Below are 461,373 nucleotides of genomic sequence, written 5' to 3' on the forward strand. Positions count from 1 at the left end.
TTTGTGAAAACACATATATCAGCTGCTACTTTAATAGCTTTTTTTGCAATTTCCTCTGCTGACATATTTCCTTCCATTAATACTTTTCCTGCTGCTAGAGCATAGTTTCCACCAGAACCTATTCCTATCACATCACCTTCTGGTTCAAGAACGTCCCCAGTTCCAGAAATTATATAACTATTATTCTTATCACCTACAGCCATTAGTGCCTCTAATCTTCTTAAATATTTATCTGTTCGCCAATCTTTTGCCAGCTCGACAGCTGCTCTAGATAAATTACCAGCATGTTTTTCTAATTTTCCTTCTAGTCTTTCAAATAGAGTTAATGCATCAGCAGTTGATCCTGCAAATCCTGCAACCACATCTCTTTTTTCAATTTTTCTAACTTTAGATGCTGTGCTTTTGACAACTGTATTTCCCATACTAACTTGTCCGTCACCAGCAACTACAACTTCATTATTTTTTCTAACCAGTACAATTGTTGTCATATCTAATAAATGGTAACTATTTTTGATACTTCAAGTCTTTACACTAATATTGATATAGTTGGATTAAGTATGTATACCATTTAAAATATATGGATAGAAAAGGAAAAGTATCTCGAAAAACAAAAGAAACTAGTATCAATGTTGAATTAAACATTGATGGCAAAGGTAAATACCAGATTGATACTGGAATAGGTTTTTTAGATCATATGCTTGAACAATTATCAAAGCATTCATTAATAGATTTAAAAGTTAAAGCAAAAGGTGATACTCATATTGATCTTCACCACACTACAGAAGATACAGGGATTGCAATTGGCGAAGCTTTAAAAAAAGCTTCAAAGAAATTTGTAGGTATTAAAAGATATGCACACAGAGTTATTCCTATGGATGAAACATTAACTAGAGTTGCAATAGATGTTTCAAACAGGCCTTATTTAATTTGGAAGGTAAAATTAAAAGTTGAGAAACTTGGTGAGATGGACACTGAATTGTTTAAAGAGTGGTTCCAGGCATTTTCACAAGCCGCAGGTATTACAATGCATGTTGAAAATATCTATGGTGATAATAGTCATCATATTATTGAGTCCTGTTATAAAGCTTTAGCAAGATCACTAAGAGAGGCATTAGAGATGGATCCTAGAAGTAAAAAAAGCATTCCATCCACTAAAGGCTCATTATAAGTTTAATGAACGTCACAATTGTTGATTATAATTCGGGCAATATAAGCTCCGTTATAAATTCCTTTAAGGAAGTTGCTAAAGATAAAGTAAATATCGAAGTAACTTCAAATTTAAACAAGATTAAATCTTCTGATAAATTAGTTTTACCAGGGCAAGGTTCGTTTAAAAGTTGTATTGATGCACTTAATAATATTAATGGTTTGGTAGATGTATTAAACGAATTTGCAATAAATAATAAAAAACCACTTCTAGGAATTTGTGTTGGTTTACAAATGTTTGCAGATATTGGCTATGAAGAAACTGAAACTAAGGGTCTTGGTTGGATATCAGGCAAAGTATCAAAAATAGACAACCAAAACGGAAAATACAAACTTCCTCATATTGGTTGGAACCAAATTAACATTGTTAAAGACAGTAAAATTTTTAAAGATATAGAAAATAATTCTCACATGTATTTTGTTCACAGTTATGAATTCGTTCCAGAAGATAAAAATATAATTTCAGCAACAACAGATTATTCTTCAAATGTCGTTTGTTCAGTTGAAAAAGAAAATATTTTTGGAACACAATTTCATCCAGAGAAGAGTGATAAATTAGGTCTTAAAATTATTGATAATTTTTTAAGTTTATAATTTGAAACAAAACGTGAATTTTGTTATCATATATAAATGAAATTAACCTTAAAAACTTTAGTTTTACTTACATCGATCGTATTTACTTTTAATTTTGCTAATGCAGATAGTTGGTCTACTAATTCTTTAGGTATAACATCAGGCACACTTGGTGGACAATCTTTTTCATCGTCAACTAACTCACTTGGAATTACGTCAGGATCGATTGGAAGTGAAACATTTTCTTATTCAACTAATTCTTTAGGTATTACAACTGGGAGCGTAGGTGGACAATCTTTTTCATCGTCAACTAACTCACTTGGAATTACGTCAGGATCGATTGTAAGTGAAACATTTTCTTATTCAACTAATTCTTTAGGTATTACAACTGGGAGCGTAGGTGGACAATCTTTTTCTTGCTCAACAAATTCACTAGGAATAACTACTTGTTATTAAAATATTAATTAAACTTTAGATATTTAGTTAATCAAACAATTAAAAGATGAAAATATTTCCAGCCATAGATATCAAAGATAAAAAATGTGTGAGACTAGTTAAAGGAAATTTCGACAACAAAACTGAATATGAAATGTCTCCAATTGAACAGGCTAGAAAATATAAAGATCATGGTTTTAAAAACCTGCATATAGTTGATTTAGATGGGGCATTAACTGGTGAGACAGTTAATTTAGATATTATTAAAGAAATAGTTATTAAATTTGATCTTAAAATTGAGATTGGTGGAGGTATAAGAAATTTTGAGAGTATTCACAAATATACTGATGCTGGTGTTGAAAAAGTAATTTTAGGAAGCGCAGCCATAAAAGATAAAAATTTTTTAAAAGAAGCATGTGAAAAATTTTCAAATAAAATTGCTTTAGGATTAGATGCTAAAGATGGTTATTTGTCAGTCTCTGGTTGGAAAGAAAATTCAAATCAATTAACTTTAGATTACTTAAAAGAAGTGAATGATTATGGGGCAAGTAGATTGATTTATACTGATATTAATAGAGATGGTATGAAGCAAAGTCCTAATTTTGAGGAAACAGTTAGGGTTGCCAATACATCTAGTTGTCCAGTGATCATATCAGGTGGAGTTTCATCAATACAAGATATTAAAAAAGCTAAGGAATTAAATAATAAAAATATTGAGGGCATTATAGTTGGAAAAGCTATTTATGATGGCGATATAAAATTGGATGAATTAGCTAAGGAAGTAAATGCTTAAAAATAGAATAATACCTTGTTTAGACGTTAAAAATGGCCGTGTTGTAAAAGGAATTAACTTTGTTGATCTACAAGATGCAGGAGATCCAGTCGAACAAGCAAAAATTTATTCAGACGGTGGAGCAGATGAAATTTGTTTTTTAGATATTACTGCTTCAAATGAAAATAGAGATACTATTTATGATGTTGTAGAGAAAACGTCGAAGAAATGTTTTGTTCCTCTGACAGTTGGAGGCGGTATTAGAAGTATTGAGGATATCAATAAACTACTGAACTGTGGTGCAGACAAAGTTTCTATTAATACGGCAGCAGTTCAAAATCCAGAAGTAGTTGTAGAAAGTTCTAAAAAATTTGGTTCACAATGTATTGTGGTTGCTATTGATGCCAAAAAAAATGCTGACAAATGGGAAATTTTTACACATGGTGGAAGAAATAATACTGGAATTGATGCAATAGAATTTGCATCAAAAATGGAAAGTAGTGGAGCAGGTGAGCTGTTAGTCACATCAATGGATAGAGATGGCACCCAGGTAGGTTATGATATTGAACTTATGTCTAAAATTTCATCTAAAGTAAATATTCCCGTCATTGCATCAGGTGGAGTGGGGAACTTAGATCATTTAGTTGATGGAATTAAATTAGGAAATGCTAGTGCAGTCTTAGCAGCATCGATATTTCATTATGGCAAACACTCTGTAAAAGAGGCAAAGGAATATCTGGATTCAAAAGGAATACCTGTTAGAATTTGATATGCTTAATACATTAGAAAATTTAATTAAACTTGCAAGAGATAGAAAAACTAATCCAGTTGAAGGTTCTTATACAAACAAATTACTTACAGATAAATCTCTAAGTAAAGCTAAGGTCCTAGAAGAAATTGATGAATTAATTGAAGCTATAGAAGAAAATACAAACAAAATACACGAGGCAGCTGACGTGTTTTACCATTTGTTAATGTATTTAGAGGCGAATGATGTGAAAATTGAAGAGGTAATGGAAGAATTAGAGAAAAGAAAAAAATGAGTTACGATGATAATAATATTTTTGCTAAAATTTTACGTGGAGAGATACCTTGCAATAAAATTTACGAAGATGATTACGTTTTGTCATTTCATGATATCAATCCACAAAAGAAAGTTCATGCACTGGTAATTCCTAAGGGCAAATATATAGATCTTGATGATTTTAGTATGAATGCATCTTCAGAAGAGATGGTTGGTCTTTTGAAAGGTATTAATACAGTTGCAAAAAAGCTAGGTATTTCAACAGAAGTAGGCCAAGGTTATAGGGCGCTAGCCAATATTAGTGAGCATGGTGGTCAAGAAGTCCCTCATTTGCATTTTCATTTATTTGGTGGTGAACGTGTTGGAAAAATGGTCGAGTGATAGAAGAAGTTAAAAGAAATTATCTAGAAATAAACTCACTTAATGATCTAAAGGAGGGCAAACAACCTTCACAAGATTATATTGTTAACTTAATTGAACCGAGTGATTTTCAGTTAAATAAATTTTTTTATAAAAATATTGGAAAAAAACACAAGTGGGTTGATAGATTAATATGGACAGAAGAACAGTGGATCAAATATGTTTCCAATAAAAATGTTAAAACATTTATATTAAAAAATAAAAATGATTTAGCTGGTTTTTTTGAATTAATTATTCATTACGAAAAGAAAGAGGTGGAAATAGCATATTTTGGAATATTAGAAGAATATCAAAATAAAAAATTAGGATCGTTTTTGTTATCAGATGCTATTAAAAAATCATTTCAACAAAATGTAGACAGAGTTTGGCTTCATACATGTTCTTTAGATCACAAAAATGCACTTTATAATTATTTAGCTAGAGGAATGAAAATATTTAAATCAGAAATTGTTAGAATCTAATTTTGAAGTGGAGTTTTAAATATTTCTTCATCAACAATTTTATTTGATTTAACTGAATAAAGAAGTGTAACAGCAATATTTTGATAAATATCCTTAGTTTGCCAGCCAATTAAATTATGATTATTAATATCAAAAAAAATCTCTATTGATTGGTTATTTTCTTTTATTGTAAATTTGACCAGAGAATTATTAATAATTTCCTCATTTAATTCGGATATTTTTTTTAATAAGAAATTTTTATCTAAAATAAAATTCAATGGTGTTTTATCCAATGGATACCTATAGTAGCTTGAAGTAGATTTTATAACTAAAGATTTTCCATTTGAAACTATAACTTTGTTTTTTTGATCATATGCACAAAACATTTTTTTTGGATATTGAATTGTACAGTTTCCAAACTCAATTTTTCCATTTATATTTTGTTCAAAATCAAAATTTAAATTTAAAGTATCTTTTAATTTATTAATTATTTGATCTTTGTTATTTGCATTTACTTCACTAGATAAACTAATGAGACAAAATAAAAGCAGGACTCTCAACATTAAAGAACGTCTCTTTTACCTACATGATTTGCTTTACTGACAATTCCATCGGCTTCCATCATGTCAATTATTCGTGCAGCTCTGTTGTAACCAATTTGAAGTTTTCTCTGTAAAAATGAGGTAGAAGCTTTTCCTTCAGATCTAATTATTTCAACGGCTTGTTGATATAATTCATCCTTATCTCCTTGATCTGTATTTGATCCTAACTCTTTCTCGTCAGCAAAATTTAAGATTTCATCAATATAGTCTGGTTCAGCTTGTGATCTTAAAAAATTGTTTATTTTCTCTATTTCATTATCTGAGACAAATGGAGCATGAATCCTTATTATTCGGTTAGCAGATGACATATAAAGCATGTCTCCCTTTCCTAATAACTGTTCTGCCCCTTGTTCGCCCAGAATTGTTCTGCTATCTATTTTTGAAGTCACTTGAAAAGATATTCTTGTTGGAAAATTAGCTTTAATTGTACCTGTTATTACATCAACACTAGGTCTTTGCGTAGCCATAATAATATGAATACCAGCTGCTCTAGCCATTTGAGATAGTTTTTGAATATAGTTCTCTATCTCTTTACCTGCTACTAACATTAAATCTGACATTTCATCTACCACTACAACTATGTAGGGCATCGGAAGTTTATGTTTGGCATTGTAACCGTCAATATTTCTAACTCCCTCTTTTGTCATTAATCTGTATCTACTCTCCATTTCTTTTACTACCCAACCAAGAACAGATGCAGCTTTTTTAGCTTCAGTTATTACAGGGCAAAGCAAGTGTGGTATGCCTTCATATGTTGAAAGCTCAAGCATTTTAGGATCGATTAATATAAATTTACATTTTTCTGGTGTGTGACGATAAAGAAGTGATAAAATAATTGTATTAATGCAAACAGATTTTCCTGAACCTGTAGTACCAGCAATGAGTAAATGAGGCATAGTAGACAGATCTCCTACAATAGGTTTCCCAGAAATATTTTTTCCAAGAGCTATTGGTAATTTTGTTTCTCTATTTTTAAAATCCGCATTATTTATAATTTCACTAAGATAGACGTTTTCTCTTAAATCATTTGGTAGTTCAATTCCTACAGTATTGCTACCTGGTATAGTTGAAATTCTAGCAGATTCAGAACTAGTGTTTCTTGCTATATCATCTGATAAATTTATAATTTTAGAAACTTTTACTCCAGCAGCTGGCTCAAATTCATTGAGTGTTACAACTGGACCATGACTTACTTTTTTAATTTCTCCCTTAACCCCGAAGTCCAATAGAATTTTTTCTAAAAATTTAGGGTCATTTGTCTCATTTTTATTTGAGTTTTCTCTCTCTTTCTTAGTTGGAGCTTTTAATAATTCAATTTTTGGTAATTGAAATTTATTTTTAGAAATTGGTTTGTTTTCTGCTTTAATAAATGGCAAGTCTTCTTGTATTAAGTTTTTGATTTCCTCTTGAGGAATATATTCACTTATGATTTCACTTTTGTCTGTATAAGATTTATTTTCTTTACCATTAAAAAATTTAATAATTTTTATTAATAAATTATAAAATTTAATAGGGTGAAAATTTACACTTAATAAAAATAAAGTAATTACCAGTATAACTAGAACATAGTAAATTAATGTTTCATTTATGAGAATTATTGAATTTAAAAAAGTTTGTCCAAAATATTCTCCAACAAAACCACCGTTACCATTTATATAAAGTGTAAAAGCATCAGAATAAAAATGATTTAAAAATAAAGTCCCAAATATAATATATAAAATTGTTATAAAAGTATTTTCAATTATTAAAAAAAATTCTTTTACTCGAAATATATTCATACCAGTAATTATGTATGTGAAAGAAATTAGATAAGCAACGAAACCGAAAGATTGAAAAAATAGATCAGAAATAAAACTTCCTTGAAAACCTAATAAATTTTTAATTTTAGTATCTTTAGGAAAAATAAAGTTAGGATCCTCAGGTGAATATGAAAAAAGTGCAATAAATAAGAGAATACCAGCAGAGAAAATTATGATTCCAGATATTTCTGCTAAGCGCTTTAAAGTAAAATTAATTAATAAATTAGCTGTTTTTTTAATGTTCATTTATACAAATCAATTATACCACTTTGTATCATCTAATTTTTGTTGTTAAAATTAAAAATAATATGAGAGTTTGTGTAGTAGGAAGTGGTTTAACAAGTTTAACTTTAGCAAAAGCTTTAGTTAATCAGAGTATTCATGTTGATGTTTTAATAAATAAAAAAAAACAAGTTGTTGATAGTTCTAGAACAATTGGAATGACAAAAAACAATTTAGAATATTTTAATAAAAATATAATTAATATAGAAGGAATCGGTTGGAAATTGAATAAGATAGAAATTTTAACTGAAAACTTAGAACAAGAAAAATTAATAAACTTTAAAAATAATAAAAGCCATTTTTTTTCTATTATAAAAAATTATTTACTCTATGAAAAACTAAGCAAAAGTTTATCAAAAAATAAAAATTTTAGAAAATTTTCATCAAATAATTATTTAAGTTTATCAAAAAAATATGATCTTATAATTAACACTGATAATTCAAATTTGATTTCAAAAAAATTTTTTCAAAAGAAAACTTTAAAAAATTACTTTAGTTATGCTTATACGAGCATAATTACACACAAAAAAATTGATAATCATACAGCTTCCCAGATTTTCACACAATATGGACCATTAGCTTTTTTGCCAATATCAAATAACCAAACTTCAATAGTTTTTTCGATAAATAATAAGAAGCTCTTTAATAATGAGGAATTATTCAAACTTATAAAAAAATATAATCTTAAGTATGAAATAAAAAAAATTGAAAAATTTAGTTCTTTTAGTTTAAAATCTATTAATTTAAGAAATTATTATCATGGTAATTTCTTAGCATTTGGAGATTTATTGCACAAAATTCATCCATTAGCTGGGCAAGGCTTTAATATGACTGTTAGAGATTTAAGAGTTTTAATTGATATTATCGTCTCGAAAATTGAATTAGGTTTACCAATCGACCAATCCATATGCAAAGAATTTGAAAAAAAAGTAAAAGCTAAAAATATGATTTTTTCAAAAGGTATAGATTTTGTTCATGAGTTTTTTAAAATAGAGAGTAAATTTAAGAGCAGTATACTCAGTAAGTCGATAAAGATTATATCAAATAAACCATCTTTAAATAAATTATTTGCTGAAATTGCCGATCATGGAATAATTTATTAATTATTGAACCGTATTATTTTCGTATACATCGAAGCTATAAGTTTTAAGAATTTCTGCAATTTTATTTTTTCTTAAATCTAAATTTCTAGCCTCTAATAAAATCTGTTTTTCTTCAAGTGTGAAAGGAGATGCCATTGATAGAGCATTTATAGTTTCATCAAGATTTTGTTTTTCTAAAGCTTTCCAATTTATAATGAAGCCCTTTTTCTCAAACAAAGATTTTAAATCTTTAAAAATTAATTCAAGGTCAGAAAACTTTAACTCTGCTTTCTCATTTATCAAATCTTCAGAAAATTCCTCATAATTCACTTCAAGTATTCTGTATTTTTTTTCAGTTTTTATCTCTGTTACATTTTTAAATCTTGATATTCCCTTAATGTCTATTAAGTATCGTCCATCTGTTGTTTCTTGAAAGGATATTATTTTACCGACACACCCAACATCAAATAATTCTGGATTATTTTCTTTATTAAACGTTGTTTTTGGTTGGATTATGCCTATTAGTTTATCTAATTTCATACTGTCATTGATCATTTCAATATATCTAGGCTCAAAGATGTTTAATGGTACGGTTGTTCTTGGAAAAATTATGAAATTACTCAAAGGAAAAACAGATATTTTTGTTGGCAGATTATTCATTTTATAATTTTTACAAAATATATATTAATCTTCTATATTAAATTTTAAATGATTATTTGGATAGCTTCATACCCCAAAAGTGGAAATACATGGCTCAGAGCTTTATTAAGCACTTATTTTTTTTCAAAGGATGGTACTTTTCATGATAGTTTATTAAAAAATATAGATCAATTTCCTACTTTTAAATATTTTAAAAACTTTAATCACAATAAAAAAATACCAGGTGATACCTGCAAGTATTGGATTAAAGCTCAAGAAATTATAAATGCCCAGCAAAATCTAAAATTTTTTAAAACCCATAATGTTTTTGGCAAGTTAAATAATTTTGATTTTACAAATAATCAAAACTCTATTGGTTGCATATATGTTGTTAGGGACCCTAGAAATGTAATTACATCACTTAAAAATCATTATCAATTAAATGACGATCAAGCTTTTAATTGGATCACAAACGAAAAAAATTATATTTATAATATTAATGATTTCGAAAATTCAGGATATGGTGATTTTCAATTTATAAGTTCTTGGAATACAAATTATAAATCTTGGACTATTCAAAAAAAAATACCAGTTAAATTAATTAAGTACGAAGAATTATTAAATTCGACTTATGCTGTTTTTTTAGAAGTAATAAATTTTATAAACGTAATAACTAAAAATAATCAAAAATTAGATAAGAATAAAATTAAAAAAACTCTTAAATCCACTTCATTTGATGCTTTAAAAAAAAGTGAAAAAAAATATGGATTTACTGAGGCTGTGCCAGATAAAACTAGTAAAAATAAAAAAATAACTTTTTTTAATCTAGGTCCTAAAAATGACTGGAAAAAAATTTTAGACACATCTATTGCAAATAAAATAAGTAATACTTTTGCAAAAAATTTAAAAGAATTAAATTATAAATAATAGATGGAAAAATTATAGTGATAATTTTTTAGATATATATTTTAAATTACAAAAGAGATAAATAATTATCAATATTAATTTACTTTTTTAAATGGATGGAAATTACTATTAGTTATTTCAAATTTTTTCCAAATTTTATTAAGAGTAATTTTCGTTGTATGATGAATACAAAACATATTACATGACACGATATTATAAAAAACATTATTAGAATTTTTTAAAAAATTTTTTGGATTAAAGAGAGGTGGTAAATGCCAAAACATCACATATCCATAGCTTTTTATTTTTTCTATCAAATTTTTTGAAGAACTAATGTCGTCATTTTCAATGTAAAGAAATGGATTATATTTTTCTATAGTTTTTTGAGCTCCTAGAATTATATTTAACTCTTCACCTTGCGCATCACATTTAATGAGTTTAATTAAATTTTCAGTATTATTTAAATTATAAAATATTTGATCTATAGTTTTTACTGAAACTTTCTCAGAATTATTAGATTTTTTTTTTGAAATTCTTGCATCACCATAATTATTTTTTTTGTTTTCATCAAATATATTTATATAACTCTCACTTTCTTCTGATGAAAGTGCTGTTTTAAAAATCTCAACATTCTTAATATTATTTTCTTTAATATTTTTTGATAATAAATTGAAATTTTGAGTTTGTGGCTCAAATGAATATACGATTCCACCATTATTTATATATTTTGCTAAAGGAATTGTGTGTGTGCCAATATTAGATCCAACTTCAATTATGCTTTCATTTTTTTTTAGAAATCCTTTGATTAATTCAACTTCACTTTCAGACCACTCACCATATTGAGATAAACTTTTTCCAATATACTCATCATCTTTATAATAAGATATTATACCGTGTTTAAATTTTCTTCGAATTATTTTATTCATGTTTTATTTTAGATATAAATTAATTTATAATAACTTGCATTTATAAAAACCGATAACTATAATATTGCTAAATAAGCGGGCATAGCTCAGTGGTAGAGCGTCTCGTTGCCAACGAGAAGGTCGAGGGTTCGACCCCCTTTGCCCGCTCCAAATTTTTATGAGTGATGATCTTTTAACTAAAAAATGTTTGCCTTGTGAAGGAGGTGCACTTCCTTTTGATATATCTGAAATTCATAAATATCAAAAAAAAGTTGACGGTTGGGACATTACAGAAGATAAAAATAAAATATTCTTCCTATTTAAAAAATTTAAATTTGAAAATTTTAAAAAAAGTCAAAATTTTGTTAATGAAGTTGGTAACATTTCTGAGGAAGAGGGTCATCATCCAGATATAAGCTTTGGTTGGGGTTATGCAGAAATTAAAATTACCACACATGCTATCAAAGGTCTTTCAGAAAATGATTTTATTTTAGCGGCTAAGATAGATAAAATTACTAATGTTTGAAATGTCTTGTTTTAGAAAAGACTAAAATGGTATCTGTTTCGTTTGCAAATTTAATGATTTCTTTATCTCTAATTGATCCAGAAGGTTGAATTACAGCTTGAACTCCTGATTGAACTAATTTTTCAATTCCATCCACAAATGGAAAGAAAGCGTCTGATGCTGCAACCAAATTATTTCCAAATAAATTAAACTTTTTCATTTTATTAATTGCTATCTCACAGCTATCTAATCTACTCGGTTGACCTGATCCAATACCAACAATCGACTCATCTTTAGCAAGAACGATTGCGTTTGATTTGACATATCTACAAACATTGAATGCAAAAATTAGATTTCTAAGCATCTTACGGCTTGGTTTTCTTTTAGATACAACTTTAAAATCTTTATTTTTGAATATTTTTAAGTCTTCAGATTGAACCAATATTGCTTCATTTGATGAATTGAATTTTGTAATTTCGCTAAGTGAATAATTTGTTGCATCAATTACACGTAAATTTTTTTTAGTTTTAAGTATTTTTAGGGCATCAATATCAAAACCATTAGCAATAATTACTTCTAAAAAAAGTTTATTTAGCTCAACTGCAAGATTTTTCTTTATTTTAAAATTACAAGAGACAATTCCCCCAAAAGCGCTTATAGGATCACATGCTAATGCAGATTTATAGCTATCTATAGGATTTGAATTTATTGATACACCACAAGGGTTTGCATGTTTTACAATTACAGTGCCTTTATTTTTTGGTAAAGATTTTGAAATCGTCAAGGCAGCAAATATATCGTTATAATTGTTATAACTTAGTTGTTTTCCTTGGATCTGTTTTAAATTAGTTTTTAAATTTTTTGAATAATACCCACTAAATTGATGTGGATTTTCTCCATACCTAAGTTTTTCAATTAAATTTACAGAAAAAACTTTTTTATCTGGCAAGTGTATATTAGCCTTTTTATTAAAATAACTTGAAATTATGGAATCATAGTAAGCAGTTTCTGTAAAAGCTGTTCTTGATAGTTTTTCTCTGAAATTTAATGATGTAGCCCCATTATTTTTATTCATCTCATCTATTAATTCTTGATATTGATCTGCAGAAGTAATCACTGTTACATCATTATAATTTTTAGCAGCAGACCTAACCATTGTGGGACCCCCCACATCTATATTTTCAATTATTTTTTTATGATTATTAGTAGTTTCTAAAGTTTTTTCAAAGGGATAAAAATTTACAATTACTAGATCAATATTTTCAAAATTATTTTTTTTTAAGTCATTTAAATGTGTTTTATTATTTCTTTTATTAAGGATTCCTGCGTGTATTTTTGGATGTAAGGTTTTAACTCTTCCCTCCAAAATTTCAGGAGAATCTGTAAAATCAGATACTTCTAAACAATTAAATTTTAATTTTTTTATTTGTTTATATGTTCCACCAGAACTAATAATTTTAACGTGATATTTTTTTAAAATTTCTAAAATTGGTTTTAAATTATTTTTATCTGATACAGAAATAAGAGCTGTCTTTATTTTTTTCATTATATTTTACTTATTTCCCATCTAATTATTTGTTCACTTTCATTATTCATGCCTGAAATAAATATATTTTGGTTTTCTTGATATGAATTTTTATTACTGAAATATAAACCATTATCAATGTTTATATCATAGTTATCACAACTAAATTGCCAACCTTCATCTTCTAATTGTATTAATATAAACTTATTATTTTGTGTTTTCATAACTTTTGAGTCGGGATGAAGATGAAATCTAATGTCAAATTTAATTTGCTTATCAGGATCTTTTCTTATTATTTTATCATGACCAATAAATTTAAATTGTTCGGGATAGAATTCTATTTCTCTATGATGATCTAATTTAAACTTTTTGAAGTAACCATTATGACTAGCTGAAATTTTCCAATAATTTTTTTCAAAAACTATATTTTTATTTCCAATTTTTAAATCTTTTTGTATCAAAAAATTATCACCAGCTTTAATAAAATCACATGAAGAATAATCTTCAATTGAGAGTGTACTTTGTAAAGCAGTACTTTTGGAAAGTTTATTTAGTCTGTTTTTTGTATCAGGATAATATCCAGAATTTGAAATTAATTTTTTATCATTAGAAAAAATTTCAAAAGACAAGGCACCTGCCTGATAATTTTTAGTATATACTTTTTCAGGATTTGATCCAATGTCAGCTGCTAGAATAAACTTTTTATTTTGTAATATTGTATATCCAGCTAACTCATTAATTTGATTTTTAAAAGTATATCCAAATCGTTTTAAATATTGGTCAAATTCATTATGATTAGATGAATAATTTCCATTAAAAAAAATATCTTGTTTTATGTTTTGCCATATAAAAGCATAATTGGATCCTAAATAATATATAGTTTCATCAACATATTCCGGAATTGGATTTTGCGATTCTTTGAACCACTCTCTAATAATGATTAGATATTTAAGATAAAAAACTAAATTTTGAATATTTCTTGATTTGGGAAAACCTTGTTTATCAAGAGAGTTTTTGATTAAATTTTTTAATATATTTAAACCACTATCTAAATAATTTTTCTCATCTTTATAAGATAAACCTGTTAAAATTATTGCAGCACAGCCAATCAGTTTTTCTTCTGTTTCATCTAAATTTTTGATCTCATTTAATAAATGGTTAGTTTGTTTTTGAAGCATATGATTAAAATACAATCTATATTCTTCATTACTATCTTCATAAGTTAACTGATGATTGGAAAGCCAAGCAATAATTCTTTTTGCAGTAATATTGAATTCCCAAATATTTTCATTAAATTTTTCATTTTTCTTAATCCAATTAAGAATAATTGATTGCGTGGTTTCTTTAGATGATTTTAAATCCAAACTAAAAAACCAAAAAAAATTGTTTAGTTTTTTAAAGTCTTTAGAAGAAATATTGTTTGTCCAGATAGTTTCAGTTACAAAATCTTCAATTTTATATTTTTTTTTCTGATACTTTATAATTGAAGATAAAAGATGAGGACTTGGTTTATATTCAAAATTGTTATCAAAAGTTTTTGAAATTCGTTTTTCATAAAAATTTGAATTTTTGTATAATTTTTTAAATGAATATTTTAACTTAAAAAATATTCCATTAGAAAAATTTAAGGAATTTTGAGATTGCATTAACTTATTTTGTTTTTAATAAATTAATATTCTTCTTAATATCTCCATCATTGCTTTTAAAAACCGTTGTACCAGATACAAGAATATTAGCACCAGCTTCAATTGCTATTTTACAATTATCAAAATTTATCCCACCGTCTATTTCAATATCAAAGTTAAGTTTTCCTATTTCTCTAATTTTTTTTAATTGTTTAATTTTTTCTAAAACTTCTGGTATGAATTTTTGTCCACCAAATCCAGGATTTACACTCATTATTAAAACTAAATCAATTTTATCTAAAAGATTTTTTATTAAATCTATACTTGTTTCAGGATTTAGAGAAACTCCTACCTTTTTCTTTAGATCTTTTATTTTATTTATTGAATCTTCTAAATTATCAGTTGCTTCTGGATGTACAGTAATTATATCTGCGCCCGCATCTGCATAAGCTTCTATATATTTATGCACTGGAGAAATCATTAAATGAACATCGAATTTTAACGAACAATGTTTTCTGAGGGCTTTAATTACTGGAGGACCTATTGTTAAGTTTGGAACAAAGTGTCCATCCATAACATCTACATGAATCATATCAGCTCCACCTTCCTCAAGCCTTTTTATTTCCGTACCTAATTGGCTAAAATCAGCTGATAGGATTGAAGGTGATATTTGTATATTTTTCATTGATATCTAGACTTACTAGTATCAATTTTTAAAATTTAATTGAATTAAAAAATTGATAAATCTGCCTAGAAATCTCACTTTCAAGAGGGAAGGATAACATTCCCATAACCGAATATCCCAAGATCCAAGGCATCAAATAAAATCTAATCATGAAAAAGAACCAAGCTACGTAAAGTGGTACTAATGGTTGTATAATAAATGATGGTGTGACAAGTTTAAAAATTTTTAATAAGGGATTAGTAAATTTTACAAAAGCTTTCATAAAGAAAAAATTTGAGTCTTCTCTTTGAAAGATATTCATTGCTACTCTCCCAACTAAAGTCCACATTATAATTCCAAGGATATAGTCAATTATATAAACTAAAGGATGAAAGTTAGCTGACATTAAGGGATTTATATTTGATCTTAAAAATAAATAAAAGGGGCGAAATTAATCGCCCCTTAAAAAGATTATTTATTTTTGGCCGCCGATTACAGATGCACCCGCAGGTACCCTAGAATCATCAACCATTTTTTGTGTTGCAGCGCTTGGTGCTGAAGTCATTAAACTTACAACAACCATAGCCACTAAGCTAACAGTAGATCCGAAGATACCAAATGTTAACTGAGTAATTCCTAAGAATCCGCTTCCACCACTTCTTACCCAAACTAGATATGCGAAACCAGAAACTAGTCCTAAGACCATACCAGCTATAGCACCTTCTTTATTAGCTCTCTTCCACCATACACCAAGTACTAGTGGCCAGAACAATCCAGACATCGCAAAGTCAAAAGCCCAGATTACTGAACCTAAGATACCTTGGATCTCCATTGCTGCAATAGTTGCTCCTGCAAAACCAATTACTACAAGTAATACCCTTGCAACAACAAGTCTTTTAGCAGTCTCAGCTTTAGGGTCTACCATTTTGTAGTAAACGTCATGCGAGATTGCATTTGCGATTGCAAGAATCAAACCATCTGCAGTTGACATCGCAGCTGCCAAACCTCCAGCAGCAACTAGACCTGAGATTACATATGGTAATCCAGCAATTTCTGGTGTTGCTAATACTACGGCTTTACCACCCATGAAGAACTCGTTTAATTCAACAGTTCCATTTCCGTTAAAGTCGCTTACAAACATCAGATTTGCTTGGTTCCAGTTTTGATACCAATCGATTGCTTGAACTTCTGCGATTGATTTACCAATAATGCCTGTTGGCAAGTTTGGATCAATCAAAGCAAGTTTAGATAGTGTCGCTAACATTGGTGCAGAAGAATATAGTAGGAAGATGAAGAATACTGACCAACCTACTGATTTTCTAGCTGCTTTTACACTTGGAGTAGTAAAGAACCTCATCATTACGTGTGGTAATGAAGCTGTTCCCATCATCATTGCTAATGCTAATGAGATGAAAGCCCAAGGTGTTGCATTTACTTCAGAGTGAGCTTTAGTAATACCAGCTAACCCTTTAGGTACTGTAGCTAAATCAGCAGCAGAGTTTTTAACAAACCCATACTGTTGCTCTAACTCACCAATTCTAGCAACTTCATCAGCTAACATGAAGTGTGGGAAGAAACCCGCGCCAATGTTGTTGCTGATCCAGAATACTGGAAGTAGGTAAGCTATAATTAGCACAATGTATTGCGCAACCTGTGTCCAAGTTACCCCTCTCATACCACCAAGCATTGAACATAGTAAAATACTTACTAGTCCAACATATACTGCGTATTGGAATGGGATATCTAAAGCAACAGCTGCAATAGTACCTGTAGCGTTAATTTGTGCAGTCACATATGTGAATGATGCAACAGTTAAAACGATAACCGCCATCAATCTTGCAGTATTACCACCGTATCTAGTACCCACGAAATCTGGAACTGTGTAACAACCAAATTTTCTTAAGTATGGTGCTAATAAAGTTGCAACCAACACATAACCACCTGTCCAACCTACAAGCAAAGCCATATATCCATAACCTTTGAAGTAAATACCACCTGCCATTGCAACGAATGAAGCACCAGACATCCAGTCGGCTGCAGTTGCCATTCCGTTGAACACAGTTGGAACCGTTCTTCCAGCTACGTAATAGTTACTTGCTTGGGCTGTTCGAGATAGCCAACCAATTGCTGCGTAGATGAAAATGGTAAAACCTACAAAGCAAATACCTATTGCTTTTGCAGACATACCCATCTGCTCACCAATCGCCATTAAGATTATGAAACCTATAAATCCACCTGTGTAGATTCCATAAACTTTAGGCAAGTTATCTATAAAATTACCCTTAATCATTAGTCGTCTCCTTTTTCACTGAAGCCGAACTCTTCATCAATTTTTTCTTGTCTACCTGCAAACCAGAAAATAAGGATTACAAATATCGCAAGAGAACCTTGACATGTGAACCAATAAGTTAATGGATACCCAAAAGGTCCAGTAACCGAGTTCATTTCAGCTCCAAAAAGGAATATACCCATTGAGAATACAGCCCAGATTGCTAATGTAACAAATAGCAAACCTCTGGTCTTTTCCCAGTGTTGAGCGTTTTTCGCCATGTATACCTCTCTTTTTTAGTTATAACTGATAAAACCATAACCATTATGAAAGAGAATAAAAGTGTAAAATTAGCCGTATTAGGTTAATTTTTTCATTTATTTTCAATAAAATTAACTTTTTATGAGTAAAAAAAAATTAAGTTGGAAAGATTTATCTTTAAGTGATTTCAAAGTTTATTTTTTTTCCTTGTTTAAAGCTTTTATTCCTAAAACAAAAATTAAAACTTTAGATGAGTTAGAAGAGTTTATTCAAACAAAATCTGCATGGGTATCTCAAGTTACACTTTATAGTTATTTAAAAACTAGAATGGGGACAAGATATGTTCTTCATTTTGATAATGATGAATTTATGAAATCTGTAAATGAAGCCAAATGGAACATTTATTCTGTTGCTCTTCAAGATTTAACTTTCTTTACTTTTTCATATTTAAAAGTTCATTCTAGTTTTAATGAACTAGACAAAGCTAAAGAAATTTTTTTAAAAATTTTAGATGATGAGACAACAAATAACATGCCCTTAAATATTATTGAAGACGCGAAAAAAGAATTTGATGAAAGACTAATTAAAATTGATTGGGAGAAGTATCACAATGATCGTCCTTTCAATCCAAGTGCTTTAGCAATGTATAAATGGGCACCAATAGCAGATGAATTAAAAACTCTTGATCGAAAAATAGTTTTAAATTCTGTTATTTTAAAATGGGATGTTATTAAAAAAGAATTTAAAGACAGAATACAGTTTTAAATATTTTTTCTGTTTTCAACTAAACTATCTACAACACTAGGATCGGCTAATGTAGTTGTATCTCCCAATTGACCATGTTCATTAGCAGCAATTTTTCTTAAAATTCTTCTCATTATTTTTCCAGACCTTGTTTTTGGAAGTCCCGGAGTAAAATGAATTAAGTCAGGTGTAGCAAGTGGACCAATTTGTTTTCTAACCCATAGCTTTAGATCTCTTTCGAGTTCACCAGTTTCTCTTTCACCAGCATTTAATGTTACATAACAATATAGTCCATTACCTTTAATATCATGTGGGTAACCTACAACTGCCGCTTCTGCTACCTTTGGATGAGCTACAAATGCACTTTCAATTTCAGCAGTACCCAAGTTGTGTCCTGATACAATAATTACATCATCTACCCGACCTGTAATCCAATAATATCCATCCTTGTCTCTTCGACATCCGTCACCCGTAAAATATTTGCCCTCAAACTGAGAAAAATAAGTATCAATAAATCTTTGATGATCCCCATATACTGTTCTCATTTGTCCAGGCCATGATTGCGCTATACAAAGTCTTCCTTCTCCAGGTCCTTTTATCTCTTTGCCTGATTTATCAACCAACATAGGCTTAATTCCATAAAATGGTTTTGTAGCAGAGCCAGGTTTTAAAGGAATAGCACCTGTTTGAGGGGCAATTAATATCCCTCCTGTTTCTGTCTGCCACCATGTATCTACAATTGGGCACTTAGAATTTCCTACTGTTTTGTAATACCACATCCAAGCTTCTGGATTTATTGGTTCACCAACAGTTCCAAGTAACTTTAAAGATTTTCTAGATGTTTTTTTTACAGGCTTATCACCTTCTCTCATTAGAGCTCTGATTGCAGTGGGTGCAGTATAAAAAGTATTTACTTTGTATTTATCTACTATTTGCCACCATCTAGAACTATCAGGATAGTTTGGTATTCCCTCAAACATTATAGTTGTTGCACCGTTCGAAAGAGGACCATAGATAATATAACTGTGACCTGTTACCCAACCAATATCAGCAGTACACCAATAAATATCTTTTGGTTTGTAATTAAAAATATATTGATGAGTCATTGATGCATACACCATGTATCCACCTGTTGTATGTAAAACTCCCTTTGGTTTTCCAGTTGAACCAGATGTGTATAAAATAAATAAAGGATCTTCTGCGTTCATTTCCTCTGGCTCACACTGAGAAGGAACATCTTTAATTAAATCATGATACCAAACATCTCTATCATAATTCCAACTAATTGAATTTCCTGTACGTTTAACAACGATACATTTTTTTACATTAGGACAGCTCTCTAATGCTTCATCAGTTGTTTCTTTTAATGGAATAGTTTTTCCACCTCTAACACCTTCATCTGCTGTAATTATATATTCAGACTCACAGTCATTCACTCTTCCAGAAATCGAGTCTGCTGAAAAACCTCCAAAAATAATTGAGTGGACTGCACCAATTCTAACACACGCTAACATTAAAATAGCAAGCTCTGGTATCATTGTAAGATAAATTGTAACTCTATCTCCCTTTTTAATACCTAATTTTTTTAAACCATTTGCAGCTTTAGAAACTTTTTGATGAAGCTGTTTGTAACTAATTTTTTGACTATCTTTTGGATCATCACCAACCCATATTATTGCTGTTTTATCTTTTTTATCTTTTAGATGTCTATCGATACAGTTTGCAGATGCATTTAGTGTTCCATCTTCAAACCATTTAATTTTTACTTCTTTAGAACTGTATTTAACATCTTTAATTTTTTTATAAGGTTTAATCCAAGTAATTCTTTTTCCTTCTTTTTTCCAAAATTCATCGTTATTTTTTATAGATTGAGAATATTTTTGCTCGTATTTACTTTTGTTGGCCAAACTACTTTTGATCCACTCAGGTTTAGTTTTTATAATTAATTCAGGAGCAGGATTTTCACTTTGTTTTAAAATTTTTTTTGATTTTTTTCTTTTAACTTTAGTTTTTTTCTTAACTGCAGTTTTCTTTCTTACTTTAGTTTTTTTTTTAGATTTAGCTTTTTTCTTTTTTTTTGGCATGGATTATTTTTTTTTAAATTTTACTCATGTTATTTATAATTTTCCAGCTTTTATCATCAATTGGCATTACTGAAAGTCTACTTTGTTTAATAAGCGCTAAATCGCTTAAATCCTTATTTTTTTTGATATTTTCAAGGGTCACTGGTTTAGAGAACTTACTTTTAAATTGGACTGTTACTGCAACAAATCTTCCAGTCTTATCAGTTTTATCTAAATAGTGTTCTTTAATTACTTTTACTATCCCAACCACTTCTTTACCAATATTAGAGTGATAAAAAAAACATAGATCACCCTTCCTCATACTTTTTAGATTGTTTGCTGCTTGATAATTTCTAACACCATCCCAAGGTGCACCTTTTTTGCCAGCCTTAATTTGTTGCTCAATGGACCAAACATCTGGTTCAGATTTTAATAACCAATAATTCATTATAATTGTACTCCCGCACCTTTTAAAAATGCAGCTTTTTCATCTAAAGGCCATCTAGGTTTTGCTGGGTAATCTAAAGTATTAAATTCATTTAATTTATATTTTTCTAAACCTACCATTGCAATCATTGCAGCATTATCCCCACAAAGTTCTATTGGTGGAAATATACTTTTATAATTGTTAGCCTCACATAAATTAATTAACATAGATCTAATTTTTTTGTTAGCAGCAACACCACCAGCAACTACAAAAACTTTTTCTTTTGATTTATTTTCTTTTTCAAATTCTTCAAATGCTATCTTTGTTTTTTTATTAAGAATTTCTTCAACAGTTTTCTGAAAAGAGGCTGCTAAGTCAAATTTTTCTTGATCTGTTTTTATAGTTTTTGAAATTTTTAAAATTGCAGTTTTTAATCCTGCAAAAGATAAATTACATCCACCTTTATTAAAAATTGGTTTAGGCAAATCATATTTTTCAGGATCTCCTTTTTTTGCCAAAACTTCGATTTGTGGTCCACCAGGAAATTCAATTCCTAAAAGTTTAGCTGTTTTATCAAATGCTTCACCTAATGCGTCATCAATAGTTGTTCCTAATCTTTTATATTTTCCAAGACCTTGAACACTTAAATATTGTGAGTGACCTCCTGAAATTAATAATAATAGATAGGGATAATTTAAATGAGAATTTATCTTAGGACTTAACGCATGACCCTCAAGATGGTTAACTGCTATAAAAGGTTTATTAATTGCGCTTGCAAAAGCTTTTCCAAAACTTAAACCAACTGACAAACAAACAATTAAACCTGGTCCAGCAGTTGAAGCAACAGCATCAATTTCTTCAATTTTTTTTCCGCTATCTGAAATTGCTTTTTCAACAATCCAATCTATTTTTTCTATATGTGATCTTGCGGCTAGTTCGGGAACTACTCCCCCAAATTCTTTGTGAACATCAACCTGACCAGAAACAATATTGGATAAAACTGTTGGAATTCCTTTGTCATTTTCAGTTATTATAGATGCTGCAGTTTCATCACAGCTAGTTTCTATTCCAAGAATTAAGGGTTTTTTACTCATTCAAATAGTTTTTAATAATTGTACAATCTCAATACAAGTAAGAAATAAATTTTTAATGAATAGAAAAATTATAATAGGCTCAAGAGGAAGTAAATTGGCTTTGCTTTATGCGAAAAAAGCTAAAGATAAAATTATTGAAGCTTTAGACTTGCCAGATGATCGGATTGTCATTCAAACAATAACTACAAAAGGTGATCAAATTCAGGATCGAAGATTGTCAGAGGTCGGTGGTAAGGGTTTATTTTCTAGTACGATAGAAAAAGAACTGAAAGAAAAAAAAATTGATATAGCCGTCCATGCATTAAAAGATATGCCAGCAATTGAAACTATTGGACTTAGAACAAATTCATTTTTAGAAAGGACAGATCCAAGAGAAATTTTAATAACAACTGACAAAAAAAATATTAAGGAATTACAACAAAATGCAATAGTAGGAACCTCATCTTATAGAAGGGAATTTCAAATTAAAAAAATAAGATCTGATGTTAACTGTAAATTAATAAGAGGAAATGTAGATACTAGAATCAAAAAACTAAAGGAAGGTATTTATGATGCAATAGTTTTATCTTATGCAGGTATGAAATATTTAAATTTAGATAATGAAATTTCTGAAATTTTTTCGACAGATCAAATTATTCCAAGTGCAGGCCAAGGTATTATTGCTTTACAGTGTAGAGACGACGATGATGAAATTATAAAAGTTTTGGAAAAAATAAATCACAAAGATACTTATATGAGAGCTCACACAGAGAGAAACATTTTAAAGGTATTGGAAGGTGACTGCGAAACCGCAATAGGTGCTCATTCAATTATAGAAGGGGATAAAATTACAGTTGAAGCTGAACTATTCTCATTAGATGGTTCTCAAATATTTTATGAAAAAAAATCTGGTAATATTGATATGTTTAAAGAAATTGGAACAGAAGTTGGTAACACTTTAAAAATTAAATCAAATAATTCATATAAAAAGTAAAATGCATATTTTGTTAACTAGACCTATAGAAGACTGTTCAGAAATGATAGTTAAGTTTCAATCTTTAGATCATAAAGTATCTCACCTACCATTAATAAATGTTCAAAAAGTTCAACATGAAGAAATTAACTCTGGTGATTATGGTGGTTTAATTTTTACAAGTTCTAATGCTGTAAAAAATTTAAATTTAGAAAATTTAAATAAAAAATTAATTTGTTTTTGTGTTGGTAGTGCTACAGAAAAAAAAGCTAGAAGTTTAGGCTTTCAAAATACAATTGCTGCAGAAGGGAATGTTTCAAATCTTAAAGAATTAATTCTACAAAATTATGAACTAAAAGAAACTCCACTTCTTTATATAAGTGGCGAGATCATAACAACTGATTTAGATCAACAACTATTAAAAGAAGGGTATGCAGTTAAACGTATTATTAATTATAAAGTAAATCATACTGAAAAATTTGATGAAAATTTTGTTAATGAATTAAAGCGGAATATACCAGATATTGTTTATGTTTATTCTCAAAACAGTGCCTCTAGTTTCTTGAATTTTATAAAAATCTATCAAACAGAAAACTTTTGGATGAATACAAACTTGATGTGTATAGGTGAAAAAACCTCGTCAATATTGAATGAAATCAAATGGAAAAAGATATTTCTTTTTAATCCTGGAGAAGAAGAGTTTTTGTTATATAAAATTTAGGTATGGAATTAATAAATAATTTTTCTGAAATATTTTTATCTGTTTGGAATAAAGGAATACTTGGTGTTGATATTTTTCAAATTTTAATTGGAATAGGTATATTCTTACTTTTTTTAGTCTTTAGAGGATTAATTAGTAAATTAATTATAAAAAAATTAGAAATTATCTCAAAAAGAACAACAAACAAATTAGATGATACTTTTGTTCAGTCATTAATTGGTCCAGCTAGATTTTTACCAATTGTATTAGGTTTCTTTATCGCGAGTTACTACATGACCTTTTCAACAGAGGGTAGAGAAGTAGTTGATACAATTAATAGAACGTTAATTACGATACTAATTTTTTGGGTCATTCATCAAATTATAGAACCCATTTCATATATTTTAAGTGGACTAGATAAACTTTTAACAAGAGAGCTTATTGGATGGATAATTAAATCGCTTAAGATTTTAATATTTATTTTAGGATTAGCTGCGGTACTAGAATTATGGGGGATTAAGATAGGACCAATTATTGCTGGTCTTGGTTTGTTTGGGGTTGCTGTTGCGCTTGGAGCACAAGATTTATTTAAAAATTTAATTTCAGGAATTTTAGTATTAGTTGAAAAAAGATTTAAAATTGGAGATTGGATTGCAGTTGATGGGATCATTGAAGGTACAGTTGAAAAAATTGGTTTTAGATCAACAACTATAAGAAAGTTTGACAAATCTTTAGCGATTATTCCTAATTTTCAATTTGCAGAAAATGCTGTAGTTAATGTTAGCGAAACATCTAATTGGAGAATTAGATGGATAATTACATTGCAGTACGACTCTACGATTGATCAATTAAAAAAAATAAGAGAGGAAATTGAAAGTTATATAAACAACAGTGAAGACTTTAATCAATCAACTGGGGTTGCGGTTAGAATTGAGAAGTTTTCTGATAGTTCAATAGATTTATTGGTAAGATGTTTTACGAATTCAAATAGTTGGAGTAATTCACTAGAAGTTAAAGAGAGATTAGCAATTGAAATTAAGCAGATTGTAGAAAAAAATAAGGCCTCTTTTGCTTTCCCAAGTCAGTCAATTTATGTTGAGAAAAAATGATAGCAATTTTTTATTTAGTTTTACAGATTTTAAAATTGTATTCTTATGTTGTAATAGCAAATGTAGTTATAAGCTGGTTGATAGCATTTAATGTTTTAAATACTCAAAATAGATTTGTTTATTCAATTTTAGAGCTTACTTATAAATTAACTGAGCCAATACTTAATAAAATTAGACGTTTTTTACCCAATTTAGGATCACTAGATATTTCACCAATCATTCTTCTTCTATTGATTTGGTTTATTGAAATGTGTATGAAGCTCTACATTGCACCAATAATTTTTTAGAAAGTAAAATGATTTTAATTGACGGAAAAAAAGCTGCAGCTGAATTAAGAGAAGAATTAAAACAAGAAGTATCAGGACTTAAATCTAAATACAATAAAGTCCCAGGTTTAACTGTGATATTAATTGGAGATCTTACTCCAAGCCAAATTTATGTTCGTAATAAAGAAAAATCAGCAAATGAAGTAGGGTTAAAATCGGAAGTAATTAAATATCCAGATAGTGTTGAAGAAAAAACTGTTTTAGAAAAAATTGAAGAATTAAATAAAGATGAAACAGTATCAGGAATTTTAGTTCAATTGCCGTTACCAAAACATATAGATAAGCAAAAAGTAATTGAGGCCATCGATCCTTCCAAAGATGTAGATGGTTTTCATCCAATGAATGTTGGTAATCTTTCATCAGGTTATGAAAGTTCAGTTCCCTGTACGCCTCTAGGCTGTTATTTGTTAATTAAAAAAATTGAACCAAATTTAAGTGGAAAAAAAGCAGTAGTAGTTGGTAGATCAAATTTAAATGGAAAACCAATGACTCAACTACTCTTGAAAGAAAATTGTACTGTAACAATTACCCATTCAAAAACTAAAGATCTAAAAGCTGAATGTTTAGAAGCTGATATAATTGTTGCAGCAGTTGGAATACCCGAACTTGTAAAAGGAGATTGGGTTAAAAAAGATGCAATAGTAATTGATGTTGGTATCAATAAAACTGATAAAGGTATTGTTGGAGATGTTGATTTTGAAGATGTTTCAAAAAATGCAAAAGCTTTAACCCCAGTTCCAGGCGGTGTGGGACCAATGACTATCGCTTGTTTATTAAAAAACACAATTGAGTGTTTTAAAAGATCACAAAAATAAAGACTTTTTATATAAGTTTAATTGTCTCAAGGATATTTAAACTGATTTAATTACTGTTGTATTTGATAAGCTCGTTTTGATGAAAAAACCCAAATACGAATACAGGATTGCAATTATAATGATTTTATTAACTGCAGTTCCAATTGGAGCCACTCAATTGGGTTGGTATTTATATAACAAACAAGTTGGTTTTGATTTTGGAATGATTGCTGGAGTTTTTTCTGTTATCTTAGCTGGATATTTGATGTATGAAAAAGGTTGGAGAGATGAGGATGAGGATTAATTAATGGAAAAAATTATTTTTTTTGCTTTAGCAGTTCCAATTCTAGGATTTGTTTTTTACCTAGGTGGTTCTGCAATCATGAAGGGTTTTAAGGCTAAAGTTGATAATCGACCCAATAAACCTGAGGAAACAGAAACAGGCTCTGAAACAGTAAATAGACTCTCAAATAGTAACGATTTAAGCTCTGAAATTTCTAAATTAAATGAGTTGTACAAAAATGGAGCTCTTACCCAAGAAGAGTTTGAGAAAGCTAAAAGTAAATTACTGAATAATTAAATTTAGACATGTTTAAGATAATTCCCAATAAAAAAAATATTGGGGCAGAAATTACTGGTAACGTTAAAAAAATTTCTAAAAAAGATTTTAAATTTTTTTTTAAAGCACTCGAACTTTATGGTATGATTTTTTTTAGAAGACAAAAACTAAATTCTTCACATTATATAGCGTTTGCTAAACATTTTGGTAAATTAGCAAAATATCCAAGACTAAAAGGATTAAGTAAGAAATATAAACAAATTACTGTCGTTCAAAGAAAAGCAACAGATAAAGGACCTAGTTTTGGAGAACAGTTTCACACAGACTCAATTTACACAAAAAAACCACCTAGATTTACAATGCTTTATTCTAAACTAGTTCCTAAAAAGGGTAGAGCAAATACTGAATTTTCCTCTCAATACTTAGCTTATGATTATTTGCCTAAATCAATAAAAAATAAATTATTAAAAGTGAAGGGAAGGTACTCTTCTGAAGGACCAATTTCAGTTACTACAAGAGAAAGAGTAAAAGAGAAGGGTAGAAAGATTGATGAATTAAAATCTATTCATAAAATTATAAAAAAAATAAACTCTAAAAATACGATTTATTGCAGTCCCGGACATCTTGTAGGATTTTCTCCAAATTTAAAAAATTCTGAAAAAGTTAAAAAACAATTATTTAAGCACCAAGTTAAAAAAAAATTTCAATACTCATTAGAATGGGAAAAAGATCAGTTAGCTATTTGGGACAATAGATCCATGCTCCACCAAGCTACCCCTTTTAAAGGCAATAGAATTATGCATAGAATAACTATATTGTAGTTATAATAATTCGTTTAAGGATTTTACCTCACCAATATTAAATGTAATTGCATCTTCTCTTTTAAATCCATAATTTTCTGCATTATCTTTAAATCGAATTGGTGGTTCCATAATTGGCTCTAAAGATAAAACAAAAGTCCCCCAATGCATTCCTAATACTTTTTTGCTTTTAAGATCTTTTGCTACATTTAAAGCTTCTTCTGGAGTTGTGTGATAAATGGTTTTATCGAACATTGGTTTAAAATTATAGGCTCCAATGTTGATCATAGTAAGATCAATTGGACCATATTTTTCCCCTAATTCTTTATAAATATTTCCATAACCAGTATCGCATGCAAATAAAATTTTCCTATTTTTATATTCAATTAAAAAATTTCCCCACAAAGTTTTGTTTGTGTCTGTTAGGCTCCTTTTTGACCAATGAACTGCCGGTAGCAAGGTTACTTTTAAATCACTATTAATATTTTTATGATCATACCAATCCATTTCATTTACATCTTTGTAATTCTTAAAATATTTTCCAAGGTTAAGTGGAACCAACACTTTTGCATCCTTGTATGGAAAATTTCTGATAGTTGACATATCTTGATGATCATAATGATTGTGAGTTAATAAAAATAAATCTGTTTTTGGAATTTCGTTTAGATCTAAAGCAGGTTTAGTAAATCTTTTTGGTCCAAATATTAACGGACCTGCATTTTTTGAAAAAACAGGATCAGTAATAATTGTTGTATTACCTAATTTAATTAAATAAGTAGCGTGCCCAATCCAGGCAATGTAATCACCATCTTTGTATTTTTCTAAATCAGATTTAACTTTTTCTTTTTCGACAACATGTTCATTTGAAAAATTAAGACTAATTTTTTTTCTTAGTTTACTGAAAGTTCTATAAGAAAATTTACCCGACCTAGATATCACAACAGGCGAACCTTTAGGATTTCGAAAAGTTCCATCTGATAAATGGTGATAAGGTTTCTCTTTCATTACATTAATTATTTTTTTCCATTAGCCACAAATCATCTCCAGCTAAAAAGTAAATTTTCCCATCAATAGGGTGAACTTGTATGTCTCTAATTCTCCCAATTTTATCCTTAAAAATAATTTCCTCTTGGATTTCAGATGTGTTTGAAAATATTAATTTTCTTAAAGATTTATCTTTAAGAGAAGTAATTAATGCATGACCATTCCATTCTTCAAACTCTTTACCTTTATAAATTTTAATGGCACTTGCAGCGATTGATGGAACCCAATATCGAATGGCTTTTGTAAATCCTGGTTTCCATTTTGGACCAATTTTAGTACCTGAGTAATTTGTTCCTCCCCATCCTAAAATTTTCCAACCATAATTTTCTCCTTTTTTGGCCTCTCCGAACCAATCACCACCTCTTGCTCCATGATTGCTCATATAAATTTTTCCATCAAATTCTGAAAAAGTTAAACCCTGAGGATTTCTAACTCCTATCTGGTATATCTCTGGAAGCCAATCTGGCTTACCTTCAAACTTAGGGTTATCTTTTGGAATACTTCCATCTAAATTAACTCTAATAATACTGCCCGGATGTTGAGTTGGATCTTGAGCAATCATATTCAAGCCTCTTTCACCTGCAGAAGCAAATAAGTAATTTTCCTTGATAGCAAGTCTCGATCCAAAATGATATCCAGACTCAATTGGTGGATTTGCTTGAAATATATTCTTAAAATTTAAATAATTCTTATTTAAATCTGCTTTTGCAATTGAGGTACTTGTTTTCCAGTCTCCTCTATTTTCTGAATATGAAATCCATAATTTTTTATCTTTATGAATAATATCTAAAAGACCACCTTGACCGTGAACAAAATAGTTTAAATTATGTTCAACTTCAGAAATATTTTTTGAAACAATGTTTATTATTTTAATTTTGCCACCTTTTTCTGTAACAATTAATTCTTCACTATTAATGAAACTTGAACCCCATGGTTCACTAAAAGACCCTAATTTTTCAAAATTATAATTTTTAGAATTTGCTGTTGTAGAAATTAAAATAAAAAAAAATATAAAAATAAATTTTTTCACTTTATGAAAGTTTAGATCTACCACCATCTACAGCTATAACTTGACCAGTGATCCAAGAACTATCTTCTGTAAGTAAAAATTTAGCAAGTGATGCTGAATCTTTTCCTTCCCCTAATCTTTTTAATGGATGAGCTTTTGCAATACCTTCTGCTAAAGCAGCATTTTTTAACATTGGTTCAGCAATTTTAGATTTTGTTAAACTTGGTGCCACACAATTTACTCTTATGTTTGGAGCAAATTCTGCAGCTAAAGAAACAGTCAGACCTTCAACAGCTGCCTTTGCTGACGCTATAATTGCATGATTGGTGAAACCTCTTTGTGCGGCAACAGTTGAAAACATTACAATTGAACCTTTATTTTTTTTTAAAGTTTCTTGATATCCCTTGATAGCTTCAACAGCAGAATAAAGATTAAGTTTCATACATTTTTGAAAATCTCGTTCATTAATCATTCTAAGTGGCTTTAAGTCTATGGATCCTACACAGTAGGCAAATCCTTTTATTTCAGAAATATCTGATTTAACTTTTTCTATAAATCCATCCTCCAAAACATCCGCAACAGTATGTGAGCACCCAAGCTTTTCTACAATTGGAGCAAGTTCAATTTCATTTCTTGCAACTAAATGAATATCATTTCCTGAATTTTTTAATTGTTCTGCTAAACTAGATCCAATCGAGCCAGTTGCACCAAAAATAAGATATTTTTCTGACATAAAAATTTTTATTAGTTATATTTAAATATGAAGTTATTTTTTATACTTGGCAATCAATTATTTCCAACAAAATACATTGACCGCTTCAAAAAAGACCATTTATTTTTTATGGCCGAAGACAAGGGTTTATGCACCTATGAAAAGCATCATAAACAGAAAATTTTATTATTTTTATCATCAATGCGATCTTATGCTGATGAGTTGAAGAAAAATAAATTTAAATTAGACCATGTCAAAATTGAAGACAAAGAGTTTCATGATGATTATTTAAAAAAGTTAAAAAAAATTATTACTCAAAAAAAAATAAAAGAAATTTCTAGTTTCGAGGTAGAGGATAAATTTTTTGAAAAAAAAATTTCTCAATTTTTAAAAAAAGAAAAAATTAATTGGAATGTAATTCAAACACCAATGTTTTTAAATTCTAGAGAAGATTTTAAAAATTATCTATCAAAATCAAAAAAACCTTTTATGGCAACTTTCTACAAGGATGTTAGAAAAAAATCTGGAATATTGATGGGGTCAGATGGTAATCCAATCGGAGGTAAATGGAGTTTTGATGAAGATAACAGAAATAAATTACCAAAAGATATATTAATTCCTAAATTTCCAAAAATTAATGAAACTAGTCACACAAAAAAATTGAAGCCTATTATTGAGAAGGAATTTAAAAACCATCCAGGGAGTACAGAGAATTTTTGGTTTGCTACTGAATATGACGATGTAGTTAAACTTTTAAACTTTTTTATAAAAGAAAAATCTAATCTATTTGGTGATTATGAGGATGCTGTTGATCAAAAAGATAATATTCTTTTTCATAGCGCTTTAAGTCCTTATATCAATTTAGGCATAATAACACCTGAACTTGTAATCCAAAAAATTTTAGATTTTCATAAAAAAAATAAAATTAGAATAAATTCCTTAGAGGGTTATGTGCGTCAGGTAATTGGATGGAGAGAATTTATGCGTGGAATTTACCAGTCCTACTCGCATGAAATGGAAACAGGAAATTTTTTTAAACAGAATAGAAAAATGAAAAGTTCATGGTATGAGGGTACTACTGGTCTTCCACCATTAGATTATGCGATTAAAAATGCAGTCAATAATGGCTGGTCACATCACATTGAAAGATTAATGATCTTATCCAATATTATGAACCTCTGTGAGATAAAGCCTACAATTGTTTATAAGTGGTTTATGGAGATGTTTGTAGACTCATCAGATTGGGTAATGGTTCCGAATGTTTATGGAATGGGATTGTTTAGTGATGGAGGGATTTTTGCGACTAAACCATATATTTGCGGATCTGCATATTTTATGAAAATGATGGACTTTAAGAAAGGTGATTGGTGCAACACCATGGATGGTCTTTATTGGAGATTCATAGATCGGAACAGAAAATTCTTTTTAAAAAATCCAAGACTATCAATGATGGTTAGAATTTTTGATAAAATGAAAGATGAGAGAAAAAAAATGATTTTATCAGAGGCTGATAAATTTATTAAACAAAATACAAACTAAACTTTATGTATATTGCCATTACTGGTTTAAAGCCAAAAAATTTTTTTTCAAAATTAAGATTTTGGTTGTTAGCAATCCCATCTTTTAGGGCAGCACAAAAAGCTGAAGGAAACATATTTTGTGAAACGAAGCCATTTAACGGATACCAGCATACTTTAACAGCTTGGAAAGATAGAAAGCTGATGGTTAAATATTTAAATGGAACTGAGCACTCAAAAGCAATGAGAAATTTTAGATCAATTGCAACAGGTTCTACATATGGTTATGAAAGCGATCATATTCCAAATTGGGATGAAGCTTTAGATCTTTGGAATAAAAATTTTAAAGAATATTAAATTGAAAAAACAAAACTTACCCTCAAAAATATGTCCTGTATGTAAAAGACCATTTACGTGGCGAAAAAAATGGAAACTTAATTGGGATAGAGTAAAATATTGTTCCAAGAAGTGTTCTAAGCTAAGTTAATCATAGTGAATATAATTGTACTACAACATATTAAAATAGAAGATCCAGGCTACATTAAAGATTTAATGCTATCAGATGGATTTAATTTAACCACAATAGAGTTAGACGAAGGTGAAAAAATACCAGAGGATCTTAGTAATTTTGATGGAATGTTTTGTATGGGAGGACCGATGGATACCTACATGGAAAAAGAATATCCATGGTTAATTGAAGAAAAGAAAAAAATTAAAGAATTTGTTGTAGATTTAAAAAAACCTTATTTAGGTTTTTGTTTGGGTTGCCAATTATTAGGAGAGGTAGTGGGTGGTAAAGTTGTGAAATCAAATCCTCCAGAAATTGGTATTATGGATATTGATTTTTCGAAAGAAAAAGAAAACGATAATTTGTTTTCACAATTTCCTAATAAAATAAAAAGTTTACAATGGCATTCTTATGAGGTCCAAGGAATTGAAAAAAACAATGATATAACTTTATTGGCTTCTTCACCGATTACTAAATATCAAATATTTAAATATCAAAACCACGCTTACGGAATTCAATTTCATATAGAAATAAAAGATACAACAGTCAATGAATGGGGATGTGTACCTGAATACAAGAAAGCTTTAGAGGATCAGCTTGGGAGTGATGCTTTAAAAAAGTTTGATCAATCAGCAAAAGATAATATGAATGACATGAACAATTATTCTACAATGCTTTACAATAATTTTAAAAAACTTTTATGATTTGCATAAAGACTGAAATACCTAATGAGTTAAACGATATAGATGATGAACTTAAAGCAATCTACCACAGCAAAGATACAGTTTGTTTTTACATTTTTAAAACAAGAGAGTTAAGAAATGAATTTTTAGAAAAAACAAAGGGTATGAATAAAAGTGAGCGTGAAGAGATATATAAAAATTATGAATAATAAAATTTTTGAATGGGCAGGGGTTATTACAGCAATATTATATTCTTTATTTGTGGCTTTAAATATAGGAATAGAATTTTTTGGATTTTGTTTGTTGCTTTTGTCAGCTATTTTAATTGGAATTTGGGCTTACAGGGGCGGCCACAAAGGAATTCTTTTACTTCAATTCTTCTATGCGACTGCTGGAATTATAGGTATGATTCGATGGTTTTAGCTCAAGGTTGAAACAATTTTAGGAATATAATTTTTAAAATTAAAAAAACCTTTATTACAATATTGCCAAGCTAACTGATCAAGGCTCCTGTATAAAAAACTCACATTTATATCATTCGAGTTTAAGTAGTCTAAATTTTCACCAACTGTTGGATACAAACCATAACAATTTTCAATGTTTGTCACTTCACTTATATCAATTAACTGAAAATCAATAGATTGATTTTTTAATCTTTGTCCTTGGTCTTCTATTAACTGAGATTTAAATTTCACTAATTTTTCACTGAGTTTAATAGATCTATTTTCATTTTTGTTAGAAACTAAGTAAATTTTCTTAAAGTTTTTTTCTTTAAAGTCAGTGATTTCAAATGAGAGATTATTATCAAAAATTAAAAGATTTTTTTCTTCAATATTTTGTGGGTTAGTAAAATCTTGTTTTATTATTTGATAAGATTTTTCTGAAATTTTCGGAGGAGCATTTTCATTCAATTTTATGTTTTGGAATCTATTGTTAGTGAATTTTTTAATATTCCATTCACTAGCAAGATAGTGTTTGCCTTGAGTTTGAACACCTGCAACCCATCGCCATCCTAGAGTATTTGATGCAGCGTCTCCATCATAAAGATGTTTCATGAAAAATTCAGCACCTAATTGCCAAGGTAATTCTAAAGTAAAAATCCAAATACTAGCAAACCACATTCTTGTGTGATTATGCAAATAATTGTTTTCTTTTAGATCGTTAACCCACTCATTGAAGCATTCAATATCTGTTTTTCCCTCAATTGCTGAGAGATAATTTTTATTATTTTGAAGTTCTTTTTTTATTTGATTTAATTCAATAAGATAATCTGCCCAAACATTTGGTCTTAGCTCTAGCCAACCTTTCCAATAAGTTCTCCATAAAACTTCTTGAATAAATTTTTCATTTTTTGAAAAAGAAAATTTGCTTAGAGTTTTCTGGATGACTTCTTTTTCGTTTATAATTCCGTGTGTTATGTATGGAGATAAGCATGATATATTAGATCTTTTTTCAGGACCAAAATCAAAATTTCTTAATTTAGAATAATCTGCAAGACCGTTATCGATAAAATTATTTAATTGATTTAAGGCCTTAGCCCTTGAAGCTTCAAACATCATTTTAAATTATTTTGATTTTTTTTTCTTGAGACCCAATTTATCACTATGTCTCAATCTTAAGACAACAATTGCTCCAGCAATTAATAAAATCGCGACCGCTTCATAAACAAGTGCAGTAGGATCCATTTCTTTTCCTTGTAAAATAATAAATCGTGCAAGAGCAGTAATCGCAATAAGCAGTGGAAGGGTAATACTAATTGATTGTTGGTTCCAAAAAACTCTAACCATCGCCAGGACCTCTAGATAAAGAAACATTAATAGTAGATCAGCTAATGTTACAGATTGATTTAAGAACATATTTTTCATCTCAATTCCAACTGCAATAACTGTGCTGATTAAGATAATAACCATCAAAGCTAGTTGTAAGTTTTTTGCTATCTTGTCCATTATTTATCTTTACTAAATGGAAGCCATTTTTCAAAAACTGATTTTGACGGCCCATCATAAGGAATTGAATAAGAACTTGGGTTAGGACTAGTTAATACTTCAATACCTTTTGAAAAAACAAATATAAATACTATCACAAAAACAATTACCATAATCTTAAATGGGTCAAAATTTTTAGTTTCAAATACACTGCTAGATCTTTCCTCTGCTTTATGAAATTGTTTAAAAGTCATATACACAGCAAAAATTAATCCTACATGCGCCACATAAAGACCTGCCCAACCAAATGCAAATGTTGTGTATGAGAATACATATAAACTGAAAACCGTAGTCCAAATAAAACTTAGAACTAAAAGAATTTGTAATCTTACAGTTTTTGGAAGAGCTCGAAGGTCGTTTTTACTGTCGTCAAATAAAATATTTGCAGCATCTTTCATCCAATTTTTTAATGAATCCATAATTTCACGATACAGTTTTAAGAAGTTTTAACAAATGTTAAATTGACCTAAATTTAATTAAGAACGTAGTTTTTTCTTATGAAAATTAATAAATCTTTCAACATTAGATTTATTAAATGTTTTGTTTTCTTCAAAGGAAACTTTTTTCATAGAGTAGGCAGAACTATTTGTTATTCGAGACTCGATTATTACATTTCCTTTATAAAGTTTAAGTTTTACTGAGCCATTAACTTTGTTTCTTTTAAGGTCTACAATTTTTTGAAGTTTAAATCTTTCTTTTGAATACCAATAACCATTATAGATAAGTTCAGCATATCTTGGCATAATCTGATCTTTTTTATGCATTGTTTCTTTATCTAAAGTTACGGATTCGATTGCTCTATGTGCATGAATTAATAAAGTTCCACCTGGTGTTTCGTATACCCCTCGAGATTTTATTCCAATAAATCTATTTTCAACTAAATCAACTCTTCCTATTCCATTTTTTCCAGCAACATTGTTCAGCTTTTCTAATAGTTTAGAAGGAGACATTTTTTTTCCATTAATTGCAAAGGGATCTCCATTTTTAAAATTGATGGTAATAAATGAAGGCTTGTTTGGAGCTCTTTCAGGAGAAACTGTTCTTTGGTAAATAAATTCTGGCGCAGAATTTTTTGGATTTTCTAACACTTTCCCTTCAGTTGATGTATGAAATAAATTATCATCTACTGAAAAAGGTGGAGCGCCTTTTTTATCTTTTGGTATTGGTATCCCATGTTTTTTCGCATAGTTAATTAAATCAGTTCTTGATTTTAATTTCCAAATTCTCCATGGAGCAATAATTTTTATTTTTGGTCCAAAGTAATGATAGCCTAATTCAAATCTTACTTGGTCATTTCCTTTTCCTGTAGCACCATGTGAAACTGCATTAGCTTTAAATTTTTTAGCAACTCTTATTTGGTCTTTGGCAATCAATGGTCTAGCAATAGAAGTCCCCAAAAGATACACGCCTTCATAAATTGCATGTCCTCTAATCATTGGATAAACGTAATCTTTTACAAAAACATCTTTTAAATCTTGGATAATAATATTTTTGACACCAAATTTTTTCGCATTCTTAAAAATTTTTTTTCTATCAATTTCTTGACCAACATCAGCAGTGTAACAAATTACTTGAGCGTTATAATTTTCTTGAAGCCATTTTAAAATTATGGATGTATCTAAACCGCCTGAGTAGGCAAGTACAATTTTATTTTTTGATTTCATTTAATTATGTGCAAGCTTTTTTTGATGCATTGTACGCTTTGGTAAATCCAAGCAAAGAATAATGATCAATTGTTTGGGATCCATTTTGATTGTATCCAGTAATCATTATTCTTGATCCCTTCTTCATTCTACTAATCATTTTTACTTCAATTTTGTTATCAGCAATCCATGCAAATCCTTGTTGCATTATATCAAACTTAAATTTGTTCTTTCCAGATGCTGCAATAACAGAATTCTTGTTATTAAATTCATATCCAGGAGTAACACTTACTTCATTTGAAATATTTTCTTCTGGTCTAAAAGTTACAAATAATTTTGCATCTCTTTTGTTTGATTTTGGTGCTTGAAGTACAGGTACTGATTGAGCAAAACATACTTTGCCATCAGGTTCATATGCCACCATTGCCTCCCAATCTTTGTAATTACCAATTTTTTTTACTTCCTGTGCAAATAGATGATTTGAACTTAAGATAAGTATAGTTGATAAAATTAATATTTTTTTAATTAAGGACATGGGTTTGGATAAATTGTTTGAACTTGATTGATTTCTTCAATGACATCATTAGATAAATTTACATTTACACTTTCTATATCTGATTTCAACTGCTCCATTGTAGTTGCACCTATAATTACACTTGTCATAAATTCTTGAATTTCACAGAATTTAATAGACATTTGAGTCATATTTAAATTGTGTTTCTCACAGATTTTAAAATAAAGTTCTACTGCAGCCTCTGTGTTAGGTTTTCTATATCTTGTCCAAAAATCAAAGTCTCTTTCCATTCTTGATCCTTTAGGAAAATTTTTATTTCTGTACTTTCCCGTTAAGTATCCACTTGCTAGCGGTGAATATGCAAGGCATCCAATTTTTTCTCTAATAGAAACCTCGGCTAATCCCACTTCATAAGATCTATTTAGTAAGCTGTATGGATTTTGAATAGACATCATTCTTGGTAAATTTTTATCTTTTGATAGCTGTAAATAATTTAACGCTCCCCAAGGAGTTTCGTTTGAAAGACCAACGTATCTTATTTTCCCAGCTTTAATATATTTATCTAATTCCCCAAGAACATCTTCAAATTTATTCCATTCATTTTCTTTATGAACATAACCAAGTCTTCCAAAATTATTTACATTTCTTTCTGGCCAATGCAGTTGATATAAATCAATATAATCTGTTTTAAGTCTTTTGAGACTATTGTTCAAAGCCGACTCTAAGTTTGGACCTGTAAAACTATTTTCTCCATTTCTTAAATAATCTCTTGCTGGACCAGCAACTTTTGTAGCTAAAATAACTTCTTTTCTTTTTTTTGTTTTTTCAAACCAATTACCAATTATTTCTTCAGTGTCTCCATAAGTTTCTTTACGAGGAGGAACTGCATACAATTCAGCTGTGTCCCAAAAATTTACTCCATTGCTTAAAGCAAAGTCCATTTGTTCAAATGCTTCATCTGGAGTATTTTGTTCTCCCCAAGTCATTGTACCGAGACAAATTGTACTTACATCAAGATCGGTATTTCCCAATTTTTTGTAATTCATTAATGTTTTATGTTAACTTTTTATTAATCTTTTAAGGTGTCTTGAATAATTATTAAAAGACTATTATATGTAGCATATTATGGAATTTGATAAAAACGGAATATTAAACAGAGCAAAAGCAGCGCAACAAACTGCAGCTGTAATGGATGAAGGCTTAAGAGCCTACATGTTAAAAGTTTACAACTATATGGCAACAGGTGTGTTGTTAACAGGGATCATTGCATTAATAACATTTAAGATGTCAGTCGTGACTGATCAATCAGGAGCAATTGTTGGATTAACACAAATGGGGAATGCAATTTATTTGTCAGGACTTAAATGGTTAGTAATGTTGGCTCCTTTAGGTATCGTTTTTTACATGAGTTTTGGAATTAATAAGATGAGTGCTTCAAAAGCTCAAACAACATTTTGGGTGTTTGCAGCTTTAATGGGACTTTCATTGTCTTCAATCTTATTAGTTTATACTGGCTTAAGTGTTACTAGAGTGTTCTTCATAACTTCAGCAACTTTTGGAGCGATGAGTATTTATGGTTATACAACTAAAAGAGATTTAACTAAGTTTGGATCATTTTTAATGATGGGATTGATTGGTATAATTATTGCATCAATCGTTAATATTTTCCTAAAGTCTTCAATGATGTACTTTGTAATTTCAATTTTAGGTGTTTTAATTTTCGTAGGTTTAACTGCTTATGATACTCAAAAAATTAAAAACATGTATGTTGCAAGTGACTCTGGTGAAATCGTTGGAAAAAAAGCAGTAATGGGTGCTTTAACATTATACTTAGACTTTATTAATCTATTTATAATGTTGTTAAGACTTTTTGGTCAAAGACGATAATTTATTTTTGAAGTTTCTTCCAATTAGTATTTTTAAGTAAAGACTTAAGTTCGTAAGAATTTTTTAAAATCTTACCGCTTGTATCTGTGATTAAATATTTTAAATTTTTATTTTTTGGCTTAAAATTTTTACAGATTTTGTATAGTGCATTTTCTGCTGCATTCCTAAATACACTAAAGCTAACTTGTTTGCTTGAAATGTTGAGACCATAATCTTTCCAAGAACCTTCAGAAACCATCTTAGCATAGAGATCTAAAATTATTTTAAGCTCATCTTTTTCAAAAAATTGTTTTTCCTCTATTTTGTTATGTGGATTGTTTACAACTAATCTTAAGTTATTACGCATCAATTTTATGTTTATTTATTAAAGGTACCTGAAATCCAGTAAACACTATTGTTATTGGAAGCATTCCCCATACTTTAAAATTGACCCAAAATTCTTCAGTTTGTGTTCTCCAAACAAATTCATTTAATAATGCAAGACCAAAGAAAAAAAACATCCATCTTCGATTTAAAATTTCCCATCCGATATCTGACAAAGGTATTGATTTACCCATAACTTTTTTAAGCACTGGTTCTTTCGTAAAGTATTTTCCAAAATATAAAGCCAAAGCAAACATGATATTTATTATTGTTGGTTTTACATAAATAAATATTGGATCATTAAAGTAGATAGTGAGACCTCCAAAAAAAGTTATTAAAATTCCACTTAACAAAGGCATCGGTGGTATTTTTTTTTCAAAAAACCAAACAACAGCTAATGCAATAATAGTTGCAACTATTAAGGGAGGAATTGCTACTGATAAATTTTTCCCACTATTGTAATAATAGAAAAAAAATATTGCTAGAGGTCCAAAATCAGTAACAAATTTTAAAAAAGATTTATTCACTTAAAAGATATTAACATATTTGCCACATCACAAAACATTAATATTTTTTACATTGATTTTTATTTTTAAATACCCATACTAACTATCATGGCAATCCAAAAAGCTAAATTTTCAATTGGAGATATTGTTAAACACAAGCACTTCGAATTTAGAGGTGTTATTTATGATGTAGATTTCGAGTTTAACAATTCTGAGGAATGGTATCAGTCTATTCCAAAAAATGTTAGACCAAGAAAAGATCAGCCTTTTTATCATTTACTTGCTGAAAATGATGAAATTACTTACGAAGCCTATGTTTCAGAACAAAATCTTCTGATGGACGATTCAGACGAGCCTATTAAACATCCATTAATTGAGGAAATTTTTTCAGGTAAAAAAGGCTCAAGTTATTTCAAGCTTTCTAATTAGCTATCATTATTCAAACACATTTATTTCCAATCTAGGCCACACTAATTCTATAAAAATTATTCATATTCTGATCAAGAGTGTTAAAAGTTAATCTTTCTTTATTATCTCCCCCTCTTCATTCTTGATCAGATAATTTTTCTCAATAGTATTTTTAAAATAAATCCTTAAATTACAGATATGTTTAAACTTCTAGAGCCAAATAAAATTTTTCAAATTACTTCGAAGGCACCAAAATATGTTTTATTTTTATTTGTTGTCGTCTTATCTGTTGGATTAGTTGAAGCACTCATATTGTCTCCAGAAGATTACAAGCAGAGTGATGCTGTTAGAATTATGTATGTTCATGTTCCTGCTGCATGGATTTCTCTTGGAATTTTTTCTTCGATAACTGTTTTGTCAATTTCAGGATTTATTTTTAAAAACAAAAATTTTTTTTTAATATCCAAAAGTTTAGCACCTTCAGGTTTTGTTTTTAACATAATTGCTTTGGTAACAGGTTCTATTTGGGGGAAACCTACTTGGGGTACATGGTGGGCCTGGGATGCGAGAATTACTTCGATGTTAATTTTAGCTCTATTTTATGCTCTATACTTAATCTCTTGGAGAATTTATGAAAATGAAGAAAAAGTTTTTAAAATTTCAACTTTTATCACTATTCTTGGAATTATTAATGTGCCAATAATTAAGTACTCGGTTGATTGGTGGAATACACTTCATCAACCTGCCTCAATAAATATCTTGTCTAAAAGCTCAATTCATTCATCAATGCTTTATCCATTATTGATAATGACTGCGGCATTTGCTCTATTTTCGTTGTTAATTTTCTTAATGAAATATAATACAGAACTGATAAAAATTAAAAACAAAGGTTTAGATAGACTATGATTAACGACTTATTATTTATGAATGGATATGCAGTATACGTGTTATCTGCATTTGGTTTTACTTTATTAAGTTTCCTAAGTTTATATTTAGTAACAAAAGTTCAATTTATTAGAGAACAAAATAAATTTGTTGCTAAATTTGGATCACTTAACACTGAACAAGCTAATTCTGCAAAATCACAAAGAATAAATAAAGAAATTTTAGCTGACGCAACAAACAACTAATTTTTGATCGATGTATGGTCGAAAAGTTAAGTTAAGATTTCTATTTGTTTCGACTATTTTATTAATTTTAATATTAACTGTTTTTTTGGTTCTAAAATCTTTAGAAGAAAACGTAGTTTATTTTCAATCTCCTTCAGAGATTAAGTCATTAACTGAGCTGACAAATAATAAAATCAGAGTAGGTGGAATGGTTAAAAAAAATTCTATTAGTATGAATTCTAATGAAGTGAATTTTATTATTACAGATTTTAAAAATGAGATTAATGTTACTTATTCAGGCGCTGTCCCAAATTTATTTGAAGAAGGAAAGGGAGTTGTAGCCGAAGGTGTTTTGAAGGACAGAAATTTCTTTTCAGCAACAAAGATTTTAGCGAAGCATGATGAAAATTATATGCCACCAGAGGTTAAAGCTGCATTGGAGGAAAATTAATTGATTTATAGCGTTGTTGGATATTACGCACTAATTTTAGGATTAATTAGTGGTTCAATTTTGATTTATTTTTCTGTTCAAAATTTTAGAAATTCAGAAATTTTGGATACTAAAATATTATCATTATCATTTTTACAATTATTTTTTGTTGTTATTAGTTTTTTTGGTTTAGTTTTATCTTTTGTAGTTTCAGATTTTAGTAATGAAACTGTATTTAATAATTCTCATACTACTAAACCTTTATTTTACAAAATTACGGGAACATGGGGAAATCATGAAGGTAGTTTGTTATTGTGGTTGTTGGTTTTAACATTATTTATTTTTATTTTTTTATTAAGAACAAATAATCAATCAATAAAATACAAAACTCTAACAACAATATTTCAGCAGATTATAATTATTGGTTTTTTTGTTTTTTTACTAAAAACTTCTAATCCATTTAATTACTTTTTCCCAATTCCTGAAGAAGGTTTAGGTTTAAATCCAATATTGCAAGATCCAGCATTAGCAATTCATCCACCTATTTTATATTTAGGCTATGTTGGTTCATCAATAATATTTTCTTCCGCATTAGCAGCCACAACTTTAAAAATGGTTTCGGGAAGCTGGGCAACTCATATAAAAAAATGGACTTTAGCTTCATGGATATTTTTGACTTTAGGAATTTTATTAGGTTCTATTTGGGCATATTATGAACTTGGTTGGGGAGGATTTTGGTTTTGGGATCCAGTTGAAAATGTATCTCTTATGCCTTGGTTGGCATTAACCACATTGTTACATTGTATATTGGTTTTAGAGAAAAAATCGATTTTAACTTCTTGGGTTATAATTTTATCTATCGCTACATTTACACTTAGTATGTGTGGAACTTTCTTAGTTAGATCAGGTATCCTTAATTCAGTTCATACTTTTGCAAACGACCCTGAAAGAGGTCTATTTATATTAATATTTTTGTTTGTTTTAATTTTTATTTCTTTATTTATTTTTTTCTTTTTTCATAAAGAGGATCAAAAGAATTCAATAAATCTTTTTTGGGTAAGTAAAGAAAGTGCAATTATATTGAATAATTGGTTCATGATGTATTTCTTATCTGTGGTTTTAATTGGTACAGTTTATCCAATTTTTTTAGATGTAATCTCTTCAGAAAAAATATCAGTCGGTCCACCGTTTTATCATAAACTAATTATCCCTTTCTTAATTCCATTTTTAATCGCTATGGCGATTGGACCTCAATTGAAATGGATTAAATCTAACTTAGAGAGTAAAAAAATTTTTATATTTTTATTATTTGTATCGATTTTAATATCTTATTTGATAGTTAAGAATTTTGATAAAAATTTACTTGTAAACACTATTTTAATCTCAAGTGCATTTTATTTGTTTTTTATTACTGTGAGGGATTTTTTTACAAAAAAATATAAAAACATTTCTCAAACTATTGCTCACTTTGGATTTAGTTTATTAATTTTAAGTATTTTATTTAATAATTTACTTTCTAGCGAAGTAATTACCAATCTTAAAATTGGTCAGAGTTATGAAAACTCAAAAATTAAAATTACACTTGAAGATGTAAACCAGAGAAGTGAAAAAAATTACAACTCAGTAGTAGCAAATTTTAAAATAATTTCTTCAGATGGAAAAATTAATAAAATGACTCCAGAGTTAAGAATTTACAATCAGCCAAATATAGTAACTAGCGAAGCTGATATCAAAACTACTCTGATGAAAGATAAATTTATTGTCATAAACTTAGTGCAAAATCAGGAATATTTTAATGTTAGATATCAAGACAAACCTTTTATGCTTTGGATATGGGTATCAGTATTATTATTAAGTATTGGTGGAATATTAAGTTTTTTAAAAAAGAGAATATGAAAAATAAATTAATACCTTCAATAGTAATAATAAGTTTTATAATTATTTTTTTAATATTTTATAAAGGTTTGCAAAATACAAATATTTATACTCCCAAGTCAGAAATAAAAAAAGATATTCCAAGTTTTTCTAGTATTAAATTTGATAGCAAAGAAAATGTAAATTCGTCAGAAATATTTAATTCAAATAAATTTTATTTATTAAACATATGGGCCTCGTGGTGTGTACCCTGTAGACAAGAACATTCTTATTTAATGAAATTAAGTGAAAACAATAAAGTAACTTTAATTGGACTAAATTATAAAGATAATTTTAATAATGCTCAAAATTTTCTAATAAAATTAGGAAATCCATACGAAACAATTTTATTAGATGAAGATGGTACAATTTCAATAGAGTGGGGGGCATATGGTGTACCAGAAACTTTTTTGATCCATAAAAATAAAATAGTTGCAAAATACATTGGACCATTAAATGAAAAATTAATTAACGAAATTAACTCGATAATAAAATGAAAATTTTAAAAATTGCTTTAATTATTTTATTATTAATTCCAAAAATATCATTTGCTAGTGATCAGATTGAAAGAAATAAGATTACGAAAAATTTAAGGTGTTTAATTTGTCAGGGTCAATCTGTGTATGATTCTGATTCAGATTTTGCAAATAGCATGAAAATTTTAGTTGATAAAAAACTTGAGGAAGGATTATCTGAAAACCAAATTTATGATTTTTTTAAAGAAAAATACGGAGAATGGATTTTGTATGATCCTGGTTTAAATAAAAATACTTATATTCTTTGGTTATTGCCAATATTGATATTTTTACTTGGAGGTGCAATAATCCTCAAAAAACTAAAATTTAAAAATTAATCCAAAATGCATTTAAAAAAAATTCTGATTTTACTTATATTTCTAGCGTTTCCGATTTCATCAAATGCAGAGGAAATTAAACAGAGAGATTTAAATACTGAGTTTAACGTTTATACTGGGATGTTTGATTTTAGTGACGATGGAAAAAAATCAGAATTAATTGGCTTTCAGCATCAAAATGAAAACTTAAATAGAGATACTTTTCTTGGAAATTTATCACCTATTACTGGTGCTCTTATAACTGCAGATAGTGCGGCTTATGTTTATACAGGAGTAGAAGCACAATATAAAATAGGTTCTTTAAATTTTAATCCAAGTTTTACTCCAGGATTATATCACGAAGGTGATGGAAAAGACTTAGGTCACGTTTTAGAATTTAAATCTGAGTTACAAATTTCTTTAGATATGTCTGAGAGCAGTCAATTTGGTTTTTCATATAATCATATATCTAATGCAAGTATAGGAGATAAAAATCCTGGGGCAAATAGTTATATGTTTAATTTCTTTAAAAGCTTCTAATACACTTTTATGAATTTAAATGATTGCTATAATTTTGATGACTTTAGAAAATTAGCCAAGAAAAAATTACCAGCACCAATATTTCATTATATTGATGGAGGTGCTGATGATGAAATAACTTTAAACAGAAATACAGACTCATTTAACGACTGTGATTTAGTTCCTAATATTTTAAACAGTGTTGGAGAGCCAGATTTATCTACAACAGTTTTTGGTAGAAAAATTGATATGCCTCTATTTTTGTCTCCTACAGCGATGCAAAGTTTGTATGACCCAGAAGGTGATAAAGCTTCTGCTAGAGCAGCAGAAAAATTTAATACAATTTATAGTATGTCAACAATGGCATCATTCTCTATAGAAGAAGTTGCGAATGTTTCTAGCGGTCCAAAACTATTTCAACTTTATATCCATAAGGATAAATCAATTACTGATGATTTAATTGATAGATGTAGCAGAGCAAATTTTGACGGTATGTGCATTACTGTTGATACATTAGTTGCAGGAAATAGAGAAAGAGATCATAGAACTGGTTTTACTACTCCACCTAAATTTACATTAGATAGTTTATTAAGTTTTGCCATGAGACCTGGTTGGGTTTTTAAATATTTTACTAATAAAAAATTTGAGTTAGCAAATATTAAAAACAAAACCGACAAAGGAACAAACATAGCTAAATCAGTAATGGATTATATTAATGAGCAATATGATCCAGCGATGAATTGGAAAGATGCAGAATACTGTATTAAAAAATGGAATAAACCAATGGCACTAAAAGGTGTGATGTCTGTTGAAGATGCAAAGAGAGCAATTGATATAGGCTGTACAGCGATAATGATATCTAATCATGGGGGAAGACAATTGGATGGATCTAGGTCACCCTTTGATCAAGTTAAAGCAATTTCAGATGCAGTAGGTGATAAGTTAGAAATTATTCTAGATGGTGGAGTAAGAAGAGGAACGCATGTTTTAAAAGCTCTTGCAGCCGGCGCAACAGCTTGTAGTTTTGGAAAAGCATTTCTTTTTAGTTTGGGCGCTGGAGGACAACAAGGTGTTGAAAGATTACTAGAGAACATGCAAAAAGAAATTAGAAGAAATATGATTTTGATGGGCTGTAAATCTGTAAAAGATCTTGATCAATCAAAAATAATCTACAGAAATTAAGATAAATTAAGGAAATTCAAATTTTATCTTAATAGACAATTAACTTAATTTATGTATATTTTCCAACTTTATTATGAAACTAGCAGCGTCACTTGATAGACTTGGAACAGAAAGTGCTTTTTCAGTTTTAGCAGAAGCTAAAAAATTAGAAGCGCAAGGAAACCCAATGATACATCTTGGGTTGGGTCAGCCAGATTTTAAAACACCCAAACATGTAGTTGAAGCTGCAAAGAAAGCTTTAGATGATGGTCACCATGGCTATGTTCTTTCAAATGGAATTTTAGAGTGCAGACAAGCGGTTACTAGATGGATCAAGAAAAGATATAACGCTGAAGTAGATCCAGAAAGAATTATCATAATGCCAGGTGGTAAACCTACAATGCATTATGCTATACAGTGTTTTGGGGAGCCAGGAGCAGAAATTATTCATCCTACACCAGCTTTTCCTATTTATGAGTCTATGATTAATTATACAGGTTCTACTGCTGTACCTTATGATTTAACAGAAGATAAAGATTTAAAATTTAGTGCGGATAAAATTCTATCTTTAATAACTGAAAAAACTAGATTGTTAATTTTAATTAATCCTAATAATCCAACTGGAAGTTTTGTTGAGAAATCTGAAATTGATAAATTAGCAGAGGGTTTAAAAAAACATCCTCATGTAACTATTTTGAGTGATGAAATTTACAGTAGACAAGTATTTGATAATAAAGAAATGCCAACATTCTTTAACTATCCTGAGTTAAGAGAAAGACTAATTGTTTTAGAAGGCTGGAGTAAAGCTTACTCAATGACAGGTTGGAGATTAGGTTGGAGTTTTTGGCCTGAAAATTTAATTGAACATATTAATAAATTACTAATCAATAGTGTTTCTTGTGTTAATGCTGCGGCTCAATTTGCAGGAATAGCAGCGCTTGATGGACCAGACGATTCAATTGATTTGATGATGGAAAAATTTACACAAAGAAGAAAATTAATTCATGAAGGACTGAATAGTCTACCCGGAATAGAATGCAGTTTGCCAGGAGGAGCATTTTATGCATTTCCAAAAGTTATAGGGACTGGAATGGATGGTTCAGAGTTTTGTAAAAGAGCCATGCATGAAGCGGGTGTTGCTATTGTCCCAGGCACGGCATTTGGAAAAACATGCAAAGATTACGTAAGATTTAGCTTTGCTGCATCTCAGGATAACATTTCTAACGCATTGGAAAATATCAAAAAAATGCTAGGTTAAGCTATGTCTGAAATAGCTTTACCAAAAATTGATAGGTCTATTGTATCTAATAAATCTCAAATAGTAAAAAAACTATCAAGTCTAACTAATCCAGAAAATGTTTTAAGCGAAGCTGATGAATTAAGACCTTATGAAACTGATGCGCTTTCAGTTTATACCCAAACGCCTTTAGCTGTGGTCTTGCCTGAAAACACTAAAGAAGTTAGTGAAATTCTTAAATATTGTAATGAAGAAAATATCAAAGTAGTTCCAAGAGGAGCTGGAACAGGTTTATCCGGTGGGGCATTACCTTTGCAAGACGCTATCCTTTTAGGTTTAGGAAAATTTAATAAAATTTTAGAAATTGATTATGAGAATAAATGTGTGATCACTCAACCTGGTGTTACTAACTTAGGAATTACTCATGCTGTGGAACATAAGGGTTTTTATTATGCTCCAGATCCATCTAGCCAATTAGCTTGTTCAATCGGTGGTAATGTGGCTGAAAATTCAGGAGGTGTTCATTCTTTAAAATATGGAACCACTACAAACAATATTTTAGGTGTAGAAATGGTAATGATGGATGGAACTATTTGTAAAATTGGAGGAAAATCTTTTGATCAAGAAGGGTATGATCTAATGGGATTAATTTGTGGTTCAGAAGGATTATTAGGAGTTGTTACCGAAGTAACTGTCAAGATTCTAAAAAAACCAGAAGTTGTTAAGGCAGCTTTAATTGGTTTTCCATCTATTAAAGAAGGAGGAGATGCAGCGTCTGAAATAATTTCAAGCGGAATAGTTCCAGCTGGAATGGAAATAATGGACAAAGCCCTTATAGAAGCAACAGATAATTTTAGTAAAGCTGGTTACCCAAGAGATGCAGAATTATTATTAATTGTTGAACTTGATGGAACAGAGTCTGAAGTAAACGAGTTGATCAAAAAAGTTGAGATAATCTGTAAAAAAAATAATTGTTCAAGTTTAAAACTAAGCAAAAATGAAAAAGAAAGGTTATCTTTCTGGGCTGGGAGAAAAGCTGCTTTTCCAGCATGTGGAGCAATGGCTCCAGATTATTACTGTATGGATGGCTCAATACCTAGAGGCAAACTCGCAGAAGCTTTACTTGAAATAAAAAAACTTTCAGAAAAATATAATTTACCAGTGGCAAATTGTTTCCATGCAGGTGATGGGAATTTACATCCATTAATTATGTTTGATGGGAATGATAAAGAACAGTTAAGAAAAACTGAAGAGTTTGGATCAGAAATATTAAAAACTTGCGTAAGACTTGGGGGGGTAATCACAGGAGAGCATGGAGTTGGTATCGAAAAAAGAGAACTTATGTGTGAGATGTTCAACGATAATGATATTCAACAACAGTTAGATATTAAAAAATCATTAGATGAGAAAAACTTACTAAATCCTGGAAAAGTATATCCTATTCTTAGAAAGTGCGCGGAGGAAGGAAGGGTTCATGTCCATAAAAGCAAAGATAAATTCCCAGATCTTCCAAGATTCTAATAACATCTATTATCCAAAAAACGAAAGTGAAGTTTCAGAATTAATTAGAGAACTTTATAAAAATGATTCTCCAACAGAAATAATAGGAAATAACTCTAAAAGTTTTATAGGAAATAAAGCTCAATCAGCAAACACAATGTCGCTTGCGAAATTAACAGGCATAATAGATTACAGACCTGAGGAATTGTATATTAAAGTAAAGGCTTGTACGCCAGTAGAAGAAGTTGAAAAAATACTTGATGAAAATAATCAGGAATTAGCTTTTGAGCCTATTGATTTTGGTTATATAAAAAATGGTGTATCTAACAAAGGAACTATAGCAGGATATTTATCCTGTAATTATGCAGGCTCAAGAAGGTTTAAAGTTGGAAGTGTTAGAGATCATGTGTTGGGTTTTAAAGGAGTAAATGGCAAAGGGGATATTATTAAATCAGGTGGCACAGTAGTTAAAAATGTTACTGGTTATGATTTGTCAAAACTCATAGCAGGATCCTTTGGTACCTTAGTAGCTTTAACAGAAATCACTTTAAAGGTTTTACCAAAAAAAGATTCATCAAATACAATCGCAATTTATATTGATAAATCTGAGGAAATTTTTGATTTATTTATTAAATTATCAAGTTCCAGCAGTGAAATATCAGGAGCAGTGTATGTTCCTAATAAATCAAAGGATGATGATTTCTTAAAGAAAAAAAATTCTGTACTAAAATTTAACGATTTAAAATCTAATACTTCTTTTCTAGCTTTTAGAGTAGAGGGAGATAAAATTTCAATAAAGGAAAAAATTAAAAATTTAAGCAAAGAACTTGAACTTGATAAATTTGAAACTTCCACTTTAGATGTTTATCAGTCAGAACCATTTTGGCAAAAAATTAATAATTTAGAAATTTTTGAAAATACAAAAAATAATTTAATCAGAATGGTTATTCCTCCAGCAAAAGGATCAAATTTATTAAAATTTTTAGATAATAAATATAAATATTTTGTGGATTGGTGTGGATCATTATTTTGGATAGAAGTTGATGAACAAAAAGAAGAAAAAATAAAAGAGCTAAAAAAAATAGCTCTGGAGTCAGGTGGTTATTTAACTGTAATAAAAACTTCTGCAGATTACGATTATGGAGAATCAATTTTTACAGTCGATGATATACGTTTGATGATTTCAGAAAAAATTAAGAAAAGTTTTGATCCAAAAAGAATTTTAAACCCTGGAAAAATGTATAGAGGCATTTAATGCAGACAAAATTTACTGAACAGCAACTTAAAAACTCTGATAATTTTGCTACAGAAAAAGTATTTAAAAAGTGTGTTCACTGTGGAATGTGCAATGCTACTTGTCCCACACATCAGCTGTTAGGTGATGAATTGGATGGACCAAGAGGTAGAATTTATCTTATAAAAGACATGTTGGAAAACAATAGAAAACCAACCGAAAAAGTTGTTAAGCACATTGATCGTTGTCTTTCATGTTATAGCTGTATGACTACTTGTCCTGCAGGCGTAAATTACATGCACATCATAGATCACGGAAAAAAATATATTGAAAAAAATTATGAAAGATCTTTTTTTGATAAACTAATTAGATATTTTTTATCAATCACTTTACCAAATGTTAAAGTATTTAGACTTTCAAGTTTTTTTGTTAAATTGGCAATGCCATTCAAATTCTTGATGCCTACAAAGATTAAAGACATGATTGAATTAATGCCAACAACTTTTCCAAAAAAAACTTTACCTATTAAAGAGATTTATAAAGTTTCAGACAAAAAAAGAATAGCAAGAGTTGCTTTATTAACTGGATGTGTACAAAAAGAAATTTCACCTCAAATAAACGAAGCAACAATCAGATTATTAAATAGACATGGGGTTGAAGTTGTGGTTCCCAAAAAAATTCGTTGCTGTGGATCTTTAAATCATCATCTAGGAAAAGAAGATGATGCTCACCAAGATTTTAAAAATAATATAAATACTTGGTATGAAGAGCATCAAAAGGGAAATTTAGATGCAATTTTATCTAATACATCGGGTTGTGGTACTACCATGAAGGATTATGGTTTTATTTTTAGAGATGACAAAGAGTTAAGTAAAAAAGCCAAAGTCATATCAGATCTTACAAGAGATATTTCAGAATACATTTTTGAAAGTTTAAAGCTAAATATAAAATCTAAAGCAAAGAAATATAAAGTTGCTTATCACTCTGCATGTTCAATGCAGCATGGTCAAAAAGTTCATTCACAACCAATTTCATTACTTGAAAAAACTAACAATGAAATAATGGAAATTCCACAAGGACATATTTGTTGTGGATCAGCTGGAACTTATAATATTTTACAATCAAAAATTGCAAAACAACTATTAAAAAATAAGGTAAATAACATTGAAAGTTTAGATCCTGATTTTATTTCAACAGGAAATATTGGTTGTATTACCCAAATTTCTCATGGTACTAAAGTCCCAATTTTACATACAATTGAAGTTTTAGATTGGTACACAGGCGGTCCCAAACCTGAAATTTTAAAATAGGGGTTTTATGAAAAAAATTTTAATTACAAGAAGACTAATCCGAGAGAGTGAAGATAAAGCATCAAAATTATTTGAAGCTAAATTTAATTCAAATGATGAACTTTATTCACAATCAAAAATTATTGAAATGAGCGAAGGATGCGATGGAATTTTATCATCTTTAACTGAAAAATTAGATGCTGATACAATAAATAAGCTTCCAGATAGTATTAAAATAATTTCAAATTTTGCAGTTGGTTTTGGAAACATTGATTTAGATGCTGCTAAAAAAAGAGGTATTGCCGTAACTAATACTCCAGAAGTTTTATCAGATGCTACAGCTGAGATAGGAATATTGCTCATATTAGGAGCTTGTCGAAGAGCGTCTGAGGGAATTGAGTCTGCTCGTGAGGGTGGATGGAAATGGTCCGCAGATTATTTAATTGGAAAACAGTTAACAGGAACAAGATTAGGAATTTTAGGTATGGGTCGTATCGGTCAAAAAATTGCAAATATTGCTAAATCTTTAGGTATGATTATTCATTATCATAATCGTTCAAAATTAAGTGAAGATAAAGAGCAGGGTGCAATTTATCATGACAGCATAAAAAGTCTTTTTTCAGTGTCAGATGTTTTATCTATCTGTTGTCCAGCTACAAAAGAAACAGAAAATTTAATAAATAAAGAGACAGTAGAGTATTTCCCTAAAGGTGCTGTAATAACAAATGTTGCTCGAGGCGATATAGTTGATGATGAAGCTTTGATTGATGCATTGAATAGAAGAAAAATTTATGCAGCAGGATTAGATGTTTATAAAAATGAACCAAATTTAAATTCTGGTTATTTAAAAATCCCGAGTGTTTTTGTTTTGCCTCATTTAGGAAGCGCTACAAAAGATACTAGAATTGCAATGGGAAATTTAGCGATAGATAATATAGAAGAATTTTTTAGAACTGGTAATTGCGTTAATAAAGTTAACTAAATTTTAATGAATAAACCTGTTCTAGCTAAATCAAAAGCTATTATAATTTTTTTAGTTTTTGCTTTAGGATATTTTATTTCTACTCTCTTAAGAGCAATAACTGCAACAATTTCACCTGAATTAGTAAATGAATTTAATCTTTCTGCAGGAGAGCTTGGATTATTAGGTGGCGGATATTTTCTAGGATTTGCAAGTGTACAAATCCCTTTAGGCTATATGCTAGACATGAGAGGTCCAAGAAAAATTGTTTCATACTTTTTATCATTAACCATTGTTGGTTTATTAATATTTGCTCTCGCTCAGAATTTTTTAACTCTTTTAGTATCTAGAATAATTATAGGAGTTGGTGTTGGAGCTTGTTTAATGGGGCCTTTGACAGCTTATCGGATTTGGTATCAAGATGAAACCCAACAACGTGCAAACTCATGGATGTTAATGGTCGGTGCAATTGGTATGTTGTCATCAAGTTTACCAGTTCAATTTTTCTTACCTATAATTGGTTGGAGAAATATATTTTTGCTTTTAGCTTTCATAACTTTGGTTTGTATAATTTTGATAATTATTTTTATCCCTCAGTGGACTTCAAAAGGTAATCAGAAAAACGATGATGCAAAATTGAGTATTGTTTGGCAAAATCAATTCTTCAGAAGTGTTATTCCAATGGGCTTTTTTAGCACTGGAGGATTATTTGCTATCCAAACACTATGGGCTGGTCCTTGGATGATAAAAGTATCTGGGTATACACCAGAAGAAAGTGCAAAAGGGTTATTTTTAATTTATTTTTTTATGTTGCTATCATTTTTGATATGGGGCTATTTTGTTCCGAAATTTTCAAAGAACGTTAATGATGCAATCAGATTGTTGAAATATGGTTCACCATTAAGTTTATTGGTATTGGGTGTAATTATTTATCTAGGTCCAAATACAGATTCAATTCATTGGGCATTATTCATAGTTTCAGCTGTATTTTTGTCCTTAATTCAGCCAGCTGTTGGAATGGCTTTTTCTGTTTCTAATGCAGGTAAAGCTCTAACTTCTTATAATCTATTGATATTTATAGGTGCCTTCTTTCTGCAATGGATAATTGGGCTTATTATAGATTTAGGATTAAGTTTAAACTACTCTGAAATTGTTTCATTTCAATTGGCAATGTCTTTTGTACTAGTTACGTCTTTAACTTCTTATTTATATTTTTTATTAAAAAATAATTAATTTAGATGTTTATAAATTGTAGTTCTAGATACACCCAATTTTCTTGATGCTGCAGAAATGTTATTAGTCTCACTAAAAGTTGATCTAATTAAGATACATTTTTCTCTTTTAATTTTTGTATGCTCACAATTTTTACAAGCGTAAGTTTTGTTTTGTTTGCTAGTTTCTATAAATTTACTTTCTTTAAAATTTTGACTTTTGACCACAAAAACAGATGAACCTAAATGATCTGTTATCTTTAGAGTTTTATTATTTAAGATATCTGATGCAATTGATGAAAATGAAGTTGTAAAAATTTTATTAAAATTTTCATTTTTCAAGTCAACTAGTCCGTTAAGCATAATTTTTGCATTGTTGTTTGCACCCACAATTAATCCATCCCCATTTATTGCTAGCATCCCAACACTAGTTGTAGTTAGATATTCTTGTCTTGGGTGAAAAGAAATAATTAATTCGTTTTCAAATTTTTTAATAAACAATTTGGTTTCGATACTTCTAGTTGCAAGTCTTACTAAAGCTAGCGTATGTTGTTCTCTGGACATTGAGTCTGTTGAAGCATCAATAATACCAATAATTTTACCGTCATAATTTATGATTGGACTTGCAAAGCACGAAATATTTTCATGAGCAGTAAAAAAGTGTTCTTTACCTGAAACTATAGTTGGTTTTTTTAGTTCAACAGATAAGCCAAGACCGTTTGTTCCACAAATTTTTTCTGCCCAAATTGAACCTGGTATTACTGTTTTACCAACGTCAGTTTGCAAACAAGATTTGTCATAAATTGTATCCAAGACTAATCCTTTCTCATCTGAGTAAGCCACCATAAAATTTGTTCCTGCTATTTGGGAATATAAAAGTTCTAGTTCAGGAATAATTATTCTTCTGATAGTTTCATTTCGCTCTTTTATCTCTTTTAATTCGATTGATGAAATTACACTTTGTTTAGGATCATTAAACGGATCAAGGCCTTCACTGATACATCTCAACCAACTTTCATTAATATCTTTTCCCATCTCATAAGAGCTCATATTCCTTTTGTGTAGGATATTTTTAAGTTCGCTGTTTGAGTGACTTAAGTTTGACATTTTAAAAGTTTATTTGTTTTTCTAGATACAACAACCAACCACAGGTTGTAATTGTTAACTTTTTGTACATATAAAGATGCCGTTGACTCCATTCTATATCAGAATTTTAATAGTGTTACTTAAATATTAAAGGAGAGATAATAATGAAAGCACAGGTTTTGCATAAATATGACCCTGAAATGAAAGAAAAGGTCTGGGTCACAGGGGAGGAGATGCCAGATCCTAAAATTGAAAAGGCGTCAGACGTTATAGTTAAAATTGGTGCTGCAGGAGTTTGCAGAACTGATTTACATATTATTGAAGGAGTATGGAAACATATTCAAGATCCAGATGGAAAATTATTACCATGTGTAATGGGACATGAAAATGCTGGTTGGGTAGAAGATGTAGGTTCAGACGTTACTGAATTTAAAAAGGGTGATCCTGTAATATTACACCCACTTATTTCTGGAACAGGAGGAACTTGTTTAGATTGCAGAAGAGGTAATGATATGCATGCTGAAGCAGGTGCATTTCCTGGATTAAGTATTAAAGAAGGTGGCTACGCTGAACTATTAAAAACTAGCGTTAGAAATCTAATTAAACTTCCAAAAGTATTAGCGCCTAAAGATGTTGCACCTTTTTCAGATGCAGGTCTTACAGCTTATAGAGTAGTAAAAAAAGCAACAAGACATTTGCTACCTGGTCAGAGCTGTACAATTATTGGTGCAGGAGGTTTAGGTCACATCGCTATTCAATGTTTAAAAGCTATGTGTGCAGCAGATATTATTATTGTTGAAAAATCTGAAGCAGCATTGAAACATGCAATGGAACTTGGTGGTGACCACGGAGTTTTAATTGATGGAAACGAAATTGAAAAAGTTCAAGAACTAACAAAAGGAAAAGGTTCTGAAGCTGTAATTGATTTCGTAGGTGAAAAAGGATCTACTGCCATGGGAATTCAAATGACTTCTAATGGTGGTTTTTACTACATAGTTGGATATGGAGAAGAAATTAAATCACTTGCAGTTGATTTAATTATTTCTGAGAAAACAATTGTAGGTAATTTAGTGGGAACGTGGTCTGAATTATATGAATTAATGGAGTTAGCTGACAGAGGTAAAGTTAAGCTCTCTATGCAGGAGTATAGTTTAGACGATGCTAATAAAGCGCTTCATGATCTTAACGATGGTAAGGTTAAGGGACGAGCTGTTTTAGTTCCATAAAAAAAAAAAGAGAGGTGATAATGAAAATAATAAAAACCTGCTTAACGGCTGTAATATCAAGTATGATGATATTTAGCCCTATGGCATATGCTGATAAGTGGAGTGATCAATTCCCACATATCAAAGCAACAGGAGATATTCCAGGTGATTGTTCTTATGAGGAAATGTCTAAGAAAAATTACAAAGGAAAAACTCTTAAAATAAATACTCACGCAATTCCAGTAATGGGAGAGCCAACAGCTCTTCATGCTGAACAGTTTGAAAAATTAACTGGAGCTAAAGTTGAAGTTACTCATACACCAGCAGGTGATTTGTATTCTAAAGCAATGGTTCCTTTTCAAGCTGGACAAGCACCTTACGATATTGTGTTTGGATTTTCTAACTTTATAAATGACTGGAAAAGATATTTAGCACCAGTTCCTAAGAAGTATATGAACTCAACAGAGATGAAAGACGTAACCAAATCTCATATGGGTGTATCATCTTGGGATGGAACTATGTACCAGTATCCAGTTGATGGTGACAGACACTATCTAAAATATAGAAAAGACGTCATTGACAATCCTGAAATGCAAAAAAAATATAAAGCAGAAACAGGAAAAGATCTAAAAGTTCCAACAACTTGGAAAGAATATGCTGAGATGGCAAAATTCTTTAATGGTTGGGACTGGGATGGAGATGGTGAGTTAGAATATGGTTCAGCTGAAGTTATGAAAAAAGACGACTTAATGTTTGCAGCTTTTTTCAGCAGATCAGTTGCATATGCTAAAAATCCAAGAACTCCAGGTGGTTTCTTTTTTGATTTAGAAACTATGAAACCAAACATTAATAATCCAGGTTTCGTTGAAGCTTTAACTGATTGGGTTGAGGCTACTAAATATGTTCCTCCAGGGGGAACTAACTTTGGTCTAGGTGACGAAATCGGATCATTTGGTGGTGGACAAACTTTATTTAGTTTTTCATGGGATGATGCATTTATTGCAGCGATGCAAGATGACAGCCCTATTAAAAACAAAGTAGGTGCAGCTCCTCTTCCAGGTGCCAACAAAGTTTGGAACAGAGTTTCAAATAGCTGGGAAAACCAATACAACCAAGCTCCTTATATTGTTTGGGGTTGGGCAGTTGGTGTTGCTAAGAAAAGTAAAGTAAAAGATATGGCGTTTGATTATCTTTGCTTTTTCTCAAACGGAGCAAACCACCAAGCTGACTTAGCAATTGGTAGATTTGGTGTTAACCCTTTCAAAAACTCTGACTTCGACCCTAATATTTACATTAATAGTATGGGTTGGGATCCAGAGATCGCTAACAGTTACACTCAAACACTTTTAGATATGGAGAAAAGTCAAAATAGAGTTTTCCCTCTAAGAGTTCCAGGTGTATTTGAGTTTACAAGTGCTGTTGCTACAGGAACTTCTAAAGCTTTAGCAGGACAATTGTCTCCTCAAGAAGCATTAGACGAAGTTGCTAAAGAGTGGGAAGCAATTGTAAGCAGAGTAGGTAAAAAAGCAGTAAGAGATGCCTACGCTGTTGGTGTTAAAATGGAAGATAACCAACTATAATAATACTTAATTTATGTGGCCGTTTATTAAAATGGCCACATATAAAAAACATAATATAATCCAATTTTACAAATGAACTTTAAGCATAAATATTTCTTTCTGTTTCCAGGTCTATTTGTGTTGATTGGAATTTTAATCTTTCCAATTATTTTTGTTGTTAGATTAAGTTTATCTGGATGGAATAGTTATAATCCAGGTTTAGATTTTATAGGTATAGAAAACTATATCCGTCTATTTACAGACGACCCAAGATTTTGGGAATCTTTTTTTAGATTAAGTTTTTTATCTGTTACAACAGTAATTCTCCAGTATGTAATTGGATTTGCTCTTGCACATATGGTTTGGAAAGACATCAAATTTAAAAGATTTTTTAGAGTATTATTTTTAGTTCCAATGATGACAACTCCAGTAATTATGACTGTTATTTGGAGAACTTTTTTTCATGAGTCTTTAGGACCTGTTAATGATATTTTATCTAATTTTGGTTTATCTCCGAAATGGTTAACAGACCCAGCTTTAGCTAAATTTACAGTAATTATAGTTGAGGTTTGGCAGTGGACACCGTTTATGTTTCTACTTTTATTAGCAGGTTTATTGTCATTACCTAAAGAACCATTTTTAGCTGCTGCAATTGATGGAGCTAGTCCAGTTAGAAAGTTTATTTATGTAACTTTTCCGCTAATGGCACCTATATCAATTGGGGCAATAATTATAAGATTAATTGAGGCATCTAAAATTATGGATACGGTATATGTCCTAACATCAGGAGGTCCAGGTACCTCAACAGAAACATCAAGTTTTTATATTTTTATTAAGGGATTGAGAGAGTTTCAAATGGGATACGCAGCTTCGATGTCTTTTACTTACTTAATTATTATGATCATAAGTTTAACAATTATTGCAAAGGTTTTAACTAAATTACTTTTAAAAGAATAAATTATGAGCAAGCTTTATACATTTTTAAAATATTTTTTTATTGTCTTTTGGGCAGTTTTTGTTGTTGCTCCTTTTCTTTGGGCCTTAACTACATCGTTTAAAGATTTTCAATCTGTAAATGGTGGAGTTACGTATATACCATGGGTAGATTTTGAACCTAATTTAGAGGGTTGGAAAGTTTTGATAAAATCTCCAGCTAAAGGTGGAGTTGATATAGTAGAACCTTATTTCAATAGTTTATTTGTAACCTGTACTGCAAGTTTAATTAGTATAATTCTTGGCACATTGTCAGCTTATGCTTTATCCAGATACACCTTTAAAGCAGGTTTTGTAAAAAATAATGACATTACATTTTTCTTTATTTCTCAAAGAATTATGCCGCCAATTGTTTTGTCAATTCCATTTTTCTTATTTCTAAGTTCAATTAATTTATTAGATAGCCTCGTAGGATTGATTGTAGTTTATATTGTTTTACTGATGCCTATTGCAGTTTGGATTATGGTTGATTTCTTTAATAAAGTTCCAAGAGAGATTGATGAAACAGCTTTGATTGATGGATGTAATCCTTATCAAGCTTTCTTAAAAGTGGTGCTACCAAACTCAATACCAGGATTAATTGTTGCTGGTATGTTTTGTATTATTTTTGGATGGATAGACTTTTTCTTTGCATTCATTTTAACTTTTACAGAAGTACAGTTATTACCAGTAAAAATTGTTGCTTTGAACTCATCTGTTACTCCATGGTGGAGCTTATCAGCATCTGCCCTGGTTTCAGTTGCACCATTAATTATAGTAGCCTTCATAGTTGAGAGATATCTATCTAAAGGAAACTTATCAGGAGCAATTAAATAATGAATTTAATTGCTAACAACTTAACCTATAAACCAAGTGAAGAATATCACTTAAATGAAGTGTCCTTTAATTTTAAAGAGGGGAATTTATACACAATTCTTGGAAGAACTTTGTCAGGTAAAACAACTTTACTAAAAACTATAGCTGGTCTTTTAACTCCAGATAGCGGTGCTATTGAATTTGATGGTAAGGATTTTTTAAAGGTTCCAGTTTGGCAAAGAAATGTAGCTATGGTGTATCAACAATTTATTAATTACCCTCATTTAAATGTATTTGAAAATATTGCTTTTCCTCTGAGACAAAGAAAAATCGATAATGAAGAAATCAAAAATAAAGTAATGGAGTCTTTAAAATCAGTTGGGTTAGTTGGCTATGAAAACAGAAAAATACAGGAGTTGTCTGGTGGTCAGCAACAACGTGTCTCTCTAGCAAGATCATTAGTTAAAAATGCTAAAATATTATTGCTAGACGAACCTCTAGTTAATTTAGATTACAAATTGAGAGAACAGCTTAGAGAGGAATTTAAGAGTTTGTTTTCAAAGGGTTTAGCTGATGAAACTATTTTAATTTATTCTACTACAGACCCAAGAGAGACCATGGAACTAAATGGAGAAGTAATTGTTCTAGATGAGGGGAAAGTGCTGCAAGTAGGTCCAGCAAAAGAAATATTTGAGAACCCAAGTTCTTTAAAAGTTGCTGAAATTTCTAACGACCCACCTATGAATATTATTGAAGCAGAAATATCTAATGAGCAAATAAGATTTGAAGGTATTGAAATTAAAGCGCCTAATCATTTATCAAAGTTAACAGATAGCGGATTAAAGATTGGTTTAAGATCTTCAGACATTGAACTTAATGAAAATGGTCATGAATTTGAAGTTGAGCTTGCTGAAATTAGTGGTTCTGAAACTTTACTCCATTTAAAAAGAGGAACTATAAAAATTATTATTTCTATAGAAGAGGTTTTGAATTTTAAAATTCATGACAAGATTAAAATAGATTTTAAAATAGATAGAGCTTATGCCTTTGCTGCTGATGGTAAATTAGCATCCTCACCATTTGGAGGAAACAATGGCTAAAATTGATTTAAGTAATATCTCACATTCTTACAATCCAAATGATCCAAATCCAGTTTATGCATTAAATCCATTTTCGATGACTTGGGAGAACGGAAATAGATATGCAATCTTAGGTCCTTCTGGATGTGGAAAAACAACGATGTTAAATATTGTTTCTGGATTGGTAAGACCATCAGCTGGGAAAATATTATTTGATGATAAGAATGTTACAGATTTAAAAACAGAAGAAAGAAATATTGCTCAAGTTTTTCAGTTTCCAGTAATTTATAACACCATGACAGTTTTTGAAAATCTTGCTTTTCCATTAAAGTGCAGAGATTTTTCAAAAGCCAAAATAGATGAAAGAGTCAACTCTGTTGCAGAAACTTTAAATTTAAAATCTTTTTTAAACTCTCCTGCGCGAAAATTAACAGCAGATCAAAAACAATTAATATCTTTAGGAAGAGGTTTGGTACGAGAAGATGTTGCTGCAGTTTTAATGGATGAGCCTTTAACTGTTATTGATCCTGATCTAAAATTTAGATTAAGAAGAAACCTAAAAGAAATAAACGAACAATACAAAACAACGTTAGTTTATGTAACACATGATCAAAACGAAGCCATGACATTTGCAGATAATATAATTGTGATGAGCGAAGGAGAAGTTGTACAAACAGGTTCGCCCAAAGAATTATTTGAAAGACCTAATACAACTTTTGTTGGTTACTTTATTGGTTCACCTGCTATGAATTTATTTGATAGTGAAGCAACTTCAGAAAATACTGTTAAAATAAATAATACAATAATTAAAACGAATACAAATTTGTCTAATTTAAAAAATAAAAATATAAAATTAGGAATTAGATCTGAGTTTATTAAAATTGCAAAAAATCAAAGTGAAAATCTTGTTGATGTGAATGTTCAAAAGGTTGAAGATTTTGGTAATTACAAATTGATTACTGCGAGAATGGATAATTTTGAAATTAAATCTAAAGTTAATAGAGAAACCGAAATTTCAGGTGAAAAAATTAAACTTCATATTCCAGCTGAAAAGTGCTGTATTTACGAAAATAATAAATTAATTTAAGTTTTAAATTCTACCTATAATTGTAAAAAAACCCTATCTAACCCATTCTAGGTCACTTTTTAGAAAGACTCTAATGTGAAAATATGTTTTAGTGCTCGCCAAGTTAATTAACTAGAGGAGAATAAATGATTAAGAATAAGAAATCTTTGAAGAGTTCTAAAACTCCTTCAAGAAGAAAGTTCTTCAAAGCAGCGGCAGCAACTGGTGCAGCAACAGCAGCAGCAGTGGCTATGCCAAACATTGCTTTAGGTGACGGTCACGTTACTTTAAAAATGCAAGCTGCTTGGCCATCAGGTGCTAACATATTTTTCGAAATGGCTTCAGACTATGCGAAAATGGTTAGTGACATGTCAGGTGGTAAATTAAAAATTGATGTGCAACCAGTTGGAGCAGTTGTAAAAACTTCTGAAATTGGTCAAGCAGTTAGTTCTGGAGTAGTAGATATGGGTCACTGGGTGACAGCATACTGGTACGGAAAAAACCCTGCTGCATCTCTTTTTGGAACAGGTCCCTCATACGGAATGTCGTCTCAAGAAGTTATGGGATGGATGGAGTATGGTGGAGGAAGAGCATTATATGAAGAAGCTGTAAAAAGTGTAGGATTTAATTACACAGGTTTCTTCCATATGCCAATGCCTGCACAGCCTTTTGGTTGGTTCAAAAAGAACGTAACTAAAGTATCTGATGTTAAAGGTATGAAGTATAGAACTGTTGGTCTAGCGACTAACGTTTTAACTGCTATGGGAATGGTTGTAAGACAGTTACCAGGTGGTGAAATCCAACCAGCAATGAAAACTGGTTTGATTGATGCTGCTGAGTTTAACAACCCAACATCAGACTCACAGTTTGGAATGCAAGACGTCTCTAAACACTATCACTTAGGAAGTTTCCACCAATCTCAGGAAATGTTTGAAATTCCTATGAACACTAAGAGACTAAACAGCCTTTCACCTGAACATCAAGCTATCTTGAGAAATGCTGCTTATGCTGCAAACTCAGATAACTACTTTAAAGCATTGGTTAGATATTCAACTGACCTTGCTAAGTTGATGAATGAGCATAAGGTTAATGTTTACCAAACGTCTGATGCTATCCTAGCAGAACAATTAAAAGGTTGGGATAAAGTTGTAGGAGAGTTTTCTGCTAAAGATGCTTTCTTCAAAAAAGTAGTAGACTCACAAAAAGCATACGCTAAGAGAACTATGAAGTATCTGTTGATGAATCAACCGAACTACAAATTAGCTTATGAAAATGAGTTTGGTCCAATCGAAAAAGTTAAAATCTAATTAACTTTAAAATAAATTTAAAAGGGGGTTGAAAAACCCCCTTTTTTTTACACGTATTTTAATATATTTCTTTGATATGAAGCCATTTATACAATTTGCAGATACTCTCAGCACATCAATGGGGAAAGCTTTTTCTTGGTGCATAGTAGTTTTAATGGGAGGAACTGTTTATGAAGTAGTTATGGCCTATGTTTTTAATTCACCTACACTTTGGAACTTTGATTTTAGTATGCAGATGTATGGTGCAATTTTAATGATGTCAGGAGCATATTGTTTAGCAACAGAATCACATGTTAGAGGTGACGTTATTTACAGATTATTTAGTCAAAAAACTCAGGCTTGGATTGATTTAGTTTTATACTTTATTTTCTTTTTTCCAGGTGTGATCGCGTTAGCTTTTTATGGATATGAATATGCTGCGCTTGCTTGGAAAATAAAAGAGACTAGTTGGAGTAGTCCAGCTCAAATCCAAATTTATATGGTTAAATCGATGATACCAGCTGCAGGTGTTTTATTAATTATTCAAGGCATCAGTGAAGTATTTAGATCTATTATATGTATTCAAACAGGACAATGGCCAGCACGAATGGTCGTTGCTGAAGAAACAGAACAAGTTTTAATGAGAACAGCTCAAGAAGAGGACAAAAAAAATGTTATTTAGTTTAACAAATCCAGAAATTGCAATTTTAATGATGGGTATGTTTTTGTTTGCAGTTCTTTTAGGTTTCCCGATTGCTTTCACTTTAATGGCTATGGGAATAGGCTTTGGATATTTTGCTTATTACGATGCAACAATGATGGAGCACATTTTTGATAATCGTATATTCCAATTGTTTGTTCAAAATACTTATACTGTTATGGACAACAACGTTCTTACGGCTGTGCCTTTATTTTTATTCATGGGATATCTAGTTGAAAGAGCAGGGATCGTAGCTAAACTATTTTTTGCAATTAGATTGGCCGCACATAGACTTCCAGCTTCAATGGCGGTGGCTGCATTAATTACGTGTACATTATTTTCGACAGCTACAGGAATTATTGGTGCTGTTGTAACTTTGATGGGACTGTTAGCATGGCCTGCAATGGTTAAAGCAGGTTATGATAAAAAATTTGCGTCAGGAATTATTTGCGCTGGTGGATGTTTAGGAATTTTAATTCCACCGAGTATCATGCTTATTGTTTATTCAGTAATAGCCCAACTATCACCATTAAGACTTTTTGCAGCAGCAATATTTCCAGGTCTACTTTTAGCAGGTCTTTACATTGCATATGCAGTATTTAGAGCATGGTTAAATCCATCTATTGCACCTAGACCTCCAAAAGAAGATATTCCACCAACTGGTGAAATTTTAAAAGAAGTTTTGGTTTCTTTCGTTCCACTGTTTGGTTTAATTATGCTTGTATTAGGTACTATTTTGGCAGGTATTGCAACTCCAGCAGAAGCAGCTGCAGCAGGAGCTTTTGGGGCAATACTTTTATCTTGGTTTTATAAAACACTTAAATGGCAAAACTTTAAAGAGTCTGTTTTTTTAACAGCTAAAACAACTGCAATGATCATGTGGCTGTTTATTGGTTCCTGGACTTTTTCATCGGTGTTTTCTTATTTGGGAGGACACGAGGTTTTTGAACACTTCTTTACTTCTATAAATATTACGACTTGGCAGTTTTTAATTATCACTCAAATAATTATTTTTCTTCTAGGATGGCCTTTAGAATGGACTGAAATTTTAATTATTTTTGTTCCAATATTTTTACCCTTGTTAGAAGTATTTGGTGTTAATCCATATTTCTTTGCAATGTTAATTGCTTTAAATTTACAAACATCGTTTTTAACCCCACCCATGGCTATGTCGGCTTATTATTTAAAAGGAGTTCAAAAATCTAATGTTGAACTTATGGATATATTCAGAGGAATAATGCCATTTTTAGCAATTGTAATATTTGCGATGTTTTTAATGTATATGTTCCCAGGAATAGCGCTTTGGTTACCGGAAACTTTATTTGCACAATAAAAGAAAATGACAGATGTTTTTTCATTAAAAGTTGAAGAACTTGCTGTAAAAATTAAAGAAGCACAAATTACATCAGTAGAGTTATGTAAAATTTATATAGACAGAGTAAATAAATTTGAAAAAGACGTAAAAGCATGGGCGCATTTAGATAAAAAACTTTTATTAGAAAAGGCATCAGAGGCTGATGAACATAGGAAATCAGGCAAACCACTCGGTCCACTTCATGGAATACCTGTTGCGGTAAAAGATATTGTTGGAACTGTCGATATGCCTACAGAATGTGGGACATCAATAAGAAAAGGGAAATCATATTCTCAGAATGCTGAAATAGTTGATCTATTAATATCTGCTGGAGCAATTATAATGGGCAAAACAGCAACATCGGAATTGGCATTTTTAGGTCCTTCAAAAACTACAAATCCTCATGATTATTCCAGAACCCCAGGTGGATCATCTAGTGGATCTGCAGCAGCAGTAGCTTCTTTTATGGCTCCGCTTGCAATTGGATCTCAAACAGGAGGTTCAGTTATAAGACCTGCATCTTATTGTGGAGTTGTTGGTTATAAGCCTAGTTATGGTTTGATTAGTAGAAATGGTGTTCTAAAAACCTCTGAAAAATTAGATCACATTGGTGTTTTTGGAAGATCGGTAGAAGATGTTGCTCTTCTTGCTAAAATTTTAATCAAAAAAGATAATTATGATACAGCAACAGTTCATTACTCTAGTGATGAAATGTTAGCAGAAACAAAAAAAGGACCTTTGTTTGATCCTAAATTTATTTTTTACAAAACTGATCATTGGAAGCTTCTTGGAAAAAAATCAAGAGAAGCATTTGATTACTTTATAAAATCATTCAAAAATAATATCGAAGTTTTTGATACTCCTTCGTACTTTAAAGATATTCATAAATACCATCAAATAATTCATGAGACAGATTTAGCTAATAATTTTTCACTCTATTATAAAAAGTATAAGAAAAAATTATCCAAGTATATGCAAGATGCAATTTCAAAAGGTAACAAACATTCTGCAAAAGAATATGCAGAAGCTATAGATTTTATGAAAAGAAGTTATGAATCTTATAAGGAAGTTTTTGAGGATTATCATGGAGTTTTATCCCCATCTAGCCCTGGAGTAGCACTGAAAGGTTTAAAAAGCACAGGAACGGCAGAATTTAATAAAGTATGGTCTTATTTAGGTACACCTTGTATATCATTACCTATACTTCAAGGTGAAAACAATTTACCTTTAGGTGTACAATTAATTGGCGCAAAATATGATGATCAAAGATTTTTAGGTGTTGCTAATTGGTTAGAAAAGGAATGTAATAATTAAATGCAAAAATTTACAACATTTTTAGGTTCTCTTCTCGCAATTGCTTTTTTAGTAGGACTTGCAACAACGTTGACTAGATCATCGATGATTGGATTTTTTGATGTTCTTCCTGTTTATATTTTAATGGGTGGAGCAATTTTTATGATGGTTTACGAAGCGTTTTTCGATAAAAAATAATTTTTCTTAATATACAATTGTCTAGTCAAAATAAAAATTTATTAGCTTTATCTCTTTTATTTATTCAACCAATATTTATGGCATCTAATTTAATTGTTGCTAGAGGTGGTGTTGAGTTTGTGCCCCCAATTTCATTAGCTTTTTGGAGGTGGACGTTTGTATTTTTACTTCTTTTACCTTTCACATATTCATCATTAAAAAAAAATTTCAAAGTTATTAAAAATGAATATTCAAAATTATTTTTTCTAGGAGCAATGGGATGTGGAGTTTGTGGGGCTTTTCCTTTTTTAGCAGGTAAAACAACGACTGTTACAAATATGGGAATTATTTATACCTCATCTCCTATTTTTATAATTATAATTTCTGCAATATTTTTTAAAGAGAAAATTAATTTATTAAAAATTATTGGTTTGATTTCGTGTTTAGTTGGAGTTTTAGCAATTATTATTAAAGGAGATTTAAATTTACTTTTAAATTTAAATTTCACCATTGGAGATTTATGGATGTTAGCAGCTGCGATTGGCTGGGCCTTATATTCGATTTATTTATTTTACTGGAAATCTCAATTATCGATTTTTACTAGATTTTCTATGATATCGTTTTTTGGTGCAGTAAGTTTATTTCCATTTTATTTGGCGGAAGAAATTTATTTTGAACAAACTATATTTAATTCTGATTTTTTATTGTGGACTATATTTGCAGCCGTTTCACCAGGAATTATAGCATTTACTTTATATACTAAAGCTCAAGAAAGCTTAGGAGCTTCACTTACTGGCTTTACCTTATATGTATTTACTATCTATGCAGCAATTTACGGATTTATATTGTTTGATGAAAATTTAGAAACATTTCATTATATTGGTACTGCACTTGTTTTTGTTGGAGTTTACTTAGCAAAGAAAAATTATGATACCAAAACCTAGGAAATTAATTTTGCAAATTATATTTTGGATCTCAGTTATATATTTTATTTTACTAGCTTATCTTTTTATATTTCAAAGAAATCTAATGTATCATCCCCAGGAAAATAATTATTCAGGAGATAAAATAGAAGTAGAAATAGAAAAAGTTCAAATTCAAACAGCAGATAACATTAGCCTTTTAGGATGGTTTCATGAAAAAGATTTGAAAAAATTTAAGACTGTTGTTTATTTTCATGGAAATGCAGGAAGCCTAGAAAATAGAATTCATAAATTAAATCATTTTAAAAATATGGATGTAAATTTTTTAATAATCGCTTGGCGTGGATTTAGTGGAAATTTAGGAAAACCATCTGAAAATGCTTTATATGAGGATGGAAAAAGTGCAATTAACTGGCTTAAAAATAAAGGTTTGAGTGACAGTGATTTAATCATTTATGGAGAGTCACTTGGCACAGGAATTGCAACTGAAGTTTCTCAAAATAAAAGATATGCTGGTTTAATTTTAGAAACACCTTTCACTTCAATGATTGCTGCAGCTAAGAATTTTTATCCATACATTCCTGTCTCTCTAATATTGAAAGATAAATATAAAAATGATGAAAAAATAAAAAATATTAATATTCCAGTTTTAGTTATGCATGGCGAAAAAGATCAAATTGTTCCTTTTTCAATGGGAAAGAAGATGTTTGATTTAGCAAATGATCCAAAGTCCTCTTATTTTACCAAACATGACGATCATATGATGGAATTTGATAATAATATGGTTTTCCAACTAGGTTCATTTATAAAAAGTTTAAATTAAGCCACAATCAAAACAATTTTATTCCAAAAATTCTAATTAATTTCTAATCATGAAGAAATTATTCATTTATATTTTTTTGACTTTTCTTATTTCAGGAACTTCTTTTTCTAAAGAAAATTTGTCTTCAATTGAAAATTTATTTTTTATTGATCAAATGAACTCGCATGATGAAAATTTTGCTTTGTATTTTAAACCAAGAGAAAAGGCTATATTAGCAAAAGGGGAAGTAAGTAATTACATCAATGATTACCCTAAAGATCTTTATATTTATGATTATAAAACAGAAGTATCATCACCATTGATTTCTTATGAATGGTTTCCAAGAAAAGCAAAAAATTTTTTAAAGGAATATAATTTTCCAGTTTTTCCAGATGATTTTGCTTATTATCTATTAAAGGATAACAAAACATTGGTAATGATTAGTGCTGTTAAAAGTTTAAAAGTAAATTTCAAATACGATATTGTTGAAAAGAAATTAGATTTATATCCAACTAATGGAAAGTTTGATTTCATTATTTCCTCTATTGCAAAGGACTGCGGACACTACAAATTTAAGGATAATTACAGATGTAGTTTCTATAAACCTTTAATATCTAGTAATTTAATTAAGTAATTTGTGTAAACGCATCAGCAAATTTTTCAGCTTCAAAAATTTGCAGATCATCTTCCTTTTCACCTAAACCAAGTGCAATAATTGGTATTTTATACTTTTTGGCTACAGCCAGAAGTATTCCTCCCTTAGCTGTTCCATCTAATTTTGTCATCACTAAGCCTGTAATTGGGATAATTTTATTAAATTCTTCAACTTGATTTAAAACGTTTTGACCTGAAGTTGCATCTAAAACTAAAATCACATCATGAGGTGCACTTTCATCTATTTTTTTTGTAACGTTTGCTATTTTTTTATATTCTTCCATTAGGTTTTTTTTATTTTGCAGTCTTCCAGCAGTATCAATTAAAACTTGATTAAAATTGTTTGATATAGAAGTTTCTATTGCCTTATAAGCTACAGATGCAGGATCAGATCCTTGTGAAGATTTTGTAATTTCAACATTAATTTTTTTTGCCCAATTTTCTAATTGCTCTATAGCAGCAGCTCTAAATGTATCTGATGCTGCCAACATAACTTTATTACCATTTTCTTTTAATATTTTACTAATTTTCCCAATAGTTGTTGTTTTACCAACGCCGTTAACTCCAGAAACTAAAATGGCATTAAGTTTTTCTTTATTTTTAAAAAATTCATTATTTTCTAGAGGTTTCATAATTGAGATAATGTAGTCTTTAAGAATATTATTTATCTCAGCAGTTAAATCTTTGTTTGGATCTATTTTTGTTTTTGAGATTATTTCTCTAATTTCTGAGGCAGAAGCTACCCCAACATCTGATTGAATTAAATAATCTTCAATTCTGTCTAAAGTTTTGTCATCAATTTCTTTTTTGACAACTATATCTCTTAGGCCCGATGTAAAAGCTGAAGCACTTTTTTTAAATCCTGATTTAAATTTTTCGAAAATTCCCATTAAATTTCTATATCGATTTCTTTTATATCAGAAACAGGACCTTTCATGTGGATACTATTGTTTTCATCTATAGATATCGTCAATCTTCCAGTAGAAAATTCGATGTTAACTTTATCGCTAGCAAGTCCTGCCTGCTTAGCAGCAAAGGCAGTAGCACAAGCTGCAGTTCCACATGCTTTTGTCAAACCAGCTCCTCTTTCCCAAACTTTTACCTTTATTAACTCTTTGTTTACTATTGTGGCTATTGTGACATTACATTTTTCTGGAAACAGTTTGTGGTTTTCTATTTCTGGGCCAACTTTTTCTATTTTGAATTGTTCGTTGTCTTCCACAAAAAAAATTATATGAGGATTTCCCACATTGACGGCCGTTCCTCCAAAAAATTCATTATTATTTGAATCAACAATTTTAATATTTAAGTTTTTAGTTTCTAATTCTTGAGATAATGGAATTTCATTCCATTTAGTTCTGCCCAAACCAATTTCAGTAGATACTAATTTTTCTCCTAAAATATGAGATTTTAAATGGCCAGATAAAGTTGTTAATATAATCGTGTCTTTATTTTTTTCTTTTCCTAATAGCTCAGCCACACACCTTGTGCCATTTCCACATGCACCAGAAATCCCACCGTCAGAGTTAAAAAATTCTATTGAAGCATCGTAATCTTGGTCTTTATTAATTAATATAAGTTGGTCGCATCCTATAAAGTTTCTGTCACAAATTTTAATTATTTGGTCTTTGGTAAGATTTGTAACTTTTTCTCTATTATCAATAATTACAAAATCATTGCCTAAACCGTCCATTTTAAATGCTTTAATATTCATAATTAGATATTTAACTTATTTATTGACTTTTTGAACCTCTATTATAGGTTGTTGCCGTTTCCGCAAAAACATTAACTTTGCGGTGTCTTTGGAAACAAAGAGATCGACACTAGTCAGCGAGAGTTCGCCCACTAGTGCGTTACTGCTATGCGTAACAAAAAAATATATGTTTGAAAATTTAACAAATAAATTTGAAGAAATTTTTTCTTCTTTAAAAAAAGCACCCTCTCTGAATGAAGCTCAGGTAGATGAGGGTTTGAGAAGTATTAGACAAGCATTACTTGAGGCAGATGTTTCTTTAGATGTTGCAAAAGAATTTGTTGAAAACGTAAAACCTAAAGCTTTAGGACAAGAAATTATAAGATCAACTTCTCCTGGAGATATGGTTGTAAAAATTGTCTACGATGAGCTAGTAAATTTACTAGGTTCTAGCAATGCAGACATAAATTTAAATGCTGTACCACCAGTTCCTATGATGATGGTTGGTTTGCAGGGTTCGGGTAAGACAACTTCTACTGCAAAATTAGCTAAATATTTAGAAGATAATAAAAAGAAAAAAGTGATGATGGTCAGTTTGGACATCTATAGGCCAGCAGCACAAGAACAGCTTAGATCTTTAGGTGAACAGAATAATATTTTGACACTTCCAATTATTGAAGGTCAACAACCAACTGATATTTGCCAAAGAGCCATGAGTGCAGCAAATCTAAATGGAGCAGATATAATTTTGTTTGATACAGCTGGGAGAACTCAAATTGATTTACAAATGATGAGCGAGATCAAACAAATTGAGAGCATTATTAATCCAGCAGAAACTTTTCTTGTAGCGGACTCTCTTACAGGTCAAGTTGCTGCTTCAGTTGCAAAAGAGTTCAAAAACACAGTTAACTTATCTGGAATAATATTAACTAGAGCTGACGGTGATGCCAGAGGTGGAGCTGCCGTGAGTATGAAATATGTATCAAATGTTCCAATAAAATTTTTGGGTATAGGTGAAAAAATAGAAAATTTTGAGGTATTTCATCCAGATAGAATAGCAAATAGAATTTTAGGAATGGGAGACATTGTTTCTCTTGTAGAAAAAGCTGCTCAAGATTTAGGCGAAGAGAACATTAAAAAAGCTGAGGAAAATTTAAAAAAGGGTCAATTTTCTATGGAAGATTACCTTTCTCAATTAAGACAAATGAAAAAAATGGGAGGCATTGAGGGGATCATGTCTTTTATGCCAGGAGTATCTAAAATTAAATCTCAAATGGATTCAGCAGGGATTGACGAAAGTATTATAACAAAAAACGAAGCTATCATTTTATCAATGACAAAAAAAGAGAGAGAAAATCCAAAAGTAATTGATGGTTCAAGAAAAAAAAGAATTGCTAATGGCTCTGGCACAGATCCAGCCACTATCAATAAATTGCTTAAGCAATTTAAAATGATGTCTGAAATGATGAAAAAGATGTCAAAAGGAAATCTGAAAGGTATGTCTGATCAAGGGATACCACCAGAGCTATTTAATAAACTAAAATAATAAAATAAGGAGAACAAATGTTAAAACTTAGATTATCAAGGGGAGGCTCTAAAAAGAGACCAGTTTACAAAGTTGTTGTAGCTGACAGTCGTTTCCCAAGAGATGGAAGATTTATAGAAAAAGTTGGTTTTTTTAACCCACTACTTCCTAAAGATAAAAAAGAAAGAGTAGGTCTTGAAGCTGAAAGAATTAAATATTGGCTAGGTCAAGGTGCTAAACCAACAACAAGAGTTGCAAGAATTTTAGGTGAAAATGATTTAATCCCTATGCCAGCAGCTGGAAATAATCCAAATAAAGCTGTCCCTAAGAAAGAAAGAAATAAAAAAGAGGAAGATGGTGCAGAAGCTCCTAAAGCTCCAGCAGCAGAAGCAGCTCCAGCAGCAGAAGCTCCTAAAGAAGAAGCTCCTAAAGCAGAAGCAGCTCCAGCAGCAGAAGCAGCTCCAGCAGCAGAAGCTCCTAAAGAAGAAGCTCCTAAAGCAGAAGCAGCTCCAGCAGCAGAAGCTCCAGCTGAGGAAAAAAAATAAACTAAGGATAATCTATGTGGCAAGCTCAAGTGTTTACACTTTATCCAGATATTTTTCCTGGTCCTTTGTCTAAAGGTCTATATGGAAAAGCAATGTCTAAAAATATTTGGAATTTAAAAGTAGTAAACATTAGAGATGCTGCTGATGATAAACACAAAACTGTAGATGATACTCCTTATGGAGGTGGTTCAGGTATGTTGATGAAAGCTGATGTATTAGCAAAATCATTAGATCAAAATAAAAATGAGGGAGAAAAAATATTATATTTATCTCCAAGAGGAAAAAAATTTGATCAAAATTATGCCAAAGAACTATCAAAGGAAAAATCGGTTTCGATAATTTGTGGACACTTCGAAGGAGTTGATGAAAGAGTGTTAAGCACGAGAAATATAGAAGAAGTTAGTATTGGAGACTTTATTTTATCAGGAGGAGAGTCAGCAGCATTTGTGGTGATTGATAGTATTTTGAGACTTTTACCCGGTGTTCTGGGGAATGAGAATTCTACGGTAAACGAAAGTTTTGAAAATGGATTATTAGAGTATCCTCAGTTCACAAAACCTCAAATTTGGGAGGAAAAAGCGGTTCCTGAAGTACTTTTGTCAGGAGATCACAGTAAAATTAAACACTGGCGTTTATCTCAATCTGAGGCTATAACACGCGTCCGAAGACCAGATTTATGGGAAAAATATAAGAAGAATTAATTTGATAAATATAACTATGAAAACAATTGAAGAGATAAATCAACATAACGTTAAAAAAATACTTTCAGAAAAAAAGATACCTGAATTCTACCCTGGAGATGTAGTTAAAGTAGGTGTTAGAATTACAGAAGGAAAAAAAGAGAGAATTCAATATTTTGAAGGCGTTTGTATTGCAAAAAAAAGCAGAGATTTAAACTCGTCTTTCACAGTTAGAAAAATTTCTTTTGGTGAAGGTGTTGAAAGAACATTTCCACTTTATGGAACTTTAATTGACTCAATTAAAGTTATTAGATCAGGAAAAGTAAGAAGAGCAAAATTATACTATCTAAGAGATAGAACAGGTAAATCAGCAAGGATTGCAGAAAAAATCAGAAAAAAAATTGGTATTGATGTTGATGCAAAACCTGAAACAGTTACTGAAGAAAATGTAGCACCACCAACAGAAGCTCCAAAGGAAGAGGCTCCTAAAGTAGAAGCAGCATCAGCTGCAGAAGCTCCAAAAGAAGAAGCCCCTAAGACAGAGGAAGCTACTGCCGAACAATCAACAGAAAGTACTTCAGAAAAAAAATAATTTTTTTTTCAATGTCCACTACTCTTTACGATAAAATTTGGAATGATCATTTAGTAGATCAGCAAGAAGATGGAACAGCTTTATTGTTTGTCGATAGACACTTAATTCATGAAGTTACTAGTCCACAAGCTTTTGAAGGTTTAAGAAATTCAAATAGAAAAGTTCGTCATCCTAATTTAACTTTAGCTGTTGCTGATCATAATGTTCCAACGACAGATAGAACTAAAGGGATATCAGATCAGGAATCAAAAATACAAGTTGATACATTAGAATCAAATTGTAAGGAATTTGGTGTACAGCTTTTTGGTATGGATGATAAACGACAAGGAATTGTTCATATTATTGGACCAGAACAAGGTTTTACTCAACCAGGAACAGTTATTGTGTGTGGAGATAGTCATACCGCAACTCATGGTGCTTTTGGTTCGCTAGCTTTTGGTATTGGAACATCTGAAGTTGAACATGTTTTAGCGACGCAAACACTCGTTCAAAAGAAAGCAAAAAATTTTAGAATTAATGTTAATGGAACACTTCCATTAGGAGTAACATCCAAAGATGTAATTCTTCAAATCATTGGAAAGATTGGTACTGCAGGTGGTACGGGTTGTGTAGTTGAATATGCTGGAGATTTAATAAGATCTTTGAGCGTTGAACAGAGAATGACCATTTGCAATATGACCATTGAGGGTGGTGCAAGAGCTGGATTAATTGCTCCAGATGAAAAAATATTTGAATATTTAAAAGGTAAACCCATGTCTCCAAAAGGAGAAAATTGGGAAAAGGCATTGGAATATTGGAACAGTTTGAAAACAGATGCTGATGCAAGTTTTGACAAAGAAATAAATCTTAATGCAAATGAGATTTTACCAATGATTACTTGGGGGACTTCACCTCAAGATGTAATTACAATCGATGGAAAAGTACCAAATCCTCAAAATGAAAAAGATGAGGATAAAAAGAATTCAATTGAAAGAGCATTAAAATATATGGGACTAACACCTGATATGGCAGCAACTGATATCAAGATAGATAAAGTTTTTATTGGAAGCTGTACAAATGGAAGAATTGAAGATTTAAGAGAAGCTGCCAAAATTTTAAAGGACAAAAAAATATCATCTCATGTAAATGCCATTGTAGTTCCAGGGTCAGGATTGGTTAAAGAACAAGCTGAGCAAGAAGGTTTAGATAAAATATTTGTAAATTCAGGATTTGAATGGAGAGAGCCAGGTTGTTCTATGTGTTTAGCAATGAATGCAGATAAATTAAAACCAGAGGAAAGATGTGCATCTACTTCAAACAGAAACTTTGAAGGAAGACAGGGAAGAGGCGGCAGAACGCATCTAGTAAGCCCTGGGATGGCAGCTGCAGCTGCAATCTCTGGTAATTTAGATGATGTAAGAAAGTATCAAAATTAAATGCAAAAATTTAATACATTAAAAAGTATTCCAGCTTATTTACCAATCGTAAATATCGATACAGATATGATTATTCCTAAGCAATTTTTAAAAACAATAAAAAGAACTGGACTTGGAAAAAATTTGTTTTTTGAAATGAGATATGACGATAATGGAAAAGAAATTAATGATTTTGTATTAAATCAGGAACCATTTAATAACTCAAAAATTTTAATTGCAGGAAACAATTTTGGATGTGGTTCATCAAGAGAGCATGCTCCATGGGCATTGTTAGATTTTGGAATTACTTGTGTGATTAGTTCAAGTTATGCTGATATTTTTTATAGTAATTGTTTTAAAAATGGAATTTTACCAATAATTCTCGAAGAAGAAAAAATAAAAGAACTTTCTGAATACGCAAATAGAAAAGAGGAAATTTCTGTAGACTTAAATGATCAAAAAATTATTTATGGAAACAATGAAATTAAATTTGAAATAGATCCATTTAAGAAAAAATGTTTGCTAGAAGGATTAGATGACATTGCTCTTTCTTTAAAAAAATCTGACAAAATTGAAAATTTTGAAAATCAATTAAAAGATAAAAAACCTTGGATTTTTAATGATTAAAGTTAAAAAAAGAAAAATTCTATTATTACCAGGAGATGGTATTGGACCTGAAGTAATTGGAGAAGTTAAAAAAATAATTAACTGGTTCAATGATAAAAAATCCTTAGACTTTGAAATAGATGAAGATCTTGCTGGTGGATGTTCTTACGATAAACACGGTACACCAATAACAGATGAAGTTTTTTATAAAGCTTTAGAGAGTGAAGTTGTTATGCTTGGTGCAGTGGGAGGACCCAAGTGGGATAATATTGAGTTTTCAAAAAAACCTGAGAGAGCTTTATTAAAATTAAGAAAAGAATTAAAATTATTTGCAAATTTGAGACCTGCAATATGTTTTGAACAATTAGTTAGCGCATCAACACTTAAACCAGAGGTGGTTTCTGGTTTAGATATAATGATTGTAAGAGAATTAACAGGTGGAATTTATTTTGGTGAACCAAGAGGTATTAAACCAATAGAAAATGGTGAAAGAAAAGGAATAAACACTCATACTTATACTACTAGTGAAATTACTAGAGTTGCAAGAGTTGCTTTTGATCTTGCTAAAAAAAGATCAAACAAAGTTACCTCTTGTGAGAAATCTAATGTAATGGAAGCTGGACAACTATGGAAAGAAGAAGTTCAGGAACTTCATGAAAAAGAATACAAAGATGTTGAGCTAAGCCATATGCTTGCAGATAACTGTGCAATGCAATTACTTAGAAATCCAAAACAATTTGACGTAATTGTTACTGATAATTTATTTGGTGATATGCTTTCAGATCAAGCTTCAATGTTAACAGGATCTTTAGGATTATTACCTTCTGCATCTTTAGGTGCAAAAAATAAAGATGGTGAAATGAGAGCAATGTATGAACCCATACATGGTTCAGCTCCTGATATTGCAGGAAAAGGGCTAGCAAATCCAATAGCAACAGTATTAAGTTTTGCAATGGCTTTAAGATATTCTTTAGATCTTGATAATGAAGCTGATGCTTTAGAAAATGCAGTACAAGCTGTGTTAAATGATGGTCTAAGAACGAAAGATATCCTTTCGGAGGGCATGAAAGAAGTATCTACTTCACAAATGGGCGATGCGATAATTTCAAAATTGCAATAAATCTCTAAGTATTCTAAGCTTTTTAAATGCCAAGTTATTCTGCACCTGTCAAAGATATGATGTTTCTCTATGAAAAATTAAGAGATAACAAAAATTATAATGATCTTGAAAGATATAATGAAGTTAGCTCAGATTTGGTTAAAGATATTTTAGAAGAAGCAGCTAAAATCAATCAAAATTTAATTTTACCACTTGCTAAAGCAGGCGATGAAAATCCAGCAATTTTAGAAAATGGTGTAGTTAGAACACCACCAGGATACAAAGAAGCTTATCAGAAATATATTGAGGATGGATGGACTTCATTGTCATGTGATCCAAAATATGGTGGTCAAGGAATGCCAAAAACAGTAAGTGCTTTTTTTGACGAAATGCTGTCCTCTGCGAGTTTATCTTTTAAACTTTATAGTGAATTAAGTATTGGAGCATACAATTGTATTAATCATCACGCTACTGATGAAATAAAAGATAAATATTTACCTAAAATTGTAGAAGGTAAATGGAGTGGCACGATGTGCTTAACAGAACCTGTTTGTGGTACCGATTTAGGTTTACTTAAAACAAAAGCAGTTAGTCAATCTGATGGAACTTATAAAATAACTGGCCAAAAAATTTTTATCACATCAGGTGATCATGACTTAACAGAAAATATTGTCCATTTAGTCTTAGCAAGATCTACCGACTCTCCTCCTGGAACAAAAGGAATAAGTTTATTTTTAGTACCCAAGTTTTTAGTAAATCAAGATGGATCGGTTGGACAAAGAAATGGTATTTCAACAGGATCTATTGAAACAAAAATGGGAATTAAAGGTTCGGCAACTTGTGTTTTAAACTTTGATGATGCAACAGGATACATGATTGGTCCTAAGGACAAAGGTTTAAATGCAATGTTTACCATGATGAATCTTGAGAGAATTGTAGTTGGTATTCAGGGATTGGGTATTTCAGAAATTGCTTACCAAAATTCACTTGCTTATGCAAAAGAGAGAAAACAAGGAAAAACTAATAATTCTAAATCTACAAATGGTGCAGATTTTATTATTGACCATGCAGACATAAGAAGAACTTTATTAAACATGAAATCAATAATTGAGGGAGAAAGAGCTTTATGCTTTTGGCTGTCTCAACAAACTGAAGTTAGTCTTCATCATCCAGATGAAAAAATTAAACAGGAAGCTTCTGATTATGTTTCTTTGATGACACCTGTAGTTAAATCTTTATTTACCGATTTAGCCATGGAGATTACGAGCGATGCTATGCAGATTCATGGAGGGTACGGTTACACTAAAGACCAAGGTATTGAACAGTTATATAGAGATAATAGAATAACACCGATATATGAAGGAACCAATTCAGTTCAAGCCGCTGATTTAGTATTTAGAAAATTAATAAACAGAAATGGCGATGTAATTTCTAAATATTTAGAAATGATAAAATCTGAATGTGAAAACAAACATGAAAAGGTAAAATCTTTTACAAAAGATCTTACATATTATCTTGATATTTTGTCAAAGTTCACTGGTTGGATTGTAGATAAAAGTAAAATCGAAAAAGATGATGTGTCTGCAGCTGCAAATGACTATTTAAAAACACTTGGTTATGTTTCAATTGCTTTTTCATGGATAAAAATCTTAGAAATTAGTTTTAAAGATTATGAAGAAAATAAAGAGTTTTATTCAGACAAAATTAATACAGCTACATTCTACTTTGAAAAAGTGCTACCAAGAGCAGAATATCATTATAAATCTGCAGTTTCAGGTAGCTCAAATATAATGAAATTTAAATTTAATTAATAATGAATCATTACGACATTAATCTGGATAGAAATAATGCAAATTATGTTCCATTAACACCACTAACATTTTTACAAAGAGCCAAAGATGTTTATCCTGATTATGAGGCTATAGTTTATGAGGATAGAAGCTATACTTGGAATGAAGTTTATAAAAGAGCAGTAAAATTTGCCAGTGCACTTTCTAAAATTGGTATTCAAAAAGGAGATACAGTATCTTTTTTAGCTTTTAATACTCCTGAAATTTTTGAGGCACACTACTCAGTTCCAATGACAGGAGCTGTTTTAAACACAATTAATATAAGATTAGATGCTAATACAATTAATTATATTTTAAATCACAGTGATGCGAAGGTATTGGTTGTAGATAGACAATTACATTTAGAAGTAAAAAAAGCTTTAAAAAATTTAAATAAAAAAATCACTGTTATAGATATTAATGACAAACATGCTGATCAATCAAAATTGGAAAAAATTGGAGATTTAGAATACGAAAGTTTTTTAAATACTGGAGATGAGAATTTTGATTGGAAAATGCCTGATGATGAATGGCAGGCAATATCTTTAAGTTATACTTCAGGTACAACTGGCGATCCCAAAGGTGTTGTTTACCATCATAGAGGTGCGTACTTAATGTCCACGGGAAGTACTGTTGCCTGGAATATGCCTAATCGTTTAAACTTTTTAACAGTTGTACCTATGTTTCATTGTAATGGCTGGTGCTATCCATGGACAGTTCCAATGTTAAATGGAAGAACAATTTGCTTAAGAAATATTGATGTTAAGAAAATTTTTGAGCTTATTGATAAATATGACATTACTCATTTTGGAGGAGCACCAATAGTTTTAAATATGATAACTGGAGCTCCCGAAAGTGATAGAAAAAAATTAAAGCATAAAGTTTATGTCTTAACTGCTGGAGCACCTCCCCCAAGTATTATTTTTAAAAAAATGAAATCTCTTGGATTTGAAGTTATGCATGTTTACGGTCTTACAGAAACATATGGTCATGTTACACAATGTGCGTGGAATGATGGATGGAATGATTTAGATGAAGATAAACAAAATGAGATTAAAGCAAGACAAGGAGTAAGGTATCCTAATACAGAAGGAGTAACAGTTTTAGATCCAGAAACGATGAAAGAAGTTCCTAAAGATGGAAAAACTATCGGAGAGATCATGATTAGAGGAAACGTAGTAATGAAAGGTTACTTTAAAGACAAAGAAGCTACCGATAAAGCAATGAAAGATGGATGGTTTCATAGTGGCGACTTGGCAGTTATGTTTCCTGATGGATATGTAAAAATTCAAGATAGATCTAAGGATATTATTATCTCAGGGGGAGAAAATATTTCATCAATAGAAATTGAAAATACCTTATCTAAACATCCTTCAGTTTCAATAGCAGCAGTAGTTGCTAAACCAGATGAAAAATGGGGAGAAGTACCTTGTGCTTTCATCGAGATGGTTCAAGATAAGCCTGTTACTGAAAAAGAATTAATTGATTTTTGTAAAGAATCTTTGGCTGGATTTAAAGTTCCCAAAAAGGTCGTTTTTTGCGAACTACCTAAGACATCAACTGGAAAAATACAGAAGTTTGAACTGAGAAAAAAAGTTTAGGAATCTAATTGATATTTGAAATCGAAAATAAAAGTATTTTTGCTTCAGACAATGGCAAAGGTATAGATAAAAACAGAGATACCATTGTTTTTCTTCATGGAAGTGGCTTATCCCATATTGTTTGGTCATTAAGTGAGCAATTTTTTTCAAATAATAATTTCAATGTATTATCTATTGATTTACCAGGACATGGAAATTCTGAGGGGCCATGTTTAAAAACTATTGAGGAAATAGCAGAATGGTTGGAACTTGTATTTGATGCCTTAGATCTTCAAAATTTAATTTTAGTTGGTCATTCACAAGGATGTTTAGAAATACTTGAGTATTCCCATAGATACAAAGATAGACTAAAAAAAATAGTCTTTGTAGGTGGATCTAACAAAATGCCTGTTCATCCTGATTTGATTGAACTTGCGGAAAATGGAGATTCTGATGCAGTAAAGTTAATGATGAAGTGGGGATATGAAGGATCAAAAAAATTTATAGGTGGAAATCCAGTTGAAAGAATTATTCAATCTCCAAAAGATATTAGTGAAATACTTGCTGTAGATCTTATAGCTTGTAATAATTACAAAAATGGCTCAACCGCAGCTGGGTCAATTGAGGTTCCATCAATGTTTGTTTTTGGTTCTCTAGATAAAATGGTTAATTTAGAGTCTGGAAAAAAATTCTCTCAATTGATTAAAAATTCAACTATTCATGTAATCGAAGGATGTGGGCATATGATTATGATTGAAAAAGCATTTGAAATGCGGGACAAGGTTTTAGAATTTTTAAATAAATGAAAAATTATTCAATAGCAAAATCTAGAAGACTTAGAAGTACACCATATACTTCAAGAATAGAAAAACAAGGTGTAACAGCTTATACAATCTATAATCATATGTTGCTACCTGCAGCGTTTGGATCTGTAGAAGATTCCTATCATCACTTAAAAGAGCATGTTCAAATTTGGGATGTCGCAGCAGAGAGGCAAGTTGAAATTTCAGGAAAAGACTCAGCTAAATTAGTTCAATTAATGACTTGTAGAGACTTATCTAAATCTAAAGATGGTAGATGTTATTATTGTCCTATTATAGATGACCAGGGTGGATTAATTAATGATCCTGTTGTGCTGAGATTAAGTCAGGAGAAATGGTGGATATCTATTGCAGACTCTGATGTAATTTTATTTGCAAAAGGATTAGCAATTGGAAATAAATTTGATGTTAAAATCTTTGAACCAAATGTAGACATTATGGCTGTTCAAGGTCCAAAATCATTTAAGTTAATGGAAAAAGTATTTGGAGAAAAAATAACTAAATTGAAATTTTTTGGATTTGATTATTTTAATTTTGAAGGAGTTGACCATTTAATTGCACAATCAGGTTGGTCTAAGCAAGGTGGTTATGAAATTTATGTTCAAAACACTGAGTCTGGTCAAAAGTTATATGATCATTTATTTGAAGCTGGTAAAGAATTTAATGTTAAGCCTGGATGCCCTAATTTAATAGAGAGAATTGAAAGTGCTCTATTATCATTTGGAAACGATATGGATAACAATGATAACCCGTTTGAGTGTGGTTTTGATAAGTATGTTAACTTAGATAGTGATGCAAAGTTTTTGGGTAAGGAAAAATTAATAAAAATAAAAGAAGAAGGAATTACTAAAAAATTGATGGGTATAAAAATTGATATTAATGAAATAAGTGTAACAGATTCTCTAGATTTGACAGATGAAAACAACAACCTAATTGGAGAATTAAGATCTGCTTGCTATTCACCTCACTTCAAAAAAGTAATTGGTATAGCTATGATGCAAAAAGGATACTGGAATCTTGAGCAAAATGTAAAAGTTGTTGTAAATGGACATAATTGCGCTGGAAAAGTTTGCGATTTACCTTTCATTTAGTATAACAACCCCATCATGAATATAGCTATAGTCGGAGCCACGGGCAATGTTGGAAGAAAAGTACTAGAAGTGCTTGAGAGGAAAAATTTGCCTATTTCAGAAATTTTTTTAGTTGCATCTGTAAGAAGCGCTGGTTCAAAAATTAATTTTAAAGGTAAAGACATAGAAGTTGAAAATTTAGATACTTTTGATTTTTCAAAAGCAAAAATTACTTTTTTTGCAGCAGGTGGAAAAATTTCAGAAGCTTATGCCTCAAAAGCAGCAATTCACAGTATTGTAATAGATAATTCTAGTTTTTACAGAATGGACCCTGATGTTCCTTTAATTGTACCTCAAGTAAATGCGGATGACTTAAAAAATATAAAAAAAAATATTATTGCTAATCCTAATTGCTCAACTGCACAATTAGTCTTACCATTAAAACCAATCCATGATTTATTTAAAATAAAAAGAGTAGTTGTAGCTACATATCAATCAGTATCTGGTGGTGGTAAAGCACCAATGGATGAATTAGTAGAACAGACTAAGCTAGCACTAGAAAACAAAGCAATTGAATCAAAAAATTTTACAAAACAAATTTCATTTAATTTAATTCCGCATATCGATGTATTTGCTGATGATGGATACACAAAAGAGGAATTAAAAATGACCAATGAGACTAAAAAAATTCTAGATCAAAATATTGAATTATCAGCAACATGTGTAAGAGTACCAGTTTTAGTTTCTCATTCTGAAGCTGTAAATTTAGAATTAGAAAAAGAATTTACAATTGATCAAATTAAAGAATGTCTTGAAAAAATGGAAGGCTGTAAAGTTATTGATGAGAGACAAGATGGTGGATATTCAACACCACTTGAAGCCGCTGGAAAAGATGAGACATTCATTTCAAGAATTAGAGAAGATAAGACTAAAAAGAATTGCTTAAATATGTGGATTGTCTCAGACAATTTACTTAGAGGTGCAGCCTTAAATGCAGTTGAAATTGCTGGAACATTAATAGAAAATAATTTTTATGGAAAGTAAAAGACCTCTTTCTCCTCATATACAAATTTATAGATGGCACATATCATCATTAGTATCTATTTCTCATAGAATTACTGGAATAATAAATATCTTAGCTATAACTTTAGTTTGTGTCTGGGTTTCTTGGCTAATTTTAGGAGAACCCAAATACAATTTGATAAACTTTTTTTTTAACTCGTTTTTTGGAAAATTTGTTGCAATAGGTTTAGCATGGTCTTTTAGTTTTCAAATACTTAGTGAAATCAGACATTTAATAATGGATATGGGTTATGGCTATGAATTGAAAACTACTCGTATAACAGGTTTGATGGTGATCTTTGGTTCATTGATTTTAACTTTTTTATTTTACTTAATTGGAAAAAACTTTTTTTAATATGAATTTAGCTACAAAAAAATGGATGTTTTTAAAATTATCATCAATAATTTTAGTCCCTTTAATGTTTTGGTTTATAATTAATTTCATATCAGTTTATGATGGAGATTATTCTGAAGTAGTTAGTTTTTTTTCAAACAAAACAAATAAGTTTTTATTTAGTATATTTTTAATTTTTGCTTATTTTTTTTCTGCCTTAAGTATTAGTGAGGTTTTTGAGGACTATATTTCTGATGAAAAAACCAAATATGTCGCAAACAGACTTCTCTATATTTCTGCTATAATAATTCCATTATTAACAATAATAATTTTACTTAATCTAAAATAATGAGTGCTTATAATATTATAGATCATGAATATGATGTAGTTGTCTTAGGAGCTGGTGGATCTGGCTTGAGAGCTGCTGTTGGATTAAGTGAAGCTGGATTGAAAACAGCCTGTATTTCAAAAGTATTTCCAACTAGAAGTCACACATCTGCTGCACAAGGAGGTATCTCAGCTGCACTTGGAAACATGGGTGAAGATGACTGGAGATGGCACATGTATGATACGGTCAAAGGTGCAGATTGGTTAGGAGATCAAGACAGTATTGAGTATTTATGTAAAGAAGCCCCAAAAGCAGTTTTAGAATTAGAAAAATACGGAGTTCCATTTAGTAGAACTGAAGAGGGAAAAATTTATCAAAGACCTTTTGGAGGAATGACAAAAAATTATGGAAATGGAATTGTACAAAGAACATGTGCTGCTGCAGATAGAACTGGTCATGCAATTCTTCATACGCTTTATGGACAAGCCTTAAAACATAACACTGAGTTTTTTATAGAGTATTTTGCACTAGATCTTTTAATGAAAGATGGAGCATGCAAAGGGTTAATTGCATGGAATTTAAATGATGGAACAATCCATAGATTTAGAGCACACACTGTAATTATAGCCACAGGTGGATATGGGAAAGTTTATTATTCAGCTACATCTGCGCACACTTGTACTGGAGATGGAAATGCAATGGTATTAAGAGCTGGATTGCCTCTTCAGGACATGGAGTTTGTTCAATTTCATCCAACAGGAATTTATGGTCATGGCACGTTAATAACAGAAGGTGCTAGAGGTGAGGGTGGTTATCTAACTAACTCTAAGGGCGAAAGATTTATGGAAAGATATGCTCCAAATGCAAAAGATTTAGCATCAAGAGATGTTGTTAGTAGATCAATGTCTATTGAAATAAATGAAGGAAGGGGAGTTGGAAAAGATCAAGATCATGTTCATTTAAACTTAAGTCATTTAGATAAAGATATTATTGAAAGTAGACTTCCAGGAATTACTGATGCTGCAAGATTATTTGCAAATGTAGATGTAACTAAAGAGCCTATACCCGTTGTACCAACAGTTCATTATAATATGGGAGGAATTCCAACAAATTATAAAGCAGAAGTTTTAACTGTTAATGGTTCAGAAAAAACTGTTCCAGGTCTGATGGCTATAGGAGAAGCAGCATGCGTTTCTGTTCATGGCGCAAATAGACTTGGTTCTAATTCACTAATTGACTTAGTAGTATTTGGAAGAGCAGCAGCAAAGAGAGCTGCAGAATTAGTCAAACCTGGAACTCCTCATGAAGAGTTACCTGAGTCTGAGACACAAAAATGTTTAGATAGATTTGATAAGTTAAGAAATGCAGATGGAAATAATAGTACTGCAGAACTTAGACTTTCAATGCAAAAAACAATGCAATCTAAATGTGCAGTATTTAGAACAGAAAAGAATCTAAAAGAAGGAGTTGATGATATTAGAAAAGCTTATGATGGAATGGACTCTATTTCTGTTAAAGATAGATCTTTAGTATTTAATACTGATTTAGTTGAAACTTTAGAATTTGATAATTTAATTAGACAAGCAGTAACGACAGTAGAATCTGCATACCACAGAAAAGAAAGCAGAGGAGCGCATGCAAGAGATGATTATCCAAAAAGAAATGACGAAAAATTTATGCAACACACTCTTGCTTGGTGTGATGGAAAAAATACAAAAATTAGTTACAGACCAGTTCACAAGTCAACTTTGACTAATGATGTTCAATATTTCCCACCACAAGAACGGGTATATTAATGGTGCAATTGAATTTACCAAAAAATTCTGAAGTCAAAAAAGGTAAATATTTTAAAGACAAAACAGGTTCTAAAAATCTTAGAAAAGTAAATGTTTATAGATGGGACCCTTCTACAGAAGAAAATCCAAGAATTGATACTTATGAAGTTGATATGGATAATTGTCCTTCAAAAGTTTTAGATATTTTAAATAAAATTAAAAACGAAATTGACCCAACATTAGCTTATAGAAGATCTTGTGCTCATGGAGTTTGTGGTTCTTGTGCTATGAACATGGGGGGCAAAAATGGTTTAGCGTGCACAACTCCACATTCGGAAATTGATGGAGATATAGACATATATCCGCTACCGCACTTGAAAGTTAAAAGAGATTTAATTGGTGATTTAGATGGTTTGTATAAACAGTATCAATCTATTGAACCTTGGTTAAAAAATAATTCAAAAAAAGAAACAACAGAAATTTATCAATCTCAAGAAGATAGAGCAAAACTTGATGGTGCTTATGAATGTATTATGTGTGCATGTTGTTCAACATCTTGTCCAAGTTATTGGTGGAATGGAGATAAATACTTAGGTCCAGCAGTCCTTCTACAAGCTTACAGGTGGATCGTTGATAGTAGAGATGAAGAAAGAAAAGCAAGATTAAAAAAAGTTGCTGATGAATTAAAACTTTACAGATGTCATACTATTTTAAATTGTACAAATGCTTGTCCTAAAGGCCTAAATCCAGCAAAAGCAATTGCAGAAATTAAAAAAATGTTAGCTACGGCTAATGTTTAAATAGACTATTAAGTTTTTTTGATTTAAAAGACCGTATTCATGAAATTAATAGAGCACTTCGTTAATGGAAAAATAATTCCAGGTTCATCTGATAGAAAAGGAAAAGTATTTAATCCTGCAACAGGAGAACAAGAGTCTGAGGTAAGGCTTGCAAGTAAATCTGATTTAGATCAAGCTGTAGAAGCAGCCAAAAAAGCATTTGAAACTTGGTCTGCAAAACCTCCTTTACAAAGAGCAAGGATAATATTTAAATTTAAAGAATTAATAGAAAAAAACTCTGATGAGTTAACAAAGCTAATAGTATCAGAACATGGAAAAGTTTTTGAGGATGCTAGAGGATCTTTAACAAGAGGGCTTGAGGTAGTTGAGTTTGCTTGTGGAATTCCTCATTTGTTAAAAGGCGAATATTCAGAAAACGTAGGAACAAATGTTGATAGTTGGTCAATTAGACAACCTTTGGGGGTAGTAGCTGGAATTACTCCATTTAATTTTCCAGCAATGGTACCAATGTGGATGTTTCCAATAGCAATTGCTTGTGGAAATACATTTATATTAAAACCTTCAGAAAAAGATCCTTCATGTCCACTTAGATTAGCAGAGTTACTTAGTGAAGCTGGATTGCCTGAGGGAGTATTTAACGTAGTTAATGGCGACAAAGAAGCTGTTGATGCAATTTTAGAAAATAAAGATATTAAAGCTGTAAGCTTTGTTGGATCCACTCCAATTGCAAAATATATCTACGAAAATTCAGCTAAAAATGAAAAAAGAGTACAAGCACTTGGAGGTGCAAAAAATCACTTAGTAGTCATGCCAGATTGTGATTTGGATGGTGCAGTAAATGGATTGATGGGTGCAGCTTACGGATCTGCAGGTGAGAGATGTATGGCTCAATCTGTTGCTGTTGCTGTTGGAGATATTGGTGATGAACTAGTTTCAAGACTTTCAAAAAAAGCAGAGGCCTTAAAAGTAGGACCTGGTATGGATAAAACTTCAGAGATGGGACCTCTGGTTACAAAAGAGCATTTAGAAAAAGTAAAAAGTTATGTTGATTTAGGAGTTGAAGAAGGTGCTAAATTAGTTGTCGATGGAAGAAACTTAAAACTTCAAGGTTATGAAAACGGATTTTATATAGGTGGTTGTTTATTTGATCACGTTAATAAAGACATGAGAATTTATAAAGAAGAAATTTTTGGTCCAGTTCTATCTGTAGTTAGAGTTAAAACTTTTGAAGAGGCTGCAAAACTAATCAATGATCATGAATACGGAAACGGAGTAAGTATTTATACTAGAGATGGTGATGCAGGCAGAACATTTGCTAGTAAAATTCAAGTAGGAATGGTTGGTATCAATGTTCCAATTCCAGTTCCTATGGCTTTTCATAGTTTTGGTGGTTGGAAACGATCATTATTTGGAGATAGTGGCATGCATGGCATGGAAGGAATAAAATTCTATACTAAACTTAAAACTGTAACATCACGATGGCCTTCAGGTGTGCGTACAAACGCAGAATTTGTAATGCCAACAATGAAATAAGAGGAAATAAATGAAAAAAATATCTTTAATTGGCGCAGGCCAAATAGGTGGAACACTAGCACATTTAATTGGAATAAAGGAGCTTGTTGATGAAGTTGTTTTATTTGACGTTGCAAGTGGAATAGCTAAAGGTAAGGCTTTAGATATAGCTCAATCATCATCAGTTGATGGATTTAATGTAAAATTATCAGGTACAGACGATTATAAAGATATTAAAGATTCTGATGTTATCATAATTACAGCAGGAGTTCCTAGAAAGCCAGGAATGAGTAGAGATGACCTTCTTGGTATAAATTTAAAAATTATTAAACAGGTAGCTCAAGGGGTAAAAGAAAACGCACCGAACGCCTTCGTAATTTGTATCACCAACCCTTTAGATGTGATGGTTATGGCGTTTCAAAAGTTTTCAGGTTTGCCTGCAAATAAAGTTGTCGGCATGGCAGGAATTTTAGATAGCTCAAGATTTAAACTGTTTTTATCATTAGAGTTTGGTGTGCCTGTAAGAGAGATTGAAGCAATGGTTATGGGTGGTCATGGAGATACTATGGTTCCAATGCCAAGATTTACAAAAGTATCTGGCAAACCTTTATTGGATCTTGTGAAAGAGGGAAAGATTTCTCAAGAGAGAGTTGAAGAAATTAATCAAAGAACTAGAGACGGTGGAGCAGAAATCGTCAAGTATTTAGAAAAAGGTTCTGCTTTTTATGCACCTGCAGCATCGGGAGTTCAAATGGCTGAATCATATTTAAAAGATGAAAAAAAATTATTACCTTGCGCAGTGCAGTTAAATGGTGAGTACGGAGTAGAAAATGTTTATGCTGGAGTACCAGTTGTAATTGGTAAAGACGGAGTTGAGAAAATTGAAGTAGTGGATTTAGATGAAAAAGAAAATAAAGAGTTTATGCACTCTATTGATGCTGTAAAAGCTCTTTGGGAAGCTGCTTCTAAAATAGATCCAGATCTTTCAAAATAAAAATGAACATTCACGAGCATCAAGCAAAAGAAATTTTAAAGAAATATGGAGCAATAGTTCCAGCAGGATTTTTTTCAACAAGTGTTGATGACTTGATTGAAAAAGCAAAAAATTTAAAAACTGAAAAGTATGTTTTAAAGGCTCAAATTCATGCTGGTGGTAGAGGTAAAGCTGGAGGAGTTAAAATTCTTAATACACTTGAGGAATTAAAAAATTCAGCAAATGAGTTGCTTGGAAAAACACTTGTAACTCATCAAACTGGACCAGAAGGAAGAGAAGTTAAGCGATTATATGTTGAAGAATCCTCTAATATAGAAAAAGAATTCTATTTATCATGTTTAGTTGATAGAGTGAGCTCAAAGATTGCATTTATTTCAAGTGATCAAGGTGGAATGGATATTGAAGAAGTAGCAAGCTCAAATCCAGAAAAAATTATTACAACTAAAGTTGATATAGCTGAAGAAATATCAGATGCAGATTGTGAGTCAGTGATTAAAATTTTTGATTTAAACATTGATGCAAAAGATCAAGCAATTTTACTAATCAAATCGATTTATAAAATGTTTATTAGTACAGATGCTAATATGGTTGAGGTAAATCCTTTAATTTTAACAAAAGAGGGAAAGATTGTTTGTTTAGATGCGAAAGTTAATTTCGACTCTAATGCATTATTTAGACACCCTGAAATTCTAGAATTAAGAGATCTAAATGAAGAAGATCCAACTGAGATTGAAGCTAGTAAACATGATTTAGCTTATATTAAGTTAGATGGAAGTATTGGATGTATGGTTAATGGTGCAGGTCTAGCAATGGCAACTATGGATATCATCAAATTATATGGTAAAGAGCCAGCTAATTTCTTAGATGTAGGAGGTGGAGCCTCAAAAGAAAAAGTTTCTGCAGCGTTTAAAATTATTCTTTCAGATAAAAATGTGAAGGGAATTTTGATAAATATTTTTGGGGGAATAATGAGATGTGATGTGCTTGCACAAGGAGTAGTGGACGCTGCAAAAGAAATTAATATTAGTGTACCTTTGGTAGTTCGACTTGCAGGGACAAATTTTAAAGAGGGAAAAGAAATTTTAGATAATTCAGGTTTAAAATTAATTTCAGCAGAGAACTTAGATGATGCTGCTAAGAAAATTGTTGAGGCTATTAAATAAATGTCAGTTTTAGTTAACAAAGAAACTAAAGTAATTTGTCAGGGTTTTACAGGTGCACATGGAACTTTCCATTCAGAGCAAGCAATAAAATATGGAACAAATTTAGTAGGAGGTGTTACTCCTAAAAAGGGAGGTCAAAAGCATTTAGACAGACCTGTATTTAATTCTGTAGCTGAAGCTAAAGATGCAGTCGGGGCAGATGCAACTATGATTTATGTGCCTGCAAAATTTGCTGCCGCAGCAATTATTGAAGCTATCGATGCATCTGTTGAATTAATTGTTTGCATTACTGAAGGTATCCCAATTCAAGATATGCTTAAGGTAAGAAAAAAATTAGATGGATCTAATAGCAGACTCATAGGCCCAAATTGTCCAGGAATTATAACTCCTGATGAATGTAAAATTGGAATTATGCCTGGTAATATTCATAAAAGAGGTTCAGTTGGAATTGTATCTAGATCTGGAACTTTAACCTACGAAGCAGTTGCTCAAACAACTAAAAATGGATTAGGGCAATCAACATGCATTGGAATTGGAGGAGATCCAATAAATGGTACAAATTTTATAGATTGTTTAGATCTGTTTTTAAATGACGAAGAGACACAATCAATTTTAATGATTGGAGAGATAGGAGGTTCTGCAGAAGAGGAAGCAGCAGAGTTTTTGAAAAACCATAAGATTAAAAAACCAACAGTTGGATTTATAGCTGGAATTACTGCGCCACCAGGGAGAAGAATGGGGCATGCAGGTGCAATTATTTCTGGAGGTAAAGGTGGTGCAGAAGATAAAATAAAAAAAATGGAAGAATGTGGAATTACAGTCGCAAAATCACCATCAATAATTGGTAAAACTTTATTTGATAAACTGTCTAATTGAAAAATATTTTTTAGAGGGATATATTAAATAAAAAAGATGTCATCATCAAAAAATCTCGATTTCGAAAAAAATTCATTTTTACATAAATCAAATAGTGCATTTATTGAACAAATGTACTTAAAATTCATCAACAAAGATAAAGATCTCCCTGAAAGTTGGTTAAATTACTTTGAAGGAATTGGTGATGAAATAAAAGTTATTGCAAATGAAATAAATGGACCATCATGGGGACCAGAAAAAACAAAAATAAATATTGATGAGCTTCAAAAGAAAATAGATGAAAATGAAATTACTAATTTAAATAATGAAAAAATAGATACTTCAGAAAAATTTAATTTTCAATTACTTGCAGATTCTAACAAAGATTCAATAAGTGCTGTTGCCTTAATCAGAGCCTACAGATTAAGGGGGCATTTGTTAGCTGATCTTGATCCTTTGGGAATGAGAAAATCTGAATATTTAGATGAACTTCATCCAGAGTTTTATGGTTTTAAGAAAGAAAACTATGAAAGAAAAATTTTCTTAAACGGGGTGATAAATAAAAAGTATGCCAATATTAAAGAAATTTTAAAATTTATGAAAAAAACCTATTGTGGAAAAATAGGTTATGAGTTTATGCACATTTCTAATCCTGACGAAAGAAAATGGTTTAGAGATAGAATTGAGCAAGATGATAAAGCTCTTCAGTTTACTAAAAATGGTAAGGAAGCAATTCTAAATAAATTAGTTCAAGCAGAAGGTTTTGAAAAATTTTTAGCAACTAAGTATGTTGGTACAAAAAGATTTGGATTAGATGGAGGAGAAAGTTTAATTCCTGCACTTGAGCAAATAATTAAAATTGGTGGTCAACAACAAATTAAAGAGGTTAAAATTGGAATGTCTCATAGAGGCAGATTAAATGTTTTGGCTAACGTTTTACAAAAATCTTATAAAAGAATATTTAATGAATTTGCTGGTGAATATAGTGACGACTCTGAGGATAGTGCTGGAGATGTAAAATATCATCTTGGTGCATCCTCTGACAGACAATTTGATGGAAATTCTGTTCATGTTAGTTTGACAGATAATCCATCTCACCTTGAAGCAGTAAATCCTGTCGTTTTAGGACAAACTAGAGCAAAACAATTTTTTCATAAAGATAAAGACAGAAACAAAGTTATCCCAATACTAATTCATGGTGATGCGGCATTTGCTGGACAGGGTGTGGTAGCAGAATGTTTTGCCATGTCAGGACTACCTGGACATAACACTGGTGGAACTATTCATATAATTGTAAATAATCAAATTGGTTTTACAACGAGTCCCCGATTTGCAAGATCATCACCTTATCCTTCTGATGTTGCTAAAATGGTTGAGGCTCCAATTTTGCATGTTAATGGAGACGACCCAGAAGCAGTTGTTTATGCGACTAGAATAGCAACAGAATTCAGATTAAAGTTTAATAGAGATGTTGTAGTTGATTTAATTTGTTACAGAAGGTTTGGTCATAATGAGGGAGATGAGCCATCGTTTACTCAGCCTTTGATGTATCAAAAAATCAAATCTCATCCAAGTGTATATAAAATTTATGGTAATAAACTTGTTAATGAAAAATCAATTACTCAAGAATTATTAAACCAAAATGTTAAATCGTTTAAAGATTTATTAGATGATCAATATAAAAGCGCAAAAGACTACAATCCTAAAATAGAATGGTTTGAGGGTACATGGTCAAGATATAAACCCGAGAAAGGAAAAGATAAAAGGGGAATATCAGGTTTTGATGAGGAGAAATTAAAAATAATTTCAAAAAAAATAAATACAGTACCACCAGAAAAAAATATTCATAAAACTATTAGTAAAATATTAAATGTGAGAAGAGACTCCATTGAAAAAGGAGTGCGAATTGATTGGTCTTCAGCAGAAGCTCTTGCGTTTGGATCTTTGTTAGTTGAAGGATATCCAGTTCGTTTAGTTGGACAAGACTCTGGTAGAGGAACTTTTAGTCAAAGACATTCTGTACTAAGAAATCAAATTGATAATTCGAGATATATTCCACTAAATAATATTGTCAAAGGTCAAAAACAATTTGAAGTAGTAGATAGTTTTTTATCTGAACTTGCTGTTTTAGGTTTCGAATATGGTTACAGTTTAGTTGAGCCAAACACTCTAACAATTTGGGAAGCTCAATTTGGAGATTTTGCAAATGGAGCTCAAGTTGTGATTGATCAGTTTATAGCTTCAGGTGAGAGAAAATGGAATAGAGCATCAGGCCTTGTAATGTTGTTACCTCATGGATACGAAGGTCAAGGTCCTGAACATTCATCTGCTAGATTAGAAAGATTTTTACAGTTATGTTCAAATGACAATATGCAAGTTATGAATTGTACAACTCCAGCCAATTATTATCATGCATTAAGACGTCAAATGCATAGAGATTTTAGAAAACCACTAATTATAATGACTCCAAAATCATTACTCAGAAATAAATACTGTGTTTCTAACTTAGAGGATTTTAACAAACAAAATACTTTCCATAGAGTTTTGTGGGATCATGCGATCGATCCAAAATCAAATGGTTTTATTAAACTTAAAGAAAGTTCTGAGATTAAAAAAGTTATTTTGTGCTCAGGCAAAGTTTACTTTGACTTACTTGACGCTAGAGAAAAATTAAAAAGAGATGATGTAATTATGTTTAGAATAGAACAACTTTATCCTTTCCCAGCAAAAGCTTTAGTAAACGAACTTAAACCTTATGCCAAAAATGCTAAATTCTTTTGGTGCCAAGAAGAGCCAAAGAATATGGGAGCATGGTTTTCAGTGAGAGATTATATTCAATGGACATTAGATACTTTAAAGGCTAAATATAATGAAATTTCTTATATAGGAAGAAGCCCTGATGCAACTCCAGCAACTGGATATGCAAAGAGGCATAATTCTCAGCAACAAGAAATAATTAATAAGGTGTTTGATTAAATTATAATGAGTGAAAAAATAGTAGTTCCAGTACTTGGTGAGAGTATTACAGAAGCAACGGTTGCAAAATGGTTAAAAAAAACTGGAGATGCAGTTGAAGCTGATGAACCAATTGTAGAACTTGAAACTGACAAAGTTAATTTAGAAGTCCCATCACCAATAACTGGTGTTTTAACAGAAATTAATTCACAAGATGGCTCTACAGTGGAAGTTGGAGCTTTATTAGGTTCTGTTTCAGAAAATGGTTCAGCAAAAGTGACACCAACTGAAAAGAAAGAGAAACCTAAAAAAGTCGAAGAAACTACTCCTCCTGAAAATAATGTAATAAAATTAGATACAAATAAAAAAGAACCAGAAATTTTTGAAGATAAAAAAACAGAAATTCAAAAACCTAAACCCTTAGTTTTGACAGAGGAAGTAGCAACAAACCCAGAACCAGTAAGAGAGAATAGAAATGATACTTTGTCTCCTGCGGTCAGAAAAATTGTTACTGAAAATAATATTGATATTGGTTCTGTTCAAGGTTCAGGAAAAAATGGTCAGGTTTTAAAAGGAGATTTAATTGGTTTAATGGGAGCAAATCCAAAACCATCAGAGAGAAAAATTCAATATGGTCAAGAAGAACGAATTAAAATGACCAGATTAAGACAGACAATTGCTAAGAGATTAAAACAAGCTCAAGAAAACGCTGCATTACTTACAACTTTTAATGAAGTTGACATGACAAATATCATGGAAATGAGAAAAGAAAATCAACAAGACTTTCAAAGTAGATATGGAATTAAATTAGGCTTCATGTCATTCTTTGTTAAAGCATGTGTGGTGGCCTTGAAACATTTCCCTGCTGTTAATGCTGAAATTGATGGCGATGAAATTATATATAAAAACTATTATAATATTAGTTTTGCTGTAGGTACGGATAAAGGTTTAGTTGTCCCAGTTTTAAGAAATGCAGATGAGCTTTCATTTGCAGATATTGAAAAAAATATCAAAGATATTTCTGAAAAGGCTAGAGATGGAAAACTAACAATTGAAGATCTACAAGGAGGAACATTTACCATCAGTAATGGTGGAGTGTATGGTTCAATGTTATCAACTCCAATTCTAAACTTACCCCAATCTGGTGTTCTAGGCATGCACAACATTGTAGAGCGACCAGTGGTAGTAGAAGGTGAAATAAAAATAAGACCTATCATGTATTTAGCTCTTTCTTATGATCACAGAATTATTGATGGTAAAGAATCTGTTTCTTTCTTAAAAATGATTAAAGAAAATCTAGAAGATCCTAGAAGATTATTTTTGGATATTTAAATGTCAGAAAAATTTCAAGCTGTAGTTATTGGAGGAGGGCCTGGTGGTTATGTTTGTGCAATTAGGCTTGCACAATTAGGTTTAAAAACAGCATGTATAGAGTCTAGGGGTTCATTAGGAGGAACTTGCTTAAATGTTGGCTGCATACCCTCAAAAAGCTTATTAAATCTTTCTGAAGAATTTCATAAAGTAAAAAATTTATCCAATAAGGGTATCGAGATAGGTGAGGTGAAACTTAATCTTGAAAAGATGATGAAAAGCAAAGATAAAGCTGTAACAATATTGACCAAAGGTGTTGAATTTCTTTTAAAAAAAAACAAAGTTACTTATTTTAAAGGTCACGGAAGTTTTAAATCAAAAAACCAAATCTCAATTAAAGATGACAAGAATAATGAGACAATCATTGAGTCAGAAAAAACAGTAATAGCAACCGGATCTGTGCCAGTTTCATTACCTGGAATTGATATTGATGAAAAAGTAATTGTTTCCTCTACAGGGGCCTTAAAATTAGAAAAAGTACCAAATAAAATGGTCGTGGTTGGAGGTGGCTACATTGGTTTAGAGATGGGTTCAGTTTGGTCAAGATTAGGTTCAGAAGTTCAGGTCGTAGAATTCTTAGATCATATTACACCTGGAATGGATAAAGAAATTTCATCTGAGTTTATGAAAATTTTAAAAAAACAAGGCATTAAATTTAATATGCAAAACAAAGTTGAAACAATTCAGAAAAATAACAACGGAGCAGTTGTTTCAACAGTAGATAAAGATGGCAATAAAAACAATTTTGAATGTGATGTGGTGTTAATTTCTGTTGGTAGAAAGCCAAATACGGATGGACTAAATTTAGATGCAGTAGGAATTGATTTAGATGAAAGAAAAAGAATAAAAACTGACAAAACTTTTAAAACAAATGTCGAAAATATTTTTGCTATTGGCGATGTAATAGTAGGGCCAATGCTTGCTCATAAAGCTGAAGATGAAGGAATAGCAGTTGCAGAAAATATTGCAGGACAATCTGGACATGTTAATTATGATACAATACCTGGTGTTGTGTATACTACTCCAGAAGTTGCATCTATAGGAAAAACAGAAGAACAATTAAAAGAACTTAATCAAAAGTATAAAGTTGGTAAATTTTCATTTATGGCAAATTCTAGAGCTAAAGCTATTGATGATGCTGAGGGATTTGTAAAAATATTAGCAGATGAGCAAACAGACAAAGTATTAGGGGCTCATATTATAGGCCCTCATGCAGGAGAGTTAATTGCTGAAATAGGTGTAGCTATGGAATTTGGTGCAAGTTCAGAAGATATAGCAAGAACATGTCATGCACACCCAACATTTTCAGAAGCAGTTAAAGAAGCTGCATTATCAGTAGAAAAAAGAGCAATACATTCGTGAAAAAAATATTTATAATATTTTTATTCATAATAATAATTTTTTTAATCACTGCTAGCTATCTAAACGGAACAAAATACTACGACCGTATATTTAAAGTAACAGATTCTTTTTTTCCTCAGATGATCTCTTCAACATTAAGAATGATTACGAACAATAAAATAAATTCAAAAAGAATAAAAAATGATTACAATAAGCTTTTTCTTCCTGATACTCAGTATGCAGAGATAAATTTCACCAAAATCCCTTTAGATTTCGTAAAAAAATCAGAAATAGGTTTTAAGAAAAAATCTTTTTATATAGATTTTTTTGAAGAATATTTAATAATAATGCCAAAAAATGGCACATTTTATTATAAATCCCTTAATTCCTTGTTAGATGAGGATAAAAATTTTAATAAAATAAAATCAAACATCAATGAAACTAATCCGCTTGAGCTGCTTGATTTATTTATAGATGGAAATTCAATTTATATTTCTTATGTCAAAGAAGTTAATGATTGTAAGCATTTATATTTAGCAAAGTCAAAAATAGATTTAAACCAATTAATTTTTAATGATATTTTTAGTATTACTGATGAGTGTATGGCTTATATTCAAGCAGGAAGAATACAAAAAATTGAAAAAGAAAACACTTCACATATTTTACTATCAACTTCTTCCTATAGCAAAAATGCACCAAGCCAAAGTGACAACAAACCTCAGAGTAATAACTCTTTATATGGAAAAATTATTTCTATAGACGATGCAAACAAAACTTACAAAATTTATTCTAAAGGTCATGGAAATATACTTGGTTTATTGTCTCTAGAAAATATTATCCTAGCTACTGAAAATGGCCCATATGGTGGAGATGAAATTAATTTAATTGAGGAAAATGGAAACTTTGGATGGGACATTGCTTCTTATGGAAAAAAATATTCTAGAGGAGTTACTGACTATGAAGTTTATCAAGATGAGGGAGAATATAAAGATCATAGTGAATATGGTTTTAATCAACCAATTTTCAGTTTTATTCCATCAATAGGGATTTCAGAAATTGTAAAAATTGATAACAATTTTGACAAAGATTGGAAAAACAACTTTTTGATAGCAACATTATACCACAAACATCTTTTAAGGATAAAGCTAAATAATAAATATTCTAAATTATATTATTATGAAGAAATATATATTGGAGAAAGAATAAGGGATTTAAAGTATGATATAAAATCATCTACAATTATTATGGCACTTGAAGACTCAGGTAGCATTGGGCTGTTAACGAATTTAAATAAAAAAGAGTAAATAGTAATTTTAATGAAAACAAGTTCAAAGTGTGTCTAGAAATATTATGTATCAATGCAAATAGAGCGGTATTAAAAACACCGATACTCTCTTATTTTTTTTTCATATTATAAAAATATGAAATTTCCGATTCTTTTACCTAATATTTTTGATCATCCATTTACTTATGAAAGTAGTATTGGTCTTAAATTAGGAGACTACGTGGAAGTTCCTTTTGGCAAATCAAAAATTACAGGTGTAGTTTGGGATGAATTTGAAAAAAATAGCAACAAAACATTCAAAATAAAAAAAGTTTTGAGGAAGTTAGATGTGACTCCTCTAAAAAAAAATACTATTAAATTTTTAAATTGGTTTTCAGAGTACAATATTATTCCAAAAGGAATGGCTCTAAAGCTTATTTTATTAAGTAGTCATGCAATAGAAAATAAGGAGCTAAGTTCTTATAATAATTTTAAAAGTGAAATTAAAAATACATCCATAAAATTAACCAAAGATCAAATTAAAGCATATGAAGAAATGGTAAGCACTAACCAAAATTTTAGAGTGCACGTATTACAAGGGACAACAGGATCAGGCAAAACTCTTGTATATTTTGAAGCTTTAAAAAACCTTATAAAACAAGGATATCAGGGTTTAATTTTGTTACCTGAAATAGGTTTAACAGGTCAATTTGAAAAAAAATTTAATGAATATTTTGGTTTTAACGCAGCAGTGTGGCACTCAGGAGTTTCAAAAAAAAAGAAAGAATTAATTTGGAGCGGAATATCAAATGGAGAAGTTAAAACAATTATAGGAGCAAGATCGTCATTATTTTTACCTTTTAAAAATCTAGGTATGATAATTGTAGATGAGGAGCACGATCAATCATTCAAACAAGATGAGGGTGTAACTTATAATGCACGAGATATGGCAATCTCTAGAGCTTCATTTGAAAATATACCAGTTAATTTAGTTACAGCCGTTCCATCAATTGAAACTTTTGAAAATATTCAAAAAGGAAAATATTCCTTATCAAGACTAACAGAGAGATACAAAAATGCTTCATTACCAAATTATGAAATTATAGATCTTAATAAAACCAAACTTGAAAAACAATCGTGGTTATCAGATAAAATAATCGAAAAAGTAAATTTTCACCTTAAGAGAAAAGATCAGGTTTTATTTTTTTTAAATAGAAGAGGTTTTTCACCTCACGCTCTGTGCAAAAATTGTTTAACTAGTTATTCTTGTCCAAATTGTACTATCAACCTTGTTTATCACAAAAACAAAAATAATTTATTATGTCACTATTGCGGTTTTAAAACAGATTTAAAAAGGGATTGCTCAAAAGAAGGTCAATGTAATTTTGTCTTTAGTGGACCTGGTGTAGAGAGGATATCTGAAGAAGTTAAAAAAAAATTTCCAAATAAAGAAGTTGAAATTTTTTCAAGCGATACAATGAATAAAAAAGACTCATCAAATAAATTAGAAAGAATTATAAATAATCAAACTGAGATATTAGTTGGTACACAATTAATTTCTAAAGGATTTCACTTTCCAAGTTTAAATTGTATTGTTGTTGTTGATATTGATTTATCAGCTAACGGAAATGATTTAAGAGGAGCTGAAAAAAATTTGCAGTTATATCATCAGTTATCAGGAAGAGCTGGAAGAACAGGAAAACCTGCAACAGTATATTTTCAAACCTATAATAATAATAAAAATATGATTTTAGAAATTACAAATAAAAATCCTGATATATTTTTAAAAAGAGAACTAGAAATTAGAAAAAAAAATAAACTTCCACCTTATCAAAGATTTATTTCTCTGATTATGACTGGTGAAAATCAAAAAAAATTAGAAAAAGAGGCTTATGACTTTAAAAATTATTTAGAAAATAAAATTGAGGGAAATATATTGGGTCCAGTTGAGGCTCCTATATTTAGACTAAAAAGAAATTTTAGGGTCAGATTTTTAATTAGAGGTTCAAAATCTATGAAACTACAAAATGCTATTGCAAAATCAGTTCCAAAATACAAATTTTCTAAAGGAATAAAACTTTCAGTTGATGTTGATCCAATTAACTTCAATTAGGTCCAAAAAAGAGGACTTTTTCGTCAATCAGTCACTTGAAGACATAAAGGTCATATGCTAATTAGAGCGTGATTTTTAAATAATCTTCAACATTTTAGAGGTATCAAGTTGAGCAAAGACACAGGATTTTCAATTACTTCAGCAGAAAGGTATTCACTTGCGCTTTATGAATTATCTACTGAAAGCAATGTTACATCCCAAATAGAAGAACAGTCACTCTCAGTTCTAAAATTGTTAGAACAAAGCCAAGATTTTTCAAATTTAATAAAAGATCCAACTACAAGCCAAGATGATTTATTAAAAGTAGTTAATACAATCTCAGAAAATTATAAATTTGATCAATTGTTAAAAAATTTTTTAAGTTTTTTAATTCAAAAGAGAAGGTTCTTTTTTGTAGAAAGAATTCTTAAAAGTTTCATCGAGATCTGTTCAGAAAAAAGGGGAGAACTAAAAGCCGAATTAAGATCTGCTAAACAATTATCTAATGAAGAAATTAAACAAATTACGGAAGAATTAACTAAAAACTTTAGTTCAAAAATAAAATTAAACTACAAACATGATGAAAGTTTAATAGGAGGTTTAGTAGTACAGGTAGGGAGTACTATGGTTGATACCTCAATTAAAAGTAAATTACAACAAATCGAAAATAGAATGATAGAGGCATAAATGGAAATAAATCCTTCAGAAGTTACAAAAATATTAAAAGAACAAATAAAAAATTTTGGAGATAAAGCAGAAGTTACTGAGGTAGGTCAAGTTTTATCAGTTGGTGATGGTATCGCTAGAATTTACGGTCTTGACAATGTTCAGGCTGGAGAGATGGTTGAATTTTCTGATGGCTCTAAAGGTATGGCCCTAAACTTAGAGAGCGAAAACGTTGGTGTTGTAATTTTTGGTGATGACAGAAATGTTAAAGAAGGTGATGTTGTAAAAAGAACTGGAAAAATTGTTGATACGCCAGTTGGAAAAGAGTTACTAGGTAGAGTAGTCGATGGTTTGGGAAATCCAATTGATGGCAAGGGTGCATTAGATAAAAGTGTACAAAAGAGCAGAGTAGAGGTTAAGGCTCCTGGAATTATCCCTAGACAATCAGTTAATGAACCAATGCAAACTGGTTTAAAATCAATTGATAGTTTGGTTCCAATCGGAAGAGGACAAAGGGAATTAATTATTGGTGATAGACAAACAGGAAAAACTGCTGTTGCAGTTGATGCAATCATAAACCAAAAAAAGATTAATGAATCAGGCGACGAAAAACAAAAATTATATTGTATTTATGTTGCTGTAGGTCAGAAAAGATCAACTGTTAGACAAATTCAAAAAACTTTAGAGGAAGCTGGTGCAATGGAATACACAACAATTGTTGCTGCAACAGCATCAGACTCAGCACCGCTTCAGTTTTTAGCTCCATATACTGGTTGTGCTATGGGTGAATATTTCAGAGATAATGGAATGCACGCGTTGATTATTTACGATGATTTATCAAAACAAGCAGTTGCTTACAGACAAATGTCACTTTTACTTAGAAGACCTCCAGGACGTGAGGCTTATCCAGGTGATGTATTCTATTTACATAGTAGATTATTAGAAAGAGCTGCAAAATTGAGTGATGAACATGGAGGTGGATCTTTAACAGCACTTCCAATTATTGAAACTCAAGGTGGAGACGTATCTGCATTTATTCCAACAAATGTAATTTCAATTACGGATGGTCAGATTTTCTTAGAAACTGAATTATTCAACCAAGGAATTAGACCTGCAATTAACGTTGGTTTATCAGTTTCAAGGGTAGGTTCATCTGCACAAACTAAAGCGATGAAAAAAGTTTCAGGATCTATGAAACTTGAGCTTGCTCAATATAGAGAAATGGCAGCATTTGCTCAATTTGGTTCAGATTTAGATGCTTCTACTCAACAGTTATTGAATAGAGGATCAAAATTAACTGAGCTTTTAAAACAAAAGCAATATTCTCCAATGACAGTTGCTGAACAAGTAATTTCGGTTTTCTGTGGTGTTAAAGGATATCTTGATGATATCGATTTAAAAGATGTTGCAGGTTTTGAAAGTAAAATCATTGAGAAATGTAAATCAGAAAAACCTGAGATTATTGAGTCGATACAAAGTTCAGGAAAACTTGAAGAGGATAAAGAAAAGTTATTAGTTGAACTGATTACTCAATTAAAGGAAACTCTTAAATCTTAATTTGATATGGCAAGTTTAGACGACCTAAAAAAAAGAATAGCTAGTGTAAAATCTACACAAAAGATTACTAAGGCTATGAAAATGGTTGCAGCTGCAAAATTAAGAAAAGCACAAGAAAGTGCTGAAAAAGGACGACCTTATTCAGAAAAAATGAACAATGTAATTTTAAACCTTTCTAGTGGAATTTCAGATAAAGAAAATGCACCAAAGTTATTAGCTGGTACAGGACAAGACAAAGTTCATCTTTGTGTTGTTATGACATCAGATAGAGGTCTATGTGGTGGGTTTAATTCCAACATAATTAAGAAAGCAAAAAGTTACTTTTCTAAAATTTTAGATGAGAATAAAGAGCTTAAAATTATCACTGTAGGTTCAAAAGGCAATGACCAGCTTAAGAGAATTTATGGTGATAAAATAATTGAAAATATTTCATTTAAAGAGTCGAAAAATGCAAATTATTTTGATGCAGATAAGGTAGGAAAAATTATTATTGAAAAATTTGAAGCAGGTGAATTTGATGTTTGTACAATTTTTTACAATAAATTTAAAAATGTAATTACACAAATCCCACAGGCTCAACAAATAATTCCTTTAAATGATGAGGGAAGTGAAAATAGTTCAGATGAAAGTTACGAATTTGAACCAGATGAAGATGAAATTTTAAGCAATTTGTTGCCAAAAAATATTTCAACACAAATATTTAAGGCAATGTTAGAGAATTCAGCTAGCGAACAAGGATCCAGAATGAGTGCAATGGATAATGCAACCCGAAACGCAGGTGAAATGGTTGACAAACTTACTATCGAGTATAATAGAAGTCGTCAGGCAGCAATTACTAAAGAACTAATAGAAATCATATCAGGAGCAGAAAGTTTATAATTATGAGCAAAGGAATAATCACACAAGTTATTGGAGCGGTAGTAGACGTAAAATTTGAAGGAGAATTACCGGAAATTTTAACAGCATTAGAATGTAAAAATGGTGACAATAGATTGGTTTTAGAGGTTGCTCAGCACTTAGGAGAAACTACTGTAAGAACTATTGCAATGGATGCTACTGAAGGACTAAAAAGAGGAGATGAAGTTGTAAATACGAATGCTCCTATCCAGGTACCTGTTGGACCAGAAACACTAGGTAGAATTATTAATGTAATTGGTGAGCCAATTGACGAAAGAGGTGAGGTTAAAACTAAAGAAAGCTGGCCTATTCACAGAGCTGCTCCTGAATTTAATGATCAATCGACTGAAACTGAAATATTAGTTACTGGTATTAAAGTTATCGACTTATTAGCACCATATGCCAAAGGAGGAAAAATTGGACTATTTGGAGGTGCTGGTGTTGGTAAGACAGTTTTAATTATGGAATTGATTAACAACGTTGCAAAAGCACATGGTGGATTTTCAGTTTTTGCTGGAGTTGGAGAAAGAACTAGAGAAGGAAATGATCTTTACCATGAGATGATGGAATCTGGAGTAATCAAGCAAGATGGCCCTGGTTCTAAAGCTGCATTGGTTTATGGACAAATGAACGAACCCCCAGGAGCAAGAGCAAGAGTTGCTTTAACCGGATTAACAGTTGCAGAATATTTTAGAGATCAAGAAGGACAAGACGTTTTATTCTTTGTTGATAATATTTTTAGATTTACTCAAGCTGGTTCAGAGGTATCTGCTTTATTAGGTAGAATTCCTTCAGCTGTAGGATATCAGCCTACATTAGCTACTGATATGGGTAATCTTCAAGAAAGAATTACAACAACAAACAAAGGATCAATTACTTCAGTGCAAGCGATTTATGTTCCAGCTGATGACTTAACTGATCCAGCGCCTGCAACATCATTTGCTCACTTGGATGCTACTACTGTACTTTCAAGACAAATAGCTGAAATTGGTATTTATCCTGCAGTAGACCCATTAGATTCTACTTCAAGAATTTTAGATCCAAGAATAGTTGGTGATGAGCACTATAGAGTTGCGAGAGATGTACAAAGAATTTTACAATCTTATAAATCACTTCAGGATATTATTGCTATCCTTGGTATGGATGAATTATCTGAGGAAGATAAATTAGTTGTAGCAAGAGCTAGAAAGATTCAAAGATTTTTATCTCAACCATTCTTTGTTGCGGAAGTATTTACAGGTTCACCAGGAAAATTAGTTGATCTTGAATCTACAATCAAAGGATTTGATGCAATCTGTAAGGGTGAATATGATCACTTGCCAGAAGCAGCTTTTTACATGGTTGGTACAATTGAAGAAGCTATTGAAAAAGCTCAAAAAATGGAAAAAGAAGCTGCAGCTTAATGAGTGAAGAATTTAAAATTGAGATAGTAAATCCTGAAAAATCTTTTTTGGTCAAAGAAGATGTATCGGAAGTAGTAGTACCTGCTTTTGAGGGAGAAATGGGGATATTAAAAGATCACATTTCAATTATCTCATTTTTAAAACCAGGTATTATCAAAGTAAGTTCAAAATCTGGTGATGAAAATTATTATGTTGAGGATGGTATAGTAGAGTTTAAAAATAATAATTTATCTATTCTAACAAGCTCAATTTATAATTTGTCTGATATGGATAAATCTGTTCAACAGGATTTACTGAAAAAAGCTGAGGAAGAGGCAGGAAAGTCAGATATTAATGATCAAGCTAAATATTTAGTAGATCAAAAAATTGAAGTTTTAAAAACTCTTAATTAAGAATTTTTTTTACTTTATCTTTAACTTCTTTGTACACGTGTAGTTTAAAATCAACCACTAAGTCTGTGATTTTGTCTAGCTCTACCCATTTCCACTCTAAAAACTCAGGGTGTTTAGTTTTGATATTTATTTCACTATCTGACCCAACAAATCTCATTAAAAACCATTTTTGTTTTTGACCTTTGTACTTTCCTTTCCAAATCAAACCAAGCAATCTATCTGGAAGTTCATAAGTTATGGTTCCATCTAATTCTTTTATTAATTCAACATTTTTAATACTGGTCTCTTCCTCAAGTTCTCTGTAAGCAGCTTTTAAAAAATCCTCACCTTCATCTACACCGCCTTGCGGCATTTGCCAAAAATTTTTGGGGTTATCTATTCTTTTGGCAACAAACACTTTGTTCTCTTTATTTAACACAACAATTCCTACTCCACTTCTTAGTGGAAGATTATGTAAATCTTTTTTCATCTTATCCGTTGAGTAACTTAATTGCATAATTTAGTTGATTATCAGTGTCAGTTCTTATTTTAAAATTATCACCTTCTTCATTCACTTCAATGTCTGGACGTACACCAACCTCAGATATAGATTTTCCAGATGGAAGATAATATTTTGCAACAGTTAAACGTATTGCGCCTCTATTTTTAAGAGGAATAATAGATTGAACTGAACCTTTACCATAACTGTTTTCACCTACAACAATTGCTCTTTTGTGGTCTTTTAAAGCTCCTGCAACAATTTCTGATGCTGAAGCTGATCCATAATTTATCAGTACTAATAATGTTTTTCCGTCAGTTATGTCTCCTTTTTTTGCAAACCATTTTCTATTATCAGATTTTTTTCTACTTTTAGTGGAGACAATTTCACCATTTTCTAAAAAGAAATCAGATATTCTTATTGCTTGGTTTAGTAGTCCACCTGGATTATTTCTTAAATCCAAAATAAATGAATTAAGATTTTTATTTTTTTTTAATTTCTTTATTTGTTTTTCTATTTGATCACTACTGTTTTCATTAAATGAAGTTAATCTAATATAGCCAATATTTTCTTCTAATAACTCTGACTTAACTGATTGAATTTCAATTATCTCTCTAGTGATATTAAATGTTAGTGCTTTTTTTTCTCCTCTTCGTCTAACTGTTAATTCTATACTTGAACCTACTGGGCCTCGCATTAAATCAACAGCTTCACTTAGAGATTTCCCTTGAACTTGGGTATCATTAATTTTCACAATGTAATCACCAGCTTTTAATCCAGCTTTTGATGCTGGTGTGTCATCAATAGGTGAAATAACTTTAACAACTCCTGCTTCCATACTTACCTCAATTCCAAGGCCGCCAAATTCACCGCTAGTTTCAGTTTGCATTTCCTCCAGAATTTCAGGAGACATATAAGAGGAATAAGGGTCTAAAGATTGAAGTAAGCCATTGATAGCAGAGTCCATGCTTTCAGATTGATTGATCTCATCAATATATTCTCTATTTATTTTTTCTAAAACCTCACCAAATAAATCTATCTTTTTGTAAATATCTACTTCAGAAGAGTTTGCTGAACTCAAATAAAAAAATGATAAAAAAATAATTGAGTAATATTTAATTATTTTCATATCATTACTTTTTCTTTAGGAATAAATTCTGACCAGATTTTTTCTAATTCATAAAATTTTCTTTTCTCTGGATGAAAAATATGAACGATTAGATCTATACCGTCTACCAATTTCCATTCACCACTTTCTTTGCCCTCAATTTTAGAATCTTTAATTCCATTATCTTTAAGCTTTTCTAACACTTGTTCAGATAAAGACTGTATATGTCTAGATGATGTACCGCTTGCTATTATCATATAATCTGCCATCGAACTTTTATCTTTTAGATCAATAGTTACTATGTCTTCAGCTTTGTTAAGATCTAATGTGGTGATTACAATTTCTTTGAGATCTGAAATTTTATCCATTAATTAAATTTAGACTATCAAATTTTTCTTAATTGAGAAGATGAAATGTTGACTTTATTAAACTCTATGAATTTAAGGGTGGTATTACTGAGAGCCCTAAATGTCTTTGATTTTAATGAGTTTTTTTTATAGCCATGTCTATCGAAAACTAAAATATTACACTTTTGTGAAATAGATTTTGATTTATACCATTTGTGAAAATTTATTAAGTTATCTGCTCCCATTAAAAAATAGATTTCAATATTTTTATTTTTTTTCAAATGATTAATTAAATCGATTGTTTTATTTGAATTAATTTTATTTTCGTAAAATCTCACTTTTATAAATGAATTTTTACCAATAATTTTTTTGCAGAATTTTATTCTTTCAGTAACTGAGGTTTTGCTCTGGTTTTTAAAAGGATTTTTTTTTGTGATTGCCCAAATAATGTTTTTAAGCTCAAATCTTTTTTTTGCTTCTTTTGAAATTGCTAGATGACCTTTGTGAGCAGGATCAAATGATCCTCCTAAAATTCCTATTTTTGTCTTATTTAATTTCAAATTAATTTCTTATTTTACCGTTACTTGTAATTTGATATTTATATGAAACAAGTTGATTAAGTCCTACAGGCCCTCTTGGTGGAAGTACATTGGTAGAAATTCCAACTTCTCCTCCGAACCCAAATTCACCTCCATCTGCAAATTGAGTTGAGGTGTTATGCATAGCAATAGAGCTTTTGACTTCTTTTAGAAATTGACTAGCTGTTTTTTTGTTTTTTGTAATTATTGAGTCTGTATGCATTGTTCCATACTTATTAATATGACTTATAGCTTCATTGAGATTGTTTACTATTTTAACAGAAACTGCTGAGCTTAAATATTCTGTAGACCAATCTTTTTCAGTAGCTTTAAAAATTTTACCTTTATAAAATTTAGCCAAAGTCTTTTCTCCATAAATTTTACAACCATTTTTTTCTAAATTGCCCAGGATTGTATTGCTAAATTTTTTAACAATATTTTTATGTAGAATAATAGTTTCGGTCGCCCCACATATGCTGGTGTTTCTTAATTTTGCGTTAGTAACAACTCTATTTGCCATCTTTAATTCAGCGTCTTTGTCGACATATGTATGACAAATACCCTCAAGATGACCAATTATAGGAACCTTAGAAAGTTCTTGAACTTTTCTTACAAGATTTTTTCCACCACGTGGGATTATAACATCAATATATTCTTTCATTTTGGAAAGCATTACATCAACCATCTTTCTGTTTTTAGAGTCTATAAATTGTATAAAGTTTTCATCTACTTTATTTTTTTTGAGTGCTTTTCTAAAAAGTTTTGATAAAATTCTATTTGAATTGATTGCCTCAGAACCTCCTCTTAAGATTACTGCATTACCTGATTTGAAACATAAACCCGCAACATCTGATGTAACATTTGGCCTACTTTCATAAATTACACCAATAACTCCTATTGGAATTGATACTCTACTAATATTTAATCCATTAGGTCTTTTCCACTTTTCTAGAACATGATTAATGGGATCTTTAAATCTAATAATACTAATAATAGAATTTCTGATGTCGTTTATTTTTTTCTCATTTAAATGAAGTCTATTAATTAAATTTTCTTTTAACCCTATTTTTTTTGCATAATTAATATCTTTAGTATTTTCTCTAATTATTAAACCTTTGTTTTCGTCAAGCATTTTAGCATAGGAGGCTAAAACACTATTTTTAACTTTTGTGTCTATTTTATATTGACTTGCTTTTCTTGCTCTTTTACCGATTAAATTCATATAATTATTCATTTATACTTCTACCATATCATCTTTATGAATAACTTCAGATTTTGCAACATACCCTAGTAATTTTTGAATTTCATTCGAATGGTGTCCCATTATTTTTTTTACTTCATCAGAAGAAAAAGAACTTAAACCCCTAGCACATTCATTATTTTTTTTATCTAAAACTTTTATATGATCACCTTTGTTAAATCTTCCTGATACATTTTTAATACCTGCGGCTAGTAAACTTTTTCCAAGCTTTAACGCTTTTTTGGCTCCGTCATCAATTACAATATTTCCTTTAGGTGCAATTGAGCTAATTATCCATTTTTTTCTAGCATGAAGTTTAGAGACCTTTGGGCTGAACCATGTACAATTATTTTTTTCAATAATTTTTGAAATAGGATTTGAATACAGTCCGTTTGCAATAATCATACTGCTGCCAGCTAATTGACAAATTTTAGCAGCTTCAATTTTTGTTTGCATTCCTCCACTTCCATATTCATTAATTCCTTTGATATTAATTTCTTTTAAGTCTTTGTTTATATCATTTACTATTTTTATAAGTTTAGCATCTTTATTTACTTTTGGATTTTTTGTAAAAAGGCCATCTACATCTGAAAGTAAAATTAATGTATCGGCGTTTGTAATTTGAGCTACTCTAGATGCCAATCTATCATTATCTCCATATTTTATTTCAGTTGTTGCAATTGTATCATTCTCATTAACAACTGGGATAAATCCAAGTTCGAATAAATTTTCGAATGTTCTTTTGGCATTTAAGGATCTTCTTCGTTCCTCCGTATCTTCTAGAGTTAACAAAATTTGTGAAATATTTAATTTGAATTTTGAGAAGGTCTGAGAGAATAAGTTCATTAGTTCAATTTGGCCAATAGAGGCAATTGCTTGACTTTTATCTAACTTAATATTTTTTTTGTTAAAATTCATTTTTTTACATCCAAGAGCGATAGCACCTGAACTAACAATGACTATTTTTTGATTTTTATCTTTTAGTTTTTTGATGTCCCTCGCAAAGCTTGAAAGCCATTTTTTTCTAATTTTTTTATTTTCATCAACTAATAAAGATGAACCAATTTTAATAACAATAATTTTCGAGTTTTTAAGATACATAAGCTAATAATTTTGCCTTAATTTTTGAAACCGACTCTTTATTTAAAGTTGTCATCGTCATTATCTCACAATTTTTATCCTTAGAGAAATCATCAATTACGTCTTTAGCTGTGTCTTCATCAATTAAATCTATTTTGTTAAACACAATTAATTCTCTCTTTTCAAGCATTTTAGAACTGTAATTTTTAAGTTCATTTTTAACCTGATCATAAGATTCCTTAAGATCAAGATTAGTTATATCAATTAAATGTAATAAAGATTTGCATCTTTCTATATGTTTTAAAAACTGTATCCCAAGTCCAACACCTTCATGGGCACCTTCTACTAATCCTGGTATATCAGCTATTGTGATTTCTTTATCATCATAGCTAGCTACACCTAAGTTAGGATTAAGTGTTGTAAATTTATAATTAGCAATTTTAGGATTTGCGTTTGTAAGTGCTGCCAACAAACTTGATTTTCCTGCGTTAGGTAGTCCGATAATTCCGATATCAGCTATTGTTTTAAGTTGTAACCAAATTGTAAACTCTTCTCCCAAAGTTCCTTTCGTAAATTTTCTTGGAGCTCTGTTTGTAGAACTTTTAAATCTAGTATTTCCCAAACCACCTTTGCCACCATTAGCTGCAATGTACTCTTCTCCTTTTTTGTTAAAATCAAATAATAGAGTTTTGTTATCTTCTTCAAATACCTGGGTTCCAAGAGGAACTTTTAAAACCAAATCATCACCACTTTTACCTGTTCGATTTTGACCAGAACCATTCTCTCCACGCTGAGCTTTATGATGTTGTTGATATCTGTAATCAATTAAAGTGTTTAAGTTTTCTTCTGATTTTAAAATGATCGAGCCACCTCTGCCTCCATCGCCTCCATCAGGTCCTCCAAACTCAACATACTTTTCTCTTCTAAAACTTGGTGAACCGTCACCGCCGTTTCCAGCCTTAATATAAATTTTAACTTGATCGAGAAATTTCATAATACAACATTTTCTTGGTTGTACTATTAATTGGGTTTTACTGAAACGTAAGTTCTATCTAATTTAGATTTTTTGAATACAACTTTACCTTTGATAACAGAAAAAATTGAATGATCTTTTCCCATTCCAACATTTTCGCCAGGAAAAATTTTTGTTCCTCTTTGTCTAACAATTATATTTCCAGGTATTACAGTTTCTCCACCGTATTTTTTAACACCAAGTCTTCGACCAGCACTATCTCGTCCGTTTCTCGATGATCCACCTGCTTTTTTTGTTGCCATATTTTACCTAATAACTATTTACTTGCAGCTTCCTTAACTTCTTCTTTTTTGGGAGCTGGTTTAATTTTTTCAGCTTCAGATAATACTTTACCATCTTTTGAAAAAATTTTGTTAATTCTTATCAAAGAAAATTGTTGTCTGTGTCCATTTTTTCTTCTTGAATTTTGTCTTCTTCTTTTTTTGAAAACTAGAATTGTTCTATTTTTACTATTTTTAATTAAATCTGCCTCTACCTTAGCACCTTCAATAGTAGGAGTTCCAACCTCAATATTTTTATCATCTCCATATGCTAGGATTTCATTAAATTCTATCTTAGTTTCAGGCTTTGAATCTGGTAATTTTTCAATTTTTAATATTTCACCAGATTTAACTTTGTACTGTTTACCACCTGTTTTTATTACTGCGTATGACATAGTATGAATATTAAATTTAAGTAACCGCAATATAGTTACCGGAAGCCTATAGTCAAGCTGAATTAGTTAGAAATTATCCTTTAAATCCCTTAATTTTGAAAAAGATTTTAGGTCATTAGCTCTTAAAAAAATATTGCAATCAATTTCATCTTGTAAGGTTGACGGAATAGTAGGCAAATTATTATTTCTTTGTTGTTTTATAAATTCTATTTTCTTTAACAAAGAAGAGTTTTCAGAATCATGTTCCAAGCAGAATTTTGAATTATTTAAAGTATATTCATGGCCACAATAGATTTTTGTTTCTTTAGGTAAAGATTTTAATTTACTTAAAGAGTTATACATTTGTTCATATGTGCCCTCAAAAATTCTACCACATCCAAGTGAGAAGAGAGTATCTCCGGTGAATAGCAAGTTTTCTTCAAAAAAATAAAAACAAATATGTCCTGTTGTGTGTCCAGGGATATGAATAATTTTAGCTTTAAAATTTCCGCTATTCCAAATTTCGTTATCATTTAACAAGATATCAATCTCTGGTATCCTTTTTGCATCTCCATTAAATCCTAAAACAACAGATCCAAATTTTTTTTTTAATTCAGTATTACCCCCAACATGATCGTAATGATGATGAGTATTTAAGATATATTTTAATTTAATATTTTTATCTTTTAAGTAATTGATTATTGGTTTAGCTTCACTTGGATCAACAACACATGCTTCCTGTTTGTCATTATCAATAATTAAATAACTATAATTATCTTGTAGGCAGGGTATAATTTCAACTTTCATTTATTTTTCTATTAAAAATATTCCAAGATCAGCAAATAAATTTTTAGTTCCTAAATTACTATTTGTTATATTTGAAGTGTTGTTATTATTTAAAGCTAAAGTTTTTATCATTTTAATTTCTTTAAATTTTATAAAATTTACAAAATCTTTAAGTGTGCACATATGTAAATTAGGTGTACTGTGCCATTGTTCTGGCAAAGATTTTGTTATTGGCATTGTGCCCTTAAATAATAGATGCAATCTAACTTGCCAATTACCAAAATTTGGTATCGTTACAATTGCTTTTTTTCCAACTCTTAAAAGTTCATCTAAAACAATTTCAGGGCTTAAAAATGCTTGGAGTGTTTGACTCAACACTACATAGTCAAACGATTTATCGGGAAACTGTTTTAAGTCTTTCTCTGCGTTACCTTCTATTACAGTTAATCCTTTTGCAATACATTCTTGTACTTTTTCCTTAGAAATTTCTAGTCCTCTTACATTTATATTTTTATGTTCTTTTAAAAATTGCACCAAAGTTCCATCTGCACAACCTACATCTAAAACTTTTTTATTATCCTCAATTAAATCTGATATTACTTTAAATTCATTTTTCATTTTTTAATTCTATATAAGATTTGTCTAAGAAATTATTCAGAGCATTTAAAAAATCGGGTACATCTAATAAAAAAGAGTCGTGACCTTTATCAGATACAATTTCTACAAAACCAACATCTGCTCCAATAGAATTCAAAGCTATAACAATATCTTTATTTTCTTGGGTTGGATAAAGCCAATCAGAAGTAAAAGAAATTACAAAAAATTTAGCTTTTGTTTTTTTAAATGCATCAGACAAATTCCCATTAAATTGTTTAACTAAATCAAAATAATCCATAGCTCTAGTTATGTAGAGGTAGCTGTTTGCATCAAATCTATCTACAAATACAGATCCTTGGTATCTCAAATAACTCTCAATTTGAAAATCTGCATCAAATCCAAATTTCAAATCTTCTCTTTCTTGCAATTTTCTCCCAAACTTTTCCTGCAAACCTTTTTTTGAGAGATAAGTTATATGAGCTGCCATTCTTGCAACAGCAAGCCCTTTACCTGGGTTGGTGTTATTAGCTTCATAATTTCCATCTTTCCAATCGCTGTCAGCAGTGATTGCTTGTCTTCCTAGTTCATTAAAAGCAATATTTTGTGCTGAATGACTTGAGGTTGTAGCAATGGGTATAACAGTTTTAGCTTTATCAGGAAAGTTGGTGATAAATTGAAGAACTTGCATACCCCCCATGGAACCTCCGGTAATTGCAAATAGTTTATCAATTCCAAAGTGTTCAAGTAAATTATATTGTGCATTCACCATGTCATTAATTGTAATAACTGGAAAATCAGTTCCAAAAGTTTTCTGTGTTTCAGAATCTTTATGGCTTGGTCCATAAGATCCCATACATCCACCAATTACATTTGAACAAATAACAAAATATTTATTGGTATCTATTGCTTTGTCTGGACCTACAGCAAAACTCCACCAACCGTCTTTTTTAGTAACAGGATTTAAACCAGTTACAAATTGATCTCCAGTTAGTGCATGAAATACTAATATAGCATTGTCTTTATTTTCATTTAAAGATCCATAAGTTTCGAATGCAATTGGAAAATTGTTTATAGTTTTACCGCAATCTAATTTAAGAGGTTTTTTTATAATTAGTGTCTTAATATTTTTTTCTGTATTCATTTTAAAGCCTTTAGATGAATTGTGAGAAAAAAAACTATTTTAGCGGTTTTTTTTAAGCGCTCGCAATTCAGTTAAATCAGCGCATAAATTTTGTACAAGAACTTGTAATTTATGTCAATTTTTTAAAATAAGATCATATTCTCTATAAATATTTGTTTTTTTATCTATAAAGAGCTCATAAAAATAAAAAAAATGAGTACACCTAAATTTAAAAAATTTAACATAGAAGCTTATAAGCCTGGCAAATCTAAAATTAACAAAATTAAAAAGGTCATTAAATTGTCAGCTAATGAGTCTGCTTTAGGGATGAGCCCATTAGCAAAAAAAGCAATATCTCAAAAAAATTTAGTATTAGATAAATATCCAGATGGAAAGTCTACCAATCTTAAAATGGCAATATCTAAAGCGTATAAATGCAATTTCGATAAAATAATATGTGGAGCAGGTTCTGACGAGGTAATTCAAATGTTATGTCAATTATATCTACATCCAAAGGATGAAGTGATTGTTCCTCAATATAGTTTTTTAATGTACAGAATTTATGCAAAAATTGTTGGTGCAAAAGTTGTATTTGCAAAAGAAAATAATTTTAAAGTTTCAATTGAAGAAATATTGAAAAAAGTATCTAAGAAAACCAAAATAGTTTTTATTGCAAATCCAAACAATCCAACAGGAACATATTTAACTAAAAAAGAGACATTAGAACTTAGAAGAAAATTGAATAAAAATATTTTATTAGTAATTGATGATGCGTACTCAGAATATATGAAAAATGATGATTACAGCTCTGGTTTAGAATTATTTAAAAAAAAAGACAATGTATTTATATTGAGAACATTTTCTAAAATGTTTGGGTTGGCCTCATTAAGAATTGGCTGGGGATATGGATCGAAACAAATAATTAGAGCGTTAAATGTTATTAAACCACCTTTTAATGTAAATGGTTTGGCTCAAGTTGCGGCCGCAGAGTCTTTGAAGGATAAGCAATTCATTCAAAAATCTATTAGACATAACTTAAACTATGCAAATAGACTAAAAAAATTTCTCGAAAAATATAATATTTTTTCAAACGCTGTATCAGCAAATTTTTTACTATTAAATTTTGATGAATGTAAATATTCAGCAAATTTTCTTTACCAAAAATTAAAAAATAAAGGAATTATATTAAGATCTACTGAAGATGGTTATCATATTAAAAACAAATTGAGATTAACTATTGGCTCATCTAGAGAAAATTTAATATTTATGAATACAGTGAGAAAGATTTTTAATTAAATGAAAAATATTTTAATCATAGGGTGTGGTTTGCTTGGATCTTCAGTTTTAAGATCTATACACAAAAATAAATTAGCAGATAAGATATATATTTATGAAAAGTCAAAAAAGAATATATCAAGAATTAAAAATCTTAAATTACCTGGAAAAGTAGTTAGTTCATTAAAAGAAGCTGTAACAAAATCTAATTTTATTATTTTTTGTACGCCTATGAGTGAATACAAAAATATAATTATGAAAATAAATAATTATATTTCTCCTAACACATTAATTACTGATGTTGGTTCTTCAAAAATTGAATCATCAAAAATAATAAAAAAATTTTTAAAAGAAGGAATTGCATGGACTTCCAGTCATCCAATTGCTGGTTCTGAAGTAAGTGGGCCACAGCACGGAAAGAGCAACATGTTCGAGGGTAGATGGTGTATTTTAATTAAAGAAAAAAATACAATTAAAAAAAATTTAAATTTTCTGAAAAAATTTTGGGAGAAGATTGGATCAAAAGTAACAATCATGTCACCAGAAAAACATGACAAAATTTTTTCAATAACTAGTCATTTACCTCACTTAATTGCATATAATTTAGTTAAGTCAGCTCAAGATTTTGAGAAAAAACAAAGCTATGATTTAATCAAATATAGTGCAGGAGGACTAAGAGATTTTTCAAGAATAGCAGCTTCTAATGAGATTATGTGGCGAGATATTTTTTTCAACAACAATAAAAATATTTCAAATGCTATTGATTTATTTATTAAAAATTTGAAATCATTTAAATCTGATATTAATTCAAAAAATAATAAATCTATTATTAACAAGCTTACTGAAACTAAAAAAGTCAGATCAAAAATAATCAAACTCAAACAAGATATTAATAAGCCAGATTTTGGAAGAAGCTAAATTTTAATTTTAGCTATTTTTTTAACTTTAAGTTTTGCTGTATTTTCAATTCTTCTAATTGTCTTAATTATAGGCATGATCAATACTTTATTTTCAGGTCCATATGCATGTATTAATTGCTTGGAATTTAAGCACATTGCGACATGCCCTTTCCAAAAAATGATATCTCCCTTTTGATAATTTCTTTTTATGTTTCCTTTTAAATATTTAATTTGATCTTTGGTATCTCGAGGTAAAAACTTATTATTATAATAGTAAAATATTTGTAATAGGGCTGAGCAATCTATTCCCCCATAACTTTTTCCACCCCAGATATATTTTATGTTCAAAAATTGTTTAAAGATTTTAATAAAGTTGTTTTCTTTATAATTTATTTTTTTTATATCTTTTTTTTTAATCCATTTATTTTTATCAATTCTAGCAAAATTTTTATTAGTTTCTTTAACTGACAACTTTGATCCAAAAGACAGAAAAGTATTAGTTTTTAAATTTGGTTTTTTATAGATGTTTGCTTTTAAACTACTTACCTTATAATTAGCTTTAAATTCTTTTGAATAATTTTTATTTTGAATGTACCCAGTATAATTATCAAAACTAGATTTTATTTTTATCCAATTTTTAGTTTTAGATAAAATTTTAAATTTTTCTCCATACAATATTTGTGAAGTTACTTCTGAAAATTTAGAGGATTTCTTATAAATATTAGAAAAACTACCTGTAAAATAAAATTTATTTTGCACCAATTTTAATTTTATTTTTTATCATCCATAGGCATATTAGTGAAGGAATAACCATAATAGTTGTTAAGACAAAAAATGTTCCCCAATCTCCGTTTAACCAATCTACTAAAGCTCCTGATGATGATGCTAAAGTTGTTCTTCCAGCAGTTCCTATTGATGCAAGTAATGCGTATTGTGTTGCTGTATATGTTCGATCAACCAGTAAAGATATAAATGCTACAAATGCAACAGTTGCAAAAGCTGCAGTAATATCGTCAGCAATAACTGCTATTGCAAATAATAGTTCAGATTTACCAGTCCATGCTAAGACAGCAAATAACAGATTTGTAACCGCCATTAAACCTCCTGCAAAGAACATAGTTTTTATAGTTCCAGCCCTCATGGCCATTACGCCACCAATTAAAGTAAATACGACAGTTGTGATCCAACCCAATCCTTTTGAATAGATTGCAATTTGTCCTTTTGAAAAGCCTATTTCTTTATAAAATACAATCGACATTCTACCCATGAATGCTTCTCCAATTTTAAACAAAAAGACAAACCCTAAAATTCCTGTAGCTATGGCAAAACCATTTTTTTTAAAGAAGCTAATAATGGGCCCACCAATTGTTCCAGTTATATAAGCAACAAAAGTTGTGATAATATTGTTAGATCCTAGTTTACCTTTAATTAAATTATCAGTTTCCTTTTGCTTTGATTGTCTGTCAGTTTCTACTGGCTCATGAACAAACATCAGAGCAATATTCATTAAAATAATTAAAATACCTAATATTAAAAAAGTTGCTTGCCAGTAATCTTGGATACCAATATTTTCAAAAAACTCTGCAGTAAATAAAGCAACTACACCACCTAATTTATAACCTGTCCACCAACCAACTACAGCCATTGCAGCACCTGCTGCCATTGATTTTCCTTCATTTTCATTAATTTGTTCAATTCTTAATGCATCTACCGTTATGTCTTGAGTTGCTGATGCTATAGCGATGATCAATCCAACTGTAATTATCAACGCTAAATTTTCTGTAGGATTTATAATACTCCAAACTAGTAAACTTAATAGAATTACTAATTGCATTAAAACAATCCATCCTCTTCGGTGACCTAATTTTTTAGTTAGGAAAGGAATTTGAATTCTATCTATAATTGGTGCCCAAAGATAATTGAAAGCATAAACTCCAAAAATAAGTCCTGCCCATCCAATAGTAGATCTACTTAATCCTTCTTCCTTTAACCAAAGACTTAAACTACTAGCAATCAAAACCCATGGAAATCCACTGATTGCACCAAGTAATAAAATCCTTAGCATTCGGATATCTTTATAAACTGAGATGGATTCTAACCAGGATGTTTTTTTTATTTCAGACATAATTAATTTTTCCAAAATGATGGTAAAAATAATACTAATATTGCAAATAGCTCAAGTCTACCCAAAATCATACCAACTGTTAAAATCCATTTAGAAAGATCTGGTAATGAAGAAAAATCTCCATTGGGGCCAATTATTGGACCAAGACCAGGTCCAACATTTGAAATAGATGTAGCGGCACCCGAGATAGCTGTAATAAAATCTAAACCAGTTAATGATAACAATGCAGTAAGAATAAAAAATATTACGATATAAAAATAAATAAATGAAATAATTGAAGCTATAAACTTTTCATCAACTGCACTTTGATCATACTTAATTACAAATACTCCTTTAGGATAAATTATTTTTTTTAACTGGTTTAGAATAAATAGATAAAGAATTTGAATTCTAAATATTTTTACACCACAAGCTGTAGACCCAGCACATCCACCTATAAACATTAACGCAAGAAATAAGGTTATAGGAAAACTACCCCATCTATCAAATTCTGCATTCACATAACCAGTACCACTCAGGATTGATATAGTATTAAAAAATATTGATCTCAAACTAAAGTTTTCTTGATTAGAAAATAATAAGTAAATAGATAAAATTATAACAGTGAATATTATAATTTTTAAAAAAGTTTTGATTTGAATATCATTTAAAAAAATTTTTTTGTTTCCACTTATAAATTTAATGTAAGCAATAAAAGGAATGCTACCCAATATAATAAAAAACATTGATGAAACTTCAATTGGTAAACTATTAAAGTAACCAATAGATTCGTTGTAGTTAGAAAAGCCTCCAGTAGCGATTGTAGTCATTGAATGAGTTAAGCTGTCAAATTTACTCATACCAAATATCCAATAAGTGATTGCACAAAGGCCTGTTAATCCTGAATAAATATAAATTAATCTAAGTGCTATTTCTTTTGACTTAGGGAGTATTTTTTCTGAAGAGTCATTACTTGAAATTTTAAATAATTGCATACCTCCAACATTCATTATAGGCATTAAAGTAATCGCCATTACAATTATTCCAATTCCACCTAGCCATTGTAAAATAGCTCTCCATAAAAGAAGACCTTTTGGTGCGTTCTCTAAATCTGAGATTATTGTAGATCCAGTTGTAGTAATTCCTGACATACTTTCAAAAAAAGAGTCTGTAATTGAAAGCTCAATACTAGAGAATACAAAAGGTAAAGATCCAAATACTGCAATACTAATCCAAGATAGTGCAGTTAATAAGAAAGCTTGTTGTAGATTAAGTTTTTTATCGTGATCTAAATTTGATAAAAAAAATAAAGTTCCAAATATTACGGTTACAATAGATGAGCCAAAGAAAGATGAGTCTATCTCTGAGTAAAAGAATTGTACTATAATTGGGATGAACATTGATACACCCAATATTATTTGCAGAATTCCAAGCGTAAAAAAAACAGTTTTGTAATTAGACATTTTGAAAGAACAATATTTTATGGTAAATAAATTTCAACTCTATAAGAATTAATATAATCACTAGTTTAAGGTTAAAAAGAGCAATTCATGATTAAAAAAGATGTCCTAGAAAAGACAAGTGCCTGGCCTTTTGTTGAAGCTAAAAAAATGCTTCGTGAAAGAAAAGTTTTTATTGAAAAAAAAGGTAAGATTACCCTCCAAACTGGATATGGTCCAAGTGGATTACCTCATATAGGAACTTTCGGAGAAGTTGCACGAACTTCAATGATGGTTAATGCACTTAATCAACTCACAGATTTACCAACAGAAATTATTACATTTTCAGATGACATGGATGGCTTAAGAAAAGTTCCAGATAATGTTCCCAACCAAGAATTGTTGCAACAAAACCTTCACAAACCTTTAACGCAAGTACCTGATCCTTTTCAAAAATTTAATAGTTTTGGAGAACATAATAATGAAATGCTGAAGGATTTTTTAAACAGTTTTAATTTTAAATATAATTTTAAAAGTTCCACATCTTTGTACAAGGCAGGATTTTTTAATCCTACTTTGAAAATCATTTTAGAAAATTATGAAGGAATAATGAATATTATTTTACCAACACTTGGGAAAGAAAGACAAAAAACATACAGTCCTTTTTTACCAGTATGTCCTGATACTGGTCATGTTTTGGAGATACCTGTAATAGAAATTGATCAGTCTAATTCTAAAATAATATTCGATAATAAAGGTAAAAAATTAGAGAGTAGTATTTTAGATGGTAATTGTAAATTACAGTGGAAAGTAGATTGGGCAATGAGATGGTTTGCTTTAGACATTGATTTTGAAATGTATGGCAAGGATTTGATTGAAAGTGCAATTTTATCTACAAAAATCATTAATTTATTGGGTAAAAAGAATCCATCAGGATTTGCATATGAACTTTTTCTAGATGAAAAGGGCGAGAAAATTTCAAAATCTAAAGGTAATGGAATAACTATTGATCAATGGTTGAAGTATGCTTCACCAGAAAGTTTATCTCTATATATGTATCAAAATCCAAAAAGAGCTAAAAAACTTTATAAAGAAATAGTTCCAAAAGCAGTAGATGAATATTTGGATAATATTGAAAAATCTAAAAAGCAGACTGAGCAGCAATTAGTAATGAATCCAGTGTGGCATGTCCACAATGGGAGTATTCCAAAAGAAGATATGATTATGAGTTTTTCAATGTTATTGAACTTAGTAGAAACAAGTAATGCAGATAGTAAAGATTTGTTATGGAAATTTGTAAAAAAATATAAACCAAATATTCAAGAAACTAACTTTCCAATTTTTGATGGATTAGTAGGATACGCAATTAAATATTTTAATGATGTAATTAAGTCTCAAAAAAAATACAAAACACCTTCTGAAGATGAAAAAAAAGCTCTTGAGGCTTTAATTTCAACTTTAGAAAAATGCAATGATCAGATGCCACCAGAGGAAATCCAAACTTTGATTTATTCTACTGGAAAAGAAAATGGTTATGCTGAAAATTTAAGAGATTGGTTTAAACTTATTTATGAGGTGGTTTTTGGTGATGAAAATGGACCAAGAATGGGATTTTTTATAAGTTTTTTTGGTGTTAATGAAACAAAAGACCTTATAATGAGCAAACTCAAATAATGTATTCAAATTTAAGATCTTTAATTTTTAAATTAGATCCAGAAAAAGCCCATACTCTAGCAATTCAATCTTTAAAATTTAATTTAGTATCAAATGTATTTGATGAAAATAAAAATGATCCAATTTTCAAAACACAAATATTTGGTAAAGATTTAAGCAATCCAATAGGAATAGCAGCTGGTTTTGACAAAAATGCAGAAGTTTACAATCCTTTGTTTAAATTGGGATTTGGTTTTGTTGAAGTTGGAACTGTTACTCCTTTAAAACAATATGGTAATGAAAAGCCAAGAGTATTTAGATTAGTTGAAGATCAAGCGTTAATTAATAGATTGGGATTCAATAATCAAGGATCTGAAACTATTTTAAATAGAATAAAATCAAATAAAAAAATTGGAATACTTGGAGTAAATGTTGGACCAAATAAAGACTCTGATAATCGATTGAATGATTATTTAATTGGATTAGAAAAATTTTATGAAGTTGCTGATTATATTACAATAAATATTTCTTCACCTAATACTGAAAATTTAAGAAACTTTCATGATGAAAATAAATTAAATGAATTATTAAAATCAATTAAAGATAAGAAAAATGAATTGAAAACTAATATTCCAATCGTAGTTAAAATTTCTCCAGACATTGATTTAAAGCAAATAGAATTAATATCAGAGATTCTTTTAGAAAATGATATATCTGCAATAATTATTTCAAATACATCAGAAAGTACCAGAGATGATTTAAAAAATATTCAACGACACCAAAAAGGAGGCTTGTCAGGAAAACCAATAGAACAAAAATCAAATTTACTTATTAATCAATTCTTTAAACTGCTAAATGGTAGAATTAAAATAATTGGGGTGGGAGGTATTGACTCTGGAAAGTCTGCACATGATAAATTTTTGTCAGGGGCAGATTATATTCAGTTATATACCGGAATGGTATTTCAAGGACCCAATATTGCTGCAAACATTAAAAAAGAGCTAAAAGAATTACTTCTTAGAGATGGAGTGAAAAATATTTCAGAAATCGTTGGAAATAAAACTCTTTCTTAATTTTAATAAACTTGACGCCCTTAATATCTCCCCTTATATAGGCACTGAAATTATGTCAAAAAAATGCGAACTAACTGGTAAAATTCCTATGAAAGGTCATAATGTTAGTCATGCTAACAATAAGACTAAAAGAAGATTTTTACCTAATTTAAAAAAAGTAAAATTTACAAGTGAGCTTGCTGGAAGAAGTTTGAAACTAACTGTTAGTAATTCAGGAGTAAGATCAGTTGATAAAAAAGGAAGTTTTGACGAGTTTTTAAAAACTGTAAAAAATAAAAATATTTCACCAAGATTAAAAAAACTTAAAAAAGTTATTTTATTAAAATCGCCATATAAAAAAAAGCCAGTAGCTAAATCTGCTTAATGAATAAATTTTTTATCAGCCTATCTTTAATGATGGGTGTGGTTGTTTTATCCTCAAACTATCTTGTTCAATTTCCAATAAATTATTATGGATTAAATGAAATTCTTACTTATGGAGCTTTTAGTTATCCTGTAGCTTTTTTGATAACTGATTTAGCAAATAGATCTTATGGAAAAATAATTGCTAGAAAAATAGTTTATTTTGGTTTTTTTATAGGAATTATTTTTACTCTATTTTTCTCAACAAACTTCGAAGATTTAATTTCTATAAGAATTGCAGTTGGATCTGGAGTTGCTTTCCTTACAGCCCAATTGCTAGATATTCAAATATTTGATCGTTTAAGAAAAAAACAGTGGTTTGTTGCACCTCTAACTTCATCATTAATTGGTTCAACTATTGATACTTTTTTATTTTTCTCAATATCATTTTATGGAACTGGAGTTCCTTGGGTAACTTTATCTCTAGGTGATTTAGGTGTTAAAATACTAGTAGCATTAATAATGTTAATACCATTTAGAATGTTATTAAAAATATTTAAACCAATTAAAGTCTAATATAAAAATTTATAAGATAAAATTTTATAAGCTAATTTAGCAACAAGAAAATTGTAAGAGTTGAATCCTTTAATTGGAGATAGTTCATTAATGTCAGCTCCAACTATATTTGAATTTTTTGCAGCAATTCTAATTATCTCTAAAGTTTCATCCCATAACAATCCGCCTGGTTCGGGTGTTCCAGTAGCAGGCATAATACTTGAATCTAATCCGTCTACATCAAACGTTAAGTAAACAGTTTTATTTTTTATTAATTTTTTAAATTTATTTAAATTCCATTTTTTTTTATCTTTTGCCCAGAAGATATCTATTCTATTTGAATTTTTTTTCAAAAATGGAATTTCACTTTCTGATATATTTCTAATTCCAAAAGAAATTAAAGATACATTTTTATAATCTAAACATCTTCTTATTGCCGATGCATGTGAAAATTTTTCACCATTATAACTTTCACGCAAATCTGCATGTGCATCAAAATGTAAAAGACAAATATTTTTATATCTTTTTGTAAAAGGAACAATACATCCTGGTGTAATTGAATGTTCACCACCAAAAGTCATTGGAAATAGTTTTTTATCTAAAATTTCCCCATTGATTTTAGAAATTTTATTTAATGCTACTTTGATATTTTTATCAATTTTGAATGGTTTTAATGTCTTGATACCTATTTTTTTGTAAGGTTCACAATTTAGTTCCTCATCATATAGTTCAACTTGGTGAGAAGCTTTGATAATTTCTTTCGGTCCATTTTTTGTTCCACCGCCATAACTAACTGTTTTTTCAAGTCCAAATGGAACGACTACCACTTTTTCTTTGAAGTTGAATGTATTATCAATTCCCAAGAAACCATGTTTGTTTGATAAATATTTCAATTTTAAATAAATATTTTTGAGAAGTTTTTTCGTTCTCTATTTTTCCACTCACCTTTATGGTAAGCATCGCTAGCTATTAATGGCAATACACTTGTTGCTTCAGCAAATACCATTTGTTCTTTAGTGATATCTACTTTACCCCAAGAACTTGCTTCTTTTAAAGTAGAACTACTACATGCACCATCTCTACTATCAGCAACTGTAATTTGTACAGCATACTTATGCATATCTACATTTTTACCAAGAAGCTCAGCACAAATAACAGTGTCTTGAATAAAATTTTTAGGAACTCCTCCACCAATCATAAATAAACCAGAACCTTTTGATTTGATTTTAATTTCCGTTAGTTCTCTGAACTCTCTAACAGAGTCTATAGTCATATGTTTTTTAGGATTTTTTTCTTGATGCATTACAAGACCAAAACCTGCGCTTGAGTCTGTGAAAGCTGGACAAAAAATTGGAACATTATTATCGTAAGCTGTTTCAATTAAAGAATCTTTCTTTTTTGAATTTTTTTTTAAATATTTTCCCATTTCTAAAATAAACTCTCTGGAAGTATAACTTCTTGGTTCTAAAGTATCTGCTATTTCACAAATAATTTTATCACACATTTGAAGTTCTTCTTCGTCGATATATGTGTCGTAAATTCTATCAATATAGTTGTCTCTTAATTCAGTATCATCTTGAAATTGAGATCCTTGATAATGTTTAAATCCAAGAGCTTCAAAAAAATCCATATCTACAATTGATGCCCCTGTTGCTACAATTGCATCAACCATATTGTATTTAACAAGATCTTTATAAATATTCATACATCCTGCAGCAGATGTTGATCCTGCTAAAGTAAGAAAAATTGTACACTCCTTATCTTTAAGCATTTCGTTGTAAATGTTCGCAGCATTTGCAGTTTCTCTAGATACAAATGACATTTTCTCCATTGAAGAAATAATTGTTCTAGAGTCAAATGAAGTAATATCTATATGTTCGACAGGATTTTTTAAAAAATCTCTTTTACTATTATGTCCTGGATTTTTTTGGTCTGACATTAAGCAACCATATGAGCGCTGTTAACGTCTTTTTCATACATTGACATTATTGGTTTATCTTCAACTTCATAAATTTCATCTGAATAGTAACCATTGAATTGTGTTCTAAAAGTTAATCCATATGCTCCAAGTTGACCAAGCTCTATGTAATCATTTTCCTTAATATTATTTGGTAATAAAAAAGGTCCTTTCATATAATCCATGCTATCACAAGTAGGACCAAAGAAATCAAAAGCAGTCAATTTTTTTGAAATTATTTTATTAGAATTTTCTTTAATCATCTTAGATGGATAAATTATGTTAGGTGTCCCTGCATCAAATAGAGTTCCATATGTTCCATCGTTTATATAAAGTTTTTGTTTTTTTCTTAAATTTACTTTAACAATTGTTGAACCACTTTCTGCAACTAATGCTCTTCCTGGTTCACAAATTATCTCCGGCAACTTCTCTAATTTTAAATTAGACAAACTTTTTTTAATTTCATTGAAGTATTCATCTAATGATTGCGGAATTAAATCTGGATAAATTGTTGGAAATCCTCCACCAACATTTATTGTATCAGGGATTATTTTTGTTTTTTTAATTAGATTTCCAATCTCATTTATGCCTTTAGCATATGAAATTGGATGCATACACTGCGATCCAACATGGAAACTTAATCCAATTTTTTTTGCATATTGTTTTACTAATCTTAGTAATCCTACAGCTTCAGATGTTAGTGCTCCAAATTTTTTAGATAAATCAATTTCAGCATGCTCATTTGAAACAGCAACTCTTACAAATAATTCTAAATCTTTTGCATTATTTGTACTTTCAATAATTTTGATTAATTCTTCTTTTGTGTCTAATGAGAAAGTTTTTACACCATAATTAAAATAGGCCTCTTTGATACTTTCTCTACTTTTTACAGTATGCATATAAGAACATTTTGCATTTTGAGTAAGTTTTCTTATAGCTTTAATTTCTTCAATTGAGGCAACATCAAATTGGTTTACACCTGTATTTAAAATTGTTTGAATAACTTCGGGATGTGGGTTTGTTTTAACTGCATATAAAATTTTTCCAGGGAACTTATCTAAGAAAAATTTAACCGAAGATTCTATGGATTTCTTCCTAATACAATAAACAGGCTTTTCAGGTTTCAGTTGATTTATAAGTTCTTCAACTGACTTAAATTTTTGCATTTCATATGCCTCCAAAAAAAATTTAATAAAAAAAAGTTTTTAATAAAACTTTAATAATTTGAGCCATATAATGTAAACACAGGCAATGTAAAGCAAATAATTCAAGGCTGATTTGCGCAATTTTCATATATTGTAATATTAGATTTTGACCCCATATAAGGCTGATGAAAAACGAAGCCAAATTACAAAATCTAAGCGATTTCGAAAATAAGTCGCTTTTAATAGTAGATGATGACAATCCTTTTAGAGAAAGATTGGCAAGAGCTATGGAAAAAAAAGGTTTTGAAGTTTTTCAAGCTGAGAGTGTACAAAAGGGAGTTGAATCCGTTAAAAGTAAAAAACCAGGTTTCGCAGTTGTAGACTTAAGACTTGGAGACGGTAATGGCCTTGAGGTCGTTAAGGAAATTCAATCTTCTAATAATGATAGTAGAATTATAATGCTCACGGGTTATGGAAATATTCCCACAGCAGTTGCAGCTATTAAAGAAGGTGCAATTGATTACTTGGCAAAACCAGCAGATGCAGAAGATGTAGAAAAAGCATTGTTGGCAGATCCAGCTAAAAAGGCAGCACCACCAGAAAATCCAATGTCAGCTGATAGAGTTAAATGGGAACATATTCATAGAGTATTTGAGTTATGTAATAGGAATGTTTCCGAAACAGCTCGAAGGTTGAAGATGCATAGAAGAACCCTTCAAAGAATTCTATCTAAAAGATCTCCTAGATAATATTTCTAATTTTAATTATTTGTTTAGTAATTAAAGCTAAAATAATAATTTTGAATAGTTCCGCTAATAAAAACGGCTCTGCACCTAGTGAAAATATTGGTTTATCCCAACCAATAAGAGTACCCAGCCATATTAAACCCAAGATAAAGATTGTAGATGTTGCAATAACTAATTTAGTTAGAATAATTATAAAACTATCTTTTGTATTAATTTTTGAGGCTAAATAACAAGCAGTTAAAAAACCAATTAAATAGCCCATCGTTGGGCCAGTAAAATAGACTATACCAATTCCTTTTTCTGGAGAGTTTGAAAATACAGGTAATCCCGCAATCCCCTCTAATAAATATAAACCTACAGAAGCTAAACCAATTTTATAACCTAAGCTTACACCTAAGAATAACACAACAAATGTCTGCATTGTCATTGGAACTGGATAAAATGGAATTTTAATTTTTGCAGAAATAGTTAAAGCAATTGAACCCAGAATCACAGCTAACAAAGATTTTATGATTTTTGTTTGTGTTAAGTTTTTTGTAAGTTCCATAGTAAAATAATACTCAAAATATAAAAAATAATCTAGCTATATTAGCCTGAAGATTTAATTTTATTTTTTTATATACAGAAATTGTTAGCAATGTAATATTTGTTAATCTTCATGAATAAAATACAAAAAACAGATCATTTTTATTTAATTGATGGCTCTGGTTATATTTTTAGAGCTTATTATGCTTTACCACCATTGACTAGAAAAAGTGATGGACTACCCACAGGTGCTGTAAGTGGATTTTGTAGCATGTTGTTTAAATTATTAGAGGATTCAAAATCTGATCAAAATTTACAAAAACCAACACATTTTGCAGTAATTTTCGACTCAGCTAGAAAGACCTTTAGAAATGAAATTTATAGTGATTATAAAGCTAATCGATCAGAAGCACCAGATGATCTAGCACCTCAGTTTGAGTATATTAGAAAATCAGTTTTAGCGTTTAATTTACCTTCTGTGGATTTACCAAATTATGAAGCTGACGATCTAATAGCCACATATGTTGATCAAATACTCAAAAAAGGGGCTAAAGTTACAATCGTTTCATCAGATAAAGACTTAATGCAACTTTATAAAAAAGGTGTTCGAATTTTTGACCCTATGAAAAATAAATTTATCACAGAGGACGATGTAATTAAAAAGTTTGGTGTTGATGCTTCAAAAGTTATAGATGTTCAATCTTTAGCAGGCGATAGTAGTGACAACGTACCTGGTGTTCCAGGAATAGGAGTTAAAACAGCTGCAGAATTAATTAATAAATATGGTACTCTAGAAAAATTATTAGACTCTGCCCATGAAATTAAACAGAACAAAAGAAGAGAAACTTTAATAGAGAATAAAGATAAAGCTTTAATTAGTAAAAAACTTGTAACTCTAGATAATAAGTCTCCAGTAAATAAAAACTTAACAGAATTTAAACTCAAAGAGGTTGATAAAGATAAACTTTATAAATTTTTAAGAGAAATGGAATTTAATAGATTGTTAAGTTCTGCAATTTCAGCTTATGGGGAACCAAAGTTATCTGGATCTGAAAATAATTTAAAATCTAGTGAAAAACAAAAACCAATAAGCAATAAAGATTATCATCTAATTACAGATATTAATGAAATTGATGAGTGGATAGAAGAAGCTGAGGAAGCAGGGGAAGTTACTGTCGATACAGAGACAAGTTCGTTGGACCCCCATCAGGCTGATTTAGTTGGAATTTCACTTTGTTCAAAAATTGGAAAAGCTTGTTACATCCCAGTTGGTCATAAATCTAAGGATTGTTTAAATAAAGATAGCGTTATCAATAAATTAAAAAATTTATTAGAGGACCCAAGTGTTAAAAAAATTGGTCAAAATATTAAATTTGATTTTATAGTTTTCTACAAACTTGGCATTTCACTTTCGTCAATGGAAGATACTATGCTTATGTCTTATGTATTAGATGCTGGAAAGAACAGACATAACATGGACACCCTTTCGGATATCCATCTTGGACATAAAACAATTTCATTTAAAGAAATTGTTGGTACTGGCAAAAAAGAAATAAATTTTAGTGAGGTAGAATTAGAAACAGCAAAAAATTACGCAGCAGAAGATGCAGACGTTACCTTCAGGTTATATAAAAAATTTGTCAAAAGTTTAAAATCTGAAAAATTATTTAATATCTATGAGATTTTTGAAAAACCACTAATTAAAATACTCGCATTTATGGAAATCGAAGGTGTTGAAGTAGATAGTAAATTTTTAAATTCTCTTTCCTCTAAATTTGATAAGAAAATTAAAAAAATTGAAAAAGAAGTTTTCAAGATTTCAAATAAAGAATTTAACATTGCTTCACCAAAACAATTAGGAGAAATTATTTATAATGATCTTAAGATTGCAGGGACAAAAAAAACAAAAAAAGGAAGTTTTGCAACAAGCGCAAGTGTTTTAGAAGATTTAGCCTTCAAAGGTCATGAATTTCCAAAATTAGTATTAGATTGGAGACAGGTTTCAAAATTAAAAAATACTTACTCCGATGCTTTGCCAGAGCATATTAATCCAAATACAAAAAGGGTTCATACATCTTTTTTATTGGCAGCAACAACAACAGGCAGATTGGCCTCAAGTGATCCAAATCTGCAAAATATTCCAATTAAATCTGAAGATGGAAAAGATATAAGAAAAGCGTTTAAGGCTAAAAAAGATCATTTATTGATATCAGCAGACTATAATCAAATTGAGATGAGAATTTTAGCAGATCTTGCAGATGTTAAAGAACTTAAAAAAGCTTTTAAAAATAACGAGGATATTCACTCATTAACAGCTAGCCAAATATTTAATGTCGATATTAAAAAAGTGAATCAAGACCACAGAAGGAAAGCTAAGGCAATAAATTTTGGAATAATTTACGGAATTTCTCAGTATGGTTTAGCCAAACAAATAAATGTTTCTAATTATGAAGCAGAAGAATTTCTTAATGCTTATTTTGCTAAATTTCCTGAAATTAAAGTTTATATGGATAGCACAATTAAGTTTTGCAGAAAAAGTGGCTATGTAAACAATATATTTGGAAGAAGATCTCATTTTAACGGAATAAATGATAAAAATTTTAACGTTAGAAATTTTCAAGAGAGAGCGGCAATTAATGCTCCAATTCAAGGGTCAGCATCTGAAGTTATGAGATTAGCAATGATTAGACTAGACAAAAAATTAAATGAAGAAAAAAATTTGAAATCAAAAATACTTCTTCAAATACATGACGAGCTTATTTTTGAAGTCCCAAAAAAAGAGGAAAAGGCAATGGTCAAGTTAATACAGAATGAGATGACCAGTGTTACTCAAAGTGATTATCATTCCTTTTCTACCCCATTAACAGTTGATGTAAATGTTGGTGATAATTGGGGAATGCTTCACTAATTATATTCAATTGCCTAATTTAGAACAATTTAATATTTTTATATAAAAATTAAAATGCAAACACAAACTATAGCCTTAATTGATGATGATAGAAATATACTGACTAGTCTTAGTATTGCTCTAGAAAAAGAGGGTTTCAAAGTTCAAACATATATTGATGGAGAGAGTGCATTAATCGGTCTTACTAGAATGCCACCTGACTTAGCAGTTATTGATATTAAAATGCCTAAAATGGATGGAGAAGAATTGCTTAAAAAATTAAGAAAAAAAACCTCTCTTCCGGTAATATTTTTAACATCCAAAGATGATGAAATTGATGAGTTGCTAGGATTAAAATTAGGTGCAGATGATTTTGTAAAAAAATCCGGTGGATTTTCAATTAAAGTTTTGATTGAAAGAATAAGAGTTCAATTAAGAAAAAAAGACTCAAATAATTCATTAGAAGAAAATAAAAGCTTAATATCACATGGAAGATTAAAACTTGATCCATCTCAGCTTGAGTGCGAGTGGAATGGCAAACAGTTACCAGATAAATTGACAACTACTGAGTTTTTGATTGTTAAAGAATTGGCAAAAAGACCTGGAATAATTAAAGAAAGAGCTCAACTAATGGATATTGCTTACAGAGAAGATACAGATATTGAAGATAGAACTATTGATAGTCACGTCAAAAGAATAAGAAAAAAATTCAAAAAAGTAGATCCTGATTTTTCAGCTATTGAAACTAGATATGGTAGTGGATATAGATGGAATGTTAGCTGATGTTTAGTAAATACTTAAAGACACTTTCTATTCTTAAAAAATTTCTATTTATAAACTTTGTAATATTTACAATTATTGGTTTATTTACACTTATTTATCTTACTAATATTGAGCCAAGTTTATTAAAAAAAAAATCTGAAGATCATATTAATATTATTAATAACACAACTGATAATATTAAAAGATTGAATATAAAATTTCAGGAAAATGATATTAGAAAATTTTTATTTTCTACAAGATTTATTTTTCAAAATTTAGACAGAGTCATTTTCTTTGACAATAAATTAGAATTAATTGGTGATACTGATACTTTAGATCTTGATCCAAGATCTTTTTCAACACGATTAGATAAAATTGAATTTGAAAGTTTGAGTGAAGAAGTCAATGAGAATGAAAACAAAGAAAATAATTCTTCTCAAAATAATGAAACAAAGGCTTCATTTAAAGATTTATTAGAAAGGTATAATAATTCAGATAACTATGGAAATTATTATACTTTTACAGAAGATAATTTAAATCAATTTAAAGTTACAACTGTTAAAAATGTAAAAAGCGATGAAAGTAATTTAGGTTTTATAGTTATCTCAGAGAACGCCAATGAGATTAAGACAGCTATAGACGAGAGAAGAGCATTTGTAATTAGAACAGCTATATCAGTTGGTTTTGTAATTTTAATTTTTTCTTTTGTACTTAGCAGATATTTTATTAAACCAATTCAAAACCTAGTTGGATATACAATCAAAGTAAAAGAAAAAAACCCTGGCAAAACAGGAATTGAAAATTTGAAGAATAGAAATGACGAATTGGGATTATTATCTAATTCAATGGAGGATATGACTAATGAATTGCAAAAACGAATTTCTCATGCAGAAAATTTCTCAACAGATTTAGTTCATGAAATAAGAAATCCACTAGCATCTTTAAAAAGTGCATCGGAAATTTTAAAAGATACAAAAGATATAAATCAAAGAACTAAGCTTTTAGATATTCTTACTCATGATGTACAAAGAATTGAAAGATTAATTACAGATTATTCACAAATGTTAAAAGATGAAGTTGCTCTTAGTAAAGAGCAAATGAAAAAATTAGATATACAACCAATTATACAATCTGTTGTTGATGATTATAACAACATTTATAAATTCAAGAAAAATATAAGTATAAACTATCAAAATGATGGAAAGTCAGAGTATCTAATTAATGGAATAGAAAATAGGATTGAACAAATCGTTGCCAATTTATTAGATAATTCTATTTCATTTAGTGAAGATGGTAGTGAGGTAATTGTGAATGTTTCAAATGGATTAGAAAAAAAAGTTATAGTTAAAATTTTAGATGAAGGACAAGGATTTAAAGAGAAAGATACCTCAAAAATTTTTAATCGTTTTTACAGTAATAGACCAGAAAATTTTGGTGAGCATTCAGGATTAGGTTTAAATATTGTAAAAAATTTAGTCGAACTTCATGATGGAAAAATTGAAGCATCCAATAGGCTAGATAAGCAAGGAGCATTGATAGAAATACAATTTCCTAGTTTATAATCTTTAGTTGATAAAATAGAACTTAACTGTATAAAGCTCGCTATGGATGATTTTAAAGTAAAAGATATTTCCCAAGCTGAATTTGGAAGAAAAGAAATTTCTATCGCAGAAAGTGAAATGCCAGGTTTAATGGCATTAAGAGAAGAGTATTCAAAAGAAAAACCATTAAAAGGTGCTAGAATTATTGGATGTCTTCATATGACTATCCAAACAGCAGTGCTAATTGAGACATTAGTGGATCTTGGAGCGGAAGTAAGATGGTCATCTTGTAATATATTTTCTACACAAGACCATGCAGCAGCAGCAATAGCAAAAGCTGGAATTCCTGTTTATGCATGGAAAGGTGAAACAGAAGAAGAGTATTTATGGTGTATTAAACAAACAATAGTTGGAAAACCCGATTGGAAACCTAACATGTTATTAGATGATGGGGGAGATTTAACTGCCATCATGCATAATGAATACAAAGATTTAATGAAGGATATAAAAGGTGTTTCTGAGGAGACCACAACTGGAATTAAAGCATTAAATAAAATGGAGAAAGATAATTCTCTATTAGTTCCTGCAATAAACGTTAATGACTCAGTAACGAAATCTAAATTTGATAACTTATATGGATGTAGAGAAAGTTTAGTTGACGGTATCAGAAGAGCTACTGATGTTATGATGTCGGGTAAAATTGCAATAGTTGCTGGTTTTGGTGACGTTGGAAAAGGAAGTGCCGCATCGTTAAGACAAAGTGGTGCTAGAGTTCTTGTTACTGAAGCAGATCCTATCTGTGCACTTCAGGCAGCAATGGAAGGTTATGAAGTAGTTTTAATGGAAGAAGCTATTAGTAGAGCAGACATAGTTGTTACAGCAACTGGAAATAAAGATATAGTTACAGCTGATCATATGAGAGACATGAAAGATAGAGCAATCTTATGCAATATTGGACATTTTGATAATGAAATTCAAGTTGAGGCATTGAAAAATTATAAATGGACAGAAGTTAAGCCCCAAGTACACGAAATTGAATTACCAAGTGGAAAAAGAATTATTCTTTTAGCTGAGGGAAGATTAGTTAATTTAGGTTGCGCAACTGGACACCCAAGTTTCGTAATGAGCGCATCTTTTACCAATCAAGTAATTGCTCAAATAGAACTTTGGCATAATCATAAAAATTATGAAAACAAAGTTTATGTTTTACCGAAGCACTTAGATGAAAAAGTAGCAACATTACATTTGAAAAAAGTTGGGGCTAAATTAACAAAATTATCAAAAGAACAAGCAGATTACATAAGTGTTGGAACAGAAGGCCCATTCAAACCAGATGCCTATCGCTATTAAAAATAGCAAGATCGATATAAGTTCAGAAGAAACAACAAAAGTTTTAGCAGAAAGTTTTAAGAATTTTTTGCAAGGTGGAGAAATAATATTTTTATATGGTGAAATGGGTGTGGGCAAAACTACATTTATAAAATATTTGATTAATGAATTTCAAAAAAGTTCAGATTTTCCAATTACAGAAGTTTCAAGTCCAACATTTAATTTATTAAATGAATATCAAGTAGGTCCAAAGAAGATAAAACATTACGATTTATTTAGGATTAAAAATAAAAGAGATACCAATGATCTAAACATATTTGAAAAAGATAATAATTTAATTACTTTTGTTGAATGGCCAGAGTTAGTTAAAGATATTCATGAAAAAGTTATTGTATTAAGATTTAACTATGAAAATGAGCTAAATAATAGAAGTGTTGAAATCACAGGCATTAATTAAGAATAGACTAGAATGAAAATTTCAAAAGATTTGCAAAAAATTAAAGGAGATGCATCATTTAGAACTTTTTATAGAAGTAAAAAAAATAACTCTATAGTTGTTTATGCAAAAAAGGAAAAAAAGAAAAATTTATTAATTTATGATGCGGTCAACAAAATTTTAATAAAAAATAAAATTTCCGCACCAAATCTGATTAGCCATAATTATAAAAAAAACTTCATTGAAATTCAGGATTTCGGAAATGTCTCATTTTTTAAAATTTTAAAAAATAAAAAGAAAAATAAGTATTCATTTTTTAAAAATATTATTCATATATTGAATAAATTACAAAGTATAAAAACTAAAAAGATAAAAAATTTTTTAAATCAAAATTACAAACTTGAATTATATAAAAATAAAATTTTATATAATGAAGCAAAACTTTTTAGTGACTGGTATGTTGAAAAAAAATTAAATAGAAATAAATCTTTATTCAAAAAAAAATTTAAAAACGAGATAAATAAATTATTATCTAAACTTAATAATAAAAACATTACTTTTGTACATAGGGATTTTCATGTTTCAAATTTAATGTATTTTAAAAATCAAATTGGCTTAATTGACAATCAAGACGCTCTTATTGGAAATAAAGCTTATGATTTAGCATCATTGATAGATGATGTTAGATTAAAAACTAATAACAAATTAAAAAAAAAGATTTTTGATTATTACATAAAAACCAATAAAAAAATTAATTTAATTAAATTTAAACAAGACTTTGAAATACTATCAGTTCTAAGAAATTTAAAAATCATTGGAATTTTCACAAGGCTTGCTTATAGAGATAATAAAAAAAAATATATTCAATTAATCCCTTATGCATGGGAAATGATAGATTACAGATTAAAACAGAATAAGATTTTTAAGGATTTAAAACTATTATTAAAAAATATTTTTCCAGAATTTATTAATTAAATTATGAAAATAAATACAGCTTTAATATTATGTGCAGGATATGGAAAAAGATTAAACCCAATAACATTAGATACACCCAAACCATTATTAGAGTTAAATAATGTAACAATGTTAGAAAAATGTATCCAATTGATTAAAAGTTTGGGTATCAAGAAAATTTTAATAAATTCATTTTATTTAAAAGATCATTTTCCAAAATTTTTTAAAGATAAAAATTTTGATATTGATATTGAAATTATAGAAGATGGAAAAGAAATTCTAGATACTGGGGGTGGTATTTTAAATTTAATTAAGTATTCTAATGAAGATGATTTTATAGTTTTTAATCCTGATACTGTTTGGACAAAAGAGTATTTTAATGAAATTAATAAGATGGAAGAATTCTATTTTAGTGAAAAATTAAAAAATATTCTTTTATTAGTAAACAAAAATTTAAGTTTTGATAAAAATTTAAAGGGTGATTTCAATTTAGAAAATAATCTTATAACTAAGGAATTATATAAAAATTATATCTACATCGGCTGTCAGATATTAAGTAAAGAATTGTTTAAAAATGAAACTAATGAAAAGTTTTCAATTTCTAAAATTTGGAACAAATTGATTGATACCAAAGATTTACATGGATATGAAAGCAAACAAAATTTTTATCATTTAACTAATTTGGAAATCTTCAAAAAATTAAAAGATCTTTAGCTCTGTCAGAGTCTAAATATTTAGCGCTTAAAACTTTTTTATCTCCATTTACTTCAATAAGTAGAGGATTACCTGTCGGTATTTCTAATTTTGAAATTACATCATTATCCAAATTAAATAGGTACTTACAAAGAGCTCTAATTGAATTTCCATGTGCAGATATTAAAATATTTTTATCATTTATGATTTCAATTTTCTTTTTGTAAAAATCTATTACTCTCTCATAAGTGTCTTTTAGAGACTCTGTACTAGGTATTTTATCTTTAGGAATATTTTTATAAATTTCTATATTAGATGGATGATATGGATTTTGTTTGTCTAGAGGATCAGGTCTTAAATCCCAAGACCTTCTAAACTGATGTACCTTATCTTCCCCTAATTTTACTTTCATTTCGTCTTTGTTGAGACCAGTAAGTGCACCATAATGTCTTTCGTTTAATTCCCATGCCTCACTAGGAACTTTATTGTCTTTTAATTCTCCTTGAATTATTTTTAATGTATTTTTGGCTCTTAATTGAACAGATGAGAAATAAAGATCTATTTTTAGGTTGTTTTTATTAATTAATTCACCTGCTTTTTTTGCTTCAGATTTACCATTTTCTGTCAAATCAACATCTACCCATCCTGTAAATTTTTTTTCTAAATTCCAAATACTTTGACCGTGTCTAACTAAAACTAAATAACTCATCTTCCACCTTTTAAATTAATTTGATAAATAAAACTACAAGATTAATGAAATATTTTTTTCAAAAATATAAATATTTTTTTTTATTATTTAATTTTATTTTACTTTCTGCTTGCTCATCAATTCCATCTAATACCGCAGATGGTTGCTCAATATTTAATGAAAGATATCTGTGGTATAAGCATGCTAAAAAAGCAGAAGCAAAGTGGGGTACACCTGTGTATTTACAATTAGCTATTATAAAGATGGAATCTAGCTTTGATAGGTTGGCAAAACCTCCAAGACAAAAAATATTCAAAGTTATCCCTTACAAAAGACCTTCTAGTTCTTTTGGATACTCTCAAGCGGTGAAAGGTACTTGGAAACAATACAAAGAAGAAACCGGAAATAAATTTGCAACAAGAACAAGATTTAAAGATAGTGTAGATTTTATTGGTTGGTATACAAACAAAACTGAGAAAATTTTAAAAGTTTCAAAAAAAGATGCTTTTAGACAATATGTTGCATACCATGAGGGGTGGGGGAATTATAAAAATTATAAAAAAAATAATAAGGTTATTAACTTAGCTAAAAAAGTTGAGAAACAGTCAAATATTTATAAAAAACAATTATCAGATTGTAAAAATAAATTAACTACAAGTAAGTATATTATTTTTTAATTTAATTGTTTTTTCAGTTCTATATCTACGGCATCAATCCGCTTAGTATTTTTTGCTAATGCTAAATACATTGTAGGGGTTACATATAGAGTAAAGAATGTTGATATAATCATTCCACCTAAAATAGTTGCACCAACTGCTAATCTTGATCCTTCTCCAGCACCAGGACCTATATTTCCGATAACCAAAGGTATCATAGCAATCATAGTACTTAGTGATGTCATTATAATAGGTCTAATTCTTAGCTTACAGGCTTTCAACACTGCCTCTTGAATTTTAACACCTGTCGTTCTTATTTGATTGGTATAATCGACTATTAAAATACTATTCTTCGTAGAAATACCAATAAGAATGATTAAGGCAATTTGTGAGAATATATTTACTGAACTATTTAAAAATAAAATAAATACTAAACCACCAAATACAGCTAAAGGAACTGTCAAAATAATTATGAAAGGGTGTACAAAAGAGTTAAATGTTGCTGCCATTACCAAATAAGCAGTCAACAAAGCTAAAGCAAAAATTAAATAAATTTCGTTTGTAGTTTCTTTCAATTCTTCTGATTTTCCTTTCCAAGTAATTTGGTTTTGAGGCGCAACTTTTATCATTACATCTTCTAAATATTTAACAGCTTCAGTTAGTGTGTAATTTTCTGATAGTGCAGCTGAAATTGTAACAGCTCTTTGTCGATTATATCTTGGTAGTGCCTCTGCAGTTCCTTTTTCCTCAAATTCAACAAGACTAGCTATTGAAACTAATTTTCCAGTTGTTTCAGATCTTACAAATATTTTTGATAATCCGTCTTGATCACGTCTATCAGCTAAATATTGTTGTAAGATTATTGGATATTCTCTTCCTTCTTTACTAAATGAAGTAACTCTTTTTCCTCCATAAAGTGTTTCAAGAGTTCTACCTATATTTTCTGTAGATACACCTAGGTCATTAGCTCGATTTTTGTTTGTGATTAATTTAACTTCAGGTTTGTTTTTTGTGTAATCACTTTCAATTCTGAACATATTTCTATTTTTTCTTAATTCTCTTAGAACACTATTTTGAATATCTTCTAATTCTTCATAGCTTGTTCCATAAATAACCATCTGTACTGGTTTGTTGTAGTTTGAAACTCTTATTCCTTGCGGAGATATTGGAAATGCAAAAGTTTCTGGAACCGAAACCACTTGTCCAATAGCTTCTCTTAATACAGTTTGACTATTTTTTTCTCTATTTTTCCATTCATCAAGTAAAGCAATTATTATAAAAGTGTTATAAGATGTTGCGGATCTTCCAAATCCAGGAACTCTCATGATTAGTCTTTCATACGGGCTATTTTCTGCTTGCAATAATCTTAATATTCTTCCTTCAATTATCTGAGCTTTTTCTTGAGTATATTCAAAGGAACTACCTTCATCTGTCGAACCTATTATTAAATAAGAACCTCTATCCTCCATAGGTAGCAATTCTTTTTTTGAAAAATTAAAAAGATAAGCAGATGCTGCAACGATAAAAATTATAAATATCGAAATAGTTTTTTGTCTATTTATCCAGTACTTGAGTGAATCAATATAAAATCCAATAAAAGATTTAAATTTATTATTAAATTTTTTAACTAAGAAATTAACTTTTTCTTTTTTATTTAAAAACTTACTTCCAAGCATTGGAGATAGAGTTAATGCAACAAAGGATGATACTACAATTGAAAATGATAGCGCTATGGCTGTCTCTTTAAACAAAGTTCCAGATATTCCTTTAATAAATATAAGGGGCAAGAACACTGCAATTAAAATTAAAGTAGTTGCAATAATAGCAAAAGTAATTTGCTTAGAACCTTTATAAGCAGCAACTAGTGGTGTTTCACCATTTTCTATTCTAGTATAAATAGCATCTGTCATAATTACAGAATCATCAGTAATTATTCCTATTGCTAAAATAAAACTTAATAATACAAAAATATTTATTGAGAGATCAAAAATGTATAATCCAAGAAATGAACCAATTAAACTAACAGGAAGAGCTACAGCTGGTACAATTACCGCCTTAAGATTTCCAAGAAAAAGATAAATAATTAAAACTACTAAAACAAAAGCAATAATTAAACTTTTATAAACTTCTTCGATTGCAGCACCAATATATGTTGCCCTATTAAATGCTATCTCCAAACTTAGTCCATCCGGAAGTGATTTATTCAGTTCTTTTATTTTGGCTTTAATTTGGTTTGATAACTCTACTGTTGAAGCACCGCTTTTAGCGTATATGCCAATTCCTACAGTTTTTAGGTTGAGTGCATTTTTACTTTGTGCTTTGAATAAAGTTTTCTCTGAAACAGGTCCAAATTCTATATTTGCAACATCAGAAAGTATTACTACTTTGTCTTTATTTTTTCTTAGAGGAAGTTCCTTTATAGTATCTATGTTTGAATAAGACTTATCTATATTTAAAGTTAAATCTTTATTATTTGCCTCTAATGTACCAGCAGGAATATTAAGATTTTCATTTCTTAAAGCTCTTTCAACCTCTTGAATTGTAAGGTTATTGGCTGCTAATTTGATAGGATCTATCCAAACTCTTACACTAAGCTCTCTTAGTCCACCAACTAAGATCCTTCCAACATTTGGAACACTTGAAAAAGCATCTATCAGATATCTTTCGGCATAATCTCCAAGATCAAGATCATCCCATGTAGGAGATGTCAGTGCTACCCACATTGTAGTTGTGAAACCTGCTGCTTGTTTTAGAATTTGGGGTGGATTAGCCTCGCTAGGCAAATTATCAACAACACGAGCAACTCTCTCTCTAATATCATTCGCTGCATCATCTAAATCAATATCTGTATTAAATTGTATGTTAATTCTACTTCGTCCATTCAAAGAACTAGAGTCGATATTTTTAATACCTTCTGCACCCCCTATTACATCTTCAAGTTTTTGAGTTATTTCTTCATCAACAATTTCTGCTGACGCTGATTTATAATCTGTTTGAACTTGAACTACTGGAGGCTGTATTCCATCTGGAAGTTCTCGAACTGGTAGCTCCGCAAAAACAAATATTCCAAAAATAATTAGAATTAAAGACATTACCCAAGCAACAACAGGTCGTTTAATACTAACTTCGGTTATATACATTTAATTATTTTTTTTCTTTTTCAGATTTTTTAAAAATATTTTTTAACCAATCAAATTTACCTTTTTTTTCTTCAGCTTTTTTGGATCCCTTTTTTTTACCCCAACCAGAATTTCCTTGTTTTTTCTTTGCACCTTTTTCTATAGGTCTAATCGTTAAATTTGGTCTAACTTTTTTTGTACCCTCAGCAACAATTTTATCTCCTTTATTTAATCCATCTAAAATTTCTACAAATCCTAAATACCTATCACCTACAGTAACATTTGTTTTTATTACTTTATTTTTCTCATCCACTTTATAAATAAATATATTTTCACCTTCGACTATTGTGCTTGTGTCAGGTGCACTTAAACCATCTCTTACATTGTATTTAATTGAAATTTCTAAAAATGAACCTGGTAAAATTTCTCCAGATTTATTATCCATTTTTATTCTTGTAGCTAATGATCTGGTGTCTTGACTTATTCTGCTTGCGAAGGAGTCAACTTCACCTTTATAAATTTTATTTTTATATCCAGAAAACTTTATATCAACAGGTAAACCAACTTTTATAAATGGAACAAAAATTTCTGGTATATCAACATCGCAATACAGTGAGCTAGTATCTTCTAAATTAATTAATAAAGAGGATTTTGATACTTCTAAATCTTCAGAAAATTCTCTTTTTCCAATAACCCCATCAAATTGAGCAATAATTTTCCTATTCTTAAGATTAGCAACAACATCGCCTTTTTTAACTTTTTTATTAAAATCTATCGGCTTTAATATCTCATACTTTTCAACCTTAAATGATTGAGTTTTAACTGGTGCTGCTGTTCCGTATGTACTTATAACATTTTCAAAAGTTCTCTCTTGAGTTGTGGTCACTATTATTCCAGGAGGAGGTCTTTTACTAAATTTTTTCTTAAAATGATTTCCAATCATTGTTCTGCCAATAATCACTATGGCAATAATTAAAAAGAAGATGACAATTATACTCGTGATTTTAGTTGATGTTTTCATAATTTAAATTTTCCCATATTCTGACCAAGATCCGTCATAAATGGTTGGGTGATATTTAGTATTAACTAAAGAATATGCAAGCGCTAAAACACAAGCAGTAACACCAGATCCACAAGAAAAGACTAGTTTCTCCTCAAAATTTTTTGATATTTCTTGAAATAATTTATTTAATTCCTCTTTATTTTTAAAAGTCTTATTTTCATTTATTACCTCTACAAAAGGTAAACAAACTGAATTTGGAATAGAACCACTTCTTACATTTTTTCTTGGATCTGGAGCTTTACCTTCAAATCTTTCTCTACTTCGCGCATCTACTACTTTGAATTCTTTTTTAGAAATATTTTGATCAATTAAGACTTTATTTTTTACAAGTTTAGATAATTCATTACCCTCATAGTTAGATTTATTTAAATTTGCTGAAATATTTGAGGTCTTTTTATTTTCACTTTTCCATTTTTTAAAACCACCATCAAGAACATTAACCAATTTTGGATCATGACCAAAATAAATAAAATTGTACCAACCTCTGCATGAACTTATGACATTTGAATTATCATAAATTACAATTTGATCATCATTTGAAATTCCTAAGTCTGAAATTATTTTATTCCAAGCCACTAAGCTTGGAAGCATATGAGGAAGGTCTGTGTCTTGTTTTGAATTTTTATCTAAATCAAAAAAAATAGCATTTGGGATATGCTCTTTATTAAATTCATCTTGAGCATTTCTATTTTCAGCAGGCATATGCCAAGAACAATCAATTATCTTCACTTTATCGAGATTTTTCTCTAGCCAATCTGTATCAACCAATGACATGCTATCTTTTTTCTAGATACTTTTGGTGATACTCTTCTGCTGTACAATAGTTTTTAGTTAACGAAATTTTTGTTACTACTTTGCCAGATAGTTTAATATTTTCTTTTTCTACCATCTTTTGTGCAATAGTTTTTTGATCATCGTTTGTATAAAAAATTTCACTTCTATACTGAGTTCCAAAGTCAGGACCTTGAGAATTTAACGTAGTGGGGTCATGAAATTTAAAAAAATGTTCAAGAATATTTTCGTAAGAAATTATATTTGGATCAAATTCTAACTTAACTACTTCAGCATGATTGGTTGTACCAGAACAAACTTCTTTATAATTTGTTTTGTCAGAGTTACCTCCACAATATCCTACTTCTGTCTTTGCAACACCATCAAGTTTGCTGAACTTTATTTCTGGTCCCCAAAAACATCCTAAACCTAAAATTGCTATTTCCATTGATAAATACCTTAATTAATCTAAGTTAATCACATGTTGTCAAAAAATCAATTGGGCTTTTTTTATATGTTTATATCTGTATGCGCTTTCTCGCTAATGGATTTAATTGTTAAATGGTCTGATGATTATCCAGTCGGGCAAGTTTTGTTTTTTAGAGGCTTTTGTGGAATAATCCCAATTTTATTCCTTATCCCTAAAGATCGGTATTTTGATTTCTATAAAACAACGCGACCTGTGCTTCATTTTAAAAGATGCTTAGCGGGACTTATAGCTTTAGTTTCTATATTTGTTGCACTTAGAAATTTACCTTTGGCAACTGTTGTAAGTATTTCCTTTGCCGCACCAATTTTTATTACAATTTTTTCAATTTTTTTATTAAATGAAAAAGTTGGTTTATATAGATGGATGGCAGTGTTAGTTGGATTTTTAGGAATAATATTCATTACTGAACCGGGATTTAGTTCTTTAAATGTGTATTATATTTACCCAATTATTTTTTGTTTAGGTCTTTCCTATGTAGCAATTGCTATAAGAAAATTATCATCAACCGAACCTGCCTGGTTGATCAGTTTTTTCTTTTCATTCTCGATAATGCTTCTAAGTTTTTTATCGTTTTATCAAGGATGGATCTTGCCAAGTTTACTTGATTTATTTTTGCTATCAATGGTTGGTATATTAGGTGGTCTTGCAAACTTATGGCTATCACAATCTTATAAATTTTCAGAAGTTAGTTTGGTTTCTCCTTTAAAATATCTTGGACTAGTTTTCGCAATAATATTTGGATATTTTATTTGGAATGAAATACCAACTTCTAAAACTTTGTTAGGTGCTTTATTAGTTATTGTTTCATCTATAATTATATTTAGGAGAGAAATGTATTTGAAAAAAAAACTATCTGTTTCACGTCATGAGTAAAACCCCATCATATTGGAATAAAGCAAAAAAGTATTTATCAAAAAAAGATAAAACAATGTCTTTTTTGATTAAAAAATATAAGTCACCATCAGAAACTGTTCTTACATCAAGGCGAGATGTTTTCTTTTCTCTTTGTAAAAGTATAATTGGTCAACAAATTAGTGTAGCTGCTGCTAACTCAGTTTTTTTAAAGTTTAAAAAAAAGTGTAAAAACAAAATTAATGCAAAAACAGTGAATAAATTATCAAGCTCTCAATTAAAGAGCTGTGGATTAAGCAGACAAAAAGTTAAGGGTATAAAAAGTTTAGCAGAACAAGTATTAAATAAAACATTTAATCCTAAAGTTATTGCAGGTATGTCTGATGAAGAAGCAATTATTTATTTATCTAAACTAAGACAAATAGGAAGATGGTCAGCTGAAATGATTTTATTATTTACTTATAATCGTCCAGATATATGGCCTGTACAAGATATAGGACTTCTAAGAGCTATTTCAAAAAATTATAATAAAAAATATCTTCCACCAGAAAGTTATGTAAACTTATTGCAAAAAAGATTTTCCCCATATTGCTCTGTAGCCACATGGTATCTTTGGAGAAGTATAGATCCTGAGCCTATTCAATACTAAAAGCCTCAACTATCTGTAAGTTTCTTTCGGTAGTATCTTTTGCGAGCGCCCAACCTTCTTGATATTCTTTAGAGTCATGACACTCCATAGCTTTTTCATAACTAGGGAATTCCCAAATTACTGTTCTTGGGTAAGTTTCTCCCTCTAAAGTATTAAACTTTCCTCCTCTTACTAATGGTATACCCCCATAACTTTTGATTATATCTGTAACTTTAGCTCCATATTTTTTAATATTTTCTTGGCTATATATCTTTTTATACAAAGCAATCCAGTAAACCTTCATCATTTCTCCTTTTTAAATTTTTTTACTTATGATACTAAACTTCATGGCCGACAAACTCATAATCTCTTTTGATGAATATATAAAAATTGTTGAGAAACTGGCAATACAAATTCACAAGGAATACAAACCTACTGTTTTAATTGGCATTATGAGAGGTGCTGCACCAATACTTGATATCTTATCGAGGATTTTAAAATTGCCAATAGCCTATATAGTTATTCAAAGTTATTCAGGCGAAGGAATGGAAGATAAGCAAGGTGAACTTATGTTTGCAAGAGAAATAAGCTCATTAGCAAATAACGAGGATTTTAGTAAAGTTTTATTGATAGATGATCTTTCTGATACTGGTTTAACTTTAAATAAAAGTATTGAGTGGTTAAAAAATTATCCTCAAACAAAAGAATTTATAAAAGAAGTTAAAACTGCTTGTCTTTGGAAAAAAAAATCATCAACTTTCGAACCAGATTTCTGTCCTGTAAGACTAGATTCTGACCCTTGGATTGTTCAGCCAACTGAACATTATGAAGAATTATCTATTGAAGAATTAATTAAAAAAAATTAGTTAACAGGGCTAGTTTACTAGCCCTGTTAAAATCTTATTTAACTTACAGCAAAACTTACAACACTAAGTATTGCAACTACCCATATTGCTGGAGAAGTGCTTGAAAACTTTCCAGTAAATATTTTAATTAATGCGTAAGAAACAAATGCTAGGGCAATTCCATTACTAATACTGTATGTTAACGGCATTGCTATCATTGCAAGTATTGCAGGAGCAGACTCAGAAATATCGTTCCACTCAATATCTGTAATATTTCTCACAAAAAGAACAGACACAAAAAGTAGAGCTGCACCATCAATTTGTTTAGGTAAACTAGTTGCTAAAGGAGCAAAAAAGATACATGCTAAAAACAAAATACCTATTACAAGAGATGTCATTCCTGTTTTACCACCTGCTTTTACACCAGCACCAGACTCAACATAACTTGTTACAGTAGTAGTTCCCATCATTGCACCTGCAACTGTTCCAACACTGTCTGATAACATTGCTTTATTGATATCTTGAACTTTTCCATCTTTACCAACTTTACCCGCAACGTTTGCAACAGAAGTTAAAGTTCCAGCCGTATCAAAAAAATCGATAAACAATAAAGTAAAGATTACTGTAGACATACTAGCAGTCATTGCGGCAGACAGATCAAACTCAAAAAGATATGTCATTGGAGGAGGTGAGCTAGCTAAACCATTAAATTTAGCAAGGCCAGCAGCCCAAGCAATGATACTAAATACCAATATCCCTATGATGATGTTACCTTTTACATTCATTTTTTCTAAAACAATTATTGCTATAAATGTTGCACATCCTAAAAGAACTAATGGATCTCCAAGATTACCTAATTTAACTAAGGTAACAGGATCATCTACAACTACTTCCATAATTTGTAATCCGATAATCGCTAAAAATAATCCTATACCTGCACCAATTCCTAATTTTAAACTTTTTGGAATTGAGTTAATTAGCCATGCTCTTATTGGTGTTAAAGATATTATTAAGAATAATACACCTGCTACCAATACAGCACCAAGTGCTTCTTGAGGCGTATATCCCATTCCCGCACATACACCAAATGCAACGAATGCGTTAATACCCATTCCGGGTGCAAGTCCTATTGGCCAAGTCTTTCCATAAAAAGCCATAATAAAACATGCTAAAGCTGTGGCTAAAATCGTAGCTGTGTATACCGCGCCGAAATCAAAGAAACCTTTTTCGGGTCCGGCGAATTCTCCCGATAAGATAAATGGATTTAAAAACATAATATAAGCCATCGTTAAGAACGTTGTGGTTCCTGCTATGACTTCAGTTTTAAAATCTGTTTTGTGTTTTTTATAATTAAAATAATTATCAAGCATTTGTCCTCCTAATGTCTGATAATTATTTGATTCTGCTGAATAATACTTTGAATAAGTCCATTTTATTCACAAAATTCAACCCATAAGTTTATATTTATGCCATAATTGTAATGATAGTGTGATTAATATGAAAAATTTGAAAATTTTATTCACTATATTTTTTATCTTTTTATTTGTTTCTGGTTGTCAAACAGTTAAGCAAAAAACAGACGCAGCTATTCAAAAAGAAAATAAAAAGTTGAGTGAATTTATTGGTCAATCAGCAAGTAAATTACAAATGGAACTTGGAAAACCTGATGAAGATTTTGAAAATGAAAAAGGTAATTTTATTTTTATTTATAATACCAAGAAGTATGGCTTTCCATGTGAGAGAAGATTTGAGATTAATCCAGATAAGTTAGTAATTGGATTTGCTTCCAACGGATGTTTTTAAATTTTACCTGCGAGGATAAATCCTCGCAAGTAAGGGTAAACTTATTTAATTTCTATAAGTTTTTTCTTTTTGTGCTCTGGTATAATTCTTTCACAAGATATTGTTAAAAGACCATCTTTAAGTTCAGCACCATTAACTTTTACATCATCAGCAATAGTGAATGATCTTGCAAATTGTCTTTGAGAAATACCTTTGTGAATTATTTCTCCATTAACATCATTGTTCTCAGATTTATCAACTTGTTTTGTTCTTACCGTTAATAAATTATCTTCAAACTCAACCTCAACATCATTTTTATTAAAACCAGCCAATGCAACTTCAATTGCATAATTATCCTTACCAGTTTTTCTAATGTTGTATGGAGGGTAGTTTGATTGCATTGTCAAACTTCCATTACCCAACATGTTTTCAAATTGATCAAACATATCGTCAAAACCAATTGAAAAAGGTCTTAGTGAGTTAAATATAGATAGATCCTTACTTGTCATAATATTCTCCTTTTTTAAGCAAGTTTATTTTATGCAAGCCCCATAAGGCGACTTACATTGTATATCTAGGTATGATTAATAAGATTTCAATACCTGAAAAATTAAATTTTTTTTGAAATTTTTAATGCAAATGCATAGTCGAGTGCAATTTCTTCTATTGCTCCATCTCTACCAGATTTACCTCCATGACCTGCATTCATTTCTGTTTTAAGAAGTAATAAATTATTATCAGTTTTATAGTCTCTAAGTTTAGCTGTAAATTTTGCAGGTTCATCAAACAAAACCCTGTTATCACTTAAACTAGTTGTTATTAGCATATGAGGATAATCCATTTTTTTTATATTATTATATGGAGCATATGAAAATATATAATCAAAGTGCTCTTTGTTTTCTTTAGCATTACCAAATTCATCAAATTCACCAACTGTGAGAGGTAAAGAATGATCAAGATTTGTAGTTAATGAATCAACAAAAGGAACAGCCATAATTATACCTAAAAATAATTCAGGCGCTTGATTAACAACAGCTCCCATTAATAAACCACCAGCAGATCCACCCATTCCAATTATTTTTCCTTTTGAGGTGTAGTTGTTTTCTATCAAATATTTTGCAGCATAAATATAATCTTCAAACGTATTTTTTTTATTAGTTAACTTTCCTTCTTTCCACCATTTCATTCCTTTTTCCATTCCACCTCTAATGTGTGCAGTAGCCCAAATAATATTTCTATTTATTAAGCTCAGTCTTGTTGAGGAAAAACTTGGACTCATCGAACTACCATACGATCCGTATCCGTATAGTAACAAATTTGCTGTTCCATCTATTTTTGTATTTTTATGTCTTGTAATCGTAAGTGGAACCATTCTTCCATCATGGGACTTAAACTCTATTCTTTCGACTATATAATCATCTGCATTATGACCTGATGGTATTTCTTGCTCTTTTACACGTATTTTAGATTTAGTTTTTAAATTGTATTTGTAAACTCTTGAAGGTGTTTTGGGTGAGGAATATGAAACATAAACCTCATCTGTGTCTCTATTTCTTTGAGTTAATGAAACACCAGGAACACATACTTTTTCGTCAGAAAAAATTAGTTCTTCTTCATTATTTGTTGAAGTATCAATAACAAACAACTTGTCCAAAGCATCTGATGTTTCGGATCTAATTATCCAGTTATTTAAAAATGAAAGTCCACCAATTAACACTTCTTTTTTTGCAGGAATAAATGTCTCCCAATTCTGATTTTCTAAAGTTTCTGAAATATCTATTTTAAAATCCTCTGCATCTTTATTTGTATGATTATAAAATTTTCCATTCCATGAATTTACAGAGTAAAGAATTCCTTTTTCGCGTTTAATTATTAATTTTGGATTTGGTTTTGCTTCATTTACATTAAAGTAATATTGCTCTGAAGTATTGTGATCTGAAGTGTTTATAAAATAATATTTTTCATCAGAACTTAATCCAATACTAACAGTGAAAGCCTCACTCTTTTCCTCAAAGATAAGTTCATCTTCACTTTCAAAATCTCCAATTTTATGTCTATAAATTTTTCTAGCTCTATGATTTTCATCTAACTTTGAATAAAAAAGATACTTATCATCCAAGCTGAAAATTATACTTCCTGATGTTTCTTTAATTTCTTTTGAAATTATTTTATTATTTTCAATATTTCTTACATAAATTGTATAATACTCGGAACCTTTAGTATCTAGTGAGTATCCAAGATATTGATCATTGTTACTAACCTCTAAATCTCCAACACCAAAATATTCAACATTTAATTTTTCTTTTTCTTTATCTCCATTCCAAATTTCTTCAATTTCTGATGAACCAATTTTTTTTCTTAATTTTATAGAGTAATTTCCTTTGGCAGTAGTCTTTGTCCAATATTCATATGAATGATCTTTAAAAGGTAAGCTTTCATCATCTAATTTTATTCTACCTTTAATTTCATCAAATAATATTTTTTGAGCATTTTTCGTATTTTTTAGATGGTACTCAGTATATTTATTTTCATCTTCTAAATATTTTTTTACTTCTGGAAGAAGCTTAGTCTTGTCTTGCAGGACTTCTAAAATATTTTCTTGATGTATCCAGCTATAATTATCTTCCCACTCTACATTGTGACAAGATTTTAGCTCTGGTTTTTTTTTTATATATGGTACTTTCATTTTTAACAGCAAATATATGAATTTTATAATTTATACATTATTAATTTTAGTTGGTTTATATTTTTTATTAAGATTTTTTACTCAAGTTGCGTCAAAAAAAATATCCAAAGGTTTAAGAGCATTCTTATTCATAGTTTTAATCATCTTTGCAGTATTGTTTGCAATAGGAGGTAAATTTTTACTTACTTTGCCATTTACCTTAGCGAGCCTTGCTCTCTTAAAATTGAAAGGTATGTCTATTTTTCAATTAATTTCGTTGTACAGATTAATTCAAACTTTAAGAAATTCGGGGAGATTTTCATTTAATAACACTGCATCAAATTTAAATACAATGTCTACTGAAGAAGCCTATCGTATACTTAATTTAAATCCTTCTAAAAATTTAACTAAAGAAGATGTAAATAAAGCTTACATTAAAATACAAAAAAAAATTCATCCAGATATTTCACCCGAAACTTCTAGGCTATCTACTTTAGTAAATGAGGCTAAAGAAATTGTTCTTAATGATATCAGTTAACTTTTTAATTTATTTATTGTTTCAATTACTTTTTCCACAGAAATAAGGTTTGGATCTGCATTTGTACCATGTGTTATTTCTTCAATGTTATATCCATCAGGCACTAATCTGAAATGGTTTTTACTATAATCAGTATAAGCTTTTGGAGCATCTAATAAAAAAACAATACTTTTTTTACCTGATTGAGAAATTATATGAGAGCCAAAAGAGTCATTTCCTACATACATGTCAGATATACATAAGTAAGGCAAAACATCATAAATTTTTTTATCACTTAATGTCATAAAGTTATTATTTTCTAAATTTGAAATGATTTCATTTTCAATTTCTTTCTCATTTGGACCACATAAAATTAGAAAAAAAAATTTTCCTGTTTTATTTAAATTGTTAACTAAATTAGAAAAGTTTAAAGAACCCCATCTAGTTGTTGGTCCTGACGATCCTACCCCAAGGACTATTTTAAAATAATCATTTTTTATTTCAGCTTTAATTTTATCTAATCTTTCTTTTTTTATGTAAAAATTTGTTTCTGTTGGACTATTTTCAATATTAAGTGTTTTTTCAGTAAATAATTTTGCAGTTTCTATTAAATGTAAATTTTTTTTTCTATAAAATTTATATGAGAAAACATGTTTTATACCTGCAATTTTTGCAGCAAGATATATTCTTAAACTTGGATAATAAATTAACAAATTATCAAAATTAAATTTTTTTAAAACTTTACTAAGTTTAAATATATCAAAAAACTTCTTGTTAAATTTATCCAAGTAAAATACTTTTTCTATCAAAGGATCGTCAGCCAAAGCATCTTTTAAATTTTTATTAAGTGTAATAATTGTTACAGGACCATACTTTTTTGCTACTTGATGGCAGTATGCGAGATGTATTAAGTTTGCACCTAACCCAGAATAGCTCAAATATATTCCTGTTTTCATAGAGACTTGTACATTTTTCTAATTAATTTTTTTTCGACAATATTAAATTTAAAATTAAATTTTTTTTTTAACATCAAAGAGTTTTTGCTATTACCAATTAATAATTTATTTTCTTTTTTTCTGAAATATTTTTTATTTATTGAAAAATATTTTTTATAATCGAGTTTATTTAAATTATAGGCTGTTTTTAAGATCTCTATACCTGATAATTTTTTTCCCGCAGAAATAATAAAGTCCTTACTTTTAAGATTTGATATTTTTAAAATTACCCTAACGACCTCTGTTATCCACGAGTAATCTCTAAATGTATTAATATTTCCAACTTCTACTCTTTTTTTATTTTTCGCAGCTAGGCAAATTTTTTTGATAAAAAAATCATTTGGTCTTATAGGTGATTCAATCTGCATAAATACTAAATTGAATAAGTTTAACTTATATTTCCTATATTTTTTTATTAATTTGAATACTTCTTTCTGAGTTTGAATATAGGGATTTTTGCTTGTTGAGTATTTACAATCAAGATTTATCAACCCTTTTTTTGGTGAAAATATATATCCAGAGTTTGCTTTTAAGAATTTTGTATCTGACTTTTCTTTTTTTAAAATTTCTAAGAAATTTTTAGTCCCAACATAATGAGATGAAAAAGTTGCTTTTTTTAATTTGATACTTTTTGGAATGGAGCTTTGTCCACTGAAATAAAAAATCTTTTTTGGATTATATTTATTTAGGATTTTATATATTTCTTTTTTATTACCTGGATTAAGTTTTTCAAAACTTAATTTTTTTTTTATATTTAAATATTTATAATTAGAAAATTTGTTATTTAGATTCCTTGAGGTAACAATTATTTTTTCATTATTCTTTAAAAGTTCTGCAGATAGATACGCTCCTAGTACGCCAGATCCAATAATTAAGTTTACTCTTTTATTCATTTTTTTTTTGAATTATTATATTCTTTTAAAAAATATATGAGTTTATTAAAAGGTATTTATGCTGCATCAATGTCTGTGTTAAATGATGATTTGACATTAAATATTGATAAAACAATTGAGCATTCTGAAATGGTAATAGAAAATGGTTGCCATGGAGCTGCAATTTTTGGAAGTACTGGACAAGCTCAGCTAATACCAGTTGCTGAAAAAATTAAACTTTTAAATAAAATATCAACTAATAAATATAAAGATCATTTTATTATCGGCACAGGGTTAAATTCTTTAGGAGAAACAATAAACTTAATGAGAGTTGCAACCTCGTTAAATCTAGAAAAATTCCTAATTATGCCACCTGCATTCTATAAATACAGTGATGAAGATGTTTTTAACTTTTACTCTAAAATTATAGAGTCAATTCCAAATGCTAAAATTGTATTATATAATTTTGAAAAACTATGTGGATATAAATTCAGTGTAGAATGTGTTGAAAAATTAGTCAAAAATTTTCCAGAACAAATAGTTGGTGTAAAAGATAGCTCATATAACCTTTTTGAAAATTTAAAATTAGATAATTTTTCTGTTATGCCGGGTTCTGAATCTAAATTATTGAAGGGACTTGAATTAGGTTGTTCAGGAATAATTACAGCAACATGCAATGCAACATCTAAACTTGCCAGAAAAGTATATGATGACTTTAAAGATGGAAGAGAGCAAGAAGTTAATACCCAATTATGTGATGTAAGAGGGACATTTGAAAAATATAACCTAATTTCTGGCTTACACACTTTTTATAAGAATAAAGATAGTTTTTATGAAAATTTACTACCACCTTTAAGAATTCTTAATAAAGAAGAAGAGGTGGATCTTTTAAATAATTTAGAAAAATTTAGTTTTTCACTAAAATCATCAATGGTAGCATAAAATGCAGTTAGCAAGGTTCTTAAATAGTGTTTTTAAGAAAGATGGATTTATATTGATCGATGCAAATTCTAAAAGTTATATTATTGGAAATCCAGAGAAGGAAAATCCCATAAAAATTAAAATATTAAATAAACAACTTCATTATAAGCTTTTATTTCATCCTGACCTTTACTTTGGGGAAGCTTATACCGATGGAGATATAGTTATTGAGAATGGAAGTCTTACAGATTTTTTAGATTTATCTTTGATGAATTTTGGAAGAGGAGAATTAAATTTTTTTAGTTACTTAATTAACAGATTGAGGGGTTCATATAGATATCTAACAAATTTCAATTTTATCAAAAAATCCAAAATGAATGTTTCACATCATTATGATATTAAAGATGATCTTTATGATTTATTTTTAGACCCTAAAAGACAATATTCATGTGCTTATTTTAAAAATGAAAATGATACTTTAGAGGATGCCCAAAATAATAAAATTCAACACATAATTAAGAAATTAAATATAAAACCAAACCAAAAAGTTCTTGATATTGGATGTGGATGGGGATCTTTAGCAGTTGATATAGCAAAATCAGCTAATTGTGAAGTCACTGGAATCACATTATCAGAAAATCAATTAAAATATTGCAAACAAAAAGCTAAAGAACTTAATTTAGAAAATCAATTAAGATTTAGGTTAATGGATTATAGGGAACTCGATGAAAAATTTGATAGGATTGTAAGTGTTGGAATGTTTGAACACGTCGGAAGAAAATTTTATAAAAAATTTTTCTCACAAGTTGAAAAACTTCTTAAAGACGATGGAGTTTCGCTAATTCATACGATTGGATCAGTCAATCCTCCAAGAGACCCTCATCCATGGATAACAAAATATATATTTCCAGGTGGTTATACTCCAAGTTTGAGTGAAGTAACCACTCCAATTGAAAAAGCTGGCTTAATTGTGGCTGATATTGAGGTATTAAGGATGCATTATTCTCATACGTTAAGGCATTGGAAGGAAAATTGTATAAATAATAAAGATAAAATTATTAACATGTTTGATGAGCGTTTTTTTAGAATGTGGGAATTTTATTTAGCGGGTTGCGAAATGGCTTTTAAATGGGGAGACCAAGTTGTATATCAGTTTCAGCTAACCAAAAACTATACCTCTACACCCGTTACAAGAGACTATATTTATCAATAATTTATTGATAAAAAATAAATTCCTTTAAATGAAAAAAATAAAAAAAAAACAAAATAAATCTATTAAAAAAAGTAAAAAAAAATCTCAGTTAAAATCAAAAAGATCTAAAAAAATTTCTAAAGTAAAACAAATAAAACCTAAAATTAATAAAAAAAATAAAGTTAAAGCTAAAAAAAAAAATATTTCAAAAGTAAAAGAAAAAACAAAAAAAAAAATTCTAAACAAATCTAAAGAAAAAGGTTTTCTTTTAAAAATAATTAATTTTCAAAATTCACTAAAACCTGAATTTAAATTCAGAATAAATTTCAATATAGAAAAATATATTCAGGCATTTTTTGATAAAATATCTGAAACAATCAGTAATTATAAAACTCTTAAAAAAGATGAGCAGCGAAGAATAAAACTTGAAAAACAAGAGCAAGAAAGACAGGAAAAACTAGCCTTACAACAAGAGAAGCAGAAAGAACAAGAATTAAAATTAAAGCTTAATGAACAAGTATTAAAGGAAGAAATTAGATTAGAGAAACAAAGAACAAAAGAAATTAAATTATTTCTAAGAAAAGAGCAGGCATTATTAAGAATTGAACAAGCTGAAAAGCAAAAGAAATTTTTACAACAACTAAAATTAGAAAAGCAGATCGAAAAATTTAGAGTAAGAGAAGTTAAAGAATTAGAAAAATTAGAAAAAATATCATTAAAGGAAAAGAGAGAAGATTATGCAGGACTTCAACAGAGAATTGAAAAGTTAAAAGAAAAATATCGAATTATCAGAGATCAAAAAATAAGAGAGAGAGTAGAGGCTTTAGGTGTTAAAATTCAAGGTGATGAAGATAGAGAAACATTATTAAGAAAAGAAAAAGAATATACTTTAGCAAGGCAAAAAATTGAGTTTGCTCTTGAAAGTTTTTATAGAAGCGCCAGCAGTTTAGTTTTTCAATTAAATAAAAGACACATCACAAGACATATGTCTATTTTTCGATGTATTGATAGAAGATTTGAAACAGGTGAAATATTTGTTAAGTGGGATGAAGCTCCTGATGAGGAGTGGTTGTTATTAATTTATATTAAAAATAATTCTCCTGACGAAGGTATAGTCATTGAAGATAAAACCAATCCTGAGAAAAATATCTCTCATGAATTTAAAAATAATGAAATATTTAAAGCTTCTGACACTATGGTTGACTCTTTAACTCAATTAATTGCAAGAAAAAGATCAAAAAATAACAATTAATTATTTCATTTAATTTAAGTATTATTGGTTATGTTTTATGGAATAATTACAATGGTAATTCTATATGTGCTGCTAAGTTATATACTTGCTTGGATCAGATTCTTTAATAGTCAGGACGAGAGGTTAGGACAATCAACTTGGAGATGGAGCTACGATTATGAAGTTGATGGAGAAAGAGACATATCAGATTTGGATGACAAAAATTTTGTAAGATTAAGAAGAAAAAGAAATAAAATTATTACTCTAATGTATTCTGTAGTTTTAATTATGTTTATCCTCTCAATGTCTTTATTGAGTCAAATTTTGATATTTTTTCTTAATTAATTTTTTAATTGTTTTTTATTTTTTAAATACAAAAAATACGCAACTATTTCATATCCATATTTAAAAATTGTAAAGATGATAGGAAGTTTGAAAAAACTATATAAAAATTTATATTTTGGTATTCTCTTCCATACATAAAGAAAAGCTTCTGCACCTTCAATTACTTGATCGTTTTCTTTAATGTGCAATCTTCTTAAAAGTTCTTTGTCATTTTTGGAAGTTTCGTTTTCTGCTTCTTTGTTATTCGTAATATCTATCCAATCAATATCTTCAATATTTTCTTTTTTATACATATTGATTTCTGATCTGCAAATTTTGCAAGAATTATTAAAATAAACTTTCATAGAAAATTATATTAACTTTAAAATTAAGCATGTAAATACGCCAAATGAATAGTTGAAAATTAATAATAAAGCACTATCTAAACTTGGTGAGTAATTTTTTCGACAAATCTGATTTAACAAGAAAAGATGCTGATGTAATAGTGTCTGATACATTAAATAATTGTGATGATGGTGAGCTATATTTGGAGGATACTAAATCCGAATCTATTTTATTAGATGATAATAAAATTAAAAGCTCAAGCTATAGTTCAGATTTAGGTTTTGGATTTAGAGCAATTACAGGGGAGTTTGTTGCATATTCTCATTCTAATGAAATATCAAAAGATTCATTAAAAAAATCCTCCGAAAATTTAAAATCTACACTGAAGTCTATGAAAGGTACTTATAATCAAGATATTTCAAGATCTAATAAAAAATTTTATAAGGATATAAATCCTATAGAGCAAAAAACATTAAATTCGAAATTAGAAGTATTAAATAAAGTAAATGAGTATCTAAGAAAAAAAGATCAATCTGTAAAACAAGTTACTACAAGTTTTGCAGGTGAACAAAAATCTATTGAGATTATTAGATCAGGTGGTGAGGTATTAACTGATGTACGACCATTAATTAGATTTAATGTATCTGTGATGTTAGAAAAAAATGGGAGAAAAGAAACTGGCGTTTATGGAATAGGTGGAAGACAATCTTATGATGAATATCTAAAAAATGACAATTGGAAAACTGTATGTGAGGAAGCATTTAGAATTGCTTCAGTAAATTTAGAAAGTAAACCTGCTCCAGCAGGAGAAATGAAAGTTGTTTTAGGGCCTGGATGGCCAGCGATTTTAATACATGAAGCCATTGGACATGGTTTAGAGGGAGACTTTAATAGAAAAAAAACCTCTGCATTTCATGATCTTATGGGCCAAAAAGTTGCTAGTGAGGGAGTTACGATTGTTGATGATGGAACAATTGATAATAGAAGAGGCAGCTTAACTATTGATGACGAAGGTACACCAACAGAAAAAACAGTATTGATTGAAAATGGGATATTAAAGAATTTTATGCAAGATAGATTAAATGCTAGATTGATGAACACCAAATCCACTGGCTCAGGAAGAAGAGAAAATTATAGACACGTTGTTTTACCAAGAATGAGAAATACAATGATGTTGAGTGGAAACCAAACACAAGAAGAAATGATTAAATCAGTAGACAAAGGAATTTTTGCAGTAAGTTTTGGAGGAGGACAGGTTGATATTACATCTGGAAAATTTGTATTTAATTGTACCGAGGCATACGAAATCAATAATGGTCAGATTGGTTCACCGATAAAGGGGGCGACATTAATTGGAGATGGTCCTTCAATTTTAAAAGAAGTTTCTATGGTTGGAAACGATATGATGTTAGACCCTGGTATAGGAACTTGTGGTAAAGCTGGACAAGGTGTTCCTGTTGGAGTTGCCCAACCCTCAATCTTAATTGACAAAATGACAGTTGGTGGGACAAAACTTTAAATTATGGTTAAGGATCAAGAATATTTAAGATCAAAAGCATCATATTGCTTAGATTTAGCTAAAAAGTTAGGTGCAACTGGATCAAGCGTAACAGTAGGTCATTCAATTTCTGAAACTGTAAATTTTAGAAATAATACTTTAGACGAGTCTAATAGATCTGATGGATTAGCATTAAGCATTGAGACTTATTTGGGAAAAAAAAGGTCATCAATTTCTTCGTCAAACTTACTAGATGATAATATTAAAACATTAATAGAAAAATGTTTTGAAACAACCAAAAATACTCCTGAAGATGAATTTAATTCTTTACCAGATAAAGATCTTTTAGCTAAGGAAATTAAAAATTTAAATTTATATGATGAAACACACTTTGATAATGAAAAAAAAATTGAATATTTGAAAGAGCTTGAGAGCGTTGCATCTTCAGAGGAAAAAATCATAAATACAGAATCTAGTTTTACTGAAAATAAATCTAACTTTATTCTAGCAAATAGTGATGGATTTTGTGAAGGATACAAATCATCTTCATTTAGTGCATCTTGTGTTACTGTTGCCAAAGATGAAAATAGTATGGAAAGAGACTATGAATTTACAAGTAAACGTCATTTATCAGACATTAAGGGCGCAAAAGAACTTGGTCAAAAAGCTTCTGAACAAACCATAAAAAAATTAAGCCCAAATAAAATTGGAAGTGAAAAAATAAGCATTATATTTGACAAAAGGATAGCTAAAGGAATGCTAGGAGCTTTTGCTGGAGCCATATCATCATCTGCGATTTCTAGAGGAACATCTTTTCTTAAAGATAAAATTAATGAACAAATATTTACAGAAACAATAAACGTTATTGATAAACCAGATATAAATAAAGGTGCTGGATCTCAAATTTTTGATTCTGAGGGAGTAAAATCAGATACTTTAAATCTTGTACAAAACGGCATCTTAAAAAATTACCTAGTCGATACGTACAATGGAAAAAAACTTAACTTAAAATCAAATGGAAGATCTGGTGGTACAACAAATTTATATTTTGACAATGGGAACATTAGTTTCGAAGATTTATTAAAAAGTAACTCAAAACACATTTATGTAACAGAAACAATTGGCCATGGAAGTAATTTGGTTACAGGAGATTATTCAGTAGGTGCAACAGGTTTCTTAATTAAAAATGGCGAATTTAAATTTCCAGTAAATGAGATAACAATTGCAGGAAATTTTAAAGATATGTTCAAAAATATAACTTTAGCTAGTGATTTAGATTTTGAATATTCTATCAACTCACCAACTATGATGATAGAGGGAATGACAGTTGCAGGTAAATGAGTACTTACTGTGTAATTGGATCAGGAATATCTGGTGCTACAATTTCAAATCTATTAAATAAAAAATACTCTGTAGACCTCTATGACAAAGCAAGAGGTCCTGGTGGGAGATCGTCATTTAAAAGGTTAGATAAAAAAATAGGCTTTGATCATGGTGTTCAATATATTTCCCCTAAGACTACTGAGTTTAAAAAATTCACAACAAAACTTATAGCAAAAAAAATATTAAAAAATTGGAAGGGCCAGCATATTTTTCAAAATAAAAAGATAAAAGAAAATAAAAACCATCAAAAAATAATTGGCAGGCAAGGTAATAACGATATTAGTAAGTATTTATTAAAAAAAATTAATTGTAATTTTCAAAAAGAATTAAAAAAAATTGATTACAATAAAAACAAATGGAAACTTACCTTTGCTGATGGTGACAATAAATTTTATGATAATCTTATTTTAACTTGCCCACATCCTCAATTACTTAAATTAGCAAAAAAATATATTAATCGTTCGTTTATTAAAAAAAAATTAAAAATGGACGCTAATATTACTGTCATGATAAAAATGAAAAAAACAAAAAAAAATATAAGTAGTTTTTTGTTTGATGATCAAATTTTAGGTTGGGCTGCTAGAGAAAACAGTAAGTTAAGATTTAAAAGTATTTATGAATTTTGGACACTTCAAAGTACGTCAATGTGGGCAAATAAAAAAATTTTGAAAAATAAAGAAAATAAAGATTTGAATTCAAAAATATTAATTAATAAATTTTTTGATCTTACTGGTATCAAAAAAAGCAACATCCTTTTTTCTTTAAATCATGGATGGATGTATTCATCAAATTCAAAACCTTTAAAAATTAAAAGTTATTGGAACTCAAAAATTAATTTAGGAGTTTGTGCTGATTGGTTTGTTGGACCTAGATTAGAAGCAGGATGGATAAGTGCTAATGATCTTTTTAAGAAAATAAGCAGATAAAATTACTCAATATTTTTAATCCTATACTCCCAACTTCCCATTCTCTCATAGGTAACTTTAACTATCACTGAAGTTTTTTTATCAAGCCATATATTAAAATTTAATCTTTTATCTTCTGGAAGTGTCATATCTTTAGAAGTAAGTTTAAAATGATCAGTATCAAATTCTTTTCCATTGATAGTGATTTTTTCCTTACCGATAAATGTAACTAGTTGTTCCTTTATACTTCCAGAAATTGGACTAATTTGACTTTCTGCCTGTAACAATTTGTGGCTCCACCAATTTCCAATTGTATTTTTCAAAGAAGCTTCACCTGAAAAAGAAGATCCTTGAATATCAAATTTATTAGTTTGATTATTTAATATTAAATTTACAAATTTTTTTTTTTTATTCTGACGTGTTTTAGATTCAAAGGAAATTAAATTATCTCCTAAATATTTTTCTTCTCCAAAACCTTCTACTTCAAAAATAGTTGCTCCAAGTAGTTTTACAGTAAATTTATATTTATTATTTACAGTTGTTTCATTGTCTTTCCTAGAAAAAGAATAATTATTATATCCTATAACTTCATTATTTCTTAAGATTTCAAGTTCAATTTTTTTGAAGTTATTATAATGACCAACATGTGCGTTTGAGTTAAAAGTAAATAAAAAAAGTATAATAATAGTGTAAAATTTTTTCATGATAATAATATAAATAAAAATTAAACTAAAAGTATCAATATTTAATGTTTCTATCTATAAAAAATATTCCAAAAGTAAATTGGAGCTCAAACAAAAGTTTGAACTTCAAACCAAAATTTTCAACATCATTTTTTTTAATTTTTGGTTTAACAATTTTTGGTTTGGGAGAGGGTTTGTTAATTTTATCAACAACCGGAAACTCACCCTGGTCAGTATTAGCTGAAGGAATTTCACTCAATTCTAGTTTATCCATTGGCGCAGCAACTTTTTTTGTAAGTGTAGGAGTACTTTTTTTATGGATTTTTTTAAAACAAAAACCAGGTCTTGGAACAATATTTAATATCATCGTGATTGCTGCCATGATTGATTTTACTCTAAATTATTTTCAACCACCTTCATCTCTTTTTGCAAAATACTTATTAGCAGTTCTTTCAGTAATTTTAGTAGGATTTGGTAGTGGTATTTATTTAGTCGCCAATCTTGGCCCAGGTCCACGAGATGGTTTAATGACAGGATTAACAAAAACAACAAATTTACCTATAGCCTTGGTAAGAGCTTTTTTAGAAATTACTGTTGTAATTATTGGTTGGTATTTAGGTGGGACCGTTGGAGTGGGCACACTTATATTTGCTTTTGGAATTGGCCCTTGTGTAGCTTTAGGATTATTTTTAGTTGGAAAAATATTTGACTAAGCAGCTGCGCTAGTTTTCTCACTTCTTTTTCTTTCATGAGGATCAAGAATTGCTTTTCTCAATCTACAAGACTCAGGTGTAATCTCTAATGCTTCATCACTGTTAAGCATACTTAATTGTTCAGCTATTGACATTTTTCTAACAGGAGTAAGAACGACGTTTTCGTCTGTTCCTTGTGTTCTCATATTTGTTAACTTTTTACCTTTCATGACATTTATTATCATGTCACCTGGTTTTGGCGACAATCCAACAATCATACCTGGATAAACAGGATCATTATGAGTAACAAACATTTCTCCTCTCGCTTGAAGGTTAAAGATTGCAAAAGCTACTGCTTTTCCTTGTTCCATTGCAATTAATGCACCATTTCTTCTACCTTCCATTTCACCTTCAAAAGGACCGTAGTCATGGAAAATTCTATTAATTACACCTTCCCCTTTAGTAAGCGTTAGAAATCTACTTGTGTATCCCATCAAACCTCTCGTAGGTGCATGAAATATCAATCTTTTCTTATTTGTACCGGTATCTTTTAGTTCAATTAATTTACCTTTTCTTCTATTCATCGAGTCGATTACTTTTGAAGAGTATTCTTCATCTAAATCCATAGTAATTTCTTCAATTGGTTCAAGTTTGTTTCCTTGATTATCAGTTTTATATAAAACTTTTGGTGGACTTACTGTCATTTCAAAACCTTCTCTTCTCATTTGAGTAAGAAGTATTTCCAACATTAATTCACCTCGTCCACTTACAACGAATGAATCTTTTCCATCATTTTCTGAAAAAGTAATTCCTACATTGTTTTGTGCTTCTTGAACTAATCTTTCTCTAATTTGAGTACTTGTAAGTTTTTTACCTTCTGTGCCTGCTAATGGAGAAGTATTAACAGTTATTGTGATCGACATTGTTGGAGGATCAATTGGAGTCGCTGGTATAGGATCATTAACTTCCAAATTACAGATTGTATCAGCAACATTTGCCTTTTCTAATCCTGCTACAACAACAATATCTCCTGCTTCTCCAACATCAATTGGAACTTTTTTAGTTCCTTCGTATCTAAAAATCTTTGTTAATTTTCCTTCATCAACTTTTTCACCATTTAAATTAATAGCTTTGATTGGTTGGTTTGCTTTTGCTGTCCCTTGTGTAATTCTACCTACTAGACTTCTACCTAAAAAACTGTCTGAATAAAGCAATGTTGATAACATAGCAAAAGGTTTGGTTTTATCTAATTCAGCTGGCTTAACGTGGTCCACTATTAAGTCTAATAAAGGATTTAAATTTTTTCTTGGTCCATCCACCTCATGATCTGCCCATCCAGATCTTCCACTCGCATATAAAACAGGAAAATCTAATTGTTCTTCATTTGCATCTAAACTTACAAATAAATCAAAAGTTTCATCTAAGACCTCATTAGCTCTTTGATCTGCTTTATCCAATTTATTAATAACTACAATTGGTTTTAAACCTTGTTTTAATGCTTTCGATAAAACAAATTTTGTTTGAGGCATAACTCCTTCTGCAGAGTCAATCAATAAAAGAGCTCCATCAGCCATGCTCAAAACTCTTTCAACTTCTGCTGCAAAATCTCTATGGCCAGGTGTATCAATAATATTTATTCTTGAATCATTCCAGTTAATAGATGCAGGTTTTGCAAGAATTGTAATTCCTCTTTCTTTTTCCAGTTCCCCAGAGTCCATTAATCTTTCATCAACAACTTCATTTTCTCTAAATGATCCACTTTGTTTCATTAAATTATCAATCAAAGTAGTTTTGCCATGGTCTACATGGGCTATGATTGTGATGTTTCTTATATTGTTGCTCATAAATTGTGGCTCTTATACATATTTAATTTGATATTAAAACTTAAAAAAACTCATGACTGGCTTGATTAATTTAAATAACTTATGATTTATTAGGCTTTTTTTGTTTATCTTTTTTAAGTTTCCTTTTTTCTTTAAAACTTAATTTCGGTTTCTTTTTTACACTCGAATCCTTAAATGACTTTCCGCTGTATCTTTTTGACATAAATTAACTTTACATAAAAAAAAGGCCATCATGTGATGGCCTTTTAAATTTTAGTTTTAGAGTAGAGGGATTACATTCCCATTCCACCCATTCCACCCATTCCACCCATACCACCAGGCATACCACCAGGCATTCCACCACCAGCAGCATCTTTTTCCTCAGGTTTATCAGCAATCATCGCTTCTGTAGTTACTAATAATCCAGATATTGAAGCAGCATCTTGTAGAGCAGTTCTTACAACTTTAACAGGATCTATAATTCCCTTAGCGAACATATCGCAATATTCTTCGCTTTGTGCATCATATCCATGTGTTTTTTTATTTTGCTCTAACAATTTACCAACAACTACTGAACCATCTACACCAGCATTTTTAGTAATTTGTCTGATTGGAGCTTCAAGTGCTTTTCTAACAAGCTCTACTCCAGCTTTTTGATCATCACCCTTTGCTTTAACCTTATTAAGGTCTTGAGCAGCGTAAAGTAATGCACAACCACCGCCAGTTACAATACCTTCTTCAACTGCGGCTCTTGTTGCGTTCAAAGCATCTTCAACTCTATCTTTTCTTTCTTTAACTTCAACTTCAGTTGCACCACCAACTTTGATTACAGCAACTCCGCCAGCTAGTTTTGCAAGTCTTTCTTGAAGTTTCTCTCTGTCATAGTCAGAAGTTGTTTCATCAATTTGTTGTTTAATTGAAGCACATCTTCCTTCGATGTCAGATTTTTTACCACTTCCATTAACAATGGTACTGTTATCTTTATCTACTTTAACTTTCTTACATGAACCTAGGTCATCAAGTTTAACATTCTCAAGTTTAATTCCTAAATCTTCAGAAATAACCTGACCTCCAGTTAAGATAGCAATATCTTCAAGCATTGCTTTTCTTCTATCACCAAAACCAGGAGCTTTTACCGCAACTACTTTTAGACCACCTCTTAACTTGTTTACTACTAAAGTTGCTAAAGCTTCTCCTTCAACATCTTCAGAAATAATCATTAATGGTCTACCTGCTTGAACAACAGCTTCTAATAGAGGAACCATTGGTTGTAGGTTTGTTAATTTTTTTTCATGTAAAAGAATGAAAGGATTATCTAATTCAGTAGTCATTTTATCACTGTTAGTAATAAAGTATGGTGATAAATAACCTCTGTCGAATTGCATACCTTCAACAACGTCTAGTTCAGTTTCAATTCCTTTATTTTCTTCAACTGTGATAACACCTTCGTTTCCAACTTTTTGCATTGCTTTTGCAATCATAGTTCCAATTTCTTTATCACCATTTGCAGAAATAGTTCCAACTTGTGCAATTTCATCACTGTCTTTTACTTTTTTAGCTGATGCTACTAAGTTTTCTTTTACAACTTCAACCGCTGCATCAATTCCTCTTTTAACATCCATAGGATTCATGCCAGCAGTTACGTATTTTACACCTTCTCTAACAATTGCTTGTGCAAGAATAGTTGCAGTTGTTGTACCATCACCAGCTTCATCATTTGTTTTGCTAGCAACTTCTTTAACCATCTGCGCACCCATGTTTTCAAACTTATCTTCAAGATCTATTTCTTTAGCAACAGAAACACCATCTTTAGTAATTCTTGGTGCACCATAAGATTTATCCATTACTACGTTTCTTCCTTTAGGACCCAAAGTTACTTTAACAGTATCAGCTAAGATATTTACTCCTCTAATCATAGCTGCTCTTGCTTCAGCATCAAATTTAACAACTTTTGCCATTTTGTTTTCTCCTTTAAATTAAATTACTTACTTGAAATACCCATAATGTCAGACTCTTTCATTATGCTATATTCTTTGCCATCTATTTTGACTTCAGTTCCTGACCATTTGCCAAATAAAACTTTATCTCCAACTTTAACATCCATTGGAATTATTTTTCCATCCTCTGTTTTAGCTCCACCACCAACAGCAACAACTTTTCCTTCTTGAGGTTTTTCTTGAGCTGTATCTGGGATAATTATTCCACCAGCAGTTTTTTCACTGCTGTCTAAAACTTCGATTAATACTCTGTCATGTAACGGTTTAAACTTCATAAATCTCCTTTATAATTCTATATAAATATGAGCCTCATATAGATATTTCATAGCCTATTTCAAGATAAGAGAATCTTTTCAGAGTAATTATGCTAGGAAAATCTAAATATTATGGTTTATAGGTAAAATAATGACTAAAAATTTAGACTTAGATGGCCTTCAGTCAATTGCTGATAATTATGACCTTTTTTACATAGATTTGTGGGGAGTCATTCATAATGGTGTCAAATTACATAACTCAGCAATAGCAACTTTAAATGAACTTAAGAAAAAAAATAAAAGTTTTGTTCTATTAACCAATGCTCCAAGACCAAATACTACAGTAAATAAATTTTTAGAAAAAATGGGCATGAGCGAAGATTTGACAAAACATGTTTATACCTCGGGTGAAGCAGCTTTAAATTTTTTAAAAACATCTTTCAAATCTAAGAATTTTTTTCATATAGGTCCCCCTAGAGATTTTGATTTATTCAATGAATTTAAAAATAATAAATCAACCGAACTAAATGAAAGTGAATATTTACTTTGTACAGGTTTGTTCGATGACCATGAGGATGATTTAAGTTATTATAAAAACTTACTTGAAAATCACATAACAAAAAAAATGATTTGTACCAACCCTGATTTAATTGTTGATCGAGGAAATATTAGAGAATTATGTGCAGGTTCAGTTGCTATGGTTTATGAAAAAATGGGTGGAGAAGTAATTTATTTTGGCAAACCTCATGCTGAGGTTTATAATCAGTCTATAGACAATATTGGTAAGAAAGTTTTGGCAATTGGTGATAATTTAAATACAGATATAAAGGGTGCTAACTTATTAAATTACCATTCCTTGTTGGTTTGTAATGGAATTCATAAAGAAGAAATACAGAACAAAGGAGTTACTGAAGTATCAAAAGAGTATGAAGCTATCATTAATTTTACTCAAACTGAATTAAAATGGTAAAGTTATATAAAAATTTCAATATTAATAATCACCATAAAAATTCAATTATATTAATTGGAAATTTTGATGGTCTTCATTTAGGACATCAAAAATTATTTAAATTAGCTCTATCATATAAAAAAAAATATAATTCAAAAATTGGTGTGATTAATTTTGATCCAATGCCCAAGATGTATTTTAATAATTCATTGAAGAATTTTAAAATTTCGTCTGTAAATCAAAAATTAGAATTACTTAAAGAATTAAAAGTAGATTTTATAATTACAAAAAAATTTGATAAAAATTTTTCCAAAATAAAATCAATTAAATTTATAAAAGAAATTTTATATAAAAAACTTAATTGTAAGTTTATATTTGTAAGTAATAATTTTAGATTTGGAAATAAAAGAGAAGGTGATGTTAAATTACTTACACAAAATGAAAAAAATTATAATTATAAAGTTATTAAACCAAAGCCACTTTTAAAAAGTAAAAAAATAGTATCTTCAACGATAATAAGAAACTTACTGGAAAAAGGTGATTTAAATAGAGCTAATAAATTTTTAGGAAGAGAGTGGACCATTGACGGAATAGTTCAAAAGGGAAGACAAGTTGGAAAAAAAATTGGTTTTCCAACATGTAACATAGATATTAAGGATTATGTCTTAGCACAGCCAGGAGTTTATGCTGTAAGAGTATTAAGAAAAAAAAATCAGAAAAAATTGAGTGGTATAGCAAATCTTGGCTACAGACCCACATTTAATCAAAAAAAAATCTTACTTGAGGTACATTTGTTTAATTTTTCTGGAAATCTTTATAATAAGCTTTTATCAGTGCAGTTTTTAAAGTTTATTAGAAAAGAAAAAAAATTTAAGAATGTTGATCGACTCAGAAAACAAATTAAATCTGATTTAAATATTGCAAAAAAAACTAAATGAGCAAATCTGATATAAATCTACCTAAAACAGCTTTCTCAATGAAGGCGAACCTACCAACTAGAGAACCAGAAATTCTAAATTATTGGCAAAAAATAAACCTTTATGATGAATTAAGAAAGTCAAGCAAAGGTAAAGAAAAATTTGTCTTACATGATGGCCCTCCATATGCAAACGGTAATATTCATATGGGAACAGCATTAAATAAAATTTTAAAAGACATAATTGTAAAATTTCATCAAATGGATGGAAAAGACTCAATTTATGTACCTGGATGGGATTGTCATGGTTTACCAATAGAATGGAAAATAGAAGAGCAATATAAAAAAAATAAAAAAAATAAAAATGACGTTCCTATAGTTGAGTTTAGAAAAGAGTGTAGATCTTTTGCTGAAAAATGGATTGAAGTTCACAAAGGTCAATTTAAAAGATTAGGCGTAGTCGGTGATTGGGAAAATTATTATTCTACAATGAGTTTTGATGCAGAGGCTCAAATAGTAAGAGAGTTAGGAAAATTTCTTAAAGAAGGAAGTTTATACAGAGGATATAAGCCAGTTTTATGGTCAACTGTTGAAAAAACTGCTCTTGCTGATGCGGAAGTAGAATACCAAGACCACAAGTCAGATACTATATATGCATCCTTTTCAGTTAAGTCGTCTAAAATTAAAGAATTAGAAAAAAGTGAAATTATAATTTGGACAACTACACCATGGACAATTCCTGCTAATAAAGCATTAGCTTATAACGAGGCATTAGAATATGTTTTATTGCAAGTTAATGATGAGGGAGATTTTCAAAACAGAAAAATAGTTGTTTCACAAGCTTTACTTGAGTCAGTCATAAAAGAATGTGGAATTAAAAATTATAAAGAAATTAAAAAGTTTAAGGGAAAAGAGCTTAAAGATACTATTTGCAACCATCCCTTTTTAAATTTAGGTTATGAAACTGAAATTCCAATGTTAGAAGCAAGATTTGTGACGACAGAGCAGGGGACAGGAATAGTTCATTGTGCGCCAAGTCATGGACCTGATGATTTTAATTTATGTTTGAATAATGGAATTAAAGCAATAGAGACGGTCGATGGTGATGGGAAATATACAAATAATGTAAAATTATTTGAAGGTATTCATATTTTTAAAGCTAATCCAATAGTAATTGAAAAACTTAAAGAGCAAAAAAATTTATTATCAAATGGTGAATTAGTTCATTCTTATCCTCATTCTTGGAGATCGAAAGCACCATTAGTTCATAGAGCAACACCTCAGTGGTTTATTTCTATGGAAAGTCACAAATTAAGAGACAAAGCTCTTAAGGCTATTGATGATACAACATTTTATCCAAGCAAGGGAAAAGAAAGATTAAAATCTATGATTGAAACAAGACCTGATTGGTGTGTTTCTAGACAAAGGGTATGGGGAGTCCCTCTCCCTATTTTTGTTAATAAAAAAACAAAAGAAATTTTAGTTGATGATGAGGTTAATGAAAATATTGCAACAATTTATGAAAAAGAGGGATCTGACTGCTGGTTTTCAGATGATCCGCAAAGATTTTTAGGTGATAAGTACAATGCCCAAGATTATGATAAATTAAGCGACATTGTTGAGGTTTGGTTTGATAGTGGCTCAACTCATTCATTTGTATTAGAGAAAAGAAGTGATCTTAAATGGCCAGCATCAATGTATTTAGAAGGTTCAGATCAGCATAGAGGTTGGTTTCATTCGTCATTATTAGAATCATGTGGAACTAGAGGTAGAGCTCCTTTTGACTCCATTTTATCCCACGGTTTTGTTGTAGATGGAAAAGGTTTAAAAATGTCTAAATCATTAGGAAATGTGATTGCTCCAGAGGATATTTTAAAAAAATATGGAGCGGATATTTTAAGAATTTGGGTAGCCTCATCTAATTATTCAGAAGATTTAAGAATAGATTATTCAATCTTAGATCAACACGCAGACTCTTATAGGAAGATTAGAAATACATTTAGATATTTATTAGGAAATCTTAATGATAATTTTGAGATAATTGATCTTGAAAAAATAGAATTAAATAAATTACCTGATTTAGAGCAATTCATGCTACACAAGTTGTATTCTTTAAACAACAATTTCAAAAAATATTTTGAGAATTATGATTTTCATAATTTGTATAAGGAATTATTAAATTTTTGTACTGTAGATTTGTCAGCTTTTTATTTTGATATTAGAAAGGACACTTTATACTGTGACTCTTTAGATGACCCTAAGCGAAAATCAACTATTTTATTGTTGAATATAATTTTAAACTCTCTGCTTAGATGGTTTGCTCCAATTTTGTCTTTTACAACTGAGGAAATTTATCAATTATTATTTAAAAACCAGAAAAGTATTCATTTAGAAAACTTTTTAAATTTTCCAAATAACTTTCATAATGAAAAATTAAATCAGAAATGGATTGAGTTAATTAAAATTAGAAATTTATGCAATGTAAGTATAGAAGAAAAAAGAGCAGCCAAAGTCATAGGATCGAGTTTAGAAGCTGAAATTAAAATTCATTTAGATCAAAATTTAGAAAATATCACCAAGGATATAGATTTTTCGGAGCTTTGTATTACTTCTAAAGCTGAAGTCATCCATGAAAATAACATTGACACAAATGTTCTTACTGAAAAAGCAAAAGGAAAAAAATGCTCGATGTGTTGGAAAATAAACGAAAAAGGATGTGCTAGATCTAACTGTCCTCAAAACATCTAATGTCTTTAAATAAAGTTTTTAAAAATTATTATTTAGAAACGATTTTAATTTTAATTATTTTTTTTTTAGACAGAATATCAAAACTATTTGTAATTCATCAGGATAAACTTAATTTTAATTCTGAAATATACTCATCAAAATTTTTGAACATTCATCTAATTTGGAACGAAGGAATAGCTTTTGGACTATTTTCATTTAATGAAGATTATTTATATAATTTTCTCACCTTTTTAATATTTATAGTAATTATTTTTATCATTTTTATAATAAGGAAAAGTGATCCTTTAAGAAAATATTCTCTATTATTAGTGCTAGGTGGCGCTTTAGGAAACTTTTTTGATAGGCTAATTTATAAAGCAGTTCCTGATTTTATTGATTTTCATGTAGGAAATTTTCATTGGTTTATTTTTAATGTTGCAGATATTTTTATAACCTTTGGTATATTTTTTATGATAGTAATTGAATTAACAGGAAAAAATAAAATTAATGAAACAACTTAAAATTTTTATTCTTTCAAACTTGTTTTTATTTTTGTTGTCTTGTGGGACAGTTAAAGAGGGTTTTTCTAATCAAAAAAAAAATAACTCAGATGAATTTTTAGTTGAAAAAAAAACTCCTTTAGTAATGCCACCAAACTATAATGAGTTACCAGAACCAAAAGTAAATCAACAGGAGATTAAAGAGGAAAAAAATTCAATTAAATCTTTATTACTTCAAGGAGATGACACTTTAAATGATAATGAAATAGATGATAAAGATAAAAAACTTGAGGAATCATTATTAGAAAAAATTAAAAAAAATTAATGTTAACCTCAGGTATAAATTTTATTAATTTTAAAAAAAAAGTAAAAAATAAAAATATTAAAAAATACTTAATAGATTTAATAAATAAAAATAGTCCAATAATTCAATCTTTATCTAAAAATTATAAAGATAAATTTGACAAAAGTTTTTTAAGCAAAATAAAGAAAAAAAAAAATTATAGATTGCTAGGTATGGGTGGATCTACTCTTGGTTCACAAGCTATTTACCAATTTTTTGGAAATATAGTTAAAAATAATTTTGAATTCATAGATAATTTACAGTCAAAAAAAAATTTTAATAAAAAAAAATATACTAATTTAATAATTTCAAAATCAGGCAACACTATTGAGACCATAGTGAATGCCAATATTTTAATCAAAAAAAAAGATGCAAATTATTTTATTACTGAAAATAAAAAAAATTACCTACATCTGTTGGCCAAACAGTTAAAAGCAGATGTTATTGAGCACAATAATTTTATAGGAGGAAGATATTCTGTTCTATCTGAAGTTGGAATGCTACCAGCTGAATTGATGGGATTTAAACCTAAAAATTTCAGACAATTCAATTCACTTATAAAAAACAAGAAGTTTACTAATAATTTAATTAATAATGTTGCTAGCACAATCTATTTTATAAAAAAAAGAAAATTTAATTCTGTGATTATTAATTATGATGAAAGATCTGAGAATTTATTTAAATGGTATCAGCAATTGATCTCAGAAAGTTTGGGGAAAAATAACAAAGGTTTGTTGCCGATAGTTTCTAATATGCCAAAAGATAATCATAGTGTAATGCAATTATATTTAGATGGATTTAAAAATAACTTTTATACTTTTTTTATAGTCAGGGAAAAAAGTTCAGAAAAAATAAATAATAAAAATATTCTTAAATCACATAATTTTTTAAAAAATAAAAAAATTTCAGACATTATGTATGCACAAAAAAAAGCTACTGAGACTGTTTTTAAGAACAAAAATCTACCATTTAGATCCTTTGAAATAATAGAGAGAAATGAAAAAACATTGGGTGAACTTTTCTGTTTTTTTATTTTAGAAACTATTTTATTAGGGAGATCTTTGAAGGTTGATCCATTTGACCAACCTGCTGTAGAGTTAATTAAAACAGAGACAAAAAAAAATTTAATTTAAAAATTAAAAAAAATTATTTTTGATATTCCGTATATTTTCTCTTCAATTATTTTAATTTTATCTGAAAAATTTTCTTTTTCTTTTTTATGTCTATGTAATATTAAAACTCCATTATTTTTTAAAATATTTGAGGCTTTAATTTTTAACAATGTTTTTTCTATGTTTTTATCTTTGTATGGTGGATCAAGGAAAATTATATCAAAAATTTTATTAAAATTTTCAAATATCTCTTCATTGTAAATATTTTTTTCAATTATTTCAAAATTGTTTATTGGTTTTAAACTAAATAAGTTTTTTTTTAGTATAGGTAAAACATTTTTATAATTTTCAACAAAATATACTTTTTCAACGTTTCTTGATAAACATTCTATTCCGAAAGAACCAACACCTGAAAATAAATCTAATATTACAGATCCTTCAATTTTAATTTTAAACTTGTTTGAATGATTAATTATATTGAATATGGATTCTTTTGTTAAATCTTTTAGAGGCCTGGTGTAAATATCTTTAGGTTCTAAAATTTTTTTCCCTTTGAAATTACCAGAGATTATTCTCATTTATTAATAACTTTATAAGCTATATCTTTTCTATAAAAACCAGCTTTCCAATTTAGTTTCTCAAGATTTTTATGAATTTTTTCTCTGGCATCATTAAAACTGCTTGATATTGAGACAAAGTTTAAAACCCTTCCTCCTATTGCTAAAATTTTTTTATCTTTTTTTCTAGTTCCCGCATGAAATAAAAAATTTTTTTCATCTAAAACCACAGAATTGAAATTTTGAATTTCAACATTTTTTTCATATTTATCTGGATAACCATTAGAGCATAGCACAACACATAAACTTTTTACATCATACCATTCGAGTTTAAAATCATTTAGTTTTTCGTTTATAACCGATTCAATAACTTCATATAGATCTGTTTTTAAAATTGGGAGGATTGTTTGGCATTCTGGATCTCCCATTCTAACGTTGTATTCTATTAAATAAGGTTCATTATCAACTATCATTAAGCCTGCATAAAGAAAACCTTTATATTTAATGTTGTCAGCAGAAAGACCTTTTAAAGTTGGTTTAATTATTTTATCTATTATTTTTTTTTCTAGTTCACTGTTAATTAATCTTGATGGATAATAAGCACCCATCCCACCTGTATTTTTACCTTTGTCGCCTTCATTTACTCTTTTATGGTCTTGTGCTGTTCCAAAATTTTTTATTGTACTACCATCGCTGATTACAAAATAACTCATTTCTTCTCCTCTAAGAAATTCTTCTATCAATAAATTTTTTGCATCTCCAAATTTTCCATTAAAAATTTCTTCTACTGCTTTAAAAGATTGTTGAATGTTTTCACAAATATATACACCTTTCCCAGCGGCTAAATTATCTGCTTTGATTACAATAGGGTGCTTAGCATTTTTTATAAAATCAATCGATTCTTGTGAATTAGTAAAAACACCAAAATTTGCTGTAGGTATTTTATATTTTTTACAGAGGTTTTTAGTAAATATTTTTGACCCTTCTAGTTGCGAAGCCTTTTTGTTTGGACCAAAAACTTTAATATTAAAATTTTCCAAGTAATCAACTATTCCGTTTACCAATGGATCCTCAGGTCCAACCACCACAAGTTCAATTTTATTTTCTATTAAAAAATCTCGAATATTTTCAAAATTATGGATATCAATATTTATATTTTCAGCAATTTCCTCTGTTCCTGCATTTCCTGGAATACAATATATTTTTTTTATTTTTTTTGATTTAGAAATTGAATAAGTAATAGCATGCTCTCTCCCTCCACTACCTAGAATTGCAATTTTCATATTATTATTTATATATCTTATTAATGAAAAATAAATTAGCTAAATTAAAATATTCACCTAATAACTTTAGTATAATTGAACATGGAGATCATGTTATTTGTGCAATTTCTGGAAAAAAAATATTATTAGAAAATTTAAATTATTGGAATGTTGATGAACAGGAGCCATATTTTTCTTATGTTGAGGCGTCTATTAAAAGAGAGCAAAATAAATCTTAATTTCTAATTTTTCCATCTATCGTGTGTCCAAATCCACTGATCAATATTTTTTAAAATCATTTTTTCCAAAATCTGATTTATAAATTTAGTAATCTCAAAAGAAGATTTATTTTTGGCGATTTTAATTGGTTTAGATACATACATTTTAAAATAAAATTTATTTTTTCTCTCTATATAAATAGGCACTAAATCACATTCATATTTTTTTATGAATTGAGCTGGTATCGTTGTTGATGTAGCTAAATGATTGAAAAATGTGACTTTTTCCCCCTCTCTTACTCTTTGATCGACCATGAGAGCAATTGAAGTGCCTTCTTTTATCAATTTAACCAATTCTCTAGTTCCTGAACGACCCTTTTTAATTTGTTTTTTGCAAATGTCTCTTACCCTAATTTTTTCCATTACTTTATTTAGATAAGGATTATTTAGAGGTCTGTAAATCGCGGCACAATTGATGCCTTCTTTTTCAATCTGCATTGCCATTAATTCGAAGTTATTAAAATGTCCTGAAATAAAAATTACTTTTTTTTTATTTTTTTTGATCTGATCTAAATATTCTTTTCCTTCTATTAATATGTATTTTGATAATTTATCGTTTTTGAAATTTTTTAAATGAACATATTCAGCAAAAATTCTACCATAGTTACCTAAAACATTTGATGCTATTTTTTCAAAATCTCCTTTGATATGTGCTTTCTCTAAGTTTTTAATTATTGATGATTTTGATCTAAATATTGGACCTAAATTTTTACCTATAAAAAAACCAAGATTAGATGAATTTTTAAATCCAATCAATCTGAATATAAAAAATAAAAAGGTAATAAATACAAATTGCACTAAATGGTAAAATCGTTTCATTTGATATCAAATAATTTTTTTTTTAACTTATTTATTTTATTTACCTTCAGATTTATTTTCAAAAATTTTATTTTTTCTCTTTGCTTTAAATTTAATCTTAAATAGTCTTTTTCTGTAGTGATAATTTCAAGTTTATGTTCTAAAGCTATTTTTTTTAGAAAATCTATCTCCTCATCACTAAAATTATGATGATCAGCATAAATAAATTTTCTTTGTAATTTAAATTTATATTTTAACAATGTATTTTCAAATTCTTTTGGATTGCCAATTCCACAAAACATTAGATAATTCTTCTTTTTATCTAAAGTGTTTATATTTTGTGGAATATATTCTCCTTCTAGCACTTCTATATTTTCATTGAAGGTTTTTATTTTTTGAAAGATTTTTTTTGTAGATTCAGTTGATCCATTTAGAAAAATCATATCATAATTTTTTATTTCTTTTATACTTTCTCTCAAAGGTCCAGCTGGTAAAACAAAACCATTTCCAATAAATTCAGAGGAGTTAAAGCATGCAATTTTTAAGTCATATGCAATATTTTTTTGCTGTAGTCCATCATCAAGTATTGCAAAATCATATTTCTTTTTTTCTGCATGCATTAATGAATTAATTCTATTATTTTTGGCGATAACATCACCATTCTTTTTTAACAAATTTATTTCATCTTTCTGGTTAATATAATTTTTCTTTATGAACACAGTTTCATATTTTTTTTTTAAAATTTCATTTATTAAAATTGATAATGATGTTTTTCCAGTTCCACCAATAAAAATATTACCCACACAAATTGTTTTAATTGTAAATTTTTTTTTATGTGAAAATTTTTTAAAAAAATTTATTGTATGTGTGATTAAAGTTAAAGGTAAAAAAATGTATGCTAATAAATTTTTATTATTCCAAAAATCAGGTTTTTTTAAATTCATTAAAAATATGTTTGTCTAATACTTTTATAGTTTTTTTTAAAATTTTTTCCCCAATATTTTTAATTTTAAATCCTGATTGAACATTTTTAGTAAAAGTTATTTCCTTAGAAAGTTGTACATTAGTATTAATTTTTTTAGAAATTTTGTTAGATTTTAGTAATTTATAAATATCCGTAAAATTACTTACAAACGGTCCGTGTAATATTTTTGCCCCATATCTTGCAGCTTCTAGAGGATTTTGCCCACCTCTATTAATTATTGAACCACCCAAAAATACAGAGCCACCTAATTTATGAAACTTTTTTGTCTCTCCAAATGTATCAACAATATAAATATCAGTATTTTTTAAATTTTTTGGTCTTAAACTATGTAAATTCACTTTAAGTTTTAGTCTTCTCAATTCAGATGCTATTTCTTTTGCCCTATGTATATGCCTTGGAATTACAATTGTAATTAAATCATTATATTTACGTTTTAGTATTATATGGGTTTTTGCACAAAATATTTCTTCAGAATCGTGTGTACTTGAAGCAATCCAAAATTTTTTATTTTTTAGCTCAATATTTAATTTTCTATCAAGATTTTGTTTAGCATCATCATATTCAGCAAATTTAATATTCCCTATTTCAGAATAATTTTTAAGGCCTAGTTTTTTTAGGTATGATTTTGTCTCTTTATTCTGAGGGTAAGCTATTTTGATGTTTTCCAAAATTGATTTAGTAAAATTCTTAAATTTTAACCATCTATTAAATGTTTTTTTTGTTATTCGCGCATTGAATAATATTAAAGGTATATTTTTGTACTTAAGGTTTTGATACATGCATGGCCAAATTTCAGATTCAACAAATATAGCAATATTTGGTTTCCAATAATTTAAAAAAGAATTTACAAAAATAAAATGATCTATTGGATAAAATTGATGAATGGTTTTTTTAAATTGAAACTTTTTTAAAACTTTTGATGAGCTAAGTGTACTAGAAGTAACTAATATTTGATTAACAGTATTATTTTTTTCATAATTTTTAATCAATGGAACTATACTTAGTATTTCTCCTACACTACATGCATGAAACCAAACCAGTAATCCATTTCGTCTCTTCTCTGATGGGATTGAGAACTTTTCAACAAACCTTTTCTTATCTTCTTTATTTTTAAATATTCTTAAAATGATAACAATTGGAGATATCAACATAATTATTGACAAAATTACTTGATATAAAAAAAACATACTTATTTTTGAATTTGTTTCTCATAAAAGTTTCTATACAATTTGGAATTGGTCATTAAATCTTCATGTTTTCCACTATCTACAACTTTACCAGAGTCTATTACATAAATTTTATTTGAATTTAAAATAGTTGATAGTCTATGAGCAATAACTATCGTGGTCTTATTTTTTGTAAGTATTTTAAGAGCTTCTTGAATTTTAGTTTCTGTCTCACTATCCAGAGAGGATGTTGCTTCGTCAAGTAATATTATCGAGCTTTTTTTCATCATTGCTCTTGCAATAGCAATTCTTTGTTTTTCTCCACCAGAAAGTCTAATGCCATTTTCTCCAATTATTGTTTCATATTTATTTGGCAGTTTATCAATAAACTCAGCACAATTTGATAGTTCAGCTACTTTATGAATTTCATCATCTGAAGCATCTTCATTAGAATATTTTATATTGTTTAAAATTGTGTCATCAAAAAGGGTGGTTTCTTGGCTTACTAAAGAGATATTTTCTCTTAGAGATTTTAGTGTTGTTTTGTAGATAGATTGACCATCTATTTTTATGTCACCTTCATCAGAATCATAAAACCTAGGAATAAGATTTAAGATAGTTGATTTTCCTGATCCACTGTGACCAACTAAGGAAGTCATTTTTCCACCTTCAAAAAATAAATTTACAGATTCTAATACTTTTTTTTCTTTTTTCTCATAAGCAAAATTTAAATTTTCAAATATTATTTCAGAATTTTTTTGAACTAAAGGTTTGGCATTTCCATGATCAATTATTTTGTTTTTGTTATCAATAATTGGAATAATTCTAGTTGCAGCAGAAACACCTTGCTTAATTGTCATATTTAAAGTTGAGAGAGCTCTAACTGGCTGATAAGCTAACATCATTGCTGCTAAAAAAGAAAAAAAATTATTTATATCAAGACTTCCGTTTGATATTAGAATCCCAGAATAAAATATAAGCACCGCAATCATTACCCCAGTTAAAGTCTCCATTATTGGAGAAATTCTTACAAAAACTGTCTGAATTTTTTTATTTTTTTCTTTTAAATCGTCTAGATATTTTTCTGCTTTTAAATTTTCATAATCTTCTTTTTGGAAGATTTTAATCAGTTTGTGGTTTTTAAATAATTCAACTAAAAATGTTGTTAAATGACCCGATTTTTCCTGAGCTTCAGTAACTACTTTGCTTATCCTTTTACCCAAGGTTTTTGCTGACAAGCTTGCAAGAGGAATCATAATTATTGAAATCATTGCTAGTTTCCAGTTTTGTGTAAACATTACTATTAGGAGCCCAATTAGTGTTAATGAATCTTTAAATAAAGTTAATATAGCATTACTAAGTAGATTAGTTATATGAGTGACATCATATGTCAGGTTAGAAATAAATTTTCCAGAATGTTTTTTATCTATAATTTGCGTATCGGTTAAAATTAAAGATTTAACCATATCAAATTGCAAATTCTTTTTAATATTTTCACCAACACTAATCATTGTTGCTTTTGCAAAATAAAGTGAAAGACCTTTAGTGGTAAAAGCAACTATGATCATAATTGGTATAAAAAAAATTAATGATTGATCTTGTTCTATAAAAATTTTTTCAATTGCTGGATCTAATAGCCAGGCAATTGCAGAAGTACTCCCGGCAACCAAAACTGAAAAAAATACTGATAAAAATATTTTATTCAAAAATTTTCTAGAATAATCTCTATATAATCTTTTATATATTTCAGAATTTTTCATTAAAATGATTTTGCAATTAAAATATTTAAAAAAATTATCAATCCAAATAAGTTATTGCTTTTAAACACTGATAGGCAACTCGAGGGATCTGTAAAATTAAAATTTTTCATTTGATAGAAAAGTAGGTGCATCAAAGGAATTGTACCTAAGACATAATAGCTTAAATTTAAATTCATATAATATCCACCACTGGCAAATAGAATGATTAAAAAAGAATAACATACGAATAAAAATTTTTTTGCGTTTCCTTTAAACTTGATTGCAGTTGATTTTAATCCAATTATTTCATCATCTTGAATATCTTGGAAACCATAAACCGTGTCATATCCTAATGTCCAAAATATGGCTCCAAAATAAAATAGTATTGGTACTATTTCTAAATCCCCTTTAATCGCAGTCCATCCAAGAATTAATCCATAATTAAATGTAATTCCCAAAAAAAGTTGAGGCCAATATGTATATCTTTTCATCAAAGGATATGTAAATGCGAGCGGCATTGATCCTAAAGCTAAAATAATAGTAAAAAAATTAAAATTAATTAAAACCAAGAAAGCCAATGAACACAAAATTAAAGCATAAAATAATCCTAGTTTTATTGAAATTTTTCCAGAGGCGATTGGTCGATTTTTTGTTCTAAAAACCTTTGCATCAAACTCTTTATCCAGTATATCATTTACAATACAGCCTGCCGATCTCATTAAAACTGAACCTAAAAAAAATAAAATTAGATAAAAAAAATACTTATTTAAACCAATTGAAAAATCATAAGCTAAAGTCAAGCCCCAAGCACAAGGCCAAAACAAAAGCATGTAACCAATCGGTTTTGTCAATCTTGTTAATTCAATAAAAAGTTTAATTTGGTTCATAATAATTTACTTGTAAATAACAAAGGGTAGTTTCATAATCAAATTGATTCGTATGAATATAGATTACACAGTAACAGCTTTAATGTTTCCAGCTATTCCATTGCTAATGAGTGTGTATAGCAACAGATTTCATTCTCTTAGTATCTTAATTCGTCAACTTCATGATGAGCATGTTTATGAAAAGCATATTCCACCTGAATGGAAGAAGCAGTTTATTAACTTGAGTGGCAGGATAACTCTTCTTAGATGGACAATTTTATTTGCCTCATTTGGGTTCCTATTTAATATGCTTACTGTTTTTGCACTTTATTTAGATGAAGTATTTGCAGCGAGAGTAATTTTTGGCTCATGCTGTTTATCTATGATTATATCAATAATTTTTTTCATTAGAGAAATTCAAATTTCAACAAATGCTCTAAAACTCCATATGTCTGATATGGATGTAGATGTAAATTAGGGAAGTATTACTGCTGGTCCAGTAAGAACTCTAGACTCTAAATCTTTGTGTGCTTGTGCAATATCTTTAAGAGAATATTTTTTTGAAATTTTTACTTTTACTTTTCCACTTGAAGCCATTTCAAAAACTTTATTTGCAGCTTCATCAAGCTCTTCTCTTGTTGTAGTGTACTGCATAATACTTGGTCTTGTTAAATAAAGTCCTTTTGGTTGAATTGATTTTGCAACATTAACAGGATCTAAAGGACCTGACGCATTTCCAAAAGAAACCAACATTCCTCTTAATTTTAAACATTCAATTGAACCATCAAAAGTATTTTTTCCAACTCCATCATAAACAACAGACAAACCTTTTCCTTCTGTAATCTCTTTTACTTTTTCGGCAAAATTATCTTTGTTATAATTAATTACATGGTCATAACCATTTTGTTTTGCATTTTCTATTTTTTCATCTGATCCGACAGTACCAATTACATTGCATCCTAAACTTTTAGCCCATTGTCCAAATATTTGACCAACACCACCTGCTGCTGCATGGAATAAAATATCTTCTCCAGATTTTACAGGATAAGTTTTATGTAAAAGATAAAATGTAGTTATTCCTTTTGTCATTAATGTTGCTGCTGTTTCTAAATCAACACTGTCAGGAACTTTTACCAAGTTTTTAGTTGGATAGTTTCTATGAGTTGAGTAAGCACCAAGAGGAGCTGCACAGTATGCAACTTTATCTCCAACTTTAAAATCTTTTACATCTGAGCCAACTTTAGTTATCTCTCCAGCTCCCTCTAAGCCAATTGGAGATGGAAGAGTTAATGGATAAAGTCCTGATCGATGATAAGTATCAATATAATTTAAACCAATAGCATGGTTTTTAATCGTCACCTCATCAGCTTTTGGTTCTTCAAGCTTAAGATCTTTGTATTCTAAAACTTCTGGCCTACCTGCTTTTGATATTATTACTGAATTCATAATTTATTTTACAAATGTACCATTATGATAATCTTGTACTGCTTGCAAGATTTCTGCTTTAGTGTTCATTACAAAAGGGCCGCCTCTTGCAATTTCCTCATTTATCGGTTTTCCAGATATTACAAGAAATTTAGCATCTGTTTTTGCTTTCACTTTAAGCTCTTCACCATTTGTTAATAATATTAAAGTACTATCTTTAACATTATCATGTTTTTCACTACCAATTTCGATTTCACCATCAATTAAGTAAATAAATGTATTGTGAGTTGATGGGATATTAAAATCAAACTCTTTATCTTTCTTTAATTCTACATCAAAGTAAACTGGCTCTACATTATGACCTTTTACAGGTCCTTCAGCGTTTTCAAATTTACCAGCTATAACTTTAACTTGTTTTTCATCATCTTTATGAACGCTCATTTTATCTGCATCTATATAAATGTATTCAGGCTTACTCATTTTTAATTTAGAAGGCATGTTAACCCATAATTGAAAGCCATGAAGTCTTCCTTCTTTCATTGCTGGCATTTCTGAATGAATAATTCCACTTCCTGTTTTCATCCACTGAACATCACCTGCAGTCATTCTTCCTTCACCACCAGTGCTATCTTTGTGTTCAAAATCTCCAGCCAACATATAAGTAACAGTTTCAATTCCACGATGTGGGTGAGGTGGAAAACCCGCAATATAATCTTCACTGTTTTCAGATCCGAATTCATCTAGCATTAAGAAAGGATCAAAGTAATTTGGTTCAACACCAATACTTCTTTTTAATTTTACTCCTGCACCATCCGATGCCGGAATAGGATCTATAATTTTACTTACTTCTATTTTTGACATTTATTTTGATAATTTCCTTTCTAAACTAAACTCTTTTGTGTCATTTATCACCAAAAATAAAAATCCACCAGCTAATGCTATATTTTTCATAAATGATACAAATTGCATTTGATTACTAAAATCTGTGTGAAAAATAATTGCAGTTGCTATACAAAATATACTTAAGAGAGCAGCAGAAATTTTTACTTTATATCCAATCATTATTAATATTGGAGCACCTATCTCAAGAATTATTGCTGGAATTAAAAAAATACCCGGCATTCCCAAAGATTCGATCCAACCAATGGTTCCCTCATAATTTCCAATTTTATTAATTCCACTTAACAAGAACACTAAAGAGATAAATATTCTCCCAACCAAATCTAAAATATTTGTCATGATCTATTTGTTGTGTGAACCATCACAAAATGGTTGATTGTTAGTTTGTTTGCAATGACAGAAATAAATAGTTTTATTTTCTTCGGCCACAAATTTAACTGGTTTAAATTCTGTTCCTCTATGTGACATATCACAGAATGGTTGGCTCTTACTTTGTCCACAAGAACACCATAAATAATTTTTTCCTTTTTCAACATCAATAGAAATAGGTTGATCTCCTGCTTTTATTCCTTTGCTCATAAATCTCCTTTGTTAATTTTTTATCTAAATAATGATCTGGTTAAATTCTGCAAGAACGCAATAATTTCATACTAGTATTTATAATCATACCTTGAAAAATAAAATTAGGTATTTAGATGAGTAACATGAAAAACAACATTGAATGCCCAGCGGAAAGAGCAATTTATTTTCTTGGTGGAAAATGGAAAATCAGAATTTTATTTTACTTATTTAACAATAAAATAGTGAGATTTAATAAACTCAAAAAAGAGTTAAAAACAATAACACAACAAATGTTATCAAAACAACTAAAGGAATTAGAGATTGATGGAATTATAAATAGAGAAGTCCATCAAGTAGTACCTCCAAAAGTTGAGTATTCTTTGACAGAATTTGGGCTTTCGGTTATTCCAATTTTAAAATCTTTTTCTGATTGGAATAAAAAAAATACTAAAACTATTTCTCAAAAGTTAAATAAAAATTTTGAGGAGAATAGAATTAGATAAGTTTAATTAGTTCGTTAAGATTAGCGATCTTATTTTTAGGAATATAATCTAGATTATCAAATATATTATTATTTCTATTTACCCATATAGAATTGTATCCATAGTTTCCTCCACCAGATACATCCCAAGTATTTGCACTTAAAAAAACAACTTCATTTTTTTTAATTTTATATTTTTTTACTGGCATATCATAAACTTTAGAATCAGGCTTAAATACACCAACTTCTTCAATTGAAAAAATATCATCAAATAAATTATTTAAATTATTACTACGTACTAATTCATTTAATAAAGAAGGTGTCCCATTGGAAAGTATTGCTAGTTTAAAATTTTTTTCTTTTAAAGATTTTAATACTTCTGGAACTTCTTCAAAAGGTGAGAGAATTTTATAGAGATCTAATAATTCATCTCTCATTGAATTGTCTATTTTAAATACACTCATTGATTTATCCAAACTGTCTTCAGTGATCTGCCAAAAATCTTTATGTCTTTTCATTAAACTTCTAAGCCATGTGTATTCTAGTTGTGTGGTTCTCCAATAATTTGCAAAAGCTTCCCACTTATCACCAATTTTGTCTTTACATTTTTCTGCTGCTGAATTTACATCGAATAAAGTACCGTAAGCGTCAAAAATTATTGCTTTAATATTTTTCATAAACTAATTTAATAATATGAGTAACATTAGATTATATTTTTCTAAAAGTTTATCTAATAATTTAACTGATACACTTGATAAATCTCAGTCACATTACGTAAACAAAGTAATGAGAGTTAAAGAAAATGAAATTTTTTCTTTATTTAACAGTAGTGGTGAATGGGAAGCAAAAATTTTAAATATCTCAAAAGGTATTGTTGAATTTAATGTTACAAAACAATTAAGACAAAAAGAAAATTCTAAAGAATTGTGGCTTGCTTTTTCTCCAATTAAATCAAATTACTTTAATTTTATGATTCAAAAAGCAACTGAGTTAGGTGTCACAAAGTTTATTCCAATAATATTTGATAGAACGATTGTTCGTAAAATTAATAAAGAGCGATTAGAGAAAGTAATTATTGAGGCGTCAGAACAATCAAATAGAATTAATGTTCCAGATATTGAGGATCCAAAATCATTAGATAGTTTTTTAATTAGTAATGAAATTGATTTAATTTTTACTGATCTAAATTCTGAAAATACCAAAATAGATTTAAAGAAGGTTACTGATAAACCTACATGTGTAATTATAGGTCCAGAAGGAGATTTTTCTGAAGAAGAAAGGGCTAAGATTCTAAAATTTAGCGGAGTTCAACCATTGAAAATTAATGAGAATATATTGAGATCTGAAACAGCTGTAATTTCAGCTATATCGATCATAAAATACACCATAAATTGATATTTTGTCGCGAAAACTAAAGTGTAATTTTTTTGAAGACGTTCTATATAGGGTAAAAAAATGAAAAAAATTTTATTAACAATTCTTTCAATTTTAACTCCTGCAGTTGCGTTTGCTAACCAGCCAAAAGATTGGCAATTAGGTTTTCAAAAAGCAGCATCAGAGTCTATGAGAGATATCGTTAATTTTCATGACAAACTGTTACTGCCAATCATAATTGCGATAAGTGTTTTCGTTTTATTTTTGATGGTCTATGCATGTATCAGATTTAGAGCATCAGCAAATCCAGTTCCTTCTAAAAGAACTCACAATGTTGCTGTAGAAGTTTTATGGACATTAATTCCATGTTTAATTTTAATCGTGATGGCAGTTCCATCGTTTAAAATTTTATATAAACAAGATTCAATACCGAAAGCGGATGTAACAGTTAAGGCAATCGGTTATCAGTGGTACTGGGGTTATGAGTATCCAGACGAAAATATTATTTTCGACTCTTACATGATTGAAGATAAGGATTTAAAAGAAAATCAGCCAAGATTATTAGCTGTAGATAATGAATTAGTTGTTCCAGTAAATAAAGTAGTAAAAGTTTTAATTACTGCAAATGATGTTTTGCATGCTTGGGCTTTACCATCTTTTGGAGTTAAAAGAGATGCAGTTCCTGGAAGAATAAATGAAACATGGTTTAAAGCAGAAGAAGTTGGAACTTATTATGGACAGTGTTCTGAGCTTTGTGGAATTAAACATGCTTTTATGCCGATTACAGTAAGAGTAGTTTCTGAAGAAGAATATCAAGAATGGCTTACTGGAGCTAAAATAAAATTTGCAAAAGAAATTAATGAAGAAGATCAATTTAAAAAACTAGCGAGTAAATAATATGTATACACAGACTGCATCACACGACGATCATCATACACCAACTGGTTGGAAACGTTGGGCGTATTCAACTAATCACAAAGATATCGGTACAATGTACCTTATATTTGCAATTGTTGCAGGTGTGATCGGAACTGCATTCTCAGTTTTAATGAGAATGGAATTGATGCATCCAGGTGATGGAATTTTGGGTGGAAACTATCATTTATACAATGTCTTAGTAACAGGTCATGGTTTAATAATGATCTTCTTTATGGTTATGCCAGCAATGATTGGTGGTTTTGGAAATTGGTTTGTACCAATCATGATTGGTGCACCTGATATGGCATTCCCAAGAATGAATAATATTTCATTTTGGTTACTACCAACTTCATTCATTTTATTAATCATGTCTATATTTATGGATGGCCCTCCAGGTCAAACTGGAGTTGGTGGTGGATGGACAATCTATCCTCCTTTATCATCTACAGCAGGACAGCCTGGTCCAGCAATGGACTTTGCTATTTTAAGTTTACACTTAGCAGGAGCGTCTTCAATTTTAGGAGCGGTAAACTTTATAACTACAATTTTAAACATGAGAACTCCAGGTATGACATTGCATAAAATGCCTTTATTTGCTTGGTCAATTTTAGTTACAGCCTTCTTATTACTTTTATCACTTCCAGTGTTAGCAGGTGCAATTACAATGTTGTTAACTGATAGAAATTTCGGAACTGCATTCTTTGATGCTCAAACAGGTGGAGATCCAGTATTATTCCAACACCTATTCTGGTTCTTTGGTCATCCTGAAGTATACATTTTGATTTTACCAGGTTTTGGAATGATCAGTCATATTGTTTCAACATTCTCAAGAAAACCAGTATTTGGATATTTAGGTATGGCATATGCAATGGTAGCAATTGGAATAGTTGGTTTCGTTGTATGGGCTCACCACATGTATACAGTTGGTTTAAGCACGGATACTAAAGCTTATTTCTTAGCAGCGACGATGATTATTGCTGTCCCGACAGGCATTAAAATATTTTCTTGGATAGCAACTATGTGGGGTGGTTCAATATCATTTAAAACACCTATGGTTTGGGCTTTAGGATTTATATTTTTATTTACAGTCGGTGGAGTTACAGGTGTTGTTCTTGCAAATGCAGGTGTAGATACAGCAATGCATGACACTTACTATGTAGTAGCTCACTTCCACTATGTATTATCTTTAGGCGCGGTGTTTGCAATCTTTGCAGGCTTTTATTACTGGTTTGGAAAAATGAGTGGTTATGAATATTCAGAATGGTTAGGTCAATTACACTTTTGGTTAACATTTATTGGTGTAAACTTAATTTTCTTCCCTCAACACTTCTTAGGTTTAGCGGGGATGCCAAGAAGATATGCAGATTATCCAGATGCATTTGCTGGTTGGAATTATATATCTTCAATTGGATCATATATTTCTGTAATTGGTTTAGGAGTATTTTTTGCAAATCTAATTTATGCATTTTATAAGAAAAAAGCTGCTGCTCAAAACCCTTGGGGTGAAGGAGCAACAACTTTAGAGTGGACAGTGCCGTCTCCTCCAAATTTTCATACTTTTGATGAATTACCGAAGTTTGAAGATGAAGAGAGTGCAGAAAAATCTACTACTTAAAAAAAAGTATTTAGATTTTTTGTCTAAAATTAAATGATTAAGTCTAAGTTAAAAAATAGAAATTTAAGTCAAGAAGACGTTTTCAATTTCTCTGAGTTATTTAAACTTATGAAGCCAAGAGTAATGTCTCTTGTAATTTTTACTTGTGCAGTTGGATTGTTAATGGCGCCAAATATTATTCCAACAAAAGATGCCATTATTGGTATAATTTTAGTTTCTATTGGAGCTGGTGCTGCTGGAGCTTTAAACATGTGGTACGAGTCTGATTTAGATGCATTAATGACAAGGACTTGTTTAAGACCTATACCAACTGGGAAAGTTAATAAAAACCAAGCTTTGATTTTTGGTATCGCTTTATCAATATTTTCTGTTGTTGCTTTAGATTATTTTGCAAATACAGTTTCAGCAGCTTTATTGTTATTTACAATTTTGTTTTATGTGTTGGTTTATACCGTTTGGCTTAAAAGAAAAACGCCTCAAAATATAGTTATTGGAGGCGCTGCAGGAGCATTACCTCCTGTAATTGGTTGGACTGTAGCTACTAACTCACTTTCAATTGAGCCATTAACTTTCTTTCTAATTATCTTTTTTTGGACACCATCACATTTCTGGGCACTAAGTTTATATAAATCTGATGATTATAAAAAAGCAAATATTCCAATGCTTCCATTGACTAATGGTGTTGAAAGCACAAAATTAAATATATTTGTTTATTCGTTAATAATGATGCCAGTTATTGTTTTCCCATATGCAATTAATTTTGTTGGTCTAGCATTTTTAATTCCATCATTAATTTTGACAATTTATTATAATTACTTATGTTTTGAACTTTACAAATTTAAGAAAAACAAGTTTGATGCAAAAAAAGCAAAAACAATTTTTGGATACTCGATATTATATTTGTTTTTAGTCTTTGTATTTTTCTTAATAGATAAAATTTTATGATAACACCCGATAAAAAAACAAAGAAAAAAAATATTATTACTGCTTTAGCAATTTTAGCTTTTATGGTTTTTTTGTTTGTTTTTACATTATATAACGTTGGCGTATTTGATAGGCAGATATGATTAAGATCAAAACATTAACTCCATTACTTCTAGCGGGTATTTTTTGTTTAATGTTAGGTTTATCTTTTGCGGCAGTGCCCTTATATGATCTTTTTTGTCGTGTAACTGGCTTTGGAGGAACAACCCAAGTATCTAAAGAAGCCCCGAAAATAGTTTTAGATAAAGTTGTAAGTGTAAGATTTGATACGAATGTAAACAATCTTACTTGGAATTTTAAAGCTAAATCAAATGTCATTGATGTTAAGGTTGGTCAGGTAAATAGAATTGAGTTTGAGGTAGAGAACTATGGAGATGAAACAACTTATGGAGTTGCTAGTTTTAATGTTTCGCCTGCAAGTTTTGGTAAATATTATAGTAAATTAGGCTGTTTTTGCTTCGAAAAACAGGAACTTCAGGCAGGTGAGAAGGCAACTTATATTATGACTTTTTATTTGGACCCAGAACTGGTAAATGATCCAACAGTTAAAAACTTACAGGATGTAACTATGTCGTATACTTTTTTCTCGACAGATTATTATAAACAATCATAATTAAAAAAATATGTCAGCTGAAAAAAAACATGATTATCACTTAGTAGATCCAAGTCCTTGGCCTATATTTACATCTTTTGCATGCTTGGTACTAGCTATTGGAGCAATTTTTTATATGCACAATGATGTATCTTGGGGAATGTATTTAGGATTAGCTCTTGTAATTTATGCAGCTTACATGTGGTTCAGAGATGTTGTAATAGAAGCTGAACATCAAGGCTACCATACTCCAGTTGTTCAAATCCATCATAGATATGGAATGACGTTATTTATTGCTTCTGAAGTTATGTTTTTCGTTGCGTGGTTTTGGGCATATTTTGATATAAGTTTGTTCCCAAATGAGTTTGTTGGAAATGTTTGGCCTCCACAAGACATAGAAACTTTTGATCCATGGGACATTCCATTAATTAATACACTAGTTTTGTTATTATCAGGTACTACAGTAACTTGGGCTCATCACTCTTTATTAGAAGACGATAGAAAGGGATTTATTCAAGGATTAACAGCAACTGTTGCACTAGGCTTCTTTTTTACTTTATTACAGGCTTACGAATATCATCATGCTACATTTGATTATTCAGGACATATTTATGGTGCAGTATTTTATATGGCAACAGGTTTCCATGGTTTCCATGTAATTGTTGGAACAATTTTTCTTGCTGTTTGTTTATGGAGAGGAAGATTGGGTCACTTTACGAAAGAGCACCACTTTGGTTTTGAGGCAGCTGCTTGGTACTGGCACTTTGTTGATGTTGTTTGGTTATTCTTGTTTGCAGCTATCTACGTTTGGGGAAGTTAATATTTAATCCTTGAAGAATAAGCTTCTATTTTCAGTTTTTGTCTATTTTATAATTTTAGTTTTGTTGTCATTAGGCTTTTGGCAATTGTATAGATTGAGTTGGAAATTAGATCTAATCAATCAAATTGAAAATTCTTTAAAGATCGATCCTGTTGAACTTCAAAATGTAGAAAAAAAAAATTATTTAAGAATAAAAACATCAGGACAAATTGATTTTGAAAAACAAATTTATCTCTATAATCTTAACGAAACTGGTAAACCTGGATTTGAAGTTATTAACCCAATTAAAGTTGGAAATGAAGATTATTTAATTAATAGAGGCTGGATATCTTTTGACCAAAAAAACAAACCAGAGATTAATGTTGTTGATCAAAAAAATATTATTGGTACTTTAATGCTTCAATCAAAATCAAGTTCATTCAAACCCAAGAATGAAGTAGATAATAATTATTGGTTCACACTAGATCGGGAAGATATTTTAAAATTTACAGGAAAAAACTTTTCGAAATATATTATTTATTTAAACGGTAACTACGAAAACCCAAGACCAAGAGTGATCACTGCTAAAATTTCAAATAACCACAAAAAGTATGCAATTACTTGGTTTTCGATGGCGATTTCAATTCTTTTAATATATCTATACTTTAGAAAAAAAAATTATTAATGAGATACGTCAGCACCAGAAATACTTCAAAAACATATGAATTTAAGGATGTTTTTATCAAAGGTCTTGCTGATGATGGGGGATTGTTTATTCCTAGCTCACTTCCAAACTATAGTGAAAAAGAAATTCAAGAATTGAGGTCACTAAATTATTCAGATTTAGCAAAAAAAATTATTTTTCCTTTTATAGGAAATTTTATGGAAAAAGATGAATTGTCTAAAATAATTGATAAATCTTATTCTGTTTTTAGAAGAGAAAATGTAATTGATTTCATAAAAATAGGGGATCGATCAGTCTTAGAGTTATTTCATGGCCCAACACTAGCCTTTAAGGATGTTGCTATGCAACTTCTTGGAAATTTTTATGAATTTTATTTAAGCAAGCAAAAAGAAAAAATTAATATTGTAGTTGCCACATCTGGAGACACAGGGGCAGCAGCTATAGATGCAATAAAAGGAAAAGAAAATTTAAATATTTTTGTACTACATCCTGATAATCGAGTTTCTTCTGTTCAGCGAAAAATCATGACTACTGGAAAACATGAAAATGTATTTAATATCGCTATTAAAGGAAATTTTGATGACTGCCAAAACTTAGTTAAATCAATGTTTTCTGACACAAAATTTTCTCAAGATATTAATATGTCAGGTGTAAATTCAATCAACTGGGCAAGAATTATTGCTCAATGTGTTTATTACTTTTACAGCTATTATCTCATTGAAGATCACTCTAAACCCACTAATTTTTCTGTTCCCACAGGGAATTTCGGAGATGTATACGCAGGTTACTTAGCCAAAAAAATGGGTTTGCCCATTAATAAATTGATTGTTGCAACAAATCAAAATGACATTCTCCATAGAGCTATTTCAAACGGTAATTACGAGGCTGAAAATGTTTCCGAAACTATTTCTCCTAGTATGGATATACAGATCGCAAGTAACTTTGAGAGACTTATTTTTGATTTGAATGATAAGAATTCAGAACAAACATCAAAAGACATGATAAAAATTAAAGAAGAAGGAAAATATTCAATTGATAAAGAAAAGTTGAATTTAATTAATCAAGATTTCTTATCAGCAAGAATGAGCGAGACCGAAACACTTGATATTATTAAGTCTGTTTATCAAGAATTTAATATTGTTTTAGACCCTCATACTGCAATTGGTTATGGAGCTTTTGATAAACATGATCTCAATGGTAATAATATTGTGCTAGCAACAGCACATCCATGTAAGTTTCCTGATGCAATTAAAAGTGCTATAAATATTAAAGCTGAGTTACCAAATGAACTTCAATTTATATTAAATGAGAAAGAAAATTATGATATTCTTGAAAATGATATTGAAAAAGTAAAAGAACATATTAAAGATAGATCCAAATGAAAATAAAAGAAAACGATAACCTACCAAATTCAGAAATTTTTGTTCTTCAAGATGGAGAGCCTGTAAAAAAAAATATAGAAGATTTTTTTAAAGACAAAAAAGTTGTAATATTTGGACTACCTGGGGCATATACTTCTGTATGTTCTGCTAAACATTTGCCAGGATATATTAAGATGCATGATCAATATAAAGAAAAAGGTATTGATCATATAATTTGTATTTCAGTAAATGATCCCTTTGTGATGAATGCTTGGGGTAAACAAAATGATGTAGGTGAAAAAATTGTTATGATGGGTGATCCATTTCTTAATTTCACAAAAGAAATTGGTGCAGATGTTGATAAAAGTGGCAGAGGGTTAGGAATTAGATCTAATAGATACACGATGTTTGTTGATAACATGAAGGTTATTAAACTTCAGGAAGAAGCAGATACAGGATCTTGTGAAATCTCAGCAGCAGAAAATTTCTTTAAATTAATCTAGATTTGCAGCTTTTTTAGCTAATAAATCAACTTCTTCATTTAGTGGATTTCCAGCATGAGCTTTAACCCAGTTCCACTTAATCTTAGAATTATTATTCAAATCATATAATTGAACCCATAAATCTTTATTTTTAACATCTTCTTTACTAGATGTTTTCCAATTATTTTTAATCCAATTGTGGATCCAATCAGTAATTCCATTTTTAACATATTTAGAATCTGTGTAGATTTCTATCAAATCTTCAGAATTTACCTCTTTTAATGCATTGATTGTCGCCATTAATTCCATTCTATTATTTGTTGTATCTTTTTCACTTCCACTTATTTTTTTCACTTCATTATCAGTACAAATTATTGCTGCCCATCCACCATTTCCTGGATTTTTTAAACATGAGCCATCTGTATAAATTTTAATCATTAAATCAAATAATCTTTAAAACTATTCAAATTGTTATGGGTAATAAGTTTTTGATAATATTCGTTCGGATCCTTAATTTTGATTAATGCTGTTTTTGGAGTATTTGTATAATCATATAGTCTAGTTAACAGATATCTAAGGGCAGCACCTCTACACAAAATATTTAAATTGTTTTTTTCATTTAATTTAATTTTCTTAACACTGTTGTATCCCTTGATTAATTTATCAACTTTCTTCTTATTAATTACAAATTTTTTATTTTTTTCATCAAAACATAGTGCATTAATACAGATTGCTATTTCATACATGTAGTAATCGTTAGCAGCAAAGTAAAAGTCTATAATTCCCGACAGCTTATTTTTATTAAAAAAAATATTATCTACGAATAAATCACCATGAATAATCCCAGAAGGAAGTTTTTTTGGCCAAATTTTTTTAATATCATTAAAATTATTAAATAAAAATTTTTTCAAATTTGATCCTTTATTTGATTTAAATTTAATACTCTGGAGTAAAGGTTTTAAATATTTTACACCCATTGAATTTTTTCTAGTAAATTGTATCTTCTTAGTAACCAGATGCATTTTAGCTATTGCTTTTCCAATAGCATAGCAGTCACTTTCGTTAACTTTCTTTTTATCTTTTCCATTCAAGAAAGTGACAATACAAGCTGTTTTATTTTTTAGTTTAATTAAATAATTTTTGTCTTTAGTTTTAAGTGGTCTTGGGCAAATAATTTTTGAATCATTTAAATGATCCATTAATTTCATAAAAAAAGGTATCTCTTTTGGAAGAACTCTCTTCTCAAAAATTGTGAGAATAAACTTTTTATTTTTGGATTTTAAAACGTAATTTGTATTTTCAATTCCTTTAGCAATTCCTTGGAAACTTAAAATTTTTTCAATATCAAACTTGTTGTTTATTATATCGATATCACTCTGATTTATTTTTGTATATACAGCCATTTAATTTAATTTGTTAGGAACCTTAAAGACCACATTTTCTTTTATAATTTCTACTTCCTCAACATTTATAGAAAATTTTTTTTTTAATTCATTAATAAAATCTTCTACAAGAATTTCAGGTGCTGATGCTCCTGATGATATACCAATAGTATTTGAATTCTGTATTTGATCAAAAGGAATTTCACTTTCAGAATGAAAAAGTTGTGAATTTTGACAACCTGATTTTTTTGCTACTTCAACAAGTCTAACTGAATTAGAAGAGTTTCTACTACCTATTACAAAAAACATATCACACTCTTTTGCAATATTTTTTACTGCCATTTGTCTATTAGTTGTTGCATAACAAATATCCTCTTTTGCTGGCTCTTTAATGTTTGTAAATCTATCTTTCAAAATCTTTATTATTTCTTTAGTGTCATCAACGGATAGTGTTGTTTGAGTTATATAAGCCAATTTTTCTTTATGATTGGTTTTATACTCCATTGCTTCAGCTTCATTTTGAACCAAATCAATAGATCCTTTAGGTAATTGGCCCATAGTGCCTATTACTTCTGGATGGTTCTCATGTCCAATCAAAATAATATGATAACCAGCTTTATTTAAGTTTTCCGCTTCTCTATGAACTTTAGAAACTAGTGGACAAGTAGCATCTACATAAGTCATTTTATAATTTTCAGCATCTTCTGGTATTTTTTTTGGAACACCGTGCGCAGAAAAAATAACAGGTCTAGATTTGTCATTAATTTCCTCTAATTCTTCAACAAAGATAGCACCTTTATTTTTTAAATTATCAACAACATGCTTGTTATGAACGATTTCGTGTCTAACATAAACTGGCGATCCATATTTTTGAATAGATTTTTCTACAATCTCTATAGCTCTCTCAACACCAGCACAAAAACCTCTTGGAGCAGAAAGTAAAATTTTAATTTGTTTGTTTTTCATTTTTCTCTAAAAAATATTCCAGCAATATATGTGGAAAGGTTAAAGACGCCAAACCAATAAAAATTAGTTTTAAGATTGCATCATCTATATAATTAACCTCATTTAATAATAATAATACAATTATTGAAACCAAGATTGTTAAAAGTGTAAGTGGTAAAGCCTTTAAAATAAATAATTTTAGTCCATTTTGGAGATTGTTTTCATCAAGGTCTATCGCAAGTGAAATAGAGTGCCTTACAGAATGTAAAAAACAAAAATAAATTGTAAAAGCTACTAAAGGAGTAAAGTAGTAATTTAAAATTATAATTGAGAAATAATCAAAAAAAATAGTGAATTTTTTTAATTCAAACTTATCAATAAATAAAAATATACTTGATAATGAACTCAAAATAATTGATATCTCGATTATCTTTTTTTCTTCTAAAAATTCTAAAAATAAATAAAAATTTTCATTAACAACAAGTAATGATTTGAATATTTTCACAGTATCATCAAAATGAAAAAAAAGCGGGGCAAGAATTATGAGTGATCCTTTTAAAAGGTATAATATTTGAATTAAGTAAGATTTTCTGTTTATTAAAAATTGTGTATCTTCTTTACCAAAATGAAATGATGCCACTATAAGAAAAACTAACAGTGTGGTTGCAGGTAAGAGTGACCAAATAATAATGACACAAACTGCTATAAAAATATAGAAAATATAGAAAATATATATTCTTTCAAAATTAAATAATTTAAGAAGTTTTTTACCTTTAATATTATCTAATGCACCGTGTGAAACTCCAATAGTTAAAATTAAAAATAAGCAAATTGATGAAGAAATATCTAAATAATTTAATCTAAACATCACAACAGAAAATAGATTAATTAACAAAAAAAATATAAATGAATGATTAAGGTTAATTTTTTTAATTAATTGATTAGTCATTTAAAATAATTCTTTTAAAAATTTCCATTTAGGCATTTTTAAAATTATTTCTAAATCTTCAAAAAAATTACTTTTATTAGATAAGAAATTAATAGCAGTCTTAGGTGAACTATTGAACATTTTAAAGAAAATTTCCCCCATATCTGAAGAGTTATTTCTTAAAACTTTCAAAAAAATATTGTCTAAAAAATCATATTTTTTTTTAATTTTAAACAATTTAGCTTTAGAAATATTATCAATGTTTTCTGTTATATATTTGCTGTGTTCCTGAATATTTAAAAAAGTATAACCCGTGCTTAATCTTGTCATATCACCGGCTGATCCAATATATATTTCATTTAATTTTTTTAGATTTTTATTTCTAAATAAAGGTATAGAGCCTTCTTCTTTAAAATTGATTTTATAATTTTTGATATTTAAATGGTTTTTTAAGTATTGATCTATTTGATTATCATAATCTTTTATATTTTCATTACTTAAATTTGATATCCAGGTAGTCTCCACAAGTGCACTTTTTTTTGAAAAAGGTAAAGTGTAAAAAAAATGAACCTCATTTTTTTGATCACATACAAAATCCATTAAGTTAAATATTTGGTCATCAAAAAAATCTTTTTCAGTTTCAATTTCTACACCACAAAAATGTTGCCACAAATTATTTGGCTTATTTTCAAAATTTGGAACGCTGTTAAAAATTATTGAATTTGATAATTCAATATCATTAATATTCTTAAAAAATTTTATATTTTCATTTAATTTAAGTTTTGAAAGAATTTTGTCATAAAATTTTCCAGTATCTATAGATTGGTAAGGTGTTAGTTTACAATCAATAAACTTTGTATCATTAGGAATGTTTATAGAAAAATTATCCCAACTTTTTTTTACACAATCATCAAAATTATGTGGAAATACTTTCCAAAATGACCAAGTTTTATCTCTTTTATATTCATCCCTAGGCTCAATTATAGCCAAAGATTTATTTTTTAATTTATCAGAAATTTCAAGTTCATAAGCCAAAGACAAACCTGCACAACCGCCACCGATAATTATGTAATCAAAATCTTTCATTTAAATTTATCTCTTCATTAATTAATGAATGATCATGTTCAATGTTATTATCATTTTTATTTGTAAATGTTAAAATTATTAAATCAAAAATTGATAAAAAAGTTTCAATAATTTTTTCAATTTTTGTTACATAAATTTTTCCAGAATTTTTATAATTTTCTAAATTATTTTTATTAATTATTTTGTGTCCAATTTTTCTGTAGACTCGTCTTGCAACTAAAATAGAGAATCTGAAACTTAAAGGTATTTCTTTAATTGAGTAAAAAGAATTTTCATAAAATTTTTCAGATAAAGAAATGGTAGATTTGATATCTTTGAAATTTTCATTGATATAAATTCTTTTATTATTTTTATCTTCAATTACGTCTCTTGAAATATTGGTAAGCTGCATTGCTATTCCAAGATCGATTGCTGATTTCAAGGAATTTGTCTTATTAACTTTTAAAACTTTTGCCATCATTAAACCAACTGTACCTGCTACTCTATAAGAGTAAATTAATAACTCCTTTTTTGATTTTAATTCCACTCTTTCTTTAATATCTGAATTAATCCCATCAAATAAATCATTAATTACTTTTGTTGAAATACTAAATTCATCTATAAGTGCCCAAATATTTTTAATAACAATGTTTTGAAAGTTTTTATTTAAAAAATCTTTCTTAAATTTTTCAAATTTAATTATTTTGTCTTCTAATTTTCCTGGATCATCTGCAATATTATCTGCTTCTCTACAAAAATCATAAAGCGCAGAACATTTATCATAAGTTTTTTTTGGTAAAAAAAAACCAGCCCAATTAAATGATTTTGCATATGTTGCTAAATAATTTTTAGTTAACATTTTAGATCAATTTATCTAATACTTTTGCTGATGAAAGTACTCCTGGTACTCCCGCACCTGGGTGAGTTCCAGCACCAACAAAATATAAACCATCATAAATCTCTGATTTATTATGAAATCTAAAATAAGCTGATTGAGTGAATTTAGGCTGAATTGAAAAACCTGATCCATATTTTGTATTTAGTTCTTTCTCAAAATAATCAGGTGTAAGATAAAAGTCTGATACGATATTATCTCTAAGATTTGGCATTAAATCATTTTCCATTTTATCAACCACAAGATTTTTCATTTTTTCACCTTCTATTTGCCAATCTATATTTGATTGATTATTTGGAACTGGCACCAAAACATAAAAACAATCACTACCCTCAGGAGCCATGCTCTTATCTGTTGCAGAAGGTCTATGTAGATAATAGCTAATATCGTTATTTAATTTTTTATAATCAAAAATATCATCCAGATGTTCTTTATATTTGTTCCCAAATTTAATTGTATGATGCTCAACGTTTTCATAGACTTTTTTGGTTCCAAAATAATAAACAAATAAACCCATTGAGTAATCCATCCTCTTTTGTTTCCAATCAAACAGCATTGAATTTTTTAGGTTTTTACTAGTCATCTTTTCATAAAAAGCAGGAGGGTCTGCATTACAAATAACATTATCAGCTTCGATAATCTCTTCATTGTCAACTACAACACCAGTAATTTTATTATTCTTAGTAATAATTTCTTTTACCTCAGTATTTTTTATTATTTCGATTTCTATTTCCTTCATTAACTTTTCAAATCCTTTAATTATATTTCCCGTACCACCCATTGAATAATGAATGCCCCATTTTTTTTCTAAATAAAGAATTAGCCCATAAATTGATGTAGTTGTGAACGGATTACCACCAACCAAAAGTGGATGCATACTAAGCATCCTTCTTAATTTTTCATTTTTTACATAAGACGATACTAATGAATAAACTGATTTATAACTCTTAAGTTTTAATAATGCTGGCAGCTGTTTCATCATAAAAAAAGGTTTATCAAATGGAACATCTGCAAGCTCTAAAAATCCCTTCTCAAAAATTTTTTTGGTAAAATGTACTAAATCTTCATACCCCTTAACATCTTCTTGATTTAAATTTTCAATTTGTTTTTTCATTTCTATTTCATCACCTGAGTAATTAAATTTAGTTTGGTCCTCAAAAACAAATTGATACCAAATTTTAAGTGGGGTTAGTTTTATGTAGTCCTCAGGATTTTTATTAAACAAACTGAATAGTTCGTTAATTAAATATGGAGCTGTTATTACTGTTGGCCCAGCATCATAGGTAAAACCATCTTTTTTGAAAACTCTAGCTCTTCCACCTAGGTCTGAATGTTTTTCTATTAATTTTACTTTGTGTCCTTTGGCTCTTAGTCTTATTGCTGCAGCAATACCACCAAATCCAGATCCAATAACTATAGAATTCATTGCTGTAATTTATAGCTTTTTCAGGAAATTGTAACCGTATTATGAGTTTATTTTTTTTAGCTGTTCTTTAGTTTCTTCTAAATTTTTTTGAAATACAGCATCCAGTTTAGATTTATCAACTGAAGTAGTTATGATTTTTTTTACTGAGTCTACCGCTATTTTGATTGAAGCATCTTTTATTTCTTTCAATGCAGCCTCTTTCATTTGGCTAATTTTATTTTCAGCCAAACTTTTTTTAATTTCTGATGATTTATGAAATTTATCATTTAAATCAATTATTAACTTATCCGACTCTTTTTTTGCATTTTCCAAAATTTCATTACTTACAGAACTAGCTGTATCTAATTTTTTTTGAGCATTATCGAGTAAAGTTTTTGCTTCTATTCTCAATTTTTCACTTTCATCTATCTCATTTTTGATGTCAGAAATCATACCATCAAGCATTTGAGAAACTTTTTGTGGAATTTTAAAGTAAACTAAAACCCCGATGAAGATTACAAATGAAATTGCAACCCAGAAAGTTGCATCAATTGCCATAGTATTTATCTCCGTTTCTTCTAGATAGATCGTCAACAATTGCTGATATACTGCTATTATTTACTTCAGCACCAATCAGTTTCTGAAGTAACTCAGATGACGTTTCTATAGCAATTTTATTTATTTTGTCAGGCGCATTATCTCTTAAAGCTTGGATTTCTTTTTCCGCTTTAGCTATTTCGTCATCTATTTGTTTATCAAGAACGTCTCTTTTAGCGTTTATATCTTTAACTGCCTTTTCTCTTGCTTGATTAAACATAGCATTAGCTTCAGTTTTGCTTTTTAAAATTATTTGATCATATTCTTTAAGTTTGGTCTCACTATCTTCTCTTTGTTTTTCAGCTGCCTCAATATTTTCTAGAATTTGTGATTTCCTAGACTCTAAGTTGTTACTAATTTTTGGAAGAATTAATTTAGATAAAACCAAATACATTATCCCAAAAGTAAGTACTAACCAGAAAATCTGAGAAACCCAAAACTCTGGATTTAATTGAGGCATACCTCCACTTTCAGCGGCAAAAGCTTCTTTAATAAAAAAGAAGCTTAAAAATATTAGATGAGGATATATTTTTTTGACCATTAACTTAAAACGCAAATAAAATAATCAATGCAACAACTAATCCAAATAATCCTGTTGCTTCAGCAAGTGCAAAACCTAAAAGTAGGTTAGGAAATTGTTTCTGAGCTGCTGATGGGTTTCTCATAGCACCTGATAAATAATTTCCAAAAATTATTCCAATACCAACACCGGCACCAGCTAAAGCTATTGCTGCTAAACCTGCTCCGATCATTTTTGCTGCTTCTAATTCCATTATATCCTCCTCTGTTATTAATGGTGTAAATTTAATGCATCATTTAAATAGATGCAGGTTAAAATTGCAAAAACATATGCTTGAAGAAAAGCAACTAATATCTCCAAACCAGTTAATGCAACCGAAAAACTTAGTGGAAGCCATCCACCAACTATTCCAAGACTAATTACAAAGCCTCCGAAAACTTTCATCATTGTATGACCAGCCATCATATTTGCAAATAATCTAACTGATAGACTTATTGGTCTACTTAAATAAGAAATAATTTCAATAACTACTATTAAAGGAAGTAATACCGCTGGTACTCCACTTGGTACAAACAATTTTAAATATCCAAAACCATGTTTAATAAATCCAATTACTGTTACGCCAATAAAGATAAATGCAGCAAGAACAAATGTAACGATAATATGACTAGTTACAGTGAATGTGTACGGTATCATTCCAAACATGTTGCAAAATAAAACAAACATGAACAATGAAAAAATAAATGCAAAATATGGTTTTGCTTTAGAACCAGCTGTATCACTAATCATTTTAGCAACAAAGGTGTAGCTAAGTTCCGCTAATAATTGAATTTTATTTGGTAAGATTGAATTTTTCTTAGATCCTAAATTAAAAATTAATAAAATAGAAACTGTACTTATAATCATAAACAAACTTGCGTTTGTAAAAGATATATCAAATGCTCCAACTTTTATTTCAGGTCCAATTCTATAAACATCGAATTGGGACATCGGGTTTGCTGCCATAGTACTAACTTATTTTTGCATCTTTTTTGCTGATCTAATCACGTTTGTTATTCCAGCGATCACCCCAACAAAAAAAAATATTAATATAAACCAGGGTTTAGTACCAAAGGTCTTGTCAAAAATAAACCCAATAATTGTCCCGACGGCCACTGCAGATACAAGTTCTGTGCTCAATTTGAATGCAGTTCCAATAGGTGAGGGGTTATCCTTCTTGTTATAAAGATTTTTCTTAGAAATCTTGCTTTTTGCAATCTCTAAGCGAGTTTTAAAAGGGTCTTTTCTCATTTATCCTGGTTAAGCAACCATACTTTCTGCTTTTTGAAGGTCTACAGCTACTAGTTGGCTTATCCCTTTTTGTGGCATAGTTACCCCATATAGCCTGTTCATTTTAGACATTGTTAAGGCGTGGTGAGTAACAATTATAAATTTAGTGTTAGTAATTTTAATTAACTCCTCTAGTAAGCTACAAAATCTTGTAACGTTAGCATCATCAAGAGGAGCATCCACCTCATCTAAAACACAAATTGGAGAAGGGTTAGTTAAAAATACTGCAAATATTAAAGATAGGGCAGTTAGTGCTTGTTCACCACCAGATAATAAAGTTATAGATTGAAGCCTTTTTCCTGGTGGACTGACCAACATTTCTAAACCAGCTTCTAATGGATCATCAGAGTCTACTAATTCAAGCTTGGCATTTCCTCCATTAAAAAGTTTTGTATAAACCTCATTAAATTTTCTGTTAACTTTTTCAAATGCCTCAATAAGTCTTTCCCTTCCTTTTTGATTTAGCTCATCAATGCTATCTTTAAGTTTAACAATTGCGGTAACTAGGTCACTGCGATCTTGTTCCATTTTTTTTATTTCTTCTTCATACTTACTAGTTTCCTCATCTGCTTTTAAATTTACAGAACCTAATTGATCTCTTTGTTGTTTTTTTTTATCTAATGCATCTTCTTGATCAACATGATTTGGAAGTTCTTCAACTCCAAATAAATTTGAATTTTCTAAAATATTTTCTTCTGTTAAATTTAATTCTGTATTAACCCTATCAAGCAAATCGTTTTTTCTTTTTTGTAAACCTTCTATGGTTGCACCTGAGCTAGCTTTTCGCTCTCTAATTTGAATTGATTGCTCTTGTATTTCATTTAGTTGAGCTCTTAAGGTTTCAATTTTTTTATCAGTTTCTTCTATAATTTTTTCGTTCTCTATTTTTTCTTCATCAGAAATTCTTAAATTTTCTGTAATTTGACCTTTTCTTTCTGCTTGTACTCTTGGCTGATTTTCTAAATCGTTTAATTGTTTAGATAATTTATTTTTTCTTTCAGTTAATTCATTTACCATCTTTTCTGAATTAGATAAAAGATTTTTCCAGCTTTCTATTTCAGTCTCTATTGTTTTTATTCTTTCATTTCTTTTTACTGATTCATTCTTTATTGATTGATTTTTACTATATGCATCAGCATATTTTTCTTGAAGTATTTTTATATTTTGAGATTTCTCATTTACACTTAATAGCTCTGTTCTTGATTTTTCATTTTTTAAATCATTAATAAAATTGTCTAATTCCATATTACATCTATCGAGTAATGTAACTGCTTGATTTATCTCATTACTTTCAATTAATTCTTTTGCTCTAGTAATTGAATTTTTTACATTCTTTATAGGACCAATGCTTATTTTAATTGTATCGTCAGCTAAATTATTAACAACTTCGTCAACTTCTTTTTGCTCTCTTTCTAGTTCATTTTTTGCATTTTCTAGATCTTCGTTTGATAACTTTTCTGTTTCAAAATATTTTGAATCTACTTCAATTAAGTCTGACTTTTCTTCCTTTAATCTTTTTTCATTAGAGTTAGCATCAATAATAATTCCATTTTCTCTTGATATGTCTTCGTCTAAAGTCTTTATTGATTTCTTAATTGTTTCAATTTCATCTTGAATTCTAGTATTTTCCTCATCTAGGTTCTGTAGTTCCAAATTAAGTCTCTGTATTCTTGATAAATTCTCAATATTTTTTTCTCTAAGTGGAGCAACTTTATCAGTTGAAGTTTTTATTAAGTTTTCAAGTTCAGATATCTGATTGTTGAAACTTTCAACTTCTCCTCCTGCCTCTGTATTAATTTCATTTTCTATTCTTATTTCCTTATCGATATCCAATAATCTTAGATAATATAGTCCGGCCTCTATTTTTTTTATTTCCTCTGAAATTAATTTGTATTTTGTAGCTTCTTCCGCTTGTTTTTGAAGATTTGCCAATTGTTTTTCTTGTTGCCTTCGTAATTCATCAGCTCTTTTTAAATTATTTTCAGCAGCGCCGAGTCTAAGTTCAGCTTCATGTCTTCTTACATGTAAACCAGAAATTCCAGCTGCCTCCTCAAGTATTGCTCTTCTGTCAGTAGGTTTTGCTGTCACTAAAGCTCCAATTCTTCCTTGGCTAATCATAGAAGGGGAATGTGCGCCCGTTGAAAGATCTGCAAAAAACATTTGAGCATCTCTTGCTCTTACCTCTTTGTCATTAATATAAAATTTAGAACCCTTATCTTTTTCAATTTTTCGTCTAACTTGAATGTTTTCTAATTCACGATACTGAATGGGACCTTCTTTTTCTTTGTTCTCTACTTCTATCGAAACTTCAGCAATATTTTTTGATGCTTTATTAGATGTACCTGAAAAAATTACATCTTCCATTCCTGAACCTCTCATACTTTTTGCAGAGGTCTCTCCCATTACCCATCTCAAAGATTCAACTATGTTAGACTTTCCACAGCCGTTAGGACCAACTATTCCAGTAAGGCCTTCTTCTATTAAGAAATTTGTTTTTTCAGCAAATGATTTAAATCCATTTAATTGGATTTTTTTAAACTCCATGCACTAACTTATATCATTTTTTCTAGTGCTTTTTTCAAATTTTTATAATTAAGTTTTTTTTCGAATTTTTCGTTGTTTATTATTATCGTAGGGGTTGCGTTTACTTTGAAATTTTTTGCACCCTCTATTCGGTCATTTAACACAAAATCCTCAATATTTTTGTTATTCACACAAGATTCAAAATCGATAGAGAAACCTTCATTTTTTAAAAATATTTGAAGATTTTTATTTGCCTCTTCAATAGAGCTTCCCTTTACCCATTTTTGTTGGTTAGCATATAAACTTTCCAAAATATCAGCATTACCATCATTTTTACATTGAGCAACTTTTGAAGCGTTGAAGGCGGCAATATCTAAAGGAAAGTGTCTGAACTCTATTTTTGCAAGCCCTGTGTCCAGATATTCTTTTTTAAGTTCTGGATAAACGTTTTTATGAAAATTTGCACAATGGCTACAAGTTAGCGACTCAAACGCAATTATAGTTATTTTTGCGTCTTCATTTCCAACAATAATTCTTTTTACTTCTTCTGCATTTAAATTTGAAAAGCTTCCCAAAACAATTATGGCAAGTAATATAATTTTTTTCATTTTTCTTTATAAACTTTTGTTAATTCTGTTAATGATTTTTTAATTTTTTCGTTTTTAACATCTTTGATTTTATCTCGATATTTACTAATTGCCACATTATTAGAATTAATTTCATTCAAACTGCTAGTTTTTTGTTCGTCATCAAAGCTAATAAATTTAAGCTTTTCAACAACATCGTAGCCGAAAAAATTATTCATTTTATCTAATATATTTTTTTTTGAATATTCTACATCTACCTCATGGCCTCTTTTAACCATTACAACTAAAGTACTGACACCAAATCGATTTGAGTTTTTGAATGTTTTTGGGAAACAGACTTTAAACAATTCATTTCCAACTAAATATTTCCAATTACTCAGTGTTTCTGAATATATATGACCTTTTTTATTAATAATTTTTTTTAGATTTTTTGGCAAAGTGTCTTTGAAAGATTTTAACCCTTGAATGCTATTATTTCTCTGCTTAGTATTATTTTTAAATTGCATATGAAAGATCTAATAATAACAAATAAAATTCTCAATTGGTACGATATAAATAAGAGGTCTTTACCTTGGAGAAATAAGGTTTCACAAGAAAAGAAACAATACTTTACATTGGTTAGCGAGTTCATGTTGCAACAAACTCAGGTTGCTACTGTGATACCTTATTTTAATAGATTTATTAAAAATATCCCTAATATTGAAAAGTTATCAAAATATAATGATAGAAAATTAACCAAACTTTGGGAAGGTCTTGGATATTATTCAAGAGTAAGAAATTTAAAAAAAACTGCTCAAATAATTGTTAAAAAATTCAATAAAAAAATACCTAGAGATTTTTATGAATTAAAATCATTACCAGGTATTGGCGATTATACAGCGAGTGCAATTTCAGCAATCGCATTTAACAAACCAATAATTCCTTTGGATGGAAACATTGAAAGAGTATTAAAAAGATACTTATATTTAAAGAAACAAAGTCAAATTAAAAAAGAATTCTTACAAGATCAAAAAAAAATTTTTGGCACATCAACAAAAAGATCAAGCGATTATGCGCAAGCTTTGATGGAACTCGGTGCATTAATTTGTAAACCTACAAACCCTTCATGCAATAAATGTCCATTATCTTATAATTGCAAAGCATTCAAAAATAAAAATTTTGATTTAGTGAAATTTAAGAAAATTAACAAGGAAACATATTATAAATTAAATGTTTATAAAAAAAATAATCAATATTTATTAATCAAAAATAATGAATTTAATTTTTTGAAAAATTTAAATATTTTTCCAATGGATCAATTAAATAATCCTAAAAATTTTGATAAAGATTTAAATTTTAAAATATCTAATATGAATATGAATATTAAAATTGAATATAAAAAGAAGCATAACTTTGACAAAAATATTAATTGGATAAATCCTGCAAAGCTTGAAAATTATGTACTTCCAACATTTACCAAAAAGATAATAAAATTCTTAGAAAGTCAAAAATGAAAAAAATAGCAATTATTGGCGCAGGTATTTCGGGTCTGTTTATAGCTAACTTATTTAAAGGAAATAAAGATTATCAGGTCACAATTTATGAAAAAAAAACTTCATTAGAAATAGAAGAAGGTTATGGTATTCAATTATCTGTTAATAGCGTAAAGTTATTAAACAAATTAGGCTTCTCTTCCTTGTCGGACAAAGAGAAATTTAATCCAAAAAAAATTGATTTTTATGAAATTAAAAATTCAAAGAAAATTTGCGATTTAGATATTTCAGAATTTAATTCTGATGATTGTAAGTACACAACATTAAAAAGATCAAAATTACTTCAGTTTCTAATAAATGGACTGGATAAAAATACAATCCAGTTTAACTGCAGTTTAGACAAGATAGAATCCAGTAATGATTCAATAAATTTAACTTTTGATAAAGAAAAAATAACTTGTGATCATTTAATTATTTCAGATGGTGTATTTTCAAAAGCAAAGTCATTAATTTCAAATAATAATTCAGAACCAATTTACAATAACACTATCGCAGTTAGAGCCAGTGTATCCAAAGAAAGTCTTGATAATATAAACGAGGAGAATGTTTCTTTATTTTTAGGATCAGATTTTCATTATGTATTATATCCACTTAATAATGATAAAAATTTTAATTTCATTGGGATATCGAAGAATAAGTTAAATTCTGATCAGCAAAAAAACCATAATCTTTGTAATGAAAGTACATTTATTGAGAACATTAAACAAAAATTATCCAAGAAAATTTCATCAAAAGTATTTCAGAGTCTTGAAGATATTAAATTGTTTCCAGTTTTTGTAAGTAAAAATCCATTTATTCCTCCCAAAAATATTTATTTAGTTGGAGATGCTTTTTTTGCATTCTCTCCTTCTTTTGCTCAGGGAGCCTCACAATCAATAGAAGGAGCCAATCAATTACATGAAGTTATAATTAACCAAAAAAATGATTTTTATAATTCTAGATTAGAGAGAGTGAAAATGATTAATAGAAGATCTGATTTTAATCAATTTGCTTTTCATTTATCAAATCCGATTATGATCTTTTTTAGAAATATTTTTTTAAAGCTTTTGGCTAAGAATAAAAAATTTTTGCAAAGTTATTTAGGTAAAATTTATAAAAATTAATTTTTAGAAATTAATCTTTGTCTCAAGTAATCGATTGGGTAGGTTCGGCCATTAATATCACAATGCCAAAATGTCCAGCCATTGCAGCTTTCAGCTCCTAAAATAGTAGCTGCAACTTTATGTATAGAACCTTCCGCTTGGTTGTGCTTGATACTTCCATCAGCCATTATTCTTGCTGTTATTTTTTTCTTATTATCAAAAATATTTGTTCCAGGCTTAATTATTCCAAGCTCTACCAACGATCCAAATGGAATTCTTGGTTTTGATCTATTATTTTTAAGTGTATCTAACAAATCATCTTCAATTGGTTTGGTAGCCTTTAAACGTTCCTCAGCAGCTTTAAAATAATTCTTTTCTTTTTCTATACCAAAATAATTTCTCCCTAGTTTTTTTGCAACTGCAGCAGAAGTTCCAGAACCTAAAAAAGGATCAAGAATTAAATCATTTTTATTTGATGTAGCTAGTAAAATTCTGTGTAAAAGTGATTCTGGTTTTTGAGTAGAGTGAATTTTTTTTCCATTTTTTTTAAGTCTTTCAGAACCACTGCAAATAGGAAGATTCCAATTAGATCTCATCTGAAGATCATCATTTAAACATTTTAAAGATTGATAATTAAATGTGTATTTTGATTTTTCACTCTTCGAAGCCCAAATTAAAGTCTCATGAGCATTTGTAAATCTTGTGCCTCTAAAGTTAGGCATTGGATTATTTTTATTCCAGATGACATCATTTAGTATCCAGAAACCTAGATTTTGTATTGCAGTTCCTACTCTAAAAATATTATGGTAACTACCTATAACCCAAATAGCTCCATCCTTTTTCAAAATCCTTTTGCATTCATTAAGCCATTCATACGTGAATTCATCGTATTTTTTAAAATTTTCAAATTGATCCCACTTATCGTTTACAGCGTTGACTTTAGATCTATCTGGTCTAGTCAATTCACCTTTCAATTGTAAATTATATGGAGGGTCAGCAAAAATTAAATCAAAGGTTTCACTTGGAATTTTTTTTAATTCTTCGAGACTGTCTCCGTTAATTATTTTATTTTTAAAATCAGATTTCATTTGTAAAAATTAATTAGACTCCAAATGGATTCTTCGGTCAACCTGTGATTGAAAAAATTGGATTCGATTTGTGTATCGAATTTTAATGACAACTAGATGTAGTATTAAGTTAATCTAGATATAGGAGAGAAAGTTTTTCTATGATGTTTGGTTATGCCTAGTTTTTTTAATGCTTGTAAGTGTTGTTTGGTGCCATAACCAAAATTTTTATCCCAATGATAACCTTTATTTTTTTTTGATAGTGTAGCAACAAATCTATCTCTTGATACCTTTGCTATTATAGAGGCTGCTGAAATTGAAGGAATTTTTCTATCACCCTTTATGATCGATTTTAATTTATAATTTTTTAGATTTGGAATTTTGTTTCCATCTATCAATACAAGAGTTGGTTTTTTTGTTAATTTTAATATAGCTCTTTTCATAGCAAGTAAACTTGCATTTAGTATATTGAGTTTTTCAATCTCGTTAACAGAAGCTTTGCCTAATGACCAAATTGAATTTTTTTTAATATAATTAAAAAGGTATTCTCTCTTTTTTTTACTCAACACTTTCGAGTCTTTTAAAATTCTTGGATCCACAGATTTTTTTAGAATGACAGCAGCAGCATAAACAGGACCTATTAAACTACCTCTGCCGACCTCATCAACACCAGCTACTAATTTCATTAAATTGTTAATTTTAACTCTTTAACTTTTTCTCTTATTTTTTTTAAATCTTCCCAAGAATATTTTTTGTTATCTGGATATCTAATTAAATAAGAAGGGTTAAAAGTTATCATTAAAGGATAAGTATTATTATTTAAAATTATTTCTTTCCATTTACCTCTCTCTGAAGATATTTTTTCATTAATCCCAGTAACAGCTTCCATAGCTGTGCTACCCATTAAAATTATAATTTTGGGATCAATAATAGATATATGTTCTTTTAAAAAGTTTGAGTAACGTTTAATTTCTTGTGAAGTTGGTTTTCTATCCTCTGGTGGTCTAAAATTTATTGCATAACTTGTATAAATATTTTCTCTTTTAATATCTATTGCTATTAACATTTTGTCTAAAAGCTCTCCACTTTCTCCTTTAAAAGGGTTTCCAACTTTGTCTTCAATTTCGCTTGGTGCTTCTCCGATTAACATTATAGGACTATCAATATTTCCTTCTCCAAGAACAATATTTTTGGAATAATTTCTTAGTTTACAATTTTCAATTGAATTTAATTGTTTCTTTAGATTTTCTAATAAATCTTGTTTATTTCTTTGATTGATATCACTTTCTTTTTCGACCTCAGAAAACCTATTAATAGGTTTTTTATCAAATACAAAATTGGCTTCTATTGTATTTATTAATTCTTCGTTTAATTTGTCGTTTTGATTTATCAATTTTTTCACCTTACAAGGATTAAATGATATCTAAAATATTTAAAATCATATTATTATTAGTGTTATTCTATCAGACGCCCGTTTATTCTAAAAGTACAAGTTTTAATGATTTCAACTCAAGAGATTTATCTAATTATTTTTCAGGTATTATAGCCTATGAAAATAGAGATAATTCAGAAGCTCTAAAATATTTCAATTTAAGTAAAGTTTTACTAAACAGCCATGACAATTATTTAAAAAGATACGTTAATTCTCTTGTATTGGAAAACAAAGTAGCGCAAGCAATAAATGTTATAAAAAATAACTCAAAAAAAAGTAACTCTGATTTTTTTGATGCTTATGTTTTATTAATAATTGATAGTTTGAAAAAAAATGATTTTGATAAAGCTGATATTTACTTAGATCAAAGTTTAAGATTTCAGGAAGAAAATAGAATTAATTTAGTAATTTTTGAGACTTTAAAGCAGTACATTTACACTTTTAAAAATAAAAAACTTTTACCTAATAAGAAAAATTTTGGAAACTTATCATTAATAGCTGAGGCATTTCAAAGATGTCATTATAATGATCAAAGAACCAGCTCTTTCTTTTTAAATTTAATTAATAATCAACAAGGTGATTATTCAAGATATATATTTTTTTATATAAATTATCTAATTCAGAATAAGGAGTTTGCTCAGGCAAAGTCAGTAATTGATCAAATTGATTATATTGGCTCAACACTTTTGTTAACTCAAACCAAAAGCTGGATAGATAATAATAAGTTTAAAAGTTTTGAAAAAATTTTCTCATGTAAAAACCACAACGATATAATTAGTGAATTTTTATTTTTGATATCAAATCTTTATTCGTCACAAGATAATTTTGAAAAATCAAATTTTTATTTAAATTTATCAATATACTTAAATCCTAAATTTGAATTTAATTTATCACTCGTTGCAGAAAATTTCTTTGCAGATGGTGAATACAACAAGGTAAAAAAAATAGTAAGAAAATTTAAAGCGACTGATGAGTTTTATTATTGGTTTAGAGTTAAAAAAGAAGCGCAAATAATAGTGAAAGAACAAAATTATGAAAAGGGCACAAGCTATATCGAGTCTAAATTTAAAAATATTGAAAAACCTAATCCAAAGATGATTTTTGATTTAGCGAATTTTTACAAAAACTCTAAAAATTATGAACTTGCAATTGATAATTATTCAAGATTAATCTCCTCACTAGAGGATACATCTGTAATTAAATCAGATATTTTATATCGAAGAGGTGGGAGTTACGAAAGATTAGGTAATTATGAGAAGTCAGATGAAGATTTACTTCATGCATTAAGAATAAGACCTAATGATGCATATGTCCTAAATTATCTTGCTTATTCTTGGTTAGAACGTGATTACAAAATAGATGAAGCGATGGAAATGTTAAAAATAGCATATGATTTAAAAAGTAATGATCCCTATATTATTGACTCAATTGGTTGGGCATATTTCTTGATAGAGGAATATAAAGAAGCAGAAAAATATTTAAAAAGAGCTGTAGAATTAATGCCTGATGACCCAATAGTAAATGATCATTACGGAGATATATTGTGGAAGCTAGATCAAAAAATTCAGGCGAGATATTTTTGGAATAGTGTGTTGAGCTTTGATGATACTGAAGATGATATGAGAGAAAATATAAACAAAAAATTGATTACTGGCTTTAAATCTATTCAATGAAATTAAATTTAAAGTCTCATGCTAAAATCAATTTAGCTCTCAATGTAACAGGAAAAAATAAATCATTACATAAAATTGAAAGCATCATTAGTTTTATTGATTTGTATGATGTTATTTCAATAAAAAAAAAAGGAGGTGAAAAACATAATATTTCTTTTCAAGGGAAATTTGCGAAAGGTATTGGAAAAAAAAATACTGTTCAAAAACTCTTTCAAATACTAGATCAAGAAAAATTATTGCTAAATCAAAAATTTAGAGTTTCTATAACAAAGAATATTCCTCAAAAAGCAGGACTTGGTGGTGGTTCTATTAATGCTGCGAGTATTTTAAATTTTTTAAATAAAAAAAAGGTAATTAAAATTAGTGAAAAGAAAATTTCGGAGGTTTGCTCTGAAATAGGGTCTGATGTTATTTTAGGTATAGACCCATCTAGCTCAGTTTTACTTTCAAACAATAAAATCAAAAAATTTTTTAATTGTCCAACTCTAAATATGCTTTTAATAAAGCCCAATTTTGGTTGTGCGACAAAAAAAATTTATTCTAACTTTAAAAATTTTAAAAAACCAAAATTTAATAATCCAAAAAAAAATATGTTTGGTTATAAATTTTTAAAAAATCAAAGTAATACTTTAGAAGATGTTGCAATTTCAAAATACCCACAAATAAAAAAGATTAAGTTATTTTTAGAAAAGACTAATAATCCTGAGTTTGTAAGAATGACTGGGTCTGGATCTACAGTTATTGCATACTATAAATCAGTCAAAGACTGTAATTCAGCAAAAGTTCAATTTAAGAGGAAATTTAAAAATTGTTGGTTGTATGTATCAAAAACTATATAAATTTATTTTTTTTGTGTTATAGGAACTATAATATTGGGGCGTAGCCAAGCGGTAAGGCACGGGTTTTTGGTACCTGCATCCTAGGTTCGAATCCTAGCGCCCCAGCCATATATATGGATAAATTTTTAGATAAAATTTTTTTTAGGTCCAAAAATCTTAATTACATAAGTAAAAATATAAAAAACATATCCGAGAACACTCATGCAAAAAAAATTTTTGAAGCAATTAACAATTATTCTGAAAATAGTGAATTAAGATTTGTTGGAGGATGTATTAGAAAAATTATAAATCGAGAAGAAGTAGATGACATTGATTTAGCAACTAACATTACACCAGATGAAGTTTGTGATGCACTAAATAAACATCAAATTAAATTTTTTGAGTCGGGTAAAGAACACGGCACGATAACTGCAGTAATAAATGAAAAAAACTATGAAATTACTTCACTTAGAAAAGACGTTGCTACAGACGGAAGACATGCAAAAGTTGAATTTACTTCTGATTGGAAAGAAGATTCAAAAAGAAGAGATTTTACAATTAATGCTATTTACTCTGATAGTTTAGGAAATTTATTTGATCCACAAAATGGTAAGCTAGATTTAAATAAAGGTGTTTTAAAATTTATTGGAGATCCAGAAAAAAGAATTCAAGAGGATTATTTAAGAATATTAAGATATTTCCGTTTTCATATTAATTACTCAAATGAAAATCATAAAACAGGGATAATTAAAATATTTAAAAAAAATATCAAAGGTATTTCGAACTTATCTGCTGAAAGATTATTAGATGAATTTAAAAAGACAGTTAAATCAAAAAATTTTCTCAAATTATTTGAAGATCAACAAAGTTTAGAAATATTAGAAATAGTATTTCCACAATTTAAAAATATTAATCATTTTAAGAAGCTAAATTCATTCAGTTCTAAAGCTATCAGTAGCTTTGACTTTATTTTTATAATTGCATTACTGATTATTGATGAAACAGACAATACTGATTATTTTATTTACAAATTTAAAATCTCAAAAAAAGATCAAAAGAGGCTCAAATTAATTCATTATTTTTTCAAAGAAAATGTGAATATTAAAAGTTTTACAGAAAAAAACTTTAATAAAATATTTTACTATAATGGCAGACAAACCGTGATTGATATAATTAATTTTAAATTGTTCTTTTCAAGTAAGGTAGAAAATAAATTATTAAAATTACTTAAAATTTATGAAAATAAAACATTGCCTGAATTAAAAATTGGAGCAAATATTTTAATGTCTAAGTATAAAATTCCTGAGGGTAAAATTTTAGGTAATAAATTAAAACTTATTGAAGAAACCTGGGTTCAAAATGGATTTCAAATTTCAGATAAACAAGTTGAAAAAATTGTAAAAAGTTAAATATATTTAACGTCTTTAATTTCAAAATTCTTTGTGCCTGAGGGGGTGTTTATTTCCACAAGATCACTTTTATTTTTACCTATTAATCCTTTTCCAATTGGTGACTGAAAGAAAATTAATTTTTGTTTTAAGTCAGCTTCATCTTTTCCAACAATTTTATAATTTATTTTTTCTCCACTATCTAAGTCTTCTAAATATACAGTTGATCCAAAAATTACTTTGCCCTCATTATTTAATTTAGTTACATCAATTACATTAGCTCTAGCTATTATGTCGTTTATTTCAGTAATCCTACCTTCATTGTGAGATTGTTCTTCCTTTGCAGCATGATATTCGGCATTTTCTTTTAGATCTCCATGCGATCTTGCTTCAGCAATTGCGGCAACTATCTCAGGTCTTTTCTTTTCTTTTAAAAAAATAAGTTCTTCCTCTAATTTTTTTAAACCATTTAAAGTTATAGGTTCTTTTTCCATTTCTTATTTCCACTTAGCTAAGGGAGGTAATGACATTAAAATTCCTTCAACATTACCACCAGTTTGTAATCCAAATTTAGTTCCTCTGTCATACAGTAAATTAAATTCTGCGTATCGACCTCTTTTAATATACTGCTTCTCTTTTTCTTTTAAAGACCATTTTTTCTTAATTTTTTTTCTAATAATTTCATTAAAGATCATTTGAAAAGTAATACCAACATCTCTTACAAATTTAAAATCTTTTTCGAAATTATCATCTTTATAATCAAAAAAAATTCCCCCAATTCCTCTAGCTTCTTTTCTGTGGGGTAAATAAAAATATTCATCGCACCATTTTTTATATTTTTTATAATAATTTTTATTATGTTGATCACACATTAACTTTAAAGTTTTATGAAATTTATTTTTTTCATTATCATCTTTGATGGCTGGGGTTACATCCATTCCCCCTCCAAACCAATTTTTTTGAGTGCTGATATATCTTGTATTAAAATGCATAGCTGGAATGTGTGGATTTTGCATATGCATAACTATTGAAATTCCTGAAGCCCAAAATCTAGGATCTTTCTCAGCTCCTGGTATATTTTTTTGAAATTTTTTAGGAAATTTTCCATATACCTTTGAGAAATTTACTCCTACTTTTTCAAAAATTTTTCCATTTTTTAAAATTCTATATTCACCACCTCCTTCATCTTTTTTAGAGTTTCTTTTCCAAGAAGTTGATACAAATTTTATTTTGTTGTTTTCTAATTCAAGTATGTCATTACAAATTGCATTTTGTAATAATTTGAACCAATTGCTAGCTAGGTCTTTTTTAATTGAATTGTCCATATTACATTAAATTATTTTGCCTTAAACTTTCAGCTAAAACTATTGCAACTGAGGATGCTATATTTAGAGATCTCGCATTTTCATTCATTGGAATTTTTAGACGATCACCAATCAGCTTATGAACCTTCTCTGGAACACCAGCACTCTCTCTTCCAAATAATATTGTATCATCAGCTTTAAAATTAAATTTAGTATAATTTATAGAACCCTTTGTTGTCATTAAAACAATTCTTTGATTCTTTTTTTCTTCAAAAAAATGTTCTGCACTTTGGTAGAATTTAATTTTACCATAGTCCATGTAGTCCATGACAACTCTTTTAAACCTTTTGTCAGATAATAAAAATCCACAAGGCTCAATAATTTCTAATTCCGCCCCTAAACAGGCACACGTTCGTATAATTGCAGCTGTATTCTGCGGAATATCTGGCTCGTATAGTGAAATTTTAGGTCTAGGTTTCATCCGTAATGTGTCATTCTTTCAGTAGAAAAATTACTGTTATCTTATAAGAAATCGTATATTAAATTAATTTTTTAACAAAAAACTATTTAAAATGTCAGATAAAAAGCCAAAAAAAAGAAGAGATTTTTTATTTACAGCGACCACAGCTGTAGGTGCAGTTGGAGCTGCAGCAGTAGTGTGGCCCATGGTAGATCAAATGAACCCAGATGCTTCAGTTAAAGCATTAGCAAGTACCGAGGTAGATGTAAGTTCAGTCAAACCTGGAAACACAATTACAGTTCTATGGAGAGGAAAACCAGTTTTTATTAGAAGAAGAACACAAGAAGAGATCGATGAAGCAAGATCTGTTAAAATGGAAGAATTAATTCATCCAGAAAAAGATGAGGATAGAGCAAAAAATCCTGAATGGTTAGTCATGCTTGGAGTTTGTACTCATTTAGGATGCGTGCCTTTGAATGACAAAGGTGATTATAATGGATGGTTTTGTCCTTGTCACGGTTCTCACTATGATACGTCTGGAAGAATTAGAAAAGGACCAGCTCCTTGGAATATGGAAGTTCCAAAATATGAATTCGTAAACGCAAACACAATTAAAATAGGATAGTACAGCTGTTATGAGTGATCACGATTATCAACCTAAATCAAAAGTTGGTCAATGGTTTAATGATAGATTACCGTTACTAACTCTTGCAAACCATTTAACGGATTATCCTACTCCAAAAAATTTAAATTACTGGTGGACATTTGGAGGAATTTTAACTTTTTGCTTAATCACACAAATTATAACAGGGTTAACTTTGGCAATGCATTACATTGCTCATGCTGACATGGCATTCGAAAGTGTTGAGCATATAATGAGAGATGTTAACTACGGATGGTTAATTAGATACATACATGCAAATGGTGCATCGATGTTTTTTCTTGCTGTGTATATTCATATCTTTAGATCGTTATTTTATGGTTCTTACAAAGCACCAAGAGAAATAATTTGGATTATAGGTATAGTAATTTACTTGTTAATGATGGCAGCTGCATTCATGGGCTACGTCTTACCTTGGGGACAAATGAGTTTCTGGGGAGCAACTGTTATTACAAATTTATTTAGTGCAATCCCGTTAGTAGGTGAGGGAATTGTAACATGGTTATGGGGTGGATACTCAGTTGATAATCCAACTTTAACAAGATTTTTTACTCTACATTATTTAATCCCATTCTTAATAGCAGGACTTGTAATTTTACATATATGGGCTCTGCATGTACCTGGAAATAATAATCCAGTTGGTATTGATATCAAAAAACCATCTAAGGATACTGTCCCATTCCATCCATACATTGTTATTAAAGATGGTTTTGCATTATTAATGTTTATGATTGTTTTTGCATTTTTTGTTTTTTATACGCCTAATATTTTGGGTCACGCAGATAATTACATAGAGGCAAATCCTATGGTAACTCCAGCTCATATAGTTCCAGAATGGTATTTGTTACCTTTTTACGCAATACTAAGATCGGTACCGGATAAACTACTTGGAGTAATTGCAATGCTATCTGCTATTTTAATACTTGCAGCTTTACCTTGGCTAGATACTTCAAAAATTAGATCAGCAGTATTTAGACCTTTGTATAAACAGTTTTACTGGATTTTAGTAGCAGACGTTTTAATTCTTGGTTACATGGGAGCAATGCCTGCAGAAGGTCTTTATTTATTAATTGCAAGAGTAGCCACTGCCTATTATTTCTTACATTTCTTGGTTATTCTCCCTGTGCTTGGATTTAAAGAGAGAACATTACCTGTTCCACTAAGTATAACAGAGCCTATTTTAGGTGGATCACCAAACTTAGCAGCCGCAAAACACAGAGAAAGCAAAATAAAATAAAGTGAAAAAGTTATTTAAACTAATTTTAATACTTTCATTTTTTTCTCTAAATAGTGTCCAAACATTTGCTGCAGAAAAAGTAGATTATCTTAAAACAGATTGGAGTTTTAAAGGTCTTTTTGGAAAATTTGATAGAGCAGCTCTTCAAAGAGGATATCAAGTTTATACGGAAGTTTGTGCTTCTTGCCATTCAATGAAATATTTGAGCTATAGAAATTTATCAGAAGAGGGTGGACCAGAGTTTTCAGAGGCAGCTGCAAAAGCAATCGCTGCTTCTTTTGAAGTTACAGATGGACCAAATGCTGATGGTGAAATGTTTACTAGACCTGCAAAACTTTCGGATAAATTTGTAATGCCATACGAAAATGTAAAAGCCGCACAAGCAGCTAACGGAGGAGCTTATCCACCAGATATGTCTGTTTTAGTTAAAGCTAGAGGTGGTGGAGTTGATTATATTTATTCTTTACTTCAAGGCTATGAAGATCCACCAAGTGGAGTAACTTTGGATGATGGAGTTTATTACAACAAATATATGTATGGTAATAAGATCAGAATGGCAGCACCATTATCAGATGGAATTGTAGAGTACGGGGATGGTACTAATGCATCAGTTGAACAGATGTCAAAAGATGTAACAACATTTTTAATGTGGGCTGCGGAGCCTCACTTAGAAGCAAGACACCAAATGGGATTTAAAGCTATAGTATATTTGATTATTTTAACTATTTTAGTTTACTTTAGTATGAAGAAAATTTGGTCACGTGTTGAATCTGAAGTTTAATACATCTCCATCTTTAACAATATAATCTTTTCCTTCTAATCTCATTTTCCCGTTTGCTTTAGAATTTACCCATCCATCATTTGCTATAAAATCTTCATAAGAAATAGTTTCAGCTCGAATAAACCCTTTTTCAAAATCAGTATGTATTTCACCTGCTGCCTTAGGAGCTGTACAATTTTTTTTAATTGTCCATGCTCTTGTTTCTTCAGGACCCGATGTAAAATAAGTGTCTAGTTCTAGTATATTGTAACCTTTTTGAATTAACATATTTAATCCAGTTTCTTTTAAACCTATCATTTCCATATAATTTTTTTTCTCTTCAGCAGGTAGTTCATTAATTTGATTTTCAATATCAGCGGATACAATTAGTGTATTTTCATTCCCAAATTTTTCTATGAAATCATTTGTATATTTATTACCGTTCTGAACACTTTGTTCATCAACATTACAGACATATATTTTTGGTTTAATTGATAATAAACCGCTTTGATTTAATTGCTTGGTATCAAATTGTGTTTTTAGAATCGAAATATCTTTGTCATTATTTATGCAATCAAGAGCAATTTCTAAAATTTTAAGTTGTTCCTCATCTACATTTTTCTTGTTATTTTTTTCCAATCTTTTTTGAATACTTTCAAGATCTGCAAGCATCATTTCAGTTTCAATAATTTCCAAATCTCTCACTGGGTTTACGTCAGGATTAACATTTTGGATATCATCTGAATCAAAACATCTAATCATATGAATTACAGCATCAACTTCCCTGATATGAGAAAGAAATTTATTTCCTAATCCTTCTCCTTTTGAAGCTCCTTTTACAAGACCAGCAATATCAACGAATGAAATTGTAGTATTGATTACCTTTTTAGAGTTAGAGACTTTTGATAATTTGGACAATCTTTCATCTGGTACGGGAACTACACCAACATTTGGATCAATTGTACAAAATGGAAAATTAGCTGCTTGTGCTTTACTAGAATTTGTTAGTGCATTAAAAAGCGTAGACTTACCAACATTTGGCAAACCAACAATTCCACATTTAAAACTCATTATTTATTATTAACTGTACTTGAAAATAGATCTAATTTTTTTTCAATTAATATTGAAATTGACTCAGTAATATTATTTGTAATTTTTTCTAATCCAACCATTTCATCATCATCGAAATTTTGAAGCACAAAATCACTTACTTCCATATTGTCTTTTGGTTTTCCAATACCAATCCTTACTCTGGAATAGTCTTTACCAATAAATTTATCTATTGAAGCTATACCATTATGACCTGCACTAGATCCACCAAACTTAGCTTTAATTTTCCCAAATTCTACATCTAAATCATCATGAAAAACTATGACATCCTCGGCATCAATTTTAAAATATTCTATTAATTCTCTTATACAAATTCCTGAATTATTCATGAAAGTTAAAGGTTTAATTGCATATATTTTTTTGTCTCCAACATTTCCTGTTGTAAGCAAACCTTTAAATTTTGGTTTTTGTTTTGATAGACCAAATTTTTTATTTATCGAGTCTATAATTTTAAAACCTACATTATGTCTATTATTTTCACTATCGGGCGTTGGGTTACCTAGTCCTACAAATAAAAGCATAAAAATTTTTTAATGGAAAACAAACTTCAGTCTAAATAATTTATTTTTTTTCTTCAGCAGGCTTCTCTTCGCCTTCAGCAGCTGGTTTATCGCCTTCAGCTGGTGCAGCAGCGTCGGCACCACCTGCTTCACCCTCTGCAGCTTCAGCTTCAGCTGGTTTTTCTGGCTCTTTCATTACAGTTGGAGCCGCAAGTGTTGCAATAACGAAATCCCTACCTTGAATAGTTGGTACAACTTCAGGATCTAGATTAATTGATGAAATTTTAAAACTTACTCCAATATCAATACCATCTAAATCAATCAAAAGATTGTCAGGTATTTTTTCACTTGGACATTTTAATTCAACTTTTCTTCTTACAATATTTAATACTCCGCCTTTTTTTAATCCAGGTGATTTTTCGTGATTAATAAATTTAACTGGAACCTCAATTCTAATTTTTAGACCAGGCACAACTCTTAAAAAATCAACATGCATAGGTTCGTCTGACAAGATGTGATATTTTACTTCTCTAGGAAGTACATTTTGTGGTTTACCGTTTACATTTAATGTAAGAATTGTAGATAAAAAATTTGAGTCTTCTAACATCGACTTTAGCAGTTTCTTAGATATAGAAACTTTTTCATTTTGAGCTTCACCGCCGTAAATTATAGCCGGAACTTCTCCATTATCTCTTAGTGAGTTAAGCTCGCCTTTTGTTTTAGTATCTCTGATGTTAGCTTCTAAAGTATTCATAAAAACAAGGGTTTTTAGCTCAAGATCCTTAATAACACAAGGTAATTATTTAAATAAATCAGATACAGAAGTAGAATTTGATATTCTTTTAATTGCTTCACCCATTAGCCCTGAAATAGATAAAACTTCAATGTTTTTTGCACCTTTTATTTTGTTACTATTATCAATTGTGTCTGTAATTACTAAATTTTTGATAACAGAATTTTTAATTTTTTTGACCGCTTCGCCACTAAGTACACCGTGAGTAATATAAACGTAAACTTCTTTTGCACCTCTATCTTTTAGAGCTTTAGCTGCATTTACGATTGTTCCACCAGAGTCAATGATATCGTCTACAATTATACATGTCTTACCTTTTACATCCCCAATCACATTCATAACCTGAGATTGTCCTGGCTTAGGTCTTCTTTTATCTACTATAGCTAGACCAACATTTAAAAGTTTTCCAAGAGATCTTGCTCGCTCAGTACCACCCACATCTGGAGCAACACAAATCATATTTTTACTTTTAATTTTTTTCTTAACGTGTCTTGCAAAAATAGGAGTAGCAAACAAGTTATCTACTGGAATATCAAAAAATCCTTGAATTTGTCCTGCGTGCAAATCTACTGTTACAACACGATCTGCTCCTGCTTTTGTAATCAGGTTAGATACTAGTTTTGCTGAAATTGAAGTTCTTGGGACAACTTTTCTATCTTGTCTTGCATAACCAAAATATGGAATTACAGCAGTTATATTTTTGGCAGATGATCTTTTTAAAGCATCTATGCATAATAAAAGTTCCATTAAATTATCATTAGCTGGTGAAGAAACAGATTGAATAATAAAAATACTATTTCCTCTTATGTTTTCATTAATCTCAACATAAATTTCACCATCAGAAAAATTTCTAATACTTGAATTGACTAATTTAGATTTTAAATATTTAGCAATATTCTTACTAAGAGGTTTATTGCTGTTTCCTGATAATAATTTCATGAAAAAACCTAATTAAGCATAATTATTGAAATATTTCTACCATAATCAGCATGATCTAAACTTTTTGATCTTCTAGCACTAAAAAATTTATTTTTAGCATCGAATGTATCAACGTCAATTTTTTCTATTTTTTTCACACCAGACTTAAGAATTAATGATTTAACATAACTGGATAAGTTAAAATATAACTTTTCTTTACCCATTTTAAAAAATTTATGACTAGTTTTGTCTTTTCTTGTAAATTTTTTATAAAAATCTTTTTGAACTTCATAATTTTTAACTGATATTGATGGACCTATAACTGCAGTAATATTTTTTGTTTTAGACCCTCTCTTAACCATAAATTTAATCACTTTTGATATAATTCCCTTAAAAGCACCCTTCCATCCTGAATGAATTGCAGCTATCATTTTTCTCTGATTATCAAAAACCAGTATTGGCACACAATCTGCGGTCAAAACTGCAATAGGTAAATTTATTTGGTCAGTAATAATTGCATCAGCCTTAGGTTTTATTTTTGATTTATGCTTTTTGTCAATAAACACGAATTTATTACTATGAATTTGGTTAAGTAAAAAAATATTTTTTGATTTCTTGGAAATTTTATTTTTAACAATATTTAAATTTTTTTTTACACTTGAACTATTGTCATTTGAACCTGGACCACAATTTAAACTTTTATAAATATTTTTTGATACACCACCGATGCTATTAAAAAAACCATGTTTGATAACTTTATTTTTTGAAAGCTTTTTAGATTTAATCAATTTGAAAACCTGTTTTAAATTTATTGTTTTTAATTTTAATCAACATTACCTTAAATAACTCTCCCATTTGTTTCTCATCAATTAAACGTCTAATTCTATAAAATAGATCTGTTTTTTGTGAGAAGGCTATATTATTACTTACAATCTCTGCTCTCTGCAAAATTCCCATACTTGTTAAGAATTTTTTTTGATTAGTAATTAGATGATCTAGTTTTTCAAATTGATTAATATAATTAGCATATAAATTAAAATTTAAATTGTATGTGATATCAGAATCACCAATATCTTCTAATATGTTTGAGAATTTATGATCTTTTATTGCTTGAATAGTATTTTTTATTTTCAGATCTAAATATCCATAATCAATTATTAAAAGTCCACCATTTCTGTTCTCAATAATTTTACAAATTTTCTCTAGATATTTAAACGCTTCGGGAGAGTATTCAATAATATCTTGGTCCCTAGATATTTCAAATTTAAGTTTTTGCTCTATTGTTTTAATATCAACTTCTTTATCATTGAACTCAGCCTTTTTGTAAGTTTTTAAATTAACATATCTTTCAAACCAATTATTCTCCTTTTTAAAAAATTGCTTTATTGGAAGTGCATCAAAAAATTCGTTTGCAAGATAAATGCAAGGAAATGTGTTATCGATTTCAACTTCATTTACCCAGATTATTTTTTCAGAATTTAAATTTTTTTTTTGTTCATCAATTAAATATGAGCTTTTTTCATGGATCATTAAATTACAGGAGTTAAAACAATCTGGAAAATTCTTTAATGTTTCAGACAGAACTTTCATCATTTCTCCATTACCAGCGCCAAGTTCAATTAAGTTAAATTTTTTAGGTGAACCGATGCTTTTCCAAAAAGTTATTACCCAAATCGCAATTATTTCTGAAAATAGTCTTGTGATGTTGGGAGACGTAATAAAATCACCTTCCTTTCCAAAGGGATTTTTTTTCATATAATAACCATTTTCTTTATCGTAAAGAGCGTGATTTATAAATTGATCTAGAGGTAAATTATTCGACTTGTTCATTTTTTTTCAAAAAGAAAATAATTAATCCAATTATTAAAAAGATAAAACTTATTAACTGACCCATAGTTAAATTGAATATTAGGTATCCCAATTGATCATCTGGAACTCTAAAAAATTCAACAATAAATCTAAAGATTGAATAGAAAATTAAAAATAATCCAGAAATCAATCCAGCTTTTTCAAAATTTCCTCTACTTCTAAAATAAACTAAAATTAAAAATAAAATTAAACCTTCTAGTAATGCCTCATAAATTTGTGAGGGATGTCGTGTTTGATTATCTATTTGTATGAAAGTAACTGCCCAAGGTAAATTAGTTATAGTTCCATAAAGTTCAGAATTTATAAAATTTGCAATTCTTCCAAAAAATATTCCAATAGGTGCAACTAGAGCGACGACATCTAAATATAGAAACGTATTTTGATTATTTTTTTTTGCAAACAATATAGTTGCTACAACAATACCAATTACTCCTCCGTGAAAAGACATGCCGCCTTCCCATACTTTTAAAATATCTAATAGATTATTGATATAGAATTCAAAATTATAAAATAATACATAACCAATTCTTCCACCTAAAATAATTCCGATGATTAAGTACGTTATATAATCATCAAAGTCTTTATTTATTTCAGAATTCTTTAAGAATAGTTTTTTTGCTATTAACCATCCAAATAAAATACCAGCTATATAAGCTAGAGAATACCATCTAATTTCTAAAGAAAATATTTCTATTGCAACTGGGTCAAAATTATTGATGAACATTTTAAATTATATCTATATTGTATATCTCAAATATGAAAAATTCTAAATTTATAATTGATAAATTTGCAAAACTACTAGAGCAGGGATTAATAACTTCAAAAGATTTATCATCTGAAATCTTAAATATATTTAAGTCAAAGAGAGATGAATTTGTTTTTAAAATGAAACTTACAAGCAAGGATGAATTTGATATTCTTTCAAAGAGAGTTGAAAATTTAGAAAATAAAATTTCAAAATTAGAAACAAAAAAAAAGAAGAAAACTAGACCGGCAAAAAGATCTTAACTCTTAGCCCATTAAATTTTGATTTTTCCAGCATAATGTTACCACCATGGGATTTGATAATATCAGAAGCAATTGACATTCCTAGACCAACACTAGATTTTGAATCATTTCTCCCTTTGTCCATCTTATAAAAAGGTTTAAATACGTTTTCGTGTTCTTTTTTAGGTATTCCTGGACCGTCATCATCAATAATTATAAATAGGTTTGTATTTTTTTTGGTTAGGCTTATTTCAACTTTGTTTGCATATTTTAATCCGTTATCAATCAAGTTATTTAAAGATCTATTGATAAGGTTCTTTCTGCCATTAATATAAATTCTAGGAATTAAATTATGAGAAATGTTTTTATTATTATATTTTTTTATAATTTCCTCTATTAGTTCTGAAAGATTAAACATTTCGTCTTTTTCAACATATGATGAGCTTGTAAATTGCAGATATTCATTAAGCATTTTTTCCATTTCGTTAATATCATCTGTTAACTTATCAACTGCATCTTTATCTTTAAGAAAAGCTAATTGTAGCTTCATTCTTGTTAAAGGAGTTCTTAAATCATGACTAATGCCTGATAACATTTCAGTTCTCTGATTAAGATGTCTTTCAATTCTCTTTCTCATTTTGTCAAATTCATGACCTGCTTGACGTATCTCAAGTGCTCCTGAGGGTTTAAATTCTTCTATGTCTTCTCCTTTTCCAAATCTTTCAGCAGCGCGAGCTAAATTTGTAATTGGTCTCGTTTGGTTTTTTAAAAATATTAATGAAATAATAACCATTATAATTGCAGGAACTGTAATCCACAGTGCAAATATTCTTGCAGAGGTACTAGTGACCCGATCTTTTGGAACTAAAAATTTAAAATATCCATCTTCATATTTTATTCTTAAATCAACTAGTTCTTTATAGTTTGTAGTATTAAACCAGAAGATCTCAGGAGAAAATTTAGATTTCAATTCTCTTCTTAAAGTTCGATCAATTGGACTAAACCATCTTTCTTTATTTTGATCACTTAATTTTTCATCAACAACTAATTCAATATTTAAATCTAGAAATAATGAAAATAGGTTTGTCACTTCTTGTTTATCATTTTCCTCATTTTGATAAGCTTCTACAAAAGCACTAATTTCATTAACCAGGGTTCTGGTCATGCCTTTATTAGTTTTAATCCACAAACTATCAAAAAAAACAATGGTGATTATTAATTGGATAGTAATTACTGGGACAGCAACAATTAAAAGTGCTCTATAAAATAATCTTTTTGGTAAAACTTTTTTTAAATAATTACTCAATCCAGAGAACATATCCTGCACCTCTAATTGTTTGCAAAAACTTAGGACTTTTTTGATCTATTTCAATTTTTTTTCTCAATCTAGTAATAATAACATCGATAGATCTTTCTTTATCTAGATTAATTAATTTTCCTATATCTTCTCTTGAAAATGTTTTTCCAGGACTATTAATCATTTTTTCTAAAATTGTCTTTTCAGTATTATTAATTTTAAATTCTTTTTGATCTCTAATAATTAAAAGTTTATTTAAGTCGATTTTGACATTTTCAAATTCAATAATTCTTTTTTGCTCAGTTTTTTGTGTCTTATCTAAAATGTTTTTTATTCTTAGAATTAATTCTTTAGGTTCAAATGGTTTGGGCAAATAATCATCTGCACCAACTTCAAGACCTTCTATTCTTTCCTTAGCTTCTCCTTTAGCAGTAAGAAGTATTATCGGAGTATCTAGATTTTTTTTATTTTCTTCTATAAATTCTAATCCATTCTTTCCAGGCATCATTATATCGAGCACAATTAAATCAAACTTTATTATTTTTATTTTCTCTGAGGCATCTTCAGCACTGTCAGCTGTAGTTACTAAATAATTATTTTCGTTTAAAAATTTCTTTACTAATGATCTAATACCATCGTCGTCATCAACTACTAAAATATGAGCTAAAAAATTATCCATTAATTATTTTATTTAATACATTGTCAAAATTAACAACTTCTTCTGAAGTTGAATTTAAAAGAGCAGAATAAATTCTTTTTTTTTGTAAATTAAAAATTTCTTCAAATATTTTCTTTCCTTTTTCGTTTAAAAACACATGTTTAACCCTAGTATCTTGATCATTTTTCTTAAATATGACGATATCTAACTTTATTAAATCTTTTAAAACTCTGTTGAGGCTCTGCTTTGTTACTTTTAATTTTTTTAGAAGATCTGAAATAGAGATACCTTCATAAGATGAAATTAGGTGAATAACCTTATGGTGGGCTACACCAATTGAATATTTATCTAAAATTTTTTTGGAGTCAGAAAATGTCTCTCTATAACTAACAAATAATTTTTCAATTAAACCCTTAAGTTGATCGTCTTTAAGATATAAAAGTTCTTTCATAATGGGTAAGTTATATTGACATATCAAAGATACAAAGATATTTTTCACTGATATTTTAAAATATTTTCACTAATGATACCGTACGATAAAAGATCTGGAAAAATTTGGTACAACGATGAACTTGTTGATTGGGGAGATGTAAAGCTCCATGTATTAAGTCATGGTTTACATTATGCGAGTTGTGTTTTTGAAGGTGAAAGAGTTTATGATGGCTCTATTTTTAAATTAGAGGAACATACATCTAGATTTTTTCATTCCGCTAGAAGAATGGGTTTTGAAATTCCTTATACTGAAGACCAAATTAATACTGCTTCAAATAAAATAATTGCAACTCAGAATGTAGAAAACGGATATGTAAGACCAGTAGCTTGGAGAGGCACTGAAATGATGGCTATTTCAGCACAACAAACAAAAATTCATGTTGCAATTGCAACTTGGGAATGGGGATCTTACTTTGATCCAAAACTAAAAGTTGAAGGTATTAAATTAAATATTTCAAACTGGAGAAGACCAGCTCCTAATACAATACCTTGGGATACCAAAGCATCAGGTTTGTATATGATTTGCACATTATCAAAACATGAAGCTGAAAAACAAGGTTACACAGATTCTTTAATGTTAGATCATGAAGGTAATATTGCTGAAGCAACAGGGGCCAATGTATTTTTTAAAGATAAAAATGGAGAAATTCACACACCAATCCCAGATTCATTCTTAGATGGAATTACGAGAAGAACTGTAATTGGAATTGCAAAATCAAAAAATATAAAAGTACATGAAAGAAAAATTAGTCCCACAGAACTTCCTAATTTCGTAGGATGCTTTTTAACAGGCACTGCTGCTGAAGTTACACCCGTCTCTTGTATTGCAGAAAATCAATTCAAAGTTTGTGATACAATCATTGATCTAAATGAAAGTTATCAAGCATTGGTGAGAAAGAAAAAAGCAGCTTAGTCTTTGTTATCTTCTGATATTGCGTGATCAATACCCTTTCGTAAATAATCATAACCTGTAAATAAAGTAAGCGCAGCTGATAACCATAAAAGAATAATTCCAATAGTTTGAGCATTATAATCTTCAAAGCTGATTATTTTATTTCCAGTATCTCCTGAAAGCAGAAGACCAATAGCAACCATTTGTAATACTGTTTTAAGTTTAGCAAGATTTGAAACTGGAAGTTTGATCTGACCTTTTGCTAAAAATTCCCGTAATCCAGAAATTAAAATTTCTCTAGTTAAAATTATTATAGCTGCAATAACCTCATAATTTCGGATTGTTCCATCCATCACCAGTAAAATTAGAGCTGTAGCGACTATAATTTTATCTGCAATTGGATCTAATAGTTCTCCCAATTTAGACTCTTGTCCTAACATTCTAGCTAACATGCCATCTAAAAAATCTGTAAATGAAGCAATTATAAATAAAATTAAAGCAGTTAAATCACCATAAAAACCTGGAAGATAAAATGCTAAAACAAAGAAGGGTACAATTATTATTCTCCCTATTGTCAGAATATTTGGAATTTTTTTTAACATAATTATTCGTGAAAGAAGTTATATATCTTTTTTGCTACTTTTTCTTCAACACCTTCAACAGATTTAATTTCATCCAAACTAGCAGACTCAACAGATCTTGCTGACCCAAAATGGTTTAACAGTGCTCTTTTTCTAATTGCTCCAATACCTTCAATTTGGTCTAGTAAAGATTTGCTAATTCCTTTTTTTCTCTTTGCTCTGTGGGCACTGATTGCAAATCTGTGTGATTCATCTCTTATCCTTTGAAGGAAGAATAGAGTAGGGTCATTTTTTGAGAATTTATATTCTTTGCCATTGTGAAAAAATGTTTCATTTCCACTATTACGAAATTTACCCTTTGCTATTGCAATAATTGGAATGTCGTGAAGCCCCAATTCATTTAAACTTTCTCTAGCTACTGAATATTGTCCTTTTCCTCCATCTACTAATACTAAATCAGGAAAAGTGAGATAATTATCTTTTTCCTGAACAGCACGTTTAAACCTTCTGTTTAATACTTCTCTCATCATACCATAATCATCTTGCTCATTTTTTTTATGTTTGATATTGAACTTTCGATATCTCTTTTTAATAAATCCTTCATCACCATATGCAATTAAAGCTCCAACACTATTTGTTCCTTGGATATGGCTGTTATCATAAACCTCAATTAAATTTATATTTGTTTCAAGATTGAATTTTTTTGCAACTTCATCAAAAAGTTCTCGATTATTTTGACTTTCATAAAGTTTTCTATTCAAACTATCTTTTGCATTTTTTATTGCTTGATTAACTACTTTTAGCTTTGAACCTTTTTTAGCAACACTAATATTAATTTGTTTTCCTTCTTTTTGAGTTAAAGTTTTTTCGATTAAAATTTTTTCACTTATTTCTTCAGATAGTATTATTGCAGAAGGTACACTTTTATTTTCATAAAATTGAGAAACAAATGAATTTAAAATATCTCCTAATTTTTCATCTGGGTCATGTTTTGGGAAAAAAGCTTGGTTACCCCAATTTTGTTTTGAACGATAAAAAAATACTTGAATACAAGTTTTTCCAGACTCTTTGTATCCAGCAATAACATCTGCCTCTACTAAGTTTGCCTCATTAATTCTTTGAGAAGATTGAATAATATTTAAAGCTTTAATTCTATCCCTTAAAATTACTGCTTTTTCAAAATCTAATTCCTCACTTGCTTTTTCCATTTGACTTGAAAGATTTTTTTGAATTTTTCTTGATTTACCTGATACAAATTCAATAGCATCATCAACTGTTTGTTGATAATCATTTTTTTCAACATAGCCAACACATGGTCCGGAACATCTTTTTATTTGATAAAGGATACAAGGTCTTTCTCTATTTTTAAAAACAGTATCATCACAAACTCTTAGATGAAAAATTTTTTGGATCATCTTTATAGTCCAGTTAGCTGAACCAGCTGACGCAAAAGGTCCGAAATAAAACCCTTCTTTTGTCTTTTTTCCTCTATGTCTTTTGATTTGTGGCCATTTATCCTTGTTACCAATAAAGATGAATGGAAAAGACTTATCATCCCTTAATAAAATATTGAACTTTGGTTTAAATTTTTTAATTAGGTTTGCTTCTAGAAGTAGCGCTTCACTTTCATTTGAAGTAGTTGTTATCTCTAATTTTCTAGTTTGAGACAACATTCTCTCTGTTCTTATTATATGATTTTTTTCAGATACATAACTTTTAAGTCTATTAGGAAGATTTTTTGCTTTTCCCACATAAAGGATTTCATTTTTTTCATTTAACATCCTGTAGACACCAGGAAGTTTAGGGACTAGCGAGAGCTCTTTTTTAATTACCTCTTTTCCTATTTCAGAGCTTATCATGACTTCTTTTTTTGGTAATTTGAATACCAACAGATGAACATTGCTTAAGAATTTCTAATTTCTCAATTTTCAACATTATTTTAGCAATCCTTTGATCTTTGAATAATTCATCAAATACGGCTTCAGCTAATGTTTCAAGAAAGTTGTAATGTTTTTTTTTAACGAGTTTTGTGATCAATTTTACAATTGTTCCATAATTTACAATCGACTTTATATCTTTATCACTTGATGGCTTTTTATCCTCGTAATCAATTTCTAGGCTAAATTTGACTTTTTGAGGCTTTTTCTTTTCAAAGTCATAATAGCCAAGTTTTAAATTTAAAATTAGTTCATTAATTAGAATTTTCTTTTCGTAATTAAAAAGACTTTTATTTTTATTTATTCTTACAATCTTAAAATTACTTCTTTTCATTCTTTGCCCATTATATCTGGCGTTTGCCAGTTTAAATTTTGTCCACTATCTATTGCTAAAACTTGACCTGTAATAGATATATTTTTTATAAAAAAGTCAACAGCATTACATATTTGTTCAACATTCACCTGCCTTTTTAATGGGGTTGCTAAATACTGTTTTCTAAAATGTTTTTCAGATTGTCTTTGATTTTTAATAGTAGGCCCAGGTGCAATGCCGTTTACTCTAATCTTTGGAGCTAAACTCATAGCACTAGTTTTAGTCAAAGTATAAAGTCCAGTTTTACTAATCGTGTAAGAAAAAAAATACGGAGTTAGTTTAAAAACTCTTTGATCAATAATATTAATTATGTTGTTATTTGTACCTTTGACATTTTTTGCAAACTCTTTTGATAACAATGCTGGTGTTCGTAAATTTGTTCTTAAATGTTGCCCCCAACTATCTGTTGTAAAGTTCTCCAATTTATCATTTTCGAACAAAGAAGCGTTATTAATTAGACAATCAAAGTATTTAAGTTTCGATTTTGCATATTTTACAATTTTATTTACATCATTTTCTTTACTCAAATCACCTTTAACCAAGTAAACTTTAGTACCATTATTTGATAGTTCTTTTTTTAACTTCTCAGCTTTTAATTTTGATTTATTGAAATGAATGAGAATTTCTTTATTGGGACCAGATAATTTTTTTGCAATTGCAGCACCAATTCTTGTTGCTCCACCTGTAATAATTATTTTCCGTGCTTCCATTTTTTATCTCTTTTTTTTGTAACTTTTGTTCCAGGCATTCCCATTGTTGATCGGCCTTTTGGATAAAGTTTGTTTTTTACATCATACTGCCTTATTTTAGGATTTAATGTAATTTCTAATTCGCTACTTTCCAACTTTCTTATTTCATCTCTAATTTTAGCAGCTTCTTCAAATTCAAGATTAGATGCAGCTTCTTTCATCTTTTTATCTAGTGCTTTAAGATGTTTTTTTAAATTTCCTCCAATATTAGAGCCTTCACTTATTTTTACATAATCCTTTTCATAAACACTCTCTAAAATGTCACTTATTTCTTTTTTAACTGATGTAGCACTAATTTTATGTTTTTTATTGTAAGCTATTTGAATATTTCTTCTTCGATCTGTTTCAGCAACTGCCTTTTTTATACTTTTAGTTTCTTTATCAGCATACAAAATAACTTTTCCATCTACATTTCTTGCTGCTCTTCCTATTGTTTGGATAAGAGAGGTTTCTGATCTTAAAAATCCTTCTTTGTCTGCATCTAAAATTCCAACTAGCGCACATTCAGGAATATCAAGACCTTCTCTTAATAAGTTGATACCAACTAAAACATCGAATACACCCATCCTCAAGTCTCTCATTATTTCAATTCTTTCTAAAGTATCGATATCTGAGTGAAGGTACCTAACTTTAATTCCATTTTCATGAAGATATTCAGTTAAATCTTCTGCCATTTTCTTGGTAAGAGTTGTGACTAAAACTCGATGATTGTTTTCAATCACTCTTTTGCATTCGTGCATCAAATCATCTACCTGATTTTTTGCAGGTCTAATTTCAACTACAGGATCAATTAGTCCAGTTGGTCTGATAACTTGATCAATAAATTTTCCTTTTGTTTGCTCTAGTTCCCACGGTCCCGGTGTTGCAGATACAAATACAGTTTGAGTTCTCATTAAATCCCACTCTTCAAACTTTAATGGTCTATTATCCATACACGATGGTAGTCTAAAACCATATTCTGCAAGAGTACTTTTTCTTGATCTATCTCCTTTATACATTCCATTCAGCTGTGGAACAGTTACGTGACATTCATCAACAAATATTAGAGTGTTATCTGGAAAATATTCAAATAGAGTAGGAGGGGGTTCTCCCGGTTTTCTTCCAGATAAAAATCTTGAATAGTTTTCAATTCCAGCACAAGAACCAGTTGCTTCAATCATTTCTAAATCAAACTTAGTTCTTTCTTCTAACCTTTGAGCCTCTAATAATTTATTTTCTGCTCTATGTTTTTTTAAAGTTATTTCTAATTCTTTTTTAATATTAATAACTGCCTGTTCAATTGTAGGTTTTGGAGTTATGTAGTGACTATTCGCATAGACTTTTACTAAACTTAGTTCTCTAACTTTATCTCCAGTTAAAGGATCAAACTCTTCAATTTGCTCTAATTTATCTCCAAAAAGACAAAGTCTCCAAGCTCTGTCCTCTAAATGAGAAGGAAATATCTCTAAATATTCTCCTCTTGCTCTAAATGTTCCTCTATAAAAATTTTGATCATTTCTTTTATATTGTAAAGCAACTAAAGATTTAATTATTTCTTCTCTGTTGTAATCATAATTTTTTTGAAGAGTTAGCGTCATTTTACTGTACGCCTCAACAGAACCTAATCCATAAATACATGAAACACTTGCTACAATTAAAACATCATCTCTTTCCAAAAGAGATCTGGTTGCAGAGTGTCTCATTCGATCAATTTGTTCATTAATCGATGCCTCTTTTTCTATATAAGTGTCAGATCTTGGAACATAAGCCTCCGGTGTATAATAGTCATAATAAGAGACAAAGTACTCAACTGCATTATCTGGAAAAAATGTTTTCATTTCTCCATAGAGTTGTGCTGCAAGTGTTTTGTTTGGAGCAAGTATCAATGCTGGTCTATTAGTAGCCTCGATTACTTTTGCCATTGTAAAAGTTTTTCCAGATCCTGTAACTCCAAGTAATACTTGATTAAATTGATCTTTATTTGCACCATTTACTAATTTCTTAATAGCTTCTGGTTGATCACCTGCAGGTTTAAAATCAGATTTAATTTTGAATTTTTTTCCACCTTCGAGTTTTCCACCAATTTTAGGATTTTTACTCTGAATATCTGTAATTAAATCTTGATAAGTATTTTCCATATATTAAACAGCGTATTAGAATTTATTTATATTTCAATGAGCATAATATCAGACAGTTTAAAACGAATTAAACCATCACCAACTATTGCAGTTACTCAAAAAGCAAGAGAACTTAGAGCAGCTGGAAAAGATGTAATTGGTCTTGGGGCTGGAGAGCCAGATTTTGATACACCAGATAATATTAAAAATGCTGCAATTAAAGCTATCAAAAGTGGAGACACCAAATACACGGCTGTAGATGGAACACCTGCTTTAAAAAAAGCAATCGTAGATAAGTTTAAAAGGGAAAACAAAATTAATTACACTACAGATCAAATCACTGTTGGAACAGGTGGAAAACAAGTTCTTTATAATGCTTTCATGGCAACTTTAAATAAAGGTGATGAGGTAATTATTCCCGCACCTTTTTGGGTTTCTTATCCTGATATGGTTTTATTAGCAGGTGGTAAACCAAAGATAGTTAAGTGTACAGAAGAAGAAGGATTTAAACTTACAGCAAGTAAATTAAAAAAAGCTATTACTAAAAAAACTAAATGGGTGATTTTAAATTCACCTTCTAATCCAACTGGAGCAGGATATTCAAAAAAAGAAATTAAAGATTTAGCAAAAGTTTTAATTAGAAATAAAAAAGTTCATATTTTAAGTGACGATATATATGAACATATAGCATACGATAATTTTAATTTTTATACGATTGCTCAAAATTCTAAATTAAAAGATAGAACTTTAACTATGAATGGGGTTAGTAAATCGTATGCAATGACAGGTTGGAGAATAGGGTATGCTGCAGGACCAAAAGATATCATTAAAGCAATTGGTAAAATTCAATCTCAATCTACATCTAACCCTTCATCAATCAGTCAAGCTGCTGCAGTTGAAGCTTTAAATGGAAATCAAGGTTTTATAAAAAAAAGATCAAAAGCCTTTAAAGAAAGAAGAGATTTTGTAGTTAAAAGTTTAAACAGCATCAAAGGTATAAATTGTTTAACACCTAATGGAGCATTTTATGTCTTTCCAAGTTGTAAGGGATTGTTAAATAAAAAAACTAAATTAAAAACAGATACAGAGTTTGTTCAAAAACTACTTGAACAATCGAATGTTGCAGTAGTACAAGGCTCTGCATTTGGTTTAGATGGATACTTTAGAATTTCTTATGCTACTTCAATGCAAAATTTGAAGAAAGCAATGGATAGAATAAAATCTTTTTGCGAAAGCCTTTCTTAACAAGTGAAAACAGCATTACTATTTGGTGCAACTGGATTAGTTGGAGGACATGTTCTAAATCAACTTATTCAGAATAATAATTACTCTAAAATTAAAATATTTGTCCGTTCTTCAATCCAAATAAACAACTCAAAAATTGAAGTAATTCAAACTGATTTTAATAATTTAGAAAAACACAAAGAAGAAATTGACGGAGATGAATGTTTTTTTTGTATTGGGACAACAAAAAAAAATTCTCCTGATAAAAATGAATATCAAAGAATTGAATTAGATATCCCAAAACAAGTAGCCCAAATTGCAAAATCTAACAATATTAAATCTTATTTTTTTGTATCTTCAGGATATGCAAATTCCAAAAGTTCAGGAGATTATTTAAAATATAAGGGTCTTGTAGAGGAAGAGATCCTTAGTTTAGGTTTTTCCAAAATAGGAATTATGAGACCCTCATTTATATTGGGTAATAGAAAAGAATTTAGATTGGGTGAGAAAATAGGAATAATAATTTTTAAGTTTCTAAATCCTTTATTTATTGGACCACTTAGAAAAATGAGATCAATTCATTCAGAAACAATTGCAAAAGCAATGATTAAACTTGCAAACGATAATATTGATCAAAAAATCTTTGAGTCAGATCAAATTTCAGATTTAGTAAAATAAATTTATTTTAAGGTACAATGACTATTTTCTACGATACACCCAACTTTTTCCATTTCTTCGTCAAATATTTTTGGGTGTCTTAAAGCATAAATATTTTTTAAATAATTAATTCCATACCGTTTAAATTTTCCATCTTCTGTAAGTGCTCCAGATTCGTGTCCATATGAAACCACTGTTTCTAATAAATTTCCTTTTTTGTCATAGAGAACCGTTTCTCCATAACAATTACAAAAATAACTTCTGTTCTGCTTAGGCTCAATATCAATGAAAATAGAAGTTCCTCTTATTCCAATTGTGCCGTGAGGAATTTCAACATTTAACTCCTCTTGTCTTTTTCCAAAGACTGCATGAACAGAACCTTTGATAACTTTTAACAAGTTCTTTGAGACAAATTGAAGTTTTGTTTCAGGTCTTATCAAATAAAAATCATCTTTAAATTTAATTATTGATTTTTCATCTTTAGTTTCAATTGTAGAATTATTTAAATCTTGAAAATTTAATTCTGCTTCCTTGCCATCTATAAAAAATTTTCCTGATAATATTTTATTAGTTTCGGAGGCAAATACGAGCTTTGGGCTTAATCCCCAAGCAATCATAATTTGACTTACAGTTTTTATAAATTTTCTTCTGTTCATTTCGATTAATTTTATACCTGAAATTTAAAGATGAGGTTATACAAAATTTTTATACTAAGCCCAATCTTACTACTGATTTTCCAGCATCAATTAGAGCCCCACTTGCTGGTTTAAATTCAAAACCAATTAAATCTTCAGCATATTTTGTCTCTGGTTTCATCTCTAATTCAAGATCAGGGATCATTGTTTTTGCACTTGAATCTAACATGCTAATAAATTTCACCATAAAATTTGGTAAAGTTTTCTTAGGAAGTTTTTTTGCATACTCTGGTAAAGCTTCAGCTAATATTTTTGATGTCTCAAGTAATGTTTTAACTTCTTTTCCAATAATTAATCTTCTGCCACCAACTTTTGCATTTCCTAAGCAAGCAACATGAGATTTTGCTACATCTTTAACATCAGATATTAATATTCCCCATTTAGGTGTTGCTGGAAATTTACCTTTTAAAAATTGTCTTACATATTCAATTGAGGTTCCACCTTTGGTATCCAAAGCATCTCCAAATACTCCACCAGGATTTATACAAGTAAGTTTATTTTTAATACCTTTACTTTTCATTAATTCCCAAGCTGCCTTTTCAGCAACTGTTTTAGATAGAAAATAATCATTAACTCCCTCAACCCAATTTTCATCGGTCCAATCATTTTCACTAAATGAATAAGGATTTGATCTATTTGGCTTTCTAAACATTGCTGCTATTGAAGATGTAACTACAAATTGCTCTGCATTTGCTTTGATACCAGCGTTTAAAACTCTTAAAGTTCCATCTTTTGCAACTGGTATTAAATTTTCTCTATTTTTTGAGACTTTCATCGGAAAGGGGGAAGCCATATGAATTATATATTTGCATCCTTTTGCAGCTTCTTCCCAACCTTCATCATTTAAAAGATCAAGTTTTGTAAAAGATAATTTATCTATAGAAGCATATTTACTAATCGTTTCTTTTGTCTGAGAAATTACATCATCACTTCTAACAGTACCTAAAACTTCATAACCTGAATTTAATAATTCTATTGCAGTATGTTTGGCAATCCATCCACTTATTCCAGTTAACAATACTTTATCAGCCATGACACCTCTTCCTTTAATTAGTTAGTAATTGTAATCTCAAATTAATGAGATAAGAATTTTTCTGCTTCTAATGCAGCCATACAACCCATTCCTGCTGCTGTCACTGCTTGTCGAAAAGTTTTATCTTTAACATCACCCGCAGCATAAACTCCAGGAATATTTGTTTCCGTAGAATCTGGTTTTGTAATTAAATAACCTTCTTTATCCATTTCTAATTGATCTTTGAAAAGTTGAGTTGCAGGATCATGACCAATAGCAATAAACAATCCATCTAATTTTACTTCCTCTGTTTTTTCAGTTTTCAAATTTTTAATTTTTATACCTTTAACATTTTTGGGTTCACTATCACCCAAGACATCCTCAACTACAGAGTCCCAAACAATTTCAATTTTTTTATTTTCCATCAATTTTTTTTGCAGCATTTTTTCAGCTCTTAAACTATCTCGTCTATGAATTAATTTTACTTTTGATGCAAATTTTGTAAGAAACATTGCCTCTTCTACTGCAGCATTACCACCTCCAACTACAGCAACTTCTTTATCTTTAAAAAAGAAACCATCACATGTAGCACATGCTGAAACTCCAAATCCTCTAAATTCTTGTTCAGATTTAATGTTTAACCATCTTGCTTGTGCACCAGTTGAAATAATTATGCTATCTGCTGTATATTTTTGACCACTATCTCCAACAGCCTCAAACGGTGTAGACTTTAAATTCACTGATCCGATATGGTCTTCTATCATTTCTGTTCCAACAGCTTTTGCTTGATCTCTCATTTGATCCATTAGCCATGGTCCTTGAATTACTTCTGCAAACCCTGGAAAATTTTCCACATCAGTTGTAGTTGTTAATTGTCCGCCTGGTTGAGCTCCGTGAACAAGGATAGGATTTAACATTGCTCGTGCAGCATAAACAGCAGCTGTGTATCCGGCAGGACCAGATCCAATTATTAACACTTTTGTGTGTTTAGTTGGATTTTCACTCATATGAAAGCTATATAGTGATTAATGTCTAAATTAAAAGGTTTATTATTAACTCAAGGGATGCACGGAATGATTAGTCAAGTCGAGGGACTCGCTAAAGCACTTGATATTGATTTTATTCACCAAAAGGTTGAACTAAAAAATATTTGGAAACTTGTTCCACCTAAATTTACTCCAATTTCTCAAAATGTTTATAAAAAGATTGAAGATAATGATTTTGATTTAATAATCTCATGTGGAAGAAAGAGCGTAATTCCGTCTATTCACTTAAAAAGTATTTCTAAAAAAAAAATATTTAATATTCATATCCAAGATCCAAAAATAGATTTTAATCATTTCGATTTTATTGTTGCCCCAGAACATGATGGAATTAAAGGTAAAAATGTTATTAGCACAAAGGGAGCTATTCATTATCTTTCAGAGAAAGAAATTGAAGAAAATAAAGATTATTTAAATTCTTTTATCAAAAAGGACGAAAGAAAAATTTGGTGCTTAATTATGGGTGGACCAACAAAATACTATGATTATTCAACCAAGAATATGAAACATATTTTCTCAATGTTTTATAAATTAATGAAGAAACATGATTTTCAATTAGTAGTAATCCCATCAATGAGAACGCCTATAAATACCATTCATTACGCCAAAGAGTTTTTTGGAGAAAATCACACAGTAATTATGAATGTAGATAAAAAGGCATATTTATCTGCATTAGCTTTATCTGAAAATATCGTTGTTACATGTGACTCTAGCTCCATGATCTCAGAAGCTGCTTTGACAGGCAAACCAATCTATGTTGCTAATATTTTACCAAAAAAGAATGACAAAAGATTCCAAAGATTTAGAAATTTATTTAGAGAATTAAATATTACTAGAAACTTAGGTGAAGAAATAGAAAATTGGAACTATGAAAAGTTAGATGAAACGAATAGAGTAGCAAAAATTATTAAAGAAAAAATTCAATCTTAATGTCATTTTTAAATTCCATAAAAAATAATTCAAAAAAATATGAAATACCATTTGATCATTGGGAATATAGCAATGCTCTATCTGATGGAGCAATTGAAGAAATTATTAAAGCAGATATTCCAAATTTAAGTGAGCATAATTTGAATTATGACGGGACAAGAGCAATTGATGGAGGAGCAGCAGAATTCAGAGAAGGTATTTCCTCTGGCGGTAAAGCAATAAAATTTAGATGTTTTGTAACAAAAGAAAATAGTTCGCAATTTCCAAATCTTGTAAAATTTATAAATGAACTTCAGTCAAAAGAAACATTTGAGACAATATCTAAAATGATCAATAAAGATTTATCTAATTCATATGTTAGAGTTGAAGTAATTTGTGATAGAGAGGGATTTTGGCTAAAACCTCACTGTGATATCAAAGAAAAATTAATGTCAGGATTAATATTTGTTAATAAAACAAACGAGTCTGAAGATTTAGGGACTGATTTTTATAATGAAAAATTAGAGAAAGTTAAAACATTGCCTTACAGAAATAACTATGGTTATCTTTTTACTAGTGGACCAAATACTTGGCATGGCATGGAAAAAAAGAGTATTCTTAAAGAAAGACGATGTTTACAAGTAAACTATGTGACTTTTGAAACTGATTGGAAAGTAAAAAATTAAAATTTATTTAATGAAATTAATCCAGATTTTGGATCAATAATTTTTTCATTTAAGGTAGCAACTTTACCAACTGCAAAACCAGCATTCTCAATTACCTTTTTAAAGTCCTCTTCAGAAAAATTTGGAGTATTTTCAAAATTTATAAAAGCAACTCCCTCTGGCCATGACACTTCAACATTGCCTTCTCCTGTTGCAGCTTTAAGTTCTTTTTCAACTTTTGCTTGGCATGCCATACATACCATTCCATCTACAACTCCAATCATAGCAACTTCTGCTTTGACTATGTTTTGAAAAAATATTAATGATGTAAATAAAACTAGTAAGATTTTTTTCATGATTCTTTTATAAACTATTTTTTTTAATTTAACATACCCATATTGGGTAATACTATTGAAATTTATTTATGAATATAGAAATGCTTTCAAATCCCTCAGAGCTAAAAGATACAAGATCGAAAATAGAGAAGTTTTGTAAATCAAATCTCCCAAATATAGAATTAGCAAGCGTAACTTTAGCAATTGATGAGGCTTTGCAAAATGTAATTCGTTACTCGTATAAAATGAAAAAAGATCAAAAAATTGATTTAAATTTAGAAATTATAAATGATAGTGAGCTTAAAGTAATAATTACTGACTATGGTGAACAAGTACCATTAGATACAATTAAACCAAGAGATTTAGATAAAGTCAGACCTGGAGGTCTGGGGGTATACTTTATAAAGAAAACTTCTAAATTTTGTGAGTACAAACACAATGAAGTGGGCCCAGGTACAACTTTAACTTTAATTTTTTAACTATTCTTCTTTAATCAGTTTGGGTTTTGAGCACTTGTAAAATTGGTTGGAACCTCTTAAAGATTTTTGCAGCATTGCTAATTCATTTGAATTTTGATTATAAGTTACATTAGTCTGCAATCCTCCAATTGAACCGTTTGATGTAAAAGATGATGGGGTTTGTCTATCCATCTTGAAATTTACTTTTGTCTTTGAACTATTAATTTTTGTTAGAATGATTTGTTTTCTTTTATTTGAATAAACCCAAACAGTTGTATTTTTTTTATTTTTACAACTTAATTGATAAATATTTGCATTAGAATTTTTAGGAATAAAAGCTATAACAATAAGAACAATGGTTATTTTTAAAAAAAATTTAAACAACATTAAAATATTTTTTTTAGCTTTTTTTGCATTTTTGGCAGCTAACTATCTTTATAATAATATCATAACAAAATCCACAGCTAACAATGTAAAGTTTTTAGAGGTTGAAGTTGAGTTAAAAGGTAATGTAGATTTCAATTTAAAATGTGAAGGAGCAAACAATCCTAACCCTTCAAGTGTAAATAGAGGTCTTGGTGAACAAACTGAAAGTAATTGCACTGGTACTGGAACTTTTTCCGCAATAGTTCCGCAACAAAGATTTACTGAAAGTTCAAATTAATCTACTCAACTAATTTTTTGAGCTTTAAACCTTCAAGACATTTTTCCATTGTAAACATTCCATCTTTAGCAGATGTTTGAAGAGTAGATTGAATTTGCTCTGTTTTACCTTCTCTAATCAAATTTCTTATTGCTGGTGTCCCTGTCATTACTTCATGACACCCAATTCTTCCTCCACCTTTCTTTTTTAATAATTGTTGAGACATTACTAATCTGATTGATCCAGCCAACATTGTTTGTGCTTGTTCCTTTTGTGCTGGTGGAAAGACGTCTAAAATTCTTGTAATTGTTGAAGAAGCACTACTAGCATGTAAAGTTCCAAAAACTAAGTGACCAGTCTCAGCAGCAGTTAATGCTAATGAAATAGTTTCTAGATCTCGCATCTCCCCAACTAAAATTACATCAGGATCTTGTCTTAATGCGGACTTCAATGCTTTTGCAAAACTTCCGGTGTCTTTTCCAACTTCCCTTTGAGAAATAATACTTTTTTTAGCAGGATGAACAAATTCAATAGGATCTTCAATTGTAATTATGTTTTCTGCTCTATGAGAATTAATTTGATCTATCATTGCCGCAAGCGATGTAGATTTACCAGAACCAGTTTGTCCTGTAACAAGAACCAATCCTGTTTTGTGAGTTATTGCTTCATGTGCTGCAGGGGGCAAACCTAGTTTTTCAATGTTAGGAATTTCACTGATAATTTTTCTAAGAACCATACTTGGTCCATATGAAGAATAATAACCGTTTGCTCTAAATCTCTGTCCATCAACAACAACAGCAAAATCTAAGTCTCCATTGCTAATTAAATAATCATATTGTGCTTTATCTAAAGATTGTTTCCAAAAAGTTTCTATATCTTGTCTTGAAACAATGTCTTCACTAAAAACTTTGATCTCACCATTTTCTCTTATTGCAAATGGTTGATTCGATCTGATGTGGATATCTGACAAATCATATTCTTTTGGATATGATTTTAATTTATCATGAAGACTCATAAATGTTTTGATGCTCTAAAAGTTATAGCTTTTCAAGTTTTTTTTAATATTGATACATATATAAAGTAACACAACTAATGCTTGTGTACCGATTCGGTATTTATTATTGTGATTTTATTCGGTTTTTATAAAAATTTATGATTGATAAAATTGGACCTCCTATTGCAAAAGCTTTTGCTCCTATCATTAAATTAATAGGAAAAAATCACTCAAAAAAAGAAAAAGTAATAGGTGTCGTTTTTAGAGATAAATTTATTCAAGCTGCAGAAATTTCATACAAAAAAGGTGTTTGTAAAATTGATAATTTCTCTAATCAACAAATAGCAGGAATTGGAGAAGACCAAGATTTTTTATCCGCAACAACATATTTAAGTGATCAAGTAAAAAATGCATTAGACTCCATTAAGACTAAAACAAAAGACATTGCCGTTTCTTTAGATACATCCAAAGCACAAATATATAATTTACAAATTCCAATTATGGATGAAGAAAGTTTAAGGGAGGCAACTGCTTTAGGTGGATTTTGGGATCAGTTTGATGAAACACCTGAAAATTTAGATGAATTTGAAACAAGTTATTCTGTTATGAGTACAAATGAAGAGCTTGGTGTAATGGATGTAGTTTTAGTTGCTATGGAGATAAAGTTTGTGGAAACTTATTCGAATATTTTTAGGCTTGCAGGTTACAATCCTGTGGTAATTGATCTAGCACCGTTTGCTCATGTTAACTCTCAAGGAATACTTCTTGGGAAAGAAGGTTTTGAAACTCCAAATGTTATTTTCAATTATTCAAAAGATGAGAAAAGTATTACTATTTGTTCCAATAAAGGTTTTCAGTATTCAGAATTAAATATTATTGAAGCAGATCAAGTATTGCTTGATACAGTTGAGGAAGTTGAGAGTGTTGAAACAGAATTTTGGGATGAAATTTTTGAAAGACTAGGTTCTCAAATTAAACAATATTTAGTTGAGTATGAAACAAAGTATGAATTTGATCCTATAAATATTATTACAGTAATTTCAGATAAGTCAAAAATTAAAAATGTTTCGAAAGGAATTGAGCGACAATTGGGAGATGTTGTTATTAAACTTTATAATCCTGAGGACTCTGCTGAAATTTCAGATAGTGCAAAAAAATATATAGATTCACTTAGCAATAAATCTCTTGCATCGGAAGCAATTGGTATTGCATCAAGAAAATTAAATTCTTTTAATCTTGAAACTAACGAAATAATTTCTGTAAATCTTTTATCTAATTTTGATCAGGTAAAAACTAACAGAAGATCAAAATCTTTAGGCAATTTTTGTTTAATGATTTCTATGATTTTTGTTTTAGGTATTATTGGACACGTTCTTCCATTTAAAATTTTAAAATTAATGAATAATTCATCTAAATTAGCTGCTACTAAAATTTTAGAAGAAGATCTCGAAAGTAAAAATAATCTTTTGCAAGGATATAATGCAAAAATTGATAGTATAAATGAAGATAAAAGAATTGCAGCAGCCTTTGGATCAAATTTAAAAACGACTGCAAATCTTTATGCAAGTTTAAATCAAATAGTTCCAAAAAATATCAGATTGACTAGTTTTGGAATACAAGAAAAACATAATATTTTATTTTCTGGTGTAGCTATGAACGATCAAGCCGTGGTAAATATGATGAATAGTTTTTCAGAAAATGAAGTTGTTAATGATAGTAAAATTGAGGCATTAGTTGAATTTTCCAAACAAGATCGAATAGCACTTTACACAGTCGCTGGACAACCTGATGTAAAAGAAGAAGATTTACCAAAAGAAAAAATAACAAAAAAATTTAACTCAAGATTATCATTAAAACCTCTGTCAACCGAGGTATTTGATGATGAAACTATAGTTTTAGATCTATTAGAGGCAGGTAAAGGATAATGTTACTAAGATTTATATTTACAACTATCTTTCTATTCTATTGTAGTAATTCTTTTAGTAGTGATCCATTTACTAATGAAATTGGTATTGTAAGAGAGCCAGAAGTAGTTGAGATTAAAATTGAAGATACAGATGAATCTGAGACAGATTTATTAATTCAAGAAGAAGCTTATGAAGAGAAATTGGCAGAGGAATTATTTAATAACACTGAAGAGGTGATTGAGGTTGTTGAGGCCGAACCTGAGAGCACTGAACTTGTTACAGTTTTAAATATTGACCCAATCATCGCATATTCTCTAAGGGATTATTTATTAAAAGGTGTTGCACTAAGCAAAGAATCTGATCATAAATTTCAAAGAGCTAAAGTAAAAAAAATCGACAGAGCAAAAACACCTACTACTCACACAATTTCGAAAGAAGATACAATTGAGAAAATCGCTTTTAGATACGGTTTTTCGTTAAGAGAAATAGAAATTGCAAATGCAATTTATCCTGGATCAAGAAAATTAGTAACTGGTGACAAGATAGTTATACCAAATAGATTTCATATCGTAAAAGAGGGTCAAAACTTAAACACTATTGCTGAAAGATATAATTTAAATGCAACACAGCTTGCTTCTTACAATGATCTAGATGATGAAAATATTATTTTGATTGGTGATAAATTATTACTGCCTTTCTTTATTCATGTAACAAATGAGAACGAAACAATAGCTGATATTGCTGGAAGATATGAAAGAGAGATAAGTGAATTAATCAAATTTAATGCTTTTGAAAAAAACACAGTTATTTTAAATGAAAATCAATTAGTAAAAATTCCAATTTATGCGAATGAGAATATTACTTATGAAAACTTAGACAAGAAGAGTATTAACGATTTTAAAATAAATAGAAAAAATCTTGCAATAATTGAGATAAGTAACAGTCAATTTATGGTTAGAGAGGGTGATAGAATAGGAAATAGAGATGGTGTGATAGTCTCAATTGAAAAAAACAAAATGATTGTTTTAGAGGACAATATTGAATATGAGTTTTTAATTAATACTCCAATAGTAGGAATGGCAATTGCATCATTACCACAATCAAATAATGAAGATTTAACCAATGATGATGTAAACAATGATGATACAAATATTGAAAATCAAACAGAGAATAATGAAAACAATAACAATGATAATGAAAATGAAACAGTAACAAATGTTGAGGATTTATTCAATTAATGACAAAATTTATTAAATTATTCCTGGTATTAACACTGTCTACATTGCTAGTAAGTTGTAGTAGTTCAAATAGACCTAAAATGGCTTATGATCAAAAGGATAAAGGAGCTGTTCAAGAAATTGAGTCTTTCAATGTAAAAGCAAGTGCTGAAAATTTTAGACAAACTGCAGAACAATTTAATCAAGATTCAAATGATATTTTAAATAAAAATAAAAAAGAGGAAAAGTTAGTAAGAAGAATCTCTTTAACAGAGGGTAAGGCGCTAGAAAAAAAATCACTTAAACTAATTGATAGAAATTTAAAGATTAAAAAGTTAGAGGATACTGAAGTAAGTTTAAAGCTTAATAATATGAATATAAGATCAGCTTTAAAATTATTCGCTGGATTAGTTCAGAGAAATATTATCATAGGTAATGAAGTTAGTGGCGAAATAACTATAGACTTTGAAAATATAAAATGGGGCTCTGCTGTTTATGCTATCTTAGATATTAACAGTTTAATTATGACTGTTGATGAAGATTCTGGTTTGCTAAGAGTTCATACAAAAGAATTTTTTGCTGAATTAGAAAAAGCTAAAATAGATAATACTATAGAGGAAAATAATAATTTAGCTTCCTTAGATATTGGCGGTTCAGTTTCAAACGATGGAGATGGTTCTGAACCTTTGGTTACAGAGATATTTAAAGTCTTTTATCAAAGTTCAACAGATTTAGTAGAATCTCTTGGGGAAGTTATGGGTGAGACTGAAGGTTTTACTATGGTAGATGATGAAAAAAATAATCAAATTATAATTACAGGCACATATGCACAATTAAATCAGGCAGAAAATATTTTAAACAAAATTGACTTGGAAAAAAAACAAGTAATGATCGAGGCTTATATTGTTAATGCAACTGATGGCTTTAATAAAAACTTTAGTGCGAACATAGATGCACTCAATGCATCAGCAGTTGCAAATGGAAAAGACCGAATAACCTTTTCAGGGATTGATACTAACCCAGGAAACACAACTTCTATAACACCTGTAGCAGATACGAATCCCGAGGCTATATCTAATGCAGATTTATCAGATGCAGTCAGTTTGGCAGGAGGAGCATTTTTGCTTGGAAATATAGGAATGACAAAGATCAAAGCTGTAATCACTGCATCAGTGAAAGACTCTAATACAGAAACAGTTTCAAATCCAAAACTATTTGCAATGGACGGTGAAGAAGCAACTCTTACTCAAGGTACAACTTTAGTAAAAGTAATTCCAGCTTCAGGTGATGCTGCAGGATCTACAGTAGAAATTCCACAAAATTTAAGCATCACGGTGAAACCGGAAATTGTTGGAGAAAGTAGAGTAAAAATTGAATTATCACTTGCAAATGATGCACCAGGTGAAAGCTCAGGTGATGACGTTGTAACGAACGAGGAATCGCTTACATCTATAGTCCAAATTAATGCTGGTGATGTAGCTGTACTTGGAGGTGTTTATAAAAATACTAGAGAAAACAGTGAAACTTATGTGCCGTTCTTCTCAAAAATTCCATTACTAGGAGCATTTTTTAGACAATCAACTGATAAAGACGATAAAACTCAACTGTTAATATTCCTAAGTGCAAATGTTGTATAAGTTATAATTTTTATTATAACTTTAAACATGCCTTCAATAAATCCTGAAATAAGTATTAAGATTTCAAACCTTTTAAAAACTAGTGGAAAATTATCTGAAGCTAACTTTAACGAGGCTAAAAAAAAATACGATAGTAATGGCAAGGTTCCTCTTGGGGTTTTAGAGTATTTAATTGATGATAAATTAGTAAGCGAAGATGATATTGTTTCTGCAGTTTCAAGAAATTATGCTTTACGTAAAACTATTCTAACTGAGCAAAATATTAAAAAAGAAGCTGTAAAAAAACTTCCAAAAGATTTTATAATGGAAAACGAAATGCTTCCATTCGAACTTAATGGAAGAATTTTGAAAATTGCTTTATTTGATCCAACTAAATCTACATTAGCAGGTAAGATTAAAAGCATGACTGGATGTAATGTAGAGTTGTATGTTGCAAAACCTTCAAATTTAGATCAAGCACTAAAATTTAAATCTGTAATAGAAGCGACACAAGATTCTCAAAGTAATCAATCACAAAAATCATCAGTTTCAAAACCAAATTTAAATGTGAAGGTTCCAAATGTAAAAATTACCCAAGGTGAGAATGCTGTGGTAGAATTTGTCGATAAACTTTTAAATGAATCATTTTTTAGTGGCACTAGTGATATTCATATTGAAATTTTTAGAAGAGGTGAGGCAAGAATAAGATTTAGAAAAGATGGTGTCCTCCAAGAACAATTACAGTTCAAACAATTTTTGATGGAGAATTACAATGCAATAGTGACAAGGCTAAAAATTATGTCAGGTTGCGATATTTCAGAAAAAAGGTTGCCTCAAGATGGAAAACTTCAATTTAAAAATCCACAACCAAAAAATGAAGATGATGTTGATATTGATGTTAGATTTTCAGTTATTCCAGCTAAAGAAGGTGAAAGAGTTGTTATGCGTTTACTTGCTGCTGGGCCAGATCTTGGTTTAGAGCAAATCGGTCTAGATAAAGAGGATTATGATAATTTAGTTACAGCTATAACTGCTCCTCAAGGAATGGTTTTGGTTACGGGTCCAACAGGTAGCGGTAAAAGTACAACTCTTTATGGCTGTATTAAAAAAATTAATAATCCCGGAACAAATATAATGACAGCCGAAGATCCGGTTGAATTTTATTTAAAAGGTGTTGGACAAATTCAAGCTAACAATGAAATTGGTTTAACATTTGAAGCGATATTAAAATCTTTTTTAAGACAAGACCCAGAGGTAATTCTAGTTGGAGAAATAAGAGATAAATCTACAGTAGATATTGCAATTAAAGCAGCTTTAACTGGACACTTATTATTAAGTACGCTTCATACAAATGATGCGGTTTCTACGGTTGTCAGATTAGTAAATATGGGTGTTCCAAGTTTCATGGTTGCATCAGCCTTAAGTTTAATTGTCGCTCAAAGGTTGGCGAGAAAGAATTGCTCTTCTTGTACAGTTGATGACGAAAAAGCGACTAAAGAAACTTTATTACAATACGGTTTTAAAGAGGAAGAGTTAAATACCTTTACACCCAAAATGGGTACAGGTTGTGCAGAATGTAACAACACAGGATACAAAGGAAGACAAGGAATTTATGAAGTGTTAAAAAAAACTCCTAACTTAGAAGCTGCGATATTGAGAGATGCTAGAGGAGATGAAATGCTTGAAGTTGCAATTAAGGATGGTTTCAAAACTATGCAAGTTATTGGCAGAAATTTTATTAAAAAAGGTATATTATCTGTTGAAGAATATTCTAGAATTTTAGTAGTTTAGTTTATGGCAACATTTCAATATGCTGGTGTTCAAGCTGGAAAAAAAATTAATGGAGTAATTTCTGCATCTGATCCAAAAAGTGCTGCAGTAGAACTTAGGAAAAAGAAAATTATTGTTACCTCAATTAAAAAAGGTAACGGTAAATCCGAAAAGAAAGGTCCACCATCTTTAGATGATATTCCTATAAGTAACGCTCCTATTATTATTGCAAAAGGAAATATTTATTTAAATTTTGGACCTTGGGCAAAAGTTCCACCGAAGGAATTACTGCAGTTTACAAAAAAAGTATCAACTATGATCAAGGCGGGTTTGCCTATTTTAGAGTCTATAATGATGATCAGAGATCAAACTGTTCATATGAAGATGAAAATGACTGCTCATACCATAATAAAAGATTTAAATGGTGGAATGAATTTAACGGATGCTTTTGCCAAGCATCCAAAAATTTTTGATAATATTTATTTGAATATGATCTCTGCAGGTGAAGCTAGTGGTAAATTAGATGAATTTTTAATTAAACTTGTAGAGTTATTAGAGAAAAATGCAAAAATTAAACAAGGTATTAAAAGTGCATTGTTTTATCCGATAATGCTTTTGACAGTTGCAACTGTAATTACAATTTTCATGTTGTGGAAAGTTGTTCCTGTTTTCGAGAAAATGTATGGCTCCATGGGTGTTCAACTTCCAGCAGCAACTTTAGTTATTGTTAATGCGAGTAGATTTATTGCTAATCCAACCAATATAATGAAAATCGTGGGAATTATCGTAATTATTAGAGTTTCTTATAACTTCATGTACAAAAATATAGAGGGCTTTAGACATGTAATGCATAAGAGATTTTTAAAATTTCCTTTGTTTGGAGATTTAATTGTTAAGGCAACAGTGTCTAGGATGTGTATGATTATGGCCAATCTAACTAGAGCTGGAGTAAGTATCATAGATACAATAAAAATTTCTAAATCTGTTACTACAAATCTTGTTTTTATTTATGCGTTAGAGAGAATTGGGAGGCAGATAGTAACTGGTCAAACATTGTCTGCGTTACTACAAAAAGAAGAACATATATTCCCTCCAGCTCTTGCACAGTTAACAGCCGTTGGTGAGAGAACAGGAAATATGGAAGAAATGTTCCAGTCAATTGCAACTTACTATGAAGAAGAATTTGATGGTGTTGTTGCGGCCTTATCCTCAATTATAGAACCATTAATGATTGTGATAATTGGTGCGATTATCGGGGTTCTTATGATAGCTTTGTACATGCCAATCTTCAGTATTGGTCAAGCTGTAGGATAGACCTTAATGAAAATCAAAGAAAAAGGTTTCAGTATTTTGGAGTTGATGACTACTATAGCCATCATATCCATTATTGGTGCAGTTGGTTTTCCAGCAATTGATAATTTTGGTGATCAAGATAATTTCGAGAGTGATCTTGCAACAATTCGAGGTCAAATAAATTACGTTAGACAACTGTCCCTTGAAGATGGAAACGCTTATACGATCAGAATTGTAAATGATACTTCTAACAATACTGCAGATTTAGAAGTTTGGCAGGCACAAGGATTGAATAGATACAATGTAGAATATCATAAATCTACAGCCACCAAATGTTCTGATTTTGATGGCACAAATGATAAAGGAACTAAGCTAACAGATTTAACAAAAGAACTTGAGCATATGACAATCAGTAGATGTACATCTACGACAGGTAGCTGTACAAAAGTTTCTGCTTCTAATAACTTTTTTTGTTTTTTACCTGATGGATCCTCACCTGAAAATGCCAGAGGAGAAATTCAAGCCTCTGAAAATGCTGGAGGAAAAAAAGATTATTTACACACTTACGAGACAGGTTTTTTTAATAATGGGAATAGAATGTAATGAATTTAAAACACAAACTTCAGAGGGGTGTATCTTTGGTTGAGGGAATGACTGCGGCTGGTGTTTTGGGCATAGCAGTAACTGTATTTATGACATTACAATCTTATCAAGAAAGAGATTTTGCAAATTTAAGGAAGTTTGACAAAGCTGCTTATGCAGTAGAATTAATGTTTGAAGAACTTGCTGCTGTTTACAATCCTGTAGCTGCGCAATATGGAAATCCAAGAGTATTTGAAGATACAACAGCAGGTGCTTCTTTAAAAGTAAAGGGTCTTGCTCAATTACCAGGTGATGGAGATCAAATAATAATCGAGGGAGTGGGTGGTAAATACGAAATTACAGACTCAACTGCTTTCGATGATGATAACAACACTACTTTATCTTTGGAAAGATCAGATGTTCCTGATGATACACCAAATAAAAATATGGCATCTGATGCTACAGAAAATGCTCCAATTACATTTATATCTAATTCTGAAGGTAGTTTAGATCCTTATGATGATCTAGACATGACAAAGTTTGAAGACACCACATATAAAGCGACAATAACAAATCAAAAAGTTTTGGCTGACCTAGATAATTGGGGAACTTTATTGAAGAAGCATCTCGGTCCTGCAAGAACTGGAGATAAGAGATTATTAGAAATTGAAGACATCGAAAAAGATGTCCCTGTTGATAAAGATAATGATGGAGTTACAGATCAAGAAGATGGAGTTGATATTTATGAAACCGTCAAAAAGAAACAAGTTACAATAATTATTAAACAAGACAAAATTGAAGAAAAATTTAGAAGATTATTTTTAGCTGGAACTTAAAATGAATTTAAAAAATTTTATTACTCAAAAAGGATTATCTCTTACCGAAGCTTTAGTTGCTGTGGTTGTTTCAACAATCGTAATGGGAGCAACTTACACAATTTATAATAATTTTCAGGGTACATTTGTCAGACAAATCAATCACAATAATATGAAACAGGAGGCTAGATTTGCACTACATGTATTACAACACGATAGCAAGATGGCTGGTTATAAACATCCTGATAGTACCGATGGTGAAGTTAAAGTGCCGGTAAAGGTTTTAAATACAGATGGTACAGAAGTTGCAGATGATACTGAGTTTGGAGAAATTGTATCATTTTGTTTTGATACCGAGGATAATAGTGGAAATATTCAAAGAAAATTAATTAAGTACGAGTTAAAAGCTCCATACTCTCCTATTACTGATAAAACTGTATTAAAGAAAAAAGTTTGGAACACAACAAATTGTGACGAAGATGATACTGTCAATACAACAGTCGATGCAGACTGGATGCCTGTTGCCCAGTTTTTTGATGAAATTGGAATTAGAATTAGAAGTAAGCATATTGATTTTGAAATCACTCTTGTCTCTAAAGATGAAAAAGTAACAGAAAAATATACAGCTTCTGCTTACATGAGAAATTTAAACTTTGGTGGAAAAACTTATTATGTTTATGATGAAGAAGATCTTCATGAAAATAGGACAGCTGTTATACCTTTTACTGGTAGTTTAAAAGTTCAGTGTGCAAATAATCTTACTAGAGATATTCAGCTTGCAAACTTTACAACCTCTGATGATATTATCATACTTCATCAAGGTGAAACAGTTGGAGGGACAAGTCTTACTAGGACACACGATGCTATAGTTTTTAATTCAGAAAAACCACCCGCAATAACTGGAATACCAAGTGTTAGCCATGACGAAATGAGATTAAAGTTGGTTACAACCACAGTTGCCGCCAATTTACCTCCAGGTCTTACCGTAACATCTGGATATGATGATTTAAATAATAATAATTCTGCTGATGATGGTGAATGGGATGGATCATTAACTCTTGAGGGCACTTTAGATAATTTAGATACAAATTACACTTTTAACTCTGACGGTTATCAAGATTTTACGATTAGGTTAAAAGCAGATTTGGATACAAGTTGTGATAGTCAACCTTGGGAAGATCAAAATGAGGCGTACAAAGATTATCAGGTGAGAGTAATGAAGTATGATGCACCTCAATTTTCTGATGTAAATTTGCATACTTGGGAAGCAAAAGGTTTTACTTATGGAGATGCAAATTATGAGAGAAAAGGAACATCAAGTTATAATGGAGGTCCTAATTATGATTTAACAGATGATGGAAGATCATTTTATATACAGCAAAATTTAGCTTCTCCTTCTTTTTTAGCATCTACCGAGGAATATGACTCTTTTGTTTTAAAAGGAATGATTTGCTCTGGCGGTTATCCAGATTGTAATCATGATATGAGTGCGTGGATGGATGACGACATGTTAGGATTTGCAGCAGGATATCAAAGACCTAGCGTAGTTCAAAAAACTTGGCCAGATGGTAGAATTAGAGCTTGCGCTGGAATTGATTATGAAAGTTTAAATGGCACATCTGGATTTAGTGCATCTAAATTAAGAAACTCATTACGAAGTAGTGATAAAACAGAATGGGATAGTTTATCTGCTTCTGAAAAAAATGAATGGTGGGGTGAGCCAGCAGATCTTGTTTATGACATGTATTTATGGTCTTGGTGGGGGGCACAAGGTAATAGATCTGCTATCCATCTACATCATTTCAAAGGTTATGAGTTCGATCACACTAGAAATTGTGGTTATAACGAAGGATCCTATCTATCACATGCTGATATGAACAGGTTAACGGGATGGTCTACTCCCAATTCATCAAAAATGTCTGATTTTAATGAGAATGGATACAATAGACTTTTCATGAGAACTGATAGTACCAGACCAGCAAATACTGGTTCTAGGAACTGTAATAATAGAGGGAGTTCATTTTCAAGAATCAGTTACAATCCTGGTGCAACTCATAAATGGGGATGTGGACACGGAAAAAATACTGGAGTTAAAAATACCATTACTCTGACATACCATCCAAATAAATTTAGAGCTAACATAGATAACAAACCACATGTAGCTAACAGCAACAGTCAAAGGTTCACAGCATTTGATTATAGATTTGATAGTGACGGAGATTTATTTGATCATACTTTGTCTGCTTGGCCTTATAATGAAGATACAACACCAACTTCTATTAGTTTGCCAAGCGGAGATGATGATACCGAAGAATTAAAAACAGAAGGGTTTAAAAGATTTCAAAAGGGTTCTGTTGCAATAGTTTCTTTTTCACAACCTGACAATAGGTATTCTAATATTCAAATTGCAAGACTACCAAGGTTTATCCCTGACAAAACTGATGGAAATAAACCAATGCCTAAAGCGCAAAATTTATATTATTACATGGACGAAGACTATTTTACAGTAAACAGAATATATGGTTTGCTAAGTAAATCTTATGATCCCTTTGGAGAACACATAGAAGTTTTAGTGCAGTCAAATTCATCAGCTAACTGTGCACAAATCGGTGGTAGAGGAACAAATGAAACAGGTTCAATTAAAACTCAAAGTGTAGATGGTTCTGATAGATCTATGAATTGCAGATTGAGTGGAGAGTGGAGGGCAACCACAGCAGTTTGGGCTAATAATACAGAACTTCCAAATATAGGAGAAATGTATGATACCCAAGATAAGGACTCTTACAGTGGTGCTAGGGCAACAGTAACAACTACCGCAGGAAATACTATTTATGTTTTTGCCGATGGTTCTTTCAGATATCAAGCTTATGCAGTTGGTTTTAATGATGGTACACCAAAAGAAGATTCTTTTTATTACGCAGTTCAATCAGAAGATACCTCTAATAATAGAATTTCAGACATAAAAAAAGTTTATATTGGTTTTAATATTGGAAACACTACACCTACAGGGGTATCGTTTAAGGAAGCAGATGGAACAGCCATCACAGATAATAATAACTTTGATATTGCTGAGGATGATAACAAAGATCTAATAGTAGGTGAGATTTATACTACTAGTACTCAAGAACCTGATACACATGATTTTGTAAGATTTAATCTTGGAGAGGTTCCAAATGATGATGCTGATAAAGATGTAGATCATGGAACTAGATTTAGAATTGATCAAAAAGATGATAAATTTTATTTAGTTTTAAATGATGATAGTGACATTAGATGGTCTAATTTACCTTCAAATAAAAAATATTTCTCTATAAGAATTGTTGCTACAGATTTAAGAGGAAACCAATTAACTACTACAGAAAAAGTATATGTAGATAGAGTTGATTGCTCAGAAACAGCAATGGAAAATATCACTGTTTATAAAACAAAAGCAGCAATGACCATTGAGGGTTATATTCAAGGAAAAGAAGGTGAGAAGGTATTTAGGAGACAGACAGTCCCACTAACTACTAGCTTGGATGAGGCTGTAATTACATTTGAATATCCCGAAAGGTCAGTACAACCATCTGTAAAAATAGCTGAAAAAACAGTAACAGTTGATGGAGAAGATGTTGTTATTGGAATGTTGTCAAATAGATGTAAGGAAACTCATAGTTACATTGATAGACAGCAACTTTGGAGCGACTCATAATGAAAAAACAAAAAAACGAAAAAGGTTTTGTCCTTGTATTTGTAATTGCTGTCGTCTCAGCATTGTCAATTATGACGGGAGCTATGTTTTTTTATTATGACAATGATTTAAAAAGTGTTTCAAGAAATTCAGTTATGCAACAAGTAAATCTTGCTGCGGAAACGGGATTACAAGAAGGTCAGAAATGGATCACTGATCAGCTAAATTCAAATAGTTTTACTCTAGTTGATATTCAGAATACCCTTAATGTCGCTGACTCAGATAATAAATGTCTTAATAGGCATGGTTTTACCAATTCTAGTGAAGATGTTTATTATGCAAAAAGAATAAATGCAAATCTTGGAACAGATGATCCAAAATTTGAGGACATGTCTTATGAGGTTTTTGTTCAAAGGCATGCAGATGTAGTTCGATCTATTTATTTCTCAGCAGAAGGCTCAAAAAATAATACTGAAAAAGATACTACTTACACAGACAGATCTTTTGCGCTTGTTGAAAACTTTAAAGATTTTCCAAACGATCAATTTACAATTGAAATGTGGATACAAAATAAACAGCCAGGATCTACTTATGACATGCATGCTTTTGAATGGGGTAGAACTTGGGATTTAGTATTTAAAGTTAAAAATGATGAGTGGTCTCCAAGACTTGGAGAAGTTGTTTTGGATGACCAAGGAGATATTGGATCTCCTGTTAAGGATGAGTGGGTTCACATTGCATGGGTATGGGATGGAGGTACACCGGGGAGTACTGATACCGGTAATGTAAGAATTTACCAAAATGGAACTTTAAGTGGAACATATAATGCAGATATAGGAGCTAGACCTAAATCTGGTTATACTAATCCTCCTGAGACATTACCTGAAGGAGATTTTTGGCCGTTAGCAATCGGAGAAGGTTTGGCTGGCTTTAATCCTAGTAGTTATTTGACTGGAGATCCAATAATTCAAAGTGTTCCTTGGCTTGGTAATATTGCTGAAATGAGAATATGGAATGTATCAAGATCAGGCACTGACATTGCAAACAATAATAGAAGAAGATTAACAGGTTCTGAACCAGGATTAGTTTCATATTATAAGTTTAATGAAGGATCAGGTAATACTGCTAAAGATTTTAATACCTCAAGAGCAGCTGATAGAAAAAATGATGCAACGATTTATGGTATTGGAAATAAAGGAACTTTATGGAAAACAGAAATTGTTAAATATCCAGTTACTTCAACAACAGACGATGCACCGTCGATCAATGTTCCACCTGGAGAAGATGTTGTTTACTACAAAATTTTATCATGTGGAAAAGGACCTCAAGAACAAATCGTTCCTCTTGAATTAATTGTTTCAGCCCCAGTTCAAAAAGGAGATGTAGGAGATGGTAAAATTGCACTCACAGAAGAAGACCTAAATGATTTAACTGGTCAAGAAGGTACTCCATTAATAACACCTTTAAATAACTATATTGCTCAAGAAGGAGTAACTGGAGATATTAAAATTCAAACCAAGGATAATACCAATACAAACTTTTATGTTTTTAAAAGGTCTATGGAGCAATGTAGTAACTCTAATTCATTTACAGATTTCAGTGCAGCCTCGTCATACTCTGAAGGAGACTGTGCAGAATTTGAAGATAAATTGTATTTCCTAGAAAAAGATGATGGAAAATCAGCTGGTGACGATTTTATTGAAGATGATTGGTCTGAGGTTTTGGGTAGCGATTGTGACGGTGTACAATTTACATCAAATTCAGGTGATAATAGTTATGGCCACTATTATAAATATTTTTCAACTGCACCAAATGTAACTTCTGATCTGGGTTATAACGGTGACTCGATTGACTGGTGGGAAGCAAAAAGAAGAGCTGAGCAATCTACTTGTGGAGGTATGCGAGGATATTTAGTTTCTATAGAAAGCGCTGAAGAAAATGAATTTATTAAAGATGCTGTAATGTGCAATAGCAGTACGCAGTCTGGCTGTACTGGAGTTACCCCTTTTCATGTTGCCGCTGGAGAAACCAGAGAAAATTACTATGGGACAAGATTAGATCAATCTAGTGATCAACACTATATTTGGCTATCAAACTCAGATTGGAGAAATCCAACCTCGAATGCAGCTAATATGCAATCAGAGTCAGGACCTTTAATGGGAATGAGTGTATCCTATACAAACTGGCAAAGTGGTGAACCCAATAATTCAGCAGAGCCATATGCTGATATGGAAATAAATAGAAGCGGTAGAACCAACGGAGGTTGGAATGATTTAAGAAGAATTCCAAATTGTAGTTCTGGAGGACTAGATTGTATCACTGGTTATGTTGTTGAATATGGAGGTTTTGATCATTTTAGCTTAGAGCATGATATTAACCAAGATGGTGATACTGACGATGCAGATGAAATAGATATTAGTGGCCATAATTTTTGTGTCGCAAGAGCCACTATAGAGGCAGACACATATGTAGCTCCAGTAGATGGAAACAGTGATGGAGACTTATTAGATCTTGATGCAGACACCAACCCAGATGTAATTGAAGATTATTTAAAACTTGATACTGATGCTGAAGATTATCCTTCAGCAATAACAGGTGACACATCTTCATCTTCTGTAGATCATGACACGACTGATGATTACCCAGGTTGGAATGCCTACACAGGAGTCCTTACTATGGTTCATTCTGGTAAACCAAATGATTGGAGTTCAACATCAACTTATTCAGCTGATGATTTTGTTTGGTTTAATAATAGAGTTTGGAAAAATACTTCAGGTGGTACGATAACTGGTGGTTCTTCTTTAGATTTAACTCAAACTCCTACTATTTATAATCCACATAATTGGACTATGTATGAAGGTGATGAGTCTGATGCACCGTGTGCAGACGTAGATGTTTGGACACAAGCATTTGAATCTATAAAATATTACAATTCAAAAGAAGTAGATGCAGAAGAAGGAGCAAACCCTTATGCTTATGAAGGAACAGATGGTTCAGACGGCACAGAAGGTGAAGACACTGAAACTACTACAGCCTCGCTTGGAGAAAGAACAATTTTATTTTCTTTAGGTCCGCTTCATGTTGAAGAGCATAGAGATGGATACAATCACTTCTACGAATTTTATGAGTTTCCTGCTAGACCAGATGGAACTGCTAATTCAAGTCAAAATCTATACAATAATAAAAATAGAAGAATGAATGAGGCGTTCTCTTTATCTAGACAATTAGATTATTTTGGAAAAAGTGGATACCTTGCAACCATAACAAGCGAGTCTGAAAATGATATCATTACAACTAAAGCAGTTGGAAATGGATGGATGGGTGGATTAGCTATGTCGGATAACGCAAATACTGTAGCTAATTTAAATAAATGTGGTGGTTTCCGACAAAGATCTAATAGAGCTCAAGCAACAGCTGATTTTCAAGCTTTACGAGATTTTGAAAATATACCATTTTATAGAAATGGCCAAACTTATGGTGCTAGTACGAGATATGTTAGAAATATAGTTGAAAAATATCAAACAACAACAGCGAGAACAATTACATCAATATCAAAAGCTAATCCGGCATTAATTACAACAAGTTCGGCACATGGGCTTACCAGTGATGATATCATTAAGATTGCAGATATTAGCACTGCAAATCAGATGAATGTTGATGGTATGACACAACTAGCAACTGGATTTTATAGAGTTAGGGTCGTTTCCAATACAACTTTCAGACTTGTCGATTTAGATACTAGAAATAATATAAATTCTACTTCTTGGTCTAATTATACAGCAAGTTCAGCTCAAATGTGGTTACTGGAAGGGTATCAGAATGAATATTACAGAAAAGGATCTTCATCACTAACTGCATCAAACGCAAACCCCCAATCTCAGTCTGGTTTAACATTGTTTTATAAAGATCCTAAAATAGCTTTGTCTTCAAATGCAGCAATTACAGGCAATAATACAAAAAGATATTTTACAGATTCGTTTACAAACATTGATGATACGGTAACGAGCACAGAATGTCCTGTATGGAGATGGATGACGGGACCTGAAGGTATGTTATGGAATGGAAGAGGTTTGGCTTTTGCTCCAACACGAACAGCATCTGGAACACCTTCTGCAAATAATGGAACCTGGGAAAGAGGTGTTACAGCTGGTTCTAATGATCCTCAAGGTCAACAAATTGGTGAAGTGTTTGTTGATGGTATGCCATTTAGAAATTGGAATGGAACTGGAGAACCTAATAATGTTGCACAAACAGAACATGGTATTCATTTATTAGGAACTCATTTCGATGACGATGATGAGCTCACATGGAATGATTTACACAATTGGAGCGCAAGTTATTCAAATAACTTTAATTATTCAATAAGAGGGTTAGTTTTAGAATACGGGGGTATGGAAAATGATGAAGATCCTAATATTAGAATAGCTACAAAAAGAGTAATTAAACTTTTTGATAGGAGAGTAACAAAAGCCATTGTAAAAATAAAATCAGGAGCTGAAACTGGCGACAAACTTGTAGTAGGCTCAGAGGAACTTAATGCAGTTAATTTAACTGCTACAGGAAATGAAACTAGCGAGGTTACTTTGTCTGGAGATGCAACTTGTAAAAATTATGTTGATTTAATTAAATCTATGTATTTTGAACACAATGCATCTGCTGATGGAACAAGAGAAATAGAGGTATTGTTAGGAGATATTCAAAAGCCAAGTAACGCTGAACATTATTATCAGTTAAAAGATACTGAGTTAAGTTACAATCAAGCAAATTTTCAAGCGAGTTATCAAAACCTTTGTGGAATTCAAGGTTATTTAGCTAATGTTACAACATCCGCAGATCTAGATGCAATTGAAGAGCTTGGTGTAACTGATGATAAACAAGTTTGGGTCAATGGAACAGATGAATGTCAGGGTGGAATTTTTAGATCTGGATTTTGGAGATATACATCTGGACCTTGGAAGGACAAAGAGTTTTGGAGAGTACGATTAAATGTGCCTGTTGGTACAAATCAACAGGTAATTGATAATATAGAAAACCAGGCAAGCTGTAACTATTTAACAACAAGATCAAGTCAATCAAGCGTTAGAGTTGGTCCTTTTGAAAGCTCAAATTGGATTAGCTCTCATCCAGCTGCTAATACAAATGATTATCTTGTTTTCCAACAAACTAGTTCTGCATCTACAACTGGAATTATGACTAGAGGCGGTATGGCTAGCTCCGATGTTGAAGGGTTCATCATTAGATATGGAGGAAGTGTAGGAGATTTTACTGGTGCAGATATTGAAGAAGATGATAATGACATTAATGTACTATTAGGTCCTGAAAGAGCTGAAATTTCTTTTTACAATGATGGAAGTGATAATAGTATTTTTATAAGCGATGAGGACTCTGTTAAAGTTGATACCACTGGTGATTTAGCATTATCTACAGGGTGGTCTAAAACAGCTGATTTTGTAGCTTCTAGTAATTCACCATTAAAAATTACGTCACCATCTGGTGAGGTTGCAACCATTCAACAATGGCGAGACGAGCTTCAGAAAGTTTACTATCAAAGTACTGATACTAGCGACTTTACTCCAGGAAATAGAAAAATTAAAATTAAGCTAGTGTATGGAGATACTTCATTGAATCAAGAAATTGGAATTGTAAAAGCTATAGGAAGCAGAAACGCTGTTACTGTTACACCTATATCTTGGAATAATAGATAATTTTAATCTCTTGATGGCATAATACCAGTTCTTTGGCCATCTATAGTATTTTCTGTATCAGTTCCATTTGTATTATAATCAGAAACATTTAAAGCAATTGTTGCTACAGAACCAGTTGATGGATTTGGAGAACCATTCATTTGAACGTTAAAGAAATCCGTTGCAGCATCAGCATAATAACTTGAAGCATTAGTAGCAAAGTTAGTTGGAATAAATCCCTCTTCACCTGATTTAGTAGTTGTCGCAGTTGTACCGTTTGAATTATTTATACTAAAAATTCCATTATTAGTTCCCCACATTGAAGTAGATGCAGATCCACTTGAGTAATCAGTTGTAAAAGAATAACTAAAATCTACATCTGGATTACCATTTAAAGATAATGTTCCTGAATAAGTGTTATTAATTGTTTGAGATGCAAAGTTAACTGTTGTTACACCACTAAAAGTCCCAGAACCAGTTCCTTTAGTTGCAGCCATATTAATATTATTACCTGTATAAGTGTAGGTTCCCGAAGTTATACCTTGGAAATCTCCATAATTTGTTTCTCCTAAATTGGTACCACCATAACGTAAAATATATGCTAGACCGTCTCCACCTTCAGCATTTGCCATCGCAATTTGGTTTTCTGCTGACTCGTTTTCAAATTCAGCTTGACCTTCTTCACCAATAATATCGACGACATCAACACCAAGTACTTCTGCAATCTGGTCAAAAGTTAATCCACCATCGCTTAAATTTAAGGCTGTGGTTACTATTTCACCTATTATTTCATTTCCACTTATTTGTTGATCATCAAATAAACCTTCTTTAATTGCACTCTCTACTTCTTGAACATCAAGGTTTGCTTTAACATCTAAAAAATTTTGGAATTGTTGTAATTGTTCTTGTGTAATTTCAACTGGAGGTGTTGGAATTTGATTTAAAGATAATTGTGTGAATGAAAAAGGTGTATCTAATAATACACTCCCAAGTTCATTTGCAACTTCTACCGCACCTGGCCTTAATCCTAAGGTATTGTCTTCCCCAGGACCAATCAGCAATACTTGTGCATTATCTTCTTCATCTATAATTGTTTGAAACTCTGTACCTCTTGAACCTATTGTTCCAGCCGCAGTCTTAACTTCTAATTTTTCAGGGTTCTTCTGATTAATTAATCCACTTAAAACTTTTACACTACCTTCATTAAGTGTAGCTAAGAAGCTACCATCTAATGTACTTGGATCAAAAACAAATTCATCTATTGTTATTGATGTTTTTTCTCCGATTGTAAGAACCGTCTCGTCTAAAAAGATTATTTGAGATTTAGATTTTCCATCAGAAATAATTTCATCTCCAAAGAAAATTTTATCTCCAGCTTTTAATATTTCTCCTTTTTGATTGGTAATTTTTCCAATCGATAATGTAATTGCACCTACAATTTTCTCATCAGCAACTGAATGGCTGATAAAAAATAGGGTTAAAATTAGAGCCAATATTTTCTTCAAAACATCATCCTTTTTGTTAATCCAAATTTAATTATTTCCTTATCATAGTCGTAGTTAAGGATATTTGAGCTCGACTCTATATCAGAATAAGAAAGATTGTAAAAAACATTCTTTATATACATATTCTTTATTAGATCTTCTAAATTTCCAGAAAGTGTAACACTATTTGTTACAATCTCATCATCTCTGACCGTATCGCTTTTTACGAAAGTGTCAGATTTATCATATTTATTTGAGTTATTTGAATGTGAAATTGTATAATTTAAAAATCCAATTTTTCCCGAATTTGAAATAGTATAAAAGTTATTTTCATATCCATAAGAGTCTAGCTTAGCGTTATACTGATTTATACCTAATTTAAATTTTATATTATTGGTATTGCTCAAAAAATATTCATAACCCGTTGCAAGTCCATAATAAGTATTATTTTTATTATCTGCAGAACTAAAGGTAGTATCTGTTCTATAATCTGTAATACCCATATTTGAAGATACTAACAGATTTTGATTTGGTTTAGTTAGATATCTGTTTTCAAGAGTAACATTATAAATTACATTTTCAGCATCATTAACAAAATTATTGTTATTCATTGAAAAGAAAGCGGACGTATAATTTTTATTGAATTGTTTATTGTAATTAACAAATAAAGAATCTAGATCATTTTCTTTATTCTTATCTCTATTCTGTCTTGTTACATTTTTACCTAAACTTAAACTTAAATTTGAAGTATCAGATAGTTTTTTAAAAGCTCCTGTTCTTATAAAGATGTCACTATAAGAATCTTCGTAAATAGTATCAGCAGCGTAATTACTTAAACTATCACTGATATACAATGTTTTAGAATTTGAAACAGTATTAACATTGTTTTCTTCTGCAAGATTAACACCAAAGTCTACATATCTAATCCAGTCATTTTCATCTCTAGGTTTCTTCTGATTTTCTAAAGTTTGGGTTAGTGAGTTAAGTTGCTCTCTGATATCAGCTGTTAATTTTTCACTCTGTTTTATTTCATCAATAATTGCTTTTGTTCTTTCTTTAGAATCTATTTTTAACGATATTGACAACAAATATAATTTTAAATCTAAATTTTCTGAGTATAGATCTGATAGTCTTTCTAAAGTTGCAATAACAGTTTTATAATTTCCTAAACTTTCTTGCTCCTTTGCAAATCTCAAATTTAATTCAAGATCAGTTGGATTGTTAAGAATTTCAGAATATTTTATTCCTTTAGAATTATCATTTGATATTTGTAAATTTTCTTTCTCAGATTTGTTTTCTGAAACAATTAATTCATTTATTTTACTAACAATATAACTTGGAACGTTTTCAAATTCCTTTAACTCATTTAATATTTTTTTTAACTCTGTCTCATTTTGAGTTTTTTCATAAAGATAAAATAGTTTTATTTTGATCTCTAAATTTTCTGGATAAACTTTTTTTAAAACTTCGAGCGCATAAATTGCCTCATTAACTTTGTTATCTTTTTCTTGATCAACAAATAAAAATGCTTGTTCAAGATCTTCCGGTTTATTTAAAACTTCACTTAAAACTAAATTTGCATGAGCCTTAGTGATTGAAATAAATATAAAAAAAAGAAAGATCAGTATTCTCATAACAATTCTTAAAATCCGGAGATGATCAGACAGGTAATGTCGTCTCTTAAAGGCTCTTTTCTTTTAGTTAAAATATCGCTTAAATGCTCAATAATTGCTACAGGCGACTTAAATTTATTATCACTAATTTCCTTTTCTACACCTTTTGCCTCTAATTCTTGATTATTCTCTAAGTATCCCTCTGTAACACCATCTGTATAGATAACTAAATTTTTATTTACTAACCTTATTTCGTTTGTCTGAAAAAAATCGTCATTATCCATAGCCATAATTCCAAGCGGAGGTAGTGTAGATTTATAATATTCAAAATTAAAATTTTCGTCATAAACCATAATTGGTTCATGCCCAAGATTGATGTATTCTATTTTTTTTTCTTTAATATTATATTTTCCTACAACTGCAGTTATAAACATTCCTTGATAAGATGAGTCCGCAACTTGATTATTAATGTATCTTGCAATTGTAGATACTTCTTTATTAAGTTTTGCCATCGATCTAAAAACAGCTGCAGCATTTGCCATTAGTATTCCAGCCTTAACTCCCTTGCCAGAAACATCTGCTAATGTGAAATAAAATTCATCCTCAGATATTTTTATGTAATCGTAGTAATCACCAGAAACATCTCGCGCAGGAACATTCTTTGCGTAAAGAATATTTTTTTGTTCAAATTCTTTTGGAAATAATTTTTTTTGTACTTCTCCAGCAATTTCTCTTTCTTTTTTTAAAACTATTTGTTTTTTTTCATTTTCAATAGCTATTTCATTTTCCTGGAGATATCTAAAATACAGTGTAACTAAAAATAGAAATGCAGAGCCTAAAGTAGTGTAAAATATATCTATAAAATAATTAAATTGGTAAAAGACTAAGCTAGAAGTTATTAGAAATACACATAAGCCTACAAAAAAAACTATACTTAGTTTTGGATTAACTTTTTTTGGAATTATTAATACTAAGATTAAAGAAATTAATAATATAATTATTTCAATAATATCTGTTTTTAAGTTTTTAATTATAAAGTCGTTATTTATAATATTTTCAATTGCATGAGCATGTGTTTCAACTCCAGGGATAACTTTTCCACTAGGTATTTTAACAAAATCAAATAAACCTTGTGCTGAGCTTCCAATTAAAATTATTTTATCTTTAATTATATTTTTACTAATTTTGTCATTTAAAATATCGACAGCTGAAATGTATTTATCTTTACCAAATTTTTTATAGTTGATATGAACTATTGCATTTGGATCTGTATTCAAACTATAGTTCTTGGTTCTAATTGTTTTTATTCCACTTTCTGATGATTGAATTAAAATACTTTTATTTTTATGTAACAATCTTAATGTTTCTAAACTTAGTGATGGCCAGATATCTCCATCGATTTTAAGTAAAATTGGTAATGACCGCAAGACACCATCCTGATTATCAAGATATGAAATGTTACCTATACCTTTTGCTGCATTATTTATAACTTCAAGTGAAGTGATTTTATTTTTAAAATTATATAAGTAGTTTTCTGCATCACCTCCTCTTGATATAAAGTTTGTTTTTGGTTTAGAATTATTCATTTTATCAAAAACAGAAATGTCTCCTAAAACTGGCAGTATTACATTTGAATTTTGAATTGCAGTAATTAGGGATTGGTCAGAGTCTAATACTCCTTCATTAGAAATATTAAGTTCTCCTAATATTTTGCTAGGATTTTGTTTGTCTTCTTCACTAAAAAAAATATCGAAAGAAATTACTGATGCTTCCAAATTCTCTAATTTGTCAACAAGGTTGGCAAATACGTCTCTTCTCCAGGGAAATTGGCCTACTTCACCTATACTTTTCTCGTCAATATCAACGATTAAAACATCATTAAAATCGCTATTTTCCTCAAAAATAGACTGGTAAATATCATATGAGATATTCTCTATTCGTTTAACAAAATTACTGTCCTGGATTTTAATTAGCACTAACAGCGCTAGAAAAATAAGCCCAAGGTATTTTTTTAAATTTTTCACAAATTTTTAATTTTTTTGTTTTTCAAATTCAGTTAGCGCATCTTCAAAACCTTGTAATGAAGATTTAATTAAAAATGGCTTTTCTCTAAATCCATCAACTAAAATTTCAAAGTAGATTGATTTTGTCATTGCTTCTTTAATCTGTTTAAAAAGACTCTCTATCGCGGGATCGGTAGTATCATTTGAAATTGATATTATACACCCAACAACTTCACATTTTATAAAAGGTAAATTAACAGAAGTTCCTTTATGAAAATTTATTGATGCAGGTCTTTGAACATTAACACCTAGAGGAGTAATTATATTGATTAATTCTTTTAACTCATTTTTATTATTTGAAAATTCAGAATACACTACTGTAAATTGTAGATTTAAATTTTTAACTTGTAAAAATTGTACAATTTCACATTTTTGTTTCTTGTTTTCAGTAACACATCGCAAAGTCCAATCTCTAAACTGTTTTGTAGTAACAGTTGGTACTTTTTCTTCACTTTGTTCTGCATGAGTAAAATTTAAATTAAATACGAATATAAATATAAAAGTTAGTAATAATCTCATATTTTAATCTCCAGTCGTTATAACCATAAAGCATTCTTTAAAGCTTCATTGGTTATATTAATATTTTTTTTATTATTTTTATTTTGAATAAATAAAATATATCTATTCATTTGAGGTTTATTAATTCTGGTAAATAAAAGTTTATGATCAATTGCTACACTTTCAGGAATTATCGCAACTCCCAAACCACTTTTAATACATGAGGCTGCTGTTGTATCGCTATCAGTAAAAACAATATCTCTATCACTATTTTCTTGTTTTCTTTTTTTTATATTTTTTTGGATTTCTTTAAAGTTTGGAAAGGAACCTTTATTTTTTAAATAATCATAGTAAAAAAATTCGCAAGTATTTCTAAAGATATAATTTTTTTCTTTTCGAACCATATCTATACTTACTTCTTTAATATCTTGAAATTGGTGTCCCTTATAATAAGCAACACAAAACGGATCTTCATATAAATTGACTTTATCAATATTGTCATTTGAAAATTTGATACAACTTATCGCAAAATCAATTTTATTTTTTTCAACTAGATTAATCATTTCAAAACTATCACTCTCAATAACTTTTATTCTTACTTTAGGATTATTTTTTTTAATCAACCAAAGTATATTTTGTTTATGGGAATAGGTAAGGGTACTTGGAATACCAAAAGTAATTTGATCATTATTTATACTTTTATCATCAAATTCTATAGATTTTATATTTTCTATAACTTTATCATTGAACGCTAAAATTGATTTTGCATTCATGTAAAAAATTTCACCTTCTTTAGTTAGAGTGGCTCCTTTTTTAGTTCTGATAAATAATTTTTTTCCCAAACTATTTTCAATAATTTGTACGGATCTAGTAATTGAAGGTTGAGCAACATTTAAACTCGAACTTGCAGATAAAATACTTCCAGTATCTGCAACAGTTATAAAATACTTTAAAAACTTTGGGTTTAAGAACTCTTGATTACTCATAATCGCATTTATAGAATTTTTTTATATTTAATCAAATTGTATATATAACTAATATTATATATCATTGGTTGTATCCAAATAACTCAAAAGGATCAATACATTACAAAAATTATATGTTGCTGGAATTTAATAAAAATATTCAATTTGCAAAAAAATTTTTTTTATTTTTTTTCTTAATTATATTTTTTCTTATTAAACAATCTCTTGCTGACATAGTTACTATTTCTAAAAATGATACAGTTAATAGTGATCTTGACACGGATACTTTTGGTGTTGGGGAAAGAACTTACAATGTCTTAAATGGATTTACATTTACAATTAATGGTTCTCTGAGTGGAGGAGTTGATCTTACAAAAGCAGGTGCAGGTGCAATAGAGCTTAATGGAGATAATAGCGGTCATAGTGCAGACTGGGTTTTATCTGCAGGTACAATGGAAGTAGGTAGTGATAATGCTTTTGGTGGAAACATCATTTATATAGATGGGGGGATATTAAGCTCTAATAATACATCTGCAAGAGAAGTAAGTGATAACATTGTAATTAGAGCAAATACTACTTTAGGTAACTCGACAAACAATGGAACATTAACTTTATCAGGCCCAGTTTCAATCATAAATGATAAATGGACTATAACCTCTGAAAGTAATAATACAATTTCAGGAAGTTTAAATTTAGGTTCACAAAATCAAACATTTAATACTGCTACTGGTGTAACTTCGACTATTTCAGGAAATATAACCAATGGTGCTCTAAGTAAATCAGGAAATGGAGTTTTAGTTTTAAGTGGTACAAATTCACACTCTTCTTCAACTGTAAAAGGTGGAACTTTAACTGTCTCAGGTTCGTTAAGTGATAGTAGTTACGTTCAAGTAGATAGCGGTGCAACTTACGATGTAAACTCAAGTGATACAATTAGTTATTTTAGTGGTGCAGGAACTGTTGATATAGCTAGTTCTACAACATTAACTACCAATTCTTCTTTGAACTCCTCTTTCAGCGGTATAATTCAAGGTTCCGGTGGTCTTACTAAATCAGGAAATGGCATAAGAACATTAAGTGGAAATAATACATATACTGGAGCAACAAATATTAATTCTGGGACTTTTAAAGTAACAGGAGCTTTGTCTGATAGTACTGCAGTTAGTGTAGCTTCAGGTGCGACTTATGATGTGGATTCAACTGATACAGTTGCATCAATTGAAGGAGCAGGTAACATTGATATAGGATCTGCCCAAACATTAACTGCTGGAGATAGTAATAATAAAACTTTATCAGGTGTTATTTTAGGAGGAGGAAATTTTACTAAAGTAGGATCTGGAACTCTTACATTAAGTGGAACAAATACTTACTCAGGAAATACTACAATTTCAGCTGGTATTCTTGATATACAAGGACAATTAGAAAGCGGGAATTATGATGGAGCAATTTCTAATTCTGGTCAATTAAAAATCAATTCATCATCTAACCAAACTCTAGCTGGAACAATTTCAGGCACTGGAATTTTAGCTAAAACTGGTTCAGGAACACTTACACTAACTGGAACAAATACTTATAGTGGCCAAACAACAATTGAAGGCGGAACTGTTGTTGCTTCAAACTCATCTAGTTTAGGAGCAACACCTGGATCTGTAGCAAGTACCAATATAGTTTTAAATAATGGAACACTTCAAACTACAAATTCTTTTTCCATAGGATCAAATAAAGGAATAACAGTTGTTGGTAGTGGAGGAACAATTAATACTGATGCATCAACTACATTAACTTATGGTGGTGTAATTAGTAACAATGGTACTTTGACAAAAACTGGTGATGGAACCTTAACTTTAAGTGGAGCAAATACATATACAGGTGCAACCACAGTCAGCGCTGGAACATTAAATGTTACAGGAACCTTATCTGACGATACAGCAATTACAGTATCATCAGGAGCTACTTATGATGTTGATGCGAGCGATACAATTAAATCTATAGATGGAGCTGGAACAATTGATATTGCAAGTGGTCAAACATTAACAGCAGGGGATGCTACAAACAAAACTTTCTCAGGTGTCATTCAAGGATCAGGAGGACTTGCAAAAACTGGAACTGGTACATTAACTCTTAGTGGAACAAATACATATACTGGTGACACAACTATTTCCCAAGGAGGAATTACACTTCAAGGCCAACTTGAAACTGGAAATTATGATGGTGCTATTGCAAATTCAGGAACTTTAACAGTAGATTCATCATCTAACCAAACTTTAGCAGGTGTAATTTCAGGAACTGGTGCTTTAAATAAATCTGGAAGTGGAACTTTAACTCTTTCAGGTACGAATACCTATTCTGGTTCAACAACTATTACAAATGGAACAATCAGTGTTTCAAGTTCAGCTAATTTAGGAGCAACGCCAGGCAGTGCAGATGGAGATAATATAATTTTTAATGGTGGAACTCTAAGCGCTACAAATGATTTTACTTTAGGTACAAATAAAGGAATTACGTTAACTGGTAATGGCACAATAGATGTAGCGTCATCAAACACAATGACCTTTGATGGTATCATTACAGATTCTGGTAATTTAACTAAATCTGGAAGTGGTACTTTAGTCTTAGGTGGAGCTAATCAAAATGATGGAACAATTACAGTAAATGCAGGTATTCTAGAAATATCTGATCAGTATTCTTTAGGGTCATCAAGTGGAGGAACAGTTGTTGCAGATGGTGCAAGTTTAAAAATAACTGATGCAATTACGATTACTAATGAGAGCTTAACATTAAATGGAAATGGTGTAAGTAATGGTGGTGCTTTACAAGCTGCAAATACTTCTGGAACAATAACATTATCAGGGAGTGCTACTACTCTTGGTTCTGATACTACAATAAATATTGATGACGGAAATTTAACATTTGGTGGTCGTTTAACAGCAGGAGCCAACAATTATGATTTAACTATTACAGGTGGTGATGGAACAATTAGACCATCAGGTGGTTTAGTGTTGAATTCTGGAACTTTGACAATGTCAGCGACTGGTACATTTTTTGCAGAGAACAGCAGTACTTATTCTGGAGGTACTACAGTGACTGCTGGTGCCATTCAGTATGGAAATAATGATGCTTTTGGTACAGGCGCTATCACAATGACTGGAGGTAAATTTTATACATCAGATGCAAGTGATTTTACAATTGATGAGAATTTAAATTTACAAGGTTCAATAACTTTAGGAAATAGTGGAGATAGCAATACAATTACTTTTTCAGGAACTAATACTCTAACTGGAAATACTACTGCTAGCATTGATAGTGCTGTATCAATGGCAGCAATTGATGATGGATCAAACACTTATAATCTAATTAAATCTGGAAGTGGAACTTTAACTTTATCAGGATCAAATGGTTACGATGGTACTACTACCATCAGTGCTGGAACTTTAACTGTAACAGGAACTCTTGATAACAACACAGCAGTAGCAGTTTCAAGTGGTGCAATTTATGATGTTGATTCAAGTGATACCATTGCATCTGTGAGTGGTGCTGGAAATATCGAAATAGCAAGTTCTCAAACATTAACTGCTGGAGATAGTAATGATAAAACTTTGTCAGGTGTAATATCAGGTTCTGGAGGTTTAACTAAAGCGGGATCAGGAACTCAAACTTTAAGTGGTGCAAATACCTACTCTGGAGCTACGACTATTAATGCAGGAACCTTATCTGTAACTGGGTCATTGTCTGACAGCACTGGAGTAACAATTGCCTCTGGTGCAATTTATGATGTGGATGCAAGTGATACAGTTGCTTCAATTGGTGGAGCCGGAAATATTGAAATTGCTGGCTCACAAACTTTAACTTTTGGTGATGGAAATAATAAAACTTTATCTGGTGTAATATCAGGCTCTGGTGGATTGACTAAAGCAGGCTCAGGAACTCAAACTTTAAGTGGCAATAACACATTTTCTGGCTCAACAACTATAAATGCTGGAACTCTAACTGTTACAGGATCATTGTCAGATAGTACTGCTGTTTCTGTTGCTTCTGGTGCGGTTTATGACGTAGATGCGAGTGATACTATTGCATCTGTAAGTGGTGCTGGAAACATTGAAATCGCGAGCTCTCAAACACTTACGGCTGGAGATAGCAATGATAAAACTTTATCAGGTGTGATAAGCGGTTCAGGTGGTTTTACTAAAGCTGGATCAAGCACTTATACTTTAAGTGGAACAAATACTTATACAGGTAATACAAATATTAATTCAGGAACTTTAACTGTGTCAGGGACTTTATCAGATAGTACTGCTGTAACCGTTGCTTCAGGTGCAATTTATGATGTTGATGTAAGTGATACTATTGCTTCTGTAGATGGAGCAGGAACAATAGAAATTGCTAATGCTGTAACTTTGACTACCGGTGATGCAAATGACCAAGAATTAAGCGGTACTATTTCAGGTTCTGGATCTATAACTAAAGTAGGAAATGGTATTTTAACCTTATCAAGTACAAATTCTTATAGTGGAGATACCACTATTTCTGCAGGTACATTATTGGTTACAAGTCAATTGGGCGGAGGATCTTATGCAGGTGATATTTCGAATGCTGGAGATTTAGGTATTAACTCTTCAAATAATCAGACATTATCTGGAGTTATTTCAGGATCAGGTACCATTAATAAATCGGGTTTTGGAGAATTAACCCTTACAGGTGCTAACACATTTGATGGAACGATTAATATTGCTGGAGGAACATTATTTGCAGGAGGAAGTAGTGATAGCTCAAATAAAATTACTGAAGGAAATATTATTGTTAAAGGAGGTACACTAAGCGGTAGTGGTATTATAGATGGTAATGTTACATTTTCATCAACAGCTGGTACTTTAGCTCCAGGAAATAGTATAGGCACTCTTACTATAAATGACAACCTAACGCTATCTGCAGATGACACTACAAACATTGAATTTAATTCGACAACAGCAGACAAGATAGTAATTAATGGAAATACTGAACTTGCTGGAACTATTTCTTTATACCCTGAAGATACCACTTACTCAGACATAACACATACAATTGTAGATGCTTCTGGTGGCGGAACATTTAATGGAACTTTTTCAACAGAGACAATGAACAACGAGAGTAATCTTAATGATGCTACATGGGATATTGTCTATGATACATCTGCAAAAACTGTTTCTTTACAAATTACTGAAGCAGCTAGCACATGCAACATAAACTGCACAACAACAGTTTCATCATCAAAAGACATTGCAAAAGTTTTTGACAATGCAACTAGCGGAACATTAAAAGACGTGAAAGATGTTTTGGATAGCGCAACAGTTTCTTCTGTTAATACTGAATTAGATAAATTAAAAGGAACTGTTATTGCAACATCATCTATTCAATCAAATACTAATCATAATTATTTTAATAGAGCTGTTGCTAATACAACGTCTCTTTCAAACACAACATTTGTAACTAATTTTACTTCTACAGCTAATGAGCTTACTTTAGCATCATTACAAGACCAAGGTTTGTATGGTGATAAAAAAAGATACAATGAATACTATGATTATAGCGATGTATCTGTTTTAGGTTTTATAAAAAATAATAAAAATAAATCATTTTTTGAAAGGTTCGAGTCAGATGATAGGGCTTCATTTTTAAGAACTTTTGGAACAAATACTAAAAGAGATAATATTGGTGAAGGCTACACAGGATATAATTCTGATACGACAGGAATATTATTTGGAGAACAATTTAAAAAAGACGATATAAATTTTGATGGTTATTCAATTGGAATTTCAAAAACTGATACAACCTATAATGATAGTTATGGAGATGCTGAAATTTATTCAATGCATGCCTCAATGTTTAAGCAAATAGATGATGAAGATTATGCATTTAATTTATTAGGTAGCGCTTTTGTATCTAAGACTAACAGCAATAGAAATGTATCTGTATTTGGAACTTCAGTAGATGATAAGTATAAATCTGATTTTTATGATGTTGGTTTTAATTTAGAGGCTCAGCATATAGCGAAATATGATTTTAATGGTTATAAAATATCTCCATCTGCTAAAATAAATTATAGCTATATTTTCAAGGGAGATACAAAAGAAACAGGTGGTGATTTAGCATTAACAGTTGATAATGAAGATCTTTTTATCGTCAAACCTGAGGTTGGAATTTCAGTATCAAAAAACTTTTCTGAAAAAGATAATAAATTAAGTCAGTTGGAATTAGCAGCTTTTGTATCTAGAGATTATTTTATTGAAGGAACAGAAAATAAAGCAAGATTTGCATCTGGCTCTACTTTTAACCACGATTTACCAAGAGATAAAGAAGACTACTACTCTTTAGGGGTAGGGTATAATTTTCTTAATAAAGAGAATAACACAAGCCTAATGGCTAATGCATTTTTGTTAGAAAATACAAAAGAAGACATCAGCTCTAATATTTTTTCAATTACATTTAGAAAATTCTTTGGGGAATTTGCAAAAGGTAGAATACCAAGCGTGATTGCAAAAAAAGATATCCCAGTAAAATCTGATCAGGATAAAAATGATAATGAGGAACAAACTAAAGTAGTTTTAAAGAAAGATCCTCCTATAAAATCTGATAAAGATTTAGAACAGAGTAATGAAGTTATATCTAGCGATAATGAAATAGGAAAGGATGAAACTATCATAGCAACTTTTCCAGATCAAAATTTAAACAATGATATTAAAAAAGACGTTAAAGAAAAAATTAAAAATTTTGAGAAAAAAATTGAAATAGTTTTAAAAGAAAATCCAACAAAAGAGGAAGTTGAGGAAATTTATATCAGTTTAAACAATGAAATGAAAAATTCATCTAAAAGAGATCTAACTTTAGATGATGTTTATAATAATTTGTTTGCAAATTGTTATGCGGTAGAAAAAAATCTAACAAGATTAATTAATTATTATGATAAATTACAATTATACCAAATATTGGATAAATGTTCTCAGTTAAAAGATCCAAAAATACATTTAATCGCAAATAGGTTACATGATATTCAAATGGACGAAAGATCTGCTATTGAGATTTTATATTCAAGATATCTTAAAATTTTAAGTTACATTCCAATAGTAACTTTCATAGCATTAATCATTCTATTTTATGAAATTATTAGAAGATTTATTACTTATCGATATAAATCGAGAATTATAAGTTAAGAAAAATTATTGATAGTATTTTCAATATCTTCTTTTTTAATCATCATTAGATCTAATTTTGTTTTATTTTCTTTCTTATTCAATCTTACTGATTGAATTTGAATACAATTTTCAAAAAATCTTCTTAAATCTCTTGCATTAGAATAACGTTCACCAGTTATTTCTATAATTTTATTGCATGAATTTTTAATTGAAGCACTTGCATCATTTGCAATCATATATTTGTTGTCTCGACAAAGTTTGAAGAAGATCTGGTATAATTCTAGGTCATTATAATTTTCGAAAATTATATTTCTTTTAAACCTAGAAGCTAGACCGGCATTTGAAGAAATAAATTCTTTCATATTAGTTTCATAACCTGCCACAATAACTATCAATCTATCCCTGTAATCCTCCATAAACTTCAGTAATTCGTCAATTGCTTCTTGACCGTTGTCATTTGGATCTTTCTTATTTGATAAAGTATATGCTTCATCAATAAATAATACATTGTCTATTGCTTGATTAAACTTTTCTGCTGCTCTTTCTGCTGTTTTACCTTTCTCTGCTACAACTAAATCACTTCTGGTTACTTCTATCAGTTTCCCTCCAGCAATAATGCCTAAATCTCTATAAATATTTGCCAAAATTCTAGCCACTGTAGTTTTTCCTGTTCCTGGATTACCAGAAAAAATTAAATGGTAAGTAAGTGGCATTGCATCACCTAAACCTTGTTCTTTTCTATCCTTAGAATTTTGAAGAAAAGCCAATAAGTTTTCAACTTCTTCCTTTACTTTTTTTAGTCCAGGTAATCTTTTTATTTCATTCAGGTTTTTTTCGAGATCTTCACTCATTGATTTCTATTGAATTATAGTTAAAAATTAATTTAAGATGTTTTTATTTAAATGAAACTAATAATTCAAACAATTTTAATTTTATTTTTTTCATCTTCTTTGTTGTATTCTGGCGAGCCTGGAGATTTACCTGGAGAAGAACAAAAAAAGCCAGAGGAAATGTTTGATGAAAAACCCATTGAAAAAGAGGGTTTGGATGTTTCAAATATTACTGAATTATTGAAACCAAAAAATACAGAAGTTGTACTTCCTAAAAATAGGCTAGAGAAAATATTCAATCAGTTTTTTTTAGCTGAACTTAATAGGGATCAATTAAATATAATTGGTGAATGCGAAAACAATCTCGCAGAGGGAAAATGTTTTAAAGTAGAGCCAAATAAATTATCAAATCATTTTAACAATTATTACTTTTACACAAATTCTCAAAATCAAGTTTATTCAATAATTGCATTTAATAATAAAAGACAAGGTGACTTAAATAATTGCAAAGAGAAAATTTCTCTATGGAAAGATTATTTTAATAGTTATGATTTAATCGAAAAGGAACCTAAAGATAATTCTTTAAATTTCGTATTAACTGATGCTCCTCAAAAAAATAGTATTGAAATCTTTGCTTCTTGTTATGATGAACAATTTAGAGATATATCATCTAGTTTTAGTATTAAATTTTTCAAAAATGTTTAATGAGAATTTTTGCTATTCTCATACTAAGTGTCTTTATTCATAATCAATTATACGCTGGTAATATTACTCCTGAGGTAAGACAAGCTTACAAGGAAAGAACAGAATTTGTAAAAAAATATATATCCACGATAAAAGAGAATAGAAAAACAAATAAAAAATTTAAGGGAAGCATAGTTGAAGCTGTTTCTGGGAGATTGTACACTAGCTGGGGGACTTTATCTCAATATGAATTAGATCAAAAAGCTTTAAAAAATTGTAAAAGTGATGGTGAGATTGAATGTCTTGTGAGATTTAGAACACTTAAGAAAAATCCTAAATATAATAGATATGCAAAATATATTAATTCAAAATCAAGTTTAAAAGTTTTGGGTGAACATATTAAATCAAAAAAAAAATTTACTTCAAAAGGGATAGATATCTTAATTAGTACCGAAAACTTTAAAAACAAAAATGATTTTTTTTGTGGTCAAGCAAAGTCGAATTATAAAGATGTTATTAATAATCTTGTAAAAGAAATAAATATTTATCCGGCATCTTTCTTAAAAAATTCAGGACTAAAATATGTAATGATTTGTGAAAAAATAACTGACAAATCATTAGGATTTGAGCCAGGTGGATTGGCACCAGGACATGTCGATCAATCACCTGGAGTTTTTTATTTGAACTTGTCAGCGGTTAATAAAATTAAAAATTCAAAAGCCAAAAAAAAATATATTAGAATTTTATTCCATCACGAATTTTATCACATAATCGATTCTAAATTATCTTTAATGCAATTAGATGAAGCTTGGGAAAAAATAAACAAAGTGGATTATTCTAATGATTTAATAACAGGGGGTATTGGAATAGATACATCTGTTGAAGGTTTTATTTCAGGTTATGCTAGAAATAATTCTGCAGAAGATAAAGCAGAATTATTTGCTTTTATGGTAGCTCAACATAAAGAATTTAAAAAAGCCATTGCTAAGGATGAAATATTATTAAAGAAATCAAAACTAATGATTTCAAGGCTTAAAGGAATTTCTAAAGAAATAGATAAAAGTTTTTGGAAAAAATTAAATTAAGATTTTCTTAAATCACTGATATTTTTAATTAGCTCTTGGCAATCCTTTTCCACCCTTGAAAATACATCCGACCAGTCTCCCTGTATTTTTTGGCGATAAATTCTAAAATTGTCATACCAAATAGTTTCATCTTTAGAATTTAACCATCGCCAATCAGAAACTTTTGGAAGTAATAACCAAGTTTGAGTACCAAGTGTTCCAGCCAAATGAGCAATTGAGGTGTCAGTTGTAATAACTAGATCTAAATATTTTATAATTGCAGCTGTATCTACAAATTTTTTTGATCCTGTATCCATCAGTAAATCATAATTTACAATATGTTCTTCCAACTGAAATTTTTCAATTTCTGAAACAGCGTTGCCTTTTTGCAAATTTATGAATGTAGCTAATGGACTCTTAACAATGCTCTTAAAACCATTTAAAGAAACTGAGTTATTAGCAACTCTAGGATTTAAACTGCTACCTTGCCAATTTAAACCAATTTTCACATTATCATTTACTTCGATAAGAGTTTCCCATTCCAGAAGTTTATTATCATTTATTTTTAGAGGTGATGGAAAAGGACAATTGCTATTAAGATCTGGTGTAAGTAAATAGATTAAATTTTGTAAGGGTATCCAATAATCATAATCATCATATTCACTTTCATTAGAAATAATTTCTTCTATAAAAACCATATCCTCAAAAAAATGATGCAGTTCTTCTTGGCACTGGAATATAATTTTACAATTTAGTTGGCTTAATGTTTCAAGATATCTCGAAAATTGTAAAGTATTACCTAATCCATTTTCTGCGATAATAAGAATTTTTTTATTCTCAATATTTTGACCATTCCAAATTAAATTTTTTTTATGAAGTACTGATTTAAAATTTTTATCTTCATATATTCTATGATGATATTCTTTAAAACCTTCTTCAAAATTTGACATTGATAAAAGAGTAGTTCCTAAATTAATTTTTGATTTGTTAAAATTAGGATTAAGTTCAATTGTTTTTCTATACATTTCAATTGCCTCAGAGTACTTTCCAGCATTTAGTAAAGTATTTGCAAAATTAAAATGTACTACATGTGAATCTGGTTTAGCCTTAATCGCTCTTTGATGACAGATTATTGCATCTTCGTATTTATGCTGAAGATAGAATAAGTTCCCAAGGTTACTTAAAATGAAATGATTACTTGGATTATTTATAAGTCCTTGTTGATAAACTTTTATCGCTTCATCATATTTTTGATCTTGTTTGTATAAAGTTGCAAGACTTAAATATGCCTTTATTTCTTTAGGATCTATTTTGATTACAGCCTTATAACATTCTATTGCTTTTTCTAAGTTTTTACTTTGTTCATATACTAGACCTAAACTTAAGTAACCATCGACATAAGTAGGGTCGTGAGCTAAAAGATTTGTCAAAACTTTTTCGGCAGCAGAGTTATTGTTTAATAAAAAAATATTTGTACCTAATCTATTAAGAGCTTTACGATCAAAGTTTCTATCTAGTGAAGATAGATAATACCAAATAGATTTATCAAAATTGTTTTGTTTATAATGAATATCTCCTATTAAATTATAAATTTCATGATTGTTAGGATCATGCTTTAATAAATTACATGCATTCTGTTCAGCAAGACCATATTGTCTATTGTCTAATAATTGATAATTTTTTTTTATGTTTTGAGCAACAAGAGATTTATTCATTTTTAAACGAATCAGTTAACTAACAATATATCTTTAAATCCAATTATAAAAGACTGATCCTAGATATGGATAGAGTGCCGAAGCTATGACAATAAAACACCCGTATGGAATTTGAAAATCTTTATCTTTTTTGTAAATATAAATAATCATTAGACCAACAATAGCCCCAGTAATTGCTGAGCTTGCTAAAATTAAATAAATTGATTTTATTCCAAGCCAAATACCAACCATTAAAAATAATTTTGCATCTCCTAACCCCATGCCTTCAACTTTTCTAATTTTAAAGAATAAAAATCTAATAATATAAATAATTAAATAACCAATTATCCCACCGATGATAGAGCCTAATATACTCACATCAAAAGGATTAAATTTGAAAAAAGTAAAAACTAACCCAAGAACAGAAAGTGGAATTGTGATTTTATCTAAAATTAAATAATATTTTAAATCAGTAAAAAAAATTATTAACAACCCTGAATAAAAAATAATGTAAGCTAAAGTTTTAAAACTAATTCCGTGTAAACTATAAGCGTAGACAAATAAGCATGCCGTTAAAATCTCTACTATAAGATAACTTACACTTATTTTACTTTTGCAATTTTTACATTCACCAAGATTAGCTATGTATGAGATGATCGGAACATTGAGATAAAAAGGTATTTTATATTTACAAGTTATGCAAAATGATCGTTTTGCAATAACATCTAAATCATTAGGAAGTCTATAAATACAGACATTATAAAAACTACCAAAGATTGATCCAATAATAAACAGAGAAAGGGTAAGCACTTACCTTTTAAATTTTATTTTATCTCCATCGTCATCATCTCTTTTGATGCTAGGGTTTGTTTCCTCAGTTTCTTTGTTTTCTGTTTCTGCATTCTCAGATTGTTGCTGAGGTTCTTCGTTTGGAGCAAGATCCACGTTCTCACTTGCTTGAGGCTCAGGTTCCTGAACAGTTTCTGGCTCTGAGCTTACTTCAGCTGCATTTGCACCAGTTACATTTTTAATTTTAAAAATTTTATCTAAGTGAGCTAATTTAATTACTTTCATGACCTCATTGCTCACATCAGTTAGAAAAAATTCTTTTGATTTACTTTTTGAAAGTTGCATACCTTCAACTAATGCAGCTATTCCTGAAGAGTCTATGTAGTTCACCTTTGACAGCTGAACTTCAATTGTCTTAACATTATCAATTAAATCTTTTATATTATCTCTTAATTCGGGTGAACTATCTAAATCAACTTCACCAGTAACAAACAATTTTCCTACATTTCCATTAATTTTTTGTTCGATAGACATATGTATTTTTTTATATTATTAGTTTTAAATTACAACATATGATTATCGACTGTATTTGCGGAAAAAAAAAATTTAAGTTAGCTGACGGAGTTATGCCACAACAGGGCTCAAAAGTTAGATGTGGCTCATGTTCTGAGGTATGGTTTTATCATCCAGATCAAGGTAACAATCCAATCAATCAAGAGGATAATGTTAATGAAGAGCAAAATTCTTTAATAGAAAATGAGAATGATATTGGAGAAAATAAAGAAATTGATGATTTCGCTGCAACAACTCAATCTGAAGTACAAGAAACTGAAAATGTAAATCAAACATCTAGTTTAGAAGACCCAGAAGATTTATTGTCCACGCCTGAAGATAAATTGTCTGAGGAGGAAGTTGGAAATGACAACTTTGATGAAATAAAAAAAGAAAACCCAGAGAGTATTTCAAACTTTAAAATATTTACAGATGAAGATCAAAATGACCTTCCATCAAAAGAAGAGATGGATAAAAATTTAGATGAATACAAAGTTGATAGAGATAAAAATCTAAATTTTTTTCAAAAATTATTTAAAAAGGACAGAATTAAAGAGGCAAAAAAATCTTTAGAAAAAGAGCAGCAACTGCAAGAACAATCTGAGCAAGAGTTAAATAAAGGAAGAAGAGCTAGATTGCTCACTTATCTACTTTTATTGTTATTAATAGTTTTTTCTGTTTTAATTGTTCCATTTAGAGATCAGGTAGGAATGGCATTTCCGTTTATGGAAAGGTATCTAGAGTTTTTAATACCTATGTATGATTATATTAAAGGACCTTTAGGACTAAGTTAGGTAGATACTTTAATTTTCAGTTTCTTGCTTTTCCTTTTCAGCTAATTTTTCTTCTTCAGCCTTAAATATTTCAATTATTTTTGACTTATCTTTTAATAATTTTTCTTTACCAGGAAAAACATAAACTCCGATTTTTCCATTAGCCAGTACTTTATCAGAGTTAGCATTTTCTCTAGAAATTTTTTCCTCGATAATATTTATTTTAAATTCACTCTCTGCAATTTTGTTTTTTAAATAAGTTAAGTTTTGAAAAGTGCTTAAGAACTGATACTCAATGTAATTAATTGAATATTTCTCACCTAATGGATCAGCTTGACTTTCATTTAAGCTATTAATTTGCACATTAAATTCACTTGCAATTCCTGAAATAGAATTTTTGAAATTTTGAAATTCAGTTGGAGACATAAACATCATTATTTCTTTAATGTATTCATATTCACTTTTATTCACGTCTTTACCAACTTTAGCCATTTCAATAATGATTTTGTCAGACTCTTCTTGGATACTCCCTGTATTAGCTAAAAGTTTGCTTTGCTTAGAAAGTTGAAGTGAAGTGTAAATTTCACCTATCAAAAATGCCAAAAAAGCAAAAATCATTACGGTAAAACCTACGACAACAAATTTTGATTTATCTTTAATAGATTCGTCTTCGACTGTTTTTGATTTATTTTTTCCTAATCCAAACATTATAAATTTTTACTATCATTTATAGATTTGATAAACTGTAAATGATTCGTACGTATAAATTTATTATATGAAAAAAACTCCAATTTACATCAAAAAAACTCTTGATGAAATTAGGCTTGAGTTACTAAAAGATAAAAAACTTAAACTATCAAGACAACTTTATGTGCAAAAACTCAAGGAAATTTTCAACGATCAAGTAATTGATCTTAAGGATGGCATGGAAGCAAAGATGTCATCAACAGGAACAGATAAAACTGTTGTAGTTTCATCGTCTCAAGACACAACTACAAAACCAATATCAACCTCAAGAAGTAATAATAGTGAAAAAATTATTTTTCTTAATAATGAAATTGTTGATCAAAATTTAAGCGAAGTAGATGAAGCTAATAATGATTTGTCTAATTTTGGAAATGTTGATGAAAATATTATTGAACTCAAAGATGAAGTTGCTGACATTAATAATCAAAAAATAATAGATTTAATTGAAGAAGTAGATGATATCATTAATCTAACTGAAGAAGTTGCAGAAACTATCGTTCATGCTCAAGAAGCTGATTATGAAAAATCTGCAAATGGTGAGGTAATTAAAGAAGAAGTAAAAAGTTCTCAAATATTCTCTAACGAACAGTTGGAGATGTTAAATGCAAAAATAAACGATTTAGATCTAGGTAGTTCTGAACTTACAGAAAAATTAGATGAGTTATTAAATCAGAAAAACCTATTCTCTGAAAAATTTAATGATGAACTTGATACAAAACTAACTGAGGCACTTACCAGATCAGAAGAAAGCATTGAAAATAAACTTAATAACATTAACGAAAGTTACCACCAAGAGTTTGAAAAATATGAGGATGAAGCAAACAAAAATTTTGCAAATTTAGAGGATCAAATTGGTAATTTAAATAATCAATTTGATGACATCCAAAATAATATCAATTCTATTTCAACTAAAATAGATGATAGCATTAGACAATTGAATGATCCTCAAAAATTAAATGAAAATGTAAATTTAGAAAAACGATTTGAAGATAAAATAAATGATTTAAAAGATTACAATTTAAAAATCGAAAATTCATTAAATAGTCTAAATAATAAAATTGATGAGACTTTAGACAACATCTCAACTTATAGAAACGAAGCCACTCAAAAAATTGAAGAGTTAAATCAAAAAGTTCAAAATATAGAGCCGGAGTTGTTTAATAAAATTGAAGAAAAACAAAAAAATAAAAGCGAGTCTGAAAAGCTTCAAGATAAATTTGATCAAATGTCAAAAATTATGGATATGCAAAATATGAGAATGTTGCAGATGTATCATTCATCTGAGTTGCAACATAGTCACTCTATATTGCAAAAAAACATGGAAGCCAAAAATACAGTACCAGAGCAAAAATCTTTTAATCCCGAATTAATTTCAGAGGAAATAAAAAAAGAGTTTTTCCCAAAAATTCAAAAAGAAATGGATAAACAATTCAACTTGTTAAAAGAACAATTATCTGAGTATGAAATAAAAAGTATTTTAGATAAAATTAGCTCAACAGATTTGAATAAAGAATTTAAAAAACCAATTAAAAAGTTTTCAAATTTAGTTGATGCAAAAAAATATGTTAAAAATTCAATTTCAAAAAAATCAAGAGAATGGATAAAACATAATGAGTTTATGATTGATGAAATTGCAAAAAAATTAATAGGTTAGAAATTTTTTTATCAAACTAATTATATAAAAATTAATTAATATCAGCAAAATTTTAGTATTCATTTTACTTTCACTCTCATAACGTCTGTTAAAATTTATTGGAACATCTTTAGCTTTCAGTTTTGTTTTTGAGTTAATTAATATATCAGCTAGGATTTTAAATCCCTTACCAAAAAATCTTTTCTTGTTTTTTAGATAAATATCCTTTTTAAATAGAAAAAAACCACTCATTGGATCTTTTGTTTGAATATTAAAAATTTTAAAAAAAAATATTAAAAATATTGAAGCAAATCTTCTTGTCTCAGATAAACCTTTATTTTTTCCCGATGTTAGTTTTCGAGCTCCTATAACAATATCCTGTCCTTTGTTAAATTCCTTAAGCATCTGAGGAATATATTTTGGATCATGTTGTAAATCAGCGTCTAAAATAAGAATATTTTTAAATTTAGCTTTTTCAATTCCATCAAAACAAGATTGGGTAAGATCTCTTTTTTTTCTTCTTAAGATTGGATTAAAAAATTTGTATTTTTTAGCTAAATTTAAGAGTATTTTTTTACTTTGATCAGTTGAATTATCATCAACGAAAATAATTTCAAATTTAGTTTTTTTTGTATGCTCAATGATTTTTAAAGTTAAAGGTTCAATATTTTTTTCTTCATTAAGTGCAGGAGCAATTATGCTTAATTCATTACTCATTTGTATTAGCAATTAAATTATTAGCTGTTTCTCTTAAAAAAGGATTTATTTCAATAGCATCCTTATATAATTGTGTAGCCTCTTTATTTAGTCCAAGTTTTTTAAGCGTTATAGCTGCATTGTAAAGTGCCGTTGCGTGCAGGGGGTTAATTACATTTGCTGTTTTAAAATTTTCTAAGGCTTTGTCATAGTTTTTTTGATAAAAATTAATTTTTCCAAGTTCAAAATATAAGTCATCAATTGGTGGATCTAAAAATGTAACTTTTTTCCCTGAAGCTTCTAATTGCTTCTTAATTTTATCATATTGTTTAAAAATTTTTTTTATTTCATTTTCAGCTTTTTGATATTCTTCATTAAAAACATAAAATCTTGCTAATTTAAAAATTCCATAAGGTTTATCTTTAAATTGTTTTTCAAATTCGTCTTCAAAAAATTTAATGCCCACCTCGTTTTCTTCGTGAATGAAATATCTTAAAAATTCTAATATAACTTCGTCAAATTTAGTATTTAATTGATAAAACTGATAAAGATTAAATTTATAAGCCGTCCAGTCATTATTTTTTACAGCATTTCTCATTGGAACCGAAAATGAATATCTATGAACATTTTTAGGACTTTTCTCATCTGTTTCAGTCATAAAAGTATAGTTATCAATATAAACTTTGCTTCTGTCATACAAAATAAAAATACAAGAAAATAGTATTAAACAGTAAAAACTCAGAGCTAATGTTTTTTTGTAAAGATGATTAGATAAATTTTTTAAAATCCAAAAAAATATTATTGAAATTGCAACAACTGATGAATATTGATATCTCTCAGCTAAATTTGAAATTAGTGGAAAACCTTTATCAACCATTCCAAAAATAACAGGCAATGTTAAACTTGCAATGATCCAAAAAACACTAATTAATAGAATTGGATCTTTCTTATTAAAAAATAAATATGTCGCAAAAATTGAATAAATTATAAAGAGAGTAAATAAAATAATGGATAAATTTAAGTCATAGTTTGTTGCATAAACATAAATATGTTCAAAAGGATAAAATAATCCAATTAAATAAAATTTTGATGAAGTAAAAAAATAAAATAATAAATCATTAAAACTGTCGTAGAAAAAAATATCATTTTTCTCAGTGAAAACACTTCTTAAATAATAGTAAACAAAAAATGTTACACATAGTAGAATAAAAACATCAAAATTTTTTTTAAAATTTTCTTTTAAATTTATTTGATGAAAATTGAGCAAAAAGATTGTTAGTGGAATTAAACCAGCTAAATAGATGGTCATTAGTTTTGAACACAATGACAGAAAAAATAATAATGCTATAAATAAATAATTAATAAATTTTTTATCATAGGCATTGTTTAGACAATAAATAAAAGTTAAAAGTCCAAAGAATAATGCTAAACTTTCATTACGGGTAGTTATATTAAAAATAATTTGTGAAGTAATAGGGTGAAATAAAAATATTAAAGAACTTAGAAAAATTAAAATATTATCTCTTAAATTACTCTCAATTCTTAAAATTTTCTTTATAAACAAATAAACTAAAAAACTATTTGTTACGTGCAAAAAAATATTTGTAAATTTAGCTATTTTTGTATTTAATATTTCAATCCCACTAAAGTTAAATAAAAAGGTTAAAAAATTATCTAATTCATGTGTTAAAAAATACACAGGATAAAAATGAAATTTTGCATATAAAAAACTAGATATAAGTTTTGCATCTCCAGGGGATCTTGTGAATTGATCTAGTAAAGCATCATCATCATAGGTTCTCCCGTAATCTAATGTGTGTTTAAAAAAAAATATAAAAAGTCCAAATGCAATTAGATAAATACAATACTCAAATATTTTATTTTGAGAGTTTGTTAGCTTCATATTTTTCTTAATAATTAAGTTTTAAATAATTTAAACCGGAATAAATTTAATTATTAATTTAACAATTTTTGATTCTGCCACTTAGTTTTCCTCAATATTTCTTTTATAATACCCCCAAATTGGGTGTATAAAAAATTTAAATAGCTATTTAAGTTAGCTATTTTTTATAGTTTACATAGTAAAGAATATTGGTAGAAGAACCTCATATATATATAATTCTAGAATATAGGAAAAACATAATTATGAAAAAAACACTACAAAAAGGTTTCTCACTTGTAGAGCTTCTAGTTGTTGTTGCAATTATTGGAGTTTTAGCAGGTGTTGGAATTGTGGGTTATCAAAGTTACACTGACTCTGCAAAAAGTAGAGTTGCGGTAGCTAACTTTAACTCAGTAAAAAGATTTGTTGAAACAGAGCTAACTCTGCTTAACAACAATATCCAAACAGTATCCGGAGCAATAAGCGCTGGATCTGACTGTTCCTCTCTTCAGGCATACACTGTTTACAGTGATAATCTAGGAGACTTTATTAAGGGACTAACTTGTTACTTTGGCACTGATGGATATGGGAATGCATTTAAAAACCCGTATGATGCTGCAGGTGGAAATCAAATTGTTTACAATTCTGCTGCTGCTGATGTGAAAAAGGGTCAGATTAACATAGCCCATTTTACAGCTGAAGATTATACGCAAAATGGTGCGGTAATTCCTTCAGGCGGATTGTTCTCATCTGCTGGAACTTCAGGATATTTTTACGTGGAATATTACACTGCAGATGGTGCAGCAGGAAGTGAAGGAGAATATAAAGCTAAAGAATTTCAACTTAAATAATTTTAAAATAAGTTAAAATTAAAATTTAAAAAAACCCCTCTAATATTTATTAGAGGGGTTTTTTTTTATTCTGTAAATTGTCCAAAAAAAGAAGATAGTAAAAATAAAAATTAACGTAAATATACTTAAATAATTAAAAAATATTTGAAGTTTTAAATGTTTAAATTCAAAAGGTTCATAATTTAAAAACTTTATTAGTTCGTCTTTTTGATCAACTTTAAATAAGAAGTTTTTTTCACAATTATTTCCTTCTGGATTTAAATAACATGAGGGATTAATAAAATTTAAATTTTCATTTATTACAAGTAAAGGATCGCCTTGATAAAATCTTAACTTAAGTTTTTTTTCAGTATTTAATGTCGTGGTGTTATTTTCTTCAGTACCATCGTATATTTTGTATTCATTAAATTTTATTTTTGAAACTATAGGTTTCAGTAATTTTAAATCATAGCCCAAAATAGGAAAATAACAGTATTGAATAGACCGATTATTTAAAAAGTAATGATGCTCATATGGACGAGAATAACTAGTTTCATCATTAACAATTGAAAGAACTTTTTCGATTTTAAAATCATCAACGTTATCTTTTGTAACATTATAATTAAGCAGTATATCCAATTCTGAATATCTAAAAATTTTATTTAATTTATTCCTATCAAATGAAATATTTTGAATAATAATAATTGATATAAATAAAAATGTTATCAAATTGTATTTTTTAAAAGAAATCTTATCAAACATCATTGCTGTAAGGATTGAAAATAACAGAACAAATGGAGTAAGCTTTCTAAGTGACAACCAGTCTGTGGTCATAAAAGGAATTTTTCCAACTAAAGAACCGAGAAATGTATTAGAGAAATTTAATAAAATTAGTACAAAAACTGCAATTAATAATACAGAACTAAACAATAATTTAAATTTATCCTTTGTAATTTCTGGAACACTTCTTAAGTAAATAACTAGGATTATCAAAGGAACAATCGATAAGTTAAATGACAATTCTTCAATTGATAAAAGAACATCAAATTTAGCAACATCATTTCCAATAGCTTCTCTAGGTGATAAGAAAAAAAAATCAAAAAAAACAGAAATAAAATGTCGAATGCTCTTAAAGTATAGAACTGATACATCTCGTTCTAATTCACCAACAAATGACCATCCAGCATAAATTTTTGAGGATGAAATCATTAGGCCAATTAAAACAGCTACAGATACATGGAATATAATTTTAAAATTTTTGAAATTGATTAGGTGTAATACTGTTAGAAAAAAAACAAAAATTAAAATTTCAATAACAATTCTTGTTCCACCGCTGTGCATGATAGTTGCAAAGATTAACCCGGCACATGAGATTAAAAATAATGAAGATATTTTATTTTGATTATTTAAAGATAAAGCACATAAGAAGAAAAAAAATGGAACTATATAATATAAACCCCATGCAATATGACCAGACAAATAATGAAAAGCAAAACAATGGTTAAATAAAAATATTGTTGATCCAATTAAAGACGCATTATTAGATAGTTTAAAAATATTTCTTAAAACTAAGAAAAAACCACAAAAACCAATTAATGAATATAAAAAGAATATTACTTTGAATGTAGTTAGTGGTTTTAAAAACAAAAATAAAAATTGCACTGGTGAATAAAATTCTGATTCTGGGTTTGAATACAAAGGCAATCCACAACAAACATGAGGAGTAAACCAAGGAACATCCAATCCATTTTTAAAAAACCAGATTTTACCAAATATTAACCTTGATAATGCAGATTGAAAATCAAAATGGTGTTTTTCAAAATCTAAATAGGATAGGAAAATAATCTGATGAATTAAAAAGATTAAAACTCCTGATAAAAACAATATTAGTTTTGTTTTATTTTTTAAAATAAGCATATTTTAATATTTTTATATTTATCTCATAAAAATTCTTTATTGAAACTTTGAAATCTTTACTAAACTTAAGCTTCTCATAAAAATCAAATAAAATTTTATATTTATTCTGATCAATAATGTTTAATGAACTAAATATTTCTTGATGTGTCATAAATTCTGAAATGTTTTTATTTTCTTTTCTGAGTTTTTTAAAAAATAATGTAAATAAAAATTTTTTGGAATTAATAAAAGTTAGAATTTTAGTAACGTAAAAAACAAAAATTGAAAAAAAAATAAGAGTTAGGAAATATTTATAGTTATTTGCTTTTGTTAATTTTTCTTTGATAAAATTTGATCTCGATTTTTCGTCATATCTAATAAAACTATTAGTCCATATATAGTTTATGTATTCAAAATAAATTCCAATTCTATTAATATCCATTTGCCCAGTTTCAAAATTATTTGTTGACGATGTATTGAAACTATCAAAATTGTTGTTGTTTGAATTTAAAATATTATTACTAGGAACAGACAATGTTGGGTCATACAATACCCAATCATCATTTATAAAAATTTCCACCCATGAATGAGCATCTTGTTGCTTAAATGTATAGAAATTCCCAATTTCATTATAAGATCCACCATAATAACCAGTGACTATTCTAGATGGTATGCCTGCTAGTCTTGCAAGTATTGCAAATGTTCCGGCATAATATTCACAATATCCATTTTTAGTATTGAAAAAAAAGTTTGCATAATCATTGCCTTGAGTACCAGGGGTTAGACTGTAATAAAAATCATTAGTCTTAAACTCATTTAAAATTTTATTTAAATACTCATTAGCATTTTTTGATTCTTCATAATTTGTTTTTGCCCATTGCATTAATTTAGGAGAAATATTTTTAGGCAAAAGTGTATAATACTTCAAAATATTATTTTGAAATGTAATATCTTTTTTATCATAAATTAATTTGTATGATTTTTTATTATTTAAAATTTCTCTAGAGGTAAGTGTATTATTAATTAAATTTAAATCTAAATTTGAATTATTAAAATTATAGTTTGCTAATTTAGGTAGCCAGTTTTTTTCATGTGGAAACATTATTAATGAAGCATCAACGCTTTCGTTTATGTCATTATTAGAGACTTTAAAACTATTCTTAAATTGTGAGAGTAATATTTTATATTCTGAATTTAACCAATCTTTATTGTTATTTAACTTATCAAATACCTTAACCCTGAAGTAGTACTTTTGATTAATATCTTGATTATTAATCTTAAATATAAAAACGTTTTCTTCACTACCTGATATATTGTGAAATGAACCTAGACTGATTTCATCAGGTATGCCTAACTGATTTTTCTTGGTTTCAAATAGTTTTATATTCAATTCTGCCCTTGGAAAAATAAAGTACACAATTGCAATTATAGGAATAATACTAATTGCAAATATAAAATATTTAACAAGATTATTTAAATTTAGTTTTAATATCTTAGTTTGATTTAGTGAATAAAGATGAATGATTGATAATATAATTATCAAAAGAGAGAGAAGTGAGCTTATTAAGTCTTGACCGTAGACAAGTGAGCTTACAGCTAAAAATACACAAGTAAATCCAAAAAAATAATGATTTTCTTTTTTTTCAATTTCAGAATATTTTAGAAAGGCTAAACCCAAAATCAAATTTATAAAATACTCTTTAGATAATGTTTGATCATTTAAAATAAATAAGATGCAAACTGTAGATATAGCCAAAATAGAACTGAATACCTTTTTATAATTATAGTTGAAGCTTTTTTGAAGAATAGCAAAAACATATAAGATAATAAAAAAAAGATTTGTTATTATGTCAACTTCATCAATTAAAAGTAAATAGCTTGATGTTAATATTACCAAAGCATTAAAATTATAATTTAATAAATTTAGTCTAAACATTTGCAAGGTAAGTTAAGAGTTTGTTTCTATGTTCTAAAGAGCAAGCGATCGTAGAAATAAAATCTTTATTTTTTAATAAAAATGGTTTTTTTAAATTATAAAAATATTCAATCAAATAGCTGGCATAAGAAAGTTTTTTTTCAAAACTATCATTATTCAATTTTTGTAGGTCTATGGTTACATGTTGTAAATTATTAGAAAACTTGAATTTTTTTTCATAAAGCTTTTTTTTAATTGATGAGTGTTTCCATGAAATTTTAGATAAATTTGTATTTTCTTTATTTTCTTCAATTTTATCAAATTCATAGTCAAAACCTTCATCAGTGTTCAGCTGATATAGTTGTTCAAAAATTTCATTTGAGGGTTTAATTGGCTCTGGGTAAATAGTTAGATATTCGCTAAAAGACACATTTGTGAAAGTTTTTATAATACCAAAAGGGAATTGAGAGTGAATATCTAAAGTTGGGGCTTTAACATTACCCCTTTTATTAAATTTATGCTTTAAATTTATATTAATTTTATTTTTGATATCTGCTTTGACACTATCTTTTCCTAAATCAAAATTAATATTAAGTCTTTCTCTTTTATGTTTGTCATTAATTAGGTATCTTAAATTTACAATTTTATTAGCTGGGTGAAGTTTATCATTAATATATAAATCTAAATTAAGTAAGTTTTGATAAGAGATTAGAATTGAGATGAAATAAATAAAAAATAAAATAATTGATAAGAGCAGTGCAAAATTATTTTGATAAAAAATAGCTACCGAAAAACAAAAAAATATTAAAGCTGCAATTTGAAACCCTCTTAAATTTGGAAAGATATATAAATTTTTTCTACTGATAGTGTTAAGATATTTTAGAGATTTTTTTAAAAAAAACTTTTTCCAAAAACTATTTTTCATCAGGTAGAGGAACTTTCTTTAGAACTTCATTTTTCATAAACTCAATAAATTCGTTTTTTTCAACAATATTCAATCGATGACGAAGTATATAAGGAAGCACATCCTTAATTTCTTGATATGTTACATATTTATTTGAGTTTAAGTAACTTAATGATTTTGAAAGACTGATTGTTTGTTTTAGGCATCTTGGAGAAATATGAATATTATTAAAATTATTCTTTATGAATTGAGAGACGTTATCTAAATATTCAATTACACTATCATTGATATTTATCTGGCTAATATCTTTAATAGTTTGATCATATGAAAAATTTGATTTAATTGAATTATTGATTATCTCGTTTTTTAGTAATTCTATTCTTTGATCTTTACTCAGTTCCTCTAAAGAAAATGAAATAGTAAAACGATCTAATTGTGATTCTGGTAATAAAGAAGTACCAGACAAATCTGATGGATTTTGTGTTGCAATAACAGAAAAAGGAATTGGAAGATTAAAGGTGTCCTTATCAATCGTTACTGTTTTTTCCTCCATAGATTCTAGAAAAGCACTTTGTGTTTTTGGACTTGCACGATTTAATTCGTCTGCGAGAACTATATTTGTAAAAATTGGACCTTTGTTAACTACAAATTCGTTATTTTTTAAGAATGTGTATCCAATTATATCACTTGGTAATAAATCAGATGTAAATTGAATTCTTTTAAATTTTAAATTCATTGCATTTGTTAAAGATTTTGCAAAAGTAGTTTTTCCTGTTCCTGGAAGATCTTCAATTAAAATATGCCCTCCACTTAAAATTGTAGCTATAGAAATTTTAATCTTGAATTCATTTCCAATTATATTGGTTGAAATAGTGTCTATTAATTCTTTAATCATTTTGGTTTTGTGAAATAAATATTTTTGCTGTTCGATATAATATAACTGTCAATTACTTCAAGATTTGAATTTATTATTTTTGTTTTATCTGGAGTAAGATTAATAAAAACAAAATAACAATTTCTTTTTATTAATTTTAACTTTTCAACTATTTTTTTTAAATCATCTCTTTTTTTAACAGGATCATTAAGAATAAATAAATTGTAGTTTTTTGAATTTAAATCAAAGTCTAAAATATTTTGATTTAGAATATTTATTCTTTCATTTTCTAATGATTTAGATATTCGATAAATATCTTTATCCAACTCAATACCATCAATTTTGTATTGATTTATTTTACCAAAAAAATATAGCACTTTCCCATAACCCGATCCAAGATCACAAATTAAATTAATATTTTTTTTTTCAACGAAAGATTTTATTCTTTTTAAGAATGTGAATGGACATGGAATAGAGTCTGATAAAAAGTTGCTTTTTAGATACTTGAAATTATTTAGATTTTTATCGTATTTAAAATTGAATAAAATTTCATTTATAATTATTGGAATAGTATAAAAATGATAATTTAAAATTATATGATACAAGGCTCTAATGTTATTTAACATTTTAAATTAAATATATTGTAATGGGAAATCTATCAATAGTATTAAGTTCTTACAACGAAGTAGAAAATATTAAATTTGCAATTGATGCATTGGTTAATCAGACCGTTGTTAAAGAAATAATAATAATTGATGATAATTCATCTGATGGAACAATTGATATTTTAGAAAATTATAATCATCCAAAAATAAAATTTGTAGTTAGAAAAAACATCAGAGGTTTCGCCAGTGCTTTTATTGATGGTATTAAACTATGTTCTGGAGAGTATATTTTAAGATTTGATATTGATATGTTCAATAGTATTGATCATTTTATTAAAACTTTTGAAAATATTAAAAATGAGGATTGTATAATATTTTCTAGATATGTTGAAAACGCTTTAGATCAAAGAAGTAAATATAGAAAATTACCAAGTTTAGTAATTAACAAATTATGTCAGTTGCTTCTTTATTCACAAGTTAAAGACTACACAAGTTGTATAATAATATTTAAAAGAAACATTTTAATTGATACTTTTCCAAGGAATACTTTTTATGCAAATTTCATCATTGATTTTATTTTTGAGATAAAAAAAAATAATAAAATAATAAAAGAAGTTCCATTTATTCAAGAAAAAAATACTGAATTAAACAGTAAATCAGCACCAAGTATTTTAAAATTTTTAACTAATGGTTTATACTATCTTATTTCAATATTAAGGTGTTCATTAAATAAATAAAAAATAAATGTATTTTAAAATTCAAAATATAAAAATTGGTAGAGAAACTGTTGCTAAGGTTTTTAAGTATAAAAAGACAAAATTTAAAGGAATTGAATTTTTCACTCCAAAATTAGAAAATTTCCAGATTGGTTTAATGAATCATCCAAAAAATCATGTGATTAACCCTCATTTTCATATTAATAGAAAAAAAACAATTAAGCATATGTCTGAATTGTTAATTATATATTCAGGTAAATTGAAAGTTTATTTTTATAATAAAAACAAAAGTAGAGCCAAAAGTTTGATTTTAAATAAAAAAGACATGATTTTACTTATTTCAGGAGGTCATGGTTTTAAGGTTTTAGAAAAAGTAGAAATGCTTGAAATAAAACAAGGTCCATTTTTAGGTGATCAAGATAAAATTAGATTAAAAAAACTTTGAAAAAATTCATCCCAGTAAATGAACCGTTGATTACAAATTCTGATGTTTTGTCAGTTAGTAAAGTTATGAAGAGTGGTTGGATTTCTTCAGAGGGCCCCAATGTCAAATTGTTTGAAAAAAAATTTGCTAAATATATTGGTCACAAAAATGCTGTTGCTGTTTCAAGTGGTACGGCGGCATTAGAAGTAGCTATTAAATCATTGAATTTGAAAAAAGGAGATGAGGTTATTGCTCCAAACTTTACAATAATTTCAAGTACATTAGCTGTGATAAAAGAGGGTTTAAAGGTTAAATTTATAGATTGTGATTTATATGATTGGAATATGAATTTGGATAAAACAATCAAATCAATAACAAAAAAAACAAAAGCAATAATTGCAACCCATATTTATAATTTCCCTTTTAGAATTGATATACTCAAAAAGATTTGTGAAAAAAAAAATATAATCTTAATTGAAGATACTGCAGAAGTTTTAGGTCAAAAAATATTTAATAAAAAATGTGGCAGTTTTGGAGATATTAGCACTTTCAGTTTTTATGCAAATAAGCAAATTACTACGGGGGAGGGTGGAATGATAACTACCAATAACTCAAAGTTAGCTGAAAAAATGAAAAGTTTAAGGAACCTAGCATTTGGAAAAAAAGATAGATTTAATCATGATGAAATTGGTTGGAATTATAGAATGTCCAACATTCAGGCAACTCTAGGTTTGAGTCAATTAAAAAGAATTAATCAAATAATTAAAATACGTCACTCAAATGGAAAGAGATTTTTTCTAAATTTATCTAAAAATAAAAATATCTATATTCCAAAACCTAAAAATGCTTATTCAAAAAATATTTATTGGGTTATTGGCTTATTGATTATGAATAAATCTTTAAAGATTGATTCACAAAAAATTTCTAAAAAATTAAGTGAATATGGAATTGGGACACGACCATTTTTTTGGCCAATGCATAAACAAAAAATTTTAAAGAATCTTAATTTAAGTAAATCAAAAAATTTTAAAAATTCAGAATATTTGAGTAAATATGGGTTTTATTTACCTTCTGGTTTAACTTTAAAAAATAAAGAAATTGACTATATCTGTGGTGTTGTAAATAAAATCTTAAAATAAAAACTGTGAGTCAAATTAATTTTAAATGAAAATCCAAGAAGGTTTCTCTCTGGTTGAACTTTTAGTTGTGGTCGCAATTATTGGTGTGTTAGCAGGTGTCGGCGTTGTTGGCTATCAAAGTTATGTAGATTCAACTAGATTAAAAGTATTAGAGCAAAATTATACAACAATTACAAAATATATGGACACAGAAACTATTATTATTCAAAATGACCTTGGAAGTGCAACTCCTGAATATGATGACGGTGGTAATTTAACAGGTGACATGGTTAATTCTGATACCACTTGTAAACAATTCTTAATTTCAATGAAAAATTATTTCTTAGGCGGTGGAACAGATAATTCTAAATTTAAGAATCCATGGAAACCCAACAAAACAAGTATTACAATTGATAATGAAGCTTGGGGTAATCATAAACGAGGTCAAATTCAAATGTTCTGTTATAAATCTACAGGAGGATATGGTTCAGGTGGTGGTTGTCCGATGGCAAAAGCTAGATTTAGAGTGATCATACATAGAGATACAGGGGACTATTCACATAAATCAATTGGCGGTAAATATTTTGGTAGTAGTGCTGCAGATGGTCAAGCAGACTGTGGTTGGAACTTATCAGATCATGGTGCATGGCATACAGGTGCAGACGCTATTGATACTGACGCAGATTACGATTAATAGACGAGAGTTTAAACTTAAAATATTTAATATTAATTCTCGATGTCAAAAAAACTTGTTAGTTTTGCAAGTTTCAAAACTGAAACTACAGCTTCGCTAGGTTTAACTATTTTAAATTCTTTACTACCTTCCCCAGCTCTTTGTTTACTTTCAATAAGTACTGCAATTCCTGAACTATCAATATAATTTACAGCACTCATATCAACTGATACAGCTTTATTGTCATCTAGAGCTCCGTGTACTTGTTGTCTTAAATTTCCAGAATTTTCTAGATCTATTTCACCACTGACTGTTATTATCAGAACATCATTTTCAGTTTTTTCTGGATAACTCATGATTTGAATATAATCAGAGTAAACACGTAGTCAACAAAATCATTAAACTTAAATCTTGTTGGTGACAGTAAATATTGAATTTAATTTAAATAATTAAGGCTAAGAATAGCTAGCAGCAATTAATGCAATTGCAGAAACAGTGGATAAAAAATAGATTAGTTTCTTCTTCTTCTTCTCTTTCCCATTAATCTTGTTCATCATTTCTTCATAGCTTAATTTAGCGTTAAATTCATTATTCTCTAAATAAGCTTTAGGTACCACCACATCATTTATTTTTTTATTTTTTAAAATTATATGTTGAATATTGTTCATAATTTAAATTTTCGCAGAAAGCTCAATTAATTCTTTGAGAATTATTTCATTATTTTCTAAATTTTTTTTTCTCCATTCTTGAGAAACATAAATTTTTGAATTGTCTCTAATTAACCAATTTAACTTGATTAATTCTGAAACTTTTCTTCTAACAGTTTCTCTTGGAAGACCAAGACTTCTTGAAATTAAATTAATACTTGCTCCATTTGAAGTAGAGCAAAAAACCTCATTTTCACAAATTAGATTTTCATTTGTGAAATTTTTTAAATTAATTCTGCTTACTAATTTTAATATTTGAGGGTAATAAGATCTGTCACCAAAGTCTGATATATCTTTTGTATATATTGAAGCGACTAATTCTTCGATTATTTTGTAATTTTGTAAATGCATGAAGTGACCTTTTACCCAAATTGGGTTTTTTTTAAAATAAAATTTATATTATTATCTATGCTTAATATATAATTTTTCTATATATATTTATTGTATAGCCTGAACTTCTAGTTTTTTAGTTTTCAATGATTTGATTGCTTCTAAACATGCCAAAGCAGTGGACATATTTGTACAGTATGGAACTTTATTTTTAAGAGTTGCTCTTCGAAGTGCAATAGCATCATTTAATCTGTGCTCACTGTTTCCACCACCAGTATTAATTACAAGTGCAATTTGATTTGAGTCTAAAACATCTACAATGTGAGGACTACCACTGCTCACCTTGTTAATAATTTTACATTTCATGTCATGTTTTTGAATATATTCAGCAGTACCTTTTGTTGCACATAATTTGAAGTTAAGCTTTATTAGCTGTCTTGCTAAATCAATACCTTCATCTTTGTGGGAGTCTTTTAGAGATATAAATGCCAAACCATTTATGGGTAATGAGTTTGCTGCTGCAATTTGACTTTTAGCAAAAGCCATTCCAAAATCTTTATCAAATCCCATCACTTCGCCTGTAGACTTCATCTCAGGTCCTAAAAGTAAATCACTATTTGGAAACTTATTAAAAGGAAATACAGCTTCTTTAACTGCGTACATTCCTTTTGATTTATCTTTAAGATTAAAATTAGAAAGCTTTTCACCCGCCATTATTCTTGATGCAATCTTTGCAAGTGGTATTCCTTTTGCTTTTGATACAAATGGTACAGTTCTGCTAGCACGAGGATTGACTTCAATAATATAAATTTCATCTTTCTTGACTGCATATTGAATATTCATAAAACCTTTTACTTTAAGTGCTAAGGCAAGTTTTTTTGTTTGATTTTCAATTTCTTTAATTAGATATGGTTTAATAGATACTGGTGGCAAACTACATGCTGAGTCCCCAGAATGAATTCCTGCTTCTTCAATATGTTGCATGACGCCTGCTACATAAACATCTTTACCATCAGAGATAGCATCCACATCAACTTCCATTGCATGATCTAGAAATTTATCAATTAGAATTGGATTGTCTTCTGCAGCTTTAAATGCTTCTTCAACAAAGTTTTTTAACTGACTTTTTTCATGAACAATCTCCATTGCTCTTCCACCAAGAACATATGAAGGCCTAACTACTAGTGGTAAACCAATTTTTTCTGATATTTTGATTGCTTCCTTAAATGTCTTTGCAATTCCACTATCTGCTTGTTTTAAATTTAATTTAATTAATAAATTTCTAAATTGATCTCTATCCTCTGCTAAATCTATTGAGTTATATTGTGTTCCTAAAATTGGAAGTTTGTTATCATTTAAAAATTTAGCAAGCTTTATTGGAGTTTGTCCTCCAAACTGAGCAATAACACCTATTAGATTTCCTTTTTCTTGCTCCTTTTTAATAATGTTAAATACATACTCTTCTTTCAAGGGTTCAAAATATAACCGATCACTTGTGTCATAATCTGTAGATACAGTTTCAGGGTTACAATTAACCATGATGGTCTCAAAACCTGCATATTTCAAAGAAAAACTTGCCTGACAACAACAATAATCAAACTCAATCCCTTGGCCTATTCTGTTAGGTCCACCACCTAGAATTATTATTTTCTTTCTACTTGATGGATCTGCCTCACACTCGGAATTTATTGAGAAATTTCTTTGATAAGTTGAATACATGTAAGGTGTAAACGATTTAAATTCGGCAGCACACGTATCAACTTTTTTGTATACAGGCAGTACTTTTAAAGCTGTTCTTTTTCTTCTTATTATATCTTCTGATGAATTAGTAAGTTCAGCTAATTTTTTGTCTGAAAAACCAATAGATTTAATTCTATTAAATTCATTATAATCTTTTGGAAGACCTCTTTTTTTAATAACTAACTCGTTATCAACAATTTCTTTGATTTGTCCTAAGAACCAAGGATCAATTTTAGATAAACTATATATTCTTTTTAAGCTAATTTTTTTTCTTAAAGCCTCCGCAACAAGAAGCATTTTGTTAGGAATATGCTCTTTAAGTTTTTTTTCGATTTGTTTTTTACTTAGATTGAATATTTGGTCGAAACCAGAAAAACCAGTTTCTAAAGAAACCAATGCTTTTTGAACAGACTCCTTGAAGTTTCTCCCAATAGCCATTGCCTCTCCAACAGATTTCATTGAGGTACCTAAAGTTGCTGGCGATGTAGAAAATTTTTCAAAAGTAAACCTTGGTATTTTAGTTACTACATAATCAATACTTGGTTCAAAAGAAGCAGGTGTTACTTTTGTGATCTCATTTTTAAGTTCGTCTAATGTATAACCAACTGCGAGCTTAGCCGCTACTTTTGCAATTGGAAACCCAGTTGCTTTAGATGCAAGTGCTGATGATCTAGATACTCTTGGATTCATTTCAATAACAACCATTCGTCCATTTTTTGGATTGATTGCAAATTGAACATTGGATCCACCTGTCTCAACTCCAATTTTTCTTAAACATGCAATAGAGGCATTTCTCATAATTTGATATTCTTTATCAGTAAGAGTTAAAGCTGGAGCAACAGTTACAGAATCTCCTGTGTGAATTCCCATCGGATCAATATTTTCTATTGAGCAAATGATGATACAGTTGTCTTTTTTATCTCTTACAACTTCCATCTCAAATTCTTTCCAACCCTCTAAACACTCTTCTACAAGAACCTGGCTAACTGGTGACTCGTGTAATCCATTTTTTATAATTTTAAGATATTCTTTTTTATTCTTTGCTATTCCACCACCTAGACCACCTAGGGTAAATGCAGGTCTAATGATTGCAGGCAAACCAATTTTATTTAGAACTTTAGAAGCTTGATTGATATTATTAACAATCTCAGATTTTGGTAAATCTAAACCAATATCAATCATATTTTTTCTAAATTTCTTTCGATCTTCAGCATTAGAAATTGCTTTAGAATTTGCGCCAATAAGTTCTATTTTGTATTTTTTTAATATCCCTTTTTTCTCTGCCTCCATTGCAAGGTTAAGAGCAGTTTGGCCTCCCATCGTTGGAAGAATTGCATCTGGTTTTTCTTTTATAATAATTTTTTCTAGAACCTCTAATGAGATGGGTTCTATGTAAGTTTTATCTGCAACATCAGGATCGGTCATGATTGTTGCAGGGTTAGAATTAATTAAAACAACTTTATAACCTTCATCTTTTAAAGCTTTACAAGCTTGTGTTCCTGAATAATCAAACTCACATGCTTGGCCAATAATAATTGGACCAGCACCTACTACTAATATTTTTTTAAGATCTTTTCTTTTTGGCATTTTTTTTCATATTGTTAATAAATTCTTGAAATAAATAGACACTGTCTTGAGGTCCTGGATTAGACTCGGGGTGATATTGAACTGAAAATACGGGTTTATTTTTTAACTTAATACCCTCAATACTATTATCAAATAATGATTTATGAGTGACTTGAATATTTTTTGGTAAAGTTTCTTTAACAACTTCAAAGCCATGGTTTTGACTAGTGATCTCTACATTGTCATGAATTAAATTTTTTACAGGATGATTTGCACCTCTGTGACCTAACTTCATTTTTTTTGTTTTACCACCAAGCGCTAAAGCGAGTATCTGGTGACCTAAACAAATACCAAATATTGGAATGTTTTTTTTAATAAGGTTTTTAATTATATTTATCGCATACTTTCCTGTAGCAGCTGGATCTCCAGGACCGTTTGATAAAAATATTCCATTTGGTTTAAGACTTAAAATTTTTTCAGCAGATGCTTTGCAATGTACTACTGTCACTTTGCAATTAAAATCAGAAAAATATCTTAAAATATTTTTTTTGATTCCATAATCTATTGCAACGACATGAAATTGATTTTTCTTATTTTTTACAAATCCATCTTTCTTTTTCCAAGTTTTAAAACCCTTCCAAATATAATTTTTTGGAGTTGATACTTCTTTAGCAAGATCTAGATTTTTTAACCCACTCCATTTTAAAGTCGTGTTTGTTAGTTTACTTATATTGAATTTTTGTTTTTTTGAGAAAGCAATCGTTCCTTTTGGTGCTCCTTTATCTCTAATAAAATTAGTTAAACTTCTAGTATCTAGACCAGTGAGACCAACAATGTTGTTTTTCTTAAGCCATGCATCTAAATGTAAAAAAGCTCTATAGTTTGATGGATCAGTAATTTCTGAATTAAAAATTACTCCTCTAGTCCATATTTTGTCAGACTCTATATCTTCCCTGTTGGTACCTACATTTCCAATGTGTGGAAACGTAAAATTGATAATTTGACCAGCATACGATGGATCTGAGATTATTTCCTGGTAACCAGTTAAAGAAGTATTAAAACACACTTCTCCAGTTGCCTCACCCTCGTAGCCAATACCAATTCCTTTAAATACTTTCTTATTTTCAAGAACTAAAATGCCTGTATTAATTTTATGATTATTTTTTGAGTTTATTTTTTTTGAATTTTTGATCAATTACAACTCATGAGTTAAAGGTTAATACAATAATTGCTTTATTATCGCAACAGAGATGTATTATAAAATTGTAAAAAAACAATTTTTCTTTTGAACAATTTTTTCTTTGAAGTAGATTAAAAAAAATTATGTCTTTAAAGAACACTATCGAAAACGAATATAAAAATGCTCTAAAATTGAAAGATAAAAATAAAATATCAACCTACAGGTTAATTTTATCTTCTATTAAAGATTTAGACATCGCTAATCGCTCTGGGCCTGACAAAAAAGATACAGATGATGAAGATATTAAAAAGCTTCTTAAAAAAATGGTTAAACAAAGAGCCGAATCTATTGAGATTTATAAAAAAAATAACAGAACAGATCTGTTAGAAGTTGAACAAAATGAATATGATATTTTAACTAGTTTTCTGCCAAAACAAATGAGTGAAGAGGACACAAAAAAACTATGCGCTGAATTAATCTCAAAATTAGGTGCTAGTTCGATTAAAGATATGGGTAAAATAATGGGTGAGTTAAAGAAATCTCATTCTGATGAAATTGATTTTTCTAAAGCTGGATCAATAATTAAGGAATTATTGAATAGTTAATGAAATACCCCAAAGAGTATTTAGATGAAATTAAGACACGGTTGAAAGTGTCTACCGTTGTTTCAAAAACAGTTTCATTAAAAAAAAGAGGTAAAGAATTTGTAGGTTTGTCTCCATTTAAAAACGAAAAAACACCTTCATTTACAGTTAATGATGAAAAAGAATTTTATCATTGTTTTGCTACTTCAGAACATGGAAATATTTTTGATTTTATAATGAAAACTCAAAATTTAAAGTTTGGAGAAGCCGTTAAGCATTTGGCGCAACTAGCTGGCATGCAACCTTATTTGTTTTCAAAAAAAGATGAAGAAAGAGAAAAAAAGTGGAATGAATATAAATCAATCTTTAATGAATATGTTGATTTTTATCACAATGAATTAATTAAAAATGAACAACATTCAAATGCTAGAGAATATTTAAAAAATCGATCTTTAAGTAAAGAAAACGTAAAAAAATTTAAAATTGGATACGTGGAAAAAAATCCAAGTATATTTGAGCAATTTAAAAATAAATATAGCGAACAAACCTTAGTTGAAACTGGATTGTTTTATTTAGATGAAAAAAAGAAAATTTATGTCGAAAGATTTAGAGGAAGATTAATTTTTCCAATTAATAATATAACTGGTCAACCAATTGGTTTAGGTGGAAGAATAATAGAAAACCTAGATTATCTTGCAAAATATATTAACTCACCTGAAACTTTATTTTTTAAAAAAGGATCAAACTTATACAATCTAGATTTAGCTAGAAAATTATCAAATAAATTAGATCATATTTATTTGGTTGAAGGTTATATGGATGTTGTTGGGTTAAGTAAAAATGGAATTGATAATGCTGTTGCAAATCTTGGTACCTCACTAACTGATAAACAAATTCAAATTCTTAATCAATTTTTTGATGATATAATTATTTGCTTTGATGGTGATGAAAGTGGTTATAAAGCAGCATTAAGAGCTGCAGAAAATTCAATTAAAGAATTAAAACCAGAAAAACAAATTTCATTCTTATTTTTACCAAATAAAGAAGATCCCGATAGTTATGTGAATAAAAATGGAAAAGCTAATTTCATAGAATTCACCAAACAATCTAAGTTATCAATTCATCAATTTATTTTTAGTCACTATAAAAAACAAACTGAAAACAACCCTTCTTCGATGGCTATTTTTGAAAAAAAATTAAGAGATGTAGCAAATACTATTAAGGACGATTACATAAAAAAATATGTATTAGAATATTTTTTAGAGAAAATCGCAGAATTAACTCCTCATTCTAATCAAAAAAATAAAAAAAATTATAAGAAACCAACCAAATCTTTAGATGCTACAAAGAAGTATTATAATGAAAGCCAGTCTTTATCTGGAGTTGAGCTTAAAGAATTTTCATTAATTTATTTGGTAATTAATAACTTAAATTTAATGCAATCAAATATTCATTTAATTGAAAATATTAAATTATTTACTGAAATTAATAAAAAAATCTTTAATCAAATAATCGAAGTTTTAAAATCTGAAAATGAAATAGCTATTCAGGACTTACATTTGGATAGTCAGATAATCGAAAAAATAAATAAATTTGCGCCAATAAAATATATTTTAAAAAATAATTCTGAACATGAAGAAAAAATCATTGAATTACTTGAAGATATTTCACGAGATTTAATGAATTATGATCTTGAGTTTAGAATTCAAGAGTTAGAATCGAAGTTCTCAGTCGATATGAGCGAGAGCATATTTAATGAGCTAAAAGAGCTCAAAAAAAAGCAGAATCTCAATTAATCTGGACAAATTTGTAATGGATTTTTACAGATTTGACATTATATAAGACTTTCAACTTTATCGCTGTGGAAAGAATTATTACAAAATCATTTGCTAGATTAATGGGTCGTGGAACCCATAGAGGTTTTATAACATATGAAGAACTTAGCAAATCATTAGGTAAAAGAAATTTATCAGATGAAAATCTTGCTCAAGCTTTTATTCATATTTTAGATGAAAATATTTCATTAGTTGAAAAAAAATCAGATTTTAAAGTTCTTAGAAAAAAAGAAAATTCAAATAAAGAAGAAGGCAAAACAATCGAAAAAAGTGATGATCCTATTAGAATGTATTTGCGTGAAATGGGAGGTGTTGAGTTACTTTCAAGAGAAGGAGAAATTGCAATTGCAAAAAGAATAGAGGCTGGAAAAGATGTAATGTTAATTGCATTGTCACAAAGTCCAATAACAGCACAACAATTTTTTGAGTGGAATGAAAAACTTCAAAAAGATGAAATATTAGTTCGAGAAATTATAGATATCGATACAAACTATATGGAAGATGAGTCAACAGGTCCAAGCGCTAAACAAAAAAATGCTGGTGAAACAGATAAAGAAGATGGTTCTTCAGATGAAGATGATGATTTTAATCCTACTCTTGCCGCAATGGAGACGGAAATTAAACCTAAAGTATTAAAAACAGTAAATACATTAACTAAAGAATATACAAAACTAATTAAGTATCAGAAAGAAAAGCTAGATTGTGTTTTAAATTCCCAAAACTTTACACCTGCAAAGGAAAAAGGTTATGAAAAAATTGTAAATGATATTTTAGAAAATATTAAATCTCTTCAGCTTTCTCCATCAGTATTAGAAGAACTTGTTCAAAAACATTATGTTGAGAATAAAAAAATTATTTCTTTAGAAGGAAATCTTTTAAGACTTGCAATGGATCAAAAAATACCAAGAAATGAATTTATAAAATTTTATGTTGGAAATGAAATAAATCCAAATCTTAAAAAATTCTTGGATACAAATTTAGTCTGGAAGCAATTTTTTGCAAAAAATAAAGAAGAATTTAAAAATATCAGAGAAAGACTTATTGAAATAAGTCACAAACTTGGAATTTCAGTTACTGATTTTAAAAAATTAGTCAGTAGAATTCAAAAAGGAGAAAAAGAATCCAGAATAGCAAAAAAAGAGATGGTTGAAGCTAATCTTAGATTGGTGATTTCAATAGCTAAAAAATATACAAATAGAGGATTGCAATTTTTAGATTTAATTCAAGAGGGTAATATTGGTTTGATGAAAGCAGTTGATAAGTTTGAGTATAGAAGAGGATATAAATTTTCTACTTATGCAACATGGTGGATCAGACAAGCAATTACTAGATCAATTGCAGACCAAGCAAGAACAATTCGTATACCTGTTCACATGATTGAAACTATAAACAAAATTGTCAGAACTCAAAGATTAATACTTAGTGAGTTTGGAAGAGAAGCAACTCCAGAAGAGTTGTCACAAAAATTAAGAATGCCGTTAGACAAAGTTAGAAAAGTATTAAAAATTTCTAAAGAACCAGTTTCTCTTGAGAAACCAGTTGGTGACGAAGAAGATAGTAGTTTAGGAGACTTTATCGAAGATACAAAAGCTTTAGCTCCATTAGAGCAAGCTATTAAATCTAACCTTGGGGAGGCAACTACAAAAATTTTATCTACCTTAACCCCAAGAGAGGAAAGAGTATTAAGAATGAGATTTGGTGTAGGTATGAATACCGATCACACTTTAGAGGAAGTAGGTTTACAGTTTTCTGTAACAAGGGAAAGAATTAGACAGATCGAGGCCAAAGCTCTCAGAAAATTAAAGCACCCAAGTAGATCTAAACAACTAAAAAGTTTCTTAGAAAGTTAGATTGGGCCGTTAGCTCAATAGTAGAGTACTGCATTGACATTGCAGGGGTAGTTGGAGCGTAACCAACACGGCCCACCATTATTGATTTATCTTTAATTGATAACTTGATAAAAATGATATAACTAACAAATGTTTTGGGCCTGTAGCTCAGTTGGTTAGAGCAGTACACTCATAATGTATTGGTCCCAGGTTCGAGTCCTGGCGGGCCCACCAAATTTATTTTTTTGATATTCCAGCAAGTTTTTGCAAAAGATATATTTCTTTTTCAGTTAAGCCCTTTTTATTTAATTCAGCAATAATTTCTTTTTTAAGATTTTTTGAAGCTAAAAATGAAATAATTCCAATTGAAGATGTAAGTAATGTAATCAAGAAATTTGAAAAAGTGACGAATATTGAAAAAAAAGAGACTATAAACCAAAAGAATATTAGACCTATAACAATAATTTTTTGACTTTTTAAATCTTTTATTTTTAACAAAAAAAGAAACATGGAAGTTATAAGCATTAAAATTCCTGAAATTATAAACCACAAAATAATTGAAATATTAGAGGTGCTACCACCTACAAAAGTATCTTCTAATGCTTCATTAACAAAGTATAAAATTATACCTTTATACAAAGCATAAATTAAAAAAGCCGAAGAGGTTAACGCTGAAATTAATAATATTGATTTGGTTGTAATTTTCAAACCAATTAACTATTTGAAAACTCTTTTAGTTTTAAAATTAATGCATTGATATCACCATCAGCACTCAGGATAATAGAGTTAAATTCTTCTTTTTGAGTTCTAGCTAAACTCAAACCTTCAATAATTAGATCTCTAATTAAAGGTTGATCTTTGTTTTTAGTGTATACTCTCCAATCTATTTTAACAGCAGGTCTTTTATCTGTAGCAGCGAGTGTACTTGAAACTATTGTATAGTTTTCATTAATTTTATTTTTTGAATCAACATTTATTATTGGATTAGAATATTCAGCCAATCTACTTGAAAAACTTTGTAAAAAATATTCTCTAAATGCTTTTTCATACTCAATTTTTTGATCATCAGATGCGTTTTTTCTGTGTGACCCTAATGAATAAAAACCTATACCTCTTATATCAACAGTATCTAATGCAATTTTTTTTAATTCATCCATCCTTTCTTCTTTTGTAAGACCACCACCAAGAGTTTCAGCAGCTCTATTTACTGTCGACTGCACAAAGACATCTGCCTCCATAGAGAAAGAGTTTGTAAAATTAAAGTTTAATAACAATAATAAGATAATTATTTTCTTCATATTTTTAGATTAGTTATTTTTTTGTTTCAATTTCTTCCCAGCCATCATCATCTTCGTATATGACTTCTACGTTTCCTTGTTGTATATTTTTAATTTTATTTTCTCTATCTTGTATATATAAACTTCTTACTGATGCATAAAAATCTATAGAATTTTTCTCAAGGTTTTCAAAAGATTCAATATTATTTGCTCTAAACTCAATACCAGTGATCGCTTTTGATGCAATATAAGCACCCTCACTTAAAAACTCATTGTTTCCATGTACTGAGGCATTGTACCAAGGATCTCCACCCATTATATTTGCAAAAGATCCTGTCGTGTCTCTAATAGTAGAGGGACCTAGAACTGGAAGCACTAAATAACAACCTGGGCCGAAGCCCCATTTACCAAGAGTTTGACCATAATCCTCTTTTACATATTTAGGAAAACCCATTTTGTTTGCTACATCTATGGTTCCCAATAATCCAACAGTTGTATTAACTGCTAATCGAGCTGTATTTATAATTGCAGTCTTAACGTCTCCTTGCAATACATTATTAGGGATAGTAATTAGAGTAGATAAATTTCTTACTGCATTAGAAGTTCCTTTTTGAACTTTATCTGGCAATTTTCTATATCCTTTTGCTATTGGTTTAATTACTGCTTTATCAAGACCTTGATTAAAAGAAAATGTTGCTCTGTTTAGTTTTTCAAAACAATCTTTAGTATCTTGAGTTTCAGATTTATTGTTATTTAAAGCTATCTCGCCATCAGAACCTGCATTAGCATTAAATGCAATTAAGAATAGAGAAAATAGTATGATGGTCAGTTTTTTTAACATTCGAGTTTATATTATATAAAATTTAATATTAAAGTAGAATTAAATTTCAAAAGTGACGATAAATTGTTAATAAATAGCCTAAATTTGTACCCAAATTGAGTATGAAAATAATACTAAATTATTCTCCAAATTTTGATCCTAAAAGAAGAAAAATAAGTGAAATAAAATTCATAGTTTTTCACTACACTGGAATGAAATCCGAAAAAAAAGCAATAGACAAATTATTAGATCAAAACTCTAAAGTTAGCTGTCATTATTTAATTAAAAATAATGGAGATATTATAAAAATGGTACCTGAAACTTTTCAAGCTTGGCACGCAGGAATTTCTAGTTGGAAAAAATTTAAATCTTTAAATAAAAACTCTATAGGTATTGAAATAACTAATCCTGGTCATGAATTTAAATATAAAGAATTTTCAAAAAAACAAATTTCCTCATTAATAAAGCTCACAAAGTATTTAGTTAAAAAGTTTAAAATTAATTCAAAATCAATATTAGGTCATTCAGATATAGCACCAGATAGAAAGCTAGACCCTGGTGAGAAATTTCCATGGGCATTTTTATCAAAAAATAAAATTGGAACTTGGCATGATTTAAATCCAAACAAAATAAAAAAAGAAAGAGGATTAAAAATTTCAACTAAATTGAAATTAAAATTTACAAATAATCTTTTTAAACTTGGTTATCCCAGAAGGTTAAAAATAAACAAAAATAAATATAATAAAATTATCACATTTGCATTTCAGAGAAGATTCAGGCAAGAACTAGTAAATGGTAAAATTGATAAAGAATGTTTATTAATAAGCGAAAACCTAATAAAAAAGCTTAATTAATTTGTCTTGTAATTTTTAAGTTTAATAATAAGTTCACCATGCCAGATAAACGACTTATCGCTTTAATTTATTTTAAAGAGGAAAGTCCGGGCTCTACAAGGACACAGTGCCAGGTAATGCCTGGCGGGGGAGACCCTAGGGATAGTGCCACAGAAAATATACCGCCATAACATGGCAAGGGTGAAAAGGTGTGGTAAGAGCACACCGGTTCTATTGGTAACAATGAACGCTGGAAAACCCCACTGGGAGCAAGACTAAGTAGAGATGACATTGTTGCAAAACTAAAAGCCGTCCTTGGCTAGTCATCAGGGTTAGTTGCTTGAGCTTAAGAGTGATCTTAAGCCTAGACAAATGATAGGTTTAAATGACAGAACCCGGCTTATAGTTTATCTGGCACTTCACAGTTTAAAAAACGAAAAAACAAAATATCAATAGAATTATCTTTATAGCTAGAAGCATAAATGTAAATTGAGCTTTAATAAGCACCCTTATTATCTCAGCAAACAAATAAATGATAGGGCTCGCCAATTTCAAACCATTATTTTAAATTTTTCCTGAAAAAATGACTTTAATTGAGCACAGAATCAATGTTTGACTATCATTTTAAATACCCATATATTCCCATATATTCCCATTTATGGAATTTATAAAATTAAAAATTTATGTTTTTATCTACTTACGAGAACAAATTAGACAAAAAGGGGAGAGTATCTGTGCCTGCTAGCTTCAGATCTCACTTGTCCAATTTAGGTTATAATGGAGTAATTTGTTATCCATCTTTCAATAATTCCTCGATAGAAGCATGCTCTCAAGACAGAATTGAAAAAATTTCCTCAGCGATAGACTCTTTAAATCCTTTTGAGGAAAAAAGAGATTATTTTGCAACATCAATATTAGCCGAAAGCACTAATTTACAGTTTGATAGTGAAGGTAGAATTTCTCTTTCATCAAAATTATTAAAACATGCAAAAATAAAAAATAGCATGTTGTTTGTTGGTCAAGGTCAAACTTTTCAAATTTGGGAACCAACAGCTTTTGAAAAATTTAAGACATCAGCAAGAAAAAAAGCAAATTTAAATCGAGCAAGTCTTAAATGGGAAAAACATTTAAACAACAACGAGGGGAAATAAGATGACAATTAACTTTAAAGCACCAGAGATAAAAGAACTTCAGCCACGACTTTTAGTTTTAGGAGTAGGTGGAGCTGGAGGAAACGCAATAAATGAAATGATTGATAATAAACTTCAGGGAGTAGAGTTTATTGCTGTAAATACAGATGCTCAAGATTTAAAGTTAAGCAAAGCAAAAACTAGAATTCAAATTGGTTTAAATTTAACGAAGGGTTTAGGTGCAGGTGCAAAATTAGATATAGGACAAGCGGCTGCCGATGAATCTTTAAATGAAATTGTAAATACACTTCAAGGTGCAAATATGGTTTTCATTGCAGCTGGTATGGGTGGTGGAACGGGCACTGGTGCTGCTCATGTCATCGCTAGAGCTGCTAAAGAATTAAATATATTAACTGTAGGTGTTGTGACTCTTCCATTTTTATATGAAGGCCCCTCTAGAATGCGGAGAGCACAACAAGGATTGGAAGAATTAAGAAAACATGTGGATACTATAATTGTAATTCCAAACCAAAACTTATTTAAAATTGCAAATGAACAAACAACTTTTGAAGAGTCTTTTAATCTTTCAAATAATGTTTTGATGCATGGAGTACAGAGTATTACAGATTTAATGGTAAGACCTGGGTTAATTAATCTTGATTTTGCTGATGTTGAAACTGTAATGGCTTCAATGGGTAAAGCAATGATGGGAACTGGAGAAGCTGAAGGTGAAGGTAGAGCACTTAAAGCTGCAGAGATGGCAATCAGCAATCCATTAATTGACGATTATACTTTAAAGGGTGCTAAAGGGTTACTAGTAAATATCACTGGTGGTAAAGACTTAAAACTTTTTGAAGTTGATGAAGCAGTTAACAAAGTAAGAGCAGAGGTTGATCCAGAAGCTGAGTTAATTATAGGAGCAATAACTGATGCTGACTTAGATGGAAAAATGAGAGTTTCAATTGTTGCAACTTCATTAGATGGACAACAACCTGAATCTAAATCAGTGGTAAATATGGTGCATAGAATACAAAATCGTAATCCTGGTTACTCTGATTTTTCAAATATGGGGTCTCCTGCATTTAATTTTTCAAATTCATCAAGCCCAATTACTCATGGTGCTAACGCTCTTAAGGTTGAGAATGAAATGGTTCAAGAACAAGAGCAAGTAAGCGTTGAAAATAATATGATGAACGAAAATTTCGCTTCAGAAAACAGTGTAATAACAGAAAACATTGTCGAAGACAGCACTGTAAATGAAATGGAAAAATCTTTTACTCAAGAAGCAGTAGAAACATTTGAAGAAAAAAAACATGATGAAAATGTTCAAGAAGAACCATCAAACGATCTAAAGGAGTTTGGCGTAGATTCTGACTCTCCAGATTTATTTAGCTCAGAAAGTGAAAACTCTTCACCTTCAGATTTGTTGAATTCTGAGGATCAAGAAGATGAAGATGATCTTGAAATTCCTGCTTTCCTAAGAAGACAAAAAAATTAATGGTCTTCAAAGAAATAAATGGAAGCCACCATAGTACCGGATGTGCAAAAACATTATCCTGTGCTGCTAAAAGAAATTATTAGCGTTATTACCCCTCAACATGGTGGCACATTTATAGACTGTACATTTGGTCAAGGTGGATATTCAAAAAAAATACTAGAGTTTGAAAATACAAAGGTAATAGGACTTGATAGGGATATTGAAAGTCAAAAAATTGCAAATTCAATTTTAAATGATTTTGAAGATAGATTTGTTTTCAAAAATTTAAAATTCAGTCAATTAACTAATTTAAAAATTAAGAACGAAAATATCAAAGGTGTTATTTTTGATCTTGGATATTCATTAACACAAATGAAAGATCCAAAAAAAGGATTATCTTTCAACTCAATGACAGATTTAAATATGCAATTGGGTTTAAATAACTATTCAGCTGCTGATGCTATAAATAAACTTAATGCAAAAGAGTTGGAGAAAATTTTTAAATACTTTGGAGATGAAAAAGATGCGAAATATATTTCTAAAAATATTATAAAAGAAAGATTAAATAAGAAAATTGATACACAGGGTTTAATTAAAATTGTTGATAAATCAAAAATAAGAAAGAATTTTAAAGTTCATAATTCAACTAAAGTTTTTCAAGCTCTTAGAATTTTTGTAAACAAAGAAATAAGCGAATTAATTTATGGACTGATAAATGCTACAAAAGTACTAAAAAAGGGAGGTGTTTTAGCCGTCGTTACGTTTCACTCTTTAGAAGATAAAATTGTAAAATATTTTTTAAAAAGTCTTTCTCAAAATAAAAGTATTTCAAGATACACACCTCAAACAGAACAAAAAGAAACTCTTTTTAATTTAAGTCAAAAAAAACCAATTGTTCCATCTGATCTTGAGATAAAAGAAAACCCTCCTTCGAGATCTGCAAAACTAAGATATGCAATTAAGAAAAGTGATTTTTTTAACTTTGATACAGATATAGAGGAAAAATTTAAAAATTTTTTAGAAATTGAAAAGTTTGGAGATAAACTTTGAAAAAATTATTACTAGCATTAACAATTATAATTTTAGTTTTAACAACAGCAATCATCAAAAATACCACAAAAAAAATTGAAGATAAAATATTTGCTTATAAAGAAAGTGTAAGACTTTTAAAATCAGATTTAGAAAATATTCAGTTGGAATATGATTATCTAAGTTCTGCTGAAAAATTATTAGAATATCAATCCTTATATTTTGAGGATCAATTAGTTCAAAAAAAAATAGAAGATATTAAAATTTATAATATTTCAGAAAATCTAAATAAATTAGAGGATTATAAAATAACTAAGGAAAAATGAGCAATTTTAAAGAAAGATTAACAATTGAAGATCACAAAAATGATTTTGTTTATAAAAAAAGTAATACTGGATTAAATATCCAATTTAATCGAGTTGCTTTTATTTTTTTTGTCTTTTTTGTTATTTTTTCAATATACACAATACATTTAATTCATTTAGGATCTCGTGAGGCAAAAATTGAAAATACAAGCAACACACTTCCTTTTAGTAGTGATCTTCATAGAGCAGATATTTTAGATATTAATGGAAATTATTTAGCAAAAACGGTTAAGTCTGTTGATGTTGGTCTTAAAACTTCAGACATAATTAGTAAAGAAAAATTACTGTTAAGTCTAAAAATTATTTTTCCAGATAAAGATTTTAATGAAATTGAAAAAAAAATAGAAAACAAAAAGTTTTTTTATTTAGAGAAAAAAATTTCAGAGGAAAAATATGAGCAAATTATGAAGTTAGGAGATAAATCTCTTATTCCTGAAGAAAAAGTGCTTAGAATGTATCCACAGAAAAATCTTTTTAGTCATATTTTAGGACAAATAGATAATGACAATAATGGTATTTCTGGATTGGAAAAATCGTTAAATGAAAATCTCAGATTATCTAGAGACCCAATTAAATTAACTGTTGATAAAGACATTCAATTTTTAATTAGAAAAGAATTATTAAAATATCAGGAAATTTTTAAAAGCAAAGGGAGTGCAGCAATTTTAATGGATGTTAATAATGGCAATATACTCTCTTTAGTTTCGTTACCTGATTTTAATCCAAATGAGAGAAAAAATATATCAGATGTAAATTATATTAATAGAGTAACAAAAGGAACATATGAACTTGGTTCAGTTTTTAAGGTTTTTACTTTTGCAAGTGCTTTAAATGAAAAATTAATTGAACCAGATACAGAATTTTTAGATTTACCAAAATCAATTAAGTGTGACAGATATAGAATTGGAGAATATGATAATGAAATACCTTCAGATTTAACTGCTGAGCAAATTTTAGTTAGATCTGGAAACATAGGATCTGTACGAATTGCACAAAAAGTTGGTCCAGAAAAATTTAAATCTTTTTTAGAGGATATTGGAGTATTGAAACAGATTAATTTTGACATTGAAGAAGTGGCACCTCAAATTGACTATGATTTTGGAAAATGTAGATTGGCAACAGCTTCTTTCGGTCATGGAGTAGCAACAACCATTCTTCAGCTAGCGAAAGGATATGCTATTTTGGCCAATGGTGGCTATGATGTAAAACCTACATTGGTTTTTAAGGAAGATAACAAAAAAAATAACAACAAAAGAATTATTAATAAAGGAATTTCAGAACAAGTTGTTAATGCTTTGAGAAAAATTGTTAACACAGAGGAGGGTACTGCTAGATTTGCAGATGTTCAAAATTATGAAATTGGAGGCAAAACAGGCACAGCTGATCAACCAGAAGGAGGAAAATATTCAGAGGCAAAAATAAATACTTTTAGTTCGGTATTTCCAACATCAAATCCTCAATTTGTATTTGTTGTGATGTTAGATACACCTAAAAAATCAAAAGATTATTATTATAAGTATAGGCATAGAAAAGGTGGATGGAAGGGAACACTTTATAATACAGCTGGGTGGACATCAGTAGAGGTAGCAGGAAAAGTAATTGATAAAATTGGGCCTATTTTAGCCACAAAATATATACAGGTTAAATAGTGATGTTACTTGGAAATTATTTTGATGGTATCCACAAAAATTATAAAAAATTATTTTTTTCAGGCATATCTTTTAATACTAGATCGCTAAAAAAAAATAACATTTTCTTTGCAATTAAGGGAAATAGTATAGATGGAAATAAGTTCATTTCTAAAGCTATAAACAAAGGTTCTAAAATAATTGTTACAGAACAAAAAATTAAAAATTTTCGTAATGGAATTTTGTTTATAAGAACAAAAAATATAAGAAAATTATTAGCAGAAGTCTCATTTAAAATTTACAACAAAATACCAAAAAATTTAGTAGCTGTTACAGGAACTAATGGAAAATCTTCAGTTGCTGAATTTTATCTTCAAATAATGAAATTAAATAAAAAAAAAGTAGCTTCAATTGGAACACTAGGAGTTAAATCAAAGAATATTAATTTAAATTTGCTTAATACAACAATTGATCCAATTAAATTAGGCCAAATCTTACACAAATTAAAAAAAGAAAAAGTTGAACATGTTATCATGGAAGCTTCTAGTCATGGATTAAAACAAAATAGATTAGATGGGTTAAATTTTAAATCTGGAATTTTTACAAATTTGTCTCAAGATCATCTTGATTATCATAAAAATTTAAAAAATTATTTAAAAGCAAAACTTTATTTATTTGAGAATTTAATAAAAAAAAAAGGGAATATAATTACAGATAAAAATATACCTCAATATAAAACAATCAAGAAAATCTCTTTAAGGAAAAAATTAAAATTATCAGCAATAAATGAAAAGAAAAATAATTTTGAAATATTATCTCATAGATATGATAATGAAAATCAACTCATCAAATTTAAACATAAAAATTTAATTAAGGAAATTAACTTAAATTTAATAGGTAAAATTCAAATAAAGAATATTTTGATGGCTACAATGGCAGCACAAAAAAGTAATTTAAATTTTGAAAATATTTTAAAAGTTTTACCACAATTAAAACCAGTTGAAGGTAGATTAGAAAAAATTGGAACAATTAAAAATAATTCGATTGTTATTCTTGATTATGCACACACTCCTGATGCTTTAAAAGTTTGTCTTTTAAATATTAAGGAGCAATTTCCTGATAAAAAGTTGAACCTTTTATTTGGTTGTGGGGGGGATAGAGACCAAAACAAAAGAATGAAAATGGGTAAAATAGCAAGTATTTATGCAGATAATATCTATCTAACTGATGATAACCCTCGCTCCGAAAATCCAGCAAATATAAGAAAAGATATTAAAAAGGGCATCAATGCTAAGAAAATTATAGAAATTTCTAATAGAGCAATAGCAATATCTAAGGCTATTAAAAATTTAAAAAGCGGAGATATTTTATTAGTTGCAGGAAAAGGGCACGAAAACACACAGGAAATTGGTAAAAAGAAAATCAAATTTTCCGATAGAATTAAAATTCTAAAAGAAATTAATAAAAAAAACAAAAATTTATCCGATCAATTAAAAATAAATATAATTAAAGAACTTTCTAACACTCAAAAATTACCAAAGTCTATTTCTATAAATAATGTGAGTATTAATTCTAATGAAGTAAGAAAAAACGATGTTTTTTTTGCTATTAAAGGAAAAGTAAATGATGGAAATAAATTTGTTTCACAGTCATTTAAGAAAAAAGCATCATTAGCAATTGTAAATAAAATTCAAAATAATCTAGATGATAAACGGCAGATAAAAGTTAAAAACACCTTAAAATTTTTAACAAATGTTTCAAAAGTATACAGAAAAAATATAATCACTAACATTATAGCTATCACAGGTAGTTGTGGGAAGACTACATTAAAAGAATTATTGGGAAGTGTGTTGGGAAAAATTTCAAATACAAGTGTATCACCAAAGTCTTATAATAATAAATATGGAGTTCCTTTAAGTCTTCTTAATATTAAAGAAAATGATCAATATGGAGTTTTAGAAGCAGGAATGGATAAAAAGGGTGAGATTGATTATCTAACAAAAATAATTGAGCCAAATGTTGGGGTTATTACAAATATAAATTATGCCCATGCAAAAAATTTTAAAAATATAAAACAGATTGCATTAGCAAAATCAGAGATTATAAATAATATCAAATCAAATGGTTCTATCATCCTAAATGCAGATGATAAATTTTTTAAACTTCATAAACAAATTTCTCAAAAGAAAAATCTTAAATTAATTTCATTTGGTATTAAAAGTAATAGAGCAGATATTAAGTTAATTGATATTAAATCGTTTGGAAAAAATTTTAAAATTAAAATTAGATTTATGAATAAAATTAAATATTTTATAACCTCTAATGACTATCAAAACAATATTTATAATATTTTATCTGCATTAGCTGTTATTAGTGTGAATTTAAATATATTTAATTTAAATAAAAATATTTTCTTGAATTTTAGAATTCCTGATGGAAGAGGTGACCATTCAATAATTAAAGTAAATAATAAGAAAATAAATTTAATTGATCAAAGTTATAACTCAAATCCACTATCATTAAGTTCTGCTATTAAAAATTTTGATAAAATAAAATCAAACAAGTCTAAAAAGTATTTGTTGCTTGGAGATATGTTGGAGCTTGGTAGTTATTCCAAAAAACTTCATGAATCTATTGCTCCACTAATAAATCAAACTAAAATTGATAAGGTTTTTGTAAAAGGAAAAATGGCTTCTTTGATATATAAAAAAATATCAAATAGTAAAAAAGGTAAAATATTACGTAACAATTCTCAGATCGATGATTTGATTAGAAATGATATTAAAAACAATGATTATTTAATGATTAAAGCCTCACTTGGGACAGGTTTCAATAAGATAGTTAATGAAATAAAAGGTTTAAATTAAATGCTATACCAATTTTTATTAAATTTTGTTGATAATTTCGGTTTTTTAAACGTTTTCAAATATTTAACTTTCAGAACTGGTTTATCCTTTTTTACGTCATTAGTAATAGTTTTGTTTATTGGAGGTCCTTTTATAAAATTTTTTTCAAATCAAAAAATATTTAATCCAATTAGAGATGATGGACCTGAAGATCACATAGTTAAAAAAATTGGAACTCCAACAATGGGTGGAATTATTATTTTACTTGGCCTAATAATTTCAGTTGTTTTATGGGCAGATTTATCAAATAATAATATTTTATTTTGTTTATACATTGCTATTTCATTTGGATTACTCGGTGCATTCGACGATTATAAAAAAATTAAGCAAAGTAATTCCTCTGGTATTTCATCAAAGTTTAAAATAATCGCACAGATTATATTAGCGTTATTAGGAGTAAGTTTGTTTGTCTATTTGAATGATTATCAAGATTTAAATAATTTATATTTTCCTTTTTTTAAAAATTTAATAATTAATCTTGGATGGTTTTTTATACCCTTTGCTGTATTTGTAATAATAGGTTCTTCTAATGCTGTAAATCTTACAGATGGTCTAGATGGTTTAGCGACGGTACCAGTAATATTGGTGGCAGCTTGTTTTGCATTTATAAGCTATGTAACTGGAAATATTGTTTTTTCAAATTATTTACAAATTCCTTACATTGAAGGAACAGGTGAAGTTGCAATTTTTTGTGGAGCAATTATCGGAGCTTGCTTAGGATTTTTATGGTTTAATGCTCCTCCAGCTAAAATTTTTATGGGAGACACAGGCTCTCTATCTTTGGGTGGTTCTTTAGGAGCAGTAGGTATTATAACAAAACATGAGATTGTTTTAGCAATAACGGGAGGTCTTTTCGTGTTAGAAGCAGTCTCCGTAATGGTTCAGGTAATTTCATTTAAGCTTACAGGAAAAAGAATTTTTAGAATGGCACCTATACACCATCATTTCGAGAAAAAAGGTTGGCCCGAATCTACCGTAGTTGTTAGATTTTGGATTATCTCAATAATTTTAGCAATGATAGGACTTGCTACTTTAAAATTAAGATAATGAAAAATAAAAAAAATATTTTTTTAAGAAAAAAAATATTAATATATGGATTAGGTAAAAGTGGAATATCTTCATATAAATTTTTAAAAAAAAAAGCAGATGTTTATCTTTTCGATGACAATTCAAAAATAAATAAAAAATTAGTTAGTTTTAGTAGAATTTCAAAAATAAGTCTTGATGCAATTATTATTAGTCCAGGAATAGATATTTCAAAATGTAAATTATCAACGTTCTTGAAAAAAAATTTACAAAAAATTTATACAGATCTTGATGTTTTGTATTCTTTTTATGATAATTTGAGCATAACAATTACAGGTACTAACGGAAAATCAACTACAGCAAAAATACTACATGATGCTTTAATTGATCAAAAAAAAGATGCTCGATTGATTGGGAACATAGGAAATCCAGCACTTGCAGAGAAAAAAATAACAAAAAAAACGATTTTTGTGATTGAAGCTTCGTCATATCAGCTAGATTATTCAAAGATTTTTAGATCAAAATTTAGCTTAATTCTAAATATTTCAGCAGATCACATTGAAAGACATAAGAACCTAAAAAATTACGTTAATGCAAAATTTAAATTAATCGAGTCCCAAGTTAAGGGAAATTTTGCGTTCGTTAAAAAAAATGATTCATTGATTTCCAAAAAAATTAAAAAAAATAAATTTAAGTCAAAAATTTATAAAGTTGATACCTCAAATTTGAAAAAAATAATTGATAAGATTAGCAATAAATACTTTGCTTCCGACGGTAATAGAGAAAATCTCTCATTTATTTTTGAAATTGCATCTAAATTGAAACTTTCAAAAAATAGATTAATCCAAACAATAAATAATTTTAAGGGACTTGATTATAGACAACAAATTATTTTTGATAAAAAAAATTTAACAATAATAAATGACTCCAAATCAACAAGCTTCGCTTCTTCAGAAAATATATTAAATAATTTGAATGATGTTTATTGGATTTTGGGAGGAATACCAAAAAAAAATGATAAGTTCAAATTATCTAAAATAAAATGTAAAAATATAAAAGCATTCATTTTTGGTTCATATCGAAATAAGTTTCACAAAGTTTTGAGAGATAAATTAAAGGTTAAAAAATATAAAACTTTAAAAGAAACCTTACGTGCAATTTTCTTAGAGATAGAAGATCAAGAAATTAAAAAAAATATAATTTTTTTTAGTCCTGCCGGTGCATCATTTGATAGTTTTAAAAATTTTGAAGATAGAGGCAATTACTTCAATAAAATAGTTAAAAAATTAACATATGCAAAGTAATAGCATAATTTATAAATTTTATTACCAGTGGTGGAAAAATATTGACAAACCTTTATTGTTTTTAGTTAGCATTCTATTCACTATTGGACTTTTTTTCTCTTTAGTATCAACATCACTCATAGCTTCAGACAAATTAGATACCAACAACTATTTCTTTTTTTTTAAACATTTAATTTATGTAATTATTGGAGTAATTCTTATTTTTATTTTTTCATCTTTAAATCAAGATAAATTGTATAAATTTTCAATAATTCTCTTTTTAATTTCATTACTCTCTTTGTTTTTAGTACCTATAATTGGCATAGAAGTTAAGGGATCAAGGAGATGGATCGATTTATTTTTTTTACCAAGATTTCAACCCATAGAAATAGTGAAACCTTTCTTGATTGTAATTCTTGCAATTATTTTATGTAAAAATGAAACCAATATTTTATTCAAATATTTAGCATCAACAATATTAATGACTTTAGTTTCTTTGCTACTGATAATTCAGCCAGACATTGGTCAAACATTATTAGTAGTTTTTTCATGGGCTGTTTTAATATTTTGCTCAGGTATTAATTTATATTTTTTGCTCACAATCTCTTCTATTGGATTAATTTTATTGTCTTATATGGTTATTTACATACCAAAATTTAATTATATTAAAGCTAGAATTTTTTCATTTTTTGACAAAGAAACAGGTACTCATAATTTTCAATCAGATAAAGCAATAGAGTCAATAACAAGTGGAGGTTTTTTTGGAAAAGGGATTGGAGAAGGAACACTTAAAAATAGAGTACCAGAAGCGCATACAGATTATATTATTTCAGTAATTTCTGAAGAGTTTGGTGTGATTGCCATAATTTTAATCTTAATTTTGTTTTTAGTCCTAATTTATATGGTTTTTAAAAAAATAAATTTTGAAACTGAGGAGCAAAATAAACTTATTCTAATTGGAGCAGTAAGTTTAATTCTTATGCAGGCCACAATCCATATTGGAGTTAATATAAGATTGTTTCCAACAACCGGAATGACATTACCTTTTTTGAGTTATGGCGGCTCTTCAATTGTAAGTACCTCAATATTGACAGGTATAATTTTAAACCTAACAAAAAGAAAAATATAATAGGTGAGAGAAAAAGTATTAATTTCCACTGGAGGTTCTGGAGGACATGTAATTCCTGCAATAACAATTCATGACCATTTAAAAGAAAAATATGACACAATAATCTCAACGGATTCTAGAGGATTAAAATATTTAAAAAAAAATGATTATGGGTCTATTTTAATAGATACACCAAAGTTTAATAGCTTAATACTTTTTCCTTTTAAATTATTTAAAGTCTTAATATTAACAATTAATTCTCTAAAAATATTAAAAAAAGAAAAAATTTCTTACTTAATTTCAACGGGTGGGTACATGTCCTTACCTTTATGTTTAGCAGCAAAAATTCTAAATATTAAAATTTTTTTAATTGAACCAAATATGGTTTTAGGAAGAGCAAATAAATTTTTTTTAAATTTTTCTAAAAAATTAATTTGTTATTCAAAAAACTTAAAAAATTATCCAAAAAAATTTGAGAATCAGAAAAAAATTTCTAAACCTTTTATAAGAAAAAAATATTATGAAGCAAATTTATATAAAAAAGATGTAAATTTATTTACCATTATGATTATTGGAGGTAGTCAAGGAGCTAAAATTTTTGATACACTTATTAATGAATCAATTTTGAGTGTCTCAAAATCTTGCTTAATTAATGTAATTCATCAAACTAGCGAAAAAAACATAAACTATTTAAAAAATTTTTATAAAATTAATAATATAGAAAGCAATGTTTTTAGTTTTGATCAAAATTTAAATGAACTTATGAAGCAGTCTGATTTATGTATATCAAGGTCAGGCGCTTCAAGCTTAGCTGAAATGTCATTAATGAATGTTCCTTTTATAGCCATACCACTTCCTAGTTCTAAGGATAATCATCAATATGAAAATGCTAAATATTATTATGATAAAGATTGTTGCTGGATAATTGATCAAAAAAAGTTTGATAAAAAGAAATTTGAAGAATTATTGTTAAAAATATTAAAGAAAGACAAAGATTATGTCGCAAAAAAAGAAAATCTAAAAAAATTAAATTATCAAAATACTTGGAATAATGTTAATCAAAATTTATTGGGAATTTTAAATGAAAATTGAATTAGCTAAATCAGAGGTTATTCATTTTGTTGGTATAGGCGGGATAGGAATGAGTGGCCTTTCAATGATTATGAAAAGAAAAGGTTTTAAAGTTCAAGGAAGTGATATCTCAAATAATAAAAATATTAATAGGATTAGAAAAGAAAAAATCAAAGTTTACGTTGGACATAAAAAACAGAATATAAGTAAGGCTACAATTTTGGTTGTTTCTTCAGCAATTAAACAAAATAACCCAGAATTAATTGAAGCAAAATCAAAAGGTCTACCAATATACAAAAGAGGCGAAATGCTAGCAAACATCGTGTCTCTTTCTAAAAATATTGTAGTTGCCGGATCTCACGGCAAAACAACAACTACTTCTTTAATTGCATCAATTTTTCAAAATACAAAAATAGACCCGACGATTATTAATGGAGGAGTTATAAATTCAATCAATAATACAGCAAAATTAGGTAAAAGTGATTGGTCTATTTTGGAGGCAGATGAGTCTGATGGTAGCTTTATATTTATTCCCCCAACTTACTCTATCATAACTAACATTGATAGAGAGCACATGGATTTTTATAATTCGATGAAAAAATTAAATAAATATTTTATTGATTTTGTTGAGAAGGTTCCATCTTTTGGAAAATCATTTATCTGTTTAGATGATAAGAATAATAAAAATTTAATTAAAAATATTAAAAAGAAAAATTTTTATACATACGGTGAAGATTCTAAATCAAACTTTTCTATAAAAAATATAAATCAATATAAAGAATTTTCAAAATTTGATTTATTAATAAAATTACCAAATAAAAAAAATCGTTTCTTAAAAAATATAATAGTTCCCCTTTTAGGAAATCATAATATTAAAAATGCAGTTGCGGCTCTTGCAGTATCGTTGACTGTTGGAATATCAATATTTGATATAAAAAAAGGACTTAAAAATTTTAAAGGTGTTCAAAGAAGATTTAATAAGATTTTTTCTTTTAATAATGTTGATTTTTTTGATGACTATGCACATCATCCAACTGAGATAAGAGAAGTACTTAACGGGGTAATGAAAGTATATAAAGGTTATGAAAAGATATGTATTTTTCAACCCCATAGAATATCAAGAGTAAAAGATTTAAAAAAAGAGTTTAGTTATGCTTTTAGAGATGCTGATAAAGTAATTTTATTTCCAATTTATAATGCCGGTGAAAAAATCAAACTCGGTTTTAGTTATCTTAGTTTTGCAAAACAAATTATTAAAAATTCGAAAGTTGAATTATTGATGATCGAGGATCAATTGCAATTAGCAAAATATGTAAAAAGTAATATTTATGGAAAAAAAATTGTCATTGGTATGGGTGCTGGTTCAATTTCAAGCTGGATGAGAGAATTACCCAAATATTTATAATGAAAACTAATTTGAAAGAACTGTCAGAAGAGTTTGGTCAAAATCTTAAGGTAGACTGTGATTTAAAAAAAAAAAATTGGTTTAATATTGGTGGTAAAGCTAAAATTTATTTTAAAGCAGATAATTTAAAAGATTTAATCAAATTTTTAAAAATTATAGAAAATAAAGAAAATATCTTTGTCTTAGGTGGAGGATCTAACACATTAATAACTGACGACAAATATGACGGTGTAGTAATCAAGCTTGCAAATAATTTTAATAATTTATCAGTTCTGTCAGATGATATAATTATTGCAGGAAGTATTGTTAGTGATAAGTCGTTATCAGAATTTGCATTAGAAAATAGTTTAGGTGGTTTTGAATTTTTGTCTTGTATACCAGGTACAGTTGGCGGTGGAATTAAAATGAATGCTGGCTGTTTTAATAGAGAATTTAAAGATATTCTAATTTCGATTCAAGCAGTTACTAAATCTGGCCAGGTAATAACTATACCTGCAAAAGATATAAATTTTAAATACAGAGATAGTGGTTTATCTGATGACCTTATTTTTTTAAGCGCCTCCTTTAAAGGGTTTAAGAAAGAAAAAGAATTAATCCAAAATGAAATGAATTTTTTAAAAGAAAAAAAAGAAAAGGCACAACCAACAAGAATTAAAACCAGCGGAAGTACTTTTAAAAACCCTTTAGATCAATCTGAAAAAAAGGTTTGGGAACTAATAAAAGATTCTGTTCCATTAGATATTTCTTTTGGTGATGCATATATTTCAGAAAAACACTGTAATTTTTTTGTAAATAAAGGTAATGCTAAATTTAAAGACATGAAGAGTTTGATTGAATATGTGTCAAAAAATGTTTTTGAAAAAACAGGTATAAAGTTAGAAACTGAAATTAAAATTTTAGAATAAATTGAAAAAAAAAATACTAATACTTTCAGGTGGAATATCAAAGGAGAGATTAATAAGTCTTGATACAGGTAAACAGGTTGCCAAAGAGCTGAAAAAAAATGGTTATAAAATTCAGATTTCTGAACCAGATAAATTTTTATCATCTAATATAAAAAAATTTAAACCTGATGTAATTTTTAATGCATTGCATGGTCAATTTGGTGAGGATGGATATATCCAAAGTATTTTAGAGAAATTTAAAATTCCCTATACCCATTCTGGTGTTGTTGCTTCATCTTTAGCTATGGATAAAGAAATTTCAAAAAAAATTTTTATAAAAAATAAAATTAATACACCAAAATTTTTTGTTTATAATTATGGTTATAAATCATCTACCTTAATAAAAAAAATTCAGTCAAAATTAAAATTTCCTGTTGTCATAAAACCTTTAAATGAGGGTTCAAGTGTCAATGTTTTTATATGTAACAAATCTAATATAACACGAAAAGTTAAATCATTAAAAGATTACAAAAAAATTATGATTGAAGAATTTATTGGGGGAAGAGAAATTCAGGTAGCAATTATGGGTAAAAAAAAACTTGGAGCAATTGAATTAAAACCCAAAAGAGCTTTCTATGATTATCAAGCAAAGTACAGCACAAATGCAAAAACTAAACATATAATACCTGTTGATTTACCAAATAAAAATTTAAATCAAGTATTGAAAATTGCACTTAAAGCCCATCAGATTATTGGTTGTTCTGGTGTTACACGTTCAGATTTTAAATATAATAATGGTAAATTTTATTTATTAGAAATTAACACTCAACCAGGTATGACCAAATTATCTCTCGTCCCAGAAATAGCTTCTTATAAGGGAATAAACTTTTTGAAATTAATTGAATGGATTTTAAAAGATGCATCAAAGAAAAAGTAAAAAAATATTAATTTACTTTTTTTTATTAATTTTAGTAGGTTCAATTAATAATAATTCAACAAATAATTTAAAATTAGAAAAAGTAAAAAACGTAAATATTTTTGGTTTAGAAAAAAAAGATCAAAAAATAATACTTTATAATTTAAATAATTTAGATTTAAAAAATATATTTTTTATTAATAAAAAAAAAATTCAAAATATAATTGATTCCAATTCATTAGTTGAAGAGTACGATGTAATTAAAAGATACCCTCATTCAATTAATATTAATATTAAGAAGACAAGTTTTATTGCTAGGATTAATCAAAATGGAAAATTCTATTTAATTGGAGCTAATGGTAAATTATCAGATAATAATAATTCAGGAGTAAAACTCCCGTATATATTTGGTAATCCAGAGATAAAAGAGGTATTAGAATTAAAAAAAATTATTGATCAGTCAAATATTGATTATTCACAAATAAAATCTCTATATTATTTTAAATCAAAAAGATGGGATTTAAAACTTACTAACAGCATAGTAATTAAATTACCTGAGAAGATTGAAAAAGAAACTTTAGATAAAATATCAATTTTTTTAAAAAATATTAAATTAGAAAATAAAGAAATTGTAGATACTAGAATAAAAAATCAAATTATAATTTTAGATGAATAAAGAAATTGATTTTGAAACATATTTAATTATTTCTTATGGAAAGTTTGAAATTATTTTATTAGATATTAAAAATCATAAAAATATATATCAGGAAGAATTCAAATTTAGAGATGTTTCAGAAAAACTAGATTTTAATCTTTTAAATGATTTTTTAGAAAACAATATTTTTAAAATTGAAAAATTATCGAGAAATTTTGTAAACAATATAAATATAGTAATTGAAAATAAATCAATTCTTACCTCCAATATAGGTATAAAGAAAAAAAATTATACTGGAGAAATTACTGACATAATTTTGGAAAATATGCTTACAGATGTTAAAGATTTATTTAAGGAAAATTACAATCAATATAAACTCATACATATGATTATTGATAAATATATAATTGATGGTGTAAGTTATTCTTCTTTGCAAGATCAAATTAGTAATGATGAAATTTGTCTAGAAATTAAACTTATCTCAATACCAAATTTATTGATACTTGAAATTGAAAACATTTTAAAAAAATACCAAATTCAAGTTAATAATTTTTTAGAAAAAGCATATGTAAAAGACTTTTTCTTAGATAAACAATTAGATATTTCTCAAATGGCACATAATTTGAAAAATGGTAAGAATAAGAATGAAATTCAAATAACCTCAAAATCCTCAAAAAAAATTGGTTTTTTTGAAAAATTTTTTCAATTATTTAGTTAATTTTGTTTTTTCTCGTAACAATAGTTGTATTTAATTAATTCAACATTCAAATTAAAAGATTGAGGTGTCTTATTTAACCCAAAAAACGATAAAAAAAAATATTTCATTTAATGGAATTGCTCTTCATAGTGGTCTAGATGTCAATGTTTGTATTAAACCAGCATCTCCCAATAATGGTATAGTTTTTAAGAGAGTGGATTTAAAAAGTAATAATTTGGTTTATCCAAATTTTATGAATGTCACCAACACATCTTTAAACACAACTATTGAAAATGAATTTGGAGCGAAAGTTTCAACCATTGAACACTTAATGTGTGCGTTATTTGGAATGGGTATAGATAATGCAATAATCGAGATTGATAATGAAGAAGTTCCAATACTAGATGGATCTGCAAAAATCTTCATTGAAAAAATTATTTTAGCTGGAGTTGAAATATCAGATTCTCCAATAAAAATAGTTAAGATAAATAAAGAAGTAAATTATTCAGATGGTAATCGTTATATTAACATTAAACCATCTACTTTAAGTTTAGATATAGATTTTGAATTAAAATATAAAAATCCAATTATTGGAAACCAAAGAAATAGATTTAAAATATATGAGGATGATTTATCTGAAGTTTATAATTCAAGAACTTTTTGTTTGTTTGAAGATATAGAATTAATTAAAAAAAATGGTCTTGCCAAAGGTGGGAGTCTAGATAATGCAGTAGTAGTTAAAGATGAACAAATTTTAAATCCTGAAGGTTTAAGAAATAAAAAAGAATTTGTAAATCACAAAATTTTGGACTGTATAGGTGATTTATATACATGTGGGTATAGGATGATTGCTAGTATTGAGTGCTCACAAGGCGGTCATTTTCTTACAAATCAATTGTTGAGAAAAGTTTTTAAAAACAAAGACAATTTTTCAATTTTAGAAATTAAAGAAAAAAATCTTCCTCATTCTTTAATCAATAAAAGATTTTTAAGATCAATCGCCTAGTTCGTAAAAGCAAAAGATCACTTTAAAAAATCTGATTAAAAAGTATAACAAATATTATGAGAGTAGTTCTTATTCTTTTATTATTTATCTTAGCAATATCTTGCTCTAAAGAAGATAAAAAAATTTCAGTAGTGACTAAAAAAAGTTTGGATCTTCAGGTAAGAGAAGCATATTCTGAAGGACTAAAGGCACTTGATCAAGGAGATGTTTTATTTGCTGCTAGAAAATTTAATGAAGTAGAAATTTTATATCCTCAATCTGACCTTGCTCCCAAATCATCTTTAATGGCAGCTTACTCATACTATATTCAAGATTATTATGAAGATTGTATAATGGAACTAAATAGATTTTTGAATATATATCCTAAAGATAAAAATTTAGATTACGCATATTATATGTTGGGAATTGCTTATTACGAACAAATTGTAGACGAAAAAAAAGATACTTTTTCCATACTTAAAGCAAAAAGTTATTTTGAATATTTGATACAAAATTATCCTAATACTGAGTACTCGATAGATGCAGATTTTAAAATTGAATTAATAAATGATGTTTTAGCTGCAAAAGAACTTTATATTGGAAGATATTATGTAGATAGAAAAAAATGGATACCTGCAATAAATAGATTTAAAAACGTTGTTGATGATTATGACACAACTATTTATATAGAAGAAGCATTATATAGATTAGTTGAAATTTATTACTTGTTGGGATTGAAAGATGAGTCTAAAAAATATGCAAACTTATTAGGATATAATTATCAATCATCTAAATGGTATGAGAATTCCTATGTATTATTCGACAAAAAATACCAGAAGAATAATTTGGATAAAAGCAATAAAAAAAGTAATTTAAGAAAAAAATTAAAAAATTTTTTAAATTTAGATGAATAAAAAAAAAATTTATTCAAATTATAAAAAAAAAATTAATTTATATAAAAAGTTTAATAAAGCTTATTACGATCTTAATCAACCAAATGTTTCTGACAAAGATTATGATGAATTAAAAAAAGAAATACTTAAATTAGAAGAAAACTATAAATTTTTAGAGTCAAAATTTTCTCCAAATAATATAGTTGGATACAAACCTTCTAAAAATTTTAAAAAATCCTTACACAAAGTGCCAATGTTATCTTTAGGAAATGCATTTTCTGAGGAAGATTTAATAAATTTTGAAAAAAAAATTACTAATTATTTATCGATTAAAAATAGTTATAAAATTTTTTACAGCGCTGAACCAAAAATTGATGGGATATCAGCGTCGTTAATTTTTAAAAATGGTAAATTTCACAAAGGTCTTTCCAGAGGAGATGGAAAAGAAGGGGAGGACATAACTAAAAACCTTAATACAATACAAGATATACCAAAAGAAATTTATCACAAAGATTTTCCTGAGGAAATTGATATTAGGGGTGAAGTATTTATTCAAAATAGTGATTTTAAAAGTTTAAATGAAAAATTTGCCAATCCAAGGAATGCTGCATCTGGTTCTCTCAGACAAAAAAATCCAGAGGAAACAAAAAAAATACCTTTAAAATTTATTGCATATACATTTGGTTATGAAAAAGGACTAATGGTAAATAATCAATCAGATTTTCTCAAAAAACTAAGTCAGTGGGGATTTAAAACAAATCCATTAAATAAGTTAATCACTGGTATAAAAAATTTAATGAAAAATTATGATGAAATTGAAAAAAAAAGAGCGAACTTAGATTTTGATATAGATGGAATAGTTTATAAGGTAAATGATTTTGCTATGCAAAGAAGATTGGGTAATGTTGCTAATGCTCCAAGGTGGGCTATTGCACATAAATTTTCATCTAACAAAGCAGTTTCTAAAATTTTAGATATAGAAATTCAGATAGGTAGAACTGGTGCCTTAACACCAGTTGCAAAAATTCAACCAATTAATATTGGTGGAGTTATAGTTTCAAACGCAACATTACATAATGAAGATGAAATTAATCGAAAAGACATTAGAATAGATGATACAGCAGTGATAGAGAGAGCTGGAGATGTAATACCTCATATACTCTCAGTAGATAAACAAAAAAGATCAAAAAATTCAAAAAAATTCATGTTTCCAAAAAATTGTCCATCATGTGGATCAGAAACAATTAAAGAATTTAATAATGTTACAAAAAAAGTTGACGCTGTAAGGAGATGTTCTAGCGAAGGTTATTATTGTGATAAAATATCAATTGAAAAATTAAAACATTTTATTTCAAAAGAAGCTTTTAATATTGATGGTTTTGGAAAAAAAATAGTTGAAAATTTTTGGAAATTAAAATTCATTAAATATCCTCAAGATATTTTTAATTTAGATTTTTTAAAAATTGAAAATTTAGATGGTTGGGGCAAACTTTCTGTTCAAAATCTAAAGTATTCAATAGATCAAAAAAAAACTATTTCTTTAGAAAGATTTATATATTCTCTTGGCATACGGCATATAGGTCTAGAAAATGCAAAGTTGTTGTCTAAACATTTTGTATCGTTTTCAGAATTTAAAAAGTTATCCAAACAAAATGATTATGAAGATATGCTTAACATCGATGGGATTGGCGAAACACAAGTCAATTCAATAAAGAATTTTTTTTCAAACGAAACTAACCAACAAGTTTTAAATGAACTGGAAAAAGTTTTGTTTATCAAAGATGCTATTCAAAATTCAGACGATGGCATATTAAAAAACAAGACTTTTTTAGTTACTGGTAAATTAAATGGAATTAGTAGAGCTGAAGTTAAATCTTTGATTGAAGAAAATTCAGGTAAAATAGTTAGTAGCGTATCTAAGAAATTAAATTATTTAATAACTGGGGACAAACCGACAAAGAAGAAAATAGATAATGCCAAACAGCTTGATATAAAAGTTATAGATCAAGCTGAATTTTTGAAAATGCTAAATAAAGCTAGCTAGCCATTTTCTCTCATTTCGATTTAAATATTCAGATATTTTTAAATAAACTTCCAAGTGATATTTAAATAGATAGTTTTTTTCTTTAACTGTTAATAATTCAAAATTGATCAAATCCTTTTCTATGGGTGCCATTGTTAGATTTTTAAATAATAAATTTCTCTTTATTTTTTTAACATAAACTAAATTTTCAATCCTGACTCCATATTCATTAGTTTTATAATACCCAGGCTCATTACTTAAAACCATTCCTTCTTTTATTTTAATAGTATTTATTTTTGTAATAGACTGAGGTCCTTCATGGACATTAAGAAAAAAACCAACACCGTGTCCTGTACCATGTGCATAATCTAGATTGCTTTTATTTAAAAATTTTCTTGCTCTTTTATCAATTTTTTTACCTGTATCATCTTTGTTAATATTTGTCGTAGCTACAGCAATATGACCTTTTAAAACTTTAGTGAAAACATCTTTGATATTTTGTTTTTGTTTTGAAAAACAAATTGTTCTTGTAACATCTGTTGTGCCATATTTATATTGGCCTCCAGAATCGCAAAGAAAAACGTCTCTCTTATTTATAACTCTGCAATTTTCTTTTTTTGCACGATAATGAACAATTGCACCGTTTTTACCAGATCCTGCAATAGTATCAAAACTAGGATAAAGAAAGTTTTTATTTATTTTTCTAAAACTCTCTAATTTGTTAGCAGCTTCTACTTCTGTAATTTTTTTTTTATTAATTTTTTTTATCCAGTATAAAAATTTTGTTAATGCAACACCGTCCAAGATGTGGGCATTGATCATATTTTTAATTTCAGTTTTATTTTTAATTGCTTTTAAAAAATAAACCGGATCTTCTCTTTTTATGATATTAAATTTAGATTTAATTAAATTTTCATAAAATATTGAACAAGATTTATCGTCTACAATAAAGTTTTTTCCCTTAAGATGTAATATTCTGCTTGGTAAATTATTTTCATCTAAAAATTCATCTTCTTTAATAACTTTATTTTTTAATAATTGCTTACACTTCTTAAGATTACTTATAAGTAGTATTTTTTTTGATTTAGTTACTAGCAATCTTGAATTAGGGATTGGGCTGTTAGGGCCATCTCCTCCTCGTATATTTAAAGCCCACGCGACATTTTCTGGCGCACTTATAAAAATATAATCAGATTTATTATTTTTTAAGTATTTAGTTATTTTACTTAATTTAGAACTAACACTTTCACCAACAATACTTTTATCTAAAGAAAAAAATGGAACAGAAATATTCTTTTTTTGTTTTTTAATTTCGTCAATTAGATTTTTTTCAATATGTTTAATTTTATTATATTTTAAAAAATAATTTCTAATTTGGGTATTGGTAAATAACTTTGGATCTATACCAAGTGTAAGATTCTTAAATAAATTACAATTTATTAATTTTTCAAATCCATAAATTTTAAAATTTTTTCCACTCTCAATTTTACTTTGAATTGTGTATCTTCCATCAGTAAACAAATAATTTTTATTTTTAAGAATTATAGCTAAACCAGCAGACCCACTAAAATTTGAAATAACCTCTAATCGATTTAATTTTGAATATTCTGTAAAAAAATCATCATTTTTTGGAATTATATAGCCATCAATTTCATATTTCTTAAATTTACTTCTTAATAATTTTATATAATTTCTCATTTAATTCTCTTTTGATATCTTATCCACCCAGGACTTCTTGTTCCTTCTTCAATTTCAAAATCCTGATTAAACTCAAAATCATCATCACTATTAATTTCTTCATCAAAGAAAGAATTTTTTTCTAAATGTTTTTCTGGTAATTCATCAATGAATCGCGAAGCCATACTGTCTATCCAATCCCCTTGGTAAAATCTATTCATTGAGAAAGAAATTATAGCTTTTTTCTTTGCCCTTGTAATTCCTACATACGCTAACCGTCTTTCTTCTTCTAGGCCATTTTGACCTTTTTCTTCAATAGATTTTTGATGTGGGAATAATCCCTCTTCCCATCCAGGTAAAAATACAACATCAAATTCCAAACCTTTTGCTGCATGCATGGTCATCATATTAATTTTTTCACCATCCCATTCTTGATCAACAGATGTTGCTAACGATACGTGTTCTAAAAAACTCTCTAAATTATCAAATTCTTTCATAGCACTTAACAACTCTTTGATATTTTCTAGTCTATTTTCATTATCTAAATCTTTTTTATTTTTAAGCATTGCTGAATAACCAGACTCATCTAAAACAATCTGTAATAGCTTTATGTGATTTGATTTCTTTATGGTTAAATCATTTCTCCATTTGTTTAGAGAATTAATAAACAAGCTAAGTCCAATTTTAGCTTTTGGCTTAATTAAATTTTGCTCAAGCATTTTTATTGATGCTCTTTCTAAATTTAAATTATTTTCCTTAGCAAACTCGTGAATGTTTTTTAAGGTGCTATCACCTATTGATCTTTTTGGATTGTTAACAATTCTTTCAAAAGCTAAATCATCTTTCTCTTGATGAATTAACCTTAAGTATGCAACACAATCTTTAATCTCAGCTCTTTCATAAAATTTTGTACCACCTAATATTCTGTAGGGCATACCAATTTTCAGAAATCGCTCTTCAAATTCACGTGTTTGGAAAATCGCTCTAACTAAAATTGCAATATTGTTATACGAAAATTTTTTTTTAATTTTTTTTTCTATTTCATCAGAAACACCGATTGCTTCATCTTTACCATTTTTAAAACAGTTTAATTGAACCAAATCACCTTCTTCCATTGTAGTAATCAATGTTTTCCCAATTCTATTTTGATTATTAGAAATAAGGTTTGAAGCAACAGATAAAATATTCTGTGAAGATCTATAATTATGTTCTAATCTTATTACTTTAGTGTTCTCATAAACTTGATCAAACTCTAAAAAATTTTTAATCTCAGCACCTCTCCAGCTATATATTGATTGATCATCATCACCAACACAGCAAATATTTTTATTTTTTTCAGATAGAAGATTAAGCCATTTACTTTGAATAAAGTTTGTATCTTGATATTCGTCAACCAAAATATATTTAAAATTTTTTGAATATATTTCTCTAATATCAGGGTTAAATTCTAAAATTTTTACTGTATGTAAGATTAAATCACCAAAATCACAAGAATTTAAATCTGTTAATTTTTGTTGATATATTTTGTATAATGGAAGAACAGTTTTCTCATATATATTTTTTTTATTTATAATTACTTCGCTAGGATAAAAACCTTTATTCTTCCACCTATCAATTATTGTAAGTATAAATCTTGGAGATAATTGTTTGATATCGATATTTTCTGCTTTGCATATATTTTTTATTAATCTAATCTGATCGTCAGTATCTATGATAGTGAAATTCGAGTTTAATTGTGCAGCTGAAGCATGTTTTCTCAATAATTTCGCACAAATTGAATGAAAAGTTCCTAACCAAGAAAGACCAACAGCAGTTGATCCTAAAATTTTACTAACTCTATTTTGCATTTCTTTAGCAGCCTTATTTGTAAAAGTGACTGCAAGAATTTGATTAGGAAAAGCTTTTTTTTCTTTAATTATATTTGCTATTCTTGATGTTAGAACTTTAGTTTTTCCTGAGCCAGCGCCAGCTACTATTAAAAGAGGACCATCTAGATGCATTACAGCCTCATTTTGAGCCTCATTTAAACCAATTAAATATTCTCTATTTATCATTCAAAATAATGTTTTATAAGATTACTACTCAAAATGAATAATCTTAAATTAATTGCTAATTTTAATAAAAAATTCAGTAAATTTATTAATAATCTATTAGAGAAAAATTTAAACAAGTTAAATGTTGATAATTTTAAAAATTTATTAATTAACAATAAAATATTTTTATCTATTGTCGCACTAATTATTTTATTTTTATCATATCTTTCATTCCCAAATATTCACAATAAAGAAGAAGTAGCTTTAGAAATTAAAAAAAATTTAAAAAACAAATTAAACCTAGAGTTTAATTTTCAAGAAGATTTAGATTATAAATTTTTACCAAGACCTCATTTTACTTCAAATAATTCCTCAATTAATTTTAAAGAGAATAAAATTACAGACATAAAAAAAGTTAAAGTTTATGTCTCTTTGGAAAATTTATTTTCTTTAAAAAACATCAAATTAAATCATGTCATCTTGGAAGAAGCAAATTTTAATTTAAACAAAGAAAATTATAATTTTTTTTATAATCTATTAAATGGTAATTTTAATGATTTCAAATTTGAAATATTAAATAGTAATGTTTTTTATAGAAGTTTAGAAAATGAAGTTTTATTTATTAATAATATCAGGAACGCAAAATATTATTTCGATCCTAAAGAAATTAAAAATATGTTTGATGCAAATAATGAGATTTTTAATTTACCTTATTCAATTAAAATTTTTAATGATAAAATTGAAAAAACAATACATTCTAAAATAAGTATAGAAAGTTTAAGACTTAAAATAGATAATAAAACATCATATGATGACACAAATTATTTAGGTTTTTCTGAAATAAATTTAATAAACTCAAAAAACTTGTTTGAGTATCAATTAAATGATAATTCGTTTGAGTTTAAATTATTTGATAAAATACAAAATCCTGAGTTTTCTTATGTAGGTAAATTTAATTTTAAGCCATTTTATTCAAATATAACAGGTAATACAAATAAACTAAATCTTTCCCCTTTGTTCTCGTCAAATGCAATTATTAAAGAGCTTTTAAAAACTGAAATTTTAAATAATAAAAATGTTGATTTTAATTTAATCGTTGCTGGAAATAGTATTAAACAATTTGATGATTTTAAAAATGTTTTGCTAAAATCTAAAATTCAAGAAGGTTTAGTTGATATTGATCAATCCAAAATAACTTGGAAAAATAATATTGATTTTGAGTTTTCAAATAGCTTAATATATGTGAAAGAAGGAAAATTAATTTTAGATTCAAATGTTGATATTAATATAAATAATACAAATGAACTTTATAAGTTCTTACTTACTCCAAAAAATTTAAGAAAAAAAATTAGCAAAGTTGATGTTAATTTCACTTATTTCTTTGATGAAAAAAATATAAAAGTTAACAATATCAGTGTAGACGGAAAAACACTTGAAAAATCCAATTATACTTTTGAGGATATTTTACTAAAAGAAAATAATCTACAAAATAAAATTTATTTAAAAAATTTACTGAATGGAGTAATTAAAAATTACGTAGGATAAATCATTTTTCTAGGATCAACTATTTTCTCGTAGTCTTTTTTACTAATTAATCCTGTTTTTAAGGTTTCATGTTTCAGTGTTGTATTATTCTTTAAGGCTCTCTTGGCTATTTTTGCAGCGTTATCATAGCCAATATGCGGAGCTAAAGCAGTTACTAACATTAAAGAATTATCTAAATGCTCTTTTATTCTCTTTTTATTAGCTTTAATTCCTTTAACACAATAAAGCGCAAAATTTTTTGTACTGTCTGCCAATAAGTCAATAGATTGCAAAATGTTATGGGCAATTAATGGCTTAAATACATTTAATTCAAAATGACCATGTGATCCTGCCATTGTAATTCCATTGTGATTTCCAATTACGTTTGCACATACCATCGTAACTGCTTCACACTGAGTTGGATTTACTTTTCCAGGCATTATTGATGAGCCAGGTTCATTTTCAGGTAATATTAGTTCTCCGTATCCAGCTCGAGGTCCAGATCCTAAAAATCTGATATCATTTGAAATTTTCATCAATGCAACAGCACATGTATTTAATGTTCCAGAAAAATTTACTATTGCATCGTGTGCTGCAAGTTCAGCAAATTTATTTGCTGCAGGTTTAAATTTTATTTTAGTAAATTTTGAGATTTCTTTAACAATTTTTTTATCAAAATTTTTTTTTGAGTTTATTCCTGTTCCAACAGCTGTTCCACCTTGAGCTAAAAATAGAATTTCTTTCAATGCATATTCTATTCTTTCAATACATTTTTTTAATTGAGAATGATATCCAGAAAATTCCTGACCAAGAGATAATGGAGTTGCATCTTGAAGATGAGTTCTTCCAATTTTAACAATTTTTTTAAATTCTATAGATTTTTTCTTTAATTCTTTTTCTAAAATTTTTAAACTTGGCAACATTTTAGCTAAAGTTTGTATTGCTACTGAAATATGCATAGCAGTTGGGAAAACATCATTTGTAGATTGAGATTTGTTTACATGATCATTTGGATGTACAGGTTTTTTTGTGCCTTTTTTTCCACCAAGCATTTCAATAGCTCTATTAGCAATTACTTCATTAACATTCATGTTTGTTTGAGTTCCAGAACCTGTTTGCCAAACTTTTAAAGGAAAATTTTCATCTAATTTTCCTTTAATAACCTCATCAGAAGCTTTGATAATTGCCTTTGAAATCTTACCACTAATTAATTTATCTTTAGCATGAACTATTGCTGCTGATCTTTTAATAATAGCAATAGATTTTATTATAGAAATATTAACTAAAATTTTTCCAATGTTAAAAAATTTATTTGATCTCTGAGTTGATGCACCCCAATATTTGTCGCTGGGGACATTAATACTTCCAATACTGTCAAATTCTTTTCTTAATTTCATTGATTAATTTTTAAGTACAAATAATTATATTAATACAACAAATTTTAAAAAACTTACAGGAGCAATATGTCGAATTTTAGTAAAGTTGGAACTTTTATGAAAACCTTTGGTCAAGATGTTAAAACTAAGCCATCTTTTAGCACTGATAAGATAAATAAATTAAGAATAGATTTAATCAAAGAAGAATTAGATGAGCTCACAGAAGCTATGAATAATAAAGATTTATTAGAAGTTGCTGATGCTTTGACTGATATTCTATATGTAACTTATGGAGCAGGACATGCTTTTGGAATTGATTTAGATAAATGTTTTGATGAAGTTCAAAATTCAAATATGAGCAAATTGGATGAAAATGGAAAGCCGATTTATAATGAAGCAGGAAAAGTTATGAAAGGTCCTAATTATTTTAAACCAGATCTGTCTAAGTTTGTAAGTTAAATTTCTAACTTAAAATCAACTGCAGTAGCACTATGAGTAATACTTCCAATCGAAATTCTATTTACTCCAGTTGAAGCAACAGCTTTAACAGTTTTTAAATTAATATTACCTGAAGCCTCAGTTTCGTAATACTTTTTAGCAATTTTAACTGCTTTTCTTATATTTTTGATATTCATATTATCTAGTAGAACAGTATTAAACTTTAATCCTAAAATTGATTTAAGTTGATCAATTGTATCAACTTCCACTGTAACTTTTTTTCTTTTTTTATTTTTAATTGCTTTAATAACTAAAGTTTTTAAATCTGAACTTGCGATATGATTATCTTTAATTAAGTATTCATCGCTTAAATTAAATCTATGGTTTGTACCACCACCTAATTTCACAGCATACTTCTGTATCACTCTAAGGTTTGGAATTGTTTTTCTTGTACAACAAATTTTTGTTTTTTTTCCAGCTAATCTAACAAATTCATTTGTCTTGGTTGCTATACCAGAAATATGTGACAAAAAATTCAAAGCTACTCTTTCTGCAATTAAAATATTTTTTGCTTTACCTTTAATTAAAGCAACTAAGGAACCTTTTTTAGTTCTTGAACCATCTTTTTTTTTGATAATAAATTTTATTTTATTATCAATTAAGGAAAAAGTTTGTTTAGCAAATAATAATCCTGCAACAACTGCATTTTGATTTGATATTAATTTCACGGTTACGATTTTATCGTTGTTAATTAAGGCTGAAGTGATATCTCCTGAAGGATACAGATCTTCATTTAGAGCTAACTTAACAGTATTTTTGATGAATTCTTTGCTTAATTTAATTTTTGACACTTAATTATCTGCCGATAGCTGCCATTCTTTCTACAGATATTCTAGCTTTATCAATTGTTTCTTTATCCATTATGATTTCACCAGTCTCATTTTCTAAACAATCTAAAATTTTAGGTAAGGTAATTTTTTTCATATGTGGACACATATTGCATGGTTTAACAAAATCTACATTTGGATTTTCTATTTGAATGTTGTCACTCATTGAACATTCAGTAACCATCATTACTTTTTTTGGTTGATTATCTTTTACATATTTAATCATTCCAGAAGTGGATCCTGCAAAATCACTAGCTTCGATTACATCTGGTGGACATTCTGGATGAGCAATAATTTTTATTCCAGGATTGTTTTTTCTAATATCTTCAATTTCTTTTTTATTAAATTGGTCGTGTACTATACAAATTCCTTTCCAGGATATAATTTCTACATCAGTTTGAGATGCAACGTACTTTGCAAGGTAATCATCAGGTAAAAATATAACTTTTTTTACTCCAAGAGATTTAACAATTTTTACTGCATTTGCTGATGTACAACAAACATCTGTTTCAGCTTTTACTTCAGCTGAGGTATTTACATACGATACAACAGGAACACCTGGGTACTTCTCTTTTAGTAATCTCACATCTTTACCAGTAATTGAGGATGATAAAGAACAACCTGCTTCCATATCAGGTAAAATTACTTTTTTGTTAGGGCTCATTAATTTTGCAGTTTCAGCCATAAAGTGAACTCCTGCCATAAGAATTATGTCTGCTGAAGTTTTTGAGGCTTCTATAGCAAGCGCAAGAGAGTCTGCAGAGAAATCAGCAACACCATGATAAATCTCTGGTGTTTGATAGTTGTGAGCTAAAATTACCGCATTTTTTTCTTTTTTTAATTTATTGATTTTATGTATGTATGGTGCGTGCACTGACCACTCTATCTCAGGCATCACCTTTGAAATTTTTTGGTAAATTGGATCTGTTGCTTTACGTACTTCTTGAGTAAATTCCATAAAGTTTTTTACCAATTTGAAACATACTTGTCATTCATTTATTATGGGACATATCGCGGTCGTGCTGAAACTGGTAGACAGGCACGGTTGAGGGCCGTGTGGACTTAGTCCATGAGAGTTCGAGTCTCTCCGACCGCACCAAATTTCAATTTTTATCTAATCCAATCAGGTTTTTTTATGTATATTGAAGCTTCTTTAGTTTTAAATTCAACTTTTTCGTCAAAGTTTTTATCTAAATATTTGATTAAAGCGAAGGGGTAATCATTATCTATTAACACTTTACCTATTTCATTTTCATTATTAAAAATACTTTCTCCTTCATTTAGTTTTCCACTAATTATGTTTATAGGCATCAATCTTTTTGAAAGTTTATTTTTTAATTTAATTCTAGCCGTATTTTCTTGGCCTACGTAGCAACCTTTTTTAAAATCAATTCCGTTTAGCTCTTCAAAATTACATTCAATACCAAATAATTTATCTTGTAATTTATTTAAATCTTTTGGAACTATTCCTAGTTTATGACTTAAAGAATAATATTCGTTTACATCTGTATCGTGGAGATCTAGTTTTTTTAAGGATAAGTAAAGTTTTTCTAAATTAATAATTAATCTTGCTCCTAATTGTTTATTTCTTGGATCTAAAAATATTGGATCTTCTCTAAATTTAATTGTGCATCCAGGTTGATCTTTTGCTCCATCAAAAGTTAAGAATTTTTCATGAGAAAATGCTGCTACAACAAATTCATTACTTAAATTAAGAATTTCAACTTTAGATCTTAGCTTATAAAGAGATAACTGTTTAAATAGTCCATCTGCTTGATACTTTTCACAATCTAAAAGATATCCTGATTTATGTTTTACAATTATAAATTCATATAAAAATTTTCCTTGTGGAGTTAACAAAGATGTAAAACAACTATTTTTCTCACTAACTTTATTTATGTCATTACTAATAAGATTTTGTAAAAAATCTTTTGCATCTTCTCCACTTATGTAAAGAATTGACCTGTCTTCTAAAATATAAACATTTTTAATATTCATAATTGATTAATTATAGATTGTAATATAATAACAATTTCTCAGAATGTTAGATCTTTTAATCAAAAATGGACAATGTTACATCGATGGAGAATTGAAAGATAATGATGTTTCAATAAAAGATGGAAAAATTCAAAAGATTGGTCAAATTTCAGATGAAGCAAAAGAGACAATTAATGCTGAAGGTCAAACTGTCTTACCTGGCTGTATAGATACTCAAACACATTTTAGAGAACCTGGATCAACTGATACTGAAGATCTTCATTCAGGTAGTAGGGCAGCAATAGCAGGTGGGATAACCAGTGTATTTGAGATGCCAAACACTAACCCTCCAACTTCAAACATGAGAGAGTTTCAAAGAAAACTAGATCTTGCTAAAAATAGAATGTATTGCAATTACGCTTTTTACTTTGGTGCTACTGCTGATAATGCAGATGATTTAGCTAGTTTAAAAGATTTAGAAGGTTGTTGTGGAATTAAGCTTTTTGCTGGATCCTCGACTGGTAATTTATTAGTTGCTGAGGAGGATGACATAGATAAGGTTTTTCAAAATGCCTCCAAAGTCGTCGCAGTGCATTCTGAGGATGAAGCGATATTAAAAATTAATAAAAAATTAATTAAAGAGGGAGATGTCCATACTCATCCAGTTTGGAGAAGTGCAGAGTGCGCCATAGCATCCACAAGAAGAATTGTACGAATTGCAGAGAAACACAAGAAAAAAGCTCACGTTCTTCATATAACAACCAAAGAAGAAATTGATTTTCTTTCTCAGCATAAAGGAAACATTACTTTTGAGATAACCCCACAACATTTGACTCTTTATGCTCCAGATTGCTATGACAAACTTGGAACATATGCTCAGATGAACCCACCATTAAGAGACAAATCTCATTATGATAGATTGTGGTATGGTGTTAGAAATAATTTCAATGATACTATTGGATCAGATCACGCACCTCATTTAAAAGAAAATAAAGATAAAGTTTACCCCAATACTCCTTCAGGGATGCCAGGTGTTCAAACTTTAATGCCAGTAATGTTAAATCATATCAATGATGGAAAGCTTAGTTTAAATCAGTTGGTTAACTTTGTTTGTGAAAATCCAATTAAAATTTTTGGTATAAAAAATAAAGGGTTTATTAAAGAAGGATACGACGCTGACTTTACAATTGTCGATATGAATAAAACAATTGAAATTAAAAATGAAAATATTGAAAGTAAATGTAAATGGTCTCCATTTAATGGATTTATATTTAAAGGAACACCTACCCACACTATCATTGGAGGAAAAATTAAAATGCAAGATGGGAAAATTTTAGGAGACCCAGAAGGAAATCCTTTACAATTTAGTTAAGCTTAACTGTAAAACTATTTACCAGAATTACACCTAATACGATTAAAAATAATCCTAAGATTGCTTGCCAAGCTAAGGTTTGTTTAAAAAATATATATCCTAGTATAGCAATTGTAAAAATTCCTAATCCGCTCCATGTAGCGTATACAATTGCAATTGGAAGTTTGTTCACAACAAAAGTTAATAAATAAAATGCACAAAGATAAAAAATTGATAAAGCAACTGTAGGTATAACTTTAGTAAAGTTTTGAGAAACTGGTAACAACATCGTTCCAGCAACTTCACAAAAAATTGCAGCAATCAAAAATATATAAGTTTTAATCATTATTTAAAATTTTATGATTTACTAAATCTTCCTTTATTTCATTTAGTATTGCTGGATCATCTATTGTAGGTGGAATTTTATACTCAACACCATCTGCAATTTTTCTAATTGTTCCTCTTAAAATTTTTCCTGATCTAGTTTTTGGTAGTCTTTTAATAACAATTACAGTCTTAAATGCAGCAACAGGACCAATTTTATCTCTTACCATTTGCACACATTCTTTTGATATAGTTTCATTATCTTTTTCAACACCAGATTTTAAAACTACTAAACCAATTGGTAATTGACCTTTTAATTTATCTGCAATTCCAAGTACTGCGCATTCAGCAACTGATTGATGTTCAGACAAAACCTCTTCAATTGCACCAGTTGATAATCTATGTCCTGCAACATTGATAATGTCATCAGTTCTAGACATAATCCAAATGTAACCATCATCATCAATGTGACCTGCATCATAGGTTTGGTAATATCCTTCATAATTAGTCATATAGTTTTCTTTGTATCTTTGATCAGCATTCCAAAGAGTAGGGAATGTTCCAGGTGGCAAAGGTAGTTTAATCACGATATCACCCATTTCATTTGGTTTGGCTAAAGATTGGTCTGGTTTAATGATTTTTACATCATATCCAGGAACTGCTTTACAAGCTGAGCCGTATTTGGTCTCCATCATTTCAATTCCAGTGCAATTTGAGCTAATTGCCCAACTAGTCTCCGTTTGCCACCAGTGGTCAATCACTGGGACCTTTAATAAATTTTCAGCCCACTTTATAGTATCTGGATCTGCTCTTTCTCCTGCAAGAAACAAGCTCTCAAAACTAGATAAATCATATTTTGAGAAAAATTTACCTTCTGGATCTTCTTTCTTGATGGCTCTAAATGCAGTCGGTGCTGTAAATAATGATTTTACTTTATAGTCAGAAATAATTTTCCAGAAAGCACCGGCATCTGGGGTTCCAACAGGCTTTCCTTCAAATAAAACTGTAGTGCACCCTTTGAACAATGGAGCATAAACAATATAAGAGTGTCCAACAATCCATCCAATGTCACTAGCGGACCACCAAATATCATCAGTATCAATATTGTAGATATTCTTCATAGTCCATTTAAGAGCTACGATATGACCACCAGTATCTCTTACAATTCCTTTTGGTGTCCCTGTTGTTCCAGATGTATAAAGAATGTAAGCAAACTCATTTGAATTGATTTCAATACAGTCTGCATCTGTTGCATTTGAGACCGCTTCATCCCAACTTATCTCTGTTGGAGCATTTAATTTGACTTCGTTTCCTGGTCTTTGAAACAAAATCATCTTTTCAATTTTATGATTTGCTATTTTAATAGCCTCATCCACTAAAGGTTTGTATTCAACTGTTCTTCCAGGTTCAAAACCACATGAAGCCGTTACTAATAATTTTGCTTTACTGTCATCTATTCTGCTTGCAAGTTCATTTGAGGCAAATCCACCAAAGACAACTGAGTGTATGGCCCCAATTCTTGCACATGCAAGCATCGCAATTACCGCTTCAGGGATCATTGGCATGTAAATAATTACTCTGTCTCCTTTATTTACACCTTGTTGTTTTAAAGCACCTGCAAATCTTGATACTTTTGCTCTAAGTTCCTCATAAGTGAACTTCGATTTGTTGCCTGTAATAGGACTATCGTAGATTAAAGCTGTTTTTTGTCCTCTTCCATGGTCAATGTGAATGTCCAAAGCATTATAACAAGTATTAGTGACGCCATCTTCGAACCATTTATAGAAAGGAGGACTAGATTTATTTAAAATTTTTGTTGGTTTTTTAAACCAAAAGATATCTTCACTTGCATCTTGCCAAAATTTTTCAGGGTTTTTTATAGAATTTTCGTAAATACTTTGAAATTTTTTTGACATTCTAATTTGATTCGATTTTCGTTATTTTTTTGGTTTTTAACTTATAAATTGTATTTAATTTTAAAAATTCAGTAAAATCAATGCAAATTAATGACAATTAAGTCTTCATAAAACTAATTTAATTTGCTATTTAACCCCAACTTTGGCTTAGGGTTACTTAAGTCTAGTTTATATAAACTAAATAAATAAAAACTAACGAAGAGGGAGTTTTTTATGAAAAAACTTAAATTGTTTGCTCTTACAGTTGTTGCTCTTATGGGCGTAACTGGTGTTGCAAACGCTGAAACAGCTATGCTGGCTCAAGACGATTTCGTAGGTATTTCGTTTTGGTTAGTATCTATGGCTTGTTTAGCTGCTACTGTATTCTTTTTCTTAGAAAGAAGTTCAGTTCCAGCTGGATGGAGAGTTTCAATGACAGTTGCTGGTCTAGTAACTGGTATTGCATTCGTACACTACATGTACATGAGAGATGTATGGATCGCTACTGGTGACTCACCAACTGTATACAGATACATTGACTGGTTAATTACAGTGCCATTATTGATGTTAGAATTCTATTTTGTTCTATCAGCAGTAAACAAATCAGACTCTGGAATTTTCTGGAGACTAATGATTGGTACATTAGTAATGCTAGTAGGTGGATACTTAGGAGAAGCTGGGTACATCAACGCTACACTTGGTTTCATAATCGGTATGGCTGGTTGGGTATACATCTTATATGAAGTATTCTCTGGTGAAGCAGGTAAGAGAGCAGCAAAAAGTGGTAACAAATCACTTGTAACTGCTTTTGGTGCAATGAGAATGATCGTTACTGTAGGTTGGGCGATCTACCCATTAGGTTACATTTTTGGTTACCTAACAGGTGGTGTAGATGCTAACTCACTAAACGTGATTTACAACGCAGCTGACTTCTTGAACAAGATCGCTTTTGGTCTGATCATTTGGGCAGCAGCTATGCAACAACCTGGTAGAGCTAAGTAGTAGTTTTACTTAAAATTTAAAAAAGGGCAGGTACAATTTTGTACTTGCCCTTTTTTTTTGCCTTAGGTAAAATTATGTATAGTTATTATACATATTTATAATTATGGATGTAAAATTAGAAAAGTGGCACAAATGCCAAGTTGATATTGAAGTTCTAAAAGAGCTTTCAAAAAAATCTGATGTCAAAGGACTTCAACATGTTTCAGTTTTTTTTGGATTGTTATTAATAACAGGAACATTAGCATATATAACTTGGGGCACATGGTGGTCTGCTTTTTGGTTTTTGGTTTACGGAAATATTTATGGTTTTTCAAATCCATTATGGCACGAGACAGGTCACAAAACTGCGTTTAAATCAAAATACTTAAATGAATTTTTTTACTACATCTCTTCTTATCTTTCTAATTTTGAACCATTAAGATGGAGATACACACACTTTGTTCATCATGGAAATACATATTCAACAGAAAATCCTTTTGATCATGAAATTGAATATGGAAATAATTTAAAAGAAACACCAAAAAATTTAATTATGAATTTAATTCCTTTTATGGAACTTATTTATTTTAAAAAAAGTATTGCTTACGAAATTATTCAACATGCATTTGGTGTAAAAACAAAAGTAATGCAAGATTGCATTCCTGAAAATGCACAATCAAAAGTAATTTTTAATTCTAGAATTTTTGTTGGAATTTGGATTGCAATTATATTGTGGTCTTTAATTGTATCATCTTGGTTACCTGTTTTGTTTTTTTTATTACCAAAATTTTATGGAAGAACTTTACACAAACTAGTTTCTTTTACTCAACATGCTGGTTTAGCAAGAAATATTAAAGATCATAGATACACAACAAGAGAAATGTATCTAAATCCTATTATAAGCTTTTTATATTGGAAAATGGAATATCATGTAACTCATCACATGTTTCCAACAGTTCCATCATATAACTTAGATAAACTTCATCATCATATTAAAGATCAGTTACCACGAACAAATGATGGTTTAATTGATGCTTATAAAGAAATTTTACCAGCTATAATGAAACAAACAGAAGACACTAGCTATTTTTTTAAAAAAGAAGTACCAGAACCTCAAAATGCATAAATCTTGTTAAGTATGTTTTTACTTACTTGCTCAATTTAGATAAAAACCTATATATAACGCATGGCAAAAATTACTTACCATACACACGACAGTAAAACTCACGCCATTGATGTTCAAAATGGATTAACAGTAATGGAAGGTGCAGTTCAAAACGATATTCCTGGAATTGATGCAGATTGTGGAGGTGGAATGGCGTGTGCTACTTGTCATGTATATGTTAAAGAAGACTGGTTAGATAAACTTCCAACTAAAGAAGACGGTGAAGAAGATATGTTGGATATGGCATTTGAACCTAAACAAAATAGTAGATTAAGTTGCCAACTAATTGTTTCAGATGAATTAGATGGATTAGAGGTTACTATTCCAGAAAAGCAAGCTTAGATGAATAAAACAGATGTGTTAATTATTGGAGCAGGACCAACAGGATTGTTCTGTGCTCATCAACTTGGAATTATAGGACTTCAGTGTGAAATCGTAGATAACCTAGATAAAGCAGGTGGACAGTGTATTGAACTTTATCCTGATAAACCTATTTATGATATTCCAGCCGTACCAGAATGTACTGGAGAAGAATTAACAAATAATCTCCTTCAACAAATAAAACCTTTTAATGTGAAATTTCATTTAAATGAAAGAGTTGAGGAATTAAAAAAGGTTGAAAGTCGTTGGCATGTTAAAACAAGTGGAAATCAAGAATTTGATGTAGCTGCAATTATTATTGCTGGTGGAGTTGGATCTTTTGAGCCTAGAAAATTTCCAGTTAAAGAATGTGAAAAATATGAAGGATCATCATTATTTTATTCAATTAAAGATAAAACAATTTTTAAAGACAAAACCATCTCAATATTTGGTGGAGGAGACTCAGCTTTAGATTGGGCAATTGAATTATCAAATACTTCTAAAGTAAATTTAATTCATAGACGTGATGGATTTAGTGGAGCTGAATCTAGTGTTCAAAAAGTAAAAGTATTAAACGATCAAGGGAAATTAAACTTATACACCAAATATCAAATGGACTCTATTAGCGGTGATAACCAAAGTACTTCAGTAAAAATAAAACATGATGATGGTGAAATACAAGAATTAAAATCTGATTATATTCTTGGTTTTTTTGGTTTAATTATGAAGCTTGGACCTATTTTAAATTGGGGTCTTAACATTGATAAAAAAACAGTAGCAGTAAATACTGAAAATTTTGAAACAAACGTTGATGGTATATTTGCAATTGGTGATATTTGTTCTTATCCAGGTAAATTAAAATTAATTCTTTCAGGTTTTCACGAAGGAGCTCTTGCTGCTCGAGGTTGTTTTAAGTATGCAAGACCAGACGAAAAATTAAGATTTGAATTCACAACTACATCAAAGGCTGCTCAAGAGAGACTTGGTGTAAAAAAATGATAGAATTATTTTCTGCTAATACTCCAAATGGCTGGAAGATAGGTATCATGCTAGAAGAAATTGGTCATGAATACAAAGTAACCAAGATTGACATAGGAAATGATGAACAATTTAATCCAGATTTTTTAAAGATAAGTCCATTTGGTAAAATTCCTGTAATTACAGATCATGAAAACAATAAAAGTATTTTCGAATCTGGTGCAATATTGATGTACCTGGGTGAAAAAAGTGGAAAGTTTTATAACGAAGAAGATCGATTAGTGATTAATCAATGGTTGATGGCTCAAATGGGAACTATTGGTCCAATGATTGGTCAGCATCACCAGTTTCATCATTACAATCCTGGAAAAAGTGAATTTGGTGAGCAAAGATATTTTAAAATTGCTAAAAGAATTTATGGGGAATTAGATACAAGATTGAAAGATTCTAAATTTTTAGCTGGAGATAATTACACTATAGCTGACATTGCAACTTGGCCTTGGTTAGCAAGACATGAGTGGCATGATATTGGATTAAAAAATTATCAAAACTTATCTAGATGGTATCAAGAAATTTCTGAACGTGAGGCTGTTATCAAAGGATATGCCTTTATGGATAGAGAGGCAAAAATTCCAAAGATTTAATTAATCATCCACATGAACTTTTTCCTCTTTTTCATGCTTTTCTTGTGCAGCGATTGTGTATTTAGCAACAGGTCTTGCCATTAATCTTTTTAAACCAATTGGTTCGGCTGTATCTAAACAATACCCATAAGTATCATCCATAATTCTTCTTAAAGCTTTATCTATTTCTGAAATTAATTTTATTTGTCTGTTAATTGCTTTCATCTCTACATTTTTATCGATGTATGAACTTGCCTGATCTACTAGATCAGCTGAAATATTGTTGTCATCCATACTTCCATTGTAAAGTGCTTCATTGTTTGACTTAATTAATTCTTTCTTCCATTCATTTAATCTCATTCTAAAAAACACTTTATGTTTTTCGCACATATATTTTTCAGTTTCTTTTGGAACGTAAGTTTTTGAAATTTTTATAGGAACTTTCTTAGCCGGCGAAGCCACAGTTTTCTTTGGCTTGCTTGCAACTTTTGCTTTTGGTTTAGAAACTTTTTTCTTTGCTTTAGCAGTCTTTGGCATAGCGTAATTTTGAATGGTCGGAGTATATTCAGCAAAATAGGGGTGTCAAGCAAGCTGAATTGTTATAAATATTTAAATAATGACTATTAATAACAAAAATATAGACGATCTTTTTTATATTTTTGTGACATCTCATCTAATTTTTTGGACCTTGATTCCAACTCTCACAAATCACAATTTGCCTTTAGATACAATTGAGGCTTTAGCTTGGGGGAGTAATTTAGATTGGGGTTTTAATAAGCATCCGCCTATGAGTGCTTTTTTTCCTGAAGTTTTTTTTCATATTTTTGGTTCACAGGATTGGGCTTATTATTTACTAAGCCAAATTTTTGTAATTATTTCTTTTTATTATGTTTTCAAACTTTCGAACGAAATACTTAAAAACAAATTTTTTGGTTTAATTTCAGTTTTATTAATTGAGACAATTTATTTTTATAATTTTACCACACCTGAGTTTAACGTAAATGTATGCCAGTTACCTTTTTGGTCTTTAACTGCTTATTATTCTTGGAAAATTTATAATGAAAAAAATATTAAGTTTTGGGATTGTTTTTTAATAGGTTTGTTTGGTGCATTAGGATTTTTATCAAAATATTTGTTCATTTACCTATTAGTATCAATCGCACTTTTATTTATCTATTTAATTATTAAAAAAGAAAGAAAGTTTGATTTTAAATATTTAATATCAACAGAAGTATTTATAGTTGCTTTAGTTCCTCACTTAATTTGGCTTAATAATAATGAATTCATTACAATTACTTATGGACTTGCAAGAACAGGTTTAGAGCAATCAAGTTTTATTGATCATATCAAATTTCCATTAATATTTTTAGGTAAACAAATTGGCATATTAATTCCATTTATAATTTTAACGTTGTTATTGGTTAAAAAGACTAAATTTAAAATAAATTTCAAAGATAAAAATTTATTATTTTTGTTGGCAATTAATATTTTACCAATTGCTCTGATGTTTTTAACTTCATTGATAACAGGTTCAAAAATTCGAACAATGTGGATGACACCATTTTACTTATTCTTTGGAACATTAATTGTTTATTTATTTCAATCTCAAATAAATTTGAAAAAATTAAAACCATTTATGGTTGGATTTTTGTTTTTTTTCTTTTTATCACCTGTTCTGTACGCTTATGTTTCGGTCTCAAAAGACGATAAGAGAACAGATTATCCAGGTAAAGAAATTGCGATGAAAACCCAATATGCTTGGGATCAACAATTTAGCTCAACTATCAATGTTGTTCTTGGAGATGAGTGGAATGCTGGCAATTTATCTTATCACTTAAAATCTAGACCAGTTTGGGAAGGTATAATTGAAAGAGAGAAACTTGATCAATTGAAAGATTATATGTGTCTTGATAGTATCTGTGTTGGATCAAGATAATCTATGAAATATGTAATTTTAGTACCTATTTATAATGACCGCGAGTCTTTGAAGTTATTAATTGAAAATATTAATCATGAGATACAAGATTTAAATTCAGAGATATCATTAGTGGTAATTAATGATGCCTCTTCACAACAAATAATCGATGAATACCCAAATATTGAAAACATTCACTCAATTGAAATAATTAATATGAAAGAAAACAGGGGTCATGCAAGATGCATTGCTTCAGGTTTGAAATATATCTATGAAAAAAAGGAATTTGATTATGTAATTCCTATGGACGGCGATGGCGAGGATAGACCTGAAGAAATTAAAAACTTTATCGAATTATCAAAGGAAGCTGGAGACAAATCTATAATAGGTGAAAGGGTTAAAAGATCAGAAAGTATGTTCTTTAAATTATGTTACCAATTTCATAAGTTTTTAACTTTAGTGTTTACAGGGCAATCTATTAAATTTGGTAATTTCACATGTCTTTCAAAAGTAACTGTTAAAAAAATGTTAGATGAAAAATCTACTTGGAATAGTTTTTCTGGATCATTAAAAAAAATTGAAAAAGATTTAATTTCTACTCCATCAATTAGAGGAAAAAGATATTTTGGCCCATCTCAGATGAGTTTTTTTAATTTGTTAAAACATTCTCTTTCAATCATAAGCGTATTTAGAAAAACAGTTTTAATTCGTTCAGCTTTATTCATAGTTTTTTATATTTTGTTAATCAAAAGTAATGCATCAATTGTAACTTCATTACCTTTAGTTTTGTTATTAATAATGATTTATTCAATTTCTAGTTTAGCTTTAAGAGAAAATATTGAAGAATTTAATAATTCTTTAACAAACATCCACGATATTGATAAAATAAAGTAATTTATTTATAATATTGATAATGAAAAACTTTTTTAGAAAAGTTGCATTTGGAATAGGTCCAAATGAAGAAGTTCCTTCAGACCCACTTAATTGGGCTTTAAATCAACTAGATAATGTTCCAGACCTGGCGTGGAAAGGCAGAATTCATTCTGAAAAAGAAATGAGAGAAATATACTCACGTGAATGGCGTGTTGAGGAGATGAAACTTAGAAAAAAATTTAAAGATAACAAAAATCTTTATAAAGCTAATAAAAATTTACTAAGATATAAAACAGGACAAAGATTTTGGGAGTCACTTGAAATAAGCATTAGACACACAGAAGCATTACAAAGTCAATCTCCTGTGCTTGCAAAATTATGGTTTTTTTGGGCAAATCATTTTGCAATTGTTGATAAAGATTTTTTACCAAACTATCATACAGGACCTTACCATAGAGAAAGCATCAGGTTGAACTTAAATCAATCTTTTGAAAAGTTAGTTTATGATGCAACTACATCCTGGGCAATGATAAGAAATCTAGATAATAGTAATAATGAAGGTCCAAAAAGTAAATCAGGAAAAGAAGAATGGAGAAGAAAAAAAAAGAGACCAGCAACAATTAATGAAAATCATGCAAGAGAATTATTAGAACTTCATACTGTTTCACCAGCAGCTGGTTATACTCAAGAAGATATAACACAATTAGCTTACATTATGACAGGATGGAGACTTGGTTGGAGTAAAACAACTGATGATACCAAAAAAGTTGAATTTGAAAGAGAAGTTCACCAACCTGGAAAAAAAACTGTATTTGGAAAAACCTATAAAAGTGGAAAAAAGGGTTTAGCAGCTGTAATCAAAGATTTGGTTCATCATCCAAACTGTAGAGATTTTATTGCTACAAAATTATGTAGACATTTAATTACTGATGAACCTACAGAGGAAATGAAAAAACCAATCATTAAAGCTTTTAAAGACTCTGATGGTTTTTTACCTGAAATTCATAAAGCAGCAATAAAAGTTGCGTTTGAATACAATGATCAATACAAAAAATTTCAAAATCCAGAAAATTGGTTTATTCAAATGTCCAAATTGTCAGATTTTAAATGGCCACCATCTCCAAAAGTTATGGATTTATATAAATTAGGTGACAAACCTCTAGACACATTTAGACAGCCAGAGTGGAAACTTAATGACTTAGGACACAATCCTTATAGAGCAGCACAACCAAATGGATTTTCTGATTTAGCGATTGATTGGATATCTCCAGAACTTCTAATTAGGAGATTAGTATATGCAAAAGATACTTACGAATTAACAAGATCAGAAAATAATAATTTAGAGTTTTATGAAAAAATAGTTAACAAAAATTTTGATAACCCTGAAAAAATATTAAAATACCTTGAAAAAACTAATAAACTTTATGAAAAACAAATATTGCTATTTAACCATCCGGAGTTTTTAAGAGCATGAAAATAAATAGAAGAGATTTTTTAAAAACTACAGCAATGACATCTTTGTATTTTGCTGGGTTCGGATTACCAACTTTTGCTAGTCAGAATAAGAAAAATTTAGTTGTAATCATGTTGCAAGGTGGAATGGATGGGCTTTGTGCTGTTCCGGTAAAAGATGATAAAAATTTTCAAAAATTAAGAAGTAAAATAAATTTAGATAAAACTTTAGCATTAACCTCTGATTTTGATTTACATCCAGCATTAGAAAATTTTAAATCTTTATGGGATCAAAATAATGCATCAGTGTTTCATGCAACCAGTATCCCTTATAAGGAAAGATCTCATTTTGAAGGCCAAAACTTAATGATGACTGGTGGAAGAGTGCCATATAAACACAAAACAGGCTGGCTGGGAAGAGGGATGAAGCTTGCAGGCTTAACAGGAAATGGTTTAGCACTTTCGCTTCCAATGCCACTACTGATAAGAGGTGTCCCACTAAATGATAATTATTACCCAATAAGATCCTCTTTACCAAATAAAGGACTTTTAAATATTATTGAGGGAGAATTTGAACAATATTCAGAAAGTGATTTGAGTGCAACATTATCTATGGTTAAAAAAAGAAAATTTAATTCTTATGCTGGAAACAATAATAGCTCTTTAGCAAGAGAGGCAGGTCAACAACTTTCTAATCCTAATGGACCTAGAGTTGCAGTTTTTCAAGTTGAAGAGTTTGATACTCATGCTGCTCAAGGAGGAGTTCATGGAACACATGCAGATTGTTTAAGAGAGTATGATCAAATATTAAGAGGATTAAAAGCCTCTATGGGATCCGCTTTTAAAGATACTTTAATATTAACACTGACTGAATTTGGAAGAACTATAAAGCAAAATGGTGGAAATGGAACAGAGCATGGCTATGGAACAGCAGTTTTAATGGCAGGAGGTTTGATTAAAAAATCAGAAGTTCATGCAGATTGGCCAGGTTTAAAGAAAAAAGAGTTATTTCAAGGTAGAGATTTAAACGTAACAGTAGATGCAAGATCTATATATGCTTCTGCAATGTCTACTGTGTTTGATGTTGAATTTGAAAGAATTCAAAAAGATGTTTTCTGGGGTGAAGATTTACAAAATTTATCGGATAAGCTTTTTAAAGCTTAATGAAAAAGTTACTAATTATATTTGTATTGCTTTTTTTCACAAATTTAAGTTTAGCTGATGATTTTAAATCAATAAAAAAGAAAGCGACAGTTAGTAATCCAAAAATAATTTTTCCAATTCAAACCAACAAGGGTGAGTGTTCAGAACCTGCATATCATGCCTTTGTTCAAAAAATTGAACCAATTGAAAAATTAGATGCTCCTACAGGATATGGTTTAGATGATAGATTTGATCAAGTTAGAAGCAAGTTTGAGCAATACAGTATTCCTTGCAGTGGTGGTAATGTTCAATCATGTGAAATAGTAAAAAAAATTATTTTAAAATGGGCTAAAGCAGATGCTCCAAAAAGATTAAAATCAGGTGATTTATGGAACGATACGTTAACTATTAATTTACATATAAATAATCCAATGATGTCAGCTTATTCTTTTGCAAGACAATTAATTGAATTTGCATCTGAAGAAGAAAAATTAATTGAAGAATGGTTTACAAGAACTGTCAAAAGGGGTGAGCATTTAATGTATGGTGAGAAATATGGAGATGGTACTGGCGCAAGAGGAGTTCCAATGAGCGCACATAACCATGCACTTTCATCTGCAATTTCTCATATGCAGTTAGGAATAATTTTGAATGACAATAAGCTTTTTAGAAAAGCATTTAAGAATTATGAGCACGCAATAAGATATCAAAGAAAAAATGGAAGTTTACCTATAGAAGTTAGACGAGGTGGAAGAGCAATGTTTTATCAAGGAAGAGCGATGAATGTGTTGACAGTAATCGCAATTATTGCCGAGCATCAAGGGTATAATATTTGGGAATATGATCATAAAGGAAAGGGAAAAAATTTTCATAATCTAGTAAAATTTTTTATAGATTTTACAGAAAATAACGAAATTGTTTTCAAGTATGCAAAGGAAATGAAAGCACCTGGTCCAGCTAAAGATTATAAAAATCAAGATTTAAAAATTAGAAGAAGTTCTAATTGGGGCTGGTTTTATGCTTATGCCACAAGATTTCCAAATCATGAAAATATAAAAAGAATTGAGCAGTGGGTCAAAAATCCAGAAGGACTAAACAAATATCAATTAGGTTTTGTAAGACATTATAACAATATTGGCAAAAGGATGTTCGGAGATGCCTCTTGGACAGTTGTTGAGGCTAACTGTCATTTTCTTAAATAACCACTAAAGATTATTTAGACTTAATCTCATTAAATTGTATATAGGCACGCTCATGCCTGAAAAAAAATTAAATAATGAATTACTTGGTATCGTTTATATGGTTATTGCACAGTTTTCATTTGCTACTAACGATGCATTAGTTAAACATATTTACCAAAGCTTTGATGAATTAGCGGTTTTAAATCAGATTATTTTTTTAAGAGGAATTTGTTGTCTAATATTTATAGGAATATTTTTAAGTATTAAAAACCAATTTAATTTAAGAATAATATTTTCTTCTAACAAACTAACTTTAAGAGGAATTTTAGAAGCATTAGCTGCAGTTGGTTTTTTTATAGGGGTTGCAAAATTACCTTTTGCAATGGTTTATATTTTATTGAGTTTAGCGCCAATAATAATGACAACTTTTGGAGCATTATTTTTAAACGAAAAAGTTAGATGGAAAAGATGGAGTGCGGTTATAATTGGCTTTACAGGTGTTGTAATAGTCATCAACCCAGCTGAATTAAAATTTGGTTACTACTTTATATTTCCACTTCTTTCTGCAATCTTTTTATCAATAAGAGATTTGGTAACTAAAAATATAACAACAGGTCACAATAGTCTTCAAATAGCGTTTATTACTTGTTTGGTGGTTACTATATTTTTTGGGATTCTTTCTGTTTATAAATTTTATTTATTTAACTTAGAACAAAGTATTATCTTAATTATCTCAGCTTTCTTTTTATCGTTTGGTTATATTTTCTCAGTACTGACAATTAAAGCTGCATTAGTTTCTGTTACATCAACTTTCAGGTACACAGCAATACTTTGGGGAATTTTATATGGATATTTCTTTTTCAATGAGACACCAGAATATAATACTTATCTAGGTGCTGTAATGATTGTTATAAGTGGACTTATAATTATAATGAGACAGAAGCAATTAGGTAAAATTAAATAAAAAAATTGTCTAAATTCGATACTTTAAATTATCCACAGGCTACAATTTTATTGAAATAGCATTTTAGAAATAATAGCATTTTGAATTGTGAGAATAGAAGAAGAGCTTAAGCTAGATTACTCTGATGTCTTATTCAGACCTAAGAGAAGTACATTAAAAAGTAGAAAAGACGTTAATCTTCTTAGAACGTATAGATTTAAATATAGCAAAAACGAGTGGTCAGGAATTCCAATTATGGCAGCCAATATGGATGGTGTTGGTGAATTAACTATAGCTGAAAAATTAAATGATCATCAAATGATTACATGTTTAACAAAGCAACATGATGTAAAAAAAATAAAACAAAACAAAAATATTAAAAAAATCTATCCAAACATTGCACTTAGTGTTGGAATTAAAAAAGAGGACTTTCAAAACTTAGATAAGGTTTTAAAGGAATTTAGTTTTTTCAAATTTATTTGTATAGATGTTGCAAATGGTTACTCAGAGCATTTCACAAATTTTATCAAATCAGTAAGAGAAAAATACCCAACTAAAACTATTATTGCAGGAAATGTTGTAACAGCAGATATGACACAAGAATTAGTTCTAAGTGGTGCAGATATTGTAAAAGTTGGAATAGGACCCGGAAGTGTTTGTACAACTAGAATTCAAACTGGAGTAGGGTATCCACAATTAAGCGCAGTAATTGAATGTGCTGATGCAGCTCACGGTTTGGGAGCTCATGTAATTGCTGATGGAGGATGCACATGTCCAGGTGATGTTGCAAAAGGTTTTGGAGGTGGTGCAGACTTTGTAATGTTAGGTGGAATGTTGGCAGGTCATGATGAAGGAAAAGGAAAAATAGTAAAAGTAAATGGCTCTAAATATATTGAATTTTATGGATCCAGTTCTGAAGTTGCTAACAAAAAACATTATGGTGGATTAGCAGATTATAGAAGTAGCGAAGGAAGAAAAGTTAGAGTTAAATATAGAGGAAAAATAAACGATACCGTTTTAAATATTCTTGGTGGTGTTAGAAGTAGCTGTACTTATGTAGGAGCACCATCACTTAAACAATTAAGTAAATGTACAACTTTTGTAAGAGTATCTAGTCAGTTTAATGATACTTTTGTAAAATAATATTAACATTAATAAATTAAGGTAAAATTTTTAAAATGAAAAAAATAATTTTAATATTATTTGGATTAATAATTTGCAGTAATGCTTTAGCTTTAAAAGTTGGCAGTGAGGAAGAAGTAGTAGAGGCATTAAAAAAAGGTGGAAACATAGTTTTTATTAGACACGCTTATGCTCCAAGAGTTAATAATAAGTTTGAGCCTGATGATTTTTACAGTGGATCTTTAAAGAAAAAAGATTGTTCTGTTCAAAGAGATTTAGATGATAGAGGATTAGCTCAAGCAAAAGCAATCGGAGCTGTCTTTAAAGATAATAATATAAAAATAGATAAAGTGTTAACCAGTATATATTGCAGATGTTTTAAGACTGCTGAAGAGATTTCAAATGATTATGAAATTTCAAAAATGATTATTTCAATAGGCAGAGGAAATGTCAGTAAAAAGAAAAAACAATTAAAAAAAATAAGAAAATATATAGAAAAATGGGACAGTGATAAAAACCTAGTAATTGTTAGTCATTTTAATGTTATCAACCCCTTGTTTGAAAAAAGCTTACTGTCTATCAGCTCAGGCGAAATAGTTGTTTCAGATAAAGATTTTAATATTTTAGCTAATTGGAAAGTTCCTTATTAAATATGAAAAGAATATTATTAATACTACCTTTATTGTTTTTATTAAGTTTTTCCAACAATGTAACTGGGAAAGAGATAACAAATATTCAATGGAATAAAAGTGTTGCAAAAGATAAAAAACTAAAAAAATTTAGAGAAACTGTAACTTCACCAGCTTTAGGAAAAAAAGCATGGAAGATTACTTTGTTACCTAGAGATTGTGGAAATGATGGGAGTAAATACTCAGACTGTCAAAATAATGGTAAAGATGCTGTTGTTGGTCATGGTGGAGGAGACAGAGCCAGAAGTGAATATTCATCAGATAAGAGATATACTGGAGAAAAATGGATTTCCGTCAGTATTTATTTGCCTAATGATTTTAAATCTGTTGAACCAGTTAGCACTTCACTTTTTCAAATTTATGAATGGGGAAAAAAAGATGAACAAAGACATCCAAGAATGATGTTAAGAGTAAAAAATGGAAATTTAGAACCAAGATTTTTTCCTGTAAATGGAATGGATTCTCCAGGTTGGGCAAAAAAAGATCTTAAGATTGATGATATGAGAGGAAAGTGGACTACATTAATTTTTCACACAAACATGTCCAAAGACCCTCTTAAAGGTTTTGTAAAAATGTATGTAAACGATGAATTATATAATGATTACGAAGGCAGAACTGGTTTTGGGGGTAAATTTTTTAACAAATTTGGAATTTATCATAGTTGGATTAGTAGATGGAACGATGAAGTACATGGGGAATATCCAACACAAGTTGTTTACTATGACAACTTATTCAGAACAAATAGCAAAAAAAAATTACTTAAACTAATTAAAAACTAATAAGAATAATTAAGCCCTAATCGTTGGTAAACAATAAAAATCAGCTGTATCAATTTTAGAAGAATATTGTCTTCTCATATTCCATTTTTTGTGAACCCCAGCACTTGCAACACTTAAAGTTGATCTTCCATATCGATGGTTAGTATTATCAATTGATCTCATTAAGCTATTTATTTTTTCATCTTTTTCAGAAGTAAATAAATTTGTTTTATCACTAGCATTGGATAAACCTGTGAGCATCACACCTGCTTTTTGATAACGATAACCATTTTTAAATATACTCTCAAGAATTGAAACTGCAGTTTTAACTGTTTCAATGCTATTGTTTGTTGCAATAGGAAAATCAACGGTCTTTGCATTTGAATAATAACCAAAGTTTCTATGAAAAGGGCTGGTTCTTACAAATACAGTAATTGCTTTTGCAACTAAAGATTCTGATCTAATTTTTTCAGATGCATTTAAACAATAGTTTGCAACTGCTTCTTTTAATTCTTGGAAGGTTTCAATTCTTTTTCCAAATGATCTTGAAACCACACAACTCTTTCTTTTGGTAGTAGTTGTTTCTAAATCAATACAAGGAATTCCTCTAAGTTCCATTGCTGTTCTTGAACTTAAAACGTTGGAGCTTTTCTTTATCCATGTATTAGATTTATTTTTTAATTGCTTCGCATTATAAATTCCATGCTTTTGATAAAACTTAGTTAATTGTCTGCCAACTCCCCAGACATCATTGATTTCAACTTTTTCTAAAATAGGATCTAAATTATCTATTCCAATTAAACTTGTTACCCCTGATTGCTTTTTCTTCGCAATATGATTTGCAACTTTGCTTAAAGTTTTTGTTTTTGCGATCCCAATACTAGTTGGAATACCTGTCCATTGCAAAACTGTTTCTCTAATTTCTTTTCCAACTTTTTCTACATCTTGGTCTTTAAAGTTTGTTAAATCTAAAAACGCTTCATCAATTGAATAAACTTCTATTTCAGAATTAAATCTTTTAAGAGTTCGCATCACTCTTCTAGATAAATCTCCATATAAAGAATAGTTTGATGAAAAAACATTTACATTATTTTTAACAATAATATCTTTTGCTTTAAAATAAGGTTCACCCATTTTAATTCCTAAGGCTTTTGCTTCATTCGATCTTGAAATGATACAGCCATCATTATTAGATAAAACAACAACAGGCTTTTTTCTTATTTTAGGATTGAATAATCTTTCACAAGAAACATAAAAAGAATTACAATCAACGAGTGCTATTTTTTTAGTATACTGAGTGGATGACATAAGTAACTACTCCCCAAATAAAAACATCTTGTTCTTCATTAATTAAAATTCTGTCAGAAAACTCTTTAGAGCCAGAGGTTAAAAATTTTTTATCTCTTTCCTGAACTAAAGTTTTAACTACAAGCTCATCATGAACATTTGCAATCACTGTTGAAAAGTTTTTTGGTTTTAAACTTTTATCAACGACTAATAAATCTCCATCATTAATGCCAACATCGACCATCGATTTACCTTGAACTCTGATGATGAAAGTTGCTGGAACATTTCTTATTAAATGCATGTTTAGATCGATATCTTCTTCGATATAATCTGTTGCAGGAGAAGGAAAACCAGCGCCTGCTTTATGTAGATAATATGGGATTGTTAGTTTCATGTTCTTGTTTTGTTCTACTTTATAGACTATTTATGGAATACACTCAATAGGTTGTATTTTGAGTCTGTAACTGAATCAAAAGTGAATCAAAACGTGAACATCCAATCCACATATTGTGGACTTGTGGATAACTTCAACCATAGATAGTTTAAGTTGGTTATTTAAATATATAAATTCTGAGTTTGATTATGAACATTTTAGATTTTGTTATGGTTGGTTCTAATGATCATCAAAAATCAGGAGACTTTTATGATGCTGTTTTTGAACCTTTAAACTTAAAAAGAATTTTAAAAACAGAAAAGTATTTGGGTTACGCTCATTCAAGTGATCCTGATAAAGTTCAATTTTATGTAACACATCCTGTAAATGGTGAGCCTGCAACTTTTGGAAATGGTTCACAAACTACTTTGTTAGCTGATACTAAAGAAGCAGTGGATAAATTTTATGAAGTTGCAATATCAAAAGGAGCAACAGATGAAGGTGGACCAGGGGTTAGAAAAGATGGAAATTACTATGCATACGTTCGTGATTTAGATGGAAATAAGATTGCAGCAAAAAGTATTTTAACTTAAATTAAGGAGATATATGAAACTAAGTTGTCATTGTGGATCTGTAGAAGCTGAAATTAATTCTACAGTTAATGAATTAGCAAAAATTGTAAGATGTAATTGTTCAATTTGCAAAAGAAAAAATGCAACAATGGGCATGGTTAAAAATGAAGATTTTAAACTTACCAAAGGTGAAGATAAAATAAAACTTTATCAATATCATACAAAAGTTGCCAAACATTATTTCTGTACTGAATGTGGAATTTATACTCACCACAACCCAAGAAGTGCACCAGCAATGACTGGATTTAATTTAGGTTGTGTCGATGAAGTAAAAGTTGAAGATATAAAAGAGATAGCTCAATTTGATGGTCTCAACCATCCAATGGACCAAGAAAAATAAAAGTTCAATGCAATCTGCTGCTGAGTGTTTTAAAAAAGTTAAAAGTGATTGTCTAAAATTTATTAAATCACAAGAAACCTCAAAAGAAAAATTTAGCAACAAAGATAAGATGTTAAAATCTTTTATAATTCCAGTGTGTTTTTGGATTGCAAAAAAAGCTAACAATAAAAAACCTTACTTTGTTGGTTTAGCAGGAGGACAAGGAACTGGTAAAACTACAATAAGTTCAATTATAAAAATAATTTTAGAAAAATATTTTAAATTAAAAGTATTTAAAATTTCTATTGATGATTTTTATAAAACTAGAAAAGAAAGATATAGTTTATCTAATAAAGTCCATCCTATGTTGATGACAAGAGGAGTGCCAGGAACGCACGATGTAAAAATTATGTTGGATTTCTTTAAAAAATCAAAAAGTAAAAACTTTAAATCAATAAAGTTACCTAGTTTTAATAAGGCAGTTGATGACCGATCTCTTAAAAAAAATTGGTACAATATTAAAGAGCAGCCAGATGTAATTATATTTGAAGGTTGGTGTGTTGGTGCAAGAGCAGAAGTTAACAAAACGCTTAAAAAACCAATTAATTCTCTTGAAAGAACTAAAGACCAAAAACTTATTTGGAGAAAATACGTAAATGATCAATTAAAGACAAAATATAAAAAACTATATTCCCAGTTAAATTGCCTGATCTATTTAAAAGCTAAAAACTTTAGTTTGCTTCAGAAATGGAGACTAAAACAAGAGTACAAGTTGTGGTTAAATACTAAAAATAAATCTAGTCACAAAATAATGAGTAAGGGAGACGTTATTAATTTTATGCAAACTTACCAAAGAATTACACAGAACATGTTTAAATTTGCTCCAAAATATTCTACAATTATTTTAAATTTAAATAGCAACCATCAAATTAAGACGATAAAATATAATAAATGAAAAAATTTTTAATAATTATCTTTTGTACAATTATATTTCCGTTGAGTGCGTTTTCAGCAACTTTAAAGGAAGCCCTAAAACAAACTTTTGATAATAATCTTGAGCTTCAAGCAGAAAGAAAAAATTTAGAAATTCAACAAGAAGTAATCAATATGTCTAGAAGCGATTTATTGCCTACTTTAACTCTTACTGGTAAAAAAAATTTTGAGGAGACAAATGAAATTACTACACAGGCTGGTGCAGATGCATCAGTTACAGATGTAGACACATCATCAGCTTCAATTAAACTTGAGCAAACATTACTTGATGGTAGCGGAAGAAAAACAGAATATGAAAAAAGTAAATTAGGATTAAATTTAACAGAAGCAAAATTAATACAAAAAGAACAAGAAATATTCTTAAGTGCTATTGAGGCATACACAGGATTAATTTTAGCTTATGAAAAATTAAATATTAATGAAGAAAACGTAAACTTACTTCAAAGACAATTTGAATTAGATAACGCAAGGTTAAGTAGGGGTCAAATCACAGCTTCTGATTTAGCACAATCACAATCTTCTCTTGCTGGAGCACAAGCAGGATATATTGAAGCCCAAAATAATATAGTAACGAGCAGATTAAATTATGAAAATGTAATTGGTGCTATTGCTGAAGAAGATAAATTGAAAAAAATATATAATGCACAAGTAACAATCCCTAAAAATTTAAGCGAAGCTAAAAAAATATCTTTAGAGAAAAGTCCCGAATTAATTATTGCTGAAATAGAATATGGACAATCAGAACTAGATGTAAAAATTGCAAGATCTGATCTTTCACCTACAGCAAAAATTTCATTAGAGAGAACTTATACTGATGATTTAAGTTCAACTTATGACGAAAGAGAAAAAGATGTCTTGCAAGCAACAGTTTCATGGCCTTTCCAATTTGGAGGAAAGAATAAATCTAATGTGAGTAAAAATCTTCAAGCAAAAGGTATGAAGAGATTGTTATTAGAGAATGCACAAAAAAATAATACACAATCTGTGACTTCATCTTGGTCAACTTTGCAATCTTCAAGAAGTTTTTTACAAGCTGTGCAATCACAAGTTAAAGCATCAGAAGTTGCAACTGAAGGAATTAGCTTTGAATATGAAAGTGGATCTGGAAGATCTACTTTTGATGTTCTTCAATCTAGATCAAATTTAATAAACGCAAAAATTAATCTTGCTGAAGCTGAAAGAAGCTACTTGTTAGCTCAATATAGAGTTTTGAAATCAGTAGGTCTTTTAAATAGCGACTATTTAAATCTTAAGTAATTCAGTCTTTTTTACTCATTAAAAACAAAGATCTTGCCAATGAGAACAAAATGTGTACATTTAAATCATGATTCGACTGTTAAAAAACGTAAAAAAAGAGGCAAAAAATGACGAAAAGTAACCTAAAAGTAGTTAAATCTACTAAAGATCAAGAAATGGATATTAAAGAAAAGAACAAAGCATTAGATGCTGCAATAGCTCAAATTACAGATAATTTTGGAAAAGGCTCTGTAATGAAGCTTGGCCAAAAGAGAGCTATGGATATTGAGTCTGTTTCAACAGGTTCTTTAAGTCTTGATTTAGCTTTAGGTATAGGCGGATTACCAAAAGGAAGAATTATTGAAGTATATGGACCAGAGTCGTCTGGAAAAACAACGTTAGCATTACAAGTTGTTGCTGAAGCTCAAAAAGCTGGTGGAATTTGTGCATTTGTTGATGCAGAGCATGCTCTAGATCCAGTTTATGCAAAAAAATTAGGAGTAAACACTGAAGAACTTTTAATCTCACAGCCAGATGCTGGTGAACAGGCATTAGAAATTGCTGATACGCTAGTAAAATCAGGCTCTATTTCAGTTATTGTAATCGACTCTGTTGCAGCTTTAACTCCAAAAGCTGAAATCGAGGGAGAGATGGGAGATCATCATGTTGGTCTTCAATCAAGATTAATGAGTCAGGCTTTAAGAAAATTAACAAGCTCAATTTCAAATACAAATACAATGATGATTTTCATTAACCAGATCAGAATGAAAATTGGAGTTATGTTTGGAAGTCCTGAAACTACATCAGGTGGAAATGCGCTTAAGTTTTATTCATCAGTTAGAATGGATATTAGAAGAATTGGTGCCATTAAAGATAAAGATGAAATTATTGGTAACTCTACAAGAGTGAAGGTAGTAAAAAATAAAGTAGCTCCGCCATTTAAAGTAGTTGAATTTGATTTGATGTATGGAAGAGGAATTAGCAAGATGGGTGAATTAGTCGATCTTGGTTCCAAAGCAGATATTATTGAAAAATCAGGAGCATGGTATGCTTATAAAGGAGAAAAGATTGGTCAAGGTAGAGAGAACGCTAAGACTTATCTAGCTCAAAATCCTAAAGTTGCTGCAGAAATAGAAATGGCAATTAGGGAAAAAGCTGGTGTTATTTCTAAAAAAATAGAAGGAAACCCGATAGATCCTGAAAAATTGGAGAAAGAAAAGAAAGTAGCTGAAAAAGAAGAAGAAGCAAAAGCTGAAGCCACTCCTCCATCTAAAAAGAATTAATAGGTCATCTTTATTAATAAAAGGCGCTTAATTTAAGCGCCTTTTTTCCCGTACTGCATCTAGACATAAAATAAAAAAGCTGTATTTTAAAAATATGGCAGACAAAACTCTCAATGAAATTAGAAATACTTTCCTAAAGTATTTTGAAAAGAATGATCATCAGATTGTGGAATCTAGTAATTTGGTTCCAAATAATGATCCAACATTGATGTTTGCTAACTCTGGTATGGTTCAATTTAAGAACGTGTTCACAGGTTTAGAAAAAAGAGATTATGTAAGAGCAACTACTTCACAAAAATGTGTAAGAGCTGGTGGAAAACATAATGATTTAGAAAATGTAGGCTACACACCTCGACATCATACTTTCTTTGAGATGTTAGGAAATTTTTCATTTGGAGATTATTTTAAAGAACAAGCAATTGATTATGCTTGGAATTTAATTACTAAAGATTTTGGAATAGACAAAAATAGACTTTATGTAACTGTATTTCATGAAGATGATGAAGCCTTCAATTTTTGGAAGAAAATAGCAGGTTTTAGCGACGATAGAATAATCAGAATAGCAACTTCGGATAATTTTTGGTCAATGGGAGAGACAGGACCATGTGGACCTTGTTCAGAAATCTTTTTTGATCATGGTGATCATTTGCATGGTGGATTACCTGGTACCAAAGATGAAGATGGAGATAGATTTATTGAAATATGGAACTTAGTCTTCATGCAATTTGAACAAGTCACAAAAGATAAAAGAATAAATCTTCCAAAACCATCTGTTGATACTGGAATGGGTTTAGAAAGAATTGCTGCATTATTGCAAGGCACTCATGATAATTATGAAACAGATCATTTTAAAAAAATAATTAATTCTGCATCAGATATAATTAAAATTAAATCAGATAAATCAAATCTATCAAGTTTTAGAGTTATAGCTGATCACTTAAGAGCAAGTTCATTTTTAATTGCTGAAGGAGTATTGCCATCTAATGAAGGAAGAGGCTATGTGCTTCGAAGAATTATGAGAAGAGGAATGAGGCACTCTCATTTATTAGGAGCTAAGGATCCAGTATTTTCAAAATTGTTTGATACATTGTTAAATGAAATGTCAGGAAATTATCCTGAACTAAAAAGAGCAGAATCTTTAATTAAAGAAACATTAAAGATGGAAGAAGAAAAATTTTTAGTTCTCTTGGATAGAGGAATTAAAATTTTAAATGATGAAATTTCTAAAATAGATAAAGTTTTACCAGGTGACATTGCCTTTAAACTTTATGAAACTTATGGTTTCCCAATTGATCTTACAGAAGATATTTTAAAATCAAAATCTTTAGAATTTGATAAAGAAAGATTTGGTGAGCTGATGAGAGAAAGTATTGAGCTTGCTAGAAAAAATTGGAAAGGATCTGGGGATAGTGCAGTTGAACAAGTTTGGTATGGAGTTAAAGAAAAACATGGAACTACAGAATTTTTAGGATATGAAAATGATCAAGCACAAGGAGTGATCAAATCACTTCTTAAAAACCATAAAGAAGTTGATACCTTAAATGAAGGTGATGAAGGTATTATCATTGTCAATCAAACACCATTTTACGCTGAATCTGGAGGTCAAGTAGGAGATACAGGATTGATCTCTAAGGATGAATTTGAATTTGAAGTAACTGATGTCCAAAAAAAATTGGGGGATTTATTTGTTCATTACGGAAAGGTGAAAAAAGGTTCAATTAAACTAGAGCAAGATGTTGAAATGAAAATCAATATTGAGAAAAGAAACGATACAAGAGCATATCATTCAGCAACACATTTATTACACGAGTCTTTGAGAAGAGTTTTAGGTCCACATGTTACTCAAAAAGGTTCTCTAGTTGAGCCAGAAAGATTAAGATTTGATTTTAGTCATATGAAGCCAATATCAGATGATGAGATGTTAAAAATTGAAAGTCATGTAAATGATATGATTTCTAAACAATCTGATGTAACCACAAGAATTATGACACCTAAGGAGGCAGTTGATAATGGAGCTTTAGCACTATTTGGTGAAAAATATGGAGACGAAGTAAGAGTATTATCAATGGGAGATGAGGGAGAAAAATACTTTTCAACAGAGTTATGTGGTGGAACTCATGTAAAAAACACTGGTGATATTGGTAAATTTAAAATTATTAGCCAGTCTTCAATTGCTGCAGGGGTTAGAAGAGTAGAGGCTTTAAGAGATAAGCAACTAGAGGACTACCTAAAAAACAAAGAGAAAATGTTAAATTTATCATCCGAAAAAGATGATGAACAAATTAATGATTTGAGCAAACAAATCTCAGATCTTGGCGGAAAGCCTAATTTGGATGAAAATGATAAAAAAGTTTTAATCAAAAATTTAAATAAACAATTAGAAACTTTATCAGTTAATTCAATATTACAAGATCAATCCAAAAATAAAGTTAATGATCAAGATGTTAATGGGGTGAAAGTAAGATTTCAAAATGTTGAAGATCTTCCACCTAAAGAATTAAGAAAACTTGTAGACAAAGGTAAAAAAGAATTGGGTGAAGGTATTGTAATTGTTTTTGCAAGCAAAGACGACAAAGTTGGTATAGCTGTAGGTGTCACAGAAAAACTAACTGAAAAATTCGATGCAGTTCAATTTGTAACAGTAGGTTCAGAAGTAATTGGTGGCAAAGGCGGTGGTGGAAGAAAAGACTTTGCTCAAGCTGGTGGTCAAGACCAGTCCAAAATCAATGATGCTTTTGAAAAAATTAAATCTTTAATTTAATTTCTTTTTAAGATTGCCATCAATTTCATCTAAAAACTGATTAGTAGTTAAAAACTTACTGTTTGGTCCAACAAGAATTGCTAAATCTTTTGTCATAGATCCATTTTCAACACACTCAATACATACTGCTTCTAATGTATGAGCAAATTTAATTAATTCTTGGTTGTTATCTAATTTTCCTCTGTGAGCCAATCCTCTTGTCCATGCAAATATAGATGCAATAGGATTTGTTGAAGTTTCTTTACCTTGTTGATGCATTCTATAGTGTCTAGTAACAGTTCCATGAGCAGCTTCTGCTTCCATCACTTTTCCATCAGGAGTTAATAGAGTACTTGTCATTAATCCTAATGATCCATAACCTTGAGCCATAGTATCAGACTGGACATCACCATCATAATTTTTGCAAGCCCAGATATATTTTCCACTCCATTTCATTGCGCATGCAACCATGTCATCAATTAATCTGTGTTCGTAAGTTAAATTGTGTTTTTCAAATTCCTCTTTGTATTCATTGTCAAAAACTTCTTGGAAAATATCTTTAAATCTTCCATCGTATTGTTTTAAAATTGTATTTTTTGTCGACATATATACTGGCCATTTTTTTATTAAGCCGTAGCTAAAGCATGATCTTGCAAAGTCTTGAATAGATTTATCTAAATTATACATTGATAGTGCTACACCAGGACCAGTGAAATTAAATACCTCATATTTTATTTCATCTTTTCCATCTTCTGATGTCCACTTAACTTCCATTTTACCTTTTCCAGGTACTTTAAAATCAGTTGCTCTATATTGATCACCAAAAGCATGTCTTCCAATGATCACAGGATCTGTCCATGAAGGAACCAATTTCGGAATATTTTTACAAATAATTGGTTCTCTGAATACCGTTCCTCCAATAATATTTCTTATGGTTCCATTTGGAGATCTCCACATTTTTTTTAAATCAAATTCTTCAACTCTTGCCTCATCTGGAGTAATGGTTGCGCATTTAATTCCAACACCAATTTTTTTGATAGCATTTGCTGAGTCTATTGTGATCTGATCATCAGTATTATCTCTACTTTTCATTCCAAGATCGTAATACTCAATACCAAGATCAATATATGGAAGGATTAATTTGTTTTTAATAAACTCCCAAATAATTCGAGTCATTTCATCGCCATCTAACTCGACAACTGGGTTATTTACCTTGATTTTGCTCATTTAATTAAATTTATCTTATTAATTGAATTTGATTGGTTTATATACATATTAATCGAAAATTATCAAATAGAAGAATATGTTTACCAAGATATTTCCAAAGATACACACAGAAGGTTACAAGTTTATTGTAATCGCAGGCTTCATCACAATTATCTTACTATTAGTAAATGGTTTTTTAGGATTAATTGGATTGCTCTTAATAATATGGGTTTATTATTTCTTTAGAGATCCTGAAAGAGTAATCATAGGAGATGATAATTATCTAGTAAGTCCAGCGGATGGAGAAATAATTAAAGTTGAAGAGGTGGATGGACCGAAAGAATTAAATTTAGAAAACAAGAAATTTAAAAAAATTAGCATCTTCATGAACGTATTTGATTGTCATGTAAATAGAACTCCTTGTTCAGGACAAGTTGAAGATATTTTGTATAAACCAGGAAAGTTTTTAAATGCCTCATTAGATAAAGCGAGCGAGGATAATGAAAGAAACTATTATAAATTAAAAGATAATCATGGAAATGATATTGTCGTAGTCCAAATAGCAGGTTTGGTTGCAAGAAGAATTGTTTGTGAGACCAATAAAGATCAAACACTTAATCAAGGTGATCGAATTGGAATGATAAGATTTGGAAGTAGAGCTGATGTTTACTATGAAAATTATGAACCATTAGTAAAAATTGGTCAAACAGCTATTTCAGGTGAAACTCTATTAGCCAAAAGATAGACATGCAACAACCTAAAAAAAATTTTAAAATAGTTCCTGAGAAGAGGAGTGCGAGAGTAATTTTACCTAACATGCTTACACTTATAGGTGTTTGTATTGGTCTAACTTCAATAAGATTTGCATTAGATGGCAAATATGAGTTTGCAATCATTGCAATAATTATTGCAGCTGTAATTGATGGACTAGATGGAAGAATAGCAAGATTAATCAAAGGCACATCAAAAGTTGGAAAAGAATTAGATTCTTTGACTGATATGATAAGCTTTGGGGTTGCTCCTGCTTTTATAATGTATTTTTGGAAATTAAATGAACTTGGAAGGTTTGGATGGTTAGTTTGTTTAATATATGTAATTTGCGTTGCATTAAGATTGGCACGTTTCAATGTAAATACAGGAGGTGAACCATCTTGGAGAGATAATTTTTTTGAGGGTGTCCCATCACCAGCTGGTGGAATTTTAGTATTAACACCACTGATATTTAGTATTTCTAGTATTGAATTATTTAAAATAGATTATGCAATTATTGTGCCAATTTTCTTTATCACCACCTCCTTTTTATTGATTAGTAAGTTTCCAAGTTATTCATTTAAAAAAATTGTAATACAAAGAAAAGCAACAATATTCTTATTATTTGGGATTGTTTTATTTTTTGGATTACTTTTAATTTATCCTTTTAATGTGATTTCTGTAAGCGCTTTAATATATTTATCTATGCTTCCAATAAGCTTTTTTCATTATCAAAAACTTAAAAAACAAAATGAAGGTCAGAATTATGACGATGAAGATGATGATCTTGAAGATGTATTGTAATGAAAAAAAATACCATTGTTTCTTTAGCAGACTCTAATTATTTCCCTTTATTAGATGAATTAATAGACTCTATTAAACGTTTTGAAGAGAGCAAAGATACTGCAATATGTATTCTTGATGCTGGATTATCAGTAGAGCAAAAGAATAAATTATCTTCTAAAGTAGATGAAATTAAATCTGCAGAGTGGGATATTAAAGTTCCTGAAAGTAAAATAAAAGGAAGAGAGTGGTTAAAAAGTCAAGTTTCAAGGGCATTTCTCCCAAAATATTTTCCTAATTATGAAAAATATCTATGGATTGATTGTGATGCTTGGGTCAATGATTGGCAAACAATAGAATTATATTTTAAAGCGTGTGAAGATAGTAAATTAGGAATAACCCAAACTATTGGACCAGGTTACAAAATAACTTCTAAAGTTGATTGGGTTTTTGGAAAACTTGCAATAATAAAATCTCAAAATTTTAAGCATGCAATAAAATCTAAAATTAATTTAGAGAAAGCCAGAAAATTAGCATTTGCTCCTCATATAAATATAGGTGTTTTTTCTTTAGAAAAAAATTCTAAATCTTGGGAGATTTGGCAAAACAACCTTAGAGAAACTTTAAAAGGTGGAGATATTTTTGGTTCTGAACAACTTGCTATGAACATTTCAGTTTATTATGATAATATTGAATCTGAATTTTTACCTTTAAATTGTAATTGGATTACTAGCAATCTTTTACCAAAATTTGATGAAGCAAATAATACATTTGTTGAACCTTATTTACCTAATTATAAAATTGGAATAATGCATCTTGCTGCTGGCATTTGGAAAAACAACCAGGACATGAGAGTAAATAAAGATATTAAAATTGAAATCAAAACTCTTGATGGCAAAATATTAAATAAAAGCTTAAGATTTGAAAATTAATTGAAAAAAAATAAAATTTCAAAAAATTGGGTTAACAAACAACGAAGAGATACATACGTCAGACAATCAAAAGTTGATGGTTATAGAGCTAGATCTGCATACAAACTTATAGAAATTAATGAAAAATTTAAAATTTTTAAAGGTGGATTAACTGTTATTGATATTGGAGCTGCTCCTGGAAGTTGGTCCCAATATGCAAATAAAGTATCTAAGAATGGGAAATTAATTTCAATTGATTTAAAAAAGATGGAGCCAATCGGATCAAGTATTCAAATACAAGGTGATTTCACTGAAGAAGGAGTTCAGCGAGAGATAAAAAAAAACACAACTTCTAAAGTAGATGTTGTGATGTCAGACATGGCTGTAAATACTACAGGAATTAAAAATATTGATTCAATTCAAACAGGAGAACTTTGTAAAGAAGCAATGGTATTTGCAAAAGACTTATTGAATGAAAATGGTTATTTTATTTCTAAAATCTTTATGGGTGGAACCTTCAACGAAATAGTCGCAGAAGGTAAAAAATATTTTAAAGAAGTGAAGGTTTTTAAACCTAAATCGAGTAGAAAAGATTCAAAAGAAAGTTTTATTATTTGTAAAAAACTTAGATAGAGACTTTAAAATTAAAAGGAATCGTATATAAAAGATCATGGTTCCTATAAAAGAAGCACTTACCTTTGACGATGTTACGTTAGCCCCGAAGTACTCGGAGATATTGCCATCTGAAGTAAATACATCAGTAAATTTAACGAAAAATTTAAAACTTAAAATCCCACTTTTATCTTCTGCTATGGATACTGTAACAGAAAGCAATATGGCTATAGCAATTGGTAAAGCCGGTGGGATAGGGGTTATTCATAGAAATTTAGATATCAAAAAACAAATCTTAGAAATTAAAAAAGTTAAAAAACAAAAATTATTAGTTGGTGCAGCTGTTGGAGCATCAATTGCTGAATTTGATAGAGCTAAAGCTATACTTAAAGAAGGTGTTGATTTAATTGTAGTAGATACTGCCCACGGCCATACCAAAAAAGTGGGAGAAATAGTTAAATATATAAAAAAAATTAAAAGTAAGAACATCGCTTTATGTGCTGGAAATATTGCAACACCTGAAGCAGCAAAATTTTTAATTAATTTAGGGGTGGATATTATTAAAGTTGGAATTGGACCAGGATCAATCTGCACAACAAGGTTAGTTGCTGGAATTGGTGTTCCTCAACTTAGTGCAATTTTATCTGTAAGAAATGGACTTAAAAATAAAAATGTAAAAATAATTTCTGATGGTGGAATTAAATATTCAGGAGATTTGGCAAAAGCTTTTGCAGCAGGGGCAGACGCTGTAATGATAGGTTCTTTATTTGCAGGAACAGATGAAACACCTGGTAAACTAATTAAGAAAAATGGAAAATTATTTAAAAGCTTTAGAGGGATGGGATCAGTAGGTGCAATGAACAAAGGTTCAGCTGATAGATATTTTCAAACTAAACAAAAAGATATATCTAAATATGTCCCAGAAGGAGTTGAAGGTTTTGTGAAATACAAAGGAGATGTTGGTAGCATTATATTTAAATTAATCGGTGGCCTTAAATCATCTATGGGATATCTTGGCTCAAAAGAAATTGTCAAATTGAGAAATAAACCACAATTTGTTAAAATTACTAAAGCTGGATTTTATGAAAGTATGGTTCATAATGTAGACGTAATAAAAAATGATAGCAAATATTAATGAATAAAATTTTGAAATTTATTTCACTGATTGTTTTAATTGTTTTGTTTCAATCTAATTCTTTTTCAAAGGAAAATTTTTTTAATGAAGCAATTAAATTATATGAAAAAGAAAAATATGAAGATGCAAGATTTTTATTTGAGAGAAATATTGTATTTAATCCAAAGGATGCAAATTCATATTTGTATTTAGCGAAAATTTATAATCATGAAGAAGATCAAAGAAAAGAAGAATACAACTTAGAAACTACTTTATTAATTGATCCTCAAAATGAAGAAGCTGTTTTAATGCTAATGAAAATTGCGCTTGAAAAATCTAATTACGATAAAGTTAAAGAATTATCTGAAACATTTGTTCAAGTATGTAAGTCATTATGTGATGAAAATAATGAAATTTTAGAGTCTTTAAAAAATTTAGAACCAAGTAATGAGTCTTGATAATAGCCTTAACAAAATCTTAATTGTAGATTTTGGTTCACAATTTACTCAATTGATAGCTAGAAGAATAAGAGAACTGGGTGTTTTCTCAGATATCGTGAGTCATAAAAAAATTAAACTTAATCAAATTAATCAAAGCGTAAAAGGTATAATTTTATCAGGGGGTCCACTGAATGTTTATCAAATTAATAAGTATTCATTTGATAAAAAAATTTTGGAATTAAATATTCCTGTTCTTGGCATTTGTTTTGGTCATCAAATATTATCTAAACTTAATGGGGGCAGAGTTAAACAATCAAAGCATCGTGAATTTGGTTTAGCAAACGTAATAAAAAAAAATAATAGTCTTTTAACAAATAATTTTTTTGGTACCAAAAAATCTAAAGTGGTCTGGATGAGCCACGCTGATCAAGTATCTAAATTACCTAAAAATTTTAAAGTAATTGCTTCAAGCTCAAATTCAAAATTTGCAATTGTAGAAAATAAAGTCAAAAATTATTATGGTGTTCAGTTTCATCCAGAAGTGACCCATACAGAAAACGGAAAAAAACTGATTAGTAATTTTATTTTTCTTATATGTAAAATTAAGAAAAATTGGTCATCAAAAGATCAAAAGGTACAATTAATTAAAGATGTCAGAGCTCAAGTTGGAGATAATAAAGTAATTTGTGCATTATCAGGTGGTGTAGACAGTAGTGTCGTAGCACAATTATTGAATAAAGCAATTGGTAAAAAACTATTTTGTATTTTTGTAAACACTGGATTGCTTAGAAAAAACGAAGAAGTTCAGGTTGTTCAAACATTTAAAAAAAGATTAAAAATGAATTTAATTTATGTGAATGCTGAAAAAGAATTTTTAAGTAAATTAAAAAATGTATCTGATCCAGAGAGAAAAAGAAAAATTATAGGAAATCTATTCATTAAAATATTTGAGAGATATGCAAAGAAAATAAAAAATGTAAAATTTTTGGCACAAGGGACTTTGTATCCAGATTTGATTGAAAGTAAGTCTGTTACTGGAAGTCAAACTTCTAAAATAAAATCACATCATAATGTGGGTGGTTTACCAAAAAAAATGAACTTAAAATTAGTAGAGCCTTTAAAATTTTTATTTAAGGATGAGGTAAGAAAATTAGGTTTAGAATTAAATCTAAGTCATGAAATAATTTCAAGACATCCATTTCCCGGCCCAGGTTTAGCAATCAGAATGCCTGGTGTTATAACAAATGAAAAGATTAAAATTTTAAAAGAAGCAGATCATTATTTTATTCAGGCCTTAAGAGATCATGGGCTTTATCATAAAATTTGGCAAGCATATGCAGCATTACTTCCAGTAAAAACAGTTGGAGTTATGGGTGATAACAGAACATATGAATATTTATGCTTGCTAAGAGCAATTACCTCTGAAGATGGAATGACTGCAGATTTTTATGAATTTAAAAAATCGTTTATGCAAACTATTTCTAACAAAATTGTTAATAGTATAAGAGGAATTAATAGAGTTGTGTATGATATTACTTCTAAGCCTCCAAGTACTATTGAATTAGAGTAATTTTAATTATAAAAACATCTTATGAAATATTTACATACAATGATCAGAATTAAAAACGTAGATGAATCTTTAAGATTTTTCTGTGAAGGTCTTGGGCTAAAAGAAACAAGAAGAATGGAAAATGAAAAAGGAAGATTTACTTTAATTTTTCTTGCAGCTCCTAACGATGAAAAAGCAGAAATTGAGTTAACTCACAATTGGGATGGAGATGAACTAGGTGAAGGTTCTAGAAATTTTGGTCATCTTGCATATAGGGTAGATAATATTTATGAAACATGCCAAAGATTAATGGATATGGGTTACACTATAAATAGACCACCACGAGATGGTCATATGGCATTTGTTAGATCACCTGATAAAATTTCTATAGAAATACTACAAGAAGGAAACTTAGAGCCTAAAGAGCCTTGGGCTTCAATGGAAAATACCGGCTCTTGGTAAGTCGATGAATAAAAAAATTTCAGATTTTATAAAGAAAAAAAATAAAACTAAATTAGTAACCTTAACTGCTTATTCTAAAAATATTGCTTCTGTTTTAGACAATTATTGTGATTTAATTTTAGTAGGGGATTCACTTGGGTCAGTTTTATATAATTATAAATCTACTAGAGAAGTAACTTTAAATACTATGATTGAACACTCCAAGAGTGTTCGTATGGGTATTAAAAAAAGTTTAATGATTGTTGATATGCCTCATAATACTTATCGTAATCCTAAAGAGGCATTGAAAAATGCAAAATTAATTATGAAAAAAACTAAATGTGATGGTGTCAAATTAGAAGGAGGAAAGAAAATTATAAAAACTATTAAAACTTTAGTTAAAAATAATATACCTGTAATGGGCCACATAGGGGTTCTGCCTCAATCAGATAAAACATTTAAATTTAAAGGTAAGAAACAAAGTGAAAAAGAAAATATTATGAAAGACGCAAAGTTAGTTGAAGAAGCTGGTTCATTTTGCATGGTTTTAGAGTGTGTTCAAACATCATTAGCAAAACAAGTAACTAAAAGTGTTAGTGTTCCAACAATTGGGATAGGCGCATCTAATAATTGTGATGGTCAGATTTTGGTATTTGATGATTTAATAGGTTTAAATCCAATTAAATTTAGATTTGTTAAGAAATATGCAAATATCAAAACAGAAATATTAAAAGCAGTTTCTAAATACGCAAGTGAGGTTAAAACAAGAAAATTTCCCTCAAAAAAATACTCTTTTAATTAAAAGTATTTTTTAAATTCCTCATTAATATTGAGTATCTCAAGATCTACCAAACCACCTATAATTAATTGTAGACCAACAACTAAAATAAATATTAAACCAATGTAAGCTATCCAAATATGTTTTTGAATATAATTAGCCATATAAGTAGCTAATGCACCTGTAAGAACGACCGATAGTACAAGACCAAAAATCATATAGCCAAAATATCCTTGAGCTGCAGCAACAACGCCTATTACATTGTCAAAACTAATCATTAGATCGGCAAATAGCACTTTACCTATGCTATTTATGTATGATGGTTGTTTTGTTTTTTTAATTGAAGGTTTTATATTTTTAATATCAACAAGGTCTTTTCTTAAATCATTAACTATCCAAACCAACAACAACCCACCTAAAATTTTTATAAAATAAAATTCAAATAAAAAAGTAGCAAAGATTGCAAAAAAGATTTTAAAAACAAATGCCCCAATTACACCCCATAAAATAATTTGTTTTCTATTTTTAGGCACAAAATTTGATGCAATAGATCCAACTATCACAGCATTATCTGCAGTTAAGATAATAGTGATAAAAATAATTTGGGTTAGAATTATGAGCTCTTCAATCAAGATATCTAATTATTATTTTAATTTAGAGAGATTGCAATCAAAGAATAAAAAAAAGGCGGTCAAAAAATTTGACCGCCTTAATATTTGTATTTTTATTAAATTATCTTTCAGACCAAGTAGGCATAGGATATTTTAATTCACAAGCTGCTAACTCAAATGGATATACTGTACAGTATTTTCCATTTTGAACTTGCATCAAAATACCTCTAGTCTTCTCGTTTTGACCATCTGCACCAAATTTAATTCCTCTGTAAGGAACAATTAAAGACTCAGATGACATATCTAGATTTACTAGAGCTTGTCTGATTTTCTCAGGATCTGTTGATCCAGCATTATTAATTGCATTAGCTAAAGCCATAAAACCTGTAAATGCTCTTGCAGGCACATCTGACAAATCTCTTCCACCAGAGTGTGTTTTAAATAAGTCGTTTACAGTTCCAATCATAGGAATAGTTTTTGCTAAGTCAGTATTAAAAGGTGATCTTGTGATTACACCTTCTGCTTTGCTTCCCATTGTGTCTATGAATTTAGGATCTGTATAACCAGCGTTTTGAGCAACTAAAAGTTTAGGATTATAATCAAGTTCTTTTGCAGTATTTAAAAATAAATATGCATCAGCTGTGTAAGATGAAGGCAATAAAACATCTGGGTTTTTTGCTTTCAATCTTTGTACTTCAGAACTTAAAGTAGTAGTTTTAGCTTTGTAGCTGATTTTTTCTATTACATCATAACCTTGTTCTTTAGCCATTTTGTCTTGAGTTCCACCACTATCAGAACCCCACAATGTATCTTCATGAATAATACCTAGCGTCTTTAACTTACTGCTATTCTTTTTGTTAAAGTCGTTCATGAATTCAAACATAAGCTGAGTAAACTCACCATCGTGTGGAGTAACTCTGAAGAAGTATTTAAATCCTCTTGTTGTTAATTTTGGAGAAGTAGACTCACCGTTTACCCAAGGTATTCCTGCTCTCTCAGATACTTGACTAGCAGCACCAGTCACTGATGAGTAGTAAGCTCCAAACATTGCGTGAACTTTATCTGAATTTAACATTTTCTCAGTCTCACCAACACCGATATCTGGTTTTCCACCATGGTCTCCAACAACGATAGATATTTTACCGCCGCCTAATCCTTTTAATCCTGCATCTTTTGCAAGTGGCATGCCTGGAATGTTGTGACTGTTATTGATAATATCCAAAGCTGTTTTAACTGCTGCAACAGCATCTTTACCTACCTGCGCAACAGGTCCTGTAAGTGGATAAAGTACTCCAATTTTTACATCTTCTGCGTAACTAATTGCTGGCGCAGATACTAATGAAAAAAAAGTAAATACTGTAAGAATTAATTTTCTCATTTTTTTCCCTCTTGTTTAATTTTTAAATATCTAACTTAATACTATTCAATTAATCAATTCAATGATTTAGTTTTTTTATTTTATCTATACTTAAGAAGTATTTGTTTAATATATACATTCTTTATATATACTTTAATAATAAACCAAATGACTTCTGAAATTATAATTCAAGCTATAGTCACAGGCTTAATGATGGGATTAATCTATGCATTAATCGCAGCAGGCTTAAGTTTAATTTTTGGATTAATGGAAATTGTAAACTTTGCTCATGGAGAGCATTTGATGTTGTCTATGTTTTCATCATTTTGGCTTTGGTCTTTATTTGGTTTAGATCCACTGTTTTCAATTCCAATTACTATACTTTTGTTGGCATTTTGTGGAATTGTTACTCATTATTTTTTAATTCGATACATTTTAAAAGCAAAAATGCTTATCCAAATTTGTGCAACATTTGGATTGTCTATTTTTATCAGATCAATTGCTCAATTATTATGGACACCAGACTTTAGAAACGTTGATAAGCCTTTACTAGAGGGACGTATTGAAATTGGATCTGTGTTTATTGGGCAGCCCCAATTGTATGCAAGTCTTGTTTGTTTAGTCGCATTTTTTGGTTTGTATTGGTTTGTAACAAAAACAGAGACTGGATTAGCTCTTCAAGCAACAGCACAAGATAGACACGCTGCGGAAATTTTAGGAATTCCATCAAATAAAATGTTTGCAATTGGTTGGGCGATTGGACTTGGTTGTGTAGGTGTAGCGGGTGGAATGATGGCAAACTATTTTTTTATTTTTACTGATGTTGGTATTAATTTTGCATTATTTGCTTTCGTTGCAGTAGCATTAGGAGGTTTTGGAAGTATTATTGGGTGTTTGTATGCTGGTATAATTATTGGATTAGTAGAATCTTTAGGTGGATTACTGATCGATCCGTCATTTAAACTTTTATATGTATTTGCAATTTATCTTTTAGTTGTGATTTATAAACCTCAAGGTCTGTTTGGTAGGTATTAATGGATAGTAAGTTAGCAATTGCAAAATCAGAACCAATTTGGAATACGAATAATAGAGTAATATCAATTATTGCTGGCTTAGTTATACTTTTGTTTGCTCTTCCACTTTTTGGGATGAATTCATTTTATCTCCATTTATTTATTATGATTTTTATGCATGCAGTTATGGCTCAGTCTTGGAATGTAATTGCAGGTTTTTCTGGTCAAATCAGTTTAGGTCATGGAGCATTTTTTGGAATAGGTGCCTATGCAACTTCATTTTTTTATATGGAGTACGGAATAACACCTTGGGTCAGTATATTTTTTGGTATGTTTGTTTCAGGAATTTTTGCTGTGTTAATTGGTATACCAATGCTAAGGTTAAGTGGTCACTACTTTGCAATTGCCACTTTATTAATTGGAATAAGTTTCCAAGTAGTTTTTCAAAGATGGGATTTAGTAGGAGCTGCATCAGGATTATGGGTGACAATGACACCAGAAGATTCATGGTCTGCATTGCAGTTTCATAGCAGTAAAGCTCCATATTATTATGTTTTTTTAATATTCTTTTTAATCACATTCTTTTTAGTTTGGTTACTAAGTAGATCAAAACTAGGTTACAGATTAAGAGCAGTTAGAGACGATCCACAAGCAGCATTAAGTTTATGCATAAATGTTTCAAACTATAAAATTATAGCTTATGTGATTTCAGCAATGATCATGGCTCCAATGGGTAGTTTGTTTGCTCAATATATTTTAATTATTGATCCAGACAGAGTTTTTAATATTGAGATATCAATTATAGTTCTATTAATCACAGTACTAGGTGGAATTGGAAATGTTTGGGGTCCAATTATAGGTGCTGCAATACTTGTGCCAATTTCAGAATATTCAAGAATTTATTTAGGAGGTACAGGCGGTGCTGTTGATTTAATTTTTTATGGTTTGATTTTAATGATTATTTGCATTTTTAGACCAAATGGTCTGATCTCATTTATTCCTAAAGATATTTTAGAAAGAAAAAAACAACGATGAAAATATTAACAGTTGAAAATCTAAGTAAATCTTTTGGTGGAATCCATGCAAATAGAGATATTTCTTTTGATGTCGAAGAAGGATCTATTTTAGGAGTTATAGGACCTAATGGTGCTGGGAAATCTACTTTATTTGATTTGATTACTGGTTTTACAAAACCAGATACTGGAAAAGTAAAATTTTTTGAAAGAAATATTTTTGGAATTAGTCCTGATAAAATTAGTAATCTTGGAGTAGGGAGAACTTTTCAAAAACTAAAACCATTTGCAGATCAAACATTACTTGAAAATGTAATGATAGGAGCATTTGTAAAAGAAAAAGATATTAAAAGAGCAAGAGATAGAGCCTTAGAGATTATTGACTTTGTAGATTTGATTGAGAAAAGACATCATTTTGCAAAAGAGTTATCAACTGGACAAAGGAAAAGATTAGAAATGGCTAGAGCTATGGCTATTGATCCCAAATTACTTTTGATGGATGAGGTAACAGGCGGTGTGGACCAAAAGACTATCCCTGGACTTGTTGAACTTGTTAAAAAATTAAAAAAAACTGGTGTAACAATTATTACAATAGAACATAACATAAATATTATCATGGAAATTTCTGACAACGTTCTTGCATTAGATCAAGGAAAAAGAATTGCATTTGGAGAACCAAAAGAAATTCAAAATAATAAACAAGTAATAGATGCCTACCTAGGAACTTTTGATGCTGCTTGATGTAAAAAATATTGATGTTTTATATGATGATTTTCAGGTTATCTGGGATGTTTCTATTAATGTAAATAAAGCTGAAATGGTTGCACTTTTAGGACCAAACGGATCTGGCAAAAGCACTGTTTTAAATACTATAAGTAATCTTGTTGAACATAAAAAGGGGTCTATTACTTTTGATAATACTTTGATTTCAAATATTCCAACTTATAAAAGAACCGAGTTAGGAATTTCACATGTACTTGAAAGAAGAAGAGTTTTTCCTCATCTTACAGTTAAACAAAATCTTTTATTGGGTGCTTGGCATCCAAAAGCAAAAGAAGAGTTAACAAATTCATTAAATAAGGTTTATAAAATTTTTCCAAAACTAGAAACTAGATCGGATCAGTTAGCAAAAACAATGTCAGGTGGTGAGCAACAAATGTTGGCTATAGCAAGAGGAATGATGGGTTTACCTAAACTTTTGATGGTCGATGAGCCTTTTTTAGGTTTGTCGCCAATGGTCATGAAGGACTTAATTAAGATATTTAAAAATATTGTTGCAGAAGGTATTTCAATTTTGTTTGTAGAGCAAAATGTGAGATTAGCTCTTAGTATGGCAGATAGAGGGTACGTTTTAGAAAGTGGAAGATTAGTTATCGACGGTAAATCTGAAGATTTAATTGATAATGAAAAAGTTACTAAAGTTTTTTTAGGAAATTAATTAAAAAGCAGCAAGATCGTTATTTAGTTTATCAGTAATAAGCATTTTACCTGGACTGTGAGTAATACAAAAATCAGGTTTTGAATTTTCTAAAACAGATTGAGGAGTAACACCACACGCCCAAAATACAGGAATTTCGTTGTTCTTTATTGTTCTAGGTGCATCACCATATTCAGGTTTCATTATATCTTTAATTCCAATTTCATCAGGATTACCAACATGCACAGGTGCACCATGTACGGCAGGAAATCTTGAACTAATTTGAATTGATCTAATCGTATCCTTTGAACTTAATGGTCTCATAGACACAACTAGTTTTCCTGAAAACTGTCCTGCAGGTTCACAATCTATTGAAGTTTTATACATCGGAACAATAGTATTGTTTTCTATATGTTGAATTGGAATACCAGCTTCAATTAAAGGCAGCTCAAAAGACATCGAACATCCAAGAACAAAAGTTGTTAAATCTTCGTTCCAATATTTTTTTATATCATATGGTTCGTCAACTAATTTTCCTTTTTCCCATACTCTATATTGTGGAACATCAGTTCTAATATCAATATCACCAAGATCTTTTAATGAAGGATCTCCTTTTGTACCAAATCCAATTAATGGACAAGGTTTTGGATTTTTTTGACAGAAAGAAGCAAAGTCCATTGCATATTTGCTTGGTAAGATACAAAGATTTCCTTGAACATACTTATTAGCAGCACCTGCAGTTTGTTCTTTGTAATTATTTTCTCTTATAACTTTTCTTGCTTCTAATGGATCTTGAATATCTAGCATTAAATTAGTATTTAGATTTCTTTGTTCCTTCGATTATTTCTTTTAACTCGTTATATTCTTCACAATTACAAGTTTCTAACACTTTAAGCCTTTCTTTAGCCAAATCCATTCTATTTGTGACAACATAAAGTTCACCAAGGTATTCGTTAATACCTTTATGATTTGGATCAATTTCTAAACCTAAAAGATAATATTTTTCTCCATTTTCGTAATCGCCAAGTTTTCTAGTTGTAAAACCGAGATAGTTTAAAGTATCTGCTTGAAGAGGCTTTTCTTTATTAGATTTGAGAAGAAGCTTTTGAGCTTTGGCATATCTTTTTTTAGCTTTTTCTAATTTACCTTTTTTTTCATATTTTTTTGCAAATTTGATTGATTGTACTGCTTTATCGTAATCTGACTTTACCTTCTTCGGTGTTGAGTCTGAACCTGCTGACATTGCATTGGACGCAAACAAAACAAATATCAAAGCAGTAAATATTTTTTTAATCATTATAAAAATTTCTCCATTTGGCTTAAAGGTTTTAAATTAAGTCCATTTTCAATTAAATTTTCTCTAATTGATCTTGCTGTCGCAAGTGAACTCTCATTATCACCATGTATGCATACAGAGTCGATTTCACAAGGTATTTGCTTTCCGCTGTGACAATTCAGTGCCTGATTTTTTACCATACTCAATACATGTTTTTTAGCTTCCTCAGGATCAGTGATTAATGCATGTGATTTTTTTCTAGAAACTAAATTTCCATCATCTTCATAGGTTCTATCTGCAAAAATTTCACAGGCAATTTTCATATCTAATTTTTTAGCTGCTTGTTCCATTTTAGAGCCAGTAGGAACTAAATAGATCAAATCTTTACTTATTTCATTGATTGCTTTCGCTAAAGTAGTTGCCAGATCAATATCTTCACACGCCATATTATTTAACGCTCCATGTGGTTTTATATGAGTAACATTTTCTCCATGATCTTGAGCAATTTTTTGTAAAATTTCATATTGGTCAATAATTAATTTTCTAACTTCTTCAGGTGCAAGCTCCATTCTTTGTCTTCCAAAGTTTTCTGGGTCGTTAAATGATGGGTGGGCTCCAATACTAACACCATTTTTTTTTGATATTTGAACCACTTGGTTCATAGATTCTTCATCACCAGCATGAAATCCACATGCTACGTTAGCAGAATTTACTATATCAAGTAAGTCTGGATCATATTTATTTGAATGGTGTTTTGATTTTTCACCTAAATCACAATTTATATTAATTTCCATAGTTCTAATTGTTGAAGTATAACATGCCATGATAAAAAATATATCAAATCTTGGTGACGCAGCTGTTTATTGCGATTTTGGTGTAGAGGTAAATAAATCAGTTAACTCTGAAGTAATAAAATATTTTAAAGCTTTAAAAAAAGAGAATGTTCAAAGTATAAATAATCTTACTCCTTCTTATAATAAATTAATAGTTTCCTACGACCTTAGAAAAACAAACTTTAAAGAGATTAAAAAATTAATTGAAAATTTAAATGTTAATGAAACTCAAGATAACAATAGTAATAAAATAGAAATTCCAGTTTGTTGTGATGATAAATTTTCTCTTGATATAAAAAGATTAGAAGAAAAATTAAATATTAATCGAGATAAAATTTTAGAAAATTTTTTTAGTAAGGAATATTTTTGTTATATGACCGGATTTATTGCCGGTATGCCTTTTTTAGGTGATTTGGATGAAAATATGAGAGTACCAAGATTAGAAACACCAAGAGTAAAAGTCCCCAAAGGATCAGTTGCTTTAACTGAACAATTTGCAAATATTTATACATTTGAAAGCCCTGGTGGATGGAACATACTTGGTAATACACCTGTAGATGTTTTTGATAATTCAAAAGAGGAAGAGCCAAATTTAATAAATCCTGGTGATATAGTAGTTTTTAAACAAATAAATCTTGAAAAATATAATAGCTACAATGACAAATAATTTCGAAATTATAAGAGCTGGAGTAAACACAACCTTTCAAGACCAAGGAAGAAACAATTTATATCATATAGGAATTCCATTTAGTGGAGCGATGGATAATAGAAATTATAGTTTAGCTAATAAGCTGGCAGGTAATAAATTAAATTCACCAGTGATAGAATTTGCGTATCAAGGACCACATTTAAAATATTCTGGAGATAAAATTAATATTTCGGTTACAGGTGATGTGGTTTTTAAAATTATTAAAAATGGTATAGAAATTGATGGTAATTGTTATGAGAGTTATCAAATCGAAAGTGGAGATGAAATCAATCTTATCTCAACAAATAAATCAGTTTATGGCTATTTAGCAGTTGGTGGAGAATTAGATTTAAAATTTCAATGGAATAGTTGCTCTATAAATACCAAGGCAAATATCGGATCAAATGATGGAAAAAAATTAGAGAACGGTCAAAAAATAAATATCTTAAATATTAATACAAAACAAAGTAAAAAAAAAACTAACTACATCAATTCTAAAGTTGAAAATATCAGAGTAATAAAAGGACCAAACTTTGATTATTTTTCAGAGGAAGGAAAAAAGATATTTTTTGAAAAAGAATTTTCTGTATCAAAACTCTCAGACAGAATGGGAATGAGGTTAGAAGGTCAAAAAATTGAAAACATTGTAAATACTAATATTAAATCAGAAGGGTTGTTAAAAGGCGTCATCCAAGTACCTGCAGATGGAAACCCAATTATTATGCTTTCAGATCATGGTACTATTGGAGGGTATCCAAAAATTGGTGTAGTAGCTAGTGTTGATTATGATCGATTGGTACAAATATCACCAGGCTCAAAAATAAAATTTAAAGAGATAAATTTATCTGATGCTGAAACTTTATTTAAATTATATGAGATGGACACTCAGAATCTACTTAATCAAATATAATGAATATTATTAGAAAACTTCCAGGACCATTTTTAGTTTTTCTAGGTGCGTGTAGTCTTAGTTTTGGGGGTTTGATTGTAAAATCATTTGAGGGAGCAACCCTTTGGCAAATATTATTTTGGAGAACAGTATTTTTTCTAATTGTTATTAGCTTGTATTTAACTTTAACTTATAAAAAACAAGTATTTAGATCCTTTAATAATTTAGGATTTCCTGGTTTCTTTGGTGGATTTATTTTATCACTCGGTTTTAGTGGTTATGTATTTGCGATGTATAACACAACAGTTGCTAATGCTAATTTTATTATTCAAACACAAACAATCTTCCTAGCAATATTTGGTTACTTTTTTTTAAAAGAAAAAATTTCAGCAATCACTCTTACTTCAATAATTCTTGCGATTTCAGGAATACTTTTAATGGTCGGAAGTTCTTTATCTCCAGGTCAAATGTCTGGAAATATTGCAGCTTTCATAATGCCAATATCATTTGCTACATTAATTTTAGTAGTAAGAAAATATCCAAATGTTGATATGGTTCCTGCTCAATTTGTTGCAGGTGTTTTTGCGTTGTTAATAGGTTTCCTAATGTCAGAAAAAATAATGATATCTCCTAATGATATCTTTTTAGGATTTTTAGCTGGGTTTTTACAATTAGGATTAGGTTTTATATTTATTACTATCGGAGCTCAACGAACACCATCAGCAATGGTTGGAATCATAATGCTCACAGAAGCAGTACTAGGTCCTTTATGGGCGTGGTTGTTTATAAATGAACAGCCACCGTTCATAGTAATTATTGGAGGGTCAATAGTTATTTTTGCAGTTTTACTTCAATTTTACAATTTATATACCTCAGAAAAAAAAGCGATCTAATAACATTTGACATTAAACCGTATTTATTAGAATATTTGTCAACGGGAGAGATCACAAAGTTTGTGACACCGAAGGAGCAACCACCCAGGAAACTCTCAGGTAAAAGGACCGTATTATATTAACTCTGGAAAGAGATTGAGTTCTCGCCGAAGGAGTAAAACTCTCAGGCAAAAATACAGATGGGTACGACAGAGTTAGTATGGGAAAAAAAACATCATTAAATAAACTTCATAAAGATAACCAAGCGAAATTTGTGGAATTCGCTGGATATGAAATGCCCATACAATACAGCAAAGGAATTGTTGAAGAACATAAATTCACAAGATCAAATGCAGGTATTTTTGATGTGTCTCATATGGGTCAATTATTTATTCATGGTGGAGAGGAATTAACTGCTGATCTTGAAAAAATTTTTCCACTTGATTTAAAAAATTTGAAACAAAACTGTTCTAAATATAGTTTTTTAATGAACGATAGTGCTGGAATTCATGATGATTTGATAATCACTAAAATTGAAAAAGGATATTTAATTATTTTAAACGCAGCATGCAAAGACAATGATTTTAAAATTTTATCAGATTTACTTAAAAGTAAATATGAAATGGTTCTTGATGATCAAAGAGCATTAATTGCAATCCAGGGTCCAAAGTCAGTTGAGATTTTAAACAATATAATAGAGGGTGTTGAAAAACTTAATTTTATGACAGGGAACTGGTTTGATTATAAAGATCAGAAAGTTTTTGTAACAAGATCTGGATACACAGGAGAGGATGGTTTTGAAGTATCAATAAATAACGATTTAGCTGAAGGATTTACTCAAAATTTGATGGAAAAAGGAGCACAACTTATAGGACTTGGGGCAAGAGATACCTTGAGATTAGAGGCTGGATTGTGCTTATATGGTCATGAACTTGATACAGAAAAAACACCAATTGAAGCAAACTTAAAGTGGGCGATTTCTAAAGAGAGAATTTCAAATGGTGGATTTGTTGGTTCTGATAAAATTATGAAAGAAATACAAGAAGGTACATCTAAAATTAGAATTGGGATTAAGCCAGAAGGAAGATTGATTGCTAGAGAAAAAACTAAAATCTTTGATGAGTCAGAAAAACTTATTGGCGAGGTTACCAGTGGAACTTTTGGTCCGAGTGTAAATGGCCCAATAGCAATGGGCTACATTGATAAAGAGTTTTCTAAAGTCGATACAAAAATTTTACTTGAAGTAAGAGGAAAAAAACATCCTGCAAGTGTTTGTGGGTTACCATTTTATAAAAAAAGTTACGTGAAAGGAGTAAACTAATGAGTGAAGTTAAATTTTCAAAAGAACACGAGTGGATTACAGTGGAGGGCGATGTTGCTACCATTGGAATTACAAAACATGCAACAGAAATGTTAGGAGATATTGTTTTTGCTGAGTTACCAGAAAAAGGTTCGAATGTTGAAAAAGATGGTACAGCAGGAGTAGTTGAGTCTACTAAAGCTGCAAGTGATGTTTATACTCCAGTAAGTGGTGAAGTTGTAGATACCAACCAAGCTATAGTAGATGATCCTGCAAAGATTAATGAAGACCCTGAAGGATCAGCTTGGTTTTTTAAACTTAAATTGAAAGATAGTTCAGAAATTGACAGCTTAATGAACAAAGAAGAATACGATAAATTTGCAAAGGAGAGTGCTAGCTAATGTTACATAACTCACAAAAAGACTTTTTAAAAAGACACATTGGCCCTTCAGAAGAAGATCAAAATAAAATGCTGAAGGAGCTTAATTTTAATTCATTAGACGATTTAATAAAAAGTACAGTTCCAGAAAAGATACAATTGAAAGATGGATTAAATATAGGAGAGTCTAATTCTGAGTATGAAGCATTAAGAAAATTGAAAGCAATTTCAAAAAAAAATCAAATTTATTCTAATTTTATTGGCATGGGTTACTATGGAACTTACACTCCGTATGTAATTTTAAGAAATATTCTAGAAAATCCAGGTTGGTATACATCATATACTCCTTATCAGCCTGAAGTAGCACAAGGAAGACTAGAAATGCTTCTAAACTTCCAACAAATGATTGTTGATTTCACAGGTATGGATATTGCAAACGCATCTTTGCTTGATGAAGGAACAGCAGCTGCAGAAGCTATGGGATTAAGTCACAGGTTAAATAAAAAAGATAGTAATTTAGTTTTTGTATCAGAAAATTGTCATCCACAAACAATTGATGTAATTCAAACAAGAGCAGAGCCAATGGGATTAAAAGTACTTGTTGGCAATGAAGATAAAGTATTGGATCAACTTAAAGAGGATTTAGTTTGTGGAATTCTTCAATATCCTGGAACTTTAGGAGACATCAAAGATCCAAGTGAAGCTATTAGTAAAATCCATAAAAAAAATGGAAAAGCTGTATTAATTTCTGATTTATTAGCTTTAGCGCTACTTAAAACACCAAGAGAATTAGGTGCTGATATTGCAGTTGGAAGCTCTCAAAGATTTGGAATTCCAATGGGTTATGGTGGACCTCATGCAGCTTTCTTTGCAACTAAAGATGAATTTAAAAGATCTATGCCAGGAAGAATTATTGGTGTGTCTGTTGATAGACATGGAAACAAAGCTTACAGATTATCTCTTCAAACAAGAGAACAACACATCAGAAGAGATAAAGCGACAAGTAACATTTGTACTGCTCAAGCATTGTTAGCAATTGTTTCAGCTGCATATGCTATTTACCACGGTCCAGATGGAATAAAAACTATTGCAGAAAGAGTTTCTCAATTAGCTAAAAATTTTGCAGATAAATTAAAACAATCTGGATATGAAATTTATTCAGATCATTTCTTTGATACAGTTACAATAGTAACAAAAGATAAGACTGATCAAATCTATAAAAATGCTTTAGATCAAAAAGTAAATATTAGAAGAGTAAATTCTGAAATGTTGGCTGTTTCTTTTGATGAAAAGAAAAATGTTTATAGAGTAAATCAATTGTTGAAAATTTTTAATGCAGCTGAGTCAATTAAAAAAGAAGATCCAACAGTAAGTTTACCTAATTTACCAAAAAATTTACTGAGAACTTCTAAATACTTAGAACATCCTGTTTTTAATTCATATCATTCAGAAACAGAGATGCTTAGATATTTAAAAAAATTAGAAGATAAAGATATAGCTCTTAACAGAACTATGATTGCACTTGGTTCATGTACTATGAAATTAAATGCTACTGCAGAAATGATTCCTATTTCATGGAGAGAGTTAGCTGAGCCTCATCCGTTTGTACCAGTAGAGCAGATGGAAGGTTATAGAGCATTATTCACTGATCTTAAAAATTGGTTAAGATCAATTACTGGTTTTTCTGGTGTTTCACTTCAACCAAACGCAGGTGCTCAAGGAGAATATGCAGGCTTAATGGTAATTAGAAAATATCATTTAGATAGAGGAGAAGAAAACAGGAATATATGTTTAATTCCAAGCTCAGCACATGGTACAAATCCTGCTAGTGCACAAATGGTTGGAATGAAAGTTGTAGTTGTTGATTGTGATAAAGAAGGAAATGTTGATTTTGAAGATTTGAAGAAAAAAGCAGAAGCACATTCTGAAAATCTTGGAGCATTAATGGTTACATATCCGTCTACTCACGGTGTATTTGAAGAAAAAATTACAGACATTTGTGAACTGATACACAAACATGGTGGTCAAGTTTATATGGATGGTGCAAATTTAAATGCACTTGTTGGAATAGCAAGACCTGGAAATTTTGGTCCAGATGTTTGTCATATAAACTTACACAAAACTTTCTGTATTCCTCATGGTGGTGGAGGACCAGGAATGGGACCAATTGCATGTAAAAGACATTTGCAAGTTTATTTACCTAATCATCCAGTTGTTAAAGATTGTGGACCTGCTACAGGAATAGGAGCAGTTTCAGCAGCCCCTTGGGGAAGCTCAAGTATTTTATCAATTTCTTGGATGTATATTAAAATGATGGGTTCAGAAGGTTTAAAACTAGCTACACAGGTCGCCATTTTAAACGCAAATTATATAGCTCATAGACTTAAAGATCATTTCCCAATTTTGTACAAAGGCTCAAATGGAAATGTTGCTCATGAATGTATTATAGATATTCGATCAATCAAGAGTGAGACAGGTATCACCGAGGAAGATATCGCTAAAAGATTAATCGATTATGGTTTCCATGCACCAACAATGTCTTGGCCAGTTGCAGGAACTATGATGATAGAGCCTACTGAGAGTGAGAGTTTATCTGAGCTTGATAGATTTTGTGATACTTTAATTAACATCAAATCTGAAATAGATAAGATCAATTCTGGTGAGTTTGATAAAGTAGACAATCCTATTAAGAATGCTCCTCATACAGACATAGAACTTGCTTCAGATGATTGGGATCATAAATATACAAGAGAGCAAGCTGCTTATCCTGCTAAGTTTTTAAAAACAAATAAATTTTGGCCACCAGTTGCAAGAGTGGACAATGTTTATGGAGATAAGAATATCTTTTGTACTTGTCCAAGTATGGATGAGTTTAAAGAAGACGCGGCATAACCATTAATGAAAATTGCTGTAGTTGGTTCTGGGATATCAGGCTTAAGTGCTGCATATTATTTATCAAAAAAACATCATGTAGATCTTTTTGAGAAAGAAGATCATTTTGGTGGTCATTCTCATACAATAGATTTAATTTTTGATGAAAAGAAAGTATCTGTAGATATTGGTTTTATTGTATTTAATTTTCAAACCTATCCAAATTTAATTAATTTCTTTAAAGAAAATGATGTTCAGATTGAAAAAAGTGACATGTCATTTTCTGTATCAGTAGAAAATACAAACTTTGAATATTGTGGAAAAGGTTTAAATGGAGTTTTTTCTAATAGATCTAATTTGTTTAATCCTAATTTTTTAAAAATGTTTTTTGATATCATTAAATTTTATAAAAATAGTGATCAAATAAATGTTAGAGATCAAAAACTAACTTTAGGTGAATATTTAGAAAATAATAAACTATCAAAAATGTTTATTGATTACCATATCATACCAATGGTATCTGCAATCTGGTCTATGCCACCTTATGAAGCAAGTAAGATGCCAATAACATTCTTTTTAAAATTTTTTCAAAATCACGGGCTCTTTAAACTAAAAAATAGACCTCAGTGGTATACTGTAACCAATAGAAGTAGAACTTATGTGAATAAAGTAATTTCAAAGATAAGTGGTGAATATTTTAAAAATTATAAAATTAAAAAAATTATAAGAAAGTCAAAAGGTTTAGATTTATATTACGGCGGTGAAAGTGAATTTTTTGATTACGATAAAGTTGTAATAGCAGCTCACGCTGATGAAGCTTTAAAGTTGATTGATAATCCTACCAATGAAGAGAAAAAAATTTTATCTAATTTTAGTTATAAAGAAAATATTGCATATATTCATACAGACAAAAGAGCGATGCCAAAAAATAAAAAGGCCTGGTCCTCATGGAATTCATCAATAAATGACAAAGATTTAGAAAAAAATTCTATTACTTATTGGTTAAATCTTTTGCAAAACCTTAAATACGATGAGGATATTTTTTTAACTCTTAATCCTTATTTTGAAATTGATGAGAGTAAAATACTTAAAATAGTTAAATTTACTCACCCTTATTATGATCAACAAGCACTAGACGCTCAATCAGAACTATCTAGTTTGCAAAATAAAAAAGATTTGCTTTTTTGTGGGAGTTATTTTGGTTACGGTTTTCATGAAGATGGAATAAAATCATCGATTGAAATGCTAAAATACCTAAATGACTAACTCATGTATATATAACGGAAAAGTAATCCATAAACGTTTTAAACCTAAAGAGCATTATTTTAAATACAGTGTTTTCTCACTTTTAATTGATTTATCTGAGTTAAGAAAAATAGATCAGGAGATAAGCTTCTTTTCATTGAATAAGTTTAATTTAATTAGTTTTCATGAAAAGGATCATGGCGAACGGGACGGATCTTCACTTGAAGGGTGGGTAAAGAATAATTTAGAAAAGAATAAAATAGACACTAAAGGTATTAAAATTAAGCTTCTCTGTTATCCAAGAATTTTTGGTTATGTATTTAACCCTCTAAGTATTTTTTTCGTTTACAATCAAAATGACAAATTAGTTTCTATATTATATGAGGTGAAAAATACATTTGGTGAGCAACATACTTATGTTTTTAGGGTAGATAGTGAAAATAAATTAATTCAAAATAATTGTTCTAAAAAATTTCATGTGTCACCCTTTATAGAAATGAATTGTAAGTATTTCTTTAGAATTCTTAATCCTGATGAAAAACTTTCTGTAATCATTGATCAATACGATCAAGAGGGAAAAATTTTATTTGCATCTCAAGATGGAAAAAGAACAAACTTAAATAGTAGTCAATTATTAAAATCATATTTAAAGCACCCTCTGATGACTATAAAAATCATATCAGCAATCCATTTTGAGGCCTTTAAATTATGGATGAAAGGAATTAAGATTATTAAAAAAAAAATAAAAATAAGAAACAATTTAACGGTTGAAAATTAATGTTATTAAATAGAGCTGCAGATAAATTGGTTTTTAAATTTTTAAGTAAAATTAAAAATGGATACCTTGAAATAACTACCTATGAAGGTGAGATATTAAATTTTGGTTACCCCGATCAATCTTTAAAGGCAAATATTAAGATAAAAAATCCAAAATTTAATTATAATTTAATTAGAGGTGGAAGCATTGGTTTTGCAGAAAGTTATATGAGAGGTGAATTTGAAACTGATAATCTTTCAGATCTAATTGAGTTAACAGCTAGAAATATTCAAGTGATATATAAATTCTCAGGTTTGCTTGATCTGCCTATAATTAATTTTGTAAAAAATAAAATAATTAAAAATACGAAAAGTCGAAGTAAGGAAAATATTGCAAAACATTATGATCTTGGAAATGATTTCTTTTCATTATGGTTAGATGATACTTTAACTTACTCAAGCGCAATCTTTGATGATGGCTCAAAAAGTTTAAGCGTTGCGCAAAATAATAAATACCAAAAATTAATTGATCTAATCAAACCTAGTTCTGGTGACAAGGTTTTAGAGATTGGATGTGGGTGGGGTGGTTTTGCAGAATATTTAGGTAAGAAATATGATGTAAAGTTAGACTGTATTACTATTTCTAAAAAACAATTCGAATACGCAAAAGAGAGAATTCATAAATGTGGTCTAAATGAAAAAGTAAATATTGAGATTAAAGATTACCGAGATCTTCAAGGAAAATATAATTCGATCGCTTCAATTGAAATGATTGAGGCAGTTGGGCAAAATTATTTAGAGAGTTATTTTAAAACAATAAAAGATAATTTATCAAATGGCGGAAAGGCTGCAATTCAAGCAATAACAATTGACGATAGTTTGTATGATAGATACAAAAATAAACAGGATTTTATTCAAAAATACATTTTCCCAGGAGGATTTCTTCCCAACAAAAATAGCATCAATAGATACGTTTCAGATAATGGCTTAATAATTAATTCATACATTTCATATGCAGATCACTATGCAGAAACGTTAGCTATCTGGAGACAAGAGTTTTTAAGAAAGTGGGATCAAATTAAAAATCAAGGATTTGATCTGACTTTTAAAAGAATGTGGGAATTTTACTTATCTTATTGTGAAGCTGGATTTAAATCTAAAAATATTGATTTGATTCAATTTTCAATGCAGAATAAATAACATCAATAATATGAAAATAATTAAATCAATTTCGTTGATAATTCTGGCTTTCTTAATTACAAGTTGCTCAAATAATAGTGCCATGAAACCAGAAGATTTTAAAAATAAAGAACCTAGATTAATTATTGAAGAATACCTAACAGGAAATGTCAAAGCTTGGGGTGTTTTACAAAATCGATCAGGAAAAGTTACAAGACAATTTTCAGCTGATTTAGACGGAACATGGGATGGCAAACAACTAATTTTAAAAGAAAAATTTAATTGGGACGATGGTGAAGTTCAAGACCGAGAGTGGACAATTACTAAAATAGATGAACATAATTATGAAGGTACAGCAGGAGACGTTGTTGGAAAAGCAATAGGATATTCTTACGGACCTGCGTTTAAATTTGAGTATGTGTTATTAGTTCCAGTTAAAGGAAAAGAATTAAAAATTACTTTTGATGATTGGATTTTTAAACAAGATGAAAGAGTTGCAATCAACAGAGCTACAATGACTAAGTTTGGATTTAAAGTAGCAGAGCTAACTGTTGTATTCGTTAAAGATTAATTATTTCTTTTGATGCTTAGTCATCTTTCCTACTAATTTAAAATAAAGTTTACTCGGAAGAAAACTAAAGAACTTTAAAGTTAAAGTAAGTGCTTTAGGAAAATGTATCTCGAAAACATTTTTATTAATTAAGCCATCATAGATTTGATCAGCAGCAAATTCAGGTGTTTTCAAAAATGGCATTTTAAAATCGTTTTTATCAGTCATAGGTGTTTTAATAAATCCAGGAGAAACTAAACAAACTCGAACATTGTACCTTTTAAAATCAAAATATAAACTTTCTGCTAAATTGTTTAGTGCAGATTTAGATGGTCCATAACCAGTTGAATTAGGTAATCCTCTATAACCAGCAATAGATGAAACTATAGTAATTATACCATTTTTTCTTTCTCTATAATATTGTTCCACTGCTTTAATGGAGTTCACTGTTCCAAAAAAGTTTACTTTAAAAACATCTTCCATTTGTTCAACATCGATTTCTTTTTCTTTTTTTGGATTCCATGTACCAGTTGAAAAAAAACATATATCAATATTTTCAAACTTAGTTTTAATCTGATTGAAAACTTCTATACATTTTGCTTTATCAGTAACATCTAAAGGGAATGATGAAATATTTTCATAATTACTTGAAAGTTCATCCAAGAGCTCAACTCTTCTCGCAGATACAGCAACATTCCATCCTTTGTTTGCAAATTTAATTGCCAAGGCTTTACCTATTCCTGTGCTGCCTCCAGTTATCCAAATAGTTTTTTTGCTCATTTTTTGTTATGTATAAACATTATGTTAAAAAATAAAATTGTAACATTTATATTATTTCTTATCATTACATTTTCAGCTTCATTAATTGGAGGATTAGCTACAGTTACTTTCAAAGAGCCTTGGTATTCTCTATTAAATAAACCTGTTTTTAATCCACCAGACTGGGTGTTTGGTCCAGTATGGACAATTTTATATTTATTGATGACAATTTCTATTTGGATGTATTGGCATTCGAAAAATAAAGAGATGAATACAGTTTATATTTATTTTATTCATTTAGTTTTCAATGCAACTTGGAGTATAGTTTTCTTTGTATTTCACAACATGGTTTTAGCTTTAATAGTATTAGTTGTGTTAATTGCATTTATTATCAATCTAATCATAAGATTTAGACGCGTCACAATGATGAGCTCGTATTTAATGATTCCATATTTACTTTGGTGTTGCTTTGCTCTAATTTTGAATACAAGTTTGATAATATTGAATTAATTATGGATGATGTTGTTGTAGTTGGTGGTGGAATAATTGGAGCAGCAACAGCTTATTTTCTCTCAAAAGAAGGGAGAAAAGTAAAAGTTATTGAAAGAGATCCAACTTACAAAACAGCCTCATTTCCTTTATCTTTAGGAGGTTTTAGAAGACAATTTTTTCAAAAAGAAAATATTTTACTTGGTAAATTTGCAAGAGAATTTATTTTTCAAATACCAGAATTATTGAAAACTGAAAAAAATCCTAATCCAACAGCAAGTATGGTGACCAATGGTTACCTTTTGATGTTTGGTCCTGAACATGCTGAAGAACAATATAAAGCTTTAGAAAATCATAAAGAATGTGATGCTGGTACAAAAAATATTAAAGGCTCAGAGCTATCAAAAGTATTTTCATATATAAATGATGAAGGTGTTGAGACTGCTACTTACACAGATAATCAAAGTGAAGGTTGGATTGATCCTTTTATGTTTCATAGTGCACTGAAAAGTAAGGCAATAGAACTTGGAGCAGAATTTATAAAAGGAGAGGTTAAAAGTCTTTCAGAGATAAATGCTAAAACAATTGTTTCGGCAGCTGGTTGTTGGACTAAAGAATTATTAGAAGACATTCCTGTTGAGCCTCAAAAACACACAGTGTTTAGAGTAAAATGCCCAACATACATAAAAGAAATGCCTTTAACTGGTGATTTAACTACAGGTGTTTATTGGAGACCTGAGGGTGGAGAGTATTTAGCAGGATCACCATTATCAGTATTTGGCGCAGATGATTTAGAGCCAGCATGGAATGATTTTGAAGAGTTAGTTTGGCCAGCACTAGCAAAAAGAATACCAGCTTTTGAAGAATTAAAATTAACGGGGGGATGGGCAGGTTATTATGATTGTAACAGATTAGATAATAATGCTGTTGTTGGAAAGCATCCTAAGTACGATAATGTTTATATGGCTACTGGTTTTACAGGAAGAGGATTAATGCAAGCTCCAGGTATTGGACGAGCACTAACAGAATTGATTACTACCGGCTCGTATCAGACAATTGATATTAGTGATTTTTCAGTTGAGAGAGTATTGGGAAAAAGTGCAAGACCTGAGCCATACGTATTATAAATTAGGTTCCACAAAAAGTTTGATACTTTTCATTTCCAATTGGGGCAGGTTTTTGAAATTCAATAATATTTTTTTGATCAGAGTAAGGATTACTTAAAACTTTTAAAAGTTTATTCATTGTTTCTAGATTGCCTTTGTCTGCATCAGCTAGAGCCTCTTCTACTTTTTGATTTCTTGGTATAATAAAAGGATTATTTTTTTTCATAAGTTCTAAATATGTGTCAGATGAATTATTTAGTTTTACTCTTTTTTGCCATTCATTAATCCAACTTTTAAATCCCTCATTTTTGTAGATCTCATCATCAAAGTCAACACCCATTAAATAACAAAAGGTGTTTGTGTAATCTGCATTATTATTTTTCATCCAATCTAAAAGTTTATTAATTAATGTTAGATCATCTTTATCTTCACCAAATAAACCAAGTTTATCTCTCATCATATTTAACCATTTCTCTTCATAAATATTTTGAAAGTTATCAATTAAGTTTGTTGCAATTTTAATCGCTGCATCCTCATCTTTATCAATAAGTGGGATCAGACATTCTGCAAATCTTGCTAAATTCCATTTTGTAATTGGTGGTTGATTTGAAAAAGCATATCTTCCAAATTTATCTATAGAGCTAAAAACAGTTTTTGGATCATACTGATCCATAAACGCACATGGACCATAATCAATAGTTTCACCAGAAATAGTCATGTTATCGGTGTTCATTACTCCATGAATAAATCCAACCCTCATCCAATTAATGACCAACTGACATTGTTTTTCCATTACAAGACTTAATAAATCTAAAGCTTTGTTTTTAGAGGACTTAATTTCTGGATAGTGTCTATCAATTGTGTAATCAACCAATGTATTAAGATCCTCTAGATTTTGAGTAGCTGCAATATATTGAAAAGTTCCAACTCGAATGTGACTGGATGCAACTCTTGTTAAAATTGCTCCATTTAACAAATTTTCTCTAACAACTTTTTCTCCAGTTTTAACAACCGCAAGACTTCTTGTTGTTGGAATATTTAAAGCGTTAATTGCTTCACTAATTATGTATTCTCTTAACATTGGACCTAAAGCTGCTCTTCCATCTCCACCTCTAGAAAAAGAGGTTCTTCCTGAGCCTTTAAATTGTATATCGAAACGTTGATTTTTATTATCTATATGCTCTCCTAATAAAACTGCTCTACCATCTCCAAGCATAGTGAAATGACCAAATTGATGACCAGCATATGCTTGTGCAATTGAATTGGTTCCATCAGGTAAACTATTTCCTGAAAATATTTCAGCTAATTTTTTTTTATCTATTCCTGAAAAGTTTAAATTTAAATTTTTAGCAAGTTCTTCATTTAAAATAACAAGTTCAGGTTCATGAACTGGTGTAGGCTTGATGTCTTCTTTAAATGTTTTTGAAAGTTTTGAATATGAATTATCAAAATGCCAACCGATGGTCATTTTAATTAACTAACTTCAGCTTGATGTTCTTTTGGCTTAACTTCTGTTTTAAATTGATTAGAAATTTTTTGAACCTCAACTGATGAAACTTTGTATTCTGCACACATAGTTTCTTCATCTTTTCCATGACCAGTAACCATATTGACCATATGTTCTGGGAAGTGGAATGTTGTAAATACAATTCCTTCTTTAACTTTATCTGTTACTTCAACTTTTAAAGCAACTTCTCCTCTTCCAGAATATAATCTTCCAATATCACCTGTATTTAAATCTCTATGAGCTGCATCTTTAGGATGAATTAATAAAACATCTTCATCAACAATGTTTATATTTTTTGTTCTTCTTGTCATTGTTGCTGCATTGTAGTGTTGTAGAACTCTACTTGTGGTTAAAATTAACGGATAATCTTTTTGATTAGCTTTTATCTCACTAGATTCTTTCCAATCAAAGTTTTTCAATCTTCCTTTTCCAAGTTTAAATGTTTCAGTGTGTAGAATTTGTGTATCTGTACCATCTTCTTTTACAGGCCATTGTAATCCTAATTTACCAAGTCTCTCTCTAGTAACACCTTTAAAGAATGGAACTACATCAGCAATCTCTGCTAATACTTGATCCGCATCATAAGATGGTTGATCAAAACCTAATTTTTGCATCATCTCAGTTACAATTAGTCCATCTGGTTTTGTACCTGGTAATGGAGGAACTGCTCTATTAACTCTTTGAATTCTTCTTTCAGTATTTGTAAAAGTTCCATCTTTTTCTAGGAAAGTAGTTCCTGGTAAAACTACAGTTGCAAGTTTTGCAGTCTCACTCATAAATATTTCTTGAACTACTAATAGCTCTAATGAGTTCATTGCCTCAATAACATGTGCACTATTTGGATCTGTTTGAACTATATCCTCACCAATAATCCATAAACCTTTTAGTTCTTTACTGATTGCAGCTTCAAACATTTGAGGGATTTTTAAACCTGGTTTAGTAGGGTGAGTTACACCATATTTTTCAGTATAAAATTTTTGATTGTTTTCATCTGCAACCTCAAAATAACCTGCACCTTGGTGAGGCTGACATCCCATATCCGCAGCACCTTGTACATTATTTTGGCCTCTAAGCGGATTTACTCCAACACCTTTTCTTCCAATATTTCCTGTAATCATTGCTAAATCAGCAATTAACATCACTGTTTTAGAGCCTTGTTCGTGTTCAGTAACTCCTAATCCGTGGAACTCCATTGAATTTCTAGCTGTTGCATAAGCAATTGCAGCTTCTTTAACTAATTGTTTATCAACACCAGCAACTTTTGCTAACTGATCAACATCTTGTCTTTCAATTTCTTTTAAGAAATTATCAAAACCTTCTGTTCTATCTCTTACAAAGTCAGCATTATAGAGTTTAGATTTAATAATAAAGTGTAACATCATATTTAGAACCGCAACGTTAGTTCCTGGTCTAAGTTTGATATGATAATCTGCAAGTTTAGCTAATTCAGTTGTTACTGGATCAAGGACAATTAATTTTTTACCTTTCATCACTTGCTGTTTAATTTTTGCTCCTGTTACTGGGTGAGCATTAGTTGGATTTGCACCAATAACTAAAAATAAATCTGCATGATAAATATCTTCTGTTGAGTTAGTTGCAGCACCTGTTCCAAATGTTTGCTGCATACCCCAAGCTGTAGGTGAATGACAAATTCTTGCACAACAATCGACACTGTTAGTTCCAACAGCTGCTCTAATCATTTTTTGGAAAACATAGTTTTCTTCGTTTGTACATCTTGCAGAAGAAATTCCAGCAAAAGCATCTGGTCCGTTTTCTTTTGTAATTCTATTCATTTCTTTTTTGATAAAGTCATACGCTTCATCCCAACTCGCTTCTTCAAATTTTCCATTTCTTTTAATTAACGGTGTTTTTAATCTGTCAGGGTGTTCATAAAAACTAAATGCGTATCTTCCTTTAATACAAGTATGACCAGCGTTTACTTCTGTTTGTTTAGGAGTATCTATTGCAACCACCTTATCATCTTTAATAGATGCTTCTAAGTTACAACCAACACCACAGTACGAGCAAGTTGTTCTAACTTTTTTATCTACAGCTGCAGATTTAGATTGGAATACATCTGAAATTGCATCCGTTGGACACGTATGAGCACAAGCTCCACATGATACACAAGAACTGTCTCCAAACATCATATCGTTGTCTGTTGTAATTCTAGATTCAAATCCTCTACCACTCATTGTTAAAACAAATGATCCTTGAATTTCATCACATGCTCTTACACATCTTCCACAGTTAATACAGTTATCTAAATTCATTCTCATGTAATCATGAGAAGTATCTCTTGGAATTCCTTTATGTTGTTTAGGACTATTGTATCTATGATCAGCAACACCTAAATCATTGGCAACTGTTTGAAGTTCACAGTTATTGTTTACTTCACAAGTATCACACTCCATAGGGTGATCAGTTAAAACTAATTCAACAATATTTTTTCTAAGACTTGTTAATGCTTCGTTTGAAGTAAATATGTGCTGGTTTTCTGCAACTGGTGTATGACAAGATGCAACTACTCTAGTTGGACCGTCTTTTTCTAAAGCAACTTCAACAGAACAAACTCTGCAAGCTCCATAGGGTGCTAAGTTAGGGTCATCACATAAAGTTGGTACCTTTTTTTCACCAACATAGCTTTTAACGAATTTTAAAATAGATGTATGATTAGGACCTATTTCGTAAGGTTTTCCATCAATATAAGCAATTTTTCTTTTCTCTGAGCTCATTAATTATCTTTCACCATATCATTTTTCATTTCATCGCCAAAGTATTTTAGGATGTTTTGAATAGGAGTTGGGATCGCTCCACATAAAGCACATAAGCAGCCTTTTTGCATAGTAACCAACAATTCTTCTAGTAATTTTAAAGGAATTTTAGCCGTTTTCTTCTTAGCTTGATCAAACATTTCCTTTCCTCTGTAAGATCCAAGTCTTCCAGGAAAACATTTCCCACAAGATTCTTCTGCAGAAAATTCAAATAAATGATGAATATATTCAGCCATTGGAAAATCTTTAGGGATACTAACTACACTTGCGTGACCTAACATAAAACCTTTTGCAGTAAACTCTTGAAAATCTAAATTTAAATTTTCTATTTCACTCAAAGGAACAACTCCACCTAAAGGACCTCCTATTTGAAAAGCTTTAACAGGCTCTTTGTATCCACCACCAATTTCATTAAATATTTTTTTCATTGGTGTTCCCATGTCAATTTCATAAACACCTGGATTGTTAAAGAAGCTATCTAAGCAAACTAATTTTGTTCCAGCTGACTTTTTATTTCCAACTGAAGAAAATTTTTCTGATCCATTTAATAAAATTCCTGTTGCAGCTGCTAAAGTTTCAACATTGTTAACCACTGTTGGTTTTTTATATAACCCTTCTGTTACAGGGAAGGGAGGTCTTACATCTACTTCAGCTCTTCTTCCTTCAATAGATGCTATCAAAGCTGTTTCTTCTCCACAAATATATGCACCTTGACCAATGCAAATTCCAAGATCAAAAGAAAAATCTGTTCCTAAAATATTTTCACCTAATAAATTTAATTTTTTAAGTTCATTAATACATCCATTGATTGCTTCGATCGATTTTGGATACTCACCTCTGATGTATAAAACTCCTTCATCACTTCCAATTACAAATCCACAAAGCACCATTCCAAAAATAACTTTTAACGGCTGATCTTCTAATAGGTATCTATCTGAAAAAGCTCCTGAGTCACCTTCATCTGCATTACAGATAACATATTTCTTATCACCTTTTGCTTTACTACAGAAATCCCATTTCATTCCTGTTGGAAAACCCGCGCCACCTCTTCCTGTTAGGTTTGAATCTAATAATGATTTTACTATTTCTTTTTTATCTGTTTTTAAAAATTTACTTAACTGTTCTTTAAATTGATTCATTGATAATAACTTATCATCCATTAAAAAACTTGTTGTTGCATAGCTTTTAGAGAAAAATTTTTCTTGTTTAATTTCTTCACCTTTTAAAATTTGATCAATCTTTTCAATATCTTTCCCAGCATAATTTTCACCATCATAGTGAAATGCATGATTTTCATAACAATGACCTAGACAAAACATCTCTCCAACTTTATCATCACCTAATTTTTCTTTTAATTTATCTTTTAGTTTGTCTTGAGTACCTGCACACATGCATGCACTTCCGTTACAAACGAAAGCTTTTTTTTCTCTATGTGAAGGTCTTAAAAATTCATAAAAAGATTCAGCACCGTGAAGTGTTGAAACTCCAAGGTTATGTTTTTTTGCAATTTCTTTAATATCTTCTGGGTTTTCACTTAAAGTATTCTCTGAAATTTGCTTAAATAGGTTGTCTTTTAGGCCAATTCTTCCAGATAAATTACTTATATTTTTTGACACAATTTCCTTTTTTTTATTATTCCACCTTAACTTTTTTGTTATTTGTGTAAATATTAAAACTGTCCCTCTTTACGAAACCTATGAGGGTAATGTCAAACTTATTAGCTAAATCGATGGCTAGACTTGTTGGCGCACCAACCCCGATCATAATCCCAATATCTGTCATCAGAACCTTTTGAACTAGCTCAAAGTTAAGTCTCCCAGAACACGTAATAAATTGATCTTTTGGATCAAATTGCTTCTTCTCCAAAGCACAACCAATCATTTTGTCTAAAGCGTTGTGTCTTCCAACATCCTCTCTTAGAGCTATCAATTTTCCATCACTATTAAATAGACCACTTGCATGGATACCACCAGTTTTGCTGAATTCAGACTGACCTTCTCTTAAAATATCAGGTGATTGGATAATTACATCTTTTGAAATTTTAGCTTCAGAGGCATTTGTCTTTGTAGTTTTAATTATCTCGAGCGCATCCAATGAAGATTTACCACAAACACCACAAGAGGAGTTAGTTAAAAAGTCTCTTTTAATTTTTGATATGTTGACATTTTCTGAATTATTGAGTGTTGCTAGCACTTTATTTTGAATTTTATATTGACCAACTTTGTCTCCATAACTTTCAATACTATCAATATCATATAAACTTTTTACAATTTGTTCATTAAATAAAAATCCTCTTACAAGATCCTCATCATTACCAGGAGTTCTCATAGTAATAGATAAAGTTTGTTCAACCCAATTATCTTTTTCTTTATACTTTAAAGAAATCTCTAATGGTTCTTCAATTGAAACTAAATCTTCAACGTCTTTAAAATTATTAGATGAATACTTTAAAACTTTATATTTTGAATTCATAATTATTTTAAAGGATAGTTTTTTTGCAATAAATATTTATTGATTATGATCGCTAATAATAAAATTATGATGCATCCAAAAATAATTGGATTAATTAAATAATCATAAGAAGCACTACCAATAATTACAATTATTGGGTTTCCTCCTGCAGGAGGATGAACAACATTTAACAAAATCATTAAGAAAACTCCAACACCTACTGCAAATGCAATACTCATATAAATTGGAAGTGGAATAAAATTAACAAATAACACACCCACCAAAGCAGTTAACAAATGTCCAAAGAAAACATTTTTTGGTTGAGCAAAAGGACTTTCAGGAAAACCAAACAACAAAACCATGGACGAGCCAAATGATGCTGCAATAAAATATCCAAGTGTGCTCTTGTAAGTTAATACTGTAAGTACTCCTATAGTGATTGTTGAAAAAAAACCTGCAATCAATGCTTTTTGCAATAATGGTTTTGTGATTTTTATCATTTAAATTTTTAATGCTTTAACAATAGTTTTTAAAGGTAAAAGCAAACATTCTTTCCTTGAAAGATTTTTTTTATCTAAAATTTCTTTAAAATCTTTCCAGTGTTTTTCTAGACTTACTTTAACATCTTCAAACAATTTTTCACCAGCTGTAACAAAATCTTTTATTTCCTTTAAGTTTTTATCCTTAATTTTTCTAGATAATAAGCTTACGGATGCTTGGCAATAAATACAAGATTTACACTGATAACCCATATCTTTTACAACGTCATCTTTGACAATTAAGCTTATTTCCATTTCATCTCCACAAATTGGATTTTTGTTTTTTGATTTATGAGTATAGTTTTCTAAAACTTTATTATTTTCTGTGTGAGACGCGATTTCTAAAATTCTTAAATCCATTTAATTTCTTTAATTCAACTTTGAATGTTTTATATTTTATTCATGGAACATATCAATATTTTAGGAACAGTGCTAGCAGGCGGGAAGTCACAAAGGTTTGGTGAAGATAAATCTCAGATATTGCTAGCTGATAAAATGTTAATTGATTACATCTTGGCAGAAATAATTGATGAATTTAAGGAGGTATTAATTGTATCTAATAATTCAATTAATTTTACTAATTCAGATAAAATTTCACTAATTGGAGATATTCAAAAATATCTTGGTCCTCTAGGTGGAGTTCTTTCAGCAATGAAATGGGTAAAAGATCATAACAAAAACTATAAATGGATAGCAACTTTTCCAGTAGATACTCCCTTTTTTAAAAAAGAAATTTTACAGCAATTCATTAATCAAATTGATGAAAATGAAAGTAGTTTATTTTTTATAAAATCAAACAATACTAGGCATAACATTTTTGGTTTATGGTCGATGAGTTTATTAGATCAATTAGAAGATGATCTAGAAAAAGGGGCTAGAAAAGTTGAATTGTGGGCAAATAGTATTGGAGTTAAAACAATTAATATGGAGTTTCCAAATCAAGATCCTTTCTTTAATATCAATACAAAAGAAGATTTAGAACAAGCTAAAGAATTATTAAAAAAATGATTAGTTACGATCAATCTAGAAAAATTTTAAAAAAAGCAAAAATTAAAATTAAAGATGAAATTATATTAAGTGAAAATTCTCTTAACAGAGTGATTTCAGATAACATTTATTCAAAGATCAATTATCCATCAGAAGATAACGCTGCATTTGATGGATTTGCAGTTAAATCAAAAGATACTGATGGAATTAAGAAAAATTCACCAAAACAATTCAAAATAATTGGATCTATTGCAGCAGGAACAAAATCATTAAATAAAAAAATTAAAAAATATGATGCTGTTGAAATAATGACAGGTGGTATAATTCCAAAAGGTTTTGATACAATTATTCCAATAGAACAAATCATTTTTTATCCAAATAAAAATAATAAAAAATACATTTTAGTTAATCAAAAAATTAAAAAATTTAATCATGTAAGATTTGCAGGTTCAGACTTTAAAAAAGGTGAGATGGTTGTCAAAAAAAATACAATTATTCAACCAAATCATATTTTAGCTTTTAAAACTTTGGGGATAAAAAAGATTAAAGTTAAAAAGAAAATTAATATTTTATTTTTTTCAACTGGAAACGAAATTACAGATCGAGACAATGTTCCAAACTGGAAAGTTAGAAACTCTAATAGTCATTATATCAAAAACCTTAAAGAAAGCTTTTTATTTAATTTTAAAAATGGTGGAATACTTAGAGACAATCATCAAAATATTTATAAATCACAAATTAAGAAACTTATAAATAGTGATACTGATATATTGATAACTTCAGGCGCTGTTTCTGCTGGAAAATATGACTATATTCCAAGTGTTGTTAAGGCATTTAAATTATCCAATTATTTTAAAAGTGTAGCAATTCGGCCAGGAAAACCAATTTTATTTGCCAAAATTAAAGGAAAACAAAAAGCAATCTTTGGACTTCCAGGAAATCCAATGTCATCATCTGCTTGTTTTAGATTTTTCGTTATCCCTTTTATGGAAAACATTTTAGGGCTAAGTGAAGAACAGCCAATTAGGGCAACTTTAAAAAATAGTTTTTCAAAAAAACAGAATTTTACAAGGTTTGCAAAAAGTAAATTAAGCACAACTAAAAATGGAAAAATAGAGGTAGAAATTTTACAAGGGCAAGAGTCTTTTAGAGTAAAATCTTTTGTTAAATCAAACATTTGGTCTTTGTTACCAGCAGGGAAATCAAAATTTAAAAAAGGGGACATCTTAGATTGTTTTTTCCCCAACCACTCAAATCAATCTTTGATTTAGAAACGTATTTTTGTTGTAGAAAAATCTTTTTGGAATTAGATTTCTACAAATGTTAGAGTTAAGAAATCCAAAACTTGCTGTCCCAATTGTGCTGTTTGCTGGCATATTATGGTCATTTGGACCTTTGGTTGTAAGGTATATGGATAGTCCCAATCTTGTTCCTTGGCAGTATATATTTGGAAGAGGTTTAACTATTTTTATTCTACTTAATCTTTACTTATATTTTGAAGAAGGAAAAAACTTCTACAAAAATTACTATAAAATAGGATTATCAGGAGTAGTTGGTGGCTCAGGTCTTGGGGTTGCAATGATCACGTTTATTTATTCTATAACAAACACCAGCGCTGCTGTTACTTTACTTTGTTTGGCTGCAATGCCTTTCTTTACTGCACTTTTAGCATTTTTATTTCTTAGAGAGCGAATTTCACTTAATGTTTGGATATCAATTATAATTGCTTCAGCAGGTATATTGATTATGGCAATTGGTAATACTGGTGAGAAATCTTTAATTGGTTTTGTATTTGGACTTACCTCATCTATAGGTTTTTCCGTATTTTCAGTTTCATTAAGATGGAGAAAGGAAACTCCAAAATTTACAACAGTTGCTTTTGCTGGTTTCTTTTGTTTTGTGTTTGCATCAATTATGATTTTGTCTACTGGACAAGCATTCTTTGCTACGAGTTATAATAGTTCATTATTTTCACTACATGGATTTTTGGTTTGTTCAGGATTAATTTTATATTCAATTGGTTCAAAAGCTATTCCAGCTGCTGAGTTAACATTATTGTCTTTAACAGAAGTTGTGGGTGGAATATTTTGGGTTTGGTTACCAATTTTAGGAATTAACGAAGTGCCATCAACAAATACAATAATTGGAGGTTTTTTTCTGTTTGTATCTTTATTCTACTACAGCTTAATTATGAGATGGAATAAACGATACATAGCATTAAATTAAATTATTATGGAACGACCAGATTTTTTTGAACTTAAAAATGGTGAAAAAGTAAAATTACCATTTACAGATAAAGAGTATAACGATCGAGTAAGTAAACTTAGATCAGTGATGGATAAAAATAATTTAGATATGATTATTTTAACATCCATGCATAATGTTGCGTATTACACAGGTTTTATTTACTGTTCTTTTGGTAGACCATACGGATGTGTGATTACTCAGGATAAAATCTCAACAATTTCAGCTAATATTGATGCAAGTCAACCATGGCGTAGATCGCATTGTGATAATGTTATTTATACTGATTGGAAGAGAGATAATTTTTTAAGAGCAATCGTATCAATTATTGGAAGAGATGAGCCTCCAAAAAACATTGGAATTGAAAATGATCATGTCACTTTAGATATGAGAGAAAAAATAGGATCTATTTTTACTTTCTCTGTATTTAGTGATGTTTCAAAAGATCTAATGAAACTTAGAATGATTAAATCTGATGAAGAAATTGAGATCATTCGAAATGGTGCAAGGATTGCAGACATTGGTGGTGAAGAAATAGCTAAAAATATTAGAGAAGATAACACGGAGATCGAAGTAGCAATAGCAGCAAGAGATAGAATGGAAAGGGAGATTGTGAAAAGTTATCCAGGTGCAGAGTACATGGACACCTGGGTATGGTTTCAATCTGGTATCAATACTGATGGAGCACACAATCCAAAGACTAATAGAAAATTAGTTAAAGGAGATATTTTATCTTTAAATACTTTCCCAATGATCTCAGGGTATTACACTGCACTAGAGAGAACTTTGTTTTTGGATCATGCAGATGATGCATCACTTAAAGCTTGGGAAGCAAATGTTAAAGTGCATAAGCGAGGATTAGAATTAATTAAACCAGGTGTTAAATGTTCAGACATTTGTCATGAGCTAAATGAATTGTTTGCAGAACTTGGTTATCTTCAATACCGAACATTTGGCTATGGCCATTCATTTGGTATGCTTTCACACTTTTATGGAAGAGAAGCTGGTTTAGAATTAAGAGAAGATATTGATACTGTTCTTGAGGAAAATATGGTGGTGTCTATGGAGCCAATGATAATGATCCCAGAAGGCAATCCTGGTGCTGGTGGATATAGAGAACACGATATATTAGTTATTGGTAAAGATGGGACGGAAAACATTACAAAATTCCCCTTTGGCCCAGAATACAATATAATTAAAAATTAAAACTAAAGTGTCTAATGTTAACGACTTAAATAAAATTTTTGATGAGATCAATAAAAATTTAAGCAAAAGAGAATTTAAAATTGCAGAAAAGAAAATTAAAAAAATTTTAGACAAAAATTCTAAAAATATTAAAGCATTATTTTTGCTTGGATCAGTGTATCTAGAATTAAAACTTTTTAAAAACTCAGAAAAAATACTAAAAGAAGTAATTGAACTAGATCCAAATATAGCAAATGCTTATACTAATCTAGGTGTAGTATATATTAACATTAGAGATTTTGAAAAAGCTAAAAGATATATTTTAAAATCCATAGAAATAAATTCTAATAATTTAGATGCCTATAATTATCTTGGGTTAATTAATAGCGAACTTAACAATTTTGATATTGCAATAAAAAATATTAAAAAAGCAATTGATTTAAATGAAAATTATTTTCCTGGATATAATAATCTAGGAATAGTTTATAAAAAATTTGAGTATTTTTCTGACGCAGAAAATTCCTTTAAAAAGGCAATTTCAATAAATCCTAAATTAGAACAATCTTATTATAACTTGATGGAGTTGTATGAAAAAACAAATGAAAATGAAAAGCTAGATAATTTAATCTTAGATTTTGAGAAAAAGTTTAATCAAAATTCATTATCAATATTATACAAAAGTCATCTATTATACAAAAATGACTTATATAAAGATGTAATAAACAATCTTACTAAATTAAAGTTTGAAAACTATATCCAACAAGAAATAGACAGAGTTAATCTTATCGCAAAAAGTTATGATAAAATTAATGAGACAAGCTTAGCATTTTCTTACTTTGAAAAATCAAATTTATTAAATCTGAAAAATAAAAATAATGAAATCGATAAAAATAGGTTTTTAAATAAAATAAAAAAGAGAATTAATTATTTTGAAAGAACAAATGAATTAAAACTTAACTCTTCAAATTCATCTAATAGAAATAAACCAATATTTATGTTTGGTTTTCCAAGATCTGGAACAACTCTCTTGGACACAATACTAAGGAGCCATCCAATGATTGAAGTTGTTGAAGAAAAACCTGCAATCAACAATATGATAAATTCTCTCAATAAACTATCAGAAAATTATTTAGAAAAAAAATTTGATATAGATGAAAAAAAAATTGATGAAATTATTGTAAAATACACACATGAAATAAAGTCATATATCAAAAATCCAGATCTGCATAAAATATATATTGATAAACTACCATTAAATATAATTTATCTCGCTGAGATCCAAAAAATCTTTCCTCAAGCAAAATTTATAATTTCTTTAAGACATCCATGTGATTGTGTGCTTAGTTGTTTCATTCAAAATTTTAAATTGAATGATTCAATGTCAAATTTTTTAACCTTAGAGGACACAGCTTATATGTATGATTTAGTTATGAGATTATTTAAAATTTATAAAACAAAATTTAATTTTAATTTTAGAGAGATTAAATATGAAAATATAGTTACAAATTTTAATAGTGAAATAAATAGTCTTTTGAAATTTTTAGAAATTCCATGGAATGACTTAGTATTAAATTATCAGAAAACTGCTAATGAGAGAGAACGTATCTTTACTCCAAGCTATGATCAGGTTATAAAACCGCTTTATACAAAATCAATTGGAAGATGGACCAAATATAAGTCTAAGTTTTCTAAAGTCTATCCAACACTTGAACCATGGATTAAAGAGTTTAATTATGAATAATTCAAAAAAAATAGTTAATAGTTGGAATGAGTGGGATCCGTTAAAGCACGTTATCGTTGGAAGAGCGGATGGTACTTGTATTCCAGCACCAGAGCCAGCATTAGATGCAAAAGTTCCTGAAGATAGTGATATGCGAGGACAGTTTGGTCCAAGAACCAAAGATACTGTCGATAAAGCAAATGAATTATTAGATAACTTTTCAAACATGCTTCAAAAAAGAGGCATTAAAGTTGACCGACCAACACCAATTGATTTTAATCAAAAGACATCCACACCTGATTGGGAAGCAGAAACTATGTTTGGTTGTATGCCTCCAAGAGATGTTTTGTTAACTGTGGGTAATGAAATTTTAGAAGCAACAATGAGTTATAGATGTCGTTGGTTTGAATATCTATGTTACCGACCATTACTTAAAGATTATTACAATCAAGATCCTAACATGAGACACGAGTCTGCTCCAAAACCAAGACTAACAGATGCAGATTACAGAAAAGATTATTTATCAGATAAAATTGGTGTTCAAAAAAGATTAGAGTGGACTGAGAAAAAATATTTTGTAACTACCGAAGAAGAGCCATTGTTTGATGCAGCAGATGTATTGAGATTTGGAAAAGATTTAGTTGTTCAACATGGATTTACAACTAATTTAAAAGGAATTGATTGGCTAAAGAGACATTACAAAGATCACAGAGTTCACGCAGTAAATTTCCCAGGAGATCCATATCCTATTCACATTGATGCAACCTTTACACCAATAAAAGAAGGATTAATTATCAACAATCCTCAAAGAAGATTACCAAAAGAACAAAGAAAACTTTTTGAAGATAATGGATGGGAAATTGTTGATAGTGCTCAACCAGCTCATAACGAACCACCACCACTTTGTTATTCATCAACATGGTTATCAATGAATGTTTTGGTTTTAGATCCCAAAACAGTTTGTGTTGAGAAAAGTGAAATTTATCAAGCTGAGCAATTAGATAAATTAGGAATGGAAGTAGTGCCAGTAGAACTTAGAGATGCTTATGCATTTGGTGGAGGACTTCATTGTTGTACAGCAGATGTATATAGAGAAGGCACTTTAAAAGATTATTTTCCAAAACAATAACAATGGCAAAAATTAAAACAAAAAGAGAGCGTGTTAAATTCGCCTCTGATAATGTTGCAGGTGCTTGTCCTGAAGTATTAGAGGCAATCATAAAAGCAAATGAAGGAGATAGCACTCCATATGGAAACGATCCTTTATCAACTGAGTTACAAGATAAGTTTTCTGAAATATTTGAAAAAGAAGTAATTGTTTTTCCAACTGCATCAGGAACAGCTGCGAATGCATTAGCTTTATCTACGATGACACCATCATATGGAAATATTTATTGCCATAAAATGTCTCATATTAATACTGATGAATGTGGTGCCCCTGAATTTTATACAGGAGGTGGAAAATTAATACCTTTAACTGGAATAATGGGAAAAATAACTGCAGAAGAATTACACCAATCTATAGGTGGAAAAGGAATTGTGCATCACACCCAACCTTCATCAGTTAGCATTACTCAGGTGTGTGAAACAGGTGAAGTTTACCAATTAGATGAAATCAAAAAAATTGCAGAAATTACTCATAAACATAATCTAAATTTACATATGGATGGTGCTAGATTTGCTAATGCATTGGTATCTTTAGGTGTAACTCCTGCTGAAATGACTTGGAAATCAGGCGTAGATGTATTGTCATTTGGAGCAACTAAAAATGGATGTTTAGCGGCTGAAGCAATTATATTTTTTAAGAAAGAATTAGTAGGAGACATTGCTTTTTTAATGAAAAGAGCAGGGCATTTGTTATCTAAAATGCGTTTTGTATCTGCTCAACTAGATGCCTATATTTCAAATGATGTTTGGTTGAGAAATGCGAAACATGCTAATGCAATGGGTAAAAAGTTAAGTGATGGTCTAAGCAAACATAATGATATTGAAATTGCTTATCCAACGGAAGCAAATGAAGTTTTCGCTAAATTTCCAAGAGAAAAAATAGAACATCTTAATTCCAAAGGTTACAAAATGAATGAAGAAGAATTGGATGGTAAAGCTGTGAGATTAGTAGCTGCTTGGAACACCAAAGATAGTGATGTTGATGAATTGTTAAATACAATTAAAGCTAGCTAGGATTTTCTTTTAAAAACTCAATATACTTTAGCACTTCATCAAATTTTTCATCAGGAACATCCTTATAACTTGCATTGAATTTACTTTTCACACAAATAGCAACGTGAGCATAGGGGTTTCTTCCTTTTGGGTGATTTGGATGGTCAGGTAATTGCCCCACCAAATAATCGCCAGCTTCCTGAATAATTTTCCATAGTTTACTTGCGTTTTCTTTGTTCATATTATTTTAAAATATTATAGTCTTTAATTATGTCAGATAAAGAAATTCATCAAGGTGGCTGTGCCTGTGGAGAAAACAGATACGAAACGACAGGTAATCCAGAAAGAGCTAGAGTTTGCCACTGTAGATATTGCCAACTTAGATCAGGAAGTCCTTTTGGTGTTGGTGCTTGGTTTAAAGAAGAAAATGTAAAACATCATTCACAAAATTATAATCAATATAAATTTGTAACTGAGAGTGGAAATGCTTTTGAAACAAATTTTTGTAAAAAATGTGGAACTAGTGTTTATTGGACGATATCAGCACCTGCTTTAAAAGGTTTAACAGCAATTGCTGCTGCAACATTTGATCCACCAAGTTTTTGGTTTGGAGTATCAGGTGAAATTTTTACAAGATCAAAAGCACCTTATATTGATATTATATGTGAAGAACAATTTGAAACATCACCTACTTATAATCCAAATAAACATGATGAAGATAGGTTTGATGGATCTAAATAGAATTACTTTCCCACAACAGAGGAAAATATTCCTCATCTAATAAATCACTATTTTCTTTCTTGTATTTTTTATAAGTTTTAGCAGTTCCACCTTCATTTGTTGGATGAAATTTTGCATTACTTGGAACACAATGAGAAACGATTGCTCTACGGTGGTTACTGGAAGTATTTAAGCCTGATCCGTGCCAGGTAAAGCCATGGTGAAATGAAACACCACCAGCTGGCACCTCTACATAAGCAACTTCTATTTGCTTATTATTTTTTTCCGCAAAAATATTCAATTCTTTTTTATAATCTTCAGGGGAGTGAAATTCTCCTTTAGGAGGTTGAAGTCCCCATTTATGAGAGCCTTTTATATATTCTAAGGTTCCAGTTTCTTTAGATGCATCATCTAAAGACATCCAACAAGTCATCATTGTTTGAGGAATAAGCCAATCATCATAAGCGGCATCTTGATGAAAACCTAAGGTTTTTCCTCCTGGTGGTTTCCATAAAACATTATCCTGAACTAATCTTGCACCTTGCCAATTCATTAAACGAGAACAAACTTCACCAATTATTTTATGACAAACTACTTTTTTTATTAAATTATCTGCTTTCCAAGCATTACAGATTTGACGAGTAGCATCTTCAGGATCTTTATCAAACTTCCAATTCCATTCATCTGGTTTAATTTCTGTTTCAAAATTACCTTTAAATAAAGGCTCAAATTTATTTCTAAGATCGTTTATGTAATTTAAATCTAAAAAATTATCTAAAATTAAAAAACCGTTTTTATTAAATTTTTTAATTAAATCTTCAGTGAGCTCAAAAGATATCATCTAATTTTTTAAAATTATTTAATATATTTAATTTTGTAGTATATTCTTCCTATTATTTCTCTTACAAAATAACTTGTACCACCAAGACCGCCTACCGATGGGATTAGGTCCATCAGTGTAAAATTGTTTGATATAGATTTAAAATCAACAGGATATTCAATGACTTCAAGATCTGCAGCTTGAAACACTTTCAGTGCTCTAGGCATGTGAGAGGCAGAAGTTACTAAGATTAATTTACTATTTTTTTGGGGAAAAAGTTTTTTAACTGCTTTAGCTTCTTGATCAGTGTTCACAACATTTTCAGTAAGCATTATTTTATTTTCAGGAATTCCATAACTAATTGCTAATTCTTTTAAATATTCTCCTCCAGGTTTGCCAATAGACCATGGATATTTTCCACGAGTAAACACAATGAAATTAGCTTTATTGTTTTTATATAGATCAATTCCTGAAACAAACCTATCTACAGCATCATTAAATTCATATTTATAACCATCAACAGTATTGATGGGTCTTAACATTCCACTTAACACAATTATAGCATCAGCTTTATCCATATTGGATGCTTGAATCGGTTTATAATTTATTTCTAAATAATTAATTAAGTTTTTTGAAACAATAGGTAATGAACAAATTGATAAAACAATAATTCCAGAGATAGTAAATTTTTTAGATTTAAATTTTATTCCTAGAACTAGTAAGAATACAACTATCATTAAAGGACTTATCAACATTGGTAATATTTTATGCAAATATATCATAAGTTATTTTTAGGTAACCAAGAACCATACAATAGGTTATCTTTATCTATTGGAAGTTTAACATTTTTATTTTTTCTGAAAGAATCGTAGACAGCAGTTACAAATTCTAAAGATTTTCTAGCATCCAACAAAGTAACTTCATAACTTGCAGATCCATCTAATTTGTTTGCAATTTCATCAAACATACCTGCATACCAAGATTGCGGTTCTTCTACTTTTGACAATACTTCATCTATTTGCGCTTGAGTAACTGGGGATCTTGGTAAGAAATACCACTCATCATCCGCTGGACTATATGGTTTATCTGGTGATGCACCAGACTCAGCAGTTAATCCTTCAAAACAAAATCTAAGTCTGCTTGTATCGTTTGCAGCTCCAAGTGTAATTGAGCTTGTAACTAGTGTTCCATTTTCCATTTCAATTGATAAAGCTGCACAATCTTCTACTTCAATATCATTTACTCTAGTTGATAATTTGGCAAATACATTTGAAACCGGACCCAAGATCATGCTTACTAAGTCATGAATGTGTATTGAATGACTTAATATAGCTCCACCTTGTTCACCTTCCCAAGTTCCTCTCCAAGGTTTTGAATAATAATCTTTTCCTCTATTCCAATGAGTTTCTAATGAAGCAACCAAAGGTTTTCCAGCTAAACCAGATTTTATTAATGCTTTTAATTTTGAAAATCCTAGACCATATCGATATTGGAAAACAGGAAAAATAATTTTACCTGTTTCTTTACTGATCTTTTCTAATTGATCGACTTCTTTAAGACTTGATACTAATGGCTTTTCACAAATTACATGCTTTCCAGCTTCCATTGCTTTTTTACAAGCTGAAAAATGTAAGTGAGGCGGAAGACATATATCAATGATATCTATCTCTTTTACTTTTAATACTTCATCAAAGTTTAGTGATACTTTTGTTTCAGTATCTTTTGATAAAATGTTATCAATTGCTTCTCTTGTAAGTCCACATAAAGTGTGAACATTAAATCTTTCTTTAACTTTTTGAAAATCTTCATAGTGCTTGGCACCTATATTGGTTCCAATAATTGCTACTTGATACTTTTTCATTTTGTTTCAGCTTTTAATTGTGCTTTTATTGCAAGTTCCATTGAAAGATAGGTTAATTCCTGAGAACAAGCAGTTTCAGTTCTGTTGATTACATCATTAATTAAATTTCTAAAGTAGGGGAGCTTAACATCAGAGCAATCGATGTATTTAACTTCTTCATTATTGGCTAAATATAAATGATTACCTTTTTCTGATTTTGCTAAATCTGTATATTTTCTTATTTCTATATAGCCTTTATCTCCAAGGATTAATAATCGTCCATCTCCCCATGTTGGAAGCGCATCAGGAGTAAACCAATCTAATCTAACGTAACCATGCCCACCATTACCAGTTAGATTAACCTCTCCAAAATCTTGAAAACCAGGCTTTTCCTTCTTGGTAGTGTTTTCAACAAAAGCATGATTAATTTTTGCTTCATTTGAATTTGTAAATACTAAAAATTGATGAATTTGATGTGAGCCTATATCAGTAATTATTCCACCATAACTCTCTCTATCATAAAACCAATCAGGTCTTTCATAGTTGCCTTGTCTATGTGGACCTGTTCCAATTGTTTGCTTTATTTTGCCAATTTTTCCCTCGTTAACTAATTCTTCAGCTTTAGCAACGGCTGCAACATGAAATCTTTCTGAAAAATTAACTGACCATATTTTACCAGTTTCTTTTACTGTTTGTTTAAGTTCATTCAATTGATCTAAAGTAGTGCAACCAGGTTTATCGACCATTACATCTTTTCCAGCTCTTAAAGCTTCTATTGAATTATGAGCTCTATCTTTTGGAACTGAAGATATTAAAATCATATCAATTGATGGGTCATTTAATATTTCTTCCTTATTTTCTTTTCTTTTAATATTTGGATTTTTTGAATTGAATTCCCCAAGGGTTAATGGATCACCCTCTGTCCAAAAGAATTCACAAGTGCATCCTTCTTTTAACATTTCATCTAACATGTCAAAGATGTGACCGTGATCGATACCAATAACACCAAGATTTAATGTTTTTTTCATAATTATTTTTTTATTTGTAGATAAACTTTGAAAAAACTTTCATCTGGAGATGTGCCCCAGATTTTATCATCAAGCATTCCATTAAAATAATAAATTTCTGATCTATCTTTTCCACTTAAAACATCAAGTTTAATTGAACCGTTTAATTCTCCATTCGGGTTTATATCAATTTTTGCTGTTTCATAATGTTCTTTTGAACCAGTTTTTAATTTGCTAGCTTTAATAAAGAAGATTAATTGACCATTTATAATTTCAAGTTTTCCATTACCAATTTTTTTATTTTTACCATCCTCTGAAACACGATGTAATTTGAATTTATATTCTCCATCAAATAATTTTGATTTTTTATTAATTTCAGCTTTTTTTTCATCACTAAGCAAATAATCAACAACAACTGCATTTCCTTTTCTATCTATCCAATTATTGACTGCTTCTTGAAGACTCATATCAAAGTAGTTTTTAGTATAAGTTTTATTATCCCAAGCTAGAACGTGTCCCCAATCTTCAAATCCTGAAATTTTTCTTTTGTCAGCTTCAATACTAAATCCAGCGTCATAAAACTCCAAATCTTTCTTGATTGCTTTTTTTAAAGCTAATTTATCTTTGACACCGTCTGCATATTTGTCACCTATATTCCAAATAAAAAATACATCTTTAATATTATTTTTTTCAAAGTTATCTCTGGAGGGATAACAGTTTACCCAACTATTATTACATGCTTTCATTGAACTTTTATATGTAAAGCTTCTATCGTTATTTTTTTCAAAATTTTCATAGAATTTTCTAGTTTCATCGTCTACCCAAAAGCTATCCACTAATACTCTTACATTTTTGTATTTACCAATTCTTTCCGCATGAAAACCAATACCAATTGCTCCAGCAGAAAAACCTAAAAACATAACCTCATCTGCGTTCTTAAGCTGCTGATCAATTTGATCTATGACATCATTTACTATCACTCTACCTTTAAAGGGAACTTCTTTACCATCAACTAAATTCATATGATTACTCTGATAAAGATCGCTAGAACAATAAGGTATAAAAACTAAATTATAATTTTTATCTTCCAAGTCTTTTTCTATACCTTGACCAAAATAATGAGGTTTCAATTCAGGAGATTTCATACCTTCTGGCCTTGATCTGTACTCTTCAGGATCTCTTGCAATACCACCTCCTGGTAAAACTATAGCCCATTTATTTGATTTACCTTTTTTGATTGTATAGGTAGCTTGTTCTCCGTTGTTACAAATAGCATCGGGATTTTTAGTAAGTTTTAACTCGTTTGAAAAACTAGAACTAATAGTAAAAATTAAAAAAAATAATGTAATAAAAAATTTAATCATTCGATAATTTTGGATTTTTAAAATATTAGTCGAAGGCACATCTAAAACCAACATAAATTGCATAGAAATTAGATGGTTTGTATTGCGCTCCACTTTTAGAAGTCTTAGAACCTCCATACCACCAAGAAGCACCAGCTGTTAATGAATTATCGTTTTTTTGATCGTCTATCCATTCCCAAACATTTCCTCCCATTGCAACTAAACCATTAATTCCGTCTGGTAGTTTAGTTACATCAATATGTTTGTCATAATTTAATAATCCTTGAGAATTCATATTTTTTGCTTCATCACCGCTTGGGTATTTATAGACTTTGCCTTTTTCAAACTCTGAAGAATTAAATACCTGCTTGTATGCAGCGTAAGACCATTCATCAAAAGTGGGCAGTCTACCATCTATTGATTTACAGTAATCCTCAGCTTCGTATCTACTAACATGTACCGCTGGTTCTAATTCACTATCAGGATTTTCGCCGTATGGGGTTTTATATGTCCAACCAGCTCTTTTTTCCCAACCAGCACCCCATTCATATCCACCACCAGTTTTCTCTGCTTCAGTGATTAAATTATTTTTTTTGGCATAATTTTTAAATTCTTGAATAGTGATTTCATATTTATTTAAAGAAAAGTTTCCAAAATCAATTTTGGTGTTTTCAAAGGCAAATGTTTTAGAAAACAAAAATAAACTCAAAATAATTAATTTCTTCATTTAATTAGTAGTTTCCTTTTTTATCTGATCCTTTGTAAAAAATATCTTGAAGATTTTGATTTTCTCTTTTTTTAATCAACAAATCCTCTTTATTCATCAATGATTTTGGTCTTTGAATTATCTCATGGTGATGAAATTCATCAACACCTCTTGCTAATTGAACACTATTTTTACCTAATACTTGTTTAACGTTTGTGCCAATATAACTTTGGATTACAAAACCAATTCTTCTGTCATTACTTTTGTTTATTCCTGATCCATGAACTATTCTTGGGTGGTGTAATGACATTTGACCTGCAACAAGTTCAACAGATTTAACTTCATCATCTGGAACATCATTAACTGTTTGACCTCTTGTTAATAAATTTCCTTGATTAAATTTTTCATCATGATCTCTAATTTCTATATGTGATTTAGGCCACATTTTCATACAACCATTTTCTTCATTTGAATCTGTTAAAGCTACCCAAGCCGTAACCCAATTATGAGGTTCTAAACCAATATATTTTGCATCCTGATGATAACTTACAAAACCTTCTTGATTAGGATTTTTTATAAATAAAGTTGTTCCACATACTAAAATATTTTTTCCAATAATACTTTCTACAGCATCTAATAGTTTTGAATTATGAACTATGGCATCTAGTTTTGGAGAAATTAAATGAGCATTGTATCTTTCAGATTTATCAATTTCATCAGGCATTTCTTTTTCTATTAATTCAATTTCATCCCTTGCTTCTTTAGCTTCTTCTTTTGACAAAATATCAATTGGAGCTATGTAACCTTGATCTTGGTATTCTTTAAGTTGATTTGAATTTAAATTAGCCATATGCTTTTGTAATGAATATTAGTATATCCTCTATTTATTTTTCACCAGTAAAATCAATCTCGTTTCAAAAAATTAATAAATGTGAGATTAAAAAAAATATAGGAATTATTAATGATCGATTGTTTGCATTCTCAAGACTATTAGATACTGGAGAGGCTCAAAAAATGGAACAAGAGCCTGTTGAAAGAAAATTAATAAATTTTCTTACTTTAAAAAATACACCTATACTTAATAAATATTCATTTGAATTTAATGAAGGAAATCTAGAATTATTTGATGATCAAAAAAAATTATTTTCAATCAATCCTAACAATCCTGAAGAAGTAAGTTTAATAGAACAAGAAGTATTAAATTTAGATGAGCAAGTTAAAGGACCAGTATTTCTATTAAAGAATAACCAAAACCCTTTTTTTGATACAAATAGTGGGGGAGAGATAATGAACTCAATATCTTTAATAAATCACAATAGTATTAAAGACTTTGAAAAAAATATAGGTAAAGAAGTTGAGTATCAAAGGTTTAGAGGAAACTTCTACGTAAGTGGTTTAAATGCTTGGGAAGAGAGAAGCTGGATAGGTAAATCTATCAATATTAATGGAGTACCCTTTAGAGTTGATGATCATATTCCAAGATGCTCAGCAACTAATTTGAAACCTAAATCAAGTGACATAACTTTTAATCTTCCTCAGAAACTTAAAGAGTTTTATGATCACATGGATCTTGGAGTATATTTAATTCCTTTAGAAGATGGTGAAGTATCTATTGAAGATAAAATTATAATTTAATTTGTGGAACTAGGTTCCTCAAAAACATTTTTTGTTTCATTTACAGCAGTATTATCTAATGTTTCTGGAGTATCTGGGTCTAATTCTAATCCAGCAGGTGTAATGGTTGCAGGAACAGGTGTAAATGTAGAATCTGGATTATTGACAGTTTCCCTTACTCTCATTCTGTATAAACCAAATGCACCAATTAAAGCATGAACTATAATTAAAAATCCAAAAAACCCATTTAATCCAAACCAACCCATAAATAGCGAACATAAAATAGGACCACTTATAGCCCCTAAACCAAAGATTAATTGTAGTCCACCACCAGCAGCAACGAATTTAGATTTTGGAACAAAGTCATTAGTGTGTGCAAGGTTTAAAGAAAATAATGGAAGACATAAACTTGAATAGAGACCAACCGTAATAAAGAAAACTATTTTTTTAAATGCAAGTTCATCCATATAATAAATGTTTTGTATAGGATCATTAGAAGTTAAAATTGATAATAATGCTAAAGCAGAACTTCCAAATGTTGTTACGATAATTACCCTTCTTCTATCGTATTGATCAGAAAAATATCCAATTGGTCCCTGACCTAACACTCCCGCAATTGTTGCTATAAACAAAAGAATTGAAGTTTCAAATAAAGTTAGTTTTGCAAGGGTTGCGTAAACTGAAATTAATGAAAAAAATGCAGCATGAATTACTCCAGTGAAAAAAGAACTAAAAGTGCCAAGAGGAGAGATTTCATAAAGTTCTTTAATACTAATTGTTTCAATTTTTTTGAATTTTGGAGCCGGTCTTTTTGTTAATAAAATTGGAACAAGCGCTAAAGATAAAAGTACAGATACCAAAATAAAAGGTTCATATGCTTTTGGTTCACTTAAGTTAAGTAACAACATTCCAACTGCAAGACCAAAATAAATTACCATCATGTAAGCAGACAATAATTGCCCTCTATTCTTATTAGTTGCTCTGTCGTTTAACCAACTTTCAGTGACAACATAACAACTAACTAAACTGATACCTGTTATAAATCTACTTACTGTCCACATAAATGGATTTACATAAACTACCGCAAGCAATGCACTAAGTGATGCAAGTGATGCAAAAGCTGCAAACACTCTGATGTGGCCAACCTTAGATACAAAATTTGGAGTTGTTCTAGACCCAACAAAGTAGCCGATATAATATCCTGACATGAAGACCCCTGTGGTAAAAACACTAAAGTCCTCAAGTACAGATCTAATACCCATTATCTGCATTTGTAATCCATGAGCTATCATCATGGTTCCAATACCTATAAATAGGGCCCAGGATTTTTTTACTTCTTTTTGCATTTCTAAATTTTAAGTATCAATAAATTGCGGGCTAAGTAGTTTTGGTTTGTGTTTTTTTTATGGCTAGGAATGAGTGAATAGCGATAGTTAAAATGATCACCACTCCTCCTTGAATTGTCTCCATTGAAGGTTGTTCTTTAACAACCATCCACACCCATATAGGTCCCAAAACTGTTTCCATTAGAAAGAATAGATTTACCTCAGCTCCTGTTATGTATCTTGGAGCTAGTGTTACCAACACAAAAGGAATGGCCACACAAAGGATACACATCGCTGGAATGATATAAATATCATTGTCTTTTAACTCAAAGGTATCAATAAAGAATAAAGCAACTAATGCTACGACCAGCTTACCAACCACAGCTGAAGGAACTAGGTTAAGGCTTTTACCAGCTCTGATTATTGTCGCTCCAGCAGCAAGACCACATGCAGTAATAAAACCTAAAATATCTCCAAAAATGTTTCCTAATTTCACAGAGTCGTAAAATATATAAAGAACACTTAAAAACGTAATTGCTATAGCAACTAAAGTATTTCGATCTGGTTTTTCTTTTAAAAATATTGCACCAAAAATAGCGGACAGCATTGGCGCAAGCGCAATCATAACAAGCGTATTTGCAACATTTGTGTTTTGAATTGATAATACAAAAGTAATATTGGTAATGGAAAACGTAATTATATATGCAACACCGTAAATTGAATTTCCATAAAGTAATTTAAAAAAACTTGATTTGTAAATAAACAACATTCCAACAAATACAGTTACAAATGGAATGATGCCTCTATAAAAAACTAATCCCCAAGTATCTACATTTGAAAGTCTAATAAATAAACTATCAGGAGTGATAAACATCACTGCAACAAAAGCCATTAAAGAACCTTTTTGCTGATCAGTTAAATTGTTCACGCTTTTAATTCTTTCCAAAAAGTTTTTGCTAAGTTTATTCCTGATAAATCAAAAAAAGTTTTAAGTCCTGTAGGAGAAGTAACATTGATGTCTCCATTTAACTTTTGATCTATAAAATCAATGCCTGCAAAATATATATTTTCTTTTTTCAAATCTTTAGCAATTAATTTTGAAATTTTATTTTCTTGATTTGTTAAATTGATATTAATTGGTTTAGCACCTTTACTCATATTACTCAAATAAGATCCCTTTTTAGGAACTCTAGAAATTGCACCACATACTTTTCCATTAATTATAAAAACTCTTTTGTCTCCTTTATTTATTTTAGGTAAAAATTTTTGACACATAATATGATCATGCTTTTTAATAAATTTATTTATAAGTTTTGAATTAAATTTGTTTAATAAGTGAATATCATTACCACTATAACTATGAATAGGTTTGATAATTACTTTCTTATGTTTTTTAATAAAATTTTTGATTTCATTTATATCCTGAGAAAAAAGTGTATCTGGCATATATTTTAAATACTTTGTTGAATATAACTTTTCAGAGATGTTTCTGATAGATGTTGGGTTATTGATAATTTTAGCTTTATTTTTAATAAAATCTAAAATGTAAGTCGTTGAAATATATTCTAAATTAAATGGTGGATCTTGACGAATTAAAATAAACTTACACTTTGTAAGGTCTAAAGTTTGTTCTTTAATGATTTTATAAAATTTCTTGTTTTGATAATTGAATTTAATGAAGAAACCTTTAGCTAAAACTTTTTTGTTAATTATTGATAGATCTTTTGGATCATAATAAAAAATTTTATATTTATTTTGAATTTCGTTAGCTAAAAAAACACTAGTATCGGTTACAGGGTTTAAGGAAGAGGGATGATTGCCTTGAACAGCTACTATTTTATTTGTCATATAATTCTTCTAAATTTTCATCTTTTGAAAATTTACTAATCATATGATCTGCGTTTGTAGTCTTATTATCAACTACATTTTGCAAATGATTTAAGAAGATAGTTTCGTTATTTCCTTTTTTACTAATGATATCTCTTTTCTCTAATCCTTTTCTAGAAATGTCCAAAAGAGCAGAAGTCCAATATAATAAGTCTTTGCCCATCAATTGTGTATTAAATCCTTTTTGAGGAGCTTCTAAATAAGCATTAATTATTTTGTCCGTTTCCCATGAAGAGACTAGTTCATACGCTTCATCTAAATTTCCATATAACATACCAATATTGAAAGCTGGTCCAGCACACAGGCAATCCCAACCACAGGTATCCATTGATCTAAGCTCAATATATTTCTTCAGTCTATTTTCAGTGAAGATTGTGCTTAAATGCGTTGTAAGATCAGCTTCAGTTGGAAGTCTATTTCCTATTTCTTCAATTTTTCCATCCATGAAATCTTTAAATGTATATTTTCTTCCAGAAATATACTGATCATTATGTTGAATGAATAAAATTGGAAAGTTTATTACAAATTCTGCATATTTTTCAAAATCTAAACTTTCAAAAAATAATTTAGGCAAACCTCCTCTCGAAGTGCTTTGCCATACTTTAGATCTATAAGATAAATAATTACTATTCTTTTTTTCTACGATTGATGAGTTTGCAAATAGTGCAATTGAAATAGGAACAATAGAATTAGCTAGTTTAAATTTTTTAATAAAATCTTCTTCTGAATTGTAATCAATATTTAATTGTGTTCCACACGTTCGATACATCATATCTAAACTAAGCTCTCCACCTAGTGGCATGTCTTTTGTCATTAACTCATAACGTTGCTTAGGATTGTTTGGAATATCCTCTAATTTTGAAATAGGATCAAAACCCGCACTAACTATTTTGATATCTAATTTTTTAGTAACTTGTTTTAATTCAAATAAATAGTCTTGAGACTCTGCACATGCTTCATGCATATGGTTTAACTTGTCACCGGATAGTTCAATTTGGTTACCAGGTTCTAGCGTTATATTTTTTCCACCCTTATTAAGACCAATAATGTTTTCTTTTTCAAAAACAGGGTTCCAGCCAAACTCAGTTAAGGCTGTAAACATTTCTTTTACTTTAGGGTAATCAATTCTTTTATTGTCTTTAGTATTGAACAAGAACTTTTCATGTTCGATACCAATTCTAAAATCTTTATCTTCTTTGATTCCAGATTTAAAATATTCAATAATTTTTTCTTTACTGTTAATCATGCGCTTTAGATAGTCGATTTTAATTTAATTTAAAGTAAAGAATAGGGCTTTCTTGAGAATATTTTCTTAACCATTGGCGCAAATTCCTCTAATTTCATACTTTTATAGTCTGGATCAAAAGAAGCCTGGTCCCATTTCTCGCAAAACTCTACAGCATCGTTAAAATATTTATGATCTTTATATTTATCTCTTTGATTTTGATTCTTTCCAAGATGATGCGCGTAATAATACATTTGAAACTCGCCATGCTTTTGAATGATCCAATGTGTTTTTTCTGAAACGAAGGGTTTTAAAACTGAAGCTGCATATTCTGAATGATTAACAGGAGCTAACTCATCTCCAATATCATGCAGTAATGCTGCAACCACCATTTCCTCATCTGCATTATCTTTAAAAGCTCTTGTTGCAGTTTGAAGAGAATGTTCAAGTCTAGTAATTTTGTATCCTTCTAAAGTAGAATTTAATCCGCTCATAAATTTTAATATTCGATCAGCAGTGCCATCAATATATTTTTGTTCATACTCATCAAGCAACAAATACTCATCCTTGGTTCCATTTTTCATTTCAGTAAAATTTACTGTTTTCATATTTTAATTATTAGATGCTGTACTTAATAAAGAAAGTTGAGTTATTTTATTATCTCCCAATTCATCAACAGGTTTAACAGGGTAATCTCCTGTAAAATAATGATCTGTTAATTGAGGATAAGCCTCATTTCTTTTGTCAAAACCAATTGCTCTATACAAACCATCAATAGATAAAAATTTAAGTGATTTTGCTCCAATATATTCACAAATTTCGTCATTAGTTTTATTTGCTGCTAATAACTCTTTTTTAGTTGGGGTATCTACGCCATAAAAATCTGGATATTTGATCTCAGGACAAGCAATTCTAACATGAACTTCTTTTGCACCCGCATCATATAACATTTTAACAATCTTATAAGAAGTAGTTCCTCTAACTAGCGAGTCGTCAATTAAAATAATTTTTTTATCTTTAATTGTGCTTTGGTTTGCATTTAATTTTAACTTTACACCTAAACTTCTAATTTGCTGACTTGGCTCAATAAAAGTTCTTCCAACATAGTGATTTCTAATTAGACCATGCTCAAAATTCATTTTTAAGTGTTGTGCAAAACCGAGTGCCGCAGCATTACCAGAGTCTGGTACTGGTACTACTATATCTGCTTCAACATCATTTTCTTTTGCAAGCTCTTTTCCTAAATTTTTTCTATGCTCATATGCTGTTTTGTTATCAAGTAAGCTATCTGGTCTTGAAAAATAAATATACTCAAACACACATGGTCTTACTTTCTTAGGAGGGAAGGGTTTTATACTAGTTAGTTCATCATTTTCTATTAGCACTATTTCACCATTTTCTACTTCTCTAATAAATTTTGCACCAATAATATCTAATGCACAAGTCTCAGAAGCTAACACATAGCTGTTTCCTAATTTTCCAATCATCAATGGTCTAATTCCATATGGATCTCTTACACCTATTAAAGATTTTTGCGTCATCATTACCAATGCATATCCACCTTGTATTTGGAATATCGCATCAATAACTTTATCAATTGTTTTTGATCTTTTAGATTTAGCAATTAACTGAACAATAGTCTCTGTATCAGAAGTAGTGTAAAAAATCGCTCCTTCTTCTACGAGCTTGTTTCTTAAAGATATTGAATTTGTTAAGTTTCCGTTATGTGATACCCCAATTCCACCTGCATTAGTATCTGCAAAAAAAGGCTGGATATTTCTTAAAATATTATTGCCAGTAGTACTATATCGATTGTGCCCAATAGCATAATTACCTTTAAGGTTTTTTAGAACTTTTTCTTTATTAAAATTATCACCAACTAAGCCAAATCTTTTTTCTGAATAATATTTTTCCCCATCAAAAGTAACAATTCCACAACCTTCCTGGCCTCTATGTTGAAGTGCGTGCAAACCTAAAGCTGTTAAAGCAGAGGCATCTTTTGCATTGCTTATGCCAAATACTCCACACTCTTCTTTTAGTTTTGGATCAAATATCTTCAATTTTTTCTTTAGACTCTTGATATGTTTTTTCATTAGGAAATTCTTCAACAAGATAACTACTACCTTTTTTCAAATATGGAAAGACGTATGATTTATCTAAATTAATTGGCCATTTATCGTAGTTATAAACAATATGGACTCCAGAAAAAATAGACACACATACAATATATGCTTTTAAAAACCCAAAAAAGAATCCAAAGGTAGTATCCAAGCCACCGATACCAGTATATTTTATTGCTTTACTAATTGCTTTGTTAACTAATAAGACCAAAAAGATAACAACTATAAATATTGCAATTCCAAGTCCGACATCTAGAACATATTCGTTATCAATTATATCTTCTACATAAGGTTTTATACGTGGAAATAAAATTAGTGTAATAACGTAGGCAAGAAGCCATTTTGCCATTGAAAGGATGCTTAAGACAAACCCTTTTCTATAACAACTAATTAAAGACCATATGGTTACTGCGATATAGATTAAATCAATAATAGAGGATACTTCAAAAAAATCTTTAAGAGCATCTACCATTAAGCATCTTTACCAAAAGGTTTAACTATCAATATCAATGCTGGCAGCAAAGTTAACACCGATATCATTGCAAGCAACATTGCAAGACCTGTAAACATTCCAAAATATATGGTTGGTATAAATTTAGATAATACTAGAATTGAAAAACCAAATACAATTGTGATTGAGGTATTTAGAATTGCAACACCAACTGTTGAGTGACAGGTTTTTAAAGTTTTATTGTAATCTTTTAGTTTGCTAAATTCTTCTTTGAATCTGTAGATATAATGAATACTATTATCAACAGCTATACCGATTGTAATTGCAGCAATTGTAATAGTCATCATGTCTAATGGTATTCCTAATAATCCAATAATTCCTAAAATAAAGAATGCAGCTATAAAATTTGGAACAACACCTATTAATGAAAGTTTTATATTTCTAAATAAAATAATGAACATTGAGAAAATACCAATCATAACCAAACCAAGTGTCAAAATTTGTGACTTAAACAAACTTTGTAACAAATTGTTAAATAATATTAGCACTCCTGCTAATTTGTAATCATCTTTTTCTAATCCTAATTCATTTTCTAGATCAAAATTAATTTTATTAATTAAGTCATTTCTTCTCAAATTTTCCTGTGAGTCTATTATTCTAAGACTTATTCGAGCTTCATTATTTTCTATGGATAAGTATGGATCAATTATTTCTGTTTTAATACTTTCAGGTATCTTTGAATACAATACTCCCATTTCTAAAGTACCAAGTGGATTATTGTTATTCAATTGTGTTGCAACATCAATAATTGATGAAAAAGATAAAACTTTACCAACTTGTGGAAGACTATCGAAATAATTATGAACTGATGCAATTCTATCTATTTTATCTTTGGTAAACCAATATTTTTCATCATTTGTATCTTCTTCATCTCCCCAATCTTCAAATTCATCATCATCCTCTGACTTCTTTTCTTCTTTTTTAGGAAACTTTAAAATAACTTCTAATGGAGTGGTTCCACCAAGTTCTTCGTCAATTAGTTTCATACCTTTGTATATTTCAGTATTTTTATCGAAATAATTTATAAAACTATTCTCAACTTCGAGTTTACTTATTCCAACGACACTTAAGACAATGATAATTCCAGTTGCAGAAAAAATTGTAAATTTGTTATTTAAAGAAATTGAACCAAGTATCGATGTAATTTTAGAGTCTTGTTCTTTTTTTAGAGATACATTTCCAGTTGAGGTAAAACTCAAAAGGGTAGGGAGCAAAGTAAAAGTTATTATAAAAGATGTAATCAAACCAAAAGTCATCATCCATCCAAAATCTATAATTGGTTTAATTTCACTAAAGATTAAAGATAAGAAAGCTAAAATTGTTGTTAAAACTGTATACAATATAGGCCAAAACATTTTACTCGTTGTTAAGGAAATGATTTCAAAGTTATTTTTTGATGGAAAATTTTTTTTAAGCTGTAGAAACCTAGTACTCATATGAATATTCATCGCCATTGTAAGAATAAGCATTAAAGCAATAAAGTTTGACGATATAACAGTTACTTTCCATCCAAGCAATCCAAGTAGACCCGTCATAATAATGACTGAGAAAAAACAGCTACTGATAGGAACAACTATCCAAATTAGATTTCTAAATACAAACCAAAGAGTTGCTATAATAAATAATAAAACTCCAATACCAAATACAATGATATCACTTTTAATAAAAGTCATCATGTCATCAGCAATCATTGGAATTCCACCTAAGTAAATTTTTCCTACATCTCCATAACTTTGAATTACTTGTCTTATCTCTAAAATGTTTTGATGATTTTGTTTTTTTATCTGATCTTTATAATTTTCAATTTCTTCTCTAGATTTATTTTCAATATCTTCTAATTTTTTATTTTGTTTGATGTTAACAATGATTCCACTTGTTTTACCGTCTTCACTAATTACAAAATTTCTAAAAACAGGACTGTTTAAAATTTCACTAAACCCTCTTTCTCTATCTACTTCTTCATCTTTCAAAGTTTTAAAGCTTTCTAATCTTTCCTGAAGTGGTGCATCTGAATTATTTAAAAGTGGTATATCTAAAAGTGTAATAACACTATGAACCCAATCTAAACTTTGAATTTTGTATTTTATACTCAATAGATTATTTATTGAAGAGTCTGTAACCATTCCTTCATTAGGAGTGTATGTGAGAACTAAAAATTCTTTAGATCCGTATCTTTCAGTGATTTCTTGCAAGTATGCGAGATCTGGATCTCCATCAATTAACAACGTTTCTGATGAAGCATCTAGCCTAAAATCTTTAGAATAATAACCAAAGCTTAAAATAGAGATAAGAAGCAATATAAATATTGCTTTTGGATTCTTTAAAACTAAGTTTTGATACATTTGAGCTAACATTAGCTCTTTTATATTGGAAATTAGTTAGTTTGAGTATCTTTAAATTTGGTAAATCTTTCCTCAAACTCAAGTGTAACATTACCAATTGGACCGTGTCGTTGTTTCCCAATTATAATTTGAGCCAAGTGCGCTACTTCATTCATTTTAGCTTGCCATTCAGCATGTTCTACAGTTGCTTCTCTTGGTTCTTTTCTAGATAGATAATATCCTTCTCTGTAGACAAACATTACAACATCTGCATCTTGCTCAATTGAACCCGATTCCCTTAGATCTGCTAATTGAGGTTTATGATCATCTCTTTGTTCAACTTGTCTTGATAATTGTGATAGAGCAACAACAGGAACTGCAAGCTCTTTTGCTATTGCTTTTAGCCCTTGTGTGATTTGAGAGATTTCCTGAACTCTACCGTCTTTATTGTAAGTTGTACCTCTCATTAACTGAATATAATCAACCACAATCATATCTAATCCAAATAGTCTTTTAATTCTTCTTGCTCTATTACTTAGAGCTGCAATGCTAATAGCTGGTGTTTCATCGATATAAAGCGGAAGTTCAGCTATATTTTTCGAAGTCTCAAGAAATTTATCAAATTGATCATCTGAAATTCTTCCTCTTCTTATATCGTTTGAACTAATTCTTGCCTGTTCCGAGATGATACGAGTTGAAAGCTGTTCAGATGACATTTCTAAAGAGAAAAAAGCTATAGAAGATTTCTTACCACTATCTTGTAATTTTTGAGCAGCATTGAATGCAATATTTGTTGCAAGTGAGGTTTTACCCATTGAAGGACGACCTGCAATGATGATCAAATCAGATTGGTGCAAACCTCCTAGTTTATCATCTAAATCTCTGAGACCTGTAGGAACACCAACAATTCCTTCTTCATTTTTATAAGCAGCAGAAGCCATTTCGATAGTTTGTTTCATTGCATCATCAAATTTAATTAGAGAAGAGTTAAAAGAACCTTTTTCAGCTAAATCAAATAATTGTCTTTCAGAATTTTCAATTATAGTTTGCCCACTAGTATCAAGGTCATTTAATTTAGCACTATCAATAGTTTCTTCAGAAATTTTTATTAGCTCTCGTCTTACAAACATATCGTATATAATTTTTGAATATTCTACTGCTTGTCTTACAGATGTAGAGAATTTAGTTACTTTTACTAAATACTCTGGAACATTGATGTCGTCTTTTTCATCTTCAAAATAATTTTTTAAAGTGATGGGATTAGCAAGCATACCTTTATAGATAAGACTTTCGATAGCTTCAAAAATCTTTTGATGCATAGGATCGTAAAAGTTAATTGAAGAAACAATCGTATTTACTTCATCAAAAATATCATTACTAACCAGTATCGAGCCGATTACAGCTTGTTCTGCTTCAATGTTATTTGGTAATTCTTTGAATTTATCTTTAACAATACTTAAACTATTTTCCATAAATCAAAATCTATAGAAAATATTTTAATATTTAAATTTTAAATTTTAGCTGTTGAAAAGAATGTATAATTATTGAATTGTATCAGCTGATGTAACCTTAACAACTACTTCTGCATCAACTTCAGAGTGTAAAGAAATTTTAACTTTGAATTTTCCTAAAGATTTAATTTCTTCAACTGGTTGTATCATTGAAGGCTTGATTTCAATTTTATTTTCTTCTTGAATAAGTTTTGAAATTTCAGTTGGTTTCACTGAACCATAAAGTTCATTATTTTCAGTACTTAATTTTTGAACAGAGTATTCTTTATTATTAATTTGTTCTGCAATTTTAGCTGCTTCTTGTTTTCTCTCATTGTCTTTTTTAGATAAATCAGCTTTTATTTTTTCAACTTCTTTTATGTTTTCTTTAGAAGCATAAAGAGCTTTTTTATTTGCAATCAAAAAGTTTCTAGCAAAACCTCTTTTTACATCTATTACCTCTCCAACAGATCCAATTCTTTTAACGTTTTCTAATAAAATAACTTTCATTATATTAAAGCTAAGTTTCTTGCTCTTTTAATTGATAAAGATAATTCTCTTTGTTTTTTTTGAGAAACATTTGTAATTCTTGAAGGTAAAATTTTACCATTTTCAGAAACATATCTTTTTAAAAGTTTGATGTTTTTATAATCAACTTTAGGCGCACCTTTTACCGAAAGTGGGCAAGTTTTTTTAAATTTATATTTATTTGGTTGAAATATACTTAACTTTGCAAAATTACTTTGCTTTCCTTTTTTATTTCCACTCTGTCTTTTTGGCATTAGTTTTTAGCACTTTCTTTATTTTCACTATCTTCTTTTTTTCCAAAGTAGTTAGTGTCTAAATCAAATTCTTTTACTCTAACAGTAAGATATCTTAATAATTTTTTATCAATAGCTTCATTTTTTTCTAACTCTTCAACCACTTTACCTTTACCTTTAATTTTAAAGTGTATGTAGCTTCCTTTTTTGTTTTTTTTAATTAAATAAGAAAGGTTTAGAAGGCCCCAGTTCTCTGTTTTTACAACCTCACCTTCATTTTTTTCAACAATTTTAGAATATTTTTCAGTTAATTGTTTTAACTCACTCGGAGAAGTGTCTTGTCTAGCTATTATAGTATGTTCGTATAAGTTCATTTAAGTTCTTTAATAAAAAGTGAGGATATACTATTATAAAAGTTCAATTACAATAGATAAAAACACAAAATTAGTAATATTTTTATATGTTTTCAGTAATATTTCCAGGCCAAGGATCTCAAATAGTTGGAATGGGCAAAGAGTTTTATGACAAGTTTGAGCTTGTGAAAAGCCTATTTAAAGATGCTGATGAGACATTAAATTACTCAATTTCAAAGCTAATATTAGAAGGACCTAAAGAAGAGCTTGATTTAACAGCAAACACACAACCAGCAATTTTTTTAATAAGTTATTCTATATTTAACGTTATTAAAAAAGAATTTAATATTGATTTAAATAAAGCAAAGTATTTTGCCGGACATTCTTTAGGTGAGTATTCTGCTTTATCTTGTTCAGGCTACTTAAACTTTTCAGAGACATTAAAAATTTTAAGAATCAGAGGTGATGCTATGCAAAACTCTGTACCAAAAGGTGAGGGTGGTATGGTCGCAGTGCTTGGATCAACTGTTGAGGTAATAGAAAAAATATTAATAGATAATGAGTCCAAATTTATATCACAAATAGCAAATGATAATTCAGAGGGACAAATAGTTTTGAGTGGAAAAACTGAAGATTTAGAAAAGTTAACAGAGATTTTAAAAGAAAATTCAATTAAAAATATTAAACTTCCAGTCAGTGCTCCTTTTCATTGTAGCCTTATGAGTAAAGCTACAGAGATTATGACAGAAGAGTTAAATAAAATTTCATTTTCTGATGGAAGCAATAAGTTGATATCAAATGTAACAGCTGAAGTCATTTCAAATTCTGAAGATTTAAAATCTCTTTTAATCAAACAAATTGAAAATAGAGTCAGATGGAGAGAAAGTGTTTTATATATGATTAATAATGATGTTAATCATTTTATAGAAATAGGACCTGGCAAAGTTTTATCAGGTTTGGTAAAGAGGATTAATAGAAACGTAAAAATTGATACTATAAATAATCAAGAAGATATTGAAAATTTAAAAATATGAATGATTTAAAAGATAAAAACATAATTGTTACAGGTGCCTCAGGAGGAATAGGAAATTCAATTGTAAAAAAATTAAATGATAGTGGTGCAAACATTTTGGCATCAGGAACAAGAATAGAAAAACTTGAAGAGTTAAAAAAAGAATTCAAATATATAAATGTTTTAAAGTTTGATATATCTCAAAGTGAAAAAATTGAGGAATTTATTGAAAATGCAACAAAAGAACTAGGTGGTAGCTTAGATTGTATTGTAAATAATGCAGGCATAACACAAGATAACTTGGCAATCAGAATGAGTTTGGATGAATGGAAAAAAGTGATTGATATTAATTTAACCTCAACATTTTTGATGAGTAAATTCGCTATAAAAAAAATGTTAAAAAATAAATCTGGAAAAATAGTTAATATTACCTCTGTTGTTGGACATACAGGTAATTTGGGACAGGCTAACTATACTGCATCAAAAGCAGGAATAGTTGCTATGTCCAAAAGTTTGGCGATAGAGTATGCTAAGAAAAATATCAATATTAATTGTATTTCACCAGGATTTATTAAAACTGCAATGACGGACAAGATAGATGAAAAGTTTAAAGAAACTATTATTTCAAAAATACCTTCAGCTCGTCTTGGAGAGCCTGAGGATATTGCAAATGCCGTAGGTTTTTTGTGTTCAAACCAATCTAGCTACATAAACGGAGAAACCTTGCATGTTAATGGTGGCATGTATATGGCTTGACAAAATAGCTTTTTAAACTAATAACGAAATATAACAAAAAAGGATCAATATGTCAGAAGACGTTTCAAGCAAAGTAAAAAAAATTGTAGCAGACCACTTAGGTATTGATGAAGCTAAAGTAACAGAGGAATCAAGTTTTATAGATGATTTAGGCGCTGATAGTTTAGACACTGTTGAGTTGGTTATGGCTTTTGAAGAAGAATTTGGATCTGAAATTTCAGATAGTGAAGCTGAGAAAATTTTAACTGTAGGAGATGCAGTTAAGTTTATCGAAGGAAAAGCTAACTAGAAATTTCAATGCCCTCAAAAAATGATGGGGTCATGATTATACTTTCCTCTCCTTCTGGGGCAGGAAAGACTACACTGGTAAATTTATTATCCAAAAAAAAAAATTACACAGTTTCAGTCTCTCATACAACTAGAAACCCCCGACCAGGTGAGGTTAATCGTAAAGATTATTACTTTGTTAATGACAATGAGTTCCATAGGTTAATTAAAAATGAAGAATTTCTAGAATATGCAAAAGTATTCAATAATTATTACGGAACTACAAGAACACCTGTAATTGACAATTTAAACAAAGGTAAGAATGTTTTGTTTGATATTGATTGGCAAGGTGCTGATCAAATAAAAAATAAAAAGTTAGATTTTAAATTAATTTCTTTTTTTATTTTACCCCCAAGTAAGGAAGTTTTATTTCAAAGACTTTCAAATAGAGATATGAAAGATAAGTTAATTGCCGAAGAAAGAATGAAACAGTTTGAAAGAGATGTCCTTCATTGGATAAATTATAATTATGTAATTATAAATGACGAACTAGAAAAATGTTATTTCAAGATTGACAATCTTATAGAAGCAGAATTAAATGATGGTTCTAAAGATTATGATCTAAATTTTGTGAGAAACCACATTGAAAAACTAACCTCGTAAATTCTCATATTCTTCAGCAAGTTTATAATAAGTTTCAAAATTTAAATTTTGAGGTCTTAAATTTAAATCAATTTTAAGTTTTTTTAATATTTTAAGATCACCATTAAAAATTTGATTAAATGGCTTCTTAATCATTTTCCTTCTGTTATTGAAAAAAACTCGAGTTATTTTTTCTAGGTTTTTTGGATTTTTTATTTTATAAAAATTTTTCTTTGGAGTGAACAAAAGTAAACTACTATCTATCTTTGGTTTAGGTGAAAATGAGCTAGGTTTAATATCACATATTTTTTTAATTTCTAATTTCCAGTTTGCCAAAATAGATAATCTTCCATAATTTGAGTTGTTATAACTAGCTATAATTCTATCAGCTACTTCCTTTTGAAACATCAAAACAAGACTTTCAAACCAAAAATTATTTTTTAAATTAATTATCCACTTACTTAAAATCTCTGTTGAAATATTGTAGGGTAAATTTCCAAATACTATTACACTTTCATTAAAAATTGAGGTTTCATCTATATTTAAAACATCATCATGAATTATATTTATATTTTCTTTAAACCGATCCTTTAATACAATAATTAAATCATCATCTCTTTCAATTACTGTAAATTCTTTAGGTTTTTTGCTTAGAATATATTTTGTAAGGTTTCCAGTACCTGGACCTATTTCTAATATGTTTTTATTTTCAATTTCAACACAATTAACTATTTGATTTAAAATATTTGTATCAATTAAGAAATTCTGACCTAAACTTTTTTTTGCTTTAATCAATTTTTATCTAAAAATTTAATTGCCTGAATTAAACTTAAGGGGTTTGATAAATTTTTACCCATCATTTTTTCATTTGGCCCATGGTCTGGCGATACTCTTAAAAAAGGTAATCCAAGTGTAATATTTATTGCATCGTACTCAAACAAAGTTTTTAATGGTGTTAAAACTTGATCATGATACATACCAATGATCACATCATAATTTTCACGATTTTTTTTTAAAAAAACTGTATCAGCAGAAATAGGTCCTTTAATTTTATAACCTTTTTTTTTCATATTTAATATTATTGGTTTTATAATAGACTCGTCCTCATTTTTATCCAATATACTTTCACAATGAGGATTAACGCCTAGAACACCAATTTTTGGTTTTTTATTAAATTCTGTTTTAAAGAATTTTTGAACTAAAGAAATATTATCCTCAATCTTTTTAGAGTTCAAATTTTTTACAACAAGTTTTAGAGGTAAATGTGTAGTTATAGGGCTAACTGATAATTTTTTATTGAAGATTAACATACAAGTTTTTTTTATTGAAAAATTATCTGAAATATATTCAGTCATTCCCAAATATTTCTTTTTTAAAAAGTATTTTTTAGAAATTGGTCCGTTAATAAATTTTACAATTTTTTCTCTCTTTATAATTTTAAATGCCATATTGAAACATTCTTCAATATATTTATTTGATTTAGAGGAAATTTTTTGAAATGCATTTTTTTGATGGTAATTAATATTTACTAAGTTAACAGATTTGTTGCTTAAATTATAATTTTTTATCTTTATTGGATTTATTATATTTACCTTTGTCTTTAAATTTAGTTTTATCATTTGCTTTTTAAATAAATCAAATGAACAAATTAAAATTATAGGATTTTTAATTCTGATTTTTTTTAATGATTTTATAAAAATTTCAGAAAAAATACTATTAGGCTCTCCTGATACTATTAGAATTGGCTTATAACTCATTTATAATAATATTTTTTTTTTGTTTGTTTAAGTAGACATTAGATAATTGGTTTAATTGAGTATTTGTCTTTCTTTCTATTATATTTTTTATTTCATTCTCAACATCTAATTGGACCTCTATTTCTTTTATATCCTCGAGGTATAATAATAAAAAACCACCTGGAATAGTAATAGGTTCAGTTATTTCACCTATACTTAAATTTGCTAATTCAAGCTTAATTTTCTTGCTTAGAATTCCCTCTTTAATCCAGCCTAATTCTCCTCCTTTATTTGAAGAGTCAGACAAGCTATAAACCAATGCCGCTTCTGAAAAATTTTTCTTTTCTACAATATTTAATATTAATTTTAATTTTTCGCTTAAATTTTCATTTGCATTTAAATTAAAAACTATTTCGGAAAGTAAATATTCTTTTTGGATTTTCTTTATTTTAATATTATTTTCTATCTCTTTTTTATCTATTTTTACAGAATTTGAAAATTTATCAAAAATCATTTTATTCCAAAGAGTTTCAATAATTATTTTTTCCTTTACAAATTTTGGATTTAAATCTTTATTTTTAAAATAGTTTTCGAAATCATTAATTTTTTCAATTTTAAGATTAAAAAAATAGTTTTTTAATATGTTTTCAAATAATTCATTTTTAATTTCTAAATCTTTTCTAGTCTTTAAAATTTCAATATATTTAACTTTTTGTTTAATTTGAGAATTTTTAGCTATCTCAATTTTCTTGTTTTTGTCTATTTTTAAAAAATCCTTATTTAAAATTGAAAGAAATTTAATTTCATTCAAGATATCTACAGATGTAATAATTTCATTATTTAATCTTAATAAGATTTTGTTTTCTTTGGATACAGCAGTTATTGATAGAAACATTATACAAGATAAAAGTATAATTAATTTTTTTTTCATATATTTTTTAAGTTTTACTTATTTAGTTTGATATGAGATCATTGGCATCATACTCATATGTTGTTAGTGGAAATAACGTTATTGTAAAAAATAAATCTTCATTAGGCTTCAAATCTCTATCATCATAGTATGATTTTTTGTATTTAATTCCAGCTGTTAGACAATCATTCTTATATTCATAAACTAAATCATAGTATTCTGTAAGATTTATTTTTCTATTTCTTCTAGTTTTAAATTTAATGAAATTATTTTCATTAATATTATAGGCAATAGAATTTTCAAAAACATTACTATCTCCTATTTCACCGTTTTCTTCAATAAAGTTAAAATTAGTTTCAAAGTTTTTGTATGATATTGTCGTATTAAATTCATTATATTCAAAAGAATTAAAATCATTATCTAATGAAAAATTATAATTTAAACTTATATTTTCATTGAAATTATTTTTTACAGATCCAAAAACATTTGAATTTTTTCTATTTATTGTACTTGACTTTGGAATAAATTCTTCTTCTTTATCTCTTATCACTGTTGCAAGTTTTATTTCAAAATATTTATTTATATCATTAAGTTTATTTTTTTCTCTTTTAAAATCTAAACCTAAAGTTAATGATCTCCCAGATTCGAATGTATCATTTACTCCAAGTCTATTTAAAGAAAAAATATTTCCAACATCTATTTTTTTTACAGAAGTTGAATAATTTTTCATATCACTTGGGTTAAATCTGAACGACATTTTGGGTGTTAAATAGTGATTAAAATTTTCATTTTTCTTGATTAAAGGTAAACTCGTATTGGCTTCAAATAAAGATATCAATTCAACTTGAGGGCTTGATTTGTAATCAGAATTATTTTTTCCAATTGAATTAAGATTTTTAAAAGCAATATTTAAATCATTTTCAAACCCCAGGTTTGTAATAAAATTATTCATCGTGTATTGAACATTATTTATGATATTTGATTTTAGATTATTTGTATTGCTTAAATTATTACTTCCAGAAGAATCAATGCTAATGGAGCCATTAAAGTAATTTTTTTCCAGAACTGTATCAAAGCTGTAATAAGGAAGAATATACTGATATCTATCACTTTCGTTAGGTTCACTAAGATTTTCGTATGATAAAAATCCTGTCTCAAAATTATAATTATCATGATTTAAAAATAATTTAGCTTGGCTATTTAATAAATTAAGATCGTTTGGTCTCGCCATTGATTTTGTTATATGAGCATCGAATACTTTCAAATAAGTATCGTTTGAAACTTGTTCAGTATAAAGTTCCAACTTACTTGAGTTATAATCTATTAGGTTTAAATCTAAATTATACTTTAGAAATAGGTGGGATAAATTATTTTTACTTTTAGAAATTGGAGACTTGTACCCTTTAACAAAACCAAAATCTGCTAATAAATTTGAATTTTTGTTCGCCTGTCTATATTCATTTTGAATTGTAAAAAAATCATTATCAAACCATGTTGGCTTAAATGTATAATCTTTGTTTTTTGAAATAACGTTAAAATAAGGTATTGTTATTGAGCTTCCTAATACATTAGACTTATTTATTTCAGGTTTTAATAAACCTGATTGCTTGTTAACACTAGGATCAGGATGAAAAAACTTTGGAAAATAAAAAACAGGAAGATCAAACACATTAAGATAAGCATTTTTGTAGTTAATTTGCCTTTTTTCTTTATCATGCACAATTTCTTCAGATTTAATTGACCACGGAGGACAACCCTCTCTTTTTCCACAACTTGTAAATATTGCTTTGCTTACAGAAATTTTATTTTGCTCACCTTTAGCAGAAGCACCATAAATTCTTGGATCATTTCTATTTTCTCCAAAAATTTTTTTATGAATATTTATTTTTGGATCTTTGGCAGCGAATTTTTTAGTTTTTAAATTAAAAATACCATCAGAAAAGTAAAATTTATCTGAATTTGGTAAATTATAATTTGTAATATTTAATATTCCTCTACCATTTAGTAATTCATTATTAATGTAATATTTAAATTCATCTAAGTAAAATATTTGATTATTATTATCTTTAATTGTTGATTTACTCATAGAGCTTAATTCATTAAGGTTTAAATTAAAATTAACATTTTCAGATTTTACATAATAATCCGTTCCTATATTTGCTTCAGTTAAACCCTTTGTTTCAATTATTTCATCATTTTTAAAAAAAGTTACTTTTTCTGAAAATAGTTCATAGTCTTCTATATCATCATTAATTTTAACTTTTCCTTCTGCTTCAATTGTATTTGGTATTTTTTTATAGGTTATTTTTTCAGCTGTAATTTCTCTATTCTCACCATCGATTGCTCTTGAATTACCAACTGTAAAAACAGTTTCCTCATTTTTCTCGTAGATTGCTTTATCAGAAAAAATTATATAGTTATTTTCTTCGTCTTGAATTTTAACTTTTCCTTCTGCTTCAATTGTATTTGGTATTTTTTTATAGGTTATTTTTTCAGCTGTAATTTCTCTATTCTCACCATCGATTGCTCTTGAATTACCAACTGTAAAAACAGTTTCCTCATTTTTCTCGTAGATTGCTTTATCAGAAAAAATTATATAGTTATTTTCTTCGTCTTGAATTTTAACTTTTCCCTTGGCCTCCAGAATATTAGTTAGTTTGTTAAAAACAAATGTGTTTGCATTTATTTTTAAACCATCATTTGTTTCAATAATTCCACGATTTAATCCTTTAAACAAATTTCCATTATCAAGAATCTCTATTTCACCAACATTAAAATTAAATTCTTCAGAATTTGCAAAACTTAAAACACAAAAATTTAAAAAAAAAATAATAGAAAATTTAATAAATAAATTATTTTTCATTTATTTTATTTAACATGATTAAATTTACAAAAGTAAGGGCAAAAATTGGTACAAAGATAGCTAAGTATAAATTTAGTTTTTCTGTACTGCCCAGTACATAAAAAAAGTTGTTAAAGTAATATATTATTACAGAAAACAATAACCCTATTGCTATTTTTAATGTTGTACCTGATAAATGTTTAATTCTTAACATTATTAGTGATGAAAATAGACTCATTAGGACTAAAAATATAGGTAAAGAAGTTAGTCTTAGTAGTTGCAAGTCCAATTCAGTAACCGAATAATTTAATTTTTTATAATTTTTTCTTAATTCAAATAATTCAAATACATTTAGTGAACTTAAATTTGAGTACAAGCTGTTTATTCTTTTATAATCAAAATTTGTATTAAGCTCTAAATAATTTTCATTATTGTAATAGTTTTCTTTGTAAATTTTAGCATTGTAAATTAACCATTTTTTATTAGAGACGTCGATCTTCTCACTTTTAATGTTTTTAGTAACATTATATTCACTGTCAAATTCAGTAATAAATGTTCCAACTAAAAATTTACCATCAATTTTAGATGAATTGATGACTAATGTTTTGTCATTAATTTTATCTCTTATCCATAATCCATTTTTTGTTATTACAGCAAGGTATTTTCCATCATTTGAATAAGGAGATTTTAGTTCTAAATAAAAGTTTTTTAAATTGGAAGAAAAATAATAAAATATTGTCGTAATAAAAATTCCAGTAGCTAACGATAATATTATAATGATTGTTATAATTTTAGAGTTTTTAAATCCTGAGTATTTAAGTGTTACAAGTTCATTATTGTTAAATAATTTTATGAAAAAAATCTGAAAAGTTATTAAAAATATAAATGGGAACATTTCAAAAATCACATCTGGTGAATTAAGTAGAGCTAAGAAAATTGTAAAATAATTATCTATTTCTATATCTTGAAAAAAATCTAATTCACCTAAATAATTTAAAATAAAAACTAAACAAAAAATTACACCCACTACAAACATTAATGATCTAAAAAAAAGATTTATGAAAAATTTGATATAAACTTTCATTTTATTTTATTTTTATAAATTAATTTGTAGACAAAGATTAAATATAAAAAAAGGAAGGATATTAATGGAGATATAAATATCACTATATTTTCTGTAAACTCTTTATTAATAAATCTAACAATTCCCTCAGAAAAAATTATTGTAAAAAATCCAGCTAAAAAGGTAATCAATTTTAATTTTTTAAAGTTTAATTTTTCTTTGGAGGATAAAATTAATAGATAAGGCACAAGCATCAGTGTTGGTATGTAAAGAGGAACAATTAATCTTTTATAAAGTTCTTTTGTAATATTTATTCTGTTTGGACTAGTACAATTTTGTATTTCATCTTGTTTTCTTTTAAATAGATTTGCCTTAATATTATTTATTGCAATTACACAGGATATTATATCCATGGTTTTCATTTCCTGAGTTTTTGTAGTTGTTATTGTATTTGATTGAAGGTTTTTTAAAAGAAAATCAGATTTAGAAAAATTAAAATTAGTTATTTGATTTACATTATTTATGATTGTTTCCCCATTGTACAAGATTAACACAGGGACATTTGATATTTGCTTAAATATACCTTTTTTAGCATAGGTAATTTCAAAACCTTTATCGATATCTTTTTTGATGTATAGATTGTAAAGATAGCCATCTTTATCTTTATTTTCTGTATAAATAGTTACACCGTCAATCGTATCATTAAATCTTTTAGGCTTAATAAAGCTTCCAAAAAAATTTACACTTGAATCTCTTAAAAAGGATCTTGCCTTGTTTTGACTATTTGGAACTATGAAACTTGTTAGTAAAAATTGAATTAAGAGCAAGAATGTTGAAACAAAAATTATAAAATTTACAAATTTTTTTTTATCTTCTCCAAAATTCCAAAAAATAATTAATTCATTTTTTAATTCATACTGCAACAAAACATAAAAAACACTAAAAAATAAAACAAATGGAATTAATCGACTAATAATTTTTGGAAAATTTAAAAGAGAATAATTTATGTAAACAGTATATTCTCGACCATCTTCAACCATAATATCAAGGAAATTTACTGCTTGAAATACCCATATTATCAAACTGCTACTAAATAAAGCTATTAAAAAAAAGAGCAAATAATCTTTGAACAACTTTCTGTATAACAATTTTTTCATTGAAAATTAGTATTTTTACTCATATATAGCATCCATCTCTTTTAGAGTGTATAAAATTTATGTCAGTAGTTATTAATTATAAAAAAAATGTTCCTAAAAATATAGCTTCAAACATAATTTTTTTTGTAGATGAGAGTTATAACTTATCTAGTTTAAAAAAAAATTTATCAAAACAGGATTATTTATATATTTCTGATTTAATAAAATCTAAAAGTAAGAAAAAAGATATAATATCCTTTGATTTGAGCTCAAAAAAAAAAATTATTCTAGTCTCTTTAAAAAAAAATATCAAAATATCTGATATAGAAAATTTAGGTGCAAAATTATTTCAATTGTCCTCTGACAATAAAAAAAATCAATACTTAATATTTACAGACACACTTTCGTCAAAAAAAATTAGTTTTGCTGGTCATTTCGCGCACGGATTTAAGTTAAAATCATACAAATTTGATAAATACAAAAGCAAAAGAAGTAACAAAAAAATATTTATTAATTTTATTGGCAAAAACAAACCTATATTAAAAGATCAAATTAAATTTAAAGCTATAGAAGATGGAACTTTCTATGCAAGAGATTTAGTTTCAGAACCTGGTAATATTTTACATCCTGATGAATATTCGAAAAGATTAAAATCTTTATCAAAGTATGGTTTAAAAATTACTATTTATGATGAAAAAAAATTAAAAAAATTAGGGATGAATACTTTATTGGGTGTTGGCCAAGGGAGTATAAGGGGATCCTATTTAGTAACTATGGAATGGAAAGGTTTAAAAGACAAATCAAATCCTTTTGCATTTGTTGGAAAAGGAGTCTGTTTTGATACTGGCGGAATTTCTTTAAAGCCAGCAAAATTTATGGAAGATATGACCTATGATATGGCCGGCTCAGCAGTTGTGGTTGGTTTGATGAAAAGTTTAGCACTAAGAAAAGCAAAAGTGAATGCTGTAGGTGTAGTTGGATTGGTAGAGAATATGCCAGGTGGAAATGCTCAAAGACCAGGAGATATAGTAAAGTCTTACAGTGGAAAAACAGTAGAAATTTTAAATACAGATGCAGAGGGAAGACTAGTTCTTGCAGATGCACTAACCTACACAGAAGAAAAATTTAAACCAAAATTTATAGTTGATTTAGCTACCCTTACAGGTGCAATTATTGTTTCACTCGGATCAGAATACGCAGGTTTATTTTCAAATAATGATAAATTATCAAAAGAATTAATTGAAGCAGGGGAAAAAGTTGAAGAAAAAGTTTGGAGAATGCCTCTAAATAAAAATTTTGATAAATTAATAGATTCTAAAAATGCTGACATGCAAAATATAAATTATGTTGGAGGAGCTGGTTCAACGACCGCAGCTCAATTTTTACAAAGATTTATTTTAAACCAAACACCATGGGCACACTTAGATATAGCTGGAATGGCTTTCTCGAAATATGGAGGAGCATTAAATTCAGGTGGAGCTACAGGTTATGGAGTAAGATTATTAAACAAACTAATAGAGGATAATTATGAGTAATATTGAACAAACTTTATCAATAATAAAGCCTGATGCTGTTGAGAGAAATCTTGAAAATGAAATTAAAGAAATGTTTAAAAATAATGGTTTTTCAATATTAAAAGAAAAGAAAATTCAAATTGAAAAATCAGAAGCTGAGAACTTTTATAAAGTTCATGAAACAAAGCCATTTTATAATGATTTATGTGAATACCTATCTTCAGGACCGATAGTAGTAATGGTACTTCAGAAAGAAAATGCCGTATTAGGAAATAGAGAATTGATGGGTGCAACAAATCCTAAAGATGCTGAAGAAGGCACAATTAGAAAAAAATACGGAATTTCAATTGATAAAAACTCTGTGCATGGATCTGACAGTGTGGAAAATGCTAAAATTGAAATTGATTTCTTTTTTAAAGACTAAAAATTTTCAAAATAGCTTTGGGATATAATTTATGCTCTTGAGCTAAAATTCTTTTTGCAAGACTATCTGGAGTATCTTTTTTATATATATTAACTCTTGTTTGAAGAATTATTTTTCCAGAATCTAATTTTGCATTAACAAAATGTACAGTGCATCCTGAGTATTTATCTTTGTTTTCTATAGCTCTTTGATGAGTATTTAATCCTTTGTATTTTGGTAATAATGAGGGGTGAACATTTAAAATTTTACCTTTAAAATTTTTAATAAAATTTTTAGAAAGTATTTTCATAAATCCTGCTAAGCAAATTAATTCAATTTTATTTTTTTTTAGTTCTTTAAGTATTTTTTTTTCAGCAATATCTTTATTTTTGAAACTAATTATTTTTTTTTGAATTTTAAAAACAGTTCCATATTTTAAACCTTTGGCTAACTTATTATTAGTAATTATTAGATTTATAGAAATAGGTGATCTCTTTAATTTAGAAAACTTAATTAGTGATTTTAAATTACTACCTGTTCCAGAAATAAATATTGCAGTTTTTATTTTATTTATTCCAATTGATAGAACCATTTAATTTCACTTTATTTTTACCATTAATAATTTTTCCAATTACATATGGTTTGTAATCTTTAGGAAAATAACTTTGAATTTTTTTTAAGTTTTTTTTGTTGATAATTAAACAAAAACCTACACCGCAGTTAAATGTTTTTAACATTTCATTTTCTGCTATTCCATTTTTTTTAAGCCAATTAAATATTTTTAAAGTTTTAATTTTGTTTAAATCAATATCTGCTACCATGTTATCAGGAATAACTCTTTTGATATTATCCGCAAGTCCTCCTCCTGTAATATTTGCACAACCATTAATAAGATTTTTTGAAATTATGTTGATTATTTCTTTCACATAAATTTTTGTTGGTTTCAAAAGTTCTGATTTTAAAAATTTATTTTTATTTATATTAATTTTTTTTTTATTTATTAAATACCTTACAAGTGAGAACCCATTAGAATGTAATCCGCTAGAAGGAATTGCTAATATTAAATTATTTTTTTTGATTTTATTTTTATTTAAGATTTTATTTTTACCTACAATACCAACAGCAAAACCTGCTATGTCAAATTTACCTTTTGAATAAGTGTCAGGCATCTCTGCTGTTTCTCCGCCTACAAGTTCACAATCTGATAGTTTACAGCCCCTAACTATTCCTTTAATGATCGATTTAAGTTTAATTAAATCAATCTTGTTTATTGAAATGTAATCTAAAAAAAGCAATGGTTTTGCACCTTGAACAATTAAATCGTTCACACTCATTGCTACAAGATCAATACCAATTGTATCAAATTTATTTAAAGAATTAGCTATTTCAATTTTAGTTCCAACACCATCTGTACAAGCAACTATTTGAGGTTGCTTTATGTTGCTTGGAATATTTGAAATAGAACCAAAGCCCCCGATATTAGAAAACTTTTTTTTGCCCCTTTTTTTTGATGATACTGATGAAATGAAATTTACAAACTTATCAGCGGCTTTAATGTTAACACCACTTTTTTTATAGGTAAAATTTTTATTATTCATTACAATATTATATGAGGTGTTTTTTAAAATTAATTAAACAAAATAGTTTATATAATCTTTTTCTATTTCTTGCTTTATTAAATATTTTTTTTTCCACAGAAAATAGTGTTGCAAAAACATTTTCTATAAAAGAAATTGAAATTTCGTCTCCATTTAATGCCTCATTTGACAAAAATAAGATAATAAATCGAGGTTTTGTTGAAGCATATGAGGAACTTATTTTTACGATTGCTCAAAGCAAAGATCAAAAAAAAATTCAAAATTCTTCTACCAAAGAAGTTAAAAGTTTAGTTGAAACATTTTCGATTGTTCAAGAAAGTTTTATTGATGAAATATATAATCTTACCTTAAATGTAGAATTCAATAAAAAAAGTTTTTTTGAATTATTAGAAAAAAAAAATGTATTTCCTTCATCAATTATTGAAAAAGATTTAATGTTTTTTCCAATAGAGGTAGATGAAGAAAAAAATGAAATATTCCTTTTTTCGGAAAGTCAATTATTTAAAAATTGGAACTTAAAAAAAGAAAAATATCATCAACTAAATTATATTTTACCAAACGAAGATATTGATGATTATAATTTAATAAAAAAAAACATTAATAATTTAGAAGATTTTGATTTTAGAGAAATTTCAAAAAAATATAATTTTGAAGATTTCATTATTATGATTATTTTTAAAAATAATGAAGAAATTCGAGTTCTCAATCAAATAATATTTAATAATAATCAAAATATAAAAAATTTTAAATTCAAAAATATCAATTTAGAAGATTTAGAAGATTTAAAAAAATTCATAGATAAACAAAAAACAGTTTTTGAAGATTATTGGAAATTAAAAAACATAATAAATACATCAATTAAATTGGATCTGACTATATCAGTCGATAATAGCAATATAATTAAAATCGATCAGTTTGAAGAAACACTTTCAAACATAGATTTGGTAAATAATTATAATATATTTAAAATTGATAATAAAAAAAACATTTATAAAATAATCTTTAATGGAACCCGAGATCAGTTCTTAAATATGATGAAAGATTATGATTATTTTTTTAAAATCAAAAATAAAATTTGGGTATTAGAATGAAATCTTTAAATCAAGAAATTTTAAAATTTGAATATGATCAAAATTTTAAAGATCAAGACTTTTATGTTTCAAAATCTAATGAATTTTCATTTTTATTATTGAATAGTTGGCCTAAATGGGAAAAAAATTTTATAAATTTAATTGGAGAAAAATTTTCTGGAAAATCTCATTTAATTAATATTTTTTTACATAAATTTAAGGGTATTAAAATAAACGCAGCTGATATTAGTAATGAATATTTAAAAAAAATTAAAATCTATGAAAATATAATTATTGAAGATTTAAATAAAAATATTAATGAAAAGTTATTATTTACTTTTTTGAACAATATTGAGCAAGACAACAAATACTTAATTGTTACTTCAACCAAACCCATTGTTGATTACTCCTTTGAATTAAATGATTTAAATTCTAGAGCTAAAAATTTTATTTTATCAAAGATTGATAAACCAGAGGATGATTTATTATATGCCCTAATATTAAAAAATCTTTCTGATCGTCAGATATCAATTGATAAGAAATTAATAGATTTCATTATAAAAAGAATAGATAGATCCTATGGCAAAATATCTGAATTCATATATAAGATCGACGAAATTAGTTTAAAAAGGAAAAAACCAATCGATTTTAAAATTATTAAAGAAGCATTAGGAGATTAATTGAGTAAATATAGAACACATACTTGTAACGAATTAAGAAAAGAAGATGTTGATATAAAAGTATTTCTTTCTGGCTGGATTAATAAAAAACGAGATCATGGCAACTTATTATTCATAGATTTAAGAGATAATTATGGTGTCACACAATGTATTATAGATAAGGATAATAAAAATTTCACAAACTTAGAAAAAACTCAATTAGAAACTGTAGTTAAAATCGAAGGTAAGGTTGTAGCTCGATCTGAAGATACAATTAACAAAGAAATAGGCACAGGAGAAATTGAGGTAAAAATTGATACTTACGAAGAACTAGGTTCTTGCAAAGAATTACCGATGCCAGTTTTCAGTGATCAAGAATATGCTGAAGAAATAAGACTGAAATATAGATTTTTAGATTTAAGAAGAAAGAAAATACATGAAAATATAATCTTAAGATCAAAAGTTATTTCGCACATAAGAAATGAAATGACTAAATTAGGTTTTTTGGAATTCCAAACACCAATACTAACATCCTCCAGCCCTGAAGGTGCAAGAGACTTTTTAGTTCCAAGTAGATTAAATCCAGGGAAGTTCTATGCTCTACCTCAAGCACCGCAACAATTTAAACAACTAATTATGGTATCTGGTTTTGATAAGTATTTTCAAATAGCTCCTTGCTTTAGGGATGAGGATGCAAGAGCAGACAGAAGTCCAGGAGAATTTTACCAATTAGATTTAGAGATGTCTTTTGTAGAACAAGAAGATGTTTTTAATGTTGTTGAAAAATTAATGGTCAATACTTTTAAAACATTTTCGAATAAAAAATTATTAAACGATAAGTTTCCAAGAATTTCTTACAAAGAAGCAATGCTAAAATATGGGAGTGATAAACCTGATTTAAGAAATCCACTTATAATAAATGATATTACTGAAATATTTACAAGAGAAGATGTATCTTTTGAAATATTTAAAAAGTTAGTAAAATCTGGTTCAAGAGTAAGAAGCATAATAACAAAAAATACTAAGGATAAACCAAGAAGCTTTTTCGATAATATTGATAAATGGGCGAAAGAACAAGGTGCTTCTGGTTTAGCTTATTTTACATTTGAAAAAGATACTGAGTTATCTGGTAAAGGACCTATAGGAAAATTTTTCACCAAAGAAGCATTGTTAGAAATAATGAATTTAACTAATGCAGAAGTAGGGGATAGTATTTTTCTAGCTTGTGGTAAACAAAATGAATTAGAAAAAATAACTTCTCAGGCAAGAAATAAAATTGCAGAAGATTTAGATTTAATAGATGAAGATGTTTTCGCGTTTTGCTGGATAGTTGATTATCCAATGTTTGAAAGAGATGAGGTTACCAACAAAATTGAATTTAGTCATAATCCATTTTCTATGCCACAAGGTGATTTGACAGAAAAAGAACTTGAAAATCCTTTAGAACTTTTAGCTTATCAATACGATATTGTTTGTAATGGTATTGAATTATCTTCCGGCGCTATAAGAAATCATAAACCAGAACTTATGTACAAGTTATTCTCAATTGCTGGTTACGATAAGCAGCAAGTAGATGAAAAATTTAGCGGTATGATAAATGCATTAAGTTACGGTGCTCCACCTCATGGTGGTATTGCTCCAGGAATCGATAGAATTGTTATGCTGTTAGCTAATGAAAAGAATATAAGAGAAGTAACAATGTTTCCAATGAACCAAAATGCTCAGGATCTGATGATGAATGCTCCATCAGAAGTTAACCCAGAACAATTAAAAGAATTAAACTTGTCCCTAAAAAATAAAAAATAAAATTATTTCTTACCTTTAAGACTTATTTTAACATCAGACAAATCAACTAGATTTTTTTTATAATTATTTCTAACAAATCCTTTGCTAGTAATATCCTTTACAATTTTTAATAATTGATTTTGATCATCATTTTCTTGATCATTCGAGTCGTTTCCACCAATTGCAGGAGTATGTGCAAGATCTTCTCTATTTTGATAAGATATAGCTAGTTCTCTAAAAATATAATCTAAAATAGAAGTAGCGCTCAATATTCTATCATTTCCATGAACTTTACCTGATGGTTCAAATTTTGTTCCCACAAATGCACTTATAAATTCATCTAATGGCACTCCGTATTGAAGACCTAAAGACACTGCTATAGCAAAGTTATTCATTAATGCCTTAACTAGCTCTCCTTCTTTACTTGTGTCGATAAATATTTCTCCAATTTTTCCATCTTCATATTCACCTGTATGAAGATAGACTTTATGATCTCCGATTGTAGCTTTTTGTATATAACCTTTTCTTCTATCAGGCATACTAAATCTTTTTCCACTTTTTTCTGAGCTTTTGTTTAAGTTTTGAACAACTGTTTCTTTACTTATAGAATTTTCACTTGCACTTTTTGAAACTATTTCAATTTTTTTATTTTCAACTACTTTTTTATTATTTGGATCTAAACTTTTAGTTTTTCTATTGTCTAATTTGACATCTAAAACTTCGAATTTACCATCGTCTCTTTTTTCTAGATTTTTAAGCTCTGTTTCATTTATATCCTCTAAGTAATGATTCACCTTAAAGGTACAAGTGTAATAAGTTTCTACAAGATATTTTGCCATTTCACCTCAGTTTAAAATTAGTTTGAAAATAGATTCTTTTAATTTATATACTTATTCAAATTTTAGTCTAATTTAATTTTTACAATTTTTAATTGAAATAAAAAATAAAATAACATGTTGACACTTTTTAAAAAAATTTTCACTTGGTGGAATCAAGATACTTTTGGAACAAGATTAAAAACAATTTTTTTTGGAAAACTTGCTGGTACAGATCAGTTTGGAAACAAATATTATGAAGATAAAAAAGGAAAAAGATGGGTAATATATTCTGATGTTATTGATGCATCAAAAATTCCAGTTGAGTGGTACTCATGGATGCATTTTACACCTAACAAAATAGAAAAAAAACATGAGCTAGAAAAATATGAGTGGCAAAAACCTCATCAATCCAATTTAACTGGTACCGAAGAAGCATATTATCCAAATAAAAATAAAGATGGTGTTAAAAAAAAATATACTAGTTGGAAAGAATAGTTTTTTTCTTTACATACTAATCTTCTTTTTTCTATCTACATCTATTTCACATTCTAAAAGTCAACTTGAAGGTTCTTTTACTGAAATAAAAATTTTAGATAAAATTAGTTCAAAAAATACTTCATTGAAACTTGAAAATGGTCAATTACTAAAATTTAAAGACTTATCAATTCAAAGTTTAAAATGTAAAAATTCTGAATTTGATGATAATCCAGAAATTACTGCCTACATACAAGTAAGAGATTTATCAAATCAAAATAATGATGAAGTTTTTGTTTTTAATGGATGGATGTTTTCTTCAAGCCCTTCAATAGCTCCGTTTGATCATCCAATATATGATGTGTGGTTGGTAAAATGTTATTAAACTATAGTATCTTTATCTAGCCAGCTCACATTAAAATCTGAATTGATAAATTTTTTATGATTTAACAATTTTTTGTGAAGTGGAATAGTAGTTGTAATACCTTCAATAACAAATTCATCTAAAGATCTATTCATTCTTTGAATAGCTTCAGTTCTATTTCGTCCATGACAAATTAACTTACAAACCATACTGTCATAATAAGGAGTAACTTTGTAACCTTGAAATATAGCTCCATCTACTCTTGTTCTAAATCCTGATGGCTGGTGGCACATACTTATAACTCCTGGTGAAGGTTGAAAATTTTTACTGGCATCTTCAGCATTTATTCTGCATTCAATAGCGTGACCTCTTGGGTTTATATCGCTTTGCTTTAGTGCTGTTTCCTCAGAAAATGCTATCCAAATTTGTTCTTTGATAATATCTACTCCTGTAACCATTTCTGTAACAGGGTGTTCTACTTGAACTCTTGTATTCATTTCAAGAAAGTAAAACTTTCCATCTTCATAGATAAACTCAACTGTACCTGCGCCCATGTATCCAATTTTAGAGACCATTTTTACAGTTTTCTCAAAAAGATCTTTTCTAATTTCATCATTTAAAACAGGACTAGGAGTTTCTTCAATAAGTTTTTGATGTCTTCTTTGAACAGAGCAATCCCTTTCATGCAAATGCACAACTCTATTTTTTCCAGCAAGAATTTGAACTTCTATGTGTCTTGGATTTTGAAAGAATTTCTCAATATACACCTCATCATTACCAAAATATTTTTGTGCCTCTGATTTAGCTGTGGAAAATAAAGTTTCAAATTCTTCCTCTTTATTTACTATTTTCATACCTTTTCCACCACCTCCACCTGAGGCTTTAATCAGAACAGGAAAGCCAATTTTTTTACAAAGATCTTTTGCTTCATTAATATCCCTAACACCACCTTCAGATCCTTCAATGACTGGTAAACCGTTTTCTTTAGCTATTCTTTTAGCTTGAATTTTATCTCCCATCATTTCGATGTGTTTTGAAGATGCACCAATAAATTTAATTTTATTTTCTTCCAAAATTTTAGCAAAGTTAGCATTTTCTGATAAGAAGCCGTATCCTGGATGAACAGCGTCTGCATTAGTCAGTTCTATTGCAGACATTAATGCAGGAATATTTAAATAACTGTTTGCTGGTTGATGAGAACCTATACAGACACTTTCATCTGCCATTCTTACATGCATGCTTTCTCTATCAACATCTGAATGGACTGCTACAGTTGCTATACCCCATTCTTTACATGCTCTTATAATTCTAACTGCAATTTCCCCACGGTTTGCAATTAAAATTTTTTTAAACATTATTTATTCTAAAATTAGAATTGTTTGACCAAACTCAACTGGCTGACCATCATCAACACAAATTTCTTTTACAACACCATCATGGGTAGAAGGTACATGGTTCATTGTTTTCATTGCTTCAACAATCATTATTGTGTCACCCTTTTTAATTTTTTTACCGACTTCAACAAATTTCTTTGCTCCAGGTTCTGGCGCATGATAAGCAGTTCCAATTATTGGAGAAGTAATTTCTGTACCAGATTTAACGCCTTCAGAAGATTGAGAAGCAGCAGTTAAATTTGTATTGTTTACAGATGCTGGAATTGTTTGATTGCTAATTGATACGTTATTTTTTGAAACTTTAATCTTAGTATCTTTTTCGGTAATTTCTATTTCAGTTAAATTAAACTCATCTAAATAGTTACTAAGTTCTTTGATTATGTTTTTATCTATTTTCATTTTTGTAAAAGCTTTTGTAATGAAATTATGGCCAAAATATATCCTTCAGTGCCTAATCCAAAAATCCCACCTGTTGCAACTCCACTAATAAGTGATTTATGTCTAAATTCTTCTCTTTTATATATGTTCGATATATGCATTTCAATTATTGGTTTCTTGAACAATTCAAGTGCATCTCTTATTGCAACTGAAGTATGTGTAAATGCAGCGGCATTTATAATCATTCCATCATAAGTTTTACGTGCATCTTGAATTGTATTTACTAAATCTCCCTCCAAATTTGATTGGATAAATTCACAGTCTAGCCCAACTTCTTTTGATTTTTTTAAACAATTTTCTTTAAGTTGTTCATAGTTACCTGATCCATATTGTGATTGTTCTCTTTCACCTAATAGATTAAGATTTGGACCATTGATAATAATTATTTTATTATTCATTCAGCTTTTATATACGATGAAAAAAATAAAAATCAAAGTAAATGGTAAAAACAGATCAATTTCTGAAACATATAAACTTTCAGATTTAATAAAACACCTTAAAATTCCTATGAAAAAAGTAGCAATTGAACTTAATGAAGAAATAATAGATAAAAAAAATGTTTACAAAATTAAATTAAAACAAAACGACAAAATTGAGATTGTTCATTTTATAGGAGGAGGGTAGTATGAAAAAAGATAATCTCATCATTGCTAAAAAAAAATTTAAATCTAGGTTAATTGTTGGTACTGGAAAGTATAAAACTATGTCTGAATGTGCCAAAGCTATCAAATTGTCAGGAGCAGAGATAGTAACTGTTGCAGTTAGAAGAGTAAATATTTCTGATAAGAACAAACCTTTGTTAATGGATTATATAGATCCAAAAAAGATTACCTATTTACCTAACACAGCGGGTTGTTTTAATTCTAAAGAAGCTCTTAGAACTTTGAGATTGGCAAGAGAAATAGGTGGGTGGAAATTAGTTAAATTAGAAGTTTTAGGAGATAAGGAAAATTTATTTCCAGATATGATTGAAACTTTAGAGTCCACTGAAGTTCTTACCAAAGAAGGATTTAAAGTTATGGTTTATTGTAACGATGACCCATTAATGGCAAAAAGATTAGAAAATGTTGGAGCTGCTGCGATAATGCCACTAGCAGCACCAATTGGATCAGGTTTAGGAATACAAAATAAAATTAATATTCAAATAATCAGGAAACAAACAAAACTTCCATTAATTATTGATGCGGGTCTTGGACAAGCTTCAGATGCTACAATTGCAATGGAACTGGGTTGTGATGGTGTATTGGTAAACACTGCAATCGCGAAAGCAAAAAAACCATTTGATATGGCTCTAGCATTTAAAAATGCTGTTATAGCTGGAAGACAATCATACAACTCAGGAAGAATAGATAAAACCTTGATGGGAAATCCTTCCTCTCCTCTAAAGGGTATTATTTAGCCTTTTTAAAAAATTTTTTTTTTTTATAATTTTTTTTAATTTTCTTAACTTCTTTTTTTTGAGAAATCTTATCTTCTTTATTTTGGGTTTCTAAGTTTTTTAATTTTTCATAATGCTCAACAAGTTCAATAGTTTTTTTGGATTTGTTCTGAATGTTTATAATATATTCTGGAATTATCAGAGTATTGTCACTGATGATATCAATTGTCATTTTATTCTTTTTTTCAAAGTAAGTTAAATCATTAACAAAATTTTCTTTTAGAAAATCTGAAATTTTTTCGCAGACTTTTACTTCAACAAATTTTGCTTTATTAGTTACAGCCTTTAATTCAACAATTTTTAATAATTTTTGAGCAAAAGACTCGTCTGTTAAAGTTACCTTCCATTTAACAGCACTTTCCCTCAATCTTTGTCTAGACATTTCTAAAAGGCCAAAATTACTTATTCTTCCAATCTGAATTCTTGCTCTATCAGATCTACATTTTTCCTTAAGCTTTCTTTCTACTAAACGTCGGTTGCCAAAACTAAGCATGTCAATGAAGTCTATAATTATTAATCCTGATAAATCTCTAATTTTTATCTGTCTTGCAATTTCTTCTGCTGCTTCAATATTTGTATCTAAGGCTGTACTCTCAACATTTTTACCTTTGATTGAGCTACCAGAGTTAATGTCTATCGATACAAGTGCTTCTGTAGGATTAATAACTAAATATCCTCCAGATTTGAGTTTAATTTCTGAATCAAAAATTTGATTTAATTTTTGTTCAATATTTTCCTCAATAAATAGTGGTGTTCTTCCTCTATATTTTTTAACTTTTTTTACACTTGATGGCATCATTGTTTTCATAAAAGATTGGGCTTTTTTATAACCTTCATTTCCTTCAACAATAATTTGGTTAGTACTATCATCGTACATATCTCTTAAAGTTCTTTTAATTATTTCGCTTTCTTGATGAATTAAAGAGGGAGCTATAGAATTAATTGCATTATCTTTTATCTGTCCCCAAGTATTAATTAAAGTTGTTAAGTCACTATTGATTTCATTTTTTGTTTTGTTGCTTCCTGCTGTTCTTACAATTAAACCCATCTCTTTAGGAATTTCAATTTCATTTAAAATAGTTCTAATTTTTTTTCTATCTGCAGGATTAAATATTTTTCTCGAAATTCCACCCCCTTTAGGTGTGTTTGGCATTAACACTATATATTTTCCTGCAATTGAAATAAAAGTGCTTAGTGCAGCACCTTTTTGACCTCTCTCGTCTTTGATGACTTGGACAAGAATTACTTGATTAGGTTTGATTACTTCTTGAATTTTGTATCTTTTAAATTTGAATCTTTTTTCAGGTTTTTTTTCAGTCTTTTCCTCTGTATCTGAATTTTCTTTTGTATCTACTTCTTCTTTATCAGATTCTAAATCTTCAACTTTTTCCTCTATTGGATCATCTATTTCAAGTTTGCCCTCAGCAATATTTTCTTCTTCTTTTGCTTCAACTTGTTTTGAAAGTTCTTCTCTTGCTTTTTCTTCCTCTTCTTTTATTTTTTCTAGGTCCGCTTTTGGTATTTGATAGTAATCTGACTGAATATCGTTAAATGATAAAAATCCATGTCTTTCTCTTCCAAAGTCAACAAAGGCTGCCTGAAGCGAAGGTTCAATCCTGCTTACCTTACCTAAATATATATTATTTTTTATTAAATTGTTTTTTAAACCTTCGTACTCGTAGTCTTCAATATTTTCACCTGATTTAAGAACAACTCTAGTTTCATTTGGATGCGATGCATCGATATATAAATTTTTTTCCATAATATGTTGATTATTAAGTTCATTAATTTTCTTTGTAATAAATTTTGTTTATCTCTGATGCCTTATCTTTAACAAATTCCAAGATATAATGGAAATAAAATGAGTAAATTATTCAAAAATATTCTGTTATTTTCCTCCACTATTTTAATATTATTGGGTATTTTGATATTTAGTATTTTATGGAAATACTCCAACGATATTCCAGATTATAAATTTCTTAAGAGTTATAAGCCACCAGTTTCAAGTAAAGTTTATTCAAGAAATGGAGAATTGGTTGCAGATTTTTCAAAAGAAAAAAGAGTTTTTGTTCCGTACAATGCTATACCAAAAAATGTAATTAATTCATTTTTATCTGCAGAAGATAAAAATTTTTTCTCTCACCCCGGTGTTGATGCGAAAGGAGTTCTAAGAGCAGTTATAAACAATATTTCAAATATAATGGCCTCTAAAAGATTAGAAGGTGCCTCAACCATTACCCAACAAGTAGCAAAAAATTTTTTATTAACAAATGAAGTAAGCCTAAATAGAAAGATAAAAGAGGCAATTTTAGCATTTAGAATTGAGAGAGCATTATCAAAAGAAAGGATATTAGAACTTTATTTAAATCAAATTTATCTTGGTAGTGGAGCCTATGGCGTAGCTGCTGCAAGCTTAGAATATTTTGATAAATCTATAAGGGATCTTAATTATTCAGAAGCTGCATTGTTAGCTGCTTTACCTAAAGCGCCTAGTAAATACAATCCTTATAAAGATAAAGATTTAGCAAAATTTAGAAGAAATTTAGTTTTAAAAAATTTATATGAAAATAATTATATTACATCTGAGTGGTTAGAAAAATTAAGTAATCAAGAAATTAAATTAAAGAAAAAACAAAAAATATACTTAGAAGATGCACAATATTATATTGAAGACGTTAGAAAAAATGTCATAGAAAGTTTGTCATACGATAAAGTTTATAAACAAGGTCTAAATATCAATACTCCAATAGATTTAGATTTACAAAAAATTGCAACTAATTCTCTAAGATCTGGATTAATTTCCTATGATCAGAGAAAAGGTTGGAGGGGAGCACTAATTAACAAACCTTACAATTCAAATTGGTACAAAGATTTAGATAAATACAAACTTGAAAAATCAATTAATTGGAAATTAGCAATTGTAAAAAAATTAAATAAATTTTCAGCAATTGTAGAAACGATTGATAAAGATGATGGAGTTATTGAATATAAAGATATTTCATGGACAAAAAAGGAGTTTAACCAATTATTAAAAATTGGTGACATAATTTATGTGAAACAAATAAAAGATAAAAAGTATAGTTTACAACAATTGCCAAAAATAAATGGAGGAATTGTTGTAATGGATCCTTATACGGGAAGAGTTTTGGCTCTTAATGGTGGTTTTAGTTTTAAAAAAAGTGAGTTTAATCGAGCAACACAAGCAAAAAGACAACCAGGATCTGCATTTAAACCATTCGTTTATGCTCTTGCTTTAGAAAATAATTATACACCTACATCATTAGTTTTGGATGCACCCTTAGTTTTAGATCAAGGAGATGATTTAAAGTTATGGAAACCAGAAAATTATGGAAAAAAATTTTATGGTCCATCTACAATTAGAACTGGATTGGAGAAATCAAGAAATCTAATGACAGTTAGAATAGCTCAAGATTTAGGGTTAGATAAAATTATTAACTATTCAAAAAAACTTTCAATTTATGAAAATCCTGAGGAACTTTTGTCAATTTCCTTAGGTTCTGCTGAAACTACTTTGTTGCAGCTTACATCCGCTTATTCTGTTTTTGTTAATGGAGGAAAACTTGTTGAACCTGTTTTGATTGACAGGATTCAAGATAGTGAGGGAAATACTATTTATAATAATGATAAGAGATCTTGTGTAAATTGTGATGCAATATCCTATCTTAGTGACGATTATCCTGAGTTAAAAAATAAATTTACACAAATTTTTTCGGAAGAAACTGCATATCAAATGACGTCAATACTTGAAGGGGTGGTTCAAAGAGGAACCGCAAAAAAATTAAAAGATTTACAACTAAATATAGCAGGAAAAACTGGAACAACGAATAATAATACTGATACTTGGTTCATTGGTTTTACTTCAAACTTGTTAGTAGGTGTTTATGTAGGAATGGATAGCCCAACACCACTTGGTAAATTTGAAACAGGATCAAAAACGGCTCTACCTATATTTAAAAATTTTATAAAAAATTCTGTTAAAAAGTCTGAGGCCAGACCATTTAAAGCTGCAAAAAATACAATTATGATGGTTGTGGATCCCTCAACAGGCCAGAAAGCTAAATTTACATCCAAAAATACAATAATTGAGGTTTTTAAAAAGAAAAATGTTGTAGATGGCAAAGTTCTTTATTCAAATTCTGATAGAATGGATATAAACAACATATTAAAGTTTTACTAATGGATAACAATTACCAAAATTACAAAGAAGAAATAAATAAGATTAATCAAAGAATTAAGGAGTATCTTTGAAAACAATAAAATTTACTCAAAACTTGAAAAATTAAATTCTCAAATGTTAGATGCCAATTTTTGGCAAGATAAAGATAATTCAAAAAAAGTTATAAAAGAGAAAAAACTCTACGAAGACTTAGTAAATTCTTTAAATCAGTCTATCCAAAAATTAAATGATTTTGATGATTTGAATGAGCTTGCTTTAGAGGAAAATAATCTGACAGTTCAGGAAGAAACATTACAAAATATTAAGGATTTAAAAAAAGAAGTTAAAAAAAACGAAATCAAATGTTTTTTATCAGACGAAGCAGACTCATTAGATTGTTATATTGAAATACACGCAGGTGCTGGAGGCACTGAAAGTCAAGATTGGGCAGATATGTTGAGAAGGATGTATTTGAAGTGGTCTGATAAAAAAAGTTTTACATCAAATTTAATTAGTGAACACAAAGGAGATGAAGCTGGTATTAAATCAGCAACAATAAAAATTGAAGGTGATTATGTATTTGGGTGGTTGAAAAAAGAGTCGGGTATTCATCGTTTAGTTAGAATTTCACCATTTGACTCAGGAGCAAGAAGGCACACAAGTTTTGCAAGTGTCTGGATTTACCCAGTGGTGGATGAAAATATAAATGTTGAGATTTTAGAGAAAGATTTGAGAATAGATACTTATAGATCAAGTGGTGCAGGTGGACAGCATGTAAATACAACTGATAGCGCTGTAAGAATTACTCACATTCCATCAAAAATAGTAGTTCAATGTCAAAATGAAAGATCGCAACATAAAAATAAAGAAACTTGTATGAATATGTTAAAAGCAAGATTGTACGATTTTGAAATTAAAAAAAGAGAAGAGGAGAATCAAAGTACAGAAAACAGTAAATCAGAAATTGGTTGGGGGCATCAAATAAGATCATATGTTTTGCAACCTTATAGATTGGTAAAAGATAACAGAACAAATTTTGAAAGCACAAGTCCAGATAAAATTCTTGATGGAGAATTAGACGATTTTTTGGAACAATCTCTTTATAAAATTAAATGAAAATAAATATTTTTAAATACTTTTTATTATTACTAGGATTTTTAATATCACTAATATTTTATTTAAGCATTGTTGGAATAGAAACCGACAAGTTTAATCAGCAGATAAAAGACACAGTTGTTCAAAGTAATAATAATTTGGATGTATCTTTAAAAAAAGTAAAATTAATTCTTGATCCACTTAAACTTAAAATAAATGCAAAAACTATTGGCGCAAAGATCTATTATGCAAATAGACCACTTGAGCTCGAATATATAAAAACTCAAGTATCACTTGATTCTATTCTTAAAAATAAATTAGTTTCCTCTAATTTTGAGGTGGCAACAAAGTCAATATTATTAAAGGATTTTGTAAAATTTATAAGAGCCACAAGTAACAAACCAGAATTATTAATTTTGGAAACTTTCATTAAAAAAGGACATGTAATTTTAGATCTAAATCTTAACTTAGATCAAAATGGAAAAATCAAAAATGATTATAAAATTAGAGGATTGTTAAAAGATGGAAAATTTGAATTTTTTAATGGACTAGATTTTAATAATATTAATTTTTTATTTAATATAGAAAAAGACAAATATTTATTTGAAGATATTAAATTTGCATCAGATCAAATTAATTTTTCATCTAAATTATTAAAAGTTAAAAAAAAGAATAATAATCATTATGTTGAAGGTAAAATTCAAAATTCCGAGGCAGTTTTATCTGATAATTTAATTAATATATTAAATTTAAATTTAAATAACTTTAGTTTAAAAAATACCAAGTTTAGTTCGGTGAATATTTTTAATTTTGAAATAACTAATAAATATAAATTAACTAATTTAAAATTAGACTCTGACATAAATTTTAAAAAAGTTATTTATAATAATAATTTAATTCCAAATTATTTTTCAAATCAAAATAGTGAAATCTTATTAGATAATCATAAATTAAAATTAATTTATGAAAACAAAGCTCTTATAGCTAATGGTGCAGGTGAATTTAAGTTAGATAATAAAACAAATAAAATTGAATATACTTTTAAAAGAGATCAAAATAACATCGAATTTGAAACTAATTTAAATATTAAAAAAGGAATATTAAAAAATCAAAAAACTATCCAAGAATATTTTCCACTTACCAAGGATCAAATAAATATTGAAAATCATAAAATAAATTTAAAGTATAAAAACAAAAATTTTAAACTCAAAGGTGAAGGTAAAGTAAAACTTAATAAAGATTTTGATTATATTAAATATTTTTACAATAAAAATGATAAAGATTTTGAATTCATATCTGACATTAATTTAAAAAGTGTTGATTTAAAAAATCAAGAATTCTTAAAACAATTTTTCCCATCTGCTAAAAAATTTCTTAACCTTCAAAATCATAAACTCAATATCAAATATAAAAATGGTTCATTAACTCTTTCAGGTAATGGAAATATAAAAATTGATAAAAATCATGATGAAATAAATTACTTTGTTTTTAATGATAAAGAAAAAACTAGTTTTGATTTAAAATTAATTTTAAATCAAACAGATTTTGAAATTAAAAATTTAAATTATAAAAAAAATATAAATGAAAAAACAAATTTAGTAGTTTCTGGAATATTAAAAAATTCAAAGAATTTAAATTTTGAAAATATAAGCATTACAGATAATGCAAATAAAATTAAGATTTATAATTTAATATTAGATAAAGATTATTTAATAGACAGGTTTGATAAAATTGATTTTGATTATATTGATACTGAAAATAAAGAAAATCAGTTTATTATTCAAAGAGAAAATGAAAATTATTATAAATTAAATGGATTGTTCTTAAACGCTAATTCAATTGTAACAAATTTACTTGAAAGTAAAAAGAAAAAAGAAAATAAAATTTTTAAGAACAATTTTAATTTAAATATAAATTTGAATGAAGTTTATATAGATGAAATTTATTTTGTTAAAAATTTACAAGGGTTAATTTTTATTAAAGATAATAAAGTTGTAGATACAAATTTATCTGCAAATTTTGAAAATAACAAAAATATAGTTTTTTCTATTGAAACAACAGATAATGGTGAAAAAATAACTAAACTTTATTCATCTAAAGCAAAACCATTGGTCAAAAGATATAAATTTATAAAAGGATTTGATGAAGGCAACTTAGATTTTATATCGACAAAAATAAATGGAAAATCAGTATCAAATCTGAAAATATTTGACTTTAAATTAAAAGAAGTCCCAGCATTGACAAAACTTTTAACACTAGCTTCCCTACAAGGAATTGCTGATATTTTAACTGGAGAAGGAATAAGATTTGATGAGTTTGAAATGAAATTCAATAATCAGAAAAATCTAATGACAATAGATGAGCTCTATGCAATTGGCCCAGCTATTTCAATATTAATGAATGGTTATGTGGAAGAAGAGAAATTAATAAGTCTAAGAGGTACTTTGGTACCAGCAACAACTATAAATAAAACAATAAGTAAAATTCCATTATTAGGTAAAATTTTAGTTGGTGATAAAACAGGAGAAGGTGTTTTTGGAGTAAGTTTTAAAATTAAAGGACCACCAAAAGATCTTAAAACCTCAGTAAATCCAATAAAAACATTAACTCCAAGATTTATAACTAGAACTCTTGAAAAAATTAAAAGAAACTAACTTAATTCAATCTTAATGTGCCTTTTTTTACCTATAGAAAGTTTTAAGTAATTTTCTCTGAATAGCTCCTGATTAATAATAAATTTTTCATCTGGAACTAAAACATCATTAATCTTAATAGCTTTACCCTTAATTAATCTCCTTATCTCACTTTTTGAATTTTCTGCTTTAGATAAAATTATTAAATCAATTATATTGACATTATTATCTAATTGTTTTGTTTCAATTTTAACGCTTGGTAAGTTGGAGCCCAAAGAATTTCCAGAAAATGCTTCCTTTGCAGCTTGTTCTGAATTTTGAGCAGCATCTTCTCCATGTAACATAGCTGTGGCTTTGTTTGCTAATAATATTTTTAATTCATTAATATTTTTTTTCTCTAAAGCATTGATTTCTCTTATATCAATATCAGTAAACATTTTTAAAAACTTAATTACATCTCGGTCATCAACATTTCTCCAAAATTGCCAGTAATCATAAGCTGATAAATATTTTTCGTCTAACCAAATAGCACCATTTTCAGTTTTTCCCATTTTTGCACCTGTGGCTAAAGTAATTAATGGTGTTGTTAATCCATATGTTTGGTTATTAGAATATCTCTTAATAAGTTCAACACCATTTACAATGTTTCCCCATTGATCAGAGCCACCTATTTGTAGAACACAATTTTCTTTTTTATTTAATTCTAAAAAATCATAGGCTTGGAGTATCATATAATTAAATTCCATATAACTAAGTGATTGTTCTCTTTCCAATCTTAGCTTTACACTATCAAATG

Annotated in this window: 462 protein-coding genes, 5 tRNA genes, 1 other RNA gene and 1 riboswitch (2 of these 469 only partly in view); of the genes, 268 read left to right on the plus strand and 200 right to left on the minus strand. The window is 29.1% G+C overall.

What is annotated here, in order from left to right:
* A protein-coding gene (gene hslV, locus ACTTA0_RS01195) for an ATP-dependent protease subunit HslV (protein WP_440675643.1) crosses the window boundary here: on the minus strand, positions 1–488 show its 5' portion. It extends 28 nt beyond the left edge of the window; only the first 488 of its 516 coding nucleotides appear in the window; the start codon lies at positions 486–488; the stop codon falls past the left edge of the window.
* Between the two features lie 89 nt (positions 489–577).
* Between hslV and hisB the strand changes: the two genes are divergently transcribed.
* The 8 genes from hisB to ACTTA0_RS01235 are packed head-to-tail and all read left to right on the plus strand — an operon-like array spanning position 578 to position 4,891.
* Positions 578–1,168, plus strand: a complete 591-nt coding sequence (gene hisB / locus ACTTA0_RS01200; protein ID WP_440675645.1) for an imidazoleglycerol-phosphate dehydratase HisB — start codon at positions 578–580, stop codon at positions 1,166–1,168.
* 5 nt (positions 1,169–1,173) lie between these two features.
* Positions 1,174–1,800, plus strand: coding sequence for an imidazole glycerol phosphate synthase subunit HisH (gene hisH / locus ACTTA0_RS01205; RefSeq protein WP_440675647.1), 627 nt, complete (start codon positions 1,174–1,176; stop codon positions 1,798–1,800).
* Positions 1,801–1,836: 36 nt separating this feature from the next.
* Complete coding sequence (locus tag ACTTA0_RS01210; RefSeq protein WP_440675649.1) at positions 1,837–2,235, plus strand: hypothetical protein; 399 nt, start codon at positions 1,837–1,839, stop codon at positions 2,233–2,235.
* A gap of 46 nt (positions 2,236–2,281) precedes the next feature.
* Positions 2,282–3,007: a 1-(5-phosphoribosyl)-5-[(5-phosphoribosylamino)methylideneamino]imidazole-4-carboxamide isomerase gene (hisA, locus tag ACTTA0_RS01215; protein ID WP_440675651.1), complete on the plus strand. Its 726-nt coding sequence runs from the start codon at positions 2,282–2,284 to the stop codon at positions 3,005–3,007.
* Complete coding sequence (gene hisF, locus ACTTA0_RS01220) at positions 3,000–3,755, plus strand: imidazole glycerol phosphate synthase subunit HisF (protein ID WP_440675653.1); 756 nt, start codon at positions 3,000–3,002, stop codon at positions 3,753–3,755. Before hisA ends, hisF begins: the two co-directional genes overlap by 8 nt.
* A 1-nt stretch (position 3,756) precedes the next feature.
* Positions 3,757–4,029 (plus strand): phosphoribosyl-ATP diphosphatase, encoded by a 273-nt coding sequence (gene hisE / locus ACTTA0_RS01225; protein WP_440675655.1) that lies wholly within the window; start codon positions 3,757–3,759, stop codon positions 4,027–4,029.
* The gene (locus ACTTA0_RS01230; RefSeq protein ID WP_440675657.1) at positions 4,026–4,391 is read left to right on the plus strand and encodes a histidine triad nucleotide-binding protein; all 366 of its coding nucleotides are present in this window, start codon (positions 4,026–4,028) and stop codon (positions 4,389–4,391) included. Before hisE ends, ACTTA0_RS01230 begins: the two co-directional genes overlap by 4 nt.
* Positions 4,388–4,891: a GNAT family N-acetyltransferase gene (locus ACTTA0_RS01235; protein WP_440675659.1), complete on the plus strand. Its 504-nt coding sequence runs from the start codon at positions 4,388–4,390 to the stop codon at positions 4,889–4,891. The genes ACTTA0_RS01230 and ACTTA0_RS01235 overlap by 4 nt, the downstream gene beginning before the upstream one ends.
* On the opposite strand, the gene ACTTA0_RS01240 is transcribed toward ACTTA0_RS01235, so the two are convergent.
* Together ACTTA0_RS01240 and ACTTA0_RS01245 are read right to left on the minus strand one after the other, a co-directional pair.
* On the minus strand, positions 4,888–5,433 hold the full coding sequence (locus ACTTA0_RS01240; protein ID WP_440675661.1) for a LolA family protein: 546 nt from the start codon (positions 5,431–5,433) through the stop codon (positions 4,888–4,890). The two genes, ACTTA0_RS01235 and ACTTA0_RS01240, sit on opposite strands and share 4 nt — an antisense overlap.
* Positions 5,433–7,517: a DNA translocase FtsK gene (locus ACTTA0_RS01245; protein ID WP_440675663.1), complete on the minus strand. Its 2,085-nt coding sequence runs from the start codon at positions 7,515–7,517 to the stop codon at positions 5,433–5,435. The genes ACTTA0_RS01240 and ACTTA0_RS01245 overlap by 1 nt, the downstream gene beginning before the upstream one ends.
* 62 nt (positions 7,518–7,579) lie before the next feature.
* Here ACTTA0_RS01245 and ACTTA0_RS01250 point away from each other — a divergent pair, with 62 nt between their 5' ends.
* Positions 7,580–8,656: an FAD-dependent monooxygenase gene (locus tag ACTTA0_RS01250; protein WP_440675665.1), complete on the plus strand. Its 1,077-nt coding sequence runs from the start codon at positions 7,580–7,582 to the stop codon at positions 8,654–8,656.
* Here ACTTA0_RS01250 and ACTTA0_RS01255 read toward each other — a convergent pair whose 3' ends face one another.
* Positions 8,657–9,295, minus strand: a complete 639-nt coding sequence (locus ACTTA0_RS01255; protein WP_440675667.1) for an LON peptidase substrate-binding domain-containing protein — start codon at positions 9,293–9,295, stop codon at positions 8,657–8,659.
* Positions 9,296–9,343: 48 nt separating this feature from the next.
* Here ACTTA0_RS01255 and ACTTA0_RS01260 point away from each other — a divergent pair, with 48 nt between their 5' ends.
* Complete coding sequence (locus ACTTA0_RS01260) at positions 9,344–10,201, plus strand: sulfotransferase domain-containing protein (protein ID WP_440675669.1); 858 nt, start codon at positions 9,344–9,346, stop codon at positions 10,199–10,201.
* Between the two features lie 74 nt (positions 10,202–10,275).
* On the opposite strand, the gene ACTTA0_RS01265 is transcribed toward ACTTA0_RS01260, so the two are convergent.
* The gene (locus tag ACTTA0_RS01265; protein WP_440675671.1) at positions 10,276–11,106 is read right to left on the minus strand and encodes an FkbM family methyltransferase; all 831 of its coding nucleotides are present in this window, start codon (positions 11,104–11,106) and stop codon (positions 10,276–10,278) included.
* Positions 11,107–11,181: 75 nt separating this feature from the next.
* Here ACTTA0_RS01265 and ACTTA0_RS01270 point away from each other — a divergent pair.
* Positions 11,182–11,256, plus strand: a tRNA-Gly gene (locus ACTTA0_RS01270).
* 7 nt (positions 11,257–11,263) lie between these two features.
* On the plus strand, positions 11,264–11,611 hold the full coding sequence (locus ACTTA0_RS01275; RefSeq protein ID WP_440675672.1) for a 4a-hydroxytetrahydrobiopterin dehydratase: 348 nt from the start codon (positions 11,264–11,266) through the stop codon (positions 11,609–11,611).
* Here the strand turns inward: ACTTA0_RS01275 and purH are convergent.
* The 6 genes from purH to ACTTA0_RS01305 form a co-directional block, all read right to left on the minus strand.
* Positions 11,601–13,136 (minus strand): bifunctional phosphoribosylaminoimidazolecarboxamide formyltransferase/IMP cyclohydrolase, encoded by a 1,536-nt coding sequence (purH, locus tag ACTTA0_RS01280; RefSeq protein ID WP_440675673.1) that lies wholly within the window; start codon positions 13,134–13,136, stop codon positions 11,601–11,603. The genes ACTTA0_RS01275 and purH overlap by 11 nt on opposite strands.
* A complete protein-coding gene (locus ACTTA0_RS01285) occupies positions 13,136–14,761 on the minus strand; it encodes a heparinase II/III domain-containing protein (protein ID WP_440675674.1) in 1,626 nt (541 codons plus the stop codon). Before ACTTA0_RS01285 ends, purH begins: the two co-directional genes overlap by 1 nt.
* Before the next feature lie 4 nt (positions 14,762–14,765).
* The gene (gene rpe / locus ACTTA0_RS01290) at positions 14,766–15,425 is read right to left on the minus strand and encodes a ribulose-phosphate 3-epimerase (RefSeq protein WP_440675676.1); all 660 of its coding nucleotides are present in this window, start codon (positions 15,423–15,425) and stop codon (positions 14,766–14,768) included.
* Positions 15,426–15,453: 28 nt separating this feature from the next.
* Positions 15,454–15,810, minus strand: coding sequence for a hypothetical protein (locus tag ACTTA0_RS01295; protein WP_440675677.1), 357 nt, complete (start codon positions 15,808–15,810; stop codon positions 15,454–15,456).
* 69 nt (positions 15,811–15,879) lie between these two features.
* Positions 15,880–17,694, minus strand: coding sequence for a sodium:solute symporter family protein (locus ACTTA0_RS01300; RefSeq protein WP_440619142.1), 1,815 nt, complete (start codon positions 17,692–17,694; stop codon positions 15,880–15,882).
* A complete protein-coding gene (locus ACTTA0_RS01305) occupies positions 17,694–17,954 on the minus strand; it encodes a DUF4212 domain-containing protein (RefSeq protein WP_440633151.1) in 261 nt (86 codons plus the stop codon). The genes ACTTA0_RS01300 and ACTTA0_RS01305 overlap by 1 nt, the downstream gene beginning before the upstream one ends.
* A gap of 121 nt (positions 17,955–18,075) precedes the next feature.
* Here ACTTA0_RS01305 and ACTTA0_RS01310 point away from each other — a divergent pair, with 121 nt between their 5' ends.
* On the plus strand, positions 18,076–18,699 hold the full coding sequence (locus ACTTA0_RS01310; RefSeq protein ID WP_440675679.1) for an esterase: 624 nt from the start codon (positions 18,076–18,078) through the stop codon (positions 18,697–18,699).
* Here ACTTA0_RS01310 and acs read toward each other — a convergent pair.
* The 3 genes from acs to tsaD are packed head-to-tail and all read right to left on the minus strand — an operon-like array spanning position 18,696 to position 22,262.
* The gene (gene acs / locus ACTTA0_RS01315) at positions 18,696–20,762 is read right to left on the minus strand and encodes an acetate--CoA ligase (RefSeq protein ID WP_440675680.1); all 2,067 of its coding nucleotides are present in this window, start codon (positions 20,760–20,762) and stop codon (positions 18,696–18,698) included. The genes ACTTA0_RS01310 and acs overlap by 4 nt on opposite strands.
* Positions 20,763–20,775: 13 nt before the next feature.
* Positions 20,776–21,189: an EVE domain-containing protein gene (locus ACTTA0_RS01320; protein ID WP_440675682.1), complete on the minus strand. Its 414-nt coding sequence runs from the start codon at positions 21,187–21,189 to the stop codon at positions 20,776–20,778.
* Positions 21,189–22,262 carry a tRNA (adenosine(37)-N6)-threonylcarbamoyltransferase complex transferase subunit TsaD gene (tsaD, locus tag ACTTA0_RS01325; RefSeq protein WP_440675684.1) on the minus strand — a complete coding sequence of 358 codons (1,074 nt, stop codon included), beginning with the start codon at positions 22,260–22,262 and terminating at the stop codon, positions 21,189–21,191. The genes ACTTA0_RS01320 and tsaD overlap by 1 nt, the downstream gene beginning before the upstream one ends.
* A 55-nt stretch (positions 22,263–22,317) precedes the next feature.
* Here tsaD and hemC point away from each other — a divergent pair, with 55 nt between their 5' ends.
* The 8 genes from hemC (at position 22,318) to ACTTA0_RS01365 (ending at position 27,523) form a co-directional block, all read left to right on the plus strand.
* Positions 22,318–23,235 (plus strand): hydroxymethylbilane synthase, encoded by a 918-nt coding sequence (gene hemC / locus ACTTA0_RS01330; protein WP_440675685.1) that lies wholly within the window; start codon positions 22,318–22,320, stop codon positions 23,233–23,235.
* A gap of 1 nt (position 23,236) precedes the next feature.
* Positions 23,237–23,935 carry a uroporphyrinogen-III synthase gene (locus ACTTA0_RS01335; protein WP_440675687.1) on the plus strand — a complete coding sequence of 233 codons (699 nt, stop codon included), beginning with the start codon at positions 23,237–23,239 and terminating at the stop codon, positions 23,933–23,935.
* Between the two features lie 2 nt (positions 23,936–23,937).
* A complete protein-coding gene (locus ACTTA0_RS01340; RefSeq protein WP_262589969.1) occupies positions 23,938–25,023 on the plus strand; it encodes a mechanosensitive ion channel family protein in 1,086 nt (361 codons plus the stop codon).
* On the plus strand, positions 25,020–25,310 hold the full coding sequence (locus ACTTA0_RS01345; RefSeq protein ID WP_262589968.1) for a YggT family protein: 291 nt from the start codon (positions 25,020–25,022) through the stop codon (positions 25,308–25,310). The genes ACTTA0_RS01340 and ACTTA0_RS01345 overlap by 4 nt, the downstream gene beginning before the upstream one ends.
* An 8-nt stretch (positions 25,311–25,318) precedes the next feature.
* Entirely contained in the window at positions 25,319–26,164 is an 846-nt protein-coding gene (gene folD, locus ACTTA0_RS01350) for a bifunctional methylenetetrahydrofolate dehydrogenase/methenyltetrahydrofolate cyclohydrolase FolD (protein ID WP_440635371.1), read from the plus strand.
* A 79-nt stretch (positions 26,165–26,243) separates the two neighbouring features.
* Positions 26,244–26,447 (plus strand): hypothetical protein, encoded by a 204-nt coding sequence (locus tag ACTTA0_RS01355; protein WP_262589965.1) that lies wholly within the window; start codon positions 26,244–26,246, stop codon positions 26,445–26,447.
* 3 nt (positions 26,448–26,450) lie between these two features.
* Positions 26,451–26,723, plus strand: a complete 273-nt coding sequence (locus ACTTA0_RS01360) for an SHOCT domain-containing protein (RefSeq protein ID WP_440675688.1) — start codon at positions 26,451–26,453, stop codon at positions 26,721–26,723.
* 8 nt (positions 26,724–26,731) lie between these two features.
* Complete coding sequence (locus ACTTA0_RS01365) at positions 26,732–27,523, plus strand: TauD/TfdA dioxygenase family protein (protein WP_440672514.1); 792 nt, start codon at positions 26,732–26,734, stop codon at positions 27,521–27,523.
* On the opposite strand, the gene ACTTA0_RS01370 is transcribed toward ACTTA0_RS01365, so the two are convergent.
* The 3 genes from ACTTA0_RS01370 to ACTTA0_RS01380 are packed head-to-tail and all read right to left on the minus strand — an operon-like array spanning position 27,524 to position 30,288.
* Positions 27,524–28,507 (minus strand): MBL fold metallo-hydrolase, encoded by a 984-nt coding sequence (locus tag ACTTA0_RS01370; protein WP_440675690.1) that lies wholly within the window; start codon positions 28,505–28,507, stop codon positions 27,524–27,526.
* 4 nt (positions 28,508–28,511) lie between these two features.
* Positions 28,512–29,603 carry a PQQ-dependent sugar dehydrogenase gene (locus ACTTA0_RS01375; RefSeq protein WP_440675691.1) on the minus strand — a complete coding sequence of 364 codons (1,092 nt, stop codon included), beginning with the start codon at positions 29,601–29,603 and terminating at the stop codon, positions 28,512–28,514.
* Complete coding sequence (locus ACTTA0_RS01380) at positions 29,578–30,288, minus strand: SDR family NAD(P)-dependent oxidoreductase (protein WP_440675693.1); 711 nt, start codon at positions 30,286–30,288, stop codon at positions 29,578–29,580. The genes ACTTA0_RS01375 and ACTTA0_RS01380 overlap by 26 nt, the downstream gene beginning before the upstream one ends.
* 27 nt (positions 30,289–30,315) lie before the next feature.
* On the opposite strand from ACTTA0_RS01380, the gene ACTTA0_RS01385 reads away from it, so the two are divergent.
* From ACTTA0_RS01385 to ACTTA0_RS01410, 6 genes are read left to right on the plus strand one after another with little or no spacing between them, the layout of a single operon-like run.
* On the plus strand, positions 30,316–31,806 hold the full coding sequence (locus ACTTA0_RS01385; protein WP_440675694.1) for a cryptochrome/photolyase family protein: 1,491 nt from the start codon (positions 30,316–30,318) through the stop codon (positions 31,804–31,806).
* Positions 31,807–31,811: 5 nt separating this feature from the next.
* Positions 31,812–32,141, plus strand: a complete 330-nt coding sequence (locus ACTTA0_RS01390) for a hypothetical protein (RefSeq protein ID WP_440675695.1) — start codon at positions 31,812–31,814, stop codon at positions 32,139–32,141.
* A 1-nt stretch (position 32,142) separates the two neighbouring features.
* Positions 32,143–32,271, plus strand: coding sequence for a DUF2256 domain-containing protein (locus ACTTA0_RS01395; protein WP_262589955.1), 129 nt, complete (start codon positions 32,143–32,145; stop codon positions 32,269–32,271).
* A gap of 5 nt (positions 32,272–32,276) precedes the next feature.
* Positions 32,277–32,996: a type 1 glutamine amidotransferase gene (locus ACTTA0_RS01400; protein ID WP_440675697.1), complete on the plus strand. Its 720-nt coding sequence runs from the start codon at positions 32,277–32,279 to the stop codon at positions 32,994–32,996.
* Complete coding sequence (locus ACTTA0_RS01405; RefSeq protein ID WP_262589953.1) at positions 32,993–33,184, plus strand: hypothetical protein; 192 nt, start codon at positions 32,993–32,995, stop codon at positions 33,182–33,184. The genes ACTTA0_RS01400 and ACTTA0_RS01405 overlap by 4 nt, the downstream gene beginning before the upstream one ends.
* Positions 33,177–33,398, plus strand: coding sequence for a hypothetical protein (locus ACTTA0_RS01410; RefSeq protein ID WP_428078984.1), 222 nt, complete (start codon positions 33,177–33,179; stop codon positions 33,396–33,398). The genes ACTTA0_RS01405 and ACTTA0_RS01410 overlap by 8 nt, the downstream gene beginning before the upstream one ends.
* On the opposite strand, the gene ACTTA0_RS01415 is transcribed toward ACTTA0_RS01410, so the two are convergent.
* Genes ACTTA0_RS01415 through ACTTA0_RS01440 form a run of 6 tightly spaced genes read right to left on the minus strand, consistent with a single transcriptional unit; the run spans position 33,395 to position 38,163 of the window.
* A complete protein-coding gene (locus ACTTA0_RS01415; protein ID WP_440675698.1) occupies positions 33,395–34,534 on the minus strand; it encodes an FAD-binding domain-containing protein in 1,140 nt (379 codons plus the stop codon). The two genes, ACTTA0_RS01410 and ACTTA0_RS01415, sit on opposite strands and share 4 nt — an antisense overlap.
* Positions 34,535–34,540: 6 nt before the next feature.
* The gene (locus ACTTA0_RS01420) at positions 34,541–34,921 is read right to left on the minus strand and encodes a phosphate-starvation-inducible PsiE family protein (protein WP_075504930.1); all 381 of its coding nucleotides are present in this window, start codon (positions 34,919–34,921) and stop codon (positions 34,541–34,543) included.
* The gene (locus ACTTA0_RS01425; protein ID WP_262589950.1) at positions 34,921–35,379 is read right to left on the minus strand and encodes a hypothetical protein; all 459 of its coding nucleotides are present in this window, start codon (positions 35,377–35,379) and stop codon (positions 34,921–34,923) included. The genes ACTTA0_RS01420 and ACTTA0_RS01425 overlap by 1 nt, the downstream gene beginning before the upstream one ends.
* A 57-nt stretch (positions 35,380–35,436) precedes the next feature.
* Entirely contained in the window at positions 35,437–36,624 is a 1,188-nt protein-coding gene (locus ACTTA0_RS01430) for an argininosuccinate synthase (RefSeq protein WP_440675700.1), read from the minus strand.
* 4 nt (positions 36,625–36,628) lie between these two features.
* The gene (locus tag ACTTA0_RS01435) at positions 36,629–37,138 is read right to left on the minus strand and encodes an invasion associated locus B family protein (protein WP_440675702.1); all 510 of its coding nucleotides are present in this window, start codon (positions 37,136–37,138) and stop codon (positions 36,629–36,631) included.
* Positions 37,129–38,163 carry an aldo/keto reductase gene (locus ACTTA0_RS01440; RefSeq protein WP_440675704.1) on the minus strand — a complete coding sequence of 345 codons (1,035 nt, stop codon included), beginning with the start codon at positions 38,161–38,163 and terminating at the stop codon, positions 37,129–37,131. Before ACTTA0_RS01440 ends, ACTTA0_RS01435 begins: the two co-directional genes overlap by 10 nt.
* Positions 38,164–38,242: 79 nt before the next feature.
* Here ACTTA0_RS01440 and ACTTA0_RS01445 point away from each other — a divergent pair, with 79 nt between their 5' ends.
* Positions 38,243–39,004 (plus strand): Bax inhibitor-1/YccA family protein, encoded by a 762-nt coding sequence (locus ACTTA0_RS01445; RefSeq protein ID WP_262589945.1) that lies wholly within the window; start codon positions 38,243–38,245, stop codon positions 39,002–39,004.
* A gap of 1 nt (position 39,005) precedes the next feature.
* Here ACTTA0_RS01445 and ACTTA0_RS01450 read toward each other — a convergent pair whose 3' ends face one another.
* Together ACTTA0_RS01450 and ACTTA0_RS01455 are read right to left on the minus strand one after the other, a co-directional pair.
* Positions 39,006–39,350 carry a DUF2794 domain-containing protein gene (locus ACTTA0_RS01450; protein ID WP_440613652.1) on the minus strand — a complete coding sequence of 115 codons (345 nt, stop codon included), beginning with the start codon at positions 39,348–39,350 and terminating at the stop codon, positions 39,006–39,008.
* Positions 39,343–39,894: a septation protein A gene (locus ACTTA0_RS01455; protein WP_440619109.1), complete on the minus strand. Its 552-nt coding sequence runs from the start codon at positions 39,892–39,894 to the stop codon at positions 39,343–39,345. The genes ACTTA0_RS01450 and ACTTA0_RS01455 overlap by 8 nt, the downstream gene beginning before the upstream one ends.
* Before the next feature lie 87 nt (positions 39,895–39,981).
* Between ACTTA0_RS01455 and hspQ the strand changes: the two genes are divergently transcribed.
* The 15 genes from hspQ to ACTTA0_RS01530 all read left to right on the plus strand — a co-directional run bounded on the left by hspQ (position 39,982) and on the right by ACTTA0_RS01530 (position 53,700).
* Complete coding sequence (gene hspQ, locus ACTTA0_RS01460) at positions 39,982–40,302, plus strand: heat shock protein HspQ (protein ID WP_262589942.1); 321 nt, start codon at positions 39,982–39,984, stop codon at positions 40,300–40,302.
* Positions 40,303–40,479: 177 nt separating this feature from the next.
* Complete coding sequence (ccmC, locus tag ACTTA0_RS01465) at positions 40,480–41,187, plus strand: heme ABC transporter permease CcmC (RefSeq protein WP_428078967.1); 708 nt, start codon at positions 40,480–40,482, stop codon at positions 41,185–41,187.
* Positions 41,184–41,411: a heme exporter protein CcmD gene (locus tag ACTTA0_RS01470; protein ID WP_440650833.1), complete on the plus strand. Its 228-nt coding sequence runs from the start codon at positions 41,184–41,186 to the stop codon at positions 41,409–41,411. The genes ccmC and ACTTA0_RS01470 overlap by 4 nt, the downstream gene beginning before the upstream one ends.
* Positions 41,412–41,421: 10 nt before the next feature.
* Positions 41,422–41,841, plus strand: a complete 420-nt coding sequence (gene ccmE / locus ACTTA0_RS01475) for a cytochrome c maturation protein CcmE (RefSeq protein WP_262589939.1) — start codon at positions 41,422–41,424, stop codon at positions 41,839–41,841.
* Positions 41,842–43,716 carry a heme lyase CcmF/NrfE family subunit gene (locus ACTTA0_RS01480; RefSeq protein WP_440675706.1) on the plus strand — a complete coding sequence of 625 codons (1,875 nt, stop codon included), beginning with the start codon at positions 41,842–41,844 and terminating at the stop codon, positions 43,714–43,716.
* Entirely contained in the window at positions 43,713–44,231 is a 519-nt protein-coding gene (locus ACTTA0_RS01485; protein ID WP_440619105.1) for a DsbE family thiol:disulfide interchange protein, read from the plus strand. Before ACTTA0_RS01480 ends, ACTTA0_RS01485 begins: the two co-directional genes overlap by 4 nt.
* The gene (locus tag ACTTA0_RS01490) at positions 44,228–44,587 is read left to right on the plus strand and encodes a cytochrome c-type biogenesis protein (RefSeq protein WP_440675707.1); all 360 of its coding nucleotides are present in this window, start codon (positions 44,228–44,230) and stop codon (positions 44,585–44,587) included. The genes ACTTA0_RS01485 and ACTTA0_RS01490 overlap by 4 nt, the downstream gene beginning before the upstream one ends.
* Before the next feature lie 6 nt (positions 44,588–44,593).
* Complete coding sequence (locus tag ACTTA0_RS01495; RefSeq protein WP_440613658.1) at positions 44,594–45,106, plus strand: acyloxyacyl hydrolase; 513 nt, start codon at positions 44,594–44,596, stop codon at positions 45,104–45,106.
* Between the two features lie 9 nt (positions 45,107–45,115).
* Positions 45,116–46,267, plus strand: a complete 1,152-nt coding sequence (locus ACTTA0_RS01500; RefSeq protein WP_440675708.1) for an alpha-hydroxy acid oxidase — start codon at positions 45,116–45,118, stop codon at positions 46,265–46,267.
* 73 nt (positions 46,268–46,340) lie between these two features.
* Positions 46,341–47,504: a pyridoxal phosphate-dependent aminotransferase gene (locus ACTTA0_RS01505; protein ID WP_440675710.1), complete on the plus strand. Its 1,164-nt coding sequence runs from the start codon at positions 46,341–46,343 to the stop codon at positions 47,502–47,504.
* A 3-nt stretch (positions 47,505–47,507) separates the two neighbouring features.
* Positions 47,508–49,004 (plus strand): FAD-linked oxidase C-terminal domain-containing protein, encoded by a 1,497-nt coding sequence (locus tag ACTTA0_RS01510; protein WP_440635392.1) that lies wholly within the window; start codon positions 47,508–47,510, stop codon positions 49,002–49,004.
* A complete protein-coding gene (locus tag ACTTA0_RS01515) occupies positions 48,958–50,238 on the plus strand; it encodes an FAD-binding protein (protein WP_440675711.1) in 1,281 nt (426 codons plus the stop codon). The genes ACTTA0_RS01510 and ACTTA0_RS01515 overlap by 47 nt, the downstream gene beginning before the upstream one ends.
* Positions 50,238–51,527 carry a glycolate oxidase subunit GlcF gene (glcF, locus tag ACTTA0_RS01520; protein WP_440675712.1) on the plus strand — a complete coding sequence of 430 codons (1,290 nt, stop codon included), beginning with the start codon at positions 50,238–50,240 and terminating at the stop codon, positions 51,525–51,527. Before ACTTA0_RS01515 ends, glcF begins: the two co-directional genes overlap by 1 nt.
* A gap of 7 nt (positions 51,528–51,534) precedes the next feature.
* Positions 51,535–52,488 (plus strand): 2-hydroxyacid dehydrogenase, encoded by a 954-nt coding sequence (locus ACTTA0_RS01525; RefSeq protein WP_440675714.1) that lies wholly within the window; start codon positions 51,535–51,537, stop codon positions 52,486–52,488.
* A gap of 6 nt (positions 52,489–52,494) precedes the next feature.
* On the plus strand, positions 52,495–53,700 hold the full coding sequence (locus ACTTA0_RS01530) for an MFS transporter (RefSeq protein ID WP_440675716.1): 1,206 nt from the start codon (positions 52,495–52,497) through the stop codon (positions 53,698–53,700).
* Here the strand turns inward: ACTTA0_RS01530 and ACTTA0_RS01535 are convergent.
* Positions 53,697–54,728, minus strand: coding sequence for a GAF domain-containing protein (locus ACTTA0_RS01535; protein ID WP_440675717.1), 1,032 nt, complete (start codon positions 54,726–54,728; stop codon positions 53,697–53,699). The genes ACTTA0_RS01530 and ACTTA0_RS01535 overlap by 4 nt on opposite strands.
* A gap of 200 nt (positions 54,729–54,928) precedes the next feature.
* Between ACTTA0_RS01535 and ACTTA0_RS01540 the strand changes: the two genes are divergently transcribed.
* The 14 genes from ACTTA0_RS01540 to ACTTA0_RS01605 all read left to right on the plus strand — a co-directional run bounded on the left by ACTTA0_RS01540 (position 54,929) and on the right by ACTTA0_RS01605 (position 68,630).
* Positions 54,929–55,990, plus strand: a complete 1,062-nt coding sequence (locus tag ACTTA0_RS01540) for an NAD(P)-dependent alcohol dehydrogenase (protein WP_262589926.1) — start codon at positions 54,929–54,931, stop codon at positions 55,988–55,990.
* 20 nt (positions 55,991–56,010) lie between these two features.
* Positions 56,011–57,549 carry an extracellular solute-binding protein gene (locus tag ACTTA0_RS01545; RefSeq protein ID WP_440635396.1) on the plus strand — a complete coding sequence of 513 codons (1,539 nt, stop codon included), beginning with the start codon at positions 56,011–56,013 and terminating at the stop codon, positions 57,547–57,549.
* Positions 57,550–57,621: 72 nt separating this feature from the next.
* Positions 57,622–58,485 carry a carbohydrate ABC transporter permease gene (locus ACTTA0_RS01550; protein ID WP_075505839.1) on the plus strand — a complete coding sequence of 288 codons (864 nt, stop codon included), beginning with the start codon at positions 57,622–57,624 and terminating at the stop codon, positions 58,483–58,485.
* A gap of 3 nt (positions 58,486–58,488) precedes the next feature.
* On the plus strand, positions 58,489–59,337 hold the full coding sequence (locus ACTTA0_RS01555; protein ID WP_075505838.1) for a carbohydrate ABC transporter permease: 849 nt from the start codon (positions 58,489–58,491) through the stop codon (positions 59,335–59,337).
* Positions 59,337–60,416 (plus strand): ABC transporter ATP-binding protein, encoded by a 1,080-nt coding sequence (locus tag ACTTA0_RS01560; RefSeq protein WP_440650846.1) that lies wholly within the window; start codon positions 59,337–59,339, stop codon positions 60,414–60,416. Before ACTTA0_RS01555 ends, ACTTA0_RS01560 begins: the two co-directional genes overlap by 1 nt.
* Positions 60,409–61,482, plus strand: coding sequence for an ABC transporter ATP-binding protein (locus tag ACTTA0_RS01565; RefSeq protein WP_075505836.1), 1,074 nt, complete (start codon positions 60,409–60,411; stop codon positions 61,480–61,482). The genes ACTTA0_RS01560 and ACTTA0_RS01565 overlap by 8 nt, the downstream gene beginning before the upstream one ends.
* Before the next feature lie 125 nt (positions 61,483–61,607).
* On the plus strand, positions 61,608–62,768 hold the full coding sequence (locus ACTTA0_RS01570) for a TRAP transporter substrate-binding protein (protein ID WP_262589921.1): 1,161 nt from the start codon (positions 61,608–61,610) through the stop codon (positions 62,766–62,768).
* A gap of 76 nt (positions 62,769–62,844) precedes the next feature.
* On the plus strand, positions 62,845–63,429 hold the full coding sequence (locus ACTTA0_RS01575; protein ID WP_440648360.1) for a TRAP transporter small permease subunit: 585 nt from the start codon (positions 62,845–62,847) through the stop codon (positions 63,427–63,429).
* Entirely contained in the window at positions 63,419–64,780 is a 1,362-nt protein-coding gene (locus ACTTA0_RS01580; RefSeq protein ID WP_262589918.1) for a TRAP transporter large permease, read from the plus strand. The genes ACTTA0_RS01575 and ACTTA0_RS01580 overlap by 11 nt, the downstream gene beginning before the upstream one ends.
* Before the next feature lie 6 nt (positions 64,781–64,786).
* Positions 64,787–66,115, plus strand: a complete 1,329-nt coding sequence (locus ACTTA0_RS01585; protein WP_440648358.1) for an amidase — start codon at positions 64,787–64,789, stop codon at positions 66,113–66,115.
* Positions 66,116–66,292: a hypothetical protein gene (locus ACTTA0_RS01590; RefSeq protein WP_179850415.1), complete on the plus strand. Its 177-nt coding sequence runs from the start codon at positions 66,116–66,118 to the stop codon at positions 66,290–66,292.
* Between the two features lie 17 nt (positions 66,293–66,309).
* Entirely contained in the window at positions 66,310–67,215 is a 906-nt protein-coding gene (locus tag ACTTA0_RS01595; protein WP_440648356.1) for a DMT family transporter, read from the plus strand.
* Between the two features lie 85 nt (positions 67,216–67,300).
* Positions 67,301–68,017 carry an alpha/beta hydrolase gene (locus ACTTA0_RS01600; protein ID WP_440648354.1) on the plus strand — a complete coding sequence of 239 codons (717 nt, stop codon included), beginning with the start codon at positions 67,301–67,303 and terminating at the stop codon, positions 68,015–68,017.
* A gap of 49 nt (positions 68,018–68,066) precedes the next feature.
* The gene (locus tag ACTTA0_RS01605) at positions 68,067–68,630 is read left to right on the plus strand and encodes a hypothetical protein (protein ID WP_440613676.1); all 564 of its coding nucleotides are present in this window, start codon (positions 68,067–68,069) and stop codon (positions 68,628–68,630) included.
* Here the strand turns inward: ACTTA0_RS01605 and ftsY are convergent.
* Both ftsY and dapF read right to left on the minus strand, forming a co-directional pair.
* Positions 68,623–69,540 (minus strand): signal recognition particle-docking protein FtsY, encoded by a 918-nt coding sequence (gene ftsY / locus ACTTA0_RS01610; RefSeq protein ID WP_440675718.1) that lies wholly within the window; start codon positions 69,538–69,540, stop codon positions 68,623–68,625. The two genes, ACTTA0_RS01605 and ftsY, sit on opposite strands and share 8 nt — an antisense overlap.
* Positions 69,540–70,364 (minus strand): diaminopimelate epimerase, encoded by an 825-nt coding sequence (gene dapF, locus ACTTA0_RS01615; protein WP_440613678.1) that lies wholly within the window; start codon positions 70,362–70,364, stop codon positions 69,540–69,542. Before dapF ends, ftsY begins: the two co-directional genes overlap by 1 nt.
* Positions 70,365–70,530: 166 nt before the next feature.
* Here dapF and ffh point away from each other — a divergent pair, with 166 nt between their 5' ends.
* The 30 genes from ffh (at position 70,531) to atpC (ending at position 104,845) form a co-directional block, all read left to right on the plus strand.
* The gene (gene ffh / locus ACTTA0_RS01620; RefSeq protein WP_262589911.1) at positions 70,531–71,889 is read left to right on the plus strand and encodes a signal recognition particle protein; all 1,359 of its coding nucleotides are present in this window, start codon (positions 70,531–70,533) and stop codon (positions 71,887–71,889) included.
* A 17-nt stretch (positions 71,890–71,906) separates the two neighbouring features.
* A complete protein-coding gene (gene rpsP, locus ACTTA0_RS01625; protein ID WP_440675719.1) occupies positions 71,907–72,413 on the plus strand; it encodes a 30S ribosomal protein S16 in 507 nt (168 codons plus the stop codon).
* Between the two features lie 14 nt (positions 72,414–72,427).
* Positions 72,428–73,114 carry a tRNA (guanosine(37)-N1)-methyltransferase TrmD gene (gene trmD, locus ACTTA0_RS01630; protein ID WP_440619077.1) on the plus strand — a complete coding sequence of 229 codons (687 nt, stop codon included), beginning with the start codon at positions 72,428–72,430 and terminating at the stop codon, positions 73,112–73,114.
* Positions 73,115–73,130: 16 nt separating this feature from the next.
* Complete coding sequence (gene rplS / locus ACTTA0_RS01635) at positions 73,131–73,685, plus strand: 50S ribosomal protein L19 (RefSeq protein WP_440672548.1); 555 nt, start codon at positions 73,131–73,133, stop codon at positions 73,683–73,685.
* An 11-nt stretch (positions 73,686–73,696) separates the two neighbouring features.
* Positions 73,697–75,100 carry a 3-isopropylmalate dehydratase large subunit gene (leuC, locus tag ACTTA0_RS01640; protein WP_440675720.1) on the plus strand — a complete coding sequence of 468 codons (1,404 nt, stop codon included), beginning with the start codon at positions 73,697–73,699 and terminating at the stop codon, positions 75,098–75,100.
* A complete protein-coding gene (gene leuD / locus ACTTA0_RS01645) occupies positions 75,101–75,706 on the plus strand; it encodes a 3-isopropylmalate dehydratase small subunit (RefSeq protein WP_440613682.1) in 606 nt (201 codons plus the stop codon). It begins immediately after the preceding gene.
* Positions 75,699–76,805, plus strand: coding sequence for a 3-isopropylmalate dehydrogenase (gene leuB / locus ACTTA0_RS01650; protein ID WP_440675721.1), 1,107 nt, complete (start codon positions 75,699–75,701; stop codon positions 76,803–76,805). The genes leuD and leuB overlap by 8 nt, the downstream gene beginning before the upstream one ends.
* A gap of 26 nt (positions 76,806–76,831) precedes the next feature.
* Positions 76,832–78,595: an acyl-CoA dehydrogenase family protein gene (locus tag ACTTA0_RS01655; RefSeq protein ID WP_440675722.1), complete on the plus strand. Its 1,764-nt coding sequence runs from the start codon at positions 76,832–76,834 to the stop codon at positions 78,593–78,595.
* Between the two features lie 2 nt (positions 78,596–78,597).
* Positions 78,598–80,214: an acyl-CoA synthetase gene (locus ACTTA0_RS01660; RefSeq protein WP_440675723.1), complete on the plus strand. Its 1,617-nt coding sequence runs from the start codon at positions 78,598–78,600 to the stop codon at positions 80,212–80,214.
* A gap of 8 nt (positions 80,215–80,222) precedes the next feature.
* The gene (locus ACTTA0_RS01665) at positions 80,223–80,999 is read left to right on the plus strand and encodes an alpha/beta fold hydrolase (protein ID WP_440675724.1); all 777 of its coding nucleotides are present in this window, start codon (positions 80,223–80,225) and stop codon (positions 80,997–80,999) included.
* Complete coding sequence (locus ACTTA0_RS01670) at positions 80,996–82,105, plus strand: dimethylsulfoniopropionate demethylase (protein WP_440675726.1); 1,110 nt, start codon at positions 80,996–80,998, stop codon at positions 82,103–82,105. The genes ACTTA0_RS01665 and ACTTA0_RS01670 overlap by 4 nt, the downstream gene beginning before the upstream one ends.
* 15 nt (positions 82,106–82,120) lie before the next feature.
* A complete protein-coding gene (locus ACTTA0_RS01675; RefSeq protein WP_440675728.1) occupies positions 82,121–83,128 on the plus strand; it encodes an aspartate-semialdehyde dehydrogenase in 1,008 nt (335 codons plus the stop codon).
* The gene (sdhC, locus tag ACTTA0_RS01680; RefSeq protein ID WP_440675730.1) at positions 83,118–83,501 is read left to right on the plus strand and encodes a succinate dehydrogenase, cytochrome b556 subunit; all 384 of its coding nucleotides are present in this window, start codon (positions 83,118–83,120) and stop codon (positions 83,499–83,501) included. Before ACTTA0_RS01675 ends, sdhC begins: the two co-directional genes overlap by 11 nt.
* Position 83,502: 1 nt before the next feature.
* Positions 83,503–83,829 (plus strand): succinate dehydrogenase, hydrophobic membrane anchor protein, encoded by a 327-nt coding sequence (sdhD, locus tag ACTTA0_RS01685; protein ID WP_440675731.1) that lies wholly within the window; start codon positions 83,503–83,505, stop codon positions 83,827–83,829.
* Positions 83,829–85,604, plus strand: a complete 1,776-nt coding sequence (gene sdhA / locus ACTTA0_RS01690) for a succinate dehydrogenase flavoprotein subunit (RefSeq protein ID WP_440675732.1) — start codon at positions 83,829–83,831, stop codon at positions 85,602–85,604. Before sdhD ends, sdhA begins: the two co-directional genes overlap by 1 nt.
* Positions 85,604–86,383 (plus strand): succinate dehydrogenase iron-sulfur subunit, encoded by a 780-nt coding sequence (locus tag ACTTA0_RS01695; protein WP_440675733.1) that lies wholly within the window; start codon positions 85,604–85,606, stop codon positions 86,381–86,383. Before sdhA ends, ACTTA0_RS01695 begins: the two co-directional genes overlap by 1 nt.
* Before the next feature lie 39 nt (positions 86,384–86,422).
* Positions 86,423–87,916 (plus strand): CoA-acylating methylmalonate-semialdehyde dehydrogenase, encoded by a 1,494-nt coding sequence (locus ACTTA0_RS01700; protein ID WP_440675734.1) that lies wholly within the window; start codon positions 86,423–86,425, stop codon positions 87,914–87,916.
* 10 nt (positions 87,917–87,926) lie between these two features.
* Complete coding sequence (mdh, locus tag ACTTA0_RS01705; RefSeq protein WP_440635423.1) at positions 87,927–88,889, plus strand: malate dehydrogenase; 963 nt, start codon at positions 87,927–87,929, stop codon at positions 88,887–88,889.
* Between the two features lie 2 nt (positions 88,890–88,891).
* A complete protein-coding gene (gene sucC / locus ACTTA0_RS01710) occupies positions 88,892–90,052 on the plus strand; it encodes an ADP-forming succinate--CoA ligase subunit beta (protein WP_440675736.1) in 1,161 nt (386 codons plus the stop codon).
* Positions 90,053–90,928 (plus strand): succinate--CoA ligase subunit alpha, encoded by an 876-nt coding sequence (gene sucD, locus ACTTA0_RS01715; RefSeq protein WP_440675737.1) that lies wholly within the window; start codon positions 90,053–90,055, stop codon positions 90,926–90,928.
* A 36-nt stretch (positions 90,929–90,964) separates the two neighbouring features.
* The gene (locus ACTTA0_RS01720) at positions 90,965–93,883 is read left to right on the plus strand and encodes a 2-oxoglutarate dehydrogenase E1 component (RefSeq protein ID WP_440675738.1); all 2,919 of its coding nucleotides are present in this window, start codon (positions 90,965–90,967) and stop codon (positions 93,881–93,883) included.
* Between the two features lie 6 nt (positions 93,884–93,889).
* Positions 93,890–95,194 (plus strand): 2-oxoglutarate dehydrogenase complex dihydrolipoyllysine-residue succinyltransferase, encoded by a 1,305-nt coding sequence (gene odhB, locus ACTTA0_RS01725; RefSeq protein ID WP_440675739.1) that lies wholly within the window; start codon positions 93,890–93,892, stop codon positions 95,192–95,194.
* Positions 95,195–96,595, plus strand: coding sequence for a dihydrolipoyl dehydrogenase (gene lpdA, locus ACTTA0_RS01730; RefSeq protein WP_440675740.1), 1,401 nt, complete (start codon positions 95,195–95,197; stop codon positions 96,593–96,595).
* Positions 96,592–97,878 (plus strand): PQQ-dependent sugar dehydrogenase, encoded by a 1,287-nt coding sequence (locus ACTTA0_RS01735; RefSeq protein WP_440675741.1) that lies wholly within the window; start codon positions 96,592–96,594, stop codon positions 97,876–97,878. The genes lpdA and ACTTA0_RS01735 overlap by 4 nt, the downstream gene beginning before the upstream one ends.
* Positions 97,879–97,995: 117 nt before the next feature.
* On the plus strand, positions 97,996–99,951 hold the full coding sequence (gene priA, locus ACTTA0_RS01740; protein ID WP_440675742.1) for a replication restart helicase PriA: 1,956 nt from the start codon (positions 97,996–97,998) through the stop codon (positions 99,949–99,951).
* Positions 99,952–100,059: 108 nt separating this feature from the next.
* Positions 100,060–100,617: an ATP synthase F1 subunit delta gene (gene atpH, locus ACTTA0_RS01745; protein WP_075506074.1), complete on the plus strand. Its 558-nt coding sequence runs from the start codon at positions 100,060–100,062 to the stop codon at positions 100,615–100,617.
* The gene (gene atpA / locus ACTTA0_RS01750; RefSeq protein ID WP_262589886.1) at positions 100,618–102,153 is read left to right on the plus strand and encodes a F0F1 ATP synthase subunit alpha; all 1,536 of its coding nucleotides are present in this window, start codon (positions 100,618–100,620) and stop codon (positions 102,151–102,153) included.
* Between the two features lie 6 nt (positions 102,154–102,159).
* The gene (locus tag ACTTA0_RS01755; protein WP_075506072.1) at positions 102,160–103,032 is read left to right on the plus strand and encodes a F0F1 ATP synthase subunit gamma; all 873 of its coding nucleotides are present in this window, start codon (positions 102,160–102,162) and stop codon (positions 103,030–103,032) included.
* Between the two features lie 2 nt (positions 103,033–103,034).
* Complete coding sequence (gene atpD / locus ACTTA0_RS01760) at positions 103,035–104,453, plus strand: F0F1 ATP synthase subunit beta (RefSeq protein ID WP_262589885.1); 1,419 nt, start codon at positions 103,035–103,037, stop codon at positions 104,451–104,453.
* Positions 104,453–104,845, plus strand: coding sequence for an ATP synthase F1 subunit epsilon (gene atpC / locus ACTTA0_RS01765; protein ID WP_440633077.1), 393 nt, complete (start codon positions 104,453–104,455; stop codon positions 104,843–104,845). Before atpD ends, atpC begins: the two co-directional genes overlap by 1 nt.
* Here the strand turns inward: atpC and ACTTA0_RS01770 are convergent.
* The 12 genes from ACTTA0_RS01770 to metX all read right to left on the minus strand — a co-directional run bounded on the left by ACTTA0_RS01770 (position 104,838) and on the right by metX (position 113,867).
* Positions 104,838–105,314: an RNA pyrophosphohydrolase gene (locus ACTTA0_RS01770; RefSeq protein WP_440675744.1), complete on the minus strand. Its 477-nt coding sequence runs from the start codon at positions 105,312–105,314 to the stop codon at positions 104,838–104,840. The genes atpC and ACTTA0_RS01770 overlap by 8 nt on opposite strands.
* Position 105,315: 1 nt before the next feature.
* The gene (locus ACTTA0_RS01775; protein ID WP_440675745.1) at positions 105,316–106,452 is read right to left on the minus strand and encodes a S41 family peptidase; all 1,137 of its coding nucleotides are present in this window, start codon (positions 106,450–106,452) and stop codon (positions 105,316–105,318) included.
* Positions 106,449–106,799, minus strand: coding sequence for a ribosome silencing factor (gene rsfS / locus ACTTA0_RS01780; RefSeq protein ID WP_075506496.1), 351 nt, complete (start codon positions 106,797–106,799; stop codon positions 106,449–106,451). Before rsfS ends, ACTTA0_RS01775 begins: the two co-directional genes overlap by 4 nt.
* 17 nt (positions 106,800–106,816) lie before the next feature.
* Positions 106,817–107,344 (minus strand): nicotinate (nicotinamide) nucleotide adenylyltransferase, encoded by a 528-nt coding sequence (nadD, locus tag ACTTA0_RS01785; RefSeq protein WP_440676626.1) that lies wholly within the window; start codon positions 107,342–107,344, stop codon positions 106,817–106,819.
* Positions 107,340–108,590: a glutamate-5-semialdehyde dehydrogenase gene (locus ACTTA0_RS01790; RefSeq protein WP_440675746.1), complete on the minus strand. Its 1,251-nt coding sequence runs from the start codon at positions 108,588–108,590 to the stop codon at positions 107,340–107,342. Before ACTTA0_RS01790 ends, nadD begins: the two co-directional genes overlap by 5 nt.
* A complete protein-coding gene (gene proB, locus ACTTA0_RS01795) occupies positions 108,591–109,697 on the minus strand; it encodes a glutamate 5-kinase (RefSeq protein ID WP_440613704.1) in 1,107 nt (368 codons plus the stop codon).
* Entirely contained in the window at positions 109,687–110,670 is a 984-nt protein-coding gene (gene cgtA, locus ACTTA0_RS01800) for an Obg family GTPase CgtA (RefSeq protein ID WP_440675747.1), read from the minus strand. Before cgtA ends, proB begins: the two co-directional genes overlap by 11 nt.
* A gap of 26 nt (positions 110,671–110,696) precedes the next feature.
* Complete coding sequence (gene rpmA / locus ACTTA0_RS01805; RefSeq protein WP_075506491.1) at positions 110,697–110,951, minus strand: 50S ribosomal protein L27; 255 nt, start codon at positions 110,949–110,951, stop codon at positions 110,697–110,699.
* A gap of 14 nt (positions 110,952–110,965) precedes the next feature.
* Positions 110,966–111,364 (minus strand): 50S ribosomal protein L21, encoded by a 399-nt coding sequence (gene rplU / locus ACTTA0_RS01810; protein WP_440675748.1) that lies wholly within the window; start codon positions 111,362–111,364, stop codon positions 110,966–110,968.
* A 66-nt stretch (positions 111,365–111,430) separates the two neighbouring features.
* Entirely contained in the window at positions 111,431–112,150 is a 720-nt protein-coding gene (gene gloB, locus ACTTA0_RS01815) for a hydroxyacylglutathione hydrolase (protein WP_440675750.1), read from the minus strand.
* The gene (gene metW, locus ACTTA0_RS01820) at positions 112,151–112,747 is read right to left on the minus strand and encodes a methionine biosynthesis protein MetW (protein WP_440675751.1); all 597 of its coding nucleotides are present in this window, start codon (positions 112,745–112,747) and stop codon (positions 112,151–112,153) included.
* Positions 112,737–113,867 (minus strand): homoserine O-acetyltransferase MetX, encoded by a 1,131-nt coding sequence (gene metX / locus ACTTA0_RS01825; RefSeq protein WP_440675753.1) that lies wholly within the window; start codon positions 113,865–113,867, stop codon positions 112,737–112,739. Before metX ends, metW begins: the two co-directional genes overlap by 11 nt.
* Positions 113,868–114,059: 192 nt before the next feature.
* On the opposite strand from metX, the gene hisC reads away from it, so the two are divergent.
* The gene (gene hisC, locus ACTTA0_RS01830; protein ID WP_440675754.1) at positions 114,060–115,142 is read left to right on the plus strand and encodes a histidinol-phosphate transaminase; all 1,083 of its coding nucleotides are present in this window, start codon (positions 114,060–114,062) and stop codon (positions 115,140–115,142) included.
* On the plus strand, positions 115,143–116,039 hold the full coding sequence (locus ACTTA0_RS01835; RefSeq protein WP_440675755.1) for a prephenate dehydrogenase: 897 nt from the start codon (positions 115,143–115,145) through the stop codon (positions 116,037–116,039).
* On the opposite strand, the gene ACTTA0_RS01840 is transcribed toward ACTTA0_RS01835, so the two are convergent.
* From ACTTA0_RS01840 to ACTTA0_RS01850, 3 genes are read right to left on the minus strand one after another with little or no spacing between them, the layout of a single operon-like run.
* Positions 116,036–116,779, minus strand: coding sequence for a C40 family peptidase (locus tag ACTTA0_RS01840; RefSeq protein WP_440675756.1), 744 nt, complete (start codon positions 116,777–116,779; stop codon positions 116,036–116,038). The two genes, ACTTA0_RS01835 and ACTTA0_RS01840, sit on opposite strands and share 4 nt — an antisense overlap.
* Positions 116,769–118,145 carry an AmpG family muropeptide MFS transporter gene (locus tag ACTTA0_RS01845; RefSeq protein WP_440675758.1) on the minus strand — a complete coding sequence of 459 codons (1,377 nt, stop codon included), beginning with the start codon at positions 118,143–118,145 and terminating at the stop codon, positions 116,769–116,771. The genes ACTTA0_RS01840 and ACTTA0_RS01845 overlap by 11 nt, the downstream gene beginning before the upstream one ends.
* A gap of 2 nt (positions 118,146–118,147) precedes the next feature.
* Positions 118,148–119,587 (minus strand): TrkH family potassium uptake protein, encoded by a 1,440-nt coding sequence (locus tag ACTTA0_RS01850; protein ID WP_440675759.1) that lies wholly within the window; start codon positions 119,585–119,587, stop codon positions 118,148–118,150.
* An 87-nt stretch (positions 119,588–119,674) separates the two neighbouring features.
* Between ACTTA0_RS01850 and ACTTA0_RS01855 the strand changes: the two genes are divergently transcribed.
* The 4 genes from ACTTA0_RS01855 to ACTTA0_RS01870 are packed head-to-tail and all read left to right on the plus strand — an operon-like array spanning position 119,675 to position 123,207.
* Positions 119,675–121,237, plus strand: coding sequence for a lysine--tRNA ligase (locus ACTTA0_RS01855; protein WP_440675760.1), 1,563 nt, complete (start codon positions 119,675–119,677; stop codon positions 121,235–121,237).
* Entirely contained in the window at positions 121,237–122,289 is a 1,053-nt protein-coding gene (locus ACTTA0_RS01860) for a quinone-dependent dihydroorotate dehydrogenase (RefSeq protein WP_440675762.1), read from the plus strand. Before ACTTA0_RS01855 ends, ACTTA0_RS01860 begins: the two co-directional genes overlap by 1 nt.
* Before the next feature lie 52 nt (positions 122,290–122,341).
* A complete protein-coding gene (gene rpmB / locus ACTTA0_RS01865; RefSeq protein ID WP_075506505.1) occupies positions 122,342–122,653 on the plus strand; it encodes a 50S ribosomal protein L28 in 312 nt (103 codons plus the stop codon).
* Positions 122,653–123,207 (plus strand): queuosine precursor transporter, encoded by a 555-nt coding sequence (locus ACTTA0_RS01870; protein ID WP_440675764.1) that lies wholly within the window; start codon positions 122,653–122,655, stop codon positions 123,205–123,207. The genes rpmB and ACTTA0_RS01870 overlap by 1 nt, the downstream gene beginning before the upstream one ends.
* On the opposite strand, the gene speB is transcribed toward ACTTA0_RS01870, so the two are convergent.
* Genes speB through ACTTA0_RS01885 form a run of 3 tightly spaced genes read right to left on the minus strand, consistent with a single transcriptional unit; the run spans position 123,204 to position 126,309 of the window.
* Positions 123,204–124,079 (minus strand): agmatinase, encoded by an 876-nt coding sequence (gene speB, locus ACTTA0_RS01875; RefSeq protein ID WP_440675766.1) that lies wholly within the window; start codon positions 124,077–124,079, stop codon positions 123,204–123,206. The genes ACTTA0_RS01870 and speB overlap by 4 nt on opposite strands.
* Before the next feature lie 2 nt (positions 124,080–124,081).
* On the minus strand, positions 124,082–125,125 hold the full coding sequence (locus ACTTA0_RS01880) for a 1,9-bis(guanidino)-5-aza-nonane synthase (RefSeq protein WP_440648278.1): 1,044 nt from the start codon (positions 125,123–125,125) through the stop codon (positions 124,082–124,084).
* Complete coding sequence (locus ACTTA0_RS01885) at positions 125,125–126,309, minus strand: type III PLP-dependent enzyme (RefSeq protein WP_440675768.1); 1,185 nt, start codon at positions 126,307–126,309, stop codon at positions 125,125–125,127. The genes ACTTA0_RS01880 and ACTTA0_RS01885 overlap by 1 nt, the downstream gene beginning before the upstream one ends.
* A 164-nt stretch (positions 126,310–126,473) precedes the next feature.
* Between ACTTA0_RS01885 and ACTTA0_RS01890 the strand changes: the two genes are divergently transcribed.
* On the plus strand, positions 126,474–127,037 hold the full coding sequence (locus ACTTA0_RS01890) for an ActR/PrrA/RegA family redox response regulator transcription factor (protein ID WP_440613721.1): 564 nt from the start codon (positions 126,474–126,476) through the stop codon (positions 127,035–127,037).
* On the opposite strand, the gene ACTTA0_RS01895 is transcribed toward ACTTA0_RS01890, so the two are convergent.
* The gene (locus tag ACTTA0_RS01895; RefSeq protein WP_440675769.1) at positions 127,030–127,581 is read right to left on the minus strand and encodes a biotin transporter BioY; all 552 of its coding nucleotides are present in this window, start codon (positions 127,579–127,581) and stop codon (positions 127,030–127,032) included. The two genes, ACTTA0_RS01890 and ACTTA0_RS01895, sit on opposite strands and share 8 nt — an antisense overlap.
* 111 nt (positions 127,582–127,692) lie before the next feature.
* Here ACTTA0_RS01895 and polA point away from each other — a divergent pair, with 111 nt between their 5' ends.
* Genes polA through ACTTA0_RS01930 form a run of 7 tightly spaced genes read left to right on the plus strand, consistent with a single transcriptional unit; the run spans position 127,693 to position 136,182 of the window.
* The gene (polA, locus tag ACTTA0_RS01900) at positions 127,693–130,467 is read left to right on the plus strand and encodes a DNA polymerase I (protein WP_440675771.1); all 2,775 of its coding nucleotides are present in this window, start codon (positions 127,693–127,695) and stop codon (positions 130,465–130,467) included.
* A gap of 54 nt (positions 130,468–130,521) precedes the next feature.
* Positions 130,522–131,229, plus strand: coding sequence for a response regulator transcription factor (locus tag ACTTA0_RS01905; protein WP_262589856.1), 708 nt, complete (start codon positions 130,522–130,524; stop codon positions 131,227–131,229).
* Positions 131,229–132,770 carry a sensor histidine kinase gene (locus ACTTA0_RS01910; RefSeq protein ID WP_440675773.1) on the plus strand — a complete coding sequence of 514 codons (1,542 nt, stop codon included), beginning with the start codon at positions 131,229–131,231 and terminating at the stop codon, positions 132,768–132,770. Before ACTTA0_RS01905 ends, ACTTA0_RS01910 begins: the two co-directional genes overlap by 1 nt.
* A 42-nt stretch (positions 132,771–132,812) precedes the next feature.
* Positions 132,813–134,099 carry an adenosylhomocysteinase gene (ahcY, locus tag ACTTA0_RS01915; protein ID WP_440633057.1) on the plus strand — a complete coding sequence of 429 codons (1,287 nt, stop codon included), beginning with the start codon at positions 132,813–132,815 and terminating at the stop codon, positions 134,097–134,099.
* Positions 134,083–134,535, plus strand: a complete 453-nt coding sequence (gene tsaE / locus ACTTA0_RS01920; RefSeq protein WP_440675775.1) for a tRNA (adenosine(37)-N6)-threonylcarbamoyltransferase complex ATPase subunit type 1 TsaE — start codon at positions 134,083–134,085, stop codon at positions 134,533–134,535. The genes ahcY and tsaE overlap by 17 nt, the downstream gene beginning before the upstream one ends.
* Positions 134,536–134,547: 12 nt before the next feature.
* A complete protein-coding gene (locus tag ACTTA0_RS01925; RefSeq protein WP_440675777.1) occupies positions 134,548–135,489 on the plus strand; it encodes a phosphotransferase in 942 nt (313 codons plus the stop codon).
* A 3-nt stretch (positions 135,490–135,492) separates the two neighbouring features.
* Entirely contained in the window at positions 135,493–136,182 is a 690-nt protein-coding gene (locus tag ACTTA0_RS01930) for a sugar phosphate nucleotidyltransferase (RefSeq protein WP_440675779.1), read from the plus strand.
* Here the strand turns inward: ACTTA0_RS01930 and ACTTA0_RS01935 are convergent.
* The gene (locus ACTTA0_RS01935) at positions 136,160–136,870 is read right to left on the minus strand and encodes a 2,3-bisphosphoglycerate-dependent phosphoglycerate mutase (protein WP_440675781.1); all 711 of its coding nucleotides are present in this window, start codon (positions 136,868–136,870) and stop codon (positions 136,160–136,162) included. The genes ACTTA0_RS01930 and ACTTA0_RS01935 overlap by 23 nt on opposite strands.
* Before the next feature lie 44 nt (positions 136,871–136,914).
* Between ACTTA0_RS01935 and ACTTA0_RS01940 the strand changes: the two genes are divergently transcribed.
* Positions 136,915–137,526, plus strand: coding sequence for a transglycosylase SLT domain-containing protein (locus ACTTA0_RS01940; protein WP_440675783.1), 612 nt, complete (start codon positions 136,915–136,917; stop codon positions 137,524–137,526).
* Here the strand turns inward: ACTTA0_RS01940 and ACTTA0_RS01945 are convergent.
* From ACTTA0_RS01945 to msrA, 4 genes are read right to left on the minus strand one after another with little or no spacing between them, the layout of a single operon-like run.
* On the minus strand, positions 137,523–140,645 hold the full coding sequence (locus tag ACTTA0_RS01945; RefSeq protein WP_440675784.1) for an efflux RND transporter permease subunit: 3,123 nt from the start codon (positions 140,643–140,645) through the stop codon (positions 137,523–137,525). The two genes, ACTTA0_RS01940 and ACTTA0_RS01945, sit on opposite strands and share 4 nt — an antisense overlap.
* Positions 140,646–140,649: 4 nt before the next feature.
* Entirely contained in the window at positions 140,650–141,645 is a 996-nt protein-coding gene (locus tag ACTTA0_RS01950; RefSeq protein ID WP_440675786.1) for an efflux RND transporter periplasmic adaptor subunit, read from the minus strand.
* A 3-nt stretch (positions 141,646–141,648) separates the two neighbouring features.
* Entirely contained in the window at positions 141,649–142,461 is an 813-nt protein-coding gene (locus tag ACTTA0_RS01955; protein WP_440675788.1) for a rhodanese-like domain-containing protein, read from the minus strand.
* A 1-nt stretch (position 142,462) separates the two neighbouring features.
* The gene (msrA, locus tag ACTTA0_RS01960) at positions 142,463–142,906 is read right to left on the minus strand and encodes a peptide-methionine (S)-S-oxide reductase MsrA (RefSeq protein ID WP_440675790.1); all 444 of its coding nucleotides are present in this window, start codon (positions 142,904–142,906) and stop codon (positions 142,463–142,465) included.
* Between the two features lie 33 nt (positions 142,907–142,939).
* Between msrA and ACTTA0_RS01965 the strand changes: the two genes are divergently transcribed.
* On the plus strand, positions 142,940–143,821 hold the full coding sequence (locus ACTTA0_RS01965) for a DMT family transporter (RefSeq protein ID WP_440675792.1): 882 nt from the start codon (positions 142,940–142,942) through the stop codon (positions 143,819–143,821).
* Positions 143,814–144,449, plus strand: coding sequence for a DNA-3-methyladenine glycosylase family protein (locus tag ACTTA0_RS01970; protein ID WP_440675794.1), 636 nt, complete (start codon positions 143,814–143,816; stop codon positions 144,447–144,449). Before ACTTA0_RS01965 ends, ACTTA0_RS01970 begins: the two co-directional genes overlap by 8 nt.
* On the opposite strand, the gene ACTTA0_RS01975 is transcribed toward ACTTA0_RS01970, so the two are convergent.
* Complete coding sequence (locus ACTTA0_RS01975) at positions 144,436–144,732, minus strand: DUF1330 domain-containing protein (protein ID WP_440676627.1); 297 nt, start codon at positions 144,730–144,732, stop codon at positions 144,436–144,438. The two genes, ACTTA0_RS01970 and ACTTA0_RS01975, sit on opposite strands and share 14 nt — an antisense overlap.
* A gap of 28 nt (positions 144,733–144,760) precedes the next feature.
* On the opposite strand from ACTTA0_RS01975, the gene ACTTA0_RS01980 reads away from it, so the two are divergent.
* Complete coding sequence (locus ACTTA0_RS01980) at positions 144,761–145,294, plus strand: phosphoribosyltransferase (protein ID WP_440675796.1); 534 nt, start codon at positions 144,761–144,763, stop codon at positions 145,292–145,294.
* A 38-nt stretch (positions 145,295–145,332) separates the two neighbouring features.
* Here the strand turns inward: ACTTA0_RS01980 and ACTTA0_RS01985 are convergent, their stop codons facing one another.
* On the minus strand, positions 145,333–146,643 hold the full coding sequence (locus ACTTA0_RS01985) for an NCS2 family permease (protein WP_440675798.1): 1,311 nt from the start codon (positions 146,641–146,643) through the stop codon (positions 145,333–145,335).
* Between the two features lie 127 nt (positions 146,644–146,770).
* On the opposite strand from ACTTA0_RS01985, the gene ACTTA0_RS01990 reads away from it, so the two are divergent.
* Entirely contained in the window at positions 146,771–147,076 is a 306-nt protein-coding gene (locus tag ACTTA0_RS01990; RefSeq protein ID WP_440633046.1) for a hypothetical protein, read from the plus strand.
* Between the two features lie 41 nt (positions 147,077–147,117).
* Here ACTTA0_RS01990 and ACTTA0_RS01995 read toward each other — a convergent pair whose 3' ends face one another.
* Together ACTTA0_RS01995 and ACTTA0_RS02000 are read right to left on the minus strand one after the other, a co-directional pair.
* Complete coding sequence (locus ACTTA0_RS01995; RefSeq protein ID WP_440653084.1) at positions 147,118–147,564, minus strand: Hsp20 family protein; 447 nt, start codon at positions 147,562–147,564, stop codon at positions 147,118–147,120.
* Between the two features lie 101 nt (positions 147,565–147,665).
* A complete protein-coding gene (locus ACTTA0_RS02000; RefSeq protein WP_440675800.1) occupies positions 147,666–149,741 on the minus strand; it encodes a S9 family peptidase in 2,076 nt (691 codons plus the stop codon).
* 16 nt (positions 149,742–149,757) lie between these two features.
* Here ACTTA0_RS02000 and ACTTA0_RS02005 point away from each other — a divergent pair, with 16 nt between their 5' ends.
* Positions 149,758–150,258 carry a J domain-containing protein gene (locus tag ACTTA0_RS02005; protein ID WP_440675802.1) on the plus strand — a complete coding sequence of 167 codons (501 nt, stop codon included), beginning with the start codon at positions 149,758–149,760 and terminating at the stop codon, positions 150,256–150,258.
* Here ACTTA0_RS02005 and ACTTA0_RS02010 read toward each other — a convergent pair.
* Positions 150,255–151,193, minus strand: a complete 939-nt coding sequence (locus ACTTA0_RS02010) for a glycosyltransferase family 9 protein (RefSeq protein ID WP_440675804.1) — start codon at positions 151,191–151,193, stop codon at positions 150,255–150,257. The genes ACTTA0_RS02005 and ACTTA0_RS02010 overlap by 4 nt on opposite strands.
* Entirely contained in the window at positions 151,190–152,125 is a 936-nt protein-coding gene (locus ACTTA0_RS02015) for a GDP-mannose 4,6-dehydratase (protein WP_440675806.1), read from the minus strand. Before ACTTA0_RS02015 ends, ACTTA0_RS02010 begins: the two co-directional genes overlap by 4 nt.
* Positions 152,126–152,161: 36 nt before the next feature.
* Here ACTTA0_RS02015 and ACTTA0_RS02020 point away from each other — a divergent pair, with 36 nt between their 5' ends.
* The 4 genes from ACTTA0_RS02020 to ACTTA0_RS02035 are packed head-to-tail and all read left to right on the plus strand — an operon-like array spanning position 152,162 to position 155,793.
* On the plus strand, positions 152,162–153,046 hold the full coding sequence (locus tag ACTTA0_RS02020; RefSeq protein ID WP_440675808.1) for a dihydrodipicolinate synthase family protein: 885 nt from the start codon (positions 152,162–152,164) through the stop codon (positions 153,044–153,046).
* Between the two features lies 1 nt (position 153,047).
* Positions 153,048–154,238, plus strand: coding sequence for a class I SAM-dependent methyltransferase (locus tag ACTTA0_RS02025; RefSeq protein ID WP_440675810.1), 1,191 nt, complete (start codon positions 153,048–153,050; stop codon positions 154,236–154,238).
* A 28-nt stretch (positions 154,239–154,266) separates the two neighbouring features.
* Positions 154,267–155,469: a hypothetical protein gene (locus ACTTA0_RS02030; RefSeq protein ID WP_440675812.1), complete on the plus strand. Its 1,203-nt coding sequence runs from the start codon at positions 154,267–154,269 to the stop codon at positions 155,467–155,469.
* A gap of 30 nt (positions 155,470–155,499) precedes the next feature.
* Complete coding sequence (locus tag ACTTA0_RS02035) at positions 155,500–155,793, plus strand: hypothetical protein (RefSeq protein ID WP_440646932.1); 294 nt, start codon at positions 155,500–155,502, stop codon at positions 155,791–155,793.
* On the opposite strand, the gene ACTTA0_RS02040 is transcribed toward ACTTA0_RS02035, so the two are convergent.
* A complete protein-coding gene (locus ACTTA0_RS02040; RefSeq protein WP_440675814.1) occupies positions 155,790–156,137 on the minus strand; it encodes a DCC1-like thiol-disulfide oxidoreductase family protein in 348 nt (115 codons plus the stop codon). The two genes, ACTTA0_RS02035 and ACTTA0_RS02040, sit on opposite strands and share 4 nt — an antisense overlap.
* A gap of 86 nt (positions 156,138–156,223) precedes the next feature.
* Here ACTTA0_RS02040 and ACTTA0_RS02045 point away from each other — a divergent pair, with 86 nt between their 5' ends.
* Genes ACTTA0_RS02045 through ACTTA0_RS02055 form a run of 3 tightly spaced genes read left to right on the plus strand, consistent with a single transcriptional unit; the run spans position 156,224 to position 159,924 of the window.
* On the plus strand, positions 156,224–157,636 hold the full coding sequence (locus ACTTA0_RS02045; protein ID WP_440675816.1) for a TldD/PmbA family protein: 1,413 nt from the start codon (positions 156,224–156,226) through the stop codon (positions 157,634–157,636).
* Between the two features lie 3 nt (positions 157,637–157,639).
* A complete protein-coding gene (locus ACTTA0_RS02050; protein WP_440675817.1) occupies positions 157,640–158,956 on the plus strand; it encodes a TldD/PmbA family protein in 1,317 nt (438 codons plus the stop codon).
* Positions 158,953–159,924 (plus strand): NAD(P)-binding protein, encoded by a 972-nt coding sequence (locus ACTTA0_RS02055; protein WP_440675819.1) that lies wholly within the window; start codon positions 158,953–158,955, stop codon positions 159,922–159,924. Before ACTTA0_RS02050 ends, ACTTA0_RS02055 begins: the two co-directional genes overlap by 4 nt.
* Before the next feature lie 2 nt (positions 159,925–159,926).
* Here ACTTA0_RS02055 and ACTTA0_RS02060 read toward each other — a convergent pair whose 3' ends face one another.
* On the minus strand, positions 159,927–160,607 hold the full coding sequence (locus ACTTA0_RS02060; protein WP_440675821.1) for a DUF6134 family protein: 681 nt from the start codon (positions 160,605–160,607) through the stop codon (positions 159,927–159,929).
* A 44-nt stretch (positions 160,608–160,651) separates the two neighbouring features.
* Between ACTTA0_RS02060 and yczE the strand changes: the two genes are divergently transcribed.
* Positions 160,652–161,299: a membrane protein YczE gene (gene yczE, locus ACTTA0_RS02065; protein ID WP_440675822.1), complete on the plus strand. Its 648-nt coding sequence runs from the start codon at positions 160,652–160,654 to the stop codon at positions 161,297–161,299.
* On the opposite strand, the gene typA is transcribed toward yczE, so the two are convergent.
* The 3 genes from typA to groES form a co-directional block, all read right to left on the minus strand.
* A complete protein-coding gene (gene typA / locus ACTTA0_RS02070; RefSeq protein WP_440675824.1) occupies positions 161,296–163,122 on the minus strand; it encodes a translational GTPase TypA in 1,827 nt (608 codons plus the stop codon). The two genes, yczE and typA, sit on opposite strands and share 4 nt — an antisense overlap.
* 272 nt (positions 163,123–163,394) lie before the next feature.
* On the minus strand, positions 163,395–165,059 hold the full coding sequence (gene groL, locus ACTTA0_RS02075; RefSeq protein WP_075506444.1) for a chaperonin GroEL: 1,665 nt from the start codon (positions 165,057–165,059) through the stop codon (positions 163,395–163,397).
* A gap of 23 nt (positions 165,060–165,082) precedes the next feature.
* A complete protein-coding gene (gene groES / locus ACTTA0_RS02080; protein WP_085113783.1) occupies positions 165,083–165,373 on the minus strand; it encodes a co-chaperone GroES in 291 nt (96 codons plus the stop codon).
* A gap of 130 nt (positions 165,374–165,503) precedes the next feature.
* Between groES and ACTTA0_RS02085 the strand changes: the two genes are divergently transcribed.
* The 6 genes from ACTTA0_RS02085 to ACTTA0_RS02110 are packed head-to-tail and all read left to right on the plus strand — an operon-like array spanning position 165,504 to position 171,920.
* Entirely contained in the window at positions 165,504–166,322 is an 819-nt protein-coding gene (locus ACTTA0_RS02085; RefSeq protein WP_440675825.1) for a TIGR01459 family HAD-type hydrolase, read from the plus strand.
* Positions 166,316–167,239, plus strand: a complete 924-nt coding sequence (locus ACTTA0_RS02090; protein WP_440675827.1) for a bifunctional riboflavin kinase/FAD synthetase — start codon at positions 166,316–166,318, stop codon at positions 167,237–167,239. Before ACTTA0_RS02085 ends, ACTTA0_RS02090 begins: the two co-directional genes overlap by 7 nt.
* Positions 167,236–169,965 carry an isoleucine--tRNA ligase gene (gene ileS, locus ACTTA0_RS02095; protein WP_440675829.1) on the plus strand — a complete coding sequence of 910 codons (2,730 nt, stop codon included), beginning with the start codon at positions 167,236–167,238 and terminating at the stop codon, positions 169,963–169,965. The genes ACTTA0_RS02090 and ileS overlap by 4 nt, the downstream gene beginning before the upstream one ends.
* Positions 169,965–170,465 (plus strand): signal peptidase II, encoded by a 501-nt coding sequence (gene lspA, locus ACTTA0_RS02100; protein WP_440675831.1) that lies wholly within the window; start codon positions 169,965–169,967, stop codon positions 170,463–170,465. Before ileS ends, lspA begins: the two co-directional genes overlap by 1 nt.
* On the plus strand, positions 170,452–170,769 hold the full coding sequence (locus tag ACTTA0_RS02105) for a DUF3035 domain-containing protein (protein WP_440675833.1): 318 nt from the start codon (positions 170,452–170,454) through the stop codon (positions 170,767–170,769). The genes lspA and ACTTA0_RS02105 overlap by 14 nt, the downstream gene beginning before the upstream one ends.
* Positions 170,769–171,920: a glucose-6-phosphate isomerase gene (locus ACTTA0_RS02110; RefSeq protein WP_440675835.1), complete on the plus strand. Its 1,152-nt coding sequence runs from the start codon at positions 170,769–170,771 to the stop codon at positions 171,918–171,920. Before ACTTA0_RS02105 ends, ACTTA0_RS02110 begins: the two co-directional genes overlap by 1 nt.
* On the opposite strand, the gene rsmD is transcribed toward ACTTA0_RS02110, so the two are convergent.
* Together rsmD and purD are read right to left on the minus strand one after the other, a co-directional pair.
* Positions 171,917–172,477: a 16S rRNA (guanine(966)-N(2))-methyltransferase RsmD gene (gene rsmD / locus ACTTA0_RS02115; RefSeq protein WP_440675837.1), complete on the minus strand. Its 561-nt coding sequence runs from the start codon at positions 172,475–172,477 to the stop codon at positions 171,917–171,919. The two genes, ACTTA0_RS02110 and rsmD, sit on opposite strands and share 4 nt — an antisense overlap.
* The gene (purD, locus tag ACTTA0_RS02120; protein ID WP_440675839.1) at positions 172,474–173,739 is read right to left on the minus strand and encodes a phosphoribosylamine--glycine ligase; all 1,266 of its coding nucleotides are present in this window, start codon (positions 173,737–173,739) and stop codon (positions 172,474–172,476) included. The genes rsmD and purD overlap by 4 nt, the downstream gene beginning before the upstream one ends.
* A 23-nt stretch (positions 173,740–173,762) precedes the next feature.
* Here purD and ACTTA0_RS02125 point away from each other — a divergent pair, with 23 nt between their 5' ends.
* Positions 173,763–173,957, plus strand: coding sequence for a DUF2093 domain-containing protein (locus ACTTA0_RS02125; RefSeq protein WP_440675841.1), 195 nt, complete (start codon positions 173,763–173,765; stop codon positions 173,955–173,957).
* 3 nt (positions 173,958–173,960) lie between these two features.
* Here ACTTA0_RS02125 and ACTTA0_RS02130 read toward each other — a convergent pair whose 3' ends face one another.
* From ACTTA0_RS02130 to ubiA, 5 genes are read right to left on the minus strand one after another with little or no spacing between them, the layout of a single operon-like run.
* Positions 173,961–174,815 carry a lysophospholipid acyltransferase family protein gene (locus ACTTA0_RS02130; RefSeq protein ID WP_440675842.1) on the minus strand — a complete coding sequence of 285 codons (855 nt, stop codon included), beginning with the start codon at positions 174,813–174,815 and terminating at the stop codon, positions 173,961–173,963.
* Entirely contained in the window at positions 174,812–175,738 is a 927-nt protein-coding gene (lpxK, locus tag ACTTA0_RS02135) for a tetraacyldisaccharide 4'-kinase (RefSeq protein ID WP_440675843.1), read from the minus strand. Before lpxK ends, ACTTA0_RS02130 begins: the two co-directional genes overlap by 4 nt.
* A complete protein-coding gene (locus tag ACTTA0_RS02140; RefSeq protein WP_440675844.1) occupies positions 175,719–176,930 on the minus strand; it encodes a 3-deoxy-D-manno-octulosonic acid transferase in 1,212 nt (403 codons plus the stop codon). Before ACTTA0_RS02140 ends, lpxK begins: the two co-directional genes overlap by 20 nt.
* A gap of 38 nt (positions 176,931–176,968) precedes the next feature.
* A complete protein-coding gene (locus ACTTA0_RS02145; protein WP_440675845.1) occupies positions 176,969–178,705 on the minus strand; it encodes an ABC transporter ATP-binding protein in 1,737 nt (578 codons plus the stop codon).
* Positions 178,705–179,571: a 4-hydroxybenzoate octaprenyltransferase gene (gene ubiA, locus ACTTA0_RS02150; RefSeq protein ID WP_440675847.1), complete on the minus strand. Its 867-nt coding sequence runs from the start codon at positions 179,569–179,571 to the stop codon at positions 178,705–178,707. The genes ACTTA0_RS02145 and ubiA overlap by 1 nt, the downstream gene beginning before the upstream one ends.
* Positions 179,572–179,623: 52 nt before the next feature.
* Between ubiA and ACTTA0_RS02155 the strand changes: the two genes are divergently transcribed.
* Positions 179,624–180,028, plus strand: coding sequence for a DUF2721 domain-containing protein (locus tag ACTTA0_RS02155; protein ID WP_075506429.1), 405 nt, complete (start codon positions 179,624–179,626; stop codon positions 180,026–180,028).
* Here the strand turns inward: ACTTA0_RS02155 and ACTTA0_RS02160 are convergent.
* The 4 genes from ACTTA0_RS02160 to ACTTA0_RS02175 are packed head-to-tail and all read right to left on the minus strand — an operon-like array spanning position 180,025 to position 182,454.
* Positions 180,025–180,996: a quinone oxidoreductase family protein gene (locus ACTTA0_RS02160; RefSeq protein ID WP_440675849.1), complete on the minus strand. Its 972-nt coding sequence runs from the start codon at positions 180,994–180,996 to the stop codon at positions 180,025–180,027. The two genes, ACTTA0_RS02155 and ACTTA0_RS02160, sit on opposite strands and share 4 nt — an antisense overlap.
* A gap of 3 nt (positions 180,997–180,999) precedes the next feature.
* Positions 181,000–181,836, minus strand: a complete 837-nt coding sequence (locus tag ACTTA0_RS02165; protein WP_440675851.1) for a pirin family protein — start codon at positions 181,834–181,836, stop codon at positions 181,000–181,002.
* Positions 181,837–182,214, minus strand: coding sequence for a DoxX family protein (locus ACTTA0_RS02170; RefSeq protein ID WP_440675853.1), 378 nt, complete (start codon positions 182,212–182,214; stop codon positions 181,837–181,839). It abuts the gene before it with no gap.
* Positions 182,215–182,217: 3 nt separating this feature from the next.
* The gene (locus ACTTA0_RS02175) at positions 182,218–182,454 is read right to left on the minus strand and encodes a CDGSH iron-sulfur domain-containing protein (RefSeq protein ID WP_262589802.1); all 237 of its coding nucleotides are present in this window, start codon (positions 182,452–182,454) and stop codon (positions 182,218–182,220) included.
* A 125-nt stretch (positions 182,455–182,579) separates the two neighbouring features.
* Between ACTTA0_RS02175 and ACTTA0_RS02180 the strand changes: the two genes are divergently transcribed.
* Positions 182,580–182,939, plus strand: a complete 360-nt coding sequence (locus tag ACTTA0_RS02180; protein ID WP_440676628.1) for a winged helix-turn-helix transcriptional regulator — start codon at positions 182,580–182,582, stop codon at positions 182,937–182,939.
* Here the strand turns inward: ACTTA0_RS02180 and ACTTA0_RS02185 are convergent.
* Positions 182,932–183,594 carry a haloacid dehalogenase type II gene (locus tag ACTTA0_RS02185; protein WP_440675854.1) on the minus strand — a complete coding sequence of 221 codons (663 nt, stop codon included), beginning with the start codon at positions 183,592–183,594 and terminating at the stop codon, positions 182,932–182,934. The genes ACTTA0_RS02180 and ACTTA0_RS02185 overlap by 8 nt on opposite strands.
* Before the next feature lie 16 nt (positions 183,595–183,610).
* On the opposite strand from ACTTA0_RS02185, the gene ACTTA0_RS02190 reads away from it, so the two are divergent.
* The 9 genes from ACTTA0_RS02190 (at position 183,611) to ACTTA0_RS02230 (ending at position 191,748) form a co-directional block, all read left to right on the plus strand.
* On the plus strand, positions 183,611–184,312 hold the full coding sequence (locus tag ACTTA0_RS02190; RefSeq protein ID WP_440675856.1) for an RsmE family RNA methyltransferase: 702 nt from the start codon (positions 183,611–183,613) through the stop codon (positions 184,310–184,312).
* Positions 184,313–184,372: 60 nt separating this feature from the next.
* Positions 184,373–185,188, plus strand: a complete 816-nt coding sequence (gene coxB, locus ACTTA0_RS02195) for a cytochrome c oxidase subunit II (protein ID WP_440650939.1) — start codon at positions 184,373–184,375, stop codon at positions 185,186–185,188.
* A 1-nt stretch (position 185,189) separates the two neighbouring features.
* Positions 185,190–186,824, plus strand: coding sequence for a cytochrome c oxidase subunit I (gene ctaD / locus ACTTA0_RS02200; RefSeq protein ID WP_075506423.1), 1,635 nt, complete (start codon positions 185,190–185,192; stop codon positions 186,822–186,824).
* A gap of 33 nt (positions 186,825–186,857) precedes the next feature.
* The gene (cyoE, locus tag ACTTA0_RS02205; RefSeq protein WP_440675857.1) at positions 186,858–187,769 is read left to right on the plus strand and encodes a heme o synthase; all 912 of its coding nucleotides are present in this window, start codon (positions 186,858–186,860) and stop codon (positions 187,767–187,769) included.
* Between the two features lie 118 nt (positions 187,770–187,887).
* Positions 187,888–188,421, plus strand: a complete 534-nt coding sequence (locus ACTTA0_RS02210; RefSeq protein ID WP_440675858.1) for a cytochrome c oxidase assembly protein — start codon at positions 187,888–187,890, stop codon at positions 188,419–188,421.
* A 10-nt stretch (positions 188,422–188,431) separates the two neighbouring features.
* On the plus strand, positions 188,432–189,220 hold the full coding sequence (locus ACTTA0_RS02215; protein ID WP_440675859.1) for a cytochrome c oxidase subunit 3: 789 nt from the start codon (positions 188,432–188,434) through the stop codon (positions 189,218–189,220).
* Positions 189,221–189,281: 61 nt separating this feature from the next.
* Positions 189,282–189,884: an SURF1 family protein gene (locus ACTTA0_RS02220; protein ID WP_440676629.1), complete on the plus strand. Its 603-nt coding sequence runs from the start codon at positions 189,282–189,284 to the stop codon at positions 189,882–189,884.
* Complete coding sequence (gene thrC / locus ACTTA0_RS02225; RefSeq protein ID WP_440675861.1) at positions 189,884–191,266, plus strand: threonine synthase; 1,383 nt, start codon at positions 189,884–189,886, stop codon at positions 191,264–191,266. The genes ACTTA0_RS02220 and thrC overlap by 1 nt, the downstream gene beginning before the upstream one ends.
* Entirely contained in the window at positions 191,263–191,748 is a 486-nt protein-coding gene (locus ACTTA0_RS02230) for a peroxiredoxin (protein WP_440618959.1), read from the plus strand. Before thrC ends, ACTTA0_RS02230 begins: the two co-directional genes overlap by 4 nt.
* Here ACTTA0_RS02230 and rnhA read toward each other — a convergent pair.
* The 15 genes from rnhA to ACTTA0_RS02305 are packed head-to-tail and all read right to left on the minus strand — an operon-like array spanning position 191,740 to position 204,409.
* Positions 191,740–192,165: a ribonuclease HI gene (gene rnhA / locus ACTTA0_RS02235; RefSeq protein ID WP_440675862.1), complete on the minus strand. Its 426-nt coding sequence runs from the start codon at positions 192,163–192,165 to the stop codon at positions 191,740–191,742. The genes ACTTA0_RS02230 and rnhA overlap by 9 nt on opposite strands.
* Positions 192,165–193,130 (minus strand): homoserine kinase, encoded by a 966-nt coding sequence (locus ACTTA0_RS02240; RefSeq protein ID WP_440675863.1) that lies wholly within the window; start codon positions 193,128–193,130, stop codon positions 192,165–192,167. The genes rnhA and ACTTA0_RS02240 overlap by 1 nt, the downstream gene beginning before the upstream one ends.
* Positions 193,131–194,075: a 4-hydroxy-3-methylbut-2-enyl diphosphate reductase gene (gene ispH, locus ACTTA0_RS02245; protein WP_440675864.1), complete on the minus strand. Its 945-nt coding sequence runs from the start codon at positions 194,073–194,075 to the stop codon at positions 193,131–193,133.
* Positions 194,056–195,003, minus strand: coding sequence for a Brp/Blh family beta-carotene 15,15'-dioxygenase (locus ACTTA0_RS02250; RefSeq protein WP_440675865.1), 948 nt, complete (start codon positions 195,001–195,003; stop codon positions 194,056–194,058). The genes ispH and ACTTA0_RS02250 overlap by 20 nt, the downstream gene beginning before the upstream one ends.
* Complete coding sequence (locus ACTTA0_RS02255) at positions 195,004–196,068, minus strand: lycopene cyclase family protein (protein ID WP_440675867.1); 1,065 nt, start codon at positions 196,066–196,068, stop codon at positions 195,004–195,006.
* On the minus strand, positions 196,055–196,906 hold the full coding sequence (locus tag ACTTA0_RS02260; RefSeq protein WP_440618953.1) for a phytoene/squalene synthase family protein: 852 nt from the start codon (positions 196,904–196,906) through the stop codon (positions 196,055–196,057). Before ACTTA0_RS02260 ends, ACTTA0_RS02255 begins: the two co-directional genes overlap by 14 nt.
* Before the next feature lies 1 nt (position 196,907).
* Positions 196,908–198,368, minus strand: coding sequence for a phytoene desaturase family protein (gene crtI, locus ACTTA0_RS02265; protein ID WP_440675869.1), 1,461 nt, complete (start codon positions 198,366–198,368; stop codon positions 196,908–196,910).
* A 39-nt stretch (positions 198,369–198,407) separates the two neighbouring features.
* Positions 198,408–198,905, minus strand: a complete 498-nt coding sequence (locus tag ACTTA0_RS02270; protein WP_440675871.1) for a F0F1 ATP synthase subunit B family protein — start codon at positions 198,903–198,905, stop codon at positions 198,408–198,410.
* Positions 198,895–199,485: a F0F1 ATP synthase subunit B family protein gene (locus tag ACTTA0_RS02275; RefSeq protein ID WP_440675873.1), complete on the minus strand. Its 591-nt coding sequence runs from the start codon at positions 199,483–199,485 to the stop codon at positions 198,895–198,897. Before ACTTA0_RS02275 ends, ACTTA0_RS02270 begins: the two co-directional genes overlap by 11 nt.
* Positions 199,486–199,489: 4 nt before the next feature.
* Positions 199,490–199,717 (minus strand): F0F1 ATP synthase subunit C, encoded by a 228-nt coding sequence (locus ACTTA0_RS02280; RefSeq protein WP_006997791.1) that lies wholly within the window; start codon positions 199,715–199,717, stop codon positions 199,490–199,492.
* A 17-nt stretch (positions 199,718–199,734) separates the two neighbouring features.
* Positions 199,735–200,469: a F0F1 ATP synthase subunit A gene (locus tag ACTTA0_RS02285; RefSeq protein ID WP_075506408.1), complete on the minus strand. Its 735-nt coding sequence runs from the start codon at positions 200,467–200,469 to the stop codon at positions 199,735–199,737.
* Positions 200,470–200,478: 9 nt separating this feature from the next.
* On the minus strand, positions 200,479–200,754 hold the full coding sequence (locus ACTTA0_RS02290) for an AtpZ/AtpI family protein (protein WP_440675874.1): 276 nt from the start codon (positions 200,752–200,754) through the stop codon (positions 200,479–200,481).
* 9 nt (positions 200,755–200,763) lie between these two features.
* Positions 200,764–203,337, minus strand: coding sequence for a chromosome segregation SMC family protein (locus tag ACTTA0_RS02295; protein ID WP_440675876.1), 2,574 nt, complete (start codon positions 203,335–203,337; stop codon positions 200,764–200,766).
* Between the two features lie 8 nt (positions 203,338–203,345).
* A complete protein-coding gene (locus ACTTA0_RS02300) occupies positions 203,346–203,924 on the minus strand; it encodes a thioredoxin domain-containing protein (protein WP_440675877.1) in 579 nt (192 codons plus the stop codon).
* Positions 203,921–204,409 (minus strand): DUF721 domain-containing protein, encoded by a 489-nt coding sequence (locus ACTTA0_RS02305; protein ID WP_440675878.1) that lies wholly within the window; start codon positions 204,407–204,409, stop codon positions 203,921–203,923. Before ACTTA0_RS02305 ends, ACTTA0_RS02300 begins: the two co-directional genes overlap by 4 nt.
* Here ACTTA0_RS02305 and ACTTA0_RS02310 point away from each other — a divergent pair, their 5' ends adjacent.
* Positions 204,410–205,396, plus strand: a complete 987-nt coding sequence (locus ACTTA0_RS02310) for an A/G-specific adenine glycosylase (protein WP_440675879.1) — start codon at positions 204,410–204,412, stop codon at positions 205,394–205,396.
* On the plus strand, positions 205,393–206,538 hold the full coding sequence (locus ACTTA0_RS02315) for an FAD-dependent monooxygenase (protein ID WP_440675881.1): 1,146 nt from the start codon (positions 205,393–205,395) through the stop codon (positions 206,536–206,538). Before ACTTA0_RS02310 ends, ACTTA0_RS02315 begins: the two co-directional genes overlap by 4 nt.
* Here the strand turns inward: ACTTA0_RS02315 and ACTTA0_RS02320 are convergent.
* The 3 genes from ACTTA0_RS02320 to ACTTA0_RS02330 form a co-directional block, all read right to left on the minus strand.
* On the minus strand, positions 206,535–207,605 hold the full coding sequence (locus tag ACTTA0_RS02320; RefSeq protein ID WP_440675882.1) for a site-specific DNA-methyltransferase: 1,071 nt from the start codon (positions 207,603–207,605) through the stop codon (positions 206,535–206,537). The genes ACTTA0_RS02315 and ACTTA0_RS02320 overlap by 4 nt on opposite strands.
* Positions 207,606–207,709: 104 nt before the next feature.
* Positions 207,710–208,270 carry a ribonuclease HII gene (locus ACTTA0_RS02325; RefSeq protein ID WP_440675884.1) on the minus strand — a complete coding sequence of 187 codons (561 nt, stop codon included), beginning with the start codon at positions 208,268–208,270 and terminating at the stop codon, positions 207,710–207,712.
* Positions 208,270–208,986 (minus strand): uracil-DNA glycosylase, encoded by a 717-nt coding sequence (locus ACTTA0_RS02330; protein WP_440675885.1) that lies wholly within the window; start codon positions 208,984–208,986, stop codon positions 208,270–208,272. Before ACTTA0_RS02330 ends, ACTTA0_RS02325 begins: the two co-directional genes overlap by 1 nt.
* Positions 208,987–209,000: 14 nt before the next feature.
* Between ACTTA0_RS02330 and ACTTA0_RS02335 the strand changes: the two genes are divergently transcribed.
* The 4 genes from ACTTA0_RS02335 (at position 209,001) to ACTTA0_RS02350 (ending at position 212,916) form a co-directional block, all read left to right on the plus strand.
* A complete protein-coding gene (locus tag ACTTA0_RS02335) occupies positions 209,001–210,689 on the plus strand; it encodes a tetratricopeptide repeat protein (RefSeq protein WP_440675886.1) in 1,689 nt (562 codons plus the stop codon).
* A complete protein-coding gene (locus ACTTA0_RS02340; protein WP_440675887.1) occupies positions 210,686–211,528 on the plus strand; it encodes a 4-(cytidine 5'-diphospho)-2-C-methyl-D-erythritol kinase in 843 nt (280 codons plus the stop codon). The genes ACTTA0_RS02335 and ACTTA0_RS02340 overlap by 4 nt, the downstream gene beginning before the upstream one ends.
* Before the next feature lie 34 nt (positions 211,529–211,562).
* Positions 211,563–211,636: transfer RNA gene (locus ACTTA0_RS02345), tRNA-Gln, on the plus strand.
* A 5-nt stretch (positions 211,637–211,641) separates the two neighbouring features.
* Entirely contained in the window at positions 211,642–212,916 is a 1,275-nt protein-coding gene (locus tag ACTTA0_RS02350; RefSeq protein ID WP_440675889.1) for a CCA tRNA nucleotidyltransferase, read from the plus strand.
* On the opposite strand, the gene greA is transcribed toward ACTTA0_RS02350, so the two are convergent.
* Genes greA through ACTTA0_RS02365 form a run of 3 tightly spaced genes read right to left on the minus strand, consistent with a single transcriptional unit; the run spans position 212,913 to position 214,680 of the window.
* Positions 212,913–213,389 carry a transcription elongation factor GreA gene (greA, locus tag ACTTA0_RS02355; RefSeq protein ID WP_440675890.1) on the minus strand — a complete coding sequence of 159 codons (477 nt, stop codon included), beginning with the start codon at positions 213,387–213,389 and terminating at the stop codon, positions 212,913–212,915. The two genes, ACTTA0_RS02350 and greA, sit on opposite strands and share 4 nt — an antisense overlap.
* Before the next feature lie 3 nt (positions 213,390–213,392).
* Complete coding sequence (hemF, locus tag ACTTA0_RS02360; protein WP_440675892.1) at positions 213,393–214,220, minus strand: oxygen-dependent coproporphyrinogen oxidase; 828 nt, start codon at positions 214,218–214,220, stop codon at positions 213,393–213,395.
* A gap of 1 nt (position 214,221) precedes the next feature.
* Complete coding sequence (locus ACTTA0_RS02365; RefSeq protein ID WP_440650960.1) at positions 214,222–214,680, minus strand: tRNA (cytidine(34)-2'-O)-methyltransferase; 459 nt, start codon at positions 214,678–214,680, stop codon at positions 214,222–214,224.
* A 91-nt stretch (positions 214,681–214,771) separates the two neighbouring features.
* Between ACTTA0_RS02365 and petA the strand changes: the two genes are divergently transcribed.
* Genes petA through ACTTA0_RS02380 form a run of 3 tightly spaced genes read left to right on the plus strand, consistent with a single transcriptional unit; the run spans position 214,772 to position 217,338 of the window.
* Complete coding sequence (gene petA, locus ACTTA0_RS02370; protein ID WP_075506393.1) at positions 214,772–215,284, plus strand: ubiquinol-cytochrome c reductase iron-sulfur subunit; 513 nt, start codon at positions 214,772–214,774, stop codon at positions 215,282–215,284.
* Positions 215,285–215,294: 10 nt separating this feature from the next.
* A complete protein-coding gene (locus ACTTA0_RS02375) occupies positions 215,295–216,557 on the plus strand; it encodes a cytochrome b (protein ID WP_440613798.1) in 1,263 nt (420 codons plus the stop codon).
* A 22-nt stretch (positions 216,558–216,579) separates the two neighbouring features.
* Entirely contained in the window at positions 216,580–217,338 is a 759-nt protein-coding gene (locus ACTTA0_RS02380; RefSeq protein WP_440647128.1) for a cytochrome c1, read from the plus strand.
* On the opposite strand, the gene ychF is transcribed toward ACTTA0_RS02380, so the two are convergent.
* Genes ychF through lgt form a run of 7 tightly spaced genes read right to left on the minus strand, consistent with a single transcriptional unit; the run spans position 217,315 to position 223,231 of the window.
* A complete protein-coding gene (ychF, locus tag ACTTA0_RS02385) occupies positions 217,315–218,388 on the minus strand; it encodes a redox-regulated ATPase YchF (protein ID WP_440675894.1) in 1,074 nt (357 codons plus the stop codon). The two genes, ACTTA0_RS02380 and ychF, sit on opposite strands and share 24 nt — an antisense overlap.
* Positions 218,388–218,948 carry an aminoacyl-tRNA hydrolase gene (pth, locus tag ACTTA0_RS02390; RefSeq protein ID WP_440675895.1) on the minus strand — a complete coding sequence of 187 codons (561 nt, stop codon included), beginning with the start codon at positions 218,946–218,948 and terminating at the stop codon, positions 218,388–218,390. The genes ychF and pth overlap by 1 nt, the downstream gene beginning before the upstream one ends.
* Positions 218,949–218,988: 40 nt before the next feature.
* Entirely contained in the window at positions 218,989–219,681 is a 693-nt protein-coding gene (locus ACTTA0_RS02395) for a 50S ribosomal protein L25/general stress protein Ctc (protein WP_440675897.1), read from the minus strand.
* 45 nt (positions 219,682–219,726) lie between these two features.
* Entirely contained in the window at positions 219,727–220,659 is a 933-nt protein-coding gene (locus ACTTA0_RS02400; protein WP_440675899.1) for a ribose-phosphate pyrophosphokinase, read from the minus strand.
* 8 nt (positions 220,660–220,667) lie between these two features.
* Entirely contained in the window at positions 220,668–221,426 is a 759-nt protein-coding gene (gene pgeF / locus ACTTA0_RS02405; RefSeq protein ID WP_440675901.1) for a peptidoglycan editing factor PgeF, read from the minus strand.
* On the minus strand, positions 221,419–222,468 hold the full coding sequence (locus tag ACTTA0_RS02410) for an SAM-dependent methyltransferase (RefSeq protein WP_440675903.1): 1,050 nt from the start codon (positions 222,466–222,468) through the stop codon (positions 221,419–221,421). Before ACTTA0_RS02410 ends, pgeF begins: the two co-directional genes overlap by 8 nt.
* The gene (lgt, locus tag ACTTA0_RS02415) at positions 222,452–223,231 is read right to left on the minus strand and encodes a prolipoprotein diacylglyceryl transferase (protein WP_440675905.1); all 780 of its coding nucleotides are present in this window, start codon (positions 223,229–223,231) and stop codon (positions 222,452–222,454) included. The genes ACTTA0_RS02410 and lgt overlap by 17 nt, the downstream gene beginning before the upstream one ends.
* 32 nt (positions 223,232–223,263) lie before the next feature.
* Here lgt and ACTTA0_RS02420 point away from each other — a divergent pair, with 32 nt between their 5' ends.
* Positions 223,264–223,515, plus strand: coding sequence for a hypothetical protein (locus tag ACTTA0_RS02420; RefSeq protein ID WP_440656164.1), 252 nt, complete (start codon positions 223,264–223,266; stop codon positions 223,513–223,515).
* On the opposite strand, the gene ACTTA0_RS02425 is transcribed toward ACTTA0_RS02420, so the two are convergent.
* Genes ACTTA0_RS02425 through ACTTA0_RS02435 form a run of 3 tightly spaced genes read right to left on the minus strand, consistent with a single transcriptional unit; the run spans position 223,493 to position 225,900 of the window.
* Complete coding sequence (locus ACTTA0_RS02425) at positions 223,493–224,812, minus strand: ATP-binding protein (RefSeq protein ID WP_440675907.1); 1,320 nt, start codon at positions 224,810–224,812, stop codon at positions 223,493–223,495. The genes ACTTA0_RS02420 and ACTTA0_RS02425 overlap by 23 nt on opposite strands.
* Positions 224,793–225,470: a response regulator gene (locus tag ACTTA0_RS02430; protein WP_440675909.1), complete on the minus strand. Its 678-nt coding sequence runs from the start codon at positions 225,468–225,470 to the stop codon at positions 224,793–224,795. The genes ACTTA0_RS02425 and ACTTA0_RS02430 overlap by 20 nt, the downstream gene beginning before the upstream one ends.
* Positions 225,463–225,900, minus strand: coding sequence for a MarR family winged helix-turn-helix transcriptional regulator (locus ACTTA0_RS02435; protein WP_428080895.1), 438 nt, complete (start codon positions 225,898–225,900; stop codon positions 225,463–225,465). The genes ACTTA0_RS02430 and ACTTA0_RS02435 overlap by 8 nt, the downstream gene beginning before the upstream one ends.
* Positions 225,901–225,972: 72 nt before the next feature.
* Here ACTTA0_RS02435 and ACTTA0_RS02440 point away from each other — a divergent pair, with 72 nt between their 5' ends.
* Complete coding sequence (locus ACTTA0_RS02440) at positions 225,973–226,854, plus strand: branched-chain amino acid aminotransferase (protein ID WP_440634686.1); 882 nt, start codon at positions 225,973–225,975, stop codon at positions 226,852–226,854.
* Here the strand turns inward: ACTTA0_RS02440 and pgsA are convergent.
* The 5 genes from pgsA to uvrB are packed head-to-tail and all read right to left on the minus strand — an operon-like array spanning position 226,851 to position 232,590.
* Positions 226,851–227,435 (minus strand): CDP-diacylglycerol--glycerol-3-phosphate 3-phosphatidyltransferase, encoded by a 585-nt coding sequence (gene pgsA / locus ACTTA0_RS02445; RefSeq protein ID WP_440675911.1) that lies wholly within the window; start codon positions 227,433–227,435, stop codon positions 226,851–226,853. The genes ACTTA0_RS02440 and pgsA overlap by 4 nt on opposite strands.
* A 2-nt stretch (positions 227,436–227,437) precedes the next feature.
* A complete protein-coding gene (gene uvrC / locus ACTTA0_RS02450; protein ID WP_440675913.1) occupies positions 227,438–229,273 on the minus strand; it encodes an excinuclease ABC subunit UvrC in 1,836 nt (611 codons plus the stop codon).
* On the minus strand, positions 229,260–229,685 hold the full coding sequence (locus ACTTA0_RS02455; protein ID WP_440654787.1) for a dihydroneopterin aldolase: 426 nt from the start codon (positions 229,683–229,685) through the stop codon (positions 229,260–229,262). The genes uvrC and ACTTA0_RS02455 overlap by 14 nt, the downstream gene beginning before the upstream one ends.
* On the minus strand, positions 229,682–230,434 hold the full coding sequence (locus ACTTA0_RS02460; RefSeq protein WP_440675915.1) for an SDR family oxidoreductase: 753 nt from the start codon (positions 230,432–230,434) through the stop codon (positions 229,682–229,684). Before ACTTA0_RS02460 ends, ACTTA0_RS02455 begins: the two co-directional genes overlap by 4 nt.
* Entirely contained in the window at positions 230,416–232,590 is a 2,175-nt protein-coding gene (gene uvrB / locus ACTTA0_RS02465) for an excinuclease ABC subunit UvrB (protein ID WP_440675917.1), read from the minus strand. Before uvrB ends, ACTTA0_RS02460 begins: the two co-directional genes overlap by 19 nt.
* Positions 232,591–232,626: 36 nt before the next feature.
* Here uvrB and ACTTA0_RS02470 point away from each other — a divergent pair, with 36 nt between their 5' ends.
* Complete coding sequence (locus ACTTA0_RS02470) at positions 232,627–233,814, plus strand: pyridoxal phosphate-dependent aminotransferase (protein WP_440675919.1); 1,188 nt, start codon at positions 232,627–232,629, stop codon at positions 233,812–233,814.
* Between the two features lie 3 nt (positions 233,815–233,817).
* Complete coding sequence (locus ACTTA0_RS02475) at positions 233,818–234,471, plus strand: NAD(P)H-binding protein (protein WP_440675921.1); 654 nt, start codon at positions 233,818–233,820, stop codon at positions 234,469–234,471.
* 2 nt (positions 234,472–234,473) lie between these two features.
* On the opposite strand, the gene ACTTA0_RS02480 is transcribed toward ACTTA0_RS02475, so the two are convergent.
* Genes ACTTA0_RS02480 through trxB form a run of 3 tightly spaced genes read right to left on the minus strand, consistent with a single transcriptional unit; the run spans position 234,474 to position 237,164 of the window.
* Positions 234,474–235,106: a hypothetical protein gene (locus ACTTA0_RS02480; protein WP_440675923.1), complete on the minus strand. Its 633-nt coding sequence runs from the start codon at positions 235,104–235,106 to the stop codon at positions 234,474–234,476.
* 49 nt (positions 235,107–235,155) lie between these two features.
* Positions 235,156–236,178, minus strand: coding sequence for an NAD-dependent epimerase/dehydratase family protein (locus tag ACTTA0_RS02485; RefSeq protein WP_440675925.1), 1,023 nt, complete (start codon positions 236,176–236,178; stop codon positions 235,156–235,158).
* 41 nt (positions 236,179–236,219) lie between these two features.
* On the minus strand, positions 236,220–237,164 hold the full coding sequence (trxB, locus tag ACTTA0_RS02490; RefSeq protein ID WP_440675927.1) for a thioredoxin-disulfide reductase: 945 nt from the start codon (positions 237,162–237,164) through the stop codon (positions 236,220–236,222).
* A 21-nt stretch (positions 237,165–237,185) separates the two neighbouring features.
* On the opposite strand from trxB, the gene ACTTA0_RS02495 reads away from it, so the two are divergent.
* Together ACTTA0_RS02495 and ACTTA0_RS02500 are read left to right on the plus strand one after the other, a co-directional pair.
* Positions 237,186–238,130: a mitochondrial fission ELM1 family protein gene (locus ACTTA0_RS02495; RefSeq protein WP_440675929.1), complete on the plus strand. Its 945-nt coding sequence runs from the start codon at positions 237,186–237,188 to the stop codon at positions 238,128–238,130.
* The gene (locus ACTTA0_RS02500; RefSeq protein WP_440675931.1) at positions 238,130–238,795 is read left to right on the plus strand and encodes a hypothetical protein; all 666 of its coding nucleotides are present in this window, start codon (positions 238,130–238,132) and stop codon (positions 238,793–238,795) included. Before ACTTA0_RS02495 ends, ACTTA0_RS02500 begins: the two co-directional genes overlap by 1 nt.
* Here the strand turns inward: ACTTA0_RS02500 and ACTTA0_RS02505 are convergent.
* A complete protein-coding gene (locus ACTTA0_RS02505) occupies positions 238,792–239,130 on the minus strand; it encodes a heavy-metal-associated domain-containing protein (protein ID WP_262589738.1) in 339 nt (112 codons plus the stop codon). The two genes, ACTTA0_RS02500 and ACTTA0_RS02505, sit on opposite strands and share 4 nt — an antisense overlap.
* A gap of 68 nt (positions 239,131–239,198) precedes the next feature.
* On the opposite strand from ACTTA0_RS02505, the gene ACTTA0_RS02510 reads away from it, so the two are divergent.
* Complete coding sequence (locus ACTTA0_RS02510; protein WP_440675933.1) at positions 239,199–239,588, plus strand: ATP-binding protein; 390 nt, start codon at positions 239,199–239,201, stop codon at positions 239,586–239,588.
* Here ACTTA0_RS02510 and ACTTA0_RS02515 read toward each other — a convergent pair whose 3' ends face one another.
* Positions 239,589–239,759 carry a hypothetical protein gene (locus ACTTA0_RS02515; protein ID WP_440675935.1) on the minus strand — a complete coding sequence of 57 codons (171 nt, stop codon included), beginning with the start codon at positions 239,757–239,759 and terminating at the stop codon, positions 239,589–239,591.
* A gap of 163 nt (positions 239,760–239,922) precedes the next feature.
* Here ACTTA0_RS02515 and ACTTA0_RS02520 point away from each other — a divergent pair, with 163 nt between their 5' ends.
* Entirely contained in the window at positions 239,923–240,231 is a 309-nt protein-coding gene (locus ACTTA0_RS02520; protein WP_440675937.1) for a hypothetical protein, read from the plus strand.
* 1 nt (position 240,232) lies between these two features.
* Here ACTTA0_RS02520 and ACTTA0_RS02525 read toward each other — a convergent pair whose 3' ends face one another.
* Positions 240,233–241,225 (minus strand): type IV pilus twitching motility protein PilT, encoded by a 993-nt coding sequence (locus ACTTA0_RS02525; protein WP_075506362.1) that lies wholly within the window; start codon positions 241,223–241,225, stop codon positions 240,233–240,235.
* Between the two features lie 137 nt (positions 241,226–241,362).
* Between ACTTA0_RS02525 and ACTTA0_RS02530 the strand changes: the two genes are divergently transcribed.
* From ACTTA0_RS02530 to ACTTA0_RS02570, 9 genes are read left to right on the plus strand one after another with little or no spacing between them, the layout of a single operon-like run.
* Entirely contained in the window at positions 241,363–243,129 is a 1,767-nt protein-coding gene (locus ACTTA0_RS02530) for a fimbrial assembly protein (protein ID WP_440675938.1), read from the plus strand.
* On the plus strand, positions 243,129–244,349 hold the full coding sequence (locus ACTTA0_RS02535) for a LysM peptidoglycan-binding domain-containing protein (RefSeq protein WP_440675940.1): 1,221 nt from the start codon (positions 243,129–243,131) through the stop codon (positions 244,347–244,349). The genes ACTTA0_RS02530 and ACTTA0_RS02535 overlap by 1 nt, the downstream gene beginning before the upstream one ends.
* Positions 244,349–245,965, plus strand: a complete 1,617-nt coding sequence (locus ACTTA0_RS02540; protein ID WP_440675941.1) for a secretin N-terminal domain-containing protein — start codon at positions 244,349–244,351, stop codon at positions 245,963–245,965. The genes ACTTA0_RS02535 and ACTTA0_RS02540 overlap by 1 nt, the downstream gene beginning before the upstream one ends.
* Positions 245,966–245,992: 27 nt before the next feature.
* Entirely contained in the window at positions 245,993–247,735 is a 1,743-nt protein-coding gene (locus tag ACTTA0_RS02545; protein WP_440675942.1) for a GspE/PulE family protein, read from the plus strand.
* Positions 247,736–247,738: 3 nt separating this feature from the next.
* Positions 247,739–249,028, plus strand: coding sequence for a type II secretion system F family protein (locus tag ACTTA0_RS02550; protein WP_440675943.1), 1,290 nt, complete (start codon positions 247,739–247,741; stop codon positions 249,026–249,028).
* Between the two features lie 6 nt (positions 249,029–249,034).
* A complete protein-coding gene (locus ACTTA0_RS02555) occupies positions 249,035–249,610 on the plus strand; it encodes a pilus assembly FimT family protein (protein ID WP_440613826.1) in 576 nt (191 codons plus the stop codon).
* Positions 249,610–250,425: a type IV pilus modification PilV family protein gene (locus tag ACTTA0_RS02560; protein ID WP_440613827.1), complete on the plus strand. Its 816-nt coding sequence runs from the start codon at positions 249,610–249,612 to the stop codon at positions 250,423–250,425. The genes ACTTA0_RS02555 and ACTTA0_RS02560 overlap by 1 nt, the downstream gene beginning before the upstream one ends.
* Position 250,426: 1 nt before the next feature.
* Positions 250,427–254,095, plus strand: a complete 3,669-nt coding sequence (locus tag ACTTA0_RS02565) for a PilW family protein (protein ID WP_440675945.1) — start codon at positions 250,427–250,429, stop codon at positions 254,093–254,095.
* Positions 254,095–259,779 carry a LamG-like jellyroll fold domain-containing protein gene (locus ACTTA0_RS02570; protein ID WP_440675947.1) on the plus strand — a complete coding sequence of 1,895 codons (5,685 nt, stop codon included), beginning with the start codon at positions 254,095–254,097 and terminating at the stop codon, positions 259,777–259,779. Before ACTTA0_RS02565 ends, ACTTA0_RS02570 begins: the two co-directional genes overlap by 1 nt.
* A gap of 2 nt (positions 259,780–259,781) precedes the next feature.
* On the opposite strand, the gene ACTTA0_RS02575 is transcribed toward ACTTA0_RS02570, so the two are convergent.
* The 5 genes from ACTTA0_RS02575 to ACTTA0_RS02595 are packed head-to-tail and all read right to left on the minus strand — an operon-like array spanning position 259,782 to position 266,402.
* A complete protein-coding gene (locus ACTTA0_RS02575; protein WP_440643598.1) occupies positions 259,782–261,263 on the minus strand; it encodes a FecR domain-containing protein in 1,482 nt (493 codons plus the stop codon).
* Positions 261,260–262,876 (minus strand): hypothetical protein, encoded by a 1,617-nt coding sequence (locus ACTTA0_RS02580; RefSeq protein ID WP_440675949.1) that lies wholly within the window; start codon positions 262,874–262,876, stop codon positions 261,260–261,262. Before ACTTA0_RS02580 ends, ACTTA0_RS02575 begins: the two co-directional genes overlap by 4 nt.
* A gap of 8 nt (positions 262,877–262,884) precedes the next feature.
* Positions 262,885–264,879 carry a CHASE2 domain-containing protein gene (locus tag ACTTA0_RS02585; protein ID WP_440675950.1) on the minus strand — a complete coding sequence of 665 codons (1,995 nt, stop codon included), beginning with the start codon at positions 264,877–264,879 and terminating at the stop codon, positions 262,885–262,887.
* A 6-nt stretch (positions 264,880–264,885) separates the two neighbouring features.
* On the minus strand, positions 264,886–265,437 hold the full coding sequence (locus ACTTA0_RS02590) for an invasion associated locus B family protein (RefSeq protein ID WP_440675952.1): 552 nt from the start codon (positions 265,435–265,437) through the stop codon (positions 264,886–264,888).
* Positions 265,438–265,454: 17 nt separating this feature from the next.
* Positions 265,455–266,402, minus strand: coding sequence for a LysR family transcriptional regulator (locus ACTTA0_RS02595; RefSeq protein ID WP_440675954.1), 948 nt, complete (start codon positions 266,400–266,402; stop codon positions 265,455–265,457).
* 68 nt (positions 266,403–266,470) lie between these two features.
* Between ACTTA0_RS02595 and ACTTA0_RS02600 the strand changes: the two genes are divergently transcribed.
* Positions 266,471–273,565 (plus strand): autotransporter-associated beta strand repeat-containing protein, encoded by a 7,095-nt coding sequence (locus tag ACTTA0_RS02600; RefSeq protein ID WP_440675956.1) that lies wholly within the window; start codon positions 266,471–266,473, stop codon positions 273,563–273,565.
* Here the strand turns inward: ACTTA0_RS02600 and ACTTA0_RS02605 are convergent.
* On the minus strand, positions 273,562–274,398 hold the full coding sequence (locus tag ACTTA0_RS02605; RefSeq protein WP_440675958.1) for an AAA family ATPase: 837 nt from the start codon (positions 274,396–274,398) through the stop codon (positions 273,562–273,564). The genes ACTTA0_RS02600 and ACTTA0_RS02605 overlap by 4 nt on opposite strands.
* A gap of 51 nt (positions 274,399–274,449) precedes the next feature.
* Here ACTTA0_RS02605 and ACTTA0_RS02610 point away from each other — a divergent pair, with 51 nt between their 5' ends.
* Positions 274,450–275,082: a hypothetical protein gene (locus tag ACTTA0_RS02610; RefSeq protein WP_440618873.1), complete on the plus strand. Its 633-nt coding sequence runs from the start codon at positions 274,450–274,452 to the stop codon at positions 275,080–275,082.
* A complete protein-coding gene (locus ACTTA0_RS02615; RefSeq protein ID WP_440675959.1) occupies positions 275,082–276,146 on the plus strand; it encodes a putative zinc-binding metallopeptidase in 1,065 nt (354 codons plus the stop codon). The genes ACTTA0_RS02610 and ACTTA0_RS02615 overlap by 1 nt, the downstream gene beginning before the upstream one ends.
* Here ACTTA0_RS02615 and ACTTA0_RS02620 read toward each other — a convergent pair.
* Genes ACTTA0_RS02620 through ACTTA0_RS02630 form a run of 3 tightly spaced genes read right to left on the minus strand, consistent with a single transcriptional unit; the run spans position 276,143 to position 279,142 of the window.
* The gene (locus ACTTA0_RS02620) at positions 276,143–277,840 is read right to left on the minus strand and encodes a tetratricopeptide repeat protein (RefSeq protein WP_440675960.1); all 1,698 of its coding nucleotides are present in this window, start codon (positions 277,838–277,840) and stop codon (positions 276,143–276,145) included. The genes ACTTA0_RS02615 and ACTTA0_RS02620 overlap by 4 nt on opposite strands.
* A 33-nt stretch (positions 277,841–277,873) precedes the next feature.
* Positions 277,874–278,629 (minus strand): prepilin peptidase, encoded by a 756-nt coding sequence (locus ACTTA0_RS02625; protein ID WP_440675962.1) that lies wholly within the window; start codon positions 278,627–278,629, stop codon positions 277,874–277,876.
* A complete protein-coding gene (locus tag ACTTA0_RS02630; RefSeq protein ID WP_440652947.1) occupies positions 278,630–279,142 on the minus strand; it encodes an STAS domain-containing protein in 513 nt (170 codons plus the stop codon). It abuts the gene before it with no gap.
* 38 nt (positions 279,143–279,180) lie between these two features.
* Between ACTTA0_RS02630 and ACTTA0_RS02635 the strand changes: the two genes are divergently transcribed.
* Positions 279,181–279,954, plus strand: coding sequence for a hypothetical protein (locus ACTTA0_RS02635; RefSeq protein WP_440675963.1), 774 nt, complete (start codon positions 279,181–279,183; stop codon positions 279,952–279,954).
* Between the two features lie 9 nt (positions 279,955–279,963).
* Here the strand turns inward: ACTTA0_RS02635 and ACTTA0_RS02640 are convergent, their stop codons facing one another.
* A complete protein-coding gene (locus ACTTA0_RS02640) occupies positions 279,964–280,641 on the minus strand; it encodes a hypothetical protein (RefSeq protein WP_440652944.1) in 678 nt (225 codons plus the stop codon).
* 67 nt (positions 280,642–280,708) lie between these two features.
* Between ACTTA0_RS02640 and ACTTA0_RS02645 the strand changes: the two genes are divergently transcribed.
* Complete coding sequence (locus ACTTA0_RS02645; RefSeq protein ID WP_440675964.1) at positions 280,709–282,334, plus strand: hypothetical protein; 1,626 nt, start codon at positions 280,709–280,711, stop codon at positions 282,332–282,334.
* On the opposite strand, the gene ACTTA0_RS02650 is transcribed toward ACTTA0_RS02645, so the two are convergent.
* Both ACTTA0_RS02650 and ACTTA0_RS02655 read right to left on the minus strand, forming a co-directional pair.
* Complete coding sequence (locus ACTTA0_RS02650; RefSeq protein WP_440618868.1) at positions 282,323–283,030, minus strand: glycosyltransferase; 708 nt, start codon at positions 283,028–283,030, stop codon at positions 282,323–282,325. The genes ACTTA0_RS02645 and ACTTA0_RS02650 overlap by 12 nt on opposite strands.
* Entirely contained in the window at positions 283,023–284,912 is a 1,890-nt protein-coding gene (locus ACTTA0_RS02655) for a tetratricopeptide repeat protein (RefSeq protein ID WP_440618867.1), read from the minus strand. Before ACTTA0_RS02655 ends, ACTTA0_RS02650 begins: the two co-directional genes overlap by 8 nt.
* A 242-nt stretch (positions 284,913–285,154) precedes the next feature.
* On the opposite strand from ACTTA0_RS02655, the gene ACTTA0_RS02660 reads away from it, so the two are divergent.
* On the plus strand, positions 285,155–285,742 hold the full coding sequence (locus ACTTA0_RS02660; protein ID WP_440613846.1) for a pilin: 588 nt from the start codon (positions 285,155–285,157) through the stop codon (positions 285,740–285,742).
* Between the two features lie 39 nt (positions 285,743–285,781).
* On the opposite strand, the gene ACTTA0_RS02665 is transcribed toward ACTTA0_RS02660, so the two are convergent.
* The 5 genes from ACTTA0_RS02665 to ACTTA0_RS02685 are packed head-to-tail and all read right to left on the minus strand — an operon-like array spanning position 285,782 to position 291,936.
* Positions 285,782–287,638, minus strand: a complete 1,857-nt coding sequence (locus ACTTA0_RS02665) for a hypothetical protein (RefSeq protein ID WP_440675965.1) — start codon at positions 287,636–287,638, stop codon at positions 285,782–285,784.
* The gene (locus ACTTA0_RS02670) at positions 287,619–289,553 is read right to left on the minus strand and encodes a transglutaminase family protein (protein WP_440675966.1); all 1,935 of its coding nucleotides are present in this window, start codon (positions 289,551–289,553) and stop codon (positions 287,619–287,621) included. Before ACTTA0_RS02670 ends, ACTTA0_RS02665 begins: the two co-directional genes overlap by 20 nt.
* Positions 289,546–290,457, minus strand: a complete 912-nt coding sequence (locus ACTTA0_RS02675; RefSeq protein ID WP_440675967.1) for a hypothetical protein — start codon at positions 290,455–290,457, stop codon at positions 289,546–289,548. Before ACTTA0_RS02675 ends, ACTTA0_RS02670 begins: the two co-directional genes overlap by 8 nt.
* Positions 290,447–291,331, minus strand: a complete 885-nt coding sequence (locus ACTTA0_RS02680) for an AAA family ATPase (RefSeq protein WP_440675968.1) — start codon at positions 291,329–291,331, stop codon at positions 290,447–290,449. The genes ACTTA0_RS02675 and ACTTA0_RS02680 overlap by 11 nt, the downstream gene beginning before the upstream one ends.
* On the minus strand, positions 291,328–291,936 hold the full coding sequence (locus tag ACTTA0_RS02685; protein ID WP_440675969.1) for a class I SAM-dependent methyltransferase: 609 nt from the start codon (positions 291,934–291,936) through the stop codon (positions 291,328–291,330). The genes ACTTA0_RS02680 and ACTTA0_RS02685 overlap by 4 nt, the downstream gene beginning before the upstream one ends.
* A 20-nt stretch (positions 291,937–291,956) precedes the next feature.
* On the opposite strand from ACTTA0_RS02685, the gene ACTTA0_RS02690 reads away from it, so the two are divergent.
* From ACTTA0_RS02690 to ACTTA0_RS02705, 4 genes are read left to right on the plus strand one after another with little or no spacing between them, the layout of a single operon-like run.
* A complete protein-coding gene (locus ACTTA0_RS02690) occupies positions 291,957–292,652 on the plus strand; it encodes a glycosyltransferase (protein WP_440675970.1) in 696 nt (231 codons plus the stop codon).
* Positions 292,653–292,659: 7 nt separating this feature from the next.
* Positions 292,660–293,076 (plus strand): hypothetical protein, encoded by a 417-nt coding sequence (locus ACTTA0_RS02695; protein WP_440652930.1) that lies wholly within the window; start codon positions 292,660–292,662, stop codon positions 293,074–293,076.
* Complete coding sequence (locus tag ACTTA0_RS02700; protein ID WP_440675971.1) at positions 293,073–294,194, plus strand: DegT/DnrJ/EryC1/StrS family aminotransferase; 1,122 nt, start codon at positions 293,073–293,075, stop codon at positions 294,192–294,194. The genes ACTTA0_RS02695 and ACTTA0_RS02700 overlap by 4 nt, the downstream gene beginning before the upstream one ends.
* A gap of 25 nt (positions 294,195–294,219) precedes the next feature.
* Positions 294,220–294,867 carry a prepilin-type N-terminal cleavage/methylation domain-containing protein gene (locus ACTTA0_RS02705; protein ID WP_440618853.1) on the plus strand — a complete coding sequence of 216 codons (648 nt, stop codon included), beginning with the start codon at positions 294,220–294,222 and terminating at the stop codon, positions 294,865–294,867.
* Between the two features lie 32 nt (positions 294,868–294,899).
* Here the strand turns inward: ACTTA0_RS02705 and ACTTA0_RS02710 are convergent, their stop codons facing one another.
* From ACTTA0_RS02710 to carA, 5 genes are all read right to left on the minus strand, one after another.
* On the minus strand, positions 294,900–295,202 hold the full coding sequence (locus ACTTA0_RS02710; protein ID WP_440618851.1) for an STAS domain-containing protein: 303 nt from the start codon (positions 295,200–295,202) through the stop codon (positions 294,900–294,902).
* Positions 295,203–295,301: 99 nt separating this feature from the next.
* Entirely contained in the window at positions 295,302–295,514 is a 213-nt protein-coding gene (locus ACTTA0_RS02715) for a hypothetical protein (protein WP_440675973.1), read from the minus strand.
* Positions 295,515–295,517: 3 nt separating this feature from the next.
* On the minus strand, positions 295,518–295,904 hold the full coding sequence (locus tag ACTTA0_RS02720; protein WP_440675975.1) for a hypothetical protein: 387 nt from the start codon (positions 295,902–295,904) through the stop codon (positions 295,518–295,520).
* Between the two features lie 87 nt (positions 295,905–295,991).
* A complete protein-coding gene (gene carB / locus ACTTA0_RS02725; protein WP_440675976.1) occupies positions 295,992–299,210 on the minus strand; it encodes a carbamoyl-phosphate synthase large subunit in 3,219 nt (1,072 codons plus the stop codon).
* Complete coding sequence (carA, locus tag ACTTA0_RS02730; protein ID WP_440675977.1) at positions 299,188–300,384, minus strand: glutamine-hydrolyzing carbamoyl-phosphate synthase small subunit; 1,197 nt, start codon at positions 300,382–300,384, stop codon at positions 299,188–299,190. The genes carB and carA overlap by 23 nt, the downstream gene beginning before the upstream one ends.
* Positions 300,385–300,512: 128 nt before the next feature.
* Here carA and ACTTA0_RS02735 point away from each other — a divergent pair, with 128 nt between their 5' ends.
* From ACTTA0_RS02735 to ACTTA0_RS02755, 5 genes are all read left to right on the plus strand, one after another.
* Complete coding sequence (locus ACTTA0_RS02735; protein WP_440675978.1) at positions 300,513–300,974, plus strand: GatB/YqeY domain-containing protein; 462 nt, start codon at positions 300,513–300,515, stop codon at positions 300,972–300,974.
* Entirely contained in the window at positions 300,974–302,749 is a 1,776-nt protein-coding gene (gene dnaG / locus ACTTA0_RS02740; protein ID WP_440675980.1) for a DNA primase, read from the plus strand. Before ACTTA0_RS02735 ends, dnaG begins: the two co-directional genes overlap by 1 nt.
* Before the next feature lie 65 nt (positions 302,750–302,814).
* Positions 302,815–304,638: an RNA polymerase sigma factor RpoD gene (rpoD, locus tag ACTTA0_RS02745; RefSeq protein WP_440675981.1), complete on the plus strand. Its 1,824-nt coding sequence runs from the start codon at positions 302,815–302,817 to the stop codon at positions 304,636–304,638.
* Between the two features lie 3 nt (positions 304,639–304,641).
* Positions 304,642–304,716 (plus strand) — tRNA-Val (locus ACTTA0_RS02750).
* Positions 304,717–304,774: 58 nt separating this feature from the next.
* A tRNA-Ile gene (locus ACTTA0_RS02755) sits at positions 304,775–304,851 on the plus strand.
* A 3-nt stretch (positions 304,852–304,854) separates the two neighbouring features.
* On the opposite strand, the gene ACTTA0_RS02760 is transcribed toward ACTTA0_RS02755, so the two are convergent.
* Genes ACTTA0_RS02760 through ACTTA0_RS02770 form a run of 3 tightly spaced genes read right to left on the minus strand, consistent with a single transcriptional unit; the run spans position 304,855 to position 306,735 of the window.
* Positions 304,855–305,325, minus strand: coding sequence for a hypothetical protein (locus ACTTA0_RS02760; protein WP_440675983.1), 471 nt, complete (start codon positions 305,323–305,325; stop codon positions 304,855–304,857).
* 5 nt (positions 305,326–305,330) lie between these two features.
* A complete protein-coding gene (locus tag ACTTA0_RS02765; RefSeq protein ID WP_440675985.1) occupies positions 305,331–305,915 on the minus strand; it encodes an MlaC/ttg2D family ABC transporter substrate-binding protein in 585 nt (194 codons plus the stop codon).
* Between the two features lie 13 nt (positions 305,916–305,928).
* The gene (locus ACTTA0_RS02770; RefSeq protein WP_440675987.1) at positions 305,929–306,735 is read right to left on the minus strand and encodes an MlaA family lipoprotein; all 807 of its coding nucleotides are present in this window, start codon (positions 306,733–306,735) and stop codon (positions 305,929–305,931) included.
* Between the two features lie 101 nt (positions 306,736–306,836).
* Between ACTTA0_RS02770 and ACTTA0_RS02775 the strand changes: the two genes are divergently transcribed.
* The 20 genes from ACTTA0_RS02775 to ligA all read left to right on the plus strand — a co-directional run bounded on the left by ACTTA0_RS02775 (position 306,837) and on the right by ligA (position 329,049).
* Positions 306,837–307,568: an N-acetylmuramoyl-L-alanine amidase gene (locus tag ACTTA0_RS02775; RefSeq protein ID WP_440675989.1), complete on the plus strand. Its 732-nt coding sequence runs from the start codon at positions 306,837–306,839 to the stop codon at positions 307,566–307,568.
* A 41-nt stretch (positions 307,569–307,609) separates the two neighbouring features.
* Positions 307,610–307,966: RNase P RNA component class A (gene rnpB / locus ACTTA0_RS02780), an RNA gene on the plus strand.
* A gap of 264 nt (positions 307,967–308,230) precedes the next feature.
* Entirely contained in the window at positions 308,231–308,698 is a 468-nt protein-coding gene (gene mraZ / locus ACTTA0_RS02785) for a division/cell wall cluster transcriptional repressor MraZ (RefSeq protein ID WP_440633823.1), read from the plus strand.
* Between the two features lies 1 nt (position 308,699).
* The gene (gene ftsZ / locus ACTTA0_RS02790; protein WP_440675990.1) at positions 308,700–310,175 is read left to right on the plus strand and encodes a cell division protein FtsZ; all 1,476 of its coding nucleotides are present in this window, start codon (positions 308,700–308,702) and stop codon (positions 310,173–310,175) included.
* A gap of 18 nt (positions 310,176–310,193) precedes the next feature.
* Positions 310,194–311,204, plus strand: a complete 1,011-nt coding sequence (gene rsmH, locus ACTTA0_RS02795; protein ID WP_440675992.1) for a 16S rRNA (cytosine(1402)-N(4))-methyltransferase RsmH — start codon at positions 310,194–310,196, stop codon at positions 311,202–311,204.
* The gene (locus ACTTA0_RS02800; protein ID WP_440675993.1) at positions 311,201–311,509 is read left to right on the plus strand and encodes a cell division protein FtsL; all 309 of its coding nucleotides are present in this window, start codon (positions 311,201–311,203) and stop codon (positions 311,507–311,509) included. Before rsmH ends, ACTTA0_RS02800 begins: the two co-directional genes overlap by 4 nt.
* Positions 311,506–313,197: a peptidoglycan D,D-transpeptidase FtsI family protein gene (locus tag ACTTA0_RS02805; RefSeq protein ID WP_440675994.1), complete on the plus strand. Its 1,692-nt coding sequence runs from the start codon at positions 311,506–311,508 to the stop codon at positions 313,195–313,197. The genes ACTTA0_RS02800 and ACTTA0_RS02805 overlap by 4 nt, the downstream gene beginning before the upstream one ends.
* 2 nt (positions 313,198–313,199) lie before the next feature.
* Positions 313,200–316,043 carry a UDP-N-acetylmuramoyl-L-alanyl-D-glutamate--2,6-diaminopimelate ligase gene (locus ACTTA0_RS02810; protein WP_440675995.1) on the plus strand — a complete coding sequence of 948 codons (2,844 nt, stop codon included), beginning with the start codon at positions 313,200–313,202 and terminating at the stop codon, positions 316,041–316,043.
* The gene (gene mraY, locus ACTTA0_RS02815; RefSeq protein WP_440675996.1) at positions 316,044–317,129 is read left to right on the plus strand and encodes a phospho-N-acetylmuramoyl-pentapeptide-transferase; all 1,086 of its coding nucleotides are present in this window, start codon (positions 316,044–316,046) and stop codon (positions 317,127–317,129) included.
* The gene (gene murD, locus ACTTA0_RS02820) at positions 317,129–318,412 is read left to right on the plus strand and encodes a UDP-N-acetylmuramoyl-L-alanine--D-glutamate ligase (RefSeq protein WP_440675998.1); all 1,284 of its coding nucleotides are present in this window, start codon (positions 317,129–317,131) and stop codon (positions 318,410–318,412) included. The genes mraY and murD overlap by 1 nt, the downstream gene beginning before the upstream one ends.
* Positions 318,402–319,520, plus strand: a complete 1,119-nt coding sequence (locus tag ACTTA0_RS02825; RefSeq protein WP_440676000.1) for an FtsW/RodA/SpoVE family cell cycle protein — start codon at positions 318,402–318,404, stop codon at positions 319,518–319,520. Before murD ends, ACTTA0_RS02825 begins: the two co-directional genes overlap by 11 nt.
* Before the next feature lie 3 nt (positions 319,521–319,523).
* Positions 319,524–320,591 (plus strand): UDP-N-acetylglucosamine--N-acetylmuramyl-(pentapeptide) pyrophosphoryl-undecaprenol N-acetylglucosamine transferase, encoded by a 1,068-nt coding sequence (locus ACTTA0_RS02830; RefSeq protein ID WP_440676001.1) that lies wholly within the window; start codon positions 319,524–319,526, stop codon positions 320,589–320,591.
* Positions 320,581–321,975: a UDP-N-acetylmuramate--L-alanine ligase gene (murC, locus tag ACTTA0_RS02835; RefSeq protein ID WP_440676002.1), complete on the plus strand. Its 1,395-nt coding sequence runs from the start codon at positions 320,581–320,583 to the stop codon at positions 321,973–321,975. Before ACTTA0_RS02830 ends, murC begins: the two co-directional genes overlap by 11 nt.
* Complete coding sequence (gene murB / locus ACTTA0_RS02840; RefSeq protein WP_440676004.1) at positions 321,975–322,880, plus strand: UDP-N-acetylmuramate dehydrogenase; 906 nt, start codon at positions 321,975–321,977, stop codon at positions 322,878–322,880. Before murC ends, murB begins: the two co-directional genes overlap by 1 nt.
* A 1-nt stretch (position 322,881) precedes the next feature.
* Positions 322,882–323,796 (plus strand): D-alanine--D-alanine ligase, encoded by a 915-nt coding sequence (locus ACTTA0_RS02845; RefSeq protein ID WP_440676005.1) that lies wholly within the window; start codon positions 322,882–322,884, stop codon positions 323,794–323,796.
* Positions 323,777–324,451 (plus strand): cell division protein FtsQ/DivIB, encoded by a 675-nt coding sequence (locus tag ACTTA0_RS02850; RefSeq protein ID WP_440676007.1) that lies wholly within the window; start codon positions 323,777–323,779, stop codon positions 324,449–324,451. Before ACTTA0_RS02845 ends, ACTTA0_RS02850 begins: the two co-directional genes overlap by 20 nt.
* On the plus strand, positions 324,444–325,148 hold the full coding sequence (locus ACTTA0_RS02855; RefSeq protein ID WP_440676008.1) for a hypothetical protein: 705 nt from the start codon (positions 324,444–324,446) through the stop codon (positions 325,146–325,148). Before ACTTA0_RS02850 ends, ACTTA0_RS02855 begins: the two co-directional genes overlap by 8 nt.
* A 64-nt stretch (positions 325,149–325,212) precedes the next feature.
* The gene (lpxC, locus tag ACTTA0_RS02860; RefSeq protein ID WP_440676010.1) at positions 325,213–326,133 is read left to right on the plus strand and encodes a UDP-3-O-acyl-N-acetylglucosamine deacetylase; all 921 of its coding nucleotides are present in this window, start codon (positions 325,213–325,215) and stop codon (positions 326,131–326,133) included.
* Positions 326,134–326,189: 56 nt separating this feature from the next.
* Positions 326,190–327,026 carry an outer membrane protein assembly factor BamD gene (locus tag ACTTA0_RS02865; protein WP_440676012.1) on the plus strand — a complete coding sequence of 279 codons (837 nt, stop codon included), beginning with the start codon at positions 326,190–326,192 and terminating at the stop codon, positions 327,024–327,026.
* Complete coding sequence (gene ligA / locus ACTTA0_RS02870) at positions 327,019–329,049, plus strand: NAD-dependent DNA ligase LigA (RefSeq protein WP_440676013.1); 2,031 nt, start codon at positions 327,019–327,021, stop codon at positions 329,047–329,049. The genes ACTTA0_RS02865 and ligA overlap by 8 nt, the downstream gene beginning before the upstream one ends.
* Here ligA and ACTTA0_RS02875 read toward each other — a convergent pair.
* Both ACTTA0_RS02875 and ACTTA0_RS02880 read right to left on the minus strand, forming a co-directional pair.
* Positions 329,032–330,726, minus strand: a complete 1,695-nt coding sequence (locus tag ACTTA0_RS02875; RefSeq protein WP_440676014.1) for a M24 family metallopeptidase — start codon at positions 330,724–330,726, stop codon at positions 329,032–329,034. The genes ligA and ACTTA0_RS02875 overlap by 18 nt on opposite strands.
* Entirely contained in the window at positions 330,723–332,759 is a 2,037-nt protein-coding gene (locus tag ACTTA0_RS02880) for an ATP-dependent helicase (protein ID WP_440676016.1), read from the minus strand. Before ACTTA0_RS02880 ends, ACTTA0_RS02875 begins: the two co-directional genes overlap by 4 nt.
* A gap of 33 nt (positions 332,760–332,792) precedes the next feature.
* Here ACTTA0_RS02880 and ACTTA0_RS02885 point away from each other — a divergent pair, with 33 nt between their 5' ends.
* The gene (locus ACTTA0_RS02885; protein ID WP_440676017.1) at positions 332,793–334,283 is read left to right on the plus strand and encodes an AsmA family protein; all 1,491 of its coding nucleotides are present in this window, start codon (positions 332,793–332,795) and stop codon (positions 334,281–334,283) included.
* Here ACTTA0_RS02885 and fumC read toward each other — a convergent pair.
* Positions 334,271–335,659 (minus strand): class II fumarate hydratase, encoded by a 1,389-nt coding sequence (gene fumC, locus ACTTA0_RS02890; protein ID WP_440676018.1) that lies wholly within the window; start codon positions 335,657–335,659, stop codon positions 334,271–334,273. The two genes, ACTTA0_RS02885 and fumC, sit on opposite strands and share 13 nt — an antisense overlap.
* A gap of 66 nt (positions 335,660–335,725) precedes the next feature.
* On the opposite strand from fumC, the gene ACTTA0_RS02895 reads away from it, so the two are divergent.
* On the plus strand, positions 335,726–336,097 hold the full coding sequence (locus ACTTA0_RS02895) for a phosphoribosyl-ATP diphosphatase (RefSeq protein ID WP_440635338.1): 372 nt from the start codon (positions 335,726–335,728) through the stop codon (positions 336,095–336,097).
* Here the strand turns inward: ACTTA0_RS02895 and nadC are convergent.
* Together nadC and nadA are read right to left on the minus strand one after the other, a co-directional pair.
* Positions 336,094–336,927, minus strand: coding sequence for a carboxylating nicotinate-nucleotide diphosphorylase (gene nadC / locus ACTTA0_RS02900; RefSeq protein ID WP_440676019.1), 834 nt, complete (start codon positions 336,925–336,927; stop codon positions 336,094–336,096). The genes ACTTA0_RS02895 and nadC overlap by 4 nt on opposite strands.
* Before the next feature lie 4 nt (positions 336,928–336,931).
* Positions 336,932–337,921 carry a quinolinate synthase NadA gene (gene nadA / locus ACTTA0_RS02905; RefSeq protein WP_440676021.1) on the minus strand — a complete coding sequence of 330 codons (990 nt, stop codon included), beginning with the start codon at positions 337,919–337,921 and terminating at the stop codon, positions 336,932–336,934.
* Positions 337,922–337,976: 55 nt separating this feature from the next.
* Here nadA and ACTTA0_RS02910 point away from each other — a divergent pair.
* Positions 337,977–338,062, plus strand: a tRNA-Leu gene (locus ACTTA0_RS02910).
* A gap of 11 nt (positions 338,063–338,073) precedes the next feature.
* Here the strand turns inward: ACTTA0_RS02910 and ygfZ are convergent.
* Positions 338,074–338,961, minus strand: a complete 888-nt coding sequence (gene ygfZ, locus ACTTA0_RS02915; RefSeq protein ID WP_440676022.1) for a CAF17-like 4Fe-4S cluster assembly/insertion protein YgfZ — start codon at positions 338,959–338,961, stop codon at positions 338,074–338,076.
* A gap of 43 nt (positions 338,962–339,004) precedes the next feature.
* Here ygfZ and ACTTA0_RS02920 point away from each other — a divergent pair, with 43 nt between their 5' ends.
* Positions 339,005–340,312 carry a dihydroorotase gene (locus tag ACTTA0_RS02920; RefSeq protein ID WP_440676024.1) on the plus strand — a complete coding sequence of 436 codons (1,308 nt, stop codon included), beginning with the start codon at positions 339,005–339,007 and terminating at the stop codon, positions 340,310–340,312.
* On the opposite strand, the gene ACTTA0_RS02925 is transcribed toward ACTTA0_RS02920, so the two are convergent.
* Together ACTTA0_RS02925 and ACTTA0_RS02930 are read right to left on the minus strand one after the other, a co-directional pair.
* On the minus strand, positions 340,305–340,637 hold the full coding sequence (locus tag ACTTA0_RS02925; protein ID WP_440647812.1) for a DMT family transporter: 333 nt from the start codon (positions 340,635–340,637) through the stop codon (positions 340,305–340,307). The two genes, ACTTA0_RS02920 and ACTTA0_RS02925, sit on opposite strands and share 8 nt — an antisense overlap.
* Positions 340,630–342,531 (minus strand): propionyl-CoA synthetase, encoded by a 1,902-nt coding sequence (locus ACTTA0_RS02930; protein ID WP_440676025.1) that lies wholly within the window; start codon positions 342,529–342,531, stop codon positions 340,630–340,632. Before ACTTA0_RS02930 ends, ACTTA0_RS02925 begins: the two co-directional genes overlap by 8 nt.
* A 213-nt stretch (positions 342,532–342,744) precedes the next feature.
* On the opposite strand from ACTTA0_RS02930, the gene ACTTA0_RS02935 reads away from it, so the two are divergent.
* The 5 genes from ACTTA0_RS02935 (at position 342,745) to ACTTA0_RS02955 (ending at position 346,638) form a co-directional block, all read left to right on the plus strand.
* Positions 342,745–343,512 (plus strand): bacteriorhodopsin-like, encoded by a 768-nt coding sequence (locus ACTTA0_RS02935; RefSeq protein ID WP_440651056.1) that lies wholly within the window; start codon positions 342,745–342,747, stop codon positions 343,510–343,512.
* A 103-nt stretch (positions 343,513–343,615) separates the two neighbouring features.
* Complete coding sequence (locus ACTTA0_RS02940) at positions 343,616–344,617, plus strand: fatty acid desaturase (protein WP_440676027.1); 1,002 nt, start codon at positions 343,616–343,618, stop codon at positions 344,615–344,617.
* Positions 344,618–344,677: 60 nt separating this feature from the next.
* Positions 344,678–344,998, plus strand: a complete 321-nt coding sequence (locus ACTTA0_RS02945) for a 2Fe-2S iron-sulfur cluster-binding protein (RefSeq protein ID WP_440676028.1) — start codon at positions 344,678–344,680, stop codon at positions 344,996–344,998.
* Entirely contained in the window at positions 344,999–346,015 is a 1,017-nt protein-coding gene (locus tag ACTTA0_RS02950) for an NAD(P)/FAD-dependent oxidoreductase (protein WP_440676029.1), read from the plus strand.
* Positions 346,012–346,638, plus strand: coding sequence for a glutathione S-transferase family protein (locus ACTTA0_RS02955; RefSeq protein WP_440676030.1), 627 nt, complete (start codon positions 346,012–346,014; stop codon positions 346,636–346,638). Before ACTTA0_RS02950 ends, ACTTA0_RS02955 begins: the two co-directional genes overlap by 4 nt.
* Here ACTTA0_RS02955 and ACTTA0_RS02960 read toward each other — a convergent pair whose 3' ends face one another.
* Positions 346,639–347,154 (minus strand): TraR/DksA family transcriptional regulator, encoded by a 516-nt coding sequence (locus ACTTA0_RS02960; RefSeq protein WP_262589647.1) that lies wholly within the window; start codon positions 347,152–347,154, stop codon positions 346,639–346,641. It abuts the gene before it with no gap.
* Positions 347,155–347,233: 79 nt separating this feature from the next.
* Between ACTTA0_RS02960 and ACTTA0_RS02965 the strand changes: the two genes are divergently transcribed.
* From ACTTA0_RS02965 to ACTTA0_RS03005, 9 genes are all read left to right on the plus strand, one after another.
* Positions 347,234–348,553, plus strand: a complete 1,320-nt coding sequence (locus ACTTA0_RS02965; RefSeq protein ID WP_440676031.1) for a glycosyltransferase family 39 protein — start codon at positions 347,234–347,236, stop codon at positions 348,551–348,553.
* A 3-nt stretch (positions 348,554–348,556) separates the two neighbouring features.
* The gene (locus tag ACTTA0_RS02970; protein WP_440676032.1) at positions 348,557–349,426 is read left to right on the plus strand and encodes a glycosyltransferase; all 870 of its coding nucleotides are present in this window, start codon (positions 348,557–348,559) and stop codon (positions 349,424–349,426) included.
* Between the two features lie 19 nt (positions 349,427–349,445).
* Complete coding sequence (locus tag ACTTA0_RS02975) at positions 349,446–350,879, plus strand: DUF1800 family protein (protein ID WP_440676033.1); 1,434 nt, start codon at positions 349,446–349,448, stop codon at positions 350,877–350,879.
* Positions 350,876–352,021, plus strand: coding sequence for a DUF1501 domain-containing protein (locus ACTTA0_RS02980; protein WP_440676034.1), 1,146 nt, complete (start codon positions 350,876–350,878; stop codon positions 352,019–352,021). Before ACTTA0_RS02975 ends, ACTTA0_RS02980 begins: the two co-directional genes overlap by 4 nt.
* Positions 352,021–353,202: an alginate lyase family protein gene (locus ACTTA0_RS02985; RefSeq protein ID WP_440676035.1), complete on the plus strand. Its 1,182-nt coding sequence runs from the start codon at positions 352,021–352,023 to the stop codon at positions 353,200–353,202. The genes ACTTA0_RS02980 and ACTTA0_RS02985 overlap by 1 nt, the downstream gene beginning before the upstream one ends.
* 52 nt (positions 353,203–353,254) lie before the next feature.
* Positions 353,255–354,145, plus strand: coding sequence for a DMT family transporter (locus ACTTA0_RS02990; RefSeq protein ID WP_440676036.1), 891 nt, complete (start codon positions 353,255–353,257; stop codon positions 354,143–354,145).
* 87 nt (positions 354,146–354,232) lie between these two features.
* Positions 354,233–355,267, plus strand: coding sequence for a GMP reductase (locus ACTTA0_RS02995; RefSeq protein ID WP_440676037.1), 1,035 nt, complete (start codon positions 354,233–354,235; stop codon positions 355,265–355,267).
* A 35-nt stretch (positions 355,268–355,302) separates the two neighbouring features.
* The gene (locus tag ACTTA0_RS03000; RefSeq protein ID WP_440676038.1) at positions 355,303–355,896 is read left to right on the plus strand and encodes a histidine phosphatase family protein; all 594 of its coding nucleotides are present in this window, start codon (positions 355,303–355,305) and stop codon (positions 355,894–355,896) included.
* A gap of 2 nt (positions 355,897–355,898) precedes the next feature.
* Entirely contained in the window at positions 355,899–356,714 is an 816-nt protein-coding gene (locus ACTTA0_RS03005) for a heparin lyase I family protein (protein ID WP_440672650.1), read from the plus strand.
* A 9-nt stretch (positions 356,715–356,723) separates the two neighbouring features.
* Here ACTTA0_RS03005 and ACTTA0_RS03010 read toward each other — a convergent pair whose 3' ends face one another.
* On the minus strand, positions 356,724–358,001 hold the full coding sequence (locus tag ACTTA0_RS03010) for a Y-family DNA polymerase (RefSeq protein WP_440676039.1): 1,278 nt from the start codon (positions 357,999–358,001) through the stop codon (positions 356,724–356,726).
* On the minus strand, positions 357,979–358,374 hold the full coding sequence (locus ACTTA0_RS03015) for a LexA family protein (RefSeq protein ID WP_075506508.1): 396 nt from the start codon (positions 358,372–358,374) through the stop codon (positions 357,979–357,981). Before ACTTA0_RS03015 ends, ACTTA0_RS03010 begins: the two co-directional genes overlap by 23 nt.
* A 188-nt stretch (positions 358,375–358,562) precedes the next feature.
* On the opposite strand from ACTTA0_RS03015, the gene ACTTA0_RS03020 reads away from it, so the two are divergent.
* From ACTTA0_RS03020 to alaS, 6 genes are all read left to right on the plus strand, one after another.
* Positions 358,563–358,946, plus strand: coding sequence for a VOC family protein (locus tag ACTTA0_RS03020; protein ID WP_262589638.1), 384 nt, complete (start codon positions 358,563–358,565; stop codon positions 358,944–358,946).
* Between the two features lie 13 nt (positions 358,947–358,959).
* Positions 358,960–359,325 carry a GFA family protein gene (locus tag ACTTA0_RS03025; RefSeq protein WP_262589637.1) on the plus strand — a complete coding sequence of 122 codons (366 nt, stop codon included), beginning with the start codon at positions 358,960–358,962 and terminating at the stop codon, positions 359,323–359,325.
* Entirely contained in the window at positions 359,291–360,259 is a 969-nt protein-coding gene (locus ACTTA0_RS03030; RefSeq protein WP_440676040.1) for a uridine kinase, read from the plus strand. The genes ACTTA0_RS03025 and ACTTA0_RS03030 overlap by 35 nt, the downstream gene beginning before the upstream one ends.
* A complete protein-coding gene (locus ACTTA0_RS03035; protein ID WP_440676041.1) occupies positions 360,256–361,554 on the plus strand; it encodes a TolC family protein in 1,299 nt (432 codons plus the stop codon). The genes ACTTA0_RS03030 and ACTTA0_RS03035 overlap by 4 nt, the downstream gene beginning before the upstream one ends.
* Positions 361,555–361,661: 107 nt before the next feature.
* Complete coding sequence (gene recA / locus ACTTA0_RS03040) at positions 361,662–362,816, plus strand: recombinase RecA (protein WP_440613910.1); 1,155 nt, start codon at positions 361,662–361,664, stop codon at positions 362,814–362,816.
* 94 nt (positions 362,817–362,910) lie between these two features.
* On the plus strand, positions 362,911–365,577 hold the full coding sequence (gene alaS, locus ACTTA0_RS03045) for an alanine--tRNA ligase (RefSeq protein WP_440676042.1): 2,667 nt from the start codon (positions 362,911–362,913) through the stop codon (positions 365,575–365,577).
* On the opposite strand, the gene ACTTA0_RS03050 is transcribed toward alaS, so the two are convergent.
* Positions 365,569–366,783 carry an NADP-dependent isocitrate dehydrogenase gene (locus ACTTA0_RS03050; protein ID WP_440676043.1) on the minus strand — a complete coding sequence of 405 codons (1,215 nt, stop codon included), beginning with the start codon at positions 366,781–366,783 and terminating at the stop codon, positions 365,569–365,571. The genes alaS and ACTTA0_RS03050 overlap by 9 nt on opposite strands.
* A gap of 76 nt (positions 366,784–366,859) precedes the next feature.
* Here ACTTA0_RS03050 and ACTTA0_RS03055 point away from each other — a divergent pair, with 76 nt between their 5' ends.
* From ACTTA0_RS03055 to panB, 9 genes are read left to right on the plus strand one after another with little or no spacing between them, the layout of a single operon-like run.
* The gene (locus ACTTA0_RS03055) at positions 366,860–367,507 is read left to right on the plus strand and encodes a phosphatidylserine decarboxylase (RefSeq protein WP_440676044.1); all 648 of its coding nucleotides are present in this window, start codon (positions 366,860–366,862) and stop codon (positions 367,505–367,507) included.
* Between the two features lie 2 nt (positions 367,508–367,509).
* On the plus strand, positions 367,510–368,316 hold the full coding sequence (pssA, locus tag ACTTA0_RS03060) for a CDP-diacylglycerol--serine O-phosphatidyltransferase (RefSeq protein WP_440676045.1): 807 nt from the start codon (positions 367,510–367,512) through the stop codon (positions 368,314–368,316).
* Entirely contained in the window at positions 368,316–369,227 is a 912-nt protein-coding gene (locus ACTTA0_RS03065) for a glycosyltransferase (protein ID WP_440676046.1), read from the plus strand. The genes pssA and ACTTA0_RS03065 overlap by 1 nt, the downstream gene beginning before the upstream one ends.
* A complete protein-coding gene (locus tag ACTTA0_RS03070) occupies positions 369,228–369,839 on the plus strand; it encodes an RlmE family RNA methyltransferase (protein ID WP_440672481.1) in 612 nt (203 codons plus the stop codon). It begins immediately after the preceding gene.
* Positions 369,840–369,876: 37 nt separating this feature from the next.
* On the plus strand, positions 369,877–370,953 hold the full coding sequence (gene guaB, locus ACTTA0_RS03075) for an IMP dehydrogenase (RefSeq protein WP_440676047.1): 1,077 nt from the start codon (positions 369,877–369,879) through the stop codon (positions 370,951–370,953).
* Positions 370,953–371,390, plus strand: a complete 438-nt coding sequence (locus ACTTA0_RS03080; protein ID WP_440676048.1) for a tetratricopeptide repeat protein — start codon at positions 370,953–370,955, stop codon at positions 371,388–371,390. Before guaB ends, ACTTA0_RS03080 begins: the two co-directional genes overlap by 1 nt.
* Positions 371,380–372,942, plus strand: a complete 1,563-nt coding sequence (guaA, locus tag ACTTA0_RS03085; RefSeq protein ID WP_440676049.1) for a glutamine-hydrolyzing GMP synthase — start codon at positions 371,380–371,382, stop codon at positions 372,940–372,942. Before ACTTA0_RS03080 ends, guaA begins: the two co-directional genes overlap by 11 nt.
* A gap of 21 nt (positions 372,943–372,963) precedes the next feature.
* Positions 372,964–373,383 carry a VOC family protein gene (locus tag ACTTA0_RS03090; protein ID WP_440676050.1) on the plus strand — a complete coding sequence of 140 codons (420 nt, stop codon included), beginning with the start codon at positions 372,964–372,966 and terminating at the stop codon, positions 373,381–373,383.
* Between the two features lie 4 nt (positions 373,384–373,387).
* Positions 373,388–374,164: a 3-methyl-2-oxobutanoate hydroxymethyltransferase gene (gene panB, locus ACTTA0_RS03095; RefSeq protein ID WP_440676051.1), complete on the plus strand. Its 777-nt coding sequence runs from the start codon at positions 373,388–373,390 to the stop codon at positions 374,162–374,164.
* Here the strand turns inward: panB and ACTTA0_RS03100 are convergent.
* Positions 374,161–374,772 (minus strand): YjbE family putative metal transport protein, encoded by a 612-nt coding sequence (locus tag ACTTA0_RS03100; protein WP_440656332.1) that lies wholly within the window; start codon positions 374,770–374,772, stop codon positions 374,161–374,163. The two genes, panB and ACTTA0_RS03100, sit on opposite strands and share 4 nt — an antisense overlap.
* A 100-nt stretch (positions 374,773–374,872) precedes the next feature.
* The gene (locus ACTTA0_RS03105; RefSeq protein WP_440676052.1) at positions 374,873–376,129 is read right to left on the minus strand and encodes an ABC transporter substrate-binding protein; all 1,257 of its coding nucleotides are present in this window, start codon (positions 376,127–376,129) and stop codon (positions 374,873–374,875) included.
* 147 nt (positions 376,130–376,276) lie between these two features.
* On the opposite strand from ACTTA0_RS03105, the gene ACTTA0_RS03110 reads away from it, so the two are divergent.
* The 4 genes from ACTTA0_RS03110 to ACTTA0_RS03125 are packed head-to-tail and all read left to right on the plus strand — an operon-like array spanning position 376,277 to position 379,572.
* Positions 376,277–377,143, plus strand: a complete 867-nt coding sequence (locus ACTTA0_RS03110; RefSeq protein WP_440635302.1) for a branched-chain amino acid ABC transporter permease — start codon at positions 376,277–376,279, stop codon at positions 377,141–377,143.
* Positions 377,143–378,156: a branched-chain amino acid ABC transporter permease gene (locus ACTTA0_RS03115; RefSeq protein WP_440676053.1), complete on the plus strand. Its 1,014-nt coding sequence runs from the start codon at positions 377,143–377,145 to the stop codon at positions 378,154–378,156. Before ACTTA0_RS03110 ends, ACTTA0_RS03115 begins: the two co-directional genes overlap by 1 nt.
* Complete coding sequence (locus tag ACTTA0_RS03120; RefSeq protein ID WP_440676054.1) at positions 378,153–378,875, plus strand: ABC transporter ATP-binding protein; 723 nt, start codon at positions 378,153–378,155, stop codon at positions 378,873–378,875. Before ACTTA0_RS03115 ends, ACTTA0_RS03120 begins: the two co-directional genes overlap by 4 nt.
* Positions 378,865–379,572 (plus strand): ABC transporter ATP-binding protein, encoded by a 708-nt coding sequence (locus ACTTA0_RS03125; RefSeq protein ID WP_440618726.1) that lies wholly within the window; start codon positions 378,865–378,867, stop codon positions 379,570–379,572. Before ACTTA0_RS03120 ends, ACTTA0_RS03125 begins: the two co-directional genes overlap by 11 nt.
* On the opposite strand, the gene ACTTA0_RS03130 is transcribed toward ACTTA0_RS03125, so the two are convergent.
* From ACTTA0_RS03130 to ACTTA0_RS03140, 3 genes are read right to left on the minus strand one after another with little or no spacing between them, the layout of a single operon-like run.
* Positions 379,573–380,358: a putative hydro-lyase gene (locus ACTTA0_RS03130; protein WP_440676055.1), complete on the minus strand. Its 786-nt coding sequence runs from the start codon at positions 380,356–380,358 to the stop codon at positions 379,573–379,575.
* 4 nt (positions 380,359–380,362) lie between these two features.
* Positions 380,363–380,848 carry a tetratricopeptide repeat protein gene (locus ACTTA0_RS03135; RefSeq protein WP_440676056.1) on the minus strand — a complete coding sequence of 162 codons (486 nt, stop codon included), beginning with the start codon at positions 380,846–380,848 and terminating at the stop codon, positions 380,363–380,365.
* Positions 380,848–381,621, minus strand: a complete 774-nt coding sequence (locus ACTTA0_RS03140) for a 5-oxoprolinase subunit PxpA (protein ID WP_440676057.1) — start codon at positions 381,619–381,621, stop codon at positions 380,848–380,850. The genes ACTTA0_RS03135 and ACTTA0_RS03140 overlap by 1 nt, the downstream gene beginning before the upstream one ends.
* A gap of 28 nt (positions 381,622–381,649) precedes the next feature.
* On the opposite strand from ACTTA0_RS03140, the gene ACTTA0_RS03145 reads away from it, so the two are divergent.
* From ACTTA0_RS03145 to ACTTA0_RS03190, 10 genes are all read left to right on the plus strand, one after another.
* Complete coding sequence (locus ACTTA0_RS03145) at positions 381,650–382,327, plus strand: allophanate hydrolase subunit 1 (RefSeq protein WP_440676058.1); 678 nt, start codon at positions 381,650–381,652, stop codon at positions 382,325–382,327.
* Positions 382,317–383,258: a biotin-dependent carboxyltransferase family protein gene (locus tag ACTTA0_RS03150; protein ID WP_440676059.1), complete on the plus strand. Its 942-nt coding sequence runs from the start codon at positions 382,317–382,319 to the stop codon at positions 383,256–383,258. Before ACTTA0_RS03145 ends, ACTTA0_RS03150 begins: the two co-directional genes overlap by 11 nt.
* Entirely contained in the window at positions 383,258–384,130 is an 873-nt protein-coding gene (locus tag ACTTA0_RS03155) for a DMT family transporter (RefSeq protein ID WP_440676060.1), read from the plus strand. The genes ACTTA0_RS03150 and ACTTA0_RS03155 overlap by 1 nt, the downstream gene beginning before the upstream one ends.
* A gap of 32 nt (positions 384,131–384,162) precedes the next feature.
* Positions 384,163–384,251, plus strand: a riboswitch (glycine riboswitch).
* A gap of 78 nt (positions 384,252–384,329) precedes the next feature.
* A complete protein-coding gene (gene gcvT, locus ACTTA0_RS03160) occupies positions 384,330–385,430 on the plus strand; it encodes a glycine cleavage system aminomethyltransferase GcvT (protein ID WP_440676061.1) in 1,101 nt (366 codons plus the stop codon).
* Positions 385,430–385,810, plus strand: coding sequence for a glycine cleavage system protein GcvH (gene gcvH, locus ACTTA0_RS03165; protein ID WP_440676062.1), 381 nt, complete (start codon positions 385,430–385,432; stop codon positions 385,808–385,810). Before gcvT ends, gcvH begins: the two co-directional genes overlap by 1 nt.
* Complete coding sequence (gene gcvP / locus ACTTA0_RS03170) at positions 385,810–388,680, plus strand: aminomethyl-transferring glycine dehydrogenase (RefSeq protein ID WP_440676063.1); 2,871 nt, start codon at positions 385,810–385,812, stop codon at positions 388,678–388,680. The genes gcvH and gcvP overlap by 1 nt, the downstream gene beginning before the upstream one ends.
* Positions 388,681–388,686: 6 nt before the next feature.
* Positions 388,687–389,925 carry an NAD(P)/FAD-dependent oxidoreductase gene (locus tag ACTTA0_RS03175; RefSeq protein WP_440676064.1) on the plus strand — a complete coding sequence of 413 codons (1,239 nt, stop codon included), beginning with the start codon at positions 388,687–388,689 and terminating at the stop codon, positions 389,923–389,925.
* Positions 389,918–390,682: a DUF1365 domain-containing protein gene (locus ACTTA0_RS03180; protein ID WP_440676065.1), complete on the plus strand. Its 765-nt coding sequence runs from the start codon at positions 389,918–389,920 to the stop codon at positions 390,680–390,682. The genes ACTTA0_RS03175 and ACTTA0_RS03180 overlap by 8 nt, the downstream gene beginning before the upstream one ends.
* Positions 390,682–391,860, plus strand: a complete 1,179-nt coding sequence (locus ACTTA0_RS03185; protein ID WP_440676066.1) for a class I SAM-dependent methyltransferase — start codon at positions 390,682–390,684, stop codon at positions 391,858–391,860. The genes ACTTA0_RS03180 and ACTTA0_RS03185 overlap by 1 nt, the downstream gene beginning before the upstream one ends.
* Before the next feature lie 10 nt (positions 391,861–391,870).
* On the plus strand, positions 391,871–392,410 hold the full coding sequence (locus ACTTA0_RS03190) for a DUF3833 domain-containing protein (protein WP_440613940.1): 540 nt from the start codon (positions 391,871–391,873) through the stop codon (positions 392,408–392,410).
* Here ACTTA0_RS03190 and ACTTA0_RS03195 read toward each other — a convergent pair whose 3' ends face one another.
* Positions 392,411–393,169: an SDR family NAD(P)-dependent oxidoreductase gene (locus ACTTA0_RS03195; protein ID WP_440676067.1), complete on the minus strand. Its 759-nt coding sequence runs from the start codon at positions 393,167–393,169 to the stop codon at positions 392,411–392,413. It abuts the gene before it with no gap.
* A gap of 21 nt (positions 393,170–393,190) precedes the next feature.
* Between ACTTA0_RS03195 and ACTTA0_RS03200 the strand changes: the two genes are divergently transcribed.
* Positions 393,191–393,658, plus strand: coding sequence for a TspO/MBR family protein (locus ACTTA0_RS03200; protein WP_440676068.1), 468 nt, complete (start codon positions 393,191–393,193; stop codon positions 393,656–393,658).
* A gap of 2 nt (positions 393,659–393,660) precedes the next feature.
* On the plus strand, positions 393,661–394,764 hold the full coding sequence (locus ACTTA0_RS03205) for an NAD(P)/FAD-dependent oxidoreductase (RefSeq protein ID WP_440676069.1): 1,104 nt from the start codon (positions 393,661–393,663) through the stop codon (positions 394,762–394,764).
* Between the two features lies 1 nt (position 394,765).
* Here the strand turns inward: ACTTA0_RS03205 and ACTTA0_RS03210 are convergent, their stop codons facing one another.
* The 6 genes from ACTTA0_RS03210 to ACTTA0_RS03235 are packed head-to-tail and all read right to left on the minus strand — an operon-like array spanning position 394,766 to position 402,374.
* Entirely contained in the window at positions 394,766–396,211 is a 1,446-nt protein-coding gene (locus ACTTA0_RS03210; RefSeq protein ID WP_440676070.1) for a protein adenylyltransferase SelO, read from the minus strand.
* Positions 396,212–396,216: 5 nt separating this feature from the next.
* On the minus strand, positions 396,217–398,985 hold the full coding sequence (gene fdhF / locus ACTTA0_RS03215; RefSeq protein WP_440676071.1) for a formate dehydrogenase subunit alpha: 2,769 nt from the start codon (positions 398,983–398,985) through the stop codon (positions 396,217–396,219).
* Positions 398,985–400,640, minus strand: coding sequence for an NADH-ubiquinone oxidoreductase-F iron-sulfur binding region domain-containing protein (locus tag ACTTA0_RS03220; RefSeq protein ID WP_440676072.1), 1,656 nt, complete (start codon positions 400,638–400,640; stop codon positions 398,985–398,987). Before ACTTA0_RS03220 ends, fdhF begins: the two co-directional genes overlap by 1 nt.
* A gap of 16 nt (positions 400,641–400,656) precedes the next feature.
* Entirely contained in the window at positions 400,657–401,496 is an 840-nt protein-coding gene (gene fdhD / locus ACTTA0_RS03225; RefSeq protein WP_440676073.1) for a formate dehydrogenase accessory sulfurtransferase FdhD, read from the minus strand.
* Positions 401,497–401,498: 2 nt separating this feature from the next.
* Entirely contained in the window at positions 401,499–401,975 is a 477-nt protein-coding gene (locus tag ACTTA0_RS03230) for an HPP family protein (protein WP_440676074.1), read from the minus strand.
* Positions 401,976–402,374 carry an iron-sulfur cluster assembly scaffold protein gene (locus ACTTA0_RS03235; protein WP_440676075.1) on the minus strand — a complete coding sequence of 133 codons (399 nt, stop codon included), beginning with the start codon at positions 402,372–402,374 and terminating at the stop codon, positions 401,976–401,978.
* A 24-nt stretch (positions 402,375–402,398) separates the two neighbouring features.
* On the opposite strand from ACTTA0_RS03235, the gene mobA reads away from it, so the two are divergent.
* From mobA to ACTTA0_RS03270, 7 genes are read left to right on the plus strand one after another with little or no spacing between them, the layout of a single operon-like run.
* Positions 402,399–403,022 carry a molybdenum cofactor guanylyltransferase gene (mobA, locus tag ACTTA0_RS03240; RefSeq protein ID WP_440676076.1) on the plus strand — a complete coding sequence of 208 codons (624 nt, stop codon included), beginning with the start codon at positions 402,399–402,401 and terminating at the stop codon, positions 403,020–403,022.
* Positions 403,019–404,272 carry a molybdopterin molybdotransferase MoeA gene (locus tag ACTTA0_RS03245; RefSeq protein WP_440676077.1) on the plus strand — a complete coding sequence of 418 codons (1,254 nt, stop codon included), beginning with the start codon at positions 403,019–403,021 and terminating at the stop codon, positions 404,270–404,272. The genes mobA and ACTTA0_RS03245 overlap by 4 nt, the downstream gene beginning before the upstream one ends.
* A 49-nt stretch (positions 404,273–404,321) precedes the next feature.
* Complete coding sequence (locus tag ACTTA0_RS03250; RefSeq protein WP_440676078.1) at positions 404,322–405,227, plus strand: DMT family transporter; 906 nt, start codon at positions 404,322–404,324, stop codon at positions 405,225–405,227.
* 6 nt (positions 405,228–405,233) lie between these two features.
* Positions 405,234–406,451, plus strand: a complete 1,218-nt coding sequence (locus tag ACTTA0_RS03255) for an aminopeptidase P family protein (RefSeq protein WP_440676079.1) — start codon at positions 405,234–405,236, stop codon at positions 406,449–406,451.
* A gap of 7 nt (positions 406,452–406,458) precedes the next feature.
* The gene (locus ACTTA0_RS03260) at positions 406,459–408,171 is read left to right on the plus strand and encodes a tetratricopeptide repeat-containing sulfotransferase family protein (RefSeq protein WP_440676080.1); all 1,713 of its coding nucleotides are present in this window, start codon (positions 406,459–406,461) and stop codon (positions 408,169–408,171) included.
* Positions 408,164–409,279, plus strand: a complete 1,116-nt coding sequence (locus ACTTA0_RS03265; RefSeq protein ID WP_440676081.1) for a serine/threonine protein kinase — start codon at positions 408,164–408,166, stop codon at positions 409,277–409,279. The genes ACTTA0_RS03260 and ACTTA0_RS03265 overlap by 8 nt, the downstream gene beginning before the upstream one ends.
* Positions 409,280–409,281: 2 nt before the next feature.
* On the plus strand, positions 409,282–410,331 hold the full coding sequence (locus ACTTA0_RS03270) for a threonine aldolase family protein (protein ID WP_440676082.1): 1,050 nt from the start codon (positions 409,282–409,284) through the stop codon (positions 410,329–410,331).
* Here ACTTA0_RS03270 and ACTTA0_RS03275 read toward each other — a convergent pair.
* The gene (locus ACTTA0_RS03275; protein ID WP_440676083.1) at positions 410,324–410,551 is read right to left on the minus strand and encodes a hypothetical protein; all 228 of its coding nucleotides are present in this window, start codon (positions 410,549–410,551) and stop codon (positions 410,324–410,326) included. The genes ACTTA0_RS03270 and ACTTA0_RS03275 overlap by 8 nt on opposite strands.
* Before the next feature lie 29 nt (positions 410,552–410,580).
* Here ACTTA0_RS03275 and ACTTA0_RS03280 point away from each other — a divergent pair, with 29 nt between their 5' ends.
* A complete protein-coding gene (locus ACTTA0_RS03280) occupies positions 410,581–411,051 on the plus strand; it encodes a GFA family protein (protein WP_440676084.1) in 471 nt (156 codons plus the stop codon).
* Here ACTTA0_RS03280 and ACTTA0_RS03285 read toward each other — a convergent pair.
* Genes ACTTA0_RS03285 through ACTTA0_RS03315 form a run of 7 tightly spaced genes read right to left on the minus strand, consistent with a single transcriptional unit; the run spans position 411,044 to position 417,596 of the window.
* The gene (locus ACTTA0_RS03285; protein ID WP_440676085.1) at positions 411,044–411,871 is read right to left on the minus strand and encodes a phytanoyl-CoA dioxygenase family protein; all 828 of its coding nucleotides are present in this window, start codon (positions 411,869–411,871) and stop codon (positions 411,044–411,046) included. The two genes, ACTTA0_RS03280 and ACTTA0_RS03285, sit on opposite strands and share 8 nt — an antisense overlap.
* A 14-nt stretch (positions 411,872–411,885) precedes the next feature.
* A complete protein-coding gene (locus tag ACTTA0_RS03290; protein WP_440676086.1) occupies positions 411,886–412,587 on the minus strand; it encodes a YdcF family protein in 702 nt (233 codons plus the stop codon).
* Positions 412,588–412,628: 41 nt separating this feature from the next.
* A complete protein-coding gene (locus ACTTA0_RS03295; RefSeq protein WP_440676087.1) occupies positions 412,629–413,711 on the minus strand; it encodes a Gfo/Idh/MocA family protein in 1,083 nt (360 codons plus the stop codon).
* Positions 413,708–414,718 (minus strand): Gfo/Idh/MocA family protein, encoded by a 1,011-nt coding sequence (locus tag ACTTA0_RS03300; protein WP_440676088.1) that lies wholly within the window; start codon positions 414,716–414,718, stop codon positions 413,708–413,710. Before ACTTA0_RS03300 ends, ACTTA0_RS03295 begins: the two co-directional genes overlap by 4 nt.
* Before the next feature lie 2 nt (positions 414,719–414,720).
* A complete protein-coding gene (locus tag ACTTA0_RS03305; RefSeq protein WP_440676089.1) occupies positions 414,721–416,061 on the minus strand; it encodes a pectin acetylesterase-family hydrolase in 1,341 nt (446 codons plus the stop codon).
* A 25-nt stretch (positions 416,062–416,086) separates the two neighbouring features.
* A complete protein-coding gene (locus tag ACTTA0_RS03310; RefSeq protein ID WP_440676090.1) occupies positions 416,087–416,767 on the minus strand; it encodes a formylglycine-generating enzyme family protein in 681 nt (226 codons plus the stop codon).
* 4 nt (positions 416,768–416,771) lie between these two features.
* Positions 416,772–417,596, minus strand: a complete 825-nt coding sequence (locus ACTTA0_RS03315; protein ID WP_440676091.1) for a phytanoyl-CoA dioxygenase family protein — start codon at positions 417,594–417,596, stop codon at positions 416,772–416,774.
* Positions 417,597–417,607: 11 nt separating this feature from the next.
* Here ACTTA0_RS03315 and ACTTA0_RS03320 point away from each other — a divergent pair, with 11 nt between their 5' ends.
* Complete coding sequence (locus tag ACTTA0_RS03320; protein ID WP_440676092.1) at positions 417,608–418,381, plus strand: MOSC domain-containing protein; 774 nt, start codon at positions 417,608–417,610, stop codon at positions 418,379–418,381.
* Here the strand turns inward: ACTTA0_RS03320 and ACTTA0_RS03325 are convergent.
* From ACTTA0_RS03325 to rpsF, 12 genes are all read right to left on the minus strand, one after another.
* Positions 418,378–419,706, minus strand: coding sequence for an MFS transporter (locus ACTTA0_RS03325; RefSeq protein WP_440676093.1), 1,329 nt, complete (start codon positions 419,704–419,706; stop codon positions 418,378–418,380). The genes ACTTA0_RS03320 and ACTTA0_RS03325 overlap by 4 nt on opposite strands.
* Positions 419,707–419,737: 31 nt before the next feature.
* Entirely contained in the window at positions 419,738–420,613 is an 876-nt protein-coding gene (locus ACTTA0_RS03330) for a DMT family transporter (RefSeq protein WP_440676094.1), read from the minus strand.
* On the minus strand, positions 420,610–421,533 hold the full coding sequence (gene gshB, locus ACTTA0_RS03335) for a glutathione synthase (RefSeq protein ID WP_440676095.1): 924 nt from the start codon (positions 421,531–421,533) through the stop codon (positions 420,610–420,612). Before gshB ends, ACTTA0_RS03330 begins: the two co-directional genes overlap by 4 nt.
* A complete protein-coding gene (locus ACTTA0_RS03340; RefSeq protein ID WP_262589565.1) occupies positions 421,523–422,818 on the minus strand; it encodes a glutamate--cysteine ligase in 1,296 nt (431 codons plus the stop codon). The genes gshB and ACTTA0_RS03340 overlap by 11 nt, the downstream gene beginning before the upstream one ends.
* Positions 422,819–422,847: 29 nt before the next feature.
* Entirely contained in the window at positions 422,848–423,405 is a 558-nt protein-coding gene (locus ACTTA0_RS03345; protein WP_440676096.1) for an HD domain-containing protein, read from the minus strand.
* A gap of 3 nt (positions 423,406–423,408) precedes the next feature.
* Positions 423,409–424,890, minus strand: a complete 1,482-nt coding sequence (purF, locus tag ACTTA0_RS03350; protein WP_440676097.1) for an amidophosphoribosyltransferase — start codon at positions 424,888–424,890, stop codon at positions 423,409–423,411.
* Positions 424,844–425,389: a CvpA family protein gene (locus ACTTA0_RS03355; RefSeq protein ID WP_440676098.1), complete on the minus strand. Its 546-nt coding sequence runs from the start codon at positions 425,387–425,389 to the stop codon at positions 424,844–424,846. The genes purF and ACTTA0_RS03355 overlap by 47 nt, the downstream gene beginning before the upstream one ends.
* Positions 425,389–427,782, minus strand: a complete 2,394-nt coding sequence (locus ACTTA0_RS03360) for an efflux RND transporter permease subunit (RefSeq protein WP_440676099.1) — start codon at positions 427,780–427,782, stop codon at positions 425,389–425,391. Before ACTTA0_RS03360 ends, ACTTA0_RS03355 begins: the two co-directional genes overlap by 1 nt.
* Positions 427,783–427,802: 20 nt before the next feature.
* Positions 427,803–429,221: a replicative DNA helicase gene (locus ACTTA0_RS03365; protein WP_440676100.1), complete on the minus strand. Its 1,419-nt coding sequence runs from the start codon at positions 429,219–429,221 to the stop codon at positions 427,803–427,805.
* A gap of 69 nt (positions 429,222–429,290) precedes the next feature.
* Complete coding sequence (gene rplI / locus ACTTA0_RS03370; protein ID WP_440676101.1) at positions 429,291–429,749, minus strand: 50S ribosomal protein L9; 459 nt, start codon at positions 429,747–429,749, stop codon at positions 429,291–429,293.
* Positions 429,749–430,021 (minus strand): 30S ribosomal protein S18, encoded by a 273-nt coding sequence (rpsR, locus tag ACTTA0_RS03375; RefSeq protein WP_262589558.1) that lies wholly within the window; start codon positions 430,019–430,021, stop codon positions 429,749–429,751. Before rpsR ends, rplI begins: the two co-directional genes overlap by 1 nt.
* The gene (gene rpsF / locus ACTTA0_RS03380; RefSeq protein WP_262589557.1) at positions 430,021–430,374 is read right to left on the minus strand and encodes a 30S ribosomal protein S6; all 354 of its coding nucleotides are present in this window, start codon (positions 430,372–430,374) and stop codon (positions 430,021–430,023) included. Before rpsF ends, rpsR begins: the two co-directional genes overlap by 1 nt.
* Positions 430,375–430,460: 86 nt before the next feature.
* On the opposite strand from rpsF, the gene fabD reads away from it, so the two are divergent.
* From fabD to gmk, 4 genes are read left to right on the plus strand one after another with little or no spacing between them, the layout of a single operon-like run.
* Complete coding sequence (gene fabD / locus ACTTA0_RS03385; RefSeq protein ID WP_440676102.1) at positions 430,461–431,387, plus strand: ACP S-malonyltransferase; 927 nt, start codon at positions 430,461–430,463, stop codon at positions 431,385–431,387.
* Positions 431,384–432,121: a 3-oxoacyl-[acyl-carrier-protein] reductase gene (fabG, locus tag ACTTA0_RS03390; RefSeq protein WP_440676103.1), complete on the plus strand. Its 738-nt coding sequence runs from the start codon at positions 431,384–431,386 to the stop codon at positions 432,119–432,121. Before fabD ends, fabG begins: the two co-directional genes overlap by 4 nt.
* A 49-nt stretch (positions 432,122–432,170) precedes the next feature.
* Complete coding sequence (locus ACTTA0_RS03395) at positions 432,171–432,410, plus strand: acyl carrier protein (RefSeq protein WP_008544320.1); 240 nt, start codon at positions 432,171–432,173, stop codon at positions 432,408–432,410.
* An 8-nt stretch (positions 432,411–432,418) separates the two neighbouring features.
* The gene (gene gmk, locus ACTTA0_RS03400) at positions 432,419–433,051 is read left to right on the plus strand and encodes a guanylate kinase (RefSeq protein ID WP_440676104.1); all 633 of its coding nucleotides are present in this window, start codon (positions 432,419–432,421) and stop codon (positions 433,049–433,051) included.
* Here gmk and rsmA read toward each other — a convergent pair.
* From rsmA to ACTTA0_RS03430, 6 genes are read right to left on the minus strand one after another with little or no spacing between them, the layout of a single operon-like run.
* Positions 433,040–433,825: a 16S rRNA (adenine(1518)-N(6)/adenine(1519)-N(6))-dimethyltransferase RsmA gene (rsmA, locus tag ACTTA0_RS03405; RefSeq protein ID WP_440676105.1), complete on the minus strand. Its 786-nt coding sequence runs from the start codon at positions 433,823–433,825 to the stop codon at positions 433,040–433,042. The genes gmk and rsmA overlap by 12 nt on opposite strands.
* Complete coding sequence (locus tag ACTTA0_RS03410; RefSeq protein ID WP_440676106.1) at positions 433,822–434,787, minus strand: 4-hydroxythreonine-4-phosphate dehydrogenase PdxA; 966 nt, start codon at positions 434,785–434,787, stop codon at positions 433,822–433,824. The genes rsmA and ACTTA0_RS03410 overlap by 4 nt, the downstream gene beginning before the upstream one ends.
* Positions 434,777–435,697 (minus strand): peptidylprolyl isomerase, encoded by a 921-nt coding sequence (locus tag ACTTA0_RS03415; RefSeq protein WP_440676107.1) that lies wholly within the window; start codon positions 435,695–435,697, stop codon positions 434,777–434,779. Before ACTTA0_RS03415 ends, ACTTA0_RS03410 begins: the two co-directional genes overlap by 11 nt.
* A 22-nt stretch (positions 435,698–435,719) precedes the next feature.
* Positions 435,720–438,539 carry an LPS assembly protein LptD gene (lptD, locus tag ACTTA0_RS03420; protein ID WP_440676108.1) on the minus strand — a complete coding sequence of 940 codons (2,820 nt, stop codon included), beginning with the start codon at positions 438,537–438,539 and terminating at the stop codon, positions 435,720–435,722.
* Positions 438,529–439,602 (minus strand): LptF/LptG family permease, encoded by a 1,074-nt coding sequence (locus tag ACTTA0_RS03425; protein ID WP_440676109.1) that lies wholly within the window; start codon positions 439,600–439,602, stop codon positions 438,529–438,531. Before ACTTA0_RS03425 ends, lptD begins: the two co-directional genes overlap by 11 nt.
* Complete coding sequence (locus ACTTA0_RS03430) at positions 439,599–440,738, minus strand: LptF/LptG family permease (RefSeq protein WP_440676110.1); 1,140 nt, start codon at positions 440,736–440,738, stop codon at positions 439,599–439,601. Before ACTTA0_RS03430 ends, ACTTA0_RS03425 begins: the two co-directional genes overlap by 4 nt.
* A 59-nt stretch (positions 440,739–440,797) precedes the next feature.
* On the opposite strand from ACTTA0_RS03430, the gene ACTTA0_RS03435 reads away from it, so the two are divergent.
* Both ACTTA0_RS03435 and ndk read left to right on the plus strand, forming a co-directional pair.
* Positions 440,798–442,252 (plus strand): leucyl aminopeptidase, encoded by a 1,455-nt coding sequence (locus ACTTA0_RS03435; protein WP_440676111.1) that lies wholly within the window; start codon positions 440,798–440,800, stop codon positions 442,250–442,252.
* 1 nt (position 442,253) lies between these two features.
* Positions 442,254–442,655, plus strand: coding sequence for a nucleoside-diphosphate kinase (gene ndk, locus ACTTA0_RS03440; protein WP_440676630.1), 402 nt, complete (start codon positions 442,254–442,256; stop codon positions 442,653–442,655).
* On the opposite strand, the gene purN is transcribed toward ndk, so the two are convergent.
* On the minus strand, positions 442,645–443,226 hold the full coding sequence (gene purN / locus ACTTA0_RS03445; protein WP_440676112.1) for a phosphoribosylglycinamide formyltransferase: 582 nt from the start codon (positions 443,224–443,226) through the stop codon (positions 442,645–442,647). The two genes, ndk and purN, sit on opposite strands and share 11 nt — an antisense overlap.
* On the minus strand, positions 443,201–444,232 hold the full coding sequence (purM, locus tag ACTTA0_RS03450; RefSeq protein WP_440676113.1) for a phosphoribosylformylglycinamidine cyclo-ligase: 1,032 nt from the start codon (positions 444,230–444,232) through the stop codon (positions 443,201–443,203). The genes purN and purM overlap by 26 nt, the downstream gene beginning before the upstream one ends.
* Positions 444,233–444,243: 11 nt before the next feature.
* On the opposite strand from purM, the gene ACTTA0_RS03455 reads away from it, so the two are divergent.
* The 3 genes from ACTTA0_RS03455 to aspS are packed head-to-tail and all read left to right on the plus strand — an operon-like array spanning position 444,244 to position 447,767.
* On the plus strand, positions 444,244–445,323 hold the full coding sequence (locus ACTTA0_RS03455) for a hypothetical protein (protein WP_440676114.1): 1,080 nt from the start codon (positions 444,244–444,246) through the stop codon (positions 445,321–445,323).
* On the plus strand, positions 445,320–445,982 hold the full coding sequence (locus tag ACTTA0_RS03460) for a DNA replication protein (RefSeq protein ID WP_440676115.1): 663 nt from the start codon (positions 445,320–445,322) through the stop codon (positions 445,980–445,982). Before ACTTA0_RS03455 ends, ACTTA0_RS03460 begins: the two co-directional genes overlap by 4 nt.
* Positions 445,983–447,767 carry an aspartate--tRNA ligase gene (gene aspS / locus ACTTA0_RS03465; RefSeq protein ID WP_440676116.1) on the plus strand — a complete coding sequence of 595 codons (1,785 nt, stop codon included), beginning with the start codon at positions 445,983–445,985 and terminating at the stop codon, positions 447,765–447,767.
* 2 nt (positions 447,768–447,769) lie between these two features.
* Here aspS and ACTTA0_RS03470 read toward each other — a convergent pair whose 3' ends face one another.
* Positions 447,770–448,585, minus strand: coding sequence for a TSCPD domain-containing protein (locus tag ACTTA0_RS03470; RefSeq protein WP_440676117.1), 816 nt, complete (start codon positions 448,583–448,585; stop codon positions 447,770–447,772).
* A 114-nt stretch (positions 448,586–448,699) separates the two neighbouring features.
* Between ACTTA0_RS03470 and ACTTA0_RS03475 the strand changes: the two genes are divergently transcribed.
* Together ACTTA0_RS03475 and ACTTA0_RS03480 are read left to right on the plus strand one after the other, a co-directional pair.
* Positions 448,700–449,059 (plus strand): NADH-ubiquinone oxidoreductase subunit NDUFA12 family protein, encoded by a 360-nt coding sequence (locus tag ACTTA0_RS03475; RefSeq protein ID WP_075506547.1) that lies wholly within the window; start codon positions 448,700–448,702, stop codon positions 449,057–449,059.
* Positions 449,022–449,423 carry a DUF2155 domain-containing protein gene (locus tag ACTTA0_RS03480; RefSeq protein ID WP_440676118.1) on the plus strand — a complete coding sequence of 134 codons (402 nt, stop codon included), beginning with the start codon at positions 449,022–449,024 and terminating at the stop codon, positions 449,421–449,423. The genes ACTTA0_RS03475 and ACTTA0_RS03480 overlap by 38 nt, the downstream gene beginning before the upstream one ends.
* Here the strand turns inward: ACTTA0_RS03480 and accC are convergent.
* The 3 genes from accC to aroQ are packed head-to-tail and all read right to left on the minus strand — an operon-like array spanning position 449,420 to position 451,632.
* Entirely contained in the window at positions 449,420–450,757 is a 1,338-nt protein-coding gene (accC, locus tag ACTTA0_RS03485) for an acetyl-CoA carboxylase biotin carboxylase subunit (protein ID WP_440676119.1), read from the minus strand. The two genes, ACTTA0_RS03480 and accC, sit on opposite strands and share 4 nt — an antisense overlap.
* Before the next feature lie 3 nt (positions 450,758–450,760).
* Entirely contained in the window at positions 450,761–451,195 is a 435-nt protein-coding gene (locus ACTTA0_RS03490) for an acetyl-CoA carboxylase biotin carboxyl carrier protein (RefSeq protein WP_262589534.1), read from the minus strand.
* On the minus strand, positions 451,192–451,632 hold the full coding sequence (gene aroQ, locus ACTTA0_RS03495) for a type II 3-dehydroquinate dehydratase (protein ID WP_440614626.1): 441 nt from the start codon (positions 451,630–451,632) through the stop codon (positions 451,192–451,194). Before aroQ ends, ACTTA0_RS03490 begins: the two co-directional genes overlap by 4 nt.
* A 16-nt stretch (positions 451,633–451,648) precedes the next feature.
* Here aroQ and thiS point away from each other — a divergent pair, with 16 nt between their 5' ends.
* Positions 451,649–451,858, plus strand: coding sequence for a sulfur carrier protein ThiS (gene thiS, locus ACTTA0_RS03500; RefSeq protein ID WP_440618655.1), 210 nt, complete (start codon positions 451,649–451,651; stop codon positions 451,856–451,858).
* A gap of 1 nt (position 451,859) precedes the next feature.
* The gene (locus tag ACTTA0_RS03505; RefSeq protein WP_440652692.1) at positions 451,860–452,633 is read left to right on the plus strand and encodes a thiazole synthase; all 774 of its coding nucleotides are present in this window, start codon (positions 451,860–451,862) and stop codon (positions 452,631–452,633) included.
* Here ACTTA0_RS03505 and ACTTA0_RS03510 read toward each other — a convergent pair.
* On the minus strand, positions 452,626–454,434 hold the full coding sequence (locus tag ACTTA0_RS03510; protein ID WP_440676120.1) for an Rne/Rng family ribonuclease: 1,809 nt from the start codon (positions 454,432–454,434) through the stop codon (positions 452,626–452,628). The genes ACTTA0_RS03505 and ACTTA0_RS03510 overlap by 8 nt on opposite strands.
* A gap of 99 nt (positions 454,435–454,533) precedes the next feature.
* On the opposite strand from ACTTA0_RS03510, the gene ACTTA0_RS03515 reads away from it, so the two are divergent.
* From ACTTA0_RS03515 to ACTTA0_RS03525, 3 genes are read left to right on the plus strand one after another with little or no spacing between them, the layout of a single operon-like run.
* A complete protein-coding gene (locus ACTTA0_RS03515) occupies positions 454,534–456,870 on the plus strand; it encodes a penicillin-binding protein 1A (protein ID WP_440676121.1) in 2,337 nt (778 codons plus the stop codon).
* Between the two features lie 36 nt (positions 456,871–456,906).
* Complete coding sequence (prfB, locus tag ACTTA0_RS03520) at positions 456,907–457,965, plus strand: peptide chain release factor 2 (RefSeq protein WP_082255153.1); 1,059 nt, start codon at positions 456,907–456,909, stop codon at positions 457,963–457,965.
* Positions 457,962–460,598 carry a hypothetical protein gene (locus ACTTA0_RS03525; protein ID WP_440676122.1) on the plus strand — a complete coding sequence of 879 codons (2,637 nt, stop codon included), beginning with the start codon at positions 457,962–457,964 and terminating at the stop codon, positions 460,596–460,598. The genes prfB and ACTTA0_RS03525 overlap by 4 nt, the downstream gene beginning before the upstream one ends.
* On the opposite strand, the gene tyrS is transcribed toward ACTTA0_RS03525, so the two are convergent.
* On the minus strand, positions 460,595–461,373 hold the 3' portion of the coding sequence (tyrS, locus tag ACTTA0_RS03530; protein ID WP_440676123.1) for a tyrosine--tRNA ligase. It continues 451 nt past the right edge of the window; only the last 779 of its 1,230 coding nucleotides appear in the window; its start codon lies off the right edge, out of view; its stop codon occupies positions 460,595–460,597. The genes ACTTA0_RS03525 and tyrS overlap by 4 nt on opposite strands.

It is taken from the genome of Candidatus Pelagibacter sp. HIMB1593 (assembly GCF_052047755.1).
In the GTDB taxonomy this organism is placed as follows: Bacteria; Pseudomonadota; Alphaproteobacteria; order Pelagibacterales; family Pelagibacteraceae; genus Pelagibacter.

Bases quoted from the DNA above. Each gene is read 5' to 3' on its own strand.
- hisB (WP_440675645.1), top strand. From the start codon at position 578: ATGGATAGAAAAGGAAAAGTATCTCGAAAAACAAAAGAAACTAGTATC.
- hisH (WP_440675647.1), top strand. From the start codon at position 1,174: ATGAACGTCACAATTGTTGATTATAATTCGGGCAATATAAGCTCCGTT.
- ACTTA0_RS01210 (WP_440675649.1), top strand. From the start codon at position 1,837: ATGAAATTAACCTTAAAAACTTTAGTTTTACTTACATCGATCGTATTT.
- hisA (WP_440675651.1), top strand. From the start codon at position 2,282: ATGAAAATATTTCCAGCCATAGATATCAAAGATAAAAAATGTGTGAGA.
- hisF (WP_440675653.1), top strand. From the start codon at position 3,000: ATGCTTAAAAATAGAATAATACCTTGTTTAGACGTTAAAAATGGCCGT.
- hisE (WP_440675655.1), top strand. From the start codon at position 3,757: ATGCTTAATACATTAGAAAATTTAATTAAACTTGCAAGAGATAGAAAA.
- ACTTA0_RS01230 (WP_440675657.1), top strand. From the start codon at position 4,026: ATGAGTTACGATGATAATAATATTTTTGCTAAAATTTTACGTGGAGAG.
- ACTTA0_RS01240 (WP_440675661.1), bottom strand. From the start codon at position 5,433: ATGTTGAGAGTCCTGCTTTTATTTTGTCTCATTAGTTTATCTAGTGAA.
- ACTTA0_RS01245 (WP_440675663.1), bottom strand. From the start codon at position 7,517: ATGAACATTAAAAAAACAGCTAATTTATTAATTAATTTTACTTTAAAG.
- ACTTA0_RS01250 (WP_440675665.1), top strand. From the start codon at position 7,580: ATGAGAGTTTGTGTAGTAGGAAGTGGTTTAACAAGTTTAACTTTAGCA.
- ACTTA0_RS01255 (WP_440675667.1), bottom strand. From the start codon at position 9,295: ATGAATAATCTGCCAACAAAAATATCTGTTTTTCCTTTGAGTAATTTC.
- ACTTA0_RS01260 (WP_440675669.1), top strand. From the start codon at position 9,344: ATGATTATTTGGATAGCTTCATACCCCAAAAGTGGAAATACATGGCTC.
- ACTTA0_RS01265 (WP_440675671.1), bottom strand. From the start codon at position 11,106: ATGAATAAAATAATTCGAAGAAAATTTAAACACGGTATAATATCTTAT.
- ACTTA0_RS01275 (WP_440675672.1), top strand. From the start codon at position 11,264: ATGAGTGATGATCTTTTAACTAAAAAATGTTTGCCTTGTGAAGGAGGT.
- purH (WP_440675673.1), bottom strand. From the start codon at position 13,136: ATGAAAAAAATAAAGACAGCTCTTATTTCTGTATCAGATAAAAATAAT.
- ACTTA0_RS01285 (WP_440675674.1), bottom strand. From the start codon at position 14,761: ATGCAATCTCAAAATTCCTTAAATTTTTCTAATGGAATATTTTTTAAG.
- rpe (WP_440675676.1), bottom strand. From the start codon at position 15,425: ATGAAAAATATACAAATATCACCTTCAATCCTATCAGCTGATTTTAGC.
- ACTTA0_RS01295 (WP_440675677.1), bottom strand. From the start codon at position 15,810: ATGTCAGCTAACTTTCATCCTTTAGTTTATATAATTGACTATATCCTT.
- ACTTA0_RS01300 (WP_440619142.1), bottom strand. From the start codon at position 17,694: ATGATTAAGGGTAATTTTATAGATAACTTGCCTAAAGTTTATGGAATC.
- ACTTA0_RS01305 (WP_440633151.1), bottom strand. From the start codon at position 17,954: ATGGCGAAAAACGCTCAACACTGGGAAAAGACCAGAGGTTTGCTATTT.
- ACTTA0_RS01310 (WP_440675679.1), top strand. From the start codon at position 18,076: ATGAGTAAAAAAAAATTAAGTTGGAAAGATTTATCTTTAAGTGATTTC.
- acs (WP_440675680.1), bottom strand. From the start codon at position 20,762: ATGCCAAAAAAAAAGAAAAAAGCTAAATCTAAAAAAAAAACTAAAGTA.
- ACTTA0_RS01320 (WP_440675682.1), bottom strand. From the start codon at position 21,189: ATGAATTATTGGTTATTAAAATCTGAACCAGATGTTTGGTCCATTGAG.
- tsaD (WP_440675684.1), bottom strand. From the start codon at position 22,262: ATGAGTAAAAAACCCTTAATTCTTGGAATAGAAACTAGCTGTGATGAA.
- hemC (WP_440675685.1), top strand. From the start codon at position 22,318: ATGAATAGAAAAATTATAATAGGCTCAAGAGGAAGTAAATTGGCTTTG.
- ACTTA0_RS01335 (WP_440675687.1), top strand. From the start codon at position 23,237: ATGCATATTTTGTTAACTAGACCTATAGAAGACTGTTCAGAAATGATA.
- ACTTA0_RS01340 (WP_262589969.1), top strand. From the start codon at position 23,938: ATGGAATTAATAAATAATTTTTCTGAAATATTTTTATCTGTTTGGAAT.
- ACTTA0_RS01345 (WP_262589968.1), top strand. From the start codon at position 25,020: ATGATAGCAATTTTTTATTTAGTTTTACAGATTTTAAAATTGTATTCT.
- folD (WP_440635371.1), top strand. From the start codon at position 25,319: ATGATTTTAATTGACGGAAAAAAAGCTGCAGCTGAATTAAGAGAAGAA.
- ACTTA0_RS01355 (WP_262589965.1), top strand. From the start codon at position 26,244: ATGAAAAAACCCAAATACGAATACAGGATTGCAATTATAATGATTTTA.
- ACTTA0_RS01360 (WP_440675688.1), top strand. From the start codon at position 26,451: ATGGAAAAAATTATTTTTTTTGCTTTAGCAGTTCCAATTCTAGGATTT.
- ACTTA0_RS01365 (WP_440672514.1), top strand. From the start codon at position 26,732: ATGTTTAAGATAATTCCCAATAAAAAAAATATTGGGGCAGAAATTACT.
- ACTTA0_RS01370 (WP_440675690.1), bottom strand. From the start codon at position 28,507: ATGAAAGAGAAACCTTATCACCATTTATCAGATGGAACTTTTCGAAAT.
- ACTTA0_RS01375 (WP_440675691.1), bottom strand. From the start codon at position 29,603: ATGGTGGTAGATCTAAACTTTCATAAAGTGAAAAAATTTATTTTTATA.
- ACTTA0_RS01380 (WP_440675693.1), bottom strand. From the start codon at position 30,288: ATGTCAGAAAAATATCTTATTTTTGGTGCAACTGGCTCGATTGGATCT.
- ACTTA0_RS01385 (WP_440675694.1), top strand. From the start codon at position 30,316: ATGAAGTTATTTTTTATACTTGGCAATCAATTATTTCCAACAAAATAC.
- ACTTA0_RS01390 (WP_440675695.1), top strand. From the start codon at position 31,812: ATGTATATTGCCATTACTGGTTTAAAGCCAAAAAATTTTTTTTCAAAA.
- ACTTA0_RS01405 (WP_262589953.1), top strand. From the start codon at position 32,993: ATGATTTGCATAAAGACTGAAATACCTAATGAGTTAAACGATATAGAT.
- ACTTA0_RS01410 (WP_428078984.1), top strand. From the start codon at position 33,177: ATGAATAATAAAATTTTTGAATGGGCAGGGGTTATTACAGCAATATTA.
- ACTTA0_RS01415 (WP_440675698.1), bottom strand. From the start codon at position 34,534: ATGATGTTTGAAGCTTCAAGGGCTAAGGCCTTAAATCAATTAAATAAT.
- ACTTA0_RS01420 (WP_075504930.1), bottom strand. From the start codon at position 34,921: ATGGACAAGATAGCAAAAAACTTACAACTAGCTTTGATGGTTATTATC.
- ACTTA0_RS01425 (WP_262589950.1), bottom strand. From the start codon at position 35,379: ATGGATTCATTAAAAAATTGGATGAAAGATGCTGCAAATATTTTATTT.
- ACTTA0_RS01430 (WP_440675700.1), bottom strand. From the start codon at position 36,624: ATGAAATCAAAAAATAAAATTGTACTTGCCTACTCAGGCGGTTTAGAT.
- ACTTA0_RS01435 (WP_440675702.1), bottom strand. From the start codon at position 37,138: ATGTCCTTAATTAAAAAAATATTAATTTTATCAACTATACTTATCTTA.
- ACTTA0_RS01440 (WP_440675704.1), bottom strand. From the start codon at position 38,163: ATGAATTACAAAAAATTGGGAAATACCGATCTTGATGTAAGTACAATT.
- ACTTA0_RS01445 (WP_262589945.1), top strand. From the start codon at position 38,243: ATGGAATTTGATAAAAACGGAATATTAAACAGAGCAAAAGCAGCGCAA.
- ACTTA0_RS01450 (WP_440613652.1), bottom strand. From the start codon at position 39,350: ATGCGTAATAACTTAAGATTAGTTGTAAACAATCCACATAACAAAATA.
- hspQ (WP_262589942.1), top strand. From the start codon at position 39,982: ATGGCAATCCAAAAAGCTAAATTTTCAATTGGAGATATTGTTAAACAC.
- ccmC (WP_428078967.1), top strand. From the start codon at position 40,480: ATGTTTAAACTTCTAGAGCCAAATAAAATTTTTCAAATTACTTCGAAG.
- ACTTA0_RS01470 (WP_440650833.1), top strand. From the start codon at position 41,184: ATGATTAACGACTTATTATTTATGAATGGATATGCAGTATACGTGTTA.
- ccmE (WP_262589939.1), top strand. From the start codon at position 41,422: ATGTATGGTCGAAAAGTTAAGTTAAGATTTCTATTTGTTTCGACTATT.
- ACTTA0_RS01485 (WP_440619105.1), top strand. From the start codon at position 43,713: ATGAAAAATAAATTAATACCTTCAATAGTAATAATAAGTTTTATAATT.
- ACTTA0_RS01490 (WP_440675707.1), top strand. From the start codon at position 44,228: ATGAAAATTTTAAAAATTGCTTTAATTATTTTATTATTAATTCCAAAA.
- ACTTA0_RS01495 (WP_440613658.1), top strand. From the start codon at position 44,594: ATGCATTTAAAAAAAATTCTGATTTTACTTATATTTCTAGCGTTTCCG.
- ACTTA0_RS01500 (WP_440675708.1), top strand. From the start codon at position 45,116: ATGAATTTAAATGATTGCTATAATTTTGATGACTTTAGAAAATTAGCC.
- ACTTA0_RS01505 (WP_440675710.1), top strand. From the start codon at position 46,341: ATGAAACTAGCAGCGTCACTTGATAGACTTGGAACAGAAAGTGCTTTT.
- ACTTA0_RS01510 (WP_440635392.1), top strand. From the start codon at position 47,508: ATGTCTGAAATAGCTTTACCAAAAATTGATAGGTCTATTGTATCTAAT.
- ACTTA0_RS01515 (WP_440675711.1), top strand. From the start codon at position 48,958: ATGTCCATAAAAGCAAAGATAAATTCCCAGATCTTCCAAGATTCTAAT.
- glcF (WP_440675712.1), top strand. From the start codon at position 50,238: ATGCAGACAAAATTTACTGAACAGCAACTTAAAAACTCTGATAATTTT.
- ACTTA0_RS01525 (WP_440675714.1), top strand. From the start codon at position 51,535: ATGAAAAAAATTTTAATTACAAGAAGACTAATCCGAGAGAGTGAAGAT.
- ACTTA0_RS01530 (WP_440675716.1), top strand. From the start codon at position 52,495: ATGAATAAACCTGTTCTAGCTAAATCAAAAGCTATTATAATTTTTTTA.
- ACTTA0_RS01535 (WP_440675717.1), bottom strand. From the start codon at position 54,728: ATGAGCTCTTATGAGATGGGAAAAGATATTAATGAAAGTTGGTTGAGA.
- ACTTA0_RS01540 (WP_262589926.1), top strand. From the start codon at position 54,929: ATGAAAGCACAGGTTTTGCATAAATATGACCCTGAAATGAAAGAAAAG.
- ACTTA0_RS01545 (WP_440635396.1), top strand. From the start codon at position 56,011: ATGAAAATAATAAAAACCTGCTTAACGGCTGTAATATCAAGTATGATG.
- ACTTA0_RS01550 (WP_075505839.1), top strand. From the start codon at position 57,622: ATGAACTTTAAGCATAAATATTTCTTTCTGTTTCCAGGTCTATTTGTG.
- ACTTA0_RS01555 (WP_075505838.1), top strand. From the start codon at position 58,489: ATGAGCAAGCTTTATACATTTTTAAAATATTTTTTTATTGTCTTTTGG.
- ACTTA0_RS01560 (WP_440650846.1), top strand. From the start codon at position 59,337: ATGAATTTAATTGCTAACAACTTAACCTATAAACCAAGTGAAGAATAT.
- ACTTA0_RS01565 (WP_075505836.1), top strand. From the start codon at position 60,409: ATGGCTAAAATTGATTTAAGTAATATCTCACATTCTTACAATCCAAAT.
- ACTTA0_RS01570 (WP_262589921.1), top strand. From the start codon at position 61,608: ATGATTAAGAATAAGAAATCTTTGAAGAGTTCTAAAACTCCTTCAAGA.
- ACTTA0_RS01575 (WP_440648360.1), top strand. From the start codon at position 62,845: ATGAAGCCATTTATACAATTTGCAGATACTCTCAGCACATCAATGGGG.
- ACTTA0_RS01580 (WP_262589918.1), top strand. From the start codon at position 63,419: ATGTTATTTAGTTTAACAAATCCAGAAATTGCAATTTTAATGATGGGT.
- ACTTA0_RS01585 (WP_440648358.1), top strand. From the start codon at position 64,787: ATGACAGATGTTTTTTCATTAAAAGTTGAAGAACTTGCTGTAAAAATT.
- ACTTA0_RS01590 (WP_179850415.1), top strand. From the start codon at position 66,116: ATGCAAAAATTTACAACATTTTTAGGTTCTCTTCTCGCAATTGCTTTT.
- ACTTA0_RS01600 (WP_440648354.1), top strand. From the start codon at position 67,301: ATGTATCATCCCCAGGAAAATAATTATTCAGGAGATAAAATAGAAGTA.
- ACTTA0_RS01605 (WP_440613676.1), top strand. From the start codon at position 68,067: ATGAAGAAATTATTCATTTATATTTTTTTGACTTTTCTTATTTCAGGA.
- ftsY (WP_440675718.1), bottom strand. From the start codon at position 69,540: ATGGGAATTTTCGAAAAATTTAAATCAGGATTTAAAAAAAGTGCTTCA.
- dapF (WP_440613678.1), bottom strand. From the start codon at position 70,364: ATGAATATTAAAGCATTTAAAATGGACGGTTTAGGCAATGATTTTGTA.
- ffh (WP_262589911.1), top strand. From the start codon at position 70,531: ATGTTTGAAAATTTAACAAATAAATTTGAAGAAATTTTTTCTTCTTTA.
- rpsP (WP_440675719.1), top strand. From the start codon at position 71,907: ATGTTAAAACTTAGATTATCAAGGGGAGGCTCTAAAAAGAGACCAGTT.
- trmD (WP_440619077.1), top strand. From the start codon at position 72,428: ATGTGGCAAGCTCAAGTGTTTACACTTTATCCAGATATTTTTCCTGGT.
- rplS (WP_440672548.1), top strand. From the start codon at position 73,131: ATGAAAACAATTGAAGAGATAAATCAACATAACGTTAAAAAAATACTT.
- leuC (WP_440675720.1), top strand. From the start codon at position 73,697: ATGTCCACTACTCTTTACGATAAAATTTGGAATGATCATTTAGTAGAT.
- leuD (WP_440613682.1), top strand. From the start codon at position 75,101: ATGCAAAAATTTAATACATTAAAAAGTATTCCAGCTTATTTACCAATC.
- leuB (WP_440675721.1), top strand. From the start codon at position 75,699: ATGATTAAAGTTAAAAAAAGAAAAATTCTATTATTACCAGGAGATGGT.
- ACTTA0_RS01655 (WP_440675722.1), top strand. From the start codon at position 76,832: ATGCCAAGTTATTCTGCACCTGTCAAAGATATGATGTTTCTCTATGAA.
- ACTTA0_RS01660 (WP_440675723.1), top strand. From the start codon at position 78,598: ATGAATCATTACGACATTAATCTGGATAGAAATAATGCAAATTATGTT.
- ACTTA0_RS01670 (WP_440675726.1), top strand. From the start codon at position 80,996: ATGAAAAATTATTCAATAGCAAAATCTAGAAGACTTAGAAGTACACCA.
- ACTTA0_RS01675 (WP_440675728.1), top strand. From the start codon at position 82,121: ATGAATATAGCTATAGTCGGAGCCACGGGCAATGTTGGAAGAAAAGTA.
- sdhC (WP_440675730.1), top strand. From the start codon at position 83,118: ATGGAAAGTAAAAGACCTCTTTCTCCTCATATACAAATTTATAGATGG.
- sdhD (WP_440675731.1), top strand. From the start codon at position 83,503: ATGAATTTAGCTACAAAAAAATGGATGTTTTTAAAATTATCATCAATA.
- sdhA (WP_440675732.1), top strand. From the start codon at position 83,829: ATGAGTGCTTATAATATTATAGATCATGAATATGATGTAGTTGTCTTA.
- ACTTA0_RS01695 (WP_440675733.1), top strand. From the start codon at position 85,604: ATGGTGCAATTGAATTTACCAAAAAATTCTGAAGTCAAAAAAGGTAAA.
- ACTTA0_RS01700 (WP_440675734.1), top strand. From the start codon at position 86,423: ATGAAATTAATAGAGCACTTCGTTAATGGAAAAATAATTCCAGGTTCA.
- mdh (WP_440635423.1), top strand. From the start codon at position 87,927: ATGAAAAAAATATCTTTAATTGGCGCAGGCCAAATAGGTGGAACACTA.
- sucC (WP_440675736.1), top strand. From the start codon at position 88,892: ATGAACATTCACGAGCATCAAGCAAAAGAAATTTTAAAGAAATATGGA.
- sucD (WP_440675737.1), top strand. From the start codon at position 90,053: ATGTCAGTTTTAGTTAACAAAGAAACTAAAGTAATTTGTCAGGGTTTT.
- ACTTA0_RS01720 (WP_440675738.1), top strand. From the start codon at position 90,965: ATGTCATCATCAAAAAATCTCGATTTCGAAAAAAATTCATTTTTACAT.
- odhB (WP_440675739.1), top strand. From the start codon at position 93,890: ATGAGTGAAAAAATAGTAGTTCCAGTACTTGGTGAGAGTATTACAGAA.
- lpdA (WP_440675740.1), top strand. From the start codon at position 95,195: ATGTCAGAAAAATTTCAAGCTGTAGTTATTGGAGGAGGGCCTGGTGGT.
- priA (WP_440675742.1), top strand. From the start codon at position 97,996: ATGAAATTTCCGATTCTTTTACCTAATATTTTTGATCATCCATTTACT.
- atpA (WP_262589886.1), top strand. From the start codon at position 100,618: ATGGAAATAAATCCTTCAGAAGTTACAAAAATATTAAAAGAACAAATA.
- ACTTA0_RS01755 (WP_075506072.1), top strand. From the start codon at position 102,160: ATGGCAAGTTTAGACGACCTAAAAAAAAGAATAGCTAGTGTAAAATCT.
- atpD (WP_262589885.1), top strand. From the start codon at position 103,035: ATGAGCAAAGGAATAATCACACAAGTTATTGGAGCGGTAGTAGACGTA.
- atpC (WP_440633077.1), top strand. From the start codon at position 104,453: ATGAGTGAAGAATTTAAAATTGAGATAGTAAATCCTGAAAAATCTTTT.
- ACTTA0_RS01770 (WP_440675744.1), bottom strand. From the start codon at position 105,314: ATGAAAAAAGATTTACATAATCTTCCACTAAGAAGTGGAGTAGGAATT.
- ACTTA0_RS01775 (WP_440675745.1), bottom strand. From the start codon at position 106,452: ATGAAAATAATTAAATATTACTCAATTATTTTTTTATCATTTTTTTAT.
- rsfS (WP_075506496.1), bottom strand. From the start codon at position 106,799: ATGGATAAAATTTCAGATCTCAAAGAAATTGTAATCACCACATTAGAT.
- ACTTA0_RS01790 (WP_440675746.1), bottom strand. From the start codon at position 108,590: ATGAATAATTATATGAATTTAATCGGTAAAAGAGCAAGAAAAGCAAGT.
- proB (WP_440613704.1), bottom strand. From the start codon at position 109,697: ATGTATCTTAAAAACTCGAAAATTATTGTTATTAAAATTGGTTCATCT.
- cgtA (WP_440675747.1), bottom strand. From the start codon at position 110,670: ATGAAATTTCTCGATCAAGTTAAAATTTATATTAAGGCTGGAAACGGC.
- rpmA (WP_075506491.1), bottom strand. From the start codon at position 110,951: ATGGCAACAAAAAAAGCAGGTGGATCATCGAGAAACGGACGAGATAGT.
- rplU (WP_440675748.1), bottom strand. From the start codon at position 111,364: ATGTCATACGCAGTAATAAAAACAGGTGGTAAACAGTACAAAGTTAAA.
- gloB (WP_440675750.1), bottom strand. From the start codon at position 112,150: ATGAAAGTTGAAATTATACCCTGCCTACAAGATAATTATAGTTATTTA.
- metW (WP_440675751.1), bottom strand. From the start codon at position 112,747: ATGAAAAATGAATTTAAAGTAATATCAGATTTAATTGAGGATAATAAA.
- metX (WP_440675753.1), bottom strand. From the start codon at position 113,867: ATGAATACAGAAAAAAATATTAAGACACTAATTATAAAAAAACCTCTT.
- hisC (WP_440675754.1), top strand. From the start codon at position 114,060: ATGAGTACACCTAAATTTAAAAAATTTAACATAGAAGCTTATAAGCCT.
- ACTTA0_RS01835 (WP_440675755.1), top strand. From the start codon at position 115,143: ATGAAAAATATTTTAATCATAGGGTGTGGTTTGCTTGGATCTTCAGTT.
- ACTTA0_RS01845 (WP_440675758.1), bottom strand. From the start codon at position 118,145: ATGTCTGAAATAAAAAAAACATCCTGGTTAGAATCCATCTCAGTTTAT.
- ACTTA0_RS01850 (WP_440675759.1), bottom strand. From the start codon at position 119,587: ATGTCTAATTACAAAACTGTTTTTTTTACGCTTGGAATTCTGCAAATA.
- ACTTA0_RS01855 (WP_440675760.1), top strand. From the start codon at position 119,675: ATGATTAAAAAAGATGTCCTAGAAAAGACAAGTGCCTGGCCTTTTGTT.
- ACTTA0_RS01860 (WP_440675762.1), top strand. From the start codon at position 121,237: ATGTATTCAAATTTAAGATCTTTAATTTTTAAATTAGATCCAGAAAAA.
- rpmB (WP_075506505.1), top strand. From the start codon at position 122,342: ATGTCAAAAAAATGCGAACTAACTGGTAAAATTCCTATGAAAGGTCAT.
- ACTTA0_RS01870 (WP_440675764.1), top strand. From the start codon at position 122,653: ATGAATAAATTTTTTATCAGCCTATCTTTAATGATGGGTGTGGTTGTT.
- ACTTA0_RS01880 (WP_440648278.1), bottom strand. From the start codon at position 125,125: ATGTCAGACCAAAAAAATCCAGGACATAATAGTAAAAGAGATTTTTTA.
- ACTTA0_RS01885 (WP_440675768.1), bottom strand. From the start codon at position 126,309: ATGCAAAAATTTAAGTCAGTTGAAGAACTTATAAATCAACTGAAACCT.
- ACTTA0_RS01890 (WP_440613721.1), top strand. From the start codon at position 126,474: ATGAAAAACGAAGCCAAATTACAAAATCTAAGCGATTTCGAAAATAAG.
- ACTTA0_RS01895 (WP_440675769.1), bottom strand. From the start codon at position 127,581: ATGGAACTTACAAAAAACTTAACACAAACAAAAATCATAAAATCTTTG.
- polA (WP_440675771.1), top strand. From the start codon at position 127,693: ATGAATAAAATACAAAAAACAGATCATTTTTATTTAATTGATGGCTCT.
- ACTTA0_RS01905 (WP_262589856.1), top strand. From the start codon at position 130,522: ATGCAAACACAAACTATAGCCTTAATTGATGATGATAGAAATATACTG.
- ACTTA0_RS01910 (WP_440675773.1), top strand. From the start codon at position 131,229: ATGTTTAGTAAATACTTAAAGACACTTTCTATTCTTAAAAAATTTCTA.
- ahcY (WP_440633057.1), top strand. From the start codon at position 132,813: ATGGATGATTTTAAAGTAAAAGATATTTCCCAAGCTGAATTTGGAAGA.
- tsaE (WP_440675775.1), top strand. From the start codon at position 134,083: ATGCCTATCGCTATTAAAAATAGCAAGATCGATATAAGTTCAGAAGAA.
- ACTTA0_RS01925 (WP_440675777.1), top strand. From the start codon at position 134,548: ATGAAAATTTCAAAAGATTTGCAAAAAATTAAAGGAGATGCATCATTT.
- ACTTA0_RS01930 (WP_440675779.1), top strand. From the start codon at position 135,493: ATGAAAATAAATACAGCTTTAATATTATGTGCAGGATATGGAAAAAGA.
- ACTTA0_RS01935 (WP_440675781.1), bottom strand. From the start codon at position 136,870: ATGAGTTATTTAGTTTTAGTTAGACACGGTCAAAGTATTTGGAATTTA.
- ACTTA0_RS01940 (WP_440675783.1), top strand. From the start codon at position 136,915: ATGAAATATTTTTTTCAAAAATATAAATATTTTTTTTTATTATTTAAT.
- ACTTA0_RS01945 (WP_440675784.1), bottom strand. From the start codon at position 140,645: ATGTATATAACCGAAGTTAGTATTAAACGACCTGTTGTTGCTTGGGTA.
- ACTTA0_RS01950 (WP_440675786.1), bottom strand. From the start codon at position 141,645: ATGAAAACATCAACTAAAATCACGAGTATAATTGTCATCTTCTTTTTA.
- ACTTA0_RS01955 (WP_440675788.1), bottom strand. From the start codon at position 142,461: ATGTCATTGGTTGATACAGATTGGCTAGAGAAAAATCTCGATAAAGTG.
- msrA (WP_440675790.1), bottom strand. From the start codon at position 142,906: ATGGAAATAGCAATTTTAGGTTTAGGATGTTTTTGGGGACCAGAAATA.
- ACTTA0_RS01965 (WP_440675792.1), top strand. From the start codon at position 142,940: ATGTTGTCAAAAAATCAATTGGGCTTTTTTTATATGTTTATATCTGTA.
- ACTTA0_RS01970 (WP_440675794.1), top strand. From the start codon at position 143,814: ATGAGTAAAACCCCATCATATTGGAATAAAGCAAAAAAGTATTTATCA.
- ACTTA0_RS01975 (WP_440676627.1), bottom strand. From the start codon at position 144,732: ATGAAGGTTTACTGGATTGCTTTGTATAAAAAGATATATAGCCAAGAA.
- ACTTA0_RS01980 (WP_440675796.1), top strand. From the start codon at position 144,761: ATGATACTAAACTTCATGGCCGACAAACTCATAATCTCTTTTGATGAA.
- ACTTA0_RS01985 (WP_440675798.1), bottom strand. From the start codon at position 146,643: ATGCTTGATAATTATTTTAATTATAAAAAACACAAAACAGATTTTAAA.
- ACTTA0_RS01990 (WP_440633046.1), top strand. From the start codon at position 146,771: ATGAAAAATTTGAAAATTTTATTCACTATATTTTTTATCTTTTTATTT.
- ACTTA0_RS01995 (WP_440653084.1), bottom strand. From the start codon at position 147,564: ATGACAAGTAAGGATCTATCTATATTTAACTCACTAAGACCTTTTTCA.
- ACTTA0_RS02000 (WP_440675800.1), bottom strand. From the start codon at position 149,741: ATGAAAGTACCATATATAAAAAAAAAACCAGAGCTAAAATCTTGTCAC.
- ACTTA0_RS02005 (WP_440675802.1), top strand. From the start codon at position 149,758: ATGAATTTTATAATTTATACATTATTAATTTTAGTTGGTTTATATTTT.
- ACTTA0_RS02010 (WP_440675804.1), bottom strand. From the start codon at position 151,193: ATGAAAACAGGAATATATTTGAGCTATTCTGGGTTAGGTGCAAACTTA.
- ACTTA0_RS02015 (WP_440675806.1), bottom strand. From the start codon at position 152,125: ATGAATAAAAGAGTAAACTTAATTATTGGATCTGGCGTACTAGGAGCG.
- ACTTA0_RS02020 (WP_440675808.1), top strand. From the start codon at position 152,162: ATGAGTTTATTAAAAGGTATTTATGCTGCATCAATGTCTGTGTTAAAT.
- ACTTA0_RS02025 (WP_440675810.1), top strand. From the start codon at position 153,048: ATGCAGTTAGCAAGGTTCTTAAATAGTGTTTTTAAGAAAGATGGATTT.
- ACTTA0_RS02030 (WP_440675812.1), top strand. From the start codon at position 154,267: ATGAAAAAAATAAAAAAAAAACAAAATAAATCTATTAAAAAAAGTAAA.
- ACTTA0_RS02035 (WP_440646932.1), top strand. From the start codon at position 155,500: ATGTTTTATGGAATAATTACAATGGTAATTCTATATGTGCTGCTAAGT.
- ACTTA0_RS02040 (WP_440675814.1), bottom strand. From the start codon at position 156,137: ATGAAAGTTTATTTTAATAATTCTTGCAAAATTTGCAGATCAGAAATC.
- ACTTA0_RS02050 (WP_440675817.1), top strand. From the start codon at position 157,640: ATGGTTAAGGATCAAGAATATTTAAGATCAAAAGCATCATATTGCTTA.
- ACTTA0_RS02055 (WP_440675819.1), top strand. From the start codon at position 158,953: ATGAGTACTTACTGTGTAATTGGATCAGGAATATCTGGTGCTACAATT.
- ACTTA0_RS02060 (WP_440675821.1), bottom strand. From the start codon at position 160,607: ATGAAAAAATTTTACACTATTATTATACTTTTTTTATTTACTTTTAAC.
- yczE (WP_440675822.1), top strand. From the start codon at position 160,652: ATGTTTCTATCTATAAAAAATATTCCAAAAGTAAATTGGAGCTCAAAC.
- typA (WP_440675824.1), bottom strand. From the start codon at position 163,122: ATGAGCAACAATATAAGAAACATCACAATCATAGCCCATGTAGACCAT.
- groL (WP_075506444.1), bottom strand. From the start codon at position 165,059: ATGGCAAAAGTTGTTAAATTTGATGCTGAAGCAAGAGCAGCTATGATT.
- groES (WP_085113783.1), bottom strand. From the start codon at position 165,373: ATGAAGTTTAAACCGTTACATGACAGAGTATTAATCGAAGTTTTAGAC.
- ACTTA0_RS02085 (WP_440675825.1), top strand. From the start codon at position 165,504: ATGACTAAAAATTTAGACTTAGATGGCCTTCAGTCAATTGCTGATAAT.
- ACTTA0_RS02090 (WP_440675827.1), top strand. From the start codon at position 166,316: ATGGTAAAGTTATATAAAAATTTCAATATTAATAATCACCATAAAAAT.
- ileS (WP_440675829.1), top strand. From the start codon at position 167,236: ATGAGCAAATCTGATATAAATCTACCTAAAACAGCTTTCTCAATGAAG.
- lspA (WP_440675831.1), top strand. From the start codon at position 169,965: ATGTCTTTAAATAAAGTTTTTAAAAATTATTATTTAGAAACGATTTTA.
- ACTTA0_RS02105 (WP_440675833.1), top strand. From the start codon at position 170,452: ATGAAACAACTTAAAATTTTTATTCTTTCAAACTTGTTTTTATTTTTG.
- ACTTA0_RS02110 (WP_440675835.1), top strand. From the start codon at position 170,769: ATGTTAACCTCAGGTATAAATTTTATTAATTTTAAAAAAAAAGTAAAA.
- rsmD (WP_440675837.1), bottom strand. From the start codon at position 172,477: ATGAGAATAATCTCTGGTAATTTCAAAGGGAAAAAAATTTTAGAACCT.
- purD (WP_440675839.1), bottom strand. From the start codon at position 173,739: ATGAAAATTGCAATTCTAGGTAGTGGAGGGAGAGAGCATGCTATTACT.
- ACTTA0_RS02125 (WP_440675841.1), top strand. From the start codon at position 173,763: ATGAAAAATAAATTAGCTAAATTAAAATATTCACCTAATAACTTTAGT.
- ACTTA0_RS02130 (WP_440675842.1), bottom strand. From the start codon at position 174,815: ATGAAACGATTTTACCATTTAGTGCAATTTGTATTTATTACCTTTTTA.
- lpxK (WP_440675843.1), bottom strand. From the start codon at position 175,738: ATGAATTTAAAAAAACCTGATTTTTGGAATAATAAAAATTTATTAGCA.
- ACTTA0_RS02140 (WP_440675844.1), bottom strand. From the start codon at position 176,930: ATGTTGATATCTCCAATTGTTATCATTTTAAGAATATTTAAAAATAAA.
- ACTTA0_RS02145 (WP_440675845.1), bottom strand. From the start codon at position 178,705: ATGAAAAATTCTGAAATATATAAAAGATTATATAGAGATTATTCTAGA.
- ubiA (WP_440675847.1), bottom strand. From the start codon at position 179,571: ATGAACCAAATTAAACTTTTTATTGAATTAACAAGATTGACAAAACCG.
- ACTTA0_RS02155 (WP_075506429.1), top strand. From the start codon at position 179,624: ATGAATATAGATTACACAGTAACAGCTTTAATGTTTCCAGCTATTCCA.
- ACTTA0_RS02160 (WP_440675849.1), bottom strand. From the start codon at position 180,996: ATGAATTCAGTAATAATATCAAAAGCAGGTAGGCCAGAAGTTTTAGAA.
- ACTTA0_RS02165 (WP_440675851.1), bottom strand. From the start codon at position 181,836: ATGTCAAAAATAGAAGTAAGTAAAATTATAGATCCTATTCCGGCATCG.
- ACTTA0_RS02170 (WP_440675853.1), bottom strand. From the start codon at position 182,214: ATGACAAATATTTTAGATTTGGTTGGGAGAATATTTATCTCTTTAGTG.
- ACTTA0_RS02175 (WP_262589802.1), bottom strand. From the start codon at position 182,454: ATGAGCAAAGGAATAAAAGCAGGAGATCAACCTATTTCTATTGATGTT.
- ACTTA0_RS02180 (WP_440676628.1), top strand. From the start codon at position 182,580: ATGAAAAACAACATTGAATGCCCAGCGGAAAGAGCAATTTATTTTCTT.
- ACTTA0_RS02185 (WP_440675854.1), bottom strand. From the start codon at position 183,594: ATGAAAAATATTAAAGCAATAATTTTTGACGCTTACGGTACTTTATTC.
- ACTTA0_RS02190 (WP_440675856.1), top strand. From the start codon at position 183,611: ATGAGTAACATTAGATTATATTTTTCTAAAAGTTTATCTAATAATTTA.
- coxB (WP_440650939.1), top strand. From the start codon at position 184,373: ATGAAAAAAATTTTATTAACAATTCTTTCAATTTTAACTCCTGCAGTT.
- ctaD (WP_075506423.1), top strand. From the start codon at position 185,190: ATGTATACACAGACTGCATCACACGACGATCATCATACACCAACTGGT.
- cyoE (WP_440675857.1), top strand. From the start codon at position 186,858: ATGATTAAGTCTAAGTTAAAAAATAGAAATTTAAGTCAAGAAGACGTT.
- ACTTA0_RS02210 (WP_440675858.1), top strand. From the start codon at position 187,888: ATGATTAAGATCAAAACATTAACTCCATTACTTCTAGCGGGTATTTTT.
- ACTTA0_RS02215 (WP_440675859.1), top strand. From the start codon at position 188,432: ATGTCAGCTGAAAAAAAACATGATTATCACTTAGTAGATCCAAGTCCT.
- thrC (WP_440675861.1), top strand. From the start codon at position 189,884: ATGAGATACGTCAGCACCAGAAATACTTCAAAAACATATGAATTTAAG.
- ACTTA0_RS02230 (WP_440618959.1), top strand. From the start codon at position 191,263: ATGAAAATAAAAGAAAACGATAACCTACCAAATTCAGAAATTTTTGTT.
- rnhA (WP_440675862.1), bottom strand. From the start codon at position 192,165: ATGATTAAAATTTATACAGATGGCTCATGTTTAAAAAATCCAGGAAAT.
- ACTTA0_RS02240 (WP_440675863.1), bottom strand. From the start codon at position 193,130: ATGGCTGTATATACAAAAATAAATCAGAGTGATATCGATATAATAAAC.
- ispH (WP_440675864.1), bottom strand. From the start codon at position 194,075: ATGAAAAACAAACAAATTAAAATTTTACTTTCTGCTCCAAGAGGTTTT.
- ACTTA0_RS02250 (WP_440675865.1), bottom strand. From the start codon at position 195,003: ATGACTAATCAATTAATTAAAAAAATTAACCTTAATCATTCATTTATA.
- ACTTA0_RS02255 (WP_440675867.1), bottom strand. From the start codon at position 196,068: ATGAAAGATTTTGATTACATAATTATCGGTGGCGGTTGTGCAGGTTTG.
- ACTTA0_RS02260 (WP_440618953.1), bottom strand. From the start codon at position 196,906: ATGTTAACTAAAAATTATTTAGCAACATATGCAAAATCATTTAATTGG.
- crtI (WP_440675869.1), bottom strand. From the start codon at position 198,368: ATGAATTCTATAGTTATTGGATCTGGATTTGGTGGTATTGCTGCAGCA.
- ACTTA0_RS02270 (WP_440675871.1), bottom strand. From the start codon at position 198,905: ATGGCAATTGATGCAACTTTCTGGGTTGCAATTTCATTTGTAATCTTC.
- ACTTA0_RS02275 (WP_440675873.1), bottom strand. From the start codon at position 199,485: ATGGTCAAAAAAATATATCCTCATCTAATATTTTTAAGCTTCTTTTTT.
- ACTTA0_RS02280 (WP_006997791.1), bottom strand. From the start codon at position 199,717: ATGGAATTAGAAGCAGCAAAAATGATCGGAGCAGGTTTAGCAGCAATA.
- ACTTA0_RS02285 (WP_075506408.1), bottom strand. From the start codon at position 200,469: ATGGCAGCAAACCCGATGTCCCAATTCGATGTTTATAGAATTGGACCT.
- ACTTA0_RS02290 (WP_440675874.1), bottom strand. From the start codon at position 200,754: ATGAGAAAAGACCCTTTTAAAACTCGCTTAGAGATTGCAAAAAGCAAG.
- ACTTA0_RS02295 (WP_440675876.1), bottom strand. From the start codon at position 203,337: ATGGAGTTTAAAAAAATCCAATTAAATGGATTTAAATCATTTGCTGAA.
- ACTTA0_RS02300 (WP_440675877.1), bottom strand. From the start codon at position 203,924: ATGAAAAAAATTATATTACTTGCCATAATTGTTTTGGGAAGCTTTTCA.
- ACTTA0_RS02305 (WP_440675878.1), bottom strand. From the start codon at position 204,409: ATGCAATTTAAAAATAATACTAAGCAGAGAAATAATAGCATTCAAGGG.
- ACTTA0_RS02310 (WP_440675879.1), top strand. From the start codon at position 204,410: ATGAAAGATCTAATAATAACAAATAAAATTCTCAATTGGTACGATATA.
- ACTTA0_RS02315 (WP_440675881.1), top strand. From the start codon at position 205,393: ATGAAAAAAATAGCAATTATTGGCGCAGGTATTTCGGGTCTGTTTATA.
- ACTTA0_RS02320 (WP_440675882.1), bottom strand. From the start codon at position 207,605: ATGAAATCTGATTTTAAAAATAAAATAATTAACGGAGACAGTCTCGAA.
- ACTTA0_RS02325 (WP_440675884.1), bottom strand. From the start codon at position 208,270: ATGAAATTAGTAGCTGGTGTTGATGAGGTCGGCAGAGGTAGTTTAATA.
- ACTTA0_RS02335 (WP_440675886.1), top strand. From the start codon at position 209,001: ATGATATCTAAAATATTTAAAATCATATTATTATTAGTGTTATTCTAT.
- ACTTA0_RS02340 (WP_440675887.1), top strand. From the start codon at position 210,686: ATGAAATTAAATTTAAAGTCTCATGCTAAAATCAATTTAGCTCTCAAT.
- ACTTA0_RS02350 (WP_440675889.1), top strand. From the start codon at position 211,642: ATGGATAAATTTTTAGATAAAATTTTTTTTAGGTCCAAAAATCTTAAT.
- greA (WP_440675890.1), bottom strand. From the start codon at position 213,389: ATGGAAAAAGAACCTATAACTTTAAATGGTTTAAAAAAATTAGAGGAA.
- hemF (WP_440675892.1), bottom strand. From the start codon at position 214,220: ATGGACAATTCAATTAAAAAAGACCTAGCTAGCAATTGGTTCAAATTA.
- ACTTA0_RS02365 (WP_440650960.1), bottom strand. From the start codon at position 214,680: ATGAAACCTAGACCTAAAATTTCACTATACGAGCCAGATATTCCGCAG.
- petA (WP_075506393.1), top strand. From the start codon at position 214,772: ATGTCAGATAAAAAGCCAAAAAAAAGAAGAGATTTTTTATTTACAGCG.
- ACTTA0_RS02375 (WP_440613798.1), top strand. From the start codon at position 215,295: ATGAGTGATCACGATTATCAACCTAAATCAAAAGTTGGTCAATGGTTT.
- ychF (WP_440675894.1), bottom strand. From the start codon at position 218,388: ATGAGTTTTAAATGTGGAATTGTTGGTTTGCCAAATGTTGGTAAGTCT.
- pth (WP_440675895.1), bottom strand. From the start codon at position 218,948: ATGCTTTTATTTGTAGGACTAGGTAACCCAACGCCCGATAGTGAAAAT.
- ACTTA0_RS02395 (WP_440675897.1), bottom strand. From the start codon at position 219,681: ATGAATACTTTAGAAGCTAACATCAGAGATACTAAAACAAAAGGCGAG.
- ACTTA0_RS02400 (WP_440675899.1), bottom strand. From the start codon at position 220,659: ATGAAATTATTATCAGGAAACAGCAATAAACCTCTTAGTAAGAATATT.
- ACTTA0_RS02410 (WP_440675903.1), bottom strand. From the start codon at position 222,468: ATGAACAAGTCGAATAATTTACCTCTAGATCAATTTATAAATCACGCT.
- lgt (WP_440675905.1), bottom strand. From the start codon at position 223,231: ATGTTCATCAATAATTTTGACCCAGTTGCAATAGAAATATTTTCTTTA.
- ACTTA0_RS02420 (WP_440656164.1), top strand. From the start codon at position 223,264: ATGAAAAATTCTAAATTTATAATTGATAAATTTGCAAAACTACTAGAG.
- ACTTA0_RS02425 (WP_440675907.1), bottom strand. From the start codon at position 224,812: ATGTTCTCTGGATTGAGTAATTATTTAAAAAAAGTTTTACCAAAAAGA.
- ACTTA0_RS02430 (WP_440675909.1), bottom strand. From the start codon at position 225,470: ATGGATAATTTTTTAGCTCATATTTTAGTAGTTGATGACGACGATGGT.
- ACTTA0_RS02435 (WP_428080895.1), bottom strand. From the start codon at position 225,900: ATGAAAGAACTTTTATATCTTAAAGACGATCAACTTAAGGGTTTAATT.
- ACTTA0_RS02440 (WP_440634686.1), top strand. From the start codon at position 225,973: ATGATACCGTACGATAAAAGATCTGGAAAAATTTGGTACAACGATGAA.
- pgsA (WP_440675911.1), bottom strand. From the start codon at position 227,435: ATGTTAAAAAAAATTCCAAATATTCTGACAATAGGGAGAATAATAATT.
- uvrC (WP_440675913.1), bottom strand. From the start codon at position 229,273: ATGATAAGCTCTGAAATAGGAAAAGAGGTAATTAAAAAAGAGCTCTCG.
- ACTTA0_RS02455 (WP_440654787.1), bottom strand. From the start codon at position 229,685: ATGAAAAGAAGTAATTTTAAGATTGTAAGAATAAATAAAAATAAAAGT.
- ACTTA0_RS02460 (WP_440675915.1), bottom strand. From the start codon at position 230,434: ATGGAAGCACGGAAAATAATTATTACAGGTGGAGCAACAAGAATTGGT.
- uvrB (WP_440675917.1), bottom strand. From the start codon at position 232,590: ATGGAAAATACTTATCAAGATTTAATTACAGATATTCAGAGTAAAAAT.
- ACTTA0_RS02470 (WP_440675919.1), top strand. From the start codon at position 232,627: ATGAGCATAATATCAGACAGTTTAAAACGAATTAAACCATCACCAACT.
- ACTTA0_RS02480 (WP_440675923.1), bottom strand. From the start codon at position 235,106: ATGAACAGAAGAAAATTTATAAAAACTGTAAGTCAAATTATGATTGCT.
- ACTTA0_RS02485 (WP_440675925.1), bottom strand. From the start codon at position 236,178: ATGGCTGATAAAGTATTGTTAACTGGAATAAGTGGATGGATTGCCAAA.
- trxB (WP_440675927.1), bottom strand. From the start codon at position 237,164: ATGAGTGAAAATCCAACTAAACACACAAAAGTGTTAATAATTGGATCT.
- ACTTA0_RS02495 (WP_440675929.1), top strand. From the start codon at position 237,186: ATGTCTAAATTAAAAGGTTTATTATTAACTCAAGGGATGCACGGAATG.
- ACTTA0_RS02500 (WP_440675931.1), top strand. From the start codon at position 238,130: ATGTCATTTTTAAATTCCATAAAAAATAATTCAAAAAAATATGAAATA.
- ACTTA0_RS02505 (WP_262589738.1), bottom strand. From the start codon at position 239,130: ATGAAAAAAATCTTACTAGTTTTATTTACATCATTAATATTTTTTCAA.
- ACTTA0_RS02510 (WP_440675933.1), top strand. From the start codon at position 239,199: ATGAATATAGAAATGCTTTCAAATCCCTCAGAGCTAAAAGATACAAGA.
- ACTTA0_RS02515 (WP_440675935.1), bottom strand. From the start codon at position 239,759: ATGGATAGACAAACCCCATCATCTTTTACATCAAACGGTTCAATTGGA.
- ACTTA0_RS02520 (WP_440675937.1), top strand. From the start codon at position 239,923: ATGGTTATTTTTAAAAAAAATTTAAACAACATTAAAATATTTTTTTTA.
- ACTTA0_RS02525 (WP_075506362.1), bottom strand. From the start codon at position 241,225: ATGAGTCTTCATGATAAATTAAAATCATATCCAAAAGAATATGATTTG.
- ACTTA0_RS02530 (WP_440675938.1), top strand. From the start codon at position 241,363: ATGATTGATAAAATTGGACCTCCTATTGCAAAAGCTTTTGCTCCTATC.
- ACTTA0_RS02535 (WP_440675940.1), top strand. From the start codon at position 243,129: ATGTTACTAAGATTTATATTTACAACTATCTTTCTATTCTATTGTAGT.
- ACTTA0_RS02540 (WP_440675941.1), top strand. From the start codon at position 244,349: ATGACAAAATTTATTAAATTATTCCTGGTATTAACACTGTCTACATTG.
- ACTTA0_RS02545 (WP_440675942.1), top strand. From the start codon at position 245,993: ATGCCTTCAATAAATCCTGAAATAAGTATTAAGATTTCAAACCTTTTA.
- ACTTA0_RS02550 (WP_440675943.1), top strand. From the start codon at position 247,739: ATGGCAACATTTCAATATGCTGGTGTTCAAGCTGGAAAAAAAATTAAT.
- ACTTA0_RS02555 (WP_440613826.1), top strand. From the start codon at position 249,035: ATGAAAATCAAAGAAAAAGGTTTCAGTATTTTGGAGTTGATGACTACT.
- ACTTA0_RS02560 (WP_440613827.1), top strand. From the start codon at position 249,610: ATGAATTTAAAACACAAACTTCAGAGGGGTGTATCTTTGGTTGAGGGA.
- ACTTA0_RS02565 (WP_440675945.1), top strand. From the start codon at position 250,427: ATGAATTTAAAAAATTTTATTACTCAAAAAGGATTATCTCTTACCGAA.
- ACTTA0_RS02570 (WP_440675947.1), top strand. From the start codon at position 254,095: ATGAAAAAACAAAAAAACGAAAAAGGTTTTGTCCTTGTATTTGTAATT.
- ACTTA0_RS02580 (WP_440675949.1), bottom strand. From the start codon at position 262,876: ATGAGAATACTGATCTTTCTTTTTTTTATATTTATTTCAATCACTAAG.
- ACTTA0_RS02590 (WP_440675952.1), bottom strand. From the start codon at position 265,437: ATGAGATTATTACTAACTTTTATATTTATATTCGTATTTAATTTAAAT.
- ACTTA0_RS02595 (WP_440675954.1), bottom strand. From the start codon at position 266,402: ATGAGTAATCAAGAGTTCTTAAACCCAAAGTTTTTAAAGTATTTTATA.
- ACTTA0_RS02605 (WP_440675958.1), bottom strand. From the start codon at position 274,398: ATGAGTGAAGATCTCGAAAAAAACCTGAATGAAATAAAAAGATTACCT.
- ACTTA0_RS02610 (WP_440618873.1), top strand. From the start codon at position 274,450: ATGAAACTAATAATTCAAACAATTTTAATTTTATTTTTTTCATCTTCT.
- ACTTA0_RS02615 (WP_440675959.1), top strand. From the start codon at position 275,082: ATGAGAATTTTTGCTATTCTCATACTAAGTGTCTTTATTCATAATCAA.
- ACTTA0_RS02620 (WP_440675960.1), bottom strand. From the start codon at position 277,840: ATGAATAAATCTCTTGTTGCTCAAAACATAAAAAAAAATTATCAATTA.
- ACTTA0_RS02630 (WP_440652947.1), bottom strand. From the start codon at position 279,142: ATGTCTATCGAACAAAAAATTAATGGAAATGTAGGAAAATTGTTTGTT.
- ACTTA0_RS02635 (WP_440675963.1), top strand. From the start codon at position 279,181: ATGATTATCGACTGTATTTGCGGAAAAAAAAAATTTAAGTTAGCTGAC.
- ACTTA0_RS02640 (WP_440652944.1), bottom strand. From the start codon at position 280,641: ATGTTTGGATTAGGAAAAAATAAATCAAAAACAGTCGAAGACGAATCT.
- ACTTA0_RS02645 (WP_440675964.1), top strand. From the start codon at position 280,709: ATGAAAAAAACTCCAATTTACATCAAAAAAACTCTTGATGAAATTAGG.
- ACTTA0_RS02650 (WP_440618868.1), bottom strand. From the start codon at position 283,030: ATGAGTAATGAATTAAGCATAATTGCTCCTGCACTTAATGAAGAAAAA.
- ACTTA0_RS02655 (WP_440618867.1), bottom strand. From the start codon at position 284,912: ATGAAGCTAACAAACTCTCAAAATAAAATATTTGAGTATTGTATTTAT.
- ACTTA0_RS02660 (WP_440613846.1), top strand. From the start codon at position 285,155: ATGAAAAAAACACTACAAAAAGGTTTCTCACTTGTAGAGCTTCTAGTT.
- ACTTA0_RS02665 (WP_440675965.1), bottom strand. From the start codon at position 287,638: ATGCTTATTTTAAAAAATAAAACAAAACTAATATTGTTTTTATCAGGA.
- ACTTA0_RS02670 (WP_440675966.1), bottom strand. From the start codon at position 289,553: ATGTTTAGACTAAATTTATTAAATTATAATTTTAATGCTTTGGTAATA.
- ACTTA0_RS02675 (WP_440675967.1), bottom strand. From the start codon at position 290,457: ATGAAAAATAGTTTTTGGAAAAAGTTTTTTTTAAAAAAATCTCTAAAA.
- ACTTA0_RS02680 (WP_440675968.1), bottom strand. From the start codon at position 291,331: ATGATTAAAGAATTAATAGACACTATTTCAACCAATATAATTGGAAAT.
- ACTTA0_RS02685 (WP_440675969.1), bottom strand. From the start codon at position 291,936: ATGTTAAATAACATTAGAGCCTTGTATCATATAATTTTAAATTATCAT.
- ACTTA0_RS02690 (WP_440675970.1), top strand. From the start codon at position 291,957: ATGGGAAATCTATCAATAGTATTAAGTTCTTACAACGAAGTAGAAAAT.
- ACTTA0_RS02695 (WP_440652930.1), top strand. From the start codon at position 292,660: ATGTATTTTAAAATTCAAAATATAAAAATTGGTAGAGAAACTGTTGCT.
- ACTTA0_RS02705 (WP_440618853.1), top strand. From the start codon at position 294,220: ATGAAAATCCAAGAAGGTTTCTCTCTGGTTGAACTTTTAGTTGTGGTC.
- ACTTA0_RS02710 (WP_440618851.1), bottom strand. From the start codon at position 295,202: ATGAGTTATCCAGAAAAAACTGAAAATGATGTTCTGATAATAACAGTC.
- ACTTA0_RS02715 (WP_440675973.1), bottom strand. From the start codon at position 295,514: ATGAACAATATTCAACATATAATTTTAAAAAATAAAAAAATAAATGAT.
- ACTTA0_RS02720 (WP_440675975.1), bottom strand. From the start codon at position 295,904: ATGCATTTACAAAATTACAAAATAATCGAAGAATTAGTCGCTTCAATA.
- carB (WP_440675976.1), bottom strand. From the start codon at position 299,210: ATGCCAAAAAGAAAAGATCTTAAAAAAATATTAGTAGTAGGTGCTGGT.
- ACTTA0_RS02735 (WP_440675978.1), top strand. From the start codon at position 300,513: ATGTCTTTAAAGAACACTATCGAAAACGAATATAAAAATGCTCTAAAA.
- dnaG (WP_440675980.1), top strand. From the start codon at position 300,974: ATGAAATACCCCAAAGAGTATTTAGATGAAATTAAGACACGGTTGAAA.
- ACTTA0_RS02765 (WP_440675985.1), bottom strand. From the start codon at position 305,915: ATGAAGAAAATAATTATCTTATTATTGTTATTAAACTTTAATTTTACA.
- ACTTA0_RS02770 (WP_440675987.1), bottom strand. From the start codon at position 306,735: ATGTTAAAAAAACTGACCATCATACTATTTTCTCTATTCTTAATTGCA.
- ACTTA0_RS02775 (WP_440675989.1), top strand. From the start codon at position 306,837: ATGAAAATAATACTAAATTATTCTCCAAATTTTGATCCTAAAAGAAGA.
- mraZ (WP_440633823.1), top strand. From the start codon at position 308,231: ATGTTTTTATCTACTTACGAGAACAAATTAGACAAAAAGGGGAGAGTA.
- ftsZ (WP_440675990.1), top strand. From the start codon at position 308,700: ATGACAATTAACTTTAAAGCACCAGAGATAAAAGAACTTCAGCCACGA.
- rsmH (WP_440675992.1), top strand. From the start codon at position 310,194: ATGGAAGCCACCATAGTACCGGATGTGCAAAAACATTATCCTGTGCTG.
- ACTTA0_RS02805 (WP_440675994.1), top strand. From the start codon at position 311,506: ATGAGCAATTTTAAAGAAAGATTAACAATTGAAGATCACAAAAATGAT.
- ACTTA0_RS02810 (WP_440675995.1), top strand. From the start codon at position 313,200: ATGTTACTTGGAAATTATTTTGATGGTATCCACAAAAATTATAAAAAA.
- mraY (WP_440675996.1), top strand. From the start codon at position 316,044: ATGCTATACCAATTTTTATTAAATTTTGTTGATAATTTCGGTTTTTTA.
- murD (WP_440675998.1), top strand. From the start codon at position 317,129: ATGAAAAATAAAAAAAATATTTTTTTAAGAAAAAAAATATTAATATAT.
- ACTTA0_RS02825 (WP_440676000.1), top strand. From the start codon at position 318,402: ATGCAAAGTAATAGCATAATTTATAAATTTTATTACCAGTGGTGGAAA.
- murC (WP_440676002.1), top strand. From the start codon at position 320,581: ATGAAAATTGAATTAGCTAAATCAGAGGTTATTCATTTTGTTGGTATA.
- murB (WP_440676004.1), top strand. From the start codon at position 321,975: ATGAAAACTAATTTGAAAGAACTGTCAGAAGAGTTTGGTCAAAATCTT.
- ACTTA0_RS02850 (WP_440676007.1), top strand. From the start codon at position 323,777: ATGCATCAAAGAAAAAGTAAAAAAATATTAATTTACTTTTTTTTATTA.
- ACTTA0_RS02855 (WP_440676008.1), top strand. From the start codon at position 324,444: ATGAATAAAGAAATTGATTTTGAAACATATTTAATTATTTCTTATGGA.
- ACTTA0_RS02865 (WP_440676012.1), top strand. From the start codon at position 326,190: ATGAGAGTAGTTCTTATTCTTTTATTATTTATCTTAGCAATATCTTGC.
- ligA (WP_440676013.1), top strand. From the start codon at position 327,019: ATGAATAAAAAAAAAATTTATTCAAATTATAAAAAAAAAATTAATTTA.
- ACTTA0_RS02875 (WP_440676014.1), bottom strand. From the start codon at position 330,726: ATGAGAAATTATATAAAATTATTAAGAAGTAAATTTAAGAAATATGAA.
- ACTTA0_RS02880 (WP_440676016.1), bottom strand. From the start codon at position 332,759: ATGATAAATAGAGAATATTTAATTGGTTTAAATGAGGCTCAAAATGAG.
- ACTTA0_RS02885 (WP_440676017.1), top strand. From the start codon at position 332,793: ATGAATAATCTTAAATTAATTGCTAATTTTAATAAAAAATTCAGTAAA.
- fumC (WP_440676018.1), bottom strand. From the start codon at position 335,659: ATGAAATTAAGAAAAGAATTTGACAGTATTGGAAGTATTAATGTCCCC.
- ACTTA0_RS02895 (WP_440635338.1), top strand. From the start codon at position 335,726: ATGTCGAATTTTAGTAAAGTTGGAACTTTTATGAAAACCTTTGGTCAA.
- nadA (WP_440676021.1), bottom strand. From the start codon at position 337,921: ATGGAATTTACTCAAGAAGTACGTAAAGCAACAGATCCAATTTACCAA.
- ygfZ (WP_440676022.1), bottom strand. From the start codon at position 338,961: ATGAATATTAAAAATGTTTATATTTTAGAAGACAGGTCAATTCTTTAC.
- ACTTA0_RS02920 (WP_440676024.1), top strand. From the start codon at position 339,005: ATGTTAGATCTTTTAATCAAAAATGGACAATGTTACATCGATGGAGAA.
- ACTTA0_RS02925 (WP_440647812.1), bottom strand. From the start codon at position 340,637: ATGATTAAAACTTATATATTTTTGATTGCTGCAATTTTTTGTGAAGTT.
- ACTTA0_RS02930 (WP_440676025.1), bottom strand. From the start codon at position 342,531: ATGTCAAAAAAATTTCAAAGTATTTACGAAAATTCTATAAAAAACCCT.
- ACTTA0_RS02935 (WP_440651056.1), top strand. From the start codon at position 342,745: ATGAAAAAACTTAAATTGTTTGCTCTTACAGTTGTTGCTCTTATGGGC.
- ACTTA0_RS02940 (WP_440676027.1), top strand. From the start codon at position 343,616: ATGGATGTAAAATTAGAAAAGTGGCACAAATGCCAAGTTGATATTGAA.
- ACTTA0_RS02945 (WP_440676028.1), top strand. From the start codon at position 344,678: ATGGCAAAAATTACTTACCATACACACGACAGTAAAACTCACGCCATT.
- ACTTA0_RS02950 (WP_440676029.1), top strand. From the start codon at position 344,999: ATGAATAAAACAGATGTGTTAATTATTGGAGCAGGACCAACAGGATTG.
- ACTTA0_RS02955 (WP_440676030.1), top strand. From the start codon at position 346,012: ATGATAGAATTATTTTCTGCTAATACTCCAAATGGCTGGAAGATAGGT.
- ACTTA0_RS02960 (WP_262589647.1), bottom strand. From the start codon at position 347,154: ATGCCAAAGACTGCTAAAGCAAAGAAAAAAGTTTCTAAACCAAAAGCA.
- ACTTA0_RS02965 (WP_440676031.1), top strand. From the start codon at position 347,234: ATGACTATTAATAACAAAAATATAGACGATCTTTTTTATATTTTTGTG.
- ACTTA0_RS02970 (WP_440676032.1), top strand. From the start codon at position 348,557: ATGAAATATGTAATTTTAGTACCTATTTATAATGACCGCGAGTCTTTG.
- ACTTA0_RS02975 (WP_440676033.1), top strand. From the start codon at position 349,446: ATGAAAAACTTTTTTAGAAAAGTTGCATTTGGAATAGGTCCAAATGAA.
- ACTTA0_RS02980 (WP_440676034.1), top strand. From the start codon at position 350,876: ATGAAAATAAATAGAAGAGATTTTTTAAAAACTACAGCAATGACATCT.
- ACTTA0_RS02985 (WP_440676035.1), top strand. From the start codon at position 352,021: ATGAAAAAGTTACTAATTATATTTGTATTGCTTTTTTTCACAAATTTA.
- ACTTA0_RS02990 (WP_440676036.1), top strand. From the start codon at position 353,255: ATGCCTGAAAAAAAATTAAATAATGAATTACTTGGTATCGTTTATATG.
- ACTTA0_RS03000 (WP_440676038.1), top strand. From the start codon at position 355,303: ATGAAAAAAATAATTTTAATATTATTTGGATTAATAATTTGCAGTAAT.
- ACTTA0_RS03005 (WP_440672650.1), top strand. From the start codon at position 355,899: ATGAAAAGAATATTATTAATACTACCTTTATTGTTTTTATTAAGTTTT.
- ACTTA0_RS03010 (WP_440676039.1), bottom strand. From the start codon at position 358,001: ATGTCATCCACTCAGTATACTAAAAAAATAGCACTCGTTGATTGTAAT.
- ACTTA0_RS03015 (WP_075506508.1), bottom strand. From the start codon at position 358,374: ATGAAACTAACAATCCCATATTATCTACATAAAGCAGGCGCTGGTTTT.
- ACTTA0_RS03020 (WP_262589638.1), top strand. From the start codon at position 358,563: ATGAACATTTTAGATTTTGTTATGGTTGGTTCTAATGATCATCAAAAA.
- ACTTA0_RS03025 (WP_262589637.1), top strand. From the start codon at position 358,960: ATGAAACTAAGTTGTCATTGTGGATCTGTAGAAGCTGAAATTAATTCT.
- ACTTA0_RS03030 (WP_440676040.1), top strand. From the start codon at position 359,291: ATGGTCTCAACCATCCAATGGACCAAGAAAAATAAAAGTTCAATGCAA.
- ACTTA0_RS03035 (WP_440676041.1), top strand. From the start codon at position 360,256: ATGAAAAAATTTTTAATAATTATCTTTTGTACAATTATATTTCCGTTG.
- recA (WP_440613910.1), top strand. From the start codon at position 361,662: ATGACGAAAAGTAACCTAAAAGTAGTTAAATCTACTAAAGATCAAGAA.
- alaS (WP_440676042.1), top strand. From the start codon at position 362,911: ATGGCAGACAAAACTCTCAATGAAATTAGAAATACTTTCCTAAAGTAT.
- ACTTA0_RS03050 (WP_440676043.1), bottom strand. From the start codon at position 366,783: ATGAGCAAAATCAAGGTAAATAACCCAGTTGTCGAGTTAGATGGCGAT.
- ACTTA0_RS03055 (WP_440676044.1), top strand. From the start codon at position 366,860: ATGTTTACCAAGATATTTCCAAAGATACACACAGAAGGTTACAAGTTT.
- pssA (WP_440676045.1), top strand. From the start codon at position 367,510: ATGCAACAACCTAAAAAAAATTTTAAAATAGTTCCTGAGAAGAGGAGT.
- ACTTA0_RS03065 (WP_440676046.1), top strand. From the start codon at position 368,316: ATGAAAAAAAATACCATTGTTTCTTTAGCAGACTCTAATTATTTCCCT.
- guaB (WP_440676047.1), top strand. From the start codon at position 369,877: ATGGTTCCTATAAAAGAAGCACTTACCTTTGACGATGTTACGTTAGCC.
- ACTTA0_RS03080 (WP_440676048.1), top strand. From the start codon at position 370,953: ATGAATAAAATTTTGAAATTTATTTCACTGATTGTTTTAATTGTTTTG.
- guaA (WP_440676049.1), top strand. From the start codon at position 371,380: ATGAGTCTTGATAATAGCCTTAACAAAATCTTAATTGTAGATTTTGGT.
- ACTTA0_RS03090 (WP_440676050.1), top strand. From the start codon at position 372,964: ATGAAATATTTACATACAATGATCAGAATTAAAAACGTAGATGAATCT.
- panB (WP_440676051.1), top strand. From the start codon at position 373,388: ATGAATAAAAAAATTTCAGATTTTATAAAGAAAAAAAATAAAACTAAA.
- ACTTA0_RS03105 (WP_440676052.1), bottom strand. From the start codon at position 376,129: ATGAGAAAATTAATTCTTACAGTATTTACTTTTTTTTCATTAGTATCT.
- ACTTA0_RS03110 (WP_440635302.1), top strand. From the start codon at position 376,277: ATGACTTCTGAAATTATAATTCAAGCTATAGTCACAGGCTTAATGATG.
- ACTTA0_RS03115 (WP_440676053.1), top strand. From the start codon at position 377,143: ATGGATAGTAAGTTAGCAATTGCAAAATCAGAACCAATTTGGAATACG.
- ACTTA0_RS03120 (WP_440676054.1), top strand. From the start codon at position 378,153: ATGAAAATATTAACAGTTGAAAATCTAAGTAAATCTTTTGGTGGAATC.
- ACTTA0_RS03125 (WP_440618726.1), top strand. From the start codon at position 378,865: ATGCTGCTTGATGTAAAAAATATTGATGTTTTATATGATGATTTTCAG.
- ACTTA0_RS03130 (WP_440676055.1), bottom strand. From the start codon at position 380,358: ATGCTAGATATTCAAGATCCATTAGAAGCAAGAAAAGTTATAAGAGAA.
- ACTTA0_RS03135 (WP_440676056.1), bottom strand. From the start codon at position 380,848: ATGATTAAAAAAATATTTACTGCTTTGATATTTGTTTTGTTTGCGTCC.
- ACTTA0_RS03140 (WP_440676057.1), bottom strand. From the start codon at position 381,621: ATGGAAATTAATATAAATTGTGATTTAGGTGAAAAATCAAAACACCAT.
- ACTTA0_RS03145 (WP_440676058.1), top strand. From the start codon at position 381,650: ATGATAAAAAATATATCAAATCTTGGTGACGCAGCTGTTTATTGCGAT.
- ACTTA0_RS03150 (WP_440676059.1), top strand. From the start codon at position 382,317: ATGACAAATAATTTCGAAATTATAAGAGCTGGAGTAAACACAACCTTT.
- ACTTA0_RS03155 (WP_440676060.1), top strand. From the start codon at position 383,258: ATGAATATTATTAGAAAACTTCCAGGACCATTTTTAGTTTTTCTAGGT.
- gcvT (WP_440676061.1), top strand. From the start codon at position 384,330: ATGGGAAAAAAAACATCATTAAATAAACTTCATAAAGATAACCAAGCG.
- gcvH (WP_440676062.1), top strand. From the start codon at position 385,430: ATGAGTGAAGTTAAATTTTCAAAAGAACACGAGTGGATTACAGTGGAG.
- gcvP (WP_440676063.1), top strand. From the start codon at position 385,810: ATGTTACATAACTCACAAAAAGACTTTTTAAAAAGACACATTGGCCCT.
- ACTTA0_RS03175 (WP_440676064.1), top strand. From the start codon at position 388,687: ATGAAAATTGCTGTAGTTGGTTCTGGGATATCAGGCTTAAGTGCTGCA.
- ACTTA0_RS03180 (WP_440676065.1), top strand. From the start codon at position 389,918: ATGACTAACTCATGTATATATAACGGAAAAGTAATCCATAAACGTTTT.
- ACTTA0_RS03185 (WP_440676066.1), top strand. From the start codon at position 390,682: ATGTTATTAAATAGAGCTGCAGATAAATTGGTTTTTAAATTTTTAAGT.
- ACTTA0_RS03190 (WP_440613940.1), top strand. From the start codon at position 391,871: ATGAAAATAATTAAATCAATTTCGTTGATAATTCTGGCTTTCTTAATT.
- ACTTA0_RS03195 (WP_440676067.1), bottom strand. From the start codon at position 393,169: ATGAGCAAAAAAACTATTTGGATAACTGGAGGCAGCACAGGAATAGGT.
- ACTTA0_RS03200 (WP_440676068.1), top strand. From the start codon at position 393,191: ATGTTAAAAAATAAAATTGTAACATTTATATTATTTCTTATCATTACA.
- ACTTA0_RS03205 (WP_440676069.1), top strand. From the start codon at position 393,661: ATGGATGATGTTGTTGTAGTTGGTGGTGGAATAATTGGAGCAGCAACA.
- ACTTA0_RS03210 (WP_440676070.1), bottom strand. From the start codon at position 396,211: ATGACCATCGGTTGGCATTTTGATAATTCATATTCAAAACTTTCAAAA.
- fdhF (WP_440676071.1), bottom strand. From the start codon at position 398,985: ATGAGCTCAGAGAAAAGAAAAATTGCTTATATTGATGGAAAACCTTAC.
- fdhD (WP_440676073.1), bottom strand. From the start codon at position 401,496: ATGAATTCAAAATATAAAGTTTTAAAGTATTCATCTAATAATTTTAAA.
- ACTTA0_RS03230 (WP_440676074.1), bottom strand. From the start codon at position 401,975: ATGATAAAAATCACAAAACCATTATTGCAAAAAGCATTGATTGCAGGT.
- ACTTA0_RS03235 (WP_440676075.1), bottom strand. From the start codon at position 402,374: ATGGATTTAAGAATTTTAGAAATCGCGTCTCACACAGAAAATAATAAA.
- mobA (WP_440676076.1), top strand. From the start codon at position 402,399: ATGTTTTATATTTTATTCATGGAACATATCAATATTTTAGGAACAGTG.
- ACTTA0_RS03245 (WP_440676077.1), top strand. From the start codon at position 403,019: ATGATTAGTTACGATCAATCTAGAAAAATTTTAAAAAAAGCAAAAATT.
- ACTTA0_RS03250 (WP_440676078.1), top strand. From the start codon at position 404,322: ATGTTAGAGTTAAGAAATCCAAAACTTGCTGTCCCAATTGTGCTGTTT.
- ACTTA0_RS03255 (WP_440676079.1), top strand. From the start codon at position 405,234: ATGGAACGACCAGATTTTTTTGAACTTAAAAATGGTGAAAAAGTAAAA.
- ACTTA0_RS03265 (WP_440676081.1), top strand. From the start codon at position 408,164: ATGAATAATTCAAAAAAAATAGTTAATAGTTGGAATGAGTGGGATCCG.
- ACTTA0_RS03270 (WP_440676082.1), top strand. From the start codon at position 409,282: ATGGCAAAAATTAAAACAAAAAGAGAGCGTGTTAAATTCGCCTCTGAT.
- ACTTA0_RS03275 (WP_440676083.1), bottom strand. From the start codon at position 410,551: ATGAACAAAGAAAACGCAAGTAAACTATGGAAAATTATTCAGGAAGCT.
- ACTTA0_RS03280 (WP_440676084.1), top strand. From the start codon at position 410,581: ATGTCAGATAAAGAAATTCATCAAGGTGGCTGTGCCTGTGGAGAAAAC.
- ACTTA0_RS03285 (WP_440676085.1), bottom strand. From the start codon at position 411,871: ATGATATCTTTTGAGCTCACTGAAGATTTAATTAAAAAATTTAATAAA.
- ACTTA0_RS03290 (WP_440676086.1), bottom strand. From the start codon at position 412,587: ATGATAGTTGTATTCTTACTAGTTCTAGGAATAAAATTTAAATCTAAA.
- ACTTA0_RS03295 (WP_440676087.1), bottom strand. From the start codon at position 413,711: ATGAAAAAGTATCAAGTAGCAATTATTGGAACCAATATAGGTGCCAAG.
- ACTTA0_RS03300 (WP_440676088.1), bottom strand. From the start codon at position 414,718: ATGAAAAAAACATTAAATCTTGGTGTTATTGGTATCGATCACGGTCAC.
- ACTTA0_RS03305 (WP_440676089.1), bottom strand. From the start codon at position 416,061: ATGATTAAATTTTTTATTACATTATTTTTTTTAATTTTTACTATTAGT.
- ACTTA0_RS03310 (WP_440676090.1), bottom strand. From the start codon at position 416,767: ATGAAGAAATTAATTATTTTGAGTTTATTTTTGTTTTCTAAAACATTT.
- ACTTA0_RS03315 (WP_440676091.1), bottom strand. From the start codon at position 417,596: ATGGCTAATTTAAATTCAAATCAACTTAAAGAATACCAAGATCAAGGT.
- ACTTA0_RS03320 (WP_440676092.1), top strand. From the start codon at position 417,608: ATGAATATTAGTATATCCTCTATTTATTTTTCACCAGTAAAATCAATC.
- ACTTA0_RS03325 (WP_440676093.1), bottom strand. From the start codon at position 419,706: ATGCAAAAAGAAGTAAAAAAATCCTGGGCCCTATTTATAGGTATTGGA.
- gshB (WP_440676095.1), bottom strand. From the start codon at position 421,533: ATGACAAATAAAATAGTAGCTGTTCAAGGCAATCATCCCTCTTCCTTA.
- ACTTA0_RS03340 (WP_262589565.1), bottom strand. From the start codon at position 422,818: ATGATTAACAGTAAAGAAAAAATTATTGAATATTTTAAATCTGGAATC.
- ACTTA0_RS03345 (WP_440676096.1), bottom strand. From the start codon at position 423,405: ATGAAAACAGTAAATTTTACTGAAATGAAAAATGGAACCAAGGATGAG.
- purF (WP_440676097.1), bottom strand. From the start codon at position 424,890: ATGAAAAAACATATCAAGAGTCTAAAGAAAAAATTGAAGATATTTGAT.
- ACTTA0_RS03355 (WP_440676098.1), bottom strand. From the start codon at position 425,389: ATGGTAGATGCTCTTAAAGATTTTTTTGAAGTATCCTCTATTATTGAT.
- ACTTA0_RS03360 (WP_440676099.1), bottom strand. From the start codon at position 427,782: ATGTTAGCTCAAATGTATCAAAACTTAGTTTTAAAGAATCCAAAAGCA.
- ACTTA0_RS03365 (WP_440676100.1), bottom strand. From the start codon at position 429,221: ATGGAAAATAGTTTAAGTATTGTTAAAGATAAATTCAAAGAATTACCA.
- rplI (WP_440676101.1), bottom strand. From the start codon at position 429,749: ATGAAAGTTATTTTATTAGAAAACGTTAAAAGAATTGGATCTGTTGGA.
- rpsR (WP_262589558.1), bottom strand. From the start codon at position 430,021: ATGCCAAAAAGACAGAGTGGAAATAAAAAAGGAAAGCAAAGTAATTTT.
- rpsF (WP_262589557.1), bottom strand. From the start codon at position 430,374: ATGAACTTATACGAACATACTATAATAGCTAGACAAGACACTTCTCCG.
- fabD (WP_440676102.1), top strand. From the start codon at position 430,461: ATGTTTTCAGTAATATTTCCAGGCCAAGGATCTCAAATAGTTGGAATG.
- fabG (WP_440676103.1), top strand. From the start codon at position 431,384: ATGAATGATTTAAAAGATAAAAACATAATTGTTACAGGTGCCTCAGGA.
- ACTTA0_RS03395 (WP_008544320.1), top strand. From the start codon at position 432,171: ATGTCAGAAGACGTTTCAAGCAAAGTAAAAAAAATTGTAGCAGACCAC.
- gmk (WP_440676104.1), top strand. From the start codon at position 432,419: ATGCCCTCAAAAAATGATGGGGTCATGATTATACTTTCCTCTCCTTCT.
- ACTTA0_RS03410 (WP_440676106.1), bottom strand. From the start codon at position 434,787: ATGAGTTATAAGCCAATTCTAATAGTATCAGGAGAGCCTAATAGTATT.
- ACTTA0_RS03415 (WP_440676107.1), bottom strand. From the start codon at position 435,697: ATGAAAAAAAAATTAATTATACTTTTATCTTGTATAATGTTTCTATCA.
- lptD (WP_440676108.1), bottom strand. From the start codon at position 438,539: ATGAAAAATAATTTATTTATTAAATTTTCTATTATTTTTTTTTTAAAT.
- ACTTA0_RS03425 (WP_440676109.1), bottom strand. From the start codon at position 439,602: ATGAAAGTTTATATCAAATTTTTCATAAATCTTTTTTTTAGATCATTA.
- ACTTA0_RS03430 (WP_440676110.1), bottom strand. From the start codon at position 440,738: ATGAAAAAATTGTTATACAGAAAGTTGTTCAAAGATTATTTGCTCTTT.
- ACTTA0_RS03435 (WP_440676111.1), top strand. From the start codon at position 440,798: ATGTCAGTAGTTATTAATTATAAAAAAAATGTTCCTAAAAATATAGCT.
- purN (WP_440676112.1), bottom strand. From the start codon at position 443,226: ATGGTTCTATCAATTGGAATAAATAAAATAAAAACTGCAATATTTATT.
- purM (WP_440676113.1), bottom strand. From the start codon at position 444,232: ATGAATAATAAAAATTTTACCTATAAAAAAAGTGGTGTTAACATTAAA.
- ACTTA0_RS03455 (WP_440676114.1), top strand. From the start codon at position 444,244: ATGAGGTGTTTTTTAAAATTAATTAAACAAAATAGTTTATATAATCTT.
- ACTTA0_RS03460 (WP_440676115.1), top strand. From the start codon at position 445,320: ATGAAATCTTTAAATCAAGAAATTTTAAAATTTGAATATGATCAAAAT.
- ACTTA0_RS03470 (WP_440676117.1), bottom strand. From the start codon at position 448,585: ATGGCAAAATATCTTGTAGAAACTTATTACACTTGTACCTTTAAGGTG.
- ACTTA0_RS03475 (WP_075506547.1), top strand. From the start codon at position 448,700: ATGTTGACACTTTTTAAAAAAATTTTCACTTGGTGGAATCAAGATACT.
- ACTTA0_RS03480 (WP_440676118.1), top strand. From the start codon at position 449,022: ATGGTGTTAAAAAAAAATATACTAGTTGGAAAGAATAGTTTTTTTCTT.
- accC (WP_440676119.1), bottom strand. From the start codon at position 450,757: ATGTTTAAAAAAATTTTAATTGCAAACCGTGGGGAAATTGCAGTTAGA.
- ACTTA0_RS03490 (WP_262589534.1), bottom strand. From the start codon at position 451,195: ATGAAAATAGATAAAAACATAATCAAAGAACTTAGTAACTATTTAGAT.
- aroQ (WP_440614626.1), bottom strand. From the start codon at position 451,632: ATGAATAATAAAATAATTATTATCAATGGTCCAAATCTTAATCTATTA.
- thiS (WP_440618655.1), top strand. From the start codon at position 451,649: ATGAAAAAAATAAAAATCAAAGTAAATGGTAAAAACAGATCAATTTCT.
- ACTTA0_RS03505 (WP_440652692.1), top strand. From the start codon at position 451,860: ATGAAAAAAGATAATCTCATCATTGCTAAAAAAAAATTTAAATCTAGG.
- ACTTA0_RS03510 (WP_440676120.1), bottom strand. From the start codon at position 454,434: ATGGAAAAAAATTTATATATCGATGCATCGCATCCAAATGAAACTAGA.
- ACTTA0_RS03515 (WP_440676121.1), top strand. From the start codon at position 454,534: ATGAGTAAATTATTCAAAAATATTCTGTTATTTTCCTCCACTATTTTA.
- ACTTA0_RS03525 (WP_440676122.1), top strand. From the start codon at position 457,962: ATGAAAATAAATATTTTTAAATACTTTTTATTATTACTAGGATTTTTA.